This window comes from Lichenibacterium dinghuense (assembly GCF_021730615.1).
GTDB classification, from domain to species: domain Bacteria; phylum Pseudomonadota; class Alphaproteobacteria; order Rhizobiales; family Beijerinckiaceae; genus Lichenihabitans; species Lichenihabitans dinghuensis.
The window spans coordinates 4394536-4834349 of the sequence record NZ_JAJLMN010000001.1 but is presented as its reverse complement, the minus strand read 5'-3'; the positions used below and the strand labels follow the sequence as shown (position 1 = coordinate 4834349).

The window sequence follows — 439814 nt, the reverse complement described above, 5'->3', positions numbered from 1 at the left end:
CCGTGCCATCACTTCGGAGTACGAGCGCCGTCCCATGCAGGATGAGGCGCTGTCGGAGCCCGATGTGGTCGAGGTAGGCGAGCAGTTCGACCACGTCGATGCCGCGGAGCGGCCGCCCTCGTGTATTGCGGCAGCGGCGAGGATTCGCCGCGGTGCGCTTTTCCTGCTCGTAGCTCTGCCGTCGCTCGAAATCCGGCTTCATCCCATAGGCGATGCCGGCGGGATTGCCGTCCAGTCGCGTGATTCGGCATGGCCGCGGGATGCGGCGTGATCGCGGGAAATGTGTCCGCAGCCTCGCCACGGTGACCAAATCGATGGGATCAGGGATGTGGGCGCGCGCGTGGAGCATCCAGTGCGGCGCAAGCGACTGCTCCAGGTGCTCGTTGTAGGAGATATCGATGCCGATGACCGCATGGCGGACGTCGGCATCTTGCAGGGCGCTTCGGAGCACGGCGGCGAGCGCTTGGAGTGCGCTCACGGCCGCAACTCTCCAGGTGCCACGAGGCCGGCCGCGTGGATCGGCGACAAGATCGTGCTGCCGGCGACGCCGCCCGCCTGCGCGCTGAGGAAGCCCGTTGTCGCCGTAACGAACCAGCGTTGCCACGCGCGGGCGCACTCGGGACAGGCGCCGCTGTGGCATCGAGCTTCTGGCTGACAAGCTTCGAGCCTGTCAGCCACACGCAGGGCGGCAGGCTGCTTCTTGCCAAAACGACGGAGGCGCTTCACCCGCCGCCGCCGTTCGGCTTGCGCCTGTGCGGCCGTTTGACACGGCCGCTGTCGCCGCCCCTCAAACCATTGCGGCGGACCGTCGCCGTAGAGCGGCTCGTTCGCGAGAATGACGCGCACCGCCCGCGCTTCCTCCCTCCTCGCATTGCTGGCGGTAGAGCTTGGGTTCAACCTACTAGGGTCTGTTAGGGCTTGGCTGCAGTCCCTATCTGGGGTGTATGACCCAGTCTGAAGCGATCGACTTTTCCAACGACGAGGTGTGGGCGCTGTGGGCGCCGCTGATTGAAGCAGTCCGGCCCAAGGGCAAGACTCTGCCCCAGGACCTGCGGCGCACCCTGTCGGCCATCGTGTGGCGCCACGACAACGGCGCCAAGTGGCGGAGCGTGCCGCCTCACCTGGGCCCGTGGTGGCGGGCTGCGCAACTGTCGATCCGCTGGTCCAAGCTCGGCGTGTGGCAGCGCCTTCTGGAACTGTGCCAGGAGGGCAACCTGTCGCTGGGCCTCGTGTTTCTGGACGGCACCGTGATCCGGGCTCACCACAAGGCGGCGGGCGCGGAAAAAAGGGGGTCTCGGGGCCGGAGCGAGACGAGCGTGAAGCGCTGGGCCGCTCTCGTGGCGGCTACGGCACCAAGGCCTGCATGATCTGCGACGGCCGCGGCCGGCCCGTGGCGTTCCGCCTCGTGCCCGGGCAGGCGCACGAGTTGCCGCAGGCCGGCCCCTTGCTGGCGGGTCTGCCGCGGGCGCCGCAATGGGTGGTGGCCGACAAAGGCTATGCGGCCCACAGCTTCCGCGACGCGATCTGGGACATGGGCTCCAGACCCGCCGTCCCGACCAAGAGCAACGAGGCGCCCGTCCGCTGTCCGGCCTGGATCTACAACAACCGTCACCAGATCGAGAACGCCTGGGCGCGCCTCAAGGAATGGCGGGCCGTCGCGGCCCGCTACGAAAAGACTGCCGCATCCTTCATGGGTGTGCTCTGCCTCGCCGCCGTCGTGCAATGGATCAAGCCCTAACAGGCCCTAGTCATCGTGACCGTCCTCTTGCTCGAGACGGTCCTTCACATCGATCGATTCTCTCGGCCCAAAAAGGCGAACGACGCAGATGGCTATTCGTTTAGCTTGTGGATTAGGTATGGATGGCTGGAGGTTGCTGTCGGGTCTGGATTGCCTGTGCGATGGATGTCCTGACCTCTGCCTCAGCCCTGTCGAGTGCCTGCTTTTGTTCCCGGGTCGGCTTTCCTGCCCGGGCATGGTGTGGCTTCATCCCAGATGCGTCCCAGATCGAGCGATTGAAGCGGTGTTCTGCCAATGTGACCTGCTGTTCCTGAGCGATCTGGCTCACCAACCTCCAGAGCCGTTTTTTCGTGAATTTAATATCGTTACGGTTAGAGCACTCAATCAGGGTAGTTAGAAGCCTCTCCAGCGCCGCGGGTGACATCTCTTTGCTTGGGCTATCGGGATGCCTGAGCCAAGCTTCATAGCTGTTCGCGTCTATCAAGACCGGTGCTCGAGACCGACAATCACTTGGCCGCCCGCGATAGACAAAGCCTGTGTAGAATATTCCGATCAGGCCGAGTGACCACCTTGCTGGATTTACCACCTTGAACGTGTCATCTGATCGGGCATACTGCGCTCGGAACAAGCCTTGTTCTGCTCCAAGGCGAAACTGCGTGGCCACCTGCCGGTAAATATCTTCCGCCTGCTTAAGATGATCAGGATTGTAACCCCCAACGGTTTTTGCGCGCTGTATCGTCCATCGGCCACCTTCATCTCGCGATGGGCGGTAGCGATAGAACGGCCCGTCACTGGTCGCCGCGCGGAAGGGCTGCTGCTTCCAAATGGCCGTCATCCCCCAATCTTTCGGGAAGCGCTCGCGACCGAGCAGATCCAGCGCCGCATCAAGAAACATCGTGCCAACAGGCGGCTCGCTCTCGATCAGATCTGGAAATCGCAAACGAACGCGACGTGTTGGATGGTTTTTCATCCACGGGCCGTCGTCCCGCTCATCAGGCTCTGGAGCTTCCGACAGAGTGCGTCTCCACTGACGGCCGACCACCGTCGGCTCGCTCGCCTGTCTGACGGTCTCAGGGACGGCCCCTCGGCCCCGCGAGCGTCACCGTGCTGCACCCTATGATAGCGCATCGTATGTCGATGGGCGACCGGTGCTCCGCGAGGTGGACCACGCCGCCTCCTTCAAGTTCGCCTATTTGGAGGCACGGCAGCATCCCGGCTGGCCGCGGCTCAGCGGCGGGCTTTGGCACGGGGTGCGGAGAAGCGGACGAGGCCGCCCGCGCGGCTCTGAGATCCACGGCGATGTTGTTGCGCCGATCATCGCCGACAATGGAGCCGGCCTCGCCCCGCGGCGCTCGGGGACTGTCTCGTAAAGGGTCGGGCATGGCCGCGCTGCCCGCCATTGGCCTTCGGCGCGGTCCTGCGCTCCCCCAATCCGTCGACCGGACCTGGACCATGATCGCCGACCTCGCCCCCCTCCTTCCCGACCACCGCCTGTTGAACGAGCACCGTCGCCGCCTTCAGGAGCGACCGGACCTGACCGACCTCGACCACGGGCTCGCCCAGCGGCTGGCCTTCGTCAGTTTGCTCGACCTGCTCGCGACGGCCGCGCCCTACGTCGCCATGGACGACCTCGTCGAGGCGGTGCTCGATGACGTCGCCGACGCCGCCCTCGGCCCCGAGCCGGGTGAACTCTGCGGCACGGCCTGCGACGTCCTGTCCTGGATCGAGCCCCCGGCGGAGGAGAGCGGGGGCCGGTACAGCCTCCGGCTCGTGCAGTACCTCGGCGCCCTGCTGGATCGCTACGGCGACCCGGCGAACCCGCCGCACCTCGTCGGCCTGCTCCAGGTGATGATGGACTTCCTCCCCGAGCCGTCGGTCCTCGATCTCGACCGCGGTGCGGAGGTGAACCGTATCAGCCCCTCGCTCTTCGGCCGTGGCCACCTCGGCTGGAGCGGGAGCGTCTGCCTGCCGGCCGGGCCCTGCCGCTGACGACGGTCGGAGAGGCTAGCGAAGTCCCATCTTGCTTGTCGCTCAAGGTGTGCGGGGCCGTGCCAAACTTATGGGGCAGGGCTCCGCGACCGGCCCTGGGCGACCTCGGCCGCACGGCCCGACAACGGCGAGGTCGGGTGGACAGCGGAACGGCTGCTTCCGCGTGCGAGATCGACCAGAGCCGACCCTCGCTCGGTCGAGCCGCGGCCCGTTGCACGCCATCGGTCCCGTCAAGCGAGGCAAGGGCGCGCGAGCATGCGGCATGCCGGCGCTGACCAGGGATCCACCGCACCCCGATCAGTCGGCGAGCTCGCGCATGACCCGGATCAGCTCGGCCTTGCCCTCGAAGCCGATGCCGGGCAGGTCCGACAGAACGACGTGGCCGTCCTCCACGCGCACCCCGTCCGGGAAGCCGCCGAAGGGCTGGAACAGGTCGGGGTAGCTCTCGTTACCGCCGAGCCCGAGGCCGGCCGCGATGGCGAGCGACATTTGGTGGCCGCCGTGCGGGATGCAGCGCGCGGGCGACCAGCCCGCCGCCGTCACGCAGTCCAGCGTGCGGCGGTACTCGCACAGCCCGTAGGACAGGGCGCAGTCGAACTGCAGCCAGTCGCGGTCGGGCCGCATCCCGCCGTGGCGCAGCAGGTTGCGCGCGTCCTGGTGTGAGAACAGGTTCTCGCCCGTCGCCATCGGGCCGGGGTAGACCTCGGCCAGCGCCGCCTGCAGCGCGTAGTCGAGCGGGTCGCCCGCCTCCTCGTACCAGAACAGCGGATAGTCGTTGAGCATCTCGGCATAGGCGATGGCCTCCCTCAGCCCGAGGCGGCCGTTGGCGTCGACGGCGAGCCGCGCCCGGCCCCCGATCTCGGCGAGCGCGCCCTCGATGCGGGGACGGTCCTCGGCGATGCCGTTGCCGATCTTCATCTTCACGACCGTGTAGCCGCGGTCGAGATAGGAGCGCATCTCAGCGCGGAGCTGCTCAACGCCCTTGCCGGGATCGGCCGATCTCGTCATCCGGTTCGGAGACAAGTCCCTTCTCCAACGAGCGGCGGTGCTGGGTCGACAGCAGCGCGCGTAGCTTTGGCAGGAAACGCGTCTTCGCTCCTCAGCACACTGCGCTCGTCCTGTTCTCGCCCGGGCCGATACGGCCATCGGCTCGGCTCCATGGGTCGATCGGACGTGAACGGCGCGACCGTGCCGTCATTGAGGGTGATCGGACGACGTCGAGCCACGACCGAGACAGATGTCCAGCGCTTCGAACTCAGAGTGGGGCGCCTTTGCGCTGACCCGATCGACGCCCTGCCGATGGAGCGGGTCGCTCATGGATGTTCCGCTTTCAGCGGGAGACGATCTGAGGGCCCGAATGCGCGCGAAGCCTCCAGCTCAGGCCTATCAAAGACGCACCGAGGCAGGAAGCGATCACGCCGATCAGGCGGGGTGCATATCGCGACTGGAGCTCGCGAGCTTCCGCCAGGATCTCGATTGTCGATCGCGCGTCCGCCACACCGCTCTGCTGAGTCATTCGGAAACCACCTCTCTGATGTCGTGCCGCAACGCAGCATAATGTTTTTGTGGCGCAGCATCGAGTGCGCCAGCTCTCATGGAGCCGCATGGCAGGGCGCCGACCAGCGTGGGCATGAATTAAAGAGATGGAGACCTTCTTTCAGGGAGCGGCGTGTGCGCCTCTCGTCCCGGTCGTTGGCGGTGCTGCCCTGCCTGATAACAGGACCGGCAGGCCGCCCCGGATCGGCCCGGCGAAAGGTGAGGCGGGCTCATCCACGCTTGAGAAATCCACGTTTGCCGGCTGGACTGCAGTTCACCAAGATGGTTCCCGAAACGGAAGGCCTCGGCGTCGCTCACCAGACATGGCGGCGATCATGGCCTCCATCCAGGGAGGCAGGATACCGATGGACGCACCGGGCGCGCCGCCGCCGAACCATCTCTCCAACGTCAGCCTCGCCCAGCGCGCCTACCGGATCCGCCGCAACGCGCTCCGCATGGGCGAGGTGCAGGGCCAGGGCTACATCGCCCAGGCGCTCGGCATCGCCGACGTGCTGGCCGTCTCGTATTTCCACGCGATGACCTACCGGCCGGCGGATCCCGAGTGGGAAGGCCGCGACCGCTTCCTCCTCTCCATCGGCCATTATGCGATCGCCCTCTACGCCGCCCTGATCGAGGCCGGGATCATCCCCGAGGACGAGATCGAGACCTACGGGTCGGACGACAGCCGCCTGCCCATGTCCGGCATGGCGGCCTATACGCCCGGCATGGAGATCACCGGCGGCTCGCTCGGCCACGGGCTGCCGATCGCGGTCGGTGTGGCGCTCGGTCTCAGGCGCAAGGACTCGAAGAGCTTCGTCTACAACCTGTTCTCGGATGGCGAGCTCGATGAGGGATCGACCTGGGAGGCCGCCATGTCGGCCGGCTCCTACAAGCTCCGCAACCTGATCGGCATCGTCGACGTCAACCAGATGCAGGCCGACGGGCCCTCGACGGGCGTGCTCGACTTCGAGCCGCTCCTCCCCAAGTTCGAGGCCTTCGGCTGGTTCGCCCAGCGCGTCGAGGGCAACGACCTCGACGCCGTCGTCGCGGCCTTCGACCGCGCGCGCCACAGCGACGTGGACAAGCCGCGCGTCGTGATCTGCGACACCCGCATGGGGAAGGGCGTGCCCTTCCTGGAGGAGCGCGAGCGCAACCACTTCCTGCGCGTCGAACCCGACGAGTGGAGCCGCGCCCTGGACATCCTCGACGCCGGGAGGCCCGCATGATGCGCGACAAGTATCGCAGGCCGGCGCCCCGCCCCGCCGGGGAGCGGCTGAAGACCTCGGCCATGATCGCCTCGATCGCCGGGGCCGACCAGCCGACGCGGCCCGCGCCCTTCGGCCGCGCGCTGGTGGAGCTGGCCCGGACGCGCCCCGAGATCGTCGGCCTCAGCGCCGACCTCGCCAAATACACCGACCTGCACATCTTCGCGCAGGCCTATCCGGACCGCTTCTACCAGATGGGCATGGCCGAACAGCTGCTAATGGGCGCCGCGGCCGGCCTCGCGCGGGAAGGCTTCACGCCCTTCGCCACCACCTATGCGGTCTTCGCGTCGCGGCGAGCCTACGACTTCATCTGCATGGCGATCGCGGAGGAGAACCTCGACGTCAAGATCTGCTGCGCGCTGCCCGGCCTGACCACCGGATACGGGCCGAGCCACCAGGCGACGGAAGACCTCGCGATCTTCCGGGGCCTGCCCAACCTCACCATCGTAGACCCCTGCGACGCGCTCGACATCGAGGGGGCGGTGCCGGCCATCGCGGCCCACAAGGGGCCGGTCTACATGCGCCTCCTGCGGGGCAATGTTCCCATCGTGCTCGACAGGTACGACTACTCCTTCGAGCTCGGCCGGGCGAAGCGCATCGTGGACGGCTCGGACGTGCTGTTCGTGTCGAGCGGCCTGATGACCATGCGGGCGCTGGAAGCCGCCGAACGGCTCGCGACCGACAACGTGAAGGCGGCCGTGCTGCACGTGCCGACCATCAAGCCGCTCGACGTGGAAACGATCCTCGCCGAAGCGCGCCGGGGCGGACGCCTCGTCGTGGTGGCGGAGAACCACACGGTGGTGGGCGGCCTCGGCGAGGCCGTGGCGGGCGTGCTGATGCGCGAGGGCGTGTCCGTGCCGTTCAAGCAGATCGGCCTGCCGGACGCCTTCCTCGACGCGGGCGCGCTGCCGACGCTGCACGACCGCTACGGCATCTCGACCTCGGCCATGGTGGCGGCCGTGAAGGGATGGCTCTGAGCCGCCGACCGTGCTGAGCTGAAATTGCGGAACCGCGCCGGGACAGGCGCGGCCGACAGGGGGAGGGAAACACGATGGATCACGCGATCTTCGCGGCGGGGGTCGGCGCGCCCGAGGGGCCGGTGACGCTGGCCGAGGGAGGGCTCTACGTCACCGAGATGTCGGGCGACCGGCTCTGCGTTTCGCACATCGATGACGAGGGGACGCGCCGCGTCGTCAAAACGACGGGCGGGCGTCCAAACGGGCTCGCGGTGGACGGCGACGGCCTCCTGTGGATCGCGGAAGCGGGCCACCGCGCCGTCGTCTGCATCGCCCCCGACGGGCGCGAGGTGCTGCGGATCGAGGGCGGCGACGAAGGGCGGTTCCGCTTCCCCAACGACCTCGCCTTCGGGCCGGACGGCCACCTCTACCTAACCGATTCGGGGCTCGCGCTGACGGACTTCCTCGACGGGCAGAATTTTCGAGCCGACTACCTAGACCTCGCCTGGGACGGCCGCGTCTACGAGATCGACCCCCGGGCCGGGGTGGTCCTGCGCTGCATCGATCGCGGCATCCGCTTCACCAACGGCATCGCCTTCGACGCCGCGGGCGCGCTCTACGCCAACGCCTCTTTCCCCGGCGACATCTACCGTTACGACGTGTTCGGCGCCGGCGAAGCCCGGCGCGAGCTCTTCGCCAACGTGCTCCAACCGGACGACAATCCAGGCTTCAAGGGACCGGACGGCATGAAGTTCGGCGCGGACGGGCGGATCTACTGCACGGTCTACGGCCAGGGGAACGTGTCGGTCGTCGACGGCTCCGGCAGGGTGGCGGAGCGCCTCGCCCTCCACGGCCCCAATCCGACCAACTGCGCCTTCGCGCCCGCGGGTCGCACCCTCTACGTGACCGAAGTCGGCATCGGCCACGTCGAGAGCCTCGCGGTGCCCTGCGACGGCCTGCCCCTGCACCGGCCGAAGCTCGGGCGCGCCTGACGGCACGCGCGCCCGCCTCGGCCCAGTCGCGTGACACGAAACGTTCGAAGTGGTCGACAGCGGGTCGAGACGCGGTATGACGTTCGACACGCATCTCCCCGACGCAGCCGCTCGTGACCATCCCGGACGAGGGCCGGGGGAGCGCTGAACGGCGGCCGACGGGAGGGAAGGGCGCATGGTCGGGGAATGCGTCGACCTCGTCGGCGACCGCCGGTGCTGAACACCATTTCGCTGTCGGCCGTCCGCGCCTTCGAGGCCGCGGCGCGGCATGGCTCGTTCCGGGCGGCCGCGGCCGAGCTCAACCTATCGCCGAGCGCCGTCAGCCATGCGGTGATGAACCTCGAACAGGCGCTCGGCATCGTGCTGTTCGAGCGCTCCGGGCGCGTGGTGCGGCTGAGCCCCGACGGCGAGCGGCTAATCAAGCATGTGGGTGCAGCCTTCGAGGAGCTGCGCATCGGCATCGAAACGGTGACGAACCGCGGCCCCCAGCTTCTGCGCCTCCATTCGGCGCCGAGCTTCGCGGCCCAGTGCCTGACGCCGCGCCTCGCGGCCTTCCTCGCAGCTCACCCGGACGTCGTCGTGCGGCTCGCCGCCAGCACGGATTATCCCCACCTCGCCGCCGATGAGTTCGACGCTGACATCGTCTACGGCCCCGTGCGGGGCGAGGGGGTCGTCGCGGTGCCGCTCGGCGAGGAGGTGGTGACGCCGCTCTGCGCACCCTCCCTGGCGCCGAGCATCACCAGCGCCGAGTCGCTGCTCGGCCTCGTGCTGATCCAGAGCGACCGCAAGCAGGTGCGATGGCCCGACTGGTTCGCCGCCAACGGCCTGCCCGCACCCCCGGGCGGCAGCGGCATGCGCTTCGACCGCAGCTTCCTCGCCATCGCGGCCGCGGCCGACGGGCTTGGGGTCGCGCTGGAATCGACGCGCCTCGCCGAGCGCGAGCTCGCCTCGGGCCGCCTCGTGGCGCCGCTCGCCGGCATCGCGCAGGACGTCCGCTACGTCGGCCACAGCCTCGTCTACCCGAAACGGGGCGCCGGGCGCCGGACCCTGCGCGTCTTCGCTCAATGGCTCCTCGCCGAGCTCGGCGAGCCGCCGCTCCCCGGATGAAATCAGCTCAACTGTCGTTCCGATTTATTCGTTTGCCGCCGCCGAGGGCGCCCGGCCATCATGTCGGAAAGGGCGCGGAAGACCGCCCCGGCAGGCGAGGATACCCATGGTGGAGGAGGCGGCGCGGCCCTTCGCGCTCGAAGCCCGAGGGATCGGCAAGCGCTTCGGCGCCACGTTCGTGCTCAAGGGCGCGAGCCTGCGGGTGCGCTCGGGCGAGATCCACGCTTTGATGGGCGGCAACGGCGCCGGCAAGTCCACCTTGATCCGCATCGTGGCGGGCGATCTCGAGGCCGACGCCGGCACGGTCCGCGTCGATGGGGCCGAGGGGGCGCCGCGCGGCGCCGTCGCCGTGGTGCACCAGGAGCTCGCCCTCTTGCCGCATCTGTCCGTCGCCGAGAACATCCGCTTGCCGGCCGAGCGCGGCGCTCTCCGCCTCTACCGTTCGGGCCGGGGCGACGAGGCCGCGGCCCGCGCCCTGGCGCTCCTCGACCCCCGCCTGCCGGCTGCGGTGCTGCACCGGCCGGCGGGCGCGCTCGACCTCCACCAGCGCCAGCTCGTCGAGATCGCCCGCGCGCTGCATTCGGGAGCGCGGCTCCTGCTGCTCGACGAGCCCACCGCCAACCTCACCTTCGGGGAAAGCGAGCGCCTGTTCGCCATCCTGCGCCGGCTCGCCCGCGACGAAGGCATCAGCGCGGTCCTCGTGTCTCACCGCATGAACGAGATCCGCGCGGTGGCGGACGCCTGCACGGTGATCCGTGACGGGCGCACCGCCGTGGATGCTGCGCCGCTCGGCGAGATCGACGACGATGCCATCGTGGCCGCGATGGGGCAGGCCCGGGCCGCCGTGGCGCCGCCTGTCCGGCGCGGCGAGGCGCAGTCCGGCGAGCCTCGCCTGGAATTGCGCTGCGGGGCACTGGCCATGGCTCTCGCGGCCGGAGACGTCCTCGGCCTCGCCGGCTCACCCGAGGGACCGGGCGACCTCATCGGGGCGCTGATCGGGGCCGCCCCGTCCCGGCGCTGGGACATCGCCTTCGGGGGGCGGCCCCTTCGCTTCCGCAGCCCAGCCGAGGCGGTGCGCCGCGGCATCGGCTACGTGTCGGGGGACCGGGCCGAGAAGGGGCTGCTCGCGACCCTGCCCCTCACCGACAACATCGTGGCGGGCACCCGCGTGGCGCGGCGGGCCAGGCTGGCGCTCGGCCGCGAGGTCCAACGCGCCGAGGCCGCCCTCCGGCTCCTGTCGATCAAGGCGACGTCGGTCGACGTGCTGCCGCGCACCTTGAGCGGCGGCACGCAGCAGAAGCTGCTGCTGGCCCGCTGGCTCGACACGCCCCCCGCCGTGCTGGTGCTGGAGGAGCCCACCCGCGGCGTCGATGTCGGCACCAAACGGGACATCTACGAGATCGTGCGCGGGCTCGCCGAGGCGGGCACCATCGTGGTCTGGTGGTCGACGGAATTCTCAGAACTGGCTGCCGTCGCGACCCGCGCCATCGCCTTCGATCTCACGGGCGAGCCGAGCGCCCTGCTCGACGATCTGTCCGATGTGGCGCTCGCCCGGGCCACCGGCATGGCGGCCTGATCATGACCCAGCGAGACCCCAGCATGACCGATCTGCCCCGCGCCGGCGTGACCTCTCCGGCCGCCGCGGCGCCCGGACCGAGCCGGGCCCCGCAGGCCGTGCGCGCCTTCCGCCAATACCGGTCCGAGCTCGCCATCGCGGCGGCGATCCTCCTGATCGACGTGGTGGTGAGCTTCTGGTCGCCCCAGGTCTTCTCGGCCGGCAACACCGCCAACGTGGCCCAGGCCGCGGCGCCCCTCGTGATCATGGCGCTCGGCGAACTCCTCGTCGTCATCACGGGCGGCATCGACCTGTCGGTCGGCTCCACCTTCTCGCTGTCCGGCATGGTGGCGGGCCTCGCGCTCGGGGCCGGCTGGTCCTGGCCCTCCGCCACGCTGGCCGGCCTCGCGCTCGGCGCGGCGGTGGGCCTCGTCAACGGCCTCCTCGTCACCTTTGTCGGCCTCGCGCCCTTCGTGGTCACGCTGATCACCTACGCGGTCGCGGGCAGCCTCGCCTTCGTGATCACGGACGGCCACTCGATCGCCATCCTCGACCCGGACTTCTGGACCCTGAACGGGGGCGCCCTCGTGCCGGGGGTCGTCAACTACCTGCTGTTCTGTCTCGTCGGCGTCGTCGGCCTCGAATGGGCCCTGCGCAAGCTCGTCCTAGGTCGTTGGATCTATGCGGTGGGCAGCAACGACCGGGCGGCGCGCCTGCTCGGCATCCCGGTGCGGGGCGCGCGCTGCGGCGTCTACGTCCTCTCGGGGCTGCTCGCCGCCTTCAGCAGCATGCTGAGCCTCAGCTACATCTCCAATGCCGAGGCGACGTCGGGCGGCAATATGATGCTGCAGGCCATCGCGGCCTGCGTGATCGGCGGCGCCTCGCTGTTCGGCGGCACGGGATCGGCGGTCGGCGCCATGCTGGGCGCCATGATGATCTCCGTCATCCAGAACGGCGTGAACCTCATCGGCGTCAACAGCTTCTGGCAGGGCTCGGTCACGGGCCTCGTCATCCTCGTCGCGGTGCTCATCGACCGCGTCACCAAGGCCCGGGCGTGACGGCACCGGGCAGCACTCCCAGGGAGGACATCATGGTCGAGACGAAACGGATCACGGCTCTCTTGCTCGGCGGCGCGCTGTCGGCGGCCTGCGCGGCGCCCTCCGGGGCGGCCGAAAAGACCTGGACGGTCGCCTACATCGCTCCCTCGCTCGACATCTCCTACTGGCAGTGGGTGGCCTACGGCGCCAAGACCAGGGCGGCGGAGCTCGGCATCACCTACATGGAGATGGACTCCCACAACTCGCCCGCCGAGCAGATGGCCAACGTCCGCACGGCGCTGACCAAGGGCGTCGATGCGATCGTGATGGGGCCCGTGTCCTCCACCTCGACGCCGCCGGTCCTCCGGGTGCTGAAGGACAAGAAGGTGCCCGTCGCCTTCACGGGCATCGGCCCCCAGCCGGGCGAAACCGACTTCACCTCGTCGGTCACGGCCAACAACGAGGAGGCCGGACGCCAGGAGGGCAAGTTCGTCTGCGATCTCGCGACGGAGCGGGGCGGCAAGCAGGTCGGCATGCTGTCCCTGCCGCAGGACCGGGAGAACGCCCAGAAATACCTCAAGGGCGCGACGGAATCCTTCAAGGCCGGCGGCTGCGACCTCGTGCAGGTCCTGCAGACCCACGGGTTGACCGTGAAGGAGGCCGTCGACCAGGCCAACGACCTGATGACCGCGCATCCGGACGTCAAGGCCATCTACGGCATGTACGACGAGGCCGGGACGGGCGCCGCCAAGGTGCTCCAGACACGTGGCCTCGTCGGCAAGGTCGGGGTCGCGACGGCGGACGGCAGCCCCACCACGGTGAAGCTCCTCAAGGAGGGCACCATCCAGGGCCTGTTCCTCCAGGAGGCGGGCGGCCAGGGCATCGAGGCCGTGCAGCAGGTCTACAACGCGCTGACGGGCAAGCCCGTCACCAAGGACCTCGCCCTCGCGGAGCCGCTCGTCACGGCCAAGGACGTCGACAGCCCGGAATCGCTCGCCAAGCTGAAGCGCGTCTACCCGCCGAGCGCCGGCGCCTACTGATCCGCACAGGGCTTCAAGGGAAATCCAACGTGCTTCTTTCAGATAAAACCGCCGTCATCTCGGGTGCCGCGAGCGCGCGGGGCATCGGGCGCTGCACGGCGCGCCTCTTCGCCGAGCACGGCGCCCGCGTGGCCATCCTCGATCTCGACCAGGGGGCGTCGCGCGAAGCCGCGGCGTCGCTGCCGGGATCGGGCCACGTCGGGCTCCGCTGCGACGTCACCGACCGGGGCGCCTGCCTCGCCGCCGCCGAGGCCGCGGCGGAGGCCCTTGGCGCCATCGACGTGCTGGTCAACAATGCCGGCATCACGCAGCCGATCCGCTTCCTCGACATCACGCCCGAGAACTACGAGGCCGTGACGGACGTCAGCCTGCGCGGCACGCTCTATCTCAGCCAGGCCGTGATCCCCTTCATGAGGGAGCGGCATTCCGGCTCGATCATCTGCATGTCGTCGGTCTCGGCGCAGCGCGGCGGGGGCATCTTCGGCGGCCCACATTATTCCGCCGCCAAGGCGGGCGTGCTCGGCCTCGCCAAGGCCATGGCGCGGGAGTTCGGCCCCGACAATATCCGCGTCAACTCGATCACGCCCGGTCTGATCCAGACGGACATCACCGCCGGCAAGCTCACCGACGCGATGCGGACCGAGATTCTCAAGGGCATCCCCCTGAACCGGCTCGGCGACGCCGCGGACGTGGCCGGCGCCTGCCTGTTCCTCGCCTCCGACCTGTCCTCCTACCTCACCGGGACCGCCATCGACGTGAACGGGGGCATGCTGATCCATGGCTGACCGCCCACGCTTCGGAAAGATCGGCTTCGTCGGGCTCGGCGCCATGGGTCGGCCCATGGCGGCGAACCTCGTGAAGCGCGGCTTCCGGGTGCGGGGCTTCGACGTCGCTCAGGCGGCCCGCGACGCTCTTGCGGCGGCGGGCGGCGAGCCCGTCACGTCGGCCGCTGAAGCGGCGTCGGGCGCCGAGGCTCTCGTGCTGATGGTCGTCGATGCCGGTCAGGCCCGTGCGGTGCTGTTCGAGGCGGGCGCGCTCGACGCCCTGCCCCCCGGCGCGGCCGTGATCCTGATGGCGACCTGCCCGCCGGGCGTCGTCGAGGAGCTCGCAGGCCGCGTCGCCGACGCGGGCCGCGTGCTGGTCGACGCGCCGGTGTCGGGCGGCGTCGCGGGGGCGACGGCGGCCTCCCTCACCATCATGGCGGCGGCGCCGGCCGAACACGTCGCCGCGGTCGCGCCGGTGCTCGACGCGCTCGGCTCCAAGGTGGTCCACGTCGGCACCCGGCCCGGACAGGGCTCGGTGGTGAAGGCCGTGAACCAGCTCCTCTGCGGCGTCCATATCGCGGCCGCCGCCGAGGCCCTGGCGCTCGCCGCCAAGGTCGGCGTCGACAAAGCCGTGATGCTCGACATCGTGTCGGGCTCGGCGGGGTCGAGCTGGATGCTGAAGGACCGCGGCCCGCGCATGCTGGAGGCGGCGCCCGTCGTCACGAGCACGGTAGACATCTTCGTGAAGGACCTCGGCATCGTGCTCGAAGCGGGCCGGGACGCCAAGGCGGCGCTGCCGCTCGCGGCCCTGGCCCACCAGCTCTTCCTGTCGACGTCCGGCCAGGGAAACGGCAAGGCCGACGACAGCCAGATCATACGAACCTACGACGGCCTGAACGGCGCCTGAGAGCGCCGGGGCCGATACGGCCGAGGCCATGGATCGAAACGGGGGAGGACACACACCATGACGACTCGTGAAACGCTGCCTTTGCTGACCCGCCGCACGCTGCTGGCGGGCGCCGCTTCGCTGCCGATGATCACGCTGATATCGCGCCGGGGTTCGGCGGCCGAATTCAGTTACAAGTTCGCGACAGGCCAGGACCCGAGCCACCCCGTGAACCAGCGGGCCGGCGAGGCTCTGAACCGCATCCGCGAGGCGTCCGGCGGCCGGCTCGACATGAGGCTGTTCCCGGCGAACCAGCTCGGCTCGGATACCGACCTCCTGAGCCAGGTGCGTTCGGGCGGCGTCGAATTCTTCAACCTCGCCACCTCCATCCTCAACACGCTCGTGCCGGCGGCGGGCCTCGTCAACGTCGGCTTCGCCTTCAAGAACTATGACGACGTCTGGAAGGCTGTCGACGGCCCGCTGGGCCAGTACATCGCCGGACAGATCGCCAAGGTCGGCCTCGTGTCGGTCACGCCGCTGTGGAACAACGGCTTCCGCCAGATCACCTCCTCGACGCGGGACATCCTCGCGCCGGCCGACCTCAAGGGCTTCAAGATTCGGGTGCCCCCGGCCCCCATCCTGACATCGCTGTTCCAAGGGCTCGGCGCCTCGCCGACGCCGATCAACTTTAACGAGCTCTATTCCGCGCTGCAGACCAAGATCGTGGACGGACAGGAGAACCCGCTCGCCATCATCGCCACGACGAAGCTCTACGAGGTGCAGAAGTCGCTGAGCATGACGAGCCACGTCTGGGACGGTTACCAGATCCTCGGCAATCGCCGCGCCTGGGAGCGGCTGCCGGCTGATCTCAAGGAGATCGTTCAGCGCGAGCTCGCCGCCTCGGGCCAGCAGGAGCGCCAGGACGTCGTCAGGCTCAGCGACAGCCTGCGCCAGGATCTCGCCGCCAAAGGCCTCGCCATCCACGACGTCGACAGCGGGGCTTTCCGCGACGTCCTCAAGGGCTCGAGCTACTACAAGGACTGGCTGGCCAAGTTCGGCGACGAGGCCTGGAAGGTGCTGGAAGGCACCACGGGCAAGCTCACCTGATGGCCGCCCTCGCGAGCGACGTGACGGCTTCGGGCGGAGGCCGCTCGCCGGTGCTCTTCGTCGAGCGCCTGATCGCCTTCGGCCTCGAAGGCTTCGCGGCCCTGCTGGTCGTGGCCGAGGTGTTCATCCTGCTGGTCGGGGTCGCGTCGCGCTTCGTCTTCGACCGCCCTCTCGTGTGGAGCGACGAGCTCGCCTCGCTGCTGTTCCTGTGGCTCGCCATGATCGGTGCCGCCATCGCGCTCAGTCGCGGCAGCCATATGCGCCTGTCCACCGTGACGGCGATGATGACGGTCACCTGGCAGCGTCGGCTCGAAGCCCTCTCGGTCGGCGTGCCGCTCGTCTTCCTCGCCCTGCTGGTGGGCCCCGCCCGGGACTACGTCGAGGACCAGAGCTTCATCGAGACGCCGGCCCTGAGTTGGCCGGGCTCGATCCGCGCCTATGCGATGCTGGCCGGGATCGGGCTGATGCTGCTCCTCGCGGCGCTGAGGCTGCTGCGCCAGGGCTGGCGCGAGGTGGCCCTGGCCGCCCTGGTGCTCGCGTGCCTGGCCGGCGGGCTCTGGGCCGCCGCCCCGGCCCTCGCCGGGCTCGGCAACTGGAACCTCCTCGTGTTCTTCGTGGCGCTGGTGGGTGCCGGCGTGCTGCTCGGCGTGCCGATCGCCTTCGCGTTCGGCCTCAGCACCGTGGCCTACCTGCTCACCACCACCTCCACGCCGCTCGCCGTGGTGGTGGGGCGGCTCGACGAGGGCATGAGCTCGCTGATCCTGCTCGCCGTGCCGCTCTTCGTGCTGCTCGGCCTGCTCGTCGAGGCCACCGGCATGGCCCGCGCCATGGTGGCCTTCCTGGCGGCGCTGATCGGCCACGTGCGCGGCGGCCTCTCCTATGTGCTGCTCGGCGGCATGCTGCTCGTATCCGGCATCTCGGGCTCCAAGGCGGCCGACATGGCCGCGGTGGCGCCCGTGCTGTTCCCCGAGATGAAGCGCCGCGGCCTCGACGAGGGCGAGATGGTGTCGCTGCTCGCCGCTTCCGGCGCCATGGCGGAGACGATCCCGCCCTCGCTGGTGCTCATCGCCATCGCGTCGGTCACGGGGGTGTCCATCTCGGCCCTGTTCACCGGCGGGCTGCTTCCCGGCATCGTGCTGGCCCTGGCCCTGGCGGTGCTCGCGCGGGGGCGGACCCGGGAGGCCCCGACCGAGCAGGCCCCCCTGTCCGTTGTGGGCCGCGCCTTCCTGGCCGGCCTGCCGGCCCTGGTGCTGCCCGTGCTGATCCGCACCGCCGTGGTCGAGGGCGTCGCCACCGCGACCGAGGTGTCGACGATCGGCATCGCCTACTGCCTCGTCGTCGGCGTCCTGGTCTACCGGCAGCTCGACTGGCGGCGGCTCTACCCCATGCTGGTCGAGACCGCGACGCTGTCGGGCGCGATCCTGTTCATCATCGGCGCCGCGACCTCCATGGCCTGGGCGCTGACGCAGTCGGGCTTCTCGGACGCGCTGGCCCGCGCCATGGGCTCCGTGCCGGGCGGGCAGTGGGGGTTTCTCGCCATCTCGGTCGCGGCCTTCATCGTGCTGGGCTCCGTGCTGGAGGGCATCCCCGCCATGGTGCTGTTCGGCCCGCTGCTGTTCCCCATCGCGCGGCAGATCGGCGTCAACGAGGTGCACTACGCCGTGGTTGTCATCCTCGCGATGGGCATCGGCCTCTTCGCGCCGCCCTTCGGGCTCGGCTACTATACGGCCTGCACCATCGGCCGGGTGCACCCGGACGTGGCGCTCAAGAAGATCTGGCCCTACCTCGGCGTGCTCACGGTCACGCTGCTTCTGCTCGCCGCCGTGCCGTGGTTCTCCACCGGCTTCCTCCCCTGACCCGGCGGCGGCCGGCTTCGGCGGGCCGCTTTCCATCGACCCTTCTCGAGGAGAGATCCCATGAACCGCGTGATCGACGATCCCGAGGAGGTGGCGGAGGACTTCCTCCGCGGCGCTCTGCTGGCCCGGCCCGACCTCCTCGCCGCGACGGACCATCCGCGCGTGGTGCGCCGCTCCGGCGAGGCCGAGCCGCGCGTCGGCGTGGTGACGGGCGGCGGCTCGGGCCACGAACCCGCCTTCGTGGGCTATGTCGGGCCGGGGCTCGTCGACGCCGCGGCGATCGGTGAGATCTTCGCCTCGCCCACGGCCAAGAGCTTCCACGCCGCCTTCCGGGCGGCCGACCGGGGCCACGGCGTCGCCTGCCTCTACGGCAACTACGCCGGCGACAACATGAACGTGAAGATGGCGGTGAAGCTCGCCGCCAAGGACGGAATCACGGTCAAGACCGCCGTGGCCGATGACGACGTCGCCTCGGCGTCCTCGGAGAACCGGGACAAACGCCGCGGCGTCGCGGGCGAGATCCTGATGTGGAAGGTCGGCGGGGCCCGGGCCGCCGAGGGCGGCACGCTCGACGAGGTGGTGGCCGCGGCTCAGCACGCGCTGGACAACACGCGGTCGATCGGCATCGGCCTGTCGGCCTGCACGATCCCGGCCGCTGGCAAGCCGAACTTCTCAATCCCCGACGGCTCCATGGAGGTCGGCATCGGCCACCACGGCGAGCCGGGTGTCGCCGTGCTGCCCATGGCCCGCGCGTCCGAGATGGCCGAGCTGATGGTGGACCGCATCGTCGCCGACCTGCCGTTCCGCGCCGGCGACGCCGTGACGGTGCTGATCTCGGGCCTCGGCGCCACGCCCCTGATGGAGCTGTACCTGCTCTACGGCCGCGTCGACGCCCTGCTCAGGGGGCGCGGCATCACGCCGGTGCGCCGGCTGGTCGGCAACTACTTCACCTCGCTCGAGATGAGCGGCGTCTCACTCACGCTGATGCGGATGGACGCGGAACTGGAGCGCCTGATGGAGACACCCTGCACGTCGATCGGCCTCACGCTGCCGGAGGGCTGGTGATGGGGACGGTGAACCTCGAGTCGGCCGGGCCGGTCGTGCTCGACCTCGCCGCGGCGATCATCCGCGACAAGGAGCGGTTGAGCGCGATCGACGGCGCCACGGGCGATGGCGACCACGGCGTCAATATGGCCAAGGGCTTCCGGCTGGCGGCCGCGAAGCTGGAGGCGCTCGGCGCCTTCGACCTCGCGGCCGGCCTGTCGACGCTCGGCGACACGCTGCTCGGCGACATCGGCGGCTCGATGGGGCCGCTCTACGGAACCTTCTTCACCGACATGGCGGAGAGCCTCGCCGGTGCGGAGCGCCTCAATCGCCCGCGCTGCGGCGCCATGCTGCGGGCGGGGCTCGACGCCGTGCAGGGGCTCGGCGACGCGAAGCCCGGCGACAAGACGCTGGTCGACGTGCTGCAGCCGGCCTCGGAGGCTTTCGACGCGGCGGCCGGGCGGGGCGAGAGCTTCGCGGCCTGCCTCGACGCCCTGAAGGCGGCCGCGGCCGAGGGCCTCGAAGCCACGCGCGGCATGGTGGCCCGGCTCGGGCGCGCGGCCCGGCTCGGCGAGCGCTCGCGCGGCCACCTCGACGCGGGGGCGGCCTCGGCCGAACTCCTGCTCCGCACCCTCGCCGACGGGCTGAGGGCGCGTCTGGAGGACGCCCCATGAGGCCGGTCTCGATCTCGGCCGCGCCCTACGATGGCTATCCCTTCGCGCAGGTCTGCGACAGCCTCGCGGCCTGCGGGGCGCGCCATGTGGAGCCGGCCTACATCGTCGGCTATACGGAGCCTTTCGACGAGGCGAGCTTCGGCGCCGCGCAGGCGCGCTCCGCCCGTGCCGCCATCGACGCGAGCGGCCTCGGGTGCCATGCCGTCTCGTCCCACATCGACCTCGGGCGCGACGACGCCGTGGCGGTGTTCAAGGGCCGCATGGACTTCGCCGTGGCGCTCGGCGCCCGCGTGATCAACACCAACGCGGCCCATCGCAGCCGGGCATCCCGGTTCCGCGCCAACATCGGTCCGCTCGCCGAATATGCGGCGGCGCTCGGCCTCGTCATCGGCCTCGAGAACCCCGGCAACGGCGAGGACAACCTGATGAACGATGCCGCCGAGGGCCTCGCGCTGCTGCGCGAGCTCGACCTTCCGTCGGTGCGCCTCAACTACGACCTAGGCAACACCGCCTCCCACCGCCCGGGCCGGATCGACGCGGCGGCGGATGCCGTTGCGGCGCTGCCGGGCTGCGCACATTTCCATCTGAAGGACGTGCGCCGCGAGGCCGATGGCTGGCACTTCGCCGTACCCGGACAGGGGGACATCGACTGCGGCGCCATCATGCCGGCCCTGGCGGAGCGTCCCGACCTGCCTTTCGCGGTGGAACTGCCGCTGCGCCTCCATCGCGGGCCGGATGCCAAGCCGATCCGCGCTTCCGAGCCGGTGCCGCTCGGGGTCATCGAGGCCGCCGTGCGGGACAGCCTCGCCTTCGTGCGCCGCTGGATTCCCAACGCATGAGCGGCGGCTCACCTGCAGAGGGTGCCGTGACGCGATCGTCGCAACGTCCCGTCGTCGCCCTGGCGATGGGCGACCCGGCGGGGATCAGCCCCGAGCTGACCGCCAGGCTCCTGGCGCGGGACGATCTGCGGGAGGCCGCCCGGATCGTGGTGATCGGCGACCGCCGCGTACTCGAGGACGGCGCGGCAGTCGCCGGCCTCGTCCTCGACATCGAGGAGGTGGAGAACCCGGCAGCGCCGACTGCCCCCGGACATTCTGCCCTGCTCGGGGGCGGGCGGCTGGATCCGGCCGCGATCCGCCGCGGGACGGCGGCGCGCGAGGGCGGTGCCTTCGCGCTGGCGAACTATCGGCTCGCCCTCGGCCTCGCCGCGGCCGGACACGTCGATGCCGTCTGCTACACGCCCTTCAACAAAGCGGCGATGAAGCTCGCGGAGCCGTCCTATGGCGACGATGCCGTGCACACGGCGGCGGTGCTCGGGCACGCGGGGCCCGTGAGCGAGTTCAACGTGCTCGGACGTTTGTGGAACGCGCGGGTCACGTCCCACCTCCCACTGTCCGAGGTGGCGGCGCAGGTCACGGAGGGGTCCGTCCTGCGGGGCATTCGCCTCACGGCATCGTCGATGCGCGCCGCAGGCTTCTCGGCCCCACGTATCGCCGTCGCGGCGCTCAATCCTCATGCCGGTGACGGCGGCAACTTCGGCCGTGAGGAGATCGACGTCATCGCGCCGGCGGTCGAGCGGGCGCGGCGGGCCGACGGAATCGCAGTCGAAGGACCTTTTCCCTCCGACACGGTCTTCCTGCGCGCCCGGGCCGGGCTGTTCGACGCTGTGCTCACGATGTACCACGATCAAGGACAGATCGCGATGAAGCTGATGGGTTTCGACCGTGGCGTGACTCTGCTCGGTGGCTTCGCTTTCCCCATCACGACACCGGCGCACGGCACAGCCTACGAGATCGCTGGCCGAGGTGTCGCGGATGTCGGCGCTTCCCTCAACGCCGTGCTGCTTGCGACCGAGATGGCGGCGCGGCGGACCACATGACCTCGTCCTGCGCCGATCACCCGATTCCGCTTAAAACAGGCGTCAGCGACTGCGCAAGCCTCGAAACGAATGATGGCGCATCAAAGGCTGTCGTTGAAAGACCATCCCTGAACGTCGATCCTGGGTGGATGGCCCGCAACAGCGCGAGGACTCTGCGGTTACAGGGGGCCTCGACTCGAGCCACAGCCAACTGGGGGCGCCCTCGATCGGACTCGGTTGGGGGACTCGAATGCGATGTCCGCTTTCGAGAGCGAGCGCATCGCCTCTGAACGACCAGCCTGGGTCGACAGCGGCCACCGCCGCTTGCGGTCTTGACGCGCCTAAACGCCGGGGTGCTACGGGGCCAGCGATGCCCCGCCCCGCACCTACCCTCGCCCGTGTGAACTCCAGCGGCCTCGCGCATCTGGCCCGCGTCGTCGCCCCCGCCCTGCACCTCGCGCCCACCAACTTCGTCGAGGAGATCGCGGCGCGGCTCGCCGAGGCCGGGGTGCAAGACGCGGTGGCCCGGCACGACCCGGGGCCGATCTACGACTGGCTGATCGGCCTCGTTGCTCTACAGGGTATCAGCGATGATGTCGCCTTTGGCTGGGACGAGCGCCATGGTGGGGCACGCTGGGCCGAGGTCGACGGCGCCCTCCGCACCCGGCCCTCATGCCCGCGCCTGCGCAGCTACTGGGACTTCGCCGCCGATCGCGGCTGCGGCTATCGCAAGGGCCTCGGCACCTGCGCCGAACCTGGACACCTGCTACGCTGCCCGCTGCCACGCCCTCCACTACGAAAAGGCGGATTGAACCAGAGCGCCTTCCACCTCGCGCTGTTCTTTCGCGACGTGTGCGGTGGCGACCTCGTCGGCTGGCTCGATGCGCGGCTCGCCGAGGCCGATCTTGGGCGGGGGGCGCCCGACCGCAGTACCGCGCTCGGGATCGCCGTCAGCGAGCCCCTGGCGGCCGTGACGGGCATCGGGCGCAAGCTCGCCAGCATGGCCCTGGCCGAATTGCTGCTCGCCGGCGACCCTGACCGCGAGCGGTGGGTCGCGGCTGGAGCCGGGATGGTGGCGGTCGACAGCCTCGTCCACAACTTCCTACATCGGACGGGCACGCTCCATCGCTGCGGCGCCAAGCACGCCTACGGACCGGCCTGCTATGCTCCGGGCGGGTGCGCCGACCTCCTGCGCGCCCTCGCCGATGCGGTCGACGCTCGGCACTTCAATCCGGCGTGGCCCCGCTCATTCCCGCGCTGGATCCAGCATTCGATCTGGGCTTTCTGTGCCACGGGGGGCCTGGATGTGTGCAACGGCAACCGGGTCGACGACTGTCACCCCTGCCGCCTGCGCTTCTGCCCGACTGGCCCAGATTGCGACCGGGTTGCGCTGCGCTCTGCAACCCTGGCTTGACATGCAACTAAAGATAGTATATACCGACAATGGTTGCAGGCGTTGACCTGCGACTTTCACCCCCGCGGTCGAGTGCCGAGCATGAGCCAGCCACCACCCGTCAACCCCGGCTCGCGCCGCCGACCGATCGCTCCGTCCGCCCACCCTCAAGGCCCCACCCGGGGCCTTTCGCACATCTGGATGTCAGCCATGAACGACAACATAGCCAGTGCCAACCCCGAGCCCGGCGCCGCGCCTCCGGCCTGCGCCCTCGCCGTCTTCGGCCGCGACGAGGGCGGCAAGCCGCACGCTTCGCGCTTCGAAGCGAAGGACGCCACCCTGGCCGAGCTGGCGGCCGGGCTGATGGGCATGCAGGTGCTGCGGCTCGAAACGAGCGAGCATCGGGAGCTCGGCGCCAAGTTGGCGGCCGGGCGGGTGTTCGAGAGCGGGCGGGCCTTCGTGCCGTTCGTCAAGGGCGCGCTCTTCGACCAACTCGCCGCGACACCCGGCGCCTTCACGCCGGCTCGGCCGTCCGAAGCCGAGGCGCCCGCCACGGGCCCGCGCAAGGCCGGGGGCGGCCGTCCGACGCAAAAGGCGAGTGACGGCAAGCCGGCTGTTGAGAAGGCCGCCCCCGGCCCAGCGACGCCGCCCGCCGACCGCGATGCGCTGACCGTCGGGCACCGGTGCCTCGCGGCCGAGGAAAACCAACCCGAGGTCTGGTACCTCGCCGAGGTCACGGCCCTGAAAGGGCCGGCGCTGCTGCAACTGCGCTGGGTGGGGGAGGGCTATGCCGGCGAGCCGCCCATCGTCCGGCACCGCGAGCACCTCGCCCTGCTGCCGCCCGCCATCGCCGCCACCCTGAAGTGAGAACAAAACATGAACAATCTTCAGCTTGAGGCGGCCGAGAGCAGCATGGAATCCGAGCACACGGTCGCGATCCGGCGCCTGAACGATGCCTTCCGCCAGAGCTTCACCGGCGGGCGCGTCACCCTGACGGCCGGGGTCGGTGCGCTGCCCGACCGCGTGCGGGCCGAGGTCATCGCGGCGGTGCGGACCTTCGATCGGTTTGACGCTGACAATGATCCCTACGGCGAGCACGATTTCGGCGTCGTCGACATTGGCGAGGTGCGCGCGTTCTGGAAGATCGACCCCTACGACCGCTCGCTACGCCTGCACTCGCCCGATGCGGCCGACCCGGCCGTTACGGTGCGCGTGCTGACCCTCATGCTTGCCGAGGAGTACTGAGGTGGCCGCGCCGCGACTGCGGGCGGCCGACATCCCGACCGCCGGTCCTTGGCTCGTCCGGGGCGAGGCAGGCGAGGGTGCTTCGGCTGGCGAAGCGATGCTCGGGGTCGAGCCGGCGACCGAGGACCGGCCCGGCGGTTGGCCCTACCTCATTCGCCAGAACCGGTTGATGGCGGCGGGCGACTGCCCGCTGCACCTCGCGACCGGCATCCAGCGCCTTGCCGATGCGCGCCTCATGGCAGCGGCGCCCGACCTCGCCGCTGCGCTCCTGCGGCTGCTCACCTCGTCCGCGTTGACGAAACACGGCTTCGACCTGCGCACCGTGGCGGTGGTGATGAGCGCGTGGGAGGTGCTCGTGCGGGTTACGCCGCATCTTGGAAGCGGAGATCCTAGCACTACTTTGGCACGTTCAACTCGATGATGCGCGGTTGAGGAGCCGATCGCAATGCGGGCATCGCGTGAGGTGCCGGCCCAGGCTGTCCAGCATGGCCCGGCGTACGGCCGGAAGGGTCGGCTGAGGCGGTGGCAGGCCCGCCTTCAGCTTTTTTTCCCCGCCCCGCTCGGGCGAGCCGTCGGTGCTGCAGGAACGCGTAGGCCAGCATGGTCATCAGCGCGTGTCGGTGCAGCCCCGTCCAGGACCGGCCTTCAAAATGGTCGAGGCCCAGTTCCTCCTTCACCTGCTGGTGCGCCTGTTCGCACACCCAGCGCGCCTTGATGGCACTCGCCAGGCGACGCAGGCTGGCCTTCGGCGGCAGGTTCGACAGGTAGAACTTCCGCTCGCCCGAGGCGCGATGCTCGCCTACCAACCACACCTCCTCGTCGCCGGGCAGGTGCTGGTTCGCCTTGCCGCCGATGCGCCGCGTGGGGCCGTCCGCGACGCGCACCCGCGCGGCGGCAAAGCGCGCCTTCAGCCGTCCCTTGGTGCCCGAGCGCCATGTCACCGAACACCACCTGGCCCGCCCCAGCACGGCTTCGGCCGGTTCCGACGCCGTGTCGGGAGCAGGAAGTCAGACGGGCGCCCCGGCTTCGGCTCGGCCGGCAGCAGTTTCACGTCGGCCGGATAGACTTTGACGTTGGACGGCACGCCGACTGCCCAGGCGAGCCCTCGCGCGCTCAGTCCCGCCCGGAACGTCGCGCTGCAGCCGTAGCCCGCGTCGGCCAGCACAAGGCCGAAGCGCACCCCTGCGGCCCTGACGCGGTCCACCTCGCCCAGCGCGATCTCAGGCTTGGTGCGCGGCGCCCGCGCCGCCTCGGGCACGCCCGCCCGGGCCATGCGGGTCGCGTCGTCGGTCCATGTCGTGGGCAGAAACAGCCGCAGCCCGAGCAGCACCGGCACCTCGCGCCGCGCCAAGGTGAGCGACACCATCGCTTGGCAGTTGCCGGTTTTGCCCTGCGTCGACAGGTACTGCGGCGCTACACCGACCGAGTGCCGTCCCTTCTTGGGCAGCGACGTATCGTCGATCACCAGCACGGCGTCGCGCCCGCCCACCATGCGGTCCGCCTCGGCCAGAAGCGTGCGGGCGAGCGGAGCATCGTCCCAGCGCCCGACCGAGATGAAGTGCTGCAGCCGGTCGTAGCTGAGCCCGTCCTGGCGCGCCGCCATAGGCTGCATGCTTTTGCGCTCGCCCAGCCCGATCAGCCCGGCGATGTAATGCGGGCACATTGTCCGCCGCGCCGCGTGGTTCAGTTCCGCCAGGAACGGCTCCAGCCAGCAATCCAGATCCGCCCGCCAGTTTCCTCCATCGCCCATGACGCCCACCCCGCACCGGCACATCCCGGCGTGGAATCCGCAAAGGCCCTATCGCGTTCCGCGAAATACCAAAGTAGTGCTAGAGGCTGTTATGAACCATGGACGACGGCTCTATTGCGGCGTGACGAGCCGGATGGCAGGAGGAGCTTGCAGCCAGTACGTCCGTACTGGCAAAAGCTTCGACGCACCAGGCGGCCGTCACACCGCAACCCCGTAGGGGCTGGGCCATTTTCGGCCCTCGGTGCGTCGACTTGCTCGACCGTGGCTGAGCCACGCTCATCGCAAGTCTCCTGCCGATCATCCGAAAATGGCTCCAGTAGAGCCATCGTCCATGGTTCATAACAGCCTCTAGGTGAGCGCCCCGATCCGATTTAGCCAGAGATCGCGGTCAGTCCGGAACATGACTGGGCAAGTCTCACCGCTAGTCGACACGCGGCGCCGGCCGACCAGACTTGCGGCCGGCTCGCAGGGGGCGAGGTGGATCATCACTCTGATCGTGCGCGCGAAGAAGAGTGTCTACTTCGACACCGAGCGCACCTGCCAACCGGTCCAAGACATCTATGGTTGGGTTTACTCTGGCCTGCTCAATATTCGACAGGTAGGGGGCCGCAACTCCTGCATCGACCGCAAGAGCCTCCTGAGACAAACCTCGCGCGACGCGCAGGTGGCGGACATTCCAAGCGAGACGCACCCTTCCGTTCATGCCTCTCAGGCACGTGTGCTGGCTCGCCAAAACCATCGCGCATACGCTAGGTATTACCTCCTGGCGTCCTCGCGTCAGGAAATTTGCCCGTGAGCACGTCTAGCCAGAAGGACCCAGCGATGAACGGCTACCTGAGTGCGATGAGGAGCTACGCCACCTTCCGCGGGCGAGCCTCGCGGGCGGAGTTCTGGCAGTTCACGGTCTTTATGGTGGTTGTGGTGTTCGTTGCCCTCGTCGTCGACGCCGCCTTCGTCAGCGGGCCAGAGAGCCGCTCGCACCTGTTCGCCGGGCTGGTCGTGCTCGCCCACGTGCTGCCCAGCCTCGCAGTCGCGGTGCGGCGCCTCCACGACACCGACCACGCGGGCTGGTTCCTGCTCCTCAACATCATCCCGCTCGTCGGCCTCGTCGTGCTGCTGATCTGGGCCTGCCAAGCCGGTACGCCCGGCCCGAACCAGTACGGGGCGGCCGTCGTGCCGAGCTTGGTGCCGGCTCCGCCCCTCGGTGCCCCTGGTGTCGGCGCCGTGGCCCCGCCCGCCCGGCGCGACGTGCTGGCCGAGATCGAGCGACTGGCACAGTTGCGGGCGAGCGGCAGCCTGACCGAGGCCGAGTTCGCCGCCATGAAGGCGCGGGTGCTGGCCGACGGAGCGGGCGCATGAGCGCGTCCACCAGAGCGCGGCATCTCTGCACTACTTCCCTGATCGGTTCGGCACTCGCCGGCATGGTCGCCGTGACCGGGCGCGCGCAGCCGGTCCCATCCGATGGTCCTTCGGCGTCGATGACGTGCCCACCCGTCTTTCAGAGCGGGCCGGCCCAGAGAGCTGCCGTCGGGTTGGTGAGGCGGCTCGAACCGCAGGTCGCCACGCTCGGCGCGGCCTCGGCTGTCACCGTCGTCGGGCGCGAACTCGGGAGCGCCTTGCGACGGGAGCTGCCCTCGGGCGACTACCTCGCCAACCAGCGCGCGATCGGCGCGGTGGACAGGAGCACGATCGCGCTCTGCTTCCCGCGCCTCGGTGCCCTTATCGCCGAGATGGACCGGCAAGGCACGGACAGCTCTCGCTACGCCGCGGCACAGCAGGCAGCCACGCTCCGACGTCAGCAGGATATCGAGGCCGCGGCCGAGCGGGACCGGCAAGCGGAGCAGGACCGCCAGCGAAGAGAGGATGCGCGAGTCGCCGCGCAAGTCGCGGCTGCCGAGCGGCAGGAGGCGGAGGAAGAAGGTCGACGGCGTGCCGCCCCGGTCGAGGTGCCGCATCCGTTGCCCGATAGGAACGCCGCTTTCGAGGAGGCGCGCCGAGCGCGAGACGCCTTGCTCCACCCGGCGGGGGACGAGGAAGCGAAGGCGCGGGCCAACTTCTTTGCCCACAGCGTGCCGACCCCGCCCGTTCCCGGCGCCAGTCAAACTGGAGAGCCGAATCCGTGGGCGGAGGCCCTGAAACAGCTCATGACGCCGCCGCCCGACGCGGACCAGCCCGGGGGACGGCTCGTCGGCGCCTATCGGGACTACATCGCGGTGCGCCGCTGCTTCGACAGCCGCAGCAGTTTCGCCGCCGTCTACGTGACGCCGGCGGAGCTCGACGCCGCGAAGGCGCAGGTGAAGGCAATCGAGGACGAGCTGCTGAAGCAGACTCCCGGCCTCGACAAGGACGAACGCTGGGCGACCGCCAACCGCCTGAACGGGGAGGTGCAGCGCAATCTCATCGTCCGGATGGACCCCGGCCAGCAGGCTGTGGCGCGGGGCGAGTACACGGCAGAGGGGCGGGCGATCTGCCGGTCGGCGGTGACGGGGCTGCGCGACGACTACGAGAAGATCGACCCCACCGCGAAAAATCTGCGAAAGGATTTCTGATGCGGGCCACACGCATCGATCGCCCGCCTCAGCCCGATCGCGCGCCCGGCCGCCGGGGGCGCTGTGGGCCGCTCTTTCTCGTAGCCGTGCTGGGCGGCGCTAGCCTCACGCTCGCGTCGCTCAGCGCTCCGGCGGCGGCCCAGGTGGTGACCAGCACCGCACCGTCCGGCTCGGCCGGTTCGCCCTGCACGGCCGGTCAGACCTGCACCTACCCGGACCCGATCTTCGCCTGTGATTATGCCTCGGCCGAACGCATCGCCGCGGCCGGGCCGGCCGCCGGGCGCGACCTGGGCCTCACTCTCGTGCACGCAAGGAGCTGTCAGATCGCACCCGCTGGGCTGCCGGTCAAAGCCGAGGCGACGCAGTCCGCGCGGGTGCTCTACCTGACGAACGCGGGGAAGCACCTCGGCTACCTGCCGGTTGATGTCTTCGCGCCCGCGGGCAGCGCGACCCTGACGAGCTGTCAGGATGTCGCCTTCTGCGCCGTGCGCTCGGGCGCGCCGGCTTGGGCCTGCCCCAAGCCGGGAGCCCTGACGTTGCCGACCACCGAGGCGAAAGGCGGCGCAGGCTGTATCACGGTCGAGGCGGGCAACACCGGTGAAGTCGTCCAGGGGGCATCGGACGTGGAGCCGATCGGGATCCTGTTCGGCAGCGGCACAGACTATCGGCCGAGCTATTTCGTCGCCCGTGCGGATCTCTCTGCCGTCGCTATCCCCTCCCGGCCGACGCCCTTCGACCGGGGCTGGTGCAAGCCGGGCGACACCTGTGTGACGAGTGCGCCGGCCCTGTTCTGCCCGGATCGAGCCACGGAGGAGCGCCTGCTGGCCCTGCCGGCGGGTGAAGCGAGCCGGACGGAGGTGTTGATGGAGGCGGGCTGTCGCCGCCTGCTGCGGGGCAACCCGCTCACGCCAGCCGAGCTGCCCGCCGCGGGCGGTCCGGCCCGGCTCGTGCCCGTCACCCACCCGGTCCTGAAGAAGGGCTGGGTCAGCGCCGACGCCTTCGGCGCGGTCGCGCTCGCGCCGCCCCTGCGCTACACCCGGCGCCTCGCCGACCTGACGGTCCTCAACCTGAAGGGGCCGAATCTCGCCGCAGTGCGGCTGGCGGGCCAGGGCACGCGCGAGGCCGTCGGCGACTTCCAGGTGACCCGGCAGGAGCAGATCGCCTTCTGTCAGCGGTTGCAGGATGCGGGCACTCGGGTCGACCTTGAGATTTGTGCGGCGCAGGCGCCGGCCACGACGCGGCGGTTCGCCGCCGACTGCGGGCGACGGCTGCTCAGCTTCGGCGGCGGTCGCTACCAGCTCGTCGAGAAGGTGGACCAAGGCCCGCCCGACCAGGATCTCGACCCGGATCACCACTGGGCCTTCCGCGACCTCGGTTACGGCTCCGACCTGACCGCGACCGCCCCGATCTTCGAGCCGCTAGAGAGCGCCTTCAACGCGCTCTGCCCCGGAGCGGACCCCGAGGTGTCGTCCAGCCTCGCCTATCGCGATCCGCAGGCCGCGTTCCCGCGCGAGTTGGCCGGGCGCTGGTTCGACGACCGCCGGGCCTGCCGTGATCCGGGGCGGAACGGCGAGGACTACGATGAGCACGCCGTCATGGTGATCGCGCCCGCGGGGCGGACGGGCAATCGCGAGTTCGAGTTTCCGGAGCGGGCCAACGCCGTGCGCCGGGTTGGCCCCGGCTCGTGGCAGATCGACAGCTCGCACACCGTCGACGGGCTCGACCCGCCCGAGATCCTCAGCACGGCGACTTACATGCTGACCCGCGATGAGCTCACGCTGACGCGGGAGGGAGCAGCCTCGAAGTGGGTCCGGTGCCGGTAAGATAGTCGTAGGGAATCGACAGCAGCGCAGTCGGGCGCGGCGTGCTAACGACCAAGATCGCCTTCCTTATCTGTCTGGCAACCGGAGTCGCTGCACTCTGGTCGCTGTTCCTGCTTCCGTCGCTCGTCGCCTTCCAGCGCCGCCACTTGCAGCGTTGGGCCGTTTTCGGCCTCAACCTGCTGCTCGGCGCGACAGGGGGTACACCCGTTCGCGTTGCGGATCGCGTCGCTCGGCTTTAACGTCAAGCTCAAGGGGCGGTCCGCTGATGGGAGCGAGCGTGGAAGCGGTTGCGACGGCGAACTTCGATTTCCTGCGCCCGCACGACCTCAACCTCGTGCGCCTCGGCGGGTTGGCCGAGCGCTACTTCCGCGATGATCCCTCGACGGCGCTCTTCAAGTTGCGCCAGTTCGCGGAAATTCTTGCCAAGCTGATCGCCGCCCATCACGCGGTCTACCTCGGCGAGCGCGAGGGCCTCGACGATCTACTGCGGCGCCTCGCTTACGAGCGGATCATCCCTCGCGAGGTCGCCAGCGTCTTCCATGTCCTGCGCAAGGTCGGCAACGCCGCCGCGCACGAGGCGAAGGGTGGCCATGCCGAGGCGCTCTCAGCCCTGAAATTTGCCCGCGAACTCGGCATCTGGTTTCATCGTGCCTACGCCAAAGAGCCGAACTTCCGCGCCGGCGTTTTCGTGCCCCCACCCGAGCCGGTAGACGCAACTGCCACGCTGAGGGCCGAGATCGCGGCCCTGCAACAACGTCTCACCGACAGTGAGGGCGAGGTAGCTCTCGCCCAGCAGCGCGCCAACGCCGAAGCCCGCGAGCGCGAGTCGTTATCCGAGCGTTTAGCCCGCGAGGCGGTCGAGCGGGCGCTCTGGGAACAGTTGGCGCAGGAGAGTGAGGCGGCCAAGGTCGAAATCGCTGCTCGTCTCGCGTCGCTTCAGACGCAGGCCGAGCAGGCCCCGCGCGCCGAGGTCCTCGATCTTGTCACCCGCTCCGAGGCGGCCGCTCAGCACATCGATCTAGACGAGGCCGATACTCGGACGCTCATCGACGCCCAGCTTCGCAACCGGGGCTGGGAGGCCGACACCCGCAGTCTGCGTCATAGTGCCGGCACCCGGCCCGTTAAGGGGCGCAACCTTGCCATCGCGGAGTGGCCGACCGCCAACGGGCCGGCCGACTACGCCTTCTTTGTCGGGACCACCCTTGTCAGCCTCGTCGAAGCCAAACGGCGGCGTCGTTCCGTCTCTGCCGCCATCGATCAGGCGGAAGGCTATGCGCGGGGCCTCACTGGCATCGAGGGTAGCTCGCTCGTGCCGGGCGCTCCGTGGGGTGACGGGCTCGCCGTCCCGTTCGTCTTCGCCGCCAACGGTCGACCGTACCTGCGCCAACTCGAGACCGCCTCGGGCATCTGGTTTCGCGACACGCGCCGGCCGACCAATCTTCGCCGGGCGCTCACCGACTGGCCGACTCCCGATGGGCTTGTCTCCCGCCTTGAGGTTGACGAGGATGCTGCGAGCACTGCGCTCGCCCATCAGCCGATGGAGTTCGGCTTTGCGCTCCGCCCTTACCAGCGCGCGGCCATTCACGCCGTCGAGGCGGCGCTCGTCGAGGGTCGGCGGGCGATGCTGGTTGCTATGGCGACGGGTACGGGCAAGACCAAGCTCGCCATCGCGCTGCTTTATCGTCTGCTCGCCGCCAAGCGCTTTCGGCGGGTCTGTTTCGTGGTGGACCGCTCGGCGCTGGGTGACCAAACCGAGGGCGAGTTCTCGACCACCAAGGTTGTCGGAGCCAAGACCTTCGCCGATACTTTCGGACTCAAGGGCCTCGGCGACGTCCAGCCTGATGACTCCACACGGGTGCACATCTGCACCATCCAGGGCCTCGTGCGCCGCGTCCTGCTGGCCACCGACCCGGCCGATATACCGCCCGTCGATCAGTATGACCTCCTCGTCGTGGACGAGTGCCACCGCGGCTACCTGCTTGACCGCGAACTCTCCGAGGCGGAGCTGACCTTCCGGGGACAGGAGGACTACGTCTCGAAGTACCGGCGCGTGCTCGACCATTTCGACGCGGTCAAGATCGGCCTGACCGCCACGCCGGCGTTGCACACGACCGAGATCTTTGGCGAGCCAATCTTCCGCTACGGCTACCGGGCGGCGGTGATCGATGGCTACCTCAATGATCACGAGCCGCCGATCAGGATCGAGACCGCGCTCGCGCGCGCCGGCATCCATTTCGGCAAGGCCGACCAGTACGAACTTCTGAACACGACGACAGGGGAGATCGATCTCGCGCACGCTCCGGACGAGCTGCGCTTCGAGGTGGAGCAGTTTAACCGCGCGGTGGTGACCGAGCCGTTCAACCGGGCGGTGGCCGAAGAACTGACCCGGCACATCGACCCGGCGCTGCCCGGTAAGACCCTGATCTTCGCCGCTAGCGACCTGCACGCCGACCTCGTCGTCACCTGCATCAAGGACGCGATGCGCGACGCCTACGGTGAGATCGACGATGGAGCGGTGAAGAAGATCACGGCCAAGACGAGCGACAACCCGCGCGAGGTCAGGAAACTTATCCGTTCCTTCCGCAACGACGCCAGCCCGAAGATCGCCGTCACCGTTGACCTGCTCACCACCGGCGTCGATGTGCCGGCGATCACCAACCTCGTTTTTCTGCGCCGGGTGAACTCGCGCATCCTCTACGACCAGATGATCGGGCGGGCGACGCGGCTGTGCCCCGAAATCGGCAAGGAGGCGTTCCGCGTTTTCGACGCGGTAGACCTCTATCGCCACCTTCAGGACCTCACCGACATGAAGCCGGTGGTGGTTAACCCAGCGATTTCCTTCGAACAGCTTCTCGCCGAACTCGGTCGTGCTGAGACACAAGAGCAGCGCGATGCGATTCGGGGTCAACTGGTCGTCAAGCTGCGCCGCCGGCTCAAGCACCTGCCCGAAGCCGCGCGCGAGCGTGTGGCGGCGCTGGCCGGCGAGGCCTCTGAGGCGCTGTTGGCGCGCCTGCACGGGGCTTCGGGCGAGGATTTAGTGACTTGGGCACGCCAGAGCGCCGCGCTCGGCCCGGTCCTCGATGGTGAGGGCGAGGGCGGGCTGCCGGTGCTGGTGCCGATCTCGACTCACCCGGACGCGGTGGTCGCGGTCTCGCGCGGTTACGGACCTGGCCAGCAACGGCCCGAGGACTTTCTGGACGGGTTCATCGCCTTCGTGCGCGGCAACGTCAACACCATCGCGGCGCTCACCGTCGTGGTCCAGCGCCCGCGTGACCTGACCCGCGCGCAGCTCCGGGAACTGAGGGCCGAACTCGACGGACGCGGCTTCTCGGAAGCCAGCCTCAAGCGGGCGTGGACTGACGCCAAGAACGAGGAAATCGCTGCATCGATTATCGGCTTTGTGCGGCAGGCCGCCCTCGGAGACCCGCTCGTGCCCTATGCTGACCGGGTGCGGACCGCCATGAACCGCATCCTCGCGAGCCGGCCGTGGACGGAGCCGCAGCGCAAGTGGCTGCGCCGCATCGGTGAGCAGGTCGCGGCCGAGATCGTGGTAGATCGTGACGCGCTCGACTCGGGTCAGTTCCAAGCCGATGGCGGCGGGTTCGCACGCTTGAACCGCGTGTTTTCCGGCGAGCTTGAGCGCGTGCTCGCCGACGTCAACGAGGAACTCTGGAAGCAGGCCGGATGATCAGCCCACAAAGCCCCACCACCACCGACATCGTCGCCAAGCTCTGGTCGCTCTGCCACGTGCTGCGCGACGACGGGATCACCTACAACGAATACGTCACGGAGCTGACCTATCTGCTTTTCCTCAAGATGATGGCCGAGGTGCGCGGTGGAGACGGAGCTCTGCGCGAGGCTCGGCTTCCCGAGGGCTGCCGCTGGGGCGATCTTGCCCGGCGCGAGGGTGAAGAGCAACTGACTTCCTACCGCAGGATGTTGGTCGAACTCGGCGATCCGACGCGGGCAGCCGACGATCTCGTGCGGGCGATCTTCGCTGACGCTCAGACCCGGCTGAGGAAGCCCACGAACTTGAAGGCGCTCACGTCCGCCATCGACCGGTTGGACTGGTACTCGGCGCGCGAGGAGGGCCTCGGTAACCTCTACGAGGGTCTGCTTGAGAAGAATGCGGCCGAGAAGAAATCTGGAGCGGGGCAGTACTTCACCCCGCGTCCGCTCATCGACTGCATCGTCCGGCTCATGAGACCCCGCGCGGGCGAAGTAGTGCAAGACCCGGCCGCCGGCACGGGTGGTTTCCTGGTCGCGGCCGACCAGTACGTGAAGGCGGCTACCGACGATCTATACACGTTGCCGGAAGCTCGGCAGTTTTTCCAGCGCCACGGTGCGTTCCACGGCGCAGAGCTGGTGCCCGACACGCATCGGCTCTGCCTCATGAACCTGATGCTGCACGGCATCGAGGGCGGGGTGATGAGCGCCGACACGCTCTCGCCTGACGGCGAAGGGCTGAAGAGCGCGGACCTGATTCTGTCAAACCCGCCCTTCGGCACGAAGAAGGGCGGCGGGCGGCCAACGCGCACGGACTTCTCGGTTACAGCCGACACCTCGAACAAGCAGCTAGCTTTCGTCGAGCACATCGTGCGGGCGTTGAAGCCCGGCGGCCGAGCAGCCGTCGTGGTTCCCGATAATGTGCTGTTCGAGGACAACACGGGCCGCCGACTGCGGACGTGGCTCATGGAGCTATGCGACCTGCACACGATCCTGCGCCTACCGACCGGCATCTTTTACGCGCAGGGCGTGAAAACCAACGTCTTGTTTTTGCGACGCGGCACGACGGACCGGGGCAGCACGAAGGCTGTGTGGGTCTACGACCTGCGCGCCGATCAGCCTGCCTACGGCAAGACACGCCCGCTGACCGTGACGGACTTCGCAGCCTTCGAGGCCGTCTACGGCGATGACCCGAACGGTGGGGCGGTGCGCCGGGACGAGGGCGAGGCTGGTCGATTCCGCTGCTTCACGCGCGAGCAGGTCGCGGCGCGCAACGACAACCTCGACATTGCGTGGCTGCGCGACACGGAGGCTGACGCCGAGGAGGGGCTGACTGAGCCTGAGGACATCGCGGCGGCGATCATTGGGCACCTGCGCGCCGCGCTCGCCGACATCGAGGCGCTGTCGGATGAGGTGGAGAGCGACGAGCAGCCGGTTGCGATGCTGCCGGAGGCAGCGGAATGAGTGACCTACCTCTAGGCTGGACCACCACCCGGTTTGAAGCTGTCGCCGATATACAACTCGGAAAGATGCTCGACAAAGCCAAGAACTCGGGCGATCCTACACCCTATCTGCGCAACATCAACGTAAGATGGGGCGAGATGGATACCTCGCACGTTCTAACTATGCCAATGTCGTTTGAGGAGCGGGCGAAGTTCTCCATCCGCGATGGCGATGTGCTTGTTTGCGAGGGGGGCGAGCCGGGCCGAGCGGCGGTGTGGCGGTCAGGCCCGACCGATCTTAAGTTCCAGAAAGCCATTCTGCGTGTACGTACGGAAGAGGGCATTAGCCCGGACTGGCTCGCTCGGTATCTCTGGCTCATGGCTCGGGACGGCACGCTGCAGGACCATTTCACTGGCACGACGATTAAGCATCTGCCGCGTGAGGCTCTCCAGAACATATCCCTTCCCCTGCCGCCGAGCGGAGAACAGCGCCGGATCGGCGCCAAGATTGACAGTTTATCGGCTAGATCGAAGCGAGCTCGCGACCAGCTCGACCACGTGGCGAGGCTGGTCGAGAAGTATAAGAAAGCAATCTTGAAAGCTGCTTTCAATGGCGACCTGACCGAAAATTGGCGATTCAACAATCCGCAGCCAACATGGTCTATAGTCACGATTGCCGAAGCGGCTGAAAATTTGGATGGTCGCAGGATTCCGATCCGCGCATCAGAGCGCGCAACTCGGAGGGGCACATACCCTTATTATGGAGCTTCCGGAATAATTGATAGTATAGATGATTTTTTGTTTGATGGCGAGTATGTATTGATTGGAGAGGATGGAGCTAATCTTCTGTCCAGAAGTACGCCCATAGCCTTCCTTGCCAAGGATCGGTTTTGGGTGAACAACCATGCGCATGTTCTTCGTGCTCACGTATCATGCTCGAATGCATGGTTGGCTTGGTTCCTCAACTCGATAGATCTCTCGCCATATGTCACGGGCTCCGCACAGCCGAAGCTAACTCAGGCGGCGTTAAACCGTATCAAAGTTCCCTTGCCGCAGCTTCGCGAGCAGGCGAAGGTTTTGAGCCGCATCGAGACCGCTTTGGCTTGGATCGACCGCCTCGCCGCCGAGGCCACCAGCGCCCGCAAGCTCATCGCTCACTTAGATCGGGCCGTTCTCGCGCAGGCATTCCGGGGCGAGCTTGTGCCGCAAGACTCGGCTGACGAACCTGCGAGTGCTCTACTAAAACGGATCACAGGCACGAGGGACAAAGCCCCAGCGGGAAGGCGTCGCAGTCGCCCTCCTCAGTCGGCCCTGCTCTGATGGTCTTCCTCAACCCTCAGAACTTCACCGTTCTTGCAGCACGCGATAAACTTGCATGCGCGAGCAGCCGACTTCCCGGGCGATGACAGCGGGGCCGCTGCCAGCCGCGTGCAGCGCCCTGATGCGCTCGCGGTCGAGGCGCCGCTTGCCGCCGGCGTAAGCGCCCTCGCTCTTTGCCCGCGCGATGCCCTCGCGCTGCCGTTCCCGGATGAAGCGGCGCTCCATCTGGGCGACCATGCCGAGGACGGTAAGGACGAGGTGGCCCATCTCGCCGCGCGTCGAGACGTGCGGGTCGAGCACGGTGACGAAGGCGCCGCGCTGCTCGGCTTCATGGATCAAATTGAGGACGTCGCGGGTGTCGCGCCCGAGCCGGTCGAGGCGGGTCACCACCAGCTCATCGCCAGGGCGCAGAAACTCCAGCACGGTCGCCAACTCGGTGCGGCCGTCACGGCTGCCACCCGACACCTTCTCCGAGCGGATCACCCCGCAACCTTCGGCTTTGAGCTTGGCGAGCTGGCCGTCGAGGTCCTGGTCGAGCGTGCTGACGCGGGCGTAACCGATGCGGGCCATGGTTTGTCACCTCAGGGTATAGGCCCACCACACAAACCACACCGGCAATAGGCGGCGTCAACCCGCTCCGGCCGGCCATCACGTCGTCGGTCAGGGGCGAGCCGCCGTCAGGCGGTCGAGGTTGGCGAGGAGCCGCGTGAGTAGGTCAATGAACTCCTGGACCTCGGCTTCGGTGAACCCGGTTAGTGCATCGCTGCTGCCCTGGACCAGGACGGCGATCGCCTCCGGCAGGCGTGCGAGCGCCGCCGCCGTCAGCGCCACGCGCTGGCTGCGGCCGTCCTTCGGATGCGGTGTCCGGCGGATGAGGCCGTCCCGCTCCATTCGGCCGAGCATCTGCGCCATGGGCGGCTGCTCAATCCGCGCGAAGCGGGCCAAGTCGCGTTGCGTGCTGGCGTCTCCATCCCGCAGGGCGACTAGGACCGGCAGGTGGCCGACACCGAAGCCGAGAGGCTTCAACCTCGCCTCGCTCAGGCGCGCGAACCCACGGGCTGCGAGGCTAACGAGGTGCCCCGGCGTCCTCAAGACGTTCTCACCCTCGCCCATGTGTCCTTGCTCTCATCCCGGCCATCAGCTAACGGATACATATCTACATATATAAATGAAGGCCGTCGCTCCTTTGACCACGACGCCGCCAGCCACTCTCCCCGCACCCGCTCGCTCTAGAGGCTGCCCCGATGCCGCGTGAAGATGTCGTGCTCACCACCCCGGACGGTCGCTGTCCGACCTCCGTGTTCACCGCCGAGGCGCATGAGACCGCACCCGCCATCATCTTCTTCATGGACGCGGGCGGCATCCGTCCGGCCGTGTTCGCCATGGCGCAGCGGCTGGCCGACGCCGGCTATCTCGTGCTCGTGCCGGACCTCTTCTACCGCTACGGCGCTTACGGCCCCTTCGACCCGGTCGAGGTGCTGCGGGGCGACTTCCGCGCGGTGCTCGGCCCCCTGATGGCGACCACCGGCAATGCGAAGGCCGCGCAGGACGCCGGTGCCGTCCTCACCTACCTCGACACGCGCCGCGACGTGGAGGGATCGAAGGTGGGCGCCGTCGGCTTCTGCATGGGCGGCGGCATGGCCATCGCCGCCGCCGGGACGCATCCGGAGCGGTTCGCTGCCGTCGCGAGCCTCCACGGCGGCAACCTCGCCACCGACGCGCCGGACAGCCCGCACACCTACGCGCCGCAGCTCGCCGCGAGCCTGTACATCGCGGCCGCGACGAACGATGCCAGCTACCCGCCCGCGATGGCCGAGCGGCTGGAGACGGCGCTGCGCGAGGCCGGCGTCCCGTTCCAGGCCGAAACCTACCCGGCCCCCCATGGCTGGATGAACCCCGACTTCCCCGTCTACGACGAGGCCGCCGCAGAGCGTGGGTGGCGGGAGATGCTGGCGTTCTTCGAGCGCGAGCTGCGGTGAGGCGGGAAATCTCTCGGCCTGCGCGTGATGACACCCCGGAGCGAGCCGCGAACGGGCCTCGTCGAACAGATCGTCGACCCGGTCGGCTGACGTCACGGCCCGCCGGCTCAGCGCCGGCTTCCATGCCCCGCCAGACGGGCGTAGGGTCAGCCACGAGGAGAGACATGCCGATGCCGCCTGAGGATGCAACGGGCGCCCTGGATTTCGTCGCCGCCTTCAACGATCCCGTGGCCGTCGCGAAGTACGCGGAGGGGCCGCGCCGTTACGTGCCGGGCTTCGACGCCCTCCACCGGATGACGAGCCTGCTGTTGGCCGAAGGCACGCCAGAGGACGCCCGGGTCCTCGTGCTCGGCGCCGGCGGCGGCCTGGAACTCGACGTGTTGGCCGAGGCGCACCCCGGTTAGACCTTCGTCGGCGTCGACCCGGCGCGGGAGATGCTGCGGGAGGCAGAACGGGTGCTCGGCCCCGCCATGGAGCGGGTGACGCTGGTCGAGGGGTACATCGAGGCCGCGCCGGCCGGCCTCTTCGATGCCGCGACCTGCCTGCTGACCCTGCACTTCCTGGAGGCCGCCGAACGCGAGACGACCGTGCAGGCCATCCACCGCCGGCTGCGGTCGGGCGCGCCGTTCGTCGCGGCGCACGGCAGCTTCCCCCAGGGCGACGGGGCGCGCTCGCGCTGGCTCGCCCGCTACGAGGCTTTTGCCGTCGCGTCGGGGGCCGATCCCGAGCAGCCTGGAAAGGCCCGTGCTGCGGTCGACGCGCACTTGCCCGCCCTCACGCCCGAGGACGATGCGGCAATCCTAGCCCATGCCGGCTTCCACGACGTTGAGCTGTTCTACGCCGCCTTCACATGGCGGGGGTGGGTGGCCCGGGCCTGAGCGACGGCGCCGGGCGTCACATCGGGGTTTAGGCCCGACGCGGGCCGCGTCACGTGACTCGCATCAGCCACCCAGGAGTGACGCCAGCTCCAGCGCTCGGCGTGACGTCACGCTGGGGTATACCCTGAGGTGCTCAATCGGAGTGCGCCGTTCCTCACCTCGTTCGCTGTGAAAGGGTCAGTGGAATGAACTCTGGGAAAAATTCAACGATCTGGATACCATTGGCACTCGGCGCAGCCGGTGTGCTTTTAGGTCTCGCACTTGCAAAATTTTGGGCCACCCTTCCTGAATGGGCGTCCGTAGTCGGGGTGATCGTCGCGATCCTACTTGTCGCATGGGCCATATACCTCGCCTACCAAAGAAAGCAGGAAGACCGTCTCCAAGGCGGTGCAGGTGGCCGCGCCTCGGCGTTCGGAGTGGATAGTGAAGCAACGGGCGGAAGCGGTGGAGACGCAGGGTGGGGCGATGGAGGTGCCGGAGGTTCAGCGATTGCCAAAGGCAAGCGATCTATCGCTCGCGGAGGAGATGGTGGACGGGGCTAAAGCTCCGCGCTGGAAGAGCTACGCTGGCTAGTTGGCTCCGCAAAGTGCTTCAGCAACAGGCCGGCTAAGTCCACGGCCATTTCTGGCGTGAGTGTCACAGCATGAGTGTATACAGGTTCTCTTCCCCCTGCGGCATCGATCCTTGGCCCAGCATTCCCGAAGGCGATGCGAACGAAATCATTCGACTCGCGCGTGAAGACAAACGTTGTAGCCGCAAACTCAGCCATGCCGGGCCGAAAGACCGCTTGCCATACTCGGAGCGACAGGCCATCCACGATCTGGTTTTCATCCATCGAACGTGATCTCCTTAAAGAGTAAGCTTATGGTCAGGCAGAAGGCTTCCGGTGGGCGTGGCGGTGATGCTAGCGTAACCGGAGATGATAGCTCTGCGGAAGGCGGCTCCGGCGGTGATGCCGTTTTCGGCAAGGGCGGCGATGGTGGTCAAGCGACCGTCGCCGCTGACCGAAGTCTCGCTCTTGGTGGACGGGGTGGGCGTGGTGGCATCGGTCCGGGAGGAAGAGGCGGTGATGGTCACGTCCTTCCCGTGGGTACTTGCTTGGATGAGCATGCAAACAGTGACAAACTCGACCCGCCGATTGGGCCGGGTGACACCCATATCTCGATTGATGGCAAAATTATTCTGCTGGCGCGTGGCGGTCAGAATGGTGGCGAGAGTGGAAAAGGTGGGGACGGCTTTGCCGTTGGTGACAATTCGTTTTCGGCCGGTGGTCAGGGCGGAGAATCCTCACAGCCAGGAGGTCGCGGGGGACGTGGAGGTCGCGCACACATGCCGGATGATCTCGCGGGTCTCCTCGGCTCTCGGCGGCGTGCGCATATGCGTTGGCCCTACTATGAAGCGGTGACGGAGCCGGGGCGTGGCGGGGACGCGCCAGATACTCCTCAGTATAAGGCACGGAGGCTGATCGTCGAGGAATTGAAGAAACGCTACTTTGCGAATCGGGGTTTACCCCTTTATGAGGTCTGGTGGGATCGCGAGGTGGTTTCACTCGCATGGATCAACGAGCAGCTTGAAGTAGGAGGGCACCGGTGGCGCGCCAGTGTACTTGATGACGAGTATGAATTCATTGATGACTAGTATTCAATCGTAGAGTGTCGCTCCAATCACAATCTGTGCAATTAATTTTTGCGATGACTCTGGAGATATATTGAGATGTCGAGGTCCCCACTAGAGATGAGCCTCTCTGATCGGAAGATCGATCTGACACTGCGACTGCACATTGATCCGGCCGATGAGGACTATGTCACGGCTCGGTCTGCCTATGCCAATGGCTTGTTTCATGTATTCTACTGGTGCGCAGGGCAAGCATGCGAGAAGTATTTGAAGGCGCTGTTGCTTCTCCAGGACTGGCATGCGCAGAATTACGGTCACGATCTTATGCGCTTATTTCGTGATGTGCGTCAGAACGATCCGCAGAATATTATCCCTGACTCGCTCGATCTTCCAGAAACAACAGCGAGAGGTCGCGAACGCTGGCAAGGCCAGACGACCGCTCTTTATATCGAATACCTTGCGAGATATGGATCGCCCGACAATCGATATGCATTCGAAGGCACTTTCGTGAATGGGCCGGTGCTGCACGCGCTCGACATCTTGTGCTGCGCCTTTCGCCGCCTTATGCGGGCAGTAAATCTGACCGGAGGCGACCTCTTCGCCCATCAAAGCGCCGGCCTTATGTTCCATGATCAAATGGCCGATATCCAAGATTGGATGATCGATCCCTCACGATTGCTGGAGCGGCTATTCGTCGAGCGCTATCAAGTCGGCCAGAGCCGTGCGCTTCGCGACGCATTCACCAGCATGAATTTCGCCTTTTTCGAGACGCGCACCGAGGGCGAAAGCAGCTTCGGCGGGGAGCACCTACATGGATCTCCCCTTCACAATCACCTTGTCCGCTTGGCTCAGATCGACAGGTCGCCTTTAAATTTGCAAATAGTGGAGCAGCTCAGGGAATGGGCTGCCGAAAACATTCATATGTCTGGTGAGGTGCGTCAGCAGCTTAATTTACCACGAGCACCACAGCGCCCCCGCTAGAGCCGCTGCCTTTGTAGCTGAGGCGGGTGAGGTAGTGGGAAGATCGTGGTTATGTTTCCATGGTGTCGTGACCACGGAGAGCATGATGATGGGAGCCTTGTCGCTAGACATGCGCGAGCGGCTAATCCGGAATGCAAACACCCGATTTGAACCCGACGAGTGCCGCAACTACTTTGCATTCGCCGGCTGCGACGCATACGGCCGAGCTTGAATAGCAGCAACTCTAGGCGTGCACTGGCGCGAGCCACTCGCCTAGCTTCGACCACCGCCGGCGCTGCCCACCGTTTCGGACCGCCATCGCGATGGCCTTGCGCTGGCCCACCAACACGACAAGCCGCTTGCCCCGGGTCACGCCCGTGTAGAGGAGGTTGCGGGCCAGCATGGCGTAGTGCTGGGTCATGACTGGGATGACCACCGCCGGGTACTCCGACCCCTGGGCTTTGTGGACCGTTGTGGCGTACGCCAGGACCAGAGCGTCCAGCTCGCCAAAGCCGTAGACCACCTCGCGCCCATCGAAGGTCGCGACCAGCTCGCCCGCCTCCGCGTCGATCCGGGCCACGAGGCCGAGGTCGCCGTTGTACACCTCCTTGTCGTAGTCGTTCTCGATCTGCATAATCTTGTCGCCCGGCCCGTAGGTCCAGCCGAAGCGCTCGACTCGGACCTCGCCCGGCGGGTTCAGGGCGCGCTGGAGTTCGACGTTGAGCGAGCGGGCGCCGACGCCGCCGCGGTTCATCGGGCAGAGCACCTGCACGTCTCGCACGGGATCGAGGCCGAAAGCGCGCGGGATGCGCTCGCGGACGACGGCGAGCACCTTGGCCACGGCCACCTCCGGCTCGGCCGCGTCGACGACATAGAAGTCGCTCCGTTCGGCCCCGGCCGGCGTCACCTCGGGCATCTGCCCAGCGTTGATGCGGTGAGCGTTGACGATGACGCGGCTCGTCGCGGCCTGCCGGAACACCTCCGTCAGCCGCACCACCGGCACGGCGCCGGAGCCGATCACGTCGGCGAGGACCTGCCCTGGCCCGACCGAGGGGAGTTGATCCACGTCGCCGACGAGCAGCAGCCCGGCCCGTGACGGCAGGGCGCGCAGGAGCGCCCGCATCAGCAGCACGTCCACCATCGACGTCTCGTCGACCACGAGCAGGTCGCAGGCGAGCGGGTTCGCCTCGTCGCGCTTGAAGCCGCCGTTCTTTGGGTCGGTCTCCAGCAGGCGGTGGATCGTCTTGGCCTCGACGCCCGTGCTCTCCGTCAGCCGCTTCGCGGCACGGCCCGTCGGGGCGCAGAGCGCGACCGCGACGCCCTTCGCCACGAGCATCTTCAGAATCGAGTTGACGAGGGTCGTCTTGCCGACCCCTGGCCCGCCGGTGATGACGAGGGCTTTGCTCGCCGCAGCGAGGCGGAGGGCCTCGCGCTGGCTCGGGGCGAGGGTGATCCCGGCGCGACCCTCCAGCCACGGCACGGCCCGCTCGACGTCGATGGCAGGCCAGGGCGTTTCGCCGGCCGCGAGCGCCCGGAGTCGTTCGGCGATGTCCCGCTCGGCATGGTACAGGCCGGCGAGGAACACGCACCGGCGCTCCCCGACCGCGTCAGCCACCACGGCGCCGTCCGCAAGCTCCAGCGCCAGGGCGGCGGTGAGGCGCTCGCCCATGACCTCCAGCAGCTCGGCGCCGGTGCGCAAGAGGTCGTCCTCGGGCAGGCCGCAGTGGCCCTCATCCATCGCCTCGGCGAGCGCGTAACTCACCCCCGCCCGCACCCGCACCATGGCATCCTTGGCGATGCCGAGCCGCACCGCCACTTGGTCCGCTGTCTTGAAGCCGATGCCGCGGATGTCGCGCGCGAGCCGATAGGGGTTTTCCGTGATGGTCGCGACGGCCTCGGCGCCGTAGGTCTTGTAGATCCGCACTGCCCGGCTCGTCCCCACCCCGTGGGCGTGCAGGAACAGCATGATCTCGCGTACGACTTTCTGCTCGGCCCAGCCCGCGGCGATACGCTGCGCCCGGACGGGGCCGATGCCCTCGACCTCGCGCAGGCGGCTCGGGTCGGCCTCAATGACATCGAAGACGGCCTCGCCGAAAGCGCGGACGAGCCGCTTCGCGTAGGCCGGGCCGATACCCCGGATCATCCCCGAGCCGAGGTACTTTTCGATGCCGTCGAGCGTCGTCGGCGCGGTTGCCTTCAGGAAGTTGGCCCGGAACTGGAGGCCGTGGGTGCGGTCGTTCGTCCAGGTCCCCGCCGCCTGGACCCACTCGCCGGCCGAGATCATGGCGGCGTGCCCGATGACAGTGACGAGGTCGCGCTGCCCGCGGGCTTTGAGCCGCAGCACGCAGAAGCCGTTTTCCTCATTGTGGAAGGTCACGCGCTCGACGAGCCCGGCGAGGTTCTCGATCGGGGCAGAGCTCGCCTGAAGCGGAACCGAGGTCATGCCACCCAGCCTCGCATGGGAGTCGGGGGCGGAAAAGGTCACGAGCTGGCTGGCGCTAGGGATCACTCTGACTGATCGACCCAGGGAAGCTTCTCTATGGCTGTCGCTCGCGCTCGAAGAGTGACCTCGCCATAACGATCGGAGACCGACTGACCGGCATGACCCTGAATCGCGTCGAGGACGCGGGTTTCTATCCCGGCCTCAATGCCGATGGTTTTGAACCGGTGTCTCCAACCGTGGTTTGGTGCGACGTTCGGATCGGTCACGATCTCACGAGCGAACTCCGCGAGTCGGTTTTTGAGCCCTTGCAGTGGCCCGAGCACATCGCCTTGCTTTCCAGGGAGGAGGAACAAGGGGCCTTCCGCGCTCTGCGATACGAACTGTGGAAAACCAAGTTTCACGACCTGAGAATGGATGACCACCTCTCGCGCCTCATCGGTTTTGACCGTGCCTGCCTCGGGCGTGATCCGAATCACCCACCAGTCCCCCTCGCGACGCACATCCTGCTTCCGTAGCTGGCCAATCTCGCCGACGCGGGCGCCGGTGAAGGCGCAGAGCCAGGGAACCCAGCGCTTCGCAGCGGCCGTGCATGCACGTTCAGCCCCCGGCTTGTAGGCGAGGGCAGCGGAGAGCAATTTCTTCGCTTCCCCTTCCGTGAAACCCTTTGATCGAAGCTTCGGTGCTTTTCCCACTCTGACTGTCACGCTCGCAGCGGGATTGACTGCCAACTTCCTGTTCACGACTGCCCAGCCGAAGATTGTTTTCAGGGCGGCAAGATCGGTGTCCTTGACGGTTTTCGCGCTCGGGACCCGGTTGGTGCGCTCCGACGGCGTGCTGAGCCGGAAATCCTTGAACGCTATGACGTCGTCGGTGGACACCTTCGTAGCATCGTCGAACTTCAGAAAAGACACGAAGTTATTAATCGTATTCCGATAGTTGTCGTAGGTGCTCACTTTCCGTCCGGTGGCTTTGGCCTCCGCCCACCAGCCACTCAACAATTCAGTGAGAGCTAAATTTGCTTGAGCCTCTCTGGCTACAGCTCGTGAATCAACGGGTGGTTGACAGACCAGCGGAGCTGACAATACGCTTGCAGTAGGGCTGTGCAGCCCAGGATAGGTTCCCAGTGCCGCGCGCGAGAGCGTCTGGCTTGCACGCTGGACCGCAGCAGCTACCGCTTTGGCGAGCTTGAGGCGGCTTGCCGCATCGACCACCCGGCCGAGATCGGCCAAGCGCTCGTCAGCTTGGCCCTGGCACCAGTTCTCCTGAGAGCGGGCGGGCGAACTGACGGAGACTGCGAGGTCCTGGATTCGATCGGCCATGAGGCGATTGAGATCCCAGCGGGTCGGCTCGGCCCATAGCTGGTCAAACAGATCGGCACGCCAGCCGCTCGGTTCGCTGGGATTGTCGAGGTGATGCGTGAGCCATCGGTCATGGATGGCAACTGCCAGCTCGTGAGCTTCGCGCTCCGTCAGGGAGCTTGGCCCGAGACGCAGGCTGGCCCATCGCGCTTCCACCTTGGCTGAGACCTCGGCGAAGCGCACCCTTGCTTCTGCAGGATCTTTGGTCCGAAGGGAGAGCAGCTCTTCCTTCTTGCCGAGCAGGGCCTGAAGGTCCTTCGGCACGCCACGCCGGAACCAAAAAACGCCGGTCTTGGGATGTTCGAACGGGCTCGCCATGCGCAGGGCCATTTGTATCACCCGATTGTATCACTCGGGCTGGCCTATGTCGCTGATTTTGCTCATTCACCTCGCAAAACAATGACTTGCGAAGTGAGTGGTGCCCTGGAGAGGACTCGAACCTCCACGGTGTTACCCACTGGTACCTGAAACCAGCGCGTCTACCAATTCCGCCACCAGGGCCTTGCCCGACCTTCTAGGGAGCAGCCGGAGGACTGTCAATCGGCAGCGCGGGCCGTTTCGGGGCCGCTCGAAACCGCACCGGCTCAGGTCTTCCCCGCCGCGCTCCGACGGCGGTCCACGCATCGCCTCCGCAGGGCCGAGCCGGATCGCCAGGGCCTTGGATCGGGCTCGGCCCCTTCGATGTTTCGCCCCGCTCGCGCTTCCCATCTCGATTCGGATATCCTGGCTCCCGTCGACGGTATCGAGCCGCCGGTGGCCGGGTCACGCCGTCTCGGCGAACAGCTCGCGGCCGATGAGCATGCGACGGATCTCGCTCGTGCCGGCGCCGATCTCGTAGAGCTTGGCGTCGCGCAGAAGGCGCCCCGTCGGGTAGTCCGACGTGTAGCCGTTGCCCCCGAGGCACTGGATCGCCTCCAGCGCCATCCAGGTCGCCCGCTCGGCCGCGTAGAGGATGGCGCCGGCCGCGTCCTTGCGGGTCGTGCGGCCGCGGTCGCAGGCCTTGGCCACGGCGTAGACGTAGGCCTTGGCGGCGCTCAGGGTCGTGTACATGTCGGCGAGCTTGCCCTGCATGAGCTGGAACTCGCCCACCGCGCGGCCGAACTGCCGGCGCTCGTGCACGTAGGGCAGCACGGCGTCGAGGCAGGCCTGCATGATGCCGAGCGGCCCCGCCGCCAGCACGGCGCGCTCGTAGTCGAGCCCGCTCATCAGCACGTTGACGCCGCGCCCGACCTCGCCGAGCACGTTCTCGGCCGGCACCTCGCAGTCGGCGAAGACGAGCTCGCAGGTGTTCGAACCCCGCATGCCGAGCTTGTCGAGCTTCGGGGAGGAGGAGAAGCCGGGGCATCCCCGCTCGACGATGAAGGCTGTGATGCCGCGCGGGCCGGCCTCCGGGTCCGTCTTGGCATAGACCACCACCACGTGGGCGTCCGGCCCGTTGGTGATCCACATCTTGGAGCCGTTGAGCCGAAATCGGTCGCCGCGCCGCTCGGCGCGGGTCGTCATGCCGACGACGTCCGAGCCCGCGCCGGCCTCGCTCATGGCGAGGGCGCCGACGTGCTCGCCCGACACGAGCCGGCCGAGGAAGCGGCCCTTCTGCTCGGCCGAGCCGTTGCGGTGGATCTGGTTGACGCAGAGGTTCGAATGCGCGCCGTAGCTCAGCCCCACCGACGCAGAAGCGCGGGAGATCTCCTCCATCGCGACGACGTGTTCGAGGTAGCCGAGGCCGGTCCCGCCGTAGTCCTCGGACACGGTGATGCCGAGCACCCCGAGGTCGCCCATCTTGGCCCACAGGTCGGCCGGGAAGGCGTTGTCGCGGTCGACCGCGGCGGCGCGAGGCGCGATCTCGTGCTCGGCGAAGCTCCGCACCTGGTCGCGGATCAGGTCGGCGTCCTCGCCGAGGTCGAAGTCGAGCGCCCCGCCGCCGTTCGAGCCCTGAACCATGGTGATCCCCCGCCCGCCGCGAGGCTCCGCTCGCTCGCGTCCGAGCCTATGGCGGCCCGCGCAGGATGCAAGGCCGCCGGCTGTCGTGTCAGTTCACGATCCAGGCGTCGCGGTAGCGGCCGTCGGGGTCGAGGATGTTGGGCTTGGTCGCGGCGTGGGGCTTGAGTTCGTAGTTCCGCCGCCCGTCGGTCAGCTCCAGCCGGTCGGCGGCGGCCGACACCACCGTGAGGCTCGTCACGCGGCCGGTGGCGCCGTGCGCGAGCTCGACGACGTGGCCGTTCTGCGGCGGGGTGTCGCTGTAGCCGCTGTCGATCCGGAGGATGGTGCCGCTGTCGACGGCGTCGTGATCGGTGATGGCGGTCCAGGGCATGGGCGCGGTCTCGCGTGACGGGCAGCCCTCAACGCGCGGGATGCGGACGCGGCTCCGGGGGGCGATGCCGCAGCCGGTCACGCCGCGACGGCGTGGAACACCGCGGGCAGCATGGCGCGGCCGAAGCGCCCGGCCTCGGCCCGGCTGGCGAAGGTGCGCGCGCTCGCACTCGGCCACCGCCGCCTCCAGTCACTCACCGCCACGACCTTTGTGGGCCCGGGCATGCGGGAGACGGTCGGATCTCCGGCAGGGTACGGGCGTGCATATCCGATCCTCGAAATGCGCGCTGGCGGCGGCGACGCCGTCGTGCATCAGCCCCGACAGCGCGGCCACGACGGCGTGGATGGGGCGCGGATCCGCCGGCGGGTCGCGGCCGAACACGGTGCCGTGGGAGAGGGGTTCGCGCCCGATCCCATCAGTCGTGGAAGGAGATCTCCTCCGTCCCGGCCCAGCCCGCCACGCACGGCGGCAGCATCTGCATGGGATTCGCAGATGGCGGGCCAAGCCCGGTTCCGCTCGGAAAGAGCCGCTTCATGTCGCCGGCGTGGTCGGTGCCGACATCGTCGCAGGTGGCGGAGTCGCGGAGCCTTCCGTCTGGGAGGCCGCGCACGCCCTCCCCGCGACGGAGTTTGACGTAGGCATCGCGGCATGCGTCCCGCAGGCCGACCGCCATGCAGCACCGCCTCGGCCGGGCGGCTCATTCTCGATCGGCCGCCAGCCCGTAGAACGCCGCGCAACTGCCCCCGAGCACCATCGCCCGCTCGCCCGCGGACAGCGCCGAGCACCAGCGCTCGACTACCGCCATGGTGGACTCGTAGTCGGCGGCCAGCGTCGACACGGGCCAGTCCGAGCCGATCATGCAGCGCGACGGTCCGAAGGACGCGAGCGCCTCGTCCAGGAAGGGGCCGGGGGCGCCCAGGCCGGGCAGCGTGCCGAGGCCCGACAGCTTGCACCACACGTTCGGGCGCCGGCCGAGAGCGGCGATCCCGGCCGACCAGGGGGCGTGATCGGAGCCGTCGAGGCGCGGCTTGGCCAAGTGGTCGACGACGAAGCGCACCTCCGGGCAGGCGTCCACCAGCGCCAGGGCGGCCGGAAGGTGCTCCGAACGCACCAGCAGGTCGTAGGTGAGGCCCCGCGGGCCCAGGCAGGACACACCGCGCACGTGGGAGGCCGATCCCGCGAAGCCGACGTCGGGCCTGTCGTGCACCACCATGCGCAATCCGCAGAGGAGCGGATCGTCGGCGTAGCGGTCGAGCCGCGCCTCGACGTCCGGCGCGCAGAGGTCGATCCAGCCCACCACGCCTCGGATGAAGCGCGAGCCTCGCGCCATCCGCAGCAGCGCCGAGGTTTCCGCCTCGACCTCGCGCGCCTGGACGGCGACGCATCCGGCATAGCCGGCAACGGCGAGGAGCGGGGCGAGGTCGCGGGGGAGGAAGTCGCGCCGGAGCGCATCCTCCCCCTCGCCCATCCAGCCGTAGTCGGCGGCATCGGCGCCGTAGTTCCAGAAGTGCTGATGCGCGTCGATCTTCATGGCGCGATCAGCGCCTCTTGCGGCGGAGCTGGTCGAAGTAGACGATCACGATGATGAGGCCGCCCGTGATGATCCGCTGCCAGAAGGCGTTCACCTGGAGCAGGTTGGCGCCGTTGTTGATGGTCGTCAGGATGAACGAGCCGAGCAGCGGTCCCTGGATCGTGCCCACGGCGCCGAACAGGCTCGTGCCGCCGATCACCGAGGACGCGATCGCCTGGAGCTCCCAGCCCTCCCCCTGCGTGGCGTTGCCGATGCCGATGCGCGAGGCCAGCAGCACCCCGACGAAGGCCGCGAGTCCGGCCGAGACGATGTAGGCCAGGTAGGTCATGGCCTTGATGTTGACGCCCGTCAGGCGCGCGGCTTCGGGGTTGGAGCCGATCGCGTAGAGGTAGCGGCCGAGGCGCGTGTGCCCGAGCAGCACGTAGGCCGGCACCGCGACGAGGATCACCATCCAGAACAGCGACGGGATGCCGAGGAACGACGACAGCGAGAAGTCCGTGAAGGCGTTCGGCAGCCCCGAGATCGTGGAACCGTTCGTCACGAGCAGGCCGATGCCGCGCAGCGCCGTCAGCGACGCCAGAGTCATGATGAAGGGCGGCAGCCCGAGCTGGACGATGCCGAAGCCGTGGAAGGCCCCGATCGCGACGCCCATCAGGATCGTGAGGGCGACCGCGGCGGGGATCCCGAAGCCGTGGACCAGCATCAGCGAGACCGCGACGGTGGACACGCCCACCACCGCGCCGACCGACAGGTCGATGCCGGCCGTGATGATGACGAAGGTTTCGCCCACCGCGATGATCGCCACCATGGCGCCCTGGCGCATGAGGTTGGTCACGTTGCGGTCGGTCAGGAACGAGTCGGTGCTGAGCGAGAGCGCGATCCACATGAGCAGCAGCAGGCCGAACAGCGTGAGGCTCAGCACGAGGCCCATGTTGAGGCCGCGTCGGCGGGGGACCGCCGTCGGTGGAGCGGCCGCGGCGGGAGGAGGCTTGGTTCCGGCGGTGGTGCTCATGATGCGATGCCTCGAAAGGTCAGACGCCGATGGCCTGCGTGAGCACGGCCTCGTGGGGCGGCTTGTCCCCGGCGTGGCTCGCCACCAGGCGGCCGCGCCGGAAGACGTGGAGTGTGTCGGCGAGGTCGTAGACCTCGGGCAGGTAGGAGGAGATCAGGATGATGCCCGCGCCCTCCTTCAGGAGGCGCGCGAAGATGCGGTAGATCTCGGTCTTGGTGCCGACATCCACGCCGACCGTCGGCTCGTCGAAAATGTAGAGAGACGCGCCGTGCGCGATCCACTTGCCGACGACGATCTTCTGCTGGTTGCCCCCGGACAGGCTCGACGCATCGGCGTCGCGCGACGCCGTCTTGATCTGCATGTCCCGGATCTGCGCGTCCGCGGCCGTGCGCTCCGCGCCGCGCCTGAGGAACGGGCCGGCCCCGAGCCGGTCGTAGATCGCGAGGTTGACGTTGAGGCCGACCCCGAGGTTGAGGCAGAGGCCCTGGTCGCGGCGGCTCTCGGGCACCAGCGCGACGCCGCGCCGGATCGCTGCCGCCTCGTTGCGGGGCTCGTAGGGCTGTCCCTTCAGGAAGGCCCGGCCACCCGTCCTGGCGTAGCGACCGAACACCGTCTGAACGAACTCGCTGCGGCCCGCGCCGATCAGCCCGTAGAGGCCGACCACCTCGCCGGCCCGCACGGTCATCGACACGTCGGAGAACCCCCGTCCCGACAGGCCCTCGACGCGGAGCACCTCCGGGCCGAAGGGCACGACCTCCTTGTAGTGCACCTGGTCGAGCGAGCGGTTGATCATGCCGCGGATCAGGCTCGCCTCGTCGGTGTCGGCGACCCGTCCCGTGGACACGAGGGCGCCGTCGCGCAGGATGGACACGCGGTCCGCGAGCTCGAAGATCTCCTCGAGGCGATGGCTGATGTAGACGATGGTGACGCCCTCCGCCTTGAGGCGGCGGATGAGCGCGAAGAGCTGCGTCGCCTCCTGCCGGGTGAGATAGCCGGTCGGCTCGTCGAAGATGAGGAAGCGCGTGCCGCGGGTCGCGGCGCGCGCGGTGGCGACGAGCTGTTGCTGGCCGATCGTCAGGTCCGACAGGGCGGCGTTCGCCCGCAGAGAGAAGCCGAGCGCGTCGAGCAGCTCCTGGCCGGCCCGCACCATGGCGCGCTGGCGCATCAGGCCGAAGCGGGTCTTCTCGTCGCCGAGGAACAGGTTGGCCGCCACCGACAGGTGCGGGCAGAGAACCACCTCCTGGTGGACGGCGTTGATGCCGAGCTCCAAGGCCTCCTGGGGCGAGGCGAGCGGGACCGGCCTCCCCTGCCAGAACACCTCGCCGCCCGACCTTCGGTGCACGCCCGTGAGGAGCTTGATCAGCGTGGACTTGCCGGCACCGTTCTCGCCCACGACCGCGTGAACCTCGCCGGGCTCGAAGGCCAGGTCGACGGATTTCAGCGCGTGGGTGGCGCCGAACCGCTTGTCGAGGCCGCGAAGCTCCAGGAGCGGGACGTCCGCCGGAGCGGCGGGCACGGCCGACAGCACCGATGCCTGAGTCATGGGGATCGCCTCCGTGTCGCGCGAGCGACCGGGCGGTCCGCGGGTGGGCCGCGAACCGCCCAGGCCCTCAGTCGAGCTTGGGGTTGAGAAGCTCCTGGCTGCGGGACGAGTCCATGTTGGCCTTCGTGATGACGTTCACGCCGGTGTCGACCGTCGCGGGCACCTTCTCGCCCTTGGAGGCTTCGAGCGCGATCTTGACGCCGTCGTAGCCCATGCGGAACGGGTCCTGGACGATCAACGCATAGATCGCGCCGGACTTGAGCTGGCCGATCAGCTTCGGGTCGGAGTCGAAGGCGACGAGCGTCAGCTTGTCGCCCGCCTTGTTCTCGGCGACCGCCTGGCCGGCGCCCTGGCCCATGATGAGATTCGAGGCGAACACGCCGACGAGCTTGGCATCGGCGGTGAGCAGGTCCGTCATGATGTTGAGGCCGGTCGTGGCCTGCCCGTCGGCGACCTTGTCCTGCGTCAGCTTGAGACCCGGGTACTTCTTGAGCTCCTCCTTGAAGCCTTGGGCGCGCTGGTCCAGCGAGCCGACGCCGGGCAGCGAGGTGATCAGGGCGACGTCGCCCTCGACCTTGCCGGTCTTGGCCTTGATGCCTTCCGCGAGCGCGTCGGCGGCGGCGCGGCCGCCCTGGACGTTGTCGGTGGTCAGGAAGGACGTGAAGGCCTTGGAGTCCGCGGCCGAGTCGATGCCGATGATCTTGACCGACTTGGCCGCTTCGGTGATGGGCTTGCCGAGCGCCGCGAACTGTGTCGGCGCGATCACGATGGCGGCGGGCTTGGACGAGACGGCGTTCTCGAGGATGGTGATCTGGCCGTCGATGTCGGACTCCGACTGCGCGCCCAGGCCCGGAACGTTGACGCCGAGGTCCTTGCCGGCCTTGCGGGCGCCGGCCAGCACGATCTGCCAATAGTTGGACGTCGTGTCCTTAACGATCACGGGGATGGTGGGGTCGGCCGCCCGGGCCCGCGACGCGGCGAGGGGGACGACGGCGACGGACAGGGCCAGGGCAGCGATTACGGCTTTCATCATCTTTCCTCCAGTCGATCTTGTCCGGCGCTCTGGCGGCGCCTTGGTGAGGAGGGTCCCTCACGAATGGGCGGTGCCCCCTTCAGGGCAGGTGCACGACGGCCTTGACGACGCCCTCGGACGGGTCGAGCAGCGCCGGGAAGCGGTCCGGCACCTCGCTCAGCGTCAGGCGATGAGTGTTCAGCGCCGCCGTCGGGACGCGGCCGGCGCGGATCGCCTCCATCACGGCGTCGAAGTCCTCCGGCGTCGCGTTGCGGCTGCCGAGGAGAGTCGTCTCGCGCTTGTGGAACTCGGGATCCGAGAAGGAGATGTTTCCGCTCACGATCGACACGAGCACGTAGGTGCCGCCGTGCGCGACGAAGCCGAACCCGCGCTCGATCGCCCCGGCATTGCCGGTCGCGTCGAAGTCGGCGTCGAAGAAGTCGCCTTCGGTGATCGACGAGAGCGCGTCGCGGTCGCCGTCGCCGACCTGAACCACCGACGTGAGGCCGAGCTGCCGCGCGCAGAAGTCGAGGCGATCGGCGCGGGGGTCGAGCAGCGTCACCGCGGCGCCGGCGATGTCCGCGAAGAGGGCGGCCGCCATGCCGATCGGGCCCGCCCCCACGACGAGGGCCCGGTCCCCCCGGCCGACGCGCGAGCGCCGGACCGCATGGGCGCCGATCGCGAGGAACTCCACCATGGCGGCCTGGTCGAGGTCGAGGCCCGGGGCGGGCCGCACGGCCTCGACCGGCAGGCTGAGCATCTCGGTCATGCCGCCGTCGCGGTGGACGCCGAGCACCTGGATGTCGCGGCAGCAGTTGGTCAGCCCCCTGCGGCAGGCGTTGCACCGGCCGCAGGACAGGTAGGGGAGGATCGACACCACGTCGCCGGCCGACAGACCCGAGCCCGCCGGCGCCTCTTCGACGGTGCCGGACAGCTCGTGCCCCATGACGCGGGGATAGCTGAGGTAGGGCTGATCGCCGGTGAAGATGTGCAGGTCTGTCCCGCAGACGCCGACGCGGCGCAGCCGGACCAGAACCTCGCCGGCGGCGCGTTCCGGCCTCGCGCGTCGTTCGGCGCGCAGGCGGCCGGGCGCGTCGCAGACGATGGTCAGCATGGTGCCTCCTGAGAGTGCGGCAGTCCCGGCCATCGCGGTCACGCGCCGGCCGGCAACGGCGTCGCGGGGGCGACGAGGCCCCCATAGCGCAGGGCCGCCCAGAAGGCGGCGGGGATCGGCCGCTCGAAAGCCGCCACGTTGGCCGCGACCTGATCGGCCGAGTGGGCGCCCGCCACGACCGACACCACGGCGGGATGCGCCAGCGGGAACTGGAGAGCGGCCGCCGCGAGCGGCACACCGAACAGGTCCGCCACGGCCCCGAGGGCCCGCGCCCGCTCGGTCACGGCCGGCGGCGCGGCGGCGTAGTCGAAGGTGGTGCCGCCCGCGAGGATGCCGGAGTTGAACGGGCCGGCCGCCACCACCGCGGTCCCGGATCGGGCGCAGGCGTCGAGCAGCGGAAGTGCATCCTGTTCCAGCAGCGTGTGCCGCCCGGCCAGCAGCACGGCGTCGAGGTGGGTCTCGCTCATGGCATCGGACACGACCGCCGCCTCGTTCACCCCGAGGCCGATCCCGCCGATAGCACCCTCGTCCCGCAGGCGACGCAGGGCGCGGAAGCCGCCCCCTCGCGTCAAGGCATCCCAATGGAGGTCGTGCCGCTCGCCGTGCGTCAGGCGGCCGATGTCGTGGACGTAGAGGAGGTCGATGTGCGCCAAGCCGAGCCGCTGCTGGCTGTGCTCGAAGGACCGCAGGACGTCGTCGTACCCGTAGGCGTAGTTCGGCGGGAACGGCAGCGGGGCGACGTAGCCGAACTCCTCCGAGCCGACCGATGTCGCCGGCGCCATCAGGCGGCCGACCTTGGTGCTAACCGTGAAGGATGCCCGGTCCCGCTCCGACAGGAAGCAGCCGACCCTGCGTTCGGAGCGCGTGTAGCCGTAGTACGGAGCGGTGTCGAAATAGCGGATCCCCGCCCGCCAGGCCGCACTCAGGAGGTCGAAGCCTTCGGCGAGGTCCATGGCCTGGAACAGGCCTCCGAGCTGAGCGCACCCGAGACCCAGGGCCGGCAGCCGCACCCGGCCGACGGAGCGCAGGTCGGAGGCCCGGACGGCGTCCCGTCTCTGCGCAGCGTCAGCCATCCGTGCTTCTCCGAAGGGCCTTGTTGGTCAGGCCAATCTGTACGACGATCTTGGACGGGCGCCGTCTGCTCTGTCAAGTGGTCAAGCCAAAGTGCGCTCGCTCGAGGAGGAATGCCGTTTGACCGACGATCTGGTAAGGCCAAATTCGGGAACGGTTCTCGCGAGGGGGAGGATCGGGGGCGAGCCTCGCAGGCTCTACCAGGAGGTGGCCGATCGGCTGCGGGATCTGATCCGCGCGGGCCGGTTCCCGCCGTCGACCCGTCTACCAGCCGAGCGCGAGCTGGCGCAGCAGCTCAGCATCTCGCGCCCGTCCCTGCGTGAGGCTCTGATCGCGCTGGAGATCGACGGGACGGTCGAGGTGCGCCAGGGATCGGGGATCTATGTCCTGGAAGGACCGCCGTCCGGAGACGTGTCGCGGCCGCTCGGGGAGAGCCCGACCGAGCTGATGCAGGCCCGCCTCGCCGTCGAGGCACCGGTGGTCGTGCTCGCCTGCGCGCGCGTCACGCCGGAGTTCGTCGAGCGCCTGCAGGCCTGCGGTTCGGCGATGAGGGACGCGATCGCGAGCGGAGTCGACCCGCTGGCGCACGACCGCGCCTTCCACGTCGCGATAGCCGAGCAGACCGGCAACTCGGTCCTCGTGAGGCTGATCTCGTCGCTGTTCGACGAGCGGTTCAGCCGCATCTCGGCTCAGATCAGCTCGCGCTACGAGAACCAGCTCTCCTGGGCTGCAGCCGCGGACGAGCACGACACGGTCGTTCGATCGCTCGCCGCGCGTGACAGCCTCGCCGCCCAGGCTGCCATGATGCGGCACCTCCAGGCCTCCTGTGAGCGGTGGCTCGAGCACTGACGGGCGACGGTGTCCCGGAGGGGCCGACTCTGCCGAGAGGATCGTGCGGCAGCCGATCCATGGCACCGTCACGGCCAGCATCTGCGATGGCGACCCAGGCTCGAAGGCGGATGACCATCCGGGCCACGTCTGCGCTTGGCCTGTTCAGGTTCGGAAGCGGCTGTTCTCCCGTCCATCCAGATACGCCGCAGCAGGACAGGCTATTCTTCCCCGACGTCGGATGACAGACTCAACCTGCACCGCCTCGCGTCAACCTCCACGAGCCGTGCGCACGCCTGAAACCTCAAGCGCGGCGGCACACTCCAGACTGTGCCACCGCCGGCCCCGACGCGCTCGATCACGACGTTTCCCTTCGAGGTCCGCGAGGTCGCGGTCCGGATTGTCAGGACGAGCATCGCTTGCGACAGGCGGCCTCTCGTCGATCGCGTCCGAGATCGGCGACTCGGGGGAGGCCTCGCGCAGGTGGATCGAGGAGGCGGAGGGCAGCGATGGCGCGCGCGGAGGCGCGACGACTCGAAGACTGCGAGCGCATGACCGGGTCCCGGAGGTGCGCGTCTGGTCTGGCGTTCCGGCCCCGATCCATCCGTCCTCGGGCGCTGCCGAGGGGTCGCTGAGGGCCACAGCGATGCGCCGGAGCAGGAAGCCGAGACGGGCCACCATGGTGATCGGCGAGGGGCGTCGCGGGCGACGCGAGCTTACCTACACCCACTGGCGCTCGTGGAGCGGCCGAAGCCCTACGCCGGCTCCGCCTACCCCCGCTGACCCTTGGCGAGCGGCTCCTGAAAGCTCAGGCCCATGTCCCAGGGGAAGTAGATCCAGGTGTCCTGGCTCACCTCGGTGATGAAGGTGTCGACCAGGGGGCGGCCGAGCGGCTTGGCGTAGATGGTCGCGAAATGCGCGCGGGGCAGCATGTCGCGCACCTCGCGCGCGGTCTTGCCGGTGTCGACGAGGTCGTCGATAACGAGCACCTTCGCGTCGGCGCCGAGCGACAGCACCGCCTCGGAGACGCCCTTCAGCACCTGCAGGCCGCCCTGGTGGGCGTAGTCGTGGTAGCTCGCGATGCACACGGTCTCGATGGTGCGGATGCCGAGTTCGCGCGCCACGATGGCGGCGGGCACGAGGCCGCCGCGGGTGATCGCCACGAGGGCGTCGAAGGGGCCCGCCGCCGACAGGCGCCAGGCCAGCGCCCTGCAGTCGCGGTGGAACTGGTCCCAGGAGACCGGGAAGGCCTTGTCGCCTGGTCCGCTCATCGCTCCATCCTCCTCACGCCGGCACCCCGTCGCCCTTGAGCCCGGCCAGCATCGCCACCACCGCGTCCCGCGCCGCCGAGACCAGCGCCGCATCCTTGCCGCGCACGACGATCTGATTGCGGAAGCCGTCCGGCGAGAAGGACGGGTAGGAGCCGATCGACACGCCGGGATGCGCCTCGGCGAGCGCGCCGAGGCCGGCCGCGTAGGCGCCCTCGGGCAGGCCCTCGGCGTCGATCGACTCGGCCACCATGCGGGTGCCGCCTTCGAGGCTGGGGGTCACGTTGTCGAGCATGTTGCGCATGATGGCCGGTACGCCCGCCATCACGATCACGTTTCCGATCCGGAAGCCCGGCGCCTTGGACACGTCGTTGCGGATCAGCTCCGCCCCGTCCGGGATGCGCGCCATGCGGCGGCGCGCCTCGTTGAGGTCCTCCGGCCTGATGCGCTCCAGCAGCATGCGGATCGCCTCCGGGTGCTCGCCGATGCCGACCCCGAAGGCGGCCGCCACGGCGTCGGCGGTGATGTCGTCGTGGGTCGGGCCGATGCCGCCGGTGGTGAAGACGTAGGTGTAGCGCGCCCGGAGCGCGTTCACCGCCGCCACGATCTCGGCCTCCACGTCCAGCACGATGCGGACCTCGGAAAGGTCGATGCCCATGGCGGACAGGTGGTCGGCGATCGTGCCGATGTTCTTGTCCTTGGTGCGGCCCGACAGGATCTCGTCGCCGATGACCAGGACGGCGGCCGTGACGGATCGAGGCATGGTCAGGCTCCGGGGGCGGGCTCGCGCCCGTAGATGATGTTGGTGCGCGTCTTCAGCGCGACCCTGTAGCCCTGCGAGGCGATGAGCGCCGGGAGGTCGATGGCCCAGCGGCCCGGCGCGTCCTCGACGATGAGGAGGCGCGGCCACAGCGAAGCCGGCGCGTCGCGGAAGAAGGCTTCGAGGATCAGGTCCTCCGCGCCCTCGACGTCGAGCTTCACGCAGTCGAGGCGGGCGAAGCCCTCCTCCTCGATCAGGCTGCGCAGCGACCGGGCCGGCACCCGGACCGAGGCGCCCGGCCCGTGTGTGCCGACGAGGCGCATGGAGGTCTCGCCCTTGTTCTTCGCGTCGACGAAGAGCGTGATCTCGCCGTCGCGGTCGGCCACGGCGAGTTCCAGCGCCTTCACGGTGGTGAAGTGGTTCTGCCGGATGTTGAAGCTCAGGCGCTCGAAGATGTCGGCCTGGGGCTCCACGGCGAGGATGCGCGCGGCCGGGCCGCCCAGCGTCGCGGCGAAGAGCGCGTAGCCGCCGACGTTGGCGCCGACGTCGACGAAGGTGAAGCCGGCGCCGAGCCGCTCCGCCAGGAAGCGGCGCTCCTCGGGGTCGAAGTACTGCGGGGTGAACAGCAGGTTCTTCTCGGCGACGTTGTGGCCCGGGTAGAGGCGCAGGCGGAGCCCGAAGGACTCGACGTCGAGCGGCCGGTCGCCGAGCGCGCGCACGCCGACCGCCCGGAGCGCGAAGGCGAGGCGGCGGCCGGCCCAGTCCGTGCCGCAGCGCCGCGCGGTTCGCACCAGCCCGGCGAGCCAGCCGCGCGGCGCGTGGCGGCCGTAGGCCGATAGGTCGTTGGTAGCGGGGACCGTCATGGGCCCTTCCTCCCGCAAGCGGCCGGGCTTGGCAAGCGGCCGGGCTTGGCAAGCGGCGAGGCCGCTCGCGGCGTTTGTACCGGAGAGCCCGATGCCCTATCTTCGGTGCCACGCCCCAACGGGCTTCGGGCAACCCTCAGCCGCCGGGCCTCCATGACCTTCGTCGAAGCATCGACATCGCCGAGCCGCAAGAACGGCCAGATCAAGATCCACGACGCGGCCGCCTTCGAGGGCATGCGGCGGGCCGGGCGGCTCGCGGCGGAGTCGCTCGACATGCTGACCGAGCACGTCCGCCCCGGCGTGACCACCAACACGCTCGACCGCCTGCTGTTCGACTTCGCTATCGCGAACGACGCCTTCCCGGCCACGCTCGACTACCGCGGCTACACCAAGTCGATCTGCACCTCGATCAACCACGTCGTGTGCCACGGCATCCCGGACGACAAGCCGCTGCGCGAGGGCGACATCGTCAACATCGACGCGACGCTGATCGTGGACGGCTGGCACGGCGACTCGTCGCGCATGTACGCGGTGGGCGAGATCCCGCGCCGCGCCGCGCGGCTGATCGAGGTCACCTACGAGGCCCTGATGATCGGCGTCGCGGCCGTGAAGCCCGGCGCCACCACGGGCGACATCGGCGCCGCCATCCAGGACTATGCCGAGGGCGAGCGCTGCACCATCGTGCGCGAGTTCTGCGGCCACGGCATCGGGCGGCTGTTCCACGACGAGCCCAACATCCTGCACTACGGCCGGCGGGGCGAGGGCGTGGTGCTGAAGCCCGGCATGTTCTTCACCGTGGAGCCCATGGTGAACCTCGGCCGTCCCCACGTGAAGGTGCTCGGCGACGGCTGGACGGCGGTGACGCGCGACCGTTCGCTGTCGGCCCAGTTCGAGCACACGGTGGGGGTCACCGAGGCGGGCTGCGAGATCTTCACGCTGTCGCCGGCGGGCCTCCACCACCCGCCCTTCGCCAAGCCGTGAGTCCGGACGGCGAGGGCGGCTTCGGCGAGGCCAAGGCCGGCGGTGCGAAGCCCGCCGAGCCGTCCCACGCCGGCCACCGCGACCGCCTGCGCGAGCGCTTCAACGCCGCGGGCGACGCCGCCGTGGCGGACTACGAGCTGCTCGAGCTGATCCTGTTCCGCGCCATCCCGCGGCGCGACGTCAAACCCCTCGCCAAGGCCATGATCGCCCGCTTCGGCTCCTTCGCCGAGACGATCGCGGCTCGGCCCGAGCGCCTGCGCGAGATCGCGGGCCTCGGCGAATCCGCCATCACCGACCTCAAGATCGTGGAAGCCGCGGCGCGCCGCCTGACCAAGGGGGCCGTGAAGGCCCGCAGGACGCTGGGCTCCTGGACCGAGGTGCTGGACTATTGCCGCACCGCCATGGCGTTCAGCGACCGCGAGGAGTTCCGCATCCTGTTCCTCGACAAGCGCAACATGCTGATCGGCGACGAGGTGCAGGGGCGCGGCACGGTGGACCACACGCCGGTCTACCCGCGCGAGGTGGTGCGCCGCGCGCTGGAGCTCGGCTCGACCGCGCTGGTGCTGGTCCACAACCACCCGTCCGGCGACCCGACGCCCTCGACCGCCGACATCCGCATGACGCACGAGATCATCGCCATCGCCAAGCCGATGGGCATCGCGGTGCACGACCACCTGATCGTCGGCAAGCACGGGCACAGCAGCCTGAAGGCGCTGAAGTTCATCTGAGCCGGAACAATCGACGGGCGCGCACCCCCCGCGCAGGACCGAGCTACGCGTGCAGGCCTGCCCGCACGGCGTACTGTCGGTGGATCGGACGACGTCGGCACGTTCGTCGCAGGCGCCGCCTGCGCGATATCGTGCGGCACGCGGACCATGGGGGCGGTGTCTTCGGCCACGACCGTGAAGGGTGTCGCGAAGGTCAGGCCGGGCGCGACGGCGACGGCGAGCGTCGCTGTGGCCAGGCGGAGGTGTCACGGATTGACGAGGAGGCACCGCGCCGGCGAACACTCGCGAGCCGTGGCAGTGGCGGGCGACGCCGCGGGCAGCATCGCGGCCACGCCCAGTGCAGATCGACCGAACACGGTCCTCGACATCCTCAAGCTCTGGATCGCGACAAAGGCCATGACTTTCGATCTGTCTCGGAGCCCAACGGCGCCGTCATGAGCCGCGATGAACCGGCTTACGGCCAAGCCTGAACCCTCCCGCATCAGCCATCATCGTGGATGAGGCGGGTTGCCCATCAAGCGAGTGGCCTCCGCAGCTTCGCGCGCGTCGAGCCGATCCAGGCGACGCGACTGCCACCAGAAATAACCCAAGCCGCAAGCTGCGATCGTAAGGGCCAACACCGGCCAACCATACAGGACGAAATCCGACATCGCTCAATCCTCGGATCGAAGCAGGAAAGCGCATGCGACTTGTGCCGCGACATGTAGGAGGAGTGCGACCGGAATCCAAATTGCGAAGATGTGGGGCGAAACCGGTCGTTCGCTGGCCAGCGGCACGAGGATCGCGCCGACCGACGTGCCAACGGCCAAGTTGTTCAAAAATGTCGCGAGCAGTTTGACCTGCTCGTTCGAGCGCTTCGCGCGTCGGCGACGCGCGATGTCCTGCGGCGTGAGGCTCATGCAGATCCGACCAACGATCGAGCGGACAGTGTGCGGCAGCCTCCGGGGCGGCGCAACGCGCGTCAGGCCTCCGCCAGTTCCAGCACGACGTCCCACTCCGCCTCGGTGACGGGCTGCACCGACATGCGCGAGTTCTTGACCAGCACCATCTCGGCAAGGCGCGGGTCGCGCTTGATGCGCTCCAGCGTCACGGGCGGGAGGTCGCGCACGGCCTTCACGTCCACCATGCCGAACTTGCCGGTCTCGTCCGTGTGGTCGGGGTAGTAGGGCTTGATGACCTCGACGATGCCGACCACCGCCTTGCCCTCGTTGGAGTGGTAGAAGAAGCACTGGTCGCCCACCCGCATGGCCATGAGGTGCTGCTTGGCGACGTGGTTGCGCACGCCGTTCCAGAACGTGCCCGCCTCGCCGGCCTCGACCTGCTGGGCGAAGGACCATTTCGCGGGTTCGCTCTTCACCAGCCAACGGGCCATGGCGTCTCAACTCCGATCGGTTCGCAGGGAAGGGAAGGCCGGCTCAGTCGCCGGCTTCGGCGCGCGACGGGCGCGACAAGAGCGCGTCGAGCGCCGCCGCGGGGGTGGTCCGCCCGGCGACCAGCGCCGCCACGGCCTCGGCCACCGGCATGTCGACCCCGCGCTCGCGCGCGAGCCGCACCAGCACCGGCGCGGTGGCGACGCCTTCGGCGAGGCGGCCGGCCCCGGCCGCCTCCAGCGCTTCGCCGAGGCCGAGCGCGCGCCCGAAGGCGAAGTTGCGCGACTGGACCGAGGCGCAGGTGAGCACGAGGTCGCCGAGACCCGACAGGCCCATCAGCGTCTCCGCCCGCGCGCCGGATGCGCGGCCGAAGCGGCCGAGTTCGGCGAAGCCGCGCGCGATCAGCGCCGCAGAGGCGCTGGCGCCGAGGTCCATGCCGGCCGCGACCCCGCAGGCGATGGCGAGCACGTTCTTGGCGGCGCCGCCGATCTCGACGCCGCGCAGGTCGTCCGCGTGGTAGGGGCGGAAGGCAGGCTTCGCCAGCGCTTCCGCGACCCGGCGGGCGAGGCCGCCGTCCTCGGCCGCCACCGTGACGGCGGTGGGCCGCCCGCGCCCGACGTCGGCGGCGAAGCTCGGGCCGGACAGCGCCGCGGCGGGGTGGCCGGGGCGGCGGGCCGCGAGCACCTCGCTCATCAGGAGGCCCGTGCCGGCTTCGATGCCCTTGGCACAGAGCACCACCGGCACGCCGGGCCCGAAGGGAGGCAGGGCGTCGAGGGTCGCGCGCAGGTGCTGCGCCGGCACGACGAGCAGCACGAGGTCCGCCGCGGCGAGGTCGTCGTGAGACGCGGTGGGAACGATCGCGTCGTCGAGGCGCACGCCCGGCAGCGAGCGGCTGTTCTCGCGGGCGTCCGCCATCGCGGCGGCCTCGGCGGGGTCGCGGCTCCACAGCGTCACGCGGCGGCCGGGCCGCGCCGCCACCGTGGCGAGCGCCGTGCCCCAGGCGCCCGCGCCCAGCACGGCGATGCGGTCGAAGGCCATCAGGCGCGCCCGCCGGGAGCCCGCTCCGCGTCGGGGTCGAGCGGCCAGCGCGGGCGCGGCGGCGAGGTGAGGTCGTCCACGAGGCCGAGCTGCAGCCGCTCGATGCCGGCCCAGGCGATCATGGCGCCGTTGTCGGTGCACAGGATCGGCGGCGGCAGCACGAGGCGGATGCCGCTCTCGCCCGCGAAGCGCACGAAGGCGCTGCGCACCGACAGGTTCGACGCCACGCCGCCCGCCACCACGATGGCGCTCGGCCGGCCCGCCGCGTCGCGGAACTGGCGCAGCGCCGCGCGGGTGCGGTCGATCAGAACGTCGACGGCCGCGGCCTGGAACCCGGCGCAGAGGTCCGACACGTCCTTGGCGGTGAGCGGCGCGGCGCGCTCGGCTTCGAGCCGCACGGCGGTCTTGAGGCCGGACAACGAGAAGTCGGGCTTCGTGCGCCCCAGCATGGGGCGGGGCAGCCTGAACCGCGCGGGGTCGCCCCCCGCCGCGGCGCGCTCGACCGAGGGGCCGCCGGGATAGGGCAGGCCGAGCAGCTTGGCGGTCTTGTCGAAGGCCTCGCCCACCGCGTCGTCGACCGTGGTGCCGAGGCGCTTGTAGTCGCCGATGCCGCGCACCGCGATGAGCTGCGTGTGGCCGCCCGACACGAGCAGCAGCAGGTAGGGGAAGGGCACGCCGTCGGTCAGGCGCGCCGTGAGGGCGTGGCCTTCGAGGTGGTTCACGGCGACGAGCGGCTTGCGCAGGGCCAGGGCCAGCGCCTTGCCGGTGGTGAGCCCCACCATGACGCCGCCGACGAGGCCCGGGCCGGCCGCGGCCGCGATGCCGTCGAGCTGGTCGAGCCGCAGCTTGGCGCGACTGAGCGCGCGCTCGACGAGGCGGTCGATCACCTCGACGTGGGCGCGGGCCGCGATCTCGGGCACGACCCCGCCGAAGGCCGCGTGGTCGGCGATCTGGCTCATGACCTCGTTCGACAGGATGTCGCCGCCGCCCTCGTCGCGCGTGGCGACCACGCTGGCGGCGGATTCGTCACAGGTCGTCTCTATGCCCAGAACGCGCATGGGTCCCCTTCGCGGTGCGGCATGACCGTAGCGGAAGGGGCACGGCCGCGACAAGGCGATGCGGCGCGGGACGCCGCGAGATCGCCCCTGCCCTCATGGGCAACCTCCGGCGGGCGGGAGCCGTTGCACCCCCGATGGGGCCGCCCGCGGTCCGGCCGGGGCGAGCCGCATCGCCGCTTCGCCGGGGCGGGCCGGCCGATGGAGCGAGACCGTCCATGACGGCGCATTTCAACTTCGACAATTCCTACGCCCGGCTGCCCGACGCCTTCCACGCCCGCGTGCTGCCGTCGAGCGCGCGTGACCCGCGGCTGATCGCGCTGAACCGGCCGCTCGCCGGGGAGCTCGGGCTCGACGCCGGCGAGCTCGAAATGCCCGAGGGCGTCGAGATCCTCGCGGGCAAGCGGCTCGCCCCCGGCTCGGAGCCCATCGCCACCGCCTACGCGGGCCACCAGTTCGGCGGCTTCACGCCCCGGCTCGGCGACGGGCGGGCGGTGCTGCTCGGCGAGGTGATCGGCCCGGACGGCCGCCGGCACGACATCCAGCTCAAGGGCTCGGGCACGACACCCTTCTCCCGCGGCGGGGACGGCCGGGCGGCGCTCGGGCCCGTGCTCCGCGAATACCTCGTCAGCGAAGCCATGGCGGCGCTCGGCATCCCGACCACGCGAGCCCTCGCGGCGCTGCGGACGGGCGAGACCGTGCTGCGCGAGACGGAGCTGCCCGGCGCCGTCCTGGTCCGGGTGGCGGCGAGCCACATCCGCATCGGCACCTTCCAGTTCTTCGCGGCCCGCGGCGATACGGAATCGGTGCGGCGGCTCGCCGACCACGCCATGGCGCGCCACGACCCCGACGCGGCCGGGGCCGCGCAGCCCTACCGCGCCTTCCTCGACGGCGTTGTCGCGCGGCAGGCCCGCCTCGTCGCGCGGTGGATGGAGGTCGGCTTCATCCACGGCGTGATGAACACCGACAACATGTCGATCTCGGGCGAAACCATCGACTACGGACCCTGCGCCTTCATGGACGCCTACGGGCCCGAGACCTTCTTCAGCTCCATCGACCGCGGCGGCCGCTACGCCTACGGCAACCAGCCCGGCATCGCGCTGTGGAACCTCACGCGCCTCGCCGAATGCCTGCTGCCGCTGCTCGGCGAGGGCGAGGAGGCGGTGGCGGCCGCCGAGGCGTCCCTCACGGGCTTCGCCCCCGCTTATCTCGCCGCGCATCGCGACGGCTTCGGGCGCAAGCTGGGGCTCATGACGCCGGCGGAGGGCGACGAGACGCTCGTCGGGGATCTGCTCGACCGGATGGCGGCCGGCAAGGCGGACTTCACCCTGACGTTCCGGCGCCTGTGCGACGCCGCCGCCGATCCCGAGCGGGACCGGGAGGTCCGCGACCTCTTCATCGATCCCACGGCCTACGACGACTGGGCCGGCCGCTGGCGCGACAGGCTGGGCGGCGAGGCCATGGACGGCGCGGCGCGGCGCGCGGCGATGCGGGCCGCCAACCCGGCCTTCATCCCGCGCAACCACCGCGTCGAGGAGGCCATCGCGGCGGCGGTCGCCGAGGGCGACTACGGACCCTTCGAGCAGCTCGGCAGGGTGCTGTCGCGCCCGTTCGACGACCAGCCGGAATACGCCGCCTACGCCGACCCGCCGGCGTTCGACACGGGCGCATACCGGACGTTCTGCGGGACGTGACGAATTAGGCGTAGTCGGCCTCTCGGCGCCGCACCCGAACGCGAGCCACGAGAGACTGGCGACAGGAAATCTCCACCCTTCCTCATCCTGAGCCGGCCCGAAGGGCCGCGTCGAAGGACGCGGGCGCTCCACGCCCTGCTCAGGATGAGGGCGGTCGAGCACGCCCCGGCCAAAGCCACCGATGAACGAAGACACCCCCGGATCGCTCCGGGGGTGTCTCCCATCTCAGCCTTGGGGCCGGGTGCCTGGACTTCTCAGAAGTCCATGCCGCCCATGCCGCCGCCGCCGCCGCCCATCGGCATGGCGGGCTTGTCCTTCGGCAGCTCGGCCACCATCGCCTCGGTGGTGATCAGCAGGCCGGCGACCGAGGCCGCGTCCTGCAGGGCCGTGCGGACGACCTTCGCCGGGTCGACGATGCCGGCCGTGATCATGTCCACGTACTCTTCCGTCTGGGCGTTGAAGCCGTAGGTCTCGGAGGAGTTCTCGCCGAGCTTGAACACGACGGTCGAACCCTCGACGCCGGCGTTCTCGACGATCTGACGGATCGGGGCTTCCAGCGCCTTGGCGACGAGGTTGATGCCCGACTGCACGTCCGGGATGTCGCTCTTCAGCGCCAGCACGGCCTTCTTGGCGCGGAGGAGAGCGGTGCCGCCGCCGGGGACGATACCTTCCTCGACCGCCGCGCGGGTGGCGTTGAGGGCGTCGTCGACGCGGTCCTTCTTCTCCTTCACCTCGACCTCGGTCGAGCCGCCGACGCGGATCACCGCGACGCCGCCCGCGAGCTTGGCCAGGCGCTCCTGGAGCTTCTCACGGTCGTAGTCCGAGGTGGTCTCCTCGATCTGCGCCTTGATCTGGGCGATGCGGGCGTCGATGTCCTCCTTCTTGCCGGAGCCGTCGATGACCGTGGTGTTCTCCTTGTCGATGCGGATGCGCTTGGCGCGGCCGAGCATCGGCAGGGTGACGGACTCGAGCTTGATGCCGAGCTCCTCGGAGATCATCTGGCCGGAGGTCAGGATCGCGATGTCTTCCAGCATGGCCTTGCGGCGGTCGCCGAAGCCCGGAGCCTTGACGGCCGCGACCTTGAGGCCGCCGCGCAGCTTGTTGACCACCAGGGTGGCCAGCGCCTCGCCCTCGACGTCCTCGGCCACGATCACCAGCGGCTTGCCGGTCTGCACCACGGCCTCGAGCACCGGCAGCATCGCCTGCAGCGACGACAGCTTCTTCTCGTGGATCAGGATGTAGGGGTCGTCGAGCTCGGCGACCATCTTCTCGGCGTTGGTGATGAAGTAGGGGCTGAGGTAGCCGCGGTCGAACTGCATGCCCTCGACGACGTCGAGCTCGGTCTCGGAGGTCTTGGCCTCCTCAACGGTGATCACGCCCTCGTTGCCGACCTTCTGCATGGCCTGCGAGATCATCTCGCCGATCGACTTGTCGCCGTTGGCCGAGATGGTGCCGACCTGGGCGACCTCGTCCGATGAGGCGATCTTCTTGGCGCGGGCCTTGATGTCCTTGATGGCCGCCTCGACGGCCATGTCGACGCCGCGCTTCAGGTCCATCGGGTTGATGCCGGCCGCGACGTACTTGGAGCCCTCGCGCACGATGGCCTGGGCCAGGACGGTCGCGGTGGTGGTGCCGTCGCCGGCCTTGTCGTTGGTCTTCGAGGCCACTTCGCGCACCATCTGGGCGCCCATGTTCTCGAACTTGTCGTCGAGCTCGATCTCCTTGGCGACCGTCACACCGTCCTTGGTGATGCGGGGCGCGCCGAAGCTCTTGTCGATCACGACGTTGCGGCCCTTCGGGCCCAGCGTGACCTTGACGGCGTCGGCGAGGATGTCGACGCCGCGCAGCATCTTGGCGCGGGCGTCGGAGGAGAAGCGTACTTCCTTGGCAGCCATTCTGTCAGCTCCTGGTTCGGGGGTTCAGCGTGATGGGAACCGGAAGGCTCAGCCGACCACGCCCATGATGTCGCTCTCCTTCATGATGAGGAGATCCTGGCCGTCGATCTTGACCTCGGTGCCGGACCACTTGCCGAACAGCACCTTGTCGCCGGCCTTCACGTCGAGGGGGGTAAGCTTGCCGCTCTCGTCCCGGCCGCCGGGGCCCACGGCGACGATCTCGCCTTCCTGGGGCTTCTCCTTGGCGGTGTCCGGGATGATGATGCCGCCCTTGGTCTTCTCTTCGCCTTCGAGACGCTTGACGACCACGCGGTCGTGCAGGGGACGGAAATTCATGGAGACCTTCCTGTTCGTGGAGCGGGGCGGCCGTGCTATGCGGGTCGCCGTTGCGCAGAACCTGATCCTGTGCCGCTGTTAGCACTCATCCGGGGAGAGTGCCAGAGCGCGCCCCTGACCTAGGCGGCACGGATGACACTGTCAAGACGACGCGGATGGTTCGGCGGTGGACGGCGCGCGGCGAGCCCGATTGGGCGGAGCCGCGGAAGCTGGTAGGACACGGGCCCGCATCGGACCGGAAAGCGCCCTTGTCCCATCCCCCACTCCCCGGACCCGCCGCGAAGCCGTGCTGAAGCGCTGGGCCGCCCCTCCGGCGTTGCGCCGTCCGCGCTCCGCGTCGGGCCGCATCATCCTCGTGCTCGGCGCCTGCGGGCTCGCCTTCATCCTCGGCACGGCCGGCTACATCGCCGCGCACGAGCGCCAGATCGCCTTCCGCGAGGCGCGCGCCTCCGCCCAGGGCGCGGCCTTCTCGCTGGCCGACCACGCGTCGCGCCTGTTCGAGGTGAGCGACCTCGCGCTCCGCACCGCCACCCTGTCGCTCAGCGACATGCCCTGGGACGAGGCGGAAGCGTCGCGCTCGCTGCACGACGAGCTGAGGGCCACGTCCGACGTCCTGCCCTACATCCGCGACCTCGTCCTCGCCGACGCCGACGGCCGCCTGCGGGCCGCCACGCTGGCCTTCCCGGTGCCGCAGGTGTCGTTGGTCGACCGGCCGGCCTTCGCGGCGGTGCGCGGCGGGGCCGAGGGCCTCATCCTCGGCGACCCCATCGTCGGCAAGGTCAGCGGCAAGCCGTCCTTCCTCATCGCGCGGCGGCTGGTCGGAGCCGACGGGCGATTCCGCGGCATGGCCGCCGCCACGGCGGACCTCGACTACTTCCTGACATACTGGCGCCGCCTGGAGCTGGCCAACGACGCCCATGTGGCGCTGGTCCGCCCCGGCGGCGGGCAGGTGCTGGTGCGCCTGCCCGAGGTGCCGCCCATCGCGCCGACGTCGCTGCCCGCGCTGAGCGCGGCGGTCGCGGCTCGGCCCGTCGCCGGCCTCTACGACCCCGCGCCCGAGCGGCTCGGCTTCTACCAGCGCGTCGGCGACCTGCCGGTCTACCTCACGGTGAGCTACAGCGAGGCGGCGGTGGAGGCCGGCTGGCGCGCCTGGCTGTGGGGTTTCCTGCTGTTCCCCGCCGCCGCGATCCTGGCGCTCTTCGGCCTCCTGGCGCTGGCGCGGCGGCAGAGCCGCGTCGAGGCGCGGGCGAGCCTCGCGGTCGACCGCGCGCGGGCGGCCCTGGCCACCGCCAACCTCCGGCTGGAGCAGCGCGTGGCCGAGCGCACCGCCGACCTCCGCGAAAGCAACGCCGAGGTGCAGCGCTTCGCCTACATCGTCAGCCACGACCTCCGGGCGCCGCTCGTCAACATCATGGGATTCACCTCCGAGCTGCAGCGCCTGCGCGCCGACATCTTCCCCGAGTCCGCCGTCGCGGCCGATCCCACGCTGCGGGCCGACTTCGACGAGGCCATCGGCTTCATCCAGTCCTCGATCGACAAGATGGACCGGCTGATCAAGGCGATTCTGACCCTGGCGCGCCAGGGCTCGCGCGTGTTCCAGCCCGAGCCGGTCGACATGGGCGTGCTGATGCGGTCGATCGTCGACGGCGTGGCCCACCGGGCGCTGTCGGCCGGCGCCACCCTGTCGGTCGGGCCGATGCCGGTCCTCGTGGTCGACCGGATCGCCGCCGAGCAGGTCTTCTCCAACCTCGTCGACAACGCGGTGAAGTACCTGCGCCCCGGCGTGCCCGGCCGCGTGTCGGTCACGGCCGAGGTCGCGGACGGCCGCGCCGCCGTCCGGGTCGCCGACGACGGCCGCGGGATCGACCCGCGCGACCACGGCCGGGTGTTCGAGCTGTTCCGGCGCTCCGGCGCGCAGGACCGGCCCGGCGACGGCATCGGCCTCGCCCACGTGAAGACGCTGGTGCGCCAGCTCGGCGGCACCATCGCGCTCGACTCCGCCCCAGGACGCGGCAGCACCTTCACGGTGACGCTGCCGCTCGAACCCCACGGAACCGGCCCATGATGGCATTGACCCAGGCCGTCACGATCCTGATGATCGAGGACGACGACGGCCACGCGCGCCTGATCGAGAAGAACATCCGCCGCGCCGGCCTGTCGAACGAGATCCTGCACCTGCGGAACGGCACGGCGGCGGTGGAGTTCCTGTTCGGCCCGGACGGGGCGCCGCGCGCCCATCACACGCCCTTCATGATCCTGCTCGACCTCAACCTGCCCGACATGAGCGGCGTCGACATCCTGAGCCGCGTCAAGGCCGACGAGCGGTTCCGCCGCGCGCCGGTGATCGTGCTGACCACGACGGACGACAAGGCCGAGATCGACCGCTGCTACGACCTCGGCTGCAACGTTTACATCACGAAGCCCCTCATCTATCAGAGCTTCGCCGAGGCGATCCGGCAACTGGGGCTGTTTCTGTCCGTGATCCAGCTTCCCGAGCAGGCACCAACGTGACGGGCCACCGGCTTCTCTACATCGACGACGATCCGGCCATCGGGCGCTTCGTGCAGCGCCGTCTGGGCCGGCTCGGCCACGCGGTCGAGACCGCCGAGGACGGCGAGGCCGGCCTGGCCCGACTCGCCGCCGGCGGCTTCGACGCCGTAGCGCTCGACCACTACATGCCCGGCCGCGACGGGCTCGACGTGCTCGACGCCATCCGGGCCCTGCCCGACGCGCCCCCGGTGATCTTCGTCACCGGCACCAGCGAGAGCCGCGTCGCGGTCTCGGCCCTGAAGGCGGGCGCGACCGACTACGTCGTGAAGGACGTCGGGGGCGAGTTCGTCGAGCTCCTCGACGCGGCTGTGCGCTCGGCCGTGGCCGGCGTGGTGTTGCGCCGCGACAAGGAGGCGGCCGACCGGGCCATCGTGGAAGCGCGCGACCGCTTCGAGGCGCTGGCGGCCGAGCGGCAGGTGCTGATGCGCGAGGTGAACCACCGCGTCGGCAACTCGCTCCAGCTCGTCGCGGCCTTCCTCCACCTCCAGGCGGGCGGCTCAGCCTCGCCCGAAACCCGGGAAGCCCTCAACGAGGCCAACCGGCGAGTCCTGGCCATCGCCCAGGTCCACCGCAGGCTCTACACGTCGGACGACGTCAAGACCGTGGCGCTCGACAGCTACCTCGCGGCGCTGGTCGAGGACCTGCGCGAGTCGAGCGACGCGACGGGGGGCGTGGCGCAGCTGTCGCTCGACGCCGTGCCGGTGATGGTCGACGCCGACAGCGCGGTGACGATCGGCGTGATCGTGACGGAGCTCGTCATCAACGCGATGAAATACGCGTACCCGAGCGGCAGCGGGCCGGTCCGGGTGCGGCTGGACGCCGGCGACGCGGAACGCACCTGCCGCCTGACCGTCGAGGACGACGGGGTGGGCCGGTCCGAAGCCGCCGGCCGGCGGTCCGGGCCGGCGTCGAGCGGCATCGGCCGCACGATCATCAAGGCCATGGCGTCAAAGCTCGACACCACGGTGGCCTACGACGACGCCGGCGCGGGCACCCGCGCCGTGATGGTCTTCACGCTCGGCGAGCCGAAGCTCGCGCCGCCGCCGACGCCGTGACGATGCCCGGCGGAGCCTTGAGGCTCCGCCGGCGCGCGGCGTCAGGGCTGCCGCCCCGTCCCCATGGCGTTGGCCGGCACGCCGCCTTCCGCGGCCCCCGGATAGGGCTCGCCGGGGCGCTGCCCCTGGCCGCCCGGACGGCGCTGGCCGCCCTGACCCTGCATCTGGCCCTGGCCGCCCTGGCCCTGGCCGCCTTGGCCCTGCATGCGCTGGCCCTGCCCGCCCTGGCCTTCGGGCGGACGCTGGCGCCCGCCTTCGCCCTGACCCTGCTGGCCCTGGCCCTGGATGCGCTGGCCGCCCTGGCCCTGGCCCTGGCGGCCTTCGCCCTCGCCGCCACCCTGGCGCTGGCCTTCCGGCGGACGCTGACGCCCCCCTTCGCCCTGGCCCTGCCCCTGGCGCCCGCCTTCGCCCTGGCCGATGCGCGGTCCCTCGCCGCCCGGACGGCCCGGGCCCTCGCCGGGGCGCCCCTCGCCGAAGCCGGGGCCGCGCCCGCCGGGGCCGCCGAAACCGGGGCCGGGGCCGCCCGGCCCCGGTCCGAAGCCCGGACCCGGCCCGTAGCCGGGGCCGACCGGGAAGGGCCGCCCGCCGTACAGGCGGCGCAGGCGCTCGCGGCGCAGCAGCTCCAGCTGACGCTCGCGGCGGAGCTCGGGCCCGGCCAGCACGCCGCCGATGATGCCGCCCACCACGGCGCCCGCCGCGGCCTCGCCGGGATCGCGGTACTGGGCGAAGCTCGTTCCAGGACTAGACAGCAGAGCCGATACCGCGACGGCCGAGATGATGATGCGCTTCACGCGTGAGTCCCCCATGTCCACCGTTGCCTAATGGACGGAGGGCAGTGTGGTTGCCTCGTCCTGCACCGGATATGAACGGTTTCCGGGCAGAACCCGCTCTTCGGCAGGGCTTTCAGCTGAGGCGACCGGGCCACTGTCAATCAGGAAGCTCGCGCTGCGTCACATTTCGGCCTAGTATGGCCATCAAGTCACCCGCCGCCTCGCGGCACCCTGCTTCGGCCCCGCACCGGTCGGCGCGTACCTCAGCTGTCCCGGAAGATCACCATGCCGGCCATCGCCCTCGTCGACGACGACAGAAACATCCTCACCTCCGTGTCGCTCACCCTGGAAGCCGAGGGCTACCGGGTGCAGACCTACACGGACGGCGCCGCGGCGCTGGACGGCCTCAAGACCAACCCGCCCGACCTCGCCATCTTCGACATCAAGATGCCCCGCATGGACGGCATGGAGCTGCTGCGCCGCCTGCGGCAGAAGTCCGACCTGCCGGTGATCTTCCTGACCTCGAAGGACGAGGAGATCGACGAGCTGTTCGGCCTCAAGATGGGCGCCGACGACTTCATCCGGAAGCCGTTCTCGCAGCGCCTGCTGGTGGAGCGCGTCAAGGCCATCCTGCGCCGCGCCAACCCCAAGGAGGCCGCCGCTCAGAAGGAGTCGGAGGCCAAGCTGCTGGAGCGCGGCAACCTCAAGATGGACCCCGAGCGCCACACCTGCACCTGGAGGAACGAGCAGGTGGTGCTCACCGTCACCGAGTTCCTGATCCTGCAGGCCCTGGCGACCCGGCCCGGCGTCGTGAAGAGCCGCAACGCCCTCATGGACGCCGCCTACGACGACCAGGTCTACGTCGACGACCGCACCATCGACAGCCACATCAAGCGGCTGCGCAAGAAGTTCAAGGTCGTGGACGACGACTTCGAGATGATCGAGACGCTGTACGGCGTCGGCTACCGCTTCAAGGAAGCGTGACCGGGCGTCCGCCCGTGGGGTCCGGACCCCGATGACCACGTCGCCGCTTCCGGGCGCCGGCACCCGCCTGGGCGGGCGGCCGCCGGGCCGCTCGCGCCCCCGCCGCCTCCGGCGCTCGGTCGGCCTGCGCCTGCGCATGGCCCTGCGTTCGGCCACGACGCGGCTGTCGTCGTCGCTGACGCGGCGCATCGTCGTGCTGAACCTCGGCGGGCTCGTCGCCCTGCTGGTGCTGTTCCTGTACATCAACCAGTTTCGCGAGGGGCTGATCGACGCCCGCGTGCAGAGCCTGCAGACGCAGGGCGAGATCATCGCGGCCGCCATCGCGGCCTCGGCCAGCGTCGACGACGCCAACATCACCGTCGACCCCGAGAAGCTGCTGCAGGCCACGCCGGGCCAGCCGCCCAACGCCGACGAGGACGCGGCGGCCTTCGAGTTCTCCATCAACCCCGACCGTGTCGGGCCCGTGCTGCGCCGCCTCGTGACGCCGACCGGCACGCGGGCGCGCATCTTCGACAGCAACGGCGTGCGCGTGGTCGACACCCGCGCCATGGCGCTGCCCGGCGCCCGCTCGAAAGCGCTGCCGGCGTCGGACCTGCCGTGGCTCGAGCGGGCCTGGCTCGACCTCCGCCGCCGCCTGGGCAAGCCGGAGGCCGCCCTCGACGAGGGGCGCAACGGCGACGCCGAGCTGCCCGAGGTCGCCGAAGCGCTGGGCGGTCACACGCGCTGGATCGTGCGGGTCAACGCCCGCGGCCAGACGATCGTGTCCATGGCCGTGCCGATCGTCAACGCCAACAAGGTCCAGGGCGCGCTGCTCCTGTCCACCCAGCCCGGCGACGTCGACAAGATCATCGCGTCCGACCGCTGGGCCCTGTTCCGGGTGTTCCTGGTCGCGGCCGTGGTGATGTTCGTGCTGTCGCTGTTCCTCGCCAACACCATCGCGGGGCCGATCCGCCGGCTCGCCGAGGCGGCCGAACGGGTGCGGCGGGGCGTCGATTCGCGCGAGGAGATCCCGGACTTCACCGCCCGCGCGGACGAGATCGGCCACCTGTCGCGCGCGCTGCGCGACATGACGCGCGCTCTCTATTCCCGCATGGAGGCGACGGAAAGCTTCGCCGCCGACGTGGCGCACGAGCTGAAGAACCCGCTGACCTCGCTACGCAGCGCGGTGGAAACCCTGCCCCGCATCAAGGCGGAGGAGTCGCGCGGGCGGCTCACCGCCATCATCCAGCACGACATCAAGCGGCTCGACCGCCTCATCAGCGACATCTCGGACGCGTCGCGGCTCGACGCCGAGCTCGCCCGCAACCGCACGGCGGGGCTCGACGTGGCTGCGCTGGTGCGCACCGTCGTGTCGGTGGCCAACGAGGTCGAGCGCGGCGACGGCGTGCGATTCGCCCTCACGGTCGCCCTGCCCCCGCCGGGCCAGGACGGGCCGGGCTACCGCGTGATGGGCCACGATTCGCGCCTCGGGCAGGTCATCAACAACCTGCTCGACAACGCCCGCTCCTTCTCGGAGGAGGACGGAACGGTGCGGGTCTCGGTGCGGCCGGCCCGGCTCGACGAGGAAGGCCGGGCCGGCGTCGAGGTGATCGTCGACGACGACGGGCCCGGCATCCCGGCCCACGCCTTCGAGCGCATCTTCGAGCGCTTCTACACCGACCGGCCCGACCAGGGCTTCGGGCAGAACTCGGGGCTCGGCCTGTCCATCTCGCGCCAGATCATCGAGGCGCACGGCGGACGCATCTGGGCCGCCAACCGCGTCGCCCCCGCGGCCGAGGACGGGGAAAGCGAGCCGGGCGAGCCGCGCGTGTTCGGCGCCCGCTTCACGGTGTGGCTGCCCGCCGTGGGGGCGCGCGGGTGAGCGACGGGCAGAACCTCCACGCCACCACGGCCGTGCTGGGCGAGAGCGGCGTGCTGATCCGGGGCGCGTCGGGCGCCGGCAAGACGGCCCTCGCCCTGGCGCTCGTGGACCAGGTCCGATCCTCGGGCGCCTTCGCCCGACTGGTCGCCGACGACCGCACGCTGGTGACGCGCCGGGGCGACCGTCTCGTCGCCCGGCCGCATCCCGCGCTGGCGGGGCGCGCCGAGCGGCGCGGTCTGGGGATCGTCGCCGTCGAGCACGAGCCCGCCTGCGTGCTGGGCCTCGTGGTCGACCTCGTCGAGGGCCGGCCGGAGCGCCATCCCGCGCCGGACGCGCTGCGCTGCGCCATCGCGGGCGTCGTGCTGCCCCGCGTCTCGCTCCCGGCGGGGCCGCCGAGCCTCGACGCCATCGCCTTGGTCAGGACGGCGCTGGTGAGGGCGGCCTTGCCCGGCGTGGCGCCGTGAGGGCGACCCTATTTCGCTTGCCAAGTTCGCCGCGATGCACAAGATTGCGCCGGGACCGAACGGTCGAGCAGGCAGTCTTCCCGGCAAAGGCATGAGCGGTAGCTTGCAATGATCGGTATGGTGCTCGTGACCCACGGCCACCTTGCGACGGAATTCCGCGCCGCGCTCGAGCACGTCGTGGGGCCGCAGAGGGGCATCGAGACGATCACCATCGGTCCCGAGGACGACATGGAGCAGCGGCGCCAGGACATCGTGTCCGCCGTGGCCAGCGTCGACACCGGCCAGGGCGTCGTGCTCCTGACCGACATGTTCGGCGGCACGCCCTCCAACCTCGCCATCTCGGTGATGGACCGCACCCGCGTCGAGGTGGTGGCGGGCATCAACCTGCCCATGCTGATCAAGCTCGCCTCGGTGCGCGAGGCGGCGAGCCTTGAGGTCGCCGTGACCCAGGCCCAGGAGGCCGGGCGCAAATACATCAACATCGCCAGCCGCGTGCTGAACGGGAAGTAGCGCATGGAGCAGGGGGCCGAGGCGGTGGACGGGGCGGCGGTGACGCGCGACCTCCCCATCGTCAACCGCAAGGGGCTGCACGCCCGGGCCACGGCCAAGTTCGTCCAGTGCGTGGAGCACTTCCAGGCCGACGTCACGGTGACGCGCTCGGGCGAGACCGTCGGCGGCCAGTCGATCATGGGCATCCTGACGCTGGGCGCCGGCCGCGGCACCACCGTCACGGTGTCGGCCACCGGGCCCGACGCGCAGGCGGTGGTGGACGCCCTGGCGGCCCTGGTGGCGAACCGGTTCGGCGAGGACGAATAGCGCGGGCGGGCTTGCGGCCGGGCGCAAGCGGAGCCATGTCGGCGGCGGACCAGCACAGGACCCGAGCCATGCCCCAGACCCGCGGCCGCATCTTCGACGACTTCGCCAGCCTCATGACCAACGCCGCCGGCGTCGCCAACGGCGTCAAGCGCGAGGCCGAGACGGCCGTGCGCTCGCAGGTCGAGCGCATCCTGGCCGGCATGAACGTGGTCACGCGCGAGGAGTTCGAGGCCGTGCGCGAGATGGCGGCCCTGGCCCGCGAGGAGAACGACGAGCTGCGCCGCCGCATCGCCGCGCTCGAAGCCGGGCGGGCGCCTGGCCTCTGATCCGGATCGGTTTCGAAGGGCCCCCGGCCTTTCGCGGGGTCCGGGGCGGCGCCCCGGTGCTTTCTTCTCGGGCCGCCACCCCGAACCCCGCCGGAGGCGAGGCCTTCGGGAACCGGACCCGGCCTCAGGCCTTCGCCCGCCGCTCCAGCGCGGCCGAGACCCCGAAGACCGCGAGGCCCAGCGCCGGCAGGGCGGCCGCGACCGAGCCGGTCGAGGTCCAGCCGTAGCCGGCCGCGACCGTGATGCCGCCGAGCCAGGCGCCGAGCGCGTTGGCGACGTTGAAGGCCGAGTGGTTCAGCGCCGCGGCCAGGGTCTGCGCGTCGGCGGCGACGTCCATCAGCCGCGTCTGCAGGCCGGGCAGGATGGCGAAGCCGCAGCCGACCAGGAACAGCGCCTCCGCGGCCGTCCAGGGATTGTGCGCCGCACAGGCGTAGACCGCGCCGACGGCGGCGTCCCACGCGAGCACGCCCGCGATGGCCGGCATCAGGGCGCGGTCGGCCAGCTTCGAGCCGACGACGTTGCCGGCCGTCATGCCGAGGCCGAACAGCACCAGGGCGGCCGGCACCAGCGCCAGCGGCAGGCCCGCCACCTGGGTCAGCGTCGAGCTGACGTAGGTGTAGATGGCGAAGACGCCGCCCGACCCCACGGCGGCGACGCCCAGCGTCAGCCACACCTGCGGGCGGCGCAGCGCGCCGAGCTCGACGAGAGGGCTCGACGCGGTGGCCGAACTCGTGGGGACGAAGAGCGCGACCAGCAGCACCGTCAAGAGCCCCACGCCGCCCACGCCCGCGAAGGCGAGGCGCCAGCCGAGCGACTGGCCGAGCAGGGTGACGAGCGGCGTCCCCACCACGGTGGCGATGGTCAGCCCCATCATGACGCGGCCGACCGCGCGGGCCCGCCCTCCGGCCGGGGCCAGCGAGGCCGCGACCAGCGAGGCGACGCCGAAATAGGCGCCGTGCGGCATGCCGGTGAGGAAGCGCAGGCCGAGCAGCGCGTGGTAGCCCGGCGCCAGCGCGCTCAGGAGGTTGCCGAGCGCGAAGACCCCCATCAGCCCGATCAGCAGCGTGCGGCGATGAAGCTTGGCGGCCAGCACGGCGATGATCGGCGAGCCCACCACGACGCCGAGCGCGTAGGCGCTGATGACGTGGCCGGCCGTGGGCTCGGAGATGTCGAGCGTGCGGGCGAGGTCGGGCAGGAAGCCCATCGTGGCGAACTCGCCGGTGCCGATGGCGAAGCCGCCGACCGCCAGCGCGAGCTCGATCAGGCCGGTGCGGCGCCGGTCCGTCCTGGCCGGCGCGGGAACGACGCGGGGAAGGATGGCGTCGGTCATGGGATGTCCCCCGTCTCGAAGGTGGCGCGCCCGAGGCGCGCGAAGCCGGCCCGCGGGCCCTCGCAGGGGCTCGCGATCCCGGGTCGGCGATCGTATCGTCCGACTTATTGTGCGCTGCAATAGGCGTGCCGGGCACCCGGACCGCCGCATGGCTGCGTCCCGCCTCCGGAGCCGGCCTCTGTTGCAGAGGATGAGCAGAGACGCCGGCCGCTCCCCTCTCCCTCATGGCTGTCGGAGAGCATCGGGGTAGCTCCCTTCTCCCCTCGCGGGAGAAGGGGGCCCGGCGAAGCCGGGTCGGATGAGGGGGCATGGCGCCGTGCTCGACGATGAGCCCTCCCGCTCCGGACAGCGGGCGCTCGTCCCCTCATCCGCCTCCACTGCGTGGAGGCACCTTCTCCCGCAAGGGGAGAAGGGGGCTGACCCCGATGCTCCGAGATCCTTGAAGCCGGTGGCTCCACAAGGGACGGGGCCGAGCGAGACCGGAGACGATCGAACGAGCTGACCCAATGCCATTCAGCTGTGGATAAGCCGCTCGACCCCACAATCCAGGGCAGCAAAACTGTGGGTTCAATCCTCCGGGGACACCAACCCGCGGTGTTTCCCCCAGTATTGACTCGGCGAGCCGGACCCGGAATCCATATCAGAACAAAACAGGAACACATGGTGGGCCCTCCCGATTGTCGGGAGGGACCGCCGGTGAGTCGCGTGGTCGCATCGTCCGGGGCGAGCTTTGTCGGATCTCCACCACATCTCGGGTGTCGCCGCCCTGCGCGACACCGTCGCCCGCATCGAGGCGGGGCGGTCCGGCGCGCCGCGGCGGCGCGCGGCCTCGGGGCCGCCGCCGGTCGGCCTCGGCGACGGGGCGCTGCCGCTCGACGCGGCGCTGGGGGGCGGCCTCCGGCGCGGGGCCCTGCACGAGGTCGTGGCCGAGGACGCGCGGGACGCCGCCGCGGCGGCCGGCTTCGCGCTCGCCGCCGCCGGGCGCTGCGCCGGGCCCGCGCCGCTGGTGTGGATCGTGGAGGACCACGCCGCGGCCGAGACCGGCCTGCCCTACCGGCCCGGCCTCGCCGCGCACGGGATCGACCCCGACCGGCTGATCCTGGTCCGCACCGGCGACGGGCCGGCGACGCTCTGGGCTCTGGAGGAGGCGCTGCGGCTCGGGGCGCCGGCCGTGCTGGCGGAGCTGTGGAGCGCCAAGCCCTACGGGCTCGCTCCGTCGCGCCGCCTGCTGCTCGCCGCGCAGAACGGCCGCGGCGCCGCGATCCTGCTCCACGCCGGCCTGGCGGGCCGGGGCGCGGGCCTGTCGAGCGCCGCTGAGACGCGGCTGGCCGTGGCGGCCTGCCCGAGCCCGCGCCTCGCGTCGGCGGGGAGCCGCGTGCCCATCCCCGGCCCCCCCGCCGTGGCGGTGCGAGTGCTGAAGCTCCGCCTCGGCGGCGAGGCCGACCTCGACCGCGACCGCCGTCACGCGCTCGTCTGGAACCAGCACAGGAGATGCTTCGATGCTCACGCGCTACCTGTCGGCGTTTCTGCCCCTGCTGCCGACGGACCGCGTCCGGCGCGCCGAAGCGCGAGCGTCGTCGCCTTCGGGGCCCGCGCCGGATGAAGCGCTCGTGATAGTCGCCAAGGTGAAGGGCGCGCAGCGTCTCACGGCGGTCTGCGCGCTGGCCGCGGCACGCGGCCTCCGTCCCGGCCAGGCGCTCGCCGACGCGCGGGCTCTGTGCCCGGCGGTGCGCGTCGTCGAGGCAGACGCGGGTGCCGACGCCGCCCTGATGGCGGCGGTCATCGACTGGTGCCGGCGCTTCACGCCGCTGTCGGCGCCCGACGGGCCGGACGGCGCCATGCTCGACGTCGGCGGCTCGGCGCATCTCTTCGGCGGCGAGACGGGGCTGGTCGAGGCGGTGGAATCGGGCCTGCGGCGCCAGGGCCTCGCCTGCCGCGCCGCCGTGGCGTCGACGCCCGAAGCCGCCTGGGCCCTGGCGCGCTTCGGGACCGAGACGATCGCCCCGGCGCCGCACGAGCCCGGCTTCGAGCCCCTCGCCGCCGCCCTGCCCCTGGCGGCGCTGCGGATCGCGCCCGAGGTGGTGGCGGGGCTCGGCCGCGCCGGCCTCGCCCGCGTCGGCGACCTGCTCCATCGCCCGCGCGCTCCCATCGCGGCGCGTTTCGGCGCCGAGGTGCTCCAGCGGCTCGACGGGCTGATGGGGCGCAGCCTGTCGCCCATCGGCCCGCGGTTCGAGGCCCCCCGCTGCGTGGCGGAGCGGCGCTTCGCGGCCGGGCTGACCCGCGCCGAGGGGATCGAGGCGGCGCTGCTGCCGCTGTGCCGCCACCTCTGCGCCGCGCTGGCCCGGCGGGGCGAGGGCGCCCGGACGGTGGCGGCGAGCTTCTTCCGCGTCGACGGCGCCGTGAAGCACCTGCGGCTCGGCACGAGCCGCCCGACGCGCGACCCCGAGGCGCTGTTCGCGCTGTTCCGGGAGAAGATCGCGGCCCTCGGCGAGGACGGGCTCGACACCGGCTACGGCTTCGACCTGATCCGCCTCGCCGTGGCCGAGGGCGAGAAGCTCGACGCGCGCCAGGACGGGCTCGATCCGGAGGACGCGGGTTCGGCCGACTCCTTCGCCGACCTCGCGGACCGGCTCGGGGCGCGGCTGGGCCTCCGGCGCGTGCTGCGGCTCGCGGCCCGCGACAGCCACCTGCCGGAATGCGCCGTGGTGGCGCTCCCGATGGCCGCGCCCGACCCCGGGCCCGGTGGCGACGGCGCGGGCCTGTGCCGGCCGATCCGCCTGTTCGAGCGGCCCGAGCCGATCGACACCGTGGCCTCGGTGCCGGACGGGCCGCCGGTGCGGTTCCGCTGGCGGCAGGTCATGCACGACGTCGCCGCCATCGAGGGGCCAGAGCGGATCGCGCCGCAATGGTGGACCGGCGAGGCCGAGCTCACGCGCGACTACTTCCGCGCCGAGGACCGCCACGGCCGCCGCTACTGGCTCTACCGCGAGGGCCTGTTCGGCCGCGAGGTCGACCGCCCGCGCTGGTTCCTGCACGGGCTGTTCGGGTGAAAACGCTCGGGGCTCTCAGGACGCGCTCCCCTTCTCCCCTCGCGGGAGAAGGTGTCGACGCGAAGCGGCGACGGATGAGGGGGCTTGGCGCGGCGCCATCCGCTTCGAAGGGTGCATCGTCGAGCGCGGCGCCATGCCCCCTCATCCGCCTCTGCTCCGCAGAGGCACCTTCTCCCGCGAGGGGAGAAGGGGACCGCGTCCTGACGGGATAGGGACGTGACACGCTTCGCCGAACTGGCCGCCGCCACCAACTTCTCGTTCCTGCGCGGCGCCTCGCACCCCGAGGAGATGGTGGCGCAGGCCCGCGCGATCGGGCTCGCCGGCGTCGGCATCGCCGACCGCAACTCGCTGGCCGGCGTGGTGCGGGCCTGGAGCTACCGCCGCGACAATATCCCCGCGGACGAGCCCTTCCGCGTGGTCGTCGGCGCGCGGCTCGTCTTCGCCGACGGCACGCCCGACGTGCTGGCCTACCCGGTCGACCGCGGCGGCTACGGGCGGCTGACGCGCCTCCTCACGCTCGGCAACCGCCGTGCCGCCAAGGGCGACTGCCGCCTCGTGCTGCCCGACCTCCTGGCGGGCAGCGACGGGCTGCAACTGATCCTGTGCGAGGGATCGGGCCGCGGCGGCGAGCCGCCATCGCCCGAGGACTGGGCGCCGCTCGTCGCCGCCCTGCGGGAAGCCGCGCCGGACCGCGTCTGGCTCGCCGCGACGCAGCTCTACGGGCCGGCCCACCGGCGGAGTCTCGCGGAGCGGGCCGCCCTGTCGCGCCTGACCGGCGCGCCGCTCCTCGCCACCAACGCGCCGCTGATGCACCACCCGGACCGGCGGCCGCTCGCCGACGTGGTCGCCTGCATCCGCGAGGGCCTGAGCCTCGACGCCATGGGACGCCGGCTCGACGCCCATGCCGAGCGCCACCTGAAGCCCGCGGCCGAGATGGCGCGCATCTTCGCGGAAGCGCCCGAGGCGGTCGGCGAAACGCTGCGCTTCCTGGCCGGGATCGCGTTCGACCTGTCGCAGCTGAAATACAACTACCCCGACGAGCTGCGCGACGGTTACGCCACCGAGCGCGAGGCGCTCGAAGCCTATGCCGAGGCGGGGCTCGCCGAACTCTACCCGCTCGGGGCGCCGGCGAAGGTGCGCGCGCAGCTCGACAGCGAGCTCGCGATCGTGGCCCAGCTCGGATACTGGGCCTATTTCCTCACCGTGCACGACATCGTGCGCCACGCGCGGAGCCTCGGCATCCTGTGCCAGGGCCGCGGCTCGGCGGCCAATTCGGTGCTGTGCTACGCGCTCGGCATCACCTCCGTGGATCCCGTCCACCACGACCTCCTGTTCGAGCGCTTCCTGTCGGTCGAGCGGCGCGAGCCGCCGGACATCGACGTCGACTTCGAGCACGAGCGGCGCGAGGAGGTGATCCAGTACATCTACCGCCGCTACGGGCGCGAGCGCGCCGCGCTGGCCGCGAGCGTCGTGACCTATCGCACGCGCTCGGCCGTGCGCGAGGTCGGCCGCGCCTTCGGCCTGTCGGACGACGCCGTGGCGGCGCTGAACGGCACGGTGTGGGGCTACTGGTCGAAGGGCATCGACCCCGGGGAAGCGAAGCGCATCGGCTTCGACCCCGGCGAGCGGCGCCTCGCGCAGGTGCTGCGGCTCGCCGAGGAGCTGAGCGGCTTCCCGCGCCACCTGTCGCAGCACACGGGCGGCTTCGTCATCACCCGCTCGCGGCTCGACGACGCCGTGCCGATCCTCAACGCCGCCATGGCGGAGCGCACCACCGTCGAGTGGGACAAGGACGACCTCGACGCTGTCGGCATGCTCAAGGTCGACGTGCTGGCGCTCGGCATCCTGTCGGCGCTCCAGCGCGGCTTCGACCTCATCGACCGCCACTACGGCGAGCGATACCGCCTCGCCACCGTGCCGGGCGAGGACGAGGCGGTCTACCGCATGATCAGCCGCGCCGACACGATGGGCGTGTTCCAGATCGAAAGCCGGGCGCAGATGTCCATGCTGCCGCGCCTGCGGCCGCGCGAGTTCTACGACCTCGTGGTCGAGGTCGCGATCGTGCGGCCCGGGCCCATCCAGGGCGACATGGTTCACCCCTACCTGCGCCGGCGCGAGGGGTCGGAGGCCGTCACCTACCCGTCCGCGGAGCTGGAAGCCGTGCTCGGCAAGACCATGGGGGTGCCGCTGTTCCAGGAGCAGGCGATGCGCATCGCCATCGTGGCGGCGGGCTTCACCCCGTCAGAGGCGGACGGCCTGCGCCGCGCCATGGCGACCTTCAAGCGCGTCGACCTCGTCGGGCGGTTCCGCGACAAGATGATCGGCGGGATGGTGGAGCGGAAGTATGACTTGGCCTTCGCCGAGCGCTGCTTCGCCCAGATCGAGGGCTTCGGCACCTACGGCTTCCCCGAGTCCCACGCCGCCGCCTTCGCGCTGCTGGTCTACGCCTCGGCCTGGATGAAGTGCCGCTACCCGGACGCCTTCGCGTGCGCGCTGCTGAACAGCCAGCCGATGGGCTTCTACGCCCCGGCCCAGCTCGTCGGCGACGCGCGCGACCACGGCGTCGCGGTGCACGAGGTCGACGTGAACTTCTCAGGTTGGGACCACGCGCTCGTGCCGCTGGGCTCGCAACACGACGGCACCGGCGCGCGCCTCCACCCGAAGCACGCCGACATGCGCGACGACGTGTTCGGCGACCGGGCCATCCGGCTCGGGCTGCGGCTGGTGAAGGGCCTGCGCGAGGCCGAGATGGAGCGGCTCGTGGAGCGCCGCGGCGCCGGCTACGATTCGGTGCGCGACCTGTGGCTGAGGGCCGAGCTGTCGCCCGCCGCCCTGGAGGTGCTGGCCGAGGCCGACGCCTTCCGCTCGCTCGGGCTCGACCGGCGCGCGGCGCTGTGGGCCGTGCGGGGGCTCGACCGTGCGGGCGGCGAGGACGCGCTGCCGCTCTTCACCACCTCCCCGGGCGGGCTGGAGCCCGCCGTGGCGCTGCCGCCGCTGCGGCTCGGCGAGCACGTGATCGAGGACTACCGGCGCCTGCGGCTGTCGCTGAAGGCGCATCCGGTGTCGTTCCTGCGGGGCGGGCTCACGCGGCGAGGCCTCGAGCGCGCGGGCGAGCTCGGCGGCCGCGGGCGCCGCGGCGCGGCGGTGGCGGGGCTCGTGCTGGTGCGCCAGCGGCCGGGCTCGGCCCACGGCACGATCTTCCTCACGCTGGAGGACGAGACCGGGCCGGCCAACGTCATCGTGTGGCCCAAGGTTTTCGAGGCCAACCGGCCGGCCGTGATCGCGGCGCGGCTGCTCGGCGTATGGGGTTCCGTGCAGGAGGCGTCCGGCGTGGTCCACCTCGTGGCGGAGCGGCTGGAGGACCTGTCGGCGGAGCTCGACGCCCTCGGGCGCGAGCCGCTCGACGGCACGCCCCACGCCGACGAGCTGAAGAAGCCGCAGACGCACGAGACCAAGGCGCGCCGCTCGGGCCGCGACCTCGCGGCGGGCATCCGGCCGCCGGACGCCCTGCCCCCCGCGCGGGAGCCCGCGCCCTTCGCGGCCGGCGGAGCGCGCCGGGCCATGCCGAAGGGGCGGAACTTCCATTGAGGGTGGCGGGACGGCGGAGACCTGTTGGCTTCGGCCGGACCAGGTCCTATCCTGCGTAACAGCGGAGAAAGCAGGTCATGACGCAGAAGCCGACCACCGAGGATCAGGCCAAGGACCTCTTCGTTCGCCAACTGAACGACTTGCGCCGTCGTGGCGCCGCGCCTGATTCTGAAGCGCGCTTGGCGGCGATCTTCGCCCGCAACGAGGCCGCTTGCCGTGAACAGGAAACGCGCCTCGCGGATCACGACATCCGGAACGCGCCGCTTCCGCCATCGTGAACGAATGCCGTTCACCCAGACAGCGCTGGACGAGATCGAGCTGATCCTGGACGGCGCGCTGAAATACGGTGGGGCGGAGCACGCCCGTAAGGTCCGCACTCGATTTCAACGCCTGTTCGATCACATCGATCGAGGCGTCGGACTGGGCAGCGCCCGTCCCGACATAGGGCTGGGGGACGAGATCCGCTTCGTCTCGACGACGCCGTATCCGTTCCTGATCGTCGTCGATCGCAGGCTCCGGCTCGTGCTTCGGGTCATCCATGCCCGCCGCGACTATCGGGACATGGTGATCGACGACTATTTTCCCGTCTGAGCGCCGGTGCGAACCGGCACTCGGGCGGTGCCGTCGCCCTCAGCGCCGGCTGACCAGCCCCCACACCGACGGCACCAGCAGCGCGCCGAGCAGCGTCTTCACGACCGTGCCGATGACGAAGGGCAGCACGCCGCCGGTCCAGGCCGCCTGCGCGCCGACGAGATGCGTCAGCCAGGCGTAGCCGGTCGCGAACAGGATGACGTGGCCGAGCGTCATGGCGCCGAGGAGCTGCGGCACGGAGCGGTCGGCGCCGCGCTCGGCGAAGAAGCCCACCGCGAAGGCGGCGGCGACGTAGCCCAGGAGGTAGCCGCCCGTCGGCCCCATCATGTAGGCGAGGCCGATGCCGTGGGCCGGGGTGCCGGCGAAGACCGGCAGGCCGAGCGCGCCCTCGACGAGGTAGAGCGCCATGGTGGCGGCGCCGAGCCGCGAGCCGAACGCGGCGGCGATCAGCAGCACCGCCAGGCTCTGCATCGTCACCGGCACGGGATAGAAGGGCACCGACAGCTTGGCGGAGAGCGCCATCACGGCGCTGCCGACGAGCGCCAGCAGCGAGGCGCGGGCAAGGCGCAGACCGGGCGCGGCCTGCTCGGGCCAGACCGCGCAGGCGAGCGTGGGATGGGCCGGCAGGCGGATGCGGATGTCGGTCATGGTTCGGGCTCCCCCCGGAGGACGCGGGCACGGCGGACGGCGCCGGTGCGCTTGCTTTCCGGTGCGCGCAGCCGCAGGCTGACACCTCTCTTAAGTTGACGTCACTATCCCGGCAAGCGCCGCGAAAACCCCGCATGACCTCCGCGCCCGACGACATCCCCTTCGACCGCACGATGGCGGCCAAGCCCGAGGAACTCCAGCGGGTGTCGCCGCTGGTGCGCCGGCTCGTCGCCAACAACGGCGGGCCCTTCACCTTCACGGGCACCTGCACCTACGTGGTCGGCCGCGGCGAGGTCGCTGTGATCGACCCCGGCCCCGCCGACGCCGACCACGTCGCCGCGATCATGGCGGCGGTGGCGGGCGAGACCGTGCGCCACATCCTCGTCACCCACACCCACCGCGACCACGCGCCGGGCGCGGCGCTGCTCAAGGCCGCCACGGGCGCCGAGGTGGCGGGCCCGCCGCGCCGCGCCGCGCGCCCCGACGACCCGAGCCTGCCGGCGCTCGACGCCGCCTTCGACCTCCGCTACGGCCCCGACCGCGTGCTCGGCGAGGGCGATGCCGTCGAGGGGCCGGGCTACCGCCTCGTCGCGGTGGCGACGCCGGGCCACAGCTCCGACCACCTCGCCTTCGCGCTGCCGGACGAGGACGCGCTGTTCTCCGGCGACCACGTCATGGCCTGGTCGACCACGGTGGTGGCCCCGCCGGACGGCTCGATGCGCGCCTACATGGCCTCCCTGCGCAAGCTGCAGGGGCGCGACGACGCGGTCTACTGGCCGGGCCACGGCGGGCCCGTGCGCGCGCCCCGCGCCTTCGTGAAGGCGCTGGTGCTGCACCGGCAGATGCGCGAAGGCGCCATCCTGCGCCGGATCGCGGCCGGCGACGCCACGGTGCCGGCCCTGGTGGCGAGCCTCTACCGCGACCTCGCCCCCTCGCTGCGCGGCGCGGCCGGCCTGTCCGTGCTGGCCCACCTCGTCGACCTCGTGGCCGACGGCCAGGTCGCCGCCGACGGGCCCGCGACGCTGAAGGCCCGCTACGCCGCCGCGTGACGGATCACGAGGCGGCGTCCTCCAACTCGTCCGACAGGGACTGGACGCGCGCGGCGTTCTCGCCGGCGTCGGTGCGGGCGAAGCGGGACGCCGAGCGGACGTCCACCCGCGCCTGGCCCGAGGCCGGGCGGATGCGGATCGCGACGTCGTCGGGCAGCGCCATGACCCGCGTCGGCGCGACGGCGTCGATATGGCCCGCGCCGAACTTGCCCCGCGGCGGCACGGCCTCGATCACCCGCCAGCCGCGGCCCTGCACGGCCTTGAGGGCGAGGTCGTAGGCCTCCTCCACCGACACGTCGAGCATCACGGGCTGGAGGTTCGGGTAGAGGCGGCGCTCGGCCTCGCGCGCCTCGGCCGGGGGCTCCTCGTGCACGGCCCCGCCCCGCGCCGCCAGCGCGGTCGGCGAGGACGAGAAGGCGGGGGGCGCGGCCGCGTCGGTCGAGGCGTCGGCGACCGTCGGGCGCAGCGCGGCCAGCGCGGCGAGCCAGGCCGGATAGGCGAGGACCAGCGCCGCGATGACCAGCGCCGCGAGGGCGCGGCCGGTGCCGCGCCGGCCCGTGCGCCAGATCACACCGGCCGACCAGACCGCCAGCGCGGCGGCGAGGAGCGCGAACAGCAGCCCGAAGCCCAGCACCGCCAGCGCGCCCCGCGGGTCGACGGCGCCGCCGCGTCCCATCAGCACCGCGATGACGGCCAGCAGCGCCCCGAAGAGCGCGCAGGACCGCCCGGCGGTCGCCGACGCGGCGTAGGGCTCCGGCGCGAGGCGGCGCCTCAGCACGGGACGCCGGCGCGGCGCATGGGCTTGACGTCGGTCAGGGGCATGGTGGTCTTGGCCGAAGGGGAACGGGACGAGCCTATGCGAGACAGCGCTTCCGCGGTAGCCCGGCCGCTGGCCTTGGGCGTCGCCCTCGCGCTGGCGGCGATCCACGTTCCGGCCAGCGCGGTGCCGCTGCCCGTGCCGCGCCCGCCCGGCGCCGCGGCGCCGGAGGCCGCCGTGCCGCGGCCCGAGGAGGACGGGCCGCCCGCGCCCCCGGTGCCGCCACCGATGCCGCGCGAAGCCTTCGGGCCTCCCCTTCCGCCGACACCTCCACCGCCGCCGGCCCCGCCCGAGCCCGACCTCGCCTGCGGCCCGCTGCTCGCGAGCGGCGCCGTGGTGGCGCGGGCGGCCGCGCCCGTCGCCGGGTCGGGCGGATGCGGCATCGCGAGCCCGGTGACCCTGGAGGCCGTGGTGCTGCGCGACGGCCGCCGCGTGCCCCTGGTACCGCCCGCCCTGATGCGCTGCGACCTCGCCCGAACGATCGCCGACTGGCTGCGCGACGACGTGGTGCCGGCCACGGCCGCCGAGGGCGAGCTGCTCGGCGTGGCCGACGCTGCCGCTTACGCGTGCCGCCCGCGCAACGCGATCCCGGGCGGGCGCCTATCGGAGCACGCGCGCGGCAACGCGGTCGACCTCCTGTCCTTCCGCTTCGCCCGCCGCGTGGTGGGGCTGAACGGCGGCGACGCCCGCGGCACGATCGCGGCGCTCCGGTCCTCGGCCTGCGCGCGCTTCGCGACCGTGCTGGGGCCGGGCTCGGACCGCTACCACGAGGCCGACCTTCACCTCGACCTCGAGCACCGCCGCACCGGCGTCAGGCTGTGCCAGTGGGACCTGCCCTGAGGTGGCACAGGCCGAGGGGAACTCGCCTTGACGCTTTCGCAACGACGATCCGCCAGGGTTCGCGCATCGTTCACGACGTTTCCGCTTTCGCCGCCGCCGTGGCGGAGCGGCCAGGATGCCCCCCGCATGACGCAAGACCCAGCCCCCCGCCAGGACGCCCGCGACCTCCAGGCCCGGCTCTACCGCGAGATCGGCATCTCCGCCGTCGCCGCCGCCCTGCGCTTCACCACGCAGCCGGACCCCGCGCCCCGCGCCGCCGCCGGGGTGGACAAGCCCGCCGCGAAGCCGCAGGTGATGGCCCCGCGCGCGGCCTGACCCCGCGCCGCCATGGCGAGGAGCCCGCCCTGACCATCACCCGCCGGCAGGTCCTCGCCGCCACCGGCGCCCTCGCGCTCGGCGCGGGCGGCGTGGGCGCCTGGGCGGCCACCGGCGAGACCATGATGACGCCGCTCGTGCGGCGCTACGCCGTGACGGCGCCGCGCTGGCCCGACGGGTTCACGCTGCGCCTCGGCGTGATCTCCGACATCCACGCCTGCGAGCCCTGGATGCCGGCCGAGCGCGTGCACGCCATCGCGCAGCAGTGCAACGCGCTCGAACCGGACCTCGTCCTGCTGCTCGGCGACTTCAACGCCGGCCACCGCCTGGTGTCGGGCCCCGTCATGCCGGGCGCCTGGGCCGAGGCGCTGTCGGTGCTGCGGGCGCCGCTCGGGACCTACGCGATCCTCGGCAACCACGACTGGTGGCACGGGCCCGTGCCGGGCATGCCGGGCGGGGCCGAGGACGTGCGCCGCGCGCTGCGCGCGATCCGGGTCGAGGTGCTGGAGAACCGCGCCGTGCCGCTGAGCAAGGGCGGCCACCGGTTCTGGCTGGCCGGCATGCTCGACCTGATGTCGCGCGGCCGGCTCGCGCATGTCGAGCGCATCGTCGCGGACATGGACGCGACGCTCCGGCAGGTGGTCGACGACGCCCCGGTCGTGATGCTCGTGCACGAGCCCAACGCCTTCCGCCACATGTCCGACCGGGTCAGCCTGACGCTGTCGGGCCACACCCACGGCGGGCAGATCGTGCTGCCGGGGATGGGGCCCATCGTGACGCCGTCGCGGCGCTACAACTACGGCCACATCGTCGAGGACGGGCGGCAGCTGATCGTGTCGGGCGGCCTCGGCGAGTCGGGCCTGCCGGCCCGCATCGGCGTGCCGCCGGAGATCCTCGAGGTTTCGGTGTCGGCCGCCGTCACATGACGACGACGCGCGTGCCCACCTTGGCGCGGTTGTAGAGGTCGATCACGTCGATGTCGCGCATGCGGATGCAGCCCGAGGACGCGTCGTGGCCGATCTCGGTCGGCTCATTGGTGCCGTGGATGCGGTACAGCGTGTCGTGGCCGGCGCCGTCGTAGAGGTAGAGCGCGCGGGCGCCGAGGGGGTTCTCCGGGCCGCCCGGCATGCCGCCCTCGGCCACCACGGGCTTCAGGTGCGGCCAGCGCTTCACCATGTCGGCGGGCGGCATCCAGCGCGGCCATTCCGCCATGCGCTTCACCGTGGCGGTGCCGTGCCAGCCGTAGGCCTCGGCACCCGTCGCCACGCCGTAGCGCACGGCCTTGCCGCCGGCGAGCACGTAATAGAGCAGCTTCTCCCGTGTATCGACCACGATGGTGCCGGGCGGCTGGCCGGTCGGGTCGTCGACTTGGTAGCGCTCGAAGTTTCGGCCCATGTCGGCCTTGGGCACCTGGGCGATGAAGTCCCTGTCGCGCGCCGACAGCACGGGGTCGGGGGTGGCCTTGTATTCGCACCCCGACAGCGCGACGGCGCCCGCCATCGCCAGTGCCGCCCGCCACGCCATCCCCATCGATCCCACTCCGCGCCGCTCTCGCCCGATATGCGGACCCTACCATGGGGGGTTTAAGTTGGGGAACGGAGCCAGCAGGCGGGCAAGCAGAGAAGCCGCTCCCGTGTCCCGCGCACCACGCGTCGGGCGCGGACCGGCCCGGAGGCGCAGTGACGACCATCCTCATCGGCCACGAGGCCGCTCTCGGCCACGACATGGGCGAGGGTCACCCCGAGCGCCCCGACCGGCTGCGCGCCGTGGCGGCGGCGCTGTCGGGGGACGCCTTCGCGGCGCTGCGCCGGCTGGAGGCGCCCGAGGCGACGCGCGAGGCGCTCGGGCGCGTGCACCCCGAGCGCTACGTCGAGGCCCTGCTGTCGGCCCGGCCCGGGGCCGGGCAGCTCCTGCGCATCGACGCCGACACCGCGATCGGGCCGGGCACGGCGGAGGCCGCCCTGCGCGGCGCGGGCGGCGCCGTGCTGGCGGTCGACGAGGTCCTGAGCGGGCGGGCCGAGAACGCCTTCTCGGCCATGCGCCCGCCCGGCCACCACGCCGAGCGCGCCACCGCCATGGGCTTCTGCTTCTTCAACAGCGCCGCGGTGGCGGCGCGCCACGCCCGCGCGGCCCACGGCGCCGGGCGGGTCGCGATCCTCGACTGGGACGTCCACCACGGCAACGGCACGCAGGCGATCTTCTGGGACGACCCGGACGTGATGTACTGCTCGACGCATCAGATGCCGCTGTTCCCCGGCACGGGCGCGCGGAGCGAGCGCGGCGACCACGACACGATCGTCAACGCCCCGCTGCGGGCCGGCGACGGGTCAGAGGTGTTCCGCTCGGCGCTCGACGACCTCATCCTGCCGCGGATCGCCGCCTTCGGCCCGGACCTCGTCATCGTGTCGGCCGGGTTCGACGCGCACCGCCGGGACCCGCTGGGCGCGATCGAGCTCGACGAGGCGGACTTCGCCTGGGCGACCCGGCGGGTGATGGACCAAACGGGAGGCCGGCTCGTGTCGCTTTTGGAAGGCGGATACGACCTGCAGGGGCTGGGACGGTCGGTCACCGCCCACGTGGCGGCGCTGATGGGGAAGGGGTGATATCCCGTCCCGCGCCCGCGGCGGGGGGAGCCTCAGCTCCCGACCGCCTCCGTCGAGGCGATCTCGATGCCGAAGCCGGACAGGCCCACGTAGGTGCGCTCGGCCGAGGCCAGCAGCTTGATCGAGCCGATGCCGAGGTCGCGCAGGATCTGGGCGCCGACGCCGATCTCGCGCCACTGGCTGACGCGCTTCGACTCGGTCCCTTCCTCCGACACGGACGAGACCGGCACGCCGGCCGTGCCGTCGCGCAGGTAGACCAGCACGCCGCGCCCTTCGGCGGCGAAGCGCTCCAGCGCGGCGTTGATGACGTGGTTGCCGCCGAGCACGTCCTTGACGATGTCGGCGCGGTGCAGCCGCACCGGCACGTTCCGCCCGTCGCCGACCCGGCCATAGACGAAGGCGAAGTGCTGCACCTCGTCGAAGGGGGTCGTGAAGGTGTAGCCCGTCAGCTCGCCGATGGCGGTCTTGACCGGAAAGGTCGCGACGCGCTCGACGAGCTTCTCGCGCGACTGGCGATAGGCGATCAGGTCGGCGACGGAGATGCGCTTCAGGGCGTGCTTGGCCGAGAAGGCCTCGATCTGCGGCCCCACCATGACGGTGCCGTCGTCGTTGGCGAGCTCGCAGATGACGGCGACGGGCGGCAGGCCGGCGAGGCGGCACAGGTCCACGGCCGCCTCCGTGTGGCCGGAGCGGGTCAGCACGCCGCCGTCGCGCGCGATCAGCGGGAAGATGTGGCCGGGGCGCACGAAGTCGGTCGCCGCCATGTTGCCGTTGGACAGGGCCCGCACCGTGTTGGCGCGCTGCTCGGCCGAGATGCCCGTGGTCATGCCGTGCTTGACGTCGACCGTCACCGTGAAGGCCGTGCCGAGCGGCGCGTCGTTGGCCGCCACCATGGGGGCGAGGTGGAGGCGGCGCGCGTCAGCGCCGGTCATCGGTGCGCAGACGATCCCGCAGCAGTTGCGGATGATGAAGGCCATCTTCTCGGTCGTGCAGTGCTGCGCCGCGACGACGAGGTCGCCCTCGTTCTCGCGGTCGTCGTCGTCGGTCACCACGACGATCTCGCCCCGCGCGATGGCCTCGATGGCTTCCATCACGGCAGTCTGATCGCTCATCGTCTTGGCTCCATCGGCGGCAGGGAAGGGGAACAGGCCGGACAGGAAGTCGTTCGGCGTCACGCCGCCGGCCGTCTCGCGAAGGATCAGCTCGGCGGTGTCGCGCGACACCCAGGCGGCCGGGCCGCACATCTGGGTGACGGCGCCCGGCGTCACGCCGATCCGCCGCGCGAAGGCGGAGCGGGTGACGGCGTTGGAAGTGAGCCAGTCGGCGAGCTTCATCGGCCGGATGATAGCGCCGGGCGGATTTCAGTAAAGCTCAAAACGCGAAATTTTTAGTATCGCTAAAAGGTTCGCCTTTCGCCGACCTGTCCGCGGTGGCGCAGGAAGGCGTCGGCGAGCACGCAGGCCAGCATGGCCTCGCCGACCGGGACGGCGCGGATGCCGACGCAGGGGTCGTGCCGCCCCTTGGTCAGGATCTCCGTCTCGGCGCCGGAGCGGTCGACCGTCTCGCGCGCCGTCAGGATCGAGGAGGTCGGCTTCACGGCGAAGCGCGCCACGATCGGCTGGCCCGTGGAAATGCCGCCGAGCAGCCCGCCTGCGTGGTTCGAGCGGAAGGCGGGCCGGCCGTCGGGCCCGCGGCGGATCTCGTCGGCATTCTCCTCGCCAGTCAGTTCGGCCGCCGCGAAGCCGTCGCCGATCTCGACGCCCTTGACGGCGTTGATGCTCATGAAGGCCGCGGCGATCTCGCCGTCGAGCTTGGCGTAGACCGGCGCACCCCAGCCGGCCGGCACGCCCTCGGCCACGACCTCGACCACCGCGCCGACGGACGAGCCCGCCTTGCGCACGCCGTCGAGGTAGCCTTCCCACTGCTGGGCCGCGACGGCGTCCGGGCAGAAGAACGGGTTGCGGGCGACCTCGTCCCAGTCCCAGCGCGCGCGGTCGACGCGGTGCGGGCCGATCTGCACCAGGGCGCCGCGCACGCTCACGCCGGGGATCACGAGGCGCGCCACCGCGCCGGCGGCGACGCGGGCCGCCGTCTCGCGCGCCGAGGAGCGGCCGCCGCCGCGATAGTCGCGGATGCCGTATTTGGCGTCGTAGGTGAGGTCCGCGTGCCCGGGGCGGTACTTGTCCTTGATGTCCCCGTAGTCCTTGGAGCGCTGGTCGGTGTTCTCGATCATCAGCGCGATCGGGGTGCCGGTCGTCAGGGCGGGGCCGTCGCCCTCTGCGAAGGTGCCGGACAGGATGCGGACCTGGTCGGGCTCGCGGCGCTGGGTGGTGAAGCGCGACTGGCCGGGGCGGCGCCGGTCGAGGTCCGCCTGGATGGCGGACTCCGAGATCGGGAGGCCGGGCGGGCAGCCGTCGACCACGCAGCCGAGCGCGGGGCCGTGGCTCTCGCCGAAGGTGGTGACGCGGAACAGGTGGCCGAAGGTGTTGTGCGACATCCCTCGTCTTAAGCACCATTCCGGCCCGGTTTCAAAAGGCCCGCGGCCTTTTGCGGGGCCCGGGGCCGAGCCCCGGGGAGATCCCCGCCGGGGCTCCGCCCTGAGCCCCGTCAAGAGCTCACGGCCTTCGCGGACCCCTTCAGGCCGCCAGCGCCGCCGGCACGGCCGCGGCGGCCTTGGGCTCCGCCGGCGCGCCGACCCACTCCGAATGGGCGGGGATCGACTCGCCCTTCATGACCAGGGTCAGCGGCCCGAGCCGGGCGAAGTCGCCGACGTGGGTGTCGTAGAGCACGGTGGAGCCGGCCCCCACCGTCACGCCGTCGCCGATCTTCACGCGCCCGACCTTCATCACCCGGTCCTCGTAGAGGTGCGTCTGCAGCGCGCAGAGCGAGTTCAGGGAGGCGAAGTCGCCGACCGTGATGCAGTCGAACTCGGTGATGTCGGTCATGTTCATCCACACGCCCCGGCCGAAGCGGGCGCCGAACAGGCGCAGCACCCAGGGCAGGAAGGGCGTGCCCATCAGGTGCTCCAGCAGCACGCGGCCGGCGAGCCCCCAATACATGACCGCGACCGCCTCGGTCCGCATGGCCCAGAACGACCACATAGGCTGCGTCGTGGGCTCGTAGCGCCCCATCGTGGCCCATTTTACGCCCACCACGATCAGCGTCATCGTGACCGAGATCAGCAGCGACAGGAGCACGAACAGGAACGCCACCTCGACGTAGTCGCCGTCAAAGATCTTCGGGCCGAGCCACTGCACCGACCAGGTGCCGAACACGATGAACAGCATCGTGGGCAGGGAGATGTGCACCGCCTCGAAGACGGCGCGCATCGCCTTCTTCCAGCGCGGCGCCTCGTAGGTCCAGGTCGCGCCGCCGCCGTCGAAGCGCTGGCGCACGGGCAGGCGGATCGGCGGCGTGCCGAACCAGGTGTCGCCGGGCTTCATCGCGTCGTTCCCGGGCGGCTTCGACTTGATGCCGATCAGGGCGCCCTCGGGGATCTCGGAGCCGATCGGCACCACGGCGTCGTTGCCGACGAAGACGCGCGGGCCGGTCCTCACCTTGGCGAGGCGCATCCAGCCCTCGCGCACCTCTTCGTCGCCGAGCACGACCTCGTCGGCGATGAAGCACTTCTCGCCGATCTCGACGAGGTCGTAGCGGCCCGACAGGTTGGTGGAGATCTCGGCGTCCTTGCCGATCTTGGCCCCCATCAGCCGGTACCAGTTGCGCATGTAGACGGTGGCGAAGAGGGAGGACAGCACCTCCAGCGTGATCTCGGTCGCGAGCGCCACGGTCCACTTGCGCAGGTAGAAGAAGGAGAAGATCGAGTAGCGCCCTTCGGCGACGCGCGGCAGGATCACCCAGCGCATCGCGGCGATGAAGGCGACCGAGATCAGCACCATCACGAAGGAGGTCGGCCAAGCGAGCAGCGGCAGCGACGCCAGATAGGCGAAGCGGTCGACGTCGGGGATCGACAGCCAGTCGTCGAGCTGGTCGAACACCCAGAAGGCCGGGAAGATGGGCAGCAGGCCGAGCGGCGGGATGACGAGCAGCATCGCCACGTAGCCGAAGCCGAGCCACGCCTTGCGGGCCGGCGAGGCCTCGGGAAAGGCGTCGCGCGCGGCGAGGTCGACGTCGCCGACCTTGCGGGCCGGCGAGCCGTCCCAGATCTCGTGGGCGCCGATCGCGGTGTTGGACGACACGGCGCAGAGGTCGCCCATCTCGGCGCCCGCGCCCACCGTGACGCCCTCCTCCAGCACGCAGGAGGTGCCGATGTAGGCGTCGGCCCCGATCCGGATGCGCCCGACGATGAACTCGCCGCCCTCGACGCGGGCGTTGGCGAACTTGACCTTGCCGCCGATGGAGGCGCGCGGCCCGATCTCGATGAGGTCGAGCGCGCCGGCCTCGTGGTCGCCGATGATGGCATCCTGGCCGACCTTGGCCCCCATGGCCATCATGAAGAGCCGCATCACCGGCGAGCCCTGGAACCACTTCGGGTGCATCAGCGCGGTGAAGCGCTGCACGAGCCACCAGCGGAAATAAAAGGTGCCCCAGAGGGGATAGCGCCCAGGCTTCACGCGCCCCAGCACGGCCCACTTCACCCCGATCGAGAACAGGATGGTGAAGATGTTGATCACCATGTAGGTGCCGACGAGGTAGAGGCATTCCTCCCAGAACGTCGCCTCGCTGGTGGTCAGCAGCATGTAGGACACGAAGACGCCGAGCCACTGCGCCGTCGCGAAGGACAGGATGAAGGGCAGCGCGATCGCCTGGGCGAGCCCGCACAGGAAGCGCCGGCGCAGCGGCGGCGGCGCGAAGCCGAGGTCCCGCGGTGCCGCGCCGGCCGGGCCGGAGCGGCCGTCGACCAGCGCCGCGATGGCCCGCAGCGTGCGCGCCCGGTACATGTCCTGGAGCGTGATGCCCGCTAGCGCCGGCGTCTGCCGCACCACGGACACGAAGCGGGCCGCCAGGAGCGAGTGGCCGCCGAGGTCGGTGAAGAAGTCGGCGTCGAACGGGATGGCGCCGGCCGGCAGAACGGCGCGCGCCGCCTCGAGGAGCAGCGCCTCGGTGGGCGTGCGCGGCTCCTCCTGGGCTTCGGCGGTGCGGGCCGCGAGCGCCACGCGCTTCAGGGCGTTGCGGTCCACCTTGCCGGAGGACAGGCGCGGCAGCGCCTCCAGGGGCTCGAAGCGCGACGGCACCATGTAGGGCGGCAGCGCCTCGCGCAGGCTGGCGCGCAGCGCCGCGCTGTCGAGCGCGGCGCCGTCCGCGCCCACCAGGAACGCGACCAGCTGGTCGAGCCCGTCGTCGTGGCGCAGCACCACGGCGGCCTGGTGGACGCCGGGCAGCGTCGTGATCTTGGACTCGATCTCGCCGAGCTCGATGCGGAAGCCGCGCAGCTTCACCTGGTCGTCGATGCGCCCGCGGAACAGGATCTGCCCCTCGGGGTCGAGCGCGACGGCGTCGCCCGAGCGGTACAGCACCGGATCGACCCCGCCCTGCCGGAAGGGGTTCGCGACGAACTTCTCGGCCGTCAGCGCGTCGCGCTTGAGGTAGCCGCGGGCGACGCCGGGGCCGCCGATCAGTAGCTCGCCCTCCTGCCCGCGGTCGAGCAGGTTCATGGCCTCGTCGACCACGTAGCAGGTGTAGTTGGGGATCGGGCCGCCGATGGTGACGGGCTCGCCGGGCTCGACCAGCGCCGCGGTGGCGACGACCGTCGCCTCGGTCGGGCCGTAGGAGTTGTAGATGGTGCGGCCCGGCCGGCACCAGCGCGCGCCGAGGCTCGGCGGGCAGGCCTCGCCGCCGAGGATGATGAGCCGCAGCGAGGGCACGTCGCGCGACAGGAGGCCGAGCAGCGTCGGCACCGTGTCGAGCACCGTGACGCCGGCGGTGTTGAGCACGTCCGGCAGCGCGTCGGCCTCGCCCAGGATCTCGCGCGTGGCGACGAACAGGCTCGCCCCGACGAGGTAGGGGATCCAGATCTCCTCCATCGACAGGTCGAAGGCGACGGACGCGCCCTGGAACACGACGTCGGCGGGCGAGATGGCGTAGAGCGCGTTGGCGGCGCGCAGGTAGTGGCAGATGTTGCGGTTGGTGACGACGATGCCCTTCGGCACGCCGGTCGAGCCCGAGGTGTAGATGAGGTAGGCCGGGTCGTCCGGCCCCGTCCCGGCCGCGCGGGCGTCGACCGCGAGGCCGGCTGCCGCAGCGAGTTCCGCCTCGGTGGCGGAAGGGCACGGCATCGCGGCGCCGTGGGCCGCCGCGAAGGCGGCGTCCGTCACCAGCACCAGGGCTTCGGAGTCCCCGAGGCACACCGCGACGCGGTCGGCCGGCGCGTCGGCGTCGAAGGGCAGCCAGGCGGCGCCGGTCTTCGCGACCGCGATCTGCGCGACCAGGAGGTCGAAGCCGCGCTGCATCCACAGGCCCGCCACGCGGCGCGGCCCGAGCCCGCGGGCGGCGAGGCCGCGCGCCATGGCGTCGGCGCGCCGGTCCACCTCGGCGTAGGTCAGGCGGGCGATGGGGCTGCGGAAGCAGACCGCGTCGGGCCGCTCGGCGGCGGTGCGGGCGAAGACCTCGGCCAAAACCTCGTCGCGGATGAACTCGGGGCGCGACGCCCCTTCGAGCCTCGCGGGGACGCGCGGCGCCGCGGCGCCGACGGTGTCGCGCTCGGCAATGGTCGTATCGCTCATCGTGTCCTGCACCCGTCTTCGCCGGCCGCGGGCGCGCAGCCCTGCCCGGCGCATCGTGAGTCTCTGCCGCCGGGCGCCGGCCCGCCGCCGCGCGGGGCCGTGCGCCCGTCACAACCATCGCCAACCGTCAGAACACCCGTCCGGGTGGACTGGGTCCGACCTTTCCGATCCGTAATGGACCCGATCATCGGGCCGGGCCGCACGGGCTAGCCGACCCGCGATGAACCGCGACTGACGGCGCGCTCAGGCCCAGCACGCCGCGCCGTCCCCGAACAGCAGCACGCGGCCCTGGTGGACCTCCTCGCGCACGGCGCGCTCCGGCTCCAGGCCGGCGATGCCGTGGAGCAGCGCGCGCGCCACCCCGCCGTGGGCCACCACCACCGCGTCCTCGACGAGCCCGGCCAGCCACGGGGCCAGGCGGTCGAGCAGCATGGCGTAGCTTTCGCCGCCGCCGGGCGGCACGTAGTTCCAGGTGTCGCGCCGGCGCTCCGCGATCGCGGCGGCGTCGCGGCGCTTGAGGTCCTCCCAGGTGCGCCCTTCCCAGGCGCCGAAGCCGATCTCCTTCAGCCGGTCGTCGCAGGCCACGGCCGGCAGGTTTGGACCGAGTTCGGCGCGCATCAGCTCCATCGTGTCGCGGGTGCGGGACAGCGGCGAGACCACGTAGGCCCGGTCCGCCGCCCGGAGGCCGCGCCCGTCGAGAACCGCGGCGAGGATGCGGCCGGCCGCCGCGGCCTGGCTGCGGCCGAGCGGGTTCAGCATCGCGTCGTGCTGGCCCTGCAGGCGCCCCTCGCGGTTCCAGGCCGTCTCGCCGTGGCGCACGAAGAAGAAGCGGCGCGGGCCGGGCAGGCTCACGGCTCCTTCACCGCGATGTCGGGCGCGGCGGGGTTCTTCATGCCGACCACGTGGTAGCCGGCGTCGACGTGGAGGATCTCGCCGGTGACGCCGCGCGACATCGGCGACAGCAGGAAGGCGGCGCTCTCGCCCACCTCCTCGATCGTCACCGTGCGGCGCAGCGGGGCATTCAGCTCGTTCCAGCGCAGGATGTAGCGGAAGTCGCCGATGCCGGAGGCCGCCAGCGTCTTGATGGGCCCGGCCGAGATGGCGTTGACGCGGATGTTCTTCTCGCCGAGGTCGGCCGCGAGGTAGCGCACCGAGGCTTCCAGCGCCGCCTTGGCGACGCCCATCACGTTGTAGTGCGGCATCCACTTCTCGGCGCCGTAGTAGGTCAGCGTCAGCATGGAGCCGCCGTCCGACATCAGCTTCTCGGCGCGCTGGGCGACCGCCGTGAACGAGTAGCAGGAGATGGCGAGGGAGCGGGTGAAATTCTCCTCGCTGGTGTCGATGTAGCGCCCGGTCAGCTCGTCCTTGTCCGAAAAGGCGATGCAGTGGACGATGAAGTCGAGCCGGCCCCAGGCGCGCTCCACCTCGGCGAAGACGGCGTCGATCGAGGCGCTGTCGGTGACGTCGCAGTGGCCGACGACGAGGCCGTCTAGCTCCTTGGCGAGCGGGCGCACGCGCTTCTCCAGCGCCTCGCCCTGGTAGGTGAAGGCGAGTTCGGCGCCGGCGGCGCGGGCCGCCTTGGCGATGCCCCACGCGATCGAGCGGTTGTTGGCCAGGCCCATGATGAGGCCGCGGCGGCCGGCGAGGATGGCCGGCGGGGCGGCGGCAGTGCTGGGCGTCTCTGACATCAACGGTTCCAAGGCGGTTGCGGGGGCCGGCCGGGCGCAGACGCGCGGGGCCTCGCTGGTCCCCACCCTTACCCCATCGCCGCCGCGGGTGGAAAGGCCGGCGCGCGGGGCGGGCGGTGTCGCCGCTCCGCCGCGCTTCGACCGAAATTTTACCGAAGTCCCGCCCCCGCCATGGGCATCCGGACCGCGATCGAGTACGTTCCTTAACGGAATCGTAACCATCGCGAACTTGCGGATCAGGGCAGCATGCCGGGCTTTGCAGACGACCTCGGGACGCTCACGCCCCACCTCCGGCGCTTCGCGCGCGCGCTGGTGCGCGGCCATTCCCCCTGCGCGGCGGACGACCTCGTGCAGGAGACGATCGTGCTGGCGTCGCGCTCCGACCTGCCGAAGCGCGGGCCGGGGCTGGCGGTGTGGTGCTTCGCGGCGCTGGTCCGCCTGAATCGCCTGCGCAACCGCGCGCCGGTGTCGGCGGCCGGCGTCGAGGGCGGCGGCGCCCCCCTGCCCTTCCTCCCCAAGGACATCCTGCGGCTCGACGCGCTGCCGCTGGAGTTCCGCGAGGTGCTCCTGCTGACGGCGCTGTCGGGCCTCGCCTACGGCCACGTGGCCGAGGTGCTCGACATCGACCTCGCCCTGGTGTTCTCGCGGCTGACCCGCGCCCGCGACCTCCTGGTGAAGGCGGACCACGCGACCGGCGGCCGGGACGCGCGCGTCGGCGAGCGCGCCCGCGGGGGCGCGGCCCACCTCCGCCTGGTGAAATAGGCGGATCATGATGCACACCGAGACGGCCTTCGACGACGCCGACCTCAACGGCCTCGTGGACGGGAGACTCGAGCCGTCGCGCGCGGCCGCGCTGGCGGCGTCGCTCCGCACCGATCCCGAGGCCTCCGCCCGGATCGACGCCTGGCGCCGGCAGACCGACAACCTGCGCACGATGTTCGCCTCCGTGCTCGCCGAGCCGGTGCCGGTGCGCCTGCTGCCCGTCGCGGTGTCGCCGCGGGACCTGCGGAACGAGGCGGCCGCCGAACGCCCGGCCATACGGCGGCTCGCCGGCGTGGTCGCCACCACGGCCACCGGGGCGGCGCTGGTCGGCTTCGCGCTCGGCGCCCTGGCGAGCGTCGGGACGGACGGGTTCGGGCTCGCGCCCTCGGCGGCCCGATCGGCCGACGCCGCGCCCGGGACCGATGGGCGGCGCTCGGCGGCGCAGGATCTGGCGACGCGCGCCGCCGAAGCGCACCGCACCTTCCTGACCGACCCGGCGCGGCCGGTCGAGCTCACGGCCGCCGAAGCTCCCAAGCTCGCGCGCTGGATCGGGCACCGGCTGGGCACCGGGCTGCGCATCCCCGACCTCGCCCGCCAGGGCTGGTCCTTCCTGGGCGGCCGCATCGTGCCGGGGCGGTCGGGGCCGGCCGCCTTCCTGGCCTACGGCAACGGGGCCGACCGGCTTGGGCTGACCGTGTCGCGCGGCGGCGAGGACGGGGCGGCCCGCGTGCTCGCCGCGGACGACGACGCGGCCCCACTCGGCGTCGCCACCTGGGGCGACGGCGCGTTCGGATACGCGCTCACCTCCGACCGCGGGCCGGAATGGCTCGCCCGCAACCTCGTGCCGCTGCGCGACGCCACGCGGGCGCAGATCCGCACGGGGAGCGAGGACGCGCCGGCGCCCTGACGCCGGCTCAATCCTTGTTCGCCACCCCCGCCTGCGCGAAGGTCGCCATGCCGGTGTGGCAGGCCAGGGCCGAGCGCACGATGCCGGCCGCCAGCGCGGCGCCGGAGCCCTCCCCGAGCCGCATGCCGAGGTCGAGCAGCGGCGCCTTGCCGAGCCTTGCGAGCACGTCACCGTGGGCGCCCTCGGCCGAGCGGTGGCCCGCCACGCAATGGTCCAGCGCCGCAGGGTCCATGGCGTGCAGCACCGCCGCAGCGGCGCAGACCACGTAGCCGTCGAGGATCACCGGCACGCGCTCGATGCGGGCCGCCAGGATGGCGCCCACCATGGCGGCGACCTCGCGCCCGCCGAGCCGGCGCAGCACCTCCAGCGGGTCGGCGAGGTGGTCGCGGTGGAGCGCGAGGGCGGCTTCCACGGCCGCGACCTTGCGGGCGTAGCCGGCGTCGTCGACGCCCGTGCCGCGGCCGACCCAGTGGCGGGCCTCGCCGCCGTAGAGCGCCGCGTAGATGGCCGCCGCCACCGTTGTGTTGCCGATGCCCATCTCGCCGAGCGCCAGCAGGTCGGTGCCGTGGATCGCCTCCATGCCGAAAGCGATCGTGGCCGCGCAGGCCGCCTCGTCGAGCGCGGGCTCGACCGTGATGTCGGCGGTGGGGATCTCCAGCGCCAGCTCGAACACCTTCAGGCCCAGGCCGAGGTGGCCGCAGATCTGGTTGACCGCGGCGCCGCCGGCCGAGAAGTTCGCCACCATGGTGGCGGTGACGGACGCCGGATAGGGCGACACGCCCTGCGCCACGACGCCGTGGTTGGCGGCGAAGACGGCCACCAGGGGCCGTGACGCCGTCGGGATCGCCTTGGCCTGCACGGCGCCGAGCCACACCGCGATCTCGTCGAGCCGGCCGAGCGACCCCGGCGGCTTGGTGAGCTCGGCGTCCCGCGCCCGGATGGCCGCGGCGGCCTCCTCGTCGAGCGGCGGCAGGTGCGCCATCAGGGCGCGGATGTCGTCGAAGGGCAGGCCGCTGGTGGACATGGGGGCTCGGCGCGTGAGGGGCGTGGGAGGCTCCGCCTTCTTATGGCAGAACGGCGGCACCATGCCAGCGCGCCCGCCCTTCCCCGCCCTCGCCGCGGAAGCCGTCACCTGCCTGCGCTTCTACACGCGGCTGCCCCTGCCGGCGCTGGCGGTCGAGGCCGCGCATCCCCCAGACCCCTTCGCGCGCTGCCTCGCCTGGGCGCCGCTGGCCGGCGCCGCCGTCGGGCTGTTCGGCGCCGCCGCCCTCGCGGGTGCAGCGGCGCTCGGCCTGCCGCCCGCGGTCGGCGCCGCGCTGGCGGTGCTCTCGACCGTTCTCGCGTCCGGCGGCCTGCACGAGGACGGTCTCGCCGACTGCGCGGACGGCTTCGGCGGCGGCGGCACGCGCGAGCGCAAGCTGGAGATCATGCGCGACAGCCGCCTCGGCACCTACGGGGCCCTCGCGGTCGGCTTCTCGCTGCTGCTGCGCACGGCCGCGCTGGCGGCGCTGGGCGAGCGCGGCGGCCCCGGCCTCGCCGCGGCCGGGCTCGTCACGGCCGCGGCGGCGTCGCGCGGGATCGGTCTGATGCCGATGGCGCTGCTCGCGCCCGCCCGCGCGGACGGGCTCGGCCACGGCGCCGGGCGCCTGCCCGCATCGGTCTTCCCCGCCGCGGCGGCCGGCGCGCTCGCCCTCGGCCTCGCGCTTCCGCTCTCGGCCGGCGTTCCCCCGCTCCGCGCCGCGCTGGCCCTCGGCGCGGCCACGCTGGCGGCGGCCGGGGTGACGCGCCTCGCGCGCGGGCAGATCGGCGGCGTCACGGGCGACGTCGCCGGATGCTGTCAACAATGTTGCGAGGTCGCCCTGCTGCTCGGCCTTCTCATCGCGCCCGGCGCGGGCTAACCGGGGAAGCATGTCCACCCCCTCCTCGCCCTGCATCGGCGTCTGCACCATCGACGACGGGCACGCGCTCTGCCTCGGCTGCGGCCGCACCCTCGACGAGATCGCCGCCTGGGGCACCCTGTCGGAGCCGCAGCGCCGCGCCCTGATGGCGGAACTGCCGGCCCGGCTCGCGGCCGATGGCCGGCCGGCGCTGGACGCGGAGGCCGGCCATCCCTAGTTGACCCGCGTGGCCGGGGGATCGAGCAGGTGGACTGGAACGAGCTGACCCCCTCGGATTGGACGAGGATCATCGTCTACGGCGGCTTCGCGGCCGTGGTGGCGACGTCGATCCCGGGCATGTTCCGGGGCCGGATGGCGGCGGGGCTCGTCAACCTCGCCCTCTGGGCCGCGATCCTGTTCGCCGTGCTGGCCGGCTATTCCTTCCGCTTCGAGCTCGGCACGGTGGCGGAGCGCGTGATGGCCGTGCTCGTGCCCGGCACGGTGGTGGAGAGCGGCCCGCGCGAGGTGACCGTGTTCCGCCGCCCCGACGGCGGCTTCACGCTCGACGCCACCGTGGGCCACACCCGCGTGCCCTTCACGCTCGACACCGGCGCCTCCTCCGTGGTGCTGCGCGCCGAGGACGCGGTGCGGCTGAAGATCCCCGTCCGCTCGCTCGACTACGATGTGGAGGTGATGACGGCGAACGGGCGCGGCCTCGCCGCCGAGGTGGTGCTGCCGTCGCTCACCATCGGGCCGCTGACGCAGGTGGACGTGAAAGCGCTGGTCGAGAAGCCCGGCGCCCTGCACGAGAACCTGCTCGGCATGAGCTACCTCAACAAGCTCGAGTCCTTCACCGTGTCCAACGATAAGCTGGTTCTGCGGGGTCGGTGAGGCAGCTTCAGTCCCCCAGCCGCCGCCAGTCGAAGGCCAGCTCCTCGCGGAAGGCGAAGCGCTTGAGGTGGTCGCCGATGACGCCCTCGAAGCGCTGGGCGTCGCCGCCCTCCGGTACGGTGGCGCGCAACGTCAGCGCCTCTCCGGTCGCGGCCAGCGCGCAGGCGCGGCCGTCACCGAAGTCGATCATCCCGCGTTCGGCGGTGAAGTCGACGGTGAACTTGTGGGACCAATGCTTGCACAGCTGCTGCAGGTAGCGGCTGCCGTGGGCCGTGGCGACGCGGGCTTCCGAGATCGGCATGGGACGGGCTTTCGGCGCTGCTGGGCGTTGCGCTTTCAATGCTGCACTGCCGCGATGGTTCACCCGCGCCGCCGACCGAGCAGGTTGCAGATCCGCATCGGCAGCTCGGCGCGTCGGGCCGGCGCCCTGCACTCCCCTCGGTCGGGTTCCCCCCGTGCAGTCCCTTGTCGGATCCGAGCATATCGTCTACTCAGGATATAGACTTTGTTCGAACTCAGCTCGGGAACTCGGCGGCACAGCCGACATTGTGGCGAAGCGTCGGTCCGCGCGAGCGGGCCGACGCTTCGCCGCGCCGGCGCGACACGGGGCCGTCCATGACTTGGCTGCATTCCATCAACTGGGTCTACTCGGCCTCCGGCTTCGGCATCGGCCTGCTGGTCGGCTTCACGGGCGTCGGCGGCGGCTCGCTGATGACGCCGCTGCTGGTGCTGCTGTTCGGCTTCCACCCGTCGACCGCGGTCGGCACGGACCTGCTCTACGCCGGCCTGACCAAGAGCGGCGGCACGGCCGTGCACGGGTTCAACAAGACCGTGGACTGGCGCATCGTGGGCCGGCTCGCCCTGGGGAGCCTGCCCGGCACGGCGGCGACGCTGATCGCCCTCTCGTTCATCGACACGGGCAGCGCCAAGGCCGGCGCGACGATCAACACGGTGCTGGGCGTCGCCCTAATCCTGACCGCGCTGACCCTGGTGCTGCGCCGCTGGATCCAGGCCCGCATGGCGCGGCTGAGCGAGCGCCTGACCGACCGGCAGACCTTCGCCCTCACCGTGGCGCTCGGCCTGTTCCTCGGCGTGATGGTATCGCTCACCTCGGTGGGCGCCGGCGCGATCGGCGTCACGGTGCTGCTGGTGCTCTACCCGCGCATGCCGACCGTTCGAATCGTCGGGTCCGACATCGCCCACGCCGTGCCGCTCACGCTGCTCGCCGGCGCCGGCCACTGGTGGGTCGGCTCGGTCGACTGGGCCCTGCTCGGCTCGCTGCTGGTGGGGTCGCTGCCCGGCATCGCGGTCGGCAGCCAGCTCGCGTCCCGCGTGCCAGACGCCGTGCTGCGCCCCATCCTGGCCGGCACGCTGGTGATCGTCGGCGCGCGCCTGGCGCTCTAAGCCGCGCCGCGGCCGAGGCTCAGCCGCCGACCTCGGGCAGGTTCTTCGGCACGGAGAAGCGGAACGACACGTCCGGCCGCCGCGCCGACACGTTGCCGAGGCTGAGCATCGAGGTGCGCAGCGTCGCGCTGCCGAGCAGCGTCAGCGCGCCCGCCGCCACGGAGGCGGCCCGCGGCCGCCGCGCCGCGAAGCGGGTCGCCGCCAGGAGGCCGAGCGGCGCCGCGACGCCGAGCAGGGTCGCGCCGACCTGCTCGACGCGGCCCGGCACGCTCGCGTAGGCGCCCGCGACGCCGACCCTCTTGTGATGCCCCTTGGTCACCGCGGACAGCACGGCCTCGACCGCGAGGGCGCAGAGCTGCACGTCGTCGAGCTTCGCGCGGACCGCGGGATTCCGTTCGCCGAGCGCCAGCGCGGCCGCGCCCGTGGCGATCGACGACGAGCCGAAGCGCACCGCCAGCGTGGCCGGCGCCGACGCCCAGACCGGCGTCGAGGTGGCCGACAGCAGCGCCGCCGTGTAGGTGCAGAGCCCGGCGCCGGCCAGCGCCGCCGGCACGCCCGCGGCGTCCGACGCGGCATCCAGCCAGCTCCGCTCCGGCCAGCGGTCCGCTCCGGCCCGCGCCGCCGCCGAGGCCACGGCGAAGCCCGAGAAGCTCATCAGGAACCAGGTCCCGATCGACATGGGCGAGGTCGCCTTGGCGACGCGCAGCATGTTGTAAAAGCGCTTCGGCGTGTGGAGGTCGTAGACCAGCAGCGCGGAGCCGATCGTGGGCGCGAGCAGCGACAGGTAGCGCCCGCGCCGCACGGCCCCGGCGAGCGCGGGGTCCTTCGCCGCCGCCGCGACCGTCGCCAGGATCTGCGCGGAGCCGGACAGGCCGGCCAGAAAGATGTAGCTGCCCACCACGGTGGGCTCGAACGGCCAGGGCTTGAGCTGCTGGCGGCCGTAGTAGGTCGTGCCGTCGTAGCGCTCGAACGGCTTCAGCGAGGCCGCGATCCCGGGCTCTGCGCGGGGGTGCTCGTTCATCGGCGGGCGTCCCGGCGCGACAGGATGACGGAGGCCGCGGTGGCGAGCGCCGCGACCGTGAGCAGGCCGGAGAACATGCTCGGCGCCACGCGGTTCGAGGCGCGCGTCGGCGCCACGGGGAAGTTGTAGGTTTCCGGCCGGTCGGTGAGCAGGAAGAAGGCGTTGAGGTGTTCGAGCCCGCCCGTGGCGCCCGGCGCACCCGGCGTGCCGTAGAGGTAGGCGCTGCCCACCCCCTGCCCGTGCAGTTGCTCGACGCGCTTTTCGGCGCGGGCGTGGAGGTCCGAGATCTCGCCGAACTGGATGGAGTCCGTCGGGCAGGCCTTGGCGCAGGCCGGCTCCAGCCCGCCCTTCAGGCGGTCGTAGCAGAGCGTGCACTTGTGGGCCTTGCCGTCGTTCTCGCTGACCGCCACGACGCCGAAGGGGCAGGCCGGCACGCAATAGCCGCAGCCATTGCAGATGTCCTGCTGCACCACGACCGTGTCGAACTCGGTGCGGAAGATGGAGCCGGTCGGGCAGGCCTCCAGGCAGGGGGCGTTGTGGCAGTGCTTGCACACGTCGCTCAGCATCAGCCAGCCGCTCTGGAAGGGCGCTTCGGCGTCGTCGCGCACGCCGCCGCAGCCCTTCTTCTCCACGAATGCGACGTGGCGCCAGGTGTTGGCCGACAGCTCGCCGGTGTTGTCGAAGCTGTGGCCGGTCAGGCCGAGGTGGTCGGCGGGCAGGTTGTTCCACTCCTTGCAGGCCACCTCGCAGGCCTTGCATCCGATGCAGACCGTGGTGTCGGTGAAGAAGCCGTAGGACCTGCCGGGCTCGATCTTGACCCCGGCGGTGAAGCGCGACTCGTCCGGGATCATCCGGTCGAGGCTGGAGTCCTGGAACTCGTCGATGCGCGGATGGTAGTTCACCGGGCCACCTCCGGCCGCAGGTCGATCCGCTGCGCGACGTGGCCGATCACGTCCTTGCCCGGCTTGTACGCGACGCGGACCGGCGCCTGGCTCTCGGCCAGCGGCCCGAGCTGGGCGGGCTCGGCGGCGCACCAGGGGCCGAGCGTGAACAGGTGGCCGACCCCGGCCTCGTCGGTGAGCTGGAAACGGCTCTCCTGCACCAGCGTGATCCGGCCGTCCATCGTCGCCATGTCGTGCTCTCAGCGCATATCGCTGTCGGGCAACGTGCCCGACAGGGCCTTGTTGCAGGGCGCGGCGGCGCGCCGCCGGAACCGGGGCCGAATCCGGCCCATTGAGGATCCGACGAGCGCGATCGAAGGGCCGACATGACCAAAGTGAGCCGAGGGCCCGGTGGCCACTTGCGGAAGTTCCTGCAGGACTGGTCGATCCCGCGCCAGATCCGGGGCGAGAGCCTCAGGACCAAGGCGGCGGAAAGCCAGACCTCGCGCGACCTGCGCCCGCGACTGGAGCAGGCCGACCGCGTCGGCACCTCGATCTGCCCGTTCTGCGCGGTCGGCTGCGCGCAGCTCATCTACGCCAAGGACGGCAAGCCGATCCACATCGAGGGTGACCCGCGCTCGCCGGTGAACCAGGGCACGCTCTGCCCCAAGGGCGGCGGCACGCTCGGCCTGCTGCTGTCGCCCGAGCGCGTCACGGACGTGCTGTACCGCGCGCCCCACTCCGATAAGTGGGAGAAGAGGCCGCTCGAATGGGCGATGGACCGCATCGCCGATCGCGTGAAGCAGACCCGTGACGAGACCTTCGTCGAGCGCCTGCCGGACGGGCGAACGGTCAACCACACGCTGGGCATCGGCTCGCTCGGCGGCGCCACGATGGACAACGAGGAGAACTACCTCATCAAGAAGCTCTTCGGGGGCGGCCTCGGGATGCTCAACATCGAGAACCAGGCCCGCATCTGACACTCGTCGTCGGTACCCAGTCTGGGGACGTCGTTCGGGCGAGGCGCCGCCACCATGGCGCTGTGGGACCTGGAGAACAGCGACTGCATCGTGATCATGGGCTCCAACATGGCGGAGAACCACCCGGTCGCGTTCCGCTTCGTCGTGGAAGCCAAGCGCCGCGGCGCGACGATCATCCACGCCGACCCGCGGTTCACGCGCACCTCCGCGCTGGCGGACGTGCACGCGCCGCTGCGCTCGGGCTCCGACATCGCCTTCCTGGGCGGCATCATCCACCACATCCTCGAGCACGACCTGTGGTTCAAGGAATGGGCGATGGCCTATTCCAACATCGCCCACGTGATCGAGGAGGGCTACGTCGACTCCGAGGACGCCGCCGGCATCTTCTCGGGCTTCGACGCCGCCGCCGAGACCTACGACGAGAAGACCTGGCAGTACGAGGGCAAGACCGTGCCGTCCTCGGTCGCCGAGCACCGTGCCGCCTCGCGCGAGGGCGAGCAGGGCGACTACCAGTCCATGAAGAAGGGGCCGCCGCACCGCGACGAGACGCTGCAGCACCCGCGCTGCGTGTACCAGATCATGCGCCGGCACTTCGCCCGCTACACGCCCGAGATGGTCGAGGAGGTCACCGGCTGCCCGAAGGCGACCTTCCTCAAGGTCGCGGAGGCGCTGGCCAAGAACTCGGGCCGCGAGCGCACGGGCGCCTTCTGCTACGCGGTCGGCTGGACGCACCATTCGGTGGGCGTGCAGATCATCCGCGCCTGCTCGATCATCCAGGGGCTGCTCGGCAACGTCGGGCGGCCGGGCGGCGGCATCATGGCGCTGCGCGGCCACGTGTCGATCCAGGGCTCGACCGACATCCCGACGCTCTACAACATGCTGCCGACCTACCTGCCGCAGCCCAACGCCTTCCACGACCACATGTCGCTGGACAGCTACCTCAAGGTCGAGACGCCGCCGACCGGCTGGTGGAACAACTTCCCCAAATACATGGTGAGCCTGCTCAAGGCCTGGTACGGCGACCTCGCCACCGCGGGCAACGAATACGGATACCAGAACCTGCCCAAGCTCACCGGCGACGTCAGCCAGGAGCCGATGACGCTCTGCATGGTGGACGGCACCGTGAAGGGCCAGTTCATCCTGGGCCAGAACCCGCTCGTCGGCGCCGTCAACGCCGACATGGTGGAGCGCGGCCTCGGCCGGCTCGACTGGCTGGTGGTCCGCGACATGGCCCTGATCGAGAGCGCGGACTTCTGGAAGAAGGGCCGCCTGATCGAGAAGGGCGAGCTGACCCCGGCCGACATCGGCACTGAGGTGTTCTTCCTGCCCTGCGCCTTGCCGGGCGAGAAGGACGGCACCGTCACCAACACGAGCCGGCTCGTGCAGTGGCACGACCACGTCGTCGAGGCGCCGGGCGACTGCCGCTCGGACCTGTGGTTCATCTACCACCTCGGCCGCCGCCTGAAGGCGCTCTACGAGGCGAGCACGGAGACGCGCGACGCCGCCATCAGGGCGCTGACCTGGGACTACCCGCTCAAGGGCGAGAAGCGGGAGCCCGACGCCGAATCGGTGCTGAAGGAGATCAACGGCTACACGGTGGCGGACCGAAGGCAGGTCGCCAAGTACCAGGACCTCAAGGACGACGGCTCAACGGCCTGCGGGGGCTGGATGTACTGCGGGGTCTTCCCCGAGGAGGGCGTCAACAAGGCGCGCTCCCGCCGGCCGGACTCGCCGACCGGCAAGGGCGACGCCCACCTCGACTGGGCCTTCGCGTGGCCGTCCAACCGGCGCACGCTCTACAACCGCGCCTCGGCTGACCCGGAAGGCCGGCCCTGGTCGGAGCGCAAGAAGCTCGTCTGGTGGGACGAGGCGGAGGGGAAGTGGGACGGGGACGACGTGCCGGACTTCGTGCCGACCAAGCGGCCCGACATGCGGCCCGACTGGTCGACGGAGCCGACCGGCATGGAGGCGCTCGGCGGGGATCGGCCCTTCATCATGGAGGCGGACGGCTTCTGCCAGCTCTTCGTGCCGACGGGCCTCAAGGACGGCCCGCTCCCGACCCACTACGAGCCGCTGGAGAGCCCCGTCCGCAACCCGATGGGCGGCCAGCAGGTCAACCCCACGGCCAAGATCTGGGCGCGGCCCGGCAACGAGCTGCACGCCCCGGAGGACCCGCGCTACCCCTACGTCTTCACGACCTACCGACTGACCGAGCTGCACTGCGGCGGCATCTCGACCCGCATCATGCCGCACACCGCGGAGCTGCAGCCGGAAGCCTTCGTGGAGGTGTCGCCGGAGCTGGCGGCCGAGCTCGGCATCGAGCACCTCGGCTGGACCGTGCTGTCGACGTCGCGGACCTCGATCGAGGTCAAGGCCATGGTGACCGAGCGCGTGCGGCCCTTCCGGATCGCGGGGGGCACCGTGCACCAGATCGGCATGCCGTGGGTCTTCGGGCGGCTCGGCTACAACCCGGGCGCGGTCGCCAACGCGCTGCTCGCCATCACGGGCGACGCCAACACGTCGATCCACTCGACCAAGGCGATCACCTGCGGGCTGCGGCCGGGGCGGCTGACCGAGGCCGAGCGGCACCCCGGCCCGCGGCAGGCGGTGGAGTAGCGCCATGGCGGACATTCAAGCGGGACGGGACGCCCTCGCCCACCTCGACCAGGCCCTGGCGGACCGTCCGAAGCGCGACGGCAGGACGCTGAAGGGCGCGATCCAGAAGGTGGGGCAGTTCCGGGACCACTTCATCGCGCGCCACCGGGCGGAGGCCGGCACGCGGTGGCGCCCGGAGCTCGAGCGCGTCAATGCGGTGCTGAGCGTGGTGATGGCGGCCGAGTTCCCCATCGGCGAGGTGCCGTGGGACGAACTCGAGAAGGCCCGAGCCTGGCTCGACGAGCTGCTGCGGGAGCAGGCGCCTCAGTAGCCGGCCGGATAGGCCGCCTGCGTGGCGTACCTCTTCACGCGCGGGAGCGGGACCAGCGTGAGTCCGGGGTCGACGGCGCCTGGCATGCTGCCGGGATCGTTGAACACCACGGTCCGCGGCTGCCCGGTGTAGCGGCTGCGCTCCAGCGCCAGCGGCTGCGCGACGCGGGCCTCGACGGTGCCGACCCGGATGCCCTCGTGCGTGTAGGCCGGGAACACCACGACGGCCGGCAGGCATTCCGTCACGACCGGGTCACAGGCCCGCGCGGCCGTGGGGGCCGACAGGCCCGCTATCGCGGCCAGGAAGAGGGCGGTTCTGCGCATGGACGGCTCCCGTGGGCTCGCGGCGGCCCGGACCACGACGGCCCGGAGGGGCTTTCGGTTCCGTCACCGGCGCCGCGGGCGGCGCGGGGTTTCGCCGGGCGTGGTTGACCAGCGGTGAAGCCGCGGCCGCGCCGAACCCGCTCCGGATGCCGCGGCTTCCCCAGGTCCACCGCCGAAGGAAGATCGCCATGACCGACGACGCGTCGCTGCTGCCGGGCCGCCTGCTGCGCCGGGCCGGGCCGCCGGAGAAGCTGGAGGCCTTCACCGGCGTCGAAGTCCACGACCCGCGGCTGGAGGAGGTGCTGGCCGCCGACGCCGAGCCGGTGATCCTCTACCAGTTCACCCTGCACGGCGAGGGCCTGGTCTGGGACGCGCCGAACGGCCGCCTCGCGTGGTCCGACGTGCCGAACCGCCGCCTGCTCGGCTGGCACCCGGACGGGCGGGTCGAGGTGCTGATCGACAACACGCAATTCATGAACGGCAACGCGCTCGGCGCCGACGGCGCGCTGGTCCACTGCGAGCACGGCCGCCGCTGCATCAGCCGCTCGGACGGGCGCGGCGGCGCGACCCCGATCGTGACCCACTACGAGGGCCGCCGCCTGAACTCGCCCAACGACGTGACGGTGGCGGCCGACGGCGCGATCTGGTTCACCGACCCGACCTTCGGCATCCTGATGCCGAACCAGGGCTCGCTCGTCGAGCCGGAGCTGGACCACCGCTCGGTCTACCGCTTCGATCCCGCCACGGGGGCGCTGCGGCGCATGGCGGACTTCGAGCAGCCGAACGGGCTGTTCTTCTCGCCCGACGGCCGCATCCTCTACGTGTCCGACACGGCCCGCTCGCTCGGCGAGATCATCGGCGGCCACGAGAAGGACACGCACGAGATCGTGGCCTTCGACGTCGGCCCGGACGGGACGCTGTCGAACCGGCGCTTCTTCCTGCGCACGGATCACGGTTACCCGGACGGCTTCGCGGTGGACGCGCGCGGCTGGGTCTGGTCGACCTCGGGCGACGGCATCCAGATCTACGCGCCGGACCGCACCAAGCTCGGCTTCTTCCCGACCCCGGCGACGCCGTCGAACTGCTGCTTCGGCGGGTCGGACATGAAGCGCCTCTTCGTGGCCGCGACGGACTACCTGCTCGCGATCGACCTCCGATGACCGCGCCGCGGCGTCACGGAGCCCGCAGGCGGGGCGGGAAGGCGACGCCATCGTAGACCTCGGCCAACCTCAGCACCACGCCGAGGTCGGCGAGTTCCACCGCGGTGTCGAATCCTTCCACGTCCCGACGGACCCATTCACGCCCCGTATCGCGGCTCCAATGGACCAACAGCGGCATGTCGGGCTCCACGAAGACGAGGTGGTCGAGGGTTTCCACCGCCTTGTACTCGCCGAGCTTCTCGAACGTGTCGAAGTCGCGCGTGCCCGGCGACAGGACCTCCAGCACGAGGCGGGGCTCGGCGGCCTTGAAGCCGTTCGGGTCGCGCCGGCCGCAGTCGACGCCGAGGTCGGGGCGGCGGATCTGGCCCTTCGATGTTTCGACGCTGCCGTCGGCGGTGAAGGGACGGCAGGGGCCGCCGCGGAGCTGACGTCGCAGCTCGGCGAGGACGTTCACAACGATGTCGTCGTGGACGTTGCGGGTGCCAGCCATCATCTTCAGCGGGAAGCCGCCGACGAGCTCGTAGCGGTCCGGCTGACGCTCCTGCCAGGCGAAGAAGGCCTCCAGGGTCCAGCGCTGCGGGGCGGGCTCGGCCATGGCACGGTCTCCCTGTCGATCGCGGGTCCTGGCACGACACTAGCACGATCCGGCTCCGGCGCCGCGCCGAGCCTTCTCCCGGGCCCGCGTCGCCGCTAGAACCGGCCCGCGGCGCACCGCCGCGCGAGGAACCCGCGCTCCATGGCCACTCCCGTCCCCGTGTCGCCCCTGGCGCCGACCTCCGTCCCCGACATGCCCCCGATCCCCGGCCTGCGCTTCGCGGCCGGCGAGGCCGGCATCCGCTATAAGGGCCGCACCGACGTCACGGTGGCGGTGCTGCCGGAGGGCACGGCGGTCGCGGGCGTGTTCACCAAGTCGCGCTGCCCGTCCGCGCCGGTCGACTGGTGCCGCTCGAACCTGTCGCAGGGCCGCGCGCGCCTGCTGGTGGTGAACTCGGGCAACGCCAACGCCTTCACGGGCCGCACGGGCGTGGCCTCGACGAGGCTGACGGCCGAGCTCGCGGCCCGCGCGTCCGGCGCCGCGACGAGCGAGATCTTCCTCGCCTCGACCGGCGTCATCGGCGAGCCGCTCGACGCGTCGCGCTTCGACGGCGTGCTCGACCGCCTCGTGGCGGAGGCGCGCGAGGACGGCATCGCCGACGCGGCCCGCGCCATCATGACCACGGACACCTTCCCCAAGCTCGCCACCGCGACGGCGGACCTCGGCGGCGTGCCGGTGACGATCAACGGCATCGCCAAGGGGGCCGGCATGATTGCGCCCGACATGGCCACCATGCTGAGCTTCGTCTTCACCGACGCGCCCGTCGCGGCCCCGGCGCTGCAGGCGCTGCTGTCGCGCGGCGTCGAAGCCTCGTTCAACAGCATCACGGTCGACAGCGACACCTCGACGTCGGACACGCTGATGCTCTTCGCCACGGGCGGCGCGGCCGCGCGGGGCGCCCCAGCCATCGCCGACCCCGCCGACCCGCGGCTCGCCGCCTTCGCGGAAGCGCTCGACCGCGTGCTGCTCGACCTCGCCCACCAGGTCGTCAAGGACGGCGAGGGCGCCCGCAAATTCGTTTCCGTGACCGTGGAGGGCGCGGATTCGGACGCGGCCGCCAAGCGCATCGCCCTCTCGATCGCCAACTCGCCGCTGGTCAAGACCGCGGTGGCGGGCGAGGACGCCAACTGGGGGCGCGTCGTGATGGCGGTCGGCAAGGCCGGCGAGGCTGCAGACCGCGACCGGCTCGCCATCTGGTTCGGGCCGATCCGCGTCGCCGCCGAGGGCCTGCGCGACCCGGCCTACGACGAGGCCGCAACCTCGGCCTACATGCGCGGGCAGGACATCGACATCCGCGCCGACATCGGCCTCGGCTCGGGCCGCGCCACGGTGTGGACCTGCGACCTCACCAAGCTCTACGTCGAGATCAACGGCGACTACCGATCGTAGGGCGCCGGCGGCGGGGTGGGACGCCACGTCGCAGAAATGCCACAGCACCGCTGAAGTCGCGCCCCGGCCCGGCCGCGGGGTTCCGGGCCGCGTTGGGCTCCTGTACCTTCGGGTTCAGATTTGGGCTCTGCGTCGGGCGAGGTTTCATGCGTCATCAATTGAAGGGCGGCCTCGTCGCCGCGTTGGGGCTCCTGTCGAGCACCGCGCTGGTCCGGGCCGCCGACCTCCCGGCCCGCACGGCCCCGACCCCGGTCTTCGTCGCCCCCATCGTGAACAACTGGGGCGGCTTCTACGCGGGCTCGACCTACGGCTACGACTTCACCAACTTCCGCACCCGCCAGAACGGCGGCGCGGCCCGCAGCCTCGACAAGTCGGGCCAGAGCGGCGGCGGCTTCGTCGGCTACAACTTCGAGTACAACAAGGTCGTGGTCGGCGCCGAAGGCGGCATCGACCTGAACCTCGTGCGCGGCAACGAGCGCGGCAATGCGGGCGGCCTGCCGACTCACCTCGACAGCCTGTACGACGTCCGACTGCGCGGCCGCCTCGGCTACGACCTCGGCATCTTCATGCCCTTCATCGCCGGCGGCGCGGTGATCAACGAGTCCTACCAGTCCACCGAGGCACCGCTGAACGCCGCGGGCGCCAACAAGCAGTCGGTCGGCTACACGATTGGCGCGGGCGTCGACGTCAAGGTCAACCCGGCCGGCTACCTCGGCCTGCAGCAGGGCTTCCTGGCCAGCCTGCTCGGCCCGCTGGTGGTGCGCGTCGAATACCTGCACGACAGCCTGCCCGACTCGACCTACGCCTTCGACGGCCGGTCCTTCCGCACGCATTCGGACAGCGACATCGTCCGCGCCGCCATCATCCAGCGCTTCGGCGACAACCCGCCGCGCCCCTACATCGACGCGGCGACGCAGCAGGTGAACTGGGCCGGCGGCTACGGCGGCGTGTTCGGCGGCGGCGGCTTCATCACGCCCGAGACCAAGAACCTCATCAACGGCGGCAAGACCAAGTTCGACACCTCCGGCGCCCAGGGCGGCCTCTTCACCGGCACGAACTTCATCTTCCGCGACCATTACATGATCGGCGTCGAAGGCTCGACCGCCTACACGGACATCGAGGGCAACGGCCGCGAGCCGACCGGCCCGACGCATTTCCGCAACTACATCAACGCCGACCTGCGCGCCCGCGCCGGCTACGCCTTCGGGTCCTACCTGCCCTTCGTGTCGGCGGGCTTCGCCTACGGCCGCTCGGAGCAGATCAACACGCTCACCGGCTCGCAGCTCGGCCGCGTCAACAACGAGGCCATCGAGGCCGGCGCCGGCCTCGACTACCGCATCTCCGAGCGTGTCTCGCTGCGCGGCGAATATCTCCACGAATTCGGGATCAACGACAAGATCGTGAACCTCAACAACACCAACTACGCGAAGCAGTCGATCGACGGCGACTTCTTCCGCATCGGCGCCGCCTACCACTTCGAGTGAGAGCGGCCGCCGCTCCCCGGGGCGGCGTTTCGCGGACCCGAGCCCGCCCCCCGCACGATGGGGCGGGCTTTTTCGTGTCGTAGCGAGCGGTCGGAGAGCGGCTCTCCCGGCGCGGTTCGAGCCCGCGGGCAGGCACGCCGCTCCCGTCACCCCAGGGGATATTCGGCTTCCACCACGTAGGGGCCGCCGCCGACCGAGTCGCGCGCCGAATACAGGACGAAGGCCTCGGCCTCGAAGCGCCGCGACAGGAAGCCTCGCGTGCCGAGGTAATGCGCCACGGCGACCTGCGACGCGCCGCGCATGCGCGCCAGCGTGACGTGGGGCACGAACCGGCGCGGCTCGGGGGGCAGGCCGATGCGGCGCAGCAGCCGCTCCTGCTCGGCCTGAAGCTCCACCAGCGCCGCCGAGGGCTGCGCCTTGGCCACGATGGCGCGGGGCTTGTCGCCGCCGAAATAGTCGAGCCCCTCCAGCGTCACCGTGACGGGCTTGCGCCGGATGCCGACCATCACCTCGTCGACCGCGTCGGCGGTCTCGGGGTCGATGTCGCCGATGAAACGCAGCGTGAGGTGGTAGTCCTCCGTGTCGATCCAGCGCGCGCCGGTCAGGCCGCCGCGCATCAGCGCCAGTTCCGTCGCGAGTCCGGCGGGGATCTGGAGGCCCGTGAACAGACGGGGCATGGCGGTCCTCCTCGACTCGCTCGACGATGTCGAAAGCCTAGCATCGGCTGTCGGCGGCGCAACACGGGGCCGCCCTGGAGCGGGCCTCGATGGGGTGGAACAACCCGATCGCGTGAAGACGTCCGTAACGACGCGGAACGGGAGGCGGGGTCAACCCCCGCGGCGCGATCGGTCGCGCTTCTCCCCCGTCCCGCGATGGTCTAGATCCGGATCGACGTGAGGAGGACAGCGCCGATGCCGGAGTCGACCGACCAGTTCAAGCGGGCCCCCAAGCGCAAGCCTTCCAAGGGCAAGCGGGTGATCATGTCGGCCGAGCAGAAGGCCGCCTATGCCAAGCTGATCGAGGAGCGCGTCGCGCTCGAGAAGAGCTACGGCCAGCACCTGCCCGGCAACGACAAGGGGCGCTGACCCCCCGTCAGCCGTCGTAGCCGTGGCTCACGCCCCACGGATCGGTGACCACGCCATCGCCGGCGTAGCCGGGCCCGACCGGCACCTTGCCGTGGCCGCCGGGGATGTCGAGCACGTAGGTGGGCTGGCACAGGCCCGACACGCGGCCGCGCAGCGCCCGCATCAGCGCCCGCCCCTCCTCCATCGGCACGCGCAGGTGCGACGTGCCCGGCGCGAGGTCGCCGTGGTGGAGGTAGTAGGGCCGGATCCCGAGTTCCACGAAGCGCCGCATCAGGGCGGCCAGCGTCCCGGCGTCGTCGTTGACCCCGCGCAGCAGCACGGTCTGGCTGACCAGTTGCACGCCCGCGGCCTGGAGCCGGGCGCAGGCGGCCCGCGCCGCATCCGTCAGCTCGCGCGGGTGGTTGCAGTGGACGCCGACATAGGTGCTCTTGCCGGACGCCTGCAACGCCTCGACGAGGTCCGGCGTGACCAGTTCGGGCGCCACCACGGGCACGCGCGTGTGGAAGCGGACGATCCTGACGTGGTCGATGGCGGCGAGGCGCGCCATGACGGCCGCGATGCGGCGCGGCGACAGAATCAGCGGGTCGCCTCCGGTCAGGATCACCTCCCAGACGGCGGGGTGGGCCGCGACGTAGTCGAGCGCGGCCTCGGCTTCGGCGGCGGGCAGCACGGCGTCGGCGCCCGGCCCCACGCGCTCGCGCCGGAAGCAGAAGCGGCAATAGACCGGGCAGACGTGGAGCAGCGTCAGCAGCACGCGGTCCGGGTAGCGATGCACGATGCCCGGCACGGGGCTGTGAGCGGCGTCGCCGATCGGGTCGGCACGTTCCTCCGGCCGATGGTCGAGTTCCGCCGCGCTCGGCACGAACTGCCGCGCGATCGGGTCGGCGGGGTCGGCGGGGTCGATCAGCGCCGCTATCGCGGGCGGCACCGCCACGGCGTAGCGCTCCGCCACCGCGCCCAGCGCCGCGACCTCGGCGGGGCGGATCAGCCCGGCTGCGGCGAGGTCGGCCGGGCTGCGCAGCGTCGCGCTCACCCGCGCGCCACCGGCAGCGCCATGACCTGCTCCACCGCGGGCGCGCCGGCCGCCAGCATGACGAGCCGGTCGAAGCCGAGGGCGATGCCGGACGCCTCCGGCATGATCGCGAGGGCGTCCAGGAAATCCTCGTCGAGCGGGTAGCTGTCCTGCCCGCGCGCCGCGCGGCCCGCCATGGCGGCCTCGAAGCGCCGGCGCTGCTCCGCGGCGTCGGTCAGCTCGCCGAAGCCGTTGGCGAGTTCGACGCCGCAGCAGTAGAGCTCGAAGCGCTCCGCCGCGCGCGGGTCGTCGGCGCAGGGCCGCGCCAGCGCGGCCTCGGGCGCGGGGTAGCGGTCGAGCACCGTCGGCCGGCCGATGCCGAGGTGGGGCTCGACGCGGGCCGACAGGAGCCGGCTGAAGGCGTCCGACCACGAATCGTCCGCGGCGCAGGGCACGCCGGCCGCCTCGGCCTGGCGCACCAGGGCGTCGCGGTCCGGCTCCGCTCGCCCGAGCGTCGCGAGGAGGTCGACGCCGGCGTGGCGCGCGAAGGCGTCGGCGACGCTCACGCGCTCCGGTTCCGCGAAGGGGTCGCAGGACCGCCCGCGGTGGGACCAGTGCCGCGAGCCGGCCGCCTCGGCGGCGGCGGCGAGCAGGGCCGCGCAGTCGTCCATGAGGTCCGCATAGGGCGCGCCGGCGCGGTACCATTCGAGCATGGTGAACTCGGGATGGTGGGTCGCCGAGCGCTCGCGGTTGCGGAACACCCGCGCCAGCGTGACGAGCCGCGGCTCGCCGGCCGCGAGCAGCTTCTTCATCGCGAACTCGGGCGAGGTGTGGAGGTAGAGCCGGTGGGACGCGCCGTCCGGCCCGACGAGCTCGGTCGCGAAGGCCTCGAGGTGCGCCTCGTTGCCGGGCGAGCGCTGCAGGATCGGCGTCTCGACCTCCAGGAAGCCGCGCGCCTCGAACCACCGGCGCAGCGCCGCGGCGATGCGGGCGCGCGCGAGGAGGAAGGGGCGGCGGTCGGCGTAGACGTGCGGCGACCAGGACGGAGAGGCGGAGGCGGGCAAGCGGCGGGGCTCGAAACTCTGGTCACGGATGAGAAAAAAGGTATGGTGCCGGCCGATCGCGCGTCCGGAACACCGTCCCGGACCGCTTAGCAATTTTCCGAAGGTCAAGCACCCGTGAGAGTCATCGCCAGCTCGGTTCGCAAGGGCAACATCCTGGAGAAGGACGGCCAGCTCTACGCCGTCCTCAGCGCCGAGTCCTTCCACCCCGGCAAGGGCACCCCCACCACGCAGATCGACATGCGCCGCATCTCCGACGGCGTGAAGGTGTCGGATCGCTACAAGACCACCGAGCAGGTCGAGCGCGCCCACGTCGAGGACATGAACTTCTCGTACCTGTACCAGGACGCCGACGGCTACACCTTCATGAACGAGGAGAACTACGAGCAGATCGTGGTCTCGGCGGACGTGCTCGGCACCCAGGCGCAGTACCTGCAGGAGGGCATGAAGGTCCAGCTGTCGATCTTCAACGAGACGGCGGTGTCGGCCACCCTGCCCCAGCGCGTGACCCTCGAAGTGACCGAGACCGAGCCGGCCATGAAGGGCCAGACGGCCTCGTCGTCCTACAAGCCCGCCAAGCTGTCGAACGGCGCTCGCGCCATGGTGCCCCCGCACATCCAGCCGGGCACCCGCATCGTCATCCAGACCGAAGACGGCTCCTACGTCGAGCGCGCCAAGGACTGACGCGCGCTCTGCCCTTCTCCCGCGCAGCGGGAGAAGGGCGCTAGGCTTCCCGCGCCAGCCCCAGCTCCAGCCCGACCAGGAAGGCCGCGAGGTCGTCCGTCGCGGCGTCCACGTAGGGCTCCTCTGCGCCGAGCCGCTCCCAGGGCTCGCGGTTGTCCTCGGCCGTGGCGGGCGGCACCACCAGCACCGTCGCCATGCCGCGCTCGTGCGGCACGCGCAGGTTCTTCACCAGGTCCTCGACCATGGCGGCGCGCCGCGGATCGACGCCGTGCAGCTCCAGGAAGCGGTCGTAGGTGGCGGCCTCGGGCTTCGGCACGAGGTCGGCCGACACGATGTCGAACACCGCCTCGAAGCCGTCGGCCGCGAAGCCGAGCTGCTCCGTGGTGCGGAGCGCGTGCTCCTTCGAGCCGTTGGTGAGGATCAGCTTGCGGCCGGGCAGCGCCCGCACGGCCTCGACCAGCACGGGGTTCGGCAGGAGCGAGGTGCGGTCGATGTCGTGCACGAAGGACAGGAACGCCTCGGGCGCGATGGCGTGGTCCTCGATCAGGCCCTTCAGCGTCGTGCCGTAGCGGCGGTAATAGTATTTCTGCAGCCCGCGCGCCGTCATGCCGTCGATGCCCATGAGGTCGGCGAGCCAGCGCGTGATGCGCTCGTCGATCATGGGCCAGACGGGGCTGCCGGCCGGATACAGCGTGTTGTCGAGGTCGAACACCCAGGTGTCGACCTCGGCGAAGCGCGCCCTCACGCGCTCGGGCAGGCGCGGCGGGCCGGACAGCGCCCGCTCCGCCGCCTCCGCCCGCTCGACGACATCGCGGACCGCGGCCTCACTCGGGGGCCCGCTCACCGTGTGATGAGCGTCCCGGCGCCGTGGTCGGTGAGCAACTCCAGCAGCACCGAGTGGGGCACCTTGCCGTCGACGATGACGACGCCCTCGACGCCCTGCTCCAGCGCGTAGATGCAGGTCTCGACCTTGGGGATCATGCCGCCCGTGATGGTGCCGTCGGCGATGAGGTCGCGGATGGCGTCCACCGACAGCTCCTTGATGAGCTGCTTGTCCTTGTCGAGCACGCCCGGCACGTCGGTGAGGAGCAGCAGGCGCTTGGCCTTCAGCGCCCCCGCGATGGCGCCCGCGAATGTGTCGGCGTTGACGTTGTAGGTCGCCCCGTCGGCGCCCTGCGCCACGGGGGCCAGCACGGGGATCAGCTCGCGGCCGAGCACCTGGTCGAGCACGGTGGTGTCGACCTTCGACGGGTCGCCCACGAAGCCGAGGTCGATGCCGGTGTCGCCGTCGACGCCGGTCTCGGCCTGCACCTCGTGCTTGGTGGCCGTCACCATGTTGCCGTCCTTGCCGCAGAGCCCGATGGCCCGGCCGCCCTCGGCGTTGATGAAGCCGACGATCTGCTTGTTGATGGAGCCGCACAGCACCATCTCGACGATCTCGATCGTCGGCTTGTCGGTCACGCGCAGCCCGTTCGAGAACTGCGACTGGATGCCGAGTTTCTTCAGCATGGCGCCGATCTGCGGGCCGCCGCCGTGCACCACCACCGGGTTCACGCCCGACTGCTCCAGCATCACCATGTCGCGCGCGAAGGAGCGGGCCGTGGCCTCGTCGCCCATGGCGTGGCCGCCGTATTTCACGACCACGATCGCGTCGTCGTAGCGCAGCATGTGGGGCAGCGCCTGCGTGAGAATCTCGGCGCGCTCCGCCGGGCTGCCTCGTTCCACGTCCGTCATCGTTCGGCGATCCGTCGGTTGGGCGCGCGGCGCGGGGCCGCGTCGTCAGATCTTTAGCGGAAGCGCCCCGCGTTCGGCCAGGAGGCGCGCGATGCTTTCCCGCAATTCCGGTATGCCGGCGCCCGTCTGCGACGAGGTGAGGATCACCCGCGGGAAGGCGGCCGGGTGCTTCATCAGCGCCGCCTCGGTGTCGGCGACGCGCGTGGCGCGCTCCGACGCCTTGAGCTCGTCCGCCTTGGTCAGCACCACCTGATAGGAGGCCGCGGCGCGGTCGAAGTCGCGCATCTGCTCGCGGTCGACCTCCTTGAGGCCGTGGCGGCCGTCGACGAGCAGGAACACGCGCTGCAGCGTGGCGCGGCCCCGCAGGTACTGCTCGACCAGCTCCGTCCAGGCCGCGATCTTGCCCTTCGACACGGCCGCGTAGCCGTAGCCCGGCATGTCGACGAGGCTGAGGTGCCCGCCGAGGTCGAAGAAGTTGAGCTGCTGGGTGCGGCCCGGCGTGTGGGACACGCGGGCCAGGGTGCGGCGCCCCGTCAGCGCGTTGACGAGCGACGACTTGCCGACGTTGGAGCGGCCCGCGAAGGCGATCTCGGGCCGGCCCAGCGGCGGCAGGGCCGCGACGGCGGGCGCGCCGGCCACGAAGACGCATTCCCGCGCGAATAGGAGGCGCCCCGCCTCGACGAGGTCGCGGTCGTCGGCGGGTTCCCCCGCCGGCGGCGCCGCGGCCGGCGTCGCCCCTGCCTCGTCCACTTCAGGCCTTCCGCGGGGTCCGGCGGAACGTGCCGGCGAGGTTGTCCCACAGCTCGACCTTCGCGCCCTGCTTCTTGGCGATGAGGTACTGCTGCAGCACGGTCAGCGTGTTGTTCCAGGTCCAGTAGATCACCAGCCCCGACGGGAAGGTCCCCAGCATGAACATGAAGATCAGCGGCATGTAGGAGAACATCTGCTTCTGGACCGGGTCCGGCGGCTCCGGGTTCATCTTCATCTGCAGGAACATGGAGAAGCCCATGATCACGGGCCAGATGCCGATGAGCAGGAAGCCCGGCAGGTACTGCGCGATCGGCAGCAGGCCGCCGAGGGTCAGCACGTGGACCGGGTCCGGCGCCGACAGGTCGTGGATCCAGCCGAAGAAGGGCGCGTGCCGCATCTCGATGGTGATGAAGATCACCTTGTAGAGCGCGAAGAACACCGGGATCTGGATGACCATCGGCAGGCAGCCCGCCACCGGGTTCACCTTCTGCTCCCGGTAGAGCTTCATGGTGGCTTCCTGCTGCTTCTGCTTGTCGTCGGGGAAGCGCTCCTTGAGGGCCGCGAGCTGCGGCTGGAGCTGCTTCATCCGCGCCATCGAGGCATAGGACTTGTTGGCGAGCGGGAAGAAGATGCCCTTGATGATGACCGTGACGATCAAAATCGCGACACCGAAGTTGCCGGTCAGCTTGTAGAAGAAGTCCATCACCTGGAACAGCGGCTTGGTGATGAAGTAGAACCAACCCCAATCGATCAGGTTGCCGAAGTTCTTGATGCCGTACTCCGACTCGTACTTGTTGAGGACGGCCGTGACCTTGGCGCCGGCGAAGACGTGGTTGGTGACGTCGGTGGAGGCGCCGGGCGCGACGGTGCGGGCCGGCAGCAGCGCGTCGGTCTGGTAGTCGCGGTTGTTGTTGTCGGCGTAGGACGAGAAGGTGGCCTTGTAGGGCACGTCCTGCGGCGGCGCGATGACGCCGGCCCAGTATTTGTCGGTGATGCCGAGCCAGCCGCCGGTGCCGTCGAGCACGCGGCTGTTGCCCGCCTCCTTGTCCATGGCCGCGTAGGTGATGTCCGCCTCGCGGTTGTCGCCGATCGCCCCGATCAGCCCCTCGTGGAGGACCGAGTAGTTGGACGTCACCGGAGTGCCGTGGCGCGAGATCAGCGCGTAGGGCAGCAGCGTCGCGGGCGCCGAGCCGTTGTTGGCGACCGCGTCCTTGACCGTGAACATGTACTGGTCGTCGACGCTGATCGTGCGGGTGAAGACGAGGCCCTGGCCGTTGTTCCAGGTCAGGGTCACCGGCTTGCCGGGCGTCAGGCGGTCGGAGTCCGCGGTCCAGACGGTGGAGCTGTTCGGCAGGTCGACCTTGTCGCCTGCGCCGGCCACGAAGCCCGTCTCGGCGTAGTAGGGGTGCGGGCCGTTCGACGGCGAGAACAGGTCGATGATCGGCGACGTCTTGTCGACGGTCTCGTGGTAGTCCTTCAGCGAAACGTCGTCGATGCGGCCGCCCTTGAGGTCGATCGAGCCCGCGATGGCGGGCGTGTCGATCACGACGTGCGGGTTGGCCGCCACGGCCTCGGCGCGGGTCTTCATGACCTCGACGGGCGCCATGCCGGCGGCGGGCTGCGAGGCGATGCCGTTCGGGGGCGAGCCGACCGGGGTGTGGGCCAGGGCGTTGTCGGCGGCGGCGTCGGCGCGCGTCACCGGCGTCGACTGGCCGGCCGGGTTGGCCGACTGGGTCGCGGCGGCCTGCTGGGCCTGCCGCTGCTTCTGCATCTGCGGGTAGCCGTAGAAGAATTGCCAGCCGATGATCACCAGGATCGACAGGGCGATCGCGATATAGACGTTCTTGTTGTCATCTTTCATGGGTGCGTCACGCTGGCTCTGGTCCGCACGGCCGGCGCGCCCGTCAGGACGGCGAGGCTCCGCGAAAGAATCGTCATGTGGGTCGGTCGGGCGACGTTCCGCCGCGTCCGCGGCGCGGGCCGGGGCCCGCGGAGCCGCGCGGGCGCCCCGCCTTGGTGCGGCCGGAGGCGGCGTCGCCGAGGCAGCGCCGGAGTTCGTTCACGAGATCTGAGAAGGGAGTCGTCAGCGCCTCGCGCCGCGCCACGATCACGTAGTCGTGGTCGGGCTTCGTCGCCAGGGCCGGCGCCCGGAGCGCTTCGCGGAAGCGGCGCTTCACGCGGTTGCGCTCGACGGCGTTGCCGACCTTCTTGGTCACCGTCAGGCCGACGCGGCATCCCGCGTCGGGCGCCTGGTCGTCCTTGCGGCGGTAGACCTGGAGTGACAGGGAGCGGGCGTGGACGCGCGCCCCGCCCGAGGCCCGGAGGAAGTCGGCCCGCACCTTCAGCCGCGCGGGCGGCACCGGGCCGCCCGCCGTGCCGTGCCGTTCGGGCCCGTCCGGCAGGCCGGCTCCGGGGCCCGACACGGCGTTTCGGCTCAGGCCGACAGGCGCTTGCGGCCGCGCGCGCGGCGGGCCGCGATGACGCGGCGCCCGCCGACCGTCGCCATGCGGGCGCGGAAGCCGTGGCGGCGCTTGCGCACGATCTTGGAGGGTTGGTAGGTCCGCTTCACTGTGCTGCTCCGTTGTCACCCGAAGGGCAGCTCGCGCCCTGTCGGCGTTGAACGGCGGCCCTGATCCTGACGCTGTCGAGGCGCGCCGAAACGCGCCGAAGGCCCGCGGCGAGGCGCCGACAGGCTCGACATTCGTGGCGCATATAAGGTCCGCGATCCGGCGAAGTCAATCGAAGCTCCGCCGCATCGGGGGCCACGTCCGGGGCCGGCCGGGCCCGCGGAGGGCCGGCCGGTGGGAGGGCGTCAGCGGACCACGGGGGCCGTGGCCGGGGCGACGGCCGGCGCCATCGGGCGGGCGGCGGGCGGCACGGCACGGCGGTTGGCGAGGGCGCGCCCGGCCGCGCAGCCGCCGACGGCGCCCAGGATGCCGTGCCCGACGGCGTGGCCGGCGATGCCGCCCACGATGGCGCCCTTGATGCAGCCCTTGGCTTCGGCGGCCGCGGGGGCGGCCAGGAGAGCGCCGGCGCAGAGGGCCGAAACGATCAGTCCACGCATGTTCAGTGTCCTCGGTCGAGTCGCCCTGGTCGGGCGGCGCGCCGGGGCGGCGCGCGCCCAGGAGATTGGGGCACACACAAGGACGCGCAAGTATCCGACGACGTTACTCGCCGGAAAAACTTGATGAACGGGAGATGAGCGGAAGCTTATACCGGCTCGACGGTCACGCCGCCTTGGCGGCGCGCCCGCCGGCCACCGCCTCGTCGAGCCCGTGCAGCACGGCGGGGCGGCCGTTGCGCGCCACCAGCACGCAGCCCTGCGGCACCTCGGTCCACTGCGCCCGGTCGCCGTCGAGCGGCTCCGACACCACGACGAGGTTGCCGTTCGTCTGGCGCCAATAGAGCGTCGGGGCGCGGCCGTCAGAGGCCCAGCGGAAGGCGTAGAGGTCGGTGCCGTCGGTCAGGCAGGCGGTGAAGCGCAGCGCTTCGCGCAGGCCCGCCTTGAGCATCAGGCCGTGCACGGCGTTGAGCGTCGCCGCCATGCCGCCGATCGGGTCCTGCTCGACCCCGTGCGCGAAGGCGGCGAGGAACAGCGCCTCGGAATCCGTGGTGCCCGAGCGGTGGTGGTACAGGTCGTCGGGGATCATCGCCTCGACGCGGCGCTTGATGGCGCAGAACTGGCCGATCTGGCCGTTGTGCATGAACATCAGCCGCCCGACCGTGAAGGGGTGGCAGTTGGCCCGCGCGATGGCGGGGCCGGTGGACGCGCGCACGTGGGCGAAGAACAGCGGCGAGCGCACCTGATGGCACAGGTTGCGCAGGTTCTCGTCGGACCAGGCGGGGCGGACCTCGCGGTACACGCCGGGCCGCTCGCGGTCGCCGTACCAGCCGATGCCGAAGCCGTCGCCGTTGGTGACGACCTTCGCCTCGGCGGCGCAGAGCGACTGCGCGATCAGCGAGTGGGCGGGCTCGGCGACGAGCGCGTCGAGGAAGGTGGGTTCACCCTGATAGGCGATCCATCGGCACATGCGGGACACCTCGCGGCGCTCTTCGGGGCTGGCTTGATGCCCCTAGAATCGCGCTCCGAAAATTAACAGCCCCTTAAACATGACGGAAGTTTTAACGCTCATGCATGCGACGCGAGGGCGTGGAAGAAGGTCCCCGTGACATTTCCGCGACAAGTCCCCGTGGGGGCCGGCGCGGAGCCGTAGGCGTCGGCGGCCTCCGCGAGCGCGGCATCGCCGCCGAGGTCGAGGATCGAGGCGTAGTGGAACTCGTGGCCGCGCAGGCGCGTGCCCGCGGGGCCGAGCGCCGAGGGCGCGAGCGTGACGGCGTCGCGATAACCGAGGTGGAGCTTCCGCTTCGCGTAGCTCGTTTCGAGCCCGAGCAGCCCCGCCATGGCGTGGCGCACGCCCTCCGCGTCGACGAGGCCGGAGCCCAGCACCATGTAGCCGCCGCACTCGCCGTGGACCGGGCGGGTGCGGGCGAAGGCGCGCAGACCGCGGAGGAAGCGCGACGCCGCCGCGATGCGCCCGGCGTGGAGTTCCGGGTAGCCGCCGGGCAGCCAGCCGCTGTCGCAGTCGGGCGGCGTCGGTTCGTCGGCGAGCGGCGAGAAGAACGTGAGTTCGGCGCCGGCCGCGCGCCAGCCCTCGACCACGTGGGGGTAGAGGAACGAAAAGGCGTCGTCCCGCGCCACGGCGATCCGCTGGCCGGGCGGGAGCAGGGGTGCGACGTCCCTTCTCGCCTCGCGGGAGAAGGTGTCAGGCGGAGCCTGACGGATGAGGGGGCTTGGCGCTGTCCTACCCGCGTCGAGGGGTCTATCGTCGACCGCGGCGCTCGCCCCCCTCATCCGACCGGGCTTCGCCCGGCCACCTTCTCCCGCGAGGGGAGAAGGGCTCGCGCCCGCCACGTCGAGCAGCGCGTCCAAATCGACGTGCTCCTCGACGACGTCCGCCGCCGCGTCCACGCGCACCGCGAGGTCCCCGGTCTCGCCCGCCTGCACGAGGCCGAGGTGCCGCTCGGGCAGAGCCAGCCGGTCGGTGCGCGGCACGGAGCCCAGCACCGGCACCCCGACGCGCGCCATCGCGTCCGACACGAGGCGGCGGTGCCGCTCGCTGGCGACGCGGTTGAGGATCACGCCCGCGACGCGGATGCGCGGGTCGTAGTCGCGGCAGCCGGTCAGGATGGCCGCGGCCGACTGGGACTGGCCGGAACAGTCGTGCACCATCACCACGGGCCAGCCGGTCAGCGCCGCGACGTCGGCCGAGGAGCCGCCCTGCCCGTCCCCGGCCGGCACGCCGTCGAAGAGGCCCATCGAGCCCTCGCAGACGACGATGTCGGCGTCCCCGGCCCCGGCGAGGCGGAGCAGCAGCGGCGCCGGCATGGACCACGAATCGAGGTTGTAGCTCGGGCGGCCCGTGACGGCGGCGTGGAAGGCGGGGTCGATGTAGTCGGGGCCGTTCTTGCGCCCCGCCACGCGCAGCCCGCGCCGCCCGAGCGCCCGCATCAGCCCGAGCGTCAGCACCGTCTTGCCCGACCCCGAGCGGGTCGCGGCGATCATGATCCCCGGCGCGCTCACGCGGGCAGCCCCGTCATGCCCGCGGCGAGGTGCCGGCGCAGCGCCACGATGGAGCCGACGGCCACGATGGCGGGCGACTTGAAGCCTCCCGCGTCGGCGTCGGCGCGGGCCGCGGCCAGCGTGGTCTCCAGCACGCGCTGGCGCGGCGTCGTGGCGTCGCTGACGATGCCGACGGGCGTGTCGGGCGGCAGCCCGCCGGCCATCAGCCCGGCCGCGATGTCGGCGAGATGCGTCATGCCCATGTAGAGGATCACCGGCAGGCCCGTGCGGGCCACCGCGGTCCAGTCGCGCGGCGCGTCCGCCTTGGCGAGGTGGCCCGTCATCAGGATCACGCCGGTGTTGGTGTCGCGCGTCGTGGCCGGGATGCCCGCGTAGGCGAGGCCGCCGATGCCCGCCGTGACGCCGGGGATGATGCGGAACGGCACGCCGGCACGGGTGAGGTCGAGCGCCTCCTCGCCGCCGCGGCCGAACACGAAGGGGTCGCCGCCCTTGAGGCGCAGCACGCGCCGGCCCTCGCGCGCGAGCTCGATCAGCCGGTCCGTGATGTCGCCCTGCTTCGGCGACAGCTTGCCGCCGCGCTTGCCGGCGAACTCGCGCGCGGCGTCGGGCCCCGCGAAGCCCATGATGCCGTCCGACACCAGGGCGTCGTAGACGATCACGTCGGCCGAGCGCAGCGCGTGGAGGGCGTGGAGCGTGAGCAGGCCGGGGTCGCCCGGGCCGGCGCCGCAGAGCCACACGGTGCCAGCGTCGAACCTCGGCAGGGCACCCGCGGCGTCGAGCGCGGCGAGGGGATCGGTCAGGGCCGGCAATCGTCTGTCCTTTGAGTCGGCGGGGCGGCACCATACATGGTCAGTCGATGAAGGACGTCACCCTCCGCCGTGGCTGGACCACCGGCGCCTGCGCGACCGCGGCCGCGCGGGCCGCCTTCGCGGCCCTGCACGGCGCGGATTTCCCCGACCCGGTCGAGATCGCCCTGCCGGGCGGCGCGCGCCCCGCCTTCGCGCTGGCCCTCGGCGAGCGCGGGGACGGCTTCGCCCGCGCCGGCGTGGTGAAGGACGCGGGCGACGATCCCGACGTGACGCATGGGGCCCTCGTGGTCGTGACGGTGCGGCCCGCACCGGCCGGCAGCGGCGTCGGCTTCCGCGCCGGCGAGGGCGTCGGCACGGTGACGCGCCCCGGCCTGCCGATCCCGCCCGGCGAGCCGGCCATCAACCCCGTGCCGCGCAGCATGATCCGGGCCACGATCGCCGAAGCGGCGGAGATGCTCGGCGTGGCGGCGGATGCCGAGGTCGAGATCGCCGTGCCGGGCGGCGCGCGCCTCGCCGAGCGCACGCTGAACGGGCGCCTCGGCATCGTCGGCGGGCTGTCGATCCTCGGCACGACCGGGATCGTCGTGCCTTATTCCTGCGCGGCCTGGATCGACACGATCCACCGCGGCATCGACGTCGCCCGCGCGCTCGGGCTCGGCCACGTGGCGGGCGCCACCGGCCACGCCTCCGAGGTCGCGGTGCGGGCGCTGCACGGGCTCGACGAGCCGGCGCTGATCGACATGGGCGACTTCGTCGGCGGCATGCTGAAGTACCTGCGCCGGAACCCGGTCGAGCGCGTCACCGTGGCGGGCGGCGTCGCCAAGATGACCAAGCTCGCGCAGGGCCTGCTCGACCTCCACTCGAAGCGCGGCGAGGTCGACCGCGCCTTCCTGGCCGAGAAGGCCCGCGCGGCGGGCGGCGACGGGGCGCTGACCCGCGGCGTGCTCGCGTCCAACACCGCCGCCGAGGCCTTCGCGCTGGCCGAGGCGGCGGGGGTCGACCTCGGCGGCGCGGTGGCCGAGGGCGCGCGGCGCACGGCGGCAGCCTGCCTCGGGCGAGAGCGGGGCCTCGACGTCGCGCTGTTCGACCGGACCGGGCGGCTGGTGGCACGCGCCGGATAGGGCGACCCGCGCCCTCAAGGCCCGACGCCCCCGCGGAAGCGGCGGCGGTAGTCCGCGTCGTAGAGGGCGCTGTCGCGGAATCCCCCGGCATCGAGCGCCCGGCCGACCAGGATCAGCGCCGTGCGCTCGGCCGGCTCGGCCGCCATCAGGGCCGCGATCGTGCCGAGCGTGCCGCGCACGATCCGCTCCTCGGGCCAGGAGGCGCGCACCACGACGGCGACCGGCATGTCGGCGCCGTGCCCGGGCAGGAGTTCGGCGACGACGCGGTCGAGCGCGTGGATCGACAGGTGGATCGCCAGCGTGGCGCCGGTGGCGGCGAAGCTCGCCAGCCTTTCCCCGTCCGGTATCGCGGAGGCGCGCCCCGAGGTGCGGGTGAGCACGACGCTCTGGGCGACCTCGGGCAGGGTCAGTTCGGCGCCGAGCGCCGCCGCGGCGGCCGCGAAGGAGGGCACGCCGGGCGTGACCGTGTACGGGATGCCGAGCGCGCGCAGGCGGCGGATCTGCTCGCCCATGGCGCTCCACACCGACAGGTCGCCGGAATGGAGCCGCGCCACGTCCTGTCCCGCCGCGTGGGCAGCGGCGAACTCGGCCGCGATGGCGTCGAGGTCGAGCGGGGCCGTGTCGACGGTGCGGGCGCCGGGCGGGCAATGGTCGAGCAGCGCGCGCGGCACGATGGAGCCGGCGTAAAGGCAGACCGGGCAGCGCGCGAGGAGGTCGCGGCCGCGCAGGGTGATGAGGTCGGGCGCGCCGGGGCCGGCGCCGATGAAGTGGACCGTCATGTCGCCTCCGGCGATGGTTCCCAGAGCGCGACCGCGCAGGTGGCGTCGGCCGCGGCGATGCGGGCCACGACGAGACGCGCCCCCGGCCCCGCCGCCGCCAGCGCCGCGGCCTCGGCCACGGACGGGATGCCCAGGCAGGCGCGGGCGGGTTCGGACTCGACCGTGATGCGGTCCTCCGTGCCGGCGAGGGCGGATTTCGGCAGGATCACCACCGGCAGGCCGAGCCGCGAGGCGGCTTCGCGCAGCGGCGGCCGGTCCTTCTCGGCGATCGTGGCGATGACGGCCGGCAGGGCGGCGAGGTCGGAAGGCAGGCGGGACAGGGCGTCGCGGGCGAGGTCCGTCAGAGTGTCGGCCGTCGCAGCCTTGCGGAAGCCCAGCCCGACGGCGAGGCGCGGAGACCGGGCGCATCCCAAGGGGCGCACCTCCTTCTCCCCTCGCGGGAGAAGGTGGCCCGGCAAAGCCGGGTCGGATGAGGGGGCCGCCTCCGCGCTCTCCGCCAGGATCGGTCCATCATCGAGCGCAGCGCCATGCCCCCTCATCCGCCCTGACTTCGTCAGGGCACCTTCTCCCGCGAGGGGAGAAGGGGCGAACTTGTCGGCCTCGCGAATGTCCCCGCTCACGGCTTCACCCAGGACCAGATCGTCACCGGCATGGCCGGGCGCCAGCCGTGGAAGCCGCCGACCGGATCGGCCTGCGCCGTGCCGAGCGTCGTCAGCGCGCCGCCGACGCTCCGGAATCGCTCGATCAACGCCGCCTGCGTCTCGATCGTCACGGCGTTGACGACGAGCCGCCCGCCCGGCCCGAGCGCCGCCGCGCAGGCGTCGAGCACGCCCGCGCCCGTAGCTCCTCCGCCGACGAAGACCGCGTCGGGCGCTGGCAGGCCGGCCAGGGCCGCCGGCGCCGCGCCCTCCGCCACGGCCAGGCCCGGCACGCCCAGCGCCGCGGCGTTGCGCCGGATGCGGACCGCGCGCTCGGGATGCCGCTCGACCGCGACGGCGCGGTTCGCCGGATGGGCCAGCATCCACTCCACCGCCACCGAGCCCGAGCCCGCGCCGACGTCCCAGAGCAGTTCGCCCCGCCGCGGCGCGAGGCGCGCCAGGGTGGCGGCGCGCACGTCGGCCTTGGTGATCTGGCCGTCGTGCTCGAACAGCGCGTCGGGCCGGCCCGGCAGGAGCGACAGCGCGTCCCCCTGCCCCGCGACCTCGATCGCCAGCGTGTTCAGCGCGTCGATGTCGGCGATGTCGAAGCCGTCCGCCCGCGCGGCGCGGATGCGCTCGCGCGGGCCGCCCATCGCTTCCAGCACGATGATCCGCGAGGCGCCGATGCCGCGGCGGCCGAGCAGCGCCGCGACGGCCCCCGGCGTCGCGGCGTCGGCCGACAGCGCCAGCACGCGGGCTCCCGGCTGCAGCGCCGGCACGAGCGTCTCGATCGGCCGGCCGCAGAGCGACAGGGCCGCGCAGTCCTGGAAGGCCCAGCCGAGCCGCGCCGTCGCCAGCGCGAAGGCGGAGGGCTGCGGGAAGCAGCGCATCTCGTCCTCCGCCACGAGCCGCGCCAGCGTGGCGCCGACGCCGTAGTGATAGGGGTCGCCGCTCGCCAGCACGGCCACGGGCGTGCCGCGGCGCGCGAGGATGGCCGGGTAGGTGTCCTCCATCGGCGACGACCAGGGCAGCGTCTCGGCCGCGAGCGGGGCCGCGAGGGCGAGGTGGCGGCGCCCGCCGACGACGAGCGCGGCTTGCGCCAGCGCGCTGAGCGCGGCAGGGGATAGGCTCGCCCGCCCGTCCTCGCCGATGCCGACCAGCGTCAGCCAGGGCTCAGACACCCGCCCCCCCATGCGTCTCCTGATCCTCGGCGGCACCACCGAAGCCTCGGCGCTGGCCCGCGCGCTCGCCGGGCGGGACGGCGTCGCGCCCGTTCTGTCGCTGGCCGGGCGCACGCGGAACCCCGCCCTGCCCCCGATCCCGCACCGCATCGGCGGCTTCGGCGGCGCCGAGGGCCTCGCCGACCATCTGAGGCGGGAACGCGTCGACGCGGTGGTGGACGCCACGCATCCCTTCGCGGCCCGCATCTCGGCCCACGCCGTTCTGGCCTCCGCGGCCGCGGGCGTGCCGCTCCTCGCCTTCACGCGTCCGTCCTGGCGCCCGCGGCCCGGCGACCGCTGGACGGCGGTGGCCGACCTCGACGCGGCCGCGGCGGCGCTGGGCCCGGCGCGGACGAGCGCGCTGCTCACGGTGGGCCGGCTCGGCCTCGCGCACTTCCGCGCGGCGCCGCAGCACCGCTACGTGATCCGCACCATCGACCCGCCCGACCCGGCCGAGCTGCCGCCCGACCACGCGCTGGTGTTCGACCGCGGGCCCTTCGCGCTCGACGGCGAGATCGCGCTGATGCGCCGCGAGGGCGTCGAGGCCGTGGTGACGAAGAACAGCGGCGGCGCGGCCGCAGCCGCCAAGCTCGACGCGGCGCGGGCGCTGGGCCTGCGCGTGATCGCGGTCGACCGGCCGCGGATCGCGGGCGAGCGGGACGAGGCGGAGACGCTCGACGCGGTGCTCCACTGGATCGCTGTACATCGGAGTGGAGGCTGAGCCTCTCCTGCCTTCCCTCATGCTGAGCCGGGGCCGAAGGCCCCGTGTCGAAGCACGCGGCACCTCGCCACTCCTGCGCGGAAGGCGCCTGCGTGCTTCGACACGGCCGCGCCGCGGCCGGCTCAGCATAAGGATGGAGGAGGCCATCATAGTCCCTTGCCGTAGGTCCGGGGCGACAGCATCCAGCGCCGCCCGCCCTGCCCCTCGACCCAGCGCGTCTCGCTCGACCCGACGAGCACCAGCGTGGCCATGTCGACGAGCGCGGGATCGGCTTCGGCGAGGGTCGTGAGGTGGAGGCGCTCGTCCGGCCGGCCGACCGCGCGGGCGAAGGCCACCGGCGTCGCGCCCGCCTTCAGCCCCCGCAGGTGCGCGAAGGCGTCGCCGATCTGCGTCGGCCGGGCCTTGGAGGCGGGGTTGTAGAGCGCCAGCACGAAGTCGCCCTCCGCCGCGGCGGTGAGGCGGCGCAGCACGACGCTCCAGGGCTTCAGGTTGTCGGACAGCGACACGGCGCAGAAGTCGTGGCCGAGCGGGGCGCCGAGCCGGGCCGCCGCCGCCATCATGGCGCTGAGGCCGGGCACGACGCGCAGCGGCACGGCGCGGAAGGCCGGCTCGGCGTCGAGCGCCTCGACCACGGCCGCCGCCATGGCGAAGACGCCGGGATCGCCGCCCGACACGACCGCGACGCGCCGCCCCTCCAGCGCCAGCGCGAAGGCGTGGCGGGCGCGGGTCGCCTCGACGCGGTTGTCGGTGGCGTGGCGGGCGAGGCCCGGCCGCTCCGGCACCCGCGCCACGTAGGGAACGTAGCCGACGAGGTCGGTCGCGCTGGCGAGGGCGACCTCGGCCTCGGGCAGCAGCCAGTCGGCCGGGCCCGGCCCGAGGCCCACGACCGCGAGGGAACCGCCGCTCACGGCCGTCGCCCCCGCCCGGGCACCAGCACGATCGAGAAATACGGCGCCGCGTCGTCGCGCTTGTCGACCAGCGGCATCACGACCTCGGCCGCCATGGTGCCGCGCTCGACGTAGACGGCGCGCTCCAGCAGCCCCGCCTCGGCCAGCGCCGCGCGCACCTTGGGCAGGTTGCGGCCGAGCTTCATCACGACCGCGGCGTCGGCGCTCGCGAGGCGCGCCGCGAGCGGCCCCGGAGGCAGCGTGCCCGGCACGACCGTGAGCACGTCGTCGCCCCAGGTCATGGGCTCGCCGGCCGCCGTCCAGCAGCCCGACATGCCGGTGACGCCCGGCACGATGCGGCAGGGATGGCGCCCGCGCAGCCGCACGTAGAGGTGCATGAACGAGCCGTAGAACAGCGGATCGCCCTCGCACAGCAGCGCCACGTCGCGCCCGGCCGCGAGATGCGCGGCCAGCAGCTCCGCCGCCTCGGCGTAGAAGCCGGACAGGGCCGCGACGTAGTCCGGGTGATCGAAGGGGATCTCCACCGTCACGGGGTAGTGCAGCGGCAGCTCCTCGACGCCGGCCGGCAGCCAGCCGTCCGCGATGGCGCGCGCGTTGCCGCGGCGCCCGCGCTTGGCGAAGTAGCTGACGACCGGCGCAGCCTCCAGGGCCCGCACGGCCTTGACGGTGACGAGCTCCGGGTCGCCGGGGCCGAGGCCGACGCCGGTGAGGGTGCCGCCGCTCATTCCTCGTCGCTCGCCAGCGCGTTGACGGCCGCGGCCGTCATGGCGCTGCCGCCCTTGCGGCCGCGCACGACGAGCGCCGGCACGCGGCCGAAGTCGAGCAGCGCCTCCTTGGACTCCATCGCGCCGACGAAGCCGACCGGCATGCCGATCACCGCGGCCGGCATCGGCGCGCCGCGCGCGATCATCTCCAGGAGGTGGAACAGCGCCGTCGGGGCGTTGCCGATGGCGACGACCGCGCCGGCGAGCCGGTCGCGCCACAGCTCCACGGCCGCGGCCGTGCGGGTGGTGCCGAGCTCGGCCGCCATCGCGGGCACGCGCGGGTCGTTCAGCGTGCAGACCACGTCGTTGCCGGCCGGCAGGCGGCGGCGCGTGACGCCGTCTGCCACCATGCGGACGTCGCAGAGCACGGGCGCGCCGGCACGCAGCGCCGCCTTCGCGGCCGCCACGGCGCCGGGGGTGAAGCGGATGTCGGCCGCGGCCTCGACCATCCCGCAGGCGTGGACGATCCGCACCGCGACGGGCTCCTCGACCGGGTCGAAGGCGCGGAGGTCCGCCTCGCCGCGGACGATGGCGAAGCTCTTGGCGTAGATGGCGGCGCCGTCGCGGATGTAGTCGTAGGTCACGGGCGGCGATCCAGGCGGAGGATGGTCTTCAGCAGGCGATGCGCCTCGGCGAGGTCAAGCCCCGTCGCGGCGGGGGCGTCGGCGGCGGTGCCGTCGGCCACGAGCGCGTAGCGGCCCTCCGCGGCGACGAGCGTCAGGGGCGCAGGGCCGGGATGGGCGCAGCCCTTGGCGCAGCCGGACACGTGCAGCGCGACCCCGGCTCCGGGGCCGAGCAGCGGCGCGAGGGCGGCCGCATCGGCGAGGATTGGCGTCGAGCCGCGGCGGCAGCCCGGCGCGCCCGCACAGGCGGCGACGCGCAGGCGCGGGTCGGCGGGGTCGACGATGAGCCCGGCCGCGGCGCAGTCGGCGGCGAGGCGGGCGCGGGCATCCGGCGCGAGGCCGGGCACGAGGAGCGCGCGCCAGGGCGTCAGCCGCAGCTCGCCCGCGCCGACGCGGGCGGCGCCGCGGGCGAGCGCGTCGAGCTGCGCGGCGTCGAGCCGGCCGAAGGGCGCGGCGACGCCGAGGGCGACGTCGCAGTCGAAGACCGCATGCGACGCCGGCCGCCTCCCCTCTCCCCCGTGGGGAGGGGTACGAGGATACCCATCTCGGCGAGCCGAGATGGGGCCCTGGGGTGAGGGTGCGAGGGGAGTGCCGTGGAGAGGGCGGTCCCGCGTTCCACCTTCAGGAACCGTCGCTTCACCCTCACCCCCGGCCCCTCTCGACAAGGGAGAGGGGAGAGGCTCCCCACGGTCGGAGATCGCCTCCGATGTCGCACGCCGGAGGACCTCGCCGGCCCCCACCGCCGCCACGAGGTCGCGCATGCGGTGCAGCCCGGCATCCGCCGCCGCGGCCTCGACGAAGGCCCGCGCCAGCCGCAGCGCCATCTCCGGGAGTTCATCCGCTCCGCAGCCGGCCGCCGCAATCCCGTCGCCGTCGAGCCGCACCGCGAAGCGGCCGCCCGGCAGCGCGTCGAAGCGCACGTCTGCCGGCACGTCGTCGAGCCGCATCGCGCCCCCGTCCGCCACGGCGAAGCCGAACTTCGAGGGCAGCGCGTCGAGCCCGGCCGCACCGGCGAGCGCCGCCTCCAGCGCCGCCACGGCCGGGCGCACGTCGAAGGCGGCCGCGGGGTCGAGCCCCATCAGCGGGCTGGCGACCACGTTGCGGCGCGTTTCCGCGCCCGCGTCGGCGTCGAGCAGGCCCATGGCGTCGAGCTCGACCGTCAGGGCCGGCAGGCTCGCCTCGGTGACGCCGCGGATCTGGAGGTTGGCGCGCGCGGTGAGTTCGAGCTGCCCGCTGCCGTGCCGCCGGGCCGCCGCGGCGATTCCGCTCGCGCGATCGGCTCGGAGCGCCATGCCGCGCGGCTTCACGCGCAGGATCAGCCCGTCGCGGCTCATCATCGGGCGGAGGGCGCCGGGGCACCAGCCGACGCGGAGGGCGGCGGCGGCCGTCACGCCGCGGCCCTCAGCTCGGCCAGCAGGGCGGCGGTGGAGTTGCGGCGCGCGTGCCAGTAGCCGCGCTCCTGCGCCTCGGCGAACCGCTCCGCGACGGCACGCGCCGCGGCGGGGTTGGCCTCGACCATGAAGCCCCGCACGGCGTCGTCGCCGAGGGTCGCGTCGAACAGGAGGTCGAAGTGGCGGCTCGGCGCGGCGTCGGACGTCGCGGCGAAGCAGAACAGCGCGTCCACGGTCTCGGCGATCTCGGCGGCGCCGCGGTGGCCGTGGCGCATCTGGCCGGCGATCCAGCGCGGGTTGGTGGCTCGCGCCCGCACGGCGCGCGCCACCTCCTCGGACAGGGTCCGCACCTTGAAGGTGCCGGGCACCGTGGCGTCGGCGTGGTAGAGCGCCGGGCGCGCGCCGAGCGACGCCGCGGCGGCCGCGAAGCCGCCCTCGTGCTCGGCGAAGGTGTCGGAGGACAGCACATCGACCTCGGGCAGGTCGGCGACGTGGAGGTAGCTGTCGGCGCCGGCCACGCGCTCGCGGAACCCCGGCGACGGCCGCGCCGCGGCGTCGGCGCCCGCGTAGGCGTGGGACGTGCCGGCGATGTAGCGCTCCCCGAGTTCGCCGCGGGACGCGTAGGCGCCGGCCGAGACGGCGCGCGCGAGGCCGAGCCCGTAGGCGTCCGGCGCGCCGCCGAAGACGCGGTCGAGCCCCCCGCCGGCGCGGCGCGCGGCGGCGAGGGGATTCCAGTCGCCGTCCTCGTCGAGCGCCGCGACCGCGCGGGCCGCGGCGTCGAAGAGCGCGATCTGCTCGGGGAATGTGTCGCGGAACAGGCCGGAGATGCGCAGCGTGACGTCGACGCGCGGCCGCTCCAGCCGCGCCGCGGGCAGCACCTCGAAGCCGTCGACGCGGGTCGAGCCCGCGTGCCAGCGCGGCCGCACGCCCATCAGCGCGAGCGCCTGCGCGAGGTCGTCGCCGCCGGTCCGCATCGTGGCGCTGCCCCACAGGTCCATGACGAGGCGGCGCGGCCAGTCGCCGTGGTCCTGCGCGTAGCGGGTGGCGAACTCGGCCGCCGCGCGGGTGCCGATCTCCCAGGCGGTGCGGGTCGGCACGGCGCGGGGGTCGACGGCGAACAGGTTGCGCCCCGTCGGCAGCACGTCGGCCCGGCCCGCGGCGGGCGAGCCGGACGGGCCGGGCGGAACGAAGCGCCCGTCGAGCGCGGCGAGGAGGCCCGCGGTCTCGGCCGCCGAGCAGGCGTCGAAGGCCCCGCCCCGGCCGGAAGCCGCGGCGCCGAAGACATGGAGGCCGTCGCCGATGCGGGCTTCCTTGACGTCGCAGAGCCACGCGTCGAGCCGCGCCAGCGCGTCCTCGGGCGCGGCGCCCTCCGGCACGCCGCAGTCGGCGAGCAGGTCGGCATCGCGGGCGCGGTCCAGGATGGCCTGCCCGAGCAGCCGGGCGCGGCGGGCGTCGAGGCCCTGCGCCTCCGCGTATTCGTCGAACAACGCTTCGAGCTCGGCCGTCGCGCCATGCGTGCCCGCGGCGACGAGCGGCGGGGTGAGGTGCCCGACCGTGACGGCGCCGACGCGTCGCTTGGCCTGCGCGGCCTCGCCGGGGTCGGACACGATGAAGGGGTAGATCAGCGGCACGGGGCCGAGCACGGCCTCGGGCGCGCAGGCGGAAGACAGCGCCACGGCCTTGCCGGGCAGCCATTCGAGCGTGCCGTGAGTGCCGAGGTGGACCAGCGCGTGGATCCGCTCGGCCTCGCGGAGCCAGAGGTAGAAGGCGACGTAGCCGTGGCGGGGCGGCAGCGCGGCGTCGTGATAGTCGGCGCGACGGTCGGCGGCCGTGCCGCGGTCGGGCTGCACGGCGCAGACCATGGCGCCGAGGCGGGCGTGGCGGAACGCGAAGGCGCCCTCCCGCGCGTCGGGATCGTCGGCGGGGTCGCCCCAGCGCGACAGGACGGCGTCGCGGAACCCCGCGGGCAGCTGGGCGAAGGCGCGCGCGTAGGCGTCGAGGCCCAGCACCGGCAGGGGCTCGCCCGCCGTGAGGCGGGCCATCAGGGCGGCGCTGTCGGCGACGGGCTCGACAGCGTAGCCCGCATGGGCGAGCGAGGCCGCGATGCCGGCGAGGCTCGCCGGCGCGTCGAGCCCCACCGCGTAGCCGCCGCGGCCCGCCTTGCCGGGATAATCCGAGAGGACGAGCGCGAGGCGCCGCCCGGCGCGGGGCGCGCGGCGCAGGCGCGCCCAGGCGAGCGCGAGGTCGGCCGCGTGGGCGACGCGCTCGGGGTCGGGCCGGTGCAGCACGGGCGAGAACTCGCGCGCGGCGTCGATCGGGCCGGGCTCTTTGAAGGAGATCGCGCCCGCGAGCAGACGGCCGTCGACCTCGGGCAGGACGACGTTCATGGCGAGGTCGGCCGCGCGCAGGCCCCTGTCGCTCGCCGCCCAGGCCTCGCGGCCGCTCGCCGCCTGCACGACCTGCAGCACGGGCGCGTCGGCCCGGTCGAGCACGGTGGCGCCTTCCCCGCGGCGGGCCGAGAAGGCGGTGGTGTTCAGCACGACGTCGGGCGGGTCGGCAGCGATCAGCGCGGCGAGCGCGTCCGCGGCCTCCGCATCCTTGAGGCTCGACGCCGCGAAGGCGGTGACGCGCGCGCCGCGGGCGTGGAGCGCGTCCGCCAGCGCCGCCACGGGCGCGACGTCGCCGGCCAGCAGGGCGGAGCGGTAGAAGGTGAGAAGGGCGTGGGGCGCGCGCCCTTCTCCCCTCGGGGGAGAAGGTGTCTCGGCGGAGCCGAGACGGATGAGGGGTTCGGGGCGATCCATCGACCCCTCATCCGTCCGCTGCGCAGACACCTTCTCCCCGCAGGGGAGAAGGGCAGCGGTGGCACTCGACGCACCCATCCGGCACAGCTCGGGCACCACCGTCCCCGCCGGCAGCGCCTCGGGTTCGCGCCACGCGGCGGGCTGCCCGATGCGCGACGCCGCGAAGCGCATGGCTTCCCTGAGGTTCGCCGGCCCGCCCTCGCGGAAGAAGAGCCACAGGCGGCGCAGGTCCGCCTCGGGCAGGGTCGACAGCGCGTCGAGCCGGGGATCGAGCTGCTCGCAACCCGGCACGGCGGCGAGGTGGAAGCCGTGCCGGCGCGCCGCGGCGCCGAGCTCCTCCAGCCCGTAGCGCCAATAGTCGAGCCCGCCGAGGGCGCGCACGATGACGAGGCGGGCGCGCGCCGCGACCTTGTCGACGTAGAGGTCGACCGAGAACGGATGCCCGAGCCCCTTCAGCGCCGCGAGCCTGAGGCTCGGCAGCCCGTCGACGCCCTCCACAGCCGCGGCGAGGCCGGCGAGATCGCCGTCCGAGAAGGACAGCACCACGACGTCCGCCGGCGTCTGGGCGAGGTCGACCGCCGCCGGGGCGGGGTCGAGCGTGCCGGCGCTGAGGGGGAGGAGGTGCATCGGGCGACGCTTATCCGGCCGTCAGGCCCCGATGTCGACCGCGATCGCGTCGCGGTCGATGCCCTTCTCGCCGATGACGACGAGCCGGCCGCGCCGCTCCTCGCCGGGCGCCCAGGGCCGGTCGAAGCCCTGCCGGAAGCGCGAGCCGACGCCCTGCACCAAGAGCCGCATCGGCTTGCCCGCGACGGCGAGGAATCCCTTGGTGCGCAGCACGCCGTGGCGCTCCGCCACGCCCGAAAGCTTCTGCGCGAAGGCGGCCGGGTCGGCGAGCTCCGCCACGTCGAGCACGAAGCTGTCGAAGTCGTCGTGGTCGTGCCCCTCCTCGGCGTCGTGGTGGGACGGACGATCGGCGATGTGGTCCTCGACGGCCGCGCCGAGGCCGAGCAGCACCGCGGCGTCGATCCGCCCTTCGCGGGTCGGGACGAGCTTCACGGCGCGGGGCACGGCGGCGCGGATCTCGGCCGACACCGCGTCGAGCCGCTCGGCGGGGACGAGGTCCGCCTTGTTGAGCACGATCAGGTCGGCGCACAGGAGCTGGTCCTCGTAGACCTCCTCCAGCGGATTGTCGTGGTCGACGGAGCCGTCGGCGGCGCGCTGGGCGGCGAGCTTCGCCGGGTCGTCGGCGAAGCGCCCTTCCGCCACGGCGGCGCCGTCCACCACCGCGACCACGCCGTCCACCGTCACGCGCGAGCGGATGGCCGGCCAGTCGAAGGCCTTGACGAGCGGCTTCGGCAGGGCGAGCCCCGAGGTCTCGACCACGATGTGGTCGGGCCGCGGCTCGCTGGCGAGCAGCGCCTCGATGGCGGGCACGAAGTCGTCGGCCACGGTGCAGCACAGGCAGCCGTTGGCGAGCTCGACGATGTTCTCCTCCGGGCAGGATTCGATGCCGCAGGAGCGCAGGATGTCGCCGTCGACGCCGACGTCGCCGAACTCGTTGATGATCAGCGCCAGGCGGCGGCCGTGCGCGCCCTCCAGCAGGTGCCGGATCATCGTCGTCTTGCCGGCCCCGAGGAAGCCGGTCACGACCGTCACGGGGACCTTGTGAAGCGCGTTCATGCTGTGTGTCCTGGCAGGGCGAAGGGCGGGACGCGGGCGACCGAGCCCTTCTTGATGGCGTCGGCGCGGAGCTTCCACGGTATCAGCCCGTCGGGCGCGTCGGCGTAGAGGCGCGCCGTCTCGACCAGCACGGGGGCGGCAGACTCGGCCGGCAGGTCGCCGTAGACGTAGGTCCACTTGTTGGGCGCCGTCAGGCTCGCCGCGCAGGGGCGGCGGCAGGCGCTCAGGCATTCGACCGGCACGATCCGCACGGCCGGGTCGCCGCCGAGCTCCGCCGCCAGCGCGTCGTGAAGGCGGCGGCCCGCGCGGACCTCGGAGGTGTCGCCCTCCGCCCGGCACGTGACGCAGACGTAGAGCGTCGTGGGGTGGACCGGATCTGTTGGAATGGACATGGAACCCCGCGCCTGCTCACCGAAAGGGCGGGATGCGGGCGTCCCGCGGGCACGAGCCCGCCGGATGGACGGCCGCGGACGCGGACCGTTCAGGCTCCGGGACACCCCGCCCGGCGCGCGCCGACATCGCTGCGCCGTCTCGGTGGACGGCGGCGCCAGCACGGCAGGTTTCCTGACTCGCGGATGCCGAGGTCCGTGGAAGACCTCATCGCCGGGACCGTCGCCTTCCCGGAGCGCTTCGCGCCCCAGTGGCCTCGTGACGATCCGGCTCTCCGCTCACAGTTGCGGGGGCAGTCCCGGCCTCCGCGCCCACCCGACGTGGGGAGAGAAGCGCGTCCCGGGTTCCCGTCCGGCGCCCGACGGGACGCCGGCCCTCTCGCGAGGGGCCGATGCTGGCCTGATGCATAGAACCGCCGCGGGTCGCGGTCAAATCGGCCGACCGGTCGATGCGGGGAGTGGCGGCGCCCGGCTCGGGCGGCGCGGCTCTGTCAGCGGTTCAGGCCGACGCTGTCGCGGCCGTAATAGTCGAGGCCGAGGGCGTAGCGGGCCAGGATGCCGACGTCTTCGAGGAAGTCGCGGAGAGCCTGCAGGGCGCCGTCCCCCGACGAGGTGCGGGTGCGCCGGGGCGAAGCCGAGCGCAGCGCCGGCTCGAAGAGCTGCGAGGCCTCGCATCGGGAAAAGAACGTCATGGTGACTTCGCCTCGACTGACAGGGGCGGAACTGAAAGCCGAGCGGCGCCGGCGCTCGCGCGCCGGGTGTCGCCCGAGCCGACGGTCCGTTGGAAAGGATGATGCCCGACGCATCGCGCCAAATTGGGGCGGACCGACCGTCGGTTCAGGGGCAATTCATACCACCGTGTTTCCGCTTGGCAACAAAAGGGTTCCACGGTGAAGTTTCGAACGTCGAGGTTGACGAAGTCTAAACGGCTTCCCCTGCGGCAGCCTCGGCGCGAGGGCGATTCGACGCGGCGGGCCCCCGTCCTCCGCGGCCCGCCCCCGGCGCGCACGGTTGACGCCCCGCCTGAACTGGGGCGTGATTGCGGCCACAGATTCGCAACACGGCCCCCGCCGCGTGGAAGCGCCGCAGGCCAATCGACCCGAGGACAGTCGCATGACGATGTCGGCCAAGACCAGCGCGACCCTGCGCAGCCTGCTGGGTGCTGCCGCCCTCGCGGCCCTGACCCTGGCGGGTCCCGCCCTGGCGCAGGACAAGGTCGTGCGGATCGGCACCGAGGCCGCCTACGCGCCCTTCGAGTACAAGGACGACAAGGGCCAGCTCAAGGGCTACGAGATCCAGCTCGGCGATGCCCTCTGCGCGGCCGCCAAGATCAAGTGCGAATGGGTCAACGCCGACTTCGACAGCCTCATCCCGGCGCTGAACGCCCACAAGATCGACGCCATCCTGTCGCAGATGTCGATCACGGACGACCGCAAGAAGGCGGTGGACTTCACCAATCAGGTGACGATCGCCCCGGCCCGCTTCGTCGCCAAGGAGGGCTCGGGCATCACCGACGACCCGTCCACGCTGAAGGGCAAGACGATCGCGGTGCAGAGCGGCACCACGCACGAGAAATACGTCACCGAGAAGCTGGCCGGCATCGCCACGCCCAAGGTGTACCAGACCCAGGACGAGGCCTTCCTCGACGTCGAGAACGGCCGCGCCGACGCCACGCTGGCCGACGCCACGATCGAATACGACTGGCTGCAGAAGACCGGCAAGGCCAAGGGCTTCGCCTACGCGGGCAAGCCGCTGACCGATCCGGCGATCTTCGGCGACGGCACCGGCATCGCGGTGCGCAAGGACGACCCGGCGCTGGCCGCGACCTTCAACAAGGCGCTCGCCGCCGTGGGCGCGGACGGCGAGTTCAAGAAGATCAACGACCAGTACTTCCCCTTCGACATCGAGGGGTCGGGCGCCACCAAGAAGTGATCGAAGGCGGGGGCGGACCGGCGGCCCCCGCTCCCTGACCCCGCTCCGCGAGGGATCGCGTTCCGTCCATGCTCGACCTTTACGGCTTCGGCGGCCAACTCCTGCAGGGCGCCGCCGTGACCCTGGAGGTCGCCGCGCTGTCGCTGGCCTTCGGCGTCGCGCTCGGCATCGCCGGCGCGGCGGCGAAGCTGTCGCCGCGGGCCTGGATCCGCGGTCCGGCGACGCTGCTGACGAACCTCGTCCGCGGCGTGCCGGAGTTCCTGATCCTGCTGATCGTCTACTTCAGCCTGCCCGACGTGCTGTCGGGGCTGCTGGGCACGGACGTGTCGATCAGTCCGCTGGCCGGCGGCGTCTTCGCGCTGTCGATCGTGTTCGGCGCCTACGCGTCGGAAACGTTCCGCGGCGGCTTCGCGGCCGTGCCGAAGGGGCAACTCGAGGCCGCGCGGGCCTTCGGCATGCCGCGCACCCGCGTCTTCGCCCGCATCCACCTGCCCCAGGCTTGGCGCTACGCGCTGCCGGGCATCTCCAACCTGTGGCAGACGCTGCTCAAGGACACGTCGCTGGTGTCGGTGCTCGGCCTCGAGGAGATCATGCGCAAGGCCGACATCGCCGCGCAGGTCACGAAGCGGCCCTTCAACTTCTACGTGGCGGCGGCGCTGATCTATCTGGTCTTCGTGCTGCTGTCCGGCCCGGCCTTCGCCTGGCTGGAGCGGCGCGCCGGCCGCGGCCTCGCGCGGGCCCCGTGATGGGCGTCCTCGACGGCCTGGCCGAGACCGCGTCCCGCCAGTTCCCGCTGTTCGTGTCCGGGCTGGAGGTCACGCTCGAACTGCTCCTCGTGTCGACGGTGGCGGGCCTCGCGCTCGCGGTGCCGCTCGCCCTCGCCCGCCTGTCGCGGAACCCCGTCCTGTCGGTGCCGTCCACCGCCTACGCGTATTTCTTCCGCGGCACGCCGCTGCTGGTGCAGATCTTCATCATCTACTACGGGCTGCCGCAGTTCGACGCGGTGCGGAGCTCGGCGCTGTGGCCGCTGCTGCGCGACCCCCTGCCCTGCGCGCTCCTCGCCTTCTCGCTCAACATGGCGGCCTACACGGGCGAGGTGGTGCGCGGCGCCATCCTGGCGGTGCCGGCGGGCGAGCGCGAGGCCGCGCTGGCGGTCGGCATGGGCCGGGCGCTGGCGCTGCGCCGGGTGATCCTGCCGCGCGCCCTGCGCATCTCCTTGCCCGCGCTGTCCAACGAGGTGGTGCTGCAGCTCAAGGCGACCTCGCTCGCCAGCACGGTCACGCTGATCGACCTCACCGGCGTCGGCCGACGCCTCGCGGCCAAGACCTACACGACGGACGGCTTCTACGTGGCGGGCGCCGTCTACATCGTCCTGACGTTCCTGATCGCGCGCGGCTTCCGGCTGCTCGAAGGGCGGCTCAACGGCTTTCAGCGGCCCTGACCCGTGTCGTGCGCGCGCCACACCGGCCGCGGAACCGCCCCCGAGCCGCGCCGCGGGGGCGCCTCCGCTTGACCGCGGCTCCTGGCCCGCGCCATCGTGGGGCCACCCCTGGCCTGAACGGACGTCCGATGACACGCGCATTCCGAGCTTCGGCTCTCGCCCTCGCCGTCCTGTCGGCGCTCGCGGGCGCCGCGTCGGGCGCGCTGGCCCGCCCCGTGGTGCCGGCCGAGAAGCGCTACTACGACTACGATGGCGACCTTCCGGTCTGCGGCGACTCGGGCGTGCTGTCGACGATCTCGTCGCGCTTCGCCCGCAAGGAATCGGAGTACTGGAAGACCAGCCTCGAGATCGTCTCCTTCGACCGCATCAGGCTGCTCGCCGCGCGGCCCTGGGGCGCCGATCACATCCCGCGCAACTTCTGCACCGCGCGGGCGCTGCTCAACGACAACTCCTACCACGACGTGTCCTACTCGGTGACCGAGGATCTCGGCATCATCGGGTCCGGCACCGGGGTCGAGTGGTGCCTGCAGGGGCTCGACCGCGACCTCGCCTACGCGCCGGCCTGCCAGCTGGCGCGGCCGTGAAGGCGCTGGCCGCGGCGGCGCTCGCGCTCGGGCTCGCCGGGTCGCCCGCGGTCGCGCAGTCCACGGGCGGGCCGGTCGCGGGCGGACCCGTGGCGCCAGGGCGCTTCGATTTCTACGTGCTGGCCCTGTCCTGGTCGCCGGGCTTCTGCGCCACGGGGGGCGACGCCAAGGCGCGGGAGCAATGCGCGGCCGGCAGCGGCATCGGCTTCACCGTGCACGGGCTGTGGCCGCAGTTCGACCACGGCTTCCCGAGCGACTGCGGCTCGGCCGAGCGCAGCCCGTCGCGCCAGGCGCTGGCCACGGTGGCGGGCGTCTACCCCGACGAGGGCTTGGCGCGCTACGAGTGGCGCAAGCACGGCACCTGCACGGGGCTGAGCCCGACCGACTATTTCGGCGCCGTGCGCCGCGCGCGAGACGCCGTGGCGGTGCCGGCGGCCTTCTCCAAGCCGACGCAGGACCAGACCTGGGCGCCGGTGGACGTCGCCCGCACCTTCGCGGCCGCCAATCCGGGCCTGCGCACGGACGAGATGGCGGTGACCTGCCGCGGGGGCGACCTCGAGGAGGTCCGCATCTGCTTCGCGAAGGACCTGCGCTCCTTCGTGCCCTGCCCCGAGGTGGCGCGCGCCTCCTGCCGCGCGCCTGGCATCGACGTGCCGCCGGTGCGCTGACCGAGACGGCCTACTCCCCCGACGCCTGGCCGACCCCACCGGCGCCCTCGCCGCCCGGCACGGGCGCCGGGGGCACGCCCGACATGTCCGGCGTGCCGGTCGGCTTGGGCGGGGCCTCGCCCTCGACCTCGGCCTTCACCTCGACCCTGGCGCCCTCCTTCAGCGTGGCCGGCGGGCTGAGCACGACCCTGTCGCCGCCCTTGGGACCCTGGTCCACCTCCAGCGAGGTGCCGAAGTCGCGGCGGATGTTCACCGGGACCATCCGCACCTTGTCCCCCTCGCCCACGACGGCGACGCGGGTGCCGCCCTGGTCGAAGATCAGCGTCTCGGCGGGCAGCACCACGTCGGGATGGATGCGCGGGATGTCGAGCGTGACGTAGGCGTAGAGCCCCGAGCGCAGCACGCCGGCCTGGTTCGGGACGTCGACCTCCACCGTCAGCGTGCGGGCCGTGGACTGCAGGGCGGAGGACTGGCGCGTGACCTTGCCCACGAAGGTGCGTCCCGGCATCTGCGGCACGGTGATCCGCGCCTGCAACCCGTCGCGCACGCCGAGCGAGGAGTTCTGCGGCACCTGCACGAGGACGCGCAGCACGTCGTCCTCGTCCACCGTGAACATCGGCGTGCCGCTCGCCGTGTCGGCGTTGACCAGCGTGCCGAGGTCGACGTTGCGCACCGTCACGACGCCGTCGAAGGGCGCGCGCACGTCCTCGAAGGCGGTGAGCGCCCGCAGGCGGTCGATGTTGGCCTGCTGCGCCTTGACGTTGGCCTCGGCGACCTTCACGCCGGCCCGCGCCGCGTCGAGGTTGGCGCCCTGGGCGATCTGGTTGGCCTGGAGCTGGTCGCGGTTCTGCAGGGTCTCGAAGCCCTTGCCCACCAGCGCCTGGGCGCGCTGCAGGTTGACCTTGGCGAGGTTGAGGTTGGCCTCGGACTGGCTGACGTTGGCGTTGGCCTGGAGCAGCGCGGCCTCGACCTGCCCGAGCGTCGCGACGGCGGATTCGAGCTGCTGGTCGAGGTCCGGCGCCGAGATGTGGACCAGGAGGTCGCCCTTCTTCACCCGCGAGCCGATGTCGACGCGCCGCTCGGTGATGTAGCCCGTGGCGCGGGCGTAGATGTTGGCGGTGGCGAAGGGCTGCGTTTCGCCGGGAAGGGTCAGCTCGACCGGCCCGTCCTCGGTGCGCGCCGCGACCACGCGGACCTCGGGCACCATGTCGGCCTGCCGCTGCTGCGTGGCCGTGGCGGCGGCCCCGGTCTTCACGTGCCTGTAGATGCCCCAGGCCAGCGCCAGGGCGAGCACCAGGGCCACGCCGACGAAGATCCAGCGCGACGGCATCCCGGGCTTGGAGCCCTCGTCGCGCCCGTCGCCCTCGCCCTCGTCGGCGGGCGCGAGCGTCAGGATGTCGTGCTCGTCCGGGCGGAGGTCGCCGTCGTCGCGGTCCTGCCGGCTGGGCGCGAACTGGTCCATCACAGGTAGTCCTCGACGGGCTGGAAGCGGCCGCGGCGCAGCAGGGCGTACAGGAACGGCACGAAGAGCAGCGTCGCGCAGGTGCCGAAGGCGACGCCGCCCAGCACCGCGCGGGCCAGGGCGGCGTTCTGTTCGGAGCCCTCGCCGACGCCGATCGCCATGGGGATCAGGCCGACGAACATGGCGCCGGCCGTCATCAGCACGGGCCTGAGGCGCGTCTCGCCCGCCGCGATGGCGGCCTCGGCGGCCGAGCAGCCCGTCTCCTCGCGGTGCTCTCGCGCGAAGGTGACGAGCAGGATGGAGTTCGACGAGGCCACGCCCACCGCCATGATGGCGCCGAACAGCGACGGGATCGAGAGCGTGGTCCCGGTGATGAACAGGCTGAACACGATGCCGCAGAAGGCCATCGGCAGCGCGCAGATCACCACGAACGGGTCGCCCCAGCTCTGGAAGTTCACGGCCATCAGCAGGTAGACGGCCACCACCGCGATGGCGAGGCCGATCTCGATGCGGTGGAACGACGTGTCCATGCTCTCGATCTGGCCCCGCACGGTGATCTTGTCCGGCGCGGGCAGGGTCTTCTGCTCTTCCTCGACGATGCGGGCGATGTCCTTCTGGACGGAGCCGAGGTCCCGGTCCTGCACGGAGGCGTAGACGTCGTAGGTCGGCTGGGTGTTGACGTGGTTGACCACGGTCTGCTCGGAGGTGCGCCGCATCGTGGCGACGGAGGACAGCATCTGAAGCGTGTCGCTGGTCGAGCTGTTCGGCATGTTGGCCGAGGTCTGCATCAGCAGCGGGGTGTTCTTCAGTGCCGTGAGGTTGTCGTTGCGGTATTCCGGCGTCTGCACCCAGAGCTGGTAGGGGATGCCGGTCTTGGGGTCGGCCCAGAAGTTCGGCGTCACCTGGTAGGAGCCGCTGAGCGAGATGTTCATCGCGTTGGCGATCTGCTGCTCGGTCAGGCCCATCTCGGAGGCCATGCGGCGGTCGACGTCGGCGACGAACTCCGGCGTGTCGAGCACCTGCTGGATGTGGACGTCGACGGCGCCCTTGACCGTCCTCAGCTTCGCCTCGATGGCCTTGGCGGCGGCGAGGTCGCGTCCCTGGTTGCGGCCGTTCACCTGCACGTCGACCGCCGTGATGGTGCCGAAGTCGAGCGTCTGGGTGATGATGTCCGACGGCTGGAAGTAGAACATTGTGTCCGGGAACTTCGCCGGCAGAACCTCGCGCAGCTTGGCCATGTAGCCCGCCGTGGGGGCGTGGCCCTCCTTCAGCGAGATCAGCATCTGGCCGTCGTTGTAGGCCACGAAGGAGCCGTCGCCGAAGGCGAAGTTGTAGTTGATCGACGGCAGGCCGATGTTGTCGAGGATCAGCTCCAGGTCCTTCGGCGGCACGACCTGCTTCACCACCTCCTCGACCTCGGCGAAGCGCTGCTCCGCGGTCTCGATGCGCTGGCCGGGGCGGGTGCGGATGTGCAGCGTCATGGCGCCGCCGTCGATCTGGGGGAAGTAGTCGCGCCCGACGAACTCGAGCAGCGTCCCGCCCATGAGCAGCACGGCGCCCACCACCGCGAAGGTCGCGATCCTGTGGTCGAGCGCGCCGTGCAGCAGCCCGATGTATCCGCGGTGGAAGCGGGCGAAGCCCCGTTCGAAGGCGGCGTGGAAGCGGCCGAAGAACCCCTTCGGTTCGTCGTCGCCCTCCGCGTCGCGCCGCTGGTCATATTCGCGCCTGACCAGCACGTCGATCATGATCGGCACGAGGGTGCGCGACAGCAGGTAGGAGGCCAGCATGGCGAACACGACCGCCATGGCCTGGGGCACGAACAGGTAGCGCGGCGTGTCGGTCAGAAAGAACACCGACACGAAGGCCGAGCAGATGGACAGCGTCGAGATCAGGGCCGGCTTGGCGATGCCGGCGCCGCCCTCCACCACCGAATCCTTGAAGCTCCGCCCTTCCTCCATCAGCCGGTAGGTGTTCTCGATCGCCACGGTGGCGTCGTCGACCAGGATGCCGACCGCGAGGGCGAGGCCGCCCAGCGTCATGATGTTGATCGTCTCGCCGAGGAAGTAGAGCACCGTCAGCGAGAACAGGATGGCGAGCGGGATCGACACCAGCACGATCAGGGTCGAGCGCCACGACCCGAGGAACATCAGGATCATGGCGCCCGTCAGCGCCGCCGCGATGACGCCCTCGCGCACCACGTCCGAGATGGCGCCGGACACGAACACCGACTGGTCGAACAGCGGCGTGATCTTCATGTCCTTCGGCGCCGCGGCGCGGATCGTCGGCAGGAAGCTCTTCACCGCGTTGACGACCGACAGCGTGGACGCGTTGCCGTTCTTGAGAATCGTCACCAGCACCGAGTGGCGGCCGTCCGAGCGAACGATGTTGAGCTGCGGCGGCGCGCCGTCCCGCACGTGCGCCACGTCCTGGATCAGGATCGGGGTGCCGTTGACGGTCTTCACCGGCACGCGGTTGAGGTCGTCGATGACCTCCGGGCTCATGTTGAGGCGGATCGGGTACTGCTGCTCGCCGATCTTCGACAGGCCCGACGGCACGACGATGTTCTGCGCCGTGATGGCGCTGGTCACGTCGGTGGGGGTCAGGCCGTGGGCCTGCAGGGCGTGGAGGTCGAGGTCGACCATGATCTGGCGCGGCGCGCCGCCGTAGGGCGCCGGCAGGGTCGAGCCCGGCACCTGGGTCAGCGTCTGGCGGATGCGGTACTGGCCGTAGTCGTAGAGCTTGGCGCCGCTCTCGATCTCCGACGACAGCGCGAGCTGGATCACCGGCACGGAGGAGGCCGAGAAGCGCATCACCACCGGCGGCTGCACGCCGGTGGGCATGACGGCCCGGATGGAGTTCATCGCCGACACCACCTGGGCGATGGCGAGGTCGATCGACACGGACGGCTGGAAGTAGATCTTCTCGATGGCGACGCCGGGCAGCGTCTGGCTCTCCATCTGCTTGATGTCGTTGACGTTGTTGGAGAGCGAGAATTCCGAGTAGGTGGTGATGCGCTGCGCCATGTCGGTCGTGTCGAGGCCCGTGTAGGTCCACACGATGACCACGACCGGAATGTCGACCGCCGGCAGCACGTCCTTCGGCGCGATCGCCGAGGTGCCGATGCCGGCGAGCAGGATCAGCACGCCCATCACGTAGAACGTGACGCGGTTTTTCAAGGCATAGAGGACGAGACCCATGCGCGGCTCCAGATTCGACCAACGCGGGAGCGGGTCGAACCGTTGCCGTGACAGGTGACCATGCCGCAGTGCAGCGACAAGTCATCGAGCGAATATAAATTAACTTTTACTCAGATGGCGCCAAGTCATGCAAAACTGTCGCAGGACGGATGCCGAGCCGCCCACAACAACGATGTAGTGCCCATGAAAGCGCCGCCGTAGAGGCAAGTTCAGGCGGCGCGGCCGAGATCGGGATGACGCGACACTTTGGCCAGGGCATCGCGGACGACGTCGATCCCCGCCCCCGCCTTCACGGCCTCGGTGGCGAGGTGGCGCCGCCAGGCGCGGGCACCGCCCTGGCCGGTGAAGAGCCCGAGCAGGTGGCGCGTCATGTCGCGCAGGCGCACGCCCTCGCGGAGCTTGCGCTCCATGTAGGGCAGGAAGAGCTCGACGGCCGCGAAGGCATCCGCGACGGGGCGCTCGGCTCCGAAGAAGCGGGCGTCGACGTCGAGCAGCAGTTCCGGCGTGTGATAGGCGGCGCGGCCCAGCATGACGCCGTCGAGGTGGGCGAGGTGCTCCGCCGCGGCGTCGTTGTCGGCGACCCCGCCGTTGATCGCCACGAACAGGCCGGGCCGGCGGCGCTTCAGCGCGTGGACGAGCGGGTAGTCGAGCGGCGGGACGTCGCGGTTCTCCTTCGGCGACAGTCCCTTCAGCCAAGCCTTGCGGGCGTGCACGATCACGCCGTCGACGCCCGACGCCACGACGGCGTCGACAAGGGCGGACAGCGCCGCCTCGGGCTCCTGGTCGTCGACGCCGATGCGGCACTTGACCGTCACGGGCAGCGCGGTGACGCGCTTCATGGCGGCGACGCAGCGGCCGACGAGTTCCGGCTCGCGCATCAGGCAGGCGCCGAAGCGGCCGTTCTGCACGCGGTCGGACGGGCAGCCGCAGTTGAGGTTGATCTCGTCGTAGCCGAAGTCTTCGGCGATCCGCACGGCTTCCGCGAGTTCGGCGGGGTCGCTGCCGCCGAGTTGCAGCGCCACGGGGTGCTCGGACGCGTCGTGGGCGAGCAGCCGCGCGCGCGGCCCGTGGATGATCGCGCCGGTGGTGACCATCTCGGTGTAGAGCAGCGCGCGCCGGGTCAGGATGCGGTGGAAGGTCCGGCAATGCGTGTCGGTCCAGTCCATCATGGGCGCGACCGAGAAGCGCGCCGCGGCCAGGTAGGGCGCCGCCGCAGATCCCGTAGTTCCCGCCATGTCCGCGTCCCAGCTCCCGTCGCCGGCCGCGCCGCCCGGCGGCCGCGGACATCCTACCACCGGCGCCCGATGCACCCAAGGCTCCGGCCCGGCGAGGAAGCGTGTGGGAAGGCGTCACACGACAGACTTAGTTTCGATTAAATCGAGTGGTTCAGGAGTGCGTCGGTCGGAGGGATGGGATGGGGCGCGTCGCGAGGGTTTGGTGGGCCGCGGGCGTCGCGCCGGTGATCGCGGGCGTCGGCGGCTGCGCCACCCTGGAGCGCGGGCTCGACGACGAGGTCGCTGTGATCTCCGAGCCGCCGGGGGCGGCCGTGACCTCCTCGGTCGGCGCCGCCTGCGCCGCCACGCCCTGCACGCTGACTGTCCGCCGTGACGCCGTCTTCACCGTCACGGTGTCGATGCCCGGCTACAGCAGCCGCACGGTCGAGGTCGGCACGCGCATCTCGGGCACGGGCGCCGCGGTGGCGATCGAGAACGTCGCCACGGGCGGCCTCGGCCTCGCCGTCGACGCCGCGACCGGGGGCGCGCTGGAGCACGTGCCGAACCCGGTCGACGTCGCCCTGACGGCGCTGCCGGCCGGGGCGCCCGCCAGACCCGCCCGCCCGGCCAAGGCGCGGGGTGCCGCGTGACCCGGCGCCTCGCCGCCGCGCTGCTGCTCGCCGGCCTCGGCGGATGCGCCACGCTGGACCACGGCGTGATCGACGACGTCCTCGTAGTGACGGACCCGCCCGGCGCCCGCGTGGTGGCCAGCACCGGCACGATCTGCACCTCGCCCTGCGCCGTGTCGGGCCGGCGGGACGAGAGCATCGTCGTCACCATCGTGAAGCCGGGTTACGCCACCGCGACGGCGACCTCCTTCGCCAAGCCCGACGATGCCGCGATCGCCGCCGCCTCGAAGCTCGAGGCGACGCCCGACGTGCTCGGCCGCCTGATCGACGTGCGCGACGGCAGCCATTCCACCCACGACCCCAAGGTGCTCAGCCTCAAGCTCGAGCCGGCGAAGTGAGGGCGGCGTGCAGGCCCGGCCCCGCGCGCCGTCCGCCTCGCCGCGGCACGACTGCGCCACCTCCCGCTGCCCGATACGTCGTGTCCGGCACCGCGGGGGCACCCGCCACGGAGCGCCGGCGTTGATCCTGCGGACGAACAGCCGGAGCGGGACCACGATGTCGGATCAGAACGAGACCCCGGGCGCCCCGCGCCGCCCCGTCGCAGGCTTCGCGCCCTCGCGCCGCGGGCTGCTCGGCGCCGGCGTGGCGGGCCTCGGCCTCGTCGCGGCGGGCGCCGCCGACGCGCAGTCGCGGGCCACGACCCTCGCCGGCATGGGGGACGCGAGCGCCAGCAATCCCGGCCCGCAGAACGGCGCGCTCGGCACCCTGTTCCCCGACTCCACGATGCCGCCGGCCTCCGACCACGGCAGCGTCAAGCAGTTCTGGTCGTCGATGAGCCTCGCGCACCGCCGCGTCCAGCAGGGCGGCTGGGCGCGGCAGGTCAACGTCGTCGATTTCCCGATCGCGAAGGACCTGGCGGGCGTCAACATGCGTCTGGAGGCCGGCGGCATCCGCGAATTGCACTGGCACGCCGCGGACGAGTGGGCGATCATGCTCACCGGCGCCGCGCGTATCACGGCGCTCGACTACGACGGCGACCCCTTCGTCAAGGACGTGAAGGCCGGCGACCTGTGGTACTTTCCGCAGGGGCTGCCGCACTCGATCCAGGGGCTCGGGCCGACGGGGTGCGAGTTCCTGCTCGTCTTCGACGAGGGCACCTTCTCGGAGGACGACACGACGCTGATCTCGGACTGGCTGATCCACACGCCGCGCGCGGTGGTGGCCAAGAACTTCGGGGTGGACGCGGCGGCGCTGAAGCCCTTCGACGACATCCCGCCGAACGGCAGGTACATCTTCCCGGCGCCGGTGCCGCCAGCGCTCGCGCAGGACGCCGCGGCGATGACGCGGCATCACCCGATGTCGAAGATCGACTTCGCCTTCGGGCTGACCGAGATGGCGCCGACCAAGCAGGACGCCAACGGCTCGATCCGCGTGGTGGATTCGCGCAACTTCCCCATCTCGCGCAACATCGCCGCCGCCTACGTGGTCGTGAAGCCCGGCGCCATGCGGTCGCTGCACTGGCACCAGAACGCCGACGAGTGGCAGTTCTGGATCTCGGGCAGGGGCCGCATGACCCTCTTCGCCAACCACTCGGACGCGCGCACCCTCGACTTCAACCCGAGCGACGTCGGCTACGCGCCCGCCACCCTGCCCCACTACATCGAGAACACGGGCACGGAGGACCTCGTCTACCTGGAGATGTTCAAGGCGCCGGTCTACCAGGACGTGTCGCTGAACGAGTGGATCGCCGCGCTGCCGCCGGAGCTGGTCAAGCAGCACCTCGGCCTCAGCGACGAGACGCTGGCCGCGATCCCGAAGGACAATCTCGGCATCGTGCCGCCCGGCCAGGGGTGACCGGGCGGGGCGCTGGCCCTCAGGGCCCGAAGCGGTTGTCCCGCCGGAAGCCGCGCGGCGGCAGGCGGCCGCGGTCGGCGCGGTTGCCGATCCAGGGCGCGATGTCCTTCGGCCCGAGCATGTGGTCCTTGCCGGACGCGTCCTGCCAGGGCAGCCCGTCGGCGAGGGTGAAGACGCGGACGTCCGCCAGCCCGGCCACGGCGCGCTGCAGCTTCACGCCCTTGCCGCGCGCCATGGCGGGCACCTGGATCAGCGGGAACACCGCCATGTGGCGGTCGTTGCTCACCACGGCGACGTGATCGCCGCGCGCCGGCACCATCAGCTTGGCCTTGGCGGGGGCGTTCGGCGACATCAGCGCCTTGCCCTTGCGGGTGCCGACCACGAGGTCCGCCATGGCGGCCACGAACCCGCGCCCGTCGCCCGTCGCGAGCAGCACGCGCCCGCCCTCCTCGAAGGGCATCACGGCGGCCACGTCCTCGCCCTCGCCGAGGTCGGCCATCAGCCTGAGCGGCTCGCCGAAGCCGCGGCCGCCGGGGAGCTTGCCGACGTCCAGCGTGAACACCTTGCCGTCCGTCGCCAGCACGACGATGCGCCCCGTGGTCTCGGCCGGGAAGGCGAGGCGGAAGCTGTCGTCGCCCTTGAAGGACAGCGTCGCCGTGTCGGCGCCGTGGCCCTTCATGGTCCGGATCCAGCCCTTCTCGCTGACCACCACGGTGACGGGCTCGCGCTCGATGAAGCTCGCCGTCGATACGGTGGCGTCGAAATAGGGCAGCGGCGCGAAGCTCGTGCGCCGGCGGCCGAGCGGCGTGTCCGGCCCGTACTTCTCGCGCACCTCGCCGATCTGCTTGGCCACCGCCTTCCACTGCTTTGGCTCGCTGCCCACGAGGTCGACGAGCCTGTCGCGCTCCTTGACGAGCCTGTCGTGCTCCTTCCTGAGTTGCATCTCCTCCAGGCGGCGCAGGGCGCGCAGCCGCGTGTCGAGCACGTAGTCGGCCTGCAGGTCGGTGAGCGCGAAGGCGCGCTTCAGCTCGGCCTTGGGGTCGTCCTCCTCGCGGACGATGCGGATCACCTCGTCGAGGTTGAGGAACACGATCAGCATGCCGGCCAGCAGTTCGAGCCGCCGCTCGATCTCGGACAGGCGGTGGCGCGACTGGCGCACCAGCACGGCGCGGCGGTGCTCCAGCCACTGCTGCAGCGCCTCCTTGAGCCCGATGACGCGCGGCACGACGCCGTCCACCAGCACGTTCATGTTGAGCGGCACGCGCACTTCGAGTTCGGTGAGACGGAACAGGTGCTCCATCATCACGCCGGCCTCGACGGCGCGGTTGCGCGGCTCGATCACCACGCGCACGTCCTCGGCCGATTCGTCGCGCACGTCCGCGACGAGCGGCGTCTTCTTCTCGTTGATGACCTCGGCCAGCCGCTCGATCAGCCGCGACTTCTGCACGCCGTAGGGCACCTCGGTGACGACCGCGACCCAGGCGCCGCGCTCGCCCTGCTCGACGCTCCAGCGCGCGCGCAGCCGGAACGAGCCGCGGCCGGTGCGGTAGCTCTCGGCGATCGCGGCCGCGTCCTCGACGCAGACGCCGCCGGTGGGGAAGTCCGGCCCGCGCACATGCGCCAGGAGCTCGGGATTCTCGGCCTCGGGATGCGCGACGAGGTGGAGCGCCGCATCGCAGAGCTCGACGATGTTGTGCGGCGGGATCGAGGTCGCCATGCCGACCGCGATGCCCTGCGCGCCGTTGGCGAGCAGGTTCGGGAAGGCGGCGGGGAGCACCACCGGCTCCTCCTTGTCGCCCGAATAGTTGGGGCGCAGGTCCACCGTGTCGTGCTCGATGCCGTCGAGCAGGAGCTTGGCGAACTCCGTCATGCGGGCTTCGGTGTAGCGGTAGGCCGCGGCCGGATCGCCGTCGATGTTGCCGAAGTTGCCCTGCCCGTCGACCAGCGGATAGCGGGACGAGAAGTCCTGCGCGAGCCGCACCAGCGCGTCGTAGATCGCCTGGTCGCCGTGGGGGTGGAAGTCGCCCATCACGTCGCCGACGATCTTCGCGCATTTCTTGAAGGCCGTCGCGGGGTCGAGCTTCAGCACCTGCATGCCGTAGAGGATGCGGCGGTGCACCGGCTTCAGCCCGTCGCGCGCGTCCGGCAGCGCGCGGCCCATGATGGTGGACAGCGCGTAGGCGAGGTAGCGCTCCTCCAGCGCCTCGCGCAGCTTCACCACCACGGGCTCGGCGGGCGGCAGGGGCGGCGGGGATGCGGTCCTGGCCATCGGGGGAAGGCGTCTCTCGGTTGCGCGGCGTCTCGGCTCGGAGATGTACCGCTTTTGTTCTCTTCGCAAGGGGCGCGCCGCACCCCGGCCGAGGGACCTCCGTCGCATGTCGGAATTGCGGCAGGCTTGCCGCATATGTGGGAACCGGGGCGGCCCCGACGGCATTCTCAAGCCAGAGCCTGACTGTGGCGGCCCCGCACTAGCGGGCGCCGGCGCGGCGGACTAACCAGACCCTTCAGGGTCGTGCCCGCACGCGAGGCCATGCGTGCCGAGGGCCGATCCGGCACCCCGAGCCTGCGCGCCCGGGTGCCATGCTTGCGCGGGAGCGACATGAAGAACAAAGCCCTCCTCGGACTGTCGTCGGGCATCGCCGCCGTGGTCGCCACGCTGGTCGGCGTCGCCCTGTTCAACCCGCCGCAGACGGCCGACGCCGCGGTGGTCCACAGCCGCCTGGTGCCCTGCCCGCTCGCGGCCGTGGCGATCGACAGCGGCTACGGCGTGACCTCGAAGGAGCTGCGGCCGGTCTGCCCCGCGGAGCGGAGCGGCGGTCCGAACTGAGCCGGGCGGCCCCCCGGCCGCCAAGACGAAAGGCCTGAGGACCGCGACACGGTCCTCGGGCCTTTCGCGTTCAGGGGAGGCCGCTCGCCGTCGGCGGCTCCGGCGTCGCTCAGGAGACGCGGGCGGCAATGCTGCGCAGGAGCCGAGGCGGCGGAAGCCGCCCACCGCCGCCGCGGCGCCGAGATCGCCCGGCCGGCAGCACGGGCCGGCCAGGCGTCAGGCGAAGGCCGCGACGAACAGGGCCGCACCCGCGCCGAGGCTGAGCAGCATCCTCAGCCGGCCGAACCAGTCGGGCGCGAGGCCGCGGGCCACTAGGTTGCGGTCGATCGGCCCGAGCGCCAGCACGCCGATCGCCAGCACGACGAAGCGCCACGGGTCGGGCAGGACCAGCGCCCCCCAGCCGAAGAGCTGCGGCGTCACGCCGAAGACGTAGTCGGTCGCGACGCGGCGCTGGTCCGGCGTCGCGACGGCCACGCCCCAGCGGATCCCGCCGAGGAAGGACAGGATGGTGGCCGCATAGGTTGCGAGCAGCCCCGCCGCCTCGGAGGACGGCAGGGCGTGCGGCCAGCCCGTCACGAGCGCGAAGGCGAGGGCCCAGAACGGGATCAGCCCGCTCAGGCCCAGCACGAAGGGCAGCGGGGGATTGTTGCCGGCGCTCGGCGCCGTCGCGGCCGCCTGATCCGTGGTGGTGGTCGACATGGGTGTCAATTCCTGCGGGGCGCCAGGATCGAGAGGGCGAGGTCGAACAGCGCGCCGCTCGCCGCCGTCGCGGCCGCGACGGGCGAGTTCGGGTCCAGCGTCGCCCGCGTGTAGAGGCTGCGCCGGCCCGTGTCGGCCTCGTCCGCCGCGGCCGCGTGGTCGCCCGGCGCGTGGAGGTTGTCGGCGCGCTCGCCCTGGGGCTCGCCGAGTTGCGCTTCCTCGCCGAAACGGGCGCTGACCTTGTCGGCGAGGTGCGGCGCCGCCTGCGCGAACAGCGACATCAGCCGGCCCGTGCCGCCGACGTAGATGTCGCGCTGCGGGTGTTCGGCGGCGTAGAGGATCGCGTGGGCGACCTCCTCGGGCGCGTAATGGGGCGCCGGCAGCTTCGCCTCGCGCCCCGTGGTGTTGACGACGTTGCCGATGATCGGCGTCGCGACCGCGGCGGGCTTCACCAGCGTCACGGAGACCGGTGCGCCCTCCGCCTCGAGCTCGATGCGCAGCGTGTCGGTGAAGGCCCGCACGGCGTGCTTGCTCGCGGAATACATGCCCTGCACCGGCACGCCGAAGTCGCCCGCGATGCTGCCGACGTTGACCAGCGCGCCGCCCGACAGCTTCAGCGTCTTCAGCGCCACGAGCGAGCCGTGCACCGTGCCCCAGAAGTTGGTGTCGAACAGCCGGCGCGCGTCGGCCTCGACGGTCTCCTCGAGGCGCGAGAACATCGCCACGCCGGCGTTGTTGACCCAGGTGTCGAAGCCGCCGAACTCCAGGGCGGCGAGGTTCGCGACGGCCTCGACGTCCTCCTCACGGCCGACGTCGCCGGCGCGGTGGCGGGCGGTGCCGCCCCGCGTCGCGATCGTCTCGGCGACGTCGCGCAGCGCGGCCTCGTCGCGGCCCATCAGCACCACGCGGGCGCCGCGCCGGGCGGCCCGGATGGCGGTGACGCGGCCGATGCCGCTCGACGCGCCCGTGATGACGACGGTCTGCTCGGCCAGCGGCTTCAGTTTCATCATGGCGGTCGCTCCTGCGGCCGCCAACGCGCCCGGGCGGCCGCTTGTTCGCCCGCCCGCCGCGGCCCTTCCGGTCACTCCTCGTCGGCGCCGCCCCCGGCCTTGCCGGCACCCGGCCGGCCGTTCCGCCCGTTGCGGCCGTTCTTGCCGCCGCTGCCCGCGTCGCGGTTCCACATGTCGGCCGACACCTTCCAGTCGCCGCCGACCTTGGTCCAGATCAGGAGGTACTTCCCGTCGACGTCCTTGTCCTGGAGCTTGAACGCGAAGGTGCCGACCTCGCGCGCCGTGGTGTCGCCGATCGGCTTCACGTCGTCGGTCGTGTATTTCAGGTTCTTCACTGCGCGGGTCATGTTGCCGAGGAAGCGCTGGATGTCGGCCTTGCCGTTCAGCGGCGGCCGGCCGGGCGGCAGCGCCACGGCGTCGTCGGCGAGGAAGGACGCGGCCGTCTGGGCGTCGCCGGACGACAGGGCGGCGGCGAATTTGGCGCTGGCCTCGCGCGCGCCCGACACGTCCTGCGCGAAGGCCGGGACGGCCAGGCCGCAGAGGAGGGTGGCGACGATGATGTTACGCATGCACTCGTTCCTGTGACGATGTGTGGGGGAAGCCGCGGTGCTCGGCGGGAGCCGGAGGCCGCGGCGATCGTGGAGGCCCCGTCGGGGCCCGAGCGTTCGGCGCGGGCTCAATCCTTGGGATTGCCGTAGAGGCCCGTGTTGCCGTCGTAGAGCGATCCGCCCCCGCCCTGGCCGTGCCCGCCGCCCTGCTGCCGGCCGCCACCCCGGCCCTGGCCGATCCCGCCGGCGCCGCCCTGGAACGAGGGACGGCCGCCGCCCTGGCGATAGCCACCGCCGCCGCCCGCGCCGCCCCGGTAGCCGCCCTGGCGCCCTTGACCCTGACCCTGGCCACGGCGGCCCTGGCCCTGGCCCTGGCCCGGCTGACCCTGCTGCCCCTGGCGGCGGCCGCCCCCGGCCTCGCCGTTGCGGTTCCAGATGCCGCTCTCGATCTGCCATTCGCCGTCGACGAGCTGCCACACGAGGACGTATTTGCCCTCGACGGGCTGCCCTTCGCCGCCCGCCATGGCATAGGAGCCTGTCTCGCGGCGCGCCGCCGGCCCGAGATCCTTGACCGCCACGGTGGTGAAGACCACGGAGTTGAAGCGGTTGGCGACCGTGCCCCAGAACGCGGCCGCGGCGGCGCGCCCTTCGAGGAGCCGACCGCGGGGCGGCAGCAGGCTCGCGTCCTCGGTGAAGAAGGGGCCGAGCGCCTCGAAGTTGTTCGCCGCGAAGGCCGCCGCGAGCGCCTCGTTGAACTCGGTCGTGGCGTCGTGCTGCTTGTCGCCCGTCATGGTCTCGTCCTCGTGTGTCGGCGCTTCAACGTGCGCCGCCCCGGCCGGGTTCGGCCGCGCCGCGGACCGCCTTGCGACGCGGAAGGCAGCCGCGCATAAGCGACGTCCCGTCAACCCGGCATGAACGCCAACGAAGAGGCTCCGACAGGATGCGCTTTCTCCGCCTGACCCAGGCCAACACCGGCGTCACGATCCACGTCAACATGGACCAGGTGGTGGTGATCGCGCCCAACAAGACGGGCGGCGCCGTGCTGCTGACCACCGCGGTCGAGAAGGACTCCGCCCGGATCGTGCCCGTGAAGGAGACGCCGCAGGAGGTCATGGCCCTGCTCGACGGCGCGCTCGCGAAGGCGTGACGGCTCATCGGGCCGCGATGGTCGCGGGGGCCGACGACGCGCTGTCGCCGCGCGGCCCGAACAGCCGGGCCAGGTAGGCGTAATAGTCCGGCTGACGCTGCCGGATGGCCGAGCGCGTGTAGGGGTCGCGCGCCACCGTGCCGTTGAGGTAGCAACTCGCCGTCACGGCGAAGAACTCCGCGGCGTTCGACATCATGTATGATTCCGCCGGGAATAGGTTCCCGGCGCGGGCTTCCTCGTAGAACCCCCGCACGGTGGGGTTGCGGAACCGGCCCGGGAAGCTGCGGTATTCCAGAACGTGCATGTATTCGTGCAGCAGGACGGGCCGGTCGTCCCCGGGCTGCAGCGAGCCCAGCGTCACCTCGGGCCCGCCGCTGTAGTGCCCGCCCGCGAAGAACGGGGACACGCGGATCGGCACGGCGCGGAACATCGCCAGCATCGACGGGCCGATGCCCGAGCGGTCGACGATATCGATCTGATGCTCGACCTCGCCGAGCGCGCTCCCCACGTCGATGACGCCCTGCGCGTCCGCGAGATCGATGCGGAAGCCGTGGTAGGTCCGGAACGGGCCCGTGCGCCGGCGCTGCGGGCCCATGCCGTAGCCCGGCCCGTCGGGGCCCGGACCGAAGCCGGGCGGCCCGCCGTAGGGTTCGCCCATCATGGGGCCGCCGTACTGGACGGACAAAACCCCGGCGCTGGCGGCGGCCGAACCGAGCGCGGCGAACAGCACCGCCGCGCCGACCTGTCTCAAGCGTCGCATCCCGTGATCCCGAATTCGACGCGCCCCACTCCTCCCCTAGCACCGCGGACGGGCGCGACGGAAGCGAAAGAGTGAGCGGATGCTCAGGCGCCGGCCGGCGGGCGCATGCGGCCCATCGCCATGCGCCCGCCCTGGTTCATGTTCGGGTTCGGGGCCATGGGGCGGCGCGTGCCGTCCCGCGGCGCGGACGGCAGGATCACCTCGACGCCGCGCGGGTTGCCGCCCGGCCGGCGCCAGAAGTTGCGGCCCGAGAAGCGCTCGTAGAGCTCCGGCGGCAGGATGGTCGGGCGCTCGGAGAAGCGCACCTGCCGGCCGACCGTGTGAAGGCCCGGCACGCCGAGGTCGGCGTCGAAGCTGTCGCCCTCGCCGTAGACCACGTTGTCGAAGTCGTGCTCGAAGGGTTCGAGCCCGAGCCGCGCGTAGATGATCTCCATCACGCGCTTCGGCTCGCGGCACAGGGCCTCGTAGTCGACCACGATCAGCTTGTCGGAGAACTCGCCGTAGAAGGCCTCCTGCGTGGCGTTCCAGGCGAAGCCGACCGTGCCGCCGGGGGACGCCAGCGAGGAGACGCGCGTGTGGGCCGTCAGCGCGTCCTTCTGCTGGAACATCTTGGACTGGCCGAGCGCGTTCTTGCGCAGCACGCGCTCGAAGCTGTCCATGATCCACACGAGGTCGCGCACGCAGACGATGACCTTCGCGTCGGGATAGAGCGCATCGATGAGCGGCAGCTTGGAGCACCAGGAGCGGTTGGTGTCGATCACGGTCTTGTCGCCGTGGACGTCCTTGAAGAAGCCCTCGAACACCCCGTGCAGGATGTTGCGGCGATGCTGATCCGTCAGCACGGAGGAGAACTCGCTGCGCGGGCCCATGGCGCCCTGCACGCGGCCGATGATGCCCCCGACGGGGCTCGACATGCCGGAATGCAGCTTCGGATTCTGCTTCAACAGGGCGCCGAGCAGCGTCGAGCCCGAGCGGGGCAGGCCGGACAGGAAGTGGATGCCGTTCTTCATGGTGATGGAGCTTCGCCGCTGGGTTTCGTCGCCGTTCCGGCCGTTCTGCCCGCTGGGCCGGCCGATGTCGAGCCGTGGCCCCTCCCCCGCACCGCGAGGGCGAAACTGCCTTCCGCAACGGAAACAGTCTTCCGCTCCCGACCGTAGGGACCGGCGTGGGCCGAAGCGCATGCGCTTCCGCGCCCGTCCCGGAACGATCGCCATGGCCGAGATGCTGAAGCTCTACACCTCCCCCTCCGCCTTCCCGAACCCGCAGCGCCTGCGCCTGATGATCCACGAGAAGGGCATCGCCGGCGAGATCGAGGAGGTGGTCTACGACATGGCACCGGGCGGCGAGCAGCGCGGGTGGAAGCACCTCAAGATGAACCCCTGGGGCGAGACCCCGACGCTGCGCATGCCCGACGGCTCGCACCTCAGCGAGACCACCGCCATCGCGCGCTACCTCGACGGCGCCTTCCCGGGCCGCAGGATCATGGGTTCCTCGCCCGAGGAGCAGGGGCTCGACACGATGTGGGACGCCCGCATCTGGGTTCAGATCCTGTACCGCATCACCACCATGTTCCACGTCATGCACCAGGGCCTCGGCCCCAAGCTGGAGCTGACCGACAACAAGGCCTGGGGCGAGCACTGCCGCAAGGAGGCCATCGCCCATTCGGCGCTGGTGGACCGGCACCTCGCCGACGGCCGCGACTGGCTGCTCGGCGGCGCGGAGCCGACCTTCGCCGACATGACGCTGTGCACCGCCATCGCCTTCTCGAAGTTCCCGGTGAACGCGACGCCGCTCGACGAGCGCTTCGAGCAGCTCGACCGCTTCTGGCGCCGTTGCATCGCCCGGCCCGCGTTCCGCGCCGCCTACGCGGACCGCAACAGCGGCGTGAAGGAGCTGGACGAGGCCGCCTGACCGGCGCTACCCCGGCCCGATCGATGACGCGAGGTGCATGCACGTGAGCCAGCTATTCCAGCCGTTGCGGATCGGGTCGCTCGACCTCGAAAACCGGATCGTCATCGCGCCCATGTGCCAGTACTCGGCCGACGAGGGGCGGGCCACGGCGTGGCACACGATGCACCTCGGCACCCTCGCCCTGTCGGGCGCGGGGCTGCTGATCACCGAGGCCGCGGCCGTGTCGCCGGAAGGGCGCATCACGCCCGACGACCTCGGCCTCTATTCGGACGAGACCGAGGCGGCGCTGGGCGCCGTCCTGGCGGCCGTGCGGAAGCATTCCGCCATGCCGGTGGCCGTGCAGCTCGCCCACGCGGGCCGCAAGGCGTCGAGCCACGCCCCCTGGGATGGCGGCCACCAGATCGGGCCGCATGAGCCGCGCGGCTGGCAGACCAAGGCGCCCTCGGCCGTGGCCCACGCCGCGGACGAGCACCCGCCCGTGGCGCTCGACGCGGCCGGCATCGCGCGCGTGCTCGGCGACTTCGCCGTAGCGGCGCGGCGGGCGGCGCGCCTCGGGGTCGAGGGCATCGAGATCCACGGCGCCCACGGCTACCTGATCCACGAGTTCCTGTCGCCGCTCAGCAACCACCGCGACGACGGCTACGGCGGCAGCCTCGACAACAGGATGCGCTTCGCCCTCGAGGTGTTCGACGCCGTTCGGGCCGCCTTCCCGGCCGAGCGGCCGGTGTGGATGCGCCTGTCCGCCACAGACTGGGTCGAGGGCGGCTGGGACGTCGCCGGCACGGTGGCGCTGTCGCGCGCGCTCGAAGCCCGCGGCTGCGCGGCCGTGCACGTGTCCTCGGGCGGCGTGTCGCCGCGCCAGGCGATCGCGCTCGGTCCCAACTACCAGGTCGGCTTCGCCACGGCGGTGAAGGACGCGGTGTCGATCCCCGTGATCGCGGTCGGGCTCATCACCGAGGCGGCCCAGGCCGAGGCCATCGTGGCCGAGGGGCTCGCCGACGCCGTGTCGCTGGCCCGCGCCATGCTCTACGACCCGCGCTGGCCCTGGCACGCCGCCGCGGCCCTCGGCGCGCAGGTGCGGGCCCCGAAGCAGTACTGGCGCTCGCAGCCGCGCGAGCACAAGGACCTGTTCAAGGACGCGAGCTTCGGCCAGCGCTGACGCCGCGTCCCGCGGGCGCGCTTCCCCACCCCGCCGCGCTTGCCTTATGGTCCGACCAGGCCCGGCGCTCGACCGCCGGCCGCGACGAGGGGGGACGGGCGTGGACCAGCTCGACGGGGACTACGACTATATCGTCGTCGGGGCCGGCACGGCCGGCTGCGTGCTGGCGAACCGCCTGTCCGCCGACCCGCGGAACCGCGTGCTGCTGCTGGAGGCCGGCGGCCGCGACCGCTGGATCTGGTTCCACATCCCGGTCGGCTACCTGTTCGCCATCGGCGATCCGCGCGCCGACTGGATGTTCCGCACCGAGGCCGAGCCGGGCCTCGACGGGCGGACGCTCCACTACCCGCGCGGCAAGGTGATCGGCGGCTGCTCGGCCATCAACGGCATGATCGCCATGCGGGGCCAGGCCGCGGACTACGACGGCTGGCGGGCGCAGGGGCTGCCGGGCTGGGGCTGGTCCGACATGGTGGGCTGCTTTCGGCGCCTCGAGGACCATTTTCTCGGCGACGGCGAGCACCACGGCGCCGGCGGCGGCTGGCGCGTCGAGGAGGCGCGCGTGTCCTGGCCGATCCTCGACGCGGTGCGGGCCGCGGCCGGCGAGATCGGCGTGCCGGCGATCCCCGACTTCAACACGGGCGACAACGAGGGCGCGAGCTACTTCCACCTGAACCAGCGCCGCGGCCGGCGCTGGTCCGCCGCACGGGGCTTCCTCAAGCCCGCGCTGCGCCGCCCGAACCTCCGGCTGGAGACCGGCGTCGCGGTCGAGCGCGTGGTGGTCGAGGACGGCCGTGCCGCCGGCGTGCGCTACCGCCAGGGGGGCCGCGAGGTCGAGGCGCGGGCGCGGGGCGAGGTGATCCTGGCGGCGGGCGCCATCGGCTCGCCGCAGGTGCTCCAGCTTTCCGGCATCGGGCGGCCCGACTGGCTCGGCCCGCTCGGCATAGCGACCGTGCTGGAGCGGAGCGGCGTCGGCGCCAATCTCCAGGATCACCTCCAGCAGCGCGCCATCTACCGCGTGAGCGGCACCCGCACGCTCAACGAGACCTACCATTCGCTGCCGCGCCGCGCCCTGATGGGGCTCGACTACGCCCTCCGCCGGCGCGGGCCCATGTCGGCGGCCCCCTCGCAGCTCGGCATCTTCATGCGGTCCGGGCCGGAGCAGAACCGCGCCAACATCCAGTTCCACGTGCAGCCGCTCAGCCTCGACAAGTTCGGCGAGCCGCTGCACCGCTTCCCCGCCATCACGCTGTCGGCCTGCAACCTGCGCCCCACCTCCCGCGGCACGGTGCGGCCCCGCTCGGCCGATCCGAGCGACCCGCCCCTGATCGCGCCGAACTACCTGTCGACGCCGGAGGACCGGCACGTCGCCGCCGACGCCATCCGGGCGACGCGCCGCATCATGGCCCAGCCCGCCATGGCGCGGTTTCGCCCCGAGGAGGTGCTGCCCGGCCCCGCGGTCGGCGACGACGACGCCTCGCTCGCCAGGGCCGCGGGCGCCATCGGCACCACGATCTTCCACCCCGTCGGCACGGCCAAGATGGGCACCGCCGACGATCCCGGGGCCGTGGTGGACGCGCGGCTGCGCGTGTTCGGGATCCGCGGCCTGCGCGTGATCGATGCCTCCGTCATGCCGACCATCACCTCCGGCAACACCAACACCCCCACGGCCGGCATCGCCGAGAAGGGCGCCGAGATGGTGCTGGCCGACGCGCGGTGACGCGCCGGCACGACAACATAATAGGCTCCCGCTCGTCGCGGAGGACACCCATGCGCTCTCTCACGGTCACGCTCCCGGACGACATGGTCGAAGAGATCGAGGCGAGGGTCGCGAACGGCGACTACGCGTCGGAGAGCGATCTCGTGCGCGACAGCCTGGAGGCGCACCTCGGCGACGATTTCGAACTCGACGAGCATGAGATCGCAGAAATTCGGGCGAGCTGCGCCGAGATGGCGGCTGATCCGTCCCTCGGTATACCGATCGACGAGATCGCGGAGCGAGTTCGCCGGAAGGCGCTGAGCGCAGACGGATGAGATCGTTCGATGTCGTCTTCTCGCCCCGGTCGGAACGGCATCTCGTATCGATCTATCGTCAGATCATGCAAACGTCCGGCACCGCGAGGGCCGATGACGCCATCGCAGGATTGAGAGACTCGTGCTTGTCCCTGCGCCACTTCCCCGCGAGAGGCGTTCCACGTCCGGACATCGGTCCTGGCGTTCGGATGGTCAGTCATCGCAGATGGGCTGCGATCTACTTCACGATCTCCAGGGGCACCGTCACCATAGCGGCTGTGTTCTCGCGGGGTCGTGACGCGGCGTCGTCCCGTGTGGGGACTTGAGTTCCGCACGGGGAACGACCTCATCGGAGGACTGACGCAAGGCCCCGGTTTCCCCCGCACCGCTGCACGCCCCGGCACGAATCGCGCATACTCACCTCGTCCGCCTTCCCGCTCGCATCCCGCGACGGGCCGCGGGGACGGCGCGGCCTCTCCGGGCGCGCCGTCGCGAGGGCACGCGATGCGCATTCGACTCGGCTGCGAGATGGCCTTCCAGCTCCCGAACCCGACCCCCATCATCATGATGCTGAACGTGCATCATTCGCGCGCGGGGGACCTCGATAGCCCGGACCGCATCGCGGTCGAGCCCGCCGTGCCGATCGAGGGCTTCCGCGACGGCTTCGGCAACTGGTGCACCCGCGTGATGGCGCCAGCGGGGCGCTTCGCCATCCGGGTCGACGGCGTGATCCGCGACGCCGGCGACTGGGACGCGGTCGACACGGCGGCGGTGCAGCACCGGGTCGAGGACCTGCCGACCGACGTGCTCGGCTTCCTGCTGCCCAGCCGCTACTGCGAGAGCGACGCGCTGTCGAACGAGGCGTGGCGGCTGTTCGGCCACACGGCGCCGGACTGGCACCGCGCCAAGGCCATCGTGGACTTCGTGCACGGTCACATCGCGTTCAACTACCAGAATGCGCGCAACACCCGCACGGCGGCGGAAGCCTATGCCGAAGGAACGGGCGTGTGCCGCGACTTCGCGCATCTCGCCGTCGCGTTCTGCCGCGCCATGAACATCCCGACCCGCTACTGCACGGGCTACATCAGCGACATCGGGCTCCCGCCGCCCTACGCCCCCGGCGATTTCGCGGCCTGGATGGAGTGCTACCTCGGCGGTCGCTGGCACATGTTCGACCCCCGCAACAACGCCCCCCGCAAGGGCCGCGTGCTGATGGCCTACGGTCGCGACGCCGCCGACGTCGCCCTCACCCACACCTTCGGGTCGAGCTGGCTGCAGGAGTTCCGCGTGTGGACCGACGAGGTGCCGGAGGCCGCCGACGCGCCGGCCCCGGCCGTCGCGGCGCCGGAGGCGATCCCGATCCCGGCGGAGTAGCCGTCACAGGAAGCTCTGCGGCTCGACGTCCACCGCCACGCGCAGGCTGCCCGTCGCCTTCGGACCCTCGGCGAGGATGCGGCGCAGGAAGCCCTGGAGATCGGCCGAGCGCGGCGCCTTGACGAGCAGGCGGAAGCGGTAGCGACCGCGGATCATGGCGATCGGCGCCTCGGCGGGTCCAAAGACCTCGATGCTCGGCGCGGCGTCGGCGGCCCGCGCCAGGGGGTCGCCGCCCGTCGCGGCATGGGCGGCCCGCGCCAGGGCGCGGGCATGGGCCTCGACGGCGTGCCGGTCCGTGCCGCTGACGATCAGCCCGGCCAGACGGCCGAAGGGCGGGAGACCGCCGCGCTGGCGGGCCTCGATCTCGGTCCGGTAGAAGCGCTCGACGTCGCCGGTCAGCAGCGCCCGCATCACCGGGTGGTCGGGCTGGTAGGTCTGGATCAGCGCCCGGCCAGGCGCCTCGCCGCGCCCGGCGCGGCCCGTCACCTGCTGCAGGAGCTGAAAGGTGCGCTCGGCCGCGCGCGGGTCGCCGTTGGCGAGGCCGACGTCGGCGTCCACCACCGCGGCTAGGGTCAGATTCGGGAAGTTGTGGCCCTTGGCGACGAGCTGCGTGCCCACCACCACGTCGACCTCGCCCCGCGCGATGCCGTCGAGCTCCTGGCGCAGCCGCTCCGTGCCGCCCGGCATGTCGGAGGACAGGACGAGGCGCCGCGCGTCCGGGAACAGCGTCGCGACCTCCTCGGCGATGCGCTCAACGCCCGGCCCGCAGGCCACGAGCGCGTCCACCTCGCCGCAGCGCGGGCAGTGGTCCGGCTTGCGCTCGACGTGGCCGCACAGGTGGCACACCAGCGCGCCGCGGAATCGGTGGTCGACCATCCAGGCCGAGCACTGGCCGCAGGTGAAGCGGTGGCCGCAGGAGCGGCACAGCGTGAGCGGCGCGTAGCCGCGGCGGTTCAGGAACAGCAGCGCCTGCTTGCCGTCCGCCACCGTCTCGGCCATGGCGGCGGCCAGCGTCGGCGAGATCCAGCGGCCGCGCGGCGGCGCGTCGCGGCGCATGTCGACGGCGGAGAGCGAGGGCAGCGAGCGGCCGGCGTAGCGGGACACGAGCTTGAGGTGGCTGTAGCGCCCCGTCTCGGCGTTGACGCGGGTTTCCAGCGACGGCGTCGCCGAGGCCAGCACCACGGCGGCCTCCTCGAAGCGGCCGCGCATCACCGCCATGTCGCGGGCGTGGTAGCTCACGCCGTCGTCCTGCTTGTAGGCGGCCTCGTGCTCCTCGTCGACGACGATGAGGCCGAGGTCGGCGTAGGGCAGGAACAGCGACGAGCGCGCGCCCGCCACCACCTTGATCTCGCCCGACGCGATGCCGGACCACGCCCGCGCGCGGCGCCGCACCGACACGCCGGAGTGCCACTCGGTCGGCCTGACCCCGAAGCGGGCCGCGAAGCGGTCGAGGAACTGCGCCGTGAGCGCGATCTCGGGCAGGAGGATCAGCGTCTGCCGCCCGCTCCGCAGCGCCGCCGCCACGGCCTCGAAATAGGTCTCGGTCTTGCCCGAGCCGGTCACGCCTTCGAGCAGGCTGACGGTGAAGCGGCGCTCGGCGGCGCGGGCCGCGAGCTCGGCGGCGGCCAGCCCTTGCGCGGGGTCGAGCCTGACCTCCGCCGCGTCGGGATCGGGCGGGGGCGGCAGCGGGTCGGGCGGCAGCGCGACCGTCTCCAGCGTGCCCTCGTCGACGAGGCCGTCGATCACGCCGGCCGAGCAGTTGGCGGCCTCGGCGAGCGCCTTCCTGGTGGTGAGCGCGGGCGCCTCGGCGCTGTCGAGCACCGTCATCACGCGGAGCCGCGCGGGCGTCATGCGCTTCGGGGCATCGCCGGCCCGGCGCAGGCCGACCCGGACCGGCTCGGCGCCCGCGAACTCCGGCGCGCGGATCGCCATGCGCAGCACCATGCCGCGTGGGCTCAGCGTCCAGTTGGCCAACCAGTCGACAAAGCGCCGCAGCGGCTCGCGCACCGGCGGCCAGTCCTCGCGCGACAGCACGGATTTCAGGTTGTCGCCGCCCGCCGAGCGCGCATCCCACACGACGCCGATCGTCTGACGCGTGCCGAGCGGCACCACCACGAAGTCGCCCGGCGCCAGGACGATGTCCTTCGGCACGCGGTAGGAATAGGCTTGATCGACCGCGACCGGGATCAGCACGTCGACGACGGTCGGCTGCGCGGGCGCCTCCGTCACGCCGCGCCCGCCAGGAGGGCCAGCAACGCGTCCTCGTCAGGGCGGTTCGCGACCTCGATCCCCGCGCCGCGGTCGCGCAGGGGTTCGGCGGCGTCGGCCGACAGGCACAGGTGGCGGAGGCGGAGGAAGGCGTCACCGGCGCCGGCCGCGTCGGCGAGCGCCATCGCCAGCGCGGCGCTGCGCCGCGAATAATGCAGCGCGGCCCCGACCGCGCCGGAGCGCAGGGCGGCCACGGCGGGCTCTGGCCAAGATGCGGCGGGCTCGGCGGCGTAAACCTCGGCGACGGCGACCCCGTATCCGGCCGCCACCAGCGCGTCCTCCAGCACGGGTTTGCGGTCGCGCCCGGCGAGGTAGAGCAGGCGCGCGGGCCGGGGCAGCGTCAGGCGCAGCAGAGCCGCGAGGCCCGACGCGTCGCCGGTGCCGATTCGCACGTCCGTGAAGCCGGCCGCCCGCGCCGCCGCTGCGGTGCGCGACCCCACGGCGAAGACGGGTAGGCCGCGCTCCACGCCGTCGTCGGCCGCGAAGGCGTGGTGGCTCGTCGCCGCCACCGCGTCGCAGCGGCCGCCGGGCAGCGCGGCCCCGGTGCGGCCGACGACCGTCACGGGCGCCCGCACAGCCTCGTGGCCGAGCCGCGCCAGGGCCTCGGCGGTCCGCTCGGCGTCGGGGTCGGCGCGGGTGACGAGGACGCGCACGGGGTCAATGCGCGCCGCGGAAGGCCGCGAGGAGGTGCGCCGGCGCGCGGGCGAGGAGATCGCGGCCCGCGGCGCGCCCGACCGTCTCGGCGGCGGCGTCCGGGCCGTCCGTCACGGTCTCGACCGACTCCGACCCGTCGGCGGCCAGCACCTGCCCGCGGAACAGGATGTGCCCGTCCCGCACGGTGGCGTGGCCGGCGATCGGCGTGCGGCAGGAGCCGTCGAGCACGAGGAGGAAGGCCCGCTCGGCGGCGAGCGCCAGCCCGGTGGCGCGGTCGAGGATCGGCGCGAGCGCGTCCGCCGTGGCGGCGTCGCCCGTCCGCGCCGTGATCGCGATGGCGCCCTGCCCCACGGCGGGGAGAAAGTCGTGCAGGGCCAGTTGCTCGGTGACGCGCTCCGTCAGCCCGAGCCGCTTCAGCCCCGCCATGGCGAGGATGGTGGCGTGGTATTCGCCGGCGTCGACCTTGCGCAGGCGCGTCTGCACGTTGCCGCGCAGCAGCCGCACGTCGAGGTCGGGCCGCAACCGCCGGATCTGCGCCTGGCGCCGCAGCGAGGCGGAGCCCACGACCGCGCCGCGCGGCAGGTCGGCGATCGTGCCGCCGTCGCGCGCGATGAAGGCGTCGCGCACGTCCTCGCGCGGCAGGAAGCCCGACAGCGCGACCGCGTCGGGCAGGTGCGTCGGCAGGTCCTTGGCGGAATGCACGGCGATCTCTATGTCCCCCGCCATCAGCGCGAGGTCGAGCTCCTTTGTGAAGAGCCCCTTGCCGCCGGCCTCCGACAGGGCGCGGTCCTGGATGGCGTCGCCGGTGGTCTTGATCACCACGATCTCGACGCGGTGCTCCGGCCAGCCGTGCGCCGCGCAGAGCCGCCCGCGCGCCTCGTGGGCCTGGGCGAGCGCCAGGGGGCTGCCCCGCGTGCCGAGCCTCAGCACCATCCCCTCAGCCGCCATCCCGCCTGCGCTCCCTTCGCCGATCCGCCCCTTATAGGGAGGGCCGCGGCGGCGCGGAAGCCTGCGGCCGGCCGCGACCCGGCCTCAGCGGAGCGGCGGCGCGGGCGGCGCGCCGTCGCAGCGCGACGCGAAGGCCGCGATGCGCGCCAGCGTGGGGGCGTCTATCAGCAGCGGCGCGTGGCCCTGGCCCGGCACGGTCAGCGGCGCGCAGTCGGGGTGGCGGCGCACCATCTCGGCCGCGGTCGCCTCGGACAGGAGGTCGGTGCAGGCGCCGCGCACCACCAGCACCGGCACGCCCGCGAGGCCATCGAACTGCGGCCACAGCGTCGGGAGCGGCGCGGCGGGGTCGAGCGCGCGCAGCGCCTCGACGAGCGCCGGGTCGTAGCGGCCCACCAGGGTCCCGTCCCGCTCCGCGTAGGTGGTGCGGGCGAAGTGGAGCCAGTCGGCCTCCGACAGGCCGGGGAACTGCGGGCCGGCGTAGCCCTTGATCGTGCGGACCGCGTCGTCCCAGTCCCGCGGCGGCGGCAGGCGGCCCACGTAGCCGCGGATGCGCTCCAGTCCCGCCGGCTCCAGCACCGGGCCGATGTCGTTCAGCACGGCGCCCCGGATCATCTCGGGCCGCACGGTCGACAGCACCATGGTGATGAGGCCGCCGCGCGACGTGCCGACGAAGACGGCCTCCGGAACGCCCGCGTCGTGCAGAACCGCCAGCACGTCGCCGGCCTCGACGGGCACGCTGTAGTGCGAGGGGTCGGGGTCGTGGTCCGAGCCGCCGCGCCCGCGGTAGTCGAGGGAGAGCACGCGCCGCGGCGGGCCGTCCGCGCCGCCGCCGGCGAGGTGGGCGGCCAGAACCTCGAAGTCCGCGGCCGTGCGGGTGAGCCCCGGCAGGCACACGACCGGCAGCGCGCCGGCGGCGCCCCGGCCGACGTCGCGGTAGTGGAGGCGGAGGCCGTCGGAGCTGGTGGCGAAGCGGTCGGCGACGTCGGTCATGGTTCTCCCCGAAAAGCTCCGATGCGAAGACGTGAGCCTTCAGCCGTCATCGCGAGCGGAGCGAAGCGACCCAGGACGGTCGTGAGCCATTGCGGATGCGCGTGTCATCCGTGGCGCGACGTGTCCTGAACGCGTCGGCTGGGTTGCTTCGCTCCGCTCGCCATGACGGCGGAAAGGGCGATCCGCGAAGCGTCCTCCCCCCGGGGGTCCGCCCCATGCCCCGCCGAGGGCCAAGGCCCTTGAACCCCCGATCAGGTGCCCTTGCGGATCGGCGGCGGCGGCTCGGCGCCGACCAGCAGCATCGGCGGCCGGCCGAGCTTGGCCCGGTAGACCTGCAGGTTCTCCATCACGCGCTGCACGTAGTTGCGCGTCTCGGAATAGGGGATGCGCTCGATCCAGTCGACAACGTCGATGCCGGGCCGGCGGGGGTCTCCGTAGGCGGCGATCCAGTCGTGCACCGCCTTGCCGCCCGCGTTGTAGGCCGCGAAGGTCAGCACGAAGGAGCCGTTCTGCTCGCCCAGCAGCGTGCCGAGGTGGGCGGCGCCGAGCTGGGCGTTGAAGGCCGGGTCGCTCGACAGGCGCCCGTCGTCGTAGGCAACGCCGGCGCGGTTCGCCGTGGTGCGCGCCGTCGACGAGATCATCTGCATCAGCCCCTTGGCGCCGGCCGAGGACAACGAGCGCTGGTCGAACTCGCTCTCCTGGCGGGCGATGGCGTAGACCACGCTGAGATCGGCCGAGCCCGGCAGCGGGTTGAAGTTCGGGATGCCGAAGGTCGGGAAGGCCGCGTCGTCCACCGCGAGCCCGCGCTGCGTCGCCGCCTTGCCGACCGTGAGCGTGGTGCGGGCGTCGCGGTTGCGCTCCAGCACATCGCCGAGCGCCCCCACCTGCGCGTCGGACGGCTCGGCCTTGCCGATGTCGAGGGCCAGCGGCAGCGCGACGTCGCGCGCGCCGAGCGCGTAGAGGTAGTCGGCGACCTTGACGGCGTCGCTGCGCACGTCGCCCGTGGCGGAGGGCGCCTCGTGCAGCTCCAGATCGGTCCGCCCGAGACGCGCCGCGGCGAGCTGCCCGTAGAAGGTGATGGAATAGCGCGCCGCCTCGGCGTAGCGCCGCTCGGCCTCGTCGCCCTGCCCCAGCGCTTCCGCGGTGCGGCCCTGCCAGTAGGCGGCGCGGCTCTTCGAGATCGGCGTCTCGGCGAGCCGGGCGATGGTGTCGAACTGCGGGGCGGCCGCCCTCGGGTCCTGCAGGAAGCGCAGCGCGATCCAGCCCGCGTGGAAGGCCGCCTCGATCCTGGAGGCCGTGCCGGCCTCGCCGATGTCGGCGCAAAGCTGGAGCGCCTTCTTCGGGTCGCCGAGGTCGAGGAGCTTGCGGATCACGATGCGCCGCTCGGTCCACCACTCGTCGCCGTCGACCACGCGCGCGTCGCGCGGGGCGGTCAGGATGAGGTCGGCGGCCTCCTCGGCGCGGTTCTGGCGGCGCAGGCGCTGCACGCGGGAGAAGATGGCGAGTGGGTCCGACTGCAGCGCCTTCGGCACCGCCGCCAGCGCGGACTCGGACAGCGCGGAATTGCCGATCACCGCGGCGCGGGCCTTGGCGAGCGCCGCCACGTCCGGCCCCGCCAGCGCGGCCTCGCGCAGCCCGAGCGCGACCTTCTCCTTATAGAGGAAATGCTCGGCGCGGATGCGGTGGTCCTCGCGGTCGATCACGTCGGCGAAGTCGCGGGCGAGCGTCGCCTCCTGCCAGGGCGACAGGTCGTCGTCGCGCCACATCGCGTGGGCGAGGCGGGCGGCGACGTCCGGGTGGCCGAGCGTCCGCTCGGCCTGGGCCAGCGCCAGGCGGCCCGCGGTGGTCTTCGGCGGGGAAGCGCCGAGGCGGGCCTCGATGAGGGCGGGGTCGCGCGTCGCCGCGACGGCCTCCTCGGCGCGGCGCTGCACCCAGGCGAGCGCCGGCCAGTCGGGATGCGCCTGCCCGAAGGCGTCGAGCCGCGCGAGGCCGACGAGGTGCGAGTCGAGCCGCACCGCCGCCCATTCCGCCGTGAGCCGGGCGAGCGGGTTGGTCAGGCCGCGGGCCGCCGCGTCGCCGCCGGCGAGGTCGTTGCGGCGGTAGGCGTCGACGGCCTGGCGGAGCAGCGGCGCCTCGGAATCGTGGTCGGCGATCGAGGGGCCGGGCGGCGCACCGTTCTCGGTCGGCGTGCCCGGCTGGGACGGCCCCGCCGCGGGGCCCGGCGTGGCGAGGCCGGTCGGCGAGCCGTGGCCGCCGATCGTGAGCGTCTTGGCCGACGGATCGGCGGCGGCCGGGGAGGCCGTTGCCGTGCTCGCCATGGCTTCAGCGAGGGCCTGGGCGGCCTCGGGCGCCAGGGGTTCGGCCCGCAGCGAGGACTTCGACGGGACCGTCGCGGTCCGGATGTCGCGGCGGCGGGCGGCGAGGTCGAGGCCGGGCGGCGGCGCGAGGCGCGCCGACCCGGTGCCGTGGGCGGCCCAGCGCCGGGGCGCGGACTCGACCGCGTGCCGCACCGACGGCACGGCCAGGGCGGCGAGGGCCAACCCGGTGCCGGCCATCAGAGCGATACGCAGACCCCTATACGCCATGCACTCACCAGGGTGACGAGAGATGATCGCTGTCATGCGGCCGATGCTGCACGCGCGAGCTTTACGAAAACTAAACCATGAGGGAGCCCGAAGGCTCCGCGCGACAGTTCGGTAAAAGTCTTTTCACGCCCCCCCGGGCGCGCTAGACCCGGCCGAGCCCTCAACAGCCATCCAAATGCGGCGTGCATGGGGCTGGTGATCCGGGCTCGGACTCAACGTCGGACACGCGAGGCACGACATGGCTGCGACATTGAGGGGATCGGCCCCGGCGCTCGTGACCCCGTTCAAGGACGGGAGCTTCGACGAGGCGGCGTTCCGGGCCCTCGTCGACTGGCAGATCGGCCAGGGCTCGCACGCCCTCGTGCCCTGCGGCACCACCGGCGAGAGCCCGACGCTGAGCCACGACGAGCACATGCACGTCGTCGACGTCTGCATCCGGGAAGCGCGCGGCCGCGTGCCGGTGATCGCGGGCGCGGGCTCCAACAACACGCACGAGGCCATCGCGCTCGCCCGCCACGCCGAGCGCGCCGGCGCCGACGCCGTGCTGGTCGTGACGCCCTACTACAACAAGCCCAGCCAGGAGGGCCTGTACCGCCACTTCAAGGCGGTGAACGACGCGGTCGGCATCCCGATCATCATCTACAACATCCCGCCGCGCTCGGTCGTCGACATGACGGTGGAGACCATGCAGCGGCTCTACGAGCTGCCGAACATCGCCGGCGTGAAGGACGCGACCGGCAACCTCGCCCGCGTGTCGACCCAGCGCCACGCGCTCGGGCCCGACTTCATCCAGCTGTCCGGCGAGGACATGACGGCGCTGGCCTACCTCGCGGCGGGCGGCCACGGCTGCATCTCGGTCACGGCCAACGTGGCGCCGAAGCTCTGCGCGCGTCTCCAGGAGGCGGCGCTCGGCGGCGACTACCGGACCGCGCTGGAGCTGCAGGACCGCCTGGTGCCGCTCCACGCCGCCATGTTCGCCGAGCCGAGCCCGGCCTGCCCGAAATACGCGCTGAGCCGCATGGGCCTGATGCGCGACGAGCTGCGCCTGCCCATGGTGTCGGCGACGCAGGCGGCGCGGAGCCTGATGGACGCCGCCATGGCGCATGCCGGCCTCGACCTCCATATCTGAGCGGTCGAGCGAGAACGGATCGGACATTGTCCAAGGACGAGAGCAACTACAAGGTCGTGTCCGAGAACCGCCGGGCGCGCTACAATTACGAGATCGGCGACGTCTACGAGGCGGGTCTGATGCTCACCGGCACGGAGGTGAAGAGCCTTCGCACCGGCAAGGCGACGATCGCCGAGAGCTATGCTTCGGCCGAGAAGGGCGAGCTGTTCCTGATCAACGCGACGATCCCGGAATACGGGCACGGCAACCGCTTCAACCATGAGCCGAAGCGGCCGCGCAAGATCCTGATGAAAGCGCGCGAGATCGCCAAGCTGAAGCAGGGCGTCGAGCGCGAGGGCATGACGCTGGTGCCGCTGCGCGTGTATTTCAACCACAAGGGGCTGGCGAAGCTGACGCTCGCGGTCGCGCGCGGCAAGAAGCTCCACGACAAGCGCGAGACCGAGAAGGAGCGGGACTGGAACCGCGAGAAGTCGCGGCTCCTGCGCGACAGGAACCGCGACTGACGGTTCAGCCCCGGTCGACGAAGGCCCGAACTTCCGCGAAGACGGCGCGGAACATCTCCGGCGTCAGCACGCCCGTGTTGGTGTTGTAGCGCGAGCAGTGGTAGCTGTCGAAGACGCGCAGGGGGCGGCCGCCCAGCGCGAGGTCGTGGCTCCGGCCGTGGCCGAACGGCGCCGCGGACAACTTGGCCCTGAGGGCCCGCACGACGCTCTCGTGCGCGATGCGCCCCAGCGCCAGCACGGCGCGCAACTCCGGCAGCCCCGCCATCCGCTCGACCAGGAAGGCGCGGCATGTGGCGATCTCGGCCGGCACGGGCTTGTTGGCGGGCGGCACGCAGCGCACCGCGTTGGTCACCATGCAGTCGACCAGCGTCAGCCCGTCGTCGGGCCTCTCCTCATAGCGGCCCGTCGCGAAGCCGGTGAGGTCCAGCGTCTCGTAGAGCAGGTCGCCCGCCCAATCGCCCGTGAAGGGGCGCCCGGAATGGTTGGCGCCGTCGCGCCCGGGCGCGAGCCCGACGACGAGCAGGCGCGCGCCGGTCGGCCCGAAGGACCGGACCGGCGCGTTGTAGCCCGCGGGGTCGCGCTCCCGGCAGGCCGCGCGGAACGCGACGAGGCGGGGGCAGAGCGGGCAGTCGGGCGCCGGCTCGGCCGGGCCGATGGCGGCCACCCGCGCCGGTGTGACGCCGAACGTCACTGCGCCGCGCCGCCGTCCTCCGGGGCGGGCACGTATTCGCGCGCGATGGGCCGGCGCTCGACGCGCGGCGCGCGCTCGGGACGCTCGCCGTCGCGGCCGATCCGGGCGATCAGGTGGACGAGGTCCACGAACTCGTCGGCCTGCCGCCGGAGCTCGTCCGCCACCATCGGAGGCTGGGTCGTGACGGTGGACACGACGGACACGCGCACGCCCTTGCGCTGCACCGCCTCGACGAGCGAGCGGAAGTCGCCGTCGCCCGAGAACAGCACCATGTGGTCGAGGTTCTCGGCCATCTCCATGGCGTCCACCGCCAGCTCGATGTCCATGTTGCCCTTGACCTTGCGGCGGCCCATGGAGTCGACGAACTCCTTGGTCGGCTTCGTCACCACCGCGTAGCCGTTGTAGTCGAGCCAATCGATCAGCGGGCGGATCGAGGAATATTCCTGATCCTCGACCAGCGCCGTATAGTAGAACGCACGGATGAGGCGCCCCTTGCTCTGGAATTCGCGCAGGAGTTTCTTATAATCGATATCGAAACCCAGCGTCTTCGCGGTCGCGTAGAGGTTGGCGCCGTCGATGAAGAGGGCGGTGCGTTCTTGGTCTGCCATACGGATGTTGCTCTTCGGGTCAGTCGTAGTGATCGATCGCCGGGGCCGAAAGCGACGAAGCCTCCGACACCGGCTCCGTCGGGCGCGGCCGCGAGATGTCGAGGCGCCTTCGGCGGAGCACCCCCTCCGCCGAACCGCTGCGTCGATCGCTGGGAAATCTATAGCGCGGCGCGCCCGCGCGTCCACCGCACCAGACACGCCCGGACTCGGCCTTTTTTCCGGCGGCGCCGTGTCGCATGCGCCTTGTTCCTCGTCGCGCGGCCGGGCTGCGCCGAAGGATCGCGGACGTCAAGCGGAAAACGACGGGCCGGGCTTGCGCGGCGCGCCCCCGCGGGCTACCGCAGCGCGAGACCCTCCCATCCTCAGCCGAAGGAACTCCCCATGGCGCGCGTCACCGTGGAAGACTGCATCGACAAGGTCGACAATCGCTTCGACCTCGTGCTGCTGGCGAGCCACCGGGCCCGGCTCATCTCGTCGGGCGCCCCGATCACCGTGGACCGCGACAACGACAAGAACCCCGTCATTGCCCTGCGCGAGATCGCCGACGAGCGCTTCGCCCCCGAGGACATGCGCGAGGACCTGATCCACTCGCTGCAGAAGCACGTCGAGGTGGACGAGCCCGAGCCCGAGGCCGTGCCGGCCATGACGCCGTCGGCCGCGAAGAACCTCGCCGACCCGGAGGCCAGCCCCGACATCCAGTTCGACCGCATGACCGAGGAGGACCTCCTGCGCGGCCTCGAAGGCCTCGTGCCCCCGGTCGAGACCGAAGAGGAAGGCGAGTAGCCTCCGCACGGCAACGCGCCGTCGCGGCGCGTCGCCGACCCGCCTTGCCGCGAAGGCGGGCGCGCCCGATAGTGGGGGCATGACGCTCGCCACCATCGCCCCGCGCCGCCCGGGGCCCGCGAAGATCCTGCGACAATACGAGCTGGTCGACCGCGTCCGGAGCTACAACCCGGAGGCCGACGAGGACCTGCTGAACCGGGCCTACGTCTACGCCATGCGGGCGCACGGCTCGCAGAAGCGCGCCTCGGGCGACCCCTACTTCACCCACCCGCTCGAGGTGGCGGCCATCCTGATCGACCTCAAGCTCGACGACGCCACGATCGTGGCAGCGATCCTGCACGACACGATCGAGGACACCGAGGCCACCCGCGAGGAGATCGACCGGCTGTTCGGCGACGAGATCGGCTCGCTCGTCGAGGGCCTCACCAAGATCAAGCGGCTCGACCTCGTGTCCAAGCAGGCCGCCCAGGGCGAGAACCTGCGCAAGCTGCTGCTCGCCATCGCGGAGGACATCCGCGTGCTGCTGGTCAAGCTCGCCGACCGCCTGCACAACATGCGAACGCTGCACCACGTGCCGGTCGCCAAGCGCGCCCGCATCGCGCAGGAAACGCTCGACATCTACGCGCCCCTGTCGGGCCGCATGGGCATGCAGGGCATGCGCGACGAGCTGGAGGAGCTGTCCTTCGCGGCGCTGATGCCGGAAGCGCACGAGTCCATCGTGTCCCGGCTCGACGACATGACGGAAACCTACGGCTCCCTCATCGCCAAGATCGAGACCGAGCTCGCCGACGAGCTCGCGCAGCGCGGCATCGGGGCCAGCGTCAAGGGGCGGCAGAAGCAGCCCTATTCCGTGTGGCACAAGATGGAGCAGAAGAACCTCGCGCTGGAGCAGCTCAGCGACATCTTCGGCTTCCGCGTCATGGTGGACGCGATCGAGGACTGCTACCGCGTGCTCGGCGTGGTGCACACGCGCTGGCCGGCCGTGCCCGGCCGGTTCAAGGACTACGTATCGACGCCGAAGCAGAACGACTACCGCTCGATTCACACCACGGTCGTGGGGCCGGGCCGCCAGCGCGTCGAGCTGCAGATCCGCACGCGGGCCATGCACGACCTCGCCGAGAACGGCATCGCGGCCCACGCGCTCTACAAGGACGCCAGCCGGGACGGCGGCGCGCTCGACGTCGGCATCGCGGCGGGCGAGAGCCGCGCCTATTCGGGCCTGCGCCGCACCATCGCCCTGCTGGCCGACGCCGACAGCGCCGAGGAGTTCCTGGAGCACACCAAGCTCGAGCTGTTCCACGACCAGGTGTTCTGCTTCACGCCCAAGGGCAAGCTGATCGCCCTGCCGAAGGGCGCGACGCCGATCGACTTCGCCTACGCGGTCCACACCGGCATCGGCGACACGGCCGTCGGCGCCAAGATCAACGGCCGCATGGCGGCGCTGATCACCGAGCTGTCCAACGGCGACGAGGTGGAGATCGCCTGCGCGGAGGGGCAGGTGCCGCCGCCCGCCTGGGAGGGCCTCGTGGCCACCGGCAAGGCCCGCGCCGCCATCCGCCGCGCGACCCGCAACGCCGTGAGGGCGCAATATTCCGGCCTCGGGCGGCAGATCCTGCAACGCGCCTTCGAGCGCAACGGCAAGGGCTTCTCGGAGGAGAAGGTGAAGGCGGCCCTGCCCCGCCTCGCCCGCGGGTCCTTCGAGGACATGCTGGCCGCCGTCGGCCGCGGCGAGCTGGTGTCCGCCGACGTGGTGCGCGCCGTGCATCCCGAAATCAGCGAGCCCCGCAAGGCCGGCGCGGCGCCCGGCACGAGCGAGCCCGGCTGGTTCGGCCTGGAGAAGGCGGAGAACTTCCGCTTCAAGGTCCCGGGCAGCGCCCCCCCGCCCGAAGGCGCGCAGGGGCCCCAGCGGGCCATCCCCATCCGCGGCCAGTCCGGGGACCTGCCGGTCTCCTTCGCGCCCAACGGCGGCGCCGTGCCGGGCGACCGCATCGTCGGCATCCTCACGCCCGGCGAGGGCATCACGATCTACCCGATCCAGTCGCCGGCCCTCACGGCCTTCGACGACCAGCCCGAGCGTTGGCTCGACGTGCGCTGGGACATCGACCCCGCGCGCAAGGACCTGTTCCCGGCGCAGATCGCCGTCACGGCCATCAACGAGCCCGGCGCCCTCGCCGCCATCACGGGCGCGGTGGGCGACAACGGCGGCAACATCGACGACATCCGCGTGATGTCGCGCTCGGCCGACTTCCGCGAGGTGCTGGTCGACGTCGAGGTCTGGGACCTGAAGCAGCTCGGCGCCATCGTGGCGCAGCTCCGGGCCCAGAAGACGGTGTCGCGCGTGGAGCGGGTGAATGGCTGAACGGACGCCGGGAGCGGGGCCTTGATCGTCGGCGTGGGATCGGACCTCTGCGACATCCGCCGCCTGGCCGCGGTGCTGGAGCGGCACGGGGAGCGTTTTGCCCATCGCTGCTTCACCGAGGTCGAGCGCGCCAAGGCGGAGCGGCGCGCCGACCGCGCCGGCACCTACGCCAAGCGCTTCGCCGCCAAGGAAGCCTGCGCTAAGGCGCTGGGCACCGGCCTACGCGCCGGCGTGTTCTGGCGCGACATGGGCGTGGTCAATCGTCCCTCGGGCCAGCCGACGATGCGGCTCACGGGCGGCGCGCTCCGGCGCCTCCAGGCCATCGTGCCCGCCGGCCACGAGGCGGTGATCCACCTCAGCCTCACCGACGAGCACCCCTACGCGCAGGCCTTCGTGGTGATCGAAGCGGTGCCGGCCTGAGGGCCCGCCGCGTCGGGCCGGGCTTGGCTCGCAACGAGCGTGCAGCTATATGCGCTCGATCCCGGGGCGCGGCACGGATGCCGCGCGCCGCAGCACATCGCCGGCCGAGCCGGACAGGACGATCGGACCCCAGACCATGACGGAGCCCGTGCGCCTCGAGGGCGAGGCCGAACGACGCCGCAAGGCTTCCGAGGAAGGCGGCCTCGGCGAAACCATCAAGGTCGTCGTTCAGGCGCTGTTGATCGCTCTCGTGGTGCGGACCTTCCTGTTCCAACCCTTCAACATCCCCTCGGGTTCGCTGATCCCGACGCTGTTGATCGGCGACTACCTGTTCGTGTCGAAATACGCCTACGGCTATTCGCGCTACTCCTTCCCGTTCGGGCCAGACCTGTTCCAGGGGCGGATCTTCGGCACGCCGCCGAAGCGCGGCGACATCGCGGTGTTCAAGACGCCGTCCGACAACAGCACGGACTTCATCAAGCGCGTGATTGGCCTGCCCGGCGACAAGATCCAGGTCACCCACGCGCGGCTCATCATCAACGGGCAGATGGTTCCGCGCGAGCCGACCCAGAGCATCACCACGAAGGACCGCTTCGGCAAGGACGTCGAGGTGCCGACCTACAAGGAAACCCTGCCGGGCGGCGTGACTCACCGGATCATCCAGCTCGAGGGCGACGACGGGGGCCTCGCGTCCAACACGGACGTCTACACCGTGCCGCCGAACGAATACTTCATGATGGGCGACAACCGCGACAACTCGCTCGACAGCCGCGTGCCCGTCGACCAGGGCGGCGTCGGCTACGTGCCCTTCGAGAATTTTGTCGGCAAGGCCGAGCTGATCTTCTTCTCGATCAAGGACGACACGCCGATCTGGCAGTTCTGGCGCTGGCCGTCCGACGTGCGGTGGAACCGCATCTTCACGCTGATCCGATGAGCCGCCACGCCGGACGGGCCGATCGCTCGGGGCTGGAAGAGGCGCTCGGCCACCGCTTCGCCAAGGCGGAGCTGCTCGGCACGGCCCTCACCCACATTTCGGGGGTGCAGGGCGGCAACGCCCGCGCGCAGAGCTACCAGCGGCTGGAGTTCCTCGGCGACCGCGTGCTCGGCCTCGCCGTCTCGGCCATGCTCTACGCCGAGTTCCCCCACGCCACCGAGGGCGAGATGTCGCGCCGGCTGGCCGACCTCGTGCGGCGCGAAAGCTGCGCCGAGGTGGCGACCGCCTGGGACGTCGGGCCCTACCTGCGCCTCGGCCCCGGCGAGGTCCAGTCGGGCGGCCGCGGCCGCCAGGCGATCCTCGGCGACGTGTGCGAGGCGATCATCGGCGCGGTCTTCGTCGACGGCGGCTTCGAGGTCGCGGCCGCCCTGGTGCGCCGCGCCTGGGCGCCCCGCATGATGGCGCCCCGCCGCGCGCTGCAGGACCCCAAGACCGCGCTGCAGGAATGGGCGCAGGCGCGGGGCAAGCCGACGCCCACCTACAGCGAGACCGGCCGCAGCGGCCCCGACCACGCGCCGCGCTTCGTCGTCGCCGTGGCCGTGGAAGGGCTGGCGCCGGCCGACGGCATCGGCACATCGAAGCGGCTGGCGGAGCAGGCTGCCGCCGAAGCCCTCATGGGCCGCGAGGGCTTCGGCCCGCTGCCGCCCTCACCGCCGACGACGGCATCAGAGAACGAGCCATGACAGACGCCCCCGCCCCGACGGGCGCGCCCACGCGCTGCGGCTTCGCGGCGCTGATCGGCGTGCCCAACGCCGGCAAGTCGACGCTGATCAACGCCCTCGTGGGCTCCAAGGTGTCGATCGTGTCGCGCAAGGTGCAGACCACGCGCGCGCCCGTGCGCGGCATCGCGGTCGCGGGATCGTCGCAGGTGATCTTCGTCGACACGCCCGGCATCTTCGCGCCGAAGCGCCGGCTCGACCGGGCCATGGTACAGGCCGCCTGGGGCGCGGGCGGCGACGCGGACGCGGTGGCGCTGCTGCTCGACGCCCGCAAGGGGCTCGACGAGGGCAGCGAGGCGATCCTCGACCGCATGGCCGAGAGCCGCGCCAAGCGCTACCTCGTGCTGAACAAGATCGACACGGTCGAGGTCGAGAAGCTGCTCAAGCTCGCCGAGGCCGTTAACGCGAGGCTCGCCTTCGCCGACACGTTCATGGTGTCGGCCCTGCGCGGCCACGGCGTGCCGAAGTTCCTCGAGGTGCTCGGCGAGAGCATGCCGGCGGGCCCCTGGCTCTACCCCGCCGACCAGGTCACCGACGCGCCTCTCAGGCTCTTCGCGGCCGAGATCACCCGCGAGAAGATGTTCGAGCGCCTCCACGAGGAGCTGCCCTACCAGACCACGGTCGAGACCGACAGCTGGACCACCCGGCCCGACGGCTCGGCCCGCATCGAGCAATCCATCTTCGTGACCCGCGAGGGGCACAAGAAGATCGTCATCGGCGAGGGCGGCCAGACGCTGAAGGCGATCGGCAAGGCGGCGCGCCGCGACATCGGCGAGGCGGCCGAGTGCGAGGTGCACCTGTTCCTGCACGTCAAGGTCCGCGAGAACTGGCTCGACGACCCCGAGCGCTTCCGCGGCATGGGGCTGGAATTCCCGAAGGGGAAGGGCTGAGGCCGGACGCTTTCCCGTGTGGCCCGAGCGGTCGCGGGTCCGGCCGGTCTGCCTCATGCTCTCGGCCCGTCATCCCGGCCTCGAGCCGGGATCCAGCGGTGCGGCTGGGCTGAACCTCTACAGGCCGTGCCCGGTCGGACCGACGGGATCCCGGCTCAAGGCCGGGATGACACCGAGCCGCGGTTCGTCCGCCTACTCCGCCGCCTGCGGATAGTCCGGCCGGCGCAGCGCCTGCGGCCCGGCGACGGCCGCCTCGGGCTCGTCCGCCGCGCCGACGAAGCGGCCGAACAGCCGGCCCAGGAGCCGCCCGGCGTCGTCGAGCACGGTGAAGACCGCCGGCACGAAGACCAGCGACAGCACGGTCGACACGATCAGTCCGCCGATCACCGCGATGGCCATGGGGGCCCGGAACTCGCCGCCGTCGCCGAACGCGAAGGCCGAGGGCACCATGCCGGCCACCATGGCGATGGTGGTCATCACGATGGGCCGCGCGCGCTTGCGGCCCGCCTCCACCAGCGCTTCGCGCCGCGGCGTGCCCCGCCGGATCTCCTCCACCGCGAAGTCGACCAGCATGATGGCGTTCTTGGTCACGATGCCCATCAGCATCAGGATGCCGATCACCACCGGCATCGAGATGGGATTGCCGGTGACGAGCAGCGCCAGGATGGCGCCGCCGACCGACAGCGGCAGCGAGAACAGGATGGTGATCGGCTGCGTGAAGGAGCCGAACAGCAGGATCAGCACGCCGTAGACCATCATCAGCCCCGCCCCGATGGCGAGCGCGAAGCCGGAGAAGACCTCCGCCATGATCTCGGCGTCGCCCGACTGGCGGAAGCTCACCCCTTTGGGCAGGTTCTTGGCCGTGGGCAGCGCCATCACGGCGGCGATGCCCTCACCGAGCGGGTGGTTGCCGGCGAGGTCGGCCTCCACGGTCACGCGGCGGGCGCGGTCGTAGCGGCTGATCGCGGTCGGCCCCTGCCCGACCACGAAATCCGCGACCGCCGACAGCGGCACGCTGCCCTTGGCGGTGGGCACCCGCAGGCCCTTCAGCACGTCGAGCCGCGAGCGCGCCTCGCGGTCGAGCTCGACGCGGATCGGGATCAGGCGGTCGCCGGCGTTGAACTTGGCGAGGTTGGCGTCGATGTCGCCCAGCGTCGCGACCCGGATCGTCTCGCTCAGGGCCTCGGTCGACAGGCCGAGGTCGGCCGCCAGGCCGGATTTCGGCACGATCTCCAGCTCCGGCCGGTCGAGGTCGGCGGTGGAGCGCGGGTTCACCAGGATCGGCACGGTGCGCATCTCGCTGGCGAGCTGGTTGGCCGTGTCGTCGATCTGGGCGATGTCGGCGCCCGCGAGGGTGAGCTGGAGGTCGCGCTGGCCGTTGTCCTTCAGGAACCAGAAGCGAATGTCGGGCACGGTCTCGACGTCGCGGGTGATCTCGTCCTGGATCGCCTTCTGGCCGATCGTGCGCTTGCTCTTGTGGCTGAGGCGGATCACCAGCGTCGCCTTGCGCACCTCGGCCGAGTCGCCGAGCACCTGGCCGCCGTAGACCAGCACGGATTCGACCTCGGGGATTGTGCGGATCTTCTCGGTGATGGAGCGCGTCACGGCCTCGGTGTCGGCCAGGCGCGAGCCCGGCGGCAGTTCGATCGCGAGGAGGGACCGCCCGGTGTCCTCGGCCGGGATCAGGCCCGAGGGCAGCAGCGTGGTCGACCACAGCGACAGCGCGAAGAGCGCGAGGCCCGCCCCCAGCGTGACCCAGCGGTGGTCCACCGACCAGCGCACCAGCGCCGAATAGGAGCGCAGGATGCGGCCCTCGGCCACCATGCCGGAGCCGTGCGGGCGCAGGAAGTAGGCGGCCACCACCGGCGTGACGAGGCGCGCCACGATCAGCGAGAAGAAGACCGCGATCGCCACCGTCAGGCCGAACTGCTTGAAGTACTGGCCCGGGATGCCGCCCATGAAGCTCACGGGCGCGAAGACCGCCACGATCGTCATGGAGATGGCGATCACGGCGAGGCCGATCTCGTCGGCGGCCTCCAGCGAGGCCCGGTAGGCCGACTTCCCCATCCGCATGTGGCGGACGATGTTCTCGATCTCCACGATAGCGTCGTCGACCAGGATGCCGGTGACGAGCGTGATGGCGAGCAGGCTGACGGCGTTGAGCGAGAAGCCCAGCATGCCCATCAGCCAGAAGGTCGGGATGGCGGAGAGCGGCAGAGCGATGCCGGCCACGATCGTGGCGCGGATGTCGCGAAGGAAGACCAGCACCACGACGATCGCCAGCACGGCACCCTCGACGAGGCTTTCCATCGCGGAATGGTAGTTGCCGACCGTGTAGTCGACCTGGTTGTCGACGCGGGTGATGGCGTAGGCGGGGTGGGCGGCCACGAGCGCGGCGATCCGCGCCGCGACCTTCTGGGCCACCTCGGCGTCGCTGGCGCCCTTGGCGCGCGTGACCCCGAAGGACACCACGGGCCGCCCGTCGAGCGAGGCGAAGCTGCGGGGCTCGGCCGCGTCGTCCGTCACCGTGCCGAGTTCGTCGAGCCGGGCGTGGCGACCGCCGCCGATCACGATCGGCAGGGCCGCGAGGTCCTGCACCGTGCGAGTGCCGGCCAGCGTGCGGATCGCCTGCTCCTGGCCGGCGATCTCGCCGCGTCCGCCCGCGAGGTCGACGTTGGTGGCGCGGAGCTGCGCCGACACGGAGGCGGCCGTGACGCCGAGCGCCAGCAGCTTGTTGGGGTTCAGCGACACGCGGATCTCGCGGTCGACGCCGCCCGAGCGCGTCACCTGGCCGACGCCGCGGATGGTCTGCAGCTCGCGCGCGACCGTGTCGTCCACGAACCACGACACCTGCTCGGTGGTCCGGTCGTTGGACGACACCGCGTAGGTGACGATGGGCAGGCCCTCGACGTCGAAGCGCTGGACGATGGGCTCGTCGATGGTGCGGGGCAGCTGGGCGCGGATCTTGGAGATCTGATCCTTCACGTCGTTGAGGGCGCGGTCGACCGGCGTGCCGATGTCGAACTGGATCGTCGTCGTGGACGCGCCGTCCGACACCTTGGACAGGATGTGCCAGATCCCCGGCACGCCGGCGACGGCGTCCTCGACCTTCTTGGTGACCTGCGTTTCGAGCTCCGCCGGCGCCGCGCCCGACTGGGTGATCGCGATCTGCACGATCGGGATGTCGATGTTGGGCAGGCGCGTCACGGGCAGCGCGCGGAAGGCCACGAACCCGAGGATCACGAGCACCGCGAAGCCGACCAGGGCCGGCATCGGCCGGCGGATCGACCAGGCCGAGATGGGCAGGCTCATCGGCTGGCCTCGACGTCGAGCGGCAGGGGCCGGACGAGGTCGCCCGCCCGGAGGAAGGCGGCGGCGCGCGCCACCACGCGGTCGCCGGCCGCGAGCCCGCCGGTGATCTCGACCTCAGCGCCGTCGGACAGGCCGCGCTCGACGGCGCGCTGGACGATGCGGTTGTCGGCGCCCACGAGGTCGACCGACCAGTCGCCGTCCTGCCCCGCCAGGGCGGAGGCGGGCACGGCCACGCCGTCGCGCTTGGATATGGCGATGACGCCGGTCGCGAAGGCGCCGATGCGCGCCGCGGGATCGGCGCCGAGCGCGATGCGGACGTGGCCGAGGCGGCTCGCGCGGTCGATCTCGCTGGAGATGAGCCGCACGGTGCCGGGCACGGCCGCGGAGGCGCCGGACGCCTTGACGCTGGCGCCCATCCCGAGCCTCACGCGCGCCAGCGCGTCCTCGGGCACCTCGGCGTCGAGGTCGACGGCGCCGTCCTCGGTGATGCGGAACAGGGCGTCGCCGCCGCTCGACGACAGGGCGCCGAGGCGGGCCGAACGGCGGCTCACCACGCCGGCCACGGGCGCGCGCACCTCGGTGCGTCCGATGCGGACGTCGAGCTCGCGGCGGTTCGCCTGCTGGGCCCGCCGGTCGGCCTCGGCCACCGCCAGGGCCGAGCGGGCGCCGGCGAGCTGCGCCGTCGAGGCGCGGGCCGCGGACGCGCGGCTGTCGAGCGCCGACTGCGAGATGACGCCGGATTCGAGCCGCGTGGCGCGCGAATAGTCGGCCTGCGCCTGGGCGTCCGTGGCGGTGAACTGCTGGATGGCGTTCTGCGCCTGCGCCACGGCGGCGTCGGCCCGCGCCAGGGCGGCGTCGCTCTGCGCCGCCAGGGCGTCGAGCTGGGATCGGTCGAGCCGGGCCAGCACCTGCCCCTTGGCGACGCGGTCGCCGTCGTCGGCGAGCAGTTCGGTGATGCGCAGCCCGTCGATCTGCGGGCCCACCATGGCCTCCTCGCGGGCCACCAGCGTGCCGGACACGGACAGGCGGTCGCGGAACTCGCGGTTCGCCGCGCGCACGACGCTGACGGCGGGCGGCAGCGGCGCGGCGGCGACCGTCGGCGCGGCCCGGTCCGCGGGCAGCCAGCGCGCGGCCTCGGCGCCGAGGCCGGCCCGGTCGAGCCCCGCCCGGAGCGCGGGGCGCGACGCCGGCACGAAGGCGCCCACGCCCACGGCCGCGCCGACGATCAGCGCGAGGACGACGAGGAAGCGGAACAGGGTTCTCAAGCGGCGTGCTCCGGGCCGAAGGCCGAACGGGGGCGGACGGCCCCGGCGAAGAGGGCGTGATAGATGCCGAGCGCCAGCGCGACCTCGGCCTCGCCGTCGAAGCGGAGATCGGTGGCCCGGCGCTTGAAGAGGCCGGCCGTGACCGTGAGCATGACGCGCACCGCGAAGCCCGGCGCGATGCCGGCCGCGCGGCACGGCGCCGCGACGAGGGCGGCAAGGCGGCCCTGCACGTCGTCCTCGATGGCGCGGCAGATGCGGGCCACGTCGGGGTTGCGGCCCGCCTCGGCCCAGATCTCCAGCGCGAGCTGGCTGCACTCGCGCGGTGCCTCGACGAGGTGCTTGCGCAGGAGCGGCACCATGGCGGCGAGCGGGTCGGCCGAGGCCGCCAAGGTCGCAAAGTCTTCCGCCAGCGCCGCCTGGTCCCGCTCGGCCAGGCCCGACACCAGGGCCTCCTTGGACGAGAAGTAGCGATACAGGTTGCCGGCGCTCATGCGCGCCTCGGCGGCGACGATCTGCATCGTGGCGCCGCGGAAGCCGTGCCGCGCGAAGGCCCGCTCGGCCGCCTCCAGGATGCGGCGGCGGGGCGCGTCCTCGGCTTCGAGCGCGAGGGCCGTGATCGACATGGGTCCAGCCCTGAGAATGAACGTTCATTCCCATCTAGGGGCCGATCGCGTCGGGAGCAAGGCGGCGAGCGGGCTCCGGACCTTCGCAGCCCTGTCGCTTTGCCGTGCCGGATCCCGTGGTGGATGGAGCGACATCATGCTCACGCCGGAGCAGACGGCGCGGCATGAGGCGGATCACGCGCCGTCCGCTGCCGTGACGCGCGATCCCCCGTTCAGATGTCGTCGTAGCCCGCGTGGTGCCACGGCTCGGCCTCGGCGCCGGCGATCCAGGCCCGCCAGGACGGCAACGCCATCACGGCGTCCATGTAGGCGCGCGACGCCGGCGCGACGGGGATCGCGTAGGCGTGGAGCCGGTTGACCACCGGGGCGTACATGGCGTCGGCGGCCGAGAAGGCGCCGAACAGGAACGGGCCGCCCTGCCCGAAGCGCGCCCGCGCGTCGGCCCAGACCGCCTCGATCCGCTCCACGTCCGCCCGCACGTCGTCGCCGACCACCAACGCCTTCGGGCTCCTGCGGAAGTTGGTCGGGCAGGTGCGGCGCAGGGCCGTGAAGCCGGCGTGCATCTCGGACGAGACCGCGCGCGCCAGCGCCCGCGCGGCGCGATCCCGCGGCCAGATCGCCAGCTCCGGGAAGGTCTCGGCGACGAACTCCACGATGGCCAGCGACTCGGAGACCACGATGCCCCCGTCGTGCAGCGCCGGCATCTTGCCGTTGGGGCTCACGGCCAGCATCGCGTCCCGGGTTTCCGGCCGGTACATGGGGATCACGGTCTCGTCGAAGGGGATCCCGAACTGCGTCAGCAGGATCCAGGGCCGCAGCGACCACGACGAGTAGGCCTTGTTGGCGATGTAGAGGTGCAGCGACACGGGGCGAATCTCCTTTCGATCGGCGGCCATCGGACGACGCCCCGCCGGTCGGGACAAGCGAAGATCCCTGATGCGACCGATGCGCTTCGATGATGGGTGGCGCGGGCCGCCGCCGCACCCCTATAAGTGCCGCATCTCCCGGAACGGAAGGCGCCATGCTGCTGTCTCCCCTCGACTACGCGGCCGTGGGCTTCTTCCTGTTCGGCTGGTTCGCCTATCACGTGCTCGTGGAGCGGTCGCCCTTCGGGCGCCAGGCGCTCAACAACCGCATGAATGAGTACCGCCTGCGCTGGATGCTGGAGATGCAGGCGCGCGAGAACCGCATCGTCGACTCCTCGCTGATGTCGACGCTGCAGAGCGGCACCTCCTTCTTCGCCTCGACGTCGCTCCTGGCGCTCGGCGGCTCGCTCACGCTGCTGCGCGGCGCCGACGACGCGCTGAGGATCCTCAACGACTTCCCGCTCGGCACCGCCACGGCCCGCTCGCTGTGGGACCTCAAGGTCGTCGGGCTGGTGGTGATCTTCGGCTACGCGTTCTTCAAGTTCGCCTGGTGCTACCGGCTGTTCAACTACGCCTCGATCCTGATCGGGGCGACGCCGTCCCACAAGAGCGGGCGTCCGGACCAGCGACGGCTGACCGCGCTCCGGGCGGCCGAGATGAACATCGTGGCGGGCAAGCACTTCAACCGCGGGCAGCGCGCCTTCTTCTTCGCGCTCGCCTACCTCGGCTGGTTCGTCGGTCCGGCCGCGCTGATCGTCACGACGGCGGTGGTGGTCTTCGCCATCATCGTGCGCCAGTTCGCCTCCGACGCGCTCCGGGCCGCCTCGCTGGAGCTGCCGCCCGACGACGCCGATCAGGGCGCCGGGAACACCTCCGCGATCCTGCCCGAGGCGCGGTAAGCCAGGAGGCCGATCCATTCCCGCGCCGCGACGTCGAGCCGCCGGAGGCCGGCGCCGAGGTCCGAGGTCGGCGCGAGGTCGCGCGCCGTGCCGGTGCTGCGGTAGTCGACCGGGTCCGGCACCACGTCGAAGCCGGCGGCGCGGAACAGGCCGACCGAGCGCGGCATGTGGTAGGCCGAGGTGACCAGGATCCAGCGCTGCCCCGGCTTCGGATGGACGAGGTCGCGGGTGAGGTGGGCGTTCTCCTCCGTGTTGCGGGACGCGCGCTCCAGCAGGACGCGGTCCGGGTCGACGCCGAGGTCGACCCACAGCCGCTTCGCGTCGGCCGCCTCGTCACCGACCTCCGACAGGAGCGCGTTCGAGCCGCCGGTGTAGACCAGGAGCGCGCCGGGGAAGCGCCGCGACAGAGCGGCGCCCGCGGTGAGGCGCGTGGCGGCGTCGGGCACGGTGACCTGGCCGCGCGCGGCGCCGATCACCTGGTCGATCGCGCCGCCGAGCACGATGATGCCGGCCGGGGGCGGCCCGTCGAGCGGGGGCTGCGGGAAGCGGTCCTCCAGCGGGCGCAGCATCAGCCGGCCGACCGGCAGGGCGCCGCAGAGGAGCAGCGCCAGGACGGCGCCGAAGGCCAGCCGGGCGCCCCAGCGCCTCCCGGCGAGGGACGCGAGCGCGCCGGCGAGCGCGAGCCCGACGAGGAGGTTGGTGGGGGCCGTCACGACCCACAGGACCTTGGACAGGACGAAGAACATGGGCGGCGCTCACCGCGGGCTGTGGGACGGATCGGGACGACGGGCGTTGAAGCCTTCGAAGCGGAGCGGGGACGGTGCGATGGACGGACGGTGGGCCCTGTTTGCGGCGATCCTCGCCTTCGCCGGAACCCGGGCTCCCGCCCGCGCCGACGACGCCCTCACCGGGCCCGCGGCCTGGGCGCGCGTGGTCGGCAACACCGTGACCGGCACGACGCCGGACGGCCCCTATTCCGAGCTCTTCGCCCCCGACGGCGCTCTCACCATCGTTGACGGCGACGGCAAGGCCGGCGGCCGATGGGAGCTCAAGGGCGACCGGCTCTGCACCCGCGTCGACGACGAGGACGAGGAGTGCCGCGCCGTGGAGGTCCAGGGCACCTCCGGCGCCTTCGTCGACGAGAGCGGCAGCCGCTACGCCTTCACGATCCTGCCCGGCAACCCGAAGAAGCTGTGAGCCCCCACCCTCACAGCGGCAGGTCGACGCCCTGCAGGAACTCGGCGAACTGGTCGGGCGAGCCGAAGAAGGCGTTGCGGTCGACTTTGCCGCGGATGCCCGCCACGTGGGCGTCCGACTGGTACTGCCAGAAGTGCCACTTGCGGCCCGGATAGCGGACGTTGGGGTGGTACTTGGTGGAGCGCACCCAGATCGGGAAGTCGTTCAGCGCGCCGCCCGACAGGATGCCGGCGTAGAAGTCCACGGTGGCGTAGATGACCGGCTTGCGCCCGTAGAAGCGCTCCATCTCCTCCAGCATCGTGCGGATCTCGCGCACGGTCTGCTCGCGGTAGAGCGTGCGCTTGCAGGTCGGCGAGGTGGGGGTGAGTTCGACGTCGAGCACGGGGGGCAGCATGCCGGGCTCGTTGGGCACGTTCTGCTCGAACCAGCGCATCTGCTCCATGGGGGAGCGGCACCAGTAGACGAAGTGGTAGGCGCCGCGCGCCACGCCGGCCTCCCGCGCGCCTTCCCAGTTCTGACGGAACTTGGAGTCGAGGTCGGCACCGCCCTCCGTCGACTTGATCCAGGCGAACTGCACGCCGGAGTCCCGCACCGCGTTCCAGTCGATGTTGCCCTGGTATTTCGACACGTCGATGCCGTGGACCGCGAAGGCGTCGGGCAGCGGGCCGCCGAAGCTCGTGGTGGGCGGCAACGGCGCCGCCGAACAGCCCGCCAGGGACAGGGCCGCAAGGAGGATGCCGAAAGCACGCTTCAGGTTCATGGACGGGACCGCAACTCGCTTCATCGAGACGGCTAGGGTTAGAGCCGTCCCCGTAATGGCCTCTTAACGGGGCGGCAAGCGGGCGGGCGCGTGTCATAGGATCGCCACGCCCTCCCCGCAAACCGCTGCCATGGTTACCCGCTTCCGAACGCTCCTGGCCGCCCTGGCCCTCCTCGGCACGGCCGGCGCGGCCCCGTCCGCGGAGCCGGCCCCCGCCCGGGCCGCGGCCCAAAGCTGCCGCAATCCGGACGCACTCGGGGTCGGCCGCACGGTGGAGGTCGGCGGGCCCGTGGAACTCGGGCTGAAGACCTATCCGCGGACGCTGGATCTCCGCGACCACGAGGTCGTGCTCACCTTCGACGACGGCCCGTGGGGCCCCACCACGCCCGACGTGCTGCGCGCGCTCGACGCGCAATGCGTGAAGGCGACCTTCTTCCTGATCGGGCGCAACGCCCAGGCCCACCCGGATCTCGTGCAGCGCGAGGTCGCGGCCGGCCACACCGTGGGCCACCACACCTGGGACCATCCGGCGCTGACGCTGCACTACACGAGCGGCGAGAAGGGCATCGACGACATCGAGCACGGCATGAAGGCCGACGACAGGGCGGCCGGCTACGGCGAGTGGACGGGGGCGCCGCGCGTGCCCTTCTTCCGCTACCCCGGCTTCGGCGACTCGCCGGACACGCTGAAGTGGCTGAGGGACCGCAAGGTGGCGGTGTTCGGCGCCGACCTCTGGGCTTCGGACTGGATCCCGATGACGCCGGACGCGGAGTTCGAGCTGCTGATGGGGCGCCTGCGGGCGGCCGGGCGCGGCGTCATCCTGCTCCACGACATCAAGCGGCAGACCGCCGACATGCTGCCGCGCTTCCTCGCCGCCCTGAAGGCGGAGGGGTTCCACGTCGTCCACGTGGTGCCGGGCGGCGCGACCCCGCCGCTCCGCGAGGCTCCGGCGGGCTGGACCTCCGAGACGGAGCGCACCATCGCCCACATGTGGCCGAAGGCGCCCGAGGCGGCGCGGCCCGAGCCCCGTCCGGCGCCCGCCCGGGCCGGCGCTGCGCCGGGCGGGACCCAGGACCACGCGACCCTGAGGCCCGCCCTCGACTGAACACGCCCGCGCTCTTGAAGGCCGCGCAAGCGGCTGGGCCGAGATGAGGCCCGCAGAGCGCGCCGGCCACCCTGAAACTCCGAGGTTTTCGCCTGCGCCCAGCGCGGCCGGCGCCATCGCACGGCGAGGAACCGGCTCCAAACCAGCAAGCTCATTCAAGTCGAATGAGACATGAAGGAAGTACATCTCCGTTAAGGCGGATCGCCGATACTCTGATTCCTCGCAGGAATTCACGATGTCGTCGCGTCTGCTCACCATCATGTCGGACAAACGCGGCGCGACGGCGGTCGAGTTCGCGCTGGTGACGCCGATCCTGGTGGTGCTCTCGTTCGGCCTCGTGGCCTTCGGCGCGATCGTCAGCGTCGACAACGGCCTGCAGCAGCTCGTCGCCGAGGCGGCGCGGGCCTCGGTGGCGGGCCTCAGCGACGCGGAGCGGACCCAGCTCGCGCAGGCCTCGGTCGCGGCCAACGCGAAAAGCTACCCGTTCATCGACGCGAGCAAGATCAACATGCTGACGAGCGACCCGACCGCGAGCTCGTTCCAGGTGACGGTGCGCTACGACATGTCGGGCCTCTTCGCCTATCGCATGCTGTCCGGGCTTCCCCTGCCCAGCCCCGCCGTGGTGCGCTCGGCCGTCGTGCAGCGCGGGGGGTTTTGAGCGATGGCGCGCGGGTTCTGGCGCGACCGGTCCGGCTCCGTCGCGGTCGTCACGGTGATGCTGCTGGGCGTCCTGTTCGGCATGGCCGCCATCACGGTCGACGCGAGCCGCTTCTACCTCGCCAAGCGCCGCCAGCAGGGCATGACCGACCTCGCCGCCGTGGCGGCGGCGGCCAGCCTCGCCAACGCCCGCGCGGCCGCCGGGGCCAGCCTCGCCGCCAACGGGGTGCCGGCGGCGGACCTCGCCGCGGTCGAGCTCGGCCGCTACGCGGCCGACCCGACCGTGCCGGCGGCGCAGCGGTTCACCGCGGGCGGAGCCGGCGCCAACGCCGTGCGGGTGACGCTGACGAGCACGCCCGCCTCGGTGTTCGGCCGCCTGCTCGGGGTCGCCAAGGCCACGGTCGGCACGCGGTCGGTGGCGGTCAACGCCAACGTCGCCGCCTTCGCCCTCGGCTCGACCCTGGCCAGCCTCGACGGCGGCCTCCTCAACGGCCTGCTCGGGGGGCTGACCGGGACGACGCTGAGCCTGTCGGCCCTCGACTACGCCGGCCTCGCCGGCGCCAACGTCGACCTGTTCGGGCTCAGCAACGCGCTGGCGGCGCGGATCGGCGCGACCGGGTCCTACGCGTCGCTGGCCGCGACGACGGTGCGCGTCGCCGACGTGCTCCGGGCCGCGGCGGACGCCGGCGCGGCGAGCGGCATGCCGGCCGCGACCGCGGCGGCGCTGCGCGCGATCGCGACCGCCATCGGCCCGTCCGGCCCGAGCCTCAGCTTCGGCAGCCTCGTGGCGTTCGGCGCCTACGGCACGCTCACGGTGGGGTCGCCGCCGCCCGTCGCGGCCCAGCTGCCGGTGCTGCCGCTCGTGGCCGCGGCGGCCCGGCTCGGCGGCGGCTCGGCCGAGGTGTCGGCGAATCTCCTGCCCGCCACCGGGGGCGCCGTCACGGGCGCCACGGTGAAGGTGGTGTTCGGCAGCCCGACGGCGGGATCGAGCTACGCCGCGGTCGGCCCCGTCGGCACCACCCTGCACACGGCGCAGACGCGGGTGCTGCTGACCCTCAAGCTCGCGCCGCTCGGCGCCATCGCGAACGTGCTGACCCTGCCGCTCTACGTCGAGGTGGCGCCCGCCACCGCCACGCTGTCGGCCGTGGGCTGCTCGGCCGGGGCACCCGTCGATCCCGCGGCGACGCTGCTCGTGTCGCCGGGCGCGGTGGACGCCTGGATCGGCGCCGTGTCGGACGCGATGCTGACCAACACGACGAGCCCCGTGTCGGCGAGCCCCGCCGTGCTGACCAGCGTGAGCCTGCCGTTGGTCGGCGATCTCCTGGTCGTGACCGGGCGCGCGCACGCCACCGTGTCCAACACCGCGTCGACCGCCGTCCCTTTCAAACAGGCCGAGATCGCCGCCGGAACCATGAAGACCACCGCGACGACCGACTATACGTCGTCGCTGCTGTCGAACCTGTTCAGCGGCCTGCAGCTCGGCGGCAGCGTGGCCGGCCTCCCCGTCGCCGTTCCCGGCACGGTGACGAGCGGCATCGGCGCGCTGCTGCAGGCCGACCTCGCGCCGGTCGACGTCGCGCTGTCCAACACGCTGGGCGCGCTCGGCGTCACGGTGGGCGACGCCGACACCTGGGTCCGCGCGGTGCGGTGCGGCCAGGGCGCGATCGTCAACTGACGGCCGGCGAGGTGCCTATTCCGCCGCCATGGCGGACGAGTGGGATGACAGGGCCGCACAGACGTCGTCCACCACGGCCTCGACCAGGGCGCGGTCGTCGCCCTCGCCCATCACCCGCACGACGGGCTCGGTGCCGGACGGGCGGATCAGCAGGCGCCCGCCCTGCCCGAGGCGCTCGCGCCCGCCGTCGATGGCGCGGATGACGCCCTCCTGGGCGAGGGTGCGGCGGTCCACGAAGCGCACGTTCTTGAGCACCTGGGGGAGCGGCTCGAAGCGGTGGCACACCTCGCTCACCGGCCGGTCGCGGCGCTTCACCACGGCCAGCACCTGGAGGGCCGCCACGAGGCCGTCGCCCGTGGTGGAATGGTCGGACAGGATGATGTGGCCCGACTGCTCGCCGCCGACGTTGAAGCCGTGCTCGCGCATGTGCTCCAGCACGTAGCGGTCGCCCACCGCCGTGCGCACCATCGACAGGCCGAGCCCCTCCAAGTAGCGCTCGAGGCCGAGGTTCGACATCACGGTCGTGACGAGGCCGTTCTTGGCGAGGCGCCCGTCCTCCATCCAGCTCTGCGCGATCACGGCCATGAGCTGGTCGCCGTCGACGATCGTGCCCTTCTCGTCCACGATCAGCAGGCGGTCGGCGTCGCCGTCGAGCGCGATGCCGACGTCGGCGCGCATCTCGCGCACCTTGGCGACCAGCGCCTCGGGCGAGGTCGAGCCGACGTTGTGGTTGATGTTGAAGCCGTCCGGCTTCACGCCGATCGAGAAGACCTCGGCGCCGAGCTCCCACAGCGCCTCGGGCGCCACCTTGTAGGCGGCCCCGTTGGCGCAATCGAGCACGATGCGCAGGCCTTCGAGCGACAGGTGGCGGGGCAGCGTGCGCTTGGCGAACTCGATGTAGCGCGCCTGGGCGCTGTCGACGCGGGTGGCTCTCCCGAGCGCGGGCGACTTCGACAGGCGGCGGCCGAGGTCCTCGTCGAGCAGCAGCTCGATCTCGCTCTCCACCTCGTCGCTCAGCTTGTAGCCGTCCGGGCCGAACAGCTTGATGCCGTTGTCCTCGTAGGCGTTGTGGGAGGCCGAGATCATCACGCCGATGTCGGCCCGCATGGAGCGCGTCAGCATGGCGATGGCGGGCGTCGGCATGGGGCCGAGCAGCATCACGTCCATGCCGACCGAGGTGAAGCCCGCCACCATGGCGTTCTCGATCATGTAGCCCGACAGGCGCGTGTCCTTGCCGATCACCACGCGGTGGCGGTGGCTGCCGCGCTGGAACAGGAGGCCCGTCGCCTGGCCGACCTTCATGGCGAGGTCCGGCGTGATGACGCCATTGGCCCGGCCGCGGATGCCGTCCGTCCCGAAATACCTGCGACCCATGACGCTCCCCAGCGGTGACTGCCGCGCCATCCCCCTCGGCCCGCGGAGCCATAAAGGCGGCCATCCTCGCCAGCAAGCGTTCACATCCCATGAAGCCCCGCGCGGGCGCCGCCCGCGCCCTTGTGCCGCCACGCTCGGCCGCTCACATGCGGGCCGTCGCCGGGTCACGTCCCGGCCAGCCCGGAGGCCCCGCGATGTCAGACAGCACCGCCACCCGTTTCCTCGGCGGCTCGCCATCGGCGGTGCTGGTCCGCCTCGTCGTCGTGTCGCTGATCGTCGGCGCGCTGATGTCCTGGCTCGGCATCGACGCCTTCGACATCGTGGACGAGATCCAGCGCGGGTTCAGCCACCTCTACGGCACGGGCTTCGCGGCGCTGCGCGGGCTTGGCGGCACGGTGCTGGCCGGCGCCGCCGTCGTGGTGCCGGTGTGGCTCGTCCTGCGCGTGCTGAGCTGGCGCGGGCCGCAGGCGCGCCTCGCGCCCGACGACGCGCGCCGCGACGGGGCTCCGTCGCGCTGGACGAACCCCGAACGCGCGCGGGACTGAGCGGGGCCGTCCGGCGTCACGCCGCGTCCGGAAAGGCGTGCAGCCCGTCCGCCCCGAGCGGCAGGGGGTCGACGCGCCGCACCGCGCTCATCGGCAGCGGGCCGTAGAGGTGTGGGAACAGCGCGCCGCCCCGCGACGGCTCCCAGCGCAGGGCCTCGCCGAGCGCCGCGGCCTCAACGGCGATCAGCAGCAGGTCCTCCTGTCCGGCGAAGTGGCGTGCCGCGGTCTCGCGGGCCTGCCCGGCCGTCGAGAAGTGGATGAAGCTGTCGGCGAGGTCGACCGGGGCGCCGCGGAACACGCCGGCGGCTTCGGCCTCGCGCCACAGAACGGCCGGTGCGATCTTGTAGACGAGGTCGGTCATGGCTGATCCGGGACGAAGGGTCCGGGTTGCGGGTCGTGCGCCGCTCTCCTACGACGGGGCGCGGTCGGAAGGCGAGGCGGCATGCGGGACGGCGACATCACGGCGATCGCGAAGTGGCTCGTCGGCCAGGGCCTCGCGGGCGCCACGGAGACGGACCTCGTCACCGGCTTCTGCGCGCGCTGCGTCGAGGGGGGCCTCGCCGTGTCGCGCGGGCTGGTGCTGATCGACACGCTGCACCCCGTCTACGAGGGCCGCGCCTTCAACTGGCACGACGCGGGCGGCGAGTTCACCGAGCATTTCTACGGGCGCTCGGACATCGGCGAGGCCGCGCAGGATTGGCTCCGGAGCGCATGGTACCACATCGTCGAGACCGGCTGCGGCGACGTGCGCCGCCGGTTCTTCCGGGGCGACCCCTGCGACTTCAACCGCCTGCAGGGCTACTGCGACGAGGGCCACCGCGACTATTTCGCGATCGTGACGCCTTATTCGCAGGAGGACGCCTTCGGGCTGATGGACTGCGTCTACTCGCACTGGATGACGCGGGAGCCGGAGGGCTTCAGCGACGCCGACATCGCGGCGCTGCGCCGCCTCGTGCCGATCCTGGCGCTGGCCGTGAAGGGCCCGTCGCTGGCCCGCATCGCCCGCACGCTGGTCGAAGTCTACCTCGGGCGGGACGCCGGCGCGCGGGTGCTCAGCGGGCGCATCTCGCGCGGCGTCGCCGACGAGATCGACGCCGTGCTGTGGTTCTCCGACCTGCGCGGCTACACGGCCATCTCCGACACGGCGCCGCCGGGCGAGATCATCCCGCTGCTCAACGACTACGCCGAGGCCGCCATCTCGGCCATCGACGCGGCGGGCGGCGACGTGCTGAAGCTGATCGGCGACGGCATCCTGGCGATCTTCAAGGCCGACGACCGGGCCGAGGCGTGCCGCTGCGCGCTCGCCGCCGAGGCGGACCTCAGGGCGCGGCTGACGGAGCTGAACGCCCGACGCGCCGCGGAAGGGCGCCCCGCCACCACGCTCTACCTCGGGCTGCACGTCGGCGCGGTGTTCTACGGCAACATCGGCGCGGACAGCCGGCTCGACTTCACGGTGGTGGGGCCCGCGGTCAACGAGGTGAGCCGCATCGCCGCCCTGTGCCGCTCGGCGGACCGGGGCGTGCTGCTGTCCTCGGCCTTCCAGGCCGCCGTTCCCGAGGACGAGCGCGCCCACATCGTGTCGGTGGGCCGCTACGCCCTGCGCGGCGTGGGCCGCGCGCAGGAGCTGTTCACGCTCGACGAGACCGCCTGAGGGGCACCAGGGACGGAGGTTCGCCTCGCGGCGTCCCCGGGCGCCCGGTCAGCCGCTCGCCTTGACCGGCGCCGGCGTGGCCGCCGGGTCGGTCGGAGGCGGGCGCTGGAAGTCCGCCGGCACGGGGCCGCAGCTCCGATACCAGCCGCCGTCGTGGCTGAAGAAGCGCCCGACCACGCGGAAGTCGAAGATCTGCTTGCCCGTCGTGGTGCCGGGCTTGGTGCAGTACTGCGACTGCAGCTTGTCCGCCGCGATGATCGGGAAGGAGCACACGTAGCCGTCCACCTCCACGAGGTCGTGGGCGACGTCGACGACGACGCGCGCGTCGCCCGGCCCGCAATAGGTGCCGGCGCGGAGCGGGATCGGCTGCGCCGCCAGGGCCGGGCCGGCGGCGAGGATCAGGAGGGCGGCCGAGGCCGCGGCGAGGCGGATCACTTGCCCTCTCCCGTCATCGGAACCGCCGGAGGGGCGGTGGTCGGCCGGCCCGCGTCCTCGGCGGGGCCCTTCATCACCGGCTGGGCGACCGGCCCCTCCGAGGTGGTCGAGGTCCCGCCGCTGGCCGGCATCGGCGTCACGCCGGTCTGCGGTTCGGCGGGCGTCACCACGGCCGGGCCGATGGTCGCGCCCTTCACGGCCGGCGCGGCGCCGGACGCCACCTGCTCGGGCGCGGGCCATGCGGGGATCGACACGTTCACCACCTTGGCGGCGGGGTCCCAGGCCGGGCCGACGACCTCGGTCGGCCGCATGATGTCGCGCAGGGCCTGATCCGGGCCCGCCGACACGCCCTTCGGCGCCAGGACCCCGTAGTGCTCGATCACGTTGAAGCCGCCGAGCGGCCGCTGCTGGTTGATGTGGCAGGTGTAGCAATCGACCTTGGCGACGTCGCCGACCTGCCCGAGCTGGTCGCGCGGGAACAGGCTCGTCGCCGGGATTAAGAAGTTCTTGTTGATGTCCTGGGTCATGTACTGACCCCAGAGGCCGTCGATCCGGTAGGGCGAGGACTGCTGCCAGCTCTGCAGGGCGCGGGACGCGTGGCACAGGTCGCAGTTGGCGTCGAGCGCCTGCGACCACTGCATCATCATGATGTAGATGTTCTCGGCGTTCTCCAGCGAGCCGACGCCGCCGCCGCGCTCGCCCACCATGGCGGCGTTGGAGGCGATGTTGGCGTCCTCGTCGTTGACGAGCCACTGCTGGTTGCTGACCGTCGGGAAGAAGTCCCGGATGAAGCGGGCGTTGGTCTGCCAGTTGCGCGGCTTGCCGAGGATGCCGGAATGGGCGGGCGTCGGCTGCTCGTACCACACGCGCGGCGGCACGTTCTCGCCGCGGTGGCAGGTGTAGCAGACGACGCCGGACGGGGCGACGTGATTGCCCCAGTCCGTGTTGATCTTCATCGTCATCTTGATCATGCGCCGCGCCACCTGATCGGTATAGAGCGCGTCGTCGGCGTAGTTGACCTTGCCGTCCTCGCCCGGCTTCAGGTTGTGGCAGAAGCCGCAGCCCTGCTTCGGCGCCACCCACTGCGTGATGGCGACCATCAGGCGGTCGAATTCGGCGGCGGGCACGTCGCCGAGCACCTGCACGTTCTTGTAGACGTCCTTGGCGAGCGGGCCGCCGGCCGGCGCGTCGGGCAGCACGGCCGGGATCGTGTTGAGCTCCAGCTTGCGCCGCGGATCCTTCAGCACGACGAGCTGCTGGCCGGCCGGGCCGATGTTGTGGGCCACGTAGGGCGGCCGGTCCCATTCGGGGAAGAGCACCAGGAAGGCGCCGACCGCCACGGCGCCGACGGTCGCCACGTAGGGCAGATATCTCATTGGACACCGTCCTTGAAGGCGCTCGGCGGAAGCTGGAAGGCGGGGTAGTAGGCGGGGTATTCACGGGCGATGCCGTGCTTCACGCCCCACAGGTACCAGTTGTCGACCACGGTGCCGGTGAGCAGCACGCCGATGCCGCCGCAGAAGGTCGTCAGGATGGCGAACCACCAGGCCCAGCGGTGCACCGACTCGTAGGTGGCGTTGAAGCCCATGGTCCAGCGCCAGAACAGGCCGGCGCGCTCCGCCGCGGTGCCGCGGTCGACGATCTCCTCCGCTTCGCGCTCGCCGCCGAAGCGGGCCACCGCGAGGATGGTCGAGCCGTGCATGGCGAACAGCATGGTCGAGCCGTAGAGGAAGGTGATCGAGAGCATGTGGAACGGGTTGTAGTACCAGTTCCCGTAGAGCACCGAGATCGTCGCGGTCCAGTTCAGGTGTGTGATGATGCCGAAGGGCGGCGCCTCCGAGAAGTTGCCGAGGATCATCGGCCGGATGTAGCCGAGGCTGAGATACAGGAAGATTGCCGACGCGAAGGCATAGGAGACGTGCATGCCCATGCCGAGGGCCCGCGCGCGGCGGAAGCCGCGGTACCACCACAGCAGGATCGAGGCCGTGAGGCAGAAGCCGGCGATGAACCACCAGCCGCCGTCCTGCAGCGGCACGATCGGGTTGCGCCCGTATTTGGCCGCCGGCGGGTCGAGCGTGAGGAAGGGCAGCAGCCGCACGAACTGGATCGGGTCCCAGTTCACCTGGGCGAACATGTTGAGCCCGATCACCTCGATGGCGGTGATGCCGAGCACGACGGAGATCAACCCCTCCCAGCCGAGGTAGAAGGGCCCGACCTGGGGGTCGCCGATGGCGCCGAGCCAGTAGGAGAAGAACTTGCGTCCGAAGCGGCTCTCGGTCAGCCGGATGGGCGAGACGCCGGGGTCGAAGGGTCCGCGCACCTGGACCTTGGTGTAGATCGTGTCGAAATTGGCCATGGCGCGACCCTCAGAAGCCGGCGGCGTTGCGGATGTTGAGGCTCAGGAACCAGTTGTACCAATAAGGCCAACCCTCGGTCCAAAACGGCCCGCTCAGGATGATGCAGATGGCGCTCCAGAACCCGGCGCTGAGCGCGAAGAACGCGCCCAGGCGGTGCAGGCCGTAGGCGCCGACCGAATAGTAGATGTAGTCGCGGAAGTACGCGTTCTCGTGCTCGGTCGCCTTCACGGGCTCGCTCTTGTCGGCCGGGTTGACGGTCGACAGGATCAGGCCGGCGTGGAGGCCCAGGAACATCGTGGTGGTGAAGAAGAACGTCACCGCCAGCATGTGCGCCGGGTTGTAGTGGAAGTGCAGGAACTGGTAGCCGACGTTGGACACCCAATCGAGGTGGCTGGTGATGCCGTAGGGGAAGCCGTAGCCCCAGGCGCCGAGCAGCACCGGGCGGATCACCACGAGCGACACGTAGGCGAAGACCGCGGTCGAGAAGGCGATGGGCGTGTGCCAGCCGATGCCGAGCTTGCGGCAGATCTCGATCTCGCGCAGCACCCAGGACGAGAAGGCGCCGAGCGCGCAGATGGTGACGAGCTGCCACAGGCCGCCCTCGCGCAGCGGCGCGAAGCCGAGGCCGTAGCGGAGCGGTGGCGGGTCCACCGTGATCTGGAAGGGCTCCCACGAGGGGCCGATCGCGGCCGTCCAGAAGATTAGCAGCGTGCCGAGCAGCGCGAAGAAGATCGTCGTGACCCCGAAGAAGCCCACGTAGAAGGGTCCGACCCAGAAGTCGAACAGGTCGCCGCCGATCAGCGTCCCGCCGGCGATGCGGTATTTCCGCTCGAATGACAACAGGGCCATGGGGATCAAGCCTTCAGTTCGCGATGATCGGCCGCGAAGGTTCTGGATGCCGCGCGGCGCGCGGGCTCGGAGGGAGGAGCGTGCGGCCGCGCGGGGGCGCGGCGGACCTTGTCCGGCGTGTGGGCCGCGCCGGGGCGCGGCCCGGGCAGCGTCACTTGGTGGTGCCGGCCGGCGCGGTGTTGGTGGTGGCGGTCGGCACGGCGGGCGGGTTCGTCATCTTGGTGCCGATGATCGACGGCGACGGACCCTCGATCCAGTTGTACCGGCTCGTCGAGAGCAGGATGAAGTGGATCAGCAGCGCCAGCACCAGCAGGAAGGTGAAGAGGCCGATCAGCGCGCGGCGGGGATCGAAGAGGAGCCAGACCTGATACATGAAACTCTCCTCAGCCCAGCATCGACAGGAGGGGGCGAACGGCGTCGATCATCGACGTGTTCACCGGCGCGCCGCCCTGCGCCCAGGGGCGCCACAGCCACACGAGGATGTGGGCGATGATGGCGATCACCGTGAACACCAGGAAGCTGGTGATGAAGAACTTGTTGAACTCGGCGGCCTCGGGCCGGGTCAGGCCGGACAGGGAGATCCTGTCGCGGTCGAGATATTCGACGGGTTGTTCGGGCATCGTCTGAGAGTCCTCGTCTTGGAGAGGTGCCGCGCCCCGGAGGTCAGCGCGCAGCGGATCGCGGCGGGGTCAGCCCATGAAGGCAAACGGGATCACCGCGGCGGCGCGGCTGCGCACGGCGGCGACGAAGGACGAGGGGCGGACGGGGTCGGCCGGCAGGAGGCCGAGGCGGCGCATCGCCACGCCGGCCACGAAGGCCGGATAGGTCAGGCCGAGCAGGACGCGGTAGTCGCGGCGGACCGCCGAACGGGAGCCGTGGCTGCTGGACGTGATGGCGCTCATGACACTGTCTCCGGTTCGCGGTGGGGGGCTGGAGCCGCGCGGCCGCCGGCCCGCAGCAGGTGGTCGAGGCCGACGCGCGGGGAGCCCCCGCGCCTGGCCTCGCGCTCGGCCGCGTCGCGCAGGCGCTTGGCGGCGGAGATCCGGACCACGACGGGCTCCCGCTCGACCGTGTGGTCGAGCCCGGCGCGGGCGTCGTCGTCCCAGGGGAGCTCGGCGTGGCGCTCGCCAGCGGCGCGGGCCGCCGGCGTCGCCTCGACGGCGTCCATCTGCCCGGCCAGCGGGATGATATGGAACAGCGCGTCGAAGAGGGCGTTGCAGACCTCCTGCACGAGGTAGGTCGCGCCCGCGTAGCCCATGTAGGGCGTGCCCGTGTGGCGCCGGATGGCGGTGCCGGGGAACGAGGCCGGGATGAAGGCCGCCCTGCCCCCGCCCTCGGCGAGGTACATGCGCTCGTTGACGGAGCCGAAGACCACGAGCGGCGGCGCCGACGTCAGCGCCGCCTTGATGGCGGCGTTGTCGGTCTTGTCGCCGGCGCGGCGCGGCACCGCGAGGCCGCAGGGCAGCCCCATGTCGTCCTCGAGAAAGGCGCGGATGCCGCGCGTGTAGGTCTCGTTCGCCACCACCGCGAAGGAGGCCGTTGCGAAGAAGTCCTGCGTCACCGAGCGCCACAGGTCCCACAGCGGCTTGATCGTGGTCAGCTTCTCGCGCGCGATGAAGGGCTCGGGGTCGAGGCCGAGCACCTGCCCCAGCGAGCGCAGGAAGGCCGTGGTCGAGTGGAGCCCGATCGGCGCCTGCAGGTAGGGCCGGTCGAGCAGCTCGCAGAGGCCGCGGCCGAACTCGCGGTACAGGCACACGTTGGCGTCGGCGTCGCCGAGGCGGGGCACGTCCTCCAGCGCCGAGCCCAGCGGGAACGACAGGTTCACCTCGGCGCCGATGCCCTCGATCAGGCGGCGAACCTCGTGGAGGTCCGAGGGCATGTTGAACATGCCGTAGGACGGGCCGACGATGTTGACGCGGGGCTTCGCGCCCTCGGGCCGCGGCGGGCGCTCGGCCGCGCCCTTCTTCGGGCCGAACTCGCGCCACAGCCAGACGAGCGAGCGGTCCGCCGCCTGCCACTGGTCCTCGTCGATGGTGCGGGGCAGGAAGCGCTTGAGCTTGGTGCCCTCGGGCGTCACGCCGCCGCCGATCATCTCGGCGATGGAGCCCGTCACCACCACGGCGGGGCGCTTCGGGTCGAGCGCGGCCGCGGCGCGCTTCATGGCGCCCTCGGTGCCGGTCTGGCCGAGGTTCTCCTCGGCGAGGCCGGTGACGACGATGGGCAGCTCGTGCGGCGGCAGCCCGTCCGTGTAGTGCAGCACGGAGGTGACGGGCAGGTTCTCGCAGCCGACCGGGCCGTCGATGACGACCTGCAGCCCCTTCACGGCGCAGAAGCAATAGACGGCGCCCCAGTACCCGCCCGCGCGGTCGTGGTCGAGGACGAGCATCAGGCGGCTCCCCGCTCGATGCGGCCCGGGACGGCCTTGACGGCGACGCGCGGCGGCGCGGCGCGGCGAGCCCTCGGCGCTTCGGGCCAGATGCCCGACGAGGCGCCCTCGCCGACGCCTTCAAAAAACTCGCGCATGCGGTCGAAGCGGGGCTTCGAGGCCAGCGCGGCGTTGACCACGCCGGCGAGCGAGCCGGGGCCCGCGGGGCCCATCAGCGGCCGCGCCGAGATCAGGTTGGTGAAGTAGAGCGCCGGCGTGCCCTGCGCCTTGGCGTGCTGCACCACCGGGGTGGTGCCGATGGCGAGGTCCGGCCGAAACTCCCGGAAGGCCGCGAGGTCGTGTTCCAGCGAGGCGCGGTACTTCACCAGCACGCCGCGCGCCTCCAGCCAGTCGCGGTCGGCCTCGGACTGCGCGGTGCGGGGGCAGGCCGTGCCGACGTAGCGCAGGTCCGCGCCGCACTCGACGAGCAGGCGCGCCACGATCAGCTCCGAGCCCTCGTAGCCGCTGAGGGTGATGCGCCCGGAGATGCGCGAAGCCGCCACGGCGCCGCGCACCGCCGGCAGCACGGCGTCCCGCGCGCGGGCCACGTCCGCGGCCGGCACGCCGGCGGCCTCGCCGACCGCCGCGAGCCAGGCGGCGGTGCCGTCGACGCCGACGGGCGCGGAGCCGACGACGGGCCGGCCGGCGGCGGCGAACTCGCGCATCGAGGCGGTGTAGAAGGGGTGGATCGCGGCCGCGACCGCGCAGTCGAGCGCGGCATAAAGCTCACGCCACTCGCGCGTCGGCACGGTGGGGCCGGCGGCGAGCCCCATCGGCTCCAGCATGCGGCCGATGACGACGGGGTCGGCCGGAAACACCTCGCCGAGCAGCGCCACGGTGGGGCGCCCGGCGCGGCCGGCGCGCGGCGCCTGCACGGGGCCGGCCTCGGCCTCGCGGCGCGCGTAGGCCAGCATGGCGCCGGCCAGCACGTCCTTGGCCTCGGCGTGGGTCGGCACGCCGAAGCCCGGCACGTCGATGCCGATGATCCGCACGCCGTTGATCTCGGGCGGCAGCAGCCGCAGCGGCACGCCGGAAGCGGTGGGGACGCACAGGTTCGTCACCACGACCGTGTCGTAAAGGGCCGGGTCGGCGAGCTGGAACACCGCCTCGCGGATGTCCTCGAAGAGCTTGCCGGTGACGAGGGACTCCGAGTTGAACGGCACGTAGCCGACCGAGCGCCGCGCGCCGTAGAAGTGCGACGTGAAGGTCAGACCGTAGACGCAGCAGGCCGAGCCCGACAGCACGGTGGCGGTGCGGCGCATGCGCAGGCCGACGCGCAGCGAGCCGAAGGCCGGGCACATGCTCTGCGGCTGGTCGTGCGGGCCCATCGGGTAGTCGGCCGCGAGCCGGTCCATGACGTCGGAGGCGCCGGCCGAGGCCGCGGCGCGGCGCATCTCGTCGCGGCCCGCGTGGCAGGACGAGGTTTCGCGCTCCGGGGCGGTGCCGATGTCCTGCACGAAGCCGTCGTGGCTGCTGCGCAGCTCGCTGTCCCGCAACGTGGCGTCGCGGTCGTCGATGTCGCCGATGCGGTCCGTCATGGCGGCGGCCTCAGGCGGCGTCGTAGACGACTTCGAGCGACGGGCGCTCCGCGTGCGCGACGCCGCGCATGTCCGCCATGGTGGCGGGCACGAGCTCGACGTCGCGGCCCACCGTGTCGCCGTCGAAGAGGCCAAGCAGGCCGTCCTGGGAAAGCGGCGTCGGCCGGACCGGCGGCGCGAGGCCGACGGCCTCGGCGAGCTGCTCGAACAGCGGCGCCCAGCGCCCGCCGGGGCGGCCGACGATCTCGTAGTTGGCGCTCTTGCGGCGGATGTCCTCGTCGGCCGGGATGGCGGCCAGCACCGGGATGCCGGCCGCGGCCGCGAAGGCCTGCGCCTCGCCGGTGCCGTCGTCCTTGTTGATGACCAGCCCCGCGACGCCGACGTTGCCGCCGAGCTTGCGGAAATACTCGACCGCCGAGCAGACGTTGTTGGCGACGTAGAGCGACTGCAGGTCGTTCGAGCCGACGACGATGACCTTCTGGCACATGTCGCGGGCGATCGGCAGGCCGAAGCCGCCGCACACCACGTCGCCCAGGAAGTCGAGCAGCACGTAGTCGAAGCCCCAGTCGTGGAAGCCGAGCTTCTCCAGGAGCTCGAAGCCGTGGATGATGCCGCGCCCGCCGCAGCCGCGCCCGACCTCGGGGCCGCCGAGTTCCATGGCGAAGACGCCGTCGCGCTTGAAGCACACGTCGCCGATGGCGACCTCCTCGCCCGCGAGCTTCTTCTTGGACGAGGTTTCGATGATGGTCGGGCAGGCGCGGCCGCCGAACAGCAGCGAGGTCGTGTCGCTCTTCGGGTCGCAGCCGATGAGCAGCACGCGCTTGCCGCTCTGCGCCATGGAGTAGCTGAGGTTGGCGAGCGTGAAGCTCTTGCCGATGCCGCCCTTGCCGTAGATGGCGATGATCTGCGTGTCCTTGCGCGCCGGCTCGGTCGAGGGCGCGTCGGGCTCCACCGCGGCCTCGGCGCGCAGCGCGTCGAACTGGTCGGGCCGGGCGATCGAGAGGTCGTTCATCGCGTGGCGCTCCAGTCGAGGATCATCTTCAGGCAGCCGGCGTCGCCGAAGGCCGCGCGATAGGCCGCTTCGGCCGCGGACGCGGGCGAGCGATGGGTGACGAGCCCGTCCAGCGACAGGCGTCCCGCGGCGAGGTGGCCCTGCACGGCCGCCATGTCGGCCGGCTTCCACTCCGCGGCGGTGCGGAACCGCGCCTCGCGCATGAAGGCCGGCGGGAAGGCGAAGGACACGCGGTCCTTGTAGAAGCCGGCCAGCACGACCTCGCCGCCCGGCGCCAGGCGTTGGACCAGCGCGTCCACCAGGGACGCGTCGCCGGACACGTCGTAAACGCTGCGGTAGTCGCGGCGGCCGTCGTCGGCGGCGTCGATCACGGGATAGCCGAGCGACCCGCCGCGGCGGGACGGCTCGCGCTCCCAGACGGTGGGGGCCGGCGCGCCGGCGGCGATCGTCAAGCGCGCCAGCAGGCGGCCGAGGGCGCCGTGGCCGACGACGAGGTCGGGCGGCGCCCCGCCCGCCAGGGCGTGCTGCGCCGTGGCGGCGAGGGCCAGCAGCGTGGCCTCCTCGGCGCCGAGGTTGCCGACCGGCACGGCGCGCCGCGCGGGCACGACGAGGCGGGCCGCGGAAGCGCCGAACAGCCCGCGCACGTCCCGGTAGCAGGAGGCGCCCGGCACGAAGACGCGGCCCCCGACCAGCGTGTCTTCATCGTCGGACACGACAACGCGGCCGACGGCCTCGTAGCCCGGCACGAGAGGGTAGCCGAGCCCCGGGAAGGGCGGCATCTCGCCCGACCACAGCAGGCGTTCGGTGCCGGTGGAGACGCCGGACACCTCGACGTCGACCACGACGTCGCCGGCGGCCGGCGGGATCAGGTCGACGGGGGCGATGGACAGCGAGCCGGGGCGTTCGAGGAGCACAGCATCGGTCCGCATCCGCCCCTCCCTTCCGCCTCGTGCCGTCGACTAAGCCGGAGCTGTATAGGAGATTGGACGCCTCAGAGTGTCAAGCTGGATTTACACTCCGCCGCCCGCCGGGGTGTGGGCGACGATGACGCCGGTGACGATGGGCAGCGACGTCGGCCGCCGCTCGACGTCGACGAAGCCGGCCTCGCGGAGCATCAGCGCGAGTTCGTCGTAGCTTCGGGCGCGGCCCTGACCCATGGCCATGAGATAGAAGCCGAAGTAGGCGCCGCCGACGCGCTCGGCCCCCGCCGTGTCGGCCAGGGGCTCGGCGACCAGCAGCGTGCCGCCGGGCGGCAGGGCGCGGCGGACGGAGGCGAGCAGGGCCCGCACGGTCTCGTCCTCGTGGTCGTGGAGGACGCGCACGAGCGACACGAGGTCGGCGCCGGCGGGGACTGGGTCGCGGCGGAAGTCGCCGCCGACCGCGCGCGCCCGGCCCGCGAGGCCGCCGCGGGCGAAGCGCGATTCGGCCTCGGCCGCCACCGAGGGCAGGTCGAAGAGGGTGAGGTCGAGCGCCGGCGCCGCGGCGGCGACGGCCTGGAGGAAGGTGCCGTCGCCGCCCGCCACGTCGACCATGCGGCGGTGGCAAGCGAAGGGATAGGCGCGCACGACCTCGCGCGACACCATGGCCTGCGAGGCCGACATGAGCCGCGTGTAGGCGAGGGTGCGCTCGCGGCCGTGGCCGGACGCGTCCTCCGCCTCGCTATAGGACCAGAAGGCGCCGAGCGCCCGCTCGCCCCGCTCGCCGCGCAGCAGCGCCACGGGGTCGGCGAGGTCGCGGTACAGCATGGCGTGGTGCTCCACCATGGCGGTGATGCCGGGGTCGAGCAGCACGGCGCGGCCGAGCGGGCCGAGGCGATAGCGGTCGCGCCCGGCGCGGGCGGCGAGGCGCAGCGAGGCCGCGGCTTCGAGCAGCCGGCGGGCCCCGGCCTCCGGCAGGCGGAGCGCGCCGGCGAGGTCGGCCGTCGTCCGGGGGCCGGCGCGCAGGGCTTCGAAGAGTCCGAGGCGCACGGCGGCGACCAGCACCTGCGAGTAGACGAAGCCGGCGCAGAGGTCGAAGACCGCGCCGGCGCGCGCCCGCGCGATCGGCCGGCTCAGGGGGAAGCGGGTCGCGAAGGCGACGAGGCCGGGATGCAGACCGGCCCGGTCGCAGGCCGCGCCGATCCGGTCCTTCAGGCCCTGCCACAGGTGCCCCACGCCGCGCTGGGGGCCGGCGAGCGGGCTGACGGCGGACGGGGTCGAAGCGGGCATGTCAGTTTTTGACACCCGAAATGTGTCATGTAAACTGGACACATGAGCGGGGCCTCAGCGTCGCTCGCCGGGCGGACGCGTCATGTCGGAACTTCACGTCGCCGTGGTGGGCGCGGGCATCGGGGGCCTCGTGGCGGCGCTCGATCTCGCGCGCCGCGGCACCCGCGTCACCGTGGTCGAGCGCGCCGCGGGCCCCGGCGGCAAGCTGCGGCAGGTCAAGGTCGGGGAGCGCCTGGTCGACGCGGGCCCGACCGTGTTCACCCTGCGCGACGTGTTCGACCGCGTCTTCACCGAGGCGGGCGAGCGGCTCGACGACCACCTGCGGCTCACGCGGCAGAGCCGGCTCGCGCGCCACCACTGGCCGGACGGCAGCAGCCTCGACCTCCACGACGACCCCGCCCGCTCGGCCGAGGCCATCGGCGCCTTCGCCGGCGCCGGCGCGGCCCGCGCCTACCGCGACTTCGCCCGCCAAGCCGCCGACGTCTACGCGGCGCTGGAGAAGCCCTTCATCCGCGCCGAGCGGCCCGCCAACCCCATGGCGCTGATGAGCCGGGCCGGGCTGGCGGGCTTCGGCGGCATGCTGCGCATCCAGCCCTACACGCTGCTGTGGCGGGCGCTCGGCGAGCTATTCACCGACCCGCGGCTGCGCCAGCTCTTCGGGCGCTATGCCACCTATTGCGGCTCCTCGCCCTTCGAGGCGCCGGCCACGCTGATGCTCGTCGCCCACGTGGAAGCGCAGGGCGTGTGGTCGGTCGAGGGCGGGCTCGGCGCGCTGGCCCGCGCGCTCCAGGCGCTCTGCGAGGCGCGCGGCGTGCGGTTCCGCTTCCACGCGGACGTGGCCGAGGTGCTGATGTCGGGCGGCCGCGCCGCGGGCCTGAGCCTGCGCGGCGGCGAGCGCCTCGCCTGCGACGCGGTGGTGTGGAACGGCGACGCCGCGGCGCTGGCCGCGGGCCGGGCCGGGCGCGGCGCCATGGCGGCGGTGCCCGCCACGGCGCCCGACGCGCGCTCGCTTTCCGCCTTCACGGTCGCCATGGCGGCGCGGATGCGCGGGCCGGAGCTGCTGCGCCACAACGTCTTCTTCTCCGAGGACTACCCGGCCGAGTTCGAGGCCATCCGGGCGGGCCGCGTGCCTGAACGGCCCACCGTCTACCTTTGCGCGCAGGACCGCGGCGACGGCTCGCCCGCCCTGCCCGCAGGCCCCGAGGGCGCGCCCGTCGAGCGGGCCCTCGCCATCGTCAACGCGCCCGCCGACGGCGACCGCCACCGCTACACCCCCGAGGAGATCCGATCATGCGAGGAGCGGACTTTCCGCCAGCTGGAGCGCTGCGGGCTCACGGTGGAGCGGCCTCCCGGTTCGACGCTGCCGACGGCGCCGAGCGACTTCTCGGACCTGTTCCCGGGCACGGGCGGAGCGCTCTACGGGCCGGCCTCGCATGGGTGGATGGCTTCGTTCCGTCGCCCCGGGTCGCGTTCGCGCCTGCCCGGCCTCTACCTCGCGGGCGGGAGCGTGCATCCGGGCTCGGGCGTGCCGATGGCCGCGCTGTCGGGCCGGCTGGCGGCGTCGAGCCTCATGCAGGACTGCGCTTCGACATCAAGGTCGACCCGAACGGCTACGCGTGGTGGTACGTCGATGCGCTGAGCGAGGACGGGCGCGAGGGGCTGACCCTCATCGCCTTCATCGGCAGCGTGTTCTCGCCCTATTACGCCTGGACGGGGCGGCGCGACCCGGCCGACCATTGCGCGCTCAACGTCGCGCTCTACGGCACGCACCGCCGCTGGGCCATGACGGAGCGCCGGGCCTCCGCGCTGCGGCGCGACGAGGCGAGCCTGAACATCGGCCCGAGCGCGCTGCGCTGGGACGGCACCTGCCTCACGGTGACGATCGACGAGGTGACGGCGCCGATCCCGCGGCGCGTGCGCGGGCAGGTGCGCCTCTACCCGCAGGCCGTGGTGAACCACCCCATCGTGCTCGACGAGGTCGGCAACCACTGCTGGTGGCCGATCGCGCCCTGCGCGCGGGTCGAGGTCGAGATGGAGAAGCCGGACGCCTCCTGGTCCGGCACCGGCTATTTCGACCACAACCGGGGCGACGCGTCGCTGGAATCGACCTTCCGGCGCTGGGACTGGTCGCGCGCGTCGACCCCGGACGGCACGGCGGTGCTCTACGACCTGGAGACGCGCGGCGGCGACACCTGCTCGCTCGCCATCCTGTTCGACCCGGAGCGCGGCGTGGTGGACTTCGCGCCGCCACCCGAGGCGCGGCTGCCGCGCACGCTGTGGGGCGTCGGGCGCGGCACGCGGGCCGAGGCGGGCGGCGCGCGCGTGACGAGGACGCTGGAGGACGGGCCCTTCTACGCGCGCTCGATTCTGGAGACCACGCTGCTCGGCCATCGCTCGGAGGCGATCCACGAGAGCCTGTCGCTCGACCGCTTCCGCAACCCGATCATCAAGACGTTCCTGCCGTGGCGCATGCCGCGGAAGGGGTGGTAGGCCGCGTCACCGGTCCGGGCGGGACGCCGCACGGCGCCCCGCCCGTGTCCGTCGACGGCCGGAGCCGGCCTCAGTCCACGTCCTCGACCACCACGGTGCGGCCGGACAGGCGCTGCGCCAGCGAGGCCTCCATGAAGGCGTCGAGTTCGCCGTCCAGCACCTCGTCGGGCGTGCCCGAAGTCATGCCGGTGCGCAGGTCCTTCACGAGCTGGTAGGGCTGGAGCACGTAGGAGCGGATCTGATGGCCCCAGCCGACGTCGGTCTTCGAGGCCGCGTCGGCGTTGGCCTTGGCTTCGGCCTTCTCCAGCTCGATCTCGTAGAGGCGGGCGCGCAGCATGTTCCACGCGGTCGCGCGGTTCTTGTGCTGCGAGCGCTCGCCCTGGCACGCCACCACGACGCCCGAGGGCACGTGCGTGATGCGGACCGCGGAATCCGTGGTGTTCACGTGCTGGCCTCCGGCGCCCGACGACCGGTAGGTGTCGATGCGGCAGTCGGATTCCTTGATGTCCACCTCGATCTTGTCGTCGACCACCGGATAGACCCAGGCCGAAGCGAAGCTCGTGTGGCGCCGCGCCGCGCTGTCGAAGGGCGAGATGCGGACGAGGCGATGGACGCCCGACTCGGTCTTGGCCCAGCCATAGGCGTTGTGGCCCTTCACTAGGATCGTCGCGGACTTGATGCCCGCCTCTTCCCCGGCGCTCTCCTCGATCAGCTCGACCTTGAACTTCCGGCGCTCGGCCCAGCGCGTGTACATGCGGAACAGCATGCGGGCCCAGTCCTGGGACTCGGTGCCGCCCGCGCCCGAATGGACCTCGATGTAGGCGTCGTTGGCGTCGGCCTCGCCGGACAGCAGCGATTCGACCTGGCGCTTGTCCGCCTCGAGCTTGAGGGCCCGCAGGGCATCGATGGCTTCGCGCTCGACCGCGGCGTCGTCCTCGGCCTCGGCGAGCTCGACGAGCGTGACGGAGTCCTCGAGGTCGCGCTCCAGCCGCGACAGGGCGCCGAGACGCTCCTCGAGCTCGGTGCGCTCGCGCATGACCTTCTGGGCCGCGGCGGCGTCGCTCCAAAGGGCGGGGTCCTCGGATCGGGCGTTGAGTTCGGCTAGGCGCCGCGTCGCTGTGTCGACGTCAAAGATGCCTCCTCAGCAGTCCCACGGACTGCTTGATCTGCTCGACGAGCGCCAGGGGTTCGGCTCGCATGGGTGGGGTTCGATCCTCGGCTGGGAATGCGGCGGAGGGCGACAGATAGAGGGCGGCCGGACCCCTGTCCAGGCGGCGGGGTCGCGGCGCGGGGGCCGCCCGTGCCATAAGGCGAGGGGGCGGCCGTCCGACGGGGTCGGGGCCGCCATGGAGAACACGATGCCGTCACGCTTCCGCGCGCGCTCCGTCCTGGCCGCGCTCGCCCTCCTGTCGATCCCCTCCGCCGGCCGGGCCGAGCCCGCCGCCGCCGATCAGGAGGCCTGCACGCCGGACGTGTTCAAGATCTGCTCCTCGGCCATCCCGAGCGAGACCGCGATCGTGGCCTGCCTCAACGCCCACATCCCGCAGCTCAGCCCCGCCTGCCGGGCCGTGATCGACCCGCCGAAGGCGAAGGCCAGGCGCCGGCACCGGGCCTGAGCGGCCGCGCCGTCAGGACGCGACCGAGTCGAGCACCGTGACGGCCCGGCGGTTCTGCGACCAGCAGGCCGGCTCGGCGCAGCGCCGCACCGGGCGGGTGTTGCCGTAGCTGACGGCCCGCAGGCGCGACGCCGCGACGCCGCGGTGCTCCAGGTAGGCCACCACGGCGGCGGCGCGGCGGCGGCCGAGCGCCATGTTGCTCTCGGCCGAGCCCGGCTCGTCGGCGTAGCCCTCCACCACCATGCGGTAGGGGGTGTAGCGCTTGAGCCAGGCCGCCTGCTTGTCGAGCGTGGCGCGGTCCGTGTCGTTGAGATCCGCCGAGTTCGCGGCGAAGAACACGCGGCGGCCGACGTTGACGTCGAAGTCGGACGGGCTGCCCTTGGGGGCGTCCAGCGTCGTGGCGATGGGGGTGTCGCCGTTGACGCTCGGCGCCGAGGAGCCTCCGAAATGGCCGCAGCCGCCGAGCGCGGCGGCGAGCGACAGGATCGCGCCGAGGCGGATCGCGCGCGCCCTCACCGGATGTGCTTCAGCACGAGGACGGCCGTGCCGACGGGCGTGCGCTGGTAGAGGTCCATCACGTCCTCGGGCAGCAGGCGCACGCAGCCCGACGAGGCGTCGGTGCCGATGGTCCAGGGCTCCAGCGTGCCGTGCAGGCGGTAGCCGAGGTCGGTGCCGTCCCGGTACAGGTAGAGGGCGCGGGGGCCGAGCGGGTTGTCGGGCCCGCCCGCCATGTGGCGCGGCAGGTCCGGGCGGCGCTTCAGCATCTCGGGCGGCGGCGTCCAGCCGGGCCAGATCGCCTTGCGGGCCACGGTGGCGCGCCCGAACCACTTGAAGCCTTCCAGCCCGACGCCGACGCCGTAGCGCAGCGCCGTGTTGTTCTCGAAAGTGACGTAGAGGAAGTGGTTCTGGGTATCGACGATGATCGTGCCCGGCGCCTCGCGGTGCTCGTGCTCGACGAGCTGGCGCTGCCACACGGGGTCGATCGCCGCGACGTTGGACCGGTTGTAGGTGAAGCCGTGGTCCTGCGCCTTGCCCGAGAAGAAGGGCGACGGGTCGAAGGCGGCCCGCGCCGGCCCGGGTCCCATCAGGCTCAGCGCGGCGGAGCCGCCCAGCATCGTGCGGCGCGTGATCGCCAAAGTCATCGTCTCCCGGGCCGGCCGTCGCGGCCACGCCTCATCGCGGGCATGTCGCATCGCGAAAGTGTCGCCAGGGTGGCTAGGATTCCGTTACATCCGGGCTGTTGCAGGGGGGACACGGCGTGGAGTGGCGCGACCGCGGGACGGTGCTGGGCGGGCGGGCCTACGGCGAGACCAGCGTGGTGCTGGAGTTGCTGACGGCCGAGCACGGGCGCCACCTCGGCCTCGTGCAGGGCGGCCGCTCGCGGCGGCTGCGCCCGGTGCTGCAGCCCGGCAACGCCGTGGAGGCGGTGTGGCGCGCCCGCATCGACCATCACCTCGGCGCCTTCGCGGTCGAGGGACTGAAGCTGCGCGCCGCCGGCGTCATGGGCAGCGCCGCCTCGCTCCACGCCGTCAACCACCTGACCGGCCTCGCGCGCCTCCTGCCCGAGCGCGAGCCGCAGCCGGCGCTCCACCTCATGCTGGAAGCCATGATGGAGGGCATCGAGGACCGGCACCGGCTGCCGCTGCAGATGGTGCAGTTCGAGCTGGCCTTCCTGGCGGCGCTCGGCTTCGGCCTCGACCTCGCCGCCTGCGCGACCACGGGCGGCACGGCGGACCTCCACTACGTGTCGCCGAAGACCGGCCGCGCCGTGTCGGTCGGGGCGGCGGGGATCTACGCCGACCGGCTGCTGCCTCTGCCCGCCTTCCTGCGGCCGGGCGAGGCGCGCTCGGCCGTGACGGTGGACGACCTCGCTGCGGCCTTCCGGCTCACCGACCACTTCCTCGCGCGCGACGTCTACGCGCCGCGCCACGTCGCCCCGCCCTCCTCGCGCCGGGCCTATCTGGCGGCGATCGCCGCGTCCGGGGAGGGGGCGAGCTGAGCGGCTGCCACAGCCTCACATCTTGGCGAGGGCGTCGAGCGCCTGGGCGAGGCCGCGGAACGACACGGGCAGCGTCACGTCGCGGTTGAGCCCGTCCTTGTAGACGATGCGCCCCTGCCCGGTCTCGCTCCGCCAGCGGCGGGCCGCCTCGTCGGACCCGGCGCTTTCGGCGAAACAGCCGACCGGCAGGCAGCGCCGCCAGGCGAGCTCGACACCCGCGGCGTCCTTGTCGCCGGCCGAGATCCTGACGGTGCTCGGGAACCACACGTCGACCGGCAGAACCACGACGAGCTTCAGCGGGTCGGAGGGGCCGGCGTGGCCGAAGGCGATCTGCGCCACCGCGACCTGCTGGTTCGGGAGCTGTACGGTCTGCACGGCCTCGCAGATGCGCTGGGCCTTGTCGCCCGCGCCCTTCTCGCACCGCGCCGTCCAGTCGCCGTAGGAGGCGGTGGTCACGGACGGGTCGGGGCCGACCGGCGCCGGAGCGGCGGGGGCGGGCTTCGCGGGCTCGGCGGCGGCCGAGGGGACCGCGCAGGCCAAGGACGCGCAGGCCAGGAGGGCGGTGAGGGCCGAAGCTCCGGCGACGTGGCGCATGCGGTCGTGGTTCCTGAAGGATGGGGCGCTCCCGCTCTTAAAGCAGGACGGGCCGCGGCCAAACCCCCTCGCACGCGCGAGCGACGGTCTCGTCGGGGCAGGGACCTCGATGCGGCGCAACATCGCGCGCGAGCCGGGCGTTGGGCGCGCATGACCGACACGACGCCGTCCTCCGCCACTTTCACCCTGACCGAGCCGGCCGAGACGCCCTGGCTCGGCGTGTTCTTCGGCTACGTCGCCATGGTGCCCTTCGTGGTCGGCGTGCTGGCGTTCTGGCTCGCGGGCGAGCCGTGGCGGGGCGCGGCGCTGGCCATCACGCTGTTCTGGGGCTGCGCCATCCTGACCTTCCTGGCGGGGGTGCGGCGCGGGGTGTCGTTCCGCACGCCCGGCGGCGTCACGGCGGGGCAGATCGTCACCATGCTGTGGCTGTTCTGCCTGGGCTTCGCCGCCATCGTGCTGACCGCGATCGCCATGCCGGTCTGGGCGACCGCGCTGCTGCTCGTCGGCTACCTCAGCCTGCAGGTCTTCGACCCCATCGCGGCCCGCAAGCTCGAAGCGCCGCTGTATTTCGCGCGGCTGCGCCCGGCCCAGATGGCCATCCCCCTGCTCTGTCTCCTCGGCACGCTCGTGCTATTGTCGACCCGCTGAGGTCGACCGGGGCGGCGCGCGATGGATGTGAATTCGGGACTGGCCCTCGCAGGGTTCCTCGTGGCCGCCTTCGCGGCCGCGTCGAGCGGCGCCGTCTTCAAGCCGGACGAGTGGTACCGCACCCTGCGCAAGCCGGGCTGGACGCCGCGCCCCTGGGTGTTCCCCGTGGTGTGGACGCCGCTCTACCTGATGATCGCGGTGTCGGGCTGGCTCGCCTGGCGCGAGACGGGGCTGTTCACCCTGCCCTTCGCCTTCTACGCCGCCCAGATGGTGCTCAACGCCGGCTGGTCGGCCGTGTTCTTCGGGCTGCGGCGGCCGGACCTCGCCTTCGCCGAGCTGCTGGTCCTGTGGCTGTCGATCCTGCTCACGCTGATCGGCTTCGCCCCGGCGAGCCCGGCCGCGGCCTGGCTGCTGGCCCCCTACCTGCTCTGGGTCACGATCGCGGGCGCGCTGAACCTGTCCGTGTGGCGCATGAACGCCGACCGCTTCGCGCGGGCCTGAGACGCGCGATGCGCTTCCCGCTCCGCGCCGCCGCGCTCGCTCTCCTCGCCTCCGTCCCCCTCGCGCGGGCGCAGGACGCCCCCGCCCCGCCCGACCCCGCCCTGCAGGCCGCCGTCGACAGCGAGCGGCGTAACCCACGCATGCCGGCCTTCGACGCCGCCCGCCACCCCGTCGACGAGCTGACCTTCTTCGGCCTGAAACCCGACATGACGGTCGTCGAGCTGTGGCCGGCCGGCGGCTACTGGACCGAGATCCTGGCCCCTTACCTGCGCGACGGCGGCGGCACGCTGATCGCCGCCATGGAGGTGGAGCCGCCGAACAGCCCGTACCGCGAGGCGGCGGCGAAGCGCTTCGCCTATTTCAAGCGCCGCGTCGCCGAGGACCCAGACCTGTTCGCCGGCCTCAAGGTGTCGGCCTTCGGCCCCGGCACCGAGGCCATCGCGCCGGCCAATTCCGTCGACCTGATCCTGGGCATCCGCGACCTGCACCTGTGGATGCGCCAGGGCTTCGCCGAGGAAGCGCTGGTGGCCTGCTTCAAGGCACTCAAGCCCGGCGGCATCCTGGCGCTGGTCGACCACCGCGGCAACCGCGCCGGCGAGCAGGACATCCACGCCGCCGATGGCTACGTGCGCGAGGACTACGCCAAGGGGCTGGCGGAGCTCGCCGGCTTCACCTTCGTGGCCTCCTCCGAGATGGAGGCCAACCCGAAGGACACGGCCGACTGGCCGCACGGCGTGACCACGCTCGGCCCGACCTTCGCGCTCGGCAACCAGGACCGCGCCAAATACGAGGCCGTGGGCGGGCCCGACAACTTCGTGCTGAAGTTCCGCAAGCCGCTCTAGCGACGGCGCCGACGCAGGATTGCATCGGCGTTGACACGCCGGCGCGGGTCGTCGGACCATGCCGTGCCGCGTGACGGGCCTCCCGGTCGTCACGGGCGGGCCCGGAGGTCGGCGCGATGGCGGAAACGGTCGACATCGGCCTCGTGATGCAGGGCGGGGGTGCGCTCGGCGCCTACGAGCACGGTGCCGTGCAGGCCCTGCTGGAGATGGGCTGCCGCCCCGTGGCGATCAGCGGCGTGTCGATCGGCGCCATCAACACGGCCGTCCTCGCCGGTGCCCGCGACGGCGACATGAGGCGCAGCATCGACCGGCTGTGGGCGGCCATCACGCTGCCCGACAATCCCTTCCTGCCGCAGGGCACGCAGGCCCTGATGTCCGTCTTCGGCGATCCCGCGTTCTGGCGGCTGCGCGCCGACTGGTACGCGGCCCCGACCTGGACCAGCCTGTACGACACGAGCCCCATGTACCGGACGCTCGACGCCATCGTCGACTGGGACCGCATCAACGCGCCGTCCCCCTCCGTGCGCATGGCCGTGACGGCGACCTGCGTCGAGACGGGGCGCAACAGGCGCTTCTCGAACTACGACCCCGGGCAGAAGGCGACCGCCATGGCGGACCTCCTCGACGGTGCCGAGGCGGCCGACCTCGCCGACAACACGACGATCAAGGACCGCACCACGATCGAGGCCAGGCACGTCATGGCGAGCGGCGCCCTGCCGCCGAGCTTCCCGAGCGTCGCGGTCGACGGGCAGACCTTCTGGGACGGCGGCCTCTTCGACAACACGCCGCTGCGGCCGCTGGTCGAGATGCTCACGCCCGCGGAGGCGGACAGCCTGCCGATCGTGGTCATCAACCTGTTCCCCGACGCCGCCCCGGCCCCGCGCGACTTCGCGGGCGTGCAGACGCGCATGATGGAGATCCAATACGAGAGCCGGTTCAGCGACGAGTTCGGCGGCTTCCACAACACTCTGCGCTACGGCCGCATGCTGACCGACCTCCTGAAGCTCGCGACCGACAACCCGGCCGTCTTCGAGGCGATCAGGCAGGACCCGCAGTTCCAGCGCCTGATGCTGTACCGGGCCATGAAGAACCTGCACGTCATCCCGGCCGACACCGTGTTCGAGTCGACCGGAACCCTGGATTTCTCCGCGCCCGGCATCGAGCGGCGGCGCGAGGCCGGCTACGCGGCCGCCCGGAAACACCTCGACCGCGAGGCGGCGCGCGGCGGAGGCGCCCTGTTCGCTCGCCACAGGTGACGCCAGCGGGACGGCCGGACGATCCAACCGGCGGCGTCGTCCGTTCTGATCGGGTCAAGACCCCGGCAGGACCGCATGAAGCCCCACGTCACCGTCCACATGATCACCTCCGTCGACGGCCGCATCAGGACGAGCCGCTGGAGCCCGTTCGAGGGCCGCGGCGAATACGAGAAAGTCCACGACCTGCTCGAAGGCGATGCCTGGATGTGCGGGCGCGTGACGATGAGCGGCTACGCGCGCGGCACGGCGCCCTACCCCGCGACGGACGAGCGCCTACCCCGCACCGACCACGTCGCGAAGCGCGACGCCCCGTCCTACGCGGTGGCGCTCGACGCCTCCGGCAAGCTCGTCTGGGGGCGGGACGCCATCGACGCCGACCACCTCGTCGTCGTGCTGAGCGAGGCCGTGCCCGACGCGCACCTCGCCGGCCTCAGGCACGACGGCGTGTCCTACGTGTTCGGCGGACGCCACGAGATCGACTTCGGCCGCGTGCTGGAAAGCCTGAACCGCGAGTTCGGCATCGGGCGCCTGATCGTCGAGGGCGGGGGCCGCATCAACGGCTCGCTGCTCAAGGCCGGCGCCGTCGACGAACTGTCGCTGCTGCTCGCCCCCGCGGTGGACGGGCTCGCGGGCGGGGGCGCGCTGTTCGACTACGACGGCGCGCCCGACGACGCGACCGCCAAGGGCCTGCGCCTCACGCTGCTGTCGTCGCAGCCGCGCGAGGGCGGGGTGATGTGGCTGCGCTACCGGGTCGACCGGGTGTGACGGCCCCCGCCCTCCCGACTCAGTTCATCCAGTTGCCGCCATCGATGTTGTAGCACTGGGCCACGATGTAGTCGGCGTCCCGGCTCGCCAGGAAGGTCGCGAGGCCGCCGATCTCCTCGGGCCGGGCCATGCGGCCGAACGGCACCGAGGCTCCGACGGCGCGCTTCTTCTCGCCCGGCTGGAGGTTCTCGTAGCGGGCGAACATGGAATCCACGTGGTCCCAGTGCTCGTTGTCGACCACGCCGGGCGCGATGGCGTTGACGTTGATGCCGTGCTTGATGAGGTCGAGGCCGGCGCTCTGGGTCAGCGAGATCACCGCGGCCTTGGACGAGCAGTAGACGCCCACCAGCGCCTCGCCGCGGCGGCCGGCCTGGGACGCGAAGTTGATGATCTTGCCGCCCCGCCCCTGCGTGATCATCTGGCGGGCGACGGCCTGCATCGTGAAGAGCAGGCCCTCGACGTTGACGGCATAGACCTTGCGGTAGCTTTCCCGCGTGATCTCGACGATGGGGGCGAGGTCGAAGAGGCCGGCGTTGTTCACGAGGATGTCGATGCCGCCGTATTCGGCGACCACGCGCGCCACCAGGGCGTCGATCGACTCCTGGTGCGTGACGTCGAGCTGCAGGCCCAGCGCCCGATGGCCGATGCCCTGCGCGACCTCGATCGCGCCGGCGTGGTTGAGGTCGGCGACCACGACCCTGGCGCCTTCCGCGTGGTAGCGCTCCGCGATGGCGCGGCCGATGCCGCGCGCCGCGCCCGTGACGATGGCGACCTTGCCGTCGAGTTGCATTGACCCTGTCCTCCTGGTGGCCGCGGAAGGCGACGGCCCCGCGGCACGCGGGGCCGGGCTCCAGGGTGCTCTATAGACGAATTCCGGGAGCGCCGCCGCCCGGCCGCGGGCCGGGCCGCTGGCGGCGCGGCGGAGCGCGACGGCGGTCCCGGCCCGAGCCAGGGACGATCTCGCGGGGGTTCGGCACCCAACGACGGCCCCGCGCGTTCAACCCGCGCTTTCGACGGAGAGAAGGGATCTCATGATGCGTCACTTCGCCCGCGGCCTGCTGGCCGCCGCGTCCCTGGCCGGCCTCGTCACCACGGCCGATGCCGCGACGGCGCACAATTCCCAGGCCGGCTCCTGGGGGCCGACCACGCACAACTGCGCGCCGACGCCCTACTTCCCCACGGGCGGCTGCGCTTCCGCGGCCTTCGAGAACGACCGGCGCTACCCGTTCGACGTCGGGCCCTACGAGGATCAGCCCGAGCGGCGCCTGCGCTACCCGGGCGTGCCCGCCGACCCCTTCGGCGACTGAGCCGGCGAGGCGGGCAGGTGTCTCACGTCGGGCCGTGACAGGACCACGGTCCAGGGCGAAGCGGCCGGCACATCGGTCGACGCGATTGTGCGTTGCGGTATAATGTAACCCGATGGCGCCACCCGGTGATTCGGACGCCGACCCTGGGCGGCCGTCCGATCCGCGTTCGGCGCCGGATCGCGCGAGGCACGTCGGCGTGAGAGCGGGATGGCGGGGAGGGACGACGAGACGGAGCGGTTGCGGATCGCGCAGGACCTCATCTCTGCCGACAGCCTCGATGTGGCCGCAGCCCTGGCGCTGCTGAACACGCTGCCGGAAACGCTCGGGCCCTCGGTCGTGGAGGCGGTCGACCACGCGAAGCGGGCCGTCGCGGCGGCGCCCGGCGGCGACCACCGCCATCAGGCGGTCGCCCGGTACATGGTGGCCCGCGTCCTCGTGCTGCTGGAGCGTGCGCGGAGCGCGTGACGCGCCGCCCCGCACGGGGAACGGCGCGGTCGGAGCCGCGTTGGCCGCGACGAGACACACGGCCCGGGAGCCGACCCAACCATGCTCATGATTCTGATCTGCTTCATCGCGCCCTGGCTCGCGATGTTTCTGCGCGGCCACGTCATCCAGGGCGTGCTGTGCATCATCCTGCACCTGACCGTGATCGGCTGGATCCCGGCGACGATCTGGGCCCTCGTCGTCACCCGCCGCGAAGGGGCCGCATAGCGGGCGATCGGATGCGGAGCGGCGCGCGCAGACACGCCCGTGCCGTCGATCCCGCCGCGTCGCCGCGGCGGGGGATATCTCCTCAGGCCGCGGCCGGAGCCTTCCGCCACGCCCCGAACAGCGCGTCGCGCAGCGCCTCGCCGACCTGGGCCAGCGACCGCGACAGAGTCGAGCGCCACAGGCCGGCGCCATCGTCGCACAGCGGGTCGTTGACGACGGGGCTGTCGTCGAGGCCCACGAGGACGTTCCCGACGTTCGGGTCCAGCGCCCGCGGGGCGGCCGCCCGCAGAGCCGCGACGTAGGGCTCGTAGCCCGGCCAGGCGGCCCGGAAGGCTTCCCGGATCCCATCGAAGCTTGGGTGGTCGACCGCGGGCTCGTGGGCCGGCCATTCCGCCCTGAACCGGGCCCGCACGCCCTCGTCCATCGGCATGCCGGGGTGGTCGGCGATCACCGCGTGGGCGAAGGGCAGCCACCAAGCATCGCGCGGCGGCTCGGCCAAGCGCGACGAGACGGTCATCAGCGCGCCGCAGCGGCTGACGTGCATGTCGTGGACCCGCGGCGCGTGCGGCCCGTTCGAGCCCGCGAAGCCGCGCCGCAGCAGGGCCGCGTAGTCGCCGAATCCGTCGGCCTTGCGGGCGAAGCGCACGACCACGTCCGGGTGGTCGGGATGCGCGTGGACGCTGCCGTGGTACCCGTAGCCGATCTCGGGCCAGCCGGCGGCGACCAGCGCCCCGTGGCCCTTCGCGGCCGACCGCTCGGCGATGCCGAGCGACGCCAGCGAGCGCCGCGACGTCTTCGTGGTCTTCCTCGTCATGAACATCGCAGCCCCTCCTTCCTGCCGGCGAACGTCCCGACGCCAAGCTCCCCCCGGCCGCACGGGAGCGGCGAGGTGGGGCAGCCGGACGGGCACGTCCGGCCGAGGTCTCGATGACCAGGCGATGTCGGGAGCGGCGCGACGCGAGCGTCATGCCACCGTCATGATTTGGGGCAAATCGGGGCGAAGATCAACGGCTTCGAAGGATCTCCGCGCGCGCGTTCAGGAATTTTTCACTTCCCGTCCGACGCGGCGTCCATGCGAGCCACCAGCTCGCGCGCGAGGGCGCCCTCCGCTTCGGTGATTCCGCACTCCGGATCGGGCCTGACGTGGCGTCCGCGATGCGCAAGGCCGACGTCGACGTCGTCGAGCACGAGGTAGCGGGTGATCCCGTTGCGGGCGGCATGCTCGGCGATCTCGTCGCCGCGCCGCGCCCTGTCGGCGGGGAGCATGCCGCCGGTCTCCGGGTCGCGGCTGGTGTCGGGGATGGCCGTGCGCCAGTCGGCGTGGAAGCAGCCCGCAGGCAGGCCCGCCGCGACCAGCGTCGGCCTGCAGTCGGCGACGCGCCAGGTCGACGACACCACCACGACCCCGCCGAGGTCGCGCACGAGCGAGGCCACGATGGCGACCTCGGCCGGGTCGAGCCTGTCCGCCCCGGCGCGCCGCTGGTAGCCGGCCGTCGTCAGGACGCCGTCCACGTCGAGGTAGAGCGTCAAAGGTTCGCGCCGCGCCGCCTGGTCCAACCGACCGCCTCCGTCCTGAACCGGGCTCCGATGCCGGCCGAGACGGAGCTACCGCGCGGGACGTCCAGCGTCGAGCGCGTGATTCGCTCGGACCTCGGACAGAAAAAACCGCGCGATCGACATCAGCGCGGCTTCCGAAAGCGATCAGGTTGAGCTTTGGAACAGCATCCCAGGCGGATACTGGTCGCCCGGTCGGACCGCCCTCGGCGATGACGGAGCAGCCTCGACCTCAGGTGATCCAAACCCTCGGAGAGGGATTGGTGCGGCCAAGAGGACTCGAACCTCCACGGGTCTCCCCACTAGCACCTCAAGCTAGCGCGTCTACCAATTCCGCCATGGCCGCGACCTGTGTCGCTGCCGGGTCAGACCCGGCGTCGGCGAGGCCTGTGAACTAACAAACGGGACCGGGGCTGGCAAGGGCCTTCTGCGTCGTTTTCCCCGCGGCATCGCCCGGCTAGGATCGCGGCCCGTCCCCCGCACACCGTCAGCCGAGCCGATGCCCGACGATCAAGCCTCGACCATCCCCGCCCCGCGCGGCAGCGCCGCGGCCGGCCTGAAGCCCGCCGGCGGGGCGGGGCCGGTCGAATGGCGCGTCGAGGAGGCTCCCGTGCCCTACGCCGAAGCGGTGGCGGCCATGGAGGCGCATGTCGCGCTCGTCATCGCCGGGGAAGCGCCGGAACGCGTCTGGCTGGTCGAGCACCCGCCGCTCTACACGGCCGGCACCTCGGCGCGGGACGGCGACCTCAGGGACGGGCGGTTCCCGGTGCACCGGACGGGGCGGGGCGGGCAGTACACCTACCACGGCCCCGGCCAGCGGGTCGCCTACGTCATGCTCGACCTGAACCGTCGGCGGCCGGACGTGCGGGCCTTCGTGGCGGCGCTGGAAGACTGGGTGATCGGCGCGCTGGCGCGGCTGAACGTGCGGGGCGAGCGGCGGCAGGACCGCGTCGGCGTGTGGGTGGCGCGGCCCGACAAGCCCGCCGGGCTCGACGGCACGCCCGCGGAGGACAAGGTGGCGGCCATCGGCATCCGGCTCAAGCGGTGGGTCAGCTTCCACGGCGTCTCGGTCAACGTGGAGCCGGACCTTTCCCATTTCGGCGGCATCGTGCCCTGCGGCATCGCGCAGTCGCACTACGGGGTGACGAGCCTCGTCGACCTCGGCTTGCCGATCGCGATGGCGGAGTTCGACGGCGTGCTGCGGGCGGAGTTCGAGCGCGTCTTCGGCCCGACGGCGGATCCGGCGGCGGGACGCGCGGAACTTGCGGAGGCTCCTGCCGTTGCCGCAGCAATCAGGGAGCGAGACCGATGAGCGAGAGACCGACCCGCCTCGACAAGACGGACGCCCGCGCGGGCAAGTCCGGCGTCGGCGTGCGCTACGTGCTGATCGGCGGCCTCGTGCTGGTGATCGTCGCCTTCATCCTGGTGTCGCTCTTCGCCGGCCGGTAGGGCGGATCGCGCTCGGGTGCGACCACCGGATCCCGCGGCGCGATCCGCCGACCGGAGCGACCGCGGTCGGATCACGCCGCCATCCGCAGCGGGCGCGAGAAGGCGTCCTCGCCCCGCGACAGGCCCGGCCAGCCCGCCACCGCCCGCGCCCGCACGGCGCCCGCGAACCAGGACGGCACGGTCTGGGCCTCGTCCAGCACGTTGACCAGGAGGGCGAAGGAGGCCGGGGTGCGGGCCGCGTCGGCCTGGGCGAGGAGCCACTCCGCCTGGGTCTCGTCGAGACGGCCCGTGGGACGGGCGCCCCAGACGACGTGGTCGGTCACGGCCTGGATGAAGAAGCTCGTCCAGCTGTCGCAGCGGCTCAGCGCCGCCCGCTCCAGGTCGAACAGTGCCTCGGCCTCGGCGCGGTCGAGCGAACCATCGGCGAAGAGGTGGCGGTGCAGCGACGCCACGTCGCCGGGCACGATGTCGGACCGGCCGGCGATCGCCGGCGCGGAGATCGGGGTGACGTTCGTCGAAGTGGCGATTTCGATCTGCATGGTGGCCCGTCCTTCTGTTGAGCTGACAGTGGACGCCGGCGATTTCTGGAAAATGAACACCGGATGACTGTAAATCGGCAAGGTTAAACGGCCCGCAAGGGGCAGAATGACCAAAGCGTTGCTTTCAGACCTCGTTGACGATGTGGAGCGGCCGGCGAGGGCCGGCGCCGGAAGGGGTAGCTCATGGGGGAGCGGAGGCTGATCGGCTCGGGATCGCGGTTCGAGGCGGAGATCGGCTACAGCCGCGCCGTGGTGGACGGGGACTGGGTGTTCGTGTCCGGCACTACGGGCTTCGACTACGCGGCCGGCACGATCCCCGAGGGCGCGGCGGCGCAGTGCGAGCGGGCGCTCGACAACATCGGTGCGGCGCTGGCGGAGGCCGGCTTCACCTTCAACGACGCGGTCCGGGTCCGCTACATCCTGCCCGATCCGGCCGACTTCGAGAGCTGCTGGCCTGCCCTGCGCGCGCGGCTCGGCGCGGCCCGGCCCGCCGCGACCATGATGGTCGCCGGGCTGCTCGACCCGCGCATGCGGATCGAGATCGAGCTGACCGGACGGCGGCGGCGGTGATCCGGCCCGGGACGGATAAGGTCCGCGCCGTCGCGAGTGCGCGGACGACCATCGTCTCGGTCGCAGATATGGGCCGGCACGACCTCCTCACGTCGCGCGGGACGTTCCCGACCGCTCTGCTGTGCCGAGGGGGCGCTTCACCGCCAGGCCGCGATCGCCATCTCCGCCAACGCCGCCATGTCGGGCGCGACGAGGTCCGGCGCCGGCAGGCCTGGCACCGCGAGCGGCGCGTTGCCGGGGCGCGTCACCAGGGCGCCGGCCCAGCCCAGGCCCTGCGCGCCCATCGTGTCCCAGCCGTGGGCCGCCACGAGGCAGAAGCTGCCGGGCGGCAGCGCCAGCGCGTCCGACACCTGCCGGTACACCTCCGGCGCCGGCTTGAAGCGGCGCACGGCATCGACGCTGAACTGCCGCTCGACGAGGCGCCCGATGCCGCTGCGCTCGACCGGGCTGACGTCCGGGTCGGGCGCCGAGTTGGTCAGGGTGACGAGGCGGAAGCCGGCGCCGCGCAGGCGCTCCAGCGCCGGCAGCACGTCGGCGTGCGCCGGCAGGCCGAGCGTGCGGGCCGTGAGCTCCGCCACGTCCGCGTCCGACACGGGCCGCCCGCGGATCTCGCCCAGCATGCGGAGCACGCCCGCCCCGAGCGCGCCGAAAGGGGCGTAGAACCCCGCGAGCGTCGCGGACTGGGAATGGAGCACGAGCTGCGCGAACCAGTCCCGCATCGCCGCGCCGTCGCCGAAGACGCGCAGGAACAGCGGCTCCAGGGTCTCGATGTCGAGCAGGGTCTCGTTGACGTCGAAGACGAGGACGGTGGGCTTGGTCATGCGCGGTCTCCCTGGCGTGCGGTGGGATGGGAGTTGGGCGCGTCGGCGGATCTGCGTTAGGGGCAGGCATGAACTATCGCCACGCCTTCCACGCCGGCAACTTCGCCGACGTCCTCAAACACGCCCTGCTGGCCCGCGTGCTCACCTACATGATCGCGAAGCCGGCCCCGCTCCGCTTCGTCGACACCCACGCGGGCCTCGGCGTCTACGATCTCGCCAGCGACGAGGCGACCCGCACGGGCGAGTGGCGCGACGGCATCGCGCGCGTCGCCGCGGCCCCCAGACCGCCTGAGCTCGCCGAGGTGCTGGCGCCCTATCTGGCGGCCGTCGGCCCCGCCGGGGCGGACGGCCTGTGGCGCTGCTATCCCGGCTCGCCCGCGGTGGCGCAGTGGGTGCTGCGCCCGGAGGACCGGTTGACGCTCTGCGAGCTGCACCCGGACGACGCCGCAGCGCTCAAGCGCGAGATCGGCGGCGACAAGCGCGTGCGCGTGATGGCGTCCGACGGATACGCGGCGCTCAACGCGGTGCTGCCGCCCCCCGAGCGCCGCGGCCTCGTGCTGATCGACCCGCCCTTCGAGAAGACGGACGAGTTCGACCGGCTGCTCGCGGCCCTGCTGCGCGCCCATGCCAAGTGGCCCACCGGCTCCTACATGGTCTGGTATCCGCTGAAGAACCGCGCGGCGGTGGGCCGCTTCGCCGCCGGCCTCGCGGGGTCGGGGATGAAGCGCGTGTTGCAGGTCCACCTGCTGGTCGGCGACCCGGACGCCGGGCCGTTGGCGGGCTCCGGCCTCGCCTTCGTCAACCCGCCCTACACGCTGAAGGCCGAGGCCGAGGCGCTGCTGCCCTGGCTCGCTGCGGTGATGGGGCGTCCCGGCCAGCCGACCGAATGGACCGTGAGGTGGCTCGCGGGGGAGTGATTTCAGGCCCCGCGGCGTTCGTCGAAGGCCGCCCGCGCCTGCTCGACCTCCGGCAGGTGCCGGTGCGTCCAGGCGTTGATGACGCGGAACGGCTCCTCCAGCGAGCGGCCGAGGGGCGAGATGCTGTATTCCACGGCGATCGGCGCGTCCGTCACGACGCGGCGCTCGACGATGCCGTTCCGCTCCAGCCGCCGCAGCGCCTGGGTGAGCGCCTTCTGGGTGATGCCGTCGAGCCGCCGCCGCACCGCGTTGAAGCGCAGCGGCCCGTCGCAGAGCGCCGCCAGGATCAGCACGGACCACTTGTCGGCGATCTGGTCGAGCAGCATGCGGCTCGGGCAGTGCGCCTCGGAGACGACCTCGGCCGAAGGGTGCGTCACGCCGGTTTCCTCGAAGCTACCTGGTGGATCGGGGGTGCCTGATTGACCCCTGATATACGCGGGATACTGCTGTCGCCATCCCCAACCGGAGCACGGTCCGCATGACACACCCGTCCGTCGAGGCGCTCTTCCGCCCCTTCAGCGTTAAGTCGCTGGCGCTGAAGAACCGCGTCGTCATGGCGCCGATGACGCGCTCCTTCTCGCCGAACGGCGTGCCGGGCGAGGACGTCGCCGCCTATTACCGCCGCAGGGCCGAGGGCGAGGTGGGGCTGATCCTGTCCGAGGGCACCGTGGTGGACCGCCCCGCCTCGCGCAACGACCCCAAGATCCCCTTCTTCCACGGCGAAGCCGCGCTCGCCGGCTGGGCCCGCGTGATCGAGGGCGTGCACGCGGCCGGCGGCCGCATGGGTCCGCAGCTCTGGCATACCGGCTCGGTGGTGAGCTTCCTCACCGACTGGGTGCCGGACGCCGAGGTCGAGAGCCCGTCGGGCCTCGTCGCCCCCGGCCAGCCGCGCGGGCGCGCCATGAGCGAGGAGGACATCGCCGACACGGTGGCGGCCTTCGCGCGCGCCGCGGCGGACGCCAAGCGCCTCGGCTTCGACACCGCCGAGATCCACGGCGCGCACGGCTACCTCGTCGACCAGTTCTTCTGGCCGGGCACCAACCGGCGCGCCGACCGCTACAACGGCCCGACCATCGCTGAGCGCTCGCGCTTCGCGGCCGAGGTCGTGGCGGCCATGCGCGCGGCCGTGGGGCCCGACTACCCGCTGATCCTGCGCGTGAGCCAGTGGAAGCAGCAGGACTTCTCCTCACGCCTGGCCGAGACGCCCGACGCCCTGGCGGACTGGCTCGGGCCGCTGGCCGAGGCGGGCGTCGACGTGTTCCACTGCTCGCAGCGCCGCTTCTGGGAGCCGGAGTTCCCCGAGGTCGACGGCGCCGGGGGGCTGAACTTCGCCGGCTGGACCAAGAAGCTCACCGGCCGGGCCACGATCAGCGTCGGCTCGGTGGGCCTGTCGGGCGACTTCATGGGGGCCTTCGGCGGCGAAGGGTCGGAGCGGGCCGGGCTGGAGCCGCTGGTCGCGCGCATGGAGCGCGACGAGTTCGACCTCATCGCGGTCGGCCGCGCCATCCTCAACGATCCCTCCTGGGTCGCCAAGGTGCGGGCGGGCGACGGGGCGGGCCTCAGGGACTTCTCCGCGGCGTCGATGGCCGAACTGGTGTGAAACGTCGGCGGGCGCAGGGTGATTGACGGCTCGTTGCGCTGCGCCCACTTTGGCTCGAACCTTTTGGTTCGTCGCGGGAGCCAGCCACCATGAATGCGCCCGTCCTCACCTATTCCTTCGATGCCGGGATTTCGCGTGGGTTCGCGGACCTGGCCACCGTGCGCCTGCTGCGGGCTGTGACGACAGACGAAGGCGTCGGGATTCCGGCGGGAACGTGCGGGACGGTCGTGGCCGTTTACGCCGACGGTGCCGCTTACGAGGTCGAGTTCGAGGCCGGTCTCGCGACCGTCGAGGCCGGCGCGCTCGAAGCGCGCTGAATCGATGCCGCGGGTCGAGCGGCTGACGATCCCCTCGGCCAAGATCCGGGATTACCTGCTCGACCCCAACCATCCTTCCGGCTGGTCGAAGGCTAAATTCTTCCTGGGACGCGGCTTCGATCGAGGACGTCCCGAGGCGCTCGCCGACGCCCTGGCGTCACAGGCTCTGAAAGGTTGGCCGGGCGACGCCCTGCCCGTGCCCGGAGCGGTGAAGCACAGGATCACGGGGGCGATCGTCTGCCCGGACGGCAGCACGCCGGATGTCCTCACCGTCTGGCAGGTCGACGACGGCAGCACCCGGGCCAACTTCGTCACGGCCCGGCCGGCTCGACGCAAGCCCGTTTGAAAGATCCCGTCTGCCGCCGTCACGCCAATGTCGCACTCGCGCCCGATGGAGACGGCCCAGCCGGAGGCCGCCCCTTGGATTTCACCCGTCGCTTCACCGTGCTAATGTGCACGCCCTCCTTCGACCCCGACGACCTCGAAGGGCGGCGTATCGAGCAGATCATCGAGGCGGTCGAGCGCTCGGGCTTCGAGGTCGTGCGGGCCCGCAAGGTCGAGGACGCCGCCATCGCGGTGCAGACCGACGCCGCCATCGGCTGCATGGTGGTGGACTGGGGCAAGCGCGGCTTCGAGGGCAAGACGGCGGCCCTCGTCAACCTCATGCGCCGCCGCGGCCTCGAGATGCCCATCGTGGTGATGGTGCGCCGCAAGCGCCTGGAGGACATCCCGGTCGAGGTCGTCGACTTCATCGACGGCTACATCTTCCTCGCCGAGGAAACGCCGGACTTCATCGCCCGCGGCCTCGTCAGCCGCGTGAAGCAATATGCCGACACGCTGAAGACGCCCTTCTTCGGCGCGCTGGTCGACTATGCCGAGGCGGGCAACCAGCTCTGGACCTGCCCGGGCCACAACGGCGGCGTCTTCTACAACCGCTCGCCGATCGGCCGCATCTTCGTCGAGCACCTCGGGGAAGCGATCTTCCGCGACGACATCGACAATTCGGTGCTCGACCTCGGCGACCTGCTGGTCCACGAGGGCCCGGCGCTGCGGGCCCAGCGCGAGGCCGCCGCGATCTTCGGCGCCGAGCGGACCTACTTCGTGCTGAACGGCACCTCGGCGTCCAACAAGGTGGTGCTGAACGCGCTGGTGGCCGAGGGCGACCTCGTGCTGTTCGACCGCAACAACCACAAGGCCGCGCTGCACGGCGCGCTGCTGCTCGGCGAGGGCGTCCCGGTCTTCCTGCCGACCGACCGCAACGCGCACGGGCTGATCGGCCCGATCTACGCCGACGCGCTCGACGAGGAGCGCATCCGCGAGCAGATCCGCTCGAACCCGCTCGTCACCGACCCCCACGCGTGGCGCCGGCCGCGGCCGTTCCGCGCCGCGGTGATCGAGCAGTGTACCTACGACGGCACGATCTACTCGGCCGAGGAGATCGTGCGCCGCATCGGGCACCTGTGCGACTACATCCTGTTCGACGAGGCCTGGGCGGGGTTCATGAAGTTCCACCCGCTCTACGCGGGGCGCTTCGCCATGGGGCTGAAGGACCTCGGCCCCGACTCGCCCGGCGTCATCGCCACGCAGTCGGCCCACAAGCAGCTCGCGAGCTTCTCGCAGGCCTCGCAGATCCACACCAAGGACGCCCACATCCGCGGGCAGGACCGGCGCGTCGAGCACCGGCGCATGAACGAGAGCTTCCTGCTCCACGCCTCGACCTCGCCCTTCTACCCCATCTTCGCCTCGCTCGACGTCGGCGCGCAGATGATGAAGGGCCGCTCGGGTCAGGTGCTGTGGGACGACACGGTGCGGCTCGGCATCGAGCTGCGCAAGAAGATCCGGACCATCCGCCGCGAGTTCGAGGGCCGCGAGGACCCGGCCGCCCGCTGGTTCTTCGACCCCTTCGTGCCCGACACGGTGCCGATGCCCGCGACCGAAGACGAGCCCGCGGGGGACCTGCCCTGGGAGGAGGTGCCGACCGACGACCTCGCCTCCGACCCGCGCTTCTGGATGCTGGAGCCCGGCGCGCGCTGGCACGGCTTCCGGCACGTCGAGTCGGGCTTCGCCATGACGGACCCGAACAAGCTGACGATCCTGACGCCGGGCTTCGACCGCGCGACGGGCGACTACGCCGACACGGGCATCCCGGCCCCCGTGGTGGCGCAGTACCTGCGCGAGAACCGCATCGTGCCGGAGAAGAACGACCTCAACTCCATGCTGTTCCTGCTGACGCCGGGCGTGGAATCGTCGAAGGCCGGCACGCTGATCTCGGCGCTCGTCGCCTTCAAGCGGCTGCACGACGAGGACGCGCCGGTCGAGGAGGTGATGCCGGACTTCGTGCGCCGCCGGCGGAAGCGCTACGGCGGCCTGCGCATCCGCGCCCTGTGCCGCGAGTTCCACGACTTCCACCGCGCCCACGGCACGAGCCGCCTGCAGCGCGCCATGTTCGAGCCCGGCCACCTGCCCGAGATGGCGGTGCTGCCGCACGAGGCCTATCGCGCGCTGGTGCGCAACCGCGTCGACTACGTGCCGATCGAGGAGGCCGAGGGCCGCATCGCCACGACGCTGATGCTGGTCTACCCGCCGGGCATCGGCGTGATCGTGCCGGGCGAGCGGATCGGGCCGCGGGCCAAGCCCATGCTCGACTATTTCAAGATGTTCGAGGAAAGCTCGAACCGCTTCCCCGGGCTCGACGCCGAGATCCAGGGCGTCTACCGGGAGACGGACCCGGACGGGCGCATCCGCTTCTACACCTACGTGATGCGCGAGACCGGCCGGCCCGCCGGCAGGAGCTCGGGCGGGCGCCCTCTCGCGCGGGAGTTCTGATGCTGGCGACGACGATCCGCGACCGCTCGCTGGTGATCCGCCCCTCGACCGAGGCCGACGTGCCCGCCATGGTGGCGATCTATTCCCACCACATCGGCCGCGGCATCGGCGACCTCGGCGCCTACGAGGCCGACAACGTCGACGCCGAGGACCTGAAGCGGCGGCGGCGCAACATGCGCCAGAAGCGCCTGCCGCACCTCGTGGCGGCGCTCGACGGCGAGGTGGCGGGCTACGCCTACGCGGTGCCGTTCAGGAAGCGGCCCGCCTACCGCTACACGCTGAAGCACTCGATCTACATCCACCCGGAGCGCACCGGCCTCGGCATCGGCCGCGTGCTGCTGCCGGCGCTGGTCGAGGCCTGCGCGGCGGGCGGCTTCCGCCAGATGATCGGCTACATCGACGGCGCCAACGCGGCCTCGCTCCGGCTCCATGAGCGCTGCGGCTTCCGCCAGGTGGGCCTGCTGCCGGCGGTCGCCTTCAAGTTCGGCCACTGGGCCGACAGCGTCATGGTGCAGCGGGCGCTGGGAAACGGCGACGGGAGCACGCCCGCGCCCCTGCCCGGCCGCCACCACGGCACGGCGCACTGACGGAGGCGGGCCTCAGCAGTTGCCGGTGCTGGACGGCTTGGGCGGCGCCGTGATCGGGTCGAGGCCCCGGGCGGTCGCGGGCTGGACCGAGGGGGAGCCGGCGGCGGGGCCGTTCACCGACGTGCCCGAGAAGGAGCCGCCGAGGCCGGCGCCGGTGAAGCCGTTGTTGCCCGTGTTGCCGGGCGCCGTGCCGCCGGCCGAGTTCTGATCCGTCGGCGTGGTGGGCGCGTTGACCACGCCGGCGTTGCAGCCCGTCTTGGACGGGGTCGTGGATTGCGTCTGCGCGCCCGCCAGGGCCGTCGCCCCCAGCAGCGCCGCGGCGGCGATGAACAGCACACGCATGGTCGGGTCCTCCGGCGGGCAGGCCTCGCGCCCGCCGCGTGGCGGGGTTGTTTCGCCGCCGTCCCCGCCCGTCAAGCCCCGCCCCGTCAGGGCGCGGCCGACGCCGGGGCCTCGACGGGCAGCGGCCGCCGCCGCCACACCAGCGTTGTGCCGAAGTCGGGCGTGCGGAACGCGGCCTCGTCGAGGCCGGCCTCGGCCCGCGCCCGCGCGAGCTCCGCGAGCGGCGCGTCGATCGCCTCGTCGGTGAGCTGGAACGTGCCCCAGTGGAGGCCGAGGCTCATCGCCGCGCCGAGGTCCCGGTGCGCCGCCACGGCGTCCGACGGGTCCATGTGCTGCGCCCGCATGAACCAGCGCGGCTCGTAGGCGCCGATCGGCAGCAGCGCGACGTCGGGCTTGAGCGTGCGGCCGATCGCGGCGAAATGCGGCCCGTAGCCCGAGTCGCCGGCGAAGACCACGCAGGTTCCGCCGCACTGCACGGCGTGGCCGCCCCACAGCGCGCGGCGCCGGTCCCACGGGCTGCGGCTCGACCAGTGCTGGGCCGGCAGGTAGGTGACGTCGACGCCCTGCGCCGGCGTGCAGCACTGCCACCAGTCGAGCTCCACGACGCCGTCGATGCCGTGGCGGGCCAGCGTGCGGCCGTTGCCCAGCCCCGTGACGATCCGCGGCGCGGAGCGGGCGTGGAGTCGCTTCAGCGTCGGCACGTCCATGTGGTCGTAGTGGTTGTGGCTGAGCAGCACGAGGTCGATCCGCGGCAGGTCCGCGAAGGCGATGCCGGGCGCCCGCACGCGCCGCGGCCCGGCGAAGCCGAGCGGGCTCGCGCGGTCGGACCACACCGGATCGGTGAGGATGTTGCAGCCCTCGACCTGGATCAGCACCGTGCTCTGCCCGACGAGCGTCAGCAGGACCTCGCCGGGCCCGGCCGCGGCGGGGGGCGGTGGCGCCGGCGTGGACGGCACCGCGGCCGGCCAGGGCACGCGCCCCTTCTCGCGCCGCCAGCGCAGGAGGTCGGCGAGGCTGCGGTCGGTGTCGACGCCGGGGTTGAAGAAGCGCCGGCCGTCGCAGTGGTCGGAGACGGGGAAGGGCGGGGTTCTGGGCTGGCTCATGGCCGCGAGCTAGGCCGGTCTTTGCGGCGAAACGCGGGACCCGCCGGCGGCGGCGGCGCGTTGGACGGCGTCGAGGGGGAGCGATCCATGCGCGCGACGACCAAGCTGCTGCCGCTCGCGATGCTGGCAGCGATCCCGGCGCTCAGCCCCGCGCGGGCCGCCGACGACCCGCTCGCGGGCTACCGCTGGCAGCGCCGCGTCGTGGTCGCGCTGGCGCCGACGGCCGCCGACCCGCTCCTCTCGGCGCAGCGGCGGCTCTTCGCCGGGCTCGGCGCGGCCGGGCGGGAGCGCGACCTCGCGCTGGTCGCCGCGACCGACGACACGCCGGGCGGTGCCGCGCTCCGGCGGCGCTTCGGCGGCGAGGGCTTCGTGGCCGTGCTGGTCGGCAAGGACGGGGGCGAGAAGCTGCGATCGGCGTCGCCGCTCGGCCGCGATGCTCTTTTCCCGCTCATCGACGCCATGCCGATGCGCCGGGACGAGATGGCCCGGCGCCCCTGACCCCACCGCTCAGGCCGCGGCGACGATCTCGGGCACGAAGGCGATCTCGGCGGCGGGTCGCGGGCGCCCGAAGTGGTAGCCCTGAACCTGGTCGCAGCCGGCCGCCTGGAGCTGGGCGAACTGTTCCGCGGTCTCGACGCCCTCGGCCGTGGTGGTCATGCCGAGGCTCTGGCCCAGCGCCGTGATGGACCGGACGATCTTGATGCAGTCGGGCCGGCTCGCGAGGTCGCGCACGAAGGACTGGTCGATCTTGATCTTGTCGAAGGGGAAGCGGCGCAGGTAGCTCAGCGACGAGTAGCCGGTTCCGAAGTCGTCCATGGCGATCCGGATGCCCCGCGTCCGCAGCGCGTGCAGGACACCGAGGCTGTCCTCGCCGAGCGGCACGCTTTCGGTGATCTCCAGCTCCAGCCGGCGCGGGTCGAGGCCCGAGGCGGACAGCGCATCCTCCACGGTCGCCAGGAGGTCGGTCACCGCGAACTGCGCCGGCGACAGGTTCACCGCCACGGTCTGGCCGCCCGGCCAGGCCGTCGCCGCCCGGCAGGCCGCGCCGAGCACCCAGGCGCCGATGCCGCCGATGAGGCCGAGCTCCTCCGCGACCGGTATGAACTCGACCGGCGACACGAGCCCGCGCGACGGATGGCGCCAGCGCAGCAGCGCCTCGAACCCCGTGACGGCGACGCGGCGCGCGTCCACCAGCGGCTGGAAGAACAGCTCGAACTCGCCGGCCGCGAGCGCGCGCCCGAGGTCGGCTTCGAGCGCGCGGCGGGCCCGGCGGGCCGCGTCCATGTCGGGCGTAAAGGCCCGCACGGCGCCCCGCCCCGCGCGCTTCGCCTCGGCCAGCGCCAGTTGCGCGGCCTTGAGCAGCGCGTCCGCCGTGTCGCCGTCGGCCGGCGCCGCCGCGTGCCCGAGGCCGGCCGAGACGATGATCTCGCGCCCCCCGACCGTGAAGGGCCGGGCCACCGCCCGGCTCAGCCGCGCCGCCAGCGCCGGAATCTCGTCGGCCCGCGCGCCGGTTTGCAGCACGGCGAACTCGTCGCCGCCGAACCGCGCCACCGCGCCGTCCCCGGCTTCGGCGAGGAGCCGGGCGGCGATCTCACGCAGCAGCGCGTCGCCGGCGCCGTGTCCGAAGCCGTCGTTGACGTCCCGGAACCGGTCGACGCCGATGCAGTGGACCGCGGAGGCGCGCCCGCGGCGGCGCCCGTCCGAAAGGGCCGCGTCGAGTTTCGCCGCGAAGGCTCCGCGGTTGCTGAGTCCGGTCAGCGCGTCGTGCTGGGCCAGGTGGGCGATGCGCGCCTCGTCGTGGCGGCGTTGCGTGATGTCCTCGTAGGTCGCCACCCAGCCGCCGTCCCGCATGGGGCGATGCGACACGGACAGCACGAGCCCCGAGCCGGGCGGCACCGCGAACGGGCCGACGGGCAGCGCCGCCAAGCCGGTCGACAGGTCCTGCACGAAGGTCGTCACCCGGCCGCCGTCCGTCGACAGGGCCCGCTGGCGGGCGTGGACCTCGCCGAGCCGCGGGCCGTCGGCCAGGGCGACGAGGTCGGCGAAGAGCACGCCCGGGATGGGGGCGAGGTCGAGCCCGAACAGGTCGGCGAAGCGCTGATTATACACGACGAGCCGGTCGCCCGCGTCCACCATGCACAGGGCCAGCGACATGTTGTTCAGCGCGGCGTCGAAGCGCTTGTTCTGCTGGCCGAGCTCGCGGTCGCGCCGGTCCAGCACGACGTTGCGGGCCGCGAGCTCGGCCGCGGCGGCCGACGCTTCGGCATTGGCGGCCGCGAGGCGCGCCGACGCGGCTTCGAGCTCGGCCGTCGAGGCGGCGAGCCTGTCGCGGGCCTCGCCGAGACGGCGGTTGTGGCGGTACAGCAGCGCCAGCAGCGCGGCCCCGAAGGCGAACAGTGCCGCCACGACGGTGGTGAGCACCCGGTAGAGCCGCGCGAGCTCGGCCCGCCCCGCGGCGCCGCGCGCTTCCCCGAGCCGGTCGGCCTCGGCGACGAGGCGCGACAGCTCGAAGTCGAGCGGCGCCATCAGGGCGAGGGCGGCCGCGCCGACGTCCGGCCGGTCGACGCGGCCCATCAGGGGGTCGAGATCGCGCAGGACAGCGTCGAGGCGGTCGAGGGTGGGGAGCGCCCCCGGCAGCGCGGCGAGCTCGGCGCGCAGCTCCGGCGCGTCGAGCGCCGCCGCGCGTTCGCGCAGCGCGTCGAAGCGGAGCCGCGCGTCCGCCACGCCGGAGGCGGCGGCGGGCGCGGCGGCGATGCGCTCCTCCAGGCGCGTGAACTCCAGCTCGACCCCGGCCGCGGCCGCGCAGGTCCGGCAGCGGGACGCCGCGTCGAGCTCGTCCTGACGCGCTCCGATCAGGACCGACACGTTCACGGCCGCGGCGATCATCCCGCAGGTGGCGCCGAGCAGGATGATCTTGCCAGCCTTGAGCGACACCACGGCGCGCATCCCCGTTCGGCCGCCCGGTCGCGCGCGGCCTGGGCCGCATCAGTTCACACGGCCGTTTACAACGGGGTTAACGAAGCCCACCGTGCGATCCCGCGGCGCGATCCCCATCATGGGGGCGGGCGCGGCCGGGCGCCGGGCGACATCGAGGGAAGGACCGTCATGGAGACCGACGCCCAGACCTACAGCTACGGCGAGGAGGCCGCCCCGCCGGAGCGGAGCCTCGCGGCGGCCATGCTCCGCGGCGCGCTCTGCCGCTGCCCCGCCTGCGGTGCGGGCGGGCTCTACCGCGCTTATCTCAAGCCCGTCGACGCCTGCCGGGCCTGCGGCGAGGAGCTTCACCACCAGCGCGCCGACGATGCCCCGCCCTACGTGACGATCTTCTTCGCCGGCCACCTCATCGTCGCCGCGGTGGTCGGGATCGACATCGCCTATGCCTGGCCGCTGTGGCTGCACGCGATGGTCTGGCTGCCGGCCACCGTGGCCCTGTGCCTGGGCCTGCTGCCCGTGGTGAAGGGCGCGCTGATCGGCCTGCAATGGGCCCTGCGCATGCACGGCTTCGGCGGGGCGGCGGAGGCGGCCGACACGCATCCCGCCCTGGACGCGGGCATCGGAGGGGCGTCCGCGCATCGCTGACGCGCGCCGGGCCTTCCGGGGCGGCCCGGAGCTTTTCACGGCCGCCGGCCATGCCTATATCGGAGCATCGCCGCACGGCCGTGTGGCGCAGCCCGCCGGCTCGATCGGCGGATGACCCCGCCGCACTCGAACATGGACGACAAGTGGGTAAGTTCAACAGCGCCAATTTCGCCGATCGCATCAGCTCCACCTCCGCGGCCAAGAAGGCCCTGGTCGAAAAACTGAAGACGAGGCCGGCGGACGACGACCCGGAGGTCCTCCGCAAGCAGGCCGAGCGTCAGGCGATCGCCGAGGCCCGCGCCAAGCGCGCCGCCGAGAAGGAGGAGCTGCGGCGCCTGCAGCTCCTGAAGGAGGCCGAGGAGAAGGCCGCCCGCGAGGCCGCCGAGGCCGCCGCAGAGCTCGAGCGGCTCGCCCAGATCGAGCTCGAGAAGCAGGCCGCCGAGGCTGCACGCCTGGAGCGGGCGGCCCGCATCCTGGCCGACGAGGCCGCCCGCAAGGCGGCGCGCGACGCGCGCTACGCGGCCCGCAAGGCCCGCGTCAAGGGCGGCTGATTTCGCCGCTTCAGAAACGTTAACGTCGGGGCGCTAAGACCGGACTTCGTCCAGCGTCGAGGTCGTCACGTGCCCCCTTCTCCCCCTTCGGCGGTGCGGCCGCACGGCCGCGACGCCGGCCCGAGTCGGCCGCCGCGTCCCGTTCCTTGGGCGGCGCGCCCCGACGCCGACCCCGCCGTCGCGGTGCTGATGACGTCCTGCCGCGATCCCGCCGGGGCGGCGCGCGGCTACCGCACGGTCCTGCCCCGCGCGCAGATCTGGCTCTACGGGCACGACCTGCCGCCGCAGGACCGCCGGGCCGCCGAGGCCGCGGGCGCCGTGGTCCGCGTTGTCCCGCCCTCGTCCCGCGACGCCCTGGTGAGGCGGATGCTCGCCGAGGTCGACGCCGACACATACATCCTGGCCGACGGCGCGGGCGCGGAGGACGTGTGCGTGGCGCCGCTGATCGTCGCCGAGATCGACGGCGGGTGCGACCTCGTCGACGTCGCCCGCTTCGGCGAGGAGCCCGCGCGCGACGCGGCCTCGCGGCTGCTGCGCCGCACGGTGGACTTCGCCTTCGGCGGCCACGGCGACGCGCTCCGCTCCGACTTCAAGGCCTGTTCGCGGCGGTTCGCGCTGTCCTACCGCCGGACAAGTGCCCGCCCCGGGCGAGGCCCGTCCTCCGCGCGCGACCTCGCCCTGCACGCGCTCCGGCTCCGGCTCCCGGTCGGCCGGGTGACCGCCCTGGCGGCACGCCACGCCGGGCCAGCCCCGACCGCGGGGCCGCCCGACCGCGCGGCGATGCTGGGCACGGTGGTGCGGCTGCTGGTGGACGAGCGTCCGCGGCGCGTCTTCGGCCTGATCGGCCTCGCGGTGATGGCGGCCGGCCTCGCCGCTGCGGCGCCAGAATTGGAGATCCGGGGTGCGCGGGCGGCGCTGGCGCCCTCGGCCGAGACGCTCGCGGCCCTAGCGCTGGTGGGGACGGGCTCGGCCATCGGCGCGGCCGGCCTCCTGCTCGACGCCCTGGCGGCGGCGCGCCAGGAGGTGCGGCGGCTCGGCGCGGCCGCCATCCCGCGCCGCGCGGACCGGAGCGGCCCCGCCCCGGCCGCTCAATCCTCCGTGTCGTAAACGTCGTCGTCCGAGAAGGCGCCCTCGTGCGGCTCGCCGGGCGGCATCTCGGGCAGCGGGGTGCCCTGAGCGGCGGCCGCCGGCCGCTCCGCGCGCGCGGCACCGTTGAACGACAGGTCCGCCACGGGCTCGATGCGGCACTCGTAGGAGGAGAACAGCCCGGCGAGGTGCTGGAGGTCCTCGGCCTCGGCGGTCTCGACCACGGCGTAGCCTCCGCCGCCGCCGATGCGCGACAGCAGTTCGTGGACCTTCAGCCCCGGCGGCATCGCGCGCTCGGTCAGCAGCCGCGCCGCGCGGCGCTGCGCCGCCGCGGGATCGAAGTCGGCCTGCCGCTCGCGATAGGTCACCAGGAACTTCATGGTCGGTCCTCCGTCGGCCGTCTCGGCCGGCAATAGGGCACGATCTCGGGCGAGCGGCAATGCGGGGGGACCGGGGCCTCGGCCGCGGTCCGGGGGCATTCAGCCCGCCAGCGCGTCCGCGCGGGCCCGGAGCGTCTCGGCGAGGCCGGCCAGGAGGTCCTCGGCGAGCGGCGCCTCGGCCAGGAGGGCGGCCCCGTCCCGCCCGGCCACGAGGGCGCGCAGGGCTTCGGCGCGCCCGACGAGGCGGAGGTCGTGGTCGCGCAGCACCGCCAGTGTTGCGGCCTCGTCGCGCAGCCACAGGCTCATGCGGTCGCCCTCGGGCGCCGGCAGGGCGGCGATGCGGCCCACCAGGGCGCCGATGTCGCGCCCGAGCCGCTCCAAAACCTTCGCGGCCGCGACCGCCTCCGGGTCGGGCCGCGGACGGGCGCGGCTCGGCGGGGGCAGGTGGACGCGCCGGTATTCGGCTTCGGCGGCCTCCACGGCGGCCCGCGCCTGCCCGAGCAGGTCGCCCGCCTTGGCGCGCACCAGCAGGTCGTCGGCGCGCAGCCGGTTGGCGTCCCGATAGAAGGCGTAGCCCCAGCCGTGGAACAGGTCGAGCGCGACCTGTTCGAGCCGGCCGGGCTCGTATCGCGCGGGTGCCGTCACGAGGACGGTCCCGGCAGGCCCGCCTGTCCGGCGAGCGAATAGATGCCGGTGGGCTGGCCCCCGACGTTGAACGGCACGCCGGCCGCGGCGTTCGGCGCCGACACGAGCCCCTTCTCGGCCATGCGCAGCGCCAGATAGTAGCGCACGGCCTCGATCGGCGACAGGCCGATGGCCTGGAGCGAGATCAGCTCGCGCATCCGCTCGTCCTTCGGCAGGATCAGGATCTTTAGGTCGTTCAGCAGGATGCCGTAGACGGCGAGGAACTCGGTGAGATGCGCCTTCACGTTCTCGCGGATGTCGAAGATGTGCTCGTTGATCTCCTCCATCCGGGTCACCTGGACGACCTGGTTGATGGCCTGCTCAATGGCAGGGCCGGCGTAGTCGGCGATCTCGCGCGTGTCGATGGTGTTGCCGTTGAACGGCAGGTGGGTGATGAGGTCGAGCGCGGCCTGCTGCGTGTCGACGTGGACGTAATAGTCCACCTGGTAGGACATCTCGGCCATCTCGGCGCTGGTCGCGATGCCCTGGGAGCGGATCAGCAGCTTCGAGCGGTTGATGTAGATCACCTCGTAGACCCAGGGCGACGCCCCGCCGAAGAAACCCTGCACCACAGAGCCGAGCAGCGGCTTGTCGGGCGTGATCAGCGCGTATTGCCCGGTCTCGTAGACCTTGAGCACCGCGCCGCGCGACTTCAGCACGCAGAAATGGTTGCTCTCGACCGTGAGCAGCGAGCCCGAGACGATGCTGTCGTCGGCGATCTTGACCGCGATGTTCTTGCTGCCGAGGAGGTCGTCGCCGTCGCGCCCGAGCGAGGTGATGACCTGACGCGTGATCGCCATGCGGATGATCCTCCCGATCCAGAACAGAACGGTGTGCAAGAAGCCCATCGCTGCCTCGAGCCGTCCAGGCCACGCTTGGCCGGCCCTGTCCAATCGAGCGGGGCGCCCGCGGGTTGCAGAGCATCCGTCCGGGAACGGCGAAGACGCTTCGGCCCTCGAAGGGATCTCGCATTCGCGCCCGCTCCGCGGCTTCGGCGTGGTCGAAGGCCGACAAGCCGGACACCGCACCCGATCCCGCTTGCCGCCTCGACGCTCGCGTGGTCCGCCGCGCCCGCGTCGCCGACGTCGAGGCGGTGGCGGCGATCGGCGCCCCGCCCGGCTTCCGCCGAGGGACGCTGCGCCTGCCGCGCCGGAGCCCGGAGGCAACGCGACGCTTCCTCGACGGCCTCGCACCGGACGAGTCCCGGATCGTCGACGAACGGGACGGCGCCGTCCCCGGCATCGCCGGGTGGTCGCGCTTCAGGGGGCGGCGCAGCCACGGGGCCGGCATCGTCATGGCGCGGCTGGCCGTTCCGGCGCCGACACCGACGGCGTGTCGTTCATGTCGCATTCACGTTTTCGTTGGCGTCCCGTCGCCCCCGTTGCACGAAGCGTCGCTTCGAGCCTAGTCTGGGTTCTCCCAGGGAGGCCTGCATGACCAACGCAGTCTGGAAGGATCGCGTCGACACGGCGCTGATGCGCCTACGGAAGGACCGGTGGACGGCCCCGGCCGTGCGCTACATGGAGATCGTCGACGACGTCGCGGCGGGCCGCGGATCGGCGGCCGACATCGCCCGCCGCGCGGGCTCGCACGACATGGTGGACCGGGCGCTCGGCCACGTCACGCTGGCGTTGCTGGGCGACGAGGCCGCCCCGCGCCTCGACCAGGGCGGCTGGTACGAGAGCGACGGCGAGCGCTACCGCGTGGCCCCCGACTTCGCCGAGGTGTGGATCGCGGCCCGGGACGCCGAGCGCCGGATGGAAGCGCGCCAGTCGGCCTGACGCCGCGGCGACGGGTCGGGATTTGCGTCCCGCCCCGCCGCCGTGCAGGACATTCCCGCCCGCGCCCCGAGCCGGGCGGCGGGTCCGTGCATGCGCAAGCTGTCCAACATCCAGGTTCTGCGCGGCGTGGCGGCGCTGCTCGTGGTCGTCTTCCACGCCCGCGGCGAGTTGGACGGGCTCGGGATCCGGACGCGGCTGCCGGACCTGCTCGGCGGCGCCTTCGGCGTGGACCTCTTCTTCGTCGTGTCCGGGCTGGTGATGGTCCACGCCTCGGCGCCGCTGTTCGGCGCCGCGCGCTCCGCCCTGCCCTTCATGGGCAAGCGCCTCGCCCGCATCGTGCCGCTCTACTGGGCCGTGACGGCGCTCTTCGTGCTGCTCGACCCCACGGACGCCCGCGGGACGCTCGGCCGCCGCGCCTTCGGGCAATTCGTCGCCCTGTCGCTGTTCTTCGTGCCCTACGTCGCACCGGCCAACGACGACGCCTGGCCGGTCTATTCGCTGGGCTGGACGCTCGACTACGAGATGGCCTTCTATCTCTGCTTCGCGCTGGTCCTCGCCCTGCCCCGGCGCGCCGGGGTCGCCGCGCTCGCGGGCGGCCTCGGGGCGCTCGTCGCCCTGAACCTCCTCGTCACGCTGCCGGGTTGGCTGGCCTACCTCGGCGCGACGCAGATCCTGGAGTTCGTGGCGGGGCTCCTCGTCGGCGAGCTCGTCCTGTCGGGCCGGCGGCTGCCGCGCGCCGCCGCGCTGGCGCTGGCGCTGGCCGGGATCGCCGCCGTGCTGGCCGCGACGCCGTATTCCGACGTCTGGTGGGGCACGTGGCGCGGGGTCGTCTGGGGCCTGCCCGCCGCCGCGGTCGTCGGGGCCGCGGCGCTGTGCTCGCCTGACGGCCGTGCCGGCCCGCTGCGGCGCGGGTTGGAGCGGCTCGGCGACGCGTCCTACGCGCTCTACCTCGTCCACTACGGCCTCTACATCGCGGTCGAGGCGGCGCTGGGCCGCGTCGCGGACACGTCGCGCCTCCCCGCCGGGCCCGTCATGCTGCTGCTGGTGACGCTGGCCGTCGCGGCGGGCTTCGTCGTGCACCGGATCTTCGAGGTGCCGGTCACGCGCTGGCTGCAGCGCCGCGTGGCCCCGCGCCGGCCGCCGAGCCTCGCCGTGGCGGAGCCTTGATCAGCCGAGCACGACGTTGTCGATGAGCCGCGTGCGGCCGAGCCGCGCGGCCAGCGACACGAGGCAGCCCGCGCCGGCGCGCTCGACCTCGCGCAGGCTCGCGCCGTCGGCCACGCTGACGTAGTCGACCTCGACCGCGGGCTCGGTCGCGATCGCGGCGCGCATGTGGCGGCGCAGGGCCTCGGCGTCGCGCTCGCCGCGCGCAAACAGGGCACGCGCGCCGTCGAGCGCGCGATACAGGACCGGCGCCGCGGCCCGCTCGGCGGGCGACAGGTAGACGTTGCGCGACGACATGGCGAGCCCGTCCGGCTCCCGCACGGTCGCGCCGACCACCACGTCGAGCGGCATGTCGAGGTCGCGCGCCATGCGGCGGATCACGGCGACCTGCTGGGCGTCCTTCTGGCCGAAGTAGGCCCGCGTCGGCTGCACGATGTTGAAGAGCTTGGCCACCACGGTGGCGACGCCGGCGAAGTGCCCCGGCCGCCGCGCGCCCTCCAGCGGCTCCGCCACCGGGCCGACCTCGATCCGGCTCGCGTAGCCGGGCGGGTAGACCTCGGCGGGGTCGGGCGCGAAGACGAGGTCGACGCCCGCCGCCTCCAGCATCGCGAGGTCGCGCGGCATGTCGCGCGGGTAACGCGACAGGTCCTCGTCGGCGGCGAACTGCGTCGGGTTGACGAAGATCGAAACGGCGGCGGCGCCGCATTCCACCCGCGCCCGCGCGACGAGGCTCATGTGGCCGGCGTGGAGGAAGCCCATGGTGGGCACGAGGCCGAGGGCCGGAAAGGCGGCCCGGGCCGCGCGCACGGCCGCGATGGTGGTCAGGACCTGCATGTCACTCCGCCCCGCCGAGCGCCCGCGCCAGCACCGCCTCGTCCATGGTGGCGCTCTGCGCCGCCGTCGGGAAGGCGCCGGACGCGACCTCGGCGACGTAGCCCTTCAACGCGGCCTCGATGGCCGAGCCGATCTCCGCGTAGGGCTTGGCGTGGCGCGGCACGCGGCCCGTGCCGAGACCCAGGATGTCGTGCCACACCTGGACCTGGCCGGAGCAGCCCGCCCCGGCGCCGATGCCGATCGTCGGGATGGCCAGCCGCGCCGTCACGGCAGCGGCGAGTTCGGCCGGCACCAGCTCCAGCACAAGCGCGAAGGCGCCGGCGCGCTCCAGGGCCAGCGCGTCGTCGAGGAGCCGGCGGGCCGCGCCCGCGTCCCTGCCCTGCACGCGCAGGCCGATCTGGTGCTGCGCCTGCGGGGTGAAGCCGAGGTGGCCCATCACCGGCACGCCGAGCGCGGCGAGCCGCGCCACCGTGGAAACGACCGCGGCGCCGCCTTCGAGCTTGACCGCGCCGGCGCCGGCCTCGCCCATCAGGCGGCGGGCGCCGGCCAGCGCCTCGGGCTCTGTGCCGTAGGTGAGGAAGGGCAGGTCCGCGACGATCAGGGCGCGCGCGTTGCCGCGCACCACCGCGGCCGTGTGGCGCGCCATGTCGTCGAGCGTGACGGGCAGGGTCGAGCCGTGGCCGTGAACCACCATGCCGAGCGAGTCCCCGACCAGGATCATCGGCACGCCGGCCCGCTCGGCGAGGGCCGCCGAGGGGTGGTCGTAGGCCGTCACCATGGCGATGCGCTCGCCGGCCTCCTTCATGCGCTGGATGTCGCGCAGGGTGACGCGCATCGACTCTCTCCCGGACCGTCGCCTCGGGGGGCGACGCCGGGCCTTTTACGGGCTGCCTCGCGCCCGCGGAAGTCCGACGAAAGCGCCACGCGCCGGGCCGGGCCCATCTCGCCTTTCGCGGGCCGGCGCGCTAATCGTGAGGCCGAAACACCACAGGGGAGACTCGCCGCCATGGCCGTCAAGGTCGCCATCAACGGGTTCGGTCGCATCGGGCGCAACATCCTGCGCGCCATCGTGGAGTCGGGCCGCGACGACATCGAGGTCGTGTCCATCAACGACCTCGGCCCGGTCGAAACCAACGCCCACCTGCTCCGCTTCGACTCCGTCCACGGCCGCTTCCCGCACGAGGTCCGCGTCGAGGGCGACACGATCGACGTCGGCCGCGGACCCATCAAGGTCACGGCCATCAAGGATCCGGCGCAGCTCCCGCACAAGGATCTCGGCGTCGACATCGCCATGGAATGCACGGGCATCTTCACGTCGAAGGAGAAGGCCGCCCTCCACCTCCAGGCCGGTGCCAAGCGCGTGCTGGTGTCCGCCCCCTCGGACGGCGCCGACATGACCGTGGTCTACGGCGTCAACCACGACAAGCTGACGGGCGAGCACCTCGTGGTGTCGAACGGGTCCTGCACCACCAACTGCCTCGCGCCCGTCGCCAAGGTGCTCAACGACGCGATCGGCATCGAGCACGGCTTCATGACCACCGTGCACTCCTATACGGGCGACCAGCCGACGCTCGACACGATGCACAAGGACCTGTACCGGGCCCGCGGCGCCGCCCTGTCCCTGATCCCGACCTCGACCGGCGCCGCCAAGGCCATCGGCCTCGTGCTGCCGGAGCTGAAGGGCAAGCTCGACGGCTCCGCCATCCGCGTGCCGACCCCCAACGTGTCGCTGGTCGACCTCAAGGTGAAGACCAAGCGCGCCACCACGGCGCAGGAGGTCAACGACGCGATCCGCCGCGCGGCCGGCGCGGAGCTGAAGGGCGTGCTCGGCTTCACCGACCTGCCCAACGTGTCGTCCGACTTCAACCACGACGCCCATTCGTCGATCTTCCACACCGACCAGACCAAGGTGATCGACGGCGACTTCCTGCGCGTGATGACCTGGTACGACAACGAGTGGGGCTTCTCGAACCGCATGGCCGACACGGCCGTCGCGATGGCGAAGCTCATCTGAGCTTCGGCCTAAGATGAGCGCGACGCTCTTCGCAGCGTCGCCGCCCGTCACGCGTGAGGCGGGGTTCCCAGCGCCGCCTCGCCCCCCACCAGCCGCTGCAGCCGCTCCACCAGCGCCCTCAGGCTCGTGTCGCCCTTGTTGAGGATCTGGCTCGCGCCCGCGAGGCGCCGCCGGTCCTCGCGCGACAGGTCGAGCGCGGTCAGCACCACCACCGGCACGTCGGCGCCGTCAGGCCGGGCGCGCAGGGCCGCGAGGCAGGCGAAGCCGTCCATCACCGGCATGGTGAGGTCGAGCAGCACCACGGCCGGCTTGGCCAGCGGGTACAGGTCGAGCGCGTCGCGGCCGTTGCCGGCCTCCGTCACCGCCCAGCCGTCGCGCTCCAAGAGGGTGCGGATGCGGGCGCGGGTGTCGGCGTCGTCGTCCACCACCAGCACGCCGCCGTCGCGCGCGCGGAAGCGGTCCATCACGGCCTTGAACCGCTCCCAGCGCACGGGCTTCAGCACGTAGTCGGCGGCGCCGAGCGCCTGGGCCACCCCGCGCTGGTCGACGAAGGTCACCATGACCACGGGCACGTCGGCCAGATCCGGGTCGGCCTTGAGGGCGGACAGCACCGACCAGCCGTCGAGCCCCGGCATCATCACGTCGAGCAGGATGGCGCGCGGGCGCAGGCTCCGGGCCAGCTCCAGGCCCGTCTCGCCGTTGGACGCAGCCCGCGCGCGGAAGCCTTCGCGGTGCAGGAAGCGGGTCATCAGGGCGCGCTGGTCGGCGTCGTCGTCGATCACGAGGACGAGGTCGCGGCCCTCGCCCTCCTCCGCGGGCTCGTCGGCGTCCGCCTGAGTCGGCGCGGGCGCGGCGTAGGTGGCCGGCAGGGTCAGCGTGAAGGTCGTGCCGCGGCCGGGCCGGCTCGCCACCGCGACGGTGCCGCCGAGCATGTCCGAGAAGGCCTTCGTGAGCGACAGGCCGAGCCCCGTGCCGCCGAAGCGGCGCGTCGTCGAGGAATCAGCCTGGGTGAAGCGCTGGAACAGCTTGGCGAGCTGCTCCTCACTCATGCCGAGCCCGGTGTCGGCCACCGCGAAGACGAGCCGGCCGTCAGGCCCCGCCCCGCCCTCGCGCGAGGCCGACAGGGTGATGGTGCCGTCCTCGGTGAACTTGGCGGCGTTGGAGAGCAGGTTCAGCAGCATCTGCCGGACCTTGGTGAGGTCGGTCTCGACCGCGCCGAGGTCGGGGCCGAGCTCCAGCCTCAGGGTGTTGTGCTTCTTGCCGATCAGGCTCTGCACGGCCGAGCCGACCTCCTCGACCATGGGAGCGACGTCGAACCGCTCGGCATAGACCTCCATCTTGCCGCTCTCGACCTTGCTGAGGTCGAGCACGTCGTTGATGAGGCCGAGGAGGTGGCGGGCGTTCGACTCGATCTTGCGCATGTCGGCGGCGAGCTCGGCGCCGTCGGCCCCGTCCTCCACCTCCTCCAGCATCATCTCCGAATAGCCGATGATGGCGGACAGCGGCGTGCGCAGCTCGTGGCTCATGTTGGCGATGAAGGTGGATTTGGCGAGGTTGGCCTCCTCGGCGGCGATCTTGGCGTCCGCCAGCGCCTGCTCGGCCGCCTTGCGCTCCGCGATGTCGATGGCCACGACCAGCACGTTGCGCCGCCCCGCCACGGGCGCGATGGCGCTCTTGGTGTTGGCGACCCACAGGGTCGTCCCGTCCGGCCGCAGCAGGCGCTTCTCCACCGTGGCGGGCTCGCCCGCCGAGGCCGCGCTGCGCAGGGCCGCCTCGCTCACGCCCCTGTCGTCGGGGAAGGTGATGTCCCGCATACGGAGCCGCAGCAACTCCTCGGCCTTGCGCCCCGCCATGGCGCAGAACCGGCCGTTGACCGACAGGAAGCGCCCGTCCGCGTCCACTTCGGCGAAGCCGGCGCCGGTCTGCTGGAAGATGCCGGTGAGGTGGGCCTCGCTGTCGCGCAGCGCCCGCTCGGCCCGGGCGCGCTCGACCGCGTCCCACACCCGCGCCGCGACGCCCTCGACCAGCGTCACCTCCTCGGCCGTCCAACGGCGGGGCTCGGCCTGGTTGACGTAGAGCAGCGCCCGGAGCCGCCCGGCTCGGACGAGCGGCACGGACACGAAGGCGCGCGTGCCGACCGCCCGCCAGGCCTCCGCCTGGTAGAGGCCCTCGTGCGCGACGTCGGGGCTGGACATGGTCTGCCCCGCGCGCTGGCGGGCGACGGCTTCCGCGCCGAAGCCGTCGAGGTCGAAGAGGCCGTCGAGCGGCGGCAGGCCGGCCGCGTGATCGGTGACGAGCAGCACGGTCCTGTCGTCGTCCTGCATTTCGCCGAAGCCGACGCGGTCGGCGCCGAGGTGGCGGCCGAGCGCGCGGGTCGCCTCCGCCACGATCGCTCTGGGCTCGGCGAGGCCGCGCAGCGCGTCCTCGAGGTCGAGGCGGAACTGCTGGCGGCGGTCGCCCAACACCTGCGCGGTGCGCTCGCGGCCCTGGTTCAGCACGCCGCGCACGTGGCCGTCCCCGTCCACCAGCGGCGTGAAGCTGTAATCCCAGTAGGTGTCCATGGCGACGCCGTCGCGCACCATGGGCAGGGGCTGGTCGAAGGCCGAGAAGCCCTCGCCGGTCTCCATCACGGCGGCGAACTGGGGGGCAATGATCTCCCAGATGTCGGACCACACCTCGCGGCAGGGCCGGCCGAGGCACCAGGGGTGGCGCTCGGCGGGGATCTCGGACCAGCTGTCGTTCTACAGCAGCACGAGGTCCGGGCCCCAGTAGATCGCGGTCGGGAAGGCCGAACTCAGGCAGATGCGGATCGCCGAGCGCAGCACCGCGGGCCAGGTCTCGGGGGCCCCGAGCGCGGTCGCGGCCCAGTCGTGGGCGCGGATCATCTCGCCCATGGCGCCGCCGCCCGACAGGAAGGGGCGGGTCACGCTGGCTGCGGACATGGTTCAGCTCCGAAGATCCGGGCCGCTCGCTCGCCCCCGTCCGACCTACCGTCCCGGGCTCCCCCGCACAACTCCGGGGCGGCCGCCCTTGAGCGCGCCCTGTGCCGCATGCCATGGAGGACGCAACAGGAAGACACCAACCCGGAGACGCCCGTGACCCAGTTCCGCACCCTCGACGACGCCGACCTCCACGGCAAGCGCGTGCTGGTCCGCGTCGACCTGAACGTGCCGACCGAGGGGGGCCGCGTCACCGACCGCACCCGCATCGCCCGCATCCTGCCCACGATCCGCGAGATCGCCGACAAGGGCGGCCGCGCCGTGCTGCTGGCGCATTTCGGCCGGCCGAAGGGCGGGCCGGACGAGAAGAACTCGCTGAAGCCGATCGCGGCCGCGCTCGCCGAGGAACTCGGCCGCCCCGTGGCCTTCGTGCCCGCCACCGTGGGCGACATCGCCCATTCCGCGGTGGGCGCGATGAAGGACGGCGACGTGGTGCTGCTGGAGAACACGCGCTTCCACGCCGGCGAGGAGAAGAACGAGGCTGAGTTCATCGAGCAGCTGGCCGCGCTCGGCGACATCTTCGTCAACGACGCCTTCTCGGCCGCCCACCGCGCCCACGCCTCGACCGAGGGGCTGGCGCGCCGCCTGCCGGCCCACGCCGGGCGCACCATGCAGGCGGAACTCGCCGCGCTGGCCCGCGCGCTGGAGCTGCCCGAGCGCCCCGTCGTGGCGGTGGTGGGCGGCGCCAAGGTGTCGACCAAGCTGGAGCTGCTCGGCAACTTGGTGAAGCGCGTCGACGTGCTGGTGATCGGCGGCGGCATGGCCAACACGTTCCTGGCCGCGCAGGGCAAAGCCGTGGGCAAGTCGCTCTGCGAGCACGACCTGCTCGACACGGCGCGCGACATCCTGGCCAAGGCCGGCGACTGCCGCATCGTCCTGCCGGTCGACGCCGTGGTGGCCTCTGAGTTCAAGGCCCACGCGCCGTCCCGCACCGTACCCGTCGACGCGGTCGGAGAGGGCGACATGATCCTCGACATCGGCCCGGCCTCGGTGGCGGCCGTGAAGGCGGTCCTGGAGGGCGCGAAGACGCTGGTGTGGAACGGCCCCTTCGGCGCCTTCGAGCTCCAGCCCTTCGACGCCGGCACGGTCGCGGTGGCGCAGGAGGCCGCGGCGATGACGCTCGCCGGCGCGCTGGTGTCGGTCGCGGGCGGCGGCGACACGGTGGCGGCGCTCAACGCCGCGGGCGCGGCGGACGGCTTCACCTACGTGTCCACGGCGGGCGGCGCCTTCCTGGAATGGATGGAGGGCAAGACCCTGCCGGGCGTCGAGGCCCTGCGGGCGCTCTGACGCCGCGGCGGCGGCCCGGCCTCGCCGGGCGCCGTCCGCGGTGGTTCATGGCACGGCGCGCAGCCGGCCCGGACCGGCGCGGCCTCGTCGTCGCGCCGCTGCTCGCCATGGCGGGCGGGCTGCTCGGCACGGTGCCGGCTTGCGCCGCAGGGTCGATCCGTCGAAGCCGGGCTGTCGCGAGGTGTGGGGACCGTCCTCCCTTGGACGATCGATCCGCGCTAACCTGTCGCGCATGCGGCAGCAGCGGACGCGATCCGAAATCGACGACACTCTTCCGGGGCCACCGGTCGAGCCGGCGGCGCGTCGGCACGATGATGGCCCGCCAGAACCGCTGGACCCGCTGCACCGGCAGGCCGTCCTGGAAGGCCTGGACCAGATGCGGCGCGGTGAACTCGCCTCCGATGACGCGATCGACGCCATCTATCGCCGCGCCGGCCTTTGAAGGTCGCCTATTCGGAGCGAGCCGGCCAGGACCTCGCCGAGATCGTGGGTCTTCTCGTGACGCGGAACCGGCACGCTGCCCTCGTCGTCGCGGCGACGATCCGGAAACGCATCGCCCTCCTCCGTCGCTACCCGTTCAGCGGACGAGCGCAGGACATCGACGGCGTGAGGGAAGCCGTGACGGTGCCGTTCGGCTATCTGATCTACCATGTCGTGGACGAGGCGGCTCAGACCGTCACGATCCTGTCCATCCATCATCCCGCCCGCGACCGGCCGTTCACGGACGCGTGACGGCGCGGCTCATGTCGAGCCCTCGATCCACGTCCGCCGCACGTCGAGCGCCTCCGTCAGCAGGACCAGATCAGCGGCGTACCCGGCCGCGATCCGCCCCCGCACTCCGCCCTGCCCCAGCATCTCGGCCGGATACAGGCTCGCCATGCGCAACGCTTCCCCGAGCGGCTGCTCCAGCTCGCGCACGGCGAAGCGCAGCGCCGCGTCCATTGTGAGGTCGGCGCCGGCCAGGGTGCCGTCGTCGAAGGACAGCGCGCCGCCGTGCCGCGTGACGGTGCGGCCGCTCAGCGTGAAGGTGTCGCCGGGGCTGCCGGCCGGCGGCATGGCGTCCGACACCAGGAACAGGCGCGCGGGCCCGCGCTTCGCCCGGAGCGCGGCGCGGAGCGCGACGGCGTCGACGTGGACCCCGTCGGCGATGATCCCGCCCCACAGGCGCCCGTCGTCGAGCGCCGCGCCGACGACGCCCGGCGCGCGGTGCGCGAGCGGCGACATTGCGTTGAAGAGATGCGTCACGCAGCGCGCGCCGGCGTCGGCCGCGGTCCGGACCTGGTCGGTCGTCGCGTCGCTGTGGCCGACGCTGACCACCACGCCGCCATCCGCGAGCCGCCGCACCTGCGCGGGCGAGACCGTCTCGGCCGCCACCGTCACCAGCACCGTGTCGAGCCCGGTCGACAGCAGAGCGTCGAGGTCGGCGTCCGACATCGGCCGGATCAGCGCCGGGTCGTGGGCGCCCTTGCGCGCGACGCTGAGGTGCGGCCCTTCGAGGTGGATGCCGAGCACGCCGGGGCGGCGCGCCGCCACCGCCTCGCGCACGGCCGCGACCGCCAGAGCCTGCCGGTCCGGGCGGCCGGTGATGAAGGTCGGCAGGCAGCCCGTGGTGCCGGTGGGCCGGTGCGCCGCCGCGACCCCGGCGGCGCCGTCGGCCGTCGGCGCGTCGTTGAACAGCACGCCGCCGCCGCCGTTCACCTGCGCGTCGAGGAAGCCCGGCGCGAGCAGCCCGCCGCCGAGGTCCTCGCTTCCCACGCCAGGGGGCAGCGCCGCGGCCGGCAGCACGTCGGCGATCCGTCCGCCGTCGAGCAGCACGGCATAATCGTCGAGAAAGCGGTCGCCGGTGAAGATCCGGGCGCCCGTCAAGGCTCGCAGGGGGGCGTGAGGCGGCATCAGATCGTCTCCGTGACCTTGCGGAGGTGGCTCGGCCGGTCGGGGTCGTGGCCGCGGGCGCGGGCCAGCGCTTCCGCGAAGCCGTAGAAGCCGAGCAGCATCGGCAGCGGGTCGAGCAGCGGATGGCCGGTCGGCGCCGCGGGCAGGTCGCCGCCCTCCGCCGCGACCGTGAAGACGCGGCCCCCCGCCGCGCGCAGGCGGGCGACGCTGCCCCGCATCGCCTCCTGCGACGCGTCACCCTGCGCGAAGGCGATCACGGGAAATCCCGGCTCCAGGAGCTGGAGCGGCCCGTGCATCACCTCGGCGCCCGAGAAGGCCTCGGCGTGGAGCGCGGAGGTTTCCTTCATCTTGAGGGCGGCCTCGGCCGCCACCGGCAGCGCCGGGCCGCGACCGATCGCGTAGGCCGAGGTGGCGGTGCGGAACTCCGGCAGCGCCGCGTCCCAATCGAGCGCGAGCGCGCCGTCGAGCGCGGCGGGCAGGCCCGCCACGGCGGCGCGGAGGGCCGCGTCGTCGCGCCACTCGGCCACCAGCGCCGCGAGGGCCGCCGCGGAGGCGAGGCAGGTCTTGGTCGCGGCCACGCTGCGCTCGACGCCGGCGCCGAGCGGCAGGAGCGCGTCGGCGCCCTCCGCGAGCGGCGACGCCTCCTCGTTGACCACCGCGACCGAGAAGGCCCCGGCGGAGCGCGCGGCCGCCTGCAGCGCGACGATGTCAGGGCTCTGGCCCGACTGCGACACGGACACGACGACGGCGCCGCGCAGCCTCAGCGGCGCGCCGTAGAGCGACGCCACCGACGGGCCGACGGAGGCCACCGGCACGCCGAGCAGGATCTCGCACAGGTACTTGAAGAGGCCGGCGGCATGGTCCGAGGAGCCGCGCGCCGAGGTCACCACCACGGCGGGGTCGCGGGCGCGGAGGTCGCGCCCGAGCCCGGCGAGCGCTGCGCCCTGCCGGTCGAGCAGCCGCGCCACCGCGGCCGGGGTGTCGCGGATCTCGGCCGCCATGAATGTTTCGGGCATGGATCCTATCCGAGGGTCAGCTCGGCGACGAAGTCGTAGATGTCGCCGCGGAAGAAGCTGTGGGTGAACTCGACCGCGCGGCCGCCCGCCGCGAAGGCGACGCGCTCGATCGAGAGGGCGGCGCTGCCCGGCCGAACGTCGAGGAGGCTCGCGACCTCCTCGTCGAGGTTGGCCGCGGCGAGGCGCTGCAGGGCGCGCACGGGCTTGAGGCCGAGCCCCTCCAGCACGGCGTAGAGGGAGCCCTCGACGGCCGCGGGGTCGGCCAGGATGGCGTGGGGCACGGCCGCGAGCTCGACCGCCATGGGGGTGCCGTTGGCGAGGCGCAGGCGCCGCAGGTGGCACACGCGGTCGGTCGGCGACAGGGCGAGGTGCAGGGCCTCGCGGGCCGTGGGGGGCGACAGCTCGCGCCGCAGCCAGCGCGACGTGGTGGCAAGGCCGCGCGAGCGCATGTCGTCGGTGAAGGAGGTGAGGCGCGACAGCGCCTGCTCGACGCGCGGCGGCCGCTGCGCCACGTAGGTGCCGGAGCCCTGCCGCTGCTCCAGGAGGCCCGCCTCGACGAGGCCGGCCAGCGCCTTCCGCACGGTGACGCGGGACACGGCGAGGTCGCGTGCGATGTCGCGCTCGCCCGGCAGGGCCTGGGCAGGCTTCAGCAACCCGCGGTCGATGGCGCCCGCGATGTGGTCGTGGAGCCGGCGGTAGAGCGGCAGGGCCGCGTCGGCGCCCGCCAGCGCCGCAGCGCCGAACACGCCCGCCTGGGGGGCCGAACCGGCCGGGACGTCGTCCACGCCTCCCCTCCCCGCTGCGGCAGCGCACAAGACCATGAGATACCAATCTGCCCGCCCTGTCGAGACCCGCCGGCGCGGCCGGCGCCGGAGTCCGCCGTCCGCATCGGAGGCGGCCTGCCCGCATCGTCGGCAGGCGGCGTCATCCTTGCCCGACATATCGGCGCGCCCCGCGCGAGAAGCCGGTTGACGACAGGTCCGCTATTGGTATCAACTCCGGCTCCATAGGTCCGACAACAGAGGCGGCCGTGGACATGGGTGGGACGAAGCATCGTTTGGCGCTCGCGGGCGCTCTCCTCCTTTCGACGGCGCTGCCGGCCTTCGCGGCCGACGCGACGCTGACCATCGAGAGCTGGCGCAACGACGACCTGCCGATCTGGCAGGAGAAGATCATCCCGGCCTTCGAGAAGGACCATCCGGGCATCAAGCTGAACTTCCAGCCGACGGCGCCAAAGGAATACAACGCCGCGCTCAACTCCAAGCTCGACGCCGGCACCGCGGGCGACATCATCGCCTGCCGCCCCTTCGACGCCTCGCTGGAGCTGTTCAAGAAGGGCCAGCTCGGCTCCGTCAACGACGTGCCCGGCATGAGCAACTTCGGACCCGTCGCCAAGGCCGGCTGGTCCACCGACGACGGCAAGACCACCTATTGCGTGCCGGTCGCGGCCGTGCTCGGCGGCTTCATCTACAACAAGGACGCGTTCAAGAAGGTCGGCATCTCCGCCCCGCCGCAGACAGCCGACGAGTTCTTCGCCGACCTCGACAAGATCAAGAAGGACGGCACCTACGTGCCGCTCGCCATGGGCACGCCCGACCAATGGGAGGCCGCCACCATGGGCTACCAGGTGATCGGGCCGAACTACTGGCACGGCGAGGAAGGGCGCAAGGCGCTGATCGCCGGCACGGAGAAGCTGACAGACCCCGAATGGGTGGCGCCCTTCCAGCAGCTCGCCAAGTGGGGCCCCTACATGGGCGACGGCTACAAGGCGCAGTCCTACCCCGATTCGCAGAACATGTTCACGCTCGGCCGCGCCGCCATCTACCCGGCCGGCAGTTGGGAGATCTCGCCCTTCGAAGCGCAGGCCACCTTCCCCATGGGCGCCTTCCCGGCCCCCGTGCCCAAGGCCGGCGACCCCTGCTACCTCAGCGACCACGTGGACATCGCCTTCGGCATGAACCCGAAGACCAAGAACCCCGAGGCCGCCAAGGCCTTCCTGGCCTGGGTGGCGTCGCCCGAGTTCGGCAAGCTCTATTCCAACGCGCTGCCGGGCTTCTTCTCGCTGCAGAGCGAGCCGATCGAGGTGCAGAACCCGCTCGCCAAGGAGTTCGTGGCCTTCCGCAAGTCGTGCAAGTCGACGATCCGCTCGACCTACCAGATCCTGTCGCGCGGCACGCCGAACCTCGAGAACGAGACCTGGGTCGAGTCGGCCAACGTCATCAACGGCACCGACACGCCGGAAGCCGCCGCCGCCAAGCTGCAGAAGGGCCTCGACAGCTGGTACCACCCGGCGAAGTGAGCGTCTGACGCCGTGCATCCTCCGTTCCCTTCTCCCCCCGCGGGAGAAGGTGTCCTTGCGAAGCAAGGGCGGATGAGGGGGCATGGTGCCACGCCCGACGATGCACCCGTCCAAGCGGAGAACGCGGTGCAGGCCCCCTCATCCGTCGCCGCTTCGCGTCGACACCTTCTCCCGCAAGGGGAGAAGGGGGCTGTCCTGATCGCGCCGAGATATCCATGACCGACGTCGACCACCTCGCCCTCGACGCGCCCGTGCCCGCCATCGCGGGCGCCGATGCCGCCCCGGCGCGCGGTCGCACGCGCTGGCACATCGCCGTGTTCCTGGCGCCGGCGCTCCTCGTCTACACGGCGCTGATGATCGGCCCGCTCGCCGACACGCTGAGGCTCGCCCTCTACACCCGCGTCGACCTGGCCTCGCATTTCGTCGGCCTCGACAACTTCCGCACGCTGTTCGGCGACCCGCGCTGGTCCGGGCACCTGTGGTCGGCGCTCGGCAACAACCTGATCTTCTTCGCCATCCACATGCTGCTGCAGAACCCGATCGGGCTCGCGCTGGCGGCGCTGCTGTCGCTGCCGCGGCTGCGCTTCGTGGGCCTCTACCGCACCGCCTTCTTCCTGCCCACCATGCTGTCCTTCGTGATCGTGGGCTTCACCTGGAAGCTGATCCTGTCGCCCATCTGGGGCGTCGCGCCGACCCTGCTCGGCCTCGTGGGGCTGAAGGGCCTGTTCCACCCCTGGCTCGGGCAGGAATCCTCGGCGCTGGTCACGCTGGCGCTGATCTCCGTGTGGCAGTTCGTCGGCATCCCGATGATGCTGATCTACGCGGCCCTGCTCGGCATCCCGGCCGAGCTGGTCGAGGCCGCGGAGCTCGACGGCATCACGGGCTTCCGCCAGTTCTTCAAGGTCAAGCTGCCGCTGATCTGGCCCACCATCGGCATCGTGTCGATCCTGACCTTCGTGGCCAACTTCAACGCCTTCGACCTGATCTACACGGTGGAGGGCGCGCTGGCGGGGCCGAACTATTCCACCGACATCCTCGGCACCTTCCTGTTCCGCACCTTCTTCGGCAACCAGCTCCAGCTCGGCGACCCCAACATGGGCGCGGCGGTCGCGACCGTGATGTTCGGCATCATCCTCGCGGGCGTCGCCGCCTACCTGTTCGGCATCCAGCGGCGGATGCGCCGCTACCAGTTCTGAGGCGGAGATGACCCGTTCCGCCCGCCGCCCGCCGCTCGCCCGCGGCCTCGTCCACCTGGCGCTGATCGCCTATGCCATCCTGTGCCTCGGGCCGGTGGTGCTGGTGACGATGAACTCGTTCAAGGGCCGCACGGCGATCTTCGGCGCGCCGCTCGCGCCCCCCGGCCCCTCCTCGTTCGACCTCGTCGGCTACCGCACGGTGCTGGGCCAGGGCGCGTTCCAGGGCTACTTCGCCAACAGCCTCATCGTCACCGTCACGGCCATCGCGGCCGTGCTGCTGTTCGGCGCCATGGCGGCCTTCGCGCTCTCGGAATACCGCTTCCGCCTCAACGCGGCGCTCGGCCTGTTCCTGGCGCTCGGCATCATGGTGCCGATCCGGCTCGGCACGGTGGCGATCCTCAACGAGATGGTGGCGACGCACCTCGTCGGCACGCTCTGGGCGCTGATCCTGATCTACACCGCGCAGGGCCTGCCGGCCGCGGTCTTCATCCTGTCGGAGTTCATGGCCGGCGTGTCCAATGACCTCAAGGACGCCGGGCGCATCGACGGCCTCAGCGAATACACGATCTTCTTCCGCCTCGTGCTGCCGCTGGTGCGGCCGGCCGTGGCCACCGTCGCGGTCTTCACCATGATCCCGATCTGGAACGACTTGTGGTTCCCGCTGATCGTGGCGCCCGCCGAGGCGACCCGCACGGTCACGCTCGGCGCGCAGAGCTTCATCGGCCAGTTCGTCACCAACTGGAACGCCGTGCTGGCCGCCCTCACCCTCGCGATCCTGCCCGTGCTGGTGCTCTACCTCCTGTTCTCGCGCTCGCTCATCCGCGGCATCACGGCAGGAGCGGTGAAGTGAGGACTCCCACGGGGATGAGCGCCCCCGAAGCGACGGGCCTCACCGGAGAAGGATCAGATGGAGCGCTCATCCCCGTGGGCACCCTGACCGCGCCGCTCCGCACGCTGGTCGTCGGCCTCGGCCAGATGGGCCGCAGCCACGCGCTCGCCTACGCGCGGGACCGCGAGGGCTTCGACATCGTCGGCCTCGTCAACCGCTCGGCCGTCGACCTGCCGGCCGAGCTGGCCGCGGCGCCGCGCCTCGCCTCGTTCGCGGAGGGGCTCGCGCTCCGGCCCGACCTCGTGTCGATCAACACCTACACGGACACCCACGCCGACCTCGCGGTCGCGGCGATGGAGGCGGGCGCCCACGTCTTCGTCGAGAAGCCGCTTGCCGCCGACATCGCCGACGCGCGCCGCGTGGTCGACTGCGCGCGCGCCACGGGACGCAAGCTCGTGGTCGGCTACATCCTGCGCCACCACCCGAGCTGGCGGCGCTTCATCGCGGAAGCGCGGCGGGTGGGGCCGCCCTTCGTGATGCGCATGAACCTGAACCAGCAGTCGGCCGGGGCGGCTTGGGAGATCCACCGCCGGCTCATGGCGTCGACCAGCCCGGTCGTCGACTGCGGCGTGCACTACGTCGACGTGATGCTCCAGATCGCGCAGGCCCGCCCCGTGCAGGTGCGCGGCATGGGGGTGCGCCTGTCCGACGAGATCGCGGAAGATCAGGTCAACTACGGCCACCTCCAGGTGCTCTTCGCCGACGGCTCGGTCGGCTGGTACGAGGCCGGCTGGGGGCCGATGATCTCGCGAGAGGCCTTCTTCGTGAAGGACGTGATGGGGCCGCGCGGCTCGGCCTCGATCGTCATGGAGCCGGGCGCCGACTCGGCCGACGTCGACACCCACACCAAGACGGCCCGCCTGCGCCTCCACGGCGCCGCGCGGGGACCGGACGGCGGCTTCGCGGAGCCCGACGCCTGGATCTCGACGGCCGACGAACCCGGCCACGACGCGCTCTGCGCCCTGGAGCAGCGCTTCGTGCGGGACGCGATCCGCGAAGACCGGGACCTGTCGCGCCACATGGACGACGCGCTGCGCTCGCTCGCCGTGGTGCTGGCCGCCGACCGCTCCATGCGCGAGAACCGCGCGATCGACCTGCCGGAGGACCTGTGATGGCCGCCCTCGAACTGCGCGCCATCCGCAAGAGCTTCGGGCCGGTCGAGATCCTGAAGGGGATCGACCTCCAGGTCGAGCGGGGCGAGTTCACGGTCTTCGTCGGACCGTCGGGCTGCGGGAAGTCGACGCTGCTGCGCATCATCGCCGGACTCGACGAGCAGACCTCCGGCGACCTCAGCATCGGCGGCAGGCTGGTGAACGGCGTGGCGCCGGCCCGGCGCGGCATCGCCATGGTGTTCCAGAGCTACGCGCTCTACCCGCACCTCACCGTGGCGGGCAACATGGGCCTCGCGCTGCAGCAGGAGGGCGTGCCGAAGGCGGAGATCGCCGCCCGCGTGGCGCGCGCCTCCGCGCTGCTCCAGCTCGACGCCCTGCTGGGCCGGCGGCCGGCGGAGCTCAGCGGCGGGCAGCGCCAGCGCGTCGCCATCGGCCGCGCCATCGTGCGCGAGCCCGCGCTGTTCCTGTTCGACGAGCCGCTGTCGAACCTCGACGCGGCCCTGCGCGTCGGCACGCGGCTCGAGATCGCCAAGCTGCACCGCCAGCTCGGCGCCACCATGGTCTACGTCACGCACGACCAGGTCGAGGCCATGACGCTGGCGGACCGCATCGTGGTGCTGCGCGCCGGCGTCGTCGAGCAGGCCGGCCGGCCGCTCGACCTCTATCGCCGCCCGGCCAACCGCTTCGTCGCGGGCTTCCTGGGCTCGCCGACCATGAACTTCGTCGAGGGCGAGGCCGCGGCGCGCGCCGGCGCGGCCGCGATCGGGGTGCGGCCGGAGCACCTGGCGGTGTCGGAGGACGGCGCCTGGAGCGGCACGGTGAGCCACGCCGAGCACCTCGGCTCGGACACGATGCTCTACGTCGACGTGCCCGGCATGGGGATGCTCACCGCGCGGATCGGCGGCGAGGACGCCCACGAGGTCGGCACCCGGATCGGGCTGACGCCGCGCGACGGCCGGGTGCACCGCTTCGACGCGGAGGGGCGGACGATCGGGGGGTGAGGGGTCCGAGGCGACGAACGCCCCGCCTTTCCTCTGTGGAGGAAGACGTCGATGCTGAGCGGCGACGGATGGCGAGGACGCAGCGCCCTCGAAGATCGAGCCCGTGCCGCGCCGTTCAGCCCGGATCCGTCTCGGCCTGCGGCCGAGACACCTGGCGCTCCTCGAGGGGCGGAGGGCGATCCCCGAGCGCGACGGTCAGGCTGAGCCGCCCTCGAAAACCCCGACCCTATCGGCGCGCAGCGCACGCCCGTCCGGCCGGCGCGTGGTGAAGCCGGCCCGGTCGAAAAACTCCAGCACCGGCATCACGGCGTTGCGGTTGATGCCGGTCGCGTCGCGAAAGCGGCCCACCGTGAGCAGCCCGCCCGGCGCCTCCCCGGCCACCGCCGCCGCGGCGCGGGCGAGCGCGCCAAGCGTCTCGGGCAGCACATAATAGTTCGGCGCGATGCGGGTGAGACGCCCCAGGCGCCCGAGCTTGGTCAGGAGTGCCCGCAGCTCCGCCTCCGGCGCGCCGAGCCGCTCGGCGAGCAGAGGCACGCGCGGCTGATCGGCGCCGGCGCGGCGCAGCGCCGCCTCGACGTCCTCGGCCAGCGCCTCCTCGGCAGGGCCGAGCTGCGGGGTGTGGCCGGGCGGGCGATAGAGGGCGCCGTGGCGGTCGACCAGCCCCTCGGCGGCGAGCTCACGCAGGGCCTCGCGGCCGGGCGCGCGCTGTGCGACCGGCAGCGCGCGCAGCAGCCCGTCGGCGGTGGAGCCGAGCGCATCGGGGTCGGCCCGCACCTGCGCGTCGGCGGCGTTCAGGATGCGGCCGCGCAGGACCTCGCGGTGTCGGACCGAGAAGAGGAGACCGCCGAGCGCCACGGCCTGCACGCCGAGGCCCGACGCCTCCGCCTCTGTCAGGTTGCGGGTGCCGCGGAACCAGCGCAGGTCGACGCCGGCGGCGGAACCTTCGACCAGCGCCGACAACGCCTCCGCGTCGGGCAGCGCCAGGGCGCGCAGGGCGGCCAGCCGCTCGGGCCGACGGGCGCCGCGGCGGGGCGGCGCGGGGTCGAGCACGCGGCCGCCGCCGAGCGAGCGCGTCGCAGACTGGTCGCGGATCACGAAGCGGTCGCCGCCGAGCGCGGCCGTCGGCGCGTCGAGGACGAGCTGCGCCAGGGCGGTGGCGCCCGGCGCGAGGCTCGCCCCCTCCAGCAGAGCCACGCGGCTGGTGGCGCCGAAGGCGCCGAGATGGACGTGGACGGGCGTCCAGTGCTTGAGCGCCCGCGTTTCGCCGGGCAGGAGGCGCAGCATCACGTCGAGCCGGGCGCTCTCGGCCGCGAGCTCGGGATCGACGAGCCAGTCGCCCCGGGCAGGAGGGCCGCGGTCGAGGCGCGGGCCGGAGATGTTGAGGGCGAGGCGTTCGCCGCCGCCGCCGCGCTCCGCCGGGCGGTTCTGGGCGTGGAGACCGCGCACCCGCACTTCCGCCCCCGTGCGGGCCAGCAGCAGCCGGTCGCCGACCGCGACACCGCCGCCGTGCACCGCGCCGGTGACGACCAAGCCCGCGCCCGCGACCTTGAAGGCGCGGTCCACCGCGAGGCGGAAGCCCCCGCGCGGGGGCGGCGCGGGCCCCTGCGCCGCGGCGTCGAGCAGCGCCCGCAGCGCCGGGACGCCCTCGCCCGTGACCGAGGAGCAGCGGACGAGGGGCGCGCCGGCGAGCCCGGTGCCGCGCAGCAGCGCATGCACCTCGGCCTCGGCTGCCGCTGCGCGGGCCGGCTCGACGCGGTCGCATTTCGTCAGAGCCACGACGGCGCGTGTCAGGCCGAGCAGGTCGAGCACGGCCAGATGCTCGCGCGTCTGCGGCATGGGGCCGTCGTCGGCCGCGACGACCAGCAGCGCGAGGTCGACGCCGGTGGCGCCCGCCACCATGGTGCGGACCAGGCGCTCGTGGCCCGGCACGTCGACGAAGCCGATGCGCGAGCCTCCGGGGCCGGCCGCGTAGGCGTAGCCGAGATCCACCGTCATGCCGCGGGCGCGCTCCTCCGGGAGGCGCGCCGTGTCGACGCCCGTGAGCGCCCGCACCAGCGCGGTCTTGCCGTGGTCGATATGGCCGGCGGTGGCGATGATCATGCGGTGGCTTGAGGGAGTTCTCTGCTTCGTCTTCCGTCATCGCGAGCGCAGCGAAGCGATCCAGCCCGCACGTTCCGCGTCAGGCGTGCTCGCGCGGCGGCGCACGACGCGCCCTTGGATCGCCTCGCTGCGCTCGCGGCGGTGATGGAGGCGCGACCTCGCGGCCGCGCCTCCATCGTCACTTCACGTAGGTTTCCGCCAGCTCCGACATGGCCGTGTCGTAGGGCGTGAAGCTGACCCGGTCGCTCACCGCGAACATCGTGTGCGGCGAGAACAGGAACAGCCCCATGGCGTGGTCGTGCACGTAGCGCTCGACCTCGCGCGTCACTTCCTCCTGGGCGGGCTGGTGCGGCGTCCGCAGGAGCTTGCGGTAGAGGGCGTCGAAGCCCTCGTCCGCCGGCATGGAGCGGAAGGCGCCGTCGGAGCCGAAGAACTCGCGGTGGATCGGCCCCACCGGGTACTGCGGCGACCAGTCGTGATTCCAGCAGAGCGCGATGTCCCACCCCTCGGGCGGGGGATCCGCCTTGGAGAAGTCGGGCTTCACCGTGAGCCCCACCTCGGCGAGCTGGCGTACGAGCTCCTCGACCACCTCGCGCCAGGCCGGCGAGGACAGGACGAGGATCTCGCGTCCCTTCATCCCCGCCCGCTCGATCGCCTCGGCCGAGGCCGCGATGTCGCGCGCATGCGGCTTCATCGCCGCATCCGCGCCGTAGCGGCCGGGCTGGATCAGCGCCGCCATCACCACGCCGCGGCCGTCCATCGCGCGGCTGACCAGCGCCTCGCGGTCGATCGCCCCGTTGAGGGCGCGGCGCAGGGCCTCGTCGTTCCAGGGCGAACCGGGCTTGGTGCCGTTGAACATGCCGGTCAGCACGGTCTTGGCGGGGCTCGACACGAGCTTCGCCTTGCCGCCGCCGTCGAAGGCGCGCGCCTCGGCGATGGTCAGGTCGGTGACCACGTCGACGCGGCCGTCACCGGCGGCGACGGAGGCGAGCGCGTCCTCGCGCGAGATGGCGTTGTCGTAGACGATACGGGCCCGCGGGCGCCGCTGGGGATTCCAGTAGTTTTCGTTCGGCAGGAGGACGACCTCCGGCGAGCGGGACTTCAGCGTCGAGATGCCCTCGGCGAGCACGAATGGACCAGTCCCCCACGGACCGGGCGCATCGATGACTCACCAGTGGCCTTCGGCCGTCCCGGTTTCGGGGTCGACGAAGCCCCACTCGTTCCAGAAGCGCGTCGAGGGCATGTGCATGCCGCGCAGCTTCATCAGCGCCGCGGAGTCGCCCCCGGGGAAGCGCATGCGCACGGTGTTGTCGTCCACCACCTCCAGCGCGGTGTCGCGGCTGAAGTTCAGGAAGGCGCCGGGCGGGTGCGGGTTGGTCCATTCCTGGACCTTGTCGAAGGCCAGCTTGAACATGGCCGCGTCGAAGCGCTCGCCGTCCTGGTAGACGGCGCCCCGCCGCAGGTCGAGCTCCAGCGTCTCGTCGTCGACCCAGCGCCAGCCCGCCGCGAGGCTGGGCTGCGCCATACCCTCGTGGTCGACGCGGTTCGGCTCCTCCATCGTATTCCAGGTGATGGACAGCCAGTTCACCGGCGAGGGGTCGACGACCCTCACGGTGTTGTGCGGACCCCAGTCGGGGGGTCCGGCCGACGCCTCAGCCATGCGTTGCACTCCTCCGTCGTCCCCGTGTTGGCCGGGGTGAGCGGAGGCTATCACCGAGGGTTCAGCGTCGCAATCGGCGCCGATCGAGCGAGGCCCCCGCCGCGAAGCCGACCGCCAGGGCCGCATAGGCGCCCGCCATGCCGGCCTTGCTCAGCACCAGCTCCCAGCCCGGCGTGAAGCGCTTCGGGGTCGCGCCGTAATCCACCGCCGCGGCGATCGCCGCCATCGCGAGGCCGTCGCGCATCAGGGCGCCCGCGCTCCCGGCGGGGCGCGCCCGCTGCCATGCCATGAAGGGCAAGGCCCAGAACAGGCAGGCGGCGTGGTTCGTGGCATAGCCGACGCCGGTGCGGCGCCGGTCGGCCCCGCCATATAGCCCCGCGAAGTCGCCGTTGAGCCAGTGGCTCGTCGCGTTGATGGGCCTCAGCGGCGCCTTGCCTTCCGCCTCGGCCGCCACCGCGAGGCCGACGAACGACAGCGCGCTGGCGACCGATCCCGTGACCAGGGCGGCGGTGCCGAGCCCCGCGAAGCGCTCCTGCGTCATCGCGTGAGGTAGAACGCGATGGCGACGATCGCGACGACCACCACGACGGCGATCATCGCCACGAGCGGCATGTTGGTGGCCGGCTTGTCGTCCGCGGTGGCGATGCGGCCAATCTTCTTCTCCTCCTTGCGGGCGAGCGCGATCTCGGCCGGGGTCGCAGGATTGCCGCCGGCCTCCTCGCAGGTGCCGAGCGACGCCATGCCGGGGTCGGCCGTGGCGACCTTGGTGCCGGTGCGGCCGGCGTCGATGTCGTCCTTGAGCTGCAGCACGGTGTCGCCGCTCCGCCCGCTCGGTACGTCGTGTGCCATGGTGCCCCTGTTCGTCCCGTCGCGTGTCCTGCGCGGCAACGCGCCGGACGCGCGGAAAGGTGCGGGCCTTGACGTCGCGGCACCCGGCGGCACTTCGAACCCGAAGGAGACGCGCCATGTACGAATGCTGGGTCTACAAGGACGAGCCGCACGTGCGGCTGGTGGTGAAGTCGGGCGCCATGCTGCCGACCGAGCTCGGCCACAAGGACTGGACGCTGATGGGGCCGTGGGAGGCCTCGGCCGAGACCGCGCAGGAGGTGGAGCACCGCGGCTTCCACTTCTTCCGCACGGAGGACGCGGTCGACGCCTCCGTGTTCAAGGACGCGGCCGCCTCGGGCAACTGAGGCCGGGTCGCCCGCCCCGGCCCGTCGCCTTGCCGGGGCCGGGCGCGCGCACGATAACCCCGTCGCCCCCGGGACCGCTCCGGGCCGGCCCGGAGATCGACCCATGACCATCCAACCCGACGTGCAGGCCCCGGCGTTGAACCGCCGCAAGGTCGGCGACTACGTCGTCACCTACCTGAGCGACGGATTCCTCGACGGCTCCTGGGGCTACCTGCAGGGCATCGAGGCGTCCGAGGCGGAGGCCATGCTGAAGGCGGCGCACCGGCCGCCCCTCGCGCATTTCTCGATCAGCTCCTACGCGATCCAGGGCCGCGGCAAGACGGTCCTGGTCGACAGCGGCGCGGGCGGCTTCAACGGCTGGGGCGGGCGATTCCCGATCGCGCTGGCGGCGGCCGGCATCGAGCCGGCGGACGTCGACGCGGTGCTTCTCACCCACGGCCACGTCGACCACATCGGCGGCCTGACGCTGCACGGCAAGGCGGTGTTCCCCAAGGCCGAAGTGGTCATCAGCGAGGCCGACGCGAAGTTCTGGCGCGACGACAGCGTCAAGGCGCGGGCCGGCGACTTCGAGTTCCTGTTCACGGAAGCCCGCCAGGCCTTCGACGCCTACGGCGACCGCCTGCGCCTGGCGCAGCCCGGCGAGGTCCTGCCCGACGTCGAGATGATCGCCCTGCCCGGCCACACGCCCGGCCACTCGGGCTACCACCTGAAGTCCGGCTCGGACGGCCTGCTGCTGTGGGCCGACATCGTCCACTTCCCCGACATCCAGATCGCGAAGCCCGAGGTGACGGTGGGCTTCGACGTCGACCCGGACGCGGCGCGGACGACCCGCCTGAAGATCCTGGACCGGGTGGCATCGGACAAGCTCGCGGTGGCGGGGATGCACTTCAACATGCCGGGCTTCATCACGGTCGAGAAGGACGGCGCGGCCTATCGCAAGGTCGACCTGCCCTGGACCTCCGCGCTGCTGTGAGGTGAGGACGAGCGTCGCCGACACCCCTCCTCACCCCGCAGGAGGGCGTGACCTCGGACAGAGAGGGTTCGGCGACGCCCTTCCGAAAGAGAGCTTCGAAGCGCGCGGAGGGGCCACCCGGACGCGACAGGTCCGATCGCGTCGGGCCTGCGATGCCCCTGGGGGCGGTGTCACGCCCCCCTCTTCCGCCTTTGCTTCGCGAAGCCCCTCTCCCGGAAGGGGCGAGACTTGTAGCGCCAGAAAAGCGAAAAGCCTCCGGATCCTATCCGAAGGCCTCTGCTGTATTGGTGGGCGGTACAGGGTTTGAACCTGTGACCCCTGCGATGTCAACACAGTGCTCTACCACTGAGCTAACCGCCCGATGACGCTTATCTAGCCGGCGACGGCGCGCGGCGCAAGCGGAAAATCCGCCTCGCCCCGTCAGTAGGTCGCGAAGATGCGGCGGATCTCGGCCGCTTCGGAGGTGCGGGTCAGCGCCAGCGCCAGGAGGATGCGGGCCTTCCACGGGGACAGGTTGTCGGCGCCGACCACGCCGCCGGCGCGCACGCGCTCCCCGTCGAGGGCGACGCCGCTGCCGACCCGCGTCGCCAGCACGGCGGCGACGCCGGCCGCCACCGCCTCGCGCAGCGCCTCGAACTCGGCCTCGGTCGGCATGCCGGGCGCGAAGCCGGCCTGCACGAGGCCGCGCGCCCCGGCGGCCACGAAGGCCCGCGCCGCCGTGCCGTCCGCCCCGGCGTAGGACAGCACGATGTCGACGCGCGGCATCGCGGCCAGCGCCGCGACGTCGAACTCGGTGTCGGGCATGTGACGCCGCTCGGAGCGGCGGTAGTAGCGCACGTGCGGGCCGTCGACCTGTCCGAGCACGCCGAAGTCCGGCGTGCGGAAGGTCTGCAGCCGGGCCGTCGAGGTCTTGGCCACGTCGCGCGCCGCCTGGATCTCGTCGTTGAGCACGACCAGCACGCCGCGCCCGCGCGAGGCCGGATCGGCGGCGACCCGCACGGCGCCGAGGAGATTGGCCGGCGCGTCCGACGACAGGCCGCTCAGCGGCCGCTGCGAGCCGACCATCACCACGGGGATGTCGAGCTTCAGCGTGAGGTCGAGCGCGTAGGCGGTCTCCTCCAGGGTCGCGGTGCCGTGGCCGATCACGATGCCGGCGAGGTCGGGGTCCGCACCCAGCTCGGTGCAGAGCGTCGCCAGCTCGTGCCACGCGGAGAAGTCCATCGCGGAGCTGTCGATGGCGCGGAACGCCACGGCGCGGACATCGGCGACGCGCGCCAACTCCGGCACGGCCGCCGCGATGGCGGGCGCGTCGAGCCGCCGCTCGTGGCGGCCGTAGTCGAGGATGTCGAGGCTGTCCTCGCCGAGCGACGACATGGTGCCGCCGGTGCCGATGAAGGCGATCTTCCGCATTGAGCCCCCTGAGATGGATTTCAGCGGGTCAGTGACAGGCGAGCGGCACGGGGGCAAGGCGCGGTGTGGCCCTTCTCCCGCACGCGCGGGAGAAGGACAGTGGCGTCACTCCGCGGCGAGCGGCAGGTCGCCGAGCAGCATGTCGAGGCGGATCGGGGCGTTGCGCACCCGCACGCCCGTCGCGTGGTAGACCGCGTTGGCGATGGCGCCGGCCGTGCCGGTGATGCCGATCTCGCCCACGCCCTTCACGCCCAGCGCGTTGATGATGCTGTCCTTCTCGTCGACCAGGATGGCCTGGAGCGACGGGATGTCGGCGTTCACCGGCACGTGGTATTCGCCGAGGTTGTTGTTGAGCACGCGGCCCGAGCGGTGGTCCATGGCGGCCTCCTCGTGCAGCGCGAAGCTCACGCCCCAGATCATGCCGCCGAAATACTGGCTCTGCACCAGCCGCGGGTTGATGACCCGGCCCGCCGCGAAGGCGCCGACGAGGCGCGTGCAACGGATCTGCCCGAGGTCGGGGTCGACCTTGACCTCGGCGAAGACCACGCCGTGCGCGTGCATGGCGTAGCGCTTCTGGGCGTCCTGGTCGGCGCCCGCGCTGCCCTGGCCCTCGATCGCGGGCAGGCCGGCGCGGCCGAGGATGTCCGAGAACGACTCGGACCGGCTCTCGTCGTCGCGCCGCACGAGGCGGCCGTCCTTCGCGATCACGCCCGCGTTGCCGGCGCCGAACAGCGGCGAGCGCTGGTCGTCGGTGGCGAGGCGCGCCAGCTTGGCGACGACGTCCAGCCCCGCCGCGTGGATGGCGTTGCCGGCCGTCGCCGTGTGGCCGGAGCCGCCCGCGATGCCGCCGTCCGGCAGGTCCGAGCGGCCCATGCGGAACTCGACCTGGTCGATGCCGAGGCCGAGGCCGTCGGCGGCGATCTGCGCCAGCGCGGTCCAGGCGCCTTGCCCCATGTCCTGCGCGCCGATCTCGACGAGGCCGGTGCCGTCGGCCAGGATCGAGGCCTTGGCGGTCGCGGCGAAGATCAGCGCCGGGAAGGTGGCCGTGCCCATGCCGTAGCCGACCAAGAGCCCCGCCTCGTCGCGCATCGCGCGGGGCTTGGCGGCGCGCTTCGACCAGCCGAAGGCTTCGGCGCCGCGCTCGTAGCACTCGCGCAGGTTCTTGGACGAGAAGGGCTTGCCGGAGATCGGCTCCACCTCGGCGTAGTTCTTCAGGCGGAAGGCCAGCGGGTCCATGCCGCAGGCCTCGGCCATCTCGTCGACGGCGCTCTCCAGGGCGATCGAGCCCGAAGCCTCGCCGGGCGCGCGCATGAACAGCGGCGTGCCGGTGTCGATACGCACCGCCGTGTGGGACGTCCTCAGCGCCGGGGCCGCGTAGAGCGTGTGCGACAGGTTGGCGGCGGGCTCGTAAAAGTCGTCGAAGGACGAGGTGGCCGTGTGGTTGTGGTGGTGGATCGCCTGGAGCTGCCCGTGCTCGTCCGCGCCGAGCTTCACGGTCTGGCGCGTCGGGGCGCGGTGGCCGACCGGGCCGAACATCTGGTCGCGGCGCAGCACCAGCTTCACCGGCCGCCCCGTCCGCTTGGCGGCCAGGATGCCGAGGATCTGCGGGCCCTTCACCAGCGCCTTGGAGCCGAAGCCGCCGCCGAGGTAGGGCGAGCGGATCAGGATGTTGGCCGGATCCATGCCGAGCAGCTGGGCGATGCGCCCCTGCCCCATGGTGAGCGCCTGGCTGGGCGTGTCGACCGTGAGCTTGTCGCCGTCCCAGGCCGCCACGATCGCGTGGGGCTCCATGGCGTTGTGGTACTGCGCCGGCGTCTCGTAGGTGGCCTCGAAGACCTTGGCCGAGCCCGCGAAGCCGGCCTCGACGTCGCCGCCGTTGTCGACGTCCGGCGGCTCGCCGACGCCGACCGCGGGCGGCACGAAGAACTCGTTGCCGTCGAGCCCGATGCGGGCCGGCTCGACCTCGTACCGGGGCGCCAGCAGCGCCGCGCCCTCGGTGGCTGCCTCCAGCGTGTCGGCGATCACGACCGCGATCGCCTGGTTGGCGTAGCGGACGCGGTCGTTCTGCAGGAGGTCCATCTTGAACGTGAAGGGGTTGTCCTTCTCGTCCGGGTCGTAGGCCAGCGCGGGGACGTCGCCGGGCGTCATCACGTCGACCACGCCGGGATGGGCCCTGGCGGCGGCGACGTCGAGGTGGCTGACGCGTCCGCGCGCGATCGTCGAGGTGCAGAGCGCCGCGTAGAGCATGCCCTCCGGGTGGTTGTCGGCCGCGAAGGTGGCGGCGCCGGTGACCTTGGCGACGCCCTCGCGGCGCGTGAGCGGCTGGCCGACGTTGGAGCCGTGGCGGTGGTGGGTGTGGGGCTGCTCAGGCATGGGCGGCGACTCCGAGCGGGGACGAGAAGGGGGAGGCCGGCAGGGCGGGCACGCGCTCGGGCGTGCCGCTGAGGGCCAGCGTGAAGGCCCGCACCGCTATGCGGCGGGCGAGCTCGATCTTGTAGCTGTTGTCGCCGGACGGTTTGGCATCGGCCAGGGCCACTTCGGCGGCGCGGCGGAACGATGCGACGGTGGCGGGCTGGCCCCTGAGGGCGGCCTCGGCCTCGGCCGAGCGCCACGGCTTCAGCGCCACGCCGCCGAAGGCGAGGCGGGCTTCGGCGACCCGGTCCCCGTCGAGCTTCAGCGCCGCGGCGGCCGACACGACCGCGAAGGCGTAGGAGGTGCGGTCGCGGACCTTGAGGTAGCGCGAATGCGCGGCGAAGCCCGCCGCCTCGGCCGGCAGCACCACGGCGGTCACGAGGTCGCCCGGCTCCAGCACGGTTTCGCGCTGCGGCTCGTCCCCCGGCAGGCGGTGGAACTCGACCAGCGGCACGGAGCGCGGGCCGCCCTTGCCCTCGATCTCGACAGTGGCGCCGAGCGCCGCGAGCGGCACGCAGAAGTCGGACGGGTGGACGGCGATGCAGCTGTCGCTCCAGCCTAGCACGGCGTGGAGCCGCGTGTCGCCGCCGACCGCGTCGCAGCCCGAGCCGGGGACGCGCTTGTTGCAGGCGCTCACCCCGTCGGTGAAGTAGGGGCAGCGGGTGCGCTGGAGCAGGTTGCCGCCGGTGGTGGCGGCGTTGCGGAGCTGCGCCGAGGCGCCCGACAGCAGCGCCTCGGCCACCGCCGGGTAGCTCTTGGCAAAGGCGGGGTCGTGGGCGAGGTCGCCGTTGCGCACCAGCGCGCCGACGCGGGTCGACCCGTCCGGGAGCCGCTCGATGCGGTCGAGGCCGGCCACGTGGGTGACGTCGACGAGCCGGTCGGGGCGCAGGACGTTGCCCTTCATCAGGTCGAGCAGGTTGGTGCCGCCGCCGAGATAGACGGCGCCCTCGGCCGCGGAGGCCGCGATCGCCTCGGCCGGCGTGGCGGCGCGGGTGTAGTCGAAGCGCTTCATTCCGCGGCCTCCTTGAACCCGCCGGCCATGCGGCCCTGCGCGTCGAGCACCGCCTCGGTGATGCCCTGGTAGGCGCCGCAGCGGCAGATGTTGCCGCTCATCGCCTCGCGGACGCGCTCGGGGTCGTTCCCGGCCTGGGCCTCGCGGATCAGGCCGACCGCGCTCATGATCTGGCCCGGCGTGCAGAAGCCGCACTGAAAGCCGTCATGCGCGATGAAGGCCTCCTGCACGGGATGGAGCGCGCCGTCCTTCGCCAGCCCCTCGATGGTGAGGACGTCCGAGCCGTCGTGGCTGACCGCCAGGGCCAGGCAGCTGTTCACGCGGCGGCCGTCCACGATCACCGTGCAGGCGCCGCACTGGCCGCGGTCGCAGCCCTTCTTGGTGCCGGTGAGGTCGAGCCGCTCGCGCAGCAGGTCGAGCAGTGTGACGCGGGGGTCGTCGAGCGCGATCTCCCGCCGCTCCCCGTTGATGGTCAGCGTGATGGGTATGCTCATGGCAGCGCCTCCGTGGCCGGACTTATAGCGTTTCCAAAGAACGGCGGGAAGTCGGCGGGCGGGGCGCGTGCTGCGGCCGCAGCGCGCGGCCGAAGCGGCGGGGCGATCAGGGGAGAGGCGCGGGGAAGTCCTTCTGCCATTTGCCGAAGGGCAGTTGGATCGCGTAGATCGTCTCCGTTTCGCCGGTGACGAACAGGTAGTTCCCGCCCCCGCTCTGTACCGTGATGTCGAAGATCGCCGAGGGCGGCGCCTTCGGCCAGTTCTGGACCCACACGCCGTCCGGAAGGCCGAGCGCCCACAGGCTGTTGTTCACGTCGATCGCCAGCAACATCCCGGTCGGCCCGTCTTGGACGGCGAGCCTTTGGAGCGGCACGGGTGGCGGCTTCGGATAGTCCCTGACCCACCCCCCGCCGTCGAGGCCGATCGCATACAGGTTGCCGTCCTGGCCGATCCCGAAGAGGTGAGGATCGCTGCCGCCCTGGGCTGCGATGTCGACGAGGGGGGACGGCGGTCGCTGCGGGAAGTCCGGCACCCATCCGCCGACGGGCAGTTGGGTGGCCCAGAGCGTGTTCTCGACGTCGAGGCCGAACAGGTAGGGGTCGACGCCGCTTTTGCCGGCGATCCTGTAGAGCTGCTTCGGCGGCTTGGTCGGCCAGTCCTTGGCCCAACCGCCGCCGGGCACGCCGATCGCGTAGAGCGTGCCGTCCTCGGTGAGGGCGGAGACGAAGGTGTATTCGTTTGTCTGCTCGGTGAAGGTCAGGGCTGTGAAGTGGGCGGGAGCCGGCTCCGGCCAGTCGCGCGTCCAGGCCCCGTCGGGAACCTTGATCTCGAAGAGCCGTCCTCCGCGGAGCGCCATCAATCGGTTGGCAGCGCCGCCTTCGGCATGGAGCTTGTGCGCCTCGTCGGCCATGGCAGGTTCCCCTCTGGACGGGGATCGCCGCGGCGGCGCCCCTCGCCCATGATTGTATGACCTGCGGTCGCGGGCAAGGATTTTCCATCCCGGCGTGCGTCGCGTCCGGCAGGGCGTCACGCCCCCCGCCAAAGGGAGGCGGAGCGACCTGCCGCTCCGGCCCTCAGTGCGCCTCCCCCTTGGTGCTCGTGACCGGGATCAAGGTGCCGGCCGAGCGCTTGCGGGGCTGGAGCAGGAAGGCCGCGAGGCCGGACCAGCCGGTCTGGTGCGCCGCGCCGAGGCCCGCGCCGTCGTCCCCGTGGAAATACTCGTGGAACGGGATCAGGTCGCGGAAGTGCGGGTCGGTCTGGAAGGTCTCGTTGCCGCCGAGCACGGCGCGGCGGCCGTCCGGCCCGCGCAGGAAGATGGCGTTCAGCCGGCGCGTCAGCTCGGCGCCGATGTCGGCGAGGTTCAGCATCTTGCCCGAACCCTTCGGGTATTCGATGGTGAACTCCTCGTCGTGGTAGAACTTCTCGAACTCGTAGAGCGCCTCGATCAGCACGACGTTGATCGGCATCCAGATCGGGCCGCGCCAGTTGGAGTTGCCGCCGAAGAGCGTCGTGGTGGACTCGGCTGGCTCGTAGTCGACCTGAAAGCGCGTGCCGTCCCAGTCGTAGGTGAAGGGATGGTCCTTGTGGAACTTCGACACGGAGCGGATGCCGTAGTTCGACAGGAACTCCGTGTCGTCCATCACCCGCATCATCAGGCCCTGCATGCGGTGGCGGCGCAGCAGCGACAGGAGCAGGCGGTTGTCCTTGCCGGGCTCGCCGAAGCGCGACACGAGCTTGGCCTGGTCCGGGCGGTGCTGCAGCGTCCAGCGCAGGCGCTCGGCGAAGTCGGGGAACTTGCGGGTGATCGTACCGTCGAGCACCGCGACGGCGCAGAGCGGGATCAGCCCCACCAGCGAGCGCACCTTCAGGGGCACGCGGCTGCCGTCGGGCAGGTTGAGGATGTCGTAGTAGAACCCGTCCCGCTCGTCCCACAGGCCCTGGAGCTCGTCGCCCTCGTGGCCGTCCTCGCCGATGGTCGTCATGGCCTCGGCGATGAGCAGGAAATGCTCGAAGAACTTGGTGGCGATGTCCTCGTAGGACCGGTCCGTCTCGGCCAGCTCGAGCGCGATCTGCAGCAGGTTCAGGCAGTAGGAGGCCATCCAGGCCGTGCCGTCGGCCTGCGAGATGAAGCCGCCCGTCGGCAGCGGCTTCGAGCGGTCGAAGACGCCGATGTTGTCGAGGCCGAGGAAGCCGCCCTGGAACACGTTGCGCCCGTCGATGTCCTTGCGGTTCACCCACCACGTAAAGTTCAGCATCAGCTTGTGGAAGATCCGCACCAGGAACTCGCGGTCCGCCGTGCCCGTCATGGCGCGGTCCATCTGGTAGACGCGGAAGGCCGCGAGGCCGTGCACCGGCGGGTTCACGTCGCCGAAGTTCCACTCGTAGGCGGGCAACTGCCCGTTCGGGTGCATGTACCATTCGCGGCACAGCAGGATGAGCTGCGCCTTGGCGAATTCGGGGTCGATCAGCGCGAAGACCGTGCAGTGGAAGGCGAGGTCCCAGGCCGCGTACCAGGGGTATTCCCACTTGTCCGGCATCGAGATGATGTCGGCGTTGAGAAGGTGCTTCCAGTCGCTGTCCCGCCCCGTGAGCCGCTCGGCGGGCGGCTTCGGCATGGCGGGGTCGCCCGCGAGCCAGCGGCGCACGTCCATGTGGTAGTATTGCTTGGACCACAGCATGCCGGCGAAGGCCTGCCGCTGCACGAGCCGCGCGTCGGGGTCCTCGATGTCCTGCTGCACGGCGGCGTAGAACTTGTCGGCCTCGGCGATGCGCCGGCCGAGCACCGCGTCGAAGCCGGCCTCGTCGAGCGCTCCGGCGTCGGCGGGCGCGAGGCGGAAGCGGAGCACGATCTCGGCGCCGGGATCGACGTTGAGCCATGTCCAGGCGGCGCATTTGGTGCCGCGGTGCTCCGGGTTGACCGCGCCGTGGTCGCTGGAAACCACGCGGTCGTTGATGCCGTCCTTGTAGTAGCCGGCGGCCTCCTCGCCGTAGAGGCGGCGGCGGTTCGTCTCGTTCTCGCAGAACAGCCACTCGACCGGGCCGAGCGAGGAGAAGCGCCGGTCGACGTCGTGGGCGCGCTGCGCCAGCACGCTGCCGTCGCCCTGGAGCGCGAGCGTCGGCTTCTCGTGCCCCTCCTCCCAGGACCAGACGTTGCGCGCCCACAGGTGGGGCAGGACGTGGAGGTCCGCCGCTTCCGGCCCGCGGTTGGCGACCCGCACCCGCATCAGGATGTCGTCGGGCGAATGCTTGGCGTATTCTGTCGTGACGTCGAAATAGCGGTTTTCGCGGAAGGCGCCGGTGTCGAACAGCTCGTATTCGAAGGCGGTGGCGTCGGTCCGCTTGCGGCGGGCGTTCTCGGCGATCAGGTCCTCATAGGGGTACGGCGCCTGCGGATACTTGTAGATCGTCTTCATGTAGCTGTGCGTCGGCGTCCCGTCGACGTAGTACCAGAGCTCCTTGACGTCCTCGCCGTGGTTGCCCTGGGCGTTGGTGAGCCCGAACATGCGCTCCTTCAGGATCGGGTCGTGCCCGTTCCACAGCGCCAGCGCCAGGCACCAGCGCTGGTGCTCGTCCGAGAAGCCCGCGATGCCGTCCTCGCTCCAGCGATAGGCGCGCGAGCGGGCGTGGTCGTGGGGGAAGTAGTTCCAGGCGTCGCCGTCCTTCGAGTAGTCCTCGCGCACCGTGCCCCAGGCGCGCTCGGACAGGTACGGCCCCCAGCGGCGCCAGCCTCCGGCCTCGGCGTCGCGCAGGCGCACGCCCTCGGCGGTGCTGAGGCAGGGCGCGGCCTTGCTGCGGTCGAAGTCGGGCATCGGCGGTCCTTCGTCAGATGGTGAGGTCCAGCATCCGGTGGATGCGGATCGTTTCGCCGAGCGACCAGGCCTGCCAGGGGCAGCCGCCGGCGTGGTGGGGGGCGTCGCCGTCGACCACCTCGGACACGTGGCCGAGGCCGTTGCGGTCGAGGTGGTCGGTCAGCGGCTGCAGGAAGCGGGCCGCGGCCTTGCGCTTCGCCTTGCCGCCGCGCCCCCGCACCGACAGCCAAGCGTCCACGAAGGGGCCGAGCAGCCACGGCCAGGCCGTGCCCTGGTGGTAGGCGGCGTCGCGCCGGCGGAGGTCGCCGCGGTAGCGCGGGATGTAGTCGGGGTCGTCGGGCGCGAGGGTGCGCAGGCCCAGCGGGGTCCAGAGCCTGGCTTCGACCAGGTCCACCACGCCGCGCGCGGCCTCGCCGTCCAGAAGCGGGAACGGCAGGCCGCCCACGGCGAACACCTGGTTGGGCCTGACCTTGGCATCCACCGTGCCGGGGGCGCCGTCCGCGTCCACCACGTCGTAGAGCCCGCCGGCGGGGTTCGGGAAGCGGAGCGCGAAGCTCGCCCGCGCGCGGGCCTCCGGCTCGGCCCAGCGGCGCGACCACCGCGCCGCCGCGATCGCCAGGGCGTTGATCCACAGCGCCTGCACCTCGACGGGCTTGCCGCGGCGCGGCGTCCACACGGTCCCGTCCGTGATGGCGTCCATCCAGGTGAGCTGCACGCCCTCCTGCCCGGCGTGGATCAGGCCGTCCCGGTCCATGCCGATACCGAAGCGCGTGCCGCGCGCGTAGCCGTCGAGGACCGCCTCGGCGGCGGCGCGGAGCCTGCCCTCGTCGCCGGCCGACAGGGGCTCGCCGGCCGCCGCGCAGGCGTCGAGCGTCTCGTGGACCGCCACGACAAACCACAGCGAGGCGTCGACGGCGTTGAACTCGGGCGCCTGCCCGGTGTCCGGGAAGCGGTTCGGCAGCATGCCGCCGTCGACCGCCGCGGCCCAGCCGAGCAGCACGGCCCGCGCCTCGTCGAGCCGCCCGGTGGCGAGCAGGAGCCCGCGCATGGAGATGAAGGTGTCGCGCCCCCAGTCGGTGAACCACGGGAAGCCGGCCACGATCGTCCGCCCGGCGCCGCGCTCCACCGCGTAGGACGCGGCCGCGCGGGCGAGCGCCGAGCCGAGGCGCTTGCGGCGGCGCTTCTCCGCCTTCGCGAGGTCCTCCGCGTGGCCGGCCGCCTCCGCGATGCGGCCGTCGCCGGCGCGCAGCACCATGGTGGCGGCCTTGGCGGCGAGGTCGAAGGTGAACAGGCCGGGCGAGGCCACGTCCTCCGTGTCGGGCAGGCCGCGCTCGCGCTCCACCGTGTAGAGCACGTCGCGCAGCCACAGCGGGGCGTGGCGATAGGCGCCGTCGGTCAACGCGGTCGCGGCCGGCAGGCCCGGGTAGGGCCGCCACGTGACATTGCCGCCCGTCACCTCGGCGTCGAAGCGGAAGGCGTCGTTCTCGCGGTGGAGGTCGCCGTGGTCGCGGCCCGTCAGCAGGGGCCGGACGCTCAGCGTGCAGCGCCCGTCGGGGCCGGACAGCCGGCGCCAGCGCAGCACGACCTCGCCCGAATGCGGCTCGACGAAGACCTCGTGCGCGATCTCGGTCCCGTCCGGCAGCGCGGTGGTCCAGGTCGGCCAGGGGTCGCGCTCGAAGCGCGCGATGCGGGACGCCCCATCGGGGTCGAGCACACCGGGGGCGTAGCGCTGCGAGGTCAGGGCGAAGCGCCCGCCCACGGTCTCGACGAAAGCCTCGACGCCGTTGACCAGCACGGTCCGGCCGGTCGGCGGCGTCCGGGGCACGATCAGCAGCGCGTGATAGCGGCGGGTCCGCACGCCGTCGACGGCGCCGGACGCGTAGCCGCCGAGGCCGTCCGCTTCGAGCCACTCGGCGGCGTCCTGCGCCTGGGGATGGTCGGGCTCGGCGTCGTCGGCCATGCGGTGGAGCGTCCTCGCCGCCCGGCACGGCCGAGCCTCGGTTGGATTCCGAGGGGAGACGGCTTCGGGCGGCGTTTGTTCCTCGCCGGGGAGCGGGGCTATCCCGCCCCGGCTGGCCGCCTCAGCCCTCCTTCTTGGCCTCGCGAATGGTGGGGACCATCTGGTCGCCCCAGTTGCCGCGGCCGTCGTGGTAGCGCGACACGCGGATCAGCTCGACCGACACGCCGGCGTCGACGGCGCGCAGGATCGCCTCGTTGGCGCGGTGCACGGCGTCGGCGACACGGCGCACGGCGCGCTCGTGGTCGGTCTCGTTGGTGTTGGGCAGCGGGCGGAATTCGCCCTGGGGCATCGCGTTCATGGCACGTCTCCGGATCTCGGGATCGAGGGATCGGACACGGCGGAGCGCCGCCGGGTCCGGGAGGGGATCAGGCGCCGCCGCTCACTCGGCCGCGACGGACAGGTGCGGCTCGGCGGCGCCCTCGAACTGGTCGGACTCGGTCGACTCGCCCATCGCGGTGGTGGACGACAGCCCGCCCGTGATGGCTTGGCTCACGCGGTCGAAGTAGCCGGTGCCGACCTCGCGCTGGTGGCGCGTCGCCGTGTAGCCGGCCGCCTCGGAGGCGAACTCCGCCTGTTGCAGCTCGGAATAGGCCGCCATGCCGCGGTCGCGGTAGCCGCTGGCCAGCTCGAACATGCCGTGGTTGAGGCTGTGGAAGCCCGCGAGCGTGACGAACTGGAACTTGTATCCCATGGCGCCGAGCTCGCGCTGGAACTTGGCGATGGTCGCCTCGTCGAGCTTGGCGCGCCAGTTGAAGGACGGCGAGCAGTTGTAGGCCAGCAGCTTGTTCGGAAACCGCCGGTGAATCGCCTCGGCGAAGCGGCGCGCGTCGTCGAGGTTGGGGTGGCTCGTCTCCCACCACAGGAGGTCGGCGTAGCGCGCGTAGGCGAGCCCGCGGGCGATGCAGGCGTCGACGCCGTTCCGAAAGCGGTAGAAGCCCTCCGACGTGCGGTCGGAGCCGTCGATGAAGGGGCGGTCGCGCTCGTCGACGTCGGAGGTGATGAGCTTGGCGCTTTCCGCGTCGGTGCGGGCCACGACGAGGGTTGGCGTTCCCATCACGTCGGCGGCGAGGCGGGCCGCGACGAGGTTGCGCTCGTGGGCCGCGGTGGGGATCAGCACCTTGCCGCCGAGGTGGCCGCACTTCTTCTCCGAGGCGAGCTGGTCCTCGAAATGGACGCCGGCCGCGCCCGCCTCGATGAAGGCCTTCATGATCTCGAAGGCGTTGAGCGGGCCGCCGAAGCCGGCCTCGGCGTCCGCCACGATGGGCGCGAACCAGTCGCGCTTGGCGCCGCCCTCGGAGGATTCGATCTGGTCGGCACGCTGGAGCGTGCGGTTGATGCGGCGGCACAGCTCCGGCGCGGCGTTTGCGGGGTAGAGCGACTGGTCCGGGTACATGGCGCCGGCCGTGTTGGCGTCGGCCGCGACCTGCCAGCCCGACAGGTAGATGGCCTTGAGGCCCGCGCGGACCATCTGCATCGCCTGGTTGCCCGTGACGGCGCCGAGCGCGTTGATGTAGGGCTCGTCCCGCAGAAGCTGCCACAGGCGGTTCGCGCCGCGCTCGGCCAGCGTGTGGGCGATGGGGAACGAGCCGCGCAGCCGCTCGACCTCCGCGGCCGAGTAGGGCCGCTCGATGCCGTCGTAGCGGCCGGCCGGCGCCTGCGGGACGAATCGGGCGAAATCGCTCATGGCTTCCTCACTCATCGGGACCGTTCGACGACACCACTGCCGCTCGATCTGACGCGAGGCTAAACCCTTGTGCAGTCTGCCGTAAACGGCGGCAATCCGATCAAGAAGCCGCCTTGTATGACCCCGCTCTGGTCAGGACTGTAAATTCGTGACAGCATGACAGCATGGAACCACGACAGGACCGCAAGCTGTTCCTCGGCCCGCGCCTGCGGCGGCTGCGTCGCGACCTCGGCCTGACCCAGGCCACGATGGCGGCCGACCTCGGCCTGTCGGCGAGCTACCTCAACCTGCTCGAGCGCAACCAGCGCCCCGTGACCGCTCAGGTCCTGCTGAGGCTCGCGGAGGCCTACGAGCTCGACCTGCGCGCCTTCGCGGCCGAGGCCGAGGCGGGCGGGCCGGCGAGCCTCGCCGAGGTGCTGGCCGACCCGCTGTTCAAGGACCTCGCCCTGTCGAAGTTCGAGGTGTCGGAGTTCGCCGAGGCCTCGCCGGGCGTCGCGGAGGCGATGGTGCGGCTCTACCGCGCCTATGCGGACCGCAAGCGGGCGTCCGAGCTGGGGGCGCTGAAGGGCGAGGCCGTCGAGGGCGTCGTCACCACCACCGACTGGGTGCGCGACACGATCGGGGCCCACCGCAACTACTTCCCAGAACTCGACGAGCGCGGCGAGATGCTGAGCGCCGAGCTCGGGCCGGGCTCGGCCGAGGAGGTGGCGGCGGCGCTGCGGTCGCGGCTGCTCGCCCGCTACGGCATCCGCGTGCAGGTTCTCGGCACCGAGGCGATGGGCAACGCGCTGCGCCGCTACGACCACCACCGCAAGCGCCTGTTCCTGTCCGAGCTGCTCGGCCCCTCGGGGCGGAGCTTCGCCTGCGCGTACCAGCTCGCCCTGTTCGAGGGCGCGGGACCGATCGACGACATCGCGGCCCGCGCCGGCCCGCCGGACGCCGCCGCGCGCAGCCTGCTGCGCGTGTCGCTCGCCAACTATCTCGCCGCCGCGGTGCTGATGCCCTACGGGCCCTTCCTGGCCGCCGTCGAGGCCGCGGGCTACGACGTCGAGCGCGTCAAATCCCGCTTCGGCGTGAGCTTCGAGCAGGGCTGCCACCGGCTCACCACGCTGAGCCGGCCGGGCGCGCGCGGCATCCCCTTCTTCATGCTGAGGATCGACCCCGCCGGCAACGTGTCGAAGCGCTTCGCCTCCGCGTCCTTCCCCTTCGCGCGCTTCTCGGGCGCCTGCCCGCGCTGGAACATCCACGCGAGCTTCCGGGTGCCCGGCCGCATCGTCACGCAGATCGTCGAGACGCCGGACGGCGAGCGCTACTTCACACTCGCCCGCACGGTGCGCCGGCCCGGCGAGGAGGCGGGCCACGAGGGCGAGCTCGCGATCGGGCTCGGCTGCGAGCTGAAGCACGCCGGCAAGCTCGCCTATGCCCGGGGCCTCGACCTCGCCGCCCCGCTGGTCACGCCCATCGGCCCCGCCTGCCGCATCTGCGAGCGCCCGGAATGCCCGGCCCGCGCCGCCCAGCCGGTGAGCCGCACGCTGGTGGTGGACGACTTCCGCAAGACGGTGTCGCCCTACCCCTTCGCGCCGGGGTGAGGGACGCCGAGGAGGGCCTCGACGCGGTCGATGAGACGCTGCGCAGCGTCGGTCGCCTCCGACGCGATCTCGTCGGTGATGATGCGCGCGGGATCCGTGCCGCAGTCGGCCGATTCCTTGCGCTCGAAGGCGCGCGACAGGACGCCGGCGAGGTCGCGATCCGGACAAGGCAGATCCTTCGTCGATCGTGCGAAGACGGGGCGCACGCCGGAGTGCGTTTTCGCCGCCCTGCCGGTCCGCCCGAAGATCAGCGCTTCGGCGGCGTGGAGCGTCGCATAGCAGGCCGAGCGGGCCACGATCGGAACAGCACCACGCGCTCGATGCGCGCGCCGAAGGCGGCGTCGAGGGCCGAGCGGAAGCGGAGCATGACGGGGCCGGTGACCTGGGCCGAGCCGCGCATCCCACCACGTCCGCCCCGTCAGAACAGCCCGAGCACCACCGGCGCCAGCACGGCCGTCACCAGCGCGTTGAGTCCGAGCGCGATGCCGGCGAAGGTGCCCGCGACGGTGTCCACCGTGAAGGCCCGCGCCGTGCCGATCCCGTGCGCCGCGAGCCCGGCCGCGAAGCCGCGCGCCGCGAAATCCGTCATGCGCAGGGCGTTCATCAGCGGCGTCACCATCACGGCGCCGAGGATGCCGGTGAGGATCACGAGCGCGGCCGTGAGCGAGGGCTGGCCGCCGAGCCGCTCCGACACCGCCATGGCGACCGGCGTGGTGACGGACTTCGGCGCCAGCGAGGCCAGCACGTCGCGCGGGGCGCCGAGCGCCGCCGCGAGGCCGAGCGCCGAGGCGATCGACACCAGCGCGCCCGCGAACAGCGCCGCCATCATGGGCACGAGGTTGCGGACCACCAGCGTCCGGTTGCGGTAGAGCGGGATGCCCAGCGCCACCGTGGCGGGGCCGAGCAGGAAGTGGATGAACTGCGCGCCGTCGAAATAGGTGCGGTAGCTCGTGCCCGAGCCGATGAGCATCGTGCCCACGATCGCGCCCGCGATCAGCACCGCATTGGCGAGCGGGTGCCGGCCCGACAACTTCGCGACCCCGTCCGCGACGAGCCAGGCCAGAAGCGTGACGGTGAGCCAGAAGAGCGGCGTCGTCGACAGGTAGATCCAGAGGCCGAAGACCGTGTTCACGCGGCGTCCCCCCCGTTGCCCGGCGCCTCGTCGGCGGCCCGGCGCCCCATCAGCCGCGACACGAAGACGAAGACGAGGACAGTGACGACCAGCGTGATGGCGGTGGAGCCGACGAGCGCCAGGGCCAGCGCCGAGGCCTGCGCCCTCAGCAACCCGCCGTACTGGATCACGCCGACGCCGGCCGGCACGAACAGCAGCCCGAGGTTCCCCAGCAGCCCGTCGCCGACCCGCGCCACCGGGCTCGCCGCGACCTCGGCATCGCTGCGCCCCCGCCCCCAGACCGCGAAGCCGACGACCACCAGCACGAGGCCCAGCACCGGGCCGGGCACAGGCAGTCCGAGGCCGCGCGAGGCGATCTCGCCGGCGAGTTGGCACACCAGCAGAACCGCGAAGCCCAGGACCATTCCGCCACTCCCGCCCGAGAAAGCGGGTTCGATGCCCCGCCGGGCTCCGGAGTGCAACCTCGGCCCTTCGAAAGCGCCTTTCGCCCGCGCGGAAACGGTGCAGAATGCGGGTGCGACCGCCACGAGCCGAGAACGGACGGGCGGGCGCGGCTTCCGACCGGGAGCCCCTGGAGGAAACCCCATGCAGGCTCGAGGCACGCCGCGGCTCCGGCGCATCCAGACGATCTCGCTGGCCCTCCTGGTCACGGCGGGCGTCGTCAACTACGTCGACCGCGCCACGCTGGCGGTGGCGAACCCGCTGATCCGCCAGGACATGGGCCTCAGCCTCGCCGACATGGGCGTGCTGCTGTCGGCCTTCCTGTGGGCCTACGCCTTCTCGCAGCTCCCGGCGGGCGCCCTGGCGGACCGGCTCGGCGCGCGGCTGACGCTGACGGTCGGCCTCGCCTGCTGGTCGCTCGGCCAGATGCTCGGCGGGATCGTCACCTCCTTCGGCGAGTTCATCGGCGCCCGCGTGGTGCTCGGCATCGGCGAGGCGCCGCACTTCCCGACCTGCGCGCGGGTGTCGCGCGACTGGTTCAACATCCGCCAGCGCGGCACGGCGACGGGCATCTGGAACTGCGCTTCCTCGCTCGGCACCTTCGTGGCGCTGCCGCTGCTCACCTTCCTGATGGTGAGCTTCGGCTGGCGCGCCATGTTCGTCACCATGGGCTGCGCCGGCCTCCTGCTCGCCGCGACGGTCTTCCTGGTGTTCCGCAACCCGCGCGAGGTGGCGCTCGACGAGGCCGAGCGGGCCTTCCTCAGCGAGGGCGACGCGCCGGATGCCGCCGCCCGCGTCACCTGGGCGGACTGGCGCCGGCTGTTCGCCTTCCGCACCACCTGGGGCATGATCATCGGCTATTTCGGCTGCATCTACATGACCTGGCTCTACACCGCCTGGCTGCCGAGCTACCTGGAGATCGAGCGGCACTTCACCCTGTCGAAGACCGGCATCGTCGGCTCCATCCCCTTCGCGTTCGGGGTGGTGGGCGGCGTGATCGGCGGCCGCGTCGTCGACATGCTGATCCGCCGGGGCGTCGATCCCATCCGCTCGCGCAAGATCCCGATGGCGACGTCGCTGGTCGCGACGGCGGGGTTCACGGCGGTCGCGGCGCTGACGCCGAGCGACGCCGTGGCGATCGCCTGCATCTCGGCCTCGCTGTTCCTGGTCTACCTGTGCTCGTCCTCGGCCTGGGCCATGGCGTCGGTCGCGGCGCCGGCCCACTGCACCGCCTCCATCGGCTCCATGCAGAACTTCGGCGGCTACATCGGCGGCGCGCTCGCCCCGCTCGTGACGGGCTACATCGTGCAGGGCACGGGGCACTTCTCCGTCGCCTTCCTGGTCGGCGCCGCGGTCGCGCTGGTGGCGGCGGCCGGCTATTGGACGCTGATCCAGGAGCCCATCCCCGCCGCGACGGCCGGAGGGCGGGCGCTCGGCGGTCTCAGGGCGGCGGAGTGAGGGCGTCCGGGATGGACGGCGTCCGCGCCCTCGTGTTCGACGTCTTCGGCACCGTGGTCGACTGGCGGAGCGGGGTGGCGCGCGAGGCGGCACCCTTCCTGGCCCGCCACGGCGCGGCCTCGGCCGACCCGCACAGCTTCGCGGACGCGTGGCGGGCCGAGTACCAGCCCGCCATGGCGGAGGTGCGCTCCGGCCGCCGGCCCTTCACGCGCCTCGACGTTCTCCACCGCGAGAACCTCGCGGCCATCCTGCCCGGTTTCGGCATCGACCCGGCCGCGGTGCCGGCGGCCGAGCTCGACGAGCTGAACCTCGCCTGGCACAGGCTCGACCCCTGGCCCGACGGCGTGCCGGGCCTCACCCGGCTGAAGCGGCGCTTCATCGTGGCGCCGCTGTCGAACGGCAACATCGCCCTCATGGTCGACGTGGCCAAGCGCGCCGGCCTGCCCTGGGACGCGATCCTCGGGGCCGAGGTGGTGCGCGCCTACAAGCCTTCACCGGAGAGCTACCTGCGCACTGCCGAGGTGCTGGCGCTGCGGCCGGAGGAGATGTGCCTCGTGGCGGCCCACAACGACGACCTCGCGGCGGCCCGCGCCTGCGGGTACCGCACGGCCTTCGTGCCGCGCCCGGCCGAGCACGGGCCGGGCCAAACCACCGACCTCCGCCCCGAGGCGGATTGGGACCGGATCGCGGACAGCTTCGAGCTGCTGGCCGACGGGCTCGGCCTGTAGCGGCGCGGGGCGCGATGAGCTAGGGGGACGCTTCGTCGGACGAGGGATGCGGGGCGGGACCATGCGGAACGGGACAGGGTCGACGGCGAGGGCCCGCGCTTGACCACCGACGCCGCCATCGCCCGCGCGGCGGTGCTGAAGCCCATCGAGGAGATCGCCGCCCGCGCGGGCCTCGATCCCGCGGCCCTCTACCGCTACGGCCCGTTCAAGGCCAAGGTCGCCCTCGGCGCCGCGGCGCGCGGCGCGGAGCGGCGCGGCAAGCTGGTGCTGGTCACCGCCATCAGCCCGACCCCGGCCGGCGAGGGCAAGACCACCACCACCATCGGGCTCGGCGACGCGCTGAACCTGTCGGGCCGGCGCACGGTGATCTGCCTGCGCGAGCCCTCGCTCGGCCCCTGCTTCGGCATGAAGGGCGGCGCCAACGGCGGCGGCCGCGCGCAGGTCGTGCCGCAGGACGAGATCAACCTCCACCTCACCGGCGACTTCCACGCCATCACGGCGGCGACGAACCTCCTCGCCGCGATGATCGACAACCACGTCTACTGGGGCAACGCGCTCGGGATCGACCCCTCGCGCGTCACCTGGCGGCGCGCGCTCGACGTCAACGACCGCGCCCTGCGCGACATCGTGGTCGGCCTCGGCAACAACGGCGCCGTGCGGCAGGACGGCTTCGACCTCACCGTCGCCTCCGAGACCATGGCGGCCTTCTGCCTCGCGACCTCGGTCGCGGACCTCGAGGCGCGCCTCGGCCGCATGGTGATCGGCCAGACCTTCGCGCGCGAGGACCTCCTCGCGGGCGCCGTGAAGGCCACCGGCGCCATGACGGCGCTCTTGCGCGACGCCTTCGCGCCCAACCTCGTGCAGACCATCGACGGCTCGCCGGCGCTGGTCCACGGCGGACCCTTCGCCAACATCGCCCACGGCTGCAACTCCGTCGTCGCGACGGACCTCGGCCTGCGCCTCGCCGACTACGTCGTGACGGAGGCCGGCTTCGGCGCCGACCTCGGCGCGGAGAAGTTCTTCGACATCAAGTGTCGCCAGGCCGGGCTCGAACCCGCCGCCGCCGTGGTGGTGGCGACCGTGCGGGCGCTGAAGATGCACGGCGGCGTCGCCAAGGCCGACCTCGGCCGGCCGGACCCGGAGGCCGTCCGGCGCGGCTCCGCCAACCTCCGACGCCACGTCGAGAACGTGCAGAAGTTCGGCGTGCCGGTCGTGGTGGCGGTCAACCACTTCACTGCCGACACGGAGGCCGAGCTTGCCGAGGTGTTCGGATGCTGCGCGTCGCTCGGCGTCGGCGCGCAGCTGTGCCGCCACTGGGCCGAGGGCGCGCCCGGCGCGCTCGGCCTCGCCGAGGCCGTGGCGGCGCTGGCGGAGGGCGGCGGGGCCGCGTTCCGCCCGCTTTACCCGGACGAGCTGCCGCTCGGCGCCAAGATCGAGCGGATCGCCCGCGACATCTACCGCGCCGACGGCGTCGCCCTCGCGCCCAAGGCCGCGAAGAAGCTCGCGCGCTACGAGGCCGGCGGCTACGGCGGCCTGCCGGTCTGCATGGCGAAGACGCCCTACAGCTTCTCGTCCGACCCGGCGCTGGTCGGCGCGCCGGACGGCTTCACCCTGCCGGTGCGCGACGTGCGCCTGTCGGCCGGCGCCGGCTTCGTGGTGGCGCTCTGCGGCGACATCGTCACCCTGCCGGGCCTGCCGAGCCGGCCCGCCGCGGAAACTATCGGCGTCGATCGGGAGGGCCTGATCCAGGGCCTGTTCTGATCGCGGCCGGCCGGAAAGGGAGGCCGGGAGCAACATCCGGGCTGGACCGGAGGTTTCGGCAGCAGCCTGATCGTCCACGGGGTGGAGTTCCGCGGAGCCGGGACGGCGAGGAACTATCGATCGGTTTCGGGCGATCGATGCGATGAGGCAACGCCGAAGGCTGCCCTGCATCGAGACCGTGCCGTGACGCTCCATCCCTTCCTCAAAGCACCTTCGTCCTTCCGTCACATCGGGCGCCGCATGTTCTCGGCGCCCGGTCCCGACGGGCTCTCCTTCCGCGTCGCCGAGCCCGCGCCCCTCGCGCCGCCGGCGTCGGAGGCGGCCGTCCGGCACGGCTACAGCATCAGGTCGTCGACCGGCACCGACGTGCTGCGCCGCGCGATCAGCGGCATCGACGGCTACCTGAGCTACTGCTGCGGGGTGAAGCCTTTCAGCCGCGACGAGCGGTGCCTCCTGCGCTACGCCGCCATATCGTCGCCCGGCGATCACCGCCTGTCGGACGGCACGGTGCTGGAGGCGGGCGACCTCGTGATCGACCTCCACCTGTGGAACGAGCACATCCCGCCCGTGCCGAAGGCGGGGCCGGACCTCGCCTGGGCGCGGCTCGTCTCGCAGTGGATGAAGCACTCGCTGGTCCTGCTCGCCGGGGCGGTGCGGACGAATCCGGAACTGCGCGGCGTCAAGGCGATCCGCGCCAAGACCAACTTCGTCGGCTGGGGCGGGCAGAGCGAGAGCATGTCGCGGCTCATCGCGCGCTTCGGCTTCGAGGACGTCGACGAGGGCTCGGCCTCGATGCCCGAGCGCGTCCACGACGCCTTCGAGAACATCCTCATCGGCGCGCTCACCTGGACCCACAACCCGGAAGCCCTGCGGCGCGACAAGCTGATCCGCCAGCGCCGGCCCGTGTGGATGTCGGCCGACACGCTGCAGCGCCGCCATTCCGACGGCTGACCCATGCTGCTCCTCCTGGCCGCGCTGTTCGACGCGGTTCTGGCCTGGGCGATCCTGCGGATGGTCGCGCAGGCCAGGCTCTACACCGGCATAGCGGCGCCCGAGGGCGCCGTTTCCGCGTCGGAGCCCGCCGGCGGCTGGCCGGCCGTCACCGTGGTGGTCCCGGCGCGCGACGAGGCGGACGTGATCGGCCCCTGCGTCGGCGGCCTCCTGGCGCAGGACTACCCTGGCGACCGGCTCCGCGTGGTGCTGGTCGACGACGGCTCGACGGACGGCACGGCCGAGGTCGCCCGCGCGGCGGCGGGCGGCGACCCGCGCCTGCGCATCGTCCCGGGCGGCGCCCTGCCGCGCGGCTGGACCGGAAAGTCCCACGCCTGCGCGCGCGGCGCCGAGGCGGCGGGGGACGGCTGGCTCTGCTTCATGGACGCCGACACCCGCGCCGAGCCCGCGCTGCTGCGCGCCGCGGTGGCGCGCAGCCTGGAGCGGGGCACCGGCCTGCTGTCGCTGGAGCCGTTCCAGGAGCTCGGCGGCCCGGCCGACCGGCTCGTCATGCCCTGCGGCCTCTACCTCCTCGCCGCCACGGGCGACCACGCCGCCGTCAACGATCCCGGCAGCGACGCCGCGGCGGCCAACGGGCAGTTCATGCTCTTCGCGCCCGGCGCCTACGCGGCCCTCGGCGGCCACGCCGCCGTGCGGGCCGAGGTCTGCGAGGACCTCGCGCTGGCGCGGCTCGCCAAGCGCCGGGGCATCGGCTTCGCGCTGCTCGGCGCCGAGACGCTGGTCCGCACCCGCATGTACCGCGACGCCGCGGCCCTCTGGCACGGCCTGTCCAAGAACGTCGGCGTGCTCGGCGGCGGCGCCGGCCGGACCGTGGCGATCGCGGCCGGCGGCCTCCTCATGGCGCTGGCGAGCCTCGCCCTGCCGGCGCTCGCGGCGGCGCGGCTCGCCGCGGGGCCGTGGGGCGCGGGCGACCTCGCCGCTGCCGTGCTGGCCTTCTGCGGGCTCTTCGCGGTCGTCGGCCTCCACGTCGCGGGGACGCGCCATTTCAGGATCCCGGCGGCCTACGGCCTCGCCTATCCGGCCGGCTACGCGCTGGCCTTCGCGCTGGCGGCCAACGCCGCCCGCCTCCAGCGGCTCGGCCGCGTGCGCTGGAAGGACCGCACCGTGGAAGCCCCGACCGGAGCTGCGCCGTGAGCGCGGGCGACCGGGGCGTCCCGATGAACCGGGGCGGCGCCGAGCCGCCGGGCTGGGCCACGGCGGCGACGGTCACGGCCGTGCTGGCGATCTGCTACTTCCTGCGCTACGCGCTGCTGCCCATCGCGCTCGTGGCGGCGCTGGCCTTCGTGCTGCGGCCGATCGTGCGCTGGCTGCAGCGCCGCCTGCGTGTGCCCAAGCTCGCGGGCGTCATCATCGTCTACGTGGCCGTGCTGGCGGTCGCGGGCTTGGCGGCCTGGTACCTCGTCGGCGTGGTCGGGGACCGCATCGTCGCGGGCGCCTCGGACGCGCCGCACCTGCTCACCGAGCAGATCAGGCGCATGGTCGGGCCGCAGATCCACGCCTTCGGGCAGGACATCAGCGCCGAAGATCTGTCGAAGCGTCTCCTCGACGGCGTGAAGGACGCCGTCGCCAAGCCCGACGCGGCGATCCTGGCCGGCGGCGCCATCGTGGGCCTGCCCGCCGTGGGCGTGCTGATGCTGGTCGTGCTGTTCTACTTCCTGAACTCGGGCCGCCAGATCCTGCAGGGCGCGCTGCACCTGTTCCCGCCGCGCTACCGGGGGCACATCACCCTGCTGGGCGCGCGGATCGAGCCCATGCTGCGCCACTACGTGCGCGGCGTGATCGCGGTCACGATCTACACGGCGGTCGTGTGCTGGCTCGTGCTGGGCCTGTGGTTCCACGCCTCCTTCGCGCTGCTGATCTCGGTCGCGGTGGGCGTGCTGGAGTTGATCCCCGTGGTCGGACCCGCGGCCTCGCTGGTCCTCTTCGGCATCGTCGCCGTGGTGGACGGCCATGGGCTCTGGGCCTTCGCGGCCTTCATGGGGCTCGCCGTGTTCCTGCGCGTGTCGGTCGACAACGTCGTCGGCCCGCTGGTGCTCGGCCGCGCCGTCACGCTGCACCCGGTGGTCGTCATCATCGCCTTCCTGATCGGCGCCTCGCTGTTCGGGATCATCGGCGTCTTCGTCGCCGTCCCGGTCGCGGCGGCGGTGAAGATCGTGCTCGCGACCTGGTACGAAGAGCGAGGAGAGAAACACCCATGACGATCCAGACCGACACGGCCGCCGCCCCGAGGCGGTGGCCCGGCCCCGGCCTGTTCTTCGGCTATTGCGCGATCGCGGTCGCGGCGCTGCTCATCCCGTGGGCGATCTACGAGCTTTCCAACGTCGTGCTGCTCGTGGTGGGCGCGGTGCTGATCGCCACCCTGCTCCGCGTCGTGGCGGAGCCGTTCCACCGCTTCATGCCGCTGCCGGTCTGGGCCGCCCTGACGCTGGCGGGCCTGCTGCTGCTCGGCGTGTTCGGCCTCACCTTCTATATCTTCGGCGCCGAGATGTCGTTCGAGTTCTCGGACGTGACGCGCCGCGTCGCGGCCTCGATCCAGGAACTCCAGACGAGGCTCGGCGGCACGGAGATCGGCCACTACCTGACCGACCGCGCGAGCGGGTCCGGCTTCTCCGTGACGGGCCTTCTGGAGGACGTCTTCTCCTACGGCACCACCGTGGTCGCCGGCCTGATCGTCATCGTGATCTCGGCCATCTACCTCACCTCCGAGCCGCACCTGTACCGGCGCGGCATCGCGCTGCTGTTCGCCGAGCGGCACCGCGACCGGGTCGACGGCGTGCTGGTGGCCGTCGGCAAGGGCCTGCGCCTGTGGCTGATCGGCCAGCTCATCGAGATGGCGATCATCGGGCTGCTGTCGCTGTTCGCCGTGTGGCTGATCGGCCTGCCGTCGATCTTCGCGCTCGGGCTCATCGCCTTCGTGTGCGAGTTCATCCCCTTCCTGGGCCCGATCCTCGCCGCGGTGCCGGCCGTGCTGGTGGCGCTGACGCACGGCGATCACGCCGCCATCCTGACCCTGGTGGCCTACCTGCTGATCCACCAGATCGAGGGCAACCTCGCGACCCCCTTGATCCAGCGCCGGCTGATCGAGATCCCGCCGGCGCTGACGCTGCTCGGGCTCGCCGCGGTGGCGTCCCTGTTCGGCATCGGCGGCATCCTGTTCGCGGGGCCGATCGTGGCCATCCTCTACGTCGGCGTCCGCAAATGGTACCTCGGCATCTCCGTGGACGACAAATCCGCCCACGGAGCCGAGGCTCAGCCCCAGTCGGGCGCGCTCTCGGCCGCTCCGGCGTCCTCGCGGTAGAGCGCCTCGCGGGTCCAGGGGCGCGACGCCATGCGCGCATCGTCCAGGGGCTTGTAGGCCACGACCTGGGCGAGGCGCAGCCAGCCCCGGTCGAAGGCGTAGCCCATGCCGGCCATGTACATGCGCCAGATGCGGTAGCGCTGGATCCCGGCCGAGGCCGTCGCGGCCTCCGCCTCCGCTTCCAGCCGCTCGACCCAGTGCGACAGGGTGCGGGCGTAGTGGGGGCGGAGGTCCTCGACGTCCGTCACCTCGAGCCCGGCCCTGGACACCTCGTAGACCACCCGCGACAGGTGCGGGATCTCGCCGCCGGGGAACACGTACTTGTCGATGAAGTCGCCGCCCGCCGGCCCGGTCGCGTGCCCGTCCGGGTCGCCGGCCGTGATGCCGTGGTTGAGGGCGATGCCGCCGGGCTTGAGCAGCCTCTGCATGCCCGAAAAATAGGTCTGCAAATTCTTGATGCCGACGTGCTCGTACATGCCGACCGACACGATCTTGTCGAAGCCCTCGGGCTCGCCGATGTCGCGGTAGTCCTGCAGCCGCACCTCGATCCGGTCCGCGAGCCCCTCCGCGGCGATGCGGGCGCGGGCGTAGTCGTGCTGCTCGCGGCTCAGGGTGACGCCGACGCCGGTGACGCCGTGGTGCTTCGCGGCCCAGCGCAGGAGGCCGCCCCAGCCGCAGCCGATGTCGAGCAGGCGCTCGCCGGGACGGAGGCGCAGCTTGCGGCAGATGTGGTCGAGCTTGCGCTCCTGCGCGCGGTCGATCGTCTCGGTCCCGTCGCCGAAGTAGGCGCAGGAATAGACCATCTCCTTGTCGAGCCACAGCGCGTAGAAGTCGTTCGACACGTCGTAGTGGATCGCGATGTTGTCGGCGTCGCGCTTGCGGCTGTGGCGGCCGGGGATCCTGGCGACGAGGGGGGCCAGCCGCTGCACGAGCCGCGAGCGCCCGACCCCGTCGGCGATTCTGAGCCCCACGTGGAGCACGTCGCGCACGGCGCCCTCCACCGTGAGGTCGCCCGCCACGTAGGCGTCCCCGAGGCTCGACATGTCGCCGACGGCGAGGCGGCGCAGCACCTTGGCGTCGTGGATCGCGATCGTGACGGCGGGCGCGGGCACGAAGTCGAAGCTGTCGCCGTCCCAGAAGGCGAGGCGCAGCGACGGCGGGTCCGCCCTCATGCGGGCGCGGATCGTGTCGAGGATGCGTCGGCGCAGGGTCATCGGGGCAGGCTCACGGTGTTCGGGTTCATGGCTCGGGTGCGTCCTTTCAGGACGCGACGGCAATCCGTTGAACCTGTCGCGGGTCCCGCCGTTACCGGGGCATGACGAACCACACCCCCGACTCCGAAGCCGCCAGGATCGCGGACGCCCGCCGCCGCGAGATGGCGGTCGAACACCTCCTGTTCGGCACGCTGCGCTTCGTGGCGCACCGCCACCCCGAGCTCATCGCCGAGCTCGACGGCAGCCTCGAACACCTGTGGGACAACGCCGACGACGGCTCCCGCGACGACGAGGCCGTGCGCGCCATCGCCCGCAAGTTCATCAGGAGCCTGCGCGTCGAGAGCTGACGACGGGCGCCCCCGCGGGAGCGGAACCGTCTCTCGAAGGCGGACCTTGAGGGCGGAACGCGCGCTGCCTCCGGCGCGCCCCGCCCCCGAGGAACACCGCCCATGCCCCGCGCCGTCCTTCAGCCCATCCTGATCACGGTCGTGGTCGGGCTGGTCGCCCTGTTCGGCTACTGGGCGCAGGCCCCCTGGCTGGTGCCCAGCGTCGGCGCCTCGGCCTTCATCCAGCTCCTGCTCCCCGACAAACCCGCCGGGCAGGCCTACGACACCGGCGTCGGCCAGCTCGTCGGCATGGTCGCGGGCTTCGTGTCCGTGCTGGTCACCGGCGCCGCAGCGGCGCCCGTGATGTCCGAGACGCACGAGATCGCGCTGGTGCGGGTGGGCGCCGTCGTGCTGGCGATCTTCCTGACGGCGGCCGTGCAGGTGCCCCTGAAGGCGCTGAGCGCCGCCGGCGCCGCCGTGGCGATCCTGATCGCGGCCGGCGTGGCCTCGACGAGCTGGGCCAGCCTCGGGGTCGTCGCGGCCAGCATCGGCTTGGTCACGGTGCTGGGCGAGATCGCCCGGCGGGTCCTGCTCGCCGCGTCGCGCTGAGGGTCAGCGCCGCAGGAAGGGCGCCATGCCCTGGCGCGCCAGGAGGTCGGCCCGCTCGTTCTCGGGGTGGCCGGCGTGGCCCTTGACCCAGTGCCAGCGCACCTTGTGGCGGGCCGTGGCGGCATCGAGCTGCTGCCACAGCTCGATGTTCTTCACGGGTTTCTTGTCGGCGGTGCGCCAGCCGTTGCGCTTCCAGCCCGCCATCCAGCCGGTGATGCCGCCGCGCACGTATTGCGAGTCCGTGTGGAGGTCGACGTCGCTGGGCTCTTCGAGCGAGAGCAGCGCCGTGATGGCGGCCGTCAGCTCCATGCGGTTGTTGGTCGTGTCGGGCGCGCCGCCCTTCAGCTCGCGGTCCGCGCCGGCGAGGCGCAGGATGGCGCCCCAGCCGCCGGGGCCCGGATTGCCCGAGCAGGCGCCGTCGGTCCAGATGGTGATCGTCTCAGTCATGCCAGCCATAGGCCTCGGCCGTGCTTACCGTCCGGTGAAAGCGCAGCTTGGCGAGATATTCGCGGGGGTCCTTGGGCTTCACCAGGGCGCCGGGCGGCACGTTCAGCCAGTCGACGAGGCGGGTCAGCATGAAGCGCAGCGCGGCGCCGCGCGCCAGCGTCGGCAGCGCCTCGACCTCGCCGCGCGACAGCGGCCTCACGGCGCGGTAGCCGTCGAGCAGCGCCCGGCCCCGCGCGGGGTCGAAGGCGCCGCCTTCCGCGAAGCACCAAGCGTTGAGGCAGACCGCGACGTCGTAGGCGAATGCGTCCGTGCAGGCGAAGTAGAAGTCGATGAGGCCGCTCAGGCGGTCGCCGAGGAAGAACACGTTGTCGGGAAACAGGTCGGCGTGGATCACGCCCTCCGGCAGGCCGCGCGGCCAGCGGGCGGCGAGCAGCTCCAGCTCCTCCTCGACGAGCGCCGACAGGCCGGGCGCGACGGCGTCCGCCCCCTGCCCCGCCGCGGCGAAGAGCGCGGGCCAGCTCGCCACCGACAGGTCGTTGGGCCGGCGCATGGAGAAGTCGGCGCCGGCGCGGTGCAGCTCCGCCATCGCGCGGCCGAGGGCGCCGCAATGCTCGGCCGAGGGCTGCTTGATCCACACGCCGTCGAGGAAGGTCACCATGGCGGCGGGCCGGCCGTTGAGGGTGCCGAGCGCCTCGCCGCCCCGGTCGCGCACCGGGCGCGGGCAGTTCAGCCCCCGCGACGCGAGGTGGTCCATCAGCCCGATGAAGAAGGGCAGGTCGTCGGCCGAGACGCGCTTCTCGTAGAGCGTGAGGATGAAGTTGCCCCCCTCGGTGTGGACGAAGTAGTTCGAGTTCTCGACGCCCTCCGCGATGCCCTTGCAGGACAGGAGGGCTCCGACATCGTAGCGGCCGAGGAAGGCGGAGAGTTCGGCGTCGGAGACGTCGGTGTAGACGGCCATGGAGGTTTCCGGCGTGGGGGTGCCGTCCGGATAGCGACGGGCTCCCACGCGGTCAAACCGGCACCCCGTCAGGCCCGCCCGCCGACGCGGCGAGGGCGGCCCCGCGCACGGGACCGCCCTCTCACCTGTCGGCTCTTCGCGCCCGGAGGCGGCGTCGGATCGTCAGTGCGCCGCCGTCGCCGCCATGGTGTCCTGCACGGGGCGCAGCTCGCGCGGCAGCGGGAAGAACATGGTCTCGGTCACGGTCGCCACGGTCTCGACCTCGATCTCGTAGCGCTCCGCGAAGGCGTCGATGATCTCCTCGACCAGCACCTCGGGGGCCGAAGCGCCCGCCGTGATGCCGATCTTGCGGATGTCGCCGAGCGGAGCCCAGTCGATGTCGGAGGCGCGCAGCACGAGCTGGCTGTTCTTGCAGCCGGCGCGCTCGCTCACCTCCTTCAGGCGCTGCGAGTTCGACGAGTTGGCCGAGCCCACCACCAGGAGCGCGTCCACCTCGTGGGCGATCTGCTTCACGGCCTCCTGGCGGTTGGTCGTGGCGTAGCAGATGTCCTCCTTGTGGGGGCTGACGATGCCCGGGAAGCGCTGCTTCAGCGTTTCGACGATGCCCTGCGTGTCGTCGACCGACAGCGTGGTCTGCGTCACGAAGGCGAGCTTCTTGGCGAGGAACTCCGGCGAGGCCTCGTCGGCGAGGCGGTGCACGTCGGCGATGTTTTCGACCAGAATCACGGCGCCGTCCGGCAGCTGGCCCAGCGTGCCCACGACCTCGGGGTGGCCGGCGTGGCCGACCAGGATGATGGTGTGGCCGCGGCGATGGTGCAGCTCGGCCTCGCGGTGCACCTTGGTGACCAGCGGGCAGGTCGCGTCGATGTGGAAGAACTTGCGGGCGCTGGCCTCGGCCGGCACGGCCTTGGGCACGCCGTGGGCCGAGAAGATCACCGGCGCGTCGGTGGGCGGGATCTCGTCGAGCTCCTCGACGAAGACGGCCCCCTTCTTCTTCAGGGACTCGACGACGTATTTGTTGTGCACGATCTCGTGGCGTACGTAGACCGGGGGGCCGTAGATCGACAGGGCCTGCTCCACCGCGTCGATGGCGCGGATGACGCCGGCGCAGAAGCCGCGCGGCGCGCAGAGCATCACTTGGAGCGGCGGTTTGGTCATCGATCTCATCCGGGCGTCGTCAGGACGGGTTCTTGCGGGAACGGGGCGCGAGGGTCAAGCCGACGGGGCGCCGCGGCTCCACTTTCACCCTCCGGTGAGATAAGGAGCCCGTCGGCCGGGCTGAAGGGGGCGGTGCCGTCCGGCGCCCGGCGAGCGCCCGGGCACCCCTGCCCTTTCGAGCATCGCCCGCCCCATGACGCACGCGACCGACGAGCCGCCCCGGGCCGGCCTCGAAACCCTGCCGCATCCCGCGACGGCGGCCGCGGCGCCGCGCCGGGGGACCGATCCGGCCTTCCGGGCCCGCTTCACGCGCGGCTCCGTGTTGCGCCACGTGCTGGTGATGACGGCCACCGGCACGGTGGGCACGCTGTCGATCTTCGCCGTCGACCTCCTGTCCCTCGTCTACGTGTCCCATCTCGGCTCGACGGAGCTCAAGGCCGCCGCGGGCTTCGCCACGCAGGTCCTGGTCTACCCGGTGGCGATCAACATCGGGCTCACCATCGCGGTCACGGCGGCGGTGTCGAGGGCGCTCGGCGCCGACCACCGCGCGCGGGCGAAGCGCATCGCGGCCTCGGGGCTGCTGATCTCCGGCGCGGTCAGCACCCTCGTGGCCGCCGCGGCGCTCGCGGGCGCGGGCCCGCTGCTGTCGCTGTTTGGCGCGCAGGGCCACGTCCGGGAGGTCGCCGAGTGCTTCCTGCTCATCGCCCTGCCCGGCAACGTGCCCTTCGCGCTCGGCATGGCCCTGTCGGGCGTGCTGCGCGCCGTCGGGGACGCGCGCCGCGCCATGATGGTGACGCTGGCGGGCGGGCTCGTGACGGCGGCCGTCGATCCCCTGCTGATCTTCGGGCTGAACCTCGGCATCTACGGCGCGGCCGTGTCGACGCTGTTGTCGCGCTTCGTGTTCCTCGGCGTCGGGCTCCACGGCGTCGGACGGGTGCACGGGCTGCTCGAGCGGCCGAGGCCGCGCGCGCTCGGGCTCGACGCCCGCATCCTCGCCGCGGTGGCGCTGCCCGCCATCGCGGCCAACCTCGCCACCCCGGTCGGCAACGGCTACGCGCTGCACGTCTACGCGGCCTTCGGCGACGCCGCGGTGGCGGCCAGCGCCGTGATCGACCGCACCGTCTACGTGGCCTTCGCGGCGGTCTTCGCCCTCACCGGCGCGGTCGGCCCCATCCTCGGGCAGAACGTCGGCGCCGGGCTCTACGGCCGCGTGAGGGAGACGCTGACGCGCTGCTTCGCCGTGACGGTGGGCTACGCGCTCCTGGTGTGGCTCGCCCTGGCCCTGCTGTGGCCGGAGATCGCCGCGCTGTTCCAGGCCTCGCCCGCGATGACGGACTACCTGCGCTTCTTCTGCACCTGGGGCGTCGCCGCGTGGCTCTTCATCGGCATGCTGTTCGTGGCCAACGCGGCCTTCAACAACCTCGGCTTCCCGCTGCTCGCCACGCTGTTCAACTGGGGCCGCGCGACGCTGGGGACGGCGCCCTTCGTGACGCTGGGCGCGCATCTCGGCGGGGTCGAGGGCGGCATGGTCGGCATGGCGGCCGGGGCCGCGATCTTCGGCACCGGGGCGGTGGCGACCGCCTACCGCGTCGTCGGCCGCCTCGGGCTCAAGGCGGCGCACCGCTGAGCGCAGCGGCGCCGGCAATCATTCGTCAGAGCGAGATCGCCGGCGCCATTCATCAATGATTAACGATTCAGGCCGCGCGGCGGGCGTCGACGGTCAGGGGGGCCCAGGCCTGAGCCTCGCGGGCCGTGGCGCGCTGGTGCTGGCGCGCTTCGCGGGCGCGCTCGGCGAGGATCAGGGTGCCGTCGGTCAGGGCGGGCTCCACCAGGGCGGCGTCGACGTCGAACCGCGACAGGCCGATGTCGCGCAGCATGTGGTCGTCGAGCGAGGCCAGGCTGCGCACGGCGCGGCGGCGCTCCCCGGCCTCGCGCAGGCTGGCGGCGAAGCGCGCCACGGCCGACGCGGCGGCAGCGAAGCGGGAGGGAGAGACATCGGCGGGACGCATCGGACTGTTTCCTGGTTGGACGAGGATGGTATACGCCGCAGCGCACAATCAGAGAAACGAATGTTCTTGATACCTGCCATCGGCTTTGGTCATACTCTCTCGCAGCCTCGACCCGGATGCCTCCCATGACGGCGCTCCTCGACATCGACCAGTTGCGGTCCTTCATCGCCATCGCCGACACGGGCACGTTCACCCGCGCGGCGGAAGCCGTGCACAAGACGCAGTCCGCCGTGTCGATGCAGATCAAGCGGCTTGAGGAGACCGTCGGGCGCCCGCTGTTCGAGCGGGACGGGAGGGCCTCGCGCCTCACCGAGGAGGGCGAGCGGCTGCTCGACTACGCGCGGCGCATCCTGCGCCTGTCGAGCGAGGCCCTGGCGAGCTTCGCCGAACGGGAGCTGGCGGGGCGCGTCCGGCTCGGCCTGCCGGACGACTATGCCGAGCGCTACCTGCCCGAGATCCTGGCGCGCTTCTCGCAGTCCAACCCGCGCGTCGAGGTGACGGTGGTGTGCGAGCCGACGCCGATGCTGATGGAGCGGATCGAGCACGCCGACATCGACCTCGCCATCATCACCCACGTGTCGTCGCGCGGTTCGGCCTCGGTGATCCGCCGCGAGCGCCTGCTGTGGGTGACCTCCGGCCGGCACGCCGTGCACGAGCAGGAGCCGGTGCCCCTGGCGCTGGGGCGGACCTTCTGCACCTGGCGGCAGGCCGCGACGGCGGCGCTGGACGGGGCCGCCCGGAACTACAGGGTGCTGTATTCGTCGTGGAACTCGACCGCCGTGGGGGCGGCCGTGCTGGCCGGGCTCGCCGTGTCGGTGCTGCCGGAAAGCGCGCTGCGCCCGGGCATGCGGGTGCTCGGCCCCGCGGACGGCTTCCCGACCCTGCCCTCCTGCAAGATCGCGCTGGTGCGCAACCGGGCCGACCCGTCGCCGCTGTGCGACGCGCTGGCGGGACACATCGTGTCCAGCCTCGACAACCTGTCGACGGCGGGGGACAGGGGCGGCGCCCCGGTCAGCTGAGGTTGGCGGCGATCTTGCCGTAGTAGTTCGTGGCCAGCCGGGTGCCGATCGCCGTCGCTCCCGCCACCACGGCGAGCGAGACGATGCCGGCGACCAAGCAATACTCGATCGCCGTGGTGGCACGCCTGTCGCGCCAGAAGCGGATCATCATGACCCCTGTCCCCCACCTCATCGGAAGCGGGAACTTGTCACGCGCCCCTTAACGATTCGCCCTCGTCAAATGAAAAACCCCGACCGAACGGCCGGGGCCCGAAGTGCCGCGAGCAGGCGTCGCTCACATCGCCTTCTTCATGGACTTCTTGTGCGACATCTTCTTCATGGACTTCTTGTGGGACATCTTCTTCATGGGCTTCTTCATCGGGGCGTCAGCGGCCGGAGCGGCGGCGTCCGGGGCGGCGGCGGCGTCCGGAGCGGCGGGGGCGGCAGGAGCGGTCTGGGCGACGGCGATGCCGAAGCTGAGCACGGAAGCGGCGCAGGCCAGGGCCAGGGTCTTCTTGAGCGAATTCATGGGTGTCTCCCTTCGATCGTCCGCCGCCGCAGCCCTGTCGGTTCCGCGCGGCTCGACCCGCACGCAACGCATATCACCTGGCTAAGTTTCTCCTAGCTCAGTCTTCGGCTAAGAAACGGGACGACTGATGCAGATAGGGCACGTTGCCAGCACAGCCGCATTTCCCTAACTGAAGCGAACGGCCGCTCGGCCATCCCCGCCGGCCGCCCGCGGCCGGCTTCAGGCGTGAAAGCACCGCATGGCCCGCGACACCACCGACACGATGCCCATCGCTTCGCGGGACGACCTCGTCGCCTGGATCGCGGAGGGCTGCAAGCTGGGCCAGTCCGTCGGCATCGAGAACGAGAAGCTGCCCTTCTACCGCGACACGCTGTCCCCCGTGCCCTACGAGGGCGACCCCGCCACGGGGCGGGGCGGCATCCGGGCGCTGCTCGACGGGATGGCCGAGCGCCAGGGATGGGAGCGCATCCTCGAGGACGGGCTCCCGATCGGCCTCGCCGACGACGCGGGCACGGGCGGCGCGGTGTCGCTGGAGCCGGGAGGCCAGTTCGAACTGTCGGGCGCCCCGCTGAAGACGCTGCACGCGTCGAAGGCCGAGCTCGACGGGCACCTCGACGCCCTCAAGGCGGTGGCGGAGCCGCTCGGCATCGGCTTCCTGGCGCTCGGGGCCGGCCCGAAGTGGCCGCGCGGCGCGACGCCGGCCATGCCCAAGGGGCGCTACCGCATCATGGCGGGCTACATGCCGAAGGTCGGCACGCGCGGGCTCGACATGATGTTCCGGACCTGCACGGCGCAGGCCAACCTCGACTTCGCCTCGGAAGCCGACATGGTGAGGAAGCTCAGGGTGTCGCTGGCCCTGCAGCCGGCCGCCACCGCGCTCTTCGCCAACTCGCCGTTCCGGGAGGGGCGGCCGAGCGGCTTCCTGTCCGAGCGCTCGCACATCTGGCTCGACACCGACCGGGCCCGCTCGGGCATGATGCCCTTCGCCTTCGAGCCCGGCATGGGGTTCGAGCGCTACGTCGACTATGCGCTCGACGTCCCGATGTATTTCGTCAAGCGCGGCGACCGCTACCACGACGTCACGGGCGCGAGCTTCCGCGACCTCATGGAGGGGCGGCTCGACGCGCTGCCGGGCGAGCGGGCCACGCTGTCCGACTGGGCCAACCACCTGTCGACCATCTTCCCCGAGGTGCGGCTGAAGCGGTATCTCGAGATGCGCGGCGAGGACGTCGGCTCGGCGCCCATGATCGTGGCGCTGGGGGCGCTCTTCGTCGGCCTGCTCTACGACCCGGCCGCGCTGCAGGCCGCCTCCGACCTCGTGGCGCCCTGGACGGCCGAGATGCGGCAGGCGATGCGTGACGCCGTGCCGGCGCAGGGGTTCCGCACCCCCGCCGGCGGACGCACGCTGCGCGACGTGGCCCGCGACATGCTGGAGATCGCCCGCGGCGGGCTGGAGCGCCGGGCGTTCCGCGACGCCGCGGGGCGCGACGAGGCGCAGTATCTCGCGCCGCTCGACGAGCTGGTCGAGCGCGGGCAGACGCGGGCCGACATGCTGCTGGAGCGCTTCCACGGCGCCTGGAACGGCAGCGTCGACCCCGTGTTCGCGGAATGCGCCTACTGAGGTCGTCCCATCGGTCATCCTGAGCCGGCGCGGCGCGCCGGCCGGGAGACGCGGGTGTCGCCCTCGGCTCGCCCCCTACTTCGCGGCCGGCATCGCGCCGGACGGGCAGGTGCCGGCCGGCTTGGTGCCGAACGGGTTGACGATGAAATAGTCGGCGCACTTGTCGCAGCCGGCCAGCGCGGAGGCGACGACGAGCAGCGCCAGGACGCGGCAGGCATGGCGGTGGAGCATCTCGGGTCCTCGTGGGGCGGTGGAGGTCAACATGGCTTCCGCCGCGTTAACAGGGCCTCACCCCGCTGTCAGCGGCTGATCGCGGCCCCCTCGACGCGCACCGATCCGCCGACCTTGACGCAGGTGTCCGATCCCGGCACGCGGATGTAGCCCTCGCCGACCTCCGGGCAGGTCGCGGCTTTGGGCTCCGGTTCCTTCTTCTGCCGCGTGATCGCCGCGGCGGGCAGGATCCAGAGGACGGCGATGGCGCACAGCAGCGGCTTGGTCATGGGGCGCCTCCGGGGTCGCGGCGGGCAGGATAGCGCGGACCCGCGGGACGCGCTGTGGCGGCACCGCCACGCCGCGCGTCCATCGCAGCCCCTTCCCGGACCGATCCCACGCCGTGCCTTGCGGGCGACAGGGGGCCCGCCCAATCTCGCGCTGGACGGGAGCCGGCGATTCGCGACCGGCCGTCGATCGTCCCGGATGGACTCGCCATGACCAAGCTCACCCTCGCCGCCGCGTTGGCGCTGACGCTGTCGACCGGAGGCGTCTTCGCCCAGGCCGCGGCCCCCGCGACCGCGCCCGCCATGGCGCCCGCCGCCGGCGCCTCGACGGCCGCCGCCCCGATGATGAAGAAGGGTCAGAAGCCCCGCACCGCCCAGTCGCTGGAATGCTCCAAGAAGGCGGATGCCGCCAACGTGCACGGCAAGCCGCGCTCCGCCTTCATGCGCAAGTGCAAGGAGGGCAAGGCCTGAGCCTCACGGCTCCGGCTCGCCCCCGCGGGCCGACACGCGGGGGAAGCGCGCCATCGCCTCGAGGTCGTCGAGGTCCATGGTGTTGCGCATGTACTGCTTCGTGGCGTCGCGGAACGGCTGGTAGTCCCAGGGCTTGGTGACGCCGCTCGCGAGCGCCGCATCGACGAGGCGGCGCCGGCGCTGGCTGTCGCGCACCGAGCGGTCGAGCGCGGCGATGTCCCACCGCCGCGCCGCCTCGGCCCGGAACGCCGCCACGGTTCCGGCGTGCTCGCCCGAGCCGGCGAGGTTGCATAGTTCCTCGGGGTCCGCGCCGAGGTCGTAGAGCTGGTCCGGGTCGGCCGGCGAGTGGACGAACTTCCAGCGCCCGCGGCGCAGCATGACGATCGGCGCCAGCGCGCCCTCGGCCAGGTATTCGCCCAGGACCTCGTCGTGGCCGCCCCGGCCCGACAGGTGCGGCACGAGGCTGCGCCCGTCGATGGCGCTCGCGAGCGCGTCCGGATCGCCGCCGGCGATCTCGACCAGCGTCGGCAGCACGTCGACCAGCGACACGGAGGCGCGCACGCGCCCCGGCGCGAAGCGGCCCGGCGCCGACACCACGAGCGGCACGCGGCAGGCCCCCTCGAAGAAGCTCATCTTGTACCAGAGCCCGCGCTCGCCGAGCATCTCGCCGTGGTCGCCCAGGAACACCACGACGGTGTCGCCGAGGCCCGCGGCCTCCAGGGCGTCGGTCAGGCGGCCGAGCTGGGCGTCGCAGAACGAGACGGCCCCGTAATAGGCGTGGCGCGCGTTCCTCACCTGCTCGTCCGAGACCGGCTCGGCGTCCATGGCGCAGACGTGGCGCAGGCGCGCCGTGTGGGGATCGAGGGCCACGTCGGCCGCTCCGACGCGGGGCAGGTCGATCGCCTCGTGCGGGTAGAGGTCCCAGTAGGGCCGCGTGATCGCGAAGGGGTCGTGCGGGTGGGTGAGCGACGCCACCATCAGGAACGGCCGGCGGTCGCGGCCGCGCGCGTGGTCGTAGATCGCCCGCTCGGCCGCGAAGGCGACTTCCTCGTCGAAGTCCATCTGGTTGGTGCGGACGCAGAGGCCGGCGTCCGTCACGGACGACATGTTGTGGTACCAGCTCGGCCGCTCCGTCGGACGCTCCCAATCGGGCGTCCAGCCGTAGTCGGCGGGGTAGATGTCGGTGGTCAGACGCTCCTCGAAGCCGTGGAGCTGGTCGGGTCCGCAGAAGTGCATCTTGCCGGACAGCACCGTGCGGTAGCCGATCCGCCGCAGGTAGTGCGCGAAGGTGGGGATGTCGGACCGGAACTCGGCGGCGTTGTCGTAGCCGCCGGTGCGCGACGGCAGCGCCCCCGTCATGAAGGCGGTGCGGGACGGCGAGCAGAGCGGGCTGTTGCAGTAGGCCTGCTCGAACACCACGCCGCGCGCGGCCAGGCGTTCGAGGTGCGGCGTCCGGACCAGGGGGTGGCCGTGGATCGGCAGGAAGCGCGGGGCCAACTGGTCCACCATGACGATGAGGATGTTCGGCTTCGATTCGGTCATGGCTTCCGCTGCGGGAGGGGGCGCCCCAGTCGATCAGCCGCCGGCCGCGGGGGCTGACGGGAAGGCGGTCGTTCCTGCCCCGGAGGCGACGGGGCCGGAGCGCCGCCGCGGCGGGCCGCCTCAGGTCGCCGCGCGTTCCGCGGCCAGCAGCGCGCGCTTGCGCTCGACGCCCCAGGCGTAGCCGGACAGCGCGCCGTCGCTCCGCACTACGCGGTGGCAGGGGATCGCGACCGCGATGTTGTTCGCCGCGCAGGCCCCCGCCACCGCGCGCACGGCGCCGGGCGAGCCGATCCGGGCCGCGACCTCCGCGTAGGAGGCCGTTTCCCCGGCGGGGATGTCCATCAGCGCCTTCCAGACCCGCTGCTGGAAGGCGGTGCCGCGCACGTCGAGGGGCAGGCCGAGCCCGTGGCGGGGCGCCTCGACCAGCGCCACCACGTCGGCGACGAGCCGCCCGTAGCCGGGCTCCCCGCCGATCAGGCTCGCGCGCGGGAAGCGGCGCCGGAGGTCGCGCGCGAGCGCGTCGGGCTCGTCGCCGATCAGCACGGCGGCGACGCCCTTGCCGCTCGTCGCGACCAGGACCGCGCCCAGGGACGACCGGCCGACCGCGAAGCGGATCTCCTCGTCGGCGCCGCCCGAGCGGTAGCGCGTCGGGGTCATGCCCAGGATCTCCGTGGACTGCGCGTAGAAGCGCCCGCTGGAGTTGAAGCCAGCCTCGTAGAAAGCTTCGGTGACCGAGGCGCCGGCGGAGAGCCCCTCGCGGACCCGCTCGGCCCTGCGCGCCGCCGCGTAGTCCCTGGGGGTCAGCCCGGTCGCGGCCTTGAAGGTCCGGTGCAGGTGGCCGGGGCTGCAGCCCACCGCCGCCGCGAGGTCCTGGAGCGAGGGAGGGGTCTCGCCGTCCTCGATCGCGCGGCAGGCCCTCGTGACCAGGGCCGCGGCGGCTTCCTCGGCGGAGGGGCCCTCGGGCCTGCAGCGCAGGCAGGGGCGGAACCCGCTCGCCTTCGCGTCGGCGAGCGTGTCGTGGAAGGCGACGTTGCGCGGATTGGCGGTGCGCGACGCGCAGGACGGGCGGCAGTAGACGCCCGTCGTCGCGACCGAATACCAGAATCGGCCGTCGGCCGCCTTGTCGCGCGCCCGCACCAGCGCCCAACGCGGATCGTCGACCACGGACGCTCCGACGTGCGTCCCTTCCCGATGGCTGTGCATGTCCGAACCTCGCTGAACGACGGGGCGAGACTGGCGCGAGGCCGGCCGGCTGAAACTCCGACCCTTGCTTTCGAATCGGACGACGGGTCGTATCATCTCGGGCCCGTCCCGCGGAAACGCTGCCCCCATCGACGATGGGTGCCGAGCACCGAACCGCAGGCGGCTGCGACCACGGTCCGCGCCCATCGCAGGCGCGGACGCGAGCCAGAGGGGCGTCGATGGCCGGGGTATCGGGTCTCAACCACGTCACGCTGGCGGTGTCGGACCTCGACCGGTCGCTCGCCTTCTACCGCGACCTGATCGGCCTCGCCGTCAGGGCCCGCTGGCCGGACGGCGCCTACCTCGAAGCCGGGACGCTGTGGCTCTGCCTGTCGGTCGGCCCCGTGACGGCGCGCGAGGACTACACCCACGTCGCCTTCAGCGCCGCGCCAGAGGACTTCGGCACGCTGTGCGAGCGCGTCCGCGCGGCGGCGCCGATCTGGCGGGAGAACCGCAGCGAGGGCGCGTCGCTGTACATGCTCGATCCCGACGGGCACCGGCTGGAGTTGCACGTCGACTCGCTCCGGTCGCGGCTCGACCACTACCGGGCGCGGCCGGGGAGCGACGTCGAGGTCTTCGACGCGCCCGACGGGGACGGTCGGCAGGAGTGATACGGCATCCGGCCGAACAGGCCGGGGTGCCGTATCACCAGCCCGCGCGGCGCATGAGCGAAGCCGAAATCCGCATCCCGAAGGGATCGAACGGATTTCGTATGACCCCTCCGGCGCCCGCGCGTGCGGACCACAACGTGGACGGGCCCCGGCGGAACCGGCGAGGCGGGACAGCTCCCACGCCCGCGGCCCCGCGGGGCGGGCGCGGCCCGATCCGCGCGAGGGCGTTCCGGCGCCGGGATCAGGACGCCTTCTTGCGCGCGAAGCGGGCCACGAACGGGTCGAACAGCGTCTTCTTGCCCCGGCGCGGCTCGGTCCGGCCCATCACGGTGCGGCCGAGCTCGGCGAAGAGCTCGGCCGTGCGCCCGCCCGCTTCGACCTCGCCGATCATCTGCCCGTTGTTGGACGCCGTGCCGAACAGCTTGGCGTCGAAGGGCACCACGGCGGTCGGCTGCATCTCCAGCGATTTCGCGAAATCCGCCGCGGCGATCTCGGGCCGCTTGGGCAGCCCGACGCCGTTCAGCACGAGGCGCGGCGCGGCGTCGTTGGGTCGCGCCGCCTTCAGCACGTCGACGAGGTTCTTGGCGTTACGCAGGCTGGCGAGGTCGGGCGCCGCCGTCACCATCACCTCGTCGGCGCCGATCAGCGCGCGGCGGCTCCAGGCGGTCCAGCCGTGCGGCACGTCGAGCACCACCACCGGCACGGTGGAGCGCAGGATGTCGAACAGCCCGTCGAAGGCCGTCTCGCCGAAGTCGTAGGCGCGCTCCAGCACCGCCGGCGCCGCGAGGAGCGACAGCTTGTCGGTGCACTTCGACAGGAGCCGGTCGACGAGGTTGGCGTCGAGCCGGTCCGGGGCGAAGACCGCCTCGGCGATGCCCTGCGGGGGGTCTTGGTTGAAGTCGAGGCCGGCCGTGCCGTAGGGCAGGTCGAGGTCGACGATGGTGGTCGCGATGTCGAAGGAGCGCGAAATCGACCAGGCGACGTTGTGCGCCAGTGTCGAGGCCCCCACGCCGCCCTTGGCGCCCGTGACCGCGACCATGCGGCCGACCGGCGGCGCCGCGGCGTGGGAATACAGGTGCGACAGCGCCCGCACGAGGTCGAGCACCGCGAAGGGCGCGACCAGGTAGTCGCTGACGCCGCGCCCGATCAGCTCGCGGTAGAGGACGATGTCGTTGAGGCGGCCGATCACCACGACCTTGGTGCCGCTGTCGCAGTATTCGGCGAGCCGGTCGAGGTGGGTCACCAGCGTGTCGCGGTCGCCCGTCGTCTCGATCACGATGAGGTTCGGCGTCGGCGCGGTGCGGTAGGCCTCCACGGCCGCCGGCGCACCGCCCATGTGGACCTTGGCATGCGCGCGGCTCATGCGCCGGTCCGCCATGGCCTCGTTCATCAGGCCGGCGATCTCGGGCGTCTCGCAGAAGGCCTGCAGGGTGATCCGCGGCACCGGCGAGATGGCGGGCCCCTCGGAGGAGGTGCGGGACGGGTCGAAGCTCATCGGCCACCGATCGGAACGAGGTTGGACTGCGTCCACACGGTGCTCGGGTCGACGCCGCGGGGCACGTCGGACGTGACGTCGCCGCGGATGTCCTTGATCGGGCGCACCCGCATGTAGACGTCGCCGGGCTCCTCCGCCCGGGGGCGGACGAGGTCGCGGGGATCGTCGGTCTGCGCCGCCAGCGTCTGCTGGGTGGCGCAGCCGAGGTTGGAATAGGGCCGGTTCGACAGGTCGAAGGCGGTGTCGCCCGGGCCGAGGTCCTCGGGCCAGTCGCCGCAGGGCCGCGCCGTGCCGGCCTGGAGCTTGAGGAAGCTGAGGTGCAGCGCGGAGGCGAGCCGCCGGTCGGCGACCCTGTAGCTGCCGACCTCGATCGCGCCCTGCACGCCCGAGGCCGCGAGGCCGCGGCGCACCGCCATCAGGGTCGCGTCGGCGGCGACGGGGTCGACGCCGCGCGGCACCAGCACGCGGATGCGGCCGCGCCCTTCCGCGCGGAATTCGGCGGCGAAGCTTTCGAGGTCGTGGCGCTGCCGGTAGTCGAGCCTGTCGCCGGTGGCGAGGAAGATGTCGAGCGAGCGCGGCGCGTCGGCCAGCACGATCGGGTGGCGCTGGTGGTAGTCGACCGGGATCGCCGAGGTGGCGACCGTGCGGTCGACGTGGGAGCAGCCCGCGAGGGCGGCGCCGACGACGGAGATCGCCAGGATCGCGCGGAGGACACGACGCGGAGGCGGCCGGAGGAGGGTCATGGTCGATCCCGGGATGCGGAGGGACGGGCGGCCGTCAATCGTTGATGAAGCCGACGCGGCCGCGGTACTGCTTGGCCAGCGCGGGGTTGTCGGCGCGCGAATAGATCCGGTTCATGCGCCCGAGCAGGATCGCCTGCGGGTCGGTCGGGTCGGTGAAGCCGTCGTCGGGCTTGCTGACCTGGTCGGGGCGCAGCGTCCGCGCGATGACGGGCGTCACCACGATCATCATCTCGGTCTCGTTGCGCTGATACTGGCGCGAGCGGAACAGCGCGCCGAGGATCGGCAGGTTGAACAGGCCCGGCGTGCCCGACAGCGTCTGCTGGCTCGTCTGCTGCACGAGGCCGGCCGAGGCCAGCGAGCCGCCCGACGGCAGCTCGACCGTGGTCTCGTTCTGCCGCTGGCGGAAGCCCGGGATGGAGCCGCAGGCGTTGGTGGCGGGCGTCGCCACGTTGGGATCGACCTCGACGACCTGCGTCGAGATGTGCAGGGAGATGCGGCCGCCGGACAGCACCGTGGGGGTGAAGTTCAGGCTGACGCCGTATTGCTGCTGGACGTAGGTGCAGGTCGGGATGCCGAAGGCCGTCGTGACGGTCGTGGCGGCCTGCAGGATCGGGATGGTGCCGCCGGCCTGGAACTTCGCCGTCTCGCCCGACACGGCCGTGACGTTGGGCTCGGCCAGGACGTGGGCGACGCCGGTGCTCTCGAAGGCGCGCAGCGTCGCGGACAGCGAGTTGCGCTGGCCGAGGTAGTTCAGCGTCGCCGCGTTGCCGACGGAGGAGTTCGCGCTCGACAGCACGCCGTCCGTCGCCGCGGCCGCGGCGGTGGAGCGCCAGGCGCCGGTGAGGTCGACGCCGAGCTGCTTGACCACGTCGCGCCGCACCTCGACGATGGACACCTTGAGGGTGACCTGGTCCTGACCGCGGATGATCAGCGAGTTGATGATTCGCCCCGGCACGACCAGGGGCGTGCCGGCCGACACGGACACGCCGCCCGTGCCGCCTCCGCCCGTCGTGCCGCCGGTGCCGACGGCCGTGTAGCCCGTGAAGGCGGTGGCGATGTCCATCGCGCGCTGGGCGTCGACGGCCGATGCCACGGTGCCGGTGAGGATGACGGAGTCGTCGACCGCCTGGACGCGGACATCGTCGTCGGGCAGCACCGTCCGCAGGATGCCTTCCAGCGCGCCGACGTCCCGGTCGTTGACGTTGATCGACAGGATGGCGACCTGCCGGCCGTCCTTGTCGAGCGCGAAGATCGTGGTCGGCCCCTTTGACAGCGCCATGACGTAGAGGCGGCGGGGCGAGCGCACCGTGGCGTTGGCGACCTCCGGCTTGCCGACGAAGATCTCGGCGGCGTCCTCCGGCAGGTCGACGATGATGGACTTGCCGACCGGCATGGTGAGGTTCTGGGTGCGCGCGCCGGGCAGGATCTTCAGCACGTTCGGCGCGGGGATCGAGGCGGCGCTCTTCACCCGGGGCACCAGCACGGGCGTCTGGGCGGCGGCCGGCATGGGGACCGGGGCGGCGAGGGCGGCCAGCGCGAGCACGCCGGCGGCGGAGCGGCGGGGGACGGCGCGGATCATCGGCCGGTGTCCTCGGACACGGTGCCGTAGCGCACGACCGACAGGCCGTGGGCGGCCTCGTGGACCACCGACGGCGCCTCGGCCTGATGGGCGTCGAGCACCGAGCGCAGCACCAGCGACAGCTGGCCCGTCCGCTGGGCGAGGATCACGGTCTCGGCCTGCGCGGGGTCGAGTTCCAGGGTGGCGTTGGACCCCACCACCACGGGCTGGCCGTTCTTCTCCTGGACGTTCTGGCCGATGGCCAGCACCTTGACGTTCGTGAGCAGGGTGTCGGTGGTGAAGTTGTCGCCGCCGGTGGTCGGCAGGCCGGGCTTGGCGTCCTGGCGGTAGGTCCGCACCACGTCGACGCGGTCGTTGGGCAGGATGAAGCCGCCCGCCGTCGTGGCGCCCTGGCTGTCGATGTTGATCGCCACGGCGCGCTTGCCGGACGGCAGGATCACCGCCATCAGCCCGCCGTCGCCCTTGATGAGCTTGCCCGTGAGGACCGGCTCGCCCGCCACCATGGCGGAGCGCACCGTCGCGCCCCTGAATTCGTCGAGCGCCTTCGGGTCCTGGGTCTTGCGCAGCATGCCGGCCGGGATCGCGTCCTTGGGCCAGCTCCGCCAGTCCATGTCGCCGTCCCCGATCCGGGTGCCGAGCGGCAGGTCCTTGGCGGCCACCAGCACGTCGTCGGTGGTGGGCGGGGGCGGCGGGGGCGGCGGCAGCGCGGCCACGGGGGCCGGCGGCGGCGGGCTCGAACCGCCCGCCATCATGAACGCGCCGGCAGCGGCCGCGAGGGCCAGAAACAGGACGATGATACGCGACTTCTTCATGGCCCGGCCCGGGGCGCGCCGGGGACGGCGCGCTTCCCGCACAGTAAGGCAGCCAAAGGTCAAGCCATGGTTAATAGATCCTGACCGATCCGACCGATGTGAGATCCGCGCGGGCCGGATCGCCGCCGCAGCGGATGACGGTGAGGAGCGCGATGGAGCGCCAGTGGATGCCTGCGTCGTCGGGGACGGGCCGCGTCAGGGGCGTCGCGGGTCGCCACAGCCCGGCCTGCGCGCCGGGCGGGGCGGCCCCGCGCTGGTCTCCCGGGGCGACGATCGCCGCCGGCCGCCGCGGATCGGCGCAGAACCTCGCCACGCCGTCGACCGTGAGGACGAGGTCCCGCGCGGAGCGATGGGTCGAGAGCCAGGGATGCACGTTCTCGGGCCGGACCAGACCGAGGTCCAGCAGCAGCGCGGCGCGGTCCGCCCATTCCACCGCGAGGTCGCGCGAGAACAGAATGGGGCCGGCCTGAGCCTCGTTGAGGAAGGCGGGACGGCCGAGCAGGAACCAGCCCTCGCTGTCGTCGTCGATCCACAACACGTCGCCGGGCGCGGACCCGACCATCGCCCGCAGGGCGGGGTCGCCGGCGGGGTCGTCGACGAGGCGGCGTTCGGCCGACCGCCCGTCCCACAGCCAGGCGGCCGCGGCACCGATGCAGACCAGGGCGAGGGCGGAACCGAGCGGGGCCGACCACCCCCGAGGCGGCGCGGACGGGAGCGCCAGGGCGATCGCGCCGGCGGCGAGCGGCACGGACGGCAGGCCGATCGCGGCCACCATCGGCCAATCGACCGCCCCCCCTTCCGCGGCGGCGGACCGGAGCACGCTGACGAGGACGAGAGTCGATCCGGCGAAGTCGCTGAGCCACAGGACGAGCGCGGCGACCGCCATGCAGAGGGCGTAGAACGGCGCACGGGCGATCGCGACCTGCCGCAGGGTCGCCGCGACCAGGGCGAGCGCCACGGCCGCCAGGAGGGCGGCGCCCGGCAGCAGGGCGGACATCAGGTTCATGCACACGATGGTCGCGAGGGCGAGGCGCGCCACAGCACCGCGCCGCCACAGCGCCACGGCGACCAGGGCCAGGGACGCCTGGCCCACCACGGCCAGCGGCCACAGCCAGCGCCACAGTTGGACCTGGGCCACCAGCGTGCTCGCACGGAGGTCGCCGAAGGCCCAGCTCCCCGCGAGCCCGCAGGCGGCGACACCGAGGATGGACAGGAGGAGGACGCGGCGGCGGCCGGCCGCGAGCGCGGCCGCCGCGAGCACCGTCGCCGCCTGACACAGGATCGGGCCGAACGACGCCGTCGGCCACTGGCTCGGAAACAGGTAGGTGGACCGCCCCCGCAGGATCGCGAGCCAGGTCGGGTCCACGGGCCGGAGCAGGCGGTCCGCGGGCGAGATCCCGAGGACCGCGGCGGCGAGGACGGCACCGCCGGCCGCGGCGACCGGGACGAGCCATCGCCGGTCTTCGCCGATCAGGGACACTGCGACGATCGCGACGCCGGGCAAGGCCATCAGCGGATGGAACGCCGCGGCGAGGCCGAGCAGGACGACACACGGCAGGCGCTTCCCGCGCGTCGAGGCCGCCAGCGCGCCGAGCACCGCGGCCTCGGCGAACATGCGGGGGGTCGCGACCGCCTCGATGTAGCTGAAGACCCCGTAGGCGCCGTAGGTGGCCGGCAGTGCGATGACGCACACCATGGCGGCCCAGGCCGTGCGGCCGCTCGATAGCGCCCGCATCAGCGCCGCGGCGCCGAGGAGCCAGGCCAGGCCGCCGAGGAAAGCCAGGGCCATCGACGCTTCTCCGGGGCTGGCGACGTGCAATGCGGCGTCGACGAGCCCGCGCATGAGGGAGAAGCTCGTCTGCGCGTCGTGGGCAAACATCATGTCCTGCCCCACCCCGGCCGGGTCCCGGTCGGCGAGGCCGCGCCCGATGTAGATGCGCGCGTCCTGCACGAGCCCGCGGTAGGGGTGAAGCAGGAGAAAGAGCGGGACGAGGGCGGCCCACCAGACCGCGGCGACCTCGGGTCGGCGCGAGCCGCCTCCCACCCGCCGGCTCCTGGCGGCGTCCTGCATGGCCCACTCCCAATGGTCCCCGGACGGGGACGCTCCGAGGGCGAACACAGCGGTGAACAGGTTAAGGCGCGGTTCGAGGCGGGCGAGAGGGTCCGTTTACCTCAATGCAACGACGGGCCTGCATCCTCGGCGGCGGATCATCGGGCGTCACAGGGTGCCCGGAGCTCGTCCACCCTGAGGACCACGACCATGCGGCCCGACACCGACATCCTGATCATCGGCGCCGGTCCGGCGGGCCTGACGGCCGGCTACCTCCTGAGCAAGGCGGGCCGCGACGTCCAGGTGGTCGAGCGGGACCCGGTCTACGTCGGCGGCATCAGCCGCACGGTGAACTACAAGGGCTACCTGTTCGACATCGGGGGCCACCGCTTCTTCTCCAAGTCGAAGGAGGTGGTCGACCTGTGGAACGAGATCCTGCCCGACGACTTCGTCGAGCGGCCGCGCCTGTCGCGCATCTTCTACCGCGGCAAGTTCTACGCCTATCCGCTGAAGGCCTTCGAGGCGCTGCGCAACCTCGGGCTCGTGACCAGCACGGCCTGCGTGGCCTCCTACGCCTGGGCCAAGCTGCGCCCCGTACCGGCGCCCGCGACCTTCCACCAGTGGGTGCGCAACAATTTCGGCGAGAAGCTCTTCTCGATCTTCTTCAAGACCTACACCGAGAAGGTGTGGGGCATGTCCTGCGACGCCATCTCGGCCGACTGGGCGGCGCAGCGGATCAAGGGGCTCAGCCTGTCCTCGGCGCTGCGGGACGCGCTGACGCGCTCGCTCGGCCTCGGGCGCCGCAGGGAGGGCGGCGACACGATCAAGACGCTGATCGCCTCGTTCCGCTATCCCCGCAAGGGACCGGGCATGATGTGGGAGGCGGCGGCGGCCAAGATCGCGGCGCGGGGCGGCCGCGTGACGATGGACCGCGCGCTCGACACGATGAGTTGGGACGCCGCGGCCGGCCTGTGGACGGTGACGCTCGTGTCGGGGGCGGGCGAGCGCTCGGTCGTGACGGCGCGCCACGTGATCTCCTCCGCAGCGATCCACGACCTGTCGCACGCCATCAAGCCCGCCCCGATCAGCACGCTGCACGCCCGCGCGCTGCGCTACCGCGACTTCCTCACTGTGGCGCTGATCGCCCGCACGGCGGACGACTTCCCCGACAACTGGGTCTACATCCACGACCCCGCCGTCTCGGTGGGGCGCGTGCAGAACTTCCGCTCCTGGTCGCCGGAGCTGATCCCGGACCCGGACACGACCTGCCTCGGGCTCGAATATTTCTGCTTCGAGGGCGACGGGCTGTGGACCGCGCCGGACGAGGATCTGATCGCGCTGGCCAAGCGCGAGATCGACCACATCGGCCTGATCCGGTCCGAGGACGTGGTGGACGCCTGCGTGGTGCGCCAGCCCAAGGCCTATCCGGTCTACGACGAGGACTATGCCCACAACGTCCGCATGGTGCGGCTGGAGCTCGAATCGAGCTTCCCGACGCTGCACCTCGTCGGCCGCAACGGAATGCACAAGTACAACAACCAGGACCATGCGATGATGACCGCCATGCTGACGGTCCGCAACATCCTGGCGGGCGAGCGCCTGTACGACGTGTGGCAGGTCAACGAGGACGCCGAATACGGCGAAGCGGGCGAGTCCGGTGTGCGCGAAGCCCTGGCGAGCGAGCGGCTGGTGCCACGGCGCGCGGCGACACGGGCGGTGGCTTAGTAGGACCCTTCCGCCCGGCGTCGGGCACCCACGCCGTCCCGCCTCCTTCCCCCCACGCATCGTTCGAAGCTACAATGTTGGAGGACGGAGACGCGGCCGCGAGCTTGGGGCACAGGTCGCGACCTCCTCCACCGCAGACGCGCGTGACCGCGTTGCGGCGCAAGCCGCCAGGATCTTCGGCGCGGCGGGTCCGCGTGCGCGTGGCCGCCTCCCCGGACGTTCGGACATGGACCTCAGGCCGGCGTCCTCCCGCTCAGGACCGCTGCCGGCAAGCAACGACGCCGATGTTGAAGGCCGCGAAATTCCGACATTCCAAGCGCGGAGCGAGCGCTGACAGTCGAGGCGGGTGTGTCCCGGCGCTCGTGCGGTGAATGAGGACGTCGTACATCCAGATCACGGCCGCGTCGGGTCCGGCCGCCGCCAGGACGGGACCGTTCATGTCGTCCTCCGTCGGGCGGATCGGGATCACCTCGACCGGCAGGCCGGCCCGCCGCAGAAAGAACCCGCCGATCGCGTCGAGCTGGCTGCGCGCCATGACGGGAGTCGAGGGATGATCCCAGAAGAAGACGAGGCGGGAGGGCCTCTTCTCGGCCAACCACGCCGAAGCGACCTCGAAATTGTAGATCCGCTGAAGCGGGGATACCCCTGCCGTCAGGGTCAGCGCCGTGGCGACCAGGGCTCCGGCCGCGAGCGCCACCGCCGCCACACCAGGCGCCCTGCCCTGCCGGACCGCGGCCGCGGCCGCGAGAAGCATGATACCCGGCGCGAAGGGCGTGAGATAACGGTAGGTCAAGGTCGGCCGCAGCATCGCGATCCCGAGGCAAACCGCGACAGCCGCCAGGGTTGCCCCACCAGCCCACCACAGCGCGGCGTCGCCCCCATCCGGCTCACCGTGAGCGACTGGCTGCGGCTGTGACCGCAGCAGGATGTTGGAAAGGAACGTCGCCGCGAAGACAGCGAACATCAGCGGCCCGCCAGCCAGAACGACCAACGCAAAGGGCAGATCCGCGATCGACAGGCAATCGTACCAAGCCACGCCGGGCTGGGCGAAGTCGGCTATGCGTGGCGCATTCCAGCCGATCCAGGTGCAGATTCCGACGAAGCCGGCCGGGTATTCCGATTTCAAGCCGGCCAGCATTCCAACATGAAGCCGGCCACCGTTCCGATCTGAAGCCGGCCACGGCGATGGCGCCCCGCTGGTCGGGTTCGTAGATCGGTCGAGGAGTGTTTCGGGTCAAGCCAGCTGGTCGGCAGGGCGGTGCTTGCGCAGGCTGTCGCCGGACAACGCGATCCGGTAGGCGTTGTGGATCAGGCGGTCCAGCACGGCATCGGCCAGGGTCGGGATGGCGATCATCTCGTACCAGCGGTCGACCGGCACCTGGCTGGTGATCAGCACCGAGCCGGCGTCGTAGCGGTCCTCCACGATCTCCAGAAGGTCGCGCGCCTGCTCGGCGCTGAGGGGCTCAGGGCCCCAATCGTCGAGGATCAGCAGCCTGGCGCGGGCGAGCTGCTTGAGCAGTTTGGCATAGCGGCCGTCGCCGCGCGCCAGACCGAGCGCCGCGAACAGGCGCGGCACACGGTAGTACAGGACCGACAGGTCCTCCCGGCAGGCCTTCTGGCCGAGCGCGCAGGCGAGCCAGCTTTTGCCGACACCGCACGGCCCGGTGATCACCAGGTTGCGCCGGCTTCGGATCCAGTCGCAGCCGGACAGCTTGAGGAACAGGGCACGGTCGAGGCCGCGATGGGCGCGGTAGTCGACATCCTCGACGCTGGCCGGATGGCGCAGGTGGGCGGCGCGGGCGCGGGTTTCGAAGCGCTTCTGCTCGCGCAGGGTCTTCTCGTGCTCCAGGATGATGCCGAGCCACTCGGCGTGCGTCAGCGCCTGCGCTTCCGGGTTCCCGTCCAGGGTCTTGTAGCCCTGCGCCATGCCGTGCAGGCCGAGGCCGTGCAGAAGTTCGAGTGTGGGATGAGCAAGCATCGTCAAGTCTCCTATCAGTGGAAGTAGCCTGCGCCGCGCAGGTTCGGATGATCGATGATCTTCGTCGTTTCTGTTATTCGAGACTTTCGGTCGAGGTTGTTGGCAATGATGGAGGCGATGCTCTTGTAGGTGAGCGCACCGATGGCCGTGGCCCGGGCGGAGATGGCCTCGGCCCGAGCTGGGGCGAGGCCGCGAAACAGGCGCAGCACGCCCAGGCAGGTGCGGAAGCCCTGCTCGGGATGGGGACGCCCGCGCAGGATGGCGATGACGAGGCCCTCGGTTTCGGGGCCGATCTCCCGGCCCCAGCGCTCGAAGCGGGCCGGCGTCCATTCCGCGTAGCGCCGGTGAGCGCTCGGCATGTGCTCGACGTCGGTGCCGTGCCGGGCGCCGCCATAACGCCGGTCGTGGGCGGCGACGCGCTGGCCGCGGTGGAACACCTCCACGGTGCGCTCCGTCAGGCGCACGTCCACCTGCTCGCGGATCAGCGCATGGGGCACCGAGTACAGGAAGCCGGCAGCCTCGACGTGGTAGTCGAGGTTGACCCGTGCCAGCCGCCACTCGGCAAAGACGTAGGGTGCCGACGGCAGGGGTAGCAGGGCGGCCCGCTCCACGGCCTCGAACAGCGCCCGGCGCGTGGTGCCGAGGCGGCGCATGGGGTGGGCGTTGATGCGCTCCACCATGGCCGCGATGGCGGCGTTGCACTCGGCCAGCGAGAAGAACGTCTGGGCCCGCAGGCGTCCCAGGATGTAGCTCTGGGCGAAGCGGACGCCGTTCTCCACCTTGGCCTTGTCGCGCGGCTTCCTCGGCCGGGCCGGCAGCACGCCGATGCCGTAGTGCTCGGCCATGGTGCCGTAGGAGCGATTGATCTCCGGATCGTAGAAGGACGCCTTGTTGATCCCGCTCTTGAGGTTGTCGGGCACCACCAGGCGCGGCACGCCGCCCAGAAAGTCGAACAGGCGCACGTGGGCGCCGATCCAGTCCGGCAGCGCCTGGGTCCACGTCGCCTCGGCGTAGGTGAGGCTGGAGGCGCCCAGCACCGCCACGAAGATCTCGGCCTGTCTCACCACGCCGGTGGCGGGATCGACGATGGGCACGCGCTTGCCGGAATAGTCGACGAACACCTTGTCGCCGGCGGCATGGTGTTGGCGCATCACCGGCGTGACACGGCGTTCGAACTCCCTGTAAAGATCACAGAAGCGCGAGTAACCGTAGCCGCCGGGCTCAGATACACGATACTCTTCCCAGAGAACCATCAGGTTGACGCCGGGCCTGCGCATCTCGCGCACCATCGACGGCCAGTCTGGCTCGACGCGTCGTCTGACGCCCTGCTTCACGCCGACGCGGTCGAACAGCCGCTGTTCGAGGACGGCGTCGGTGATCTCTTCATCGATCGGCCAAGCCAAGCCCGCCGCTGACGCACGGGCGAGGTTGTCCTGGACGGTGGACCGCGCGATGCCGAGCGTTCGGCCGATCTCGCGGGCGCTCACCCCGTCGCGGGCGAGCCGGAGCATGTGTCGGATCTGTCGCATCGTCAGCTCTCTCCTGGCCGGCATCCCGATCTCCTCGCGTGGGGGGGCGAGGCAGGGTGCCGCGGTTGCTGACCTGCGGGGACGCTATTGCCGGATCAGGGTGGCCGGCTTCATCTCGGAACGGTGGCCGGCATCAAATCGGAATGGCGGCCGGCTTCATCTCGGAATCAGTGGCCGGCTTCGATCGGAATCCGCAATCCAGGCGAAGGCCGGGACGAAAGGCAGCGCGGCCGGCCAAAGCCGCAGGGCACGCCTGCGGTGCAACATCACAAAGGCAACTCCCTGCGCGAGGGCCAGCATCCCGGCATAGTAGTGAACCAGCGTCATGAAGCCTGCGCAGCAGGCCCAGGCCGCCGCGCGGCGGAGCGAGGGCGCCTCCAGCAACGCGACATGTGCCCCGATCGCGACGATTGCGGCGCAAAACAGCAGGGAGTAACAGCGAGCTTCGTCTGCCTGTTCGAAGCCCGGTGTCCAGGTGGCCAGAAGGACAGCCCAGATGAGGGCGACGAGCGGTCGCCGACGCCGGAGGCCGGCCCAAGCCAATCCCGGCGCGGCCAAGCTCATGGCCATGCTGGGCAGGTGCAGCGCCACGTTGGATAGGCCGAAGATCCGGACCCAAGCCCAGATCAGGTAGTAATAAGCCGGCGCGTTTGGGTCGTTTCGGACCTGCTCCGTAAGTCCGGCGAGGGTGGGCTCGGCGGCGAACGCGCCAGTCCAGCTCTCGTCAAGCCAGAGCGGGGCGGCTAGGTCGAGTCGCAGGCGGGCCGCCGCGGCGAGCACCAGGACCGCGAAGACGACCACAGTGAAGAGCCAGAGACGCCCGGACCGAGCCGGCGCGCTGGCACGAAATCGGGCGATGGGCACGGCCGCGAAGCACCGCAAACCCACAATCAGATGGTGCGCGGGCGATCGTGGGGAGGGCATCGACTGCTCAATGCACGGCGTAGACCCGGAACGGCGTCGGCCCGAGTCGCAGCGGCTCCAGCCAGGCCGGCACGCGCCCGTCCCGCAGCGACGCCGCCAGCCCGGCCTGCGCGGCGGCGCTCTCCAGTCCCGTCTGCTCGCCGCAGACCGCGAGGTAGCGCGCTCCCGTCGCGCGCACGAGCGCCCGCGCGGCCTCCGGCTCGGCCAGGAAGCCCTCGATCACGGCCCTGTTCCCGGCGTTGTCGCGGTGGTACGGGCCCGCCAGCACCGACAGCCCGGTGTGGGCCAGGATGAACGGGCCGGAATCGATCGGCGCGAAGACCGTGCCGGGCGGCAGGGCCGCCAGCGGCGCCAGCGCGGAGGCGGCGAGGCAGGACGGCCCCCGCTCACCGCCGACGATCGCCGCGGCGGGCCAGGGCAGGAGCGCCCAGGCGACCGAGGAGCAGAGCGCGGCGCGCACCGCCGGCCGCCACAGGGCCGCGACGCGCCCGTCGCGGTGAGCGTCGGTCCAGGCGCGGCCGACCGCCCAGGCCCCGCCCAGGAGCGCGAGGGGCTGGAGCGAGGAGGCCACGCGGATCGCCCAGACGCTGCCGGCGAAGCCGACCAGCAGCAGCGCGACGAGCGCCGCCCAGCGCGCGCGGGCGAGGCCGTGCGTCCGCGCGCAGGCCAGGATCGCGAACAGACCGCCGATCGCCATCGGGGCCATCAGGATGGTCACGGTGCCCGGCACCTCGCGCGCGAGCCGCAGCAGCGGCCGCACCTCCTGGACCTCGTCGAGCCAGAAGGGGCGCAGCAGCGGGTCCATGCCGTAGAAGGGGCCGTGCAGCGCCTCGGGGAACAGCAGGACGACCGTCCCTCCGAGCGCCGCGCCGGCGCCGGCCAGGACGGCCCACCGCGCCCGCGCGGTCCGGAGATGCGGCGTCAGCCGCGCGGCGAGCGCCAGGACCGCCGCACCCCCGACCAGCCCGGCCACGTGCATGAGCGACAGGGCGTCGACGAAGCTGAGGCCGTAGCGGGACGGCGCCACCGTGGCGGCGAAGACGGCCGGGACCGAGACGGCGAGCCCGCCCGCGAACCACAGCAGCGCCCGGCGCTGGGGGGCGCCGGCGACCGCCCACGCGAGCGCCGGGACGGCGAGCACCACGGCGACGAAGGGCAGGTTCTCGAGGCCGATCGCCAGCGACAGGGCGACCAGCGCGGCGGTGAGGGCGGCGCGGCGGGCGCGGGCCGGGTCCAGCGCGTCGAGCGCGGTGCCGGCCATCAGCGTCAGCAGCACGATCTGCGGGGAATGGTGGTGGATGCGCCCGGGCTCGAACTGCATGCAGCCGATGCCGCCCAGCACGACGAGCAGGCCGGCCGGAACGACCGCGGCGGCCCCCGCCAGGACGCGCGCGGCGTAGCCCACGGCGGCCACCAGCGCCGCCTGGAGGGCGAGCGGATAGGCGATCCGCGCGGCGCGCTCGGCCATCTCGGGCGCCAGCGCCAGTCCGAAGAGGCGGATCAGGGCCGCCACCGGCACGTCCACGACGCGCGACCAGTGCGAGAAGACCCCCGGCGGCAGGCCGAAGCGGTGCGCCGCGAGGTCGAACCAGGGCTGGCCGGCCATCCAGTCCCGGATCTGCACGGCCCGCATGGCGTCGTCGGTGTTGACGAAGTCGCCGGTGGTCCAGACCGCGACGACGCTGCCCCAGGACATCGCGAGCGAGAGCGGCATGGCGACGAGCAGCGACAGCAGGATCGGCCCCGGCCGCGGCACGGCGCGCCTGGCGCAGGGCGGAACGCGGCGCGCGGCCGGCACGGGGGCGACGGCGGTGCTGCTCATGGATCGCTCGCTGGCGGACGTCGTGACGGGCGGGCGACGGAAAGAGGGATTCAGGTCGCCGCGGCGGCCCAGATCGCGGTGTCCGGGTACAGGATCAGGCCCGCGGCCGCGAGCGCGATGCCGTAGGGCACGCCGTTGCCGGCCGCGTGCAGGCGCCTGACCCAGACCTGCCGGTCGAGGACGGCCGGCAGGTCGGACAGGCGCCAGCGCAGGATGGCGAGGGTCAGCGCGCCGCCGATGATGGAGGTGGTGAGGCCGTAGGCGTAGAGGTTGTCCCACCCGAGCCAGACGGCGGTGGAGGCCGCCAGCTTGGCGTCGCCGCCGCCGATCCAACCGAAGGCGAAGAGCGTGAAGGTGAGCGCGAGCACCGCGGCGCCGCAGGCGAGATGCGTCTGGAGCACCTCCATGACCGGCATGCCGGCCACGGCCGCGAGCAGCAGGAACGCCACGACCAGCAGGGCCGAGATCCAGTTGGCGATCGTCATGGTGAGCAGGTCGGAGGAGGCCGCATAGGCCATCAGCGACGGGAACAGGATCAGCGCGGCGGCGGACAGCATCGGCAACACCTCGGGCGGGACGGGTTCGGAGCCGGGCGCCGGAGGGCCGGCGGGAGGCCGCGCACGGAAAGGGCGGAGCGAAACGTCTCGCTCCGCCCTTTCAGGAAAGGCTGCGCCCCGTCGATCGGGACGCTCGTCGTCGACTGGACGGAGGCGGGAGCCGGAGCGATCCCGCGCCCCCGCGGCGGCGCCTCAGCTCAGGTTGGCGGCGATGTTGCCGAACGTGGTCGTCAGCTTCGTGCCGAGGGCGCGGGCGGCGCCGATGATCACGACGGCGATCAGGCTGGCAATCAGGCCGTATTCGATCGCGGTGGCGCCGGACTCGTCCTTGGCGAAACGCTTGAGGATGCTCATGGTAGGCTCCGTGATTGCTGGGGTCTTCACCCGCCACACGCAGGCCGCAGCGCGTTCGGGATGACCATGACCCTAAGGATGAGCACTTGCGAAGTCCTTAAACCGGGCGACTAAACGCGGATCGGCGCCGCGTTTGCCACGTGTGGTTAATTCGACATGACTGGGATGCACGACCGCCACGGCGTGACGCGGCAGGTCGCGGGCGCGTTCGGGAGCCGGCCGGCGCCGGGGTTCACGCTCCGTTGACCGTCGCGCGCCATGCTGCGCGCGTCGTCACCTCGGGGAATCTGCGCCCATGCCGTCCGCAACAACCGCGCCGCGGCGCAGCCCGGGCCTGCGACGGGTCGCGGCGCTCGCGGCAGCGCTCCTCACCGGTGCGGTGGGGTCGGCTTCGGCCGCCGACAGGGCCGTGACGGTGCTGCTCGATCGCGCCCAGATCATGCGCTTCCCGCCCAGCACGGAGACCGTGGTGGTGGGCAACCCGATCATCGCCGACGTCACAATGCTGCGGAACAGCGGCGAGGTCATCCTGACCGGCCGGGGCTACGGCGACACCAACCTGCTGTTCCTCGACGGCAGCGGGCGCCTCCTGTCGGAGACGGCCCTACGGGTGCGCGAACCGCCGTCCATGGTGGTGGTGCAGCGGGGCGCCGACCGGGAAACCTACGCCTGCCAGCCGCGCTGCCAGCCCACCGTGACGCTGGGCGACAACCACGACTTCTTCCGCGAGAACGTCAAGGACGTGAAGACCCGCAACGGGCTGGCGTCCGGCGCCGCCGCGACGTCGAACGGCCCGCCCGGGCAGTGAGCGCGGGGCGCCGGCGCCCGGCCGGCCGCCGCGTCACAGGTCCACCTGCATCCCGATCTCGACGGCTCGCGCCGGCGGCAGGCCGAAGTAGTCCGCGGCCCCCACCGCGTTGTGGCTGAGGAAGGCGAAGAGGCGCTCCCGCCACGGGGCCAGCCCCCGCCGCTTGCCCGGCACCGACAGGGCGCGCCCGACGAAGAAGGACGTCTCGTCGAGGTCGATGGAGAACCGGTCCCCGTCCAGCGCCAGCGCCCGGGGGACGTCGGGCCTTTCCGCGAAGCCGAAGTGCAGGAACACGCGGCTGATGTTCTGGTCCATCGGTTGCACCACCATGCGGCGCTCGGCGGGGACGTAGGGCGTCGGCTCGGTGATCACGGTGAGGAGCACCACCCGCTCGTGCAGGACCTTGTTGTGGCGGATGTTCTCGGCCAGCGAGGCCGGGATCGTGCCGCGCGGCGAGGCCAGAAACACGCCCGTGCCCTTGACCCGGTGCAGGCTCGGGGCGCCGTCGCGCACGAAGGCCTCGATGGCGGAGTTCTCCTCGTCCATGCGCTCGACCACGAGCGTGCGGCCGCGGTGCCACGTCGACATGACGATGAACACCAGCGCGCCCACGAGCAGCGGGAACCAGCCGCCGTCCGCCACCTTCAGCGCGTTGGCGACGAAGAAGGCGACGTCGACGACCCCGAAGGCGCCGATGACCGCGACCGTGAGCGGCAGGCCCCAGCGCCAGCGCTTCCGCGCCACCACGGCCAGCAGCAGGGTCGTGATCACCATGGTGCCCGACACGGCGATGCCGTAGGCGGAGGCCAGCCGCTCGGACGAGCCGAAGCCGAGCACCAGCCCGATCACGGCCACCATCAGGATCCAGTTGACCTGGGGCACGTAGACCTGGCCCGCGGCCTCGTCCGAGGTCTGCCGCACGTCGAGGCGCGGCATCAGGCTCACCTGGATGGCCTGCTGGGCCAGCGAGAAGGCGCCGGAGATCACCGCCTGGCTGGCGATGACCGTGGCGAGCGCCGCGAGACCCACAACGGGGTAGATGGCCCACCCCGGGAACATGCGGTAGAACGGATTGTGCAGCGCGTCGGGGTCGACGAGCACGTTGGCCCCCTGCCCCAGGTAGTTCAACGCCAGCGCGGGCAGCACGAGGCTGCTCCAGGACAGGCGGATCGGCCCGCGGCCGAAGTGGCCCATGTCGGCGTAGAGCGCTTCCGCGCCCGTCACCGACAGGAAGGCCGAACCCAGCACCACCAGCGACACGGTGCCGTGGGTCGCCAGGAACGCCATCGCGTGGCGCGGGTCGAGCCCCGCCAGCACGGCCGGGTGGGCGAAGAGGCGCACCGCGCCCGTGACGGCCAGCAGCGCGAACCAGACCACCATGACGGGGCCGAACAGGAAGCCGATCTTGGCGCTGCCGCGCGACTGCACCAGGAACAGCGCCACCAGCACCGCGACCGTGATGGGCACGATGTAGGGGTGGAAGAAGGCCGTCGCGGTGTCGAGACCTTCGACGGCGGACAGAACCGAGATGGCGGGCGTGATCATGCCGTCGCCGAAGAACAGGGCCGCGCCGACGAGCCCGGCGATCAGCAGCAGGTGGGACAGGCGGGACGAGGGCTCCTCCTCGCGCGCGAGGCCGAGCAGGGCCACGATGCCGCCCTCCCCCTCGTTGTCGGCCCGCATGACGAAGACGACGTATTTCAGCGTCACGACGATCAAGAGCGTCCACAGGATCAGCGACAGGAGGTCGGTGACCGTGGCGGGGTCGGCGCCCTTCCCCGCGGCGTTCAGGCATTCGCGGAAGGTGTAGATCGGGCTCGTGCCGATGTCGCCGAACACGATGCCGAGCGAGCCGATGATCTTGGCCGGGGTGAATCCCCCGGCGGGTGACGTCGTCGAGGCTTCACCCATGCCGGTCCGCTCGGTGTCATATGTTGCGCTGGTGCGCGGGCTCTACGGGTGAGCCCGCGCTTAAGTTCCGGCGCGTCAGGCCATGGCGGCGCGCAGGTTGGCGTCGACTTTGTCGAGGAAGCCGGTCGTCGACAGCCAGGTCTGGTCCGGCCCGACCAGCAGCGCCAGGTCCTTGGTCATGAAGCCGCTCTCGACGGTCTGCACGCAGACCTTCTCCAGCGTCTTGGCGAAGCGGCCGAGCGCCTCGTTGCCGTCGAGCTTGGCGCGGTGGCCGAGGCCCTGCGTCCAGGCGAAGATCGAGGCGATCGAGTTGGTGCTCGTTTCCTTGCCCTTCTGGTGTTCGCGGTAGTGGCGCGTCACCGTGCCGTGCGCCGCCTCGGCCTCCACGGTCTTGCCATCGGGCGTCATCAGCACGGAGGTCATCAGGCCCAGCGAGCCGAAGCCCTGCGCCACCGTGTCGGACTGCACGTCGCCGTCGTAGTTCTTGCAGGCCCACACGTAGCCGCCCGACCACTTCATCGACGCCGCCACCATGTCGTCGATCAGCCGGTGCTCGTAGGTGATGCCGGCGGCCTTGAAGCGGTCCTTGAACTCGGCCTCGTAGACCTCCTGGAAGATGTCCTTGAAGCGGCCATCGTACTTTTTCAGGATGGTGTTCTTGGTCGACAGGTAGACCGGGAACTTGCGGATCAGGCCGTAGTTCAGCGACGCGCGGGCGAAGTCGCGGATCGAGTCCTCGAGGTTGTACATCGACAGGGCGACGCCGGCCCCCGGGAACTTGAACACCTCCTTCTCGATGACGGTGCCGTCGTCGCCCTCGAACTTGATGGTCATGCGACCCTTGCCGGGCACGACGAAGTCGGTGGCGCGGTACTGGTCGCCGTAGGCGTGGCGGCCGATGACGATGGGCTGCGTCCAGCCCGGCACGAGGCGCGGCACGTTCTGGCAGATGATGGGCTCGCGGAAGATCACGCCGCCGAGGATGTTGCGGATCGTGCCGTTGGGCGAGCGCCACATCTCCTTGAGGTTGAACTCTTTCACGCGCGCCTCGTCGGGCGTGATGGTGGCGCATTTCACGCCGACGCCGTGCTTCTTGATCGCCTCGGCGGCGTCCACCGTCACCTGGTCGTTCGTGGCGTCGCGGTGCTCGACCGACAGGTCGTAATAGTGCAGGTCGACGTCGAGGTAGGGGTGGATCAGCTTGTCGCGGATGTAGTGCCAGATGATGCGGGTCATCTCGTCGCCGTCGAGCTCGACGACGGGGTTGGCGACCTTGATCTTGTCCATGCTGACCGTTCCCTCGGGCTGGCGCGCCCGTCTCCCGCGTGGTCGGCCGCGCTGCGCCAGGCGCGGCTTGAAGGACCCGTCGCCGCTATAGAGTGAAACCCGCGGCAGGGGAACGCCGAAGCAAGGGGGATGCCGCCCCGCGGACAGGTGACGGAAAGGCAGGATCGCCCTAGCCTCGGGCCCGTCGACCCTGTCTGGCGCGACGGCGGTGCGGTCCGACACCGGGAGGAGAGCGTTGCCGTCCAGCCCCGTCTCGTCCCCCCGCGACCCGCGCGTCGACCTGCTGCGCGGCCTGTCGCTGCTGTCGATCTTCGTCGACCACATCCCCAAGAACGTCCTCGCCGACTACACGCTGCACAACTTCGGCTTCAGCGACGCGGCGGAGCTGTTCGTGCTGCTCGCCGGTTTCTCCGCCACCCACGCCTACAACAGCGTGTTCGAGCGCCACGGCCTCGCGGTGGGGCTCCGGCGCGTGTTCCGGCGCTGCCTGCACATCTACGGCGTCCAGGTGCTGCTGCTGCTCTGCACGCTGGTGATCGTCGGCTGGGCCGAGCGGGCCATCGGCTTTCAGTCGGTGGTGATCGGCCCGATGCTGCGCGACGGGTGGAAGGGCGCGCTGCGCGGCGTGTCGCTGCGCGCCCTGCCGGCCTACCTCGACATCCTGCCGCTCTACATCCTGCTGCTGGCCGCCTTCCCGCTCGTGCGCTTCGGCCTCGCCCGCAGCGTGCCGGGCACCCTTGCGGCCTCGGCCCTGCTGTGGGGCCTCGCGAACCTGTTCCGCTGGAACCTGCCCAACGTCGTCGATCGCGCCGACGCGGCGCACTGGTACTTCGACCCGTTCACCTGGCAGCTCCTGTTCGTGCTCGGCTCGGCGCTGGCCATCGCGGTGCGGCGCGGGTTCCGGCTGATGCGGGCGCCGCCGCCCGCCCTGCTCCTGCTGTGCTGGGCCTACGCGCTCGGCTGCCTGCTGGTGCTCGACGCGTGGCACCTGTGGCCGCAGCCCCTGCCCGGCGACTTCTACGCCACGAGCCCGATCATCGGCATCCTCGGCAACGAGCCCAAGACCTACGTGTCGCCCTGGCGGCTCGCCGACGTGCTGGCGCAGGTCTACATCGTGCTGACCGCGCCGCGCATGCTGGCGGTGGCGCGCAGCGCCGCGCTGCGGCCGGTCCTGGCCTGCGGGCGCAATTCGTTGGCCGTGTTCTCGCTCGGCTGCGTGCTGGCGCTCGCCGGGCGCTTGATCTTCCGCGCCGCGGGCGTCACGGTCGCGACCCAACTGCTGGTCAACATCGTCGGCCTCGGCGCGCTGCTCGCGGCGGGGCTGGCCCTCGACGCCCGCAGGGCGGCCCGCGCCGCCCGTGCCCCCGCAGGATTGACGCCCGATGCCGTTCGCCCCGCCGGATGACCGCCCGAAGGTGCCGCGCCCCGGCCCGCTCGCCGCCGCGCTGCTGGCGCTGTTCGCCCTCGCGGCCTCCGGCTTCGCCGCGCCGGCGCGCGCCCAGGCCGGGGCGGCCCCCTTCTCCATCGTGGCGCTCGGCTCGTCGTCGACGCAGGGCACCGGCGCCAGCGGGCCCGCCATGAGCTACCCGGCGCAGCTCCAGCGCCTGTTCGAGGACCGCTACGCCGGCCATCCGGCCGTGACGGTGCTGAACGAGGGCGTGGCCGGCGAGGACATCGACGAGACGGCGAAGCGGCTCCAGGCCGACGTGCTGTCGCGCCACCCCGACCTCGTGATCTGGCAGACGGGCAGCAACGACCCCCTGCGCGGCGTGCCCATGGACCGGTTCCAGGCCGAGCTGAAGAGCGGCATCGACGCCATCCGCGCGAGCGGCGCCGAGGTGCTGCTCATGGAGCCGCAGTGGTCGCCCGTGATCGAGCGGGCGGACGCGAAGGAGCGATTCGTCGACGCCGTGCGCGCCGTGGCGGCGCAGGAGCACGTGGACGTCGTGCGGCGGTTCGCGCTGATGCGCGGCTGGATCGACGGCGGGGTCATCACGGCGCCCGAGCTCATCGGGTCCGACGGCCTCCACATGACGGACCGCGGCTACGGCCTCCTGGCCCGCGCCGTGCTCGACCAGATCGCCGCGCAGTCCCCCGCTTTCCGGGCGCGCCGCAGCGTGGCCGCCGCCAAGCCGTGACGGCCCTCACGGGTCCAGGCGCTTCTCCATAACGGAGGTCGTGGGCTCGGCGTAGCCCGCGTGGGCCTCGCGGGCGACCTCGCGGAAGCCGGTCGCGGCGAAGAACGCGAGGTTGCCCGGCAGGGCCAGCCGGACCCGCAGGTGCAGCCGCGTCAGCCCGCGCCGGCGCGCCTCGCGCTCGGCTTCCGCCATCAGGGCGCGGGCGAGGCCCCTGCCCCGCGCCGCGGGCGCGACGGCGAGGCGCCCGCAATAGAGGCCGCCGTCCCGCTCCGCCCACAGCAGCAGGGCCGCGAGCGCGCCACCCTCCTCCGCGCAGCATCCGCCGTCCGCCTCGATCCAGGCGCCGAGGCTGTCCGCGGTCTCGCGCAGCGCCGAGGACGGCGGGTCCGTGGCCGCGTCCTGCGCCGCGAAGGCGGAGCGGACCAGGGCCGCGGCGGCCTCCGCGTCGCCGGCCCGGAGCCGGCGGACGGCCGGGACGGAGTTCACGGTCACCGCCTCGCCTTTCGCCGGGTCATCCGGCCAGCTTCGCCAGGGCCGCGACCGCGGCGGCGCAGACGCGCAGGTCGTCCTCGGGCTCGCCGCCCGACGAGCCGACGCCGCCCACGACCTCGCCGCCGTGCACGAGCGGCACCCCGCCCGCGAGCGGCAAGCGATCCGGGAAGGCCAGCAGCGCCGGGTCGCCCGCCACCGCCGTCTGCAGGTCCGCCGTGGGCGTGCGGACCACCGCGGCCGTGCGCGCCTTCAGGATCGCGGCCTCGGGCGTGTGGAGGCGCGCGCCGTCGAGCCGCTCCAGCGCGAGCGGCACGCCGGCCGCGTCCACCACGGCGACCGTCACGGCGAGCCCGCGCGCCTCGGCCTCGGCGCGGGCCGCCGCCATCAGGGCCCGCACGTCGGCGGCCTGGAGCTCGGGGCGGGAGCGCACCGCGCTCAGCCCGCGGGGTCGAGCACGGTCGCGTCCGCGACCAGGTGGTAGAAGCGCCCGTCGAAGAGCTGCATCACCTTCTCGGTGGCGGCGTGGGACTCGGGCCGGATGCTCGACGCGAGGCACGCGTCGAGCGCGCGCCGGTCCGCGAAGTCCATCTCCAGGATCATGGCGATGGGCCGGCAGTCCTGGTCGGCCGTCGTGGTGCGCTGCACCCGCACGGCCTCCACGTTGGGGAAGCGGCGCCACAGCGGCTCCAGCTCGTCGCGCACGCGCCGGAAGAACTCCTCCTCGTGGCCGGCCTTGATGGTGCCCTCGTAGATGGCGGTCCTGGTCAGCATGCTCGGCTCCCGCGGCTTCGGTCCCTCGCCCAACACGCCTTGCAGGCCCGGGTTCCGCGGAACCGGGCGGCGGCCCGCCGCGTCGGACGGGCGGCGGAGGGGCGGGGCATGGCGGAGCGGAAGCGGACCGAGGACGCGGGAGCCCGCCGCGCGGGGCCGCCCGTCACGCCGGACGGCCGCTACTTCGTCGTGCGCGGGCGGCTGTGGCGCTGCAGCGACCCGTCGCTGGCGCCGGAGCGGCGCGCACGGCTGGTGCACGAGCTGATGGACGCGCGCCGTGCCGTGGGGGCCGCGAAGCGCTCCGGCGACCGCCCCGCCGAGGTCGAAGCCCGTGCCGCCGTGGACCGCGCCAAGCGGGCGCTCGGCGAGCGCGGCCCCGCGTGGTGGGGCGACGGCGCCCCCGACCTCAACCGGCACATGGCGCGAAACACGCCCTACGCGGGCTGGTTCACCACGCTCGCTTCACAAGAGCGCATGAGCTTCGTCTCAGCGAACGAAACCGGCACGGCCGCCGTTGCGGATCGCGGACCCGTCGCGGGTTCGGACGAGTGAGCGTTCCATGCCGACCGACCGACGATCCGTGGCCGAGTTCCCCAGCCTGGGGGAGCGCGCCGGCCTCCTGGAGCGCAAGCGCGCGCTGAAGATGGCGCGCTCGGCCCACGCCTACGTGCGGGGCGCGACGGCGCGGTTCTACGACTGGCTCGGCGCGGTGGACGCCGGCCTCGTGCCTTCCGCGCCGCCGGTGTGGATCTGCGGCGACTGCCACCTCGGCAACCTCGGGCCCCTGGCCGACGCCGCCGGCAAGGTCCGCATCCGCATCCGCGACCTCGACCAGACGGTGCTGGGCAACCCGGCCCACGACGTGATCCGCCTCGGCCTGTCGCTGTCGACCGCGGCGCGCGGCTCCGACCTGCCCGGCGTCACCACGGCCCACATGCTGGAGGAGATGGTGCACGGCTACTGCGACGCGCTGCTCGGCCACGACGAGAGCCTGTCCGAGGCGCGGGCCGGCCGGGCCGTGCGGGCCGTGCTGCGGCAGGCGACGCACCGGCGCTGGGAGCACCTCGCGCAGGAGCGGCTGGAGCGCGTCGAGCCGTCGATCCCGCTCGGCAAGCGGTTCTGGCCCCTGTCCGACGAGGAGCGGCGCGCCATCGCGGCGCTGGTGTCGTCGGAGGCCGCGCAGGCCCTCGTCGGCGCCCTGCACGGCCGCGGCCGCCACCACGCCGTGACGGTGCTCGACGCCGCCTACTGGATGAAGGGCTGCTCCTCGCTCGGCACGCTGCGCTACGCCGTGCTGCTGCGCGTCGGAGGGCACGGTGGCTCCGGCAAGGCCAAGGCGAGCTACTGCCTGATCGACATCAAGGAGGCGGTGGCGAGCGTCGCCCCGGCGGCGCCCGGCGCGCCGGCCGAGCCCGACCACGCCGCCCGCGTGGTGAGCGGCGCCCGCGCCCTGTCGCCCTGCCTCGGCGACCGCATGCTGCCGGCGCGCCTGCTCGGCCGCCCCGTGGTGATGCGCGAGCTGATGCCCCAGGACCTCAAGCTCGAGATCGACCAGCTCACGCGCGAGGAGGCGGTGGGCGCGGCGCGCTTCCTCGCCGCCGTGGTGGGCCATTCCCACGCCCGGCAGATGGCGCCGGCCGACCGCCGCGCCTGGGCCGACGAGCTGAAGCTGCACCACGGCGGCGGCCTCGACGCGCCGTCCTGGCTGTGGACCACCGTCGTCGAGCTCGTGGCCCACCACGAGCGCGGCTACCTCGACCACTGCCGCGACTTCGCCCTCGCGCGGGCCGGGTGAGGGCTGGTCCGGCGCGGCCACGCCCCTCGGCTTGACTCCCGTCCGGGACTTTGTCAGGCACCGCGGCGATGCGGGGCTTTGCCGTCGTCGCTGCACGACCGGGACGGCCCCGCGAGCGTTGGAGACGATATGCTGAGAATGCTGCGGGCTGCCTCCGCCGCGACACGGGAAGGCCGGCTGGCCGCCCCGTCCGCACTGGCCCTGGCCTTGGCAGGCTTCGCGGCGCTGCACGCCCAGCCCGCGCGCGCGCAGGGCGTGGTGAAGGGCAAGTACGGCGACTGGGAGATGCGCTGCGAGACGCCTTCCGGCGCCCCGAAGGAGCAGTGCGCCCTGATCCAGCGCATCGAGGCCGAGGACAAGCCCAACGTCAACCTCGTGGTGATCGTGCTGAAGACGGCGGACGGCAAGAGCCGCCTCCTGCGCGTCGTGGCGCCGCTCGGCGTGCTGCTACCGTCGGGTCTGGGGCTCAAGATCGACAACGCCGACGTGGGCCGGGCCGGCTTCGTGCGCTGCCTGCCGACGGGCTGCGTGGCCGAGGTCGCCATGGAGGACAAGCTGATCGACCAGTTGAAGTCCGGCACCACCGCGACCTTCATCATCTTCCAGACGCCCGAAGAGGGCATCGGCATCCCGCTGACGCTGACGGGCTTCAAGGACGGCTTCGACAAGCTGCCGTGACCCCGGGGGAGCGCCGGGCGCCCGGCGCGTGGTATGCTGGCGGGAATCGGCGCGGCCGCGGAGGACTTTCGGGGATGACACGAGTTGGAGCGCGGGCCTTTGCGCTGTGCTGGGCGGGGCTGGCCCTGGGGAGCGCCCTCGGCGGCTGCGCGGCGACCGAGAAGCTGACATCGTCGGCGAGCGGCGTGGGATCCTCCTTCGGCAACCTCCTGGCCTTCGGCACGACGACGCCCGGCCCCGCCCCGGCTCCGGCCGGCGCGGCGGAGCGCCCGCTCCAGTGCCCGACGATCGAGGTGCTCGACGGCACCGCCTCCTACCGCACCTACGCGGGCGCGGACCAGACCAACGAGAACGTGCGCTACCAGTTCTCGATGGGCGACGTGGCGCGCGAATGCACGCACAGCGGCAAGGACCTGCTGATCAAGGTGGGGGTGGAGGGGCGCGTGCTGCTCGGCCCGGCCGGCAGCCCGGGCTCATTCACGGTGCCGGTGCGCATCGCCGTGCGCCACGACGGCGACGGCAAGGTGGCGGCGGCCAAGTTCTTCCAGGTGCCCGCGACGATCGCCTCAGGCGAGGACGCGACCGGCTTTCAGGTGGTGTCAGACCCGATCGCGGTCCCGTTCGTGACCTCCTCGGCCGACGACGACTACACGATCCTCGTCGGCTTCGACGCCGGCACCAAGCCGACCGCCGCCGCCTCGGACGGCAAGAAGGCGCGCCGGCACGGCGCGAAGCCGCGGGATGCCTCGGCGGCGCCCCAGGGCTGACCGCCCGCGGTTCAGCCGCGCCCGCGGAGCCAAAGCGGGGAGAAAAACCGCTTGCATGGATCGAGGCCGCGTCCTATACGCACCTCACCGGCCGAGCCGAAGCCGCCAACATCGACTGCCTAGATTTTAAGTATCGAGGCAAAGGTTCGATGATCGGTTCAGTTGGGGGATAGTTCAACGGTAGAACAGCGGACTCTGACTCCGTCAATCTTGGTTCGAATCCAGGTCCCCCAGCCAACATCTAAGTCACTCCGACTATTGCGAAATCTGCCCTGCAAGGCGCCCATCGAGGCGCCTTTTGTGCGTTTCAGGCGATACCAAGCGGCATCAAGGAATTACAACGGGTTACACAAGGTCACGGCGGGTCCGTGCGACACAGCTTGCAACATGCGACACCACTCGGCAGGCTCATGTCGCAAGGCTTGCGACACGGCTCAGCCCAGCAAGGCTCGCTCCGCCGCCTCCAGTTCGGCCCCGTCGTCCCCGCGTGGGAACAGGTGCCCGTAGGTGTCCAAAGTCATAGTGATGGAGGAGTGGCCAAGTCGCTCCTGAACAACCTTGGCTGGCAGCTCCAGACCGCCGTCGGCGCGACGGTTGATGCACCATGACGCGTAGAAGTGCCGAAGGTTGTGCAGGCCCGGATACTTGGCCTCGGCCTCGCCCCCCTGCCCCGGCACCGCCACGCCGGCCGCCACCTGAGCCGGTCGGAAGCCGCGGTTGACGAGGTTTGGATAGTGCTCGATGCCGCCCCGCCCCGTCGGGAAGGCGAGGCCGAGCTCACTCTTCGGCGCCTTTTCCTGCCAGGCCGCCAGCGTCGCCACAAGCACGGGCGGGATCGGGATCACGCGTTCACCGGCAGCCGTCTTCGGCGGACCAATGACGTTGTAGCGATCGGCGCGCTGGCGGACGTGGATCTCGCGTTTCTGCAGGTCGACGTCCTCCCACCGCAGCCCGCGCAGCTCCGAAGCCCGCAGGCCGGCGAAGATGGCCGTGAGCAGAATCGGACGCCACTTCCCGTCCAGAGCGCCCACGATGGCTTTGACCTCAGCCGGCGTCGGGATGTCCACGCCGACCTTGAGCTTCCCCTTCTGCCGACGCTCGGCGTGCACATCCTTCCCGCGCTTGCGGCTGCCTCGGAGATCGCGCACCACGTTGCGGGCAATGAGCCCGCGCTCCAGAGCGTCGCTCAGCGCGAAGCCTAGGCTTCCGACGATGCGCTTGACCATCGCGGCCGAGCGCTTCTTGCCCTCGCCCTCCCCGGCCGCCGGCGCGCCCTTGCGCAGCTTGTCCTCGAACTCGCGCACCAGCGGTCCCGTGAGCTGCGACAGCTTCGTCCGGCCGAGATACGGGTTGATGTGCAGCTCGACGTGGTTCCGGTAGGAGTCGACCGTGGTTCGCTCCAGCGCCCCGCACGACGCGAGCCACAGTTTCGTGGCGTCCGCGACGGTGATGCTCTGGCTGTCCGGCGTGTGGACGCCAGAGCGCACCTCGACCACGGCCGTTGCGATGTAGGCATCGGCCTCCTTCTTCTTCGAGAACGTCTTCAGACGACGCTTCCCGGCCTGGTCGAAGTAGTCGACCACCCACGCGCTCTTCGCCTCGCCCTTCGGCGACGTCCAGTCCCGCTTCCGCACGCTCGCCATGAGGCCCGCCACGCTGGAGTTGAGCGGCGATCCTACCCTGAATGCGTGGTCGTGTGCATGGTGGCCCATGCGGTCCTCCTTCCATCTGTCCAACACCGCACTATTGTCCGACCAGAGCCGAGAGGGGCGCCTCGGCTCGGACGGCCGCGGCGTGGGTTCCGCAAAGCGATCTCGCCGCGGCCGTCTTTCTCACCTTGCAAGTCGAGCGCGCACTTTAACGCCTCGTTAACCACGTCACTTCTACCTTCCATCGCACCGTGAACGAAGGGCGAAGGACGGAGCCGTCATGGCCGAGCAAAGCGACGAGATCCGCTTCGACCTCAGGATGCGCCCGGCCGCCGATGGCCGCTTCGAGGTCCTGCTCCGCCTGTACCGCGGCGGGCTGTTCGCGTCCGAGACGTCGATCGCCGTCCTCAAGGAGGGCAAGGCGAGGTTGATCCTCCGGATGGCCGACCAGCAGCTCGCTCGCCTGGGCTATCGTGAGTTCCTGTCAGAACTCCCAGCCGCCCTGCAGTTCGACGCCAAGGCTGCCTGACAGCCCGCCCGCACGATCGCGGACGGGCCGTGGCGTCACGGGATGCGGTGCTCTCGGTCGAGCGCGTGGAGCACGCGCCGGGCCTCGGCGTGTCGGCCGCGCGCCAGTAGCCGCCGGGCGCGCCGGAGGCGGTAGGCGTAGGCCAGGAGGACGAGGGCGCGGGTCATCGGGACGCCCTCGCTGCGCGGAACATGCCGCCTGCGCGGTCGATCGCGTTGCGCGCCTCTCTAGCCGCGTCCACCATCATGCCGGCCACCGTCCGCACGGCTTCCTGGCCGTTGATGGTCAAGGCGCCAGCCTCGGTGGACAGGGCCAAGGCCACCACGAGCGCGACGTCGTGCGCGACCGTAGCGGCCTCGAGCGCACGATCTGCCGCGGCGCCAGCGTCCGTGAAGTCGGGCGCTGTCACGTCGCGCACCTCACGGGCATCTCGACCGGCACGACGTTGCAGATGCCTCGAGGCATCGGCCCGCGCCACGCCACCATGCCGGGTCCGATCGGCGTGACGGCGTCGGGGTCGCGCCGCATACCCTGTTCGCCGCGCATCGCCCGCGCTCGGCTCGCCAGTGCCCTCATCTCCGGCCGGCGGTCGCGGGCGGCTCGGTACTGCTCCGCCGTCAGGTACAGGCCGGACCCGTCGCACGGATCGGCCTCCCGGTCGTTCTCGTGGCCCTGCGCCCAATGCCGCTGATCGCCGTCTCCGGCCGGCGCGCCGAGGGAGTGTTCCTGCTCTTCCGGCTCGCACCCGTCGTGCTCGGAGCCGCACTTCTCGTCGTCGCCCTCGGGGAGGTCGTATCCCGGTTCCGGCTCGCCCTCGCCGTCGAGGTTGGCGCCGGCCGCCCACGCCGTCTGATTCCACACGCGGCCGACGAAGCACCGTTGCAGCCGCCGGCCGTTCGCGGGCTTGTAGAAGCTCGCGCCCATCGGCGGCGCGTAGGGGCTTCGCTCCGGCGCGCCGAGGGTGTGCTCGCCGTCGTCGCTGCCGTGCCCGAGGTCGAGTTGCCGGACGGCCTCGCGCCACCCGAGCGACAGCTCATCATCCCCGCCCGCTTCGTCGTCGGGCTCTTCTTCGAGGTCTGGGTCGGCGTCGAGGGCATCGAGCGCCGCGATCGCCGCGTCCAGGGCGTCGAGGGCCGCCACAGGGTCGACGGGCACGAAGCCCGGCCCCACGAGCCTCGGCAGGCCGAGCGCGGGCAGCATCGCTGTGGCGTGTTCCGCGGCCTGCTCCAGCGCGCGGCGGGTGAACAGCTCGCGGGACTTGCGGCACAAGGCCTCGACGGCGCCGGCGCCGAGCGTCGGGTCCGGCTCGGCCTCGGCCCGAGCGACCCGCCCGAGCATGGCGTCGAGGTCGGCCCGGATCGCGTCGAGCGTGTCGGGCGCGGTGCGGTAGGGGAGGTGGAAGGGCGCGCTCATGCGTCGACCCCGTCGTGTATGCCGAAGACGGCCCGGCGCCTCGACAGGGCCGCCGTGAGCGACGGCAGCGGCGCCGGGAGGGGTAATAAGGACGGAACTGCCCCGCTCGTGGCGGGGTAGATCGGCACCAGGTCGGAAGTTCCGACCTGGTCGACTGACCGGCTCTGCGCCGGGTTGTCGGAGGCGCTGGCCGCCGAGGCCGATTCCGATGCTAACGCGCTGGCATCGCTGGCCGCGGGGGCGCTGGCGGCGGCCCGTAATAACCCTCGGGCGACCGCCCAGGCCTGGCGCATCCCCTCGGCGACGTGGTCGCTGACCGCGCCGCCGAACCGGGCAGCGAGCTTGCGGGCGCGAGCCCAGCCGTCGCGGCCGATGGCGCGGCGGTCGAGGGTGGGGAGCGGTGATAAGGGACGAGCGGGCGCGGTTGTGCTAGCGCTGGCGACAGCCATCGTTGAGCCTCCATCTCAGGGGTGGTCAGGGCCGTTGGAAGGGTTCCAGCCTTCCCTCGGCCCGTCTTTTATGATACCCCTTTTTCATGACGTCAAGCCGGGATACCACAAAATCGCGCGGCCGCCCGGCAACGGGTAAGGGCACGCCCGTGATGGTCAGGGTTCAGCCGCCACAGCTCGCGGCCCTCGACGCCTGGATCTCCGAACAGCCCGAGCCCCGCCCCTCGCGGCCTGAGGCCATGCGGGTCATCGTGGCGGACTGGATGACGGAGCGGGGAAGGCTGTGATGGCTGATTTAACATCCTATGCAAGGTCGAACGTTTTACAAGTCGTAGCGTGCTTCGTTATGCGACGCTTCTCTTCGACTGAAGTTTTCAGGAGGCATTCATGCCGATACTGATCAAGCTCATCTGGCGATTCGACTTCTCCATCAACTATGTATTTCTCGATCGCTATGGATCTGCAGCCAAAGCTATATTCACTACTGTTCCAAACTTCTTCGCACAGGTCGCAGAAGGTGCTCCCCGCACGGCATTGGTGGGATCGTTCAACGATGCAAAGTTTGTAAGAAATATCACGATGGATATTACAACTCTTAGCGGAACAATGGAATGGAGACAAGGGACTGACCTAACTAGGATTTCAAACGATTTTCAGTTCAGGAACATGAACAAAGTCGCTGATGAACTCATTCGGATAAATGAAATTAAGAATGTTGTTAGAGGTGGCTTTCGATTGATGTTTGCTACATCGACATGTCCAAGCTGGATGCGCAAAGACAATTTCTCGGAGGCTATACATGCTGATCTTTCATTAGGCGTACAGAGCACCTTAGGGCGCGCCGATGATATAGGTTTTACCTTCGAGGGACGTGACGACGATTTACTTTTCTATAGGCTGTCTGTCGGACCTTTTGCTGAAAAAAACTTATCTGTTGCGTTCGATGGAGATACAAATATATCCAAAGAACTCCTAAATTCACAGCCAAAGATGTTTTTCGACTTGGATCTTTCGGAGCAAGCGTTCAGTTTTCCTCAAGGCAGCCTATTTAAATGGTCAAGAACGAAGCTTGAAAAGGCCATAGAGCTTGCTATGGTCTTTGGCCAGCTTGGGAAGCGAGGCTGAAATGCGTGTTGCGACTACTGCAGTTCGATCTGACCGCGCTCAGAGCTGGTCTGAGCAGCCTGCTGCGTACAAGCAAGCCCAGCAAACAGTGCCAAATTCACAAAAACACGTTATCCCAATCGTGACAGATCGCGAGCGGTCGACCTCTCCAATCCAAGTCACAGTGGAAGAGGTCTATCGGCGCGACGAAAGACCTGAGTCATCACTACCTCCTCAGGAGGCACCCCGTCCAGCTGTCAAAGCAGTCATCGGCGAGTTAATAGGCGAAATGGTCGTAGTGATCTGTCAGACTGCTGGTGGTGAGTACAGAACGCGATTCCCTAAATCGATACTACCTGAAGATTTGATCGCCTATGGTCAGTCAGTGTATCTAGAAATCGATTTCGATAATCAGTACCGATCTCCTCATTTCAGGCGGCGCCATCCAGATCCAGTAGAGATCTCAGAAAAGTTCGACGAGCTTAACGAATGGGTGGATGGTCTTTAATTTGCTTGAGATTAGATTTCTGAACGTCGGGCACGGGAGTTCCGCCGTTATATCATTCTACTCTGGAAATGAGGCGGCGCATGGCGTTGTAGACTCAGCTTGGAACAGAGCACCTGTTCCAAAAGCGCTTACAGTTTTGCAAAATCTTGGAGCAACCAAACTTAGCTTTGTTTGCTTAACGCATCCTCATGCAGACCACTATGGTGGATTATCTCAGATCCTTCAAACGTTTGACCAAAAGATCGATCAATTCTATACTTGCCCGATGGGTGATCTTTTCCTCAATCGTCCTCGACTTAGAAAGCTTGCTGTTTACCTAAAGCAGGTTCTAGCGAGAACCGACTCGCGCAGTATTAGGCAATCCACACAGGAATTTCTCCAGATCTTAAGATGGGGCGACAGCAACAGCTCAAGATGGATCGAATGTGCCGGAGAAGAAAACAGATTGGCTCCGACAGGTTTTTCTCCGGTGGAGATCTTATCAATTCTTCCGCCACGATTTGCGAAGGGCAATATTATTTCGAGAATTGAGAGCGAAGATCCAATGATATTAGGCAACATTAATGAAAATGACCTAAGCCTTTGCCTCAGGCTTACATACGCTGGGACTTCGATCATAATTGGCGGTGACGCAACCAAGTCTAATTGGGATTTCAGAGAACGATTTGAGCGCAACTCAGGAAGAGATATAGCCTCTCAGGTTGTTAACATTCCTCATCACGGTTCAAAATACGACAATCCGCAACCCGTTCTGGACAGACTATTCCTGAAATCCGGAGATCGCTATGGGGTTACCTCAGCAAACGGGCAGTCGCACCCCCATCCAGAAACGATCTTCGCAATTTCACAGATGGGTGTTGATCCATACTGTACAAATCTTATGCCGCCCTGCGGAGCAAATGTGAGTAAGCTGGCTCCTATAAAGGGAGTCGATCCCAGTTTGGCGCGTTTGATACGGGAGAGCGCGGAAGATAGTGGTGAAATGCAGCCGTGCCAGGGAGATATTCTTGTGAGAGTCACAGCAGATGGTGTTCTCACAGTGACCCCCGAGTTTGACGCTTTCTGCTCCTATCGAAGGGGCGCAAGTGCGAGGTTAACCCCACAGTCATAGTGTCGACTGTTGCCATAGGCTGAAGAGGGTTGCTGAAGATAGAGAAACCCTCAGTTCCTCAGCGCCTACCTGCTCTCCCGCGCCTGCACCAGCAACGTCAGCAGCGTCGAGCGGAGGGCGTGCGCCATGGCGTCGAAGCGCCCCTCAATTCACCGCCCGCCCCCGCTCCCGCGCCTCCAGCAGCGCCATGCGGAACGAGCCCGCCACAGCGTCGCGATGGACGTCGTCGACCTCGGCCGAGGCGGTCGGGACGGCCTGCCCCAGCACGACGCCGGCGAGGCCGCCGAGCACGCCGCACAGCTCCAGCGTGGTCACGCCGGGGCGCCGGGCGACCTCGGCGTCCACAGCCGCGCCGAGGGCCTGCGCGAAGTCCAGGATCTCCGCGTCCGTCACGTCCAGGACCTTCCGTCGCTGCCGTAGTGGCCATTCAGCGACGTCCGCAGCCGTCCGGGCCGACCGGCCGCGGCGAGCTCGCCCTTGTGGGTTTGCGTGTGGTCGATGGCGACCTTGACCCCGCCCTTCAGCCCGGCCAGCTCGGCCTTGAAGGTGCGCAGGTGGTCGATGCCCTCGCGCAGGCTGCTGTGGTCGAAGTCGACGCCGGCCGCATGGCGCTCGGGCGCCGCGCTCGCACCGGCAGGCGCTCTCCTCGGCAGCACGGCCTGCTCCGCCTCCCGTCGCGCTTCCTCATCGGCCCGGCGAAGGTCTGTGATCTCGCCGACCCGCTCCATGTAGTCACGGCGCACCCGATTGCCGTGGTTGCCTGACGTCATGCCGATGGCGACCACGTTGCCGTTGCGGTCGCGCTGCACAGCGCCGGTCGCGAAGCCAGCGTGGCCGCGCCCCTGGCCGTGATCCTCAAAGATGACGTCGCCACGCTTCACGTCAGAAAAATCGACGTGCTTGCCCCAATTCTTGAACGAGTTCGCCATCGACGAGCCGGAGCCCTTGATCCCGGCAACCTTCAGCGCGCCGTTGACGGCGTCGGCGCACCACTGGCCCGCGTGCATGATGGACCCGAGCGCTTGGCCGGCTTGGACGCTGCCGGCGCCATTCAGTCGATCGAGCGCGTCGACGGCTGCTGATGCCTTGCCTGCGCGGACGGTGCCAGTCGAGGAAGCACCATCGGGCGCGGTAGCTGGCGCCATGACCGTGGCGCCGCCCGGCTGCATAGCCATCGCCGCGTTGGCGAAGCGCATCCGCGAACCATAGGCCTTGATCCCGGCCCGCTCGAAGTGCGCCTCGAAGGCCCGCATCGAGCCTTGGACGGTGCTCTCTCGCTTCACCGCCGCAATGGCGCCGGGCGTCTCAGGGTCGCCCTCCGTCAGATAACGCCATGACGCCTCGTCTGAGGTCGGATTGAGGCCGTGTGCCGCGACCCAGGCCTCGAAGGCACGCCGGCGCGGGCCGGTCCACTGAGCCCAGCCAACACCACCCTTACCGGGCGCCTGTCCGCCCTCGTGGTACATCGGCGCCGTCCGTCGCCAGGATGGAGCGCGGCATCGCCCATTCCCGCGAGCGGCCGTCCGGGTCGGACCAGCGCAGCAGCACGCCCCAGGACTGGCCACGGTCGTCCCGACTCTCGGCGAGCACGTCGAAGCGGCCTGACACGACCACTTCGGGCCTCTCGTCGTCGCTCGGGTCCGACCACACGAGGCCGCGGTCCGTCATTCGGAAGCCCGCCGGCCAGCTCGGGGCCTTGGGTTTCGCGGGCCGGGCGGCGTCGAGCAGGGCCGCGAGATCTGCGCCGTCGGGCACCACGTCCGCGAGGTCCCATTTCGGCGGAAAGTCGCTCGGCACCGGCACCACGGCCGCGCTGTCCGCGCCGGCCTTCAGCGCCGCCTCGGCGATGCCCGCCGCGGCCTTCCGGCCCACGTCGTCGTTGTCGGGCCATACCACCACGGCCCGGCCGGCGAGTGGCGACCAGTCGACGTGCTTCACGCCCTCGGCCCCGCCCGGCCACGCCACGGCGATGTGGTCCGGGAACAGCCGCGTGGCGGGCTCGACCTTCTTCGCGCCTTCCACCACCAGCACCGGGGCGAGCGGGGCCCTGGCGAGGCGGTCGAGGCCGAAGATTGGCCGCGGCGAGGGCAGGTGCTTCAGCCGCCATTCGGTGCGGCCGTCGTCGTGCCGGCACCAGCAGGCGAACCTGATGTCCTTCCCGTCCGCCTTGACCCACCGGCACTCGAAGCCGAGCGGCTGGCCCGTGGCGTCGGCGAACAGCCACGTCTTGCCCGGCTCCCGTCCGCCGAGGCGCACGTTGAGCGGGACGAACTCGGCCTCCGGGATGGGCGCGACCGGCGTCCACGGGTCCCGTTCGGGTTCGGCCTGGCCATTCGCCTTGCGCTCGGCGCGGGTCTTCATGCGCGCCAGAGGGTCGTCGTTGGCAGCCTGCTCAGGGCGAGACAGGCCGAGCCGGTCAGCGACGGCGCGCGCTGCATCTACCTGAGCTGTCCCATTCAAGTAGGCGAAGAGGGCGACGGGATCGCCCCCCTTGTCGCCGGTGGCGAAGTCGGACCAACGGCCCGACGTCGTGTTGATGGTAAAAGAGCCGGGCCGGCCGTCGGCGCGGGTCGGGTTCTGCACGACGTACTCGCGACCTTCGCGCCGGCCGCCGGGCAGCCAGTCAGCCAGGAGGTCCGGCAAGCTGCGCAACGCCGCGGCCGACACAGCCTTGATGTCGACGCGATGAGAGGAGGCGCCGACGCTCATTTCCGACCCCTCCGCTTCGCTGCGGCCGCCTCGACGTCGATGAACCAGCGGCCCCGGGTATAGACGGAGATGCCCTCCGCCTCGTCGTCGTGAGCCCAGCGCCGGGCCTGCTTGTCGCCGAGCCCGAGCTCGTAGCGAGCGAGCTTGAGCGGCTTCATGCGTCGACCGGCCGCGACAGGCGGGGGGGCATCGCCCCTGGCGGCGCGGATCGCCGCGAGGGCGTCGAGGAGCGCGGCCTCGGCTTGGTCGAGGGCGGTCATGCGCGGCCCCATGCCAGCTCGGCAGTCAGCCGGGCGCGGGTAGCGTCTAGGCCGAAGCGCCGCGCGAGATGATGGGCGGCGAGGGATTGCGAGGGGCTGGAGGTCAGGCTATCTCTGCTGCCGTCGCGCGCCGGGAAGCAAACGACGATTTCAGAGCCCTGCCCACGCCCCGCGTCGGCGGGGTTCTTTTTGAGCACGTCAGGCGGCCTCTTGTCCGAGGCCGAAGACGGCGTGAAGGGCGGTGCGCGGAATGCACCAGCGGCCTCCGATCTTCTTCGCGCCGGGAAGCTGCCCTTTCTCGAGCAGGTAATGGGTCTGACGGCGGTTGCGTCGGATCACGCCGCCGATCTCGTCGAGCCCCCACAAGAGGTCGAGCGAGGCTGAAGCGCGTCCGGTGTCTTCGAGCTGTGACATGTCGGAACCCCTAGAAGATCTGGTTCGGACTAGCTCTACGCTGAACGTCGCTGGCAGGCAAGTCTGGATCTGATCCGATCTTTATGCCATTGTGACGAGGTGGAACGGATTGGGATTTTTTGCCATGTATCGCTATGCCGAGGTCGAGGACGCGCTGATCGCCGTGGCAGGCGTGCCGGAGAGCTACCGCACCGCGCTTCGGGCGCGCCTCAAGAACCTGAGCCGCCTCGGCGTGAAGAAAGAGGCGCCCGGAAAAGGCACTCGGGTGTCCTATGACTTCGACGACGTCTGTCTCTGGGCCTTCTGCCTGGAGCTGGCGCAGTTCGGCATGGACCCCGCCCGGGTCGCCATGATGGCATACCGACTCTGGCTGTCGGTCGGTCCGGTTCTGACCGGCGGGCAGCATGACGAGGACATGATCTTCGCGGCCAATCCGGTTTTCCTGTCGCGCGAAGCGCAGGAGCGCCACGACGACAGGGGTAAAACTGATCAGGGCCTCTTCCAGATCGATTGGAACGAGAACAGCGTGCGAATGGTGTATCCCGCTTCGGAGCTTGCGGCTGTCGTCTGTTCCGCCCCGAAGCGCACAAGCCGCCTTCCCAACCGGACGGTGCTGGTCAACCTGAGCGATCTGCGGCGCCGGATTGAGGATGCCCTCGCAAAGGTCCGCGAGGTTTGACAAGCCTACATGCAACATGAGTGCGACATGAGGCGAGTGCGTTGAGGTAAAGCAGCTACTTGAGACGCACTCTGACTCCGTCAATCTTGGTTCGAATCCAGGTCCCCCAGCCAAAACTTGGCCGATCCCAGGCTTCTCAAAGCCTTAGCTGAAATCGCTGCCCCTGAGCTCCGGCCGTGGTCCACATCGCTGGTCCACAGGGGTACCTTTGTTCGTCGGCAGCTATCTTCGCCTTCGCGGCGGCACCTACCATTTCCGTGTCCGGATTCCTGGCCCCTTGCGCAAAGCGGCGGGGAAGAGCGAGATGACGGTCTCGCTAGGAACCGGCCGATTTGAGTCGGCTGTTCGAGCTGCAAGGACCATCAGGACAGGGCTCGACAGCATCATGGAGGCGGCCGACCAGGGGGCATCCTATGCAGACATCGAGCGCCGCGTCCGGGCCTGGATGGGGCGGTCGGCCCTGGACTACGAGGCCAAGATCGCCCTCAACGACGGCCTGAGCGGCACCTTCAGCGCAGACGAGGCCCGGACGATGGGGGCCGACGTCACGGCCGAGATGGACGGCCTCGTCCGTTTCGTGGGCATGGTGGACCGGGATGCGTCGAAGGCCGCAGCGGTGCGCGCCGCGGCGGGATTGATCTCCGATCCCAAGATCGATGATCTCGTCCAAGCGCTCGCGCGCGACATGGGGTTCGATGTCGAGGCCGGCTCGCCGACTGCCAAGCTCGTTAGGCGGGCTATCTTACGCAACTTCCCGAGCCTGCTCGACGATCGCGATACGGCCGACCTGGGCCTGCCCCTGCCTGATCGGGTCCTCGACGCGCTGCAGCCACGATCGCCCCCCGGCGCCATCTCGCCCGAGCTGCAGAAGGCTGCTGCACGGAGTGACCTGCCGGTTCGGGAGCTCTGGGACGCCTTCTGCGACTCCAAAATCGACGGCGGCGAGTGGAAGAGCGCCGAGAAGGTCGCCGCCCGCTCAACCCTGAAGCTGTGGCTCCAGAGCGAGGGCGAACAGCCCCTCGCCGCCTATCGAGCCACGAATGTCGAGCACTTCCGCAAAGTGCTCCGCGGGCTACCGGACGACTACTACCACAACAAGAAGTGGCGCTCCATCTTTGACGGCCAAGGCACGCTCGCGCTGTTCGAGGCCGCCAAGGCCGCCGATTGCGCGCGCATGTCGCCGAAGACCTTCAACAAGCACCTGAGCCGCCTCAACGAGTTCTGGAAATGGGCGGCCGGCAAGGGAGAGGCGCTGCCGAGCGGCAGCCCGTCGATCTTCGCGGGCTCGTTCGTCAAGGTCCAGAAGAACCGCATCGGCCGACGCCTACGGCTCGAGCTCCGACGTAAGTTTGAAGAGGCGGAGATCGCGACCCTGCTGGCATCGCCGACCTTCCTCGGCGCCCGCTCCGCACGCGACTGGAAGACGGAGGGCACCCTTGTCGTCCCGGATCATCGCTACTGGGTCACGCTGATCGGGCTGCTGCACGGCATGCGGCGTGAGGAGCCGATCGTGCTCAAGGTGCGGCACGTCAAGCAGAAGGACGGCATCTGGTACTTCGACCTGCTCGACGACGAGGTCGTGCCGCTCCTCAAGGACGTCGGCTCGCCCCGGCATGTCCCGCTCCATAAAGCCCTGCTGGACCTCGGGTTCATCGACTCCAGGGTCGCGGGGCGCCGACCCGAGAGCGCTCTGTTCCCCGAAGCGGTGTCGCATTCGGAGATCGCGCGGCACGGCGACCCGTTCGGAAAGTGGTTCCTGCACTTCAGGCGCTTCCACGGTGTCGACGACCCCAAGCTCGATTTCCACTCGGTCCGGCACACCGTGATCTCGCGCCTCCTGGATGCGGGCGTTCCCGAGAACCACGTCGAGGAGATCTGCGGCCACGAGGGCGCGGGCCGTCGATCCGAGATCGCGTCCTACGACCATGGCCGGCTGCTCGGGATCCTGAAGCTCGCCATCGATCGTCTGATCATCCCCGTCGACGTATCCGGTTTGGTGTCGGCGCGGACCGCCTCCGAGCGCATCCATGGCAAGTACGCGATACCCGACGAGATCAGCGCGACGGTGGGAAACGGGAGGCGTCGGCGAGGGCCGGCAGCCTCGAAGCTGCCTCCGAAGGCGTGATCTCCGTGATGGCGAACGTTTCCGGTCATCGATGCGTCGGCGGGACATTGCGAACCCGTCGGTGTACCCTTGTCGAAACCGGCCGACGGCACCCGTCCGCCGTGTCGCCACTGATGTCTCTCACGGCAAACTACGGGTGTGTGGCTCCCCACGCTCATCGCGAGGGGCGTAGTCGGCCGGAGTCGCCGGTGGCATCGGACGCCCCGCCCGGAGGCGGAGCGTCGACCGTGCGTCCGTCAGCGGCTCCAGACCAGGGAGAAGGTGTTCGCGTCTGCGGTCTCGACGAGGCTGGCGTAGATGGGGTTGGGGAAGCTCGGGTCGTCCAGCTTGACCGAGTGGTAGACCCGCGCCCCGTCCTTGGTACGCTTGGTCCAGGCCGCCCCGAACTCGATCCCGTTGTTGCCCGCGTAGGCGCGGAGGTCGGGAGCCTTGTCGCTCTCCGCCACGCCGGTGGGGACGAAGCGGACCTTTGTGTTGAGCGTCAGGGTGCGGATCGAGCCCTGGAAGGTGCCGTCCTGGTTGCGGGTGAAGGTGCCGATGGTCGCCATGGTGTGTCTCCTGCTCGCTGCGGTGATCCGAGGCCGCTCCGTCCGGCGCCCTCGATGGCCATGATCCAGGCGGGGCGAACGCCGACGCACCCAGCGGGCCGGAGCGCAGCGGAGGACGGTGGGACCGCAGCTTTCTTGTCGCGCGAGGAATGCGGGGCTTCGTGCCCCGCAGGGGAAGAAAGTTGCGGGACGGCCGTTGCGGGTCAGGCGGGCGAGGCGCAGCTGACCCCGTCCAGGTTGGCCCATCGAGAGGACGCCGACGGAGTAGCAGGACCGAGCGCGAGCCAGGACGCCTTCGCGCACCGCCGCCCTTCTCACCTTCAAGGCTGGACGGCCCAGAATGACGGCCCATCTCTTCCGCAGCGGCCCACCGCTGCTTACCACCTCGGGGCCGAGCGGAACGCGGGTCCGATCTCACGCTCAGCACAGCGATGAGGTGAGAACGGCATCGGCCGCTGCGCGCCATGCCGGTTTGTCAAATACGCTCGTCGTCGTGACACAAGCCGCTCGCCTCATCAGCCGCTTGGCATCGAGCGATGACGGCGCGCCTCTCCAGACAGGGCCCTCGTGAGCAGGCGGTAACGACATGGCCCCTGGGCGCAGGGGCCCTTGCTCACAGTTCGCCGCCTCGCGTCAGGGATCGAGCCCGTCAGGGTCGAAACGGCGGAGCCGGTTCGAGCGAAGCCGAGAAGCCCGGCTCGAAGGGCGACGCCCAATCTCTGGAGCTGGCCCAGAGCCGACATTGAGAGAGTCCGCTTCTGTGCCAGGAGGTTCGGGTACCCCTGGACCGGATTGAAGAGTTCGTCGCCCGCTCGCGCTTTCTGAAGACGCCAGCTACTTCTGCAACGAGAGCATCGGTCACTCCTCGTCCCGCGTCGGCTCCTAAGGTCAACGACATCGACCGCACCCGCATGCTGATCAGGGTCCGCTACGCGGTCGACGAACTTAACGCCTGGGCCACGAGCTATCGTCGCGATGCGATCGCCTTGCCGCAAGCGCCTGGCGTTCCCCATTGACCAGATATAGGTTGCAGCCTATATAGAATGGGAGGTCGATTCCACCCTGCCTTCGAGGCGTAGGTTCTGACTTTTGAGCGTGGTGTCCGCGTCGCGTTGAGCGCCGGCGCGGAGCTGTTGGCCGACTCCGGTCCCCAGCTTGGCCGGCCTCGCGCCGACATGCTCAATGGATCGAAACACGCCAATATGAAGGAGCTGCGGTTCGAGGGCGGCGACGGCGAATGGAGTGCGGCCTTCGCCTTCGATCCCAAGCGAAGGGCTATCGTCTTGGTAGCAGGCGACAAATCTGGCTTCAGTCAGAAACGCTTCTACGAGACGTTGATCACAAGGGCGGATCTACGGCTTTCCGAGCATCTGAAAAGCTTGAAATCCGCAAAGAAGGGCAAATGAGATGGGCCGTAGCCTGAACGACCTCATCGTCGCGCTTCCGCCCGAGGAGCAGGAAGCCATCGACGCCCGCTATCAGGACATGAAACATGAGGTGGAAGGCTTGCGCGAGCTGCGGCAGATCGCCGGCAAGGCTCAGGCGGAGATCGCCTCCGCCCTCAACATCAAGCAGCCCTCTGTTTCTCAGATCGAGCGGCAAACCGATATGTATCTCTCGACGCTTCGCAGCTATGTCGAAGCCGTGGGGGGAGAACTCGAACTGACGGTCAAGCTGCCGGAACGGCCTGCCGTGCGGATTCACCAGCTTGGAGATGCTGGTGCTCCTCCACAGGCGGCGGCCCGTAGCCGCCGCACGCACGCGCAGATCGGCGGTCGCCGTGGGCGCTAGTTATCCAACGAGGATCATCCTGGCGTTTCGAAGTGGCGGCGTCTGTGCCTTCCCGAAGTGCGGCAAGCATCTCACCTACGACGCCCAGGTGGGATGCGACACCTATGTCGGCGAGGCGGCGCACATCCGTGGCGAGAAATTGACCGCGGCCCGCTATGACGCCTCCATGACCGATGACGAGCGCGATAACGTCCGGAACCTCATCTATCTCTGCACCGATCACCACACGATCATCGACAAGGTCGAGGCCGATTGGCCGACCGCGACCCTTTTGCAACTGAAGGAAAGCCACGAGAAGCAGGTCCGCCAGGCCATGGAAGAGGCCTTTGCTGACGTCGCCTTTCCCGAATTGCAGAACGCCGTCTCTTGGGTTGCGAGCCAAGCGCCGGCCCCAAATGGCTCTTTCGATCTCCTCGCGCCGGACGAGAAGATCAAACAGAACGCGCTCTCGAATGGATCTCGTCACATCATCGCTGCGGGACTGACTTCGCGAGCGACCGTTGGCGATTATGTCGAAGCGGAAGCGCAGCTCGATCCTGACTTTCCCGAACGGCTGAAGGCCGGCTTTCTCGAAGAATATTATGCTCGCCGGAAAGAGGGCCATAAGGGCGACGAGCTTTTCGAGTTGATGTGCGCCTTTGCCCAGCGCGGTCTGCGTCGACAAGCCGACAAGACCGCAGGCATCGCTGTTCTGATCTATCTCTTCGAAATCTGCGACGTGTTTGAGAAATGATTCTTCCGACCAAACATATCTCGCAGAACGAGGCGCTGATCGGCGTCGGCGCCACGCTGCTCGCGCATCTCAGCATGCCCATGACCGTTTCGGGCCTGTGGGAGCGTCTGCGCACGGAACCGAACGTCGGCAACTTCGAGCGGTTCGTGCTGGCCTCGAACCTCCTCTATCTGATCGGTGCGATCGAGATCCGGGACGGCCTTATCGTCAGGACCGCCTCATGATCAGAGCCGTTCGCGCCAACCAGAAAGGCTTTCACACCGCGCTGCTTCAGCCGGGTGTCAATCTTATCCTGGCCGACCGATCCACCTCGGCCGGTGACAAGGACACTACGAACGCCCTAGGCAAATCGACGCTCATCGAGATCATCGATTTCTGCCTCGCCAGCAATACCTCACCCGGAAAAGGGCTTCGCATCGAGGCTTTGCAGGGGTGGTCGTTCACGCTGGAACTGTCCCTGTCCGGCCGCGAGGTCGCTGTGACGCGAGCGACCGATACACCCGGATTCTTCGCGATCGAAGGCGCCACCGACGCCTGGCCTGTCCGGCCAACGCCGAACAAGGAAGGCGTTCCGGGTCTCGACGCCAAGAAATGGCGATCCGTTCTTGCCTGGGCCCTATTCGGTATTAGCGATCTGTCGGCGGAATCCGGATACAAGCCCTCGGCGCGGTCGCTGCTTTCCTATTTCGTTCGCAACCAGACAGCCGCCTACAACATCCCCTTCAAGCATTTCGACAATCAGAAGACTTGGGACATTCAGGTCCACAATGCTTTCCTTCTCGGCTTGAATTGGGAGAAGGCCGCGACCTGGCAGCAGCTCAAAGATCAAAAGAACGCGCTCGATGCGCTCAAACAGGCGATCAAGACCGGAGCCGTCGACGGCGAACTAGCCTCGCTCGGTGAACTCGAAGCCGAGCGCCTGCGCCTTGCAACCCAGCTTGAGCGTGAACGCGAAGCGCTGTCGAATTTTCGTGTTCTTCCACAGTACCGTGAAATCGAGAATCAGGCGAACCTTCTGACCAGCGAAATCCATGGCTTGGTCAACGCCAATATCGTGGATAAGCGCCGGCTCGATCGCTACCGTGACTCCTTGGTGAGCGAAGACGCTCCAACCGAAGACCGTCTGGAGGCCCTTTACGGCGAGGCGGGCATCAACCTGCCCGGCGCTGTCAAGAAGACGCTGGCGGATGCGCGGGCATTCAATGCCCAGATCATCGCTAATCGCCGTGAGTTCATCACCGGCGAGATTGCCGCTCTGGAAGCTGCCGTCGGCGAGCGTGAGACCGACATCGCGACCCTCACGGATCGCCGTGCCAACTACCTCAGCGCGCTTGCGGGACAGGGCGCGCTGGAGGAACTGACGCAGTTACAGGAGTTGCATGCAAGCACCCGGCTGAAGGTCGACGAACTGACCAACAGAATCACCCAGCTTCGTCAGATGACCACCAAGGCGGACACTATCAAGGTCGAGACCGTCGAGCTGAAACGCGCGACAAGCCTCGACTATGAGGAGCGGCGTGCGCTGTGGTCGCAGGCGCTCAGCCTCTTCTCGGAATTCTCGGAGAACCTCTACAAGTCGCCCGGCCGCCTGGTCATCGATATCGATGACACCGGCTACAAATTCGACGTCGAGATCGCGGGCAGCCCGAGCGAGGGCATCAGCAAGATGAAAATCTTCTGCTACGATCTCATGCTGATCTCGTTCGCGCGCCAGCGTGGTCTCGGGATCGACTTCCTGATTCACGACAGCACGATTTTCGACGGTGTTGACCCGCGACAGCGCGCCCATGCTTTGGAACTTTCCGCCGCGATGGCTGCAAAACACGGCTTCCAGTACATCTGCACACTCAACACCGACATGGTTCCCGTGGGCGACTTTACGTCAGCCTTTGATTACGAGAGCCTCGTCCGCCTCCGGCTCACCGATACTGATCCGACCGGAAGCCTCCTTGGGTTTCGTTATTGAGCGGGGGCGACATGAAGCATGATCATGCCCATAGGGCGTCCCCAACATGAGATCTGTGCCGTTCACCCGACCCACGCTGATCGCCGCTGTTGAGTTGCTGGAGCAACACAGCCAGGCACGGTTCAACCAGATGGTCCTCCGCCTCGGCCTCGAGGACGGGATTTCCACCAGCACCTCCCTCAGCGTCGCCAACAAGTGCGCCTTGCTGGGCCGGATCGTTGTGCAACGAGCCGAGGCCGTGCTCGAGACGCTCGAAGGCAGCATGACCCTGGGCGAGGCGGTGATCCGGCAAGCCGCGCAGCTAGCGCAACAACACGCTACGCACGCTCTGCAAACGGCCTTCGCACGTGGCCTTGCGCGTGACGGATACGTTTTGACGTGGGACGACTATGGGCGACACGCGTCCATCCGCGTGGCACTGCCCGGCGACATCCAGCTCCCCCAGACGGACGACGAGGTGCATCAGCTTCTCAAGTCCTTTGGCTTCACAACTCCTCTCGGTCATCTCGACCAGGCTATCGAAGCGCATACCCGCGGCGATTGGGCGGCTTGCAACAGCCAGCTCCGGACCTTTCTAGAGAGTCTGTTCGACGACATCGCGCGCAACGTGCGACCGCAGGAAGCGGGCCAACGGCCGAGCTCAGAAAACCGACGCGCTTTGCTCGCCGAGATCGGCTTCCTTGCCACGGATCGCAACGAGTGGACCCAGGACGGCAAGAACTACGTCAACGGCCTCTTCAAAATGCTCCACACGGAGGGTTCGCATCCGGGCCTCTCAGATGAAGACCACAGCACCTTCCGTCTGCATGTCGTTCTCGTCACCGCCAGAACCTTCCTGCGGCGGCTCGCCTACGATCAGTGAGGCCGATATGGCATTCTTTTCACAAGATCAGCTGGAAGCGATCGCTGGCGCGCTTGGCGACACTGCAGAGGGCCTGGCCGGGCCAGAGATCGAGCACCTGCTTGCGTCGTGCAAGATTGCCGATCCGGGGCCTATGACGAAGCGCGTCCGTGTCTATAACGCCTTCGCGGAATGCCAGAACACCAAACGCAACCGCACCAATATCCTTGAGTTCATCCGGCTCGCCATGAAGCCGGCGCGTTACAGCCGCGAGCCGCACCGCTATGAGCCTATGCGGGCTCGCCTAAACCTGGCGTTGGCGTTCGCAGGACTTGTGATTGATGAGTCCGGCGAGTTGAAATCGGCGGATGTCGCCCAGACCTTACCCGAGGCTCAACGGCGCGCTCGCGACTTGCGGGCGGACCTTGAAGGTCGCGGTGTGCACCCTGACGTCCTGAAGTTCTGCCGCGCCGAGCTTCTCGCCGACAATTACTTTCATGCGGTGCAAGAAGCGGTCAAAAGCGTCGCTGACAAGATGCGGTCGCAGACAGGGCTTTCCGACGACGGCGCGACTCTCGTCGATCGGACCTTGGCCGGCAGTCCGCCGATGCTTGCGATCAACCCGCTTTCCACCGCAAGCCAGCGGAGCGAGCAGAGCGGGTTCGCAAATCTGGTCCGCGGCACCTTCGGCATGTTCCGCAACCCCACTGCGCATGAGGCGCGCATCCATTGGGCGATGTCCAAAGAAGATGCCGAAGACCTGCTCACAATCGTGTCGCTCATCCACCGCCGGCTCGATGCCGCCCATATGCCGGCGCGCACATGACCACGAAGGACGCCAACGGCCAGCGCAGGGGCAAACACGGGCACTGACGCGAAGGTTCAGACCGATCAAAGTGGATGGGTTTCGCTCATGACGTCTGCGGTCTGCAGAATGTCTGAATGGTGACGGTCAGCCGACGGCAGCTCATGGCGCATTGCAACCGATCCCTTCGATATCGTAGCGCTCTTAAATATTCATCATCCCGTCTTCGACCTGGGGACATCGACAACGACATGCTGATGCGCTTTATAGACTGGTTTTGGCGTGACCGGCAGACGGGTCGGATCGTCATTGCGCAGCGGCCGAACCTATGGCTGTGGATTTTTGTTGCCGCTTCTCTCGTCGAGCTGGTCACCGACGCAACGGGGCCGACTGGCATAGGTGCTCACATTGTTTCGACGACGTCCCTACTAATCTGGGCCGGTGATGAAATCTTGCGAGGGGCGAACCCGTGGCGGCGCTGCCTCGGGATTGCAGTGCTGATTGGATTGACGATCAGGCTTGTTCTCTGGTGTTGGCGCTAAACGCGGTTGGCGCTTCTCCACGAGCAGGTGAGCGTGACGGGCTCCCAAGGGAGCTCACCATGAACAAGACGACAGCGCCTCAATCGCCTACCCGCGCGCCCTGGAATTGCGGGCGAATTATCGGCCCGAAGCCGCCCCTCAAGCCCAAACACATCTGGGCCATTCGGACCCGCCTACAGCATGACGGCCATGTCCGCGACCTCGCCATGTTCAACGTTGCGATCGACAGCAAGCTTCGCGGCTGCGACCTCGTCAAGCTCCGGGTGTCCGACGTCCACCTCGGCGAAGGCGTGCGCCTTCGGACGACTATCGTTCAGCGAAAGACCGGGCGACCCGTGCCATTCGAGATGACGGAGCCGACCCGCGACGCCCTCACCGCTTGGCTGAAGAAGCGGGGCTCGCGGTCGACCGACTGGCTGTTCCCGAGCCGAAGCCATGCGGGCGACCACATCACGACACGGCAGTACGGTCGCCTCGTCGATGATTGGGTCACGCTGGCCGGCCTCGACCCAGCTAACTACGGCACCCATAGCCTGCGCCGGACCAAGGTCGCCCTTGTCTACAAGCGCACGGGCAATCTGCGGGCCTGCCAGCTCCTGCTCGGTCATTCCAAGCTGGAGAGCACCGTCCGCTACCTCGGGGTTGAGGTCGATGACGCCCTAATCCTGTCCGAGCAGACCGATCTCTGACGGGAACCGCGGCGGCTCAGTGCCGCCGCGACCAGCGAAGGGGCTCTCGGCTACGGCAAAGGAGGGTCGACTCCAGCTGTACGCCGATCGCTCCGAAGGTCCGCAAGGTGGCGACCCCTGAATGTCGGGACTTGGCGCCTAGCGGCCGCGCTGCCGACCTTGGGCCGGCAGCGCGAGACTTGGAGCGGGGGCTCCCGCTCACCCTTCGAAGCGCATCACCGGGATGCCGAGCTTGCGGGCCTTATCGGCGAGGTTCTGGCTGATGCCGGAGCCGGGGAACGCCACCACGCCGATCGGCAGCGCCTCCAGCATGGCGTCGTTGCGTTTGAACGGGGCCGCGTTCTTGTGCCGGGCCCAGTCGGGCTTGAAGGCGACCTGCGCGATTTTGCGGTGGTCGGCCCACTTGGCCGCGATCAGCTCGGCGCCCTTCGGCGAGCCGCCGTGCAGCAGCACCATGCCGGGGTGCTTGCCGTGCACCCGGTCGAGCGCGTCCCAGATCCGGGCGACGTCGTTGAACCCGTGCCCGCCCGTGAAGGCGATGCGCGGCCCCTTCGGCACCAGCAGCTCGGTCTGCGCCACCCGCCGGGCGTTAAGGTAGTCGCGGCTGTCGACGACGGCGGCGGTCATCGTGGCGTGGCTCACCAGCGAGCCGGCCCGCGGGCGCCAAGCGGTGCCGGTCTCGGCGGCGTGGAGGTCGGCGGCGTAGTCGCGCAGGAACTCGAAGGCGTTGCGGCGCTCCTCCGCGGCCAGCCCCTCGGCCAAGAGGCGCTCCAGCTCGACCGAGCGGACCTCCGAGCCGTCCTGCTCCCCCACCGATCGGCGCTGGGCCACGGCGTTGTCGTCGAGCCGGCGCGACAGGCGCTCGGCCTTGCGGTGGAGGAGGTTGACGAGGGACCAGAGCAGGTCGGGCAGTTCGTCCTCCAGCCGGGTGCCGGTGAGCAGGCCGGACAGGACCTCGAAGACGGTGCCGAGGGCCGCCTCCACCGCCTCGGGCTCGGGCAGCGGCCGCGGGTCGGGCTCGTCGCCGAGCGGGCGGTGGGCGAAGGTGGTGAGCTCGTCGAGGAGGTGGGCGGAGGGCGAGGAGGCGACGGCGCCGTGGTGGGCGAGGAGGTCGGAGGCGAGGCGATCGTGGGTCATGGGGTGCTCCCGTTCGGGTGGGCGTCGGGCCGCGGCGCCTGCGGCCTTCACGGCGACCGACCGCCACGGCCCGGCCTGACCGCACCCCGGGCCAGCGGCCCGAGGCCGCAGCGCAGCGGAGGACGGCGGGGCGCCGGCTTGTTTGCTCCGCGAGGAGGACCGGCATGGCCGACGCGGCCTGCCGCGTCGGGCCCGCGAGGATGCTCCCGCCAGGGACCGCCCGGTCCGGGGAAAGAAGCCGGCGCCCCGCCGTTGCGGCCCGAAGGCCGGGTCGTGGCCGGATCGCCGCTCTGAGAAGGCCTGGCCCGCGGCACCCTCGCCGCCTCTTGGGGCACCCCCGGCCGCGCAGCCCCGCCCCGGTCTCGCGTGCCGCCCGGCGCCGCCCGCGCCGCCCGCCTTCTCCCGCGAGCCGCCGCCCTCACGCGCCCGACAGCTGCGCGCCGACCCGCTCCGCCAAGCCCACCGGCCCCCAGCGGCGGAGGTCGGCGTTGAAGTCGATGAGGCGCGGGCGCAGCACGTCCACCGTGACAGAGGAGGCGCGGGCCCGCCCGGCCAGGCGCTCGGCCGCCTCCCGCCCGGCCGCGTCGTTGTCGCGCGCGACCACGAGCCGGACCAGCCCCGGCGGCAGGACCAGGATGGCGAGCTGCGACGCGGACAGCGCGGCGACGACGCAGGCCCGGGGGAATAGGGACGCCACCGACAGCGCCGTCTCGATGCCCTCGCCGACGAGCCACGCCGTCCCGTCGCCCCGGCGAAGGTGGACGCCCTGGCCGGCGAGACGGCCGAGCGAGCGGCGCGGCGACGCGATCGGCGCCTTGCCGAGCAGCCCCGCGTCGGCGCCCCGGCCGGGCCGCGGGTCGAGGAAGGTGCGGTGCAGGCCGGTCAGCGTGCCGGCGAGGTCGATGACGGGGGCGAGCAGCGCCGGTAAGCTGCGGCGCGGGTCGCCCGGGGCGTCGCGATAGTGTGCGGCGGGGTGGAAGCGCAGCACGGCTGCCGCGTCGCCGTCGAGCGCGATGCCCCGGGCGGCGAGGTAGCGCTCCGCCGGCGTGCCGCGGATGGGCCGCCCGGCGCGATACAGCCGCCGCGCCGCCTCGACGGTGTCGGCGCGCTGCCCGGACGCCGACGCCCAGGTCGCGGGCCGGGGGGCCGCGGGCGGGAGCGCCAGCACGGACCGTGCCTCGTCCAGGACGTCGCGCAGGCGGGCGTGGCCACGGTTCAGGGCGATGAGGTCGAGCAGGTCGCCGCGCTGGCCGGTGGCGGCGTCGCACCAGCGGCCGGCGGCCCCGCGGCCCGAGGCCGGCCCGACCAGGCGCACGAACAGGCTGCGCCCGGGCGTGCCGTGCACGTCGCCGACGGTCCAGTAGGCGCCGTTGCGGCGGCCGCCCGGCAGGTAGCGCCGGCACAGGTCCTCGGCGCGGGCCGCCAGCGCCTCCGACAGGTCGCGGGCGCCGCCGCGAGGGTGGTCCATGACGCGCCTCCATCGTTGTCGGGGGAAAGGCGGAAGTCCGCCGCGGCACGGGCCGCGGCGGGACGGGACTGCGCGAGGCCACCCCACGAGGGACCGGCTACTCGGCCGCGACCAGCATCGCCTCGCGCACCTCCAGGGCCGTGGGCGCACCGTCGAGCACGTTCACCTCCTCGGGTCCGTCCACGGCTTCCCGGACCGCGCCGGCGTCGGGCCCCGCCGCAGCGCCGCCGCCGACGTCCCGGTCCGGCTCGATCCCGGTCGGGGCCATCCCCGGCGTGCGCAGCGGCGTCGGCAGCCAGCCCGTGCCGGCGAGCAAACGCTCGGCGGCCTCGGCCATCTCGGGCTTGCGTGAGGACGCGATGCGCTCGGCCGCGGCCGCGCCCCGCGCCTCGCGCACCGCGGCGAGGATGCGCGCTTTGGTGACCCGCCCGAGATAGTTGCCGACCGTCGGCGTCCAGCCGTCCCCCGACGCCATGTCGAGCCCGAGATGGGCGGCGAGGTTGTCGGCCTGGGCGACGGCGCCGGTCCGGCGATCCCAGGGCTGCACGACGGCGTTGACGCTGCGCCCGACGCAGACGGCGAGCAGCGCCGCCCGACTGTCGACGTCCATTTCGACGAGGGCGGACCACAGGTCCCGGGCCTGCCGCGGCAGCAGCCGCTGCCAATGTGCGGGCCGCTCCGCCAGGGCGCGGGCGGGTGCGGCGTCGCCCAGCCCCGGCGCGAAGCCGGCGAGCCCGGCGCTGCGCACGTCGACCTCCAGGCAGGTCTCGGCTGCGCCAGAGTAGAAGGCCCGCAGCGCGAGCGCGTGCAGCAGGGCCAGCAGCGCGGCGTCTGGGTCCGCCGACAGGGCAGCCCGTAGCGCCAGGGTGCGGTGCGCCGTCAGCTCCGTCATCAGCCGCTCGGGCAGGCGGCCGCCGTCGTCCGGCTCATCCTCGTCGGGCTCCGGCGCGCCGTGCAGCGCCTCGTCACCCTGCGTCCGCGCTGCGGCTGACGCCGCCGCACCCGAGGCTGACAGCTCGCCCCCGCCGTTCGAATCGACCGCGTTGGTCCCATCCTCCGCCTCCGGCGCGGGCGGCTCGTCGGCCGGGCGCACGTAGCCGCGCTCGATCCTGAGCGCGCCGTCATGGCCGATGCTGACGAAGGCGCCGGCCCGCGCCACCTCGGCCGGATCGAAGGCCCGCGCCTCGGCCGCGATTTCGGCCAGCCGCGCTTCCAACGCGGTGAGGGTCCGGTCGGCCGCCTCCGGCATGTCCTCGGCTGTGGCATAGTCGGCCTCGAGCGCGTCGGCCTCCGCCCGCAGCCGGTCGTGCTCGGCCTGCAGCGTATCGTCGAGCGGCACAGCCTCGGAGCTGAGCCGCCGCAGCCCGAACAGGTGCCCATAGGGCAGGTCGATGCCGGCATCGATCCACAGCCAGCCCTCGCCGCGGACCCGCTCGGCCTCGGCATCGAGCTTTTCTCCCGCCAGACGCGCCAAAAGCATTACATCGCGCAGATAGCCGCCTTCGTCCTCGTCGAAGAGGTCGCGCTCGACGACACCACCCGCCGCCTCGTAGCTCGCGAGCCCGACGAAGAGGGCCCGCTTGTCGGAGGCCCGGACGGCGCCCTCGGCCAGCAGGCGCCGGATGGCCCAGGGCTCCCGGGTGTGGCTGCGGCACAGGGCGTCCCAGGCCGCCTCCTGGCGGGGGTGGTCGCTCGTGGCCGCGAAGGTCATCAGCTGCTCCAGCGTCAGCTCGCCCTCGGCGTAGAAGTCGAGGAGCTTCGGCGACACGGCTGCGAGCCTGAGGCGCTGGCGCACCACGGTCGGGGTGACGAAGAAGCGGGCCGCGATCTCCTCCTCGCCGAGGCCGCGTTCCTCGCGCAGGGCGCGGAAGGCGCGGAACTGGTCGAGCGGGTGAAGCGCCTCGCGCATGGTATTCTCGGCGAGGCTGTCCTCCTCGGCCGCGACCTCGGCGCGCCCGACCGTGCAGGGCACGGGCGCGGTCTTGTTCAGGCGCTTCGCCCGGACGAGCATCTGCAGCGCCGCGAGGCGCCGTCCGCCCGCCACGACGGCGTAGCGGCCCGTCTCGGTCCCGGCCTCGTCTAGCAGCGGCCGCACGCTGAGCGACTGCAGGAGCCCGCGGCGGCCGATGTCGTCGGCGAGGTCCGCGAGGCTCATCCCCGCCCCGACGCGCCGCACGCTCGCGGCCGAGGCCACCAGCTTGTCGAGCGGCAGCATCTGCGCGGGTCCGAATGTGATCTTGCCCATGATGGTCCGTCCATGACGGGCGGGGCCGAGCCTCTCTCGTCCCTCCCGTTCCCGTCACGACGATCCCCGCTCCCCTCTGCCTCTCAGGGGTCCGAGGCAGAGGAAGGCGGGGACGGAAGAGCCGGACGGGTCGGCCGAAGGGGCAAAGAGAGCGTCAGGCCGCAACCTGGTCCATCAGCTTCTTGGCCTTCAGCTCGACGTCGAGCCGGGCGTCCTGGCGCGGCTCGGCCCGCGCCAACGCGGTGATACCCTGCACGAAGTCGAACACGCTCTCGGGCGGGTGGCCCTCCTCGACCAGCACCGCCTCGATCACCTTCGCGGTGTCGCCCTTCGAGAAGCCGCGCTTGCGCAGGAACTCGGATCGTTCCTCGTCGCTGCGCGCCACCACGCGCTCGCGCGCCGCCTTCACGCCCGATACGAAGCCGGCCGCGGAGGAGTCGGCGAAGGCCTGCAGCGCCGGCGCGGCCTCGGCGGCGAAGCGGTGCGCAGCGTATTTCGAGTGGCGGATCGTTACTTCCTCGAATTGCTCGACCCCCCAGAGATTGCGGTTCATGCATACGGCGCGCAGGTAGAACGAGGCGATGCCGAGCGTGCGGGCGCCGACCTCGGAGTTCCAACAGTAGAAGCCGCGAAAGAACAGGTCGGGCTCGCCGTTCGGCAGCCGGCCGGCCTCGATCGGGTTGAGGTCGTCGCACAGGAACAGGAACACGTCCCGGTCCGACGCGTAGAGCGTCGTCGTGTCGGCCGTGACGTCGACGCGCGGATTGTAGGTCATCGTCGACCAGTCGAGCGTGCCCGGCACCTTCCAGCGCGTCTCGCCCGCACCGTCCCCGGCGATGCGCATCACCGCCTCGACGAGTTCGTGATCGGGGATGCGGCCGTAGTCCGGCCCGGTGATGGCCCGCAGCTCCGTGCGGCCGTGGTGAGACGTGTAGCTCTTCACCATTTCGGCCCGGTGGTGGCTCAGCCCGTACTGAAGGTTGATGGCGGCGACCGCGGCCGGGAGCTGGCGCAGGTAGCCGGCCGGGGCACCGACGAGGCTGGCGAGCTGGCCGAAGCTCCAGTGCGTCGGGGCGACCGGCCCGGGCTCGCCGGGCAGGATGAGGCTTAGGCGGTCGCCGTCGTCGCGCCGGGCCTCGACCCGCACGTCGCGGCTCTCCAGTGTGCGGGCGCGCGAGTGCTCGGCGCGGCCCTTCACGGAGCCGTGCAGGTCGGACAGCGACAGGAAGCGCTGGTCGGCGGGGCGGGAGAACCACTCCGACGACACGCGGCCGACGCGGTTCCCGCGGAAGGGGTCGACGCGATAGCCGGATGCGGCCGGAGCGGTGCGGGCGGCGGCCGAGGTGATGATCTGCGACATGGGATCGATCCGAGCCGGGGCGCCGGAGAGCCTCTCTCTCCAGCCTCGTCCCCGTCACGGCCTCCCTTCCAAGCCCCCTCACTCTCTCCCGCTCGCCGCCAGCCGCACCCGCTCCGGCATGTCTTGGCCGGTCCCGCCGGGATGTCGCGCCCGACAGGCTCCGCCCAGGCCGGACAGTCCCGGCGCTCACCGCTCGATGCCGACCTCCCGTTCGGGCATCTTCTCCCGCCCGCGCGACGGGTCCCGTTCCGGCCCCCGCTGCATCCGGCGGATCGTCTCCGTGAGCCGGCCGGGCAGCGGCGGCACGAGCCGGCGCCCGTTCTCCATCAGCCGCCACAGCGGCGCCACCACGCCCTCGCGCACGCTTGAGATCGCCAGCGCCTCGCGCAGGGCGCGCGCGGCCTCGATCAGCCGCGACCCGCGCCGGTCTACCCGCTCGTCTGGCTGCGTCACGAAGCCGGTCGCCGCGAAGCGCGCCCGGTCGGCCACGAAGTCGACCACGTTGGCCTTCTCGCCATACCGGCTCGCCTCGGCGAACAGCCGCTCCTCCAGCGCGCTCGCGGTCGGCGCCATGCGCGGGTCGGCCTGGCGCTGCCGACAGGCGGCGTCGAGCCGGTCGCGCTCGACGACGATGCGCACGTCGTGCCGGTGGCGCGTCAGCGCCACGTAGACCTCTCGCGCGTCCGGTGCCGCCCCGACGTAGTGCACGCTCGCCGCCGCAGTGCGGCCCTGCACCGAATAGGCCGTCCCCGCATAGGCGTGCACGACCCGGGGTGGGCGCGCCTCTCGCCCCGGCGCCGGCCGGGCGAAGGCGCCCCAGGGCTGCTGGACGGTGCGGCCGTCCTCCAGGCACACCAGCAAAATCGCGCTGCCGTCCGCATCGGGCCTGACCGCCTCGACCGTGCCGCGGGTGCCGTTGCGGATGCGCAGCTCCGGCAGTGTGTCGCCGAAGCGGAGGAGGTCGCCCGGCGCGAGCGGCAAGGCGACGAGGTTGCCCTCGCGGTCGGTCGAGAGCAGTGCGATGTCGTCGCCTCTGAGGCGCCCCTCCGCCCGCAGCACCTCGCGTACGGCCCCGTTCAGCCGCGTGGCGTCGGCGTTGCGGCGCGTGATGAGCAGCACGTCGTCGCCGTGCTCGGCCCGCAGCTCCTGCCAGCGCTCGACGACGCGCCGCATCGCGCCCTCGACGCCCGGCACGGTCTCGAGCCGGCCCCGCCCCGCATAGGCGCGCAGGCCCGCCTCGGCATCGCCGCGCGCCATCACGACCGAAGCGGCGCGCTGCCAGTTGACCTCCTGTCGCCGCACCGCCTCCATCACGGCGTTCTGGCGCACCACCTCGGTCACTGCCCGCAGCGCGCTGCCGCCCGGCACGGATTCGAGCTGGCGCGAGTCGCCGAGCAGCACGAGCTTGGCGCCGGCGTCCCGCGCCGCGATCGTGAGGGCGGCCATGTCGCGCATCGACACCATGCCGGCCTCGTCGACTAGCAGCAGCGTGTCGGCATCGAGCGGCGCCGCGCGGCCTCTCCGGTCGTCGGCGCGCCACTTGGCGATCGCCTGCGCGTCGATGCCGACCGATTTGCCCAGCTCGTCCGCCGCGACCCAGCTCGGGGCGAGGCCGACGACCTTCAGTCCGGACGCCCGCGCCGCGTCCGCGATGACGCGGGCCGCGGTGGTCTTGCCGGTCCCGGCCCCGGCCTCGATGACGCTGATCCCGTCCGGGCTCGCCGCCCGGCGCACGGCGTCGCGCTGCTCGTCCGCGAGGTGCGGCGCCCGCGCCAGCGCGGCGTCGAGACCGGGCTCCGTGATCCACATCCGCTCGGCTGGTCGGTTCGCGGCCCGCAGCATGGCCGCCTCGACCGCGGCGATGGAGGGCGTGGTCCAGCGCCGCGCGTCGTCCCGCTCCGGGCCGAGCCGCAGCAGCGTGCCCTCTCGCTCCAGGCGCTCCAGCTCGACATAGACCGGCGCGATGCCGATCCCCTTCAGCCCCGCCTCGACAAGGGCGGCGCCGAGCAAGTCAGAGCGCGTCACCACGCTCTCGTGACGGAACAGCGCCGAGGCCGCGCGCGCCACCGGCGTGTCGCCGGCGATCTCGGGCGGGTCGAGGTCCGGAAGGCGCTCGCGCTCCGGCGTGCGGTCTCGCTCGACGTCCCTGATGCGCTCCGACGCCAGGGCCGCCGCCCAGACGTCGACGTCGTGCTGAGCGAACTCCGTCCGCCAGCGCGCCTCCAGTTCCTCGCCGCTCGGCACGAGGTCCTTCGAACCGCGGGTTGCCAGGGCGGCGATCTCCTTCTGGGCGCCGCTGGCCGCGCGGCCGACGCGCGCCTCGATCTGCCGCGAGCGCTTGGAGAAGGTCTCGATCAGGTCCTCCTGCACGCCGCGGACCTCGTACTGGCCGCGGCCGGCGGGGCGGAACGCGAAGCCCTGCTCGGCCAAGGCCTCCGCCATCGCCGCGCGGTACCCGGCCCCGATGGCGTGCTGCCAGCGGAACACCTCGGCAGGCTCGATGGTGAGGTGGCTGGCCTTGTAGCGGGTCGAGGCGTGCCGCGCCCCGGCGACGTTCATCACCACGGCGTGGGTGTGGATGTTGGGGTCGCCCTCGCGCGTGGTGTAGTGGTCGTAGCGGGCGACGATGAGGTCGGACGGCCGGTCCTTCCGCTTGCCCCCTGCGCCCGAGCGGACCAGCACGAGGCCCTCCCGCTCGACGAAGCCGAGCGCAGCCTCGACGGCCCGCCGATGCGCGGCCTCAACGGCGGCACGCTGCTCGGCCGTGCCGGCGGCCCAGAGCAGCGACACCGACTTGCCGGGGGTGAGGGTCAGGTCAAGGCCAGCCCAGTGGCCCGGCCCGGCGCCGCGCACGAGCGGCGCGCCGGTGCCGGGGTGCTGCCCGGCGCAGAGGGCGCGGAAGGAGCCGCGGTCGATCGGTGCCCCGTGCCGGACCACGGTCTCGCCGGTCGACCACCATGTGCCGGCCCCGTCGCGGGCATAATACTCGTCCCTGTTCCGCGGCTTGGCCTCGCGCGCGGCGTCGTTGGTGTAGTAGGCGCCCGCCTCGGACCCGGCCGCGAGGCGGCGCAGCGAGGCCGTCACCGCGGCTTGCGCGGGTAGCGGCAGAGCCGTTCGAGGTCGATGCCGCCACCCTCGGCGGGGGCGGTAGCCTCTTCGACGAAGCGCGCGATGACGGCGATCTGAGCGTCGACGGCCTCCATGCGCTCGACCAGCACCCGATGGCGAAGCCCGGTCTCGTAGGCTTGGGCGATGGCTTCCGCCGCGAGTGCTTCGGGCGTGGTGCCCGTCGTTACCGCGGCTCGCCGCAGCGCGTCGGCGAGGTCGGGGTCGAGTTCCACGATCAGCTTGACACCTGTCACGTATATCTCCTGAGCACGCTGTCCCCAAGCGATCGCGCCGTGCTGAAGCGCCTGCCCTCGAGAGGTGATCGACATTATCGATTGGCGGCGGTTCTACCAACCTGCCTTGCGGCCAGAGTCGACCCGTCCCGGGCATAGAACCTACCGGAGAACAAATTCCAAGGCGAACCTTACCATCTCAAGCATATCTCTCCGATGAGGCGCGGTCCCTAAGACGTTGGCCGAGGCGTGCAGTGCAAAATTTCGCCTTACTGCACATTATTATCTACACAGTAAGAAAGTCATTCTCAAGAATGTAAATAAATTATTTGATTTATTTGTGAAGGATCGAAGAAGCGGGTCTAGAGTATTATGTTTTCGCATTCCGTTCGTTGCTCAAAAAATGATTCGCTTCCGTCTAAAGTCGATGCCGGTAACGGCGGGCCGTGAGGATCAGCACAGCTATGTGTTTAATAGCGACAAAAATAAACCAGCCGACCTCTGTATGCGGTGCGCTTGCTCGCCGAGCAGGTAGGCTCCGAACGCATATATGACTGCACACAGGATGCTTGTTTTGAATTTGATCGCCAGGAAGCGTCCCCATGCCATGTCGTTGATTCCGGCCAACAATGCCGCGAGCGCGCACGGAATGTCCAACAACCGCCCGAAGAGGACAACCTTCCCCCGTGTTAAGCGAACAGGTAGCGAACGAGTCGAAGCCGTCCTTCTGTGATGTGCAGGTAGGTGTTCGGTCCCGGCATTTGATGGATCGGATCGATTCCGAAGCGTTCTGGCTCCGATGTCCACTGTTTGCAGGTGGCCTCGTAGGGGGTTGAGGCCTTTGAGGGTCTTCAACCGTCGTCCGAAGTTGTAGGCGTCGACAAACTCGGCGAGGTGCTGCCTCAGCTGCGCATGGTCGTCGTAGTGGAAGCGTTTGACAGTGGCTTCCTTGATGGTCCGGTTCATTCGCTCGACCTGACCGTTGGTCCAGGGGTGCTTCACCTTGGTCAGGCGATGCTCGATGCCGTTCTCGTCGCAGACGCGATCGAAGATATGGTGGAACGCGTAGCGGTCGCAGGTTCGGTTTGTGAACTGGATGCCGTTATCGGTGAGCACCGTATGGATGGCGTAAGGGATCGATGCGATCAGGTCGCGCAGGAACTCAGCCGCAGCCACCTTGCCGGCTTTGGGGCAGAGTCTGGCGAAGGCGAACTTTGACGTCCGGTCGATGGCGAAGAAGAGGTAGAGCTTGCCTTCGGCCGTCTGCACTTCGGCGATGTCGATGTGGAAGTAGCCGATCGGATAGCTCTTAAACCTCTTCCTGCCCGGCTTGTCGCCTTGAATATCGGGTAGCCGGGATATGCCGTGACGCTGAAGACATCGGTGCAGGGACGAACGCGTCAGGTGCGGGATTGTCGGCTGCAGGGCATACAGGCAGTCGTCGAGGGGCAGCGACGTGTGCTTGCGGAACGCCACGACGACAGCTTCGTCTTCGATCGATAACACGGTCGACCTTGGATCGGTCGGACCTGTCTTTCGATCCTCCGTCCAGGTCCGCTTCTTCCACTTCGCGACAGTCTTCGGATTGATCCCGTGGCGCTTGGCGAGCACCCTCAGGCTCTCTTGACTATGCTGTATCGCTCGACGGACTGCCGCTGTCGTCGTGGCGCTCCCATGGTGAATCTGGCCCATAGTGCCTCCTTCCACTTGTGCGTGAAAATTGCACCATCAAACCCCGGGATCAAACAGGTAGGGCCTATATCGCTTGACGAGGCGGAGCCCAACAGTGCGACCGATCCAAAAACTTAGATTGTCGCCGAGGACCGCGCCTATGGCCGCCGCGGCGACGATATCCCAGGGGCTGAGATGGTACGATGCGCCCGCGTAGGCCGAGACGGCTATCAGACTGCCTTCCCGGGGAAGGGCATGCCCATGCTCTCGATGCCGACGGCGCCGTAGCCGAACTAGCCGACCAGCCTCGAGGCATCGAACGATGATGAGGCGATCATGGGTTCTTCCCCGTCACCGCCGAGCTTTCAGCATCGTGCTCGCCGCCAGGATCGCGGCGAGGCCGGCGAAGAGCAGCACCCCGGACCAGGGCTCGAGCGCGGGAAGGTGTGGCAGCACCAGCCAGGCCAGCCCCAGCCAGACCAAGATGGCGAATGCATAACGTCCGTCGTCGACGAACAGGCCGAACACTTCGCGCACGGCGGTTTTGAGCCAAGACATGGATGTTCTCGTGATGGAGCCGAAGCGGCCTCAGGCCGCGCGGACGGCACGGGTGCGGGGGCGACACAGCGGCACGAGGGCGAGCGCGACGGCGAGGAAGCCGAGGCAGAGCCAGACGATGGACAGGTCGGCGCCCGGCCAATCGAGGCCGAGGCCTTCGCCGACCCAGAAGGTGCCGAAGCCCGACAAAAGCACCCCGACCCCGAACTTCAGGGCATTCTCCGGCACCGCCGACAGGGGGCCATGCACCGCAATGCCGACCGCCACCACGAGCACGAGCGCCGCCAGCGCGCCGGCCGCGGCCGGCAGCAGCAGCCGGGGACCGCCCGCGCCCATGGCCACGACGATGAAGACCACTTCAAGCCCCTCCAGCATCGTGATCTCGAAGGCGGTCCCGACCGCGACCGCGTCCCAGGCCTTCCCAGTCGGCGCTGCGTCTTGGAGAGCCGCGCTCTCCTTCGCGAAGGCGGCAACCTCGTCGTGCAGCGGAATGACGCCGGCGGCGCGGAGGACGGCCTTGCGCAGCCAACGCAGCCCGAACAGCACCAGAAGAATGCCGATGGCGAGTTGCAGCGGGCCGAGCGGCAACCGCGTCAGCACGGGTCCGAGCACGAGCACCACCGACGCGAGGCAGGCGAGCGCCGCCGAAGCTCCAGCGATCGCGCCGCGCCAGCCCCGGACGACGCCGACGGCGAGGACCACCGTCAGCGCCTCGACAAACTCGACCGTGGACGCCAAGAACGCCGCCAGGGTGGTCGGCCAAGCGTGGATCAACGCGGACATGATCACCTCGCTGTCATGCGTTTTGTAGCAAAAACTAACTCATCGGATAAAGATGTAGAATTTGCTACATGAGGTCAAGGGGGTGATCAGGGTGCACGGAAGAGCAAGCTGGCGCGTCCGCGGATGGGCGAGAAGACGCGGGTTGGCGCAACGACGTCGACACCGCCGGCGCCCTACGGGTCCGGACGAGGAGGTCGAAGGCAGCGTGTCCCCAAGGCTGGGCACGATGTGCCTCACCCTGCACGGCCAACCCTCACGCCCGTGACGACGCGTGATCTCACCGCTTCGCCGAGCTTGTCGAGAGGCGACAGGAGCGCGCGCCCGGCCCGGGTTGCGACAGTCACGACGGAGGCGAGGCCGACTGCGGCGCCGCCGGCGATGTCTTCAAGGTGATGGGCTCCGAGGAACACGCGCGCCCAACCCACCGCGAGTGCGACGGCGCACAAAGCGAGCCAAGCTTTCGGTAGGCTGGGCGGCCGACGACGGAGCAGGCCAAAGGCGAGCGAGAAGGCCAGCGTGGCATGGTCGCTCGGGAAGCCAGTGTCCGGCGCGTGGCCGAGCATGTTGATCGCGCTCCCATCGGCGAAAGGGCGCGGCGCCCACACGGCCGCGGACAGCGCGGCGGCGATCGCGAGGCCGAACGCGCCGGCAGCGCCGGCCGCCACCGCGGCCGCCCGGTCCTCGCGCGTGCCGGCCAGCCAGAGGCAGAGGAGGAGAGCCGGACCGATCCACACGGCCCAGCGCGCGAGGGCGATGGCGAGCATGAGGGTCGGCCCGGCGAGGCCAGGAGGGGCGTAGAGGAGAGCGTTGGGAATGCCGTGCAAAAGCCGATTCCGATCCATCTCGCGCCGGCCGGTGGCGCCTGTGGACTTGAGATGCCGCACCACTGGTTCGGCGAGCCTGTCCGGCAGCTTACTTTTCGGTAAGGTGCCGCCTTCGGGCTGACAGGGCTCGGCGAGTTGGCTAGATCCGGTCGGCCGTGGCGAGCCGAAGGGGGCGGAGATGAAGATCCTCCTCGTTGAGGACGATGCGAGGATGGCCGACTACACGGCGGACGGCCTGTCGCAAGCCGGCCACGTCGTCGACGTCGCCCGGACGGGTCGCGACGGGCTGTTCATGGCGGCCTCAGGCAGCCATGACGTCATCATCGTCGACCGGATGTTGCCCGGGATGGACGGTCTCGCGCTGGTGAAGGTGGCCCGGGGCGCGGGGCTCACCACTCCCGTCCTTTTCCTCACCACGATGGGCGGCATCAACGATCGCGTCGAGGGGCTCGAAGCCGGAGGGGACGACTACCTCGTCAAACCCTTCGCCTTCGCCGAACTCGCGGCCCGCGTCGCCGCCCTGGTCCGCCGCCCGCCGCTCAGCGCGCATCCCTCGGTCCTGCGCATCGCCGATCTCGATATCGACTGCGCCAAGCGCACGGTAGCGCGTCGGGGCGTCCTGATCCCGCTGCAGCCGCGCGAGTTCCGTCTCCTGGAGTTCCTGGCGCGTCGCGAGGGCCAGGTCGTCACCAAGACCATGCTGCTGGAACAGGTCTGGGACTTCCACTTCGACCCGCAGACCAGCGTCGTTGAGACGCACATGAGCCGCCTGCGCGCCAAGATGGACCGCGATTTCCCGCCGGAGCTGATCCACACCATCCGCGGTGCCGGCTACGTGCTCCGTGCGCCGGGCTGACGGGTCTTCCGGCGACGAGCGCCCCTCCGCCGCCGTCGTTCCACGACGATGGCGCCACGCTGGGGAGAGCGCTCATCGTCGCGGGTGCCCCGAGCCGGCCAGTCGGCGAGGCTTCGGCCTTCCCCGCTTCGCCCGCACCGTCACGTTCAAGCTCGCGCTGCTGCAGGCCGGCCTGTTCGCCATAACGGCGGCCGTGCTGTTCGCGACCGTCTACTTGAGCTTCGTCGATTACGCGCGCGTCCAGCTTCGCTCCGCGATCGCGACGGAATATTCTGCTTTGGCCGACGACCGGAGCGCCGAGGGGCTCGACGACCTGGTCGCCTCCATCGCGGCCCGCGCGCGAGCCGCGGGCGTCGACGGCTTCCGCTACCTGCTTCGCGGCTCCAACGGCGCGCGGCTCGCCGGCGACCTTCCCGGCGGGAGGCTGACCGAGGGTTGGCAGGACGTGCCGGCGCCGCGGAGGGTCGCCGGGCGAGTCGGCGAGCAGCGACTTGAGGTCTATGCCGGAATGCTGCCGACGGGCGAGTCCCTCGCGGTCGGGCGCGACGTCGCCAGCCTGGTCCACCTGAAGGAGACCATCGTCCGCAGCTTCGGGGCAGCCGCCGGCCTGGCCCTCGCGCTCGCGATGGTCAGCGGCGCCGTGACCGGCCTCGGGGCGCTGCGGCGCGTCGAGGCGATCAACGCCATCACGGACGGCATCACGGAGGGCGACCTCGGGCGCCGCGTGCCCGAGCGGGGCACGGGCGACGAGTTCGATCGGCTGGCTCGAAACACCAACGCCATGCTGGACCGCATCCAGGTCCTGATGGACGGCCTGCGACAGGTGTCGAGCGACATCGCCCACGACCTCCGCACGCCGCTGACACACCTGCGCCAGCGCCTGGAGGCAGCCCGCGGAGGGGCGCGCACGGTGGAAGCCTACGAGGCTGCCCTCGAGGCGGCGAGCGAGGACGTCGACGCCACCCTGCGGGTCTTCGCCGCTCTGCTCCGGATCGCGCAGGTCGAAGCCGGCGCGCGCCGGGGCGGGTTCGGCGATATCGACCTGTCCGATATCGTCGACACGATCGCCGAAACCTACGGCCCGGTGGCGGAGGACGCCGGGCAAGAGATCACCGCCGCTATCACGCCCGGCGTGCGGGTGCTCGGCGACCGGGACCTGCTGACCCAGATGCTGGCCAACCTTTTGGAGAACGCCATCCGCCACGCGGGACCGGGGGCTCGGATCCGGTTGTCGCTGGCGGCGGAGGGGACGGGCTTCGCGGCGGTGATCGAGGACAGCGGCGCCGGAATCCCGGAACAGGAGCGCTCCCGCGTGTTCGGCCGCTTCGTCCGGCTCGACCCGTCCCGCCCCGGCGAGGGGCACGGCCTCGGCCTCGCCATGGTCAAGGCCGTGGCAGACCTGCACGGCATCGGCCTGACCCTGTCGGACGCGGGTCCCGGCCTCCGTGTGACGCTGCGCGGCTCCTGAGCGAAGCGATCGGCGATCCTCTAAAGAGAGCCAGGGACGTGCGGCGCGCTCAGGTTCGGCCGGGCGCGGCCTCGCCGGCCCCTTCCAACCGTGCCGAGGCGACCACCACGACGAGGACGGCGAGCGCGACGAGCGAGGTCGACAACGTGCCGAGGCCGAGGCCGCCGGTCTCGGGCGCCTTCGTGAGGAAGTCACCGAAGGTCGCGCCGAACGGCCGCGTGAAGACGAACGCCCCCCAGAACAGCAGAGCCGCGTCGATGCTCGTCCGATGGTGAAGGAAGAGCAGGACCGCGATGACACTCGAACAGATGAGGGCACCCTGCAGGTAGGACAGGCAGGCGGCGTCCACGAGCGCGTCGCCGAAAGCCGTGCCGAGGCTGTTCGAGAAGATCACTGCGACCCAGAACAGGATTTCGGTCTCGCGATCGACGATCGGCTCGATCCCGAGGGAACCCTCGCGGACCCACCAGACGAGCAGCGTGGAGGCCAATCCGGCGAGCAGGACGGCCGAACCGTTGACGTAGCCGAGGCCCAGGGTACGATCCATCATGTCCGATACCTCCGTCCCGGCCGTCGTGGTGGCCACGATGGCGGCCCAGAAGAGGGGCGAGCGATAGCTGGCGCTCGCAACTTGGACGGCGACGACGGCGAGGAGGAGCGCCCCCGTCACGGCGAGCCCGGCGACATAGCCGAAGCCAAGGGTCTGGGCGAAGAAGTCGCCCAGCGTTTCGCCCAGGGTCGTGGCGACGACTTTGGCCATCCAGAACGCCAGGGTGACCTCCGCGACCTTGCCGGCCCTGCTTCTTGATCTCATGCGCGCCTCCTCGTCGTTCCCACCGGCCGTATCGACCGCTGGGCGCCCATGTGGCCTGCCGCCCGTTTGCACGGGGCTGACACGAAATTTACTTTTCGGTAAGCCGCTATCGATCGGCTCGATACGATCCTTCGACGGTCCCTCAGGTCGAGAAAACACGAACACACCTATACTTTCTGGTAAGGACAGAAAACGACACAGCCGCGCCGCCCGCTCGACACACCTGCTCTCTTTTTAAGAGTTCTCACATGGAGAGCATCATGAACAGGATACTGACCACGCTGTGCGTCGTCGGAGCATTCGCCTCGCCGGCCCTCGCCTTCACGGGCCAGGACTTCGAGCCCTCAGCCAAGGTCAAGATCCCCGCGGCCCGCTCGGTCGCGCTCAAAGCGCACCCTGGCTCGATCGCCGCCGAGGAGCTCGAGCGCGAGAAGGGCGGCAGCGGGCTGCGCTACTCGTTCGACATCAAGACGGCGGCCGGTACGCAGGAGGTCGGCGTCGATGCCATGTCGGGCCAGGTGCTGGAGGACGCGCCTGAGGGCGCCGATCCAGACTATGGGGGGCCTGTCGCGTGTCGGCCCGCTCCGGCGAACGCGTCCAGCCCGTCGCCCGGGGCGGGCCTCAACTGCTGGTGTTCTTAATCCGGAAGTCGGCCGAGGTGACGCCGTTGCGGGCTGTCGCACCGCGCCGCAGATCCATCGGTGACGCCGCGTTCACGCTGCCTTCCCAACTCAGCTTGCACGGGCAGGCGCTGGCCGACGTGGTGATGTTCACTTGGCTCTGGCCGGTGGTGGACACATTCCGCAACTTCGTCGGCGCTGAGTTCGGCGACGTGGCGCAGGGCGTGTCACCCGAGGAGATACTCCTTGACGAGGCGAACCTTCTGGAGCGGACTTCCCGGAGTGGGTGGTGCTGACGGGCGGGTTGTGTGCGCTTGGCGCCAACAACGACGGCTCGGACGTGGGCATCCTTACCGACCGGGTGGGCGCGCTGACGACCGACTTCTCCGTGAACCTGCTCGACACCGACACGGTGTAAGAGAAGGCCGACGGGGAGGGGTTAGACTTTCTCAGCCGCGACCGGGCGAGCAGAGCGTAGAAGTTCCGCGCGAGCCGCTTTGACCTCGTCTTCGGCGCCAACGCGCAGCTCCGCTCGACCGCTTCGACGTCACGGGCCACCGCTGCCACGGGCCGATGGCGGCCTGACCCGGCCGCGTGAGGGTAGGGACCGCCTGCGGTGCGGCCCCGATCCCATCCCCTGCCGCCGACTCGTCCGTTCCCATTCACCGAAAGCTCCGAGGCACAGCCATGACGACCATCGCGGCGACCCGCTACGATCGCACCACCATCCTACTCCATTGGGCGACGGCGCTGCTGATCGTCGCGCTGTGGATCCTGGGGCAGACGTCGGACTGGTTCCCGGACGGCAGCCTCGCCAACGAGAGCATGTGGTCCACCCACGTCGTCCTCGGCTTCGCGTTGGCGGGCGCTCTGGCCTGTCGCCTGGTCTGGCGCACGACCGCCGGCCGCCGCCTGCCGGCGGCGGACGGCGGGGCGTTGCACGTCCTCGCCAAGGCGACCCACTACGGCCTCTACCTCCTGCTGCTGGCGGTCGTGACGCTTGGCGTCGCCAACGCTTTCGTGCGCGGCTACGGCATCTACGGCCTGTTCCATCTGCCGCAGGTCGGGGACCGTGCGTGGCGCCACGCCATCACGGACTGGCACGGCTTCGCCGCCAACGTCCTGCTCGGGCTGGCGGCGTTGCACGCCGCGGCGGCGCTGGTCCACCACTACGTTTGGCATGACGGCCTGATCGGCCGCATGGCTCCCACCGCGGCGGAGCGCCCGCCCCTCGCCTGAGCGAGCCTGTGCTTGCCCAGCAACAGAAGGCGAAGATCTAACGGCATCCCGCGCCAGCCCTCTTGACCTTGCCCGATGGCAAGGCCGGACCTTTCCGTCCTTTCGAGGCGCGCCGACAGGATGACGCGATGACCAAGGATCCGCCCGCCCGAAGCCCAAGCCTCACCCGCCGCCGCTTCGTCGCCGGCCTCGGGGCCGCGGCGGCGACGGGCCTCATCGGGATGCGGAGCGCGCGCGCCGCCTACGCGCTGAAGAGCCCCGGGGAGGCTACCGTGCCGGTGACGACCGCCTACGACCTCGTCGTCGCACGCGGCACCGCGAACAAGAGCGGCACCGTGACGGTCGCCAACACGATCAACGGCGGCACGCCCGGCCCCACCCTGCGCTGGCGCGAGGGCAGCGTGGTCACCCTGAACGTGCGCAACGAGATGCCGGAGGTGACGGGCCTGCACTGGCACGGCATCATCCTCCCCAACGACATGGACGGCGTGCCGGGCCTCGAGTTCGCTGGCATCGCGCCCGGCGAGAGCTACCAGTACCGCTTCCCCGTGCTGCAGAGCGGCACCTACTGGTACCACAGCCACATGGGCTACCAGGAGCAGAAGGGGCTCTACGGCGCGCTGATCATCGACCCTGCCGGCCGCGACTTCGTCGAGGTCGACCGGGATTACGTCGTCATGCTGTCGGACTGGACCGACGAGGACCCGGAAGACATCCAGAACAAGACCAAGTACCAGCCCGACTACTACAACTTCGGCAAGCGCACGGTCACGTCCTTCTTCGCCGACGTCGGGCGCTCCGGCCTTGAGCCCGTGATGAAGGAGCGCTTCCACGAGAACGAGTCGCGCATGGACCCGTCGGGCCTGGAGGCGCCGTCAGGCGAGACCTACACCTACCTGATGAACGGCCAGCCGCCGCAGGCCAACTGGACGGCGCTGTTCCGCCCCGGCGAGCGGGTGCGCCTGCGCTTCATCAACGCCTCGGCGGCGACCTACTACGACGTGCGCATCCCCGGGCTGACGATGAGCGTCGTCAACGTGCACGGCAACGACGTCGTGCCGGTGCCGGTCGACCAGTTCCGCATCGGCGTCGCCGAAACCTACGACGTCGTGGTGCGGCCGACCGCGGACCGCGCCTTCACGATCTACGCCGAGGACTTCGGCCGCTCCGGCTACGCCCGGGGCACGCTGGCGCCGCGCGACGGCATGGAGGCCGAGATCCCGTCCCATGACCCGCGCCCGCTGCGGTCCATGGCCGACATGGGCATGCAGGGCATGCAGGGCATGATGGGGAAGGACCAGATCGGCGCCTCCTACCCGGACGGCTCGCGCATCGGCGGCATCATGGGCGAGCAGTCGGCCGGGATCATGGGAAAGCAGAACCTCGGCAAGCTCGCCGGGCGCCAGCCGAAGGCGAAGCTCCCGCAAGGGGTCGAGCTGAACGACACCGGCGTCGAGGTGCAGATGAGCCCCAAGACGATCACGGACCGGATGCGCACGCCGGGCGACGGGCTGAACTTCCTGCCCCGACGCGAACTCGCCTTCTCGGACCTGCGCTCGATCCTGCCCGCCGTCGATGACCGGCCCCCGACGCGGACGATCACGCTCCGGCTCAGCGGCAACATGCAGCGCATGATCTGGGGCTTCGACGGCAAGAAATACACGGAGGTCGGGCCCATCGATGTGACGGTCGGCGAGCGCTTTCGGCTCGTCATGATCAACGAGACCATGATGACCCACCCGATCCACCTCCATGGCATGTGGATGGAGCTGGAGAACGGCCAGGGCCGCCACCGGCCCTACCTTCACACGCTGAGCGTCCAACCCTCCGAGCAGCTGTCCGTGCTGGTGACGCCCGTGGCGACCGGCCAGTGGCCGCTGCACTGCCACATCCTATACCACTTCGAGGCCGGCATGTTCCGCACGGTGCGCGTGCTGCCGCGGGAGGCTTGAGCATGCGCCGCCTCGCTCTCGTCCTCGCCGCCCTGCTGCCCGCGGCCGGCCCCGCCGCCGCTCAGAGCCTGCCGAGCCTGCCGGTTTTCCTCAACGGCCCGACGCACCTCGACACCGGGAACACGCTTCAGGGCGCGGCACCCTACGGCAACCCGATCGCAGACGACCGACGCTACGCCAACGTGTTCTTCGACCAGTTCGAGGGGCGGCTCGCCAACGGTTCCTATTTCCGCTGGGACGGCCAGGGCTGGGTCGGCGACGACTTCAACAAGCTGTGGCTCAAGACCGAGGGACGCTATAACGCCGACGGCCGCGGCCTCGTGTCGGACGGCGACCAGGAGCTGCTGTATTCCCGGCCGGTGTCGACCTACTTCGACGCCCAGGTCGGCGTGCGTTCGGATATCGACAGCCTGCGCAACAGGACCTGGGCGGCCTTCGGCGTCGAGGGCCTGTCCTGGGGCTTCTGGAACCTGGGGCTGACCGGCTACGCCAGCGACGGCGGCCACTTCGCGTTCCGCTCCAACGCCTCCTACGACCTCTACATCACGCAGCGCCTCGTGCTTCAGCCGCAGATGGAGACCAACATTTATTCCAAGGCGGACCGCGGCCGTGAGATAGGCTCGGGGCTCTCCGACATCGATTCCGGCTTGCGGCTCCGCTACGAGTTCACGCGCGAGTTCGCCCCCTACGTGGGCGTGGCCTACCAGCGCTTCTTCGGCGGCACGGCGGACTACCGCCGCCGCGCCGGCGAGGGCTCCGGCGACCTGCGCGCCCTCACCGGCCTCCGCTTCTGGTTCTGAGCGGCGCGCTTGCGCGCTTTGGGACCAAGCGGGATCGCTTGGTCGCGAAGCGCGCCCGTCATGAGCCTTGAGCATCGCCCGATCGGATCGGGCGATGGTCTGGTCAGCGCCGTGCCGCTGACGGGCTGTTGCCGGGCTGGTTGTGGACCGAGCGCCGGAGCTGGTCGCAGCGCGCGGCCAGCAGGGCTGGTGTCTCGCCCTCCTCCAGCGCCGCCGACCCGCGCCGGGCCGCGGCGCAGCGGGCCAGCATGGCGGGCAGCGTCGGCGCCTCGACGCCCTTGATGCCGTAGCCCTTCAGACTCGGCTCCGTCACGGCCTCGGCACGGGCCGCGGAGGCCCCCAGCGGCAGGGCCAGACAGGCCGTCAGCAGGGCTCGTCTCGTGCGTGTCATGGTCGTCCCCCGTCCCGCTGGCGTCACATCGCTTCCTTGAGGCCCGCGCGCACGAGCCACCAATTGACGGGGTAGCTCGTGGCGAAGCCGCACACCATGGCGATCTGCATCACGAACCAGAACTCCGGCGTGTCGGCCTCCGCGCGATGGCCGAGCAACTGGCCGAACAGGTAGAACTGGGCGAAGGCCATGAAGCCGTACATGCCGATCTGCCACGCCGTCAGCGACAGGGTGTCGGCCTTGAGCGAGGCGACCAAGCCCTCTGCCGGCGACAGATCCCGCATGGGTTTGATCGTGAAGTACTGGAACGCGATGCCGAACAGGAAGGCGAGGATGTAGTCGAGCGTCCAGGCGGCATACATCTTGTCGCCGAACAATGTGTGCCACCCGAACCAGACCGCGACGGCCGGCATGAGGAATAGGAGCCATTCGGCGATGATGTCGCCGAGCACGCAGCCGCTGCCGCAGTGAAGCGCGCCCTTGGCGACCTTGATCGGGAACGGCGTGCCGGACATCGAGCCCGCCCGCGGGCTCGCCTTCTTGTCTTTGCGTGTGTCGGCAACAGCTCGACACACGCCAGCGGGCGGCTCCGCCCCGCTGTGCTTGGCGTGCATCATCGCCGCGTGCGTGTTGAGGCGCCCGTAGCGGAAATAGAGCCACAGCACGGCTGGCCCGGCGAACAGCGCCGTCGCCGGCCACACGACACCCATGATGGCCATGTGCGGCGGGTGGCGCCGGAGGTCGACGATAGCGACGGCCGCGCAGGCAAAGCCGAGCGCGAGCGATGCGATGGAGAGGGCGTGTAGCCAAGACGGGAACATGGTCGGGCTCCGTGGTGTCTCTCGCCCTGCGGGGCCGCTCTTCAGGGGCAGGCCACGACGGCCTTCTCGGCCAGCTTGGCGCCGAAGTCCGCGCCCGGCGACAGGTTGGTGAAGAAGGACTCGTTCAGCGCGCGCGTCTCGCCCGGGTCGAGCGCCTTGGGTTTGTAGACGGAAGCCGAGCAGCCACTTGGCGCGCCGACGAGGGCGACGGGGTCGTGCTCCGCCAGCGTGAAGGCGACGAAGTAGGTCGGGTCGTAGACCGTGAGGGTGAGGGCGCGGGCCGCGCTGGCCGGCGCCTTGAGGGGCAGCGTGAAGTGCAGCGTCACGCGCCTATCGGCGCTCTCCTCCGACCACGCGTCGGTCGGCTCGCCGAAGTCGCTGCCTTTGCCGGCGGCCTTGACGATCGTGAAATAGGCGAACTCGGCCAGCGACTGGACGTTCGTCTTCGCCAGCGGGGCGAGCTGCTCCCGCGTCGCGACCTGGCCCGGGGCGGCGAGCCCCTGGGTGATGAAGGCCGAGTACATGTCGTCGAAGGTCCAGGCATGGCGCACGCCGGACACCTGCCCGTCGGGCCCGAACAGCAGCTCCTCGGATGCCGTCACGAAGACGTGCGGGTGGGCCTGCGCGGCGCCCGCGAGGCCGAACCACAGGGCGGCCGCCGCGCAGGCCCGAACGACGGCTCTCGTCACGACCGCTCCCCTCGCAGGCCGGCGCGGGGCCGGCATTTCAGGATCGCCCTCGGGCTCATGCGCGCGAACACGCCGTCGCCCGCCAAGCGGTGGCCCGCCGCGGCCGCGACGTGCAGCGCGACCAGTGCCGCCAGGACATAGAACAGGGCGACGTGCAGGGCGCTCGCCGGCCACCAGAGATAGGAGGCGACCGCCCCGGCCGAGGCTTCGGCGATCAGGACGGCGTAGAAGGCGGCGTGGGCTGCCGCGGCGCCGCGGGCGATCCACCGCGTTCCCCCGTCCGTCGGACCGGGCCGGGGCGCCCCGACCGCGAGGCGCAGCGCGAGGCGCGCGCCCATCAGCACCAGGACCAGCAGCCCCAGCCTGTTGTGCAGCGCGTGCAGCACGAGGTCGGCGGCGCTGGGCCGCTGTCCGATCAGGTGGATCGAGTGGGTGCGCACGATGGCGCCGCTGGTGGCGTACTGGCCCACCACCAGCGCCGCGACGAGCCAGTGCAGCGCGACCTGCACGGGGTGGTAGGCCAGGGGCCGCGCCGCCCGTGTCTCGCCCACGGCGCCGGCTGCTGGGGCGCTCATCGCGCCCGTCAGGCCGCGGCGCCGACCAGCGACGCCTCGTAGCCCGCGGCCCGGATCGCCTCCGCGATGCGCTCGCCGACCCCGGCCTCGTCGGTCCTGACCGAGACCGCGCCGGCCCTGAGGTCCACCGCGACGCGCGCGCCGCGGTCGACCTCGTGCACCGCCTCGGTCACGGCTCGGACGCAGTGGCCGCAGGTCATGCCCTCGACTCTATAGTTCAGCATGGGATCCTCCTCCCGCCCCCCAAAGCGCTTTCCGACCAGGTGCCATCACCTGATCGGACGCTAAGCGCTCCCGGTCAAAACCTTGAGCATCGGCGTCCCGATCAGATCGAAGCGATCTGATCGGGCGATGCTCTGGGCGGCCGTCCGATGCTGTGCGTCCTTCCCGCGTGGCAAGGTCAAGACGGATTTTCTTCGCGCCGGCGCCCTTGACCTTGCCACGGTGGGAAGCCCCATTTCGCTGGTCTCCGGTGCATCGACGCATCCGGAAGGCACGCCTTCCGGATGCGTCGATGCACCAGCTTGGGATTTGTGGGCCGCCCGATGCAGACGGATGGACCATCCGTCTGCATCGGACCACGAGGGACAGGGGGAGGCCATCATGGCCATGGCATTTGCGGAGGCGAGACGCGGCGCGGCGGGGGACACGGCCGAGGCCGCCGCGGGCGACGCCCTGTACTTCGATGTCGAGGGGATGAGCTGCGCGTCCTGCGTGGCCAGGGTCGAGCGCGCGATCGGCGCCGTGCCGGGCGTCGCCGCCGTCGCGGTCAACCTCACGACCGAGCGGGCGAGCGTGCGACCACGCCTCGGCGAAGCGCTCGACGTCGCGAGCGTCGAGGGCGCGGCCCGCAAGGCCGGCTACCCCGCGACGCTCGTGGCCCCGCGTCCGTCCGAGGCGGCGGAGGCGGGACCGGTCGTCGCCGGGGCCGCGTCGGACGACGCCGACGCCCGCCGGGCGGCGGCTGCGCGACGCGAGCGTCTCCACGTCGCCGCGGCCGCGATCCTGTCGGCGCCGCTGGCGCTTGGCATGCTGCCGATGCTGTTCGGGGGCGCCTCGCCGCTGCCAGGCTGGCTGCAGCTGGCGCTGGCGACGCCCGTGCAGTTCTGGCTCGGGGCGCGGTTCTACCGGGCGGGCTGGGGGGCGCTCAGGGCCGGCGCCGGCAACATGGACCTGCTCGTGGCGCTCGGCACCTCGGCGGCCTACGGGCTCAGCCTGTACCTGCTCGCCACCGCGCATCTCCACCCTGGGATGGGCCATTCGCCCCACCTTTATTTCGAGGCGTCGAGCCTCGTGATCACCCTCGTGCTGTTTGGCAAGTGGTTGGAGGGCCGGGCCAAGCGCCAGACCGGCGCGGCCATCCGGGCGCTCGGGGCGCTGCAGCCCGACCGGGCGCGCGTGCGCCGCGCCGACGGGAGCGAGGCGGAGGTCGCGCCGGGAAGCCTGCTGGTGGGCGACCGCGTGGTGGTCCGCCCCGGCGAGCGCGTCGCAGTAGACGGCCTCGTGCTGGAGGGGGCGAGCGAGGTCGACGAGTCGATGCTCACCGGCGAGAGCCGGCCGGTCGGCAAGGAGGTCGGCTCCCGCGTGACGGGCGGCTCTGTCAATGGCGACGGGCTGCTCCTGGTCGAGACGCTCGCGGTCGGCGCCGAAACGGTCCTCGCCCGCATCGTCCGCACTGTCGAGGAGGCGCAGGCCGCCAAGGCGCCGATCCAGCGCCTCGTCGACCGCGTGAGCTCCGCCTTCGTGCCGGCCGTGCTCGGCATCGCGGCCCTGACCCTGGTGGGCTGGCTGCTGGCCGGGGCCTCGGCCGAGACCGCGATCCTTGACGCCGTGGCGGTGCTGGTCATCGCCTGCCCCTGCGCGCTCGGCCTCGCGACGCCGACCGCCGTGATGGCCGGCACGGGCGCGGCGGCGCGCGCCGGCATCCTGATCAAGGACGCCGAGGCGCTGGAGATCGCCCAGCGGGTCGACACCGTCGCGTTCGACAAGACCGGCACGCTGACGGAGGGTCGGCCGGCGCTCGCGGCCGTCGAGCCCGAAGCCGGCGAGGACGAGACCGCTCTCCTGGCGCTGGCAGCGGCGCTGCAGGGCGGCAGCGAACATCCGCTCGCGGGCGCCGTGACAGAGGCCGCGGCCGCGTGCGGGATCACCGTGCCGGCGCTGTCGGGCTTCCGCGCGCTGCCGGGGCGGGGCGTCGCGGGCCGCGTTGGGGGCCGCAGCCTGCAGATGGGCGGCCCGCGCCTGCTCGCCGAACTGGGCCTCGACGCGGCGGCGACGCCACGGGCCGAGGCGCTGGCTCGGGAAGGGCGCACGGTCTCGTGGCTCGTCGAGGAGGCGCCGTCCGGCGCCCGCGTGCTGGGCCTGCTCGCCTTCGGCGATGCACTCAAACCGGCGGCGCGCGATGCGGTTGCGGCGCTCACCCGCATGAGGCTGCGCACCGTCTTGATAACGGGCGACAACCGGGGCGCCGCCGAGGCGGTGGCGCGCGCGGTCGGCATCGCCGAGGTGCGGGCCGAGGTGCTGCCCGCGGAGAAGAGCGAGGCCGTGGCGGCGGCGCGGCGCGGCGGCGCCGTGGTGGCCATGGTGGGCGACGGCGTCAACGACGCGCCGGCGCTGGCCGCCGCCGACGTCGGCATGGCCATGTCGACCGGCACGGACGTGGCCATGCAGTCGGCCGCGATCACGCTGATGCGCGGCGACCCGCGCCTCGTCGCGGACGCGCTCGACATCTCGCGCCGCACCTACAACAAGATCCGCCAGGGCCTGTTCTGGGCCTTCGCCTACAACGTGATCGGCATCCCGCTAGCGGCGCTGGGCCACCTCGACCCCGTGGTGGCCGGGGCCGCCATGGCGCTGTCGTCCGTCAGCGTGGTGGGCAACGCGCTGCTGCTGCGCCGCTGGCGGCCGGCGGCCGGCACGGACGTGGGGAGGCCGGCATGAACATCGGCGAGGCCGCGACGGCGTCCGGCGTGTCGGCCAAGATGATCCGCTACTATGAGGCGGGCGGGCTGATCGGGACGGCCACGCGCACGGCGGCCGGCTACCGGCAGTACACGGAGGCGGACCTGCGCACGCTGCGCTTCATCCGGCGGACGCGCGACCTCGGGTTCCCAATGGAGCAGATCGCGCAGCTGCTCGGCCTGTGGCGCGACGAGGCGCGGGCCAGTGCAGACGTGAAGCGTCTGGCGCTGCGCCACGTGGCGGCGCTCGACGCGAAGGCGGCGGAACTCCTGGAGATGAGCCGGACGCTGCGCTCCCTCGCCGAAGCCTGCCAGGGCGATGCGGCGGCGCCGTGCCCCATCATCGAGGACCTCGCCCGGGAGCGAGGGGATGAGCCCGGCAGCAGGCCGCGCGGCCTCGCCGCCGCGCCGATGCGCCTCGGCACGGACGGGCATCGCCCCGCCGACCGCTCGTCTGCTTCGCCTGGACGGCGGGACGGCTCCGAATGCTTGACAAGCCGGCCGCGATAGTGTGATTTCCAAATAGAGGTTGCTCGATGTTTTTGACGTGGCTCAAGACGGCTCTGCTCTGCCTCGCCCTGGTGGCGGGCGGGCTCGGCGTCGGCCACGCGCCAGCCCTCGCGGGGCAGCCCCCGGGCGCTGCTCATCGAGCTGTCTTGGCGTCGCACGCCGCGGACGATGCCTTCGACATCGTCGCCTCGCCGGCACATGCTGGACATCACCACCGGAGCGACGGCCCGGGCCACGGATGCCCTACCGCGGGCCAATGCTGCGACGCCTTCTGCCATGCGGTTCTCGCCGCTGAAGAGCCATCAGCCGACGCCCTGCGCGTGAGCTTCGCCGCCTACGAGCGGCGCGACGACGCCGCGGAGCCCTCGCTGGCAGTGCGCGGGCCCGAGCGCCCTCCGAGATCCGACCGGGCCTGAGCCACACGCCAGGGCGCACCGGGCCGCGACGGCGCATCCGCACGCCCCAGATCACATTCCTTCCCCTCGCGCGAGCGACGATTCACCGCCACGCCGGCGTGCGGGTCCGCTCGGGGAGGCACGTGAACCTGTTCCCGTCCGCCGCGACGCCCTAGGGCAATCCGGCCGGGAAGCTATGCGGAACGCGTGACGGATCCGGCCCCGCCCGGCTGGCACGCATCATCAGAGCACTGCGCCCCCTCCCACCTCCCGGGGCGCACCGTCCCACACCTGTCGGACCGCACGATCGACCGACGGAGGAGCCCCGCATCGCGGCTCCCCGCCGGGGAACGGTCGGCGGCCCGTGCCTGGACTTCAGCGATCATGAACTCTTCGACGACAGCCGCATGCGCTCCGGGCACCGGGCCCACGCCCCTTCCGCCATATGCGGGCGAGCCCTGCGCGGCTTCCCGACCCGGGGCTCGGCCGATCGCGGCGGGCCGCTCGGCGGCCCTTTCGGGAGCGCTCGGCCTGCTGCTCCTCAGTGCCGCCGGTGCGGCGGCGCAGACCTATCCGTCGCTGCTGGCCCCGGCCGATCCCGCACGGGGCGGCGCCCGGCTGCGCTACGTGCCGGTCACGGCCGGACTGAAGCGCTTCGGCGTCGTCGGCCCCAAAGATTGGGTCGCGCTCAACCGCGCGGTCGGGCCGAAGGCAGTGCCCGGACCCGGGCCGGCCGCGCCGGAGGGCATGCGGTGAGCGCTGCGGCCATGGCCACCCCGGCCCGATGCGCCCTGAGCGCAGCGACCACGCGGTGCGCGGCTCCGGCCCTGTCGGCCTGTGCGGCGCTCGCCCTGTCGGCCTGCGCGGCCTTCTCGCCCGACGGCGGCATGGGCCGCGTCGCCGCGACGGTGTCGGCCGACACCGGCAGGTCGGTCGCCAAGGTGTCCGACGAGGCCGAGGCCGGGGCGGCACGGCGCGCGGTCGCCGGCCTGCTCCGGAGCCGCCTCTCGCCGGATGCGGCCGTGCAGGTCGCGCTGCTGAGCAACCGAGGCCTGCAGGCAGCCTTCCACGACCTCGGCGTGTCCGAGGCGGCCTATGTGCAGGCCACGCTGCCGCCCGTGCCGCGCTTCACCTACGCCCGTCTGACCGGCCCCGGCGAGATCGACATCACATACGCGCTTGTCGCCAGCCTGTTCGACCTCGCGACGCTCCCGTCCCGGAAGGCGATCGCCGAGCGACGTTTCCGGGCCGCGCAGGACCGCGCGGCCGAGCAGGCGCTCGCCCTCGCGGCCGAAACGCGGCGGCAATATTTCCGGGCCGTCGCGGCGGGCCAGTCGGTGGCCTTCCTGGAGCAGGCCCTGGGCAGCGCCGAGGCGGCCTCGACGCTGGCGACGCAACTCGGCGAGAGCGGCGCGCTGAACAAGCTCGAGCAGGCGCGCGAGCACGCCTTCACGGCGGAGATCGGCGCCCAACTCGCCAAGGCGCGCGTCGGGCAGCGGGTGGAGCGGGAAGCGCTTGTGCGGCGCCTGGGCCTGTGGGGCCCGGACCTCGGGTTCAGCCTGCCCTCCGCCCTGCCGCCCCTGCCGCGCCGACCCCGGGAGAGCGGTGCGACCGAGGCCGAGGCGCTGCGCCGGCGCATCGACCTTCTCGTGGCCAAGGCCGACCTCGCGGCCCTCGCGGGCCAGTACGACCTCGGCACGGCCACCCGCTTCGTGAGCGCCTTCGACCTGGGTTTCACCAGCAACCCGGAGTCGACGGTCAAGGCCGGTGTCGCCCCGGACGGCAGCCCCACGATCGCCCGCGACGACATCCAGCGTCGGGGTCCGTCGATCGACTTCGCGGTGCCGATCTACGATTTCGGCGAGACAACGGTGCGGGGCGCGCGGGAAGCCTATCTCGCGGCCGCCCAGAGGCTCGCCGAGCGGGCGATCTCGGCACGGTCCGAAGTTCGCGAAGCCTACGGGCGCTACCGCGGCGAATACGACATCACGCGGCACTACCAGGGGACCGTATTGCCGTTGAACAAGACGATCCTGGACCAGTCCGTGCTGCAGTTCAGCGGCATGCTGGCCGACGTCAGCCAGCTCATCATCGACGCGCGCACCCGCATCCTGTCGAACATCCAGGCCATCGAGGCGCAGCGCGACTTCTGGATCGCAGCGGCCGACCTCGATGCCTCGGTGGTCGGGGGCGGCTTCGGCCCGGGCGCGCCGGAAGCGGCCGCGCCGACTACCGATGCGGCGCCGGGCCCCACCGGGGCGGCCGGCGGATGAGCGCGGCGCGGACCATCACCAACGAACGGAGAGCGGCATGAGCGGATTATCGAGACGCGGCTTCCTCGGCACGGGGGCGGGCGGCATGGCGCTGGTCGGCGCCGCGGCGGTGAGCGGCCGGGCCGCGGCCGCGGGCATCCCGGAAGCGCCGACGGTGGCGGACGGCGCCATGCGCCCGCCGCTGGTGCCGACGTCCGGCACGGACTACCAGCCCGTGGTCACGCTGAACGGCTGGACGTTGCCGTGGCGCATGCGCGGCGACTGGAAGGAGTTCCACCTCGTGGCCGAGCCGGTCGTGCGCGAGCTGAGCCCGGGCATGAAGGCCAACCTGTGGGGCTACAACGGCCAGTCGCCCGGGCCGACCATCGAGGCGGTCGAGGGCGACAAGGTCCGGATCTTCGTCACCAACCGGCTACCGGAGGCGACGGCCGTGCACTGGCACGGCCAAACGCTGCCCAACGGCATGGACGGGGTCGTGGGCCTGACCCAGCCCGGCATCCCGCCCGGTAAGACTTTCGTCTACGAGTTCATCCTGCGGCGCTCCGGCACCTTCATGTACCACCCGCACGCGGACGAGATGGTCCAGATGGCGATGGGCATGATGGGCTTCTTCGTGGTCCATCCCCGCGACCCCGCCGAGCGGCGCGTCGACCGCGACTTCGTGTGGCTGCTGAACGCCTTCGACATCGAGGCGGGCTCCTACGTGCCCAAGGTCAACACCATGACCGACTTCAACCTCTGGGGGTTCAACAGCCGCGTCTTCCCCGGCATCGACCCGATCGTCGTGCGGCAGGGGGACAGGGTGCGCCTTCGGGTCGGCAACCTCACGATGACGAACCACCCCATCCACGTGCATGGCGTCGACTTCCGCGTCACGGGCACGGACGGGGGCTGGGTGGATCCGCGGGCGTCCTGGCCGGAGGTGTCGGTGGACGTCGCGGTGGGCCAGATGCGTTCGATCGAGTTCGTGGCCGACGTGCCGGGCGACTGGGCTGTGCATTGCCACAAGTCGCACCACACGATGAACGCGATGGGCCACACGGTGAAGACCTACATCGGCGTCGACATGCGCAAGACCGCCAAGGCCATCCAGCGCATCGCTCCGGGCTACATGCCGATGGGCTCGAACGGCATGGGCTCCATGGCCAACATGGAGATGCCCATCCCCGACAACACGCTACCGATGATGGGCGGCGACGGGCCTTTCGGCTCGGTCGAGATGGGCGGCATGTTCACGGTGATGAAGGTGCGTCCGGGCCTTGCGGCCGGCGACTATGCCGATCCGGGCTGGTACCGCCATCCCGAGGGCACGGTCGCCTACGAGTGGGCCGGCGACGCGCCGAGTGCCGCGTCGGCTCCGAATGCCCCCGCTCCGGGCGATAAACCGGCCGCTTACCGCGTCGTCGATCCCCGGCGTAGGACCGCGGCGACTGGCGGCATGGAGCATTAGCCAAACGAACACGGGACAGGCCGGAGCGGCGGGCCGCGACGGCTTTGGAGGGCGGACCGCAGCCATGCGGATCGCCCGGTCGCGGAAACGCGACAGCGAGGTCGAGCGGGCCGGGGGCCGAAGCGCGCCATCGGTCCGGCCCGCTCGCGGACACGAACAACACGGATGGAGACAGCAGACGATGAGAAATGTCGCAGTATGGGTCGCGGCCCTGACCCTCATGGTGGGATACGCCGCTGCCGCTTCAGCGGGCCCGGGCGCCCCCGGGCATGCGCATGAGTTCGGTGCGGGGGAGCCTGGCGACGCCTCCAAACCGGCCCGCCTCGTCCTGGTGACGATGCGCGAGACGGACGACGGCAAGATGGTCTTCTTCCCGTCCAAGCTCGACGTGAAGGCGGGCGAGCAGGTGCGCTTCAAGATCACCAACGCCGGCAAGGCCGACCACGAGTTCATGCTCGACACCGTCGAGCATAACGCGACGCACAAGCTGGCGATGGAAAAGCATCCCGGCATGGAGCACGACGACCCGAACGGCAAATCGGTCCCCGCCGGGCAGACCGCGGACGTGCTGTGGAAGTTCAGCAAGCCCGGGACCTTCGAGTTCGCATGCCTTGTGCCGGGCCATTACGAAGCTGGCATGCACTCGACCGTGATCGTGCGCTGAAAGCGCGTCAGAACATCTCAGGAGCACGCAAGATGAACAGGATCTCGACGGGGCTGGTCGCCCTCGCGGTCGCGCTCGGCGCGGCGAGCGGCGCGCTCGCCGCCACGGTGAACGGCGACGTGCAGAAGGTGGACGCCGCGGCCGGCAAGGTGACGCTGAAGCACGGTCCCATCCCGGCGCTCGATATGGGTGACATGACGATGGTCTACACCGCCAAGGATCCCGCGATGCTCAAGGGACTCAAAGCCGGTGACAAGGTCAAGTTCGAACCTGCGGAAGTCGATGGCAAGTACGTCGTGACCAAGATCGAGAGAGCCAAGTAGAGCGGTCTGGCCCGTCGCGCGTGAGCCGCGGGCCTGACGTCGCGAGAACGTGAAAGACCCCGGCGGGTCGTGCGGTGCCAGCCGCGCCATGTGCCGGGCTCCCCCTCCTCGATGAGACACGATCATGAAACGCAAGATCCTCGGCGCCGCGGCGCTGGCGCTCGCCGCATCCCTGCTGCTCGAACCGGGGCCGGCCGTCATGGCGCAAGCCGCCCGGGGTGCGCCGGCCGCCTTCGCCCGGGTGCGCGACGTCATGGCCGGCCGCTTCCGCGACGAGAAGCTCGCGGGCGATCCCGATCAGGACTTCGCCGCCCTGCTTGCCGCCGCCGAGGAGGAACTCGTGTTCCTGTCGAAGACGCAGCTCGACTACGGCGGCGACAGGCACCTGCGCGAGATGGCGCAGCGCGTCGGCGGCGACGCCCGCAGGAGCATCGACGACCTCAGGGACTGGCAGGTCAGGTCGCGCGAGGTGGGCTATCGGGCCCAGCCCGACCAGCCGCCGCCCGGTTCCGGACCGCTCGACCGGCAGAGCGCCGCGGACCTCACCCGCCCGGTCGCCGCACCCGCCCCCGAGCCGGCAGCGGCGGCGGTCCCGGCACCCGTGTCGGCCGCTCCGGCCTTCAGCGCGCCCCTGGTGGCCGCGACGGTCAAGAAGGTCGACCCCGCCTCCGGCAAGGTGACGCTCGACCACGCGCGCATTCCCAACATCGACATGGACGCCATGACCATGGCGTATCGGCTCCAGAACCCCGCCGCGCTCGCGGGGCTCAAGGCCGGCGACAGGGTGCGCTTCTCGGCCGAGCAGGTGAACGGCCAGACCCTGATCACGCGCATCCAGCCGGCGCGCTGAGCGGCGTGCGGTCCACCGACCTCTGGCTCCGGCTGTTCGCCGCGCTGCTGTTCCTGTTCGGCGCGGCATTCAGCCCCGTGCCCGGCCACGCGGCCGAGAGGTCGCCCTCCTGTCCCGGCGCGGCCGGCGTCTCGGTCGCGGCGCCGGACGGGCAGAGCCCGGCGATGGTCGAAGACCGCGGCGAGGCCGTCGGCCACGGCGAAGCGCCCTGTCCGTCGGACAGCTGGCAGGCGCCATGCGCCGCGCCCGAGGCCCTGTCGCCGCCGCGCCGGTGCGCCGCATGCCGCCACGGCCGGGTGCCCCGGCAAACGCTGGACGGATGCGCGCGAGAAGCGCCCGAGAGGCCTCCGCGGCTCGCCTGAGTTCGCCGCCAGTCTCCCTCGGTCCCTTCATCGCCGGCCTTGCCCGCCGCACCGCCACGGGGTGGAGCATCCGGGCTCGCGCCGCTCGCCGGAACGAATCAGCATGCAGATTGACGATACGAACGGACCGCCCCCTCGGGACCGGCGGCCGACGCTGCTCGACCTCGTCGTTGCCGATCCCCGTGCTTTCGGGGGCCGCCGCACCGCCTTGCCCGAGGGCGGCCGGATCAGCGTCGACGGCGACGGGGATGCGCCCGTGGTGTTGTTGGAGTGGGGCCGGGCGACGGTCACCATGCCGACGCCCCAGGGCATCGACGTCTTCCTGACGGACCTCGAAGCCGGCGACATCATCGGCGAGGGCGCGTCTCTGGACGTCGACGGCGGGGCCGTCACGGTCAGGGCCGACGAGGATGCCTCGGCTTGGTTCCTGGATCAGGCACGCTTCAGGCAGCGCGCGGCGGATTGCCCGGACTTCGCCCTCGCGGCCCTGGACGCCATGGGCCGCAGGCTCGGGCGGGTGAGCCAGCGGCTGGCGGAGGCGTCGACCTTCTCGACGCGTGAGCGAATCCACGCCGAGTTGCTCCGGCTGGCCGGGGCGGACGTGGGCCGTGCGCCCCGGCCGGTGCGGATGATGACGCACGAGGCGCTCGCGACCCGGGCCGGGACGCAGCGGGAGGCCATCACGAAGGAGCTCAGCCGCCTGCGCCGGCTCGGCATCGTCGCGGTCTCCGGGCGCACCCTGACCGTCGCGGCGCCCGACCGCCTCGGCCGGAGGCGTGGCGCCTGAGCCGAGGCGTGAGCGAGCACCCGGCCTGACCGGCCGGGTGCTCGCTCTTGGATCGTCCGATCTGCCCTTGGAGACCGGCCATCCTCCTTCGCCGAATGACGTGGCGGGGCGACCGAGGCCGGAGTTCGGCGTGGGCGTCGATCAGCGTATTCCGGCGTCGCGGCCTCGCGGGGGCGGAAGGTATTCGGCCCGCGCCCCGTCGGCTGTGTCGTTCGCAATGGCCGAGCGGCCCTGGGCCTGCACGTCACGGTTCTCGTGTCTGTCGTAATCCTTCCTGCGGATGCCGGTCTCGTGCGGGTCCGCCAAAGCGGGAGCCACGGTGGCCAGCACGGCGAGGACGGACAGGATCTTCTTCATGGATCGGTTCACTCTTTCCGCTCGCTCATGGCGAGCGAGGGAAAGATCGTCGATGTTGGGCGCGGGTTCTGTGTGACTTTCCACATGTCACTCTCCGAAGCGGCATCGGCCTCGCGCCTGGGTGATTGTCGCTTCTGCTTCGACCGTGTAGGATCGAGTAGTATTTACGATATGGAGGTGGCGCCATTGGGCGGGGACGCGTTTCGGGCGAGGCTCGACGAATCGGCGGCGGGGCTAGCGCCGAGCCTCCTGAAAGTGGCCCGGTATATGGATCGACATCGGGCCCGCGTGCTCGCCGCCTCGGCCGCGGGCATTGCGGGGCTCGCCGGCACGTCAGATGCGACGGTGGTGCGGACCGCGCGCGCGCTCGGCTACGCGGGCCTCCCCGAGCTCAAGCGGGCGCTGGCGGAGTCGCTGGATCCGCCCTCGACGCCCGCCGACGAGATGCGCCGCACCCTCGGCGAGGTCGGGGCGGATGTCGGCCACGCGGTGGACGCTGTGCTCGACGCACAGGAGGCGGCGCTCCGGTCGCTGCGAACGCCGGGGACGCGCGACGCCCTCGCAACCGCGGTTGCGGCGCTCGCCGGCTCGGAGCGGATCGCCCTGTTCGGGATCGGCCCGACCGCCCACCTCGTCCGCTACGCGGCCGTGCCGCTCGGCCGCGCCGGCCGGCGCACGCTGCTGCTCGACCGCACCGGCCGCGGCCTCGCCGACCAGCTCCTCGATCTCGGTCGCGGCGACGCCCTGCTGGCACTCGCCTACGGGCGGCCCTATCGCGAGATCGCCGTCGTGCTCGGCGAGGCGCGGCGGCTCGGCCTGCCGGCCGTGTTGATGACGGGCGAGGGCGACCATCGCCTCGCGGCGCTGGCCGACGTGGTGCTGGCGGTGCCGCGCGGGGCCGCGGGCCGGGCCGCGCTGCACGGGGGCACGCTGGCGGCGCTGGAAGCCCTCGTTCTCGGGCTGACGGCGGCGGCCGGCGACGGTGCGCTCGCGACGCTCGACCGGCTCGGCACGCTGCGCGCGGAGCTCGACCCGCCGCGGCGGGGCCGGACCGAGGGAGGCCGCCGTGGCTGACGCGCCCTCATCGCATGCCGCCCGCCGCCGTCGCCGCGTCGCGCTCGTCCTGGCCGCGCTGCTCCTCGGGCCGCCCCTGTCGGTCGCGGGCTGGGCCGGCCTGCTCCGCCTGACCGGCAACGTCCACGAGTTCGAGCCGGGGATCTACCGCTCGGGCCAGCTCGGCGCCGGCCGGCTGTCGTCCTTCATGGCCGAGCACGGCATCGCCACCGTCATCAACCTGCGCGGGGCCAACCCGGGCCGGCCCTGGTACGACGCCGAAGCGGAAGCCGTGCGCCGCGCCGGGGCCGCCTATGTGAGCGTGCCGCTGTCGGCCAATCACGAGCCGGATGCAGCGACGCTGGCAGCCCTGGTGCGTGATCTCGAGGGCGCGAAGGCGCCGCTGCTGATCCACTGCGAGGCGGGGGCGGATCGCTCCGGCCTCGCGGCCGCGCTCTACGAGCGCCTGGTGCTCCATCGCTCCCCCGAGGTAGCCGCCGGGCAGCTCTCCTTCCGCTACGGCCATTTCCCCTGGCTGATCAGCCGGTCCGGCGCGATGGACCGCACCTTCGCGAAGGTCGTCGGCAAGGGCATACCCGATTGAGCGGCGCGGGACAGGCCCGGCCAGGGCGCGGCGCGGCGGCCTCGCGCCGAACCGTCGTCGAACCGACTGGGTTAGGGGCTGATGCGAAGGCTGGCTCCGCGACGTCGAGGCCAACAGATGAGGATCGCTATGCTTCAGAGACGCGCCGTGAGCGCCGACGACAGCCACCTCGCCGTCTTCGAGGTCGACGGAGAGGAACTGAGGGCGGAAACCTGTGTGCCCTTCGCGCAGGTCGCGAACGACGCCGCGGGGATCATCGACGTCGTCCTGAAGGCGCCGAGCGGCCGCTTCGTCCGGGTCACGACCGTGGCCGACGGACCGGCCAGCCCCAACTCCTTGCATCGGGGGTGGTACGTCGCGAAGGTCATCGACGCGTTCGACGCCAATCTGCTCAGGGAGAGTTGGGCCGTCCAGACCGAGCAGCCGCGGGCGCAGGCGTCTCGCCCTCTCGTATGATCTTCAGGCATCGTGGCCAAATCCGGCATGCCTGTGACGTCCGACGCATTGATACCAGCGGTCGAAACTCCCAACCGCTGGCCAGTGCGAGTGCACGCCGCCGCTTGTGCGACGTAACCCGTCAGAATGCGTCAGCATTTTGACGGCTGGCGTGATGCCGCGAGGATCGTGGTCCGCTTCCATGCACGGACGGGAAAGGTGTCTTTCGGAGCTGGCCCGGCGGGGAACCTTCGACGGCGTCGTGGAGTTTGAAAGGTACTGGTCTTCGACCGGAGGGGATGGGGTTCCCCGTAAACGCCGCGTGGCTGATGACTCCTGCCGGACTGGGACCGGGAGCATTCGCCGTGGACGATTCGACCGCAACAACTCCAAGCTGTGAGGCCTCCTTCCCGGTCTTCGTGAGCCTGCTCTGGCGAACCGAAGCAGAGGCGCAAGAGGCCGCTCGTCCGCCCGACTGTTTTCACGACCTCGCCCTCGATGGCTTCGTGGCCGGGCTGATCGCGGGGCGCGAGCAGCACGCGCTGGCGCCGCTGTACGGGGCGCCGCTCGTCGAGATCGAAGCCGTCCGTCATCGGCAGGCAGTCGTCCGGGACCTGTACGACGAGGCGACGGCCCGGGTCTGCGAGGCGTTCTCCGACGCCATGCAAAGCGTCCGCGATAGCTTTGCGCAGGCCGACCGGCGTCGCCACGAGCTGCGGAAGCGTCGTCTCCTGCTCGCCGGGCTCGAACGCTATTGCGAGGGCCTCGCGACCTTCGCCCATGCGCTCGGCCGGTGCTCCCGCTCGTCGTCTGGCCTCCGCAGCCTCGGCGAATTCCTGTCCGCTCTCGTCGGAAGTGAGGCCTTTGGCGCGCTCCGTCGCGAGACGGAGGCAGTCGCGGCCGGCCTCGCCGCTGTGCGCTACGACGTAAAGGTCTACGGCGGCGGCCTGCGGGTCGAGCGGCACGGGGGCGGCCACGATCAGGGCGCCGAGGTCGAGGCGCTTTTCGCCAAGTTCCGCCAGGACACGCCAGCCGAACGGTCGCCCGAGCCGCGCGACGCTCCCGACCTCAACTCCGTCGAGGACGTGATCCTGGAGTTCGTGGCACGCCTCCAGCCCGAACTCTTCGCCCGTCTGGCCGCGCTGGCGAAGGGCGCCCGGGGCGCGATCGGTGCGACGCTGTGCCGTGTCGACCGCGAACTCCAGTTCTTCCTCGCCTACCGCGACGCCATCGCGCCCCTGCGGCGCGCCGGCCTGCGCTTCTGCCTGCCTACGGTGACGTGCGAGAAAGCCGTGTCGAGCCGGGACGGCTTCGACGTCGTGCTGGCGACGCGGCTCGTCCGGGAAGGGGCGCCGGTCGTCACCAACGGCTTCGACCTCGCGGCCGGCGAGCGCATCCTTCTCGTGTCGGGCCCGAACCAGGGGGGCAAGACCACCTTCGCCCGCGCCTTCGGCCAGATGCATCACCTCGCCAGCCTCGGGCTGCCCGTGCCGGGCAGCGCCGCCACGCTCCACCTCGCCGACGCCGTCCTCACCCACTTCGAGCGCGAGGAGAGCGTCGCGGACCGGCGTAGCAAGCTCGAGGACGACCTCGTCCGGGTGCGCGACCTGCTCGGGGCCGCGACGTCGGCCTCCGTCATCGTGCTCAACGAGATCTTCAGCTCGACCACCCTCGACGACGCCGTGTTCCTGGCCGGCGAGGTGCTCCGGCGCGTCGTCGCCCTGGACGCCCTCTGTGTGCTGGTGACGTTCCTCGACGAGCTGGTCGCGCTCAGTCCCACGATCGTCAGCGCCGTCAGCACGGTGGTGCCGGACGACCCCGCGCGCCGCACCTTCGAGATCGTGCGGCGGCCCGCCGACGGGCGCAGCTACGCGCTCGCGATCGCCGAGAAGCACAGGCTGACCTATGCGGCCCTGAGCGACCGCCTCCACTTCTGAAGCACCGACGCGAGCCGAACGCCATGCAGGCCCTGCTGCTCCACCCCGACCGCGACTTCGACTGGGACCGCCCGGACCCTCCCGGGACCGGCGATCTCGTCCGCGACCTCGCGCTGACCACCCTCGTCGACGCGATGGCCAAGGGTGACGAGCGCCTGCGCGATGCGGCGCGTGCCGTGCTGCTCGCCGGTACCCCCGATCTCGCCACCATCCGGCACCGCCAGGAAGTGCTGCGCGACGCCATCGCCCGCCCAGAGGTGATCCGGGAGCTCTACGGGCTGACCGTCGACGCCATCGAGGCCGAGCGCAAGGGCGGCATCGGCGCCCTCTTCCGCTCGCCTTCCATGGTGCTGACCCGCGCCGTCGAGCTGATGGGCGTGCTCTCGGGCTTCCTCCGGCGCCTGCGTGCCGTGGCGGACCGGGAAGGCACCGCTTTCCGCTCGGCGGGACTCGCCACCCTGTTCTCGATGCTGCGCCGCGAGCTCGACGAGCGTTACCTCGCCGGAGTCGACCGCACCCTGAATCGCCTGACCTTTCCGGGCGGCGTACTGATGAGCGCACGCCTCGGCCCGGGCAACGCCGGGCAGGATTACACCCTGCGCCGGGCCGACCTGCGCCGGGACCGTCTGGCGCGGCTCGTCGGCCGCGCCCCCGAGGGCTACGACTTCACGCTCGCGCCGCGCGACGAGAGCGGGGCACGCGCGCTGGCCGAGCTGCGCGATCGCGGCGTGGCGGTCGCGAGCGGCGCCGTCGCGCGCTCGACCGAGCACGTCATCGGCTTCTTCCGCGCGCTGCGCTCCGAACTCGCTTTCTACGTCGGCGCGCTGAACCTCCACGAGGCGCTCGCGGCAGCAGGCAGCCCGACCTGCTTTCCGGAGGCGAAGCCGCCCGGCGACCGCGCGCTCTCGGCCGATGGCCTGTGCGATCCCTGCCTGGCCCTCGGGCTCGGGCACGGGATCGTCGGCAACGCGCTGGAGGCGGACGGTCGCGACCTCGTCATCGTCACGGGCGCCAACCGGGGCGGCAAGTCGACCTTCCTGCGCAGCCTCGGTCTCGCCGCTCTGATGATGCGCTGCGGCCTGTTCGTGGCGGCGCGGTCCTTCGCGAGCGAGGTACCGGAGCGCGTCTTCACGCACTGGCGCCGCGAGGAGGACGCCTCGCTCCGCAGTGGCAAGTTCGACGAGGAGCTCGCGCGCATGTCGGCCATCGCCGACGCGCTGGTCCCCAACGCGCTGGTGCTGTTTAACGAGTCCTTCGCCGCCACCAACGAGCGGGAGGGCTCGGAGGTGGCCCGCCAGATCGTGGCGGCGCTGCTGGCCCGTGGCATCCGGGTCGCCTTCGTGACACACCAATATGCCCTCGCGCGCGCCTTCCGGGACCGCGGCGGGCGTGCGACCCTGTTTCTCCGCGCGGCGCGGGGTGAGAACGGGACGCGCTCCTTCGTTGTGACGGAGGGCGAGCCGCTGCGGACGAGCTACGGTCCGGATCTCTTCGCCGCCGTATTCCAGCCCCTGGCGCCCGCGGTAGAACCCGAACCGGCACGGGCCGGACAGTGAGCCACTCATGACACTGGAACAGCTCCGCATCTTCGTGGCCGTGGCGGAACGCTGCCACGTCACCCGCGCCGCCGAGGCGCTCAACATGGCGCAGTCGGCCGTCAGCGCGGCCGTCTCGGCCCTCGAAGGCCGGCACGGGGCCACGCTGTTCCACCGCGTCGGGCGCGGCATCGCGCTCACCGAGGCGGGCGCGCTCTTTCTTGGCGAGGCCCGCGCCGTGCTGGCCCGCGCCGAGGCGGCCGAGCGCGTGCTAGCCGAGCTGAGCGGGCTCAAGCGCGGCACGCTCAACGTCTACGCGAGTCAGACGATCGCGAGCTATTGGCTGCCGCGCCACCTCGTCGCCTTTCGCCGGACCCACCCGGGCATCGACCTGCGCCTGCGGATCGGCAACACCGCCGAGGTGGCGGCGGGTGTCCGGGAGGGAGCCGCCGATATCGGCTTCGTCGAGGGCCATGTCGACGACCCCGCGCTGCTCGCCGAGGAGGTCGCGCGCGACCGGCTCGTGGTGGTCGTGGCCCCCGGTCACCCCTGGGCCGAACGGCCGGCCGTGGCGCCGGACGCCTGGCCGGACAGCGATTGGGTGCTGCGCGAGCGCGGCTCGGGCACGCGCTCGATCTTCGAGGCCGCCGCCGTCGCGGCCGGCGTGCTGGAACGCCTGCCGATCGCCTGCGAGCTGCCGTCCAACGAGGCCGTGCGGGGCGCCGTCGAGGCCGGTCTCGGCGCGACGGCGCTCTCGGCCTCTGTGGCGGCGCCGTCGATCGAGGCGGGATTGCTGGTGCAGGTCGGCTCGCCGCTGCCGGAGCGCGCCTTCACGGCGCTGCGCCACCGCGACCGCTACCGCAGCCGCGCCGAGGAGGCCTTCCTCGACGTGATGCGTGGGCGGGGGGCGGCCCCGTGACGGCGCCGACCCGGGCGGGCCTCCGCCCGGCATCCTGGTGCCATCGGCCGCGACTGGCGGCCTTCAACGCCCGACACACCGGCGGAGAGCCCCGATGAACCGTCTCTTCGCCACCACGTCGACCTGGATCGCCAATGCGGCGGGGCGCCCGGCGGTGTTCGCGCTCGCCTTCGCGGTCGTCCTGCTGTGGTCCGTCGCTGGACCCGCCCTCGGCTTCTCCGACACGTGGCAGCTCATCATGAACACGGTCAGCAGCGTCGTCACGTTCCTGATGGTGTTCCTGATCCAGAACGCCCAGAACCGCGACAGCGAGGCCATGCACGCCAAGCTCGACACGCTGCTGGCCGCGCTGGTGGCGGCCGACAACCGATACATCGGCATCGAGCGCATGACCGATCGTGAGATCGAGGCGATCAGGGCGCGCTTCGGCCCGAAGCCGTGCCCCGACCCGGAAGCGTGAGGCCGCCGTGACATCCCCGGACCAAAATCGGACCCCTTCGAACGACGGCGCCGACCAGGGTGAGACGAATGCGCCCGACGCTGCGGCGCGGCGGCCCGGGGCCTTCGTGCTGCTGTGCGCCATCGGCTTCCTCGGCCGCCTCAGCTACGAGATGGCGCGCAGCCCGCTCACGGCCTTGTACGCCGCGCATCTCGGCGCCCCGGCCGCGGTCATCGGCCTGCTGGTCGCGGCCGTCACGGTCACCGGCATCTTCGTCAAGCTCCCATCGGGCGCACTGGCCGACCTGTTCGGCTTCCGGCGACTGATGCTGGCGGGCCTCTGCGTGAAGGCCACGGCGCCATTCCTCTATCTGGTCGTCGCGGCTTGGCCGCAGCTCCTCGCCCTGCGCCTCTACCACGGCCTGTCGACTGCGCTCTATGCACCTGCCGCCTCGGCCCGCGTGGCGAGCCTCTACCCGGAGGCGCGCGGGCGCCGGTTGGGCCTCTACGGCGCGGCCGAGAACGCCGGGGTGGTGCTCGGTCCGGTGTTGGGCGCCGCGGTGCTGGCGTGGGTTGGGTTCACTCCGGCCTTCGTCGTGTCGGGGCTGATCGGCGTCGCGGCCCTGCTCGCCCTGCTGCCGTTGCCGGGCGGCGGCGCCCCGGAGCGGAGCGGCGCCTCCCGACACGTGCTCGCGGATCTCCGCCGCGGGCTCGCGCAGATCCTCGGCGACCCGGGCATCCGTCTCGCCAGCCTCGCCGAGGGCGCGCTCTACGCGGGCGTGGGCATGCTGCAGGCCTACCTTCCCCTCTACGCGACCGGCATCGGCATCCGCGTCGTCGATGTGGGATGGCTGTTCGGCGTGCAGGGCGTCGCTTCCATCCTGCTCCGCGGACCGATGGGCGCCCTCGGGGACCGCGTCGGCCGGCATCCGGTCATCGTGTCGGGGATGAGCCTCTGCATCCTCTGTCTGGCGGCGGTCCCGTGGTGCAGCGACTATGCCGGGCTCCTCGCCCTTTGCGCCGCGTTCGGGGCCGGCACCGCCATGGTGACGCCGTCCACCACCGCGCTGATCGGCGACCGCGCCACCCGGGGCGGCTACGGCGCGGCGATGGGCGTCTTCGGCAGCCTGTGGGACGTCGGCCACGCGGGCGGCCCCATCTTAGCTGGTCCCCTCATTGGGTGGCTCGGCTACAGGATCGCCTTCCCCATCGTCGCCGCCGCCATCGCATCGGCGCTCGCCTGCTTCGTCCTCGGCGGGGACCGCGCTTTCGGACGACCCCCCATGTCGAAATGAGGTGAAAGGGGGCTTGCCGGGTCAGCGCCGAAGCGTTACGTTGATGATACCGGGATGGGGTTCCCGTTTAACTGCCTTGTGGCTGATGACTCCTGCTTAGGCCCGTTTTGGGAAAAGCAGAGGTGCGCCATGCAGGCTAACTCCCCCACCCTCGATCAGCTTTTAGACGAACCTATCGTTCGTCTCATGATGGCAGCTGATCGCGTCGACGAGCGCGACCTGCGTGCGGTGATCACCCGTGCGTCCGAAGCGGTTTTGGGTCTGAAATCCGACGGCCTGACTGTCGATTGCCGGCCGTCGATCCGCCTCCTCCTCACCGGGGAGGCCTGAGATGGCGTCCCGCATCGCCGATATCCGGACGCTGGAGATCCTCGACTCCCGCGGCAATCCCACTCTCGACGTCCAAGTGACGCTGGAGAACGGCCTCGTGGGCTCGGCCTCGGTTCCAGCCGGCGCGTCCACCGGCTCGGCAGAGGCGCGCGAGCGCCGGGACCGCGACGCTGCTCGCTACGCCGGCCGCGGCATGATCGGCGCGATGTCGAGCGTCGAGGATCGGATCCGCCCCAAGCTCATCGGTCACGATCCCCGGCGGCAGGCGATGCTCGATCACATGATGTGCCGGCTCGACGGCTCCCCGGACAAGCGGGAGCTGGGTGCGAATGCGATCCTCGGCACCTCGCTCGCCATCGCCCGAGCCGCAGCTCTCGACGCCGGCCTGCCGCTCTACGCCTATCTCGGCGGGGTCGCGGCGCGGCGCCTGCCGATGCCGATGCTGAACGTCATCAACGGCGGCGCGCATGCCGACAGCGGCCTGGACATGCAGGAGTTCATGGTGGTGCCGGTCGGCGCGCCGACGTTTTCCGAGGCCCTGCGCTTCGGCGTCGCGGTCTATGCCGCGCTGAAGGCGCTGCTCGGGGCGGCCGGCCAGTCGACCGCGGTCGGGGACGAGGGCGGCTTCGCGCCCCGCCTCGCCGGGGCCGTGGAAGCTTGCGATCTCCTTGTCGAGGCGATCCGCCGGGCCGGCCTGGAGCCCGGTCGCGACGTCGCCATCGCGCTCGACCCCGCCGCGACGGGGTTCCGCGACGGCGACGGCTATGCCCTCCGGGACGGGGGTGGCCGGCTGTCGTCCGGAGCGCTGCTCGACCTCTACGGCCGGCTCGCCGCCGCCTACCCGATCGTGTCGATCGAGGACGGCTTCGCCGAGGACGACTGGGACGGGTTCCGCGACCAGACGGCGGCGGCCGGCGGTCGCCTCCAGATCGTCGGCGACGACCTCTATGCGACGAACCCGGCCCTCATCGGCCGCGGCATCCGCGAGCGGAGCACCAATGCCGCTCTGATCAAACCGAACCAGATCGGCACGCTGACCGAGACGATGACGGCTGTAGCGCTGTGCCGGGAAGCCGGCTGGCGCTGCGTGGTGTCGCACAGGTCGGGTGAGACCGACGACAGCTTCATCGCCGACCTCGCGGTCGGGCTCGGCACCGGGCAGATCAAGGCCGGTGCGCCGTGCCGGGGGGAGCGGATCGCCAAATACAATCGCTTACTGGCGATCGAGCGCGAACTCGGCGACCCCGACTTCAGGAACCCCTTCGCGGTGTGACGGACCGACACGGATCGGGCGATCACGTCCGAGGTTCTTCCACCTGCAACGGCCCTCCCGGCGATTGTCGGAAATAACAACCATCAGAGGATAACATCACCATGCCAGAGAACGAGATCAAGGAAGAGGTCGCCGGGGCAGGCGACGAAACCGAGAAGGTCGAGATGGACAGGCTCGTCGACGGCGAGTTCGAGGTGACCGTTCGGTATCTGCCCAGTTTCGATCCCGATACCGACGACGCCGCTGAGACGCTGACCAGCCGGCGCAAGTTCACGAGCCGGACAGCCGCGGAGACGCGCTATGCGGATGTCCTCGCGTGGCTTCACAGCCTCGCGGCCCCGCGCTGATGGTGTCCCGCCCCGTCGCGGCGCAGCCCGTCGTGGCGGCATGGTTGGCCCTCGTGGCCGGTGCCGTCAACGGCATCGGCGTCGCCGCGACGGGGCGGGACACGTCCCACGTTTCGGGCGTCACCACCTCCGTGATGGGTCACCTCATGCACGGGCGGGGCAATGCCGCGATGCTCGGCATCGCGCTGGTCGCGAGCTTCCTCTCCGGCGCGGTCGGTTGCGGGCTGTTCATCGCGATCCGAGAGGGGCGACCGGAAACGGGCACGCTGCGGTCCCTGCTGATCGTCGAGGGCATCCTGGTGGCGTCGGCCGGCCTGGCCCTGGCGGCTTGCGGCCGGGGCGGGGGTGCCGAGTTCGCGGCCGTGCTGCTGCTCGCCTTCGCCATGGGCCAGCAAAACGCGACCAGCAGCGCGCTGCTCGGCGACCAGGTCCGCACCACCCACGTCACCGGCATGGTGACCGACCTCGGCCGGGAGATCGGCCACCTCGTCTTCGACGTCGCGGGCGGGACGCGCCGCGACGGCCCCCGGCGGACCGACGAGGTGCGGCTCGCCAAGTCGGGCTCTCTCTTCGCCGGCTTCATCCTCGGCGCGCTGGCCGGGGCCAGCGTCCTGCTGTGGTGGGGCGAGGCGGGGTTCTTCGTCGTGGCGGCGGCGCCGGTCGCGGCCGCCCTCCTCGTGAGGGCCGACGCGAGCGAGACCACAGAGTGGAGCCCGCCGTGATGGTCAGAGTCAGACTACATTTCCCGGGTCGAGACATCGGGCGATGGAGTCCGCCTTCGACCGCCTCCAGGGCTGATCACTTCTGCACGACATTGCTGGTAGATGCGGAGCTACGCCTTCCGCAATCGACCGACGGAGGGTGAAATGACTTATCGTGACATCGTCGTCTACTTGGACACTGGATCGGCGACGTCGGCGCGGGTCGATGCCGCCGTCGAGCTGGCGCGCAGGTTCGAAGCCCGCCTCACCGCCGTGAACCTCGTTCCCGCGGTGTCGTTCGACGGAGATTGGCAGCTCTGCCGGGACAGTCTGCAGTCCTCCTTTGAGGAGGCCGCTTCGCGGGCGGGCGTCGCCCACGGCCACCGCGACGTTCCGCCCGACGCGAGTGCCGCGCGCGATTTCTTCGCTCATGACGCGGACCTGCTCGTCGTGACCCAGCCGGATCGGCGAAACGCCGGAGCGGTGCCGGTCGACTTCCCCGGCCGCCTTCTGCTCGCCGCGGGCGTGCCGCTCCTGTTGCTCCCCGTCGGCTGGGACGCCGCCCGCGCGATCGGCCGACGTCCGACCGTCGCCTGGAACGGCACCGGCGAGGCGACCCGCGCGGCGCACGACGCGCTGCCCTTCCTGCGCGATGCCGTACGCACGGCCCTGTTCACCTTCGACGCCCGCTACGGACTGGGCGACGCGGCGGTGGAAGGGTTCGCCGCCCACCTGCATCGACACGGCGCGGAGGTGGTCGTCGACGGCTGGCGCGACGACGGCCGCGGCGACTGGCTGTCGGCCCTCTTCGCCAGCCTCGACCGCGAGCGCTCGGACCTCATCGTCGCGGGCGCCTACGGCCATCCGCGTATCGCCGAGCGCCTGTTCGGCGGCGCGACGCAGGACCTGCTCGGCCAAGACCTCCTGCCCGTGCTGCTGTCTCATTGAGCGGAACACCATAGGACGGGGAGGAAGCGGCATGGTCGTGGATCTGATCGTCTGCCTCGACTCGACGACGCCGGGCGCTCCGGCGCTGCTGGCCAAGGCCGTCTCGCGCGCGGCCGCCTGCCGGGCGCGCCTCCGCGTGCTCGACCTGTGTGCGCCCGATGCGCTCGGCATGGCGACGTCTCCGACCTCCCTCGAATTCGTCGAGGACATGCGGGCCGCGTTCCGGCTCGGCAGGGTCGATGGGCACCACGAGATGGCCCCGACCGATCCGGCCGGGCTGCTCGAACGCACGCTGTCGGCCGATCTCGTGATCGCCGGACGGGGTGCCGCGACTTCGCCTCATCGTTCCGGCGTCTCTGCACCCGCGCTCGGCGCCCTCGGCCCTCCCGTGCTGATCGAGGCCGACGGGAGCGCGGGGCCAGCGGGGCGGCGCATCCTCCTCCCTTGGCGGGCGGACCGCGCCAGCACGCGTGCGATCCACGACGCGATGCCGCTGCTGAAGACCGCGGACGAGGTCGTGCTCGTCCCGCTCGACGACGGGTCGCCGGCGACCGTGATGCGCCGTCTCGCCGGTCGCGGCGTCAGGGTCCGGGCGGAGACGAGCGTCGACGATGCCGACAGCGCCCTCGCGCCGCTGGCGCGGCGGGTCGGGGCCGACCTGATCGTGGTCGGTCTCGGAGGGCCGGCCCACTGGCGGGCACCGACCGTGCTTACGCTTCTCGCCCGCCTGATCGACGATTCCTCGACGGCCCTGCTCGTGTCCCGCTGAGTTCGCGCCATCGATCGAGCGGAGCGGACGAGATCATCGGAGAAGCCAATTGGATTGTCTTGCAGAGCAGGACTTGACTGTCGGCGTAAGATACGGGGGGAGGACATGATCGACGATCGATACCGTAGGGGTGAACCCTTCGCCGTCGAAGAGGATGATCTGGAGGCGGATCTCGCGACGCTGCTCGTCGCGTTCCGATCCATGGCCCACCCCGTCTCGCTGTCGTCGGGGGGGACTGGCCCGGCCGACGGACGGGACGGTGCGGAACAGCGGAGAGACGCTCACCAGGCGCCGGCCATGTTGCTGTCCCGCCGCGGCGCTTGGAGCACGATGTTCGATCGAACGGAGGCATGGACATGACGACGACCATCCTGGCCGTGCTGGCCGATCGGCACGGCGTCCGCTCCTGCCTGGAAGCCGCTCTCGCGGCCGCCGAGGCCGTCGGGGGGGAGGTCGCGGCGCTGCACGTCGCCGTCGATCCCGCCTCCACCATCCTGCCGACCGAGGAGATCCTCACCGACGACCGCCGCGCCGCTATCCTGCGCGGGGAGGCGGAGGAGCGTCGGGCCGTGCGTGACGCCTACGACGCGGTCGTGGCCGCGCTCGGCCCTGCGGGCTTCCGCTGGATCGACGCGGGGGGAACCGAGACGACGGCCATCGACGCCCACGCCGCCGGCGCGGCGCTGATCGCCGCTGCCGTGCCCGAGCGGCATTATGCGGGCGAGGCGCAGGAAGCCCTCCACGCGGCGCTGTTCGACACCGGCCGCCCGGTGCTGGTCGTGCCCCGCGGCTGGCGGCACCGGCCGGTGCGCCGCATCGCGGTCGGCTGGCACGAGGATGTAGCCTGTCGCCGCGGGATCGCGGACGCGCGGCCCTGGCTGGAGCGGGCCGAGGCCATCCGGATCCTGGCTATCGACGGAGGCGACGACGCCGCCCTGGACGGCGCGCGAGCGCTGTTTCGCGATCTCGGCCTCGCCGCCGACTTCTCGGCGGTGGACGCCGAGGAAAGCTCGCGCGGGGACGCGTTGCTCTCGGCCGCCGGGGACGCGGATTGGCTCGTGATGGGCGCGTTCCGGCGCGGGCGCTTGCTCGACTGGCTGTTCGGCAGTGTCAGCGAGACCGTGTTGCGCGAGGCGACGATGCCGGTATTCCTCGTGCACTGACGGCGCGGGGCTTTGAACTGGGAGCAGGGAATGGAACGAGGTGGATGGAAGTTCTGGTGCCGCCGCCACGAGCGGCTGCTCTGTTACATCGTGGCGGTCGATGACCGGGCCGAGGCCGAGAAGGGGTTGCGCAACCACGACCCCTTCGCGGAGGTCCTCGACGTCGAGCGCGTGCCCGACAAGGTGTTCGCGCTGCTCGACATGCAGCCCGGTCAAGTGACGGGCTGGAGCACGATGAACTGGTGAGCGGCGGAACGGCAGAGCGGATCAGCATGCGAAGGGAAAGAGACGGTGTCTTCCTCATGAGGACAGCGCAGGCAGCAGCTGGCGCGAACACCGAGCGTGCGCCATGGACCTCGTGACGGTCCTCGCCGTGGCGGCGGGCGGCGCGCTCGGCACCGTGGCGCGCTATCTGCTGGCACTGGCCCTCGCGCCGATCAGCGGCACGCTGCCCTGGGGCACGGTGGTCATCAACGTCGCCGGCTCCTTCGTCATCGGGCTGTTCGGCACGCTGACGCTGGCGCACGGCCGCTATCCGGCGCCCGAGGTCGCCCGCCTGTTCGTCATGGTGGGCTTCTGCGGCGGGTTCACGACCTTCTCCTCCTTCAGCCTGCAGACGCTCGACCTCTTGCGCGCCGGCGCCTACGGCCGCGCCGCGGTCAACGTCGCGGCCTCGGTCGCGTTGTGCCTGGCCTCCGTGGCGCTCGGCCACCTCGCCGGCGCGGCACTGAACGGCGGCGCCGTGCCCATCGTTCAGGCCAGCATCGAGGAGGACTGATGCCCGCACGGCGCCCGTCAGGCGACGCCCATCACGCGGATCAGCGCGAGGCTGACGAGGCCGAGAACGACCAGCGAGGCCGTCACGGCCGCGGTGACGCGGACGCCGGCCTTCGCCACGACCCGCACGTCGACGCCAAGGCCCAGCGCCGCCATCGACACGGTGGTGAGCGCGCTGGCGGTGGCGGCGATCGGCGGCAGGGCCGGTGCCGGGATCAGCCCGAGCGAGCGCACCAGCAGCACGAGGAGGAATCCGACGATGAACCACGGCACGAGCTCGTGCAGCGCGGGGCGTCCGAGGCGCGGCCTGTCGCCGGCGGTGACGTGCGGCGCGGCCTCGACCGGCTCGTCGCGCAGACGGCGCGTGACGAGCGACAGGGCGAGCACCACGGGGCCGAGCATCAGTACCCGCACAAGCTTCACCACCGTGCCGACCTGGTTCGAGAGCGCGCCGATCGGCAGCGTCGCGGCCAAGACCTGTGGCACGGCATAGACGGTGAGCCCCGCCAGCACGCCGTACTGGGTGAGCGACAGGCTGAGCACCGGGACCAGCAGCGGCAGGAGCAGCACCACGACGACGCCGAGCACGGCCGTGAAGGCGATGGACGAGGCGACGTCGTCGCCGTCCGCGCCGATCACCGGCGCCACGGCCGCGATGGCGGAGTTGCCGCAGATGGAGTTGCCGCAGGCGACCAGCACGGCCATGCGCTTCGGCAGGCCGAGCAGGCGGCACAGGGCGTAGCTCGACGCGATGGCGAGCGCCACCACGAGCGCGATGCCGCCGATCAGCGCCGGGCCGAGCGCCAGCACGGTGGCGGCGCTGACCGACGCGCCGAGCAGCACCACAGCGACCTCCAGCAGCACCTTGGCCGAGAAGGCGATGCCGGGCGCCCAGCGCGGGCCCGGCGTCCAGGCGGAGCGGATCGCCACCCCGAGCAGGATCGCCAGCACGAGCGCTTCGAGGTAGGGCTCGCCGACGAGCCGCGTCTCGATGGCCTGCAATGCCACCGCCACCAGGGTCACGACGATGCAGAGAACCAGCCCGGGCAGAAGGGTGGGTCGGATGCGGGACAAGATGTTCACCTCGTTGATGTGGGAGGAGCCCGCGCGACGGTCGCGTCGGTCGGCCCCTGTCGGGTGACGGGAGATAGGAGACAGGCGGCCCGCGCCGTCCAATCTCCAATACAGAACGATCGATCGTGGGGCTCGATCGATTACCTGGGCGGCTCGGTGAAGGTCGGTGAGGGACGCGAATCCCGAGAGGCGTGTGCGAGGCGGCACGGGCGTCCTTTCGAGCACTCGAGCCTCCGCCCGTTTCCCGGGTTCGTCGGCGGCGGCCTTCGTCACGGGATCAATCGTGGAAAAAAGATCCACGACCACTCCGTTCGTGGGTTTACGCTCTGATCGTCGAGCGCTAGCAATGCGGTCGGCAATGGATTTCTGCCTGACCCCTCCGGGGTCGAACCGCCCCGTTCGGGGCTGATGATTCCTACCTTGCACGTCGTAAGGGGGAGTCCGCTTGTCCATTTCACTCATCGGTCGGCGTCGGTCGGCCTTCGCGCGGCGATCTCTTCGGCACCTACGGTCGTTCGTGGTGCAGCGCGCGGTCCATGCGTTGCTGGCCGCAAAGTGTATAGGCCTGACGGTCCCCATGGCGCTGATCGTGGGGTCGTTCTGCGCGGCCTTTCTCTGGCTTCTCGATGCGGTTACGGAAGCGCGCTTCATCCATCCGTGGCTGCTCTTCGGCTTGCCCGGAGCCGGCGCGGCGATCGGTGCCATCTATGCCTGGGTCGGCCGGCCGGCCGAGGGCGGCAACAACCTCATCGTGGACCAGATCCACGAGCCGGGCGGCGGCATACCGCTTCGCATGGCGCCCCTCATCGTCGTCTCGACCCTGGTCACCCACCTCTTCGGTGGCTCGGCGGGGCGGGAGGGGACCGCGGTTCAGCTCGGCGGCACGATCGCGAGCGCCATCGGCAAGCCTCTCGGCCTCGGGCCCGCCGACACCAGCATGCTCCTGACCACCGGGATCGCGGCGGGCTTCGGAGCCGTGTTCGGCACCCCGATTGCCGGCGCGGTCTTCGCGCTCGAGGTGCTGGCGGTGGGGCGCGTGCAATACAGCGCCCTCGTTCCCTGCGTGCTGGCGGCGATCGTCGGGGACTGGGCCTGCCATGCGTGGGGCATCAGCCATGTGGCCTATCACGTCGCCTTCTCCAGCGTCGCGGACGGGCCGGCCGGTTCGTTTCACGCCGATCCAGTTCTTCTCGTGAAGGTCGCCCTGGCCGGGGTCGCCTTCGGCTTGGCGAGCCTCCTGTTCTCGGAAGCGATGCACTGGTACGGTTCGGCCTTCAAACGGCTGTGCACGATCCCCTGGCTCCGCCCGGCCATCGGCGGCCTCGCCGTCATCGGTCTGACCTATGCGCTGGGCACGCGAGACTATCTCGGCCTCGGCGTCACCTCGCCCGATCCACACGCCGCGTCGATCGTGGCGTTCTTCGGGAACCATGTTTTCCCGTGGGCCTGGGCCTGGAAGATCGTCTTCACGGTCGCGACCCTGGCGACGGGCTTCAAGGGCGGCGAGGTCACGCCCCTGTTCTTCATCGGTGCCGGTCTCGGCAACGCCTTGTCGGGCCCGCTCGGAGCGCCGACCGACCTTTTCGCCGCACTCGGCTTCGTCGCCATCTTCGCCGGTGCCTCCAACACGCCGCTCGCCTGCACCATCATGGGCATCGAGCTCTTCGGCTCGGGCAACACCATCTACATCGCGGTGGCGTGTTTCGTGGCCTATCTGTGCAGCGGCCATTCGGGGATCTATCTCGCCCAGCGCCTGGCGGTGCCCAAGACGGCCAGTGCCCTGATCCCGCCCGACATCGCGCTCCGCCATGTCCGGGAACTCCCCCGCGCGTCGCTCGATGTCTCCGCCCTGGGCTTGGGCTTCGGCAACGATCACGCTTTCCGATCACCTCTGGACGACACCATGCAGCCATCACATCACGTCACGGCCGAAGAGGTCGGGATGCTCCGCATCTATCTCACGCCGAAGGAGCGTTTTCGCCAAGCCGGGGGAAGCCGATTGAAGGCTGCATTCTCCGGCCGTCCCCTCTACCAGGAGATCGTCAACCGGGCGAAGCGGGCCGGCCTCGTCAACGCCGTCGCCCACCATACGCATTACGGCTTCAGCAATCACGGACACGTCCAAGCTCGCGAAGTCGAGGGCATGAACAGCGAACTGACCATGTGTGTCGAGATGATCGGCCCCAAGGCGACGCTGGAAGACTTCTGTCGAGCGCACGGGGATCTGCTGATCGACAAGGTGATGGTCTACAAGCATCTGGAGCGGTGGAAGCTCGGCATGGCGGCGCCCGGCCGAGCGGAGCTCACCGAAGCCGACGTCTCGACCATCGAGGACATGGACGCCGAGTGAATGGCAGTGCCGTGATTGTCCTGTCGGTTCCGCTCCCGCCTCGGGACGCCGTCCTCTGGAAGACCTCGACAGCGGAGGGGCTGAGCAGCCCCTCCCGTCACTTACCGGGCTTCAATTGCGCGAGGTACTCGACAACCGCCGCGGCGTCCTCGGGCGACACCGGCGCGTGATAGGTCTTGATCATCTTGTTGACCTCGCCCTGCCACTCGGCGCGGGTCATCTCGGGCTGGGTCAGCACCATGCCGGCCGAGTGGCACGACAGGCAATTGCCGTTGATCGCATCCGCGTGCAGACCGGCCGGGTATTCGCGGTCGCTGGTCGGCAGCGTGAAGGACACGCTGGTCAGCGTGACGCCATCGGCCGAAGCCGTCTTCGGGGCCGCGGCTTCGGCGGCCGCGGTCGCGGCCGCAGCGCGCGCCTCCGCCACCTGCCGGCGGCCGCGCTCGTCAGGCGAACCGATGATGGCGAGGGTGAGGGCCGCCGCGACCACGACGCCGAACGCGACGGTTCCGAACGAGATCTGCATGATCGCCTCCTTCAGGCCGCTGTGAGGTCGAGCGACTCGACCCCGTTGCGCATGAACCCGCCCGGGTTCCAGGGCTGCTGCATCGGCTGGACCACACCGTCCGCGTTGGTGCAGCGCACGAGGGCGGACAGCTTGCCGCCCGCCGCCGGCGCCGCTACCCCGTTGAAGGTCCAGCGGCGGAACGAGTAGGTGCCCTCGTCGGCGCCGAGCTTGGCGGCCGTCCAGGTGGCGCCGCCGTCGGTCGACACGTCGACGGCCTTGACGCCCCGGTCGCCGCCGAGCGCGATGCCGCGCAGCGGCGCCGGCGCGCCGGCCTTGACCGTCGCCCCGTTTGCCAGGCCCGTGAACCAGCTCCGCGGCACCATGCGGTTGATCGGCACCGTCTTGAAGCCGGTCTCGCCGGGCTTGACGCTGGCGTGCGGCGTGTCCGGGATCCGGTAGGCCGTCTTCATCCAGAAGCTCTCGTCGGGCTTGTCCAGCACCTCGATGTCGGACAGCATCTTGACCCAGTAGGTCGAGTACCAGCCCGGCACGATCAGGCGCAGCGGGAAGCCGTTCAGGAGCGGCAGCTGCTCGCCGTTCATCCGATAGGCGATCATCACCTCGCCGTCGCGGGCGTGATCGAGGTCGAGGCTCTTCATGAAGTCGGGCGCGTCCGGCACCACGGGCTCGTCGAGCCCGTTGAAGCGCACCGCCACCGAGCCCGCCTTGACGCCGGCGCGGTCGAGCACGTCCTTCAACCGCACGCCGACCCACTTGGCGTTGCCCATCGCCCCGTTGTCCCATTGGCCACCGGCGATGCGGGGCTCGAACAGGCCCCGCGAGTTGCCCGAACACTGGTTGACGGCGGCGAGCTCCACGCGCGGCATGGCCAGCACGTCGTCGAGCGAGAGGCCGAGCGGCCGCTCGACGTTGCCCCGCACCGTGAGGCGGAACTTGGAGGCGTCGACGCTGTCCGGGATCACGGCCCAGTGCCAGCGCACGAAGAACCTGTCGTTGGGGGTGAACACGCCCTGGTCGAAGACCTCGAACGGCGTTTCCAGCAGCGGCGGCCGCGTGCGCTGCAGGATCATCTGCCCCTTCTGCGGGAAGGCGCCCGTCATCGCGCGGTCGCGCGGGTCGCTCGGCAGCGGCAGGCGCACGTCGGCACCGAAGGCACGGCCGGTCCCGAGCACCAGCGCTCCAGCGCCGAGCCCCTGCAGCACGCGGCGTCGCGTGGCCCCTGTCCCGATGTCGTCGCCCGGCATGTCCGTCCTCCCCGTCTGTCGTTCTGCGTCACCCTATCGGTGGTGGTTCTCGGCGTCTCATCGCTATTCTCGCCCGGAACGTTCGCCTCCGTCGATCGATCGCCGGCCTCTCGTCATCGCACCCGGTCGAGCGACAGGCGCTCCTCCAGCTTGGCGGCCTCCTCCTTGCGCTCGGAGTAGCGGTCGGTAAGACCCGCCGCGTGGGGGCGCAGCAGGGCGGTGAAGCGCACCAGCTCCTCCATGACGTCGACGATCCGGTCGTAGTAGGGCGAGGCCCGCATGCGGCCGCCCTCGAACTCCTGATACGCCCTGGCGACGCTGGACTGGTTGGGGATGGTGAACATCCGCATCCAGCGGCCGAGCAGCCGGAGTGCGTTGACGCTGTTGAAGGACTGCGAGCCGCCAGACACCTGCATCACGGCCAGCGTGCGCCCCTGCGTCGGCCGCACGCCGCCCATCGCCAGCGGCAGGTGGTCGATCTGCGCCTTCATCAGGCCCGTGATCGTGCCGTGCCGCTCCGGGCTGCACCACACCTGACCCTCGGACCACACCGACAGGTCGCGCAACTCCCGCACGGCCGGGTGGTCGTCGCCCGGCACCTGGTCCGGGTACGGCAGGTCCGAGGGGTCGAAGATGCGCGGCTCGGCGCCGAAGAAGCGCAGCAGGCGCGCTGCCTCCTCGGTCGTCAGCCGGGAATAGGAGGTCGGCCGCAGCGAGCCGTAGAGCAGCAGGATGCGGGGCGGGTGGTCCGCGGGGCCGAGTTTCTCGGCCGGCCGGCCGCTCGCGAAACGCAGGTCGAGCGCGGGGAGGTGGTCGGGGTTGGGCAGCGGGCGCAGGCGGGCCATGGTCGGGGTTCTCACGGAGTGACGAGCGGCAGCCAGGCCGCAAGGGCCAGCAGCGCGGCCAGCAGCACGGGCGGGGTGAGCGCGAGGCCGACCCGCATGTACTGCCCCCAGGTGATGGTCTGCCCCTGCGTGCCGAGCACGTGCAGCCATAGCAGCGTCGCGAGGCTGCCGATGGGGGTGAACTTCGGGCCGAGGTCGCAGCCGACCACGTTGGCGTAGACCATCAGCTCGCGGGTGAGCGGCGGCAGGTCCGGCGCCCCCGCGATCGACAGCGCGCCGACCAGCACGCCGGGCATGTTGTTCATGGCGGAGGACAGCAGCGCGGCCGCGAAGCCGGTGCCGATGGTGGCGGGGAGCGGCCCGAGGCCCGCCAGCGCCGCGAGGCCGCGCGCGAACCACGCCGTCAACCCGGCGTCCTTCAGCCCGTAGACCACGAGGTACATGCCGAGGCTGAACACCACGATCTGCCAGGGCGCGCCGGCCAGCACGCCGCGCACGTCGATCGTGGCGTCCCGGCCGCCCATCCAGCGCCTCGGAAACCAGCGGCCCGCGAGGACGAGCAGCGCCAGCGCGCCCGCGACCGTGACGGCCGACACCGGCACGCCGAACGGGGCCGTGACGAAGTAGGCGCCGAACAGCGCCCCCAGCAGCGGGAAGGCGGCCCGGAACACCAGCGGGTCGCGCACCGCCTCGGCCGGGCGCTCCAGGCCGTCGAGCGCGTAGGAGGCCGGCAGGTCGCGCCGGGCGTAGAGCCACAGCACGCCCAGCGTCGCGATGAGCGCGGCGAGGTCGACCGGCACCATCACGAGGGCGTAGCGCCCGAAGCCGATGCCGAAGTAGTTGGCGCTGACGATGTTGACGAGGTTGGACACCACCAGCGGCAGCGAGGTCGTGTCGGCCACGAAGCCGCAGGCCACCACGAAGGCCAGCGCCGCCGCGGGCGGGAACTCCAGACGGACGAGGATCGCCAGCACGATGGGGGTCAGTAGCAGGGCCGCGCCGTCGTTGGCGAAGGCGGCCGCGATGCCGGCGCCGAGCAGCACCACGAGCGGGAATAGCCGCCGGCCTCGACCGCCTCCCCAGCGCGCGACGTGCAGCGCCGCCCAGCGGAAGAAGCCCGCGCGGTCGAGCAGCAGCGAGATCACGATCAGCGCCACGAAGGTGAAGGTCGCGTCCCACACGATGTGCCAAACGGTCGCGATATCGGCGGGCCGGACCACGCCGGTCAGCAGCGCCGAGGCGGCGCCCGCCGAGGCGCTCCAGCCGATGCCGAGGCCGCGAGGCTGCCACACGACGAGGAGCAGCGTGGCGAGGAAGATGACGAAGGCGAGCAAGGGCGTCGTTCTCTGATCGAGGGAGGAGGGCCGGTCGGCACGGTCCGCTTCAGAGGGCGATGGGTCGCGTGAGCAGCGGCGCCGATGCCGGGCACAGGGCCGTCACCTGCCGCGTCGCCAGGATCGAGGCCGGCGCCGCGTCGCGCGAGATCTCGACGAAGCGCAGGGCGCGGAAGAAAGCGGCAGCCTCCGGCGTGCCGGCGAAGGCGAAGGCCCGGCGGGCGCCGCGATCGAAGGCGCGCCGCATCAGCAAAAGCGCCATGTTGCGGCCGATGCCCCGGCGATGGAAGCGCGGCATCACGCAGAGCGAGCGCAGCAGCGCGTCGGGTCCGTGACGCTCGAATCCGCCGAAGCCCACCGTGGTGCCGCCGAGCAGGCCGTAGCGGAAGAAGGTCCGGCCCGGCTCCCGCAGGTCACCCGTCGGCAGGTCGGCGGCTTCGAGGTGCAGGGCCAATTCGTCGTCGGCCGCCCACGGCTCGTCGCCGATGAAGGGCGTCCCGTCGTCCTTCACCGCGTCGGTGGCCGGAACCAGCCCCGCCGGGACGAGGTCCAGCACCGTCTCGGACGGCCGGCACAGCGCCACCGCGGCGGGCGTGACGACGATCGGGCGGTTGATCAGGATCGGGTGGCGCGCCATCGCGTCGAGGACGTCTTCGTCGGACCTCCCCGCGTCGTTCAGCCCGAAGCGCGCGACCAGCTCCGGGTGATGCCGCATCGCCTCGCGCGGGGTCAGGCCGGCCGCCGCGATCAACTCCCGCAGGCGCTCGCGGCTCGGCGGATCGACGAGATATTCGACGACCCTCGGCTCCAAGCCGCACAGCCGCAGCAGCGCCAGCGCGTTGCGCGAGGTGCCGCAGTCCGGGTTGTGGAAGATCGTGATGGGCGACGACGCGTCGTTCATGTCCCTCATTCCTCTCCACCGCAGGCGCAGGCCGAGAGCTCGGCGATCAGTGGCGCGCAAAGCTCCGGACGGCCGCCGCAGCAGTCCTTGACCAGGTAGCCGACCAGCGCACACAGGCGGTCGAGGTCGGCGCGGTAGGCGACCGAGCGGCCGTGCCGCTCCGCCGACGCCAGGCCGGCGCGGGCCAGCACGGCGAGGTGCGTCGACATCGTGTTCTGCGGCACGGCCAGCAGGCTGGCGACCTCGCCGGCCGGCAACCCGGTCGGCTCGTGCCGCACGAGAAGGCGGAACGCGTCGAGCCGGCTCCCTTGCGCGAGGGCCGACAGGGCGGCGAGGGCTTGAACTGCATCCATATATCCAGATTATCGGATATAGCTCGGCGTGTCGAGCGGATTCGCGGTTCCGGCCCGTAGACCCTCCGCTGCGCGCCGGCCAAAAGCCGGCTTCGACCGCCCGAATCGATCGCCCACATCGATCGTTTCGTTCGCCATCCTGCGTTGGAACGAACAGTCCCGCGGGCCGAGAGTGCCGTCATCGAGACCGCGAGGACGCCATGTCGGACCAGCCCCTCATCCCGCAGCAGATCGTTGCCCGCCCCCTGCCGCTGTCCGGGCTCGGTCGCGGCGCCTTCCACGTTTTGCCCGGCCTGGCGCTCTGCGGCGGCGTCACGGCCGCGGCCTATGGGCTCGAGGCCGGCGAGGCTCACCTGTTCGGCCGCGCCTGGCTCGAAGCCCTCGTGCTCGCCATCCTGGTCGGCACCGCCGTCCGCACCGCCTGGACGCCCGGCACGCGGTTCCGCTCCGGCATCACCTTCGGCGCCAAGCAGATGCTGGAGATCGCGGTCGCGCTGCTCGGTGTCTCCATCTCCTTCCGCACCCTGGCCGAGGTCGGCCCGGGCCTCCTGTTCGGCATCGCCGGCGTGGTGGTGCTGGCCATCCCGACGAGCTTCGGCCTCTGCCGCCTGCTCGGCCTGCCGAAGCGCATGGCCGTGCTGGTGGCCTGCGGCAACTCCATCTGCGGCAACTCCGCCATCGCGGCGGTGGCGCCCACCATCGGCGCCGACGGCGACGACGTCGCGGCCTCCATCGCCTTCACGGCCGTGCTCGGCGTGCTCGTCGTCCTCGGCCTGCCGTTTTTCGGCGCCGCTCTGGGCCTCAGCCAGCTCCGCTTCGGCGCGCTGGCCGGCCTCACCGTCTACGCCGTGCCGCAGGTGCTGGCGGCCGCGGCGCCGGTCGGCCCCGCCGCGGTGCAGATCGGCACGCTGGTGAAGCTCGTGCGGGTGCTGATGCTCGGGCCGGTGGTCCTCGTCCTGTCCATGCTGGCGAGCCGCCTGCGCGACGAGACCGACGAGCCCGCCCCGAACGTCACGGCCGGCGACCGCCCGAAGCCCGGCCACGTCCCGGTCCACCGCATGGTGCCGCCCTTCATCCTGGCCTTCCTCGCCTTCGCCACGCTGCGCTCGGCCGGCCTCGTGCCCGCCGCCGCCCTCGCCCCCACGGCCACCGTCGCCAACGTGCTCACCATCCTGTCCATGGCGGCGCTCGGCCTCGGCGTCGACGTTCGGGTGGTGGCCCGGGCCGGCCTGCGCGTCACCGGCGCCGTCACCCTCTCCCTCGCCGCCCTCGGCGCGCTGAGCCTCGGCCTGATCCGCATCCTCGGCCTCGCCTGAGCGACCATACAGGGCACGGGGCACGGGGGAGCCTCCGCACCCTTTCTCACTACCTCGCCCCCGCAACGTGATGCTCTCCAGGGACGGCGAGCTGCCGGACGAGATCTGGCGGGTCGACCCCACCGTCAAGTTCTGAAGATTGTGGAGGGCCGCAACCGCGGCTCTCCCCCATCCATTGCGGATACAGCTTCGAGGAGGATCCCATGCTCAACCCGTTCCGCAAACATCCCGAACTGATCGTCCATGGCGCCCACCCGCTCAACGCCGAGCCGCCGCTGCCGAAGCTGCGGGCTCACTATCTCACGCCGCAGGACCTGCTCTACGTCCGCTCGCACGGCGACATCCCCAGGCTCGACGGCGCGGCCCACCGCGTGAGCGTCGGAGGGCGCGTGGCGCGCGAGGTGTCGCTGTCGCTCGCCGATGTGCGCGCCATGCCGCCCCGCACCGTGCGGGCCGTGATGCAGTGCGCCGGCAACCGCCGCGCCGACATGCGGGCCGTGCGGCCCGTCAAGGGCGACCCCTGGGCGGCGGGCGCCATCGGCTGCGCGGACTGGACCGGCGCGCCGCTCGCCGCCGTGCTGGAGGCCGCCGGCGCCGAGACCGGAGAGGGGCTGCACGTCGCCTTCACGAGCGCAGACACCTGCCAGCCGAGCGACGGCGGCGCGCCCTACGGCGTGTCGCTGCCGATGGGAAAGGCGCTCCACCCCGATACGCTCGTGGCCTACGCCATGAACGGCGAGCCGCTCGCCGCCGAGCACGGCTTTCCGCTGCGCGTCGTGGCGCCCGGCTGGGCGGGGGTGCGCAGCCCGAAGTGGCTCAGCGCCGTCACGGTGCAGGACCGCCCCTCCGAGGCGCACCAGCAGGCCGGAGACTACAAGCTGTACCCCTCCGACATGCAGCCCGAGACCGAGGACTTGGCGCGCGGCCTCACCATCGACGCCATGCCGCTCAACAGCGCCGTCACGGAGCCGGCGGCGGGCGCGGCGTTGAAGGCCGGTCGCTTGGTGGTGAAGGGCTATGCTGTATCGACTGACAGGGGGATCATTCGCGTCGACCTGTCTGGCGACGGCGGCCGGACCTGGAGCCAGGCCGAGATCGAGGACCACGGGTCCTCGCGCTGGGGCTGGACCTTCTGGCACGGCGCGCTGGACCTCCCGCCCGGCGAGCACGAGATCTGCGCCCGCGCCTGGGACGCGGCGGGCCAGACCCAGCCGGCGCTGCCGGACGACACCTGGAACTTCAAGGGATATCTGTCCGCCGCCTGGCACCGCGTGCGCGTCACGGCCGCATGAGGGCTTCGCCGCAGCCCAACGACGCGGGCGACGATGGGCTCGGCTGGCGCTTCTGGTGCCTCGTGCCCGCCACGGGGATCGCCGCCGGCCTCGCCGCCGGTCTGCTTATGCTGCTGCTCCACGCCGTGCAGCATCTCGCTTGGGGCGAGGGCGAGGCCGGGTTCTTGCGGGCCGTCGAAGCGGCAAGCCCGGTGCAGCGCGTCGGGGTGCTCGCCCTCGGCGGGCTCGTGGCGGGCCTGGGGCGGCTCGCCATTCGGCGAGAGGGCGGCCACGCGGGCGGCTTCGCGGCGGCGATCTGGTTCCGGGCCGGCCGGCTGCCACTCTGGCCGACCCTGTCGCAGGCGGTGCTGTCGATCCTCGTCGTCGGCCTCGGCGCCTCGCTCGGCCGCGAGGCGGCTCCCAAGCAGGCGGGCGCGGCCTTCGGCAGCTTCTTCGCGAGCCGGGTCGGCCTGTCCGCGAGCCATCGCCGCCTGCTCGCCGCGTTCGGAGCCGGGGCCGGCATCGCGGCCGTCTACGACGTGCCGCTCGGCGGCGCGCTGTTCGCGCTGGAGGTGCTGCTCGGCAGCGTGAGCCTGCCGCTGATCGCACCCGCCGTGTTGGCGGCGGGGCTCGGCACCGCCGTTTCCTGGCTGATGCTGCCGGACAAGCCGACCTACGCGGTGCCGGCCTACGGCACCACGGCGGGCCTCGTCGCCTTCGCGCTGCTGTTCGGACCGGTCGCGGGTGCGCTGTCGGCGCTCTACGTGCGCCTGATCGCCCGGGCCGATCGCACCAAGCCGTCCGGCCGTAGTATCGTCTTGGCGCCCCTCGTCATCTTTGCGGCGCTCGGAATGGCCTCGCTCGCGGTGCCGCAGCTGCTCGGCAACGGCAAGGACGTGGTCCAGCTGGCCTTCACGGGCGAGGCGGGATCGCTCGCGCTGCTCCTCGTCATGCTGCTGAAGCCGCTCGCGACGGCGGCCTGCCTCGGCTCCGGGGCGCCGGGCGGTCTGTTCACGCCCACCATCGCCTTCGGGGCAGCGCTCGGCGGCCTCGCCGGCGCCGGATGGGCGCTTGTGTGGCCGGGCGCGCCGGCTGGCGCCTTCGCTCTGGTCGGCGCCGCGGCCGTGCTGGCCGCCGCCACCAAGGGGCCGGCCTCGGCCGTGGTGCTGATGCTCGAGCTGACGCGCACGCTCGACACCATGATCGTGCCAGTGCTGCTCGCGGTCGGCGGCGCCATGCTGGCGGCGCGCTTCCTGGAGCCGCGCTCGATCTACGCCTGCCGCATCCACGACGGCATCCGACGGGCCGAGGAAGTTGGCGCGCCCGCGATTTCGGCGGCAGCGCGCTACCCCGACCTCCTCCGCGCCCTCGCACTCGGTGGAGCCGTGCCGCGCGCCATGGGTGAGCACGGCGAGGACGTGGGCGAGGTGTTGGCCGAACGCGCGCTCCACTCCCACCGCGACGACGGCCCGCTCGCCACCGCGGCGGCCGGAGACTTTGTCGCCAGTGAGACGCGTGGCTGACGGTCGAGATGCGCTGGAAAGTGGTCATCGATAAGGCGCCCTCGCTCAAGGGCCGACGAAGACTGTCGCCGTTGCCAAGGGCAATGGGGCGGCGGACCGCTGCCTGACTGCGCCGCCGATGCGGATGATCCGCAAGGGTCCAGAATTCTCATCAGTCGCGTCGAACGATCCGATCGGAAAGCAACGTTGGAAGGGAGCCTCCTCGGGTGCGATCTCTGCGGCATTCCAGGAGGACGACCCATGCAGACCTTTCTCCCCCGCCGCACCGCGCTCCAGGCATTCGGGCTCGGCCTCGCCGGGGTCGCCCTAGCGGGCCCGGCCCGCGCCGAGGCGGCCGCTCCGCTAATCCCGCCCGGCGCCGGCACGTTGCGTGACTTGATGGATCGCCTCGCGAAGGCGCCGCGGCGGCGCGACTTCAAGAAAGTCCCCATGATCCTGACGGACCGCGACCAGTGGGACGCCGAGGCGCTCGACGCCGTGCTGGCCTATAGGCCCAGCCCCAAGCAGGTCTGGGACAACACCGACATCGCCAGCCCCTGGCTCAACCTGATGCGCAACGCGCTCAATGCCCAGATCTGGTCCTTCAAGCACCCCGACTTCCTCGCCGTCTCGGCCACCCACGGCACGGCCCACCTCGCGCTCTACGACCAGCCGACCTGGGACAAGTACAAGCTCGGCGACCTCACGGGCGGCAAGTTCAAGACCAACACGCTTATCCTGCAGAAGGGCGCGCAGTCGTCGGATCCGTCGGACTACGAGAACCCGGCCGGCGCCTTCTCGCCCGCCGACAACGCGATCCCCGCGCTGATGGCGCGCGGTGTCGTCTTCATGTCCTGCCACAACGCCATCTGGGAAGAGGCGGCCGGCCTCATCGAGAAGGGCGTCAACCCCGACAAGCTGAGCCACGAGGCGATGGCGGCGGAGCTGACCAACCACCTCGTGCCCGGCGTCGTGCTGACCCCCGGTGCCGTCGGCACGATCCCCGAGCTGGAACAGGCCGGCTTCTTCTACACCAAGTGAGGGTTCCCCGATGACACGCAAGATCCGAACCCTCCTGCTCGGCTGCGCCCTGGCGCTCGGCGCCTCCGGGGCGCGGGCCGCGGAGGGCACCACCTCGGGCTTCCCCGACTATGTGTTCCCGCCCTGGCAGAACGGGGCCAACAACGACGCGACCGACCGCGGCCTCGCCTTCACGGTGCCGGAGGTCGACGTCATGGCCGACTTCCACGGCAGCCTCGACGACCCAAAGCTCGTCCTGTTCGTGGGCGGTAACTATTTCTTCGCCATGGCGCCGCTGGTGAAGGCCTTCGAGGGAGAGCACCCCGACTACAAGGGGCGCCTCTTCTGGGAGACGATCCCGCCGGGGCTTCTCGTCAAGCAGATGGATGCCGGGGGCGTGATCACGGTCGGCAACATGACCTTCAAGGTCAGGCCCGATGCCTACTTCGCCGGATTGAAGAAGGTGCAGGGCCTGATCGACGACGGCCATCTCGCGGGGCCGGCCGTGCCCTACGCCACCAACACGCTCACCATCATGGTGCCGAAGGACAACCCGGCCCACGTGGCCGGCCTCGCCGACCTGGGGCGGCCAGATGTCAAGCTGACCATGCCGAACCCCGAGTTCGAAGGGGTGGCGCGGCAGATCAAGATCGCGCTCGGCAAGGCCGGCGGCGAGGCCCTCGCGGACGCCGTCTACGGCGCCAAGGTGAAGGACGGCTCGACCACCCTCACCCACATCCACCACCGGCAGACGCCGCTGTTCCTCATGCAGGGCGTCGCCCAAGCGGGAGTGACGTGGCAATCCGAAGCCGTGTTCCAGGAGCAGGTGGGGCACCCGATCGCGCACGTCGCCATCCCGGAGGCCGACAATGCCACCGCGGTCTACGCGGGCGCGATGGTCAAGGGTGCGCCGCACGAGGAGGCCGCGCGGACCTGGCTGGCCTTTATCCACTCGCCGACCGCCCTGAAGATCCTGGAGGGCTACGGCTTCAAGCCCTACGGGGGCAACCCGTGAGCGCCGCGGCGCAGGGCGAACCGGAGACGGATCGCCGGAGGCGGCCCCGGAAGGAGGGCGCGACGCCGGGTGGAACCGGCCGGGCCGCGCGGGACGCACGCGTGACGCTCGAGCAGTTGCGCGTCTTCGTCGCTGTCGCCGAGCGCGAGCACCTCACGCAGGCGGCCCGCGCCCTCCGCATCGCCCAGTCGGCCGTCAGCGCCTCCGTGGCGGCGCTGGAGGCCGAGTTCGCGGTGGCGCTGTTCGACCGCGTCGGCCGCGGATTGCGGCTCACGCCGAGCGGAGCCGTGCTGCTCGCGGAAGCTCAGGCCGTTCTGCGGCGGGTCGATCAGGCCCGCGAGCGGGTGAAGCGATTCTCCCTCGACCTCGCCCGCAGAGGGCCGTCGGACGGCGAAGAGCCGTGAGATGGAACCGTTCCGATCAAACGATTGGACCGATGCGGAGCGCCGGCTCACTGTCGTGAAGCGCCGAGATCCCGCCATGTCGGGCGTTCGGCGCCCGTTTTCGGCAGTTCAAATGGGGGGTGGGCGTTGAAGGTCGACGGGCGGCGCCATCGCGGATCTTCGGCTGCGGCGGGTAAGGCGTGGGTGGCGCTGGTCGTGGCCGCTTGGTCCATGCCGGGGGGAACGGCCCGGGCCGACGAAGCCACGGTCGCGGCCGGGGCCGCCATCGCGGCGCACAGCACGGTGGCGGGGCGGGCCGCCTGCTCGTCGTGCCACGGGCAGGACGGCGCCGGCCAGCCCGACGTCGGCATTCCGCGTCTGGCGGGGCTCTCGGCCTATTACATCCACGAGCAGCTCGGCTACTTCGCCTCCGGCGCGCGCCACAACTACGTCATGTCGTCCTATGCGGCGGCGCTCACCCCTGCCGAGCGCCGGGAGGTGGCCGACTATTACGCGAGCCTGCCCGTGCCGCCGAACCCCGATCCGCTCCCGGTCGCCGCGGCGGCCCTCGACCGTGGGCGGACGCTGTTCCTCAACGGCGCGCCCGACAAGGGGCTGCTGTCCTGCTCGCAGTGCCACGGCACGGACGGGCTCGGGGTGGGGAGCTTCTCGCCGCGGCTGGCGGGGCAGTCCGCGGCCTACATCATGGACCAGCTCCAGCGCTGGCACAGCGGGGCGGATCGCGACCCCAAGGGACAGTACATGCGGGCGATCGCCGGGCGGCTCGACACGCCCGACATGCGCGCCGTGGCGGACTATGCGGCGTCGCTGCCGAAGGAGGGACGCAAGCCATGAGGACAGCACCCGCCCTGGCCGGGACCGCCGCGAGCCTGGCGGCGATCGCCGCTCTGGCGACGCTGGTCGGTGGCTGGGGGCTGCCGTGGTCCGGCGGCGACGCGAAGCCGGCCGCCAAGTCCTACGAGCCGCCCCCCGACAGCGCCATCCCCGAAGGCAAGTTCGGCGACGAGGTCCGGCTCGGCCAGAAGATCTTCCGTGAGCCCGGCACCTACGCGGCCCATTACGTCGGCAACGACCTCCGCTGCAGCAACTGCCACCTCGCGGCCGGGCGCCTCGCCGGTTCGGCCCCGATGGGTCCCGCCTACACGGCCTATCCGGCCTACCGGGCCAAGAACGGCCACGTGAACTCCTTCGAGGAGCGGCTCCAGGGCTGCTTCCGCTACAGCATGAACGGCAAGGTCCCTCCGCTCGGCGACCCCGTGCTGGTGGCGCTCGAAAGCTACTCTTACTTCCTCGCCAAGGGGCTGCCGGTGGACGAGAAGGCGCCCGGCCGCGGCTTTCCCGAGCTGCCGAAGCCGCCGCTGCCGGCCGACTTCGCGCGCGGCGGGCAGGTCTACGCCCAGCACTGCGCGTCCTGCCACGGCCCGGACGGCCAGGGCCAGTCCTCGGGCGGCAAAATCGCCTTCCCGCCGCTGTGGGGGCCGCGCTCCTTCAACTGGGGCGCCGGCATGGGCTCGGTCAAAAACGCTGCCGAGTTCATCCATGCCAACATGCCGCTCGGCCTGGCCGGCTCGCTCAGCGACCAGGAGGCCTGGGACGTCGCAACCTACATGGACAGCCAGGTGCGCCCGCAAGACCCGCGCTTCACCGGCGACGTCCAGGAGACCCGCATGAAGTTCCACGACACCCCGACCTCGATGTACGGGCGGACCGTCAATGGCGCCGTGCTGGGCGACCCCGCCGTCACGCCGCCCGCCGGCACCGTGCCGCCTGCCGCGAGCGCGCCAGCGCCGGCCGGGGAGGAAAAGTGATGGCGGAGGGCGGAATCGCGCAGACCGACGAGACAGTCGGCTCGGTGGACGAGCGGCCCGTGCGGCCGACCGGGACATGGGTCGTAGCGGGCTTCCTCGTCTTCGCCATCACGGTCATCTGGTGGCTCACCGCCGCCGTTTTCCAAGCCCGCAGCTGAGGAAGCGACGATGAGCGACGTCGCCGGGCGTCCCGGTTTCGAGGACGCTTTCCACAAGGCCGCCGAGCGCCACGAGCGCGCCTGGGTCTTCGTGACCCTTGTGATGCTGATGGGCATCCTGGCCTGCACGATGTATTTCGTGGTCTACGACTACGGCGTCGTGGTCCGCACGGCCGCCTACCGGTCCGACCCGACGGCGCTCGGCGGACCGGCGCCGGGCGTCGTCCCGGCCGCCGACGCGGGCCTCGTCAGGACGGGGCCGAACAGCTATGCGGTCCATATGGTCGCCCACATGTGGGGTTGGACGCCGAGCCCGCTCCACGTCCCGGAGGGGGCGACCGTGACGTTCTATGTCACGTCGATCGACGTGCTGCACGGCTTCGAGGTCAAGGGCACCACTATCAACGTCACCGCGGTGCCCGGCATCACGGGCGAGGTGACCTACACGTTCAAGCACGCGGGCACGCTCGACATCGTGTGCAACGAATATTGCGGCATCGAGCACCAGGCCATGCTGGGCCGCATCATCGTCGACCCCAAGAGCCCCGCGTGAGCATCGAGAGCCCCTCATGAGCATCGCCCTCGCGCCCACCGGCGCCCTGTCCCGCCCGGCCGGCGACGCCCTGGCGGCGCAGCGCCGCACCATGCTGGCCTTCCTGGTCTGGGGCTTCTCGGCCCTGATGATCGGCGCCGCCATCGGCCCGCTGCAGGCCCTCAACTACGGCGGGATCAACGCCTATCCGGCCCTCGCCCCGGTGCTTCAGACCTACTACCAGGGGCTGACCATCCACGGCGTGCTGAACGCCTATATCTTCACCTTCTTCGTGACCTGCGGGCTGCTGGTCTACCTGCCGGCGCGGGAGCTCGGGCTCGCGCCCAACATGCTGCTGTGGCGGTCCTGCTTCGGCCTCATGGCCGCGGGCACGCTGATGCTGCTCTACGCCATGTTCGACAATTCCTCGAGCGTGCTGTGGACCTTCTACCCGCCGCTGAAGGGAAGCCCCTTCTTCTACTTCGGAATGACGCTCGTGGTGCTGGGCAGCCTGCTGCCACTGCCCATCCTGCTCGACATGCGCGCGCGCTGGAAGGGCCGCCGCCCGGGCGAGGTGACGCCGCTCGTGACCTATATGAGCACGACCACCATGCTGATGTGGGGCCTCGCAGGCGGGGGAGCGGCGATCGAGCTCATCGTCCAGCTCGACCCCTGGTCGGCCGGCCTCGTCGACACGATCGACCCCATCGTGGGCCGCACCCTGTTCTGGTGGACGGGCCACCCCATCGTCTACTTCTGGCTCATGCCCGCCTACGTGTCCTGGTACGGCCTGCTGTCGAAGCAGTGCGGCGGCAAGCTCGTGTCCGACCCCATGGCGCGGCTGACCTTCGCGTTGCTGCTGGTCTTCTCCCTGCCGGTCGGCTCCCACCATCAGTTCACCGACCCCGGCTTCTCGCCCGTATGGCGCGGGATCCTCACCGCGCTGACGCTGTCGGTGGCGTTGCCGAGCCTCATCACCGCCTTCACGATCGGCCTCAGCCTCGAATATTCGGGCCGTCTCGCCGGCGGGCGCGGCGTGCTCGGCTGGTTCACCGCGTTGCCGTGGCGCAACCCGAGCGTGGCCGCCCAGGTGCTCGCGATGGTGACGTTCATCTTCGGCGGCGCGACCGGGATCGTGAACGGCAGCTGGGAGCTCAACAACATCGTCCACAACACGACGTGGATCCCCGGGCACTTCCACATCACGGTCGGCACCGCCTCGGCCCTCACCTTCATGGGCGTGGCCTTCTGGATGATGCCGCATCTCACCGGTCGCCGGTTGCTCAGCCGTCGCCTGGCGCTCGCGGCGGCGTGGCTCTGGTTCGGCGGCATGTCGGTCTTCGCACTCGGCATGCATTGGGCGGGCCTGCATGGCGTGCCGCGCCGCGCCTGGGTGTCGTACCTGCCGCAGACGGTCTACGACCGGCTCTACGGGGACGCCCATTTCCCGCTGACGATGGTGGCGGTGGGCGGCGTCGTGTTGTGGCTCGCGACGTTCTGCTTCTACGTCGTGTTCCTCGGAAGCCTCTTCACGCGACGCCTGTCCACGCCGGTGCCGATCCCCTTCGCCCAGGCCTTCGGCGGCGCGGAGAGTTACGCGCTCGACGGCGGCGAGCCCATCGGCATCGTGGCGCACCGCCACCTGTCGCCGCTCGCCAAGGCGCTGGAGCACCTCGGCCTCATCACGGCCTTCACGGCTGTCGCCACCGCGGCCGCCTACGTGCCGATCTTCTGGCCTTTCGTGCACAACATCACGCGCGCGCAGGGCTGGTCGGTCTGGTGAAGGCCGTCGGCCGGCGCTGGCTGCTGCGGTCGGCACCGCTGATCGCGCTCGCCGCCGCGCTGCCCTGGGCTTTGCGGGGGTCGGCTCCGGCGACTGCGGGCTCGCCGGTGCCGGGCGACCCACGCCTGCCGCTCGCCCTGCCCGGCACGGACGGGCGGCCCTTCGATATCGGGGCGGAACGCGGGCGCGTGGTGCTGGTATACTTCGGCTACACCCACTGCCCGGACGTGTGCCCCTCGACGCTGGCCGACCTTCGGGACGCCGTGGGCCGCCTCGGGCCCGATGCGGGGCGTGTGCGCGTCGTCTTCGTGACGCTCGACCCGCGGCGTGACACCGGCCCGCTTCTCGCCGACTACCTCGCGAGCTTCGCCCCCGCGGCGGGCGCCCCCTTCGTGGGGCTGGTTCCCGACGAAGCGGCGCTCGCCGCCGCGGCGAGGGCCTGGGGCGTGACATGGCGCAGCGCGGAAAGCGGCGCTTACCTCGACCATTCGTCCGTGGTGACCGCCGTGGGGCCGGACGGGCGGGCGAGGCTGCGCTATGGTTTCTCCCAGTCGGCGGACCCTGCCGCCCTCGCGCGCGACGTCGAAGGGCTGATCCATGGCGCGTGAGGGCTCGGCTTTGCGGCTCTCGGCCGGCCTCGCGGGCTTGGCCGTCGCTGCCACGGCAGCGGCCGGCCTGCGCGATCCCCTGGCCTCCATGGCGAGCTACACGGCCGCCTTGATGGCGCTGAACCAGCTCGCGCCGCCGCTGCTACTCGCGGCATTGCCGCGGCCGCACGGCGCGGCGGCGGTCGCCGCGGCCGTCCTGTTCGATCCGATCGCCGCGCTCGCGGCCTTCGGGGCGCTCAGCGCGGCGGTGAGCCTGCCCGGCCTCCTGAACCCGACGCTGGCCGGAGCCCTCTATGCCGCACCGCTCGGCGCGCTGGAACTGCTGACGGGCCTGATGATCTGGGCACAGGTGATGCCGGCGACACGACGCCTCCGCGCCGACTGGCGCGTCGCGCTGCTGGTCTGGATCGGGACGCTGCCGATGACCGTCGTGGCGGCGGTCTGGATGATGGCGCCCGCCGTCATCTACACGCCCTATCTCGACGTGATCTGCCGCTGGGACGTGCCGCCGCTCGTCGACCAGAAGTGGGCGGGTTTCGTCATGCTGCTGGCCGGCATGCCGCTCCAGCTCGCCGCCGCCTGGGTGCTGCTCGGCCTGGGCGGATCCACGACGGTTCGGCGGCCGGGCGACACGGGCCAATGTGCCGCTTAAGGGCTGTCCCTCGGATCAGCAGCGAGATGCCCGATATCGCGTCGCGTGCCGTCGTGTCGCGATCAAGCGATCCGCCCGAGGGCGGGTCGCAGATGGTTCGGGCCGGAGCGCCGATGCCCCGGCCCGGTCGCACGATCAGCGAACCTTGTTCTGCCGCATGGCTTTCGCACGAGCCGCCATCCCGGTCGGTGCAGCGTTGTTCGACACGGGGCCGTCGGCACCGAGCTGAGAGTTATGGGCCGAGGCAGCGAACGCCGGCATCGGCATGGCAGCGAGAGGCAGGAGGACCAAAGCGGCAGCGGCGGCGATCTTGAACGTCGTCATGTTCACATCTTTCTTCCATCTCGGTTCGCATCGGATCTGACCATGTCGGTCGTCCTCTGGTCCCGAGCAGTCGGCGGCTCATCCACCGAACATGACGTTGATGTGACACTGGGCCGTCCATCGTTCCAACCGTCGTTTCTGCTCAGAACGATCGATGAAATCGATGTAACTGGCTTTGAAGGCTACGGTCGTGAAGGCGCGAAAATCATCGCCCACATCGATCGTTCCGTTCGTCATCCTGTGTTGGATCGAACGGTCCCGCGGGCCGACAGTGCCGTCATCGAGACAGCGAGGACGCCATGTCGGACCAGCCCCTCATCCCGCAGCAGATCGGAGCCCGCCCCCTGCCGCTCGCCGGCGTCGGCCGCGGCGCCCTCCGCGTGCTGCCGGGCTTGGCCCTTTGCGCCGGCGTCACGGCCGCGGCCTACGGGCTCGAGGCCGGCGAGGCCCACCTGTTCGGCCGCGCCTGGCTCGAAGCCCTCGTGCTCGCCATCCTGGCCGGCACCGCCGTCCGCACTGCCTGGACGCCCGGCGCACGGTTCCGCTCCGGCATCACCTTCGGCGCCAAGCAGATGCTGGAGATCGCGGTCGCGCTGCTCGGCGTCTCCATCTCCTTCCGCACCCTGGCCGAGGTCGGCCCTGGCCTCTTGTTCGGCATCGCCGGCGTGGTGGTGCTGGCCATCCCGACGAGCTTCGGCATCTGCCGCCTGCTCGGCCTGCCGAAGCGCATGGCCGTGCTGGTCGCCTGCGGCAATTCCATCTGCGGCAACTCCGCCATCGCGGCGGTGGCGCCCACCATCGGCGCCGACGGCGACGACGTCGCGGCCTCCATCGCCTTCACGGCCGTGCTCGGAGTGCTCGTCGTCCTCGGCCTGCCGTTCTTCGGCGCCGCTCTGGGCCTCAGCCAGCTCCGCTTCGGCGCGCTGGCCGGCCTCACCGTCTACGCCGTGCCGCAGGTGCTGGCCGCCGCCGCGCCGGTCGGCCCCGCCGCGGTGCAGATCGGCACGCTGGTGAAGCTGGTGCGGGTGCTGATGCTCGGGCCGGTGGTGCTGGCTTTGTCCATGCTGGCGAGCCGCCTGCGCGACGAGCCCGACGAGCCCGCCCCGAACGTGACGGCCGGCGACCGCCCGAAGCCCGGCCATGTCCCGGTCCACCGCATGGTGCCGCCCTTCATTCTGGCCTTCCTGACCTTCGCGACCCTGCGCTCGGCCGGCCTCGTGCCCGCCGCCGCCCTCGCCCCCACGGCCACCGTCGCCAACGTGCTCACCATCCTGTCCATGGCGGCGCTCGGCCTCGGCGTCGACGTCCGGGTGGTGGCCCGGGCCGGCCTGCGCGTCACCGGCGCCGTGACGCTGTCCCTTGCCGCCCTCGGCGCGCTGAGCCTCGGCCTGATCCGCATCCTCGGCCTCGCCTGAGCCGCGACAGAAAAGGGCGCGGGCGGAGCGACACCCAAGCCGGATGTCGCGATCTTCAAAACGCACTGAGCTGGAGTTTATGAAAGCATGAAGCTGTTTGGTCTCGGAGGGTCTGTCGCACCCAAAGCTCGTATCGAGCGAGCGGGGCGCCTTCCGATCGCTGAGGCGAGATCCGGATCTACCCTGTCTCACGCGGTCCGACCGCTCCTCCTCCCTCTCGTTCTGATTGCCAGCGTCGGGATGCCGCCGGCGACCGACGCGGCGGAGAGGCCCATCGATGTGAGTCAACTGATGTCGAGCCAGCCGTTACCCGATATTTGGCTCGGCAAAGACGATGCCCCGATCACGATCATTGAATACGCATCCATGACGTGCACCCATTGCGCGGCCTTCCATGCCGACGTCTGGCCAGCGTTGAAGGCCAAGTACATCGACACCGGCCGTGCCCGCTTCGTTTTGCGCGAGTTTCCGCTCGACCCACTGTCAACCGCGGCCTTCATGCTCGGGCGATGTGCGGGGGCCGAGAAGCGGGACGCGGTCCTCGACCTCCTCTTCGCCAAGCAGAACGACTGGGCTTTCACGGACAAGCCCGCCACAGCGCTGGAGGAGACGGCCAAGCAGGCCGGCATCGCGCACGACGCCTTCCAGGGCTGCCTGAAAGATCAGGCGCTCTATTCTTCGATCAATGCCGAGCGCGATCGGGCAGCGTCCGCCTTCGCGGTGGACTCGACCCCCGTATTCTTCGTCAACGGCGTCAAGCATGTGGGCAGTCCGAGCATGGACGACCTAGACCGGATGATGTGATGGCTGAGCGGCGGTTTGACCGATGATCGATGTGTGTGAGCTCCGACCCGGCTTCGGCGGGGAGGCAGCGTCGTGGCTCAGCGGCGCGGGACGCGACGTTCCCGACGCGCGAGCGCTGCTCGAGGATTTTAGCGCACGTCTGATCGACCTCGGCCTCCCGCTGATCCGGGCCACCACCCACGCGCCGACGCTGCATCCGTCCTACCGGTGGGTGATGCGCGTCTGGCACCGCGGCCGGCCGACGGTCGAACTGCGGCGACGTCACGGCGTCGAAGGGACGGCCGTGTTCCACGGCAACCCCGTCGAGCACGTCGTGGCCACCGGCGAGCCGTTCCTGTGCAGGCTCGACGGCCCTGCGCCGCTGCCCTTCCCCATGCTGGAGGAGCTCAGGGCCGAGGGCCTCACCCACTACCTCATCGTGCCCCTCAGGGCCTCCGGAGGACGGACCGGCGCGGCCTCCTGGGCGACGGACGCCGCGGGCGGGTTCTCGCCTGAGGCAGTCGCGGCGCTCGTCGCGCTCGCCGACCCATTCTCGCTCGTCTTCGAGCTGAAGGGCCTCGACCGCATGCTGAGCGACGTGCTCGAATCCTACGTGGGCCATGATCCGGCGCGCCGCATCCTGGCCGGCACGGTGCGCCGCGGCGACGTCCGCCCCATGCGGGCCGCCATGATGCTGACGGACCTGCGCGGCTTCGGCGAGCTGTCGGACCGCGTCGGGGCCCACGCGGTCGTGGCGAGCCTCAACCGCATGTTCGGCGCCCTCGTGCCCGCGATCGAGGCGCGGGGCGGAGAGGTGCTGAAATACACCGGCGACGGCGTGCTGGCGGTCTTCGACGCCGGCCGAGGCGAGGCCGAGGCGCGTCGCGCGGCCTTCGCGGCGGCCGAGGACGGCCTCGCCGCCCTGTCGGACCTGCGCGACGAAGCCGGACGGCTCTTCGAGGTCGGCGTCGCCCTCCACGTCGGCGATGTCGCCTATGGCAACGTCGGTGGCGGCGACCGCCTCGACTTCACCGCCATCGGGCGCGACCTCAATCTGCTCAGCCGGGTCGAGCGCCTGTGCAAGTCCTACGCCCTGCCGCTGCTGGCGACCGACGCCTTCGTGAACGGGCTCGACCTCCCGCTCGACCTCGTGGACACGGTGGCGCTGCGCGGCTTCCCGGAGCGGCACGCGATCTATGGCCGGCCGATCGACGCGCTCCGCGGCCTCGCGGAGTACGTCCCTTGAGGGTGCCCCTCCGAACGGCCGGCGCTGCCCTGGCGGCGGGCGTCGCCGCCGACGCCGTCAACACGGCGATGCTGTGGGGCTTCGACGCCCTGGGCGTGCCGACCGCCCACGGCGGGCTCCTGCGGCTTCTCAAAGGCTCCGCCGACGCGGCGCTGGCGACGGCCAGGGTGGGTGCCCTGCCGACGCCCACGTCCGCCTTCCAGATCGGCTTCCACGCCGCCGTGGGCCTCGCCATGGCGCTGGGCTACGCCGCCGCCGAGCCGCATCTGCCCGGGCCGCCGTGGTCCAAGGCGCTGGCGACCGCGCTGGCGGTCTGGCTCGTCAACGCCGCCCTGGTCCTGCCGGCGACCGGCGAAGGACTCGCCGGCTCGCATCACCTCGGCGGCCTCGGCATCGCGGCCTTCGCGCTGGCCCACACCGCGTTTTTCCTCGTCCTGGCCGAGGCCTACGCGCGGCTGCGACCCATCCACCATTCGCGGAAGGCGATTGGACCGTGCCGCGCCCAAACGGCAAGGTGATGCAGCTTTCAGAGGACGGGGACGACATGCCATTCAACGCGGGCCGCTCCACGACGAGACGGGCGCTGCTCGGCCAAGCGGGCCTCGCTGCAGCGGCGATCGGCGTCGCGAAGGCGCGGGCCGCCGAGATCGCGTTGCCCCTGCCGAGCGACCCGCGCGACCGGGCCATCACCGATGCCTTTCCGGGCAAGAGGGCGATGATCCTGCAGCGCACGCGCCCCCCGCTGCTCGAGACGCCGCTATCCGCCTTCAACGAGAGCGTCTTCACCCCGAACGACCAGTTCTTCGTCCGGTGGCATTGGGCGGTGATCCCGCAGATCGTCGACGTCGCGAGCTTCCGCCTGAACATCCATGGCCACGTGGAGCGTCCCGAAGCCATGACGCTCGGGAGCCTGCTCGGGATGCGCCACGTCGAGCTCGCCGCGGTCAACCAGTGCTCCGGAAACTCGCGCGGGCTGTTCGAGCCGCGCATCGCCGGCGCGCAGTGGCTGAACGGCGCCATGGGCAACGCCAAGTGGGTCGGCGTCACGTTGAAGGACGTGCTCGACCGCGCCGGCGTCAAAGCGGGGGCCGTCGCGGTCCGCATGCATGGTCTCGAGACGCCGGTTGTCGACGAGGCGCCGCGGTTCATGAAGAGCCTCGCGATCGACCACGCGCGCGACGGGGAGGTGATGATCGCCTTCCAGATGAACGGCGACCAGCTCCCCGTGCTGAACGGCTTCCCGCTGCGCCTCGTGGTGCCGGGCTGGTACTCGACCTATTGGGTCAAGATGCTGTCTGACATCGAGGTGCTGGACAAGCCAGACGAGAGCTTCTGGACCAAGAACGCCTACCGCATCCCCGACACGCCGCACGCCAGCGTCAAGCCCGGCGAGACCGGTTATGCCACGGTGCCGATCAACCGGATGGTGCCGCGGAGCTGGTTCACCAGCGTGGCGCCGGGCGACCGCGCGCTCGCGGGTGCCACGCTGCCCCTGCGCGGCATCGCGATGGGCGGCGACAGGGGCGTCGGCAAGGTGGAACTGTCGACCGACGGCGGGACGACCTGGGCGGCGGCCAAGCTCGGGCCCGACGAGGGCACCTATTCGTTCCGGCGCTGGACCGCCGAGCCGTCCGCGCCGGCGTCCGGCTCGCTCAGGCTGGCGGTGCGCTGCACCGACACGGACGGCCGCTCACAGCCCTCGTCGCCGAACTGGAACCCGAACGGATTCATGCGCAACGTGGTCGAGACGCTCGACCTTCCCGTGGCCTGACCCTTGCGTCCCGACAGGAGACCGCCATGCCATTCCGACGCCCCTCGACTGCGCCCCGACGGCGCGCCGCCGGCCCCCTGGCCGCAGCGGCAGCCCTGCTGCTCGGCGCCGGATCCGCTTCGGCCGGAGACGCGGCCGACGCCACCGTGTCGGGCGGCGGCGTGACGCTGAAGAGCGCCGTCATCACGCTTCCTTCGAGCGACCGCGGCTTTCCGCCGGGTCCCCATGCAGACGCGATCGAGAGCAACTGCCTCGCCTGCCATTCCGCCGGCATGGTGCTCAACCAGCCCGCCCTATCGCAGGCGGAATGGCGAAACGAGGTCACCAAGATGGTCAAGGTATTCAAGGCGCCCGTGTCGGATCAGGACGCCGACGAGATCGTCGCCTATCTCGCAGCCATGAAAGTCGATCGGTAGTCGAAGCGCGCCCGGCGTGCGGGGACGCGACGCCGCCGCGACGTGTGGCCCAGCCCGTCTCAGTCACGGCCGCCCGGCGGGTTCCAGCGCTGGAACGACCTGACTTGGCAGGCTTGCCCACAGGGCGTTCCCTCGATCGAACGGACCATGTCGGCCGGCGACCCATAGGCGCCATCGGGCCCGCGGTAGTCGTCGGGCGGGATGACGAGCCGCTCCGGCGCAGCCATATTCGCTGGCGGACGCGCGGGTCGGGCCTCCGCACCGCCCGTCCCCGAAGCAGCGGCGCATGCCAGGGCGAAAGCTATCAGGATGGCGCTTCTCAGATGTGTCATGGTCGCATCTCCAGATTTGGGAGCGGCATCGTCCGATGCCCATGCCAAAGAGATGGTGGCCTTTCAGGCCTAAGACCAATATAAATCGAAGGTCGTTCCGATCGGTCGAGCCGATCGTTCGCCCTGATTTCTTCGCCCGACCTGCCGATCGCAACCGACGCTCGGAGATGCCTCGATGAAGGGTGGGTGCAGACGCGATACTGATCGCGAAAGACGAACGATATCGCTCGTAACGCTGCGCGCTGGGCCCACGAACACAGGACGACGTCCGCGACTGTCTCGCGGCCATCACGAGGAACTGGGGATGTCGCGATGAGAGAGACCAAGATGTGCACGTTGCGTCGGGCCGGCACGGCTGCGGCGCTGGTCGTTCTCTGCTGGAGCGGCGCCGCGGCGGCCTCCGAGACCCTACACGTCTACGGGCCCGGCGGCCCCTTGCCCGCCGTCAAGGAGGCCGCTGCGGCCTTCAGCAAGCAGGCCGGCGTCACGGTCGACGTAGTCGGCGGGCCGACTCCAGCCTGGATCGACAGGGCCAAGGCGGACGGCGACGTGGTCTACAGCGGCGCCGAGACCATGATGACAGACTTCGCCAACGCGCTACCCGGCGTGCTCGACCCGGCGACGGTCGCGCCGCTGTATCTGCGCCCGTCGTCCATCCTGGTCCGGCCCGGCAACCCGAAGCACATTGCGGGCTTGGCCGACCTGCTCAAGCCCGGACATCGCGTGCTTGTGGTGAACGGGTCGGGCCAGGGCGGGCTGTGGGAGGACATGGCGGGCCGCACCGGCAGGATCTCCGACGTCAAGGCGCTGCGGGCCAACATCGTCGCGTTCGCCAAGAACAGCGCCGAGGCCAAGAAGGCCTGGACGGACGATCCCAGCATCGACGCCTGGATCATCTGGGACATCTGGCAGGTGGCCAACCCCACCATCGCCGACGCCGTGCCGGTCGAGCCGGAGTACCGCATCTACCGCGACACCGGCGTGGCGCTGACGACCGCCGGCGAGAAAAAGCCCGAGGCCAAGGCCTTCGCGGAGTTCCTGGCCTCCCCGAGCGGCCAGGCGATCTTCGAACGCTGGGGCTGGACGGCGCCGAAGTGAAGACAATCGACGACGGGGCCACAGCCCCATCGACCGTGCCCTGGCCGCCGCTCGTCTTCGGCGCGACAGCCGTTGCCGCGGTCGGCCTCGGGCGCGCGCTGCCTCTGAGGCGGCGCCTGCCCTTGGGCGTTCGCATGCTCGGCGCGGCCGCGCTCGCGGCGGGGCTGGCGTTCGACGTCGCCGCCATGGCGACCATGCGCCGGCACCGGGCCAACATTCTGCCCCACCGCTCCGCCACGGCGCTGGTGACGTCGGGGCCGTTCGCGCTGACGCGCAATCCCATCTACCTTGGCAACACCCTGGCGCTGGCTGGGGCGGGCCTCTTGTCGTCCAACCCCTGGCTGCCTGTGGGCGCCGCCCTCGCCGCGCGGGCCGTGGCGGATCTGGCCATCGTGCCCGAAGAGCGACACATGGCGGCGCGCTTCGGGGAGGATTGGGTCGCCTATGAACGGCGCGTCCCGCGTTGGCTCGGCGTGTTGCATTGACGACGCCCAACCATCAACACTTCGTTTACGGACACGGGCTCTCGTGATCGCGCGAGGCTGGCGCTCGATCGACAGGATCGGCGCGCCACCGATGCGCGGAGGACGAGGATGGGCGGTGTAGCGCGCGTGAAGGTGGTGGTCGTGTCCCTGGGCACGGTCCTGGCGCTGGGTCCACAGGCCTGGGCTTCCCCGCCGTCGCCCTGGATGACGGGGCGCTGGTCCAGCGACGGCTGCGCCGACCCGTCCTCGCCCGGCACACGCTTCTTCGGGCCGGACCGGACGCGGTCGAAAGACGACGACTGCAGGATCGCCCTCACACCCGGGCCGGACGGGAGCCACAGAGCCCACCTAACCTGCCGCTACCCCGGAGCACAGGCCGACACGGCCGACGTCGTGCTCGACGTGAGGAGCCCGACGGTCGTCGACTGGGTGAACGAATGCGCGAAGGTGACGTACCGCTACTGCGGACGATAGGGATCGACGCGATGAGCCCGGACGAGGCCCGCGTGGCCGCGACGGCGATGTCGCGAACCGCCTCGTTCTGGATCGGCTCTCAGGTGGCCATGCTGCCGACCGTGCGCCACAGCATGTAGGCCGCCACCACGAAGATCACGCCGGAGAAGAGACGCGTGAAGGCGGTGTGGTGCGGCGCCAGCGCGGAGGCCATACGCATGCCGGCGAGGCCGCCGAGCACGCCGCCGACGATATAGAGCCCGGCGACCGGCCAGTCGACCAGCCCCGAGGCAGCGTAGTTCAGCGCCGTGGCGAGGCCAAAAGTCGCCACCGCGAGCAGCGACGATCCCACCGCGAAGATCATCGGCATGCGGGTCGACATCAGCAGGCCCGGCACGATCAGGAAGCCTCCGCCGATGCCGAAGAATCCCGAGAGGCCGCCGACCGCCAGCGCGGCGCCCGACACCCGCGGCAGTTCCTCGCCCAGCGTGCATGTCCGATCGGCCTCGGCGGCCGCCGGCTTGGCCCGGAGCATGAGCAGCCCGACCACCACCATCAGGATGGCGAACAGGAACAGCAGACGCTGTCCGTCGAAGTGCTTGCCCAGCGTCGAGCCGACGAAGGCGCCGAGCACACCCACGGTCGCGAAGATCAGGGCGCTGCGCCAGCGGACATGGCCGCAGCGGGCGTGGCCGGCGAAGTTGAAGAGGGCGTTGGCCGATACCGACAGCGCTCCCGTGCCGATGGCGACGTGCGGCGGCAGGCCCACGACGTAGAGGAGCAGCGGCGTCGCCATGATGGAGCCGCCGCCGCCGATCAGCCCCAGCGTGAGGCCGACGAGGCCGCCGCACAACACGGCGAGGGACAGGTGCAGCGGGTCCATGGCGGTCCTCTCAGGATTTCGCGGGGAGCGCGCGGTGGAGCGCCATGCCGGCCAGCATGGCGGCGACGAACAGCGCGCCCTTTGGCAGCAGCAGCGGCAGGGCCGCGAGCGCGGGGCCCGGGCAGAAGCCGGACAGGCCCCAGCCCACCCCGAACAGCGCCGCCCCGACAAGGAGCCGCGCATCGACGTCGGTGCGGGTGGGCAGGTCAAAGCGCGGCGCGCAGAGCGGGTGGCCCATGCGCCGCGCCACGCGGTAACCCAGTGCCGACACACCGACGGCGCCCGCCAGCACGAAGGCGAGCGTCGGATCCCACGCCCCGGCGACGTCGAGGAAGCCGAGCACGCGGCGCGGATCGATCATGCCCGACAGGGCCAGCCCCGCCCCGAACAGCAGGCCGGCCAGGAGGGCGACGGCGATGCGGGCCCTCACGGCAGCAAACCCAGATGGCGCGTGGCGAAAACGGTGAGGACCGCCATAGCCATGAAGGTCGCGACCGCGGCGGCCGAGCGGACCGACAGCCGGGCTAGGCCGCACACGCCGTGGCCGCTGGTGCAGCCTGAGCCGAGCCGCGTGCCGAAGCCGACCAGCAGCCCCGCGGCGACGAGCACGGGCCAGGGCGCTGCGATCTGCACCGCCGGCCAACCGCCCGACGCGGCGGCGTAGAGCACGGGGCCGAGGACGAGGCCGATCAGGAAGGCGCCGCGCCAGGGCGTGTCGTGGTCCGGGCGGCCGAGCAGGCGCGCCGCGATGCCGCTGATGCCAGCGATGCGGCCGTCCGCGACGAGGAGCAGGGCCGCTGAGGCGCCGATCAGGGCGCCCCCGGCGAGGCCCCGCAGGGCGTCGGCCTCCGTCATGCCGGCCTCCCGACGCTGGCGAAGGCCGCGCCCATCAAGGCGGTCGCGGGCCGGCAGGCCGGGACTGTCGGCTCATGTGCCGGCGGCCCGGCCAGGCCCAGCCCCGCCGCGAGGCCGCGCACCAGCGCGGCCCCGTCAGGTTCGGACAGGGCGTAGATCACCGCCCTGGCGTCGCGCCGCGCGGCGATCAGGCCCGCCTCGCGCAGCACCGCGAGCTGCTGGGAGAGCGCCGGCTGGCGCAGGCCGAGTTCCACCTCGATCGCCCCGACCGCGCATTCGCCGTCGAGCAGGCGCAGGGCGATGCGCAGCCGCGCCGGGTTAGCGAGGGCGCGCAGCCGCTCGGCCGCCGTGTCGAACTCCACCGACGCCATCACGGCTTACCGCCCTGCGGCCCGGGTAGCGGGCCGGTGCGGTAGTACCAGCCGCCGTCCCGGTCGTCCGGCATCGCCTCCCCGCCGAAGGTGAGGGTCGGCGGCAGGATCACCTCATCCCCAGGACGCCAGCCTTCGGGCGTGTTGACCCCATGCCGGTCGGAGACCTGCAGGGCCTCGACGAGGCGCAGCAGCTCCTCGACGCAGCGGCCGGTGGTGAGCGGATACCAGGTGATGGCCCGCACGACGCCGTCCGGGTCGATGACGAAGACGGCGCGCACCGCGGCCGCATTCGCCGCGCGGGCGTGGATCATGCCGTAGGCGCGGGCTATGGCCATCGAGGGGTCCTCGACGATGGGGAAGCCGACCTCGACGCCGAAGTCCTCGCGGATAGAGCGCAGCCAGGCGAGGTGCGACAGCAGGCTGTCGACCGACAGGGCCAGGAGGTCGCAGTCCATGGCGCGGAAGCGCGGCGCGGCGCGGGCCAGCGCGATGAACTCGCTCGTGCAGACGGGGGTGAAGTCGCCCGGGTGCGAGAAGAACAGGAGCCAGCGGCCGCGATAGTCGGCGAGCGAACGCTCGCCCATCGTGGTGCGGGCGCGGAACTCCGGCGCGGGATCGTAGAGGAGGGGTGGCCCCCGAAGGGCGGGGCCAAGTGCTTCGGTCGAGGTGGTTAGTGGCTGCATGGATCGAGGTTACGAAACCACTTGCATGTTTGCAATAGGCGCATAACGTAGATCTCGCAATCATTGTGGCCGACCCGTTGGGCTCTCGCCGCACCTGCTTGAGGCCTGCCATGAACGCGCCCTTCAGACCCGAGTCCGCCGGCATCACGCCGTCCAGCCGCCCGGCGGCCGAGCGCCGCTTCACCGTCGTCATCGTCGGTGGCGGCGCCGCCGGTATCACCGTGGCGGCCGAACTGCAGCGCCACCGGCCGCAGGCCAGCGTCGCTATCGTCGACCCGTCTGAGACGCACTCCTACCAGCCGGGATGGACGCTGGTGGGCGCCGGCGTGTTCACGGCCGAGCAGACCCAGCGGCGGGAGGAGACCCTGATCCCGTCCGGCGTGACCTGGATCCGGCACGCCGTGACGCGGTTCCACCCGGACGCGGACGCGGTCGAACTCGCGGACGGTAGCCGCGTCGGCTACGACCAACTCGTCGTCTGCCCCGGCCTGCAGCTCGACTGGGGCAAAATCCAGGGGCTCGAGGAGACGCTCGGCCGCAACGGCGTGTGCAGCAACTACCGCATTGATGCGGCGGCCTATACGTGGAAGTGCATCAAGGGGCTGAAGGGCGGCACTGCCCTGTTCACCCAGCCGCCCATGCCGATCAAGTGCGCAGGCGCCCCGCAAAAGATCATGTACTTGACCGCCGACCGTCTGCGGAAGAAGGGCCTGCTCGCCGCGACCAAGGTCCGCTTCTGCCTCGCCGGCGACGTGCTGTTCGGTGTGCCCTTCTTCGTGCCCCCGCTTCAGGCCGCCGTGGACCGCTACGGTATCGACGTATCCTTCAAGCACGACCTCAGGGCTGTAGACGGGCCCGCCCGCAAGGCCACCTTCGCGGTAACGGGCTCCGACGGATCGAGCCGGGAGGAGGTCATGCCCTTCGACATGCTGCACGTCGTGCCCCCGCAGAGCGCCCCCGACTTCGTCAAGCGCAGCCCGCTGGCCAACGCTGCCGGATGGGTGGAGGTGGATCCGTCCACGCTCCAGCACGTCCGCTACGCCAACGTCTTCGGCCTCGGGGATGCCGCCGGCACCACCAACGCCAAGACCGCGGCGGCCGTGCGCCTGCAGGCGCCCGTGGTGGTGCGAAACGTCGTGGCGGCGCTCGACGGCAAGCCGCTGACCGCGAGCTACGACGGCTACGGTTCTTGTCCTCTCACCACTGCCTACGGCGAAGTGGTAATGGCCGAGTTCACCTACGGCGGCAAGGTCACGCCGAGCTTCCCGCTCGACCCGCGGGTACCGCGCTCAAGCATGTGGCATTTCAAGACGCGCTTCCTGCCCCACCTCTACTGGAGCTGGATGCTGCGCGGCAGCGAGTTCGACATCAAGCACCGCGAGCGGTCGTTCGCCAAGGCGGCGTGAGGCTGCCATGTTGAGCGCCGTATCACCCGCCCGCGCGGGCGGCCCCGAGGTGACGGGCTTCTACGACCCCCGCACCTTCAGCATCCAGTACATCGCGGCCGACCCGGCGACGGGCCGCTGCGCGCTGATCGACCCCATCCTGGACTACGACGAGAAGTCCGGATCGACCTCGACGGCGAGCGCCGACGCCATGCTCGACGCCGTGCGCGAGCGCGGCCTCGAGGTGGAGTGGGTGCTCGACACCCATCCCCACGCCGACCACCTGTCGGCGGCGCACTACCTCAAAGGTCGCACCGGCGCCCGCACCGCCATCGGCGCCCGGGCCGTCGAGATGCAGCGCATGTGGCGCGGCATCTACAATCTCCCCGACTCCCTCCGCTGTGACGGGTCGCAATGGGACCGGTTGTTCGAGGACGGAGACCGGTTCGAGGTCGGGAAACTACCGTGTCGCGTGATCCTGTCGCCCGGCCACACGCTGGCCTCGATCACCTACGTGGTCGGCGACGCCGCCTTCATCCACGACACCTTGTTCATGCCCGACTCCGGTACCGCGCGTGCCGACTTCCCCGGCGGTGACCCGCGGCAGTTGTGGCGCTCGATCCAAAAGATCGTCGCCATGCCGGACGGCACGCGGCTTTTCAGCGGCCACGATTACCAGCCTGGCGGGCGTGAGCCGGCTTGGGAAAGCACGGTGGGCGAGCAAAAGCGGTCCAACAAGCACCTCGCGCCGGGGATGGACGAAGACGCCTACGCAGAACTGCGGTCGGCGCGAGACCGCACCCTGCCGATGCCCAAGCTCATCCTGCATGCTCTGCAGGTCAACGTGGCGGGCGGGCGCCTGCCCGAGCCCGAGGCCGACGGGCGGCGCTACCTCAAGATTCCGCTCGACGCCTTCCCGAACGCGAACTGGGGCTGAGGCCGCGCCGGCCTTTACGCCGGCAGGTCGACCTCCGCCCGGAGGCCGTTCCCCTCCGGGCGATTGGCGAGGCTGAGGCGGCCCCCGCAGCGCCCAAGCGCGAGATCGACGATGGCGAGCCCGAGGCCTGTCCCGGTCGGACTGCGATGGCGCCCACGGAAGAAGCGGTCGCGCACGCGGGCCAGCTCGTCCTCCGGGATGCCGGGACCCTCGTCCTCCACCGCGAGCAGCACGCGGCAGCCGTCCCGCCGCCCGGACCAGCGCACGGCGCCGCCCGCCGGCATGTGCTGCACCGCGTTCTCGTGCAGGTTGCGCAGCGCGAGTGCAAGGCTGTCGCGGTCGGCGTGGCACGACAGGGCGCGGAGTCCCGGGTCGACGCGCGTCTCCACGCCCCGGGCGGCGTCGGCGGCAGGATCGACCACGTCGCCCAGCACGTCGCCGAGGCCGACGAGGTCGCGCCGGCCCCCGTCCACCATGGCGTCGAGCCGCGAGGCGGCGAGGAGCTGCCGGATTAGCCGCGTCGCCCGGTCGACCCCGGCCAGGATCTGGCGCAGGGCCCGCGCGCGCGCGGCCGCGTCCGACGTACCCAGGGCCACCTGCGCCTGCGTCTTCAGCCCCGCCAACGGGGTGCGCAGCTCGTGCGCCGCCATGGCGGTGACGGCGCGCTCATGTTCCCGCGCCGCTTCCAGCCGGTGCAGCAGCGCATTGAGTGCGGCGGCGAGCGGGCGGATCTCGCGCGGCGCGTGGCCGGGATCGATCGGGCGCATGTCGCCCTCCCCGCGCTCCTCGACCTCCCGCGCCATCGCGCGCAGTGGCCGCAGGCCGCTGCCGAGGCTCGCCCAGATCAGCGCCGCCAGCAGCGGAACGATCAGCGCCGCGGGCGCGAGCAGGCCCTTGATCAGGTCGCGCACCAGCCGTTCGCGCAGGCCGAGCCGGTCGCCCACCACCACGCGCACGCCCTTGGCGGCATCCTCGACGGTGAAGACGCGCCAGCGCTCGCCGTCGATCGTCCGCTCCGAGAAGCCACCCTCGTGGCCGAGCGCCTCCGCGGGCGCGCTGTCGGAGCTCGCCATCAGGCGGCCGTCGAGCGACCAGATCTGGCAGGACAGCTGGTGCGTGTAGCTTTCGCGCGCCGACGAGCCCCCGAGCAGCGGGGCGGCGGCCGCCACCGCGGGGCGGGTGCCGTCGGCGGGGGCGACGAGTGAGTCGACCATGCGCGCCGCCTCCTGCAGCCGCGCGTCGAGCACGTGCTCCAGCTCGCGGCGGGTGCCGAGGTCGATCCACACGACGGCGCTCACCCACAGGGCGCCCGTCGCCAGCGCCAGGATCGCGAAGAGGCGCAGGCGCAGGGACCTCACGGCGCGACCCTCGCCCGGTAGCCGAGGCCGCGCACCGTCTCGATCGCTTCGCGGCCGACCTTGGTCCGCAGGTTGTGGACGTAAACCTCGACGGCGTTGCTTTCGACGCCCTCCTGCCAGCCGTAGAGCCGCTCCTCCAGCTCGGCGCGCGAATGGATGACGCCCGGCCGCTCGACCAGGGCCTGGAGCACGATGAACTCGCGGCGCGACAGCGCCACCGGCCGCCCCGACACCGTGGC

At 71.5% G+C, this 439814-nt stretch carries 452 protein-coding genes, 4 tRNA genes, 7 pseudogenes and 5 riboswitches (2 of these 468 only partly in view); of the genes and pseudogenes, 242 read left to right on the top strand and 221 right to left on the bottom strand.

Going from position 1 to position 439814, the window contains the following annotated elements:
• Together L7N97_RS23200 and L7N97_RS23195 are read right to left on the bottom strand one after the other, a co-directional pair.
• Positions 1-478, bottom strand: the 5' portion of a protein-coding gene (locus L7N97_RS23200) for a hypothetical protein (protein ID WP_237480623.1). It extends 56 nt beyond the left edge of the window; only the first 478 of its 534 coding nucleotides appear in the window; its start codon is at positions 476-478; the stop codon falls past the left edge of the window.
• Positions 475-846 (bottom strand): hypothetical protein, encoded by a 372-nt coding sequence (locus L7N97_RS23195; protein ID WP_237480622.1) that lies wholly within the window; start codon positions 844-846, stop codon positions 475-477. Before L7N97_RS23195 ends, L7N97_RS23200 begins: the two co-directional genes overlap by 4 nt.
• Positions 847-944: 98 nt before the next feature.
• On the opposite strand from L7N97_RS23195, the gene L7N97_RS23190 reads away from it, so the two are divergent.
• Positions 945-1738, top strand: a protein-coding gene (locus tag L7N97_RS23190; RefSeq protein WP_237480621.1) for an IS5 family transposase whose coding sequence is annotated in 2 segments (ribosomal slippage) — positions 945-1281 and positions 1281-1738 — 795 coding nt in all. Because the reading frame shifts where the segments join, the coding sequence is not laid out codon by codon here.
• Between the two features lie 112 nt (positions 1739-1850).
• On the opposite strand, the gene L7N97_RS23185 is transcribed toward L7N97_RS23190, so the two are convergent.
• Positions 1851-2708: a hypothetical protein gene (locus L7N97_RS23185; protein ID WP_237480620.1), complete on the bottom strand. Its 858-nt coding sequence runs from the start codon at positions 2706-2708 to the stop codon at positions 1851-1853.
• Positions 2709-3190: 482 nt separating this feature from the next.
• Between L7N97_RS23185 and L7N97_RS23180 the strand changes: the two genes are divergently transcribed.
• Entirely contained in the window at positions 3191-3727 is a 537-nt protein-coding gene (locus tag L7N97_RS23180) for a hypothetical protein (protein WP_237480619.1), read from the top strand.
• A 297-nt stretch (positions 3728-4024) separates the two neighbouring features.
• Here the strand turns inward: L7N97_RS23180 and L7N97_RS23175 are convergent.
• Positions 4025-4696, bottom strand: a pseudogene (locus L7N97_RS23175) (enolase C-terminal domain-like protein); the annotation flags it as partial.
• Between the two features lie 932 nt (positions 4697-5628).
• On the opposite strand from L7N97_RS23175, the gene L7N97_RS23170 reads away from it, so the two are divergent.
• From L7N97_RS23170 to L7N97_RS23080, 19 genes are all read left to right on the top strand, one after another.
• A complete protein-coding gene (locus L7N97_RS23170) occupies positions 5629-6489 on the top strand; it encodes a transketolase (protein ID WP_237480618.1) in 861 nt (286 codons plus the stop codon).
• Positions 6486-7505, top strand: coding sequence for a transketolase family protein (locus L7N97_RS23165; RefSeq protein WP_237480617.1), 1020 nt, complete (start codon positions 6486-6488; stop codon positions 7503-7505). The genes L7N97_RS23170 and L7N97_RS23165 overlap by 4 nt, the downstream gene beginning before the upstream one ends.
• 74 nt (positions 7506-7579) lie before the next feature.
• A complete protein-coding gene (locus tag L7N97_RS23160; protein ID WP_237480616.1) occupies positions 7580-8476 on the top strand; it encodes an SMP-30/gluconolactonase/LRE family protein in 897 nt (298 codons plus the stop codon).
• Positions 8477-8662: 186 nt separating this feature from the next.
• Positions 8663-9583, top strand: coding sequence for a LysR substrate-binding domain-containing protein (locus tag L7N97_RS23155; protein WP_255721712.1), 921 nt, complete (start codon positions 8663-8665; stop codon positions 9581-9583).
• Between the two features lie 106 nt (positions 9584-9689).
• Positions 9690-11159, top strand: coding sequence for a sugar ABC transporter ATP-binding protein (locus L7N97_RS23150; protein ID WP_237480614.1), 1470 nt, complete (start codon positions 9690-9692; stop codon positions 11157-11159).
• Between the two features lie 23 nt (positions 11160-11182).
• On the top strand, positions 11183-12196 hold the full coding sequence (locus tag L7N97_RS23145; protein WP_237480613.1) for an ABC transporter permease: 1014 nt from the start codon (positions 11183-11185) through the stop codon (positions 12194-12196).
• 32 nt (positions 12197-12228) lie between these two features.
• Positions 12229-13215 (top strand): substrate-binding domain-containing protein, encoded by a 987-nt coding sequence (locus L7N97_RS23140; protein WP_237480612.1) that lies wholly within the window; start codon positions 12229-12231, stop codon positions 13213-13215.
• Positions 13216-13244: 29 nt separating this feature from the next.
• The gene (locus tag L7N97_RS23135; protein ID WP_237480611.1) at positions 13245-14000 is read left to right on the top strand and encodes an SDR family NAD(P)-dependent oxidoreductase; all 756 of its coding nucleotides are present in this window, start codon (positions 13245-13247) and stop codon (positions 13998-14000) included.
• Complete coding sequence (locus L7N97_RS23130) at positions 13993-14886, top strand: NAD(P)-dependent oxidoreductase (RefSeq protein WP_237480610.1); 894 nt, start codon at positions 13993-13995, stop codon at positions 14884-14886. The genes L7N97_RS23135 and L7N97_RS23130 overlap by 8 nt, the downstream gene beginning before the upstream one ends.
• Before the next feature lie 57 nt (positions 14887-14943).
• On the top strand, positions 14944-15972 hold the full coding sequence (locus L7N97_RS23125) for a TRAP transporter substrate-binding protein (RefSeq protein ID WP_237480609.1): 1029 nt from the start codon (positions 14944-14946) through the stop codon (positions 15970-15972).
• The gene (locus tag L7N97_RS23120) at positions 15972-17828 is read left to right on the top strand and encodes a TRAP transporter large permease (RefSeq protein ID WP_237480608.1); all 1857 of its coding nucleotides are present in this window, start codon (positions 15972-15974) and stop codon (positions 17826-17828) included. The genes L7N97_RS23125 and L7N97_RS23120 overlap by 1 nt, the downstream gene beginning before the upstream one ends.
• Positions 17829-17888: 60 nt before the next feature.
• Positions 17889-18893 (top strand): dihydroxyacetone kinase subunit DhaK, encoded by a 1005-nt coding sequence (locus L7N97_RS23115; protein WP_237480607.1) that lies wholly within the window; start codon positions 17889-17891, stop codon positions 18891-18893.
• On the top strand, positions 18893-19546 hold the full coding sequence (gene dhaL, locus L7N97_RS23110; protein ID WP_237480606.1) for a dihydroxyacetone kinase subunit DhaL: 654 nt from the start codon (positions 18893-18895) through the stop codon (positions 19544-19546). Before L7N97_RS23115 ends, dhaL begins: the two co-directional genes overlap by 1 nt.
• Complete coding sequence (locus L7N97_RS23105) at positions 19543-20385, top strand: sugar phosphate isomerase/epimerase family protein (RefSeq protein WP_237480605.1); 843 nt, start codon at positions 19543-19545, stop codon at positions 20383-20385. The genes dhaL and L7N97_RS23105 overlap by 4 nt, the downstream gene beginning before the upstream one ends.
• Positions 20382-21425: a 4-hydroxythreonine-4-phosphate dehydrogenase PdxA gene (locus L7N97_RS23100; protein WP_428981021.1), complete on the top strand. Its 1044-nt coding sequence runs from the start codon at positions 20382-20384 to the stop codon at positions 21423-21425. Before L7N97_RS23105 ends, L7N97_RS23100 begins: the two co-directional genes overlap by 4 nt.
• Before the next feature lie 379 nt (positions 21426-21804).
• Complete coding sequence (locus L7N97_RS23095; protein WP_237480604.1) at positions 21805-22818, top strand: hypothetical protein; 1014 nt, start codon at positions 21805-21807, stop codon at positions 22816-22818.
• Positions 22819-23007: 189 nt separating this feature from the next.
• Complete coding sequence (locus L7N97_RS23090; RefSeq protein ID WP_237480603.1) at positions 23008-23664, top strand: hypothetical protein; 657 nt, start codon at positions 23008-23010, stop codon at positions 23662-23664.
• A gap of 9 nt (positions 23665-23673) precedes the next feature.
• Positions 23674-24042: a DUF3768 domain-containing protein gene (locus L7N97_RS23085; protein WP_237480602.1), complete on the top strand. Its 369-nt coding sequence runs from the start codon at positions 23674-23676 to the stop codon at positions 24040-24042.
• Position 24043: 1 nt separating this feature from the next.
• Complete coding sequence (locus L7N97_RS23080; protein ID WP_237480601.1) at positions 24044-24463, top strand: hypothetical protein; 420 nt, start codon at positions 24044-24046, stop codon at positions 24461-24463.
• Here the strand turns inward: L7N97_RS23080 and L7N97_RS23075 are convergent.
• Positions 24438-25792, bottom strand: a pseudogene (locus L7N97_RS23075) (IS701 family transposase). The gene L7N97_RS23080 and the pseudogene L7N97_RS23075 sit on opposite strands and share 26 nt — an antisense overlap.
• Positions 25793-26213: 421 nt before the next feature.
• On the bottom strand, positions 26214-26495 hold the full coding sequence (locus L7N97_RS23070) for a helix-turn-helix domain-containing protein (RefSeq protein ID WP_237480600.1): 282 nt from the start codon (positions 26493-26495) through the stop codon (positions 26214-26216).
• 89 nt (positions 26496-26584) lie between these two features.
• On the opposite strand from L7N97_RS23070, the gene L7N97_RS23065 reads away from it, so the two are divergent.
• From L7N97_RS23065 to L7N97_RS23040, 7 genes are read left to right on the top strand one after another with little or no spacing between them, the layout of a single operon-like run.
• Positions 26585-27151, top strand: coding sequence for a DUF805 domain-containing protein (locus L7N97_RS23065; protein ID WP_237480599.1), 567 nt, complete (start codon positions 26585-26587; stop codon positions 27149-27151).
• The gene (locus L7N97_RS23060; protein WP_237480598.1) at positions 27148-28341 is read left to right on the top strand and encodes a hypothetical protein; all 1194 of its coding nucleotides are present in this window, start codon (positions 27148-27150) and stop codon (positions 28339-28341) included. Before L7N97_RS23065 ends, L7N97_RS23060 begins: the two co-directional genes overlap by 4 nt.
• The gene (locus L7N97_RS23055) at positions 28341-30164 is read left to right on the top strand and encodes a hypothetical protein (RefSeq protein ID WP_237480597.1); all 1824 of its coding nucleotides are present in this window, start codon (positions 28341-28343) and stop codon (positions 30162-30164) included. Before L7N97_RS23060 ends, L7N97_RS23055 begins: the two co-directional genes overlap by 1 nt.
• A 41-nt stretch (positions 30165-30205) precedes the next feature.
• Positions 30206-30403 carry a superinfection immunity protein gene (locus L7N97_RS30600; protein WP_428981020.1) on the top strand — a complete coding sequence of 66 codons (198 nt, stop codon included), beginning with the start codon at positions 30206-30208 and terminating at the stop codon, positions 30401-30403.
• A 38-nt stretch (positions 30404-30441) separates the two neighbouring features.
• Positions 30442-33852, top strand: coding sequence for a type I restriction-modification system endonuclease (gene hsdR, locus L7N97_RS23050; protein WP_237480596.1), 3411 nt, complete (start codon positions 30442-30444; stop codon positions 33850-33852).
• Positions 33849-35354 (top strand): class I SAM-dependent DNA methyltransferase, encoded by a 1506-nt coding sequence (locus L7N97_RS23045; protein ID WP_237480595.1) that lies wholly within the window; start codon positions 33849-33851, stop codon positions 35352-35354. Before hsdR ends, L7N97_RS23045 begins: the two co-directional genes overlap by 4 nt.
• The gene (locus tag L7N97_RS23040; RefSeq protein ID WP_237480594.1) at positions 35351-36652 is read left to right on the top strand and encodes a restriction endonuclease subunit S; all 1302 of its coding nucleotides are present in this window, start codon (positions 35351-35353) and stop codon (positions 36650-36652) included. Before L7N97_RS23045 ends, L7N97_RS23040 begins: the two co-directional genes overlap by 4 nt.
• A 24-nt stretch (positions 36653-36676) precedes the next feature.
• On the opposite strand, the gene L7N97_RS23035 is transcribed toward L7N97_RS23040, so the two are convergent.
• Together L7N97_RS23035 and L7N97_RS23030 are read right to left on the bottom strand one after the other, a co-directional pair.
• Positions 36677-37222, bottom strand: coding sequence for a recombinase family protein (locus L7N97_RS23035; RefSeq protein ID WP_237480593.1), 546 nt, complete (start codon positions 37220-37222; stop codon positions 36677-36679).
• A gap of 90 nt (positions 37223-37312) precedes the next feature.
• The gene (locus tag L7N97_RS23030; RefSeq protein ID WP_237480592.1) at positions 37313-37765 is read right to left on the bottom strand and encodes a MarR family winged helix-turn-helix transcriptional regulator; all 453 of its coding nucleotides are present in this window, start codon (positions 37763-37765) and stop codon (positions 37313-37315) included.
• Positions 37766-37896: 131 nt separating this feature from the next.
• Here L7N97_RS23030 and L7N97_RS23025 point away from each other — a divergent pair, with 131 nt between their 5' ends.
• From L7N97_RS23025 to L7N97_RS30360, 3 genes and pseudogenes are all read left to right on the top strand, one after another.
• Positions 37897-38631, top strand: a complete 735-nt coding sequence (locus L7N97_RS23025) for a dienelactone hydrolase family protein (protein WP_237480591.1) — start codon at positions 37897-37899, stop codon at positions 38629-38631.
• Between the two features lie 164 nt (positions 38632-38795).
• Complete coding sequence (locus tag L7N97_RS30365) at positions 38796-39035, top strand: hypothetical protein (protein WP_309242838.1); 240 nt, start codon at positions 38796-38798, stop codon at positions 39033-39035.
• A gap of 15 nt (positions 39036-39050) precedes the next feature.
• Positions 39051-39509 (top strand): annotated as a pseudogene (locus L7N97_RS30360) (class I SAM-dependent methyltransferase); the annotation flags it as partial.
• A 538-nt stretch (positions 39510-40047) separates the two neighbouring features.
• On the opposite strand, the gene L7N97_RS23015 reads toward L7N97_RS30360, so the two are convergent.
• Together L7N97_RS23015 and L7N97_RS23010 are read right to left on the bottom strand one after the other, a co-directional pair.
• Positions 40048-40344: a hypothetical protein gene (locus L7N97_RS23015; RefSeq protein ID WP_237480590.1), complete on the bottom strand. Its 297-nt coding sequence runs from the start codon at positions 40342-40344 to the stop codon at positions 40048-40050.
• 14 nt (positions 40345-40358) lie between these two features.
• Positions 40359-40586, bottom strand: a complete 228-nt coding sequence (locus L7N97_RS23010; protein ID WP_237480589.1) for a hypothetical protein — start codon at positions 40584-40586, stop codon at positions 40359-40361.
• A 21-nt stretch (positions 40587-40607) separates the two neighbouring features.
• On the opposite strand from L7N97_RS23010, the gene L7N97_RS23005 reads away from it, so the two are divergent.
• Positions 40608-41147, top strand: coding sequence for a hypothetical protein (locus L7N97_RS23005; protein WP_237480588.1), 540 nt, complete (start codon positions 40608-40610; stop codon positions 41145-41147).
• A 96-nt stretch (positions 41148-41243) separates the two neighbouring features.
• Positions 41244-42104: a HEPN domain-containing protein gene (locus tag L7N97_RS23000; protein ID WP_237480587.1), complete on the top strand. Its 861-nt coding sequence runs from the start codon at positions 41244-41246 to the stop codon at positions 42102-42104.
• Positions 42105-42327: 223 nt separating this feature from the next.
• Here L7N97_RS23000 and recD2 read toward each other — a convergent pair whose 3' ends face one another.
• The 13 genes from recD2 to L7N97_RS22935 form a co-directional block, all read right to left on the bottom strand.
• Entirely contained in the window at positions 42328-44526 is a 2199-nt protein-coding gene (gene recD2 / locus L7N97_RS22995) for an SF1B family DNA helicase RecD2 (protein WP_237480586.1), read from the bottom strand.
• A gap of 62 nt (positions 44527-44588) precedes the next feature.
• On the bottom strand, positions 44589-46214 hold the full coding sequence (locus L7N97_RS22990; protein WP_237480585.1) for a DUF6538 domain-containing protein: 1626 nt from the start codon (positions 46212-46214) through the stop codon (positions 44589-44591).
• An 86-nt stretch (positions 46215-46300) separates the two neighbouring features.
• Positions 46301-46385, bottom strand: a tRNA-Leu gene (locus L7N97_RS22985).
• A 261-nt stretch (positions 46386-46646) separates the two neighbouring features.
• Complete coding sequence (locus tag L7N97_RS22980) at positions 46647-47825, bottom strand: isovaleryl-CoA dehydrogenase (RefSeq protein ID WP_237480584.1); 1179 nt, start codon at positions 47823-47825, stop codon at positions 46647-46649.
• Positions 47826-47913: 88 nt separating this feature from the next.
• Positions 47914-48195, bottom strand: coding sequence for a hypothetical protein (locus L7N97_RS22975; RefSeq protein WP_237480583.1), 282 nt, complete (start codon positions 48193-48195; stop codon positions 47914-47916).
• 77 nt (positions 48196-48272) lie between these two features.
• Entirely contained in the window at positions 48273-48419 is a 147-nt protein-coding gene (locus L7N97_RS22970) for a hypothetical protein (protein ID WP_237480582.1), read from the bottom strand.
• Between the two features lie 191 nt (positions 48420-48610).
• Positions 48611-48868 carry a hypothetical protein gene (locus tag L7N97_RS22965; protein ID WP_237480581.1) on the bottom strand — a complete coding sequence of 86 codons (258 nt, stop codon included), beginning with the start codon at positions 48866-48868 and terminating at the stop codon, positions 48611-48613.
• A 24-nt stretch (positions 48869-48892) separates the two neighbouring features.
• Complete coding sequence (locus L7N97_RS22960; RefSeq protein ID WP_237480580.1) at positions 48893-49726, bottom strand: amidohydrolase family protein; 834 nt, start codon at positions 49724-49726, stop codon at positions 48893-48895.
• 7 nt (positions 49727-49733) lie between these two features.
• The gene (locus tag L7N97_RS22955; protein WP_237480579.1) at positions 49734-50738 is read right to left on the bottom strand and encodes an ABC transporter permease; all 1005 of its coding nucleotides are present in this window, start codon (positions 50736-50738) and stop codon (positions 49734-49736) included.
• A gap of 19 nt (positions 50739-50757) precedes the next feature.
• On the bottom strand, positions 50758-52281 hold the full coding sequence (locus tag L7N97_RS22950; protein WP_237480578.1) for a sugar ABC transporter ATP-binding protein: 1524 nt from the start codon (positions 52279-52281) through the stop codon (positions 50758-50760).
• 67 nt (positions 52282-52348) lie between these two features.
• Positions 52349-53314, bottom strand: a complete 966-nt coding sequence (locus L7N97_RS22945; RefSeq protein ID WP_428981019.1) for an ABC transporter substrate-binding protein — start codon at positions 53312-53314, stop codon at positions 52349-52351.
• Positions 53315-53393: 79 nt separating this feature from the next.
• The gene (locus L7N97_RS22940) at positions 53394-54407 is read right to left on the bottom strand and encodes a zinc-binding alcohol dehydrogenase family protein (protein ID WP_237480577.1); all 1014 of its coding nucleotides are present in this window, start codon (positions 54405-54407) and stop codon (positions 53394-53396) included.
• Between the two features lie 38 nt (positions 54408-54445).
• Positions 54446-55480: an aldo/keto reductase gene (locus L7N97_RS22935; protein WP_237480576.1), complete on the bottom strand. Its 1035-nt coding sequence runs from the start codon at positions 55478-55480 to the stop codon at positions 54446-54448.
• A 172-nt stretch (positions 55481-55652) separates the two neighbouring features.
• Between L7N97_RS22935 and L7N97_RS22930 the strand changes: the two genes are divergently transcribed.
• On the top strand, positions 55653-56327 hold the full coding sequence (locus L7N97_RS22930; RefSeq protein WP_428981065.1) for a FadR/GntR family transcriptional regulator: 675 nt from the start codon (positions 55653-55655) through the stop codon (positions 56325-56327).
• Between the two features lie 749 nt (positions 56328-57076).
• Here L7N97_RS22930 and gpt read toward each other — a convergent pair.
• Genes gpt through L7N97_RS22915 form a run of 3 tightly spaced genes read right to left on the bottom strand, consistent with a single transcriptional unit; the run spans position 57077 to position 59197 of the window.
• Complete coding sequence (gpt, locus tag L7N97_RS22925) at positions 57077-57577, bottom strand: xanthine phosphoribosyltransferase (protein WP_237480574.1); 501 nt, start codon at positions 57575-57577, stop codon at positions 57077-57079.
• Between the two features lie 13 nt (positions 57578-57590).
• Entirely contained in the window at positions 57591-58337 is a 747-nt protein-coding gene (locus L7N97_RS22920; RefSeq protein WP_237480573.1) for a competence/damage-inducible protein A, read from the bottom strand.
• A gap of 2 nt (positions 58338-58339) precedes the next feature.
• Positions 58340-59197, bottom strand: coding sequence for an FkbM family methyltransferase (locus L7N97_RS22915; protein WP_237480572.1), 858 nt, complete (start codon positions 59195-59197; stop codon positions 58340-58342).
• A gap of 153 nt (positions 59198-59350) precedes the next feature.
• Here L7N97_RS22915 and map point away from each other — a divergent pair, with 153 nt between their 5' ends.
• Positions 59351-60178: a type I methionyl aminopeptidase gene (gene map, locus L7N97_RS22910; RefSeq protein WP_237480571.1), complete on the top strand. Its 828-nt coding sequence runs from the start codon at positions 59351-59353 to the stop codon at positions 60176-60178.
• Positions 60175-60906 (top strand): RadC family protein, encoded by a 732-nt coding sequence (radC, locus tag L7N97_RS22905; RefSeq protein ID WP_237480570.1) that lies wholly within the window; start codon positions 60175-60177, stop codon positions 60904-60906. The genes map and radC overlap by 4 nt, the downstream gene beginning before the upstream one ends.
• Before the next feature lie 653 nt (positions 60907-61559).
• Here radC and L7N97_RS22900 read toward each other — a convergent pair.
• From L7N97_RS22900 to tsaD, 4 genes are all read right to left on the bottom strand, one after another.
• Positions 61560-61805 (bottom strand): hypothetical protein, encoded by a 246-nt coding sequence (locus L7N97_RS22900; RefSeq protein ID WP_237480569.1) that lies wholly within the window; start codon positions 61803-61805, stop codon positions 61560-61562.
• Positions 61806-61867: 62 nt separating this feature from the next.
• Positions 61868-62278, bottom strand: a complete 411-nt coding sequence (locus L7N97_RS22895; protein WP_237480568.1) for an EVE domain-containing protein — start codon at positions 62276-62278, stop codon at positions 61868-61870.
• A gap of 43 nt (positions 62279-62321) precedes the next feature.
• On the bottom strand, positions 62322-63314 hold the full coding sequence (locus L7N97_RS22890) for an NAD(P)H-dependent glycerol-3-phosphate dehydrogenase (RefSeq protein ID WP_237480567.1): 993 nt from the start codon (positions 63312-63314) through the stop codon (positions 62322-62324).
• Complete coding sequence (gene tsaD, locus L7N97_RS22885) at positions 63314-64372, bottom strand: tRNA (adenosine(37)-N6)-threonylcarbamoyltransferase complex transferase subunit TsaD (protein WP_237480566.1); 1059 nt, start codon at positions 64370-64372, stop codon at positions 63314-63316. Before tsaD ends, L7N97_RS22890 begins: the two co-directional genes overlap by 1 nt.
• Positions 64373-64587: 215 nt before the next feature.
• On the opposite strand from tsaD, the gene L7N97_RS22880 reads away from it, so the two are divergent.
• Positions 64588-66063: a protein adenylyltransferase SelO gene (locus tag L7N97_RS22880; protein WP_237480565.1), complete on the top strand. Its 1476-nt coding sequence runs from the start codon at positions 64588-64590 to the stop codon at positions 66061-66063.
• A gap of 254 nt (positions 66064-66317) precedes the next feature.
• Here L7N97_RS22880 and groL read toward each other — a convergent pair whose 3' ends face one another.
• Positions 66318-67958 (bottom strand): chaperonin GroEL, encoded by a 1641-nt coding sequence (gene groL, locus L7N97_RS22875; RefSeq protein WP_237480564.1) that lies wholly within the window; start codon positions 67956-67958, stop codon positions 66318-66320.
• Between the two features lie 48 nt (positions 67959-68006).
• A complete protein-coding gene (gene groES / locus L7N97_RS22870; RefSeq protein ID WP_129226907.1) occupies positions 68007-68294 on the bottom strand; it encodes a co-chaperone GroES in 288 nt (95 codons plus the stop codon).
• A gap of 286 nt (positions 68295-68580) precedes the next feature.
• On the opposite strand from groES, the gene L7N97_RS22865 reads away from it, so the two are divergent.
• The 3 genes from L7N97_RS22865 to L7N97_RS22855 are packed head-to-tail and all read left to right on the top strand — an operon-like array spanning position 68581 to position 71899.
• Positions 68581-70359, top strand: a complete 1779-nt coding sequence (locus tag L7N97_RS22865; protein ID WP_237480563.1) for a sensor histidine kinase — start codon at positions 68581-68583, stop codon at positions 70357-70359.
• Positions 70359-70805, top strand: a complete 447-nt coding sequence (locus L7N97_RS22860; protein WP_305069274.1) for a response regulator — start codon at positions 70359-70361, stop codon at positions 70803-70805. The genes L7N97_RS22865 and L7N97_RS22860 overlap by 1 nt, the downstream gene beginning before the upstream one ends.
• Positions 70802-71899: a sensor histidine kinase gene (locus tag L7N97_RS22855; RefSeq protein ID WP_237480562.1), complete on the top strand. Its 1098-nt coding sequence runs from the start codon at positions 70802-70804 to the stop codon at positions 71897-71899. Before L7N97_RS22860 ends, L7N97_RS22855 begins: the two co-directional genes overlap by 4 nt.
• Positions 71900-71940: 41 nt before the next feature.
• Here the strand turns inward: L7N97_RS22855 and L7N97_RS22850 are convergent, their stop codons facing one another.
• Entirely contained in the window at positions 71941-72690 is a 750-nt protein-coding gene (locus L7N97_RS22850; protein ID WP_237480561.1) for a hypothetical protein, read from the bottom strand.
• A 264-nt stretch (positions 72691-72954) separates the two neighbouring features.
• Between L7N97_RS22850 and L7N97_RS22845 the strand changes: the two genes are divergently transcribed.
• The 6 genes from L7N97_RS22845 to L7N97_RS22820 all read left to right on the top strand — a co-directional run bounded on the left by L7N97_RS22845 (position 72955) and on the right by L7N97_RS22820 (position 77120).
• Positions 72955-73653, top strand: coding sequence for a response regulator transcription factor (locus L7N97_RS22845; RefSeq protein ID WP_237480560.1), 699 nt, complete (start codon positions 72955-72957; stop codon positions 73651-73653).
• Between the two features lie 31 nt (positions 73654-73684).
• Positions 73685-75514: a stimulus-sensing domain-containing protein gene (locus L7N97_RS22840; protein ID WP_237480559.1), complete on the top strand. Its 1830-nt coding sequence runs from the start codon at positions 73685-73687 to the stop codon at positions 75512-75514.
• Positions 75511-75978, top strand: a complete 468-nt coding sequence (locus L7N97_RS22835) for an HPr kinase/phosphorylase (protein WP_237480558.1) — start codon at positions 75511-75513, stop codon at positions 75976-75978. Before L7N97_RS22840 ends, L7N97_RS22835 begins: the two co-directional genes overlap by 4 nt.
• Positions 75979-76086: 108 nt before the next feature.
• Positions 76087-76488: a PTS sugar transporter subunit IIA gene (locus L7N97_RS22830; protein ID WP_237480557.1), complete on the top strand. Its 402-nt coding sequence runs from the start codon at positions 76087-76089 to the stop codon at positions 76486-76488.
• Positions 76489-76491: 3 nt separating this feature from the next.
• Complete coding sequence (locus L7N97_RS22825) at positions 76492-76794, top strand: HPr family phosphocarrier protein (protein ID WP_237480556.1); 303 nt, start codon at positions 76492-76494, stop codon at positions 76792-76794.
• 68 nt (positions 76795-76862) lie between these two features.
• On the top strand, positions 76863-77120 hold the full coding sequence (locus L7N97_RS22820) for an accessory factor UbiK family protein (protein WP_237480555.1): 258 nt from the start codon (positions 76863-76865) through the stop codon (positions 77118-77120).
• Between the two features lie 124 nt (positions 77121-77244).
• Here L7N97_RS22820 and L7N97_RS22815 read toward each other — a convergent pair whose 3' ends face one another.
• Positions 77245-78450, bottom strand: a complete 1206-nt coding sequence (locus L7N97_RS22815; RefSeq protein WP_237480554.1) for an MFS transporter — start codon at positions 78448-78450, stop codon at positions 77245-77247.
• Positions 78451-79180: 730 nt separating this feature from the next.
• On the opposite strand from L7N97_RS22815, the gene L7N97_RS22810 reads away from it, so the two are divergent.
• From L7N97_RS22810 to L7N97_RS22790, 5 genes are all read left to right on the top strand, one after another.
• The gene (locus L7N97_RS22810) at positions 79181-80053 is read left to right on the top strand and encodes an ImuA family protein (protein WP_237480553.1); all 873 of its coding nucleotides are present in this window, start codon (positions 79181-79183) and stop codon (positions 80051-80053) included.
• A gap of 7 nt (positions 80054-80060) precedes the next feature.
• Positions 80061-81500 (top strand): Y-family DNA polymerase, encoded by a 1440-nt coding sequence (locus L7N97_RS22805; RefSeq protein ID WP_309242837.1) that lies wholly within the window; start codon positions 80061-80063, stop codon positions 81498-81500.
• 216 nt (positions 81501-81716) lie between these two features.
• Positions 81717-85088, top strand: coding sequence for an error-prone DNA polymerase (locus L7N97_RS22800; RefSeq protein ID WP_237480551.1), 3372 nt, complete (start codon positions 81717-81719; stop codon positions 85086-85088).
• Positions 85089-85165: 77 nt separating this feature from the next.
• Positions 85166-85366, top strand: coding sequence for a hypothetical protein (locus L7N97_RS22795; RefSeq protein WP_237480550.1), 201 nt, complete (start codon positions 85166-85168; stop codon positions 85364-85366).
• Positions 85367-85370: 4 nt separating this feature from the next.
• Positions 85371-85679, top strand: coding sequence for a type II toxin-antitoxin system RelE/ParE family toxin (locus L7N97_RS22790; RefSeq protein WP_237480549.1), 309 nt, complete (start codon positions 85371-85373; stop codon positions 85677-85679).
• Between the two features lie 39 nt (positions 85680-85718).
• Here the strand turns inward: L7N97_RS22790 and L7N97_RS22785 are convergent, their stop codons facing one another.
• Positions 85719-86327: a biotin transporter BioY gene (locus L7N97_RS22785; protein WP_237480548.1), complete on the bottom strand. Its 609-nt coding sequence runs from the start codon at positions 86325-86327 to the stop codon at positions 85719-85721.
• Positions 86328-86461: 134 nt separating this feature from the next.
• On the opposite strand from L7N97_RS22785, the gene L7N97_RS22780 reads away from it, so the two are divergent.
• Positions 86462-87376 carry an MBL fold metallo-hydrolase gene (locus tag L7N97_RS22780; RefSeq protein ID WP_428981018.1) on the top strand — a complete coding sequence of 305 codons (915 nt, stop codon included), beginning with the start codon at positions 86462-86464 and terminating at the stop codon, positions 87374-87376.
• A 4-nt stretch (positions 87377-87380) separates the two neighbouring features.
• Here the strand turns inward: L7N97_RS22780 and L7N97_RS22775 are convergent, their stop codons facing one another.
• Positions 87381-88154, bottom strand: coding sequence for a DUF1499 domain-containing protein (locus L7N97_RS22775; protein ID WP_237480547.1), 774 nt, complete (start codon positions 88152-88154; stop codon positions 87381-87383).
• 78 nt (positions 88155-88232) lie between these two features.
• Here L7N97_RS22775 and L7N97_RS22770 point away from each other — a divergent pair, with 78 nt between their 5' ends.
• The 3 genes from L7N97_RS22770 (at position 88233) to L7N97_RS22760 (ending at position 90274) form a co-directional block, all read left to right on the top strand.
• Complete coding sequence (locus tag L7N97_RS22770) at positions 88233-89033, top strand: extensin-like domain-containing protein (protein ID WP_237480546.1); 801 nt, start codon at positions 88233-88235, stop codon at positions 89031-89033.
• 126 nt (positions 89034-89159) lie between these two features.
• Positions 89160-89348 carry a hypothetical protein gene (locus L7N97_RS22765; RefSeq protein WP_237480545.1) on the top strand — a complete coding sequence of 63 codons (189 nt, stop codon included), beginning with the start codon at positions 89160-89162 and terminating at the stop codon, positions 89346-89348.
• Between the two features lie 92 nt (positions 89349-89440).
• A complete protein-coding gene (locus L7N97_RS22760) occupies positions 89441-90274 on the top strand; it encodes a metallophosphoesterase (RefSeq protein WP_237480544.1) in 834 nt (277 codons plus the stop codon).
• Here the strand turns inward: L7N97_RS22760 and L7N97_RS22755 are convergent.
• Positions 90267-90878, bottom strand: a complete 612-nt coding sequence (locus L7N97_RS22755; RefSeq protein ID WP_428981017.1) for a L,D-transpeptidase — start codon at positions 90876-90878, stop codon at positions 90267-90269. The two genes, L7N97_RS22760 and L7N97_RS22755, sit on opposite strands and share 8 nt — an antisense overlap.
• Before the next feature lie 149 nt (positions 90879-91027).
• On the opposite strand from L7N97_RS22755, the gene L7N97_RS22750 reads away from it, so the two are divergent.
• Complete coding sequence (locus L7N97_RS22750) at positions 91028-91951, top strand: histone deacetylase family protein (RefSeq protein ID WP_237480542.1); 924 nt, start codon at positions 91028-91030, stop codon at positions 91949-91951.
• Positions 91952-91983: 32 nt separating this feature from the next.
• Here the strand turns inward: L7N97_RS22750 and ribB are convergent, their stop codons facing one another.
• From ribB to fabI, 5 genes are all read right to left on the bottom strand, one after another.
• Positions 91984-93285, bottom strand: a complete 1302-nt coding sequence (ribB, locus tag L7N97_RS22745) for a 3,4-dihydroxy-2-butanone-4-phosphate synthase (protein ID WP_237480541.1) — start codon at positions 93283-93285, stop codon at positions 91984-91986.
• Positions 93286-93347: 62 nt separating this feature from the next.
• The gene (aroC, locus tag L7N97_RS22740) at positions 93348-94448 is read right to left on the bottom strand and encodes a chorismate synthase (protein WP_237480540.1); all 1101 of its coding nucleotides are present in this window, start codon (positions 94446-94448) and stop codon (positions 93348-93350) included.
• A 139-nt stretch (positions 94449-94587) separates the two neighbouring features.
• Positions 94588-98634, bottom strand: coding sequence for a Pls/PosA family non-ribosomal peptide synthetase (locus tag L7N97_RS22735; protein WP_237480539.1), 4047 nt, complete (start codon positions 98632-98634; stop codon positions 94588-94590).
• Between the two features lie 243 nt (positions 98635-98877).
• Positions 98878-99486: a histidine phosphatase family protein gene (locus L7N97_RS22730; protein ID WP_237480538.1), complete on the bottom strand. Its 609-nt coding sequence runs from the start codon at positions 99484-99486 to the stop codon at positions 98878-98880.
• Positions 99483-100322: an enoyl-ACP reductase FabI gene (gene fabI / locus L7N97_RS22725; protein WP_237480537.1), complete on the bottom strand. Its 840-nt coding sequence runs from the start codon at positions 100320-100322 to the stop codon at positions 99483-99485. Before fabI ends, L7N97_RS22730 begins: the two co-directional genes overlap by 4 nt.
• Before the next feature lie 246 nt (positions 100323-100568).
• Between fabI and L7N97_RS22720 the strand changes: the two genes are divergently transcribed.
• Together L7N97_RS22720 and L7N97_RS22715 are read left to right on the top strand one after the other, a co-directional pair.
• A complete protein-coding gene (locus tag L7N97_RS22720; protein ID WP_237480536.1) occupies positions 100569-101084 on the top strand; it encodes a sigma factor-like helix-turn-helix DNA-binding protein in 516 nt (171 codons plus the stop codon).
• Between the two features lie 7 nt (positions 101085-101091).
• On the top strand, positions 101092-101991 hold the full coding sequence (locus tag L7N97_RS22715) for an anti-sigma factor (protein WP_237480535.1): 900 nt from the start codon (positions 101092-101094) through the stop codon (positions 101989-101991).
• A gap of 7 nt (positions 101992-101998) precedes the next feature.
• On the opposite strand, the gene cobT is transcribed toward L7N97_RS22715, so the two are convergent.
• Positions 101999-103015, bottom strand: a complete 1017-nt coding sequence (cobT, locus tag L7N97_RS22710) for a nicotinate-nucleotide--dimethylbenzimidazole phosphoribosyltransferase (protein ID WP_237480534.1) — start codon at positions 103013-103015, stop codon at positions 101999-102001.
• A gap of 61 nt (positions 103016-103076) precedes the next feature.
• Between cobT and cobS the strand changes: the two genes are divergently transcribed.
• Genes cobS through L7N97_RS22695 form a run of 3 tightly spaced genes read left to right on the top strand, consistent with a single transcriptional unit; the run spans position 103077 to position 104759 of the window.
• Complete coding sequence (gene cobS, locus L7N97_RS22705) at positions 103077-103889, top strand: adenosylcobinamide-GDP ribazoletransferase (protein ID WP_237480533.1); 813 nt, start codon at positions 103077-103079, stop codon at positions 103887-103889.
• 10 nt (positions 103890-103899) lie between these two features.
• Entirely contained in the window at positions 103900-104106 is a 207-nt protein-coding gene (locus L7N97_RS22700) for a DUF1289 domain-containing protein (RefSeq protein WP_237480532.1), read from the top strand.
• Positions 104107-104135: 29 nt separating this feature from the next.
• Positions 104136-104759 (top strand): retropepsin-like aspartic protease family protein, encoded by a 624-nt coding sequence (locus tag L7N97_RS22695; protein ID WP_237480531.1) that lies wholly within the window; start codon positions 104136-104138, stop codon positions 104757-104759.
• A 7-nt stretch (positions 104760-104766) separates the two neighbouring features.
• On the opposite strand, the gene L7N97_RS22690 is transcribed toward L7N97_RS22695, so the two are convergent.
• Positions 104767-105060: a DUF2218 domain-containing protein gene (locus tag L7N97_RS22690; protein ID WP_237480530.1), complete on the bottom strand. Its 294-nt coding sequence runs from the start codon at positions 105058-105060 to the stop codon at positions 104767-104769.
• A gap of 314 nt (positions 105061-105374) precedes the next feature.
• Here L7N97_RS22690 and L7N97_RS22685 point away from each other — a divergent pair, with 314 nt between their 5' ends.
• Positions 105375-106163: a sulfite exporter TauE/SafE family protein gene (locus tag L7N97_RS22685; RefSeq protein ID WP_237480529.1), complete on the top strand. Its 789-nt coding sequence runs from the start codon at positions 105375-105377 to the stop codon at positions 106161-106163.
• Positions 106164-106182: 19 nt separating this feature from the next.
• Here the strand turns inward: L7N97_RS22685 and nrfD are convergent, their stop codons facing one another.
• The 3 genes from nrfD to L7N97_RS22670 are packed head-to-tail and all read right to left on the bottom strand — an operon-like array spanning position 106183 to position 108316.
• Positions 106183-107184, bottom strand: a complete 1002-nt coding sequence (gene nrfD, locus L7N97_RS22680; RefSeq protein WP_237480528.1) for an NrfD/PsrC family molybdoenzyme membrane anchor subunit — start codon at positions 107182-107184, stop codon at positions 106183-106185.
• The gene (locus tag L7N97_RS22675) at positions 107181-108086 is read right to left on the bottom strand and encodes a 4Fe-4S dicluster domain-containing protein (RefSeq protein ID WP_237480527.1); all 906 of its coding nucleotides are present in this window, start codon (positions 108084-108086) and stop codon (positions 107181-107183) included. Before L7N97_RS22675 ends, nrfD begins: the two co-directional genes overlap by 4 nt.
• A complete protein-coding gene (locus L7N97_RS22670) occupies positions 108083-108316 on the bottom strand; it encodes a hypothetical protein (protein ID WP_237480526.1) in 234 nt (77 codons plus the stop codon). Before L7N97_RS22670 ends, L7N97_RS22675 begins: the two co-directional genes overlap by 4 nt.
• A gap of 135 nt (positions 108317-108451) precedes the next feature.
• On the opposite strand from L7N97_RS22670, the gene fdh reads away from it, so the two are divergent.
• Both fdh and L7N97_RS22655 read left to right on the top strand, forming a co-directional pair.
• The gene (fdh, locus tag L7N97_RS22660) at positions 108452-111661 is read left to right on the top strand and encodes a formate dehydrogenase (RefSeq protein WP_305069264.1); all 3210 of its coding nucleotides are present in this window, start codon (positions 108452-108454) and stop codon (positions 111659-111661) included.
• A gap of 4 nt (positions 111662-111665) precedes the next feature.
• Positions 111666-111971, top strand: a complete 306-nt coding sequence (locus L7N97_RS22655; protein ID WP_237480523.1) for a hypothetical protein — start codon at positions 111666-111668, stop codon at positions 111969-111971.
• Here the strand turns inward: L7N97_RS22655 and L7N97_RS22650 are convergent.
• Entirely contained in the window at positions 111965-112294 is a 330-nt protein-coding gene (locus tag L7N97_RS22650) for a hypothetical protein (protein WP_237480522.1), read from the bottom strand. The two genes, L7N97_RS22655 and L7N97_RS22650, sit on opposite strands and share 7 nt — an antisense overlap.
• A 188-nt stretch (positions 112295-112482) precedes the next feature.
• On the opposite strand from L7N97_RS22650, the gene L7N97_RS22645 reads away from it, so the two are divergent.
• Positions 112483-113454 (top strand): SMP-30/gluconolactonase/LRE family protein, encoded by a 972-nt coding sequence (locus tag L7N97_RS22645; RefSeq protein ID WP_237480521.1) that lies wholly within the window; start codon positions 112483-112485, stop codon positions 113452-113454.
• 13 nt (positions 113455-113467) lie between these two features.
• Here the strand turns inward: L7N97_RS22645 and L7N97_RS22640 are convergent, their stop codons facing one another.
• The gene (locus L7N97_RS22640; RefSeq protein ID WP_237480520.1) at positions 113468-114049 is read right to left on the bottom strand and encodes a Uma2 family endonuclease; all 582 of its coding nucleotides are present in this window, start codon (positions 114047-114049) and stop codon (positions 113468-113470) included.
• 141 nt (positions 114050-114190) lie between these two features.
• Between L7N97_RS22640 and argJ the strand changes: the two genes are divergently transcribed.
• Entirely contained in the window at positions 114191-115438 is a 1248-nt protein-coding gene (gene argJ, locus L7N97_RS22635; protein ID WP_237480519.1) for a bifunctional glutamate N-acetyltransferase/amino-acid acetyltransferase ArgJ, read from the top strand.
• 146 nt (positions 115439-115584) lie between these two features.
• Complete coding sequence (locus tag L7N97_RS22630; RefSeq protein WP_237480518.1) at positions 115585-116922, top strand: outer membrane protein; 1338 nt, start codon at positions 115585-115587, stop codon at positions 116920-116922.
• 146 nt (positions 116923-117068) lie between these two features.
• Here L7N97_RS22630 and thpR read toward each other — a convergent pair whose 3' ends face one another.
• The gene (thpR, locus tag L7N97_RS22625; protein WP_237480517.1) at positions 117069-117599 is read right to left on the bottom strand and encodes an RNA 2',3'-cyclic phosphodiesterase; all 531 of its coding nucleotides are present in this window, start codon (positions 117597-117599) and stop codon (positions 117069-117071) included.
• Between the two features lie 234 nt (positions 117600-117833).
• Between thpR and L7N97_RS22620 the strand changes: the two genes are divergently transcribed.
• Entirely contained in the window at positions 117834-118007 is a 174-nt protein-coding gene (locus tag L7N97_RS22620) for a hypothetical protein (RefSeq protein WP_237480516.1), read from the top strand.
• 7 nt (positions 118008-118014) lie between these two features.
• On the opposite strand, the gene L7N97_RS22615 is transcribed toward L7N97_RS22620, so the two are convergent.
• A complete protein-coding gene (locus L7N97_RS22615) occupies positions 118015-119040 on the bottom strand; it encodes a lysine-2,3-aminomutase-like protein (RefSeq protein ID WP_237480515.1) in 1026 nt (341 codons plus the stop codon).
• Positions 119037-120083: an EF-P lysine aminoacylase EpmA gene (gene epmA, locus L7N97_RS22610; RefSeq protein ID WP_237480514.1), complete on the bottom strand. Its 1047-nt coding sequence runs from the start codon at positions 120081-120083 to the stop codon at positions 119037-119039. The genes L7N97_RS22615 and epmA overlap by 4 nt, the downstream gene beginning before the upstream one ends.
• 114 nt (positions 120084-120197) lie before the next feature.
• Between epmA and efp the strand changes: the two genes are divergently transcribed.
• Positions 120198-120764, top strand: coding sequence for an elongation factor P (efp, locus tag L7N97_RS22605; protein WP_237480513.1), 567 nt, complete (start codon positions 120198-120200; stop codon positions 120762-120764).
• A gap of 40 nt (positions 120765-120804) precedes the next feature.
• Here efp and L7N97_RS22600 read toward each other — a convergent pair whose 3' ends face one another.
• From L7N97_RS22600 to cobA, 10 genes are all read right to left on the bottom strand, one after another.
• The gene (locus L7N97_RS22600; protein WP_237480512.1) at positions 120805-121608 is read right to left on the bottom strand and encodes a pyrimidine 5'-nucleotidase; all 804 of its coding nucleotides are present in this window, start codon (positions 121606-121608) and stop codon (positions 120805-120807) included.
• Entirely contained in the window at positions 121605-122498 is an 894-nt protein-coding gene (gene argB, locus L7N97_RS22595) for an acetylglutamate kinase (RefSeq protein WP_237480511.1), read from the bottom strand. Before argB ends, L7N97_RS22600 begins: the two co-directional genes overlap by 4 nt.
• A 45-nt stretch (positions 122499-122543) precedes the next feature.
• Entirely contained in the window at positions 122544-123248 is a 705-nt protein-coding gene (yihA, locus tag L7N97_RS22590; protein WP_237480510.1) for a ribosome biogenesis GTP-binding protein YihA/YsxC, read from the bottom strand.
• A gap of 1 nt (position 123249) precedes the next feature.
• Positions 123250-125109, bottom strand: a complete 1860-nt coding sequence (gene yidC, locus L7N97_RS22585; protein WP_237480509.1) for a membrane protein insertase YidC — start codon at positions 125107-125109, stop codon at positions 123250-123252.
• Positions 125110-125182: 73 nt separating this feature from the next.
• On the bottom strand, positions 125183-125671 hold the full coding sequence (rnpA, locus tag L7N97_RS22580; RefSeq protein ID WP_237480508.1) for a ribonuclease P protein component: 489 nt from the start codon (positions 125669-125671) through the stop codon (positions 125183-125185).
• Positions 125672-125682: 11 nt separating this feature from the next.
• Positions 125683-125817, bottom strand: coding sequence for a 50S ribosomal protein L34 (gene rpmH, locus L7N97_RS22575; protein ID WP_009451570.1), 135 nt, complete (start codon positions 125815-125817; stop codon positions 125683-125685).
• A 243-nt stretch (positions 125818-126060) separates the two neighbouring features.
• Positions 126061-126312 (bottom strand): hypothetical protein, encoded by a 252-nt coding sequence (locus tag L7N97_RS22570; RefSeq protein WP_237480507.1) that lies wholly within the window; start codon positions 126310-126312, stop codon positions 126061-126063.
• A 163-nt stretch (positions 126313-126475) separates the two neighbouring features.
• Positions 126476-127279, bottom strand: coding sequence for a class II glutamine amidotransferase (locus tag L7N97_RS22565; protein WP_237480506.1), 804 nt, complete (start codon positions 127277-127279; stop codon positions 126476-126478).
• A gap of 98 nt (positions 127280-127377) precedes the next feature.
• A complete protein-coding gene (locus L7N97_RS22560) occupies positions 127378-128811 on the bottom strand; it encodes a cobyrinic acid a,c-diamide synthase CobB (protein ID WP_237482360.1) in 1434 nt (477 codons plus the stop codon).
• 14 nt (positions 128812-128825) lie between these two features.
• Entirely contained in the window at positions 128826-129638 is an 813-nt protein-coding gene (gene cobA, locus L7N97_RS22555) for a uroporphyrinogen-III C-methyltransferase (protein ID WP_237480505.1), read from the bottom strand.
• Positions 129639-129685: 47 nt separating this feature from the next.
• Here cobA and L7N97_RS22550 point away from each other — a divergent pair, with 47 nt between their 5' ends.
• On the top strand, positions 129686-130759 hold the full coding sequence (locus L7N97_RS22550; RefSeq protein WP_237480504.1) for a cobalt-precorrin-5B (C(1))-methyltransferase: 1074 nt from the start codon (positions 129686-129688) through the stop codon (positions 130757-130759).
• A gap of 14 nt (positions 130760-130773) precedes the next feature.
• Here the strand turns inward: L7N97_RS22550 and cobM are convergent, their stop codons facing one another.
• From cobM to cbiE, 3 genes are all read right to left on the bottom strand, one after another.
• A complete protein-coding gene (cobM, locus tag L7N97_RS22545) occupies positions 130774-131538 on the bottom strand; it encodes a precorrin-4 C(11)-methyltransferase (protein WP_237480503.1) in 765 nt (254 codons plus the stop codon).
• Positions 131535-131960, bottom strand: coding sequence for a cobalamin biosynthesis protein (locus L7N97_RS22540; RefSeq protein ID WP_237480502.1), 426 nt, complete (start codon positions 131958-131960; stop codon positions 131535-131537). Before L7N97_RS22540 ends, cobM begins: the two co-directional genes overlap by 4 nt.
• 194 nt (positions 131961-132154) lie before the next feature.
• Entirely contained in the window at positions 132155-133369 is a 1215-nt protein-coding gene (cbiE, locus tag L7N97_RS22535; RefSeq protein ID WP_237480501.1) for a precorrin-6y C5,15-methyltransferase (decarboxylating) subunit CbiE, read from the bottom strand.
• On the opposite strand from cbiE, the gene L7N97_RS22530 reads away from it, so the two are divergent.
• Entirely contained in the window at positions 133368-134117 is a 750-nt protein-coding gene (locus L7N97_RS22530; protein WP_237480500.1) for a cobalt-precorrin-6A reductase, read from the top strand. The two genes, cbiE and L7N97_RS22530, sit on opposite strands and share 2 nt — an antisense overlap.
• Before the next feature lie 146 nt (positions 134118-134263).
• Here L7N97_RS22530 and cobJ read toward each other — a convergent pair whose 3' ends face one another.
• The 8 genes from cobJ to L7N97_RS22490 all read right to left on the bottom strand — a co-directional run bounded on the left by cobJ (position 134264) and on the right by L7N97_RS22490 (position 143368).
• Positions 134264-135025: a precorrin-3B C(17)-methyltransferase gene (cobJ, locus tag L7N97_RS22525; protein ID WP_237480499.1), complete on the bottom strand. Its 762-nt coding sequence runs from the start codon at positions 135023-135025 to the stop codon at positions 134264-134266.
• Positions 135022-135750, bottom strand: coding sequence for a precorrin-2 C(20)-methyltransferase (locus L7N97_RS22520; protein ID WP_237480498.1), 729 nt, complete (start codon positions 135748-135750; stop codon positions 135022-135024). The genes cobJ and L7N97_RS22520 overlap by 4 nt, the downstream gene beginning before the upstream one ends.
• A complete protein-coding gene (locus tag L7N97_RS22515) occupies positions 135747-136373 on the bottom strand; it encodes a precorrin-8X methylmutase (protein WP_237480497.1) in 627 nt (208 codons plus the stop codon). Before L7N97_RS22515 ends, L7N97_RS22520 begins: the two co-directional genes overlap by 4 nt.
• Positions 136370-137803 carry a precorrin-3B synthase gene (gene cobG, locus L7N97_RS22510; RefSeq protein WP_237480496.1) on the bottom strand — a complete coding sequence of 478 codons (1434 nt, stop codon included), beginning with the start codon at positions 137801-137803 and terminating at the stop codon, positions 136370-136372. Before cobG ends, L7N97_RS22515 begins: the two co-directional genes overlap by 4 nt.
• Positions 137800-141231: a cobaltochelatase subunit CobN gene (gene cobN / locus L7N97_RS22505; RefSeq protein WP_237480495.1), complete on the bottom strand. Its 3432-nt coding sequence runs from the start codon at positions 141229-141231 to the stop codon at positions 137800-137802. The genes cobG and cobN overlap by 4 nt, the downstream gene beginning before the upstream one ends.
• A gap of 21 nt (positions 141232-141252) precedes the next feature.
• Positions 141253-142287 carry a cobalamin biosynthesis protein CobW gene (gene cobW, locus L7N97_RS22500; RefSeq protein ID WP_237480494.1) on the bottom strand — a complete coding sequence of 345 codons (1035 nt, stop codon included), beginning with the start codon at positions 142285-142287 and terminating at the stop codon, positions 141253-141255.
• Positions 142284-142679 carry a DUF1636 domain-containing protein gene (locus tag L7N97_RS22495; RefSeq protein WP_237480493.1) on the bottom strand — a complete coding sequence of 132 codons (396 nt, stop codon included), beginning with the start codon at positions 142677-142679 and terminating at the stop codon, positions 142284-142286. Before L7N97_RS22495 ends, cobW begins: the two co-directional genes overlap by 4 nt.
• A gap of 166 nt (positions 142680-142845) precedes the next feature.
• Positions 142846-143026: riboswitch (cobalamin riboswitch) on the bottom strand.
• 141 nt (positions 143027-143167) lie between these two features.
• Positions 143168-143368 carry a hypothetical protein gene (locus tag L7N97_RS22490; RefSeq protein WP_237480492.1) on the bottom strand — a complete coding sequence of 67 codons (201 nt, stop codon included), beginning with the start codon at positions 143366-143368 and terminating at the stop codon, positions 143168-143170.
• Between the two features lie 421 nt (positions 143369-143789).
• On the opposite strand from L7N97_RS22490, the gene L7N97_RS22485 reads away from it, so the two are divergent.
• From L7N97_RS22485 to L7N97_RS22465, 5 genes are all read left to right on the top strand, one after another.
• Positions 143790-144608, top strand: coding sequence for a transporter substrate-binding domain-containing protein (locus tag L7N97_RS22485; protein ID WP_237480491.1), 819 nt, complete (start codon positions 143790-143792; stop codon positions 144606-144608).
• A gap of 68 nt (positions 144609-144676) precedes the next feature.
• The gene (locus L7N97_RS22480) at positions 144677-145354 is read left to right on the top strand and encodes an ABC transporter permease (RefSeq protein ID WP_237480490.1); all 678 of its coding nucleotides are present in this window, start codon (positions 144677-144679) and stop codon (positions 145352-145354) included.
• Entirely contained in the window at positions 145354-146049 is a 696-nt protein-coding gene (locus L7N97_RS22475) for an ABC transporter permease (protein WP_237480489.1), read from the top strand. Before L7N97_RS22480 ends, L7N97_RS22475 begins: the two co-directional genes overlap by 1 nt.
• A 128-nt stretch (positions 146050-146177) precedes the next feature.
• Entirely contained in the window at positions 146178-146633 is a 456-nt protein-coding gene (locus L7N97_RS22470) for a hypothetical protein (protein WP_237480488.1), read from the top strand.
• Positions 146630-147301, top strand: a complete 672-nt coding sequence (locus L7N97_RS22465; protein WP_237480487.1) for a ribonuclease T2 family protein — start codon at positions 146630-146632, stop codon at positions 147299-147301. The genes L7N97_RS22470 and L7N97_RS22465 overlap by 4 nt, the downstream gene beginning before the upstream one ends.
• Positions 147302-147311: 10 nt before the next feature.
• On the opposite strand, the gene L7N97_RS22460 is transcribed toward L7N97_RS22465, so the two are convergent.
• The 3 genes from L7N97_RS22460 to dusA all read right to left on the bottom strand — a co-directional run bounded on the left by L7N97_RS22460 (position 147312) and on the right by dusA (position 153195).
• Positions 147312-148763 carry an efflux RND transporter periplasmic adaptor subunit gene (locus tag L7N97_RS22460; RefSeq protein ID WP_237480486.1) on the bottom strand — a complete coding sequence of 484 codons (1452 nt, stop codon included), beginning with the start codon at positions 148761-148763 and terminating at the stop codon, positions 147312-147314.
• Positions 148763-151960, bottom strand: coding sequence for an efflux RND transporter permease subunit (locus tag L7N97_RS22455; protein WP_237480485.1), 3198 nt, complete (start codon positions 151958-151960; stop codon positions 148763-148765). The genes L7N97_RS22460 and L7N97_RS22455 overlap by 1 nt, the downstream gene beginning before the upstream one ends.
• 209 nt (positions 151961-152169) lie before the next feature.
• Complete coding sequence (dusA, locus tag L7N97_RS22450; protein ID WP_237480484.1) at positions 152170-153195, bottom strand: tRNA dihydrouridine(20/20a) synthase DusA; 1026 nt, start codon at positions 153193-153195, stop codon at positions 152170-152172.
• A gap of 179 nt (positions 153196-153374) precedes the next feature.
• Between dusA and L7N97_RS22445 the strand changes: the two genes are divergently transcribed.
• The 3 genes from L7N97_RS22445 to L7N97_RS22435 all read left to right on the top strand — a co-directional run bounded on the left by L7N97_RS22445 (position 153375) and on the right by L7N97_RS22435 (position 155657).
• Positions 153375-153824 (top strand): translation initiation factor 2, encoded by a 450-nt coding sequence (locus L7N97_RS22445; protein WP_237480483.1) that lies wholly within the window; start codon positions 153375-153377, stop codon positions 153822-153824.
• On the top strand, positions 153821-154201 hold the full coding sequence (locus tag L7N97_RS22440; RefSeq protein WP_237480482.1) for a PEGA domain-containing protein: 381 nt from the start codon (positions 153821-153823) through the stop codon (positions 154199-154201). Before L7N97_RS22445 ends, L7N97_RS22440 begins: the two co-directional genes overlap by 4 nt.
• 157 nt (positions 154202-154358) lie before the next feature.
• Positions 154359-155657, top strand: coding sequence for a cupin domain-containing protein (locus L7N97_RS22435; protein WP_237480481.1), 1299 nt, complete (start codon positions 154359-154361; stop codon positions 155655-155657).
• 19 nt (positions 155658-155676) lie between these two features.
• Here L7N97_RS22435 and parC read toward each other — a convergent pair whose 3' ends face one another.
• On the bottom strand, positions 155677-157926 hold the full coding sequence (gene parC / locus L7N97_RS22430) for a DNA topoisomerase IV subunit A (RefSeq protein WP_237480480.1): 2250 nt from the start codon (positions 157924-157926) through the stop codon (positions 155677-155679).
• Between the two features lie 330 nt (positions 157927-158256).
• Here parC and L7N97_RS22425 point away from each other — a divergent pair, with 330 nt between their 5' ends.
• Positions 158257-158484 carry a hypothetical protein gene (locus L7N97_RS22425; protein ID WP_237480479.1) on the top strand — a complete coding sequence of 76 codons (228 nt, stop codon included), beginning with the start codon at positions 158257-158259 and terminating at the stop codon, positions 158482-158484.
• A gap of 216 nt (positions 158485-158700) precedes the next feature.
• Here L7N97_RS22425 and L7N97_RS22420 read toward each other — a convergent pair whose 3' ends face one another.
• From L7N97_RS22420 to L7N97_RS22405, 4 genes are all read right to left on the bottom strand, one after another.
• Entirely contained in the window at positions 158701-159183 is a 483-nt protein-coding gene (locus L7N97_RS22420) for a DUF3429 domain-containing protein (RefSeq protein WP_237480478.1), read from the bottom strand.
• Between the two features lie 5 nt (positions 159184-159188).
• Positions 159189-160193 carry an SDR family oxidoreductase gene (locus tag L7N97_RS22415; RefSeq protein ID WP_237480477.1) on the bottom strand — a complete coding sequence of 335 codons (1005 nt, stop codon included), beginning with the start codon at positions 160191-160193 and terminating at the stop codon, positions 159189-159191.
• Positions 160194-160264: 71 nt separating this feature from the next.
• On the bottom strand, positions 160265-160762 hold the full coding sequence (locus L7N97_RS22410; RefSeq protein WP_237480476.1) for a YybH family protein: 498 nt from the start codon (positions 160760-160762) through the stop codon (positions 160265-160267).
• Positions 160763-160869: 107 nt separating this feature from the next.
• Entirely contained in the window at positions 160870-161532 is a 663-nt protein-coding gene (locus tag L7N97_RS22405) for a YybH family protein (protein WP_237480475.1), read from the bottom strand.
• Positions 161533-161681: 149 nt separating this feature from the next.
• Between L7N97_RS22405 and L7N97_RS22400 the strand changes: the two genes are divergently transcribed.
• Positions 161682-161888 (top strand): hypothetical protein, encoded by a 207-nt coding sequence (locus tag L7N97_RS22400; RefSeq protein WP_237480474.1) that lies wholly within the window; start codon positions 161682-161684, stop codon positions 161886-161888.
• A gap of 4 nt (positions 161889-161892) precedes the next feature.
• Here the strand turns inward: L7N97_RS22400 and L7N97_RS22395 are convergent, their stop codons facing one another.
• The gene (locus L7N97_RS22395; protein WP_237480473.1) at positions 161893-162639 is read right to left on the bottom strand and encodes a hypothetical protein; all 747 of its coding nucleotides are present in this window, start codon (positions 162637-162639) and stop codon (positions 161893-161895) included.
• A gap of 92 nt (positions 162640-162731) precedes the next feature.
• Positions 162732-163658, bottom strand: a complete 927-nt coding sequence (locus tag L7N97_RS22390; protein WP_237480472.1) for a sulfotransferase family protein — start codon at positions 163656-163658, stop codon at positions 162732-162734.
• Between the two features lie 202 nt (positions 163659-163860).
• Between L7N97_RS22390 and L7N97_RS22385 the strand changes: the two genes are divergently transcribed.
• The 6 genes from L7N97_RS22385 to L7N97_RS22365 all read left to right on the top strand — a co-directional run bounded on the left by L7N97_RS22385 (position 163861) and on the right by L7N97_RS22365 (position 169102).
• Positions 163861-164559, top strand: a complete 699-nt coding sequence (locus L7N97_RS22385; protein ID WP_237480471.1) for a glutathione S-transferase family protein — start codon at positions 163861-163863, stop codon at positions 164557-164559.
• A gap of 37 nt (positions 164560-164596) precedes the next feature.
• The gene (locus L7N97_RS22380) at positions 164597-165718 is read left to right on the top strand and encodes an NADH:flavin oxidoreductase/NADH oxidase (protein WP_237480470.1); all 1122 of its coding nucleotides are present in this window, start codon (positions 164597-164599) and stop codon (positions 165716-165718) included.
• 100 nt (positions 165719-165818) lie between these two features.
• The gene (locus L7N97_RS22375) at positions 165819-167435 is read left to right on the top strand and encodes a GMC family oxidoreductase (RefSeq protein WP_237480469.1); all 1617 of its coding nucleotides are present in this window, start codon (positions 165819-165821) and stop codon (positions 167433-167435) included.
• A gap of 83 nt (positions 167436-167518) precedes the next feature.
• The gene (locus L7N97_RS22370) at positions 167519-167749 is read left to right on the top strand and encodes a hypothetical protein (RefSeq protein ID WP_237480468.1); all 231 of its coding nucleotides are present in this window, start codon (positions 167519-167521) and stop codon (positions 167747-167749) included.
• Positions 167746-168054, top strand: coding sequence for a type II toxin-antitoxin system RelE/ParE family toxin (locus L7N97_RS30595; protein WP_428981016.1), 309 nt, complete (start codon positions 167746-167748; stop codon positions 168052-168054). The genes L7N97_RS22370 and L7N97_RS30595 overlap by 4 nt, the downstream gene beginning before the upstream one ends.
• A gap of 178 nt (positions 168055-168232) precedes the next feature.
• Positions 168233-169102 (top strand): transglutaminase-like domain-containing protein, encoded by an 870-nt coding sequence (locus L7N97_RS22365; protein ID WP_237480467.1) that lies wholly within the window; start codon positions 168233-168235, stop codon positions 169100-169102.
• Positions 169103-169105: 3 nt separating this feature from the next.
• On the opposite strand, the gene L7N97_RS22360 is transcribed toward L7N97_RS22365, so the two are convergent.
• From L7N97_RS22360 to L7N97_RS22340, 5 genes are all read right to left on the bottom strand, one after another.
• Entirely contained in the window at positions 169106-171331 is a 2226-nt protein-coding gene (locus L7N97_RS22360; RefSeq protein ID WP_237480466.1) for a primosomal protein N', read from the bottom strand.
• The gene (locus tag L7N97_RS22355) at positions 171328-172023 is read right to left on the bottom strand and encodes a uroporphyrinogen-III synthase (protein ID WP_237480465.1); all 696 of its coding nucleotides are present in this window, start codon (positions 172021-172023) and stop codon (positions 171328-171330) included. Before L7N97_RS22355 ends, L7N97_RS22360 begins: the two co-directional genes overlap by 4 nt.
• Positions 172024-172027: 4 nt before the next feature.
• Positions 172028-172972, bottom strand: a complete 945-nt coding sequence (gene hemC / locus L7N97_RS22350; RefSeq protein WP_237480464.1) for a hydroxymethylbilane synthase — start codon at positions 172970-172972, stop codon at positions 172028-172030.
• 84 nt (positions 172973-173056) lie between these two features.
• The gene (locus L7N97_RS22345; protein WP_237480463.1) at positions 173057-173962 is read right to left on the bottom strand and encodes an alpha/beta fold hydrolase; all 906 of its coding nucleotides are present in this window, start codon (positions 173960-173962) and stop codon (positions 173057-173059) included.
• A gap of 251 nt (positions 173963-174213) precedes the next feature.
• Positions 174214-176547 (bottom strand): lytic transglycosylase domain-containing protein, encoded by a 2334-nt coding sequence (locus L7N97_RS22340; protein WP_237480462.1) that lies wholly within the window; start codon positions 176545-176547, stop codon positions 174214-174216.
• Between the two features lie 238 nt (positions 176548-176785).
• Here L7N97_RS22340 and dapA point away from each other — a divergent pair, with 238 nt between their 5' ends.
• Together dapA and smpB are read left to right on the top strand one after the other, a co-directional pair.
• Positions 176786-177676: a 4-hydroxy-tetrahydrodipicolinate synthase gene (dapA, locus tag L7N97_RS22335; protein ID WP_237480461.1), complete on the top strand. Its 891-nt coding sequence runs from the start codon at positions 176786-176788 to the stop codon at positions 177674-177676.
• Between the two features lie 26 nt (positions 177677-177702).
• Positions 177703-178179 (top strand): SsrA-binding protein SmpB, encoded by a 477-nt coding sequence (gene smpB, locus L7N97_RS22330; RefSeq protein ID WP_237480460.1) that lies wholly within the window; start codon positions 177703-177705, stop codon positions 178177-178179.
• A 4-nt stretch (positions 178180-178183) separates the two neighbouring features.
• Here the strand turns inward: smpB and L7N97_RS22325 are convergent, their stop codons facing one another.
• Positions 178184-178870, bottom strand: coding sequence for a uracil-DNA glycosylase (locus L7N97_RS22325; RefSeq protein WP_237480459.1), 687 nt, complete (start codon positions 178868-178870; stop codon positions 178184-178186).
• Positions 178867-179478 (bottom strand): LabA-like NYN domain-containing protein, encoded by a 612-nt coding sequence (locus L7N97_RS22320; RefSeq protein ID WP_237480458.1) that lies wholly within the window; start codon positions 179476-179478, stop codon positions 178867-178869. Before L7N97_RS22320 ends, L7N97_RS22325 begins: the two co-directional genes overlap by 4 nt.
• Before the next feature lie 381 nt (positions 179479-179859).
• Here L7N97_RS22320 and rpoZ point away from each other — a divergent pair, with 381 nt between their 5' ends.
• The 6 genes from rpoZ to era all read left to right on the top strand — a co-directional run bounded on the left by rpoZ (position 179860) and on the right by era (position 185643).
• The gene (gene rpoZ, locus L7N97_RS22315) at positions 179860-180261 is read left to right on the top strand and encodes a DNA-directed RNA polymerase subunit omega (RefSeq protein WP_237480457.1); all 402 of its coding nucleotides are present in this window, start codon (positions 179860-179862) and stop codon (positions 180259-180261) included.
• Positions 180262-180340: 79 nt separating this feature from the next.
• Positions 180341-182620, top strand: a complete 2280-nt coding sequence (locus L7N97_RS22310) for a RelA/SpoT family protein (RefSeq protein WP_237480456.1) — start codon at positions 180341-180343, stop codon at positions 182618-182620.
• 21 nt (positions 182621-182641) lie between these two features.
• On the top strand, positions 182642-183040 hold the full coding sequence (acpS, locus tag L7N97_RS22305; RefSeq protein ID WP_237480455.1) for a holo-ACP synthase: 399 nt from the start codon (positions 182642-182644) through the stop codon (positions 183038-183040).
• Positions 183041-183176: 136 nt separating this feature from the next.
• On the top strand, positions 183177-183974 hold the full coding sequence (lepB, locus tag L7N97_RS22300) for a signal peptidase I (RefSeq protein ID WP_237480454.1): 798 nt from the start codon (positions 183177-183179) through the stop codon (positions 183972-183974).
• Positions 183971-184717 carry a ribonuclease III gene (gene rnc / locus L7N97_RS22295; protein WP_237480453.1) on the top strand — a complete coding sequence of 249 codons (747 nt, stop codon included), beginning with the start codon at positions 183971-183973 and terminating at the stop codon, positions 184715-184717. Before lepB ends, rnc begins: the two co-directional genes overlap by 4 nt.
• Positions 184714-185643 (top strand): GTPase Era, encoded by a 930-nt coding sequence (era, locus tag L7N97_RS22290; RefSeq protein ID WP_237480452.1) that lies wholly within the window; start codon positions 184714-184716, stop codon positions 185641-185643. Before rnc ends, era begins: the two co-directional genes overlap by 4 nt.
• A 192-nt stretch (positions 185644-185835) precedes the next feature.
• On the opposite strand, the gene L7N97_RS22285 is transcribed toward era, so the two are convergent.
• The 4 genes from L7N97_RS22285 to L7N97_RS22270 all read right to left on the bottom strand — a co-directional run bounded on the left by L7N97_RS22285 (position 185836) and on the right by L7N97_RS22270 (position 191709).
• On the bottom strand, positions 185836-188955 hold the full coding sequence (locus L7N97_RS22285) for an efflux RND transporter permease subunit (RefSeq protein WP_237480451.1): 3120 nt from the start codon (positions 188953-188955) through the stop codon (positions 185836-185838).
• A complete protein-coding gene (locus tag L7N97_RS22280) occupies positions 188952-190220 on the bottom strand; it encodes an efflux RND transporter periplasmic adaptor subunit (protein WP_237480450.1) in 1269 nt (422 codons plus the stop codon). Before L7N97_RS22280 ends, L7N97_RS22285 begins: the two co-directional genes overlap by 4 nt.
• On the bottom strand, positions 190217-190843 hold the full coding sequence (locus tag L7N97_RS22275) for a TetR/AcrR family transcriptional regulator (protein WP_237480449.1): 627 nt from the start codon (positions 190841-190843) through the stop codon (positions 190217-190219). Before L7N97_RS22275 ends, L7N97_RS22280 begins: the two co-directional genes overlap by 4 nt.
• A gap of 212 nt (positions 190844-191055) precedes the next feature.
• On the bottom strand, positions 191056-191709 hold the full coding sequence (locus L7N97_RS22270) for a glutathione S-transferase family protein (protein ID WP_237480448.1): 654 nt from the start codon (positions 191707-191709) through the stop codon (positions 191056-191058).
• Positions 191710-191864: 155 nt separating this feature from the next.
• On the opposite strand from L7N97_RS22270, the gene L7N97_RS22265 reads away from it, so the two are divergent.
• The gene (locus tag L7N97_RS22265; protein ID WP_237480447.1) at positions 191865-192608 is read left to right on the top strand and encodes a DUF599 domain-containing protein; all 744 of its coding nucleotides are present in this window, start codon (positions 191865-191867) and stop codon (positions 192606-192608) included.
• Here L7N97_RS22265 and L7N97_RS22260 read toward each other — a convergent pair.
• Positions 192563-193354, bottom strand: coding sequence for a YdcF family protein (locus L7N97_RS22260; protein ID WP_237480446.1), 792 nt, complete (start codon positions 193352-193354; stop codon positions 192563-192565). The genes L7N97_RS22265 and L7N97_RS22260 overlap by 46 nt on opposite strands.
• Before the next feature lie 79 nt (positions 193355-193433).
• On the opposite strand from L7N97_RS22260, the gene L7N97_RS22255 reads away from it, so the two are divergent.
• Positions 193434-193805: a hypothetical protein gene (locus L7N97_RS22255; protein WP_237480445.1), complete on the top strand. Its 372-nt coding sequence runs from the start codon at positions 193434-193436 to the stop codon at positions 193803-193805.
• Between the two features lie 10 nt (positions 193806-193815).
• Here L7N97_RS22255 and L7N97_RS22250 read toward each other — a convergent pair whose 3' ends face one another.
• The gene (locus L7N97_RS22250) at positions 193816-194565 is read right to left on the bottom strand and encodes a glycoside hydrolase family 25 protein (RefSeq protein ID WP_237480444.1); all 750 of its coding nucleotides are present in this window, start codon (positions 194563-194565) and stop codon (positions 193816-193818) included.
• Between the two features lie 130 nt (positions 194566-194695).
• Here L7N97_RS22250 and L7N97_RS22245 point away from each other — a divergent pair, with 130 nt between their 5' ends.
• From L7N97_RS22245 to L7N97_RS22235, 3 genes are all read left to right on the top strand, one after another.
• Positions 194696-195670, top strand: a complete 975-nt coding sequence (locus tag L7N97_RS22245; RefSeq protein WP_237480443.1) for a polysaccharide deacetylase family protein — start codon at positions 194696-194698, stop codon at positions 195668-195670.
• 235 nt (positions 195671-195905) lie between these two features.
• Positions 195906-196328 (top strand): TadE/TadG family type IV pilus assembly protein, encoded by a 423-nt coding sequence (locus tag L7N97_RS22240; protein WP_237480442.1) that lies wholly within the window; start codon positions 195906-195908, stop codon positions 196326-196328.
• A 3-nt stretch (positions 196329-196331) separates the two neighbouring features.
• Positions 196332-198002: a TadG family pilus assembly protein gene (locus L7N97_RS22235; RefSeq protein WP_237480441.1), complete on the top strand. Its 1671-nt coding sequence runs from the start codon at positions 196332-196334 to the stop codon at positions 198000-198002.
• A 15-nt stretch (positions 198003-198017) separates the two neighbouring features.
• Here the strand turns inward: L7N97_RS22235 and glmM are convergent, their stop codons facing one another.
• Positions 198018-199376, bottom strand: a complete 1359-nt coding sequence (gene glmM, locus L7N97_RS22230) for a phosphoglucosamine mutase (protein WP_237480440.1) — start codon at positions 199374-199376, stop codon at positions 198018-198020.
• Between the two features lie 194 nt (positions 199377-199570).
• Between glmM and L7N97_RS22225 the strand changes: the two genes are divergently transcribed.
• The gene (locus L7N97_RS22225; protein WP_237480439.1) at positions 199571-199921 is read left to right on the top strand and encodes a DUF6460 domain-containing protein; all 351 of its coding nucleotides are present in this window, start codon (positions 199571-199573) and stop codon (positions 199919-199921) included.
• Positions 199922-199937: 16 nt separating this feature from the next.
• On the opposite strand, the gene L7N97_RS22220 is transcribed toward L7N97_RS22225, so the two are convergent.
• Entirely contained in the window at positions 199938-200282 is a 345-nt protein-coding gene (locus tag L7N97_RS22220) for a DUF952 domain-containing protein (RefSeq protein WP_237480438.1), read from the bottom strand.
• Between the two features lie 81 nt (positions 200283-200363).
• On the opposite strand from L7N97_RS22220, the gene L7N97_RS22215 reads away from it, so the two are divergent.
• Complete coding sequence (locus tag L7N97_RS22215) at positions 200364-201572, top strand: adenylate/guanylate cyclase domain-containing protein (RefSeq protein WP_237480437.1); 1209 nt, start codon at positions 200364-200366, stop codon at positions 201570-201572.
• Positions 201573-201620: 48 nt separating this feature from the next.
• Here L7N97_RS22215 and L7N97_RS22210 read toward each other — a convergent pair whose 3' ends face one another.
• From L7N97_RS22210 to L7N97_RS22155, 12 genes are all read right to left on the bottom strand, one after another.
• Positions 201621-202007, bottom strand: coding sequence for a hypothetical protein (locus L7N97_RS22210; protein WP_237480436.1), 387 nt, complete (start codon positions 202005-202007; stop codon positions 201621-201623).
• Positions 202004-203383: a photosynthetic reaction center cytochrome PufC gene (gene pufC, locus L7N97_RS22205; protein ID WP_237480435.1), complete on the bottom strand. Its 1380-nt coding sequence runs from the start codon at positions 203381-203383 to the stop codon at positions 202004-202006. The genes L7N97_RS22210 and pufC overlap by 4 nt, the downstream gene beginning before the upstream one ends.
• Entirely contained in the window at positions 203380-204363 is a 984-nt protein-coding gene (pufM, locus tag L7N97_RS22200; RefSeq protein WP_237480434.1) for a photosynthetic reaction center subunit M, read from the bottom strand. Before pufM ends, pufC begins: the two co-directional genes overlap by 4 nt.
• Positions 204364-204373: 10 nt before the next feature.
• Complete coding sequence (gene pufL, locus L7N97_RS22195; RefSeq protein WP_237480433.1) at positions 204374-205213, bottom strand: photosynthetic reaction center subunit L; 840 nt, start codon at positions 205211-205213, stop codon at positions 204374-204376.
• Positions 205214-205364: 151 nt separating this feature from the next.
• Positions 205365-205586: a light-harvesting antenna LH1, alpha subunit gene (gene pufA / locus L7N97_RS22190; protein ID WP_237480432.1), complete on the bottom strand. Its 222-nt coding sequence runs from the start codon at positions 205584-205586 to the stop codon at positions 205365-205367.
• A gap of 10 nt (positions 205587-205596) precedes the next feature.
• Positions 205597-205833, bottom strand: coding sequence for a light-harvesting antenna LH1, beta subunit (gene pufB / locus L7N97_RS22185; protein WP_237480431.1), 237 nt, complete (start codon positions 205831-205833; stop codon positions 205597-205599).
• Positions 205834-205902: 69 nt separating this feature from the next.
• A complete protein-coding gene (locus L7N97_RS22180) occupies positions 205903-206115 on the bottom strand; it encodes a hypothetical protein (RefSeq protein WP_237480430.1) in 213 nt (70 codons plus the stop codon).
• On the bottom strand, positions 206112-207599 hold the full coding sequence (gene bchZ / locus L7N97_RS22175) for a chlorophyllide a reductase subunit Z (protein ID WP_237480429.1): 1488 nt from the start codon (positions 207597-207599) through the stop codon (positions 206112-206114). The genes L7N97_RS22180 and bchZ overlap by 4 nt, the downstream gene beginning before the upstream one ends.
• Positions 207599-209176 carry a chlorophyllide a reductase subunit Y gene (gene bchY / locus L7N97_RS22170; protein WP_237480428.1) on the bottom strand — a complete coding sequence of 526 codons (1578 nt, stop codon included), beginning with the start codon at positions 209174-209176 and terminating at the stop codon, positions 207599-207601. Before bchY ends, bchZ begins: the two co-directional genes overlap by 1 nt.
• A 10-nt stretch (positions 209177-209186) precedes the next feature.
• The gene (locus tag L7N97_RS22165) at positions 209187-210188 is read right to left on the bottom strand and encodes a chlorophyllide a reductase iron protein subunit X (protein ID WP_237480427.1); all 1002 of its coding nucleotides are present in this window, start codon (positions 210186-210188) and stop codon (positions 209187-209189) included.
• Complete coding sequence (gene bchC, locus L7N97_RS22160; RefSeq protein ID WP_237480426.1) at positions 210185-211117, bottom strand: chlorophyll synthesis pathway protein BchC; 933 nt, start codon at positions 211115-211117, stop codon at positions 210185-210187. The genes L7N97_RS22165 and bchC overlap by 4 nt, the downstream gene beginning before the upstream one ends.
• Before the next feature lie 81 nt (positions 211118-211198).
• On the bottom strand, positions 211199-212395 hold the full coding sequence (locus L7N97_RS22155; protein ID WP_237480425.1) for an acetylserotonin O-methyltransferase: 1197 nt from the start codon (positions 212393-212395) through the stop codon (positions 211199-211201).
• 82 nt (positions 212396-212477) lie between these two features.
• On the opposite strand from L7N97_RS22155, the gene crtD reads away from it, so the two are divergent.
• Together crtD and L7N97_RS22145 are read left to right on the top strand one after the other, a co-directional pair.
• Positions 212478-214034, top strand: coding sequence for a 1-hydroxycarotenoid 3,4-desaturase CrtD (gene crtD / locus L7N97_RS22150; protein ID WP_237480424.1), 1557 nt, complete (start codon positions 212478-212480; stop codon positions 214032-214034).
• Positions 213974-214885 (top strand): carotenoid 1,2-hydratase, encoded by a 912-nt coding sequence (locus L7N97_RS22145; protein ID WP_237482358.1) that lies wholly within the window; start codon positions 213974-213976, stop codon positions 214883-214885. Before crtD ends, L7N97_RS22145 begins: the two co-directional genes overlap by 61 nt.
• Positions 214886-214955: 70 nt before the next feature.
• Here L7N97_RS22145 and prfB read toward each other — a convergent pair.
• A protein-coding gene (prfB, locus tag L7N97_RS22140) for a peptide chain release factor 2 (RefSeq protein ID WP_237480423.1) occupies positions 214956-216084 on the bottom strand; the annotation gives its coding sequence in 2 pieces (ribosomal slippage) (positions 214956-216014 and positions 216016-216084; 1128 coding nt in all).
• Positions 216085-216243: 159 nt separating this feature from the next.
• On the opposite strand from prfB, the gene L7N97_RS22135 reads away from it, so the two are divergent.
• Positions 216244-216501, top strand: coding sequence for a hypothetical protein (locus L7N97_RS22135; RefSeq protein ID WP_237480422.1), 258 nt, complete (start codon positions 216244-216246; stop codon positions 216499-216501).
• A 12-nt stretch (positions 216502-216513) separates the two neighbouring features.
• Here the strand turns inward: L7N97_RS22135 and L7N97_RS22130 are convergent, their stop codons facing one another.
• Positions 216514-217017, bottom strand: coding sequence for an OmpA family protein (locus L7N97_RS22130; protein ID WP_237480421.1), 504 nt, complete (start codon positions 217015-217017; stop codon positions 216514-216516).
• Positions 217014-217637 carry a L,D-transpeptidase gene (locus L7N97_RS22125; RefSeq protein ID WP_237482357.1) on the bottom strand — a complete coding sequence of 208 codons (624 nt, stop codon included), beginning with the start codon at positions 217635-217637 and terminating at the stop codon, positions 217014-217016. Before L7N97_RS22125 ends, L7N97_RS22130 begins: the two co-directional genes overlap by 4 nt.
• A 122-nt stretch (positions 217638-217759) precedes the next feature.
• Between L7N97_RS22125 and recO the strand changes: the two genes are divergently transcribed.
• The gene (recO, locus tag L7N97_RS22120; protein ID WP_237480420.1) at positions 217760-218500 is read left to right on the top strand and encodes a DNA repair protein RecO; all 741 of its coding nucleotides are present in this window, start codon (positions 217760-217762) and stop codon (positions 218498-218500) included.
• Between the two features lie 15 nt (positions 218501-218515).
• On the opposite strand, the gene L7N97_RS22115 is transcribed toward recO, so the two are convergent.
• Positions 218516-219094, bottom strand: a complete 579-nt coding sequence (locus L7N97_RS22115) for an invasion associated locus B family protein (RefSeq protein WP_237480419.1) — start codon at positions 219092-219094, stop codon at positions 218516-218518.
• Between the two features lie 150 nt (positions 219095-219244).
• Here L7N97_RS22115 and L7N97_RS22110 point away from each other — a divergent pair, with 150 nt between their 5' ends.
• The 5 genes from L7N97_RS22110 to L7N97_RS22090 all read left to right on the top strand — a co-directional run bounded on the left by L7N97_RS22110 (position 219245) and on the right by L7N97_RS22090 (position 223106).
• Entirely contained in the window at positions 219245-219742 is a 498-nt protein-coding gene (locus L7N97_RS22110; RefSeq protein WP_237480418.1) for a DUF3429 domain-containing protein, read from the top strand.
• 21 nt (positions 219743-219763) lie between these two features.
• Positions 219764-220243: a TspO/MBR family protein gene (locus L7N97_RS22105; protein WP_237480417.1), complete on the top strand. Its 480-nt coding sequence runs from the start codon at positions 219764-219766 to the stop codon at positions 220241-220243.
• 8 nt (positions 220244-220251) lie between these two features.
• A complete protein-coding gene (locus L7N97_RS22100) occupies positions 220252-221085 on the top strand; it encodes a class I SAM-dependent methyltransferase (RefSeq protein ID WP_237480416.1) in 834 nt (277 codons plus the stop codon).
• 116 nt (positions 221086-221201) lie between these two features.
• Entirely contained in the window at positions 221202-222341 is a 1140-nt protein-coding gene (locus L7N97_RS22095; protein ID WP_237480415.1) for a patatin-like phospholipase family protein, read from the top strand.
• Positions 222342-222416: 75 nt separating this feature from the next.
• On the top strand, positions 222417-223106 hold the full coding sequence (locus L7N97_RS22090; RefSeq protein ID WP_237480414.1) for a dihydrofolate reductase family protein: 690 nt from the start codon (positions 222417-222419) through the stop codon (positions 223104-223106).
• 19 nt (positions 223107-223125) lie between these two features.
• On the opposite strand, the gene L7N97_RS22085 is transcribed toward L7N97_RS22090, so the two are convergent.
• Entirely contained in the window at positions 223126-223896 is a 771-nt protein-coding gene (locus tag L7N97_RS22085; RefSeq protein ID WP_237480413.1) for an L-iditol 2-dehydrogenase, read from the bottom strand.
• A 241-nt stretch (positions 223897-224137) separates the two neighbouring features.
• Here L7N97_RS22085 and L7N97_RS22080 point away from each other — a divergent pair, with 241 nt between their 5' ends.
• The 3 genes from L7N97_RS22080 (at position 224138) to L7N97_RS22070 (ending at position 225124) form a co-directional block, all read left to right on the top strand.
• Complete coding sequence (locus tag L7N97_RS22080) at positions 224138-224413, top strand: hypothetical protein (RefSeq protein ID WP_237480412.1); 276 nt, start codon at positions 224138-224140, stop codon at positions 224411-224413.
• A gap of 207 nt (positions 224414-224620) precedes the next feature.
• Positions 224621-224878: a hypothetical protein gene (locus L7N97_RS22075; RefSeq protein ID WP_237480411.1), complete on the top strand. Its 258-nt coding sequence runs from the start codon at positions 224621-224623 to the stop codon at positions 224876-224878.
• 81 nt (positions 224879-224959) lie between these two features.
• Positions 224960-225124, top strand: coding sequence for a YqaE/Pmp3 family membrane protein (locus L7N97_RS22070; RefSeq protein ID WP_237480410.1), 165 nt, complete (start codon positions 224960-224962; stop codon positions 225122-225124).
• 82 nt (positions 225125-225206) lie between these two features.
• Here L7N97_RS22070 and L7N97_RS22065 read toward each other — a convergent pair whose 3' ends face one another.
• The 3 genes from L7N97_RS22065 to L7N97_RS22055 all read right to left on the bottom strand — a co-directional run bounded on the left by L7N97_RS22065 (position 225207) and on the right by L7N97_RS22055 (position 227024).
• Positions 225207-225944 carry a hypothetical protein gene (locus L7N97_RS22065; RefSeq protein ID WP_237480409.1) on the bottom strand — a complete coding sequence of 246 codons (738 nt, stop codon included), beginning with the start codon at positions 225942-225944 and terminating at the stop codon, positions 225207-225209.
• Positions 225945-226171: 227 nt separating this feature from the next.
• Entirely contained in the window at positions 226172-226681 is a 510-nt protein-coding gene (locus L7N97_RS22060; RefSeq protein ID WP_237480408.1) for an HAD domain-containing protein, read from the bottom strand.
• Between the two features lie 258 nt (positions 226682-226939).
• A tRNA-Leu gene (locus tag L7N97_RS22055) sits at positions 226940-227024 on the bottom strand.
• Between the two features lie 153 nt (positions 227025-227177).
• Here L7N97_RS22055 and lipB point away from each other — a divergent pair.
• Positions 227178-227990, top strand: a complete 813-nt coding sequence (gene lipB, locus L7N97_RS22050) for a lipoyl(octanoyl) transferase LipB (protein ID WP_237480407.1) — start codon at positions 227178-227180, stop codon at positions 227988-227990.
• On the top strand, positions 227987-228127 hold the full coding sequence (locus L7N97_RS22045) for a hypothetical protein (RefSeq protein ID WP_237480406.1): 141 nt from the start codon (positions 227987-227989) through the stop codon (positions 228125-228127). The genes lipB and L7N97_RS22045 overlap by 4 nt, the downstream gene beginning before the upstream one ends.
• 71 nt (positions 228128-228198) lie before the next feature.
• On the opposite strand, the gene L7N97_RS22040 is transcribed toward L7N97_RS22045, so the two are convergent.
• Positions 228199-228666, bottom strand: coding sequence for a hypothetical protein (locus tag L7N97_RS22040; RefSeq protein ID WP_237480405.1), 468 nt, complete (start codon positions 228664-228666; stop codon positions 228199-228201).
• Positions 228667-228849: 183 nt separating this feature from the next.
• On the opposite strand from L7N97_RS22040, the gene L7N97_RS22035 reads away from it, so the two are divergent.
• Positions 228850-229236 carry a RidA family protein gene (locus L7N97_RS22035; protein ID WP_237480404.1) on the top strand — a complete coding sequence of 129 codons (387 nt, stop codon included), beginning with the start codon at positions 228850-228852 and terminating at the stop codon, positions 229234-229236.
• 137 nt (positions 229237-229373) lie between these two features.
• Here the strand turns inward: L7N97_RS22035 and L7N97_RS22030 are convergent, their stop codons facing one another.
• Positions 229374-230057 carry a haloacid dehalogenase type II gene (locus L7N97_RS22030; protein ID WP_237480403.1) on the bottom strand — a complete coding sequence of 228 codons (684 nt, stop codon included), beginning with the start codon at positions 230055-230057 and terminating at the stop codon, positions 229374-229376.
• 68 nt (positions 230058-230125) lie between these two features.
• Between L7N97_RS22030 and L7N97_RS22025 the strand changes: the two genes are divergently transcribed.
• Positions 230126-230974: a 23S rRNA (adenine(2030)-N(6))-methyltransferase RlmJ gene (locus L7N97_RS22025; RefSeq protein ID WP_237480402.1), complete on the top strand. Its 849-nt coding sequence runs from the start codon at positions 230126-230128 to the stop codon at positions 230972-230974.
• A 2-nt stretch (positions 230975-230976) separates the two neighbouring features.
• Here L7N97_RS22025 and L7N97_RS22020 read toward each other — a convergent pair whose 3' ends face one another.
• A complete protein-coding gene (locus tag L7N97_RS22020; protein ID WP_237482355.1) occupies positions 230977-231300 on the bottom strand; it encodes a winged helix-turn-helix transcriptional regulator in 324 nt (107 codons plus the stop codon).
• Between the two features lie 152 nt (positions 231301-231452).
• Between L7N97_RS22020 and L7N97_RS22015 the strand changes: the two genes are divergently transcribed.
• From L7N97_RS22015 to L7N97_RS21995, 5 genes are all read left to right on the top strand, one after another.
• Complete coding sequence (locus L7N97_RS22015; RefSeq protein WP_237480401.1) at positions 231453-232574, top strand: NADH:flavin oxidoreductase; 1122 nt, start codon at positions 231453-231455, stop codon at positions 232572-232574.
• Positions 232575-232663: 89 nt separating this feature from the next.
• Positions 232664-232891 carry a DUF4926 domain-containing protein gene (locus L7N97_RS22010; RefSeq protein ID WP_237480400.1) on the top strand — a complete coding sequence of 76 codons (228 nt, stop codon included), beginning with the start codon at positions 232664-232666 and terminating at the stop codon, positions 232889-232891.
• Positions 232892-232895: 4 nt separating this feature from the next.
• Positions 232896-233237 (top strand): DUF6883 domain-containing protein, encoded by a 342-nt coding sequence (locus L7N97_RS22005; RefSeq protein WP_237480399.1) that lies wholly within the window; start codon positions 232896-232898, stop codon positions 233235-233237.
• Positions 233238-233311: 74 nt separating this feature from the next.
• Positions 233312-235717, top strand: a complete 2406-nt coding sequence (locus L7N97_RS22000) for an Orn/Lys/Arg family decarboxylase (RefSeq protein WP_237480398.1) — start codon at positions 233312-233314, stop codon at positions 235715-235717.
• On the top strand, positions 235717-236304 hold the full coding sequence (locus tag L7N97_RS21995) for a GNAT family N-acetyltransferase (RefSeq protein ID WP_237480397.1): 588 nt from the start codon (positions 235717-235719) through the stop codon (positions 236302-236304). Before L7N97_RS22000 ends, L7N97_RS21995 begins: the two co-directional genes overlap by 1 nt.
• A 12-nt stretch (positions 236305-236316) precedes the next feature.
• On the opposite strand, the gene L7N97_RS21990 is transcribed toward L7N97_RS21995, so the two are convergent.
• Both L7N97_RS21990 and L7N97_RS21985 read right to left on the bottom strand, forming a co-directional pair.
• On the bottom strand, positions 236317-236646 hold the full coding sequence (locus L7N97_RS21990) for a hypothetical protein (RefSeq protein WP_237480396.1): 330 nt from the start codon (positions 236644-236646) through the stop codon (positions 236317-236319).
• A gap of 86 nt (positions 236647-236732) precedes the next feature.
• A complete protein-coding gene (locus tag L7N97_RS21985; protein ID WP_237480395.1) occupies positions 236733-237749 on the bottom strand; it encodes an MBL fold metallo-hydrolase in 1017 nt (338 codons plus the stop codon).
• Positions 237750-237836: 87 nt separating this feature from the next.
• Here L7N97_RS21985 and L7N97_RS21980 point away from each other — a divergent pair, with 87 nt between their 5' ends.
• Positions 237837-238247 carry a DUF4174 domain-containing protein gene (locus tag L7N97_RS21980; protein ID WP_237480394.1) on the top strand — a complete coding sequence of 137 codons (411 nt, stop codon included), beginning with the start codon at positions 237837-237839 and terminating at the stop codon, positions 238245-238247.
• Positions 238248-238256: 9 nt separating this feature from the next.
• Here the strand turns inward: L7N97_RS21980 and L7N97_RS21975 are convergent, their stop codons facing one another.
• A complete protein-coding gene (locus tag L7N97_RS21975) occupies positions 238257-240686 on the bottom strand; it encodes a putative bifunctional diguanylate cyclase/phosphodiesterase (protein WP_237480393.1) in 2430 nt (809 codons plus the stop codon).
• A 168-nt stretch (positions 240687-240854) separates the two neighbouring features.
• Between L7N97_RS21975 and L7N97_RS21970 the strand changes: the two genes are divergently transcribed.
• From L7N97_RS21970 to L7N97_RS21960, 3 genes are all read left to right on the top strand, one after another.
• On the top strand, positions 240855-241328 hold the full coding sequence (locus L7N97_RS21970; RefSeq protein WP_237480392.1) for a DUF983 domain-containing protein: 474 nt from the start codon (positions 240855-240857) through the stop codon (positions 241326-241328).
• A 143-nt stretch (positions 241329-241471) separates the two neighbouring features.
• On the top strand, positions 241472-241879 hold the full coding sequence (locus tag L7N97_RS21965) for a DUF6481 family protein (protein WP_237480391.1): 408 nt from the start codon (positions 241472-241474) through the stop codon (positions 241877-241879).
• Positions 241880-241948: 69 nt separating this feature from the next.
• Positions 241949-242986 (top strand): hypothetical protein, encoded by a 1038-nt coding sequence (locus tag L7N97_RS21960; RefSeq protein ID WP_237480390.1) that lies wholly within the window; start codon positions 241949-241951, stop codon positions 242984-242986.
• Here L7N97_RS21960 and L7N97_RS21955 read toward each other — a convergent pair.
• The 3 genes from L7N97_RS21955 to L7N97_RS21945 all read right to left on the bottom strand — a co-directional run bounded on the left by L7N97_RS21955 (position 242968) and on the right by L7N97_RS21945 (position 244829).
• Complete coding sequence (locus L7N97_RS21955) at positions 242968-243345, bottom strand: DUF3303 domain-containing protein (protein WP_237480389.1); 378 nt, start codon at positions 243343-243345, stop codon at positions 242968-242970. The genes L7N97_RS21960 and L7N97_RS21955 overlap by 19 nt on opposite strands.
• A gap of 99 nt (positions 243346-243444) precedes the next feature.
• On the bottom strand, positions 243445-243990 hold the full coding sequence (locus tag L7N97_RS21950; protein WP_237480388.1) for a hypothetical protein: 546 nt from the start codon (positions 243988-243990) through the stop codon (positions 243445-243447).
• Positions 243987-244829 (bottom strand): SPFH domain-containing protein, encoded by an 843-nt coding sequence (locus L7N97_RS21945; protein WP_237480387.1) that lies wholly within the window; start codon positions 244827-244829, stop codon positions 243987-243989. Before L7N97_RS21945 ends, L7N97_RS21950 begins: the two co-directional genes overlap by 4 nt.
• A gap of 257 nt (positions 244830-245086) precedes the next feature.
• On the opposite strand from L7N97_RS21945, the gene L7N97_RS21940 reads away from it, so the two are divergent.
• From L7N97_RS21940 to L7N97_RS21930, 3 genes are all read left to right on the top strand, one after another.
• Entirely contained in the window at positions 245087-245437 is a 351-nt protein-coding gene (locus L7N97_RS21940; RefSeq protein WP_237480386.1) for a hypothetical protein, read from the top strand.
• A 25-nt stretch (positions 245438-245462) separates the two neighbouring features.
• A complete protein-coding gene (locus tag L7N97_RS21935) occupies positions 245463-245810 on the top strand; it encodes a hypothetical protein (RefSeq protein ID WP_237480385.1) in 348 nt (115 codons plus the stop codon).
• 90 nt (positions 245811-245900) lie between these two features.
• A complete protein-coding gene (locus L7N97_RS21930; RefSeq protein WP_237480384.1) occupies positions 245901-246977 on the top strand; it encodes an acyltransferase family protein in 1077 nt (358 codons plus the stop codon).
• Here L7N97_RS21930 and panC read toward each other — a convergent pair whose 3' ends face one another.
• Positions 246978-247808 (bottom strand): pantoate--beta-alanine ligase, encoded by an 831-nt coding sequence (panC, locus tag L7N97_RS21925; protein WP_237480383.1) that lies wholly within the window; start codon positions 247806-247808, stop codon positions 246978-246980.
• Position 247809: 1 nt separating this feature from the next.
• On the bottom strand, positions 247810-248643 hold the full coding sequence (gene panB, locus L7N97_RS21920; protein ID WP_237480382.1) for a 3-methyl-2-oxobutanoate hydroxymethyltransferase: 834 nt from the start codon (positions 248641-248643) through the stop codon (positions 247810-247812).
• A 171-nt stretch (positions 248644-248814) separates the two neighbouring features.
• Here panB and gap point away from each other — a divergent pair, with 171 nt between their 5' ends.
• Positions 248815-249822, top strand: coding sequence for a type I glyceraldehyde-3-phosphate dehydrogenase (gap, locus tag L7N97_RS21915; RefSeq protein WP_237480381.1), 1008 nt, complete (start codon positions 248815-248817; stop codon positions 249820-249822).
• A gap of 47 nt (positions 249823-249869) precedes the next feature.
• Here the strand turns inward: gap and L7N97_RS21910 are convergent, their stop codons facing one another.
• The gene (locus L7N97_RS21910; protein WP_237480380.1) at positions 249870-252497 is read right to left on the bottom strand and encodes a response regulator; all 2628 of its coding nucleotides are present in this window, start codon (positions 252495-252497) and stop codon (positions 249870-249872) included.
• 66 nt (positions 252498-252563) lie between these two features.
• Positions 252564-252764 carry a hypothetical protein gene (locus L7N97_RS21905; protein ID WP_237480379.1) on the bottom strand — a complete coding sequence of 67 codons (201 nt, stop codon included), beginning with the start codon at positions 252762-252764 and terminating at the stop codon, positions 252564-252566.
• Positions 252765-252917: 153 nt separating this feature from the next.
• On the opposite strand from L7N97_RS21905, the gene L7N97_RS21900 reads away from it, so the two are divergent.
• The 3 genes from L7N97_RS21900 to L7N97_RS21890 all read left to right on the top strand — a co-directional run bounded on the left by L7N97_RS21900 (position 252918) and on the right by L7N97_RS21890 (position 254840).
• A complete protein-coding gene (locus L7N97_RS21900) occupies positions 252918-254108 on the top strand; it encodes a phosphoglycerate kinase (RefSeq protein WP_237480378.1) in 1191 nt (396 codons plus the stop codon).
• Positions 254109-254247: 139 nt separating this feature from the next.
• Positions 254248-254550, top strand: a complete 303-nt coding sequence (locus L7N97_RS21895; protein ID WP_237480377.1) for a hypothetical protein — start codon at positions 254248-254250, stop codon at positions 254548-254550.
• On the top strand, positions 254547-254840 hold the full coding sequence (locus tag L7N97_RS21890) for a type II toxin-antitoxin system RelE/ParE family toxin (RefSeq protein WP_237480376.1): 294 nt from the start codon (positions 254547-254549) through the stop codon (positions 254838-254840). Before L7N97_RS21895 ends, L7N97_RS21890 begins: the two co-directional genes overlap by 4 nt.
• A gap of 9 nt (positions 254841-254849) precedes the next feature.
• Here L7N97_RS21890 and nagA read toward each other — a convergent pair whose 3' ends face one another.
• The 3 genes from nagA to L7N97_RS21875 are packed head-to-tail and all read right to left on the bottom strand — an operon-like array spanning position 254850 to position 257802.
• Positions 254850-256001, bottom strand: coding sequence for an N-acetylglucosamine-6-phosphate deacetylase (gene nagA / locus L7N97_RS21885; RefSeq protein ID WP_237480375.1), 1152 nt, complete (start codon positions 255999-256001; stop codon positions 254850-254852).
• Positions 256001-257017, bottom strand: a complete 1017-nt coding sequence (locus tag L7N97_RS21880) for an SIS domain-containing protein (RefSeq protein ID WP_237480374.1) — start codon at positions 257015-257017, stop codon at positions 256001-256003. The genes nagA and L7N97_RS21880 overlap by 1 nt, the downstream gene beginning before the upstream one ends.
• A 5-nt stretch (positions 257018-257022) precedes the next feature.
• Complete coding sequence (locus L7N97_RS21875) at positions 257023-257802, bottom strand: GntR family transcriptional regulator (protein ID WP_237480373.1); 780 nt, start codon at positions 257800-257802, stop codon at positions 257023-257025.
• 251 nt (positions 257803-258053) lie between these two features.
• Between L7N97_RS21875 and L7N97_RS21870 the strand changes: the two genes are divergently transcribed.
• From L7N97_RS21870 to L7N97_RS21850, 5 genes are all read left to right on the top strand, one after another.
• Positions 258054-259316, top strand: coding sequence for an ABC transporter substrate-binding protein (locus L7N97_RS21870; protein ID WP_237480372.1), 1263 nt, complete (start codon positions 258054-258056; stop codon positions 259314-259316).
• A gap of 215 nt (positions 259317-259531) precedes the next feature.
• Positions 259532-260512, top strand: a complete 981-nt coding sequence (locus L7N97_RS21865) for a carbohydrate ABC transporter permease (protein WP_237480371.1) — start codon at positions 259532-259534, stop codon at positions 260510-260512.
• Between the two features lie 7 nt (positions 260513-260519).
• Positions 260520-261362 carry a carbohydrate ABC transporter permease gene (locus L7N97_RS21860; protein ID WP_237480370.1) on the top strand — a complete coding sequence of 281 codons (843 nt, stop codon included), beginning with the start codon at positions 260520-260522 and terminating at the stop codon, positions 261360-261362.
• Positions 261363-261436: 74 nt separating this feature from the next.
• Positions 261437-262513 carry a Gfo/Idh/MocA family protein gene (locus tag L7N97_RS21855; protein WP_428981014.1) on the top strand — a complete coding sequence of 359 codons (1077 nt, stop codon included), beginning with the start codon at positions 261437-261439 and terminating at the stop codon, positions 262511-262513.
• Positions 262513-263514, top strand: a complete 1002-nt coding sequence (locus L7N97_RS21850; RefSeq protein ID WP_237480369.1) for an ABC transporter ATP-binding protein — start codon at positions 262513-262515, stop codon at positions 263512-263514. The genes L7N97_RS21855 and L7N97_RS21850 overlap by 1 nt, the downstream gene beginning before the upstream one ends.
• Before the next feature lie 195 nt (positions 263515-263709).
• Here L7N97_RS21850 and selB read toward each other — a convergent pair whose 3' ends face one another.
• The 4 genes and pseudogenes from selB to L7N97_RS21830 form a co-directional block, all read right to left on the bottom strand.
• A complete protein-coding gene (gene selB, locus L7N97_RS21845) occupies positions 263710-265614 on the bottom strand; it encodes a selenocysteine-specific translation elongation factor (protein ID WP_237480368.1) in 1905 nt (634 codons plus the stop codon).
• Between the two features lie 178 nt (positions 265615-265792).
• Positions 265793-267139: pseudogene (locus tag L7N97_RS21840) on the bottom strand (ABC transporter substrate-binding protein).
• A 196-nt stretch (positions 267140-267335) separates the two neighbouring features.
• Complete coding sequence (locus L7N97_RS21835; protein ID WP_237480367.1) at positions 267336-267815, bottom strand: hypothetical protein; 480 nt, start codon at positions 267813-267815, stop codon at positions 267336-267338.
• Positions 267812-268123, bottom strand: a complete 312-nt coding sequence (locus L7N97_RS21830; RefSeq protein ID WP_237480366.1) for a hypothetical protein — start codon at positions 268121-268123, stop codon at positions 267812-267814. The genes L7N97_RS21835 and L7N97_RS21830 overlap by 4 nt, the downstream gene beginning before the upstream one ends.
• 116 nt (positions 268124-268239) lie before the next feature.
• Here L7N97_RS21830 and L7N97_RS21825 point away from each other — a divergent pair, with 116 nt between their 5' ends.
• Positions 268240-268467 carry a hypothetical protein gene (locus L7N97_RS21825; protein WP_237480365.1) on the top strand — a complete coding sequence of 76 codons (228 nt, stop codon included), beginning with the start codon at positions 268240-268242 and terminating at the stop codon, positions 268465-268467.
• Between the two features lie 103 nt (positions 268468-268570).
• Entirely contained in the window at positions 268571-269440 is an 870-nt protein-coding gene (locus tag L7N97_RS21820) for an MBL fold metallo-hydrolase (RefSeq protein WP_237480364.1), read from the top strand.
• A 285-nt stretch (positions 269441-269725) separates the two neighbouring features.
• Here the strand turns inward: L7N97_RS21820 and L7N97_RS21815 are convergent.
• From L7N97_RS21815 to aceA, 10 genes are all read right to left on the bottom strand, one after another.
• Positions 269726-269800: transfer RNA gene (locus tag L7N97_RS21815), tRNA-Val, on the bottom strand.
• A 60-nt stretch (positions 269801-269860) separates the two neighbouring features.
• On the bottom strand, positions 269861-270850 hold the full coding sequence (locus tag L7N97_RS21810; RefSeq protein ID WP_237480363.1) for an asparaginase: 990 nt from the start codon (positions 270848-270850) through the stop codon (positions 269861-269863).
• 105 nt (positions 270851-270955) lie between these two features.
• Positions 270956-273223: a xanthine dehydrogenase family protein molybdopterin-binding subunit gene (locus tag L7N97_RS21805; RefSeq protein WP_237480362.1), complete on the bottom strand. Its 2268-nt coding sequence runs from the start codon at positions 273221-273223 to the stop codon at positions 270956-270958.
• Complete coding sequence (locus L7N97_RS21800; RefSeq protein WP_237480361.1) at positions 273216-274274, bottom strand: FAD binding domain-containing protein; 1059 nt, start codon at positions 274272-274274, stop codon at positions 273216-273218. The genes L7N97_RS21805 and L7N97_RS21800 overlap by 8 nt, the downstream gene beginning before the upstream one ends.
• Positions 274271-274768 (bottom strand): (2Fe-2S)-binding protein, encoded by a 498-nt coding sequence (locus tag L7N97_RS21795; protein WP_237480360.1) that lies wholly within the window; start codon positions 274766-274768, stop codon positions 274271-274273. Before L7N97_RS21795 ends, L7N97_RS21800 begins: the two co-directional genes overlap by 4 nt.
• A 106-nt stretch (positions 274769-274874) precedes the next feature.
• Positions 274875-275678 (bottom strand): hypothetical protein, encoded by an 804-nt coding sequence (locus L7N97_RS21790; protein ID WP_237480359.1) that lies wholly within the window; start codon positions 275676-275678, stop codon positions 274875-274877.
• A gap of 163 nt (positions 275679-275841) precedes the next feature.
• Positions 275842-278577: an MGH1-like glycoside hydrolase domain-containing protein gene (locus tag L7N97_RS21785; RefSeq protein WP_237480358.1), complete on the bottom strand. Its 2736-nt coding sequence runs from the start codon at positions 278575-278577 to the stop codon at positions 275842-275844.
• 13 nt (positions 278578-278590) lie between these two features.
• A complete protein-coding gene (locus tag L7N97_RS21780) occupies positions 278591-280537 on the bottom strand; it encodes an amylo-alpha-1,6-glucosidase (RefSeq protein WP_237480357.1) in 1947 nt (648 codons plus the stop codon).
• A 121-nt stretch (positions 280538-280658) separates the two neighbouring features.
• Positions 280659-280895, bottom strand: a complete 237-nt coding sequence (locus L7N97_RS21775) for a hypothetical protein (RefSeq protein ID WP_237480356.1) — start codon at positions 280893-280895, stop codon at positions 280659-280661.
• Between the two features lie 81 nt (positions 280896-280976).
• The gene (aceA, locus tag L7N97_RS21770) at positions 280977-282281 is read right to left on the bottom strand and encodes an isocitrate lyase (RefSeq protein ID WP_237480355.1); all 1305 of its coding nucleotides are present in this window, start codon (positions 282279-282281) and stop codon (positions 280977-280979) included.
• Positions 282282-282445: 164 nt separating this feature from the next.
• On the opposite strand from aceA, the gene L7N97_RS21765 reads away from it, so the two are divergent.
• The gene (locus tag L7N97_RS21765; RefSeq protein WP_237480354.1) at positions 282446-283870 is read left to right on the top strand and encodes a helix-turn-helix domain-containing protein; all 1425 of its coding nucleotides are present in this window, start codon (positions 282446-282448) and stop codon (positions 283868-283870) included.
• Here the strand turns inward: L7N97_RS21765 and L7N97_RS21760 are convergent.
• The 3 genes from L7N97_RS21760 to L7N97_RS21750 form a co-directional block, all read right to left on the bottom strand.
• Positions 283849-284166 (bottom strand): hypothetical protein, encoded by a 318-nt coding sequence (locus L7N97_RS21760; RefSeq protein ID WP_237480353.1) that lies wholly within the window; start codon positions 284164-284166, stop codon positions 283849-283851. The genes L7N97_RS21765 and L7N97_RS21760 overlap by 22 nt on opposite strands.
• A gap of 122 nt (positions 284167-284288) precedes the next feature.
• The gene (locus L7N97_RS21755; protein ID WP_237480352.1) at positions 284289-285002 is read right to left on the bottom strand and encodes an LrgB family protein; all 714 of its coding nucleotides are present in this window, start codon (positions 285000-285002) and stop codon (positions 284289-284291) included.
• Complete coding sequence (locus L7N97_RS21750; protein WP_237480351.1) at positions 284999-285406, bottom strand: CidA/LrgA family protein; 408 nt, start codon at positions 285404-285406, stop codon at positions 284999-285001. Before L7N97_RS21750 ends, L7N97_RS21755 begins: the two co-directional genes overlap by 4 nt.
• A 181-nt stretch (positions 285407-285587) precedes the next feature.
• Between L7N97_RS21750 and L7N97_RS21745 the strand changes: the two genes are divergently transcribed.
• The 7 genes from L7N97_RS21745 (at position 285588) to L7N97_RS21715 (ending at position 293699) form a co-directional block, all read left to right on the top strand.
• Positions 285588-286901 carry an MFS transporter gene (locus tag L7N97_RS21745; protein ID WP_237480350.1) on the top strand — a complete coding sequence of 438 codons (1314 nt, stop codon included), beginning with the start codon at positions 285588-285590 and terminating at the stop codon, positions 286899-286901.
• A gap of 11 nt (positions 286902-286912) precedes the next feature.
• Positions 286913-287629, top strand: a complete 717-nt coding sequence (locus tag L7N97_RS21740) for a haloacid dehalogenase type II (RefSeq protein WP_237480349.1) — start codon at positions 286913-286915, stop codon at positions 287627-287629.
• A gap of 99 nt (positions 287630-287728) precedes the next feature.
• Positions 287729-289390 carry a formate--tetrahydrofolate ligase gene (locus L7N97_RS21735; protein ID WP_237480348.1) on the top strand — a complete coding sequence of 554 codons (1662 nt, stop codon included), beginning with the start codon at positions 287729-287731 and terminating at the stop codon, positions 289388-289390.
• Positions 289391-289573: 183 nt separating this feature from the next.
• On the top strand, positions 289574-290341 hold the full coding sequence (locus tag L7N97_RS21730) for a YkoP family protein (RefSeq protein WP_237480347.1): 768 nt from the start codon (positions 289574-289576) through the stop codon (positions 290339-290341).
• A 3-nt stretch (positions 290342-290344) separates the two neighbouring features.
• Positions 290345-291535 carry a glycosyltransferase gene (locus tag L7N97_RS21725; RefSeq protein ID WP_237480346.1) on the top strand — a complete coding sequence of 397 codons (1191 nt, stop codon included), beginning with the start codon at positions 290345-290347 and terminating at the stop codon, positions 291533-291535.
• Entirely contained in the window at positions 291532-292599 is a 1068-nt protein-coding gene (locus L7N97_RS21720) for an AI-2E family transporter (RefSeq protein ID WP_237480345.1), read from the top strand. Before L7N97_RS21725 ends, L7N97_RS21720 begins: the two co-directional genes overlap by 4 nt.
• A complete protein-coding gene (locus L7N97_RS21715; RefSeq protein ID WP_237480344.1) occupies positions 292596-293699 on the top strand; it encodes an AI-2E family transporter in 1104 nt (367 codons plus the stop codon). The genes L7N97_RS21720 and L7N97_RS21715 overlap by 4 nt, the downstream gene beginning before the upstream one ends.
• On the opposite strand, the gene L7N97_RS21710 is transcribed toward L7N97_RS21715, so the two are convergent.
• On the bottom strand, positions 293651-294913 hold the full coding sequence (locus L7N97_RS21710; protein ID WP_237480343.1) for an SAM-dependent methyltransferase: 1263 nt from the start codon (positions 294911-294913) through the stop codon (positions 293651-293653). The genes L7N97_RS21715 and L7N97_RS21710 overlap by 49 nt on opposite strands.
• A 101-nt stretch (positions 294914-295014) precedes the next feature.
• On the opposite strand from L7N97_RS21710, the gene L7N97_RS21705 reads away from it, so the two are divergent.
• Together L7N97_RS21705 and L7N97_RS21700 are read left to right on the top strand one after the other, a co-directional pair.
• Positions 295015-295260, top strand: coding sequence for a hypothetical protein (locus tag L7N97_RS21705; protein ID WP_237480342.1), 246 nt, complete (start codon positions 295015-295017; stop codon positions 295258-295260).
• 102 nt (positions 295261-295362) lie between these two features.
• Positions 295363-295848 carry a hypothetical protein gene (locus L7N97_RS21700; protein ID WP_237480341.1) on the top strand — a complete coding sequence of 162 codons (486 nt, stop codon included), beginning with the start codon at positions 295363-295365 and terminating at the stop codon, positions 295846-295848.
• Between the two features lie 3 nt (positions 295849-295851).
• Here L7N97_RS21700 and rnhA read toward each other — a convergent pair whose 3' ends face one another.
• The 3 genes from rnhA to ispH all read right to left on the bottom strand — a co-directional run bounded on the left by rnhA (position 295852) and on the right by ispH (position 298411).
• On the bottom strand, positions 295852-296295 hold the full coding sequence (rnhA, locus tag L7N97_RS21695; protein WP_237480340.1) for a ribonuclease HI: 444 nt from the start codon (positions 296293-296295) through the stop codon (positions 295852-295854).
• Complete coding sequence (locus L7N97_RS21690) at positions 296288-297253, bottom strand: homoserine kinase (protein ID WP_237480339.1); 966 nt, start codon at positions 297251-297253, stop codon at positions 296288-296290. The genes rnhA and L7N97_RS21690 overlap by 8 nt, the downstream gene beginning before the upstream one ends.
• A gap of 162 nt (positions 297254-297415) precedes the next feature.
• A complete protein-coding gene (gene ispH / locus L7N97_RS21685; RefSeq protein ID WP_237480338.1) occupies positions 297416-298411 on the bottom strand; it encodes a 4-hydroxy-3-methylbut-2-enyl diphosphate reductase in 996 nt (331 codons plus the stop codon).
• Between the two features lie 193 nt (positions 298412-298604).
• Between ispH and L7N97_RS21680 the strand changes: the two genes are divergently transcribed.
• Positions 298605-300038 (top strand): MATE family efflux transporter, encoded by a 1434-nt coding sequence (locus L7N97_RS21680; protein WP_237480337.1) that lies wholly within the window; start codon positions 298605-298607, stop codon positions 300036-300038.
• Positions 300039-300105: 67 nt separating this feature from the next.
• Here the strand turns inward: L7N97_RS21680 and L7N97_RS21675 are convergent, their stop codons facing one another.
• On the bottom strand, positions 300106-300420 hold the full coding sequence (locus tag L7N97_RS21675; RefSeq protein WP_237480336.1) for a DUF1127 domain-containing protein: 315 nt from the start codon (positions 300418-300420) through the stop codon (positions 300106-300108).
• Positions 300421-300545: 125 nt separating this feature from the next.
• Here L7N97_RS21675 and L7N97_RS21670 point away from each other — a divergent pair, with 125 nt between their 5' ends.
• The gene (locus L7N97_RS21670) at positions 300546-301439 is read left to right on the top strand and encodes a LysR substrate-binding domain-containing protein (RefSeq protein WP_237480335.1); all 894 of its coding nucleotides are present in this window, start codon (positions 300546-300548) and stop codon (positions 301437-301439) included.
• On the opposite strand, the gene L7N97_RS21665 is transcribed toward L7N97_RS21670, so the two are convergent.
• Together L7N97_RS21665 and L7N97_RS21660 are read right to left on the bottom strand one after the other, a co-directional pair.
• Positions 301432-301590 carry a Flp family type IVb pilin gene (locus tag L7N97_RS21665; protein WP_237480334.1) on the bottom strand — a complete coding sequence of 53 codons (159 nt, stop codon included), beginning with the start codon at positions 301588-301590 and terminating at the stop codon, positions 301432-301434. The two genes, L7N97_RS21670 and L7N97_RS21665, sit on opposite strands and share 8 nt — an antisense overlap.
• 123 nt (positions 301591-301713) lie before the next feature.
• Positions 301714-301947, bottom strand: a complete 234-nt coding sequence (locus L7N97_RS21660) for a hypothetical protein (protein ID WP_237480333.1) — start codon at positions 301945-301947, stop codon at positions 301714-301716.
• A 238-nt stretch (positions 301948-302185) separates the two neighbouring features.
• On the opposite strand from L7N97_RS21660, the gene L7N97_RS21655 reads away from it, so the two are divergent.
• Positions 302186-303568 (top strand): glutamate--cysteine ligase, encoded by a 1383-nt coding sequence (locus L7N97_RS21655; protein WP_237480332.1) that lies wholly within the window; start codon positions 302186-302188, stop codon positions 303566-303568.
• 75 nt (positions 303569-303643) lie between these two features.
• On the opposite strand, the gene L7N97_RS21650 is transcribed toward L7N97_RS21655, so the two are convergent.
• Both L7N97_RS21650 and L7N97_RS21645 read right to left on the bottom strand, forming a co-directional pair.
• On the bottom strand, positions 303644-303799 hold the full coding sequence (locus L7N97_RS21650) for a hypothetical protein (protein ID WP_237480331.1): 156 nt from the start codon (positions 303797-303799) through the stop codon (positions 303644-303646).
• A 68-nt stretch (positions 303800-303867) separates the two neighbouring features.
• Positions 303868-304068 carry a porin gene (locus tag L7N97_RS21645; RefSeq protein WP_237480330.1) on the bottom strand — a complete coding sequence of 67 codons (201 nt, stop codon included), beginning with the start codon at positions 304066-304068 and terminating at the stop codon, positions 303868-303870.
• Positions 304069-304275: 207 nt separating this feature from the next.
• On the opposite strand from L7N97_RS21645, the gene L7N97_RS21640 reads away from it, so the two are divergent.
• The gene (locus tag L7N97_RS21640; protein ID WP_237480329.1) at positions 304276-304536 is read left to right on the top strand and encodes a PsiF family protein; all 261 of its coding nucleotides are present in this window, start codon (positions 304276-304278) and stop codon (positions 304534-304536) included.
• 3 nt (positions 304537-304539) lie between these two features.
• On the opposite strand, the gene betC is transcribed toward L7N97_RS21640, so the two are convergent.
• Both betC and ada read right to left on the bottom strand, forming a co-directional pair.
• Positions 304540-306078 (bottom strand): choline-sulfatase, encoded by a 1539-nt coding sequence (gene betC, locus L7N97_RS21635; RefSeq protein ID WP_237480328.1) that lies wholly within the window; start codon positions 306076-306078, stop codon positions 304540-304542.
• Between the two features lie 120 nt (positions 306079-306198).
• Positions 306199-307281: a bifunctional DNA-binding transcriptional regulator/O6-methylguanine-DNA methyltransferase Ada gene (ada, locus tag L7N97_RS21630; RefSeq protein WP_237480327.1), complete on the bottom strand. Its 1083-nt coding sequence runs from the start codon at positions 307279-307281 to the stop codon at positions 306199-306201.
• A gap of 218 nt (positions 307282-307499) precedes the next feature.
• Here ada and L7N97_RS21625 point away from each other — a divergent pair, with 218 nt between their 5' ends.
• Positions 307500-307931 carry a VOC family protein gene (locus L7N97_RS21625; RefSeq protein WP_237480326.1) on the top strand — a complete coding sequence of 144 codons (432 nt, stop codon included), beginning with the start codon at positions 307500-307502 and terminating at the stop codon, positions 307929-307931.
• A gap of 241 nt (positions 307932-308172) precedes the next feature.
• Here the strand turns inward: L7N97_RS21625 and L7N97_RS21620 are convergent, their stop codons facing one another.
• From L7N97_RS21620 to L7N97_RS21600, 5 genes are all read right to left on the bottom strand, one after another.
• Positions 308173-309426 carry a CpaE/TadZ family protein gene (locus L7N97_RS21620; RefSeq protein WP_237480325.1) on the bottom strand — a complete coding sequence of 418 codons (1254 nt, stop codon included), beginning with the start codon at positions 309424-309426 and terminating at the stop codon, positions 308173-308175.
• A complete protein-coding gene (locus L7N97_RS21615) occupies positions 309423-310169 on the bottom strand; it encodes a CpaD family pilus assembly protein (RefSeq protein ID WP_237480324.1) in 747 nt (248 codons plus the stop codon). Before L7N97_RS21615 ends, L7N97_RS21620 begins: the two co-directional genes overlap by 4 nt.
• Before the next feature lie 34 nt (positions 310170-310203).
• Positions 310204-311748: a type II and III secretion system protein family protein gene (locus tag L7N97_RS21610; RefSeq protein WP_237480323.1), complete on the bottom strand. Its 1545-nt coding sequence runs from the start codon at positions 311746-311748 to the stop codon at positions 310204-310206.
• Complete coding sequence (gene cpaB, locus L7N97_RS21605; protein ID WP_237480322.1) at positions 311745-312560, bottom strand: Flp pilus assembly protein CpaB; 816 nt, start codon at positions 312558-312560, stop codon at positions 311745-311747. Before cpaB ends, L7N97_RS21610 begins: the two co-directional genes overlap by 4 nt.
• A gap of 70 nt (positions 312561-312630) precedes the next feature.
• Positions 312631-314631, bottom strand: coding sequence for a hypothetical protein (locus L7N97_RS21600; protein ID WP_237480321.1), 2001 nt, complete (start codon positions 314629-314631; stop codon positions 312631-312633).
• 189 nt (positions 314632-314820) lie between these two features.
• On the opposite strand from L7N97_RS21600, the gene L7N97_RS21595 reads away from it, so the two are divergent.
• Positions 314821-316335, top strand: coding sequence for an NAD(P)/FAD-dependent oxidoreductase (locus L7N97_RS21595; RefSeq protein WP_237480320.1), 1515 nt, complete (start codon positions 314821-314823; stop codon positions 316333-316335).
• Positions 316336-316588: 253 nt separating this feature from the next.
• Here the strand turns inward: L7N97_RS21595 and L7N97_RS21590 are convergent, their stop codons facing one another.
• From L7N97_RS21590 to L7N97_RS21560, 7 genes are all read right to left on the bottom strand, one after another.
• Positions 316589-317473 (bottom strand): hypothetical protein, encoded by an 885-nt coding sequence (locus L7N97_RS21590; protein ID WP_237480319.1) that lies wholly within the window; start codon positions 317471-317473, stop codon positions 316589-316591.
• Between the two features lie 96 nt (positions 317474-317569).
• The gene (gene istB, locus L7N97_RS21585) at positions 317570-318313 is read right to left on the bottom strand and encodes an IS21-like element helper ATPase IstB (RefSeq protein WP_237478215.1); all 744 of its coding nucleotides are present in this window, start codon (positions 318311-318313) and stop codon (positions 317570-317572) included.
• A 14-nt stretch (positions 318314-318327) separates the two neighbouring features.
• Entirely contained in the window at positions 318328-319842 is a 1515-nt protein-coding gene (gene istA / locus L7N97_RS21580; protein ID WP_237480318.1) for an IS21 family transposase, read from the bottom strand.
• Positions 319843-319998: 156 nt separating this feature from the next.
• The gene (locus L7N97_RS21575) at positions 319999-320706 is read right to left on the bottom strand and encodes a glycosyltransferase family 39 protein (RefSeq protein ID WP_237480317.1); all 708 of its coding nucleotides are present in this window, start codon (positions 320704-320706) and stop codon (positions 319999-320001) included.
• Positions 320707-320773: 67 nt separating this feature from the next.
• Positions 320774-322588 (bottom strand): hypothetical protein, encoded by a 1815-nt coding sequence (locus L7N97_RS21570; protein ID WP_237480316.1) that lies wholly within the window; start codon positions 322586-322588, stop codon positions 320774-320776.
• A gap of 50 nt (positions 322589-322638) precedes the next feature.
• Complete coding sequence (locus tag L7N97_RS21565; RefSeq protein WP_237480315.1) at positions 322639-323145, bottom strand: A24 family peptidase; 507 nt, start codon at positions 323143-323145, stop codon at positions 322639-322641.
• A gap of 192 nt (positions 323146-323337) precedes the next feature.
• Entirely contained in the window at positions 323338-323499 is a 162-nt protein-coding gene (locus L7N97_RS21560; RefSeq protein ID WP_237480314.1) for a Flp family type IVb pilin, read from the bottom strand.
• A 295-nt stretch (positions 323500-323794) separates the two neighbouring features.
• Between L7N97_RS21560 and L7N97_RS21555 the strand changes: the two genes are divergently transcribed.
• Entirely contained in the window at positions 323795-324307 is a 513-nt protein-coding gene (locus tag L7N97_RS21555; RefSeq protein WP_237480313.1) for a pilus assembly protein N-terminal domain-containing protein, read from the top strand.
• A gap of 33 nt (positions 324308-324340) precedes the next feature.
• Here L7N97_RS21555 and L7N97_RS21550 read toward each other — a convergent pair whose 3' ends face one another.
• On the bottom strand, positions 324341-326218 hold the full coding sequence (locus L7N97_RS21550; RefSeq protein WP_237480312.1) for a potassium transporter Kup: 1878 nt from the start codon (positions 326216-326218) through the stop codon (positions 324341-324343).
• A gap of 75 nt (positions 326219-326293) precedes the next feature.
• Entirely contained in the window at positions 326294-327505 is a 1212-nt protein-coding gene (locus L7N97_RS21545; RefSeq protein WP_237480311.1) for an NADP-dependent isocitrate dehydrogenase, read from the bottom strand.
• 235 nt (positions 327506-327740) lie between these two features.
• On the opposite strand from L7N97_RS21545, the gene L7N97_RS21540 reads away from it, so the two are divergent.
• Both L7N97_RS21540 and L7N97_RS21535 read left to right on the top strand, forming a co-directional pair.
• Positions 327741-328910: an OpgC family protein gene (locus L7N97_RS21540; protein WP_237480310.1), complete on the top strand. Its 1170-nt coding sequence runs from the start codon at positions 327741-327743 to the stop codon at positions 328908-328910.
• Positions 328888-329643, top strand: a complete 756-nt coding sequence (locus tag L7N97_RS21535; protein ID WP_237480309.1) for an SGNH/GDSL hydrolase family protein — start codon at positions 328888-328890, stop codon at positions 329641-329643. The genes L7N97_RS21540 and L7N97_RS21535 overlap by 23 nt, the downstream gene beginning before the upstream one ends.
• Before the next feature lie 6 nt (positions 329644-329649).
• Here the strand turns inward: L7N97_RS21535 and L7N97_RS21530 are convergent, their stop codons facing one another.
• The 3 genes from L7N97_RS21530 to L7N97_RS21520 are packed head-to-tail and all read right to left on the bottom strand — an operon-like array spanning position 329650 to position 330906.
• A complete protein-coding gene (locus tag L7N97_RS21530; protein WP_237480308.1) occupies positions 329650-330129 on the bottom strand; it encodes a GNAT family N-acetyltransferase in 480 nt (159 codons plus the stop codon).
• Between the two features lie 25 nt (positions 330130-330154).
• On the bottom strand, positions 330155-330565 hold the full coding sequence (locus tag L7N97_RS21525; RefSeq protein ID WP_237480307.1) for a heme-binding protein: 411 nt from the start codon (positions 330563-330565) through the stop codon (positions 330155-330157).
• Between the two features lie 5 nt (positions 330566-330570).
• Positions 330571-330906, bottom strand: a complete 336-nt coding sequence (locus L7N97_RS21520) for a hypothetical protein (RefSeq protein ID WP_237480306.1) — start codon at positions 330904-330906, stop codon at positions 330571-330573.
• Between the two features lie 108 nt (positions 330907-331014).
• Between L7N97_RS21520 and L7N97_RS21515 the strand changes: the two genes are divergently transcribed.
• The 5 genes from L7N97_RS21515 (at position 331015) to L7N97_RS21495 (ending at position 334383) form a co-directional block, all read left to right on the top strand.
• Positions 331015-331458: a hypothetical protein gene (locus L7N97_RS21515; RefSeq protein ID WP_237480305.1), complete on the top strand. Its 444-nt coding sequence runs from the start codon at positions 331015-331017 to the stop codon at positions 331456-331458.
• Between the two features lie 7 nt (positions 331459-331465).
• Entirely contained in the window at positions 331466-332701 is a 1236-nt protein-coding gene (locus L7N97_RS21510) for a DUF2252 family protein (RefSeq protein ID WP_237480304.1), read from the top strand.
• 138 nt (positions 332702-332839) lie between these two features.
• Positions 332840-333379: an invasion associated locus B family protein gene (locus L7N97_RS21505; RefSeq protein WP_237482350.1), complete on the top strand. Its 540-nt coding sequence runs from the start codon at positions 332840-332842 to the stop codon at positions 333377-333379.
• A gap of 74 nt (positions 333380-333453) precedes the next feature.
• Positions 333454-334146 (top strand): hypothetical protein, encoded by a 693-nt coding sequence (locus L7N97_RS21500; RefSeq protein WP_237480303.1) that lies wholly within the window; start codon positions 333454-333456, stop codon positions 334144-334146.
• A gap of 163 nt (positions 334147-334309) precedes the next feature.
• Positions 334310-334383, top strand: a tRNA-Gln gene (locus tag L7N97_RS21495).
• Positions 334384-334580: 197 nt separating this feature from the next.
• On the opposite strand, the gene L7N97_RS21490 is transcribed toward L7N97_RS21495, so the two are convergent.
• A complete protein-coding gene (locus L7N97_RS21490) occupies positions 334581-335789 on the bottom strand; it encodes a tyrosine-type recombinase/integrase (protein ID WP_237482348.1) in 1209 nt (402 codons plus the stop codon).
• A 286-nt stretch (positions 335790-336075) separates the two neighbouring features.
• On the opposite strand from L7N97_RS21490, the gene L7N97_RS21485 reads away from it, so the two are divergent.
• On the top strand, positions 336076-336324 hold the full coding sequence (locus L7N97_RS21485) for a hypothetical protein (RefSeq protein ID WP_237480302.1): 249 nt from the start codon (positions 336076-336078) through the stop codon (positions 336322-336324).
• A 35-nt stretch (positions 336325-336359) separates the two neighbouring features.
• Here the strand turns inward: L7N97_RS21485 and L7N97_RS29895 are convergent, their stop codons facing one another.
• The 3 genes from L7N97_RS29895 to L7N97_RS21475 are packed head-to-tail and all read right to left on the bottom strand — an operon-like array spanning position 336360 to position 337737.
• A complete protein-coding gene (locus L7N97_RS29895; protein ID WP_255721678.1) occupies positions 336360-336491 on the bottom strand; it encodes a hypothetical protein in 132 nt (43 codons plus the stop codon).
• Positions 336488-336742, bottom strand: coding sequence for a hypothetical protein (locus L7N97_RS21480; protein ID WP_237479270.1), 255 nt, complete (start codon positions 336740-336742; stop codon positions 336488-336490). The genes L7N97_RS29895 and L7N97_RS21480 overlap by 4 nt, the downstream gene beginning before the upstream one ends.
• Positions 336730-337737, bottom strand: coding sequence for a hypothetical protein (locus L7N97_RS21475; protein ID WP_237480301.1), 1008 nt, complete (start codon positions 337735-337737; stop codon positions 336730-336732). The genes L7N97_RS21480 and L7N97_RS21475 overlap by 13 nt, the downstream gene beginning before the upstream one ends.
• Positions 337738-338338: 601 nt before the next feature.
• On the opposite strand from L7N97_RS21475, the gene L7N97_RS29890 reads away from it, so the two are divergent.
• The 3 genes from L7N97_RS29890 (at position 338339) to L7N97_RS21465 (ending at position 340909) form a co-directional block, all read left to right on the top strand.
• Entirely contained in the window at positions 338339-338473 is a 135-nt protein-coding gene (locus L7N97_RS29890) for a hypothetical protein (protein ID WP_255721701.1), read from the top strand.
• A 100-nt stretch (positions 338474-338573) separates the two neighbouring features.
• Positions 338574-339311: a hypothetical protein gene (locus L7N97_RS21470; RefSeq protein ID WP_237480300.1), complete on the top strand. Its 738-nt coding sequence runs from the start codon at positions 338574-338576 to the stop codon at positions 339309-339311.
• Positions 339312-339787: 476 nt separating this feature from the next.
• Positions 339788-340909, top strand: a complete 1122-nt coding sequence (locus L7N97_RS21465) for a ComEC/Rec2 family competence protein (protein ID WP_237480299.1) — start codon at positions 339788-339790, stop codon at positions 340907-340909.
• 144 nt (positions 340910-341053) lie between these two features.
• Here the strand turns inward: L7N97_RS21465 and L7N97_RS21460 are convergent, their stop codons facing one another.
• The 5 genes from L7N97_RS21460 to L7N97_RS21440 all read right to left on the bottom strand — a co-directional run bounded on the left by L7N97_RS21460 (position 341054) and on the right by L7N97_RS21440 (position 344292).
• Entirely contained in the window at positions 341054-341302 is a 249-nt protein-coding gene (locus tag L7N97_RS21460; RefSeq protein WP_237480298.1) for a hypothetical protein, read from the bottom strand.
• The gene (locus L7N97_RS21455) at positions 341299-342375 is read right to left on the bottom strand and encodes a phage tail tip lysozyme (RefSeq protein WP_237480297.1); all 1077 of its coding nucleotides are present in this window, start codon (positions 342373-342375) and stop codon (positions 341299-341301) included. The genes L7N97_RS21460 and L7N97_RS21455 overlap by 4 nt, the downstream gene beginning before the upstream one ends.
• Positions 342344-343618 carry a DUF927 domain-containing protein gene (locus L7N97_RS21450; protein ID WP_237480296.1) on the bottom strand — a complete coding sequence of 425 codons (1275 nt, stop codon included), beginning with the start codon at positions 343616-343618 and terminating at the stop codon, positions 342344-342346. Before L7N97_RS21450 ends, L7N97_RS21455 begins: the two co-directional genes overlap by 32 nt.
• On the bottom strand, positions 343615-343878 hold the full coding sequence (locus L7N97_RS21445) for a hypothetical protein (protein WP_237480295.1): 264 nt from the start codon (positions 343876-343878) through the stop codon (positions 343615-343617). Before L7N97_RS21445 ends, L7N97_RS21450 begins: the two co-directional genes overlap by 4 nt.
• Before the next feature lie 198 nt (positions 343879-344076).
• Complete coding sequence (locus L7N97_RS21440) at positions 344077-344292, bottom strand: DNA-binding protein (protein WP_237480294.1); 216 nt, start codon at positions 344290-344292, stop codon at positions 344077-344079.
• 124 nt (positions 344293-344416) lie between these two features.
• On the opposite strand from L7N97_RS21440, the gene L7N97_RS21435 reads away from it, so the two are divergent.
• From L7N97_RS21435 to L7N97_RS21430, 3 genes and pseudogenes are all read left to right on the top strand, one after another.
• Positions 344417-344971: a hypothetical protein gene (locus L7N97_RS21435; RefSeq protein WP_237480293.1), complete on the top strand. Its 555-nt coding sequence runs from the start codon at positions 344417-344419 to the stop codon at positions 344969-344971.
• Positions 344972-345179: 208 nt separating this feature from the next.
• Positions 345180-345350, top strand: a pseudogene (locus tag L7N97_RS30590) (DUF6538 domain-containing protein); the annotation flags it as partial.
• Between the two features lie 6 nt (positions 345351-345356).
• Positions 345357-347096, top strand: coding sequence for a site-specific integrase (locus L7N97_RS21430; RefSeq protein WP_237480292.1), 1740 nt, complete (start codon positions 345357-345359; stop codon positions 347094-347096).
• Between the two features lie 236 nt (positions 347097-347332).
• Here L7N97_RS21430 and L7N97_RS21425 read toward each other — a convergent pair whose 3' ends face one another.
• Positions 347333-347644 carry a DUF736 domain-containing protein gene (locus L7N97_RS21425; RefSeq protein WP_237480291.1) on the bottom strand — a complete coding sequence of 104 codons (312 nt, stop codon included), beginning with the start codon at positions 347642-347644 and terminating at the stop codon, positions 347333-347335.
• A gap of 1082 nt (positions 347645-348726) precedes the next feature.
• On the opposite strand from L7N97_RS21425, the gene L7N97_RS21420 reads away from it, so the two are divergent.
• The 9 genes from L7N97_RS21420 (at position 348727) to L7N97_RS21380 (ending at position 355011) form a co-directional block, all read left to right on the top strand.
• Complete coding sequence (locus L7N97_RS21420) at positions 348727-349050, top strand: type II toxin-antitoxin system RelE/ParE family toxin (RefSeq protein WP_428981064.1); 324 nt, start codon at positions 348727-348729, stop codon at positions 349048-349050.
• A gap of 1 nt (position 349051) precedes the next feature.
• Positions 349052-349435 carry an XRE family transcriptional regulator gene (locus tag L7N97_RS21415; RefSeq protein ID WP_237480289.1) on the top strand — a complete coding sequence of 128 codons (384 nt, stop codon included), beginning with the start codon at positions 349052-349054 and terminating at the stop codon, positions 349433-349435.
• Positions 349425-350168 carry an HNH endonuclease gene (locus L7N97_RS21410; RefSeq protein WP_237480288.1) on the top strand — a complete coding sequence of 248 codons (744 nt, stop codon included), beginning with the start codon at positions 349425-349427 and terminating at the stop codon, positions 350166-350168. Before L7N97_RS21415 ends, L7N97_RS21410 begins: the two co-directional genes overlap by 11 nt.
• A complete protein-coding gene (locus tag L7N97_RS21405) occupies positions 350165-350392 on the top strand; it encodes an ABC-three component system middle component 6 (protein WP_237480287.1) in 228 nt (75 codons plus the stop codon). Before L7N97_RS21410 ends, L7N97_RS21405 begins: the two co-directional genes overlap by 4 nt.
• The gene (locus L7N97_RS21400; RefSeq protein WP_237480286.1) at positions 350389-352134 is read left to right on the top strand and encodes a DUF2326 domain-containing protein; all 1746 of its coding nucleotides are present in this window, start codon (positions 350389-350391) and stop codon (positions 352132-352134) included. Before L7N97_RS21405 ends, L7N97_RS21400 begins: the two co-directional genes overlap by 4 nt.
• Before the next feature lie 46 nt (positions 352135-352180).
• On the top strand, positions 352181-352996 hold the full coding sequence (locus L7N97_RS21395) for a hypothetical protein (RefSeq protein WP_237480285.1): 816 nt from the start codon (positions 352181-352183) through the stop codon (positions 352994-352996).
• A gap of 7 nt (positions 352997-353003) precedes the next feature.
• Positions 353004-353801 (top strand): TIGR02391 family protein, encoded by a 798-nt coding sequence (locus L7N97_RS21390; protein ID WP_237480284.1) that lies wholly within the window; start codon positions 353004-353006, stop codon positions 353799-353801.
• A gap of 233 nt (positions 353802-354034) precedes the next feature.
• A complete protein-coding gene (locus L7N97_RS30585) occupies positions 354035-354322 on the top strand; it encodes a hypothetical protein (RefSeq protein WP_237482340.1) in 288 nt (95 codons plus the stop codon).
• Between the two features lie 59 nt (positions 354323-354381).
• Positions 354382-355011, top strand: a complete 630-nt coding sequence (locus tag L7N97_RS21380) for a tyrosine-type recombinase/integrase (RefSeq protein WP_237480283.1) — start codon at positions 354382-354384, stop codon at positions 355009-355011.
• A gap of 198 nt (positions 355012-355209) precedes the next feature.
• Here the strand turns inward: L7N97_RS21380 and L7N97_RS21375 are convergent, their stop codons facing one another.
• From L7N97_RS21375 to L7N97_RS21330, 10 genes and pseudogenes are all read right to left on the bottom strand, one after another.
• Positions 355210-356148 carry a DUF2493 domain-containing protein gene (locus L7N97_RS21375; RefSeq protein ID WP_237480282.1) on the bottom strand — a complete coding sequence of 313 codons (939 nt, stop codon included), beginning with the start codon at positions 356146-356148 and terminating at the stop codon, positions 355210-355212.
• A 418-nt stretch (positions 356149-356566) separates the two neighbouring features.
• The gene (locus L7N97_RS21370; protein ID WP_237480281.1) at positions 356567-357616 is read right to left on the bottom strand and encodes a DUF7146 domain-containing protein; all 1050 of its coding nucleotides are present in this window, start codon (positions 357614-357616) and stop codon (positions 356567-356569) included.
• Positions 357617-357713: 97 nt separating this feature from the next.
• Positions 357714-359861 carry a ParB/RepB/Spo0J family partition protein gene (locus tag L7N97_RS21365; protein WP_237480280.1) on the bottom strand — a complete coding sequence of 716 codons (2148 nt, stop codon included), beginning with the start codon at positions 359859-359861 and terminating at the stop codon, positions 357714-357716.
• 154 nt (positions 359862-360015) lie between these two features.
• A complete protein-coding gene (locus L7N97_RS21360) occupies positions 360016-361221 on the bottom strand; it encodes a DUF932 domain-containing protein (RefSeq protein ID WP_237480279.1) in 1206 nt (401 codons plus the stop codon).
• 186 nt (positions 361222-361407) lie between these two features.
• The gene (gene mobF / locus L7N97_RS21355; protein ID WP_237480278.1) at positions 361408-364305 is read right to left on the bottom strand and encodes a MobF family relaxase; all 2898 of its coding nucleotides are present in this window, start codon (positions 364303-364305) and stop codon (positions 361408-361410) included.
• Complete coding sequence (locus L7N97_RS21350; protein WP_237480277.1) at positions 364302-364583, bottom strand: hypothetical protein; 282 nt, start codon at positions 364581-364583, stop codon at positions 364302-364304. The genes mobF and L7N97_RS21350 overlap by 4 nt, the downstream gene beginning before the upstream one ends.
• 668 nt (positions 364584-365251) lie before the next feature.
• Positions 365252-366254, bottom strand: a pseudogene (locus tag L7N97_RS21345) (IS481 family transposase).
• A gap of 330 nt (positions 366255-366584) precedes the next feature.
• Positions 366585-366791, bottom strand: coding sequence for a hypothetical protein (locus L7N97_RS21340; protein WP_237480276.1), 207 nt, complete (start codon positions 366789-366791; stop codon positions 366585-366587).
• A gap of 30 nt (positions 366792-366821) precedes the next feature.
• Positions 366822-367574 carry a COG4280 domain-containing protein gene (locus L7N97_RS21335; protein WP_237480275.1) on the bottom strand — a complete coding sequence of 251 codons (753 nt, stop codon included), beginning with the start codon at positions 367572-367574 and terminating at the stop codon, positions 366822-366824.
• 233 nt (positions 367575-367807) lie between these two features.
• Positions 367808-368458, bottom strand: coding sequence for a phosphatase PAP2 family protein (locus tag L7N97_RS21330; RefSeq protein ID WP_237480274.1), 651 nt, complete (start codon positions 368456-368458; stop codon positions 367808-367810).
• Positions 368459-368576: 118 nt separating this feature from the next.
• On the opposite strand from L7N97_RS21330, the gene L7N97_RS21325 reads away from it, so the two are divergent.
• On the top strand, positions 368577-369254 hold the full coding sequence (locus L7N97_RS21325) for a winged helix-turn-helix domain-containing protein (RefSeq protein WP_237480273.1): 678 nt from the start codon (positions 368577-368579) through the stop codon (positions 369252-369254).
• A gap of 193 nt (positions 369255-369447) precedes the next feature.
• Positions 369448-370722 (top strand): sensor histidine kinase, encoded by a 1275-nt coding sequence (locus L7N97_RS21320; protein ID WP_237480272.1) that lies wholly within the window; start codon positions 369448-369450, stop codon positions 370720-370722.
• 49 nt (positions 370723-370771) lie between these two features.
• On the opposite strand, the gene L7N97_RS21315 is transcribed toward L7N97_RS21320, so the two are convergent.
• Complete coding sequence (locus L7N97_RS21315; RefSeq protein ID WP_237480271.1) at positions 370772-371701, bottom strand: COG4705 family protein; 930 nt, start codon at positions 371699-371701, stop codon at positions 370772-370774.
• 83 nt (positions 371702-371784) lie between these two features.
• Here L7N97_RS21315 and L7N97_RS21310 point away from each other — a divergent pair, with 83 nt between their 5' ends.
• From L7N97_RS21310 to L7N97_RS21290, 6 genes are all read left to right on the top strand, one after another.
• Entirely contained in the window at positions 371785-372177 is a 393-nt protein-coding gene (locus L7N97_RS21310; protein WP_237480270.1) for a PepSY domain-containing protein, read from the top strand.
• A gap of 17 nt (positions 372178-372194) precedes the next feature.
• Positions 372195-372452 carry a hypothetical protein gene (locus L7N97_RS21305; protein ID WP_237480269.1) on the top strand — a complete coding sequence of 86 codons (258 nt, stop codon included), beginning with the start codon at positions 372195-372197 and terminating at the stop codon, positions 372450-372452.
• Positions 372446-372574, top strand: a complete 129-nt coding sequence (locus L7N97_RS29885; RefSeq protein WP_255721700.1) for a hypothetical protein — start codon at positions 372446-372448, stop codon at positions 372572-372574. Before L7N97_RS21305 ends, L7N97_RS29885 begins: the two co-directional genes overlap by 7 nt.
• Before the next feature lie 269 nt (positions 372575-372843).
• On the top strand, positions 372844-373395 hold the full coding sequence (locus tag L7N97_RS21300; protein WP_237480268.1) for a cytochrome b: 552 nt from the start codon (positions 372844-372846) through the stop codon (positions 373393-373395).
• Between the two features lie 128 nt (positions 373396-373523).
• Positions 373524-375347 (top strand): copper resistance system multicopper oxidase, encoded by a 1824-nt coding sequence (locus tag L7N97_RS21295; RefSeq protein WP_237480267.1) that lies wholly within the window; start codon positions 373524-373526, stop codon positions 375345-375347.
• A gap of 2 nt (positions 375348-375349) precedes the next feature.
• Positions 375350-376147: a copper resistance protein B gene (locus L7N97_RS21290; protein ID WP_237480266.1), complete on the top strand. Its 798-nt coding sequence runs from the start codon at positions 375350-375352 to the stop codon at positions 376145-376147.
• Between the two features lie 103 nt (positions 376148-376250).
• Here the strand turns inward: L7N97_RS21290 and L7N97_RS21285 are convergent, their stop codons facing one another.
• Genes L7N97_RS21285 through L7N97_RS21265 form a run of 5 tightly spaced genes read right to left on the bottom strand, consistent with a single transcriptional unit; the run spans position 376251 to position 378847 of the window.
• Positions 376251-376538 (bottom strand): hypothetical protein, encoded by a 288-nt coding sequence (locus L7N97_RS21285; RefSeq protein ID WP_237480265.1) that lies wholly within the window; start codon positions 376536-376538, stop codon positions 376251-376253.
• Positions 376539-376561: 23 nt separating this feature from the next.
• Positions 376562-377359, bottom strand: coding sequence for a DUF4396 domain-containing protein (locus tag L7N97_RS21280; RefSeq protein WP_237480264.1), 798 nt, complete (start codon positions 377357-377359; stop codon positions 376562-376564).
• Between the two features lie 41 nt (positions 377360-377400).
• Complete coding sequence (locus L7N97_RS21275) at positions 377401-378048, bottom strand: DUF1007 family protein (protein WP_237480263.1); 648 nt, start codon at positions 378046-378048, stop codon at positions 377401-377403.
• The gene (locus L7N97_RS21270; RefSeq protein ID WP_237480262.1) at positions 378045-378623 is read right to left on the bottom strand and encodes a cytochrome b/b6 domain-containing protein; all 579 of its coding nucleotides are present in this window, start codon (positions 378621-378623) and stop codon (positions 378045-378047) included. Before L7N97_RS21270 ends, L7N97_RS21275 begins: the two co-directional genes overlap by 4 nt.
• Before the next feature lie 8 nt (positions 378624-378631).
• Positions 378632-378847, bottom strand: a complete 216-nt coding sequence (locus L7N97_RS21265) for a heavy-metal-associated domain-containing protein (RefSeq protein ID WP_237480261.1) — start codon at positions 378845-378847, stop codon at positions 378632-378634.
• Positions 378848-379226: 379 nt separating this feature from the next.
• Here L7N97_RS21265 and L7N97_RS21260 point away from each other — a divergent pair, with 379 nt between their 5' ends.
• The 10 genes from L7N97_RS21260 (at position 379227) to L7N97_RS21215 (ending at position 389197) form a co-directional block, all read left to right on the top strand.
• On the top strand, positions 379227-381563 hold the full coding sequence (locus tag L7N97_RS21260) for a heavy metal translocating P-type ATPase (protein WP_305069263.1): 2337 nt from the start codon (positions 379227-379229) through the stop codon (positions 381561-381563).
• On the top strand, positions 381560-382093 hold the full coding sequence (gene cueR, locus L7N97_RS21255) for a Cu(I)-responsive transcriptional regulator (protein WP_237480260.1): 534 nt from the start codon (positions 381560-381562) through the stop codon (positions 382091-382093). The genes L7N97_RS21260 and cueR overlap by 4 nt, the downstream gene beginning before the upstream one ends.
• Before the next feature lie 779 nt (positions 382094-382872).
• Positions 382873-383244, top strand: coding sequence for a hypothetical protein (locus L7N97_RS21250; protein WP_237480259.1), 372 nt, complete (start codon positions 382873-382875; stop codon positions 383242-383244).
• A gap of 11 nt (positions 383245-383255) precedes the next feature.
• Positions 383256-384761 carry a TolC family protein gene (locus L7N97_RS21245; protein WP_255722278.1) on the top strand — a complete coding sequence of 502 codons (1506 nt, stop codon included), beginning with the start codon at positions 383256-383258 and terminating at the stop codon, positions 384759-384761.
• 37 nt (positions 384762-384798) lie between these two features.
• Positions 384799-386211: a multicopper oxidase family protein gene (locus L7N97_RS21240; protein ID WP_237480257.1), complete on the top strand. Its 1413-nt coding sequence runs from the start codon at positions 384799-384801 to the stop codon at positions 386209-386211.
• A gap of 220 nt (positions 386212-386431) precedes the next feature.
• Positions 386432-386875: a cupredoxin domain-containing protein gene (locus tag L7N97_RS21235; RefSeq protein WP_237480256.1), complete on the top strand. Its 444-nt coding sequence runs from the start codon at positions 386432-386434 to the stop codon at positions 386873-386875.
• 32 nt (positions 386876-386907) lie between these two features.
• On the top strand, positions 386908-387198 hold the full coding sequence (locus L7N97_RS21230) for a copper-binding protein (protein ID WP_237480255.1): 291 nt from the start codon (positions 386908-386910) through the stop codon (positions 387196-387198).
• Positions 387199-387322: 124 nt separating this feature from the next.
• Positions 387323-388048, top strand: a complete 726-nt coding sequence (locus L7N97_RS21225; protein WP_237480254.1) for a copper-binding protein — start codon at positions 387323-387325, stop codon at positions 388046-388048.
• A 5-nt stretch (positions 388049-388053) separates the two neighbouring features.
• Complete coding sequence (locus tag L7N97_RS21220) at positions 388054-388410, top strand: hypothetical protein (protein ID WP_237480253.1); 357 nt, start codon at positions 388054-388056, stop codon at positions 388408-388410.
• A 103-nt stretch (positions 388411-388513) separates the two neighbouring features.
• Complete coding sequence (locus L7N97_RS21215; protein ID WP_237480252.1) at positions 388514-389197, top strand: Crp/Fnr family transcriptional regulator; 684 nt, start codon at positions 388514-388516, stop codon at positions 389195-389197.
• A 141-nt stretch (positions 389198-389338) separates the two neighbouring features.
• Here the strand turns inward: L7N97_RS21215 and L7N97_RS21210 are convergent, their stop codons facing one another.
• Positions 389339-389554 carry a hypothetical protein gene (locus tag L7N97_RS21210; protein ID WP_237480251.1) on the bottom strand — a complete coding sequence of 72 codons (216 nt, stop codon included), beginning with the start codon at positions 389552-389554 and terminating at the stop codon, positions 389339-389341.
• Positions 389555-389581: 27 nt separating this feature from the next.
• On the opposite strand from L7N97_RS21210, the gene L7N97_RS21205 reads away from it, so the two are divergent.
• From L7N97_RS21205 to crcB, 18 genes are all read left to right on the top strand, one after another.
• Complete coding sequence (locus tag L7N97_RS21205) at positions 389582-390628, top strand: MurR/RpiR family transcriptional regulator (RefSeq protein ID WP_309242833.1); 1047 nt, start codon at positions 389582-389584, stop codon at positions 390626-390628.
• Positions 390621-391211 (top strand): tyrosine-protein phosphatase, encoded by a 591-nt coding sequence (locus L7N97_RS21200; protein WP_237480249.1) that lies wholly within the window; start codon positions 390621-390623, stop codon positions 391209-391211. The genes L7N97_RS21205 and L7N97_RS21200 overlap by 8 nt, the downstream gene beginning before the upstream one ends.
• A 147-nt stretch (positions 391212-391358) precedes the next feature.
• Positions 391359-391667, top strand: a complete 309-nt coding sequence (locus L7N97_RS21195) for a hypothetical protein (protein WP_237480248.1) — start codon at positions 391359-391361, stop codon at positions 391665-391667.
• A 265-nt stretch (positions 391668-391932) separates the two neighbouring features.
• A riboswitch (Fluoride riboswitch) is annotated at positions 391933-391992 on the top strand.
• 19 nt (positions 391993-392011) lie between these two features.
• Complete coding sequence (locus tag L7N97_RS21190; RefSeq protein ID WP_237480247.1) at positions 392012-393583, top strand: MutS-related protein; 1572 nt, start codon at positions 392012-392014, stop codon at positions 393581-393583.
• Between the two features lie 23 nt (positions 393584-393606).
• Positions 393607-395139 carry a MutS-related protein gene (locus L7N97_RS21185; RefSeq protein WP_237480246.1) on the top strand — a complete coding sequence of 511 codons (1533 nt, stop codon included), beginning with the start codon at positions 393607-393609 and terminating at the stop codon, positions 395137-395139.
• A gap of 7 nt (positions 395140-395146) precedes the next feature.
• Positions 395147-396037: a LysR family transcriptional regulator gene (locus tag L7N97_RS21180; protein ID WP_237480245.1), complete on the top strand. Its 891-nt coding sequence runs from the start codon at positions 395147-395149 to the stop codon at positions 396035-396037.
• 94 nt (positions 396038-396131) lie between these two features.
• Positions 396132-396497, top strand: a complete 366-nt coding sequence (locus L7N97_RS21175; protein WP_237480244.1) for a low affinity iron permease family protein — start codon at positions 396132-396134, stop codon at positions 396495-396497.
• 7 nt (positions 396498-396504) lie between these two features.
• Positions 396505-397770, top strand: a complete 1266-nt coding sequence (locus L7N97_RS21170; RefSeq protein ID WP_237480243.1) for an MFS transporter — start codon at positions 396505-396507, stop codon at positions 397768-397770.
• Positions 397771-397811: 41 nt separating this feature from the next.
• A riboswitch (Fluoride riboswitch) is annotated at positions 397812-397872 on the top strand.
• A 27-nt stretch (positions 397873-397899) separates the two neighbouring features.
• Positions 397900-398100, top strand: a complete 201-nt coding sequence (locus L7N97_RS21165; RefSeq protein WP_237480242.1) for a hypothetical protein — start codon at positions 397900-397902, stop codon at positions 398098-398100.
• Position 398101: 1 nt separating this feature from the next.
• Positions 398102-399373, top strand: coding sequence for a phosphopyruvate hydratase (eno, locus tag L7N97_RS21160; RefSeq protein WP_237480241.1), 1272 nt, complete (start codon positions 398102-398104; stop codon positions 399371-399373).
• A gap of 101 nt (positions 399374-399474) precedes the next feature.
• Positions 399475-399720: a hypothetical protein gene (locus L7N97_RS21155; RefSeq protein WP_237480240.1), complete on the top strand. Its 246-nt coding sequence runs from the start codon at positions 399475-399477 to the stop codon at positions 399718-399720.
• Complete coding sequence (locus L7N97_RS21150) at positions 399690-400442, top strand: YoaK family protein (protein ID WP_237480239.1); 753 nt, start codon at positions 399690-399692, stop codon at positions 400440-400442. Before L7N97_RS21155 ends, L7N97_RS21150 begins: the two co-directional genes overlap by 31 nt.
• Before the next feature lie 30 nt (positions 400443-400472).
• Positions 400473-400534: riboswitch (Fluoride riboswitch) on the top strand.
• Positions 400535-400586: 52 nt separating this feature from the next.
• Positions 400587-401369: a universal stress protein gene (locus L7N97_RS21145; RefSeq protein WP_237480238.1), complete on the top strand. Its 783-nt coding sequence runs from the start codon at positions 400587-400589 to the stop codon at positions 401367-401369.
• Between the two features lie 31 nt (positions 401370-401400).
• On the top strand, positions 401401-402138 hold the full coding sequence (locus L7N97_RS21140) for a universal stress protein (RefSeq protein WP_237480237.1): 738 nt from the start codon (positions 401401-401403) through the stop codon (positions 402136-402138).
• Between the two features lie 105 nt (positions 402139-402243).
• A complete protein-coding gene (locus L7N97_RS21135) occupies positions 402244-402498 on the top strand; it encodes a hypothetical protein (RefSeq protein ID WP_237480236.1) in 255 nt (84 codons plus the stop codon).
• Positions 402495-403301 (top strand): universal stress protein, encoded by an 807-nt coding sequence (locus tag L7N97_RS21130; RefSeq protein ID WP_237480235.1) that lies wholly within the window; start codon positions 402495-402497, stop codon positions 403299-403301. The genes L7N97_RS21135 and L7N97_RS21130 overlap by 4 nt, the downstream gene beginning before the upstream one ends.
• Before the next feature lie 30 nt (positions 403302-403331).
• Positions 403332-403547 carry a hypothetical protein gene (locus L7N97_RS21125; RefSeq protein ID WP_237480234.1) on the top strand — a complete coding sequence of 72 codons (216 nt, stop codon included), beginning with the start codon at positions 403332-403334 and terminating at the stop codon, positions 403545-403547.
• A gap of 103 nt (positions 403548-403650) precedes the next feature.
• Positions 403651-404079 carry a fluoride efflux transporter CrcB gene (gene crcB / locus L7N97_RS21120; RefSeq protein ID WP_237480233.1) on the top strand — a complete coding sequence of 143 codons (429 nt, stop codon included), beginning with the start codon at positions 403651-403653 and terminating at the stop codon, positions 404077-404079.
• Between the two features lie 17 nt (positions 404080-404096).
• Here crcB and L7N97_RS21115 read toward each other — a convergent pair whose 3' ends face one another.
• A complete protein-coding gene (locus tag L7N97_RS21115; protein ID WP_255721698.1) occupies positions 404097-405152 on the bottom strand; it encodes a YeiH family protein in 1056 nt (351 codons plus the stop codon).
• 345 nt (positions 405153-405497) lie between these two features.
• A riboswitch (Fluoride riboswitch) is annotated at positions 405498-405577 on the top strand.
• Between the two features lie 152 nt (positions 405578-405729).
• Here L7N97_RS21115 and L7N97_RS21110 point away from each other — a divergent pair.
• Entirely contained in the window at positions 405730-407502 is a 1773-nt protein-coding gene (locus L7N97_RS21110) for a DUF190 domain-containing protein (RefSeq protein WP_237480231.1), read from the top strand.
• Positions 407503-407599: 97 nt separating this feature from the next.
• On the opposite strand, the gene L7N97_RS21105 is transcribed toward L7N97_RS21110, so the two are convergent.
• The 6 genes from L7N97_RS21105 to L7N97_RS21080 all read right to left on the bottom strand — a co-directional run bounded on the left by L7N97_RS21105 (position 407600) and on the right by L7N97_RS21080 (position 412708).
• Positions 407600-408028, bottom strand: a complete 429-nt coding sequence (locus L7N97_RS21105; RefSeq protein WP_237480230.1) for a c-type cytochrome — start codon at positions 408026-408028, stop codon at positions 407600-407602.
• 11 nt (positions 408029-408039) lie between these two features.
• Positions 408040-409275 carry a molybdopterin-dependent oxidoreductase gene (locus L7N97_RS21100; protein WP_237480229.1) on the bottom strand — a complete coding sequence of 412 codons (1236 nt, stop codon included), beginning with the start codon at positions 409273-409275 and terminating at the stop codon, positions 408040-408042.
• Between the two features lie 113 nt (positions 409276-409388).
• Positions 409389-410120 carry an arsenical resistance protein ArsH gene (gene arsH / locus L7N97_RS21095; protein WP_237480228.1) on the bottom strand — a complete coding sequence of 244 codons (732 nt, stop codon included), beginning with the start codon at positions 410118-410120 and terminating at the stop codon, positions 409389-409391.
• A gap of 11 nt (positions 410121-410131) precedes the next feature.
• Complete coding sequence (locus tag L7N97_RS21090) at positions 410132-411454, bottom strand: arsenic transporter (RefSeq protein ID WP_237480227.1); 1323 nt, start codon at positions 411452-411454, stop codon at positions 410132-410134.
• Positions 411455-411503: 49 nt separating this feature from the next.
• Positions 411504-412355 carry an arsenate reductase (glutaredoxin) gene (arsC, locus tag L7N97_RS21085; RefSeq protein WP_237480226.1) on the bottom strand — a complete coding sequence of 284 codons (852 nt, stop codon included), beginning with the start codon at positions 412353-412355 and terminating at the stop codon, positions 411504-411506.
• A 5-nt stretch (positions 412356-412360) separates the two neighbouring features.
• A complete protein-coding gene (locus L7N97_RS21080) occupies positions 412361-412708 on the bottom strand; it encodes an ArsR/SmtB family transcription factor (RefSeq protein ID WP_237480225.1) in 348 nt (115 codons plus the stop codon).
• Between the two features lie 200 nt (positions 412709-412908).
• Between L7N97_RS21080 and L7N97_RS21075 the strand changes: the two genes are divergently transcribed.
• The 13 genes from L7N97_RS21075 (at position 412909) to L7N97_RS21015 (ending at position 424777) form a co-directional block, all read left to right on the top strand.
• Positions 412909-414024 (top strand): YeiH family protein, encoded by a 1116-nt coding sequence (locus L7N97_RS21075; protein ID WP_237480224.1) that lies wholly within the window; start codon positions 412909-412911, stop codon positions 414022-414024.
• A gap of 203 nt (positions 414025-414227) precedes the next feature.
• Positions 414228-415316: a molybdopterin-dependent oxidoreductase gene (locus L7N97_RS21070; RefSeq protein ID WP_237480223.1), complete on the top strand. Its 1089-nt coding sequence runs from the start codon at positions 414228-414230 to the stop codon at positions 415314-415316.
• Complete coding sequence (locus tag L7N97_RS21065) at positions 415313-416818, top strand: chloride channel protein (protein ID WP_237480222.1); 1506 nt, start codon at positions 415313-415315, stop codon at positions 416816-416818. The genes L7N97_RS21070 and L7N97_RS21065 overlap by 4 nt, the downstream gene beginning before the upstream one ends.
• 240 nt (positions 416819-417058) lie before the next feature.
• Positions 417059-417838 carry a thiosulfate dehydrogenase gene (tetH, locus tag L7N97_RS21060; protein ID WP_237480221.1) on the top strand — a complete coding sequence of 260 codons (780 nt, stop codon included), beginning with the start codon at positions 417059-417061 and terminating at the stop codon, positions 417836-417838.
• Between the two features lie 10 nt (positions 417839-417848).
• Positions 417849-418832: a substrate-binding domain-containing protein gene (locus L7N97_RS21055; protein ID WP_237480220.1), complete on the top strand. Its 984-nt coding sequence runs from the start codon at positions 417849-417851 to the stop codon at positions 418830-418832.
• A 101-nt stretch (positions 418833-418933) separates the two neighbouring features.
• The gene (locus tag L7N97_RS21050; RefSeq protein ID WP_309242831.1) at positions 418934-419236 is read left to right on the top strand and encodes a LysR family transcriptional regulator; all 303 of its coding nucleotides are present in this window, start codon (positions 418934-418936) and stop codon (positions 419234-419236) included.
• A 183-nt stretch (positions 419237-419419) separates the two neighbouring features.
• Positions 419420-420070, top strand: coding sequence for a c-type cytochrome (locus tag L7N97_RS21045; protein WP_237480219.1), 651 nt, complete (start codon positions 419420-419422; stop codon positions 420068-420070).
• Positions 420067-421044, top strand: a complete 978-nt coding sequence (locus tag L7N97_RS21040; protein WP_237480218.1) for a c-type cytochrome — start codon at positions 420067-420069, stop codon at positions 421042-421044. Before L7N97_RS21045 ends, L7N97_RS21040 begins: the two co-directional genes overlap by 4 nt.
• Positions 421044-421202, top strand: coding sequence for a hypothetical protein (locus tag L7N97_RS21035; RefSeq protein ID WP_237480217.1), 159 nt, complete (start codon positions 421044-421046; stop codon positions 421200-421202). The genes L7N97_RS21040 and L7N97_RS21035 overlap by 1 nt, the downstream gene beginning before the upstream one ends.
• A gap of 10 nt (positions 421203-421212) precedes the next feature.
• The gene (locus L7N97_RS21030) at positions 421213-421755 is read left to right on the top strand and encodes a cytochrome c oxidase subunit II (RefSeq protein WP_237480216.1); all 543 of its coding nucleotides are present in this window, start codon (positions 421213-421215) and stop codon (positions 421753-421755) included.
• A gap of 16 nt (positions 421756-421771) precedes the next feature.
• Complete coding sequence (locus L7N97_RS21025) at positions 421772-423517, top strand: cbb3-type cytochrome c oxidase subunit I (RefSeq protein WP_237480215.1); 1746 nt, start codon at positions 421772-421774, stop codon at positions 423515-423517.
• Positions 423514-424125 (top strand): SCO family protein, encoded by a 612-nt coding sequence (locus tag L7N97_RS21020; protein WP_237480214.1) that lies wholly within the window; start codon positions 423514-423516, stop codon positions 424123-424125. Before L7N97_RS21025 ends, L7N97_RS21020 begins: the two co-directional genes overlap by 4 nt.
• On the top strand, positions 424115-424777 hold the full coding sequence (locus L7N97_RS21015; protein ID WP_237480213.1) for a cytochrome c oxidase assembly protein: 663 nt from the start codon (positions 424115-424117) through the stop codon (positions 424775-424777). Before L7N97_RS21020 ends, L7N97_RS21015 begins: the two co-directional genes overlap by 11 nt.
• 135 nt (positions 424778-424912) lie before the next feature.
• Here the strand turns inward: L7N97_RS21015 and L7N97_RS21010 are convergent, their stop codons facing one another.
• Positions 424913-425101, bottom strand: a complete 189-nt coding sequence (locus L7N97_RS21010) for a hypothetical protein (protein WP_237480212.1) — start codon at positions 425099-425101, stop codon at positions 424913-424915.
• 299 nt (positions 425102-425400) lie between these two features.
• Here L7N97_RS21010 and L7N97_RS21005 point away from each other — a divergent pair, with 299 nt between their 5' ends.
• The 9 genes from L7N97_RS21005 (at position 425401) to L7N97_RS20965 (ending at position 433121) form a co-directional block, all read left to right on the top strand.
• Complete coding sequence (locus L7N97_RS21005) at positions 425401-426516, top strand: YeiH family protein (protein ID WP_237480211.1); 1116 nt, start codon at positions 425401-425403, stop codon at positions 426514-426516.
• 291 nt (positions 426517-426807) lie between these two features.
• Positions 426808-427320 (top strand): thioredoxin domain-containing protein, encoded by a 513-nt coding sequence (locus L7N97_RS21000; protein ID WP_237480210.1) that lies wholly within the window; start codon positions 426808-426810, stop codon positions 427318-427320.
• A gap of 22 nt (positions 427321-427342) precedes the next feature.
• The gene (locus L7N97_RS20995; protein ID WP_237480209.1) at positions 427343-428545 is read left to right on the top strand and encodes an adenylate/guanylate cyclase domain-containing protein; all 1203 of its coding nucleotides are present in this window, start codon (positions 427343-427345) and stop codon (positions 428543-428545) included.
• Positions 428542-429063 carry a hypothetical protein gene (locus L7N97_RS20990; protein ID WP_237480208.1) on the top strand — a complete coding sequence of 174 codons (522 nt, stop codon included), beginning with the start codon at positions 428542-428544 and terminating at the stop codon, positions 429061-429063. Before L7N97_RS20995 ends, L7N97_RS20990 begins: the two co-directional genes overlap by 4 nt.
• A 26-nt stretch (positions 429064-429089) precedes the next feature.
• Entirely contained in the window at positions 429090-430316 is a 1227-nt protein-coding gene (locus tag L7N97_RS20985; RefSeq protein ID WP_237480207.1) for a molybdopterin-dependent oxidoreductase, read from the top strand.
• A gap of 26 nt (positions 430317-430342) precedes the next feature.
• Positions 430343-430732, top strand: a complete 390-nt coding sequence (locus L7N97_RS20980; RefSeq protein ID WP_237480206.1) for a c-type cytochrome — start codon at positions 430343-430345, stop codon at positions 430730-430732.
• A gap of 644 nt (positions 430733-431376) precedes the next feature.
• Positions 431377-432162, top strand: a complete 786-nt coding sequence (locus L7N97_RS20975; RefSeq protein ID WP_237480205.1) for an extracellular solute-binding protein — start codon at positions 431377-431379, stop codon at positions 432160-432162.
• Positions 432159-432647 carry a methyltransferase family protein gene (locus L7N97_RS20970; RefSeq protein ID WP_237480204.1) on the top strand — a complete coding sequence of 163 codons (489 nt, stop codon included), beginning with the start codon at positions 432159-432161 and terminating at the stop codon, positions 432645-432647. Before L7N97_RS20975 ends, L7N97_RS20970 begins: the two co-directional genes overlap by 4 nt.
• 108 nt (positions 432648-432755) lie before the next feature.
• Positions 432756-433121: a hypothetical protein gene (locus L7N97_RS20965; RefSeq protein WP_237480203.1), complete on the top strand. Its 366-nt coding sequence runs from the start codon at positions 432756-432758 to the stop codon at positions 433119-433121.
• Between the two features lie 79 nt (positions 433122-433200).
• Here the strand turns inward: L7N97_RS20965 and L7N97_RS20960 are convergent, their stop codons facing one another.
• The 5 genes from L7N97_RS20960 to L7N97_RS20940 are packed head-to-tail and all read right to left on the bottom strand — an operon-like array spanning position 433201 to position 435895.
• Positions 433201-433974: a sulfite exporter TauE/SafE family protein gene (locus L7N97_RS20960; RefSeq protein ID WP_237482338.1), complete on the bottom strand. Its 774-nt coding sequence runs from the start codon at positions 433972-433974 to the stop codon at positions 433201-433203.
• A gap of 19 nt (positions 433975-433993) precedes the next feature.
• Entirely contained in the window at positions 433994-434413 is a 420-nt protein-coding gene (locus L7N97_RS20955) for a DUF6691 family protein (protein ID WP_237480202.1), read from the bottom strand.
• The gene (locus L7N97_RS20950; protein ID WP_237480201.1) at positions 434410-434838 is read right to left on the bottom strand and encodes a YeeE/YedE family protein; all 429 of its coding nucleotides are present in this window, start codon (positions 434836-434838) and stop codon (positions 434410-434412) included. The genes L7N97_RS20955 and L7N97_RS20950 overlap by 4 nt, the downstream gene beginning before the upstream one ends.
• A complete protein-coding gene (locus L7N97_RS30080) occupies positions 434835-435209 on the bottom strand; it encodes an ArsR/SmtB family transcription factor (RefSeq protein ID WP_305069262.1) in 375 nt (124 codons plus the stop codon). Before L7N97_RS30080 ends, L7N97_RS20950 begins: the two co-directional genes overlap by 4 nt.
• On the bottom strand, positions 435209-435895 hold the full coding sequence (locus L7N97_RS20940) for a peroxiredoxin (RefSeq protein ID WP_237480200.1): 687 nt from the start codon (positions 435893-435895) through the stop codon (positions 435209-435211). Before L7N97_RS20940 ends, L7N97_RS30080 begins: the two co-directional genes overlap by 1 nt.
• Before the next feature lie 110 nt (positions 435896-436005).
• On the opposite strand from L7N97_RS20940, the gene L7N97_RS20935 reads away from it, so the two are divergent.
• Positions 436006-437301 (top strand): NAD(P)/FAD-dependent oxidoreductase, encoded by a 1296-nt coding sequence (locus L7N97_RS20935; protein ID WP_237480199.1) that lies wholly within the window; start codon positions 436006-436008, stop codon positions 437299-437301.
• Positions 437279-438217: pseudogene (locus tag L7N97_RS20930) on the top strand (MBL fold metallo-hydrolase); the annotation flags it as partial. The gene L7N97_RS20935 and the pseudogene L7N97_RS20930, both read left to right, overlap by 23 nt.
• Positions 438218-438231: 14 nt before the next feature.
• On the opposite strand, the gene L7N97_RS20925 reads toward L7N97_RS20930, so the two are convergent.
• Both L7N97_RS20925 and L7N97_RS20920 read right to left on the bottom strand, forming a co-directional pair.
• A complete protein-coding gene (locus L7N97_RS20925; RefSeq protein WP_237480198.1) occupies positions 438232-439575 on the bottom strand; it encodes an ATP-binding protein in 1344 nt (447 codons plus the stop codon).
• A protein-coding gene (locus L7N97_RS20920; protein WP_237480197.1) for a response regulator crosses the window boundary here: on the bottom strand, positions 439572-439814 show its 3' portion. Its footprint extends 420 nt past the window's final position; only the last 243 of its 663 coding nucleotides appear in the window; its start codon lies off the right edge, out of view — the gene reads right to left on this strand; it ends in the stop codon at positions 439572-439574. The genes L7N97_RS20925 and L7N97_RS20920 overlap by 4 nt, the downstream gene beginning before the upstream one ends.

Bases quoted from the DNA above. Each gene is read 5' to 3' on its own strand.
- L7N97_RS21225 (WP_237480254.1), top strand. From the start codon at position 387,323: ATGAAACGCAAGATCCTCGGCGCCGCGGCGCTGGCGCTCGCCGCATCC.
- cobS (WP_237480533.1), top strand. From the start codon at position 103,077: ATGCCAGCGCGCCCGCCCTTCCCCGCCCTCGCCGCGGAAGCCGTCACC.
- L7N97_RS21535 (WP_237480309.1), top strand. From the start codon at position 328,888: ATGCCGTTCGCCCCGCCGGATGACCGCCCGAAGGTGCCGCGCCCCGGC.
- L7N97_RS22020 (WP_237482355.1), bottom strand. From the start codon at position 231,300: ATGCTGCTCGACCAGATCGCCGACAAGTGGTCCGTGCTGATCCTGGCG.
- L7N97_RS21725 (WP_237480346.1), top strand. From the start codon at position 290,345: ATGCTGCTCCTCCTGGCCGCGCTGTTCGACGCGGTTCTGGCCTGGGCG.
- L7N97_RS22045 (WP_237480406.1), top strand. From the start codon at position 227,987: ATGAGCGAGAGACCGACCCGCCTCGACAAGACGGACGCCCGCGCGGGC.
- L7N97_RS22390 (WP_237480472.1), bottom strand. From the start codon at position 163,658: ATGAAGAACGGCATCCACTTCCTGTCCGGCCTGCCCCGCTCGGGCTCG.
- L7N97_RS21615 (WP_237480324.1), bottom strand. From the start codon at position 310,169: ATGACCCTCCTCCGGCCGCCTCCGCGTCGTGTCCTCCGCGCGATCCTG.
- L7N97_RS20940 (WP_237480200.1), bottom strand. From the start codon at position 435,895: ATGCAGCCACTAACCACCTCGACCGAAGCACTTGGCCCCGCCCTTCGG.
- pufM (WP_237480434.1), bottom strand. From the start codon at position 204,363: ATGGCCAATTTCGACACGATCTACACCAAGGTCCAGGTGCGCGGACCC.
- L7N97_RS22570 (WP_237480507.1), bottom strand. From the start codon at position 126,312: ATGCGTGGACTGATCGTTTCGGCCCTCTGCGCCGGCGCTCTCCTGGCC.
- L7N97_RS23125 (WP_237480609.1), top strand. From the start codon at position 14,944: ATGACGACTCGTGAAACGCTGCCTTTGCTGACCCGCCGCACGCTGCTG.
- L7N97_RS23070 (WP_237480600.1), bottom strand. From the start codon at position 26,495: ATGAACGGAAGGGTGCGTCTCGCTTGGAATGTCCGCCACCTGCGCGTC.
- L7N97_RS22415 (WP_237480477.1), bottom strand. From the start codon at position 160,193: ATGATGAAACTGAAGCCGCTGGCCGAGCAGACCGTCGTCATCACGGGC.
- L7N97_RS21445 (WP_237480295.1), bottom strand. From the start codon at position 343,878: ATGACCGCCCTCGACCAAGCCGAGGCCGCGCTCCTCGACGCCCTCGCG.
- L7N97_RS22365 (WP_237480467.1), top strand. From the start codon at position 168,233: ATGCGCATTCGACTCGGCTGCGAGATGGCCTTCCAGCTCCCGAACCCG.
- L7N97_RS21955 (WP_237480389.1), bottom strand. From the start codon at position 243,345: ATGAAGTTCCTGGTGACCTATCGCGAGCGGCAGGCCGACTTCGATCCC.
- L7N97_RS20935 (WP_237480199.1), top strand. From the start codon at position 436,006: ATGAACGCGCCCTTCAGACCCGAGTCCGCCGGCATCACGCCGTCCAGC.
- L7N97_RS22135 (WP_237480422.1), top strand. From the start codon at position 216,244: ATGCCGTCACGCTTCCGCGCGCGCTCCGTCCTGGCCGCGCTCGCCCTC.
- L7N97_RS21365 (WP_237480280.1), bottom strand. From the start codon at position 359,861: ATGGGCAAGATCACATTCGGACCCGCGCAGATGCTGCCGCTCGACAAG.
- L7N97_RS21995 (WP_237480397.1), top strand. From the start codon at position 235,717: ATGCTGGCGACGACGATCCGCGACCGCTCGCTGGTGATCCGCCCCTCG.
- L7N97_RS21880 (WP_237480374.1), bottom strand. From the start codon at position 257,017: ATGCCCGAAACATTCATGGCGGCCGAGATCCGCGACACCCCGGCCGCG.
- cpaB (WP_237480322.1), bottom strand. From the start codon at position 312,560: ATGAAGAAGTCGCGTATCATCGTCCTGTTTCTGGCCCTCGCGGCCGCT.
- L7N97_RS23000 (WP_237480587.1), top strand. From the start codon at position 41,244: ATGAGCCTCTCTGATCGGAAGATCGATCTGACACTGCGACTGCACATT.
- cueR (WP_237480260.1), top strand. From the start codon at position 381,560: ATGAACATCGGCGAGGCCGCGACGGCGTCCGGCGTGTCGGCCAAGATG.
- L7N97_RS22005 (WP_237480399.1), top strand. From the start codon at position 232,896: ATGCCGCGGGTCGAGCGGCTGACGATCCCCTCGGCCAAGATCCGGGAT.
- L7N97_RS21180 (WP_237480245.1), top strand. From the start codon at position 395,147: ATGACACTGGAACAGCTCCGCATCTTCGTGGCCGTGGCGGAACGCTGC.
- L7N97_RS22115 (WP_237480419.1), bottom strand. From the start codon at position 219,094: ATGCGCCACGTCGCCGGAGCTTCGGCCCTCACCGCCCTCCTGGCCTGC.
- L7N97_RS22975 (WP_237480583.1), bottom strand. From the start codon at position 48,195: ATGCCCTGGACCGCCATCACCGATCACGACGCCGTCGACAGCGGCACC.
- L7N97_RS21600 (WP_237480321.1), bottom strand. From the start codon at position 314,631: ATGCAGGACGCCGCCAGGAGCCGGCGGGTGGGAGGCGGCTCGCGCCGA.
- L7N97_RS21070 (WP_237480223.1), top strand. From the start codon at position 414,228: ATGCTCAACCCGTTCCGCAAACATCCCGAACTGATCGTCCATGGCGCC.
- L7N97_RS22100 (WP_237480416.1), top strand. From the start codon at position 220,252: ATGCGCTTCCCGCTCCGCGCCGCCGCGCTCGCTCTCCTCGCCTCCGTC.
- L7N97_RS22980 (WP_237480584.1), bottom strand. From the start codon at position 47,825: ATGGTTCAGGGCTCGAACGGCGGCGGGGCGCTCGACTTCGACCTCGGC.
- L7N97_RS22070 (WP_237480410.1), top strand. From the start codon at position 224,960: ATGCTCATGATTCTGATCTGCTTCATCGCGCCCTGGCTCGCGATGTTT.
- L7N97_RS22165 (WP_237480427.1), bottom strand. From the start codon at position 210,188: ATGAACGACCTCTCGATCGCCCGGCCCGACCAGTTCGACGCGCTGCGC.
- L7N97_RS21215 (WP_237480252.1), top strand. From the start codon at position 388,514: ATGCAGATTGACGATACGAACGGACCGCCCCCTCGGGACCGGCGGCCG.
- L7N97_RS21270 (WP_237480262.1), bottom strand. From the start codon at position 378,623: ATGAGCGCCCCAGCAGCCGGCGCCGTGGGCGAGACACGGGCGGCGCGG.
- L7N97_RS21010 (WP_237480212.1), bottom strand. From the start codon at position 425,101: ATGACGACGTTCAAGATCGCCGCCGCTGCCGCTTTGGTCCTCCTGCCT.
- L7N97_RS21865 (WP_237480371.1), top strand. From the start codon at position 259,532: ATGACCGACGTCGACCACCTCGCCCTCGACGCGCCCGTGCCCGCCATC.
- L7N97_RS21570 (WP_237480316.1), bottom strand. From the start codon at position 322,588: ATGAGCAGCACCGCCGTCGCCCCCGTGCCGGCCGCGCGCCGCGTTCCG.
- L7N97_RS22815 (WP_237480554.1), bottom strand. From the start codon at position 78,450: ATGACCGACGCCATCCTTCCCCGCGTCGTTCCCGCGCCGGCCAGGACG.
- L7N97_RS22260 (WP_237480446.1), bottom strand. From the start codon at position 193,354: ATGTTCTTCGTCCTGTCCAAGGTCCTGTGGGTCGTGACGGCCCCCACC.
- L7N97_RS21135 (WP_237480236.1), top strand. From the start codon at position 402,244: ATGATCGACGATCGATACCGTAGGGGTGAACCCTTCGCCGTCGAAGAG.
- L7N97_RS22790 (WP_237480549.1), top strand. From the start codon at position 85,371: ATGCCGTTCACCCAGACAGCGCTGGACGAGATCGAGCTGATCCTGGAC.
- selB (WP_237480368.1), bottom strand. From the start codon at position 265,614: ATGATCATCGCCACCGCCGGCCATATCGACCACGGCAAGACCGCGCTG.
- L7N97_RS22405 (WP_237480475.1), bottom strand. From the start codon at position 161,532: ATGACGGGCGACAAGCAGCACGACGCCACGACCGAGTTCAACGAGGCG.
- L7N97_RS21610 (WP_237480323.1), bottom strand. From the start codon at position 311,748: ATGATCCGCGCCGTCCCCCGCCGCTCCGCCGCCGGCGTGCTCGCGCTG.
- L7N97_RS21505 (WP_237482350.1), top strand. From the start codon at position 332,840: ATGCTGCGGGCTGCCTCCGCCGCGACACGGGAAGGCCGGCTGGCCGCC.
- L7N97_RS22860 (WP_305069274.1), top strand. From the start codon at position 70,359: ATGGCATTGACCCAGGCCGTCACGATCCTGATGATCGAGGACGACGAC.
- L7N97_RS21300 (WP_237480268.1), top strand. From the start codon at position 372,844: ATGACGACCATCGCGGCGACCCGCTACGATCGCACCACCATCCTACTC.
- L7N97_RS21945 (WP_237480387.1), bottom strand. From the start codon at position 244,829: ATGGCGATCACGCGTCAGGTCATCACCTCGCTCGGGCGCGACGGCGAC.
- L7N97_RS21870 (WP_237480372.1), top strand. From the start codon at position 258,054: ATGGGTGGGACGAAGCATCGTTTGGCGCTCGCGGGCGCTCTCCTCCTT.
- L7N97_RS22470 (WP_237480488.1), top strand. From the start codon at position 146,178: ATGACACGCGCATTCCGAGCTTCGGCTCTCGCCCTCGCCGTCCTGTCG.
- L7N97_RS21765 (WP_237480354.1), top strand. From the start codon at position 282,446: ATGGAACCACGACAGGACCGCAAGCTGTTCCTCGGCCCGCGCCTGCGG.
- L7N97_RS21155 (WP_237480240.1), top strand. From the start codon at position 399,475: ATGCCAGAGAACGAGATCAAGGAAGAGGTCGCCGGGGCAGGCGACGAA.
- L7N97_RS21650 (WP_237480331.1), bottom strand. From the start codon at position 303,799: ATGCTCCACCGCCATGCCTGCCGCGTCCTGGCGCTGCTCGTCGTCGCC.
- bchC (WP_237480426.1), bottom strand. From the start codon at position 211,117: ATGCGGACCGATGCTGTGCTCCTCGAACGCCCCGGCTCGCTGTCCATC.
- L7N97_RS21665 (WP_237480334.1), bottom strand. From the start codon at position 301,590: ATGATGATCCGCTTCTGGCGCGACAGGCGTGCCACCACGGCGATCGAG.
- L7N97_RS21510 (WP_237480304.1), top strand. From the start codon at position 331,466: ATGCCGACCGACCGACGATCCGTGGCCGAGTTCCCCAGCCTGGGGGAG.
- L7N97_RS21545 (WP_237480311.1), bottom strand. From the start codon at position 327,505: ATGGACAAGATCAAGGTCGCCAACCCCGTCGTCGAGCTCGACGGCGAC.
- L7N97_RS21100 (WP_237480229.1), bottom strand. From the start codon at position 409,275: ATGCCGGGCGACGACATCGGGACAGGGGCCACGCGACGCCGCGTGCTG.
- L7N97_RS22970 (WP_237480582.1), bottom strand. From the start codon at position 48,419: ATGCCCGGGCCCACAAAGGTCGTGGCGGTGAGTGACTGGAGGCGGCGG.
- L7N97_RS21590 (WP_237480319.1), bottom strand. From the start codon at position 317,473: ATGCTGGCCGGCTTGAAATCGGAATACCCGGCCGGCTTCGTCGGAATC.
- pufB (WP_237480431.1), bottom strand. From the start codon at position 205,833: ATGCCCGAACAACCCGTCGAATATCTCGACCGCGACAGGATCTCCCTG.
- L7N97_RS21550 (WP_237480312.1), bottom strand. From the start codon at position 326,218: ATGGGTGAAGCCTCGACGACGTCACCCGCCGGGGGATTCACCCCGGCC.
- L7N97_RS22820 (WP_237480555.1), top strand. From the start codon at position 76,863: ATGCCCCAGACCCGCGGCCGCATCTTCGACGACTTCGCCAGCCTCATG.
- L7N97_RS21000 (WP_237480210.1), top strand. From the start codon at position 426,808: ATGTCGAGCCAGCCGTTACCCGATATTTGGCTCGGCAAAGACGATGCC.
- L7N97_RS20985 (WP_237480207.1), top strand. From the start codon at position 429,090: ATGCCATTCAACGCGGGCCGCTCCACGACGAGACGGGCGCTGCTCGGC.
- L7N97_RS21340 (WP_237480276.1), bottom strand. From the start codon at position 366,791: ATGTCTTGGCTCAAAACCGCCGTGCGCGAAGTGTTCGGCCTGTTCGTC.
- L7N97_RS22840 (WP_237480559.1), top strand. From the start codon at position 73,685: ATGACCACGTCGCCGCTTCCGGGCGCCGGCACCCGCCTGGGCGGGCGG.
- L7N97_RS21110 (WP_237480231.1), top strand. From the start codon at position 405,730: ATGGCGCTGATCGTGGGGTCGTTCTGCGCGGCCTTTCTCTGGCTTCTC.
- recD2 (WP_237480586.1), bottom strand. From the start codon at position 44,526: ATGACCTCGGTTCCGCTTCAGGCGAGCTCTGCCCCGATCGAGAACCTC.
- argB (WP_237480511.1), bottom strand. From the start codon at position 122,498: ATGACGGACGTGGAACGAGGCAGCCCGGCGGAGCGCGCCGAGATTCTC.
- panB (WP_237480382.1), bottom strand. From the start codon at position 248,643: ATGCGCGTCACCCTGCGCGACATCCAGCGCATGAAGGAGGCCGGCGAG.
- L7N97_RS22155 (WP_237480425.1), bottom strand. From the start codon at position 212,395: ATGCCCGCTTCGACCCCGTCCGCCGTCAGCCCGCTCGCCGGCCCCCAG.
- parC (WP_237480480.1), bottom strand. From the start codon at position 157,926: ATGGCCAGGACCGCATCCCCGCCGCCCCTGCCGCCCGCCGAGCCCGTG.
- L7N97_RS21380 (WP_237480283.1), top strand. From the start codon at position 354,382: ATGAACAAGACGACAGCGCCTCAATCGCCTACCCGCGCGCCCTGGAAT.
- L7N97_RS21625 (WP_237480326.1), top strand. From the start codon at position 307,500: ATGGCCGGGGTATCGGGTCTCAACCACGTCACGCTGGCGGTGTCGGAC.
- yidC (WP_237480509.1), bottom strand. From the start codon at position 125,109: ATGAAAGATGACAACAAGAACGTCTATATCGCGATCGCCCTGTCGATC.
- L7N97_RS21985 (WP_237480395.1), bottom strand. From the start codon at position 237,749: ATGAGCCAGCCCAGAACCCCGCCCTTCCCCGTCTCCGACCACTGCGAC.
- L7N97_RS21675 (WP_237480336.1), bottom strand. From the start codon at position 300,420: ATGCGTCCCGCCGATGTCTCTCCCTCCCGCTTCGCTGCCGCCGCGTCG.
- L7N97_RS22105 (WP_237480417.1), top strand. From the start codon at position 219,764: ATGGATGTGAATTCGGGACTGGCCCTCGCAGGGTTCCTCGTGGCCGCC.
- ribB (WP_237480541.1), bottom strand. From the start codon at position 93,285: ATGAAGCTCGCCGACTGGCTCACTTCCAACGCCGTCACCCGCTCCGCC.
- L7N97_RS22655 (WP_237480523.1), top strand. From the start codon at position 111,666: ATGGCGGACATTCAAGCGGGACGGGACGCCCTCGCCCACCTCGACCAG.
- L7N97_RS23030 (WP_237480592.1), bottom strand. From the start codon at position 37,765: ATGGGCGAGGGTGAGAACGTCTTGAGGACGCCGGGGCACCTCGTTAGC.
- L7N97_RS21465 (WP_237480299.1), top strand. From the start codon at position 339,788: ATGGTCTTTAATTTGCTTGAGATTAGATTTCTGAACGTCGGGCACGGG.
- L7N97_RS23060 (WP_237480598.1), top strand. From the start codon at position 27,148: ATGAGCGCGTCCACCAGAGCGCGGCATCTCTGCACTACTTCCCTGATC.
- L7N97_RS21290 (WP_237480266.1), top strand. From the start codon at position 375,350: ATGCGCCGCCTCGCTCTCGTCCTCGCCGCCCTGCTGCCCGCGGCCGGC.
- cobN (WP_237480495.1), bottom strand. From the start codon at position 141,231: ATGCACCTCCTCCCCCTCAGCGCCGGCACGCTCGACCCCGCCCCGGCG.
- L7N97_RS23040 (WP_237480594.1), top strand. From the start codon at position 35,351: ATGAGTGACCTACCTCTAGGCTGGACCACCACCCGGTTTGAAGCTGTC.
- L7N97_RS21415 (WP_237480289.1), top strand. From the start codon at position 349,052: ATGGGCCGTAGCCTGAACGACCTCATCGTCGCGCTTCCGCCCGAGGAG.
- L7N97_RS21860 (WP_237480370.1), top strand. From the start codon at position 260,520: ATGACCCGTTCCGCCCGCCGCCCGCCGCTCGCCCGCGGCCTCGTCCAC.
- gap (WP_237480381.1), top strand. From the start codon at position 248,815: ATGGCCGTCAAGGTCGCCATCAACGGGTTCGGTCGCATCGGGCGCAAC.
- ispH (WP_237480338.1), bottom strand. From the start codon at position 298,411: ATGACCAAACCGCCGCTCCAAGTGATGCTCTGCGCGCCGCGCGGCTTC.
- L7N97_RS21810 (WP_237480363.1), bottom strand. From the start codon at position 270,850: ATGCGGAAGATCGCCTTCATCGGCACCGGCGGCACCATGTCGTCGCTC.
- L7N97_RS21280 (WP_237480264.1), bottom strand. From the start codon at position 377,359: ATGTTCCCGTCTTGGCTACACGCCCTCTCCATCGCATCGCTCGCGCTC.
- lipB (WP_237480407.1), top strand. From the start codon at position 227,178: ATGCCCGACGATCAAGCCTCGACCATCCCCGCCCCGCGCGGCAGCGCC.
- L7N97_RS22035 (WP_237480404.1), top strand. From the start codon at position 228,850: ATGGGGGAGCGGAGGCTGATCGGCTCGGGATCGCGGTTCGAGGCGGAG.
- L7N97_RS21030 (WP_237480216.1), top strand. From the start codon at position 421,213: ATGAGCGACGTCGCCGGGCGTCCCGGTTTCGAGGACGCTTTCCACAAG.
- L7N97_RS22475 (WP_237480489.1), top strand. From the start codon at position 145,354: ATGGGCGTCCTCGACGGCCTGGCCGAGACCGCGTCCCGCCAGTTCCCG.
- L7N97_RS21655 (WP_237480332.1), top strand. From the start codon at position 302,186: ATGGCCCGCGACACCACCGACACGATGCCCATCGCTTCGCGGGACGAC.
- L7N97_RS22040 (WP_237480405.1), bottom strand. From the start codon at position 228,666: ATGCAGATCGAAATCGCCACTTCGACGAACGTCACCCCGATCTCCGCG.
- L7N97_RS22700 (WP_237480532.1), top strand. From the start codon at position 103,900: ATGTCCACCCCCTCCTCGCCCTGCATCGGCGTCTGCACCATCGACGAC.
- L7N97_RS21825 (WP_237480365.1), top strand. From the start codon at position 268,240: ATGTACGAATGCTGGGTCTACAAGGACGAGCCGCACGTGCGGCTGGTG.
- L7N97_RS22380 (WP_237480470.1), top strand. From the start codon at position 164,597: ATGCACGTGAGCCAGCTATTCCAGCCGTTGCGGATCGGGTCGCTCGAC.
- panC (WP_237480383.1), bottom strand. From the start codon at position 247,808: ATGCAGGTCCTGACCACCATCGCGGCCGTGCGCGCGGCCCGGGCCGCC.
- cobT (WP_237480534.1), bottom strand. From the start codon at position 103,015: ATGTCCACCAGCGGCCTGCCCTTCGACGACATCCGCGCCCTGATGGCG.
- L7N97_RS23015 (WP_237480590.1), bottom strand. From the start codon at position 40,344: ATGGATGAAAACCAGATCGTGGATGGCCTGTCGCTCCGAGTATGGCAA.
- L7N97_RS22340 (WP_237480462.1), bottom strand. From the start codon at position 176,547: ATGGCGTATAGGGGTCTGCGTATCGCTCTGATGGCCGGCACCGGGTTG.
- L7N97_RS21015 (WP_237480213.1), top strand. From the start codon at position 424,115: ATGGCGCGTGAGGGCTCGGCTTTGCGGCTCTCGGCCGGCCTCGCGGGC.
- L7N97_RS22955 (WP_237480579.1), bottom strand. From the start codon at position 50,738: ATGAGCACCACCGCCGGAACCAAGCCTCCTCCCGCCGCGGCCGCTCCA.
- L7N97_RS23140 (WP_237480612.1), top strand. From the start codon at position 12,229: ATGGTCGAGACGAAACGGATCACGGCTCTCTTGCTCGGCGGCGCGCTG.
- nagA (WP_237480375.1), bottom strand. From the start codon at position 256,001: ATGCCGCCTCACGCCCCCCTGCGAGCCTTGACGGGCGCCCGGATCTTC.
- L7N97_RS21450 (WP_237480296.1), bottom strand. From the start codon at position 343,618: ATGAGCGTCGGCGCCTCCTCTCATCGCGTCGACATCAAGGCTGTGTCG.
- L7N97_RS22240 (WP_237480442.1), top strand. From the start codon at position 195,906: ATGTCGTCGCGTCTGCTCACCATCATGTCGGACAAACGCGGCGCGACG.
- L7N97_RS21515 (WP_237480305.1), top strand. From the start codon at position 331,015: ATGGCGGAGCGGAAGCGGACCGAGGACGCGGGAGCCCGCCGCGCGGGG.
- L7N97_RS22530 (WP_237480500.1), top strand. From the start codon at position 133,368: ATGCGTCTCCTGATCCTCGGCGGCACCACCGAAGCCTCGGCGCTGGCC.
- L7N97_RS21405 (WP_237480287.1), top strand. From the start codon at position 350,165: ATGATTCTTCCGACCAAACATATCTCGCAGAACGAGGCGCTGATCGGC.
- istA (WP_237480318.1), bottom strand. From the start codon at position 319,842: ATGCGACAGATCCGACACATGCTCCGGCTCGCCCGCGACGGGGTGAGC.
- L7N97_RS30365 (WP_309242838.1), top strand. From the start codon at position 38,796: ATGCCGATGCCGCCTGAGGATGCAACGGGCGCCCTGGATTTCGTCGCC.
- pufC (WP_237480435.1), bottom strand. From the start codon at position 203,383: ATGAGATATCTGCCCTACGTGGCGACCGTCGGCGCCGTGGCGGTCGGC.
- L7N97_RS21400 (WP_237480286.1), top strand. From the start codon at position 350,389: ATGATCAGAGCCGTTCGCGCCAACCAGAAAGGCTTTCACACCGCGCTG.
- aroC (WP_237480540.1), bottom strand. From the start codon at position 94,448: ATGTCGCACAACACCTTCGGCCACCTGTTCCGCGTCACCACCTTCGGC.
- L7N97_RS21475 (WP_237480301.1), bottom strand. From the start codon at position 337,737: ATGAGCGCGCCCTTCCACCTCCCCTACCGCACCGCGCCCGACACGCTC.
- L7N97_RS23055 (WP_237480597.1), top strand. From the start codon at position 28,341: ATGCGGGCCACACGCATCGATCGCCCGCCTCAGCCCGATCGCGCGCCC.
- L7N97_RS21240 (WP_237480257.1), top strand. From the start codon at position 384,799: ATGAGCGGATTATCGAGACGCGGCTTCCTCGGCACGGGGGCGGGCGGC.
- rnc (WP_237480453.1), top strand. From the start codon at position 183,971: ATGAGCCGCCACGCCGGACGGGCCGATCGCTCGGGGCTGGAAGAGGCG.
- L7N97_RS21595 (WP_237480320.1), top strand. From the start codon at position 314,821: ATGCGGCCCGACACCGACATCCTGATCATCGGCGCCGGTCCGGCGGGC.
- L7N97_RS21105 (WP_237480230.1), bottom strand. From the start codon at position 408,028: ATGCAGATCTCGTTCGGAACCGTCGCGTTCGGCGTCGTGGTCGCGGCG.
- L7N97_RS21690 (WP_237480339.1), bottom strand. From the start codon at position 297,253: ATGGCCGTCTACACCGACGTCTCCGACGCCGAACTCTCCGCCTTCCTC.
- L7N97_RS21205 (WP_309242833.1), top strand. From the start codon at position 389,582: ATGGCGAGCGAGGGAAAGATCGTCGATGTTGGGCGCGGGTTCTGTGTG.
- L7N97_RS22255 (WP_237480445.1), top strand. From the start codon at position 193,434: ATGGACGGACGGTGGGCCCTGTTTGCGGCGATCCTCGCCTTCGCCGGA.
- L7N97_RS21310 (WP_237480270.1), top strand. From the start codon at position 371,785: ATGGAGAGCATCATGAACAGGATACTGACCACGCTGTGCGTCGTCGGA.
- L7N97_RS22490 (WP_237480492.1), bottom strand. From the start codon at position 143,368: ATGACGTTCTTTTCCCGATGCGAGGCCTCGCAGCTCTTCGAGCCGGCG.
- fabI (WP_237480537.1), bottom strand. From the start codon at position 100,322: ATGTCAGAGACGCCCAGCACTGCCGCCGCCCCGCCGGCCATCCTCGCC.
- L7N97_RS21640 (WP_237480329.1), top strand. From the start codon at position 304,276: ATGACCAAGCTCACCCTCGCCGCCGCGTTGGCGCTGACGCTGTCGACC.
- L7N97_RS22385 (WP_237480471.1), top strand. From the start codon at position 163,861: ATGGCCGAGATGCTGAAGCTCTACACCTCCCCCTCCGCCTTCCCGAAC.
- L7N97_RS21680 (WP_237480337.1), top strand. From the start codon at position 298,605: ATGACGCACGCGACCGACGAGCCGCCCCGGGCCGGCCTCGAAACCCTG.
- L7N97_RS22015 (WP_237480401.1), top strand. From the start codon at position 231,453: ATGACACACCCGTCCGTCGAGGCGCTCTTCCGCCCCTTCAGCGTTAAG.
- L7N97_RS22845 (WP_237480560.1), top strand. From the start codon at position 72,955: ATGCCGGCCATCGCCCTCGTCGACGACGACAGAAACATCCTCACCTCC.
- L7N97_RS22285 (WP_237480451.1), bottom strand. From the start codon at position 188,955: ATGAGCCTGCCCATCTCGGCCTGGTCGATCCGCCGGCCGATGCCGGCC.
- L7N97_RS21935 (WP_237480385.1), top strand. From the start codon at position 245,463: ATGACCAACGCAGTCTGGAAGGATCGCGTCGACACGGCGCTGATGCGC.
- L7N97_RS21780 (WP_237480357.1), bottom strand. From the start codon at position 280,537: ATGGCCGACGACGCCGAGCCCGACCATCCCCAGGCGCAGGACGCCGCC.
- argJ (WP_237480519.1), top strand. From the start codon at position 114,191: ATGGCCACTCCCGTCCCCGTGTCGCCCCTGGCGCCGACCTCCGTCCCC.
- L7N97_RS22400 (WP_237480474.1), top strand. From the start codon at position 161,682: ATGCGCTTTCTCCGCCTGACCCAGGCCAACACCGGCGTCACGATCCAC.
- L7N97_RS20975 (WP_237480205.1), top strand. From the start codon at position 431,377: ATGAGAGAGACCAAGATGTGCACGTTGCGTCGGGCCGGCACGGCTGCG.
- L7N97_RS22650 (WP_237480522.1), bottom strand. From the start codon at position 112,294: ATGCGCAGAACCGCCCTCTTCCTGGCCGCGATAGCGGGCCTGTCGGCC.
- L7N97_RS23155 (WP_255721712.1), top strand. From the start codon at position 8,663: ATGCGTCGACCTCGTCGGCGACCGCCGGTGCTGAACACCATTTCGCTG.
- L7N97_RS22275 (WP_237480449.1), bottom strand. From the start codon at position 190,843: ATGTCGATCACGGCCCTCGCGCTCGAAGCCGAGGACGCGCCCCGCCGC.
- L7N97_RS21055 (WP_237480220.1), top strand. From the start codon at position 417,849: ATGACACGCAAGATCCGAACCCTCCTGCTCGGCTGCGCCCTGGCGCTC.
- crtD (WP_237480424.1), top strand. From the start codon at position 212,478: ATGTCGGAACTTCACGTCGCCGTGGTGGGCGCGGGCATCGGGGGCCTC.
- L7N97_RS21490 (WP_237482348.1), bottom strand. From the start codon at position 335,789: ATGGCGAGCGTGCGGAAGCGGGACTGGACGTCGCCGAAGGGCGAGGCG.
- L7N97_RS21565 (WP_237480315.1), bottom strand. From the start codon at position 323,145: ATGCTGTCCGCCGCCGCGCTGATCCTGTTCCCGTCGCTGATGGCCTAT.
- L7N97_RS22435 (WP_237480481.1), top strand. From the start codon at position 154,359: ATGTCGGATCAGAACGAGACCCCGGGCGCCCCGCGCCGCCCCGTCGCA.
- cobM (WP_237480503.1), bottom strand. From the start codon at position 131,538: ATGACGGTCCACTTCATCGGCGCCGGCCCCGGCGCGCCCGACCTCATC.
- L7N97_RS21235 (WP_237480256.1), top strand. From the start codon at position 386,432: ATGGTGGGATACGCCGCTGCCGCTTCAGCGGGCCCGGGCGCCCCCGGG.
- L7N97_RS21165 (WP_237480242.1), top strand. From the start codon at position 397,900: ATGCAGGCTAACTCCCCCACCCTCGATCAGCTTTTAGACGAACCTATC.
- L7N97_RS23130 (WP_237480610.1), top strand. From the start codon at position 13,993: ATGGCTGACCGCCCACGCTTCGGAAAGATCGGCTTCGTCGGGCTCGGC.
- L7N97_RS21790 (WP_237480359.1), bottom strand. From the start codon at position 275,678: ATGGCCGACGAGGCGCACAAGCTCCATGCCGAAGGCGGCGCTGCCAAC.
- L7N97_RS22425 (WP_237480479.1), top strand. From the start codon at position 158,257: ATGAAGAACAAAGCCCTCCTCGGACTGTCGTCGGGCATCGCCGCCGTG.
- era (WP_237480452.1), top strand. From the start codon at position 184,714: ATGACAGACGCCCCCGCCCCGACGGGCGCGCCCACGCGCTGCGGCTTC.
- L7N97_RS23170 (WP_237480618.1), top strand. From the start codon at position 5,629: ATGGACGCACCGGGCGCGCCGCCGCCGAACCATCTCTCCAACGTCAGC.
- L7N97_RS21485 (WP_237480302.1), top strand. From the start codon at position 336,076: ATGGCCGAGCAAAGCGACGAGATCCGCTTCGACCTCAGGATGCGCCCG.
- L7N97_RS21850 (WP_237480369.1), top strand. From the start codon at position 262,513: ATGGCCGCCCTCGAACTGCGCGCCATCCGCAAGAGCTTCGGGCCGGTC.
- L7N97_RS21005 (WP_237480211.1), top strand. From the start codon at position 425,401: ATGTCGGACCAGCCCCTCATCCCGCAGCAGATCGGAGCCCGCCCCCTG.
- L7N97_RS21745 (WP_237480350.1), top strand. From the start codon at position 285,588: ATGCAGGCTCGAGGCACGCCGCGGCTCCGGCGCATCCAGACGATCTCG.
- L7N97_RS22220 (WP_237480438.1), bottom strand. From the start codon at position 200,282: ATGACCGACCTCGTCTACAAGATCGCACCGGCCGTTCTGTGGCGCGAG.
- cbiE (WP_237480501.1), bottom strand. From the start codon at position 133,369: ATGGGGGGGCGGGTGTCTGAGCCCTGGCTGACGCTGGTCGGCATCGGC.
- nrfD (WP_237480528.1), bottom strand. From the start codon at position 107,184: ATGAACGAGCACCCCCGCGCAGAGCCCGGGATCGCGGCCTCGCTGAAG.
- L7N97_RS21835 (WP_237480367.1), bottom strand. From the start codon at position 267,815: ATGACGCAGGAGCGCTTCGCGGGGCTCGGCACCGCCGCCCTGGTCACG.
- L7N97_RS23120 (WP_237480608.1), top strand. From the start codon at position 15,972: ATGGCCGCCCTCGCGAGCGACGTGACGGCTTCGGGCGGAGGCCGCTCG.
- L7N97_RS21440 (WP_237480294.1), bottom strand. From the start codon at position 344,292: ATGTCACAGCTCGAAGACACCGGACGCGCTTCAGCCTCGCTCGACCTC.
- betC (WP_237480328.1), bottom strand. From the start codon at position 306,078: ATGACCGAATCGAAGCCGAACATCCTCATCGTCATGGTGGACCAGTTG.
- L7N97_RS22235 (WP_237480441.1), top strand. From the start codon at position 196,332: ATGGCGCGCGGGTTCTGGCGCGACCGGTCCGGCTCCGTCGCGGTCGTC.
- L7N97_RS21980 (WP_237480394.1), top strand. From the start codon at position 237,837: ATGCGCGCGACGACCAAGCTGCTGCCGCTCGCGATGCTGGCAGCGATC.
- ada (WP_237480327.1), bottom strand. From the start codon at position 307,281: ATGCACAGCCATCGGGAAGGGACGCACGTCGGAGCGTCCGTGGTCGAC.
- L7N97_RS22420 (WP_237480478.1), bottom strand. From the start codon at position 159,183: ATGTCGACCACCACCACGGATCAGGCGGCCGCGACGGCGCCGAGCGCC.
- L7N97_RS22935 (WP_237480576.1), bottom strand. From the start codon at position 55,480: ATGGCTGACGCTGCGCAGAGACGGGACGCCGTCCGGGCCTCCGACCTG.
- L7N97_RS20995 (WP_237480209.1), top strand. From the start codon at position 427,343: ATGATCGATGTGTGTGAGCTCCGACCCGGCTTCGGCGGGGAGGCAGCG.
- L7N97_RS21905 (WP_237480379.1), bottom strand. From the start codon at position 252,764: ATGTCCGCAGCCAGCGTGACCCGCCCCTTCCTGTCGGGCGGCGGCGCC.
- L7N97_RS21265 (WP_237480261.1), bottom strand. From the start codon at position 378,847: ATGCTGAACTATAGAGTCGAGGGCATGACCTGCGGCCACTGCGTCCGA.
- L7N97_RS22455 (WP_237480485.1), bottom strand. From the start codon at position 151,960: ATGGGTCTCGTCCTCTATGCCTTGAAAAACCGCGTCACGTTCTACGTG.
- L7N97_RS21470 (WP_237480300.1), top strand. From the start codon at position 338,574: ATGCCGATACTGATCAAGCTCATCTGGCGATTCGACTTCTCCATCAAC.
- L7N97_RS22215 (WP_237480437.1), top strand. From the start codon at position 200,364: ATGCGGGACGGCGACATCACGGCGATCGCGAAGTGGCTCGTCGGCCAG.
- groES (WP_129226907.1), bottom strand. From the start codon at position 68,294: ATGAATTTCCGTCCCCTGCACGACCGCGTGGTCGTCAAGCGTCTCGAA.
- L7N97_RS22785 (WP_237480548.1), bottom strand. From the start codon at position 86,327: ATGACCGACATCCGCATCCGCCTGCCGGCCCATCCCACGCTCGCCTGC.
- L7N97_RS22370 (WP_237480468.1), top strand. From the start codon at position 167,519: ATGGTCGAAGAGATCGAGGCGAGGGTCGCGAACGGCGACTACGCGTCG.
- L7N97_RS21210 (WP_237480251.1), bottom strand. From the start codon at position 389,554: ATGAAGAAGATCCTGTCCGTCCTCGCCGTGCTGGCCACCGTGGCTCCC.
- L7N97_RS21715 (WP_237480344.1), top strand. From the start codon at position 292,596: ATGACGATCCAGACCGACACGGCCGCCGCCCCGAGGCGGTGGCCCGGC.
- L7N97_RS23165 (WP_237480617.1), top strand. From the start codon at position 6,486: ATGATGCGCGACAAGTATCGCAGGCCGGCGCCCCGCCCCGCCGGGGAG.
- hemC (WP_237480464.1), bottom strand. From the start codon at position 172,972: ATGGCGGCTGAGGGGATGGTGCTGAGGCTCGGCACGCGGGGCAGCCCC.
- L7N97_RS22735 (WP_237480539.1), bottom strand. From the start codon at position 98,634: ATGAGCGATACGACCATTGCCGAGCGCGACACCGTCGGCGCCGCGGCG.
- L7N97_RS21145 (WP_237480238.1), top strand. From the start codon at position 400,587: ATGACTTATCGTGACATCGTCGTCTACTTGGACACTGGATCGGCGACG.
- L7N97_RS21080 (WP_237480225.1), bottom strand. From the start codon at position 412,708: ATGGATGCAGTTCAAGCCCTCGCCGCCCTGTCGGCCCTCGCGCAAGGG.
- L7N97_RS21140 (WP_237480237.1), top strand. From the start codon at position 401,401: ATGGTCGTGGATCTGATCGTCTGCCTCGACTCGACGACGCCGGGCGCT.
- L7N97_RS22345 (WP_237480463.1), bottom strand. From the start codon at position 173,962: ATGACCGACGTCGCCGACCGCTTCGCCACCAGCTCCGACGGCCTCCGC.
- L7N97_RS21065 (WP_237480222.1), top strand. From the start codon at position 415,313: ATGAGGGCTTCGCCGCAGCCCAACGACGCGGGCGACGATGGGCTCGGC.
- L7N97_RS22795 (WP_237480550.1), top strand. From the start codon at position 85,166: ATGACGCAGAAGCCGACCACCGAGGATCAGGCCAAGGACCTCTTCGTT.
- L7N97_RS22780 (WP_428981018.1), top strand. From the start codon at position 86,462: ATGACCTCCGCGCCCGACGACATCCCCTTCGACCGCACGATGGCGGCC.
- L7N97_RS21800 (WP_237480361.1), bottom strand. From the start codon at position 274,274: ATGAAGCGCTTCGACTACACCCGCGCCGCCACGCCGGCCGAGGCGATC.
- L7N97_RS21025 (WP_237480215.1), top strand. From the start codon at position 421,772: ATGAGCATCGCCCTCGCGCCCACCGGCGCCCTGTCCCGCCCGGCCGGC.
- map (WP_237480571.1), top strand. From the start codon at position 59,351: ATGACCTTCGTCGAAGCATCGACATCGCCGAGCCGCAAGAACGGCCAG.
- arsH (WP_237480228.1), bottom strand. From the start codon at position 410,120: ATGGCCCGCCTGCGCCCGCTGCCCAACCCCGACCACCTCCCCGCGCTC.
- L7N97_RS22320 (WP_237480458.1), bottom strand. From the start codon at position 179,478: ATGGCAGACCAAGAACGCACCGCCCTCTTCATCGACGGCGCCAACCTC.
- L7N97_RS21740 (WP_237480349.1), top strand. From the start codon at position 286,913: ATGGACGGCGTCCGCGCCCTCGTGTTCGACGTCTTCGGCACCGTGGTC.
- L7N97_RS23145 (WP_237480613.1), top strand. From the start codon at position 11,183: ATGACCGATCTGCCCCGCGCCGGCGTGACCTCTCCGGCCGCCGCGGCG.
- L7N97_RS22445 (WP_237480483.1), top strand. From the start codon at position 153,375: ATGGGGCGCGTCGCGAGGGTTTGGTGGGCCGCGGGCGTCGCGCCGGTG.
- L7N97_RS22620 (WP_237480516.1), top strand. From the start codon at position 117,834: ATGCCGGAGTCGACCGACCAGTTCAAGCGGGCCCCCAAGCGCAAGCCT.
- L7N97_RS22880 (WP_237480565.1), top strand. From the start codon at position 64,588: ATGACGGCGCATTTCAACTTCGACAATTCCTACGCCCGGCTGCCCGAC.
- L7N97_RS21185 (WP_237480246.1), top strand. From the start codon at position 393,607: ATGCAGGCCCTGCTGCTCCACCCCGACCGCGACTTCGACTGGGACCGC.
- L7N97_RS23180 (WP_237480619.1), top strand. From the start codon at position 3,191: ATGATCGCCGACCTCGCCCCCCTCCTTCCCGACCACCGCCTGTTGAAC.
- L7N97_RS22075 (WP_237480411.1), top strand. From the start codon at position 224,621: ATGGCGGGGAGGGACGACGAGACGGAGCGGTTGCGGATCGCGCAGGAC.
- L7N97_RS22890 (WP_237480567.1), bottom strand. From the start codon at position 63,314: ATGGCCTTCGACCGCATCGCCGTGCTGGGCGCGGGCGCCTGGGGCACG.
- L7N97_RS22225 (WP_237480439.1), top strand. From the start codon at position 199,571: ATGTCAGACAGCACCGCCACCCGTTTCCTCGGCGGCTCGCCATCGGCG.
- L7N97_RS22670 (WP_237480526.1), bottom strand. From the start codon at position 108,316: ATGGCGACGATGGACGGCCGGATCACGCTGGTGCAGGAGAGCCGTTTC.
- L7N97_RS21660 (WP_237480333.1), bottom strand. From the start codon at position 301,947: ATGAATTCGCTCAAGAAGACCCTGGCCCTGGCCTGCGCCGCTTCCGTG.
- L7N97_RS21930 (WP_237480384.1), top strand. From the start codon at position 245,901: ATGCGCAAGCTGTCCAACATCCAGGTTCTGCGCGGCGTGGCGGCGCTG.
- L7N97_RS22895 (WP_237480568.1), bottom strand. From the start codon at position 62,278: ATGGCCCGTTGGCTGGTGAAGAGCGAACCCGCGAAATGGTCCTTCGCC.
- L7N97_RS21035 (WP_237480217.1), top strand. From the start codon at position 421,044: ATGGCGGAGGGCGGAATCGCGCAGACCGACGAGACAGTCGGCTCGGTG.
- L7N97_RS21555 (WP_237480313.1), top strand. From the start codon at position 323,795: ATGCCGTCCGCAACAACCGCGCCGCGGCGCAGCCCGGGCCTGCGACGG.
- tsaD (WP_237480566.1), bottom strand. From the start codon at position 64,372: ATGCGCGTTCTGGGCATAGAGACGACCTGTGACGAATCCGCCGCCAGC.
- L7N97_RS21705 (WP_237480342.1), top strand. From the start codon at position 295,015: ATGACGAACCACACCCCCGACTCCGAAGCCGCCAGGATCGCGGACGCC.
- L7N97_RS22915 (WP_237480572.1), bottom strand. From the start codon at position 59,197: ATGACGGTCCCCGCTACCAACGACCTATCGGCCTACGGCCGCCACGCG.
- L7N97_RS22010 (WP_237480400.1), top strand. From the start codon at position 232,664: ATGAATGCGCCCGTCCTCACCTATTCCTTCGATGCCGGGATTTCGCGT.
- L7N97_RS21245 (WP_255722278.1), top strand. From the start codon at position 383,256: ATGGCCACCCCGGCCCGATGCGCCCTGAGCGCAGCGACCACGCGGTGC.
- L7N97_RS22030 (WP_237480403.1), bottom strand. From the start codon at position 230,057: ATGACCAAGCCCACCGTCCTCGTCTTCGACGTCAACGAGACCCTGCTC.
- thpR (WP_237480517.1), bottom strand. From the start codon at position 117,599: ATGCCCCGTCTGTTCACGGGCCTCCAGATCCCCGCCGGACTCGCGACG.
- L7N97_RS22640 (WP_237480520.1), bottom strand. From the start codon at position 114,049: ATGGCCGAGCCCGCCCCGCAGCGCTGGACCCTGGAGGCCTTCTTCGCC.
- L7N97_RS21285 (WP_237480265.1), bottom strand. From the start codon at position 376,538: ATGACACGCACGAGACGAGCCCTGCTGACGGCCTGTCTGGCCCTGCCG.
- groL (WP_237480564.1), bottom strand. From the start codon at position 67,958: ATGGCTGCCAAGGAAGTACGCTTCTCCTCCGACGCCCGCGCCAAGATG.
- L7N97_RS22645 (WP_237480521.1), top strand. From the start codon at position 112,483: ATGACCGACGACGCGTCGCTGCTGCCGGGCCGCCTGCTGCGCCGGGCC.
- L7N97_RS22560 (WP_237482360.1), bottom strand. From the start codon at position 128,811: ATGATCGCCGCGACCCGCTCGGGGTCGGGCAAGACGGTGCTGACGCTC.
- L7N97_RS22825 (WP_237480556.1), top strand. From the start codon at position 76,492: ATGGAGCAGGGGGCCGAGGCGGTGGACGGGGCGGCGGTGACGCGCGAC.
- L7N97_RS21520 (WP_237480306.1), bottom strand. From the start codon at position 330,906: ATGCTGACCAGGACCGCCATCTACGAGGGCACCATCAAGGCCGGCCAC.
- cobW (WP_237480494.1), bottom strand. From the start codon at position 142,287: ATGAACGCGCTTCACAAGGTCCCCGTGACGGTCGTGACCGGCTTCCTC.
- L7N97_RS22830 (WP_237480557.1), top strand. From the start codon at position 76,087: ATGATCGGTATGGTGCTCGTGACCCACGGCCACCTTGCGACGGAATTC.
- L7N97_RS30595 (WP_428981016.1), top strand. From the start codon at position 167,746: ATGAGATCGTTCGATGTCGTCTTCTCGCCCCGGTCGGAACGGCATCTC.
- L7N97_RS21560 (WP_237480314.1), bottom strand. From the start codon at position 323,499: ATGAGCATCCTCAAGCGTTTCGCCAAGGACGAGTCCGGCGCCACCGCG.
- glmM (WP_237480440.1), bottom strand. From the start codon at position 199,376: ATGGGTCGCAGGTATTTCGGGACGGACGGCATCCGCGGCCGGGCCAAT.
- L7N97_RS21620 (WP_237480325.1), bottom strand. From the start codon at position 309,426: ATGAGCTTCGACCCGTCCCGCACCTCCTCCGAGGGGCCCGCCATCTCG.
- L7N97_RS23035 (WP_237480593.1), bottom strand. From the start codon at position 37,222: ATGGCCCGCATCGGTTACGCCCGCGTCAGCACGCTCGACCAGGACCTC.
- L7N97_RS23085 (WP_237480602.1), top strand. From the start codon at position 23,674: ATGAACAATCTTCAGCTTGAGGCGGCCGAGAGCAGCATGGAATCCGAG.
- bchZ (WP_237480429.1), bottom strand. From the start codon at position 207,599: ATGCTCGTCCTCGACCACGACCGCGCGGGCGGGTACTGGGGCGCCGTC.
- L7N97_RS21295 (WP_237480267.1), top strand. From the start codon at position 373,524: ATGACCAAGGATCCGCCCGCCCGAAGCCCAAGCCTCACCCGCCGCCGC.
- L7N97_RS21805 (WP_237480362.1), bottom strand. From the start codon at position 273,223: ATGCCTGAGCAGCCCCACACCCACCACCGCCACGGCTCCAACGTCGGC.
- L7N97_RS23185 (WP_237480620.1), bottom strand. From the start codon at position 2,708: ATGAAAAACCATCCAACACGTCGCGTTCGTTTGCGATTTCCAGATCTG.
- L7N97_RS21830 (WP_237480366.1), bottom strand. From the start codon at position 268,123: ATGGCACACGACGTACCGAGCGGGCGGAGCGGCGACACCGTGCTGCAG.
- L7N97_RS22990 (WP_237480585.1), bottom strand. From the start codon at position 46,214: ATGGCCCTGCGCATGGCGAGCCCGTTCGAACATCCCAAGACCGGCGTT.
- dhaL (WP_237480606.1), top strand. From the start codon at position 18,893: ATGGGGACGGTGAACCTCGAGTCGGCCGGGCCGGTCGTGCTCGACCTC.
- gpt (WP_237480574.1), bottom strand. From the start codon at position 57,577: ATGAGCGGACCAGGCGACAAGGCCTTCCCGGTCTCCTGGGACCAGTTC.
- arsC (WP_237480226.1), bottom strand. From the start codon at position 412,355: ATGAACGACGCGTCGTCGCCCATCACGATCTTCCACAACCCGGACTGC.
- L7N97_RS23150 (WP_237480614.1), top strand. From the start codon at position 9,690: ATGGTGGAGGAGGCGGCGCGGCCCTTCGCGCTCGAAGCCCGAGGGATC.
- L7N97_RS21425 (WP_237480291.1), bottom strand. From the start codon at position 347,644: ATGGCGACCATCGGCACCTTCACCCGCAACCAGGACGGCACCTTCCAG.
- L7N97_RS21710 (WP_237480343.1), bottom strand. From the start codon at position 294,913: ATGACCCTGCGCCGACGCATCCTCGACACGATCCGCGCCCGCATGAGG.
- L7N97_RS23090 (WP_237480603.1), top strand. From the start codon at position 23,008: ATGAACGACAACATAGCCAGTGCCAACCCCGAGCCCGGCGCCGCGCCT.
- L7N97_RS23105 (WP_237480605.1), top strand. From the start codon at position 19,543: ATGAGGCCGGTCTCGATCTCGGCCGCGCCCTACGATGGCTATCCCTTC.
- L7N97_RS22690 (WP_237480530.1), bottom strand. From the start codon at position 105,060: ATGCCGATCTCGGAAGCCCGCGTCGCCACGGCCCACGGCAGCCGCTAC.
- pufL (WP_237480433.1), bottom strand. From the start codon at position 205,213: ATGGCCCTGTTGTCATTCGAGCGGAAATACCGCATCGCCGGCGGGACG.
- L7N97_RS21375 (WP_237480282.1), bottom strand. From the start codon at position 356,148: ATGACCCACGATCGCCTCGCCTCCGACCTCCTCGCCCACCACGGCGCC.
- L7N97_RS23100 (WP_428981021.1), top strand. From the start codon at position 20,382: ATGAGCGGCGGCTCACCTGCAGAGGGTGCCGTGACGCGATCGTCGCAA.
- L7N97_RS21125 (WP_237480234.1), top strand. From the start codon at position 403,332: ATGGAACGAGGTGGATGGAAGTTCTGGTGCCGCCGCCACGAGCGGCTG.
- rnhA (WP_237480340.1), bottom strand. From the start codon at position 296,295: ATGACTGAGACGATCACCATCTGGACCGACGGCGCCTGCTCGGGCAAT.
- rpoZ (WP_237480457.1), top strand. From the start codon at position 179,860: ATGGCGCGCGTCACCGTGGAAGACTGCATCGACAAGGTCGACAATCGC.
- L7N97_RS21430 (WP_237480292.1), top strand. From the start codon at position 345,357: ATGGAGGCGGCCGACCAGGGGGCATCCTATGCAGACATCGAGCGCCGC.
- L7N97_RS21335 (WP_237480275.1), bottom strand. From the start codon at position 367,574: ATGTCCGCGTTGATCCACGCTTGGCCGACCACCCTGGCGGCGTTCTTG.
- L7N97_RS22900 (WP_237480569.1), bottom strand. From the start codon at position 61,805: ATGAGCCTCACGCCGCAGGACATCGCGCGTCGCCGACGCGCGAAGCGC.
- L7N97_RS23045 (WP_237480595.1), top strand. From the start codon at position 33,849: ATGATCAGCCCACAAAGCCCCACCACCACCGACATCGTCGCCAAGCTC.
- L7N97_RS23160 (WP_237480616.1), top strand. From the start codon at position 7,580: ATGGATCACGCGATCTTCGCGGCGGGGGTCGGCGCGCCCGAGGGGCCG.
- L7N97_RS21395 (WP_237480285.1), top strand. From the start codon at position 352,181: ATGAGATCTGTGCCGTTCACCCGACCCACGCTGATCGCCGCTGTTGAG.
- L7N97_RS22765 (WP_237480545.1), top strand. From the start codon at position 89,160: ATGACGCAAGACCCAGCCCCCCGCCAGGACGCCCGCGACCTCCAGGCC.
- L7N97_RS23025 (WP_237480591.1), top strand. From the start codon at position 37,897: ATGCCGCGTGAAGATGTCGTGCTCACCACCCCGGACGGTCGCTGTCCG.
- L7N97_RS22485 (WP_237480491.1), top strand. From the start codon at position 143,790: ATGACGATGTCGGCCAAGACCAGCGCGACCCTGCGCAGCCTGCTGGGT.
- L7N97_RS22065 (WP_237480409.1), bottom strand. From the start codon at position 225,944: ATGTTCATGACGAGGAAGACCACGAAGACGTCGCGGCGCTCGCTGGCG.
- L7N97_RS21370 (WP_237480281.1), bottom strand. From the start codon at position 357,616: ATGGACCACCCTCGCGGCGGCGCCCGCGACCTGTCGGAGGCGCTGGCG.
- L7N97_RS21435 (WP_237480293.1), top strand. From the start codon at position 344,417: ATGTATCGCTATGCCGAGGTCGAGGACGCGCTGATCGCCGTGGCAGGC.
- L7N97_RS20980 (WP_237480206.1), top strand. From the start codon at position 430,343: ATGCCATTCCGACGCCCCTCGACTGCGCCCCGACGGCGCGCCGCCGGC.
- L7N97_RS21820 (WP_237480364.1), top strand. From the start codon at position 268,571: ATGACCATCCAACCCGACGTGCAGGCCCCGGCGTTGAACCGCCGCAAG.
- L7N97_RS22755 (WP_428981017.1), bottom strand. From the start codon at position 90,878: ATGGGGATGGCGTGGCGGGCGGCACTGGCGATGGCGGGCGCCGTCGCG.
- L7N97_RS22110 (WP_237480418.1), top strand. From the start codon at position 219,245: ATGACCGACACGACGCCGTCCTCCGCCACTTTCACCCTGACCGAGCCG.
- L7N97_RS21795 (WP_237480360.1), bottom strand. From the start codon at position 274,768: ATGAGCATACCCATCACGCTGACCATCAACGGGGAGCGGCGGGAGATC.
- istB (WP_237478215.1), bottom strand. From the start codon at position 318,313: ATGCTTGCTCATCCCACACTCGAACTTCTGCACGGCCTCGGCCTGCAC.
- L7N97_RS22410 (WP_237480476.1), bottom strand. From the start codon at position 160,762: ATGCGTAACATCATCGTCGCCACCCTCCTCTGCGGCCTGGCCGTCCCG.
- L7N97_RS22920 (WP_237480573.1), bottom strand. From the start codon at position 58,337: ATGCCTCGATCCGTCACGGCCGCCGTCCTGGTCATCGGCGACGAGATC.
- tetH (WP_237480221.1), top strand. From the start codon at position 417,059: ATGCAGACCTTTCTCCCCCGCCGCACCGCGCTCCAGGCATTCGGGCTC.
- L7N97_RS22265 (WP_237480447.1), top strand. From the start codon at position 191,865: ATGCTGCTGTCTCCCCTCGACTACGCGGCCGTGGGCTTCTTCCTGTTC.
- L7N97_RS22965 (WP_237480581.1), bottom strand. From the start codon at position 48,868: ATGGCGGTCGGCCTGCGGGACGCATGCCGCGATGCCTACGTCAAACTC.
- L7N97_RS22085 (WP_237480413.1), bottom strand. From the start codon at position 223,896: ATGCAACTCGACGGCAAGGTCGCCATCGTCACGGGCGCGGCGCGCGGC.
- L7N97_RS29890 (WP_255721701.1), top strand. From the start codon at position 338,339: ATGGTCAGGGTTCAGCCGCCACAGCTCGCGGCCCTCGACGCCTGGATC.
- L7N97_RS21175 (WP_237480244.1), top strand. From the start codon at position 396,132: ATGAACCGTCTCTTCGCCACCACGTCGACCTGGATCGCCAATGCGGCG.
- crcB (WP_237480233.1), top strand. From the start codon at position 403,651: ATGGACCTCGTGACGGTCCTCGCCGTGGCGGCGGGCGGCGCGCTCGGC.
- L7N97_RS22090 (WP_237480414.1), top strand. From the start codon at position 222,417: ATGAAGCCCCACGTCACCGTCCACATGATCACCTCCGTCGACGGCCGC.
- L7N97_RS21970 (WP_237480392.1), top strand. From the start codon at position 240,855: ATGGAGACCGACGCCCAGACCTACAGCTACGGCGAGGAGGCCGCCCCG.
- L7N97_RS21230 (WP_237480255.1), top strand. From the start codon at position 386,908: ATGAACAGGATCTCGACGGGGCTGGTCGCCCTCGCGGTCGCGCTCGGC.
- L7N97_RS22715 (WP_237480535.1), top strand. From the start codon at position 101,092: ATGATGCACACCGAGACGGCCTTCGACGACGCCGACCTCAACGGCCTC.
- L7N97_RS21645 (WP_237480330.1), bottom strand. From the start codon at position 304,068: ATGACCAAGCCGCTGCTGTGCGCCATCGCCGTCCTCTGGATCCTGCCC.
- L7N97_RS22565 (WP_237480506.1), bottom strand. From the start codon at position 127,279: ATGTGCCGATGGATCGCCTATCAGGGTGAACCCACCTTCCTCGACGCG.
- dapA (WP_237480461.1), top strand. From the start codon at position 176,786: ATGGCTGCGACATTGAGGGGATCGGCCCCGGCGCTCGTGACCCCGTTC.
- pufA (WP_237480432.1), bottom strand. From the start codon at position 205,586: ATGTATCAGGTCTGGCTCCTCTTCGATCCCCGCCGCGCGCTGATCGGC.
- eno (WP_237480241.1), top strand. From the start codon at position 398,102: ATGGCGTCCCGCATCGCCGATATCCGGACGCTGGAGATCCTCGACTCC.
- L7N97_RS22950 (WP_237480578.1), bottom strand. From the start codon at position 52,281: ATGACTCAGGCATCGGTGCTGTCGGCCGTGCCCGCCGCTCCGGCGGAC.
- bchY (WP_237480428.1), bottom strand. From the start codon at position 209,176: ATGACGGACCGCATCGGCGACATCGACGACCGCGACGCCACGTTGCGG.
- L7N97_RS23115 (WP_237480607.1), top strand. From the start codon at position 17,889: ATGAACCGCGTGATCGACGATCCCGAGGAGGTGGCGGAGGACTTCCTC.
- L7N97_RS22685 (WP_237480529.1), top strand. From the start codon at position 105,375: ATGACTTGGCTGCATTCCATCAACTGGGTCTACTCGGCCTCCGGCTTC.
- L7N97_RS21250 (WP_237480259.1), top strand. From the start codon at position 382,873: ATGAACTCTTCGACGACAGCCGCATGCGCTCCGGGCACCGGGCCCACG.
- L7N97_RS30080 (WP_305069262.1), bottom strand. From the start codon at position 435,209: ATGGCGTCGGTGGAGTTCGACACGGCGGCCGAGCGGCTGCGCGCCCTC.
- L7N97_RS21750 (WP_237480351.1), bottom strand. From the start codon at position 285,406: ATGGTCCTGGGCTTCGCGGTTCTGCTGGTGTGCCAACTCGCCGGCGAG.
- L7N97_RS22630 (WP_237480518.1), top strand. From the start codon at position 115,585: ATGCGTCATCAATTGAAGGGCGGCCTCGTCGCCGCGTTGGGGCTCCTG.
- L7N97_RS22025 (WP_237480402.1), top strand. From the start codon at position 230,126: ATGAACTATCGCCACGCCTTCCACGCCGGCAACTTCGCCGACGTCCTC.
- L7N97_RS21075 (WP_237480224.1), top strand. From the start codon at position 412,909: ATGTCGGACCAGCCCCTCATCCCGCAGCAGATCGTTGCCCGCCCCCTG.
- L7N97_RS21360 (WP_237480279.1), bottom strand. From the start codon at position 361,221: ATGTCGCAGATCATCACCTCGGCCGCCGCCCGCACCGCTCCGGCCGCA.
- L7N97_RS22180 (WP_237480430.1), bottom strand. From the start codon at position 206,115: ATGAGCGCCATCACGTCCAGCAGCCACGGCTCCCGTTCGGCGGTCCGC.
- L7N97_RS22945 (WP_428981019.1), bottom strand. From the start codon at position 53,314: ATGATGAAAGCCGTAATCGCTGCCCTGGCCCTGTCCGTCGCCGTCGTC.
- L7N97_RS21130 (WP_237480235.1), top strand. From the start codon at position 402,495: ATGACGACGACCATCCTGGCCGTGCTGGCCGATCGGCACGGCGTCCGC.
- L7N97_RS22720 (WP_237480536.1), top strand. From the start codon at position 100,569: ATGCCGGGCTTTGCAGACGACCTCGGGACGCTCACGCCCCACCTCCGG.
- L7N97_RS22960 (WP_237480580.1), bottom strand. From the start codon at position 49,726: ATGAAGATCGACGCGCATCAGCACTTCTGGAACTACGGCGCCGATGCC.
- L7N97_RS21500 (WP_237480303.1), top strand. From the start codon at position 333,454: ATGACACGAGTTGGAGCGCGGGCCTTTGCGCTGTGCTGGGCGGGGCTG.
- L7N97_RS22550 (WP_237480504.1), top strand. From the start codon at position 129,686: ATGAAGGACGTCACCCTCCGCCGTGGCTGGACCACCGGCGCCTGCGCG.
- L7N97_RS21785 (WP_237480358.1), bottom strand. From the start codon at position 278,577: ATGCCCGACTTCGACCGCAGCAAGGCCGCGCCCTGCCTCAGCACCGCC.
- aceA (WP_237480355.1), bottom strand. From the start codon at position 282,281: ATGAGCGATTTCGCCCGATTCGTCCCGCAGGCGCCGGCCGGCCGCTAC.
- L7N97_RS22940 (WP_237480577.1), bottom strand. From the start codon at position 54,407: ATGCTGACCATCGTCTGCGACGCGCCCGGCCGCCTGCGCGCCGAACGA.
- L7N97_RS21700 (WP_237480341.1), top strand. From the start codon at position 295,363: ATGCCCCGCGCCGTCCTTCAGCCCATCCTGATCACGGTCGTGGTCGGG.
- L7N97_RS21390 (WP_237480284.1), top strand. From the start codon at position 353,004: ATGGCATTCTTTTCACAAGATCAGCTGGAAGCGATCGCTGGCGCGCTT.
- L7N97_RS22480 (WP_237480490.1), top strand. From the start codon at position 144,677: ATGCTCGACCTTTACGGCTTCGGCGGCCAACTCCTGCAGGGCGCCGCC.
- L7N97_RS22250 (WP_237480444.1), bottom strand. From the start codon at position 194,565: ATGAACCTGAAGCGTGCTTTCGGCATCCTCCTTGCGGCCCTGTCCCTG.
- L7N97_RS20950 (WP_237480201.1), bottom strand. From the start codon at position 434,838: ATGACGGAGGCCGACGCCCTGCGGGGCCTCGCCGGGGGCGCCCTGATC.
- L7N97_RS21325 (WP_237480273.1), top strand. From the start codon at position 368,577: ATGAAGATCCTCCTCGTTGAGGACGATGCGAGGATGGCCGACTACACG.
- L7N97_RS20965 (WP_237480203.1), top strand. From the start codon at position 432,756: ATGGGCGGTGTAGCGCGCGTGAAGGTGGTGGTCGTGTCCCTGGGCACG.
- L7N97_RS21670 (WP_237480335.1), top strand. From the start codon at position 300,546: ATGACGGCGCTCCTCGACATCGACCAGTTGCGGTCCTTCATCGCCATC.
- lepB (WP_237480454.1), top strand. From the start codon at position 183,177: ATGACGGAGCCCGTGCGCCTCGAGGGCGAGGCCGAACGACGCCGCAAG.
- L7N97_RS29895 (WP_255721678.1), bottom strand. From the start codon at position 336,491: ATGACCCGCGCCCTCGTCCTCCTGGCCTACGCCTACCGCCTCCGGCGC.
- dusA (WP_237480484.1), bottom strand. From the start codon at position 153,195: ATGGCGGGAACTACGGGATCTGCGGCGGCGCCCTACCTGGCCGCGGCG.
- L7N97_RS22095 (WP_237480415.1), top strand. From the start codon at position 221,202: ATGGCGGAAACGGTCGACATCGGCCTCGTGATGCAGGGCGGGGGTGCG.
- L7N97_RS22310 (WP_237480456.1), top strand. From the start codon at position 180,341: ATGACGCTCGCCACCATCGCCCCGCGCCGCCCGGGGCCCGCGAAGATC.
- L7N97_RS22080 (WP_237480412.1), top strand. From the start codon at position 224,138: ATGATGCGTCACTTCGCCCGCGGCCTGCTGGCCGCCGCGTCCCTGGCC.
- L7N97_RS21260 (WP_305069263.1), top strand. From the start codon at position 379,227: ATGGCCATGGCATTTGCGGAGGCGAGACGCGGCGCGGCGGGGGACACG.
- L7N97_RS22770 (WP_237480546.1), top strand. From the start codon at position 88,233: ATGCGAGACAGCGCTTCCGCGGTAGCCCGGCCGCTGGCCTTGGGCGTC.
- L7N97_RS22495 (WP_237480493.1), bottom strand. From the start codon at position 142,679: ATGTCCATTCCAACAGATCCGGTCCACCCCACGACGCTCTACGTCTGC.
- L7N97_RS22245 (WP_237480443.1), top strand. From the start codon at position 194,696: ATGGTTACCCGCTTCCGAACGCTCCTGGCCGCCCTGGCCCTCCTCGGC.
- L7N97_RS22520 (WP_237480498.1), bottom strand. From the start codon at position 135,750: ATGAGCGGCGGCACCCTCACCGGCGTCGGCCTCGGCCCCGGCGACCCG.
- L7N97_RS21775 (WP_237480356.1), bottom strand. From the start codon at position 280,895: ATGAACGCGATGCCCCAGGGCGAATTCCGCCCGCTGCCCAACACCAAC.
- L7N97_RS22460 (WP_237480486.1), bottom strand. From the start codon at position 148,763: ATGGACCAGTTCGCGCCCAGCCGGCAGGACCGCGACGACGGCGACCTC.
- L7N97_RS21455 (WP_237480297.1), bottom strand. From the start codon at position 342,375: ATGTACCACGAGGGCGGACAGGCGCCCGGTAAGGGTGGTGTTGGCTGG.
- L7N97_RS21990 (WP_237480396.1), bottom strand. From the start codon at position 236,646: ATGCGTGTGCTGTTCATCGCCGCCGCGGCGCTGCTGGGGGCGACGGCC.
- L7N97_RS21040 (WP_237480218.1), top strand. From the start codon at position 420,067: ATGAGGACAGCACCCGCCCTGGCCGGGACCGCCGCGAGCCTGGCGGCG.